This is a genomic window from Vibrio sp. 1078-1, assembly GCF_033340475.1.
Window position 1 is genome coordinate 57,672 of sequence record NZ_JAWOWM010000004.1, and the last position, 461,373, is coordinate 519,044.

A 461,373-nucleotide genomic window follows, 5' to 3' on the forward strand; every position below is an offset into this window, starting at 1 on the left:
AGGCGCACAGGAAGAATCGACACATTTTCAATACGCGACGGCTCAGAGCGTCACTATTTCTGCGAATAAACCGATTGAGTATGTGATTGATGGTGAACTGTATTCTGATGAGCAACTGGCAATCAAGCTGCGTCCAAAGTCATTGAACGTATTTGTTCCAAGCCAGAGACGTAAATCAGCTTCGCTTTAACACAGATAATCCGCGGATAACGCGCCATTTGCTTCGTATTCTACATGGCGCTTTTTCTGTGTTGTTTGATGATTTGGTGTGCGTCGTAAAAAGGCTATTAAGGTCGCTGCGTAGATGCAGCGGCTTTTTTCTATCTGCACCTTTTACTAGGTTGATTGGGGATGTGGTTTAAACAAAGTGAAAGAAAGAAGGGCGAGTACAATTACTCACCCTGAGGTAAGTGCTTTTCAATTTCATCGTTTTCAACTTGTAAAGCAGCTAACCAATAAGAAACAAGTGCGGTTAAGTTGGTGTCGTCAATGGCTCTAAGCAGGGCTTTTAAATCATCTAACAGTAGTTTATTCATAAAATGCATTTCTTTGTAATTGCCTAACTCGGCAACGCCGTATTCGGTGGCATTTTCTGCAATGAATTGTTCACCGTCTTGATCGAAGAACAGCTTCGCCATCTTTTTGATCATCACTTTTTCTATTTTCACGAATCGATATGCCGCTCTTGCGAGTGTCATATGTGATTGCGGGTTAACGAGAGGCAAACACGTTTGGCGATGGTGTGTCATTTTTACGAGTAGCTCCCTTACTCGATTGTTATCCAATGTCATAGTGACCTCTTTATTTATGACTATTGTCGTGGGACATTTCTCGTGATGGTTATGTTAATGCGCCTGTGGGCTTGTCAGAAATGGCCAAAGCAAGTTGGCCATTTCTTTGCTCAATACTGAGCTTTATTGCAAAGGCGACCACCAAGTTTTAGCTAATAAGGCTGATGCTGCTGAGTTTTTCTTTGCAGCTTTTTATATCGCTACGAACTTTCAGCAGAACCGAGTTATCCGCCTGCTCTGGGTGGGAAGTAATCAAATTCTCAATCTCTTTGAGTACCTTGCTTTCGACACCTTCAAGCTGTTCTAAATACATAGACTCTTTGTCAGAGGACACTTCCTTCATCACGTCGCTGTAGACCTCACGCGCCTTGATGGTGTAGGAAACCGGAGTGTCGTCGGCAGATTCTTCATTGTTACTTGCTAGAGAGTAGGGAGTGAGCTCAATGACTGCACGCTCACGTACTCTGAGCAGTTCTACCAACACATTATTCAAAGAAGTGTTGTCGATGTTCTCGATGGCCTTGTTGTAAATTTCATTTCCGCTTTCGATAAGCTCAATGATTGAGGCGATGTTTTCATTTTTCATATGCCACTCCTTATTTACTGGTGATAGGGGTGTTTGAGCGTATGGAATACAAACACGATGTTTCGTCTTCAGTTGCAGGTTGTATGCCAATGAACTTTAAGTCTTATTAATCAGTGACTTAATATCTTGTTTTGCAATAACTTGCTAACAGTCGGTAAGGCGCTAAGAAAAAATTACAAGAATGGCGGGGAAAGCCTGGAAAGAATTACACGTACAGATACGGCTTTTTATCAAAATAAAAATAAAATCAATAAAAAACAATAACTTAAAATTCTGGCATGGATATGGCTTTGTAGGGAGTAAGTGAGGTCAAACATTGTTTCACTTGATTCACTATTCAACTCATTAATGGAGGCTAGTTATGGCTACTACAAAAGAAAGCACAGTAAAACCTCAAGAGCAGTTAGAAGAAGCATATCACTTAGCGGAACAAGCCACGACGGAAGCCGTTGGCGCGATGAAAGACCAAGCCAAAGAGAAGCTGGATGTAGGTGCACAGCAAGTTCAGCAGGCGACTAAGTCGGCAGAAAATGTAATCAAGGAGCGCCCATTGCTGAGCATAGGCTGTGCCTTCCTTGCTGGTTGGGCGGTTTCGAAGCTGATCAAATAATAGTGGTCATCAAGGATTAAGCCACACAACAGAAAGGCGAGGCTTCACATGAATAACTCAGGGCAAGTTACCAATCAGCAATCAGGCTCGGCGGCTTCAGACAGCGGCCGAGCCCCTGATGGGGCAGAAGAACAGGATATCCAACAAACCATTAATGGTTTGAGCAGCATTCTTGCGCAATTGGACCAACTGACGAAATCGCTAAAAGCATGGTCAGGTTCAACGTTGGATTTGTTCCTCTTGGAGATGAAAGTTAACGTGTCCGCAGTGCGTCAGATTTTGCTGTGTACCGTTGTTTTTACCCTATTGTCGGTATTGTTCGTATTCAGTTTGTGCCTTGCCTCTGGGGTGGTGGCTTATCAGTTAACTGCCAACGTATATGTTGCCGTGGGTGTATTTATCACATCATTAGGCTTGGCATTATTTGCTTTAGCCTGGTGGCAGAAGCGTTTAGTTGGATTTCTTGGATTCAAAAATACGACAGAACAATTACAGGAGGGGTGGGATGCGCTCGCTACAAAAGCTCAATCGAGCCATGCGGATCAAGCGGATGGAAGGTAAAGCGTCTCTAGAGCAATGCTGTTTGTCGATGGAAATGTTCACGTTTACCACCAAGAAGTTTGTGAGAGAAAACCCTTGGACGACATTAGGCATTAGTGCTGTCGTTGCCGTTACCGCTGCAAAAGCAGGTCGATTGTCTCGACTGACTTCTTCTATTTCGTCAATGGGGCTATTGGTTAGCAGCGTGTCTGATATTACCGATTCGCTCACAAAGCCGGTCGCGGCAGCTTCTCTGGATGAGTCAGATGCGGAGCAAAATGGAAATGCAGCAACACAAAACAAATAAGCAACGCTGCGACGACAGAGGGCGAACCACTCTAATAGCGGATTTCACCGCAAAATTTTCTTACCGATTCTGAGCTTATTATGACAGCGAAATTGAACATTCCTGCCAACACTGCGATTGGTGCAACGCTTCTCGTCCTGTTACTCGTCCCAGGGCTGTATTTTGCCAAGCCAATATTGTTACCTATTGTACTTAGCACCTTTATTTCTCTGCTGTGCAGTCCTTTCATTAATTATCTTGAAGACAAAGGCTTACCACGTGCTATTACCGTCGTGTTGACACTGTCATTCCTCGTTGGCGCCTCAATTATTGGTCTTGCCGCCATGTCGGAGCCCGCCAAGCAATGGTGGTCTGAGCTGCCCAGTATCGTGAAAAATGTGTCGCAAGAAGTAAGTGAAGTGACTAAAGCTTCGGCTGATCACCTTAATACTCCATTGAATATCGCCAATGATATGAGTATGGATGAGGTCGGGAACAACACCGTCTTTTCTTTGGTAAAAACGCTCGCGACCACTACGCCGACGATTTTGACACAAGCGATGATCGTGCTGTTTATGGTTTACTTTATGCTCAATCATGGACGAAGCTTATTTCGAAAGTCAGTGTCTTACTTACATGGGTTTGCCAAGCAGCGCCAAGCGATTGAACTGGTCAAAGCACTACAGAAAGACCTATCTCGATACATTGGCACTATCACGTTGGTGAATGCGGGACTTGGGTTGAGTGTTGGGGCGGTGTTTTTTGTTTTAGGCCTTGAGGACCCGTTCTTGTGGGGCGCGTTTGCTGGCGTGATGAATTTTGCGCCGTATCTCGGCCCAGTCATCTCCATGGTGAGTTTCGGTTTTGTGGCTTATCTGCAGTTGGAGTCGGTCAGTTTTATGCTGACGGTGGTGTCTATCTATTTACTGCTCAATTTGATTGAAAGTCAGTTTGTTACACCAACACTATTGGGGAAAAGGTTTAACTTAAACCCGTTAGTGATTTTTGTTTGGCTTGTTTTTTGGGGCTGGCTTTGGGGCGGAATGGGACTATTGATCGGTGTGCCGTTGCTGGTTTGTATCAATATTTTGGTTGATCGTCTAGAGCTATGCCAATCAACCCAAAATCAAGCAAAACAAATCACCTCCGCGGACGTGGCACCGCGAGAGTGACTTGAGGAGCAAGCTGGTTCAACGAAACAGTTTTTCAGCGCTCACTGGCTGACTAAATAAATATCCCTGACCATAAATACAGCCTTTTTCGAATAAATAATCGGCTTGTTCCCGAGTTTCTATCCCTTCCGCGACGACTTTCAACGACAGCGTTTTTCCCATGGCAATAATGGCATTCACAATCGCGTTGCTGTCGCTATTACTTGGGACATCACTGACAAATGAGCGGTCAATTTTCAGTTTGTTGATTGGCAAACCTTTCAAGTAAGACAAAGACGAATAGCCAGTTCCAAAGTCATCCAGAGAAATCTCAATACCCAGCTCTCGTAATTGATTTAACGATGCAATGGCTTGTTGAGGGTCGATCAGTAAAAAGCTCTCTGTGATCTCCAAATCTAACCGTTGGGCAGGGTATCCGGTGTTATCGAGGATAGTACTTAATCGCTGAATGAAATTTGACTGCTGAAGCTGCAATGCAGAAACATTGACGGCGATTTTGCCAAACTCGATGCCCTGGTCCAGCCAAGCATTACCTTGCAAACAGGCTTGTTGTAACACCCACTCACCAATGCTTTGAATCAGCCCTGTTTTTTCTGCAATTGGAATAAAGTCTGCTGGTGGTACAAGGCCAAACTCTGGATGCTGCCAGCGTAATAAAGCTTCCACGCCGACAATCGTATTTTGTTCCAAATTGTATTGCGGTTGGAATTCTAACCGGAGTTGTTGTTTTTCTATTGCTTGATGCAAAGCGGATTGAATGCGTACATGGGATACGGATTTATCGGTCAAATCCGGTGAGTAAAACGCGTAGCCGTTGCGTCCATTTTTCTTCGCTAAGTACATCGCGGTGTCTGCGTTTTTCAGTAAGGTTTCACTGTCTTGACCGTCTCTTGGGTACAAGGCAATACCAATACTTGTCGAGACACGAAGTGAGTCGTGGTTTGCCAAGTCGAATGGTTGCTGGAATACGCTTAGAATATCGCCGACGGTTTCCAATAAGGAAACATCACTATGGATGTCTGGCAAAATAATCACAAATTCATCGCCGCCAATGCGAGCCACATGCGCATTGAGGTGAAGCACATCTTGCAGACGAATCGCTAACTTAGACAGCAATTGGTCACCACAGAAGTGGCCCATGCTATCGTTGATGTGTTTGAAATGGTCGATATCTAAGAATAGGGTGGCAAACGTCTGCTGGCTTTTGTGTCCGGTTTCGATGTGTTGCTCGAGTAAGCTAAGTAAATGAGTGCGATTAGGTAGATTGGTTAATGGATCGTAAAAAGCCATGCGCTGCAGCTTTTCTTCGTGTGCCTTACGCACAGAGATATCTTCAAACACACAAATGTAGTTAATAAGGTGGTTTTTATCGTCCATTACGGCGCTAATGGTCGCTAATTGCGGATAAATGCTGCCATCTTTCTTTCTGTTGATGAATTCGCCTTTCCATTGGCCTTTGTTTTCGAGTTGATGCCACAACTGTTGATAGAAACCTTGATCATGATGACCTGAGCGCAGAATTCGTGGGTTTTTTCCTATCACCTCTTCAGAGCGGTAACCTGTAATTTGGGTAAAAGCCGTGTTTACATCAATGATGTTGGCATTGCGGTCTGTAATGACCATGCCTTCTTGCGAATTGTTGAAAATTTGGGACGCTAAGGAGAGCTGCGTTTCTACCATTTTTCGGCGGGTGATGTTACGTGTCATCCCCAGAATGCCGATTAAGTTTCCCGCATGATCACGGACAGGAGACTTAATGGTTTCTAGCCAAGTGGGGTTATTGTTTTCATCAATTTGACGGCATTCTTCAACAATATTTTGCGTGCCAGTGGCTACCACCAATTTATCGGCATCAATGAATTTTTCCGCACGTTCATGGCTAAACAGGGCAAAATCGTCTTTGCCAATGATTTCACTGTTGGTTTTTTGCCACGCATTTTCTACGCTTCGGTTGGTCATCGAATAAAGACCATCCATGCCTTTTATCCATACGTGGTCTTCAAGGCAGTCGATAAACTCTTGTAGTGTTGGTGTTGGCTTTATTTCCGCGCTTTGATGTCGCGTTTGTTCTTGCTGACAGTGCAAGTTGATATCAAAGCTGATCCGCCCCGCGATTGCGCTTAGCCATGCCGAAACAACCGTTGATTGATCATTAGGGTGAGTCAGTGTCAGTACGGCAAGCAATTCGCCATTAGGTAGCCAAATCGGTCCAATGCTCAAGGTTTGCTCTTCAAAGGGGGTATGGCTAACTGTAAAATCTGTCGGCGTAAAGTGATCGACAACTTGCGTTATCACATCGACGATAGCACGATGATTTTGGGTTGAGGTGGACACCTCAGTCGATAGCCACTGCTGAGTATCGCTCAGAGTATAAAGCTGTCCCTGAGCTTGAGTTACATTACAGCATTGTCGCAGAACGTGTTGCCAGTCTGCCATCAAAGGCGAAGGAATAGCGAAGCGAAACATAATTAATAACGAGTCCTAAATCGCCCAAAGGTAATTATATTAGAATCTAGCGTAAGCTATTGGGCTTTGTGAGTATCGTATCCAACGCGTAGCTAAATCCTAGCAGCGTAAAGTGCTTTCTATCATTAAAATGTTATCTATATCTCTTTTTTATCCAACTTATTGCATCGTTTTTTAGGGCTTTTGATAGGTGATTAAGAAGCGTTTACCGCTTTGGTTTTCTTGCCCCATGAGACTTGCTGAATGACTAAGCCACTGATGATCAATACTAGGCCAATCAAGGTTGAAGGGTGAATTTCTTCGCCGATGATGGTAGCTAACAACATGAGTGAGATAAATGGAGAAGCAAAGATCAGATTACTGATACGCGCGGTGTTTTGCGTTGATTTGAGTGCGCTCAGCCACAAAACGAAAGTGATCCCCATTTCAAACAGTCCGACATACGTCACCGCTGCCCAGCCTTTAGCTGAGATCATCTGCCAGCCAGCACCTTCATAAAGACTTAAACCAATGGCGAATGGAATAGCGACCAAAAAGCCGAGCAGAACGCCAACCACAGGGTCGGCCTTATTTTTGGTATTTAAAATCCAGTAACCGGCCCACAGCAGCGTTGATAGCAGCGCAAGACCAACACCCAACGGGCTCTCAAATTCCATGCCTAAAAGATTGCCTTGTGTGGCAATCACTATCACGCCGACATAACTAAAACCGCAAGCCAGCCAGTCCTTACCACGGATCTTTTGTCCTAAGAAAACAGCGGCCATTAGCGTTAAGGTGATGGCCCAGCTGTAGTTGATCGCTTGAGCCTGAGATGCGGGCAGCAAGTCATATGCTTTGAACAGAATAACGTAATACGCCAAAGGGTTAATCAACCCAAGCAGTAGGTAATACCAAGGGTTTGAGAAAAATGTAGCACTTAACTGGCCCAATTTACCTTGCACACCACAGATTACTGTTAGCGCAATCGCAGAGACGATGCTGGCAATGCATAGCATTTGAATAGGCGTAAATTCTGCCAACGTGAGTTTAAATGCGGTTGCAACGGTAGACCAAAGTAATACTGCTGAGAGCCCAAATCCTAGGGCGCGACGCTCGTTCATGATGCCTCTGCGTGATGATGTGCCGCTCGGTTTGGATAATTTGAGCGGAAGAAAGAATATTATAGGAAGGCCTAGTGTATGCGAGGATTTTTCATCCAACAAACTGGACATTTATCCAGTGTCTAAATACCATTGTTATAGATACAAAACACAGGCTAACTCGCTATTATGCAATGGATTCTTGAGTACCAATCTCTCATTCTCTCTTCTCTTTGTGCTGCCACGCTTAGTGGTGTCGCTGCCGGTTGGTGGGTGAAACAGCGTTTTATCACCCAAACTCAGCTTCTCGAGCAACAACTTGTTTCAGAAAAACAGCTTCATCAACAGCAACTTGAACAGGTCAAGCAAAGCCTTGCCGATGCTCAGCAAGAGTTGGATGAATTAGATGATGAGCGCGATAAAGCCGCGTTTGAAGTACGCCAAACACATGGAAAGCTGATGGCAGCAATGGAAAAACTGCGTTACTTCGAGGCTGTAAAGCAAGAGCGCCAGCAATACTTTGATGAGCTTGGCCAAATGCGTGAACACAAATCACGTCTAGAAACGCAGCTGCGTGAACAGCAAGCTCGCCATGAGCAAATTAACCAAGCTAATGCCGAAAAACTGCAAATTTTAGAACAAGCAGAAGCACGCTTGAAACAACAATTTGAGCACTTGGCCAATCAACTGTTTGAAGAAAAAACCGCGAAGGTCGATTTGCAAAACCGTCAGAGTTTAGAAGGCTTGTTGTCACCGCTTAGAGAACAGTTAGAAGGGTTCAAAAAGCACGTTAATGACAGCTTTAGTCAAGAAGCTAAAGAGCGCCATACCTTAGTGCATGAGCTGAAAAACCTGCAACGTTTGAACGAGCAAATGACGCGCGAAGCGGTTAATTTGACCCAAGCGTTGAAAGGGGACAACAAACAGCAAGGTAACTGGGGCGAAGTGGTGCTCGCTAGGGTACTTGCCGAATCTGGCTTGCGTGAAGGGCACGAATATCAGACTCAGGTGAACTTACAAAATGAAGCTGGCAAGCGTTACCAACCTGATGTCATTGTTCATCTCCCACAAAACAAACAAGTGGTTGTGGATTCTAAAATGGCGCTGGTTGCCTATGAGCGCTACTTCAACGCCGAAACTGATGCTGAGCGCGATCAGGCTTTGAATGCGCATTTAGCCGCTCTACGTGCACATATCAAAGGGTTAAGCATGAAGGACTACCACAAACTCAAAGGTATTCAGAGTTTGGACTATGTTCTGATGTTTATCCCGGTTGAGCCGGCGTTCCAAGTCGCGATTCAAGCCGATCCAAGTTTGATCAAAGACGCGATGGAGCAAAACATCATTTTGGTGAGCCCAACAACGTTGCTGGTGGCATTGCGCACCATTGATAATCTATGGCGCAATGAACGCCAAAATGAAAACGCCAAAATGATTGCGCAGCGTGCGACAAAACTCTACGACAAATTACGATTGTTTGTAGACGACATGGAGGGGCTCGGTGGTGCGCTGGATAAGGCGAATCAAAGCTATCAAGGTGCGATGAACAAGCTTGCCACAGGGCGCGGAAATGTGATTCGCCAAGCCGAAAGCTTTAAACACTTGGGAGTTGAAATTAAACGACCGATTTCTTCCGACCTCGCGCAGTTAGCGCAGAGTGATGCATTTTCAGAAAATGACCCGTTAGTAGAAAGACATCCGGCTGAGGATAAAGTAAACTAATCGCCCGCAGTGCAGTGGGCGATTTTATTTGTCAACAAACGCCCCGTAGAGGAAAGCGCTGCCTAAGAGGAATTAGAATGACGGACACAAGTTTGCAATCCAATACAGCGTTAGAGAATGAAACCACTCACTTTGGTTTCTCTACAGTGGCAAAAGACGAAAAAGTGACTAAGGTTGCCGAAGTATTCCACTCCGTGGCAACAAAATACGACATCATGAATGACCTGATGTCAGGTGGTATTCACCGCCTTTGGAAGCGCTTCACTATCGATTGTAGTGGCGCTCGCCCTGGCCAGCGTATTCTTGACCTAGGTGGTGGTACGGGGGATTTGACGGCGAAATTCTCGCGCATTGTTGGCGATGAAGGCCATGTCATCCTTGCCGATATCAATAACTCAATGCTTAACGTTGGTCGCGATAAACTGCGTGACAACGGTATTGTGGGTAACGTGCATTACGTTCAAGCCAACGCAGAAGAACTGCCGTTCCCTGATGATTATTTTGATGTTATCACCATCAGTTTTTGTTTGCGTAATGTGACAGACAAAGACAAAGCGCTTCGTTCAATGTTCCGCGTACTGAAGCCAGGCGGCCGTCTATTGGTGTTGGAATTTTCAAAACCAGTGCTAGAGCCGTTATCGAAAGTATACGACGCATATTCATTCCACTTGTTGCCGAGAATCGGTGAGCTAGTTGCGAATGACTCAGAGAGTTACCGCTACCTAGCGGAGTCAATCCGTATGCATCCAGACCAAGAAACGCTGGAAGGCATGATGCAAGACGCAGGTTTTGAAAACACCAAATACTACAACTTAACTGGTGGTATTGTGGCTTTGCATCGCGGTTATAAATTCTAAGGGTTAACGGCATGCCATTTGAACCACTTATCACCGCTGTGATTGAAACGTCACTGAATACACTGATCAAAGACGACCCAGCATTGGGCCGTCGTTTAGCGCGTCTAAAAGGTCAAGTTATTCAAGTTCACCTGAAAGAGATCAATAAAACACTGACATTCGTTTTTAGTCAGCAAATTGATGTGCTTGGTCATTACGAAGGGCAGCCTAACTGCTATCTATCGCTCAACTTGAGTGTGTTACCAGAGCTGCGCGATCAGGCCAACATCACTCGTCTTATTAAACAAGATAAACTTGAACTCGAAGGCGATATTCAATTGGCGCAGAAATTCTCTCAGTTGATGGTGGATTGCAAACCAGATGTTGAAGAGTGGTTGTCTCGCGTGACTGGCGATGTCGCCGCACATACCTTTGTGCAAGGTTCAAAAAACATCGGCAACTTTCTTGCGTCTCAAGCAGAAAAACACCAGCGTCATCTTGCGCAAGTAGTGACTGAAGAATGGAAACTGGCTCCCGCTCCGTTAGAAGTGGCCTATTTCTGCGACCAAGTTGATGAGGTTCGCAGCCAGGCTTCTCGCATTGAAGCTCGTTTAACGGCTTTGCTGAATAAGCTGGATGCAGATAAGCCTGCATTGGAGAAACCATGACGCCAGCAGAACTAAAGCGCTTATACCACATCGCCAAAGTACAACTGGAATACGGCTTAGATGAGCTGCTTCCCGATCACCAACTGACCAAAGCTCCGCTTTTACTGCGCAAAAGCTTGTTTTGGATTAAGAACAAGCACCCAGAAAAACCACTCGGTGAACGTCTGCGTTTAGCACTGCAAGAGCTGGGGCCGGTTTGGATTAAGTTCGGTCAGATGATGTCGACGCGCCGTGACTTATTTCCTCCGCATATCGCTGATCCCCTAGCTTTACTTCAAGACCAAGTCGCTCCTTTTGATGGCGAGTTGGCAAAAAAGCAGATGGAGCAAGCATTAGGTGGTCCGTTAGAAAAATGGTTTACCGAGTTTGATATCAAACCACTGGCGTCTGCGTCGATTGCTCAGGTACATACTGCGCGCATAAAAGACACTAACCAAGAAGTGGTATTAAAGGTTATCCGCCCAGATATTCGCCCAGTCATTGATTCAGATCTAAAACTGATGCACCGAATGGCGCGTATAGTCGCCGGAGCGATGCCTGAAGCACGTCGTTTAAAACCAGTTGAAGTCGTGCGTGAGTACGAGAAAACCCTGCTTGATGAACTCGACTTGCGACGTGAGGCGGCGAATGCCATTCAGTTGCGCCGCAACTTTGAGGGCAGCGAAGAATTGTATGTTCCTGAAGTTTTTCCCGACTTCAGTAATGAAACTGTCATGGTTTCTGAGCGAATATATGGCATTCAAGTCTCTGATATTGAAGGCTTGAAAGCAAATGGCACCAATATGAAATTGCTCGCGGAACGCGGTGTGAGTGTGTTCTTCACTCAGGTGTTCCGAGACAGCTTTTTCCATGCCGATATGCATCCGGGTAATGTGTTCGTCAAACCCGAACATCCAGAGAACCCAATGTGGATAGGGCTAGATTGCGGAATCGTTGGTACACTTAATAGCGAAGACAAGCGTTATCTGGCGGAAAACTTCCTGGCGTTTTTCAATCGTGACTACCGCCGAGTGGCGGAGTTACATGTGGATTCAGGGTGGGTGCCTGCGGATACCAATGTCGATGAGTTTGAGTTCGCGATTCGCATTGTGTGTGAGCCTATTTTTGCTAAGCCATTGTGCGAAATCTCCTTTGGTCATGTGTTGTTGAATTTGTTCAACACGGCACGTCGATTCAATATGGAGGTTCAGCCACAGCTTGTACTGTTGCAAAAAACGCTATTGTACGTGGAAGGGCTTGGTAGGCAGCTATATCCTCAACTCGATTTGTGGGAGACCGCAAAACCATTCCTGGAGGAATGGATGATGAATCAAGTTGGGCCGCAAGCTCTAGTGAATGCGATTAAAGACCGCGCACCATTTTGGGCAGAGAAATTACCTGAACTGCCAGAGCTACTTTACGATAGCCTGAAACAAGGTAAAGCGATGAATCAACGTATGGATCAGCTTTATCAAGGGTATCGCCAGAGCAAGCGCCAGCAGGCGACAGGAAAGTTTTTGTTTGGCGTTGGCGCGACTTTAGTCGTATGCTCGGCAATATTGGTGAACGATGCTTTTGAGCAGCTTTCGTTGGCCTGCGGTATCGCAGGTGTCACATTTTGGCTGCTTAGTTGGCGAGCTTATCGTCAATAGACGTTAAACTCTTGAAATATTTTTGTTTGTTTAAAGACCCGAGGTAAAGAGAATGGGTGGTATCAGTGTTTGGCAACTTCTAATCATTGCTGTAATTGTTGTATTGCTATTCGGAACAAAGAAACTACGCGGTATCGGTGGCGATCTGGGTGGTGCCGTTAAGGGCTTCAAAAAAGCGATGAGCGAAGATGAACCTGCGAAAAATGACAAAGACGCAGACTTCGAACCAAAAAGTCTAGAAGAGCAGCAGAAAAAAGAAGCTGCTCCTGAAACGAAAAAAGACAAAGAGCAGGCGTAAAACGTGTTTGATATCGGTTTTTGGGAACTGGTATTAATATCTGTTGTTGGTCTGGTCGTTCTTGGGCCGGAGCGTTTGCCTCATGCTATTCGCAGCGTGTCTCGCTTTATCGGTGCCGCTAAGAGTATGGCAAATAGCGTCAAAGACGAATTGTCACACGAGCTGAAAGTCCAAGAGCTGCAAGAAAACTTGCGCAAAGCAGAACAAATGGGGATGGATGATTTGTCCCCTGAGTTGAAATCTTCAGTTGAAGAGTTGAAGAAGGCAGCGCAATCTGTAAATCGTCCTTACGCAAAGAACACCGATTCAGAGGCTGAGCCTGTAAAAACAGAGCCAGCAGCAGAAAAGGTAGAGAAAGCGCAAGAGAGCAAGGTTACAGCGGCAGATAAGAAAGCCGAATAGTCTCATTAGGAGGAGCTACTAGTGATTGGTAGCTCCTTTTTGATCTGGTTTTTAATAAGAGGTTTGCCATGTCTACCGTCGAGCAGACACAACCTTTAATTAGTCATTTGTTGGAGCTTCGCAACCGACTACTGCGTTCAATCCTCGCAGTGTTGGTCGTGTTTGTCGGACTAATTTATTTCTCTAACCACATTTACGAGTTTGTTTCCGCACCTTTAGTAGAACGTCTACCTGAAGGCGCGACCATGATTGCTACGGATGTAGCGTCACCTTTTTTTACGCCACTTAAGCTGACGTTAATTGCTTCGGTATTTATTGCGGTGCCGTTTATTTTGTATCAAGTTTGGGCCTTTGTAGCGCCAGGTTTGTACAAGCATGAACGTCGATTGATCATGCCACTGCTGTTCTCTAGTTCGCTATTGTTCTACTGTGGAGTGGCATTTGCCTACTTCGTGGTATTTCCATTGGTGTTTGGCTTCTTTACCGCCATCTCTCTTGGTGGAGTAGAGTTTGCAACTGATATCTCGAGTTATCTCGACTTTGTGCTGGCGCTATTTATGGCGTTTGGTATCGCATTTGAGGTGCCTGTTGCGATTATTTTGTTGTGTTGGACTGGGGCCACTACACCAGAAGATTTAAGACAGAAACGTCCTTATATTATAGTGGCTGCGTTTGTCGTAGGTATGGTGTTAACGCCACCAGACATGATCTCGCAAACCTTACTCGCTATTCCGATGTGTTTACTGTTTGAAGTCGGTTTGTTCTTCGCGCGTTTTTATACTCGTCGAAGCGAAGAAGTAGAAGCGGAAACCGAAGAATAAGGCTAATCTAGATGTGAAAAGCGGCTCAATTGAGCCGCTTTTTTTGCGGTTGGTTTTTTCTTGGGCTAATTACTTAACTTTCATGACGTAACCACATTTTGTGCATACGTATACTTCCTTGATGCCCAGCAGCTTTTGAAAAAAACTGCGCGGTACGCGTTGTAAGTAAGCACCATGTGTACACACTTCAACTTCCATATTCATGCTGTTTTACATTTGTGCTAATTAATGGGCGTAAATCAGTATAGAAAAATAATGTGTCGAGTTGTCGACAGTTTTGCAAAGCGGACGAAGTAAAGTGACGATATGAGAAGTAAGTAGAGTTGCTAGTTAATTATTATGTTTATCAATAATTTTGTATGGATTGTTCTACTATTTCAACGGGTTGAATCGTTCATTCAATAGTTTAGGTGATAAAAAAGCGACGTTGATTTCGTCGCTTTTTTCAATTCTCGTGAATTAAATATTAAACAGCTTTTTGGCATTCTCAGTCGTTATGGCATCGATGGTTGCGATGTCGACATCACGCAAGTCGGCAACACGTTGTGCAACGAGAGAAGTGTAGGCTGGTTCATTACGTTTACCACGGTGTGGCACAGGCGCTAAATATGGACAGTCGGTTTCTAAAATGACCCACTGCATATCCAAATGTGGAATGACTTTATCCATCCCGCCATTCTTAAAGGTCGATACGCCACCCAAGCCTAAGTGGAAGCCTAGCTCATTGATTGCTTGCGCTTCTTCTAAGCTGCCTCCAAAACAGTGGAATACACCACGCAGACGACCATCTTGCTCTTGTCTTAGCAAAGTGAGTGTTTCTTCAATCGAATCACGAGTGTGGATAACGACTGGTAAGTCCATCTCTTTTGCCCAGTTAAGTTGAGCTACGAACGCCATTTCTTGCTCAGCACGATAGGTTTTATCCCAATACAGGTCGATACCGATTTCGCCCACCGCAATAAACTTGTGTTTCTCAAACCAACCGCGGATGATCTCCAACGTTTGTTCAACATTGCTGTCCACATAACAAGGGTGGAGTCCCATCATTGAGTGGCACACGTCAGGATATGCCGCTTCGGTTTGTAGCATGGGCTCAATAGAGTCCAGATCGATGTTTGGCAACAGGATTTTATTAATGCCTTGCGTTAAGGCGCGTTGTACTACTTCATCGCGGTCGTTATCAAATTCGCTGGCATAGATGTGCGCGTGGGTATCGATCATCGTTACTCTCTGTGCTTCATAGTTGGTTTCGTATTCGAAGTATACTTGAGTGTGAGTGCTGGGTCATTTTCAGTTTTTTTCATTACCTTTTTCCAGATTGTCACTCGCAACATGCATCAAGAGTGATATGATTTTGTTCACCAGATGATTTGATCATCATAACCGTCCAGACAAGGAGAAAATGGTGTCTGTATCAATTCAAGGTCCATTCCCTGCACGCCGTATGCGTCGTTTACGTAAGCACGATTTTAGTCGTCGTTTGATGGCTGAGAACCAACTTTCTGTTAATGATCTGATTTATCCAATGTTCATTCTTATGGGTAAAGATCGTCGTGAGAGCGTGGAGTCCATGCCGGGTGTAGAGCGTTTGTCGATTGATTTAATGCTAGAAGAAGCACAATACCTTGCAAATCTAGGCGTTCCAGCAATCGCGCTTTTCCCTGTCGTAAACCAAGACGCTAAAAGCTTATGTGCTACTGAAGCCTACAACCCAGAAGGTTTGGTTCAGCGAGCAGTACGAGCGCTTAAAGAACACATTCCTCAAATTGGTGTAATCACAGACGTGGCACTCGACCCATTCACGACACATGGCCAAGACGGCATCATCGATGAAGATGGCTACGTAATGAATGATGAAACCACAGAAGTATTGGTTAAGCAGGCTTTGTCTCATGCAGAAGCGGGTGCTGACGTAGTCGCGCCTTCAGACATGATGGATGGCCGAATTGGTAAGATCCGCGAAGCATTAGAAAACGCGGGCTACATTCATACTCAAATCATGGCTTACTCGGCTAAGTACGCATCGAACTACTACGGACCATTCCGTGATGCGGTTGGCTCTTCTTCAAATCTAAAAGGCGGCAACAAGAAAAACTACCAAATGGACCCTGCAAACATTGACGAAGCGATCCATGAAGTGGCGCTAGACATCAATGAAGGTGCGGACATGGTGATGGTTAAACCTGGTATGCCATACTTAGATGTAGTTCGCCGAGTTAAAACCGAACTTCAGGTACCGACGTTTGCTTATCAGGTGTCTGGTGAGTACGCGATGCATAAAGCGGCGATCATGAATGGCTGGCTCAAAGAGCGTGAAATTGTGATGGAATCACTATTGTGCTTCAAACGTGCAGGTGCAGATGGCATCTTAACGTACTTTGCGAAAGACGTTGCTGAGTGGTTGGCAGAAGAGAATGCACAAACTGCTCAACACCTAAATCGTACTCCGGAAGCGACAGAAGAGTAATTATCGCTCAGTGAGAAATACCAGACCAACAAGAGTTGTTCGTCTGTATATACCCAAGTAACCTCAGGCGGATTACAACAGTAACAATCCAAGGTGCTTGGGTATTTTTATTTTGGAGAAGAGAACAATGACAATGCTGATTCGTGAAGGCACATTGGAAGAAGCACTTCAAGTTGTGGCGCGTGTTACCGAGTTTTCGAAAGGAGAAACGGTAGACTCCATGACTCAACGTTTAGAAGAGAAAAACAGTTTAATCCTCGTTGCAGAAAAAAATGGCACGATTGTCGGCTTCAAAATAGGTTACGAATTAGAGGATGGTGTTTTCTATAGCTGGTTAGGTGGTGTTGTCCCTGAAGCTCGAAATGAAGGCGTGGCACAACTGCTTTTGGAAGCTCAAGAGGATTGGGTGGCAGAACAAGGCTACAACACATTAAAAGTGAAATCTCGAAACCAGTTTCCGGCTATGCTTCGCTTGTTATTGAGAAATGGCTATATAATTGAAAAGTTTGAAGAAAAAGTAAATCTTCGAGAATCTCGAGTGCATTTCATTAAAGCAATGTGAAAATAAATGAGATTTTTTCTCATTTAACTGTTGACTACGAAATGAGAATCATTATTATTAAACCTGTCTTAGGGAATGAGGAAAGTTCACAAGGACGTTGAGTGACTTATTAACAGAAGTTAATTAACTGAAAGTTGAGAAGTGATGAAACATTTTTCCGAGAACTTGCACGAATTCTTTTTGACACGACATTGCTCACATTGCTTCCAGTGTAATTTATAGCTTCTTGGTTAAGCTGCTCTATTTACAGAATTTGCTTTACCACTTCTGCTAGGCGACCCCATTCGGGTCGCTTTTTTCTTTTCTACGATTTCTATTTGACGTCACTATTAATATCTTTTCCACATGCGATGATCATTTTAGGATCGTTGATCTTCTCGCCGTTATGCGAATTTATTGTTATTAATCAATGGTTTGGGTTGGTGTTTTCTTGTGTTTTTTGTTATTGGATAACCAGTGGATAATTTCTATAAACAGAGTTATCCACAGGGGGTGGTGTTTTCGTGAATAAAGTCGGAAAAATTTACGCGACCTAGATCGAGCGAACAAGATAGATTCAGATCAGCAGTCATGGCATCCTAGGCAGATCTCTCAAGTACTGAATTGGATACAGACAATTATGGCAAGTATTCCTGAAAATCCGTTGATCCTTATCGACGGCTCTTCTTACCTATATCGCGCTTTTCACGCCTACCCGGGCACCATGAGCAATGGTGAAATTCCAACTAATGCCGTTTACGGCGTCGTGAACATGTTACGCAGCATGATGCGTCAGTTTGCGTCTGAGCGCATCGCGGTGGTTTTCGATGCAAAGGGAAAAACCTTTCGTGATGATATGTATGCAGAATACAAAGCGAATCGTCCGCCAATGCCGGATGACCTGCGTTGTCAAATTGAACCATTACACAATGTTATTCGTGCAATGGGTTTGCCGCTGATCTGTGTTCCTGGCGTCGAGGCGGATGACGTCATCGGTACGTTAGCATACCAAGCATCACAAAAGGGCATGCCTGTATTGATCAGTACTGGTGATAAAGACATGGCGCAGCTAGTGGATGATAACATTACCTTGATCAACACCATGACGAACGTCGTAATGGATCGTGAAGGTGTGGTTGAAAAGTTTGGCATTCCACCTGAGTTGATCATCGACTACTTAGCACTGATGGGCGATAAAGTAGATAACATTCCTGGTGTACCGGGTGTCGGTGATAAAACAGCGACCGCACTACTGCAAGGTATTGGTGGTCTGACGAAGTTGTATGAAAACCTCGATGATATTGCAGGGCTTGGTTTCCGTGGTTCTAAAACCATGGCGAAAAAGCTCATCGACAACAAAGAAAATGCCATGCTTTCGTATGAGCTCGCGACCATCAAATTGGATGTTGAGCTTGAGGAAACGCCAGAATCATTGCTGAAAGCGGAACCAAATAAAGACGAATTAGTGAAGCTGTATGGCCAACTGACGTTTAAATCTTGGTTGAATGAACTACTTGAAGGCGGTTCTGGATCTGTGGAGGCCGTAGAGCTTGCAGGATCTTCACAAGCTTCTTCTTCTCAAGCCGAGATGGAAACTTCTGCGGTAACAATCGATCGCAGCCAATATGAAACAATTCTGGATAAAGAAACCTTCAATGCTTGGCTAGATAAACTTCAAACGGCTGAGCTGTTTGCATTTGATACGGAGACCGATAACCTAGATTACATGCTAGCGAATCTAGTTGGTTTGTCATTCGCTGTCGATGAAGGTATTGCGGCTTATGTGCCAGTTGCACATGACTATTTAGATGCGCCTGAACAGCTTGATCGTGATTGGGTACTAGAACAGCTGAAGCCAATTCTTGAAGATGCAGCGAAAGCAAAAGTCGGTCAAAACTTAAAGTATGATGCGTCTGTACTCGCTCGTTACGACATTGAGCTAAAAGGTATCAAGCACGACACGATGTTGGAATCGTATATCTACAACAGTGTCGGCGGTAAACACGATATGGACAGCTTGGCGCTTCGCTTCCTACAGCACAGCTGCATTTCTTTTGAGCAAATTGCAGGTAAAGGCAAAAATCAGCTTACGTTTAACCAAATCGAACTGGAACAAGCATCGCCATACGCGGCAGAAGATGCGGATGTGACCCTTCGTCTGCACAATCGCTTGTTTGCTAATATCGAGCAGGATGAAAGCCTGAAGACAGTTTACGAAGAGATTGAAATGCCGTTGGTGCCAATTCTTTCGCGCATTGAACGCACTGGGGTCTTTATCGATGAAATGAAGCTGAGTGCGCAGTCGGTCGAGATTACCGCTCGCCTTGATGAGCTTGAAAAGAAAGCGTACGAAATTGCAGAGCAAGAGTTTAACATGAACTCGCCAAAGCAATTACAAGCCATCCTATTTGAAAAAATGGGTTTACCGGTTGTGAAGAAAACGCCATCAGGCACACCATCGACGAATGAAGAAGTTCTGCAAGAACTCGCGCTAGACTACCCACTACCAAAACTGATTTTGGAATACCGTGGTTTGGCGAAGCTAAAATCAACTTACACCGACAAACTGCCGAAGATGATCAACCCATCAACGGGGCGCGTGCATACTTCTTACCACCAAGCAGTGACTGCAACGGGTCGTCTATCTTCTACTGATCCGAACTTACAGAACATTCCAATTCGTAACGAAGCTGGCCGTCGTATTCGTCAAGCGTTTGTCGCGCCATCAGGGCATAAAATCTTAGCGGTCGACTACTCGCAAATCGAACTTCGCATCATGGCGCACCTTTCTGGTGACCAAGCGTTATTGGATGCATTCCGTGATGGCAAAGATATCCACGCGGCAACCGCAGCAGAAATCATGGGTGTTTCTATTGAAGACGTTTCAAGTGAGCAACGTCGTCGTGCGAAAGCGGTTAATTTCGGTCTTATTTACGGCATGAGTGCGTTTGGTTTGGCGAAGCAATTAGGCATTCCTCGTGGTGAGGCTCAAGCGTACATGGATACATACTTTGAACGTTACCCAGGCGTGATGCAGTACATGGAAGACACACGCAGCACGGCAGCAGATAAAGGGTATGTTGAAACGATTTTTGGTCGACGTTTGCATTTACCAGAAATCAAATCGCGCAACGGGATGCGTCGTAAAGCTGCTGAACGTGCGGCAATCAACGCACCAATGCAAGGTACGGCTGCGGACATCATTAAGAAAGCGATGCTGTGGGTTGATCAGTGGATTCAGGAAGAAGGCAATGGTCGTGTGAAGTTATTAATGCAAGTACACGATGAATTGGTCTTTGAAGTTGAAGAGTCATCATTGTCCGAAATTGAAAGTAAAGTACAGAAATTGATGGAATCTGCAGCAGAGCTAAAAGTACCGTTGGTTGCAGAAGCAGGTCACGGTGAGAACTGGGATCAAGCTCATTAGTCACTTTTAGACCAAAATAACCAATTAATTATGAGCCAGCGCACAAACGCTGGCTTTTTTTTGAGATTAAAAAAGCTAGCGCAAAGTTAACTTTGATGTTGCTTAATAAAAATTTCATGAAAAAAAACTACAAAAATTCTTTGCAATTCTGACCAATTGTTGTACATTAATACTCGTAGGGTACAGAGGTAAGATGTTCTATCTTTCAGACCTTTTGTTTCACGTTATTGGATTAGGCTGATTCAGCCGCCCCAGTCAGTTTTTGACTGGGGCGTTTTTTATTGGACGAAAGAAAATTATTCTTTTGGATCAGTAGCTTAAAGTAAGCCTTCAGAAACCTTCTTTTTTGACCTTTCTAAATCACTGCAAAATCTCGATTTTTCCTTCAAATTTATCGCGTTATTCATCCTGTAAATTTACGCCAGTCACACTATTATTTTTTCTTGAAAGAAACTAAGTTACATCTTTTTGAAGATTTGCTTGGCTTAACTGTCTGAATTGTAACACTATTGGGTGTTTTTGGAGTGAATGTTTGGTGATACACAGGAAACAAGAGCGCTTTTTAACCTATTGAAATCGAATCTCAGTTCAGCAATGCTTCGTCACATAACAATAATTACCAATTTTTCTCTCCCGTTATCCCTGCCAGGAAGGCGGGGATTTTTATTGCCTGTTATTTAGTTCAGATAAACAAAAGCCCCACCAAATGGCAGGGCCGTGTCGAAGAAATTTAACAAATATTGTTAATTATTCTTCATCGCTCGCTGGTATCTCTTGTTCGTCTTCTTCTATCAGGTGTGCTAGTGCTGGTGCAAACCAGGTATCCAGTTTTGCACGTAGCTGATCGACACCTAATCCTTTCAGTGAAGAGAACACATCAACAGAAACGTCACCACCGAAAGTTTCTACTTGCTTACGAACTTTCAGTAGAGTTTGTTTGCGTGCACCACTTTTTAGTTTATCTGCTTTGGTTAGCAAAACTTGCACAGGAATGTGGCTATCGATGGCCCAGAAAATCATTTGTTGGTCGAGATCTTTCATTGGATGACGAATGTCCATTAGAACCACTAAGCCTTTTAGGCACTCGCGTTTCTGTAGGTATTCACCCAAAGATTTCTGCCATTTGTTTTTCATCTCTACCGGTACTTGAGCAAAACCGTATCCAGGTAGATCGACAATGTGACAACCTTCTTCTACTTTGAAAAGGTTGATTAATTGCGTACGACCAGGTGTCTTTGATGTCTTGGCTAAGCTTTTTTGATTAGTTAGACGGTTAAGTGCACTCGATTTACCAGCGTTTGAGCGTCCTGCAAACGCAATTTCGACACCTTCGTCTTCCGGCAGGTGACGAATATCGGGTGCGCTGGTGATGAAATGCGTATTTTGGTAATGAATTTTTACGCTCACTGTTAACTCCATCTCGACTTTGTGTAGTCGATTGATTACTTTTTTGTGAAAATGTGTAAAATAACCGTGCTCGGCATAAGGTCGCCTATTGTACCATGAGTGTACGCGGTATGTTCACATTCCGTGGTACTGGAAGCTTGATAATTATAATGGAATGTCATGAAGAAATTAGCGCTAATTTTGAGTCTTTTAGCCAGTTGCTCAGTATGGGCCCAAGGTAATATTGAGGCTGGTAAAGCAAAATCACAAACCTGTGTCGCCTGTCACGGAGCAGATGGCAACAGTGCAATAACAACGTACCCGAAACTCGCAGGCCAACACGCTAAGTATCTTGAGAAGCAGTTAAAAGAACTTAAGCTAGGCATGACAAGTGGTGGTAAACAAGGTCGTTACGATCCTGTAATGAGTGGTATGGCAATGCCACTGAGCGATGAAGATATCGCAGACCTATCTGCTTACTACGCTTCGCTACCAGTTTCAGAAAACTCAACACCTGAAGATGTAGTAGCAAAAGGCAAAACGCTTTATACCGCTGGTGATGCCGAGCGTGGCCTAACCGCATGTATTGCATGTCATGGTCCTCGTGGCAATGGTACTGAGCTTTCAGGTTTCCCGAAAATTTCTGGTCAGCATGCTGACTACATCAAAGCTCAGCTAGAAAAATTCCGTGATGGCGACCGTGGCAATGATATGAATGCCATGATGCGCGACATCGCGAAGAAAATGACAGACGAAGATATCGAAGTGCTGTCTAAATACGTTGGCGGTCTGCACTAATATACCTAAATCGCTCAAGATCCTGCATCTTGAGCTGGTTGGGTAGATGTCCCTACATCGTTCGAGCAACTTGTACAAAAATGCCCTAGTGAATCCACTAGGGCATTTTTGTTCGTGACAGATATCACAGTCGAGTTTGGATGCGAAAGCGATAGTTGGCTCGGCAGTTTGTGAGACATTTGCCATACTTGATGTTGGCTTTTTCTTGTTAGTGTTTTTAAGCTTTTGATTAAATGATAATTTTGATTTTTTAGAAAAATAGGCGGATTATTTTTTCAACCCATTACTTGTGAGCATAACGGGATGGCGTAAAGTAGAAGTCGTTCACAGGGAGTGAATGTAAGGATTTAAGACCACGGTTTAGGTCTCCAAGGATGTAGCTCGGATGCTTGGTGATTTAGAAAGGGATTTAGATACGTAGGGAGCCTATCAGATAAGGATGGTCATCTCGTCTGACGGTTAAGACAGTGAAACGGATCAGGCACAGGAAGTTGCTCAGTAGACAGGAAGTAAACGGATAGCCAAAACTCATCAGGAAGATGAAAAACAACTCTTTTTGGCAGGGAAAGCTCTAAAAACAAAGGGATCATTGGTGCACCAAATGTGTGCAACACAGTTTCGCCAATTGATGGCACTTAGAAAGCGACAGTCTGACTGTCGCTTTTTTTATATCCGTTGACTTGCTCAGTCGTAACTTGAATTGAGATTACTGCACTTATTTAGCTTTATAGGTTGTAAACAAAGTTTTTTAATAAAAATTGCTGAAAAAATACTCAACAACACTCCAATCCGAGTTCACTTTCTGGTATGTTTCGCATCCCTGTTTGAGGAAGTCAGCATGCATACCTGTCCTTTATGCCAAAATCAGCGCACTCACCATTATTTTGAAGATAAGCGTCGTGAATATCTTCAATGTGAGCAGTGCAGCTTGGTATTCGTAAATCCAGACCAACGTTTGGATGCGGAAAGCGAAAAAGCTCACTATGATTTGCATGAGAACAACCCCGATGATTTGGGTTACCGACGCTTTTTGTCGCGTATTGCTGACCCGATCACAGAGCGAATTTCTCCACAATCAAATGGTATCGACTTTGGTTGTGGTCCTGGCCCAACGCTCTCCTTGATGCTGGAAGAGGCGGGGCACAACATGGCGTTGTACGATCTCTACTACCACCCTGATACGTCGGTTTTAGAAAAAACGTACGACTTCATGACAGCAACAGAGGTGATAGAGCACCTCTACCACCCAGATTTGGTGTGGAAGCAATGGTTGAATTTAGTTAAGCCAGGGGGCTGGATAGGCCTGATGACGAAAATGGTCATCGACGTGGAGGCTTTCAAATCATGGCATTATAAGAACGATCTCACTCACGTAGTGTTCTTTAGTCGTGACACGTTCCAGTTCCTAGCTGAGCGGGATAAGCTCGAACTCGAATTTATTGGTAATGATGTAATTTTACTGAGGAAACCCCAGTAATGAGCCGTAGTAAAAAATCTAGAAAACCGGGTGCCGCTGGTGCACCTGAGTTTGTTGTAACTCGTAACCGTACAGAATCTGATGTGGAAGGCCGCTTACGCAAGCGTGCTAAAAAGCGTAAAGGTCTGAAAACGGGTAACCGTAACTCAGAAGTTAACGAGCAGAAAAAGCAAGCTGCTGCACAAAATCGCGACCCGCGCTTAGGCAGCAAAAAGAAAATACCTCTGATTGTTGAACCTGCGAAGAAAATGACGAAGCAAGAGCGTCGTTTGTCGGCAGAGCAAGAACTAGAGATGCTAGAAAATGACGCGCAATTGAACGTGTTGCTAGACCGTATTGAAGCGGGTGAAAACCTGGGCACAGGTCTACAGAAATTCGTCGATGAGAAACTCGATCGCATTGAGAAACTAATGGACCAACTAGGTTTGTTGGAACCTGAAGAAGAGGAAGACTTCACTGCACCTGCTGAGAAAAGCACGCGCAACGATGATGACTTGCTGGCAGATTTCGACGACATTAATTTCGACGACTATAAAGGATAATTAAGCTATGAATGTAACCTTATTAGCTATTGCTGGTGTTGTGATTATCATCGCACTCGCTTCTTATGCAGGTTACCTTCTGCTTCAATTGAAAAAGCAAAAGGAATTGCAGCTGAAGCATCAAAAATTGGCGATAGACAAACGTAACGCCAACATTTTTGAGAATGTGCATACCTTGTGTCAGGCGGGCATTCAAGGCCAGTGCGATTTATCTGAAATCAGTATCCGTGTGTATAACATCATGGATTATGTACAAGGTGAAGACCGCGTTGATTTCGATAAAACGTACCCTGCGATTTCTGAGCTTTACCACATCGTGAAAGATATGGCGCGTGGCGAAGAACGCCAACAACTTGCCAAGAAAGAGCGTATGCAACAGAACTTGACGCGTCATAAAGCGGAAAGCCGCCTCACTGATGCGATTATTGAGGAGCTCAAAGTGTTGCAGAAAAACGTCCAGCCACTGAATAATCAAATCAATATTCAGATGATTTAAGCGCGACCCCCAATAGTCTCCTTATGACTAATGGGGGTATCGTGATCACGCTAGCACTTCTTTAGTTTTATACTTAAAAAGCCAGTCGGCGTTGCCACGCTTGTCATCGTCGTATGGCAAAATAGCGGCTCTGAATATCGGGTGACGGCTTTCGTTGCCCTAGCATTTAACGGAAAGTACCACCATGTCGAATCAACACACTGAATCGAAACAGCAAATCGTCTGGGATCAAGCGGTATTGGATAAGTACAACTATTCCGGGCCTCGTTATACGTCGTACCCAACGGCGCTGGAGTTTCATGAAGCGTTCACCATTTCTGATTATGATATGGCATGCACTCAATACCCAGAACGCCCATTATCGCTGTACGTACACATTCCGTTCTGTCACAAGCTTTGTTACTACTGTGGATGTAATAAAGTCATTACGCGCCACTCGCACAAAGCGGATGAATACCTCGACGTGCTTGAACACGAAATTCGTCAACGTGCTGCATTACTTGTTGGTCGCACCGTGACGCAATTGCATTTTGGTGGTGGTACACCGACGTTTCTCTCTGAAAAGCAAATCACGCGTGTAATGAGCCTGCTACGCCAAGAGTTTACTTTTAGTAGCGATGCTGAAATCAGTATCGAGGTTGACCCGCGTGAAATCGAGCTGACCATGCTGGATCATCTGCGTAGTGAAGGCTTCAATCGCTTGAGCATCGGTGTTCAGGACTTCAACAAAGAAGTGCAAAAACTGGTGAATCGTGAGCAAGATGAAGAGTTCATCGTTGCGATGGTTGCGCGCGCAAAAGAGTTAGGCTTTCGTTCGACGAACCTAGATTTGATTTACGGTTTACCGAAGCAGACCAAAGAATCTTTTGCCAAGACTCTAGAACAAGTGCTAGAGATGCAGCCGGGCCGTCTATCCGTGTTTAACTACGCGCACATGCCACAGCTATTTGCAGCGCAGCGTAAGATTAAAGACGAAGATCTGCCAAAGGCAGAAGAGAAGATGGCGATTCTGCAAGACACCATCGCGACACTGACTGATGCTGGCTACCAATTTATCGGTATGGACCACTTTGCTTTGCCGGACGATGAACTTGCTGTTGCCCAGCGCGAAGGTATTTTGCATCGCAATTTCCAAGGCTACACCACACAAGGTGAATGTGACTTGGTTGGCTTTGGTGTTTCTGCAATCTCGATGATCGGCGATGCGTACGCGCAAAACCAGAAAGAGCTGAAGAAATACTACGCTCAAGTCAACGAACTTCGTCACGCTCTATGGAAAGGGGTCTCTCTGGACTCCGATGATTTGCTCCGTCGTGAAGTGATTAAGCAGCTGATTTGTAACTTCAAGTTAGACAAGAAAGCCATTGAGTCTGAGTTTAAAGTGAGGTTTGAACAGTACTTTAAAGAAGATTTGCAGCTACTTCAGACCTTTATTAACGATGAGCTGGTGGAAGTGGATGATAATGAAATTCGTGTGACGCTGCGAGGTCGTTTGTTGATCCGTAATATTTGTATGAGCTTCGATAAATACCTACGAGCAAAGGCACGTCAGCAACAGTTCTCTCGTGTTATTTAATCAGAGATACAGATTCAAGATATAAAAAATGCCAGCAGATGCTGGCATTTTTTTATGTTTTCGCTGGATTTAAGCGCGATCTTTTACTTTTTCTCTCAGTTCCGATTTTTCTGCTTCTGAAAGGAACGCAATCTCAAGGCCATTGATTTGCGCTTGGCGAATCTGGTCTTGGCTCAGGCCAGCGGCTGGTGCCGCTACTTCGTATTCGTATGGCAGTTCGATACCTTCAACCGCTGGATCGTCAGTGTTCAAACACGCAAGAACGCCATGCTCTAGGAACTGCTTGAGAGGGTGGTTTTCTAGCGTTTCTACCGTACTTGTTTGGTAGTTTGACGTCAGGCAAGATTCAATACCAATGCGGTTTTCTGCTAGGTAATCCATCAGTTTTGGATCGTGAATCGCTTTTACGCCGTGACCGATACGAGTTGCGCCCAGCTCATTGATTGCTTGCCACATGCTCTCTGCACCTGCTGCTTCACCAGCATGGACCGTTACCCCAAGGCCAGCATCGCGTACTTGCTTGAAGTGAGACACAAAGCGATCACCCGGTTGGCCTAGTTCGTCACCCGCAAGGTCGACGGCAACGATGTGATCTTTCTGGCTCAGAATGCCGTCCAGTTCTTGTTGACATGCGTCAGTGCCAAATGTGCGACTCATGATACCGATCAGGTTGGCTTTCACGCCAAAATCGCGCATACCCGCTTGCACACCGTCCACGACGGCTTCAACAACCCCCGCTACTGGTAGCTTGTGTTTCATCGCCATGTAGTAAGGAGAGAAACGCAGCTCTGCGTAATCGATTTGTGCGTTTAGCGCGTCTTCTACGTTTTCGTACGCGACACGACGACACGCATCTAGATCGCCCAGTACAGCAACACCCCAGTCGAGCTTAGAAAGGAAAGCAACAAGAGAGGGTTCCGCTTCGACAATTTGAACGTGAGGAGTGAGAGACTCAATATCGTACGCTGGTAGGGCAATGCCAAACTTTTGGCCTAGCTCAAGAATCGTTTTAGTACGAATGTTACCGTCGAGGTGACGGTGCAAATCAGTAAGAGGAAGGTTCTTCGTTATCATTTTGTCGATCCGGATAGTTATGAACTGGAACAGGGCCCAAACATCATCTGTGACAATACATGGGTAAGATTTGCAGTTAAGTATAAATAACAGTTGGGTAGATTGTCAGTAGAGGATGACTAGGAAATCAACGATTCTCGCTCTTTTCTACTTCATGTTCACCAAATGTGTTGGCCATTCTTCTAGTGGCATAGGGCGGCTGTAGTAGAAGCCTTGCACCTGATTACAGCCTAAAGAGCGCAGTAATTGTGCTTGATTGCTATCCTCGACACCTTCCGCGACGACATTAGTTTTGAGACCTGCTGTGATATTGATGACGGCAGCGACGACTGAACTGTTTAAGTTTTCTTGCGTGAGTTGATTGATGAAGGTGCGATCAATCTTCAAGCAAGTAAACGGTAGAGAGTGGAGGTAACCCAGTGATGAGTAACCGGTGCCAAAGTCATCTATCGCGATACCAATACCCATTTCACGCAGCTTAGTCATATTTTCTAGTGTGGTCGGTGCGCTATCAATGATGCGTGATTCTGTGATCTCTAGTGTGAGGTTACTTGCTGGTAATTTCGTGATATCCAATACGCTTGTCACCGTATCAACAAAACTTGGGCAAGATAGTTGATTAACGGAGATATTCACATGCAGTTGGAAGTCCGACGGCCACTGTTTGCTTTCGATCGCTTGGTAAGTGTCGCGACAAGCTTGTAACAGAATCTGTTGGCCGATGGCTTTGATCATGCCGCTTTCTTCCGCGATTGGGATAAAATCTAATGGTGACACCATACCTGAGTCGCTATGCCAACGCGCAAGTGCTTCGGCGCCACACACTGTGCCACTGACGAGATCCACAATCGGTTGGTAATGAGGAATAAACTCTCGGTTTTCAATGCCAGTTTGGATCTTGGTCAGCATTTGCGTACGAAACTTTGAAGCGCTCGCTAGTTCTGGGCTGTAGTGACAAACACCAGTCAGTGAGTCTTGTTTGGCGTAACTTAATGCGATGCTGGCGTTGCGTAACCATAAAGGCATGGTTTCGTTTGGCTGGGTTTGTACAATACCAAGTGAAATCTTCATCACTACATTCTCGCCTTCCACCATAAATGGGGTGGAAAAGAGTTGCTGTAATCGACGCTCGGTTTGTTTAATTTTGGTTTCAGTGTCGACATTTGAGAGAAACACCGCGAACTCATCACCACCAATCCGAGCCAATAATGCGTTGTCACGAAACTGCTGTTTTAACCTTTCAGCGATGCTGACCAACAGCTGGTCGCCGTTGTGATGACCCACACTGTCGTTGATATCTCTAAATTTGTTGATACCAAGTAAAAATAAACTGCCGTGACAAAGATCAGACTGATTTTCACAGATTTCGACCAAACCCTGACGACTATATAAGCGTGTCAGAGAGTCATAAACCAACTGTTCACGCAATGCTTTGAATGAAGCTCTTAGATTGTTCGCCATTTCATTAAAAGCATGAACCAGTACGGTTGTCTCATACACATAACCAGGCTTTGGCATGCCGCTATCCCAATCCCCATTTGCCAGGTGCTGAGCGGCGGCGGCCGTCGCGTTAATTGGTCTGGTAACTCGGTTGAAAATGATCCAACTGATGGCGATACCAAATAGGCTTACAATAATGCCAACGAGCCAGCTCTCTTGCTGGCTTTTTGGTAACAGGCCGAGAAGCTCAGACTCCGAAATGGAGGTGCCGATAAACCATGTTAAGCCGTCTTGGTCTCGATACGGGGTTAGCCGACTGAAAATACGTTGGCCATCATGTTCAAATGAAAAAGTATAAGGTTGCTTGGTGTTGTTGAGATCGAAAGACCGGACTCGGCTCGCACTGATTTTGATGATCGGGTCTGCGTTTTCAGCGGCAAGCAAACGCTGCCCTTTATCCGAAAATTTTGTGCCCCATGAGATGACGCTTCCCGGGCCTGAGTGAGCGATTAAACGATGATCTGGGTCCATGATGTAGACCGACGCTTTAGTGTTGTATTTTAACTCGCGCAGGAATTCGTTGAATGTATTGATACGAATGTCTGTCACCAAAACACCAGCAAATTGGTCGTGTTTGTACACCGGCGTCATGGCTGATAGCGTAATATCCTGGCGTTCATCAGCGTTGGTATAAATTTCAGACCAAGTGGCGTTTTGGCTCTCTGCAACGGGCTTATACCATGGGCGAGTGCGAGGATCGTATTGGGAGATAACCGTTCGAATGTTGTTACTCACATGGTTGGTTCCATAAATAACCAGATCACCATCGGTGTAGCGATCTTGCACCATTAAGGTGTAATCGTCGGAAAGCTCGCGGCGAAAGCCTGCAAAGTCGCCGTTTTCTGAACCAAATGCGATTACATCCAACTGCGGTATCGATTGGTAAAGATTTTTGAATGCACTCAGCAGGTAGTTTTGAATGTCTGAGGTATCGTGAGGGCGATAAAGGTTGTGATAGCTGACGTTGTGCGCGAGAGCCATAACCGCAGTAAAAGGCTTACGTAGATAGCTATTGAGGTGGTCGTGGACACTTTCGGTTAACACGGAAAGTTGCTTGTCACTGATATCCGTGACCACTTCTTCGTAACTTTGTTTTTGGACGTAGACAACGACACCGATCGCCAGTAAGAAGATCATGACAAATGGAATCAGAACAGCAGTACGCAGTGTAATTTGAGTCGTAGCAGTAGACATCGCCTAATCACATAGATGGTGGTGCGCCACAATTGTACTGATGTTTTTATTAATATCGAGTGACAAACGACGCTCGTTGTTAACGCACCACGTAAGTGATTGTCAGTACAATTCTTTTAATTTTCTGGTGAGTGTATTTCGCCCCCAGCCTAATACTTTAGCGGCATCTTGCTTATGACCTTTAGTGTGCTCTAAGGCTGCTTCTAATAAAATGCGTTCAAATTCTGGTAAAGCGTAAGAAAGTAGTTCTTTATCTCCTGCTGCGAGTGAATGCCGTGCCCAATCCGCCAATTGTTCTTGCCAACTACCATGTGCAGAGTCTGAAATGGATTTTTTCTCTTCGAGTAGTTCGCTTGGCAAGTCATTTGGTAACACCTCGCTACCACTGGCCATAACGGTTAACCAACGGCAAATATTCTCTAATTGACGCACGTTGCCAGGCCAATCAAGGCGGTTAAGAATCTCTACAGTCGACGGGTGGAGAGTTTTTGTTTCCACACCAAGCTCATCAGCCGCACGGATAAGAAAATGCTGTGTAAGCTTTTCAATGTCTTGCTTACGCTCACGCAGTGCCGGGATCTGAACGCGAATCACGTTTAAGCGATGAAAGAGGTCCTCACGGAAGTCACCTTCGTGCACCAGCTTTTCTAAGTTCTGGTGTGTTGCCGCGACAATTCGTACATCGACACTAATCGGAGAGTGACCGCCCACTCGATAAAACTGCCCGTCAGCTAGAACGCGTAGTAAACGAGTTTGAATGTCCAATGGCATGTCGCCGATTTCGTCTAAAAATAGAGTGCCGCCATTGGCTTGTTCGAATCGTCCTTGACGAACATTGTTTGCCCCCGTAAACGCGCCTTTTTCGTGGCCAAATAGTTCTGATTCAATCAAGTCTTTGGGAATCGCCGCCATATTGAGCGCAATGAAAGGTTTGTTAGCACGTGGACTGTGACGGTGCAGTGCATGAGCAACGAGTTCTTTACCCGTGCCCGATTCACCGTTAATCAAGACTGAAATAGAGGAGCGAGAAAGACGACCAATGGCGCGAAACACCTCTTGCATCGCTGGTGCTTCACCGATAATTTCAGGCGTTTCTGCTGGAATGTCTTCTGGAGAGAGCTGCTCGCGTTTGTTTTCGTGGCTGTGTGCAATGGCTCGCTCAACCAGAGTTAAGGTTTCATCAATATCAAAAGGTTTTGGTAAATATTCAAAAGCACCTTTTTGGTACGCATTCACTGCCGCATCTAAATCTGAGTGTGCGGTCATGATAATCACGGGAAGGTCTGGGTAATCGCGCTGTACTTGTTTTAGTAGCTCCAACCCATCAATACCTGGCATGCGAATGTCTGATACTAGAACATCCGGCACTTCGCGTTCGAGCGCCATTAACACGCTTTCTCCATCGGCATAGGTTTCACATTTGATGTTGGCAGAGGAGAGCGTTTTCTCCATTACCCAGCGAATTGAACTGTCGTCATCAACGACCCAAACATATCCTTTACTCATGTAGTAATCCTTGCAGCAAACCGAAAAACTGACGCGACTTGAAGTCCATTAGCGCAATCAGATCGGCAGATAAATAGTAAATGTTGTGTGACCAGGCCAGCTTTCTACGTCTATTTTTCCATTGTGCTGGTCGATCAAATTTTGCGAAATAGATAGCCCTAATCCAGTTCCTCCCTCGCGGCCACTGACCATGGGATAGAACAGCGTGTCTTGTAGTTCCGGTGGAATACCTGGGCCGTTGTCTGTGATTTCGACACGAGCAGCGAGTTTACAGCGTTTGCCGTGAATATTGGCTTGGTGCACCGTTCTGGTGCGAATGGTTATTTTCCCGTGTTCTTGATGGCTAAGAATTTGTGCGGCGTTGCTGACGATATTAAGCATTGCCTGTTCGATTTGGTCTGTATCCATCAAAATCTCTGGCAAGCTTGGGTCATAATCTCGTTCAATGATGATTGAGCGTTGTGACTCTAATTCAACCAGTTGGCGAACCTTTTCAAGAATTTGGTGCAGATTCTCTTGTGTCTTCTTACCTGGCTTTTGCGGTCCTAGTAATCGATCCACGAGCGCCCTTAAACGGTCTGCTTGCTCAATGATGATGTGTGTATATTCGGTGAGAGAGGGCTCTGGCAGCATTTTTTCTAACAATTGCGCCGCACCGCGTAAGCCGCCAAGCGGATTTTTGATCTCATGTGCAAGCCCTCGGACTAACAGCTTCGCCGCTTGTTGTTGGGCGTGTTGGTTCAGTTCTTGAGAGAGTCGGCGCTGCTGATCAATTTTGCGCATCTCGACCAGAAGCATCAACTGTTTTTGCCAAGTGATAGGGCTAACCGTCACCTCTAGCATTAAAGGGCGGCCATCAACAACGAAAGTGACGTCACTGTCGGTGATGCTTTGGCCACTTTGCAACGGTTGAGTGAGCAGCGCGAGATCCAGCGACGCATGCTGAATCAATTGAGAAAGTGATTGTTCAATAATTCGTTTGGCGCTTTGAGAAAACAGCAATTCGGCAGCCGGATTGGCATAACGGATGGCCAATCCATCATCAAGAATCAGCGTTGCTGTCACCATATTGTTGAGAATGGCACTAGGAAGACTGGTATCCACATTACGTCCTTGTTTTGCTTTAAGATTGTGCGATGCACAATAATGGTGCAATTGAACGTTAAGTATGGCGAATAAATCTTAGAAGAAAAAGTGAAAAGCACCGCTGTGATGTGATTTTTTTCACCAGATATTCTATTTTGCCCCTTTTACGGTCGGCTTAACACTTGCTCTATGTAAATGCACCGTTATAGGGCTAGTAGATGCAATAAGCTTGCCGCTTCTTTTCGCGTGCACAGCAAGTGTGTGAGTGCCTCGGTCAATATTGTTTAACTGCCACACTATATGGTTTTGTGGTGCACCATAAGGTTTTCCATCGAGTAACAATTGCAATTGCTCACCGATACCAAGCTTGCGATTGGTTTCTAATTGAATATTGATGATGCCTCGATTACTGCGGATGGTCTCGTTGTGCTTGGGAGTCAGCATCGAGAGTTGTAATGGAAGAGGCTTCTCGGTTGTTTTCTCTGGCTTGTTTTGTGATGCAGTAGATGGCGTAGTCTGAGGTGCGAGCGATTCAGTACTTTCTACCTCAGGAGCTGGTGCGCTGGCTTCAAGGTTTGGCAGTGCGATCGCTTTTGCTCCTTTGTTTGGTGTATCACTAAAGTGAACCACGCCATTTTCATCTACCCACGTATACGCGACCTGCGCGAAGGCGATAGAGGCGATTAACAATCCGCTGAGTGCACACAGTGATGGAATAAGCTGAACTTTCATTGCTCACCTTCTCTTGTTCGATGATTTCACGTTTCAATGGCTTAGCTCTTTGACCTGTAAGGAAAAATTCTAAGTGTATTTTTATTATCCTCTCATGTTAAACGTCGAAGCTTGACTGGCGAATACAAAAAAGGCCCGCCTGCGAGGCGAGCCTAATATTTTATTGCTGTGTTTACATTTTACACAGTGTCGACCTTACACAGAGTAGTAAAGTTCGAACTCAACAGGGTGAGTTGTCATGTTCACACGCTCTACGTCCTGAGACTTAAGGTCGATGTATGAATCGATGAAGTCGTCAGAGAATACGCCGCCCGCTGTTAAGAACTCACGATCAGCATCTAGCTCTGCTAGCGCGTCTTTTAGTGAGTATGCAACAGTTGGGATTTCTGCTGCTTCTTCAGCTGGAAGATCGTAAAGGTCTTTATCCATCGCTTCGCCTGGGTGGATCTTATTCTTGATACCGTCAAGACCAGCCATAAGCATTGCTGCGAAACATAGGTATGGGTTCGCCGCTGGGTCACCGAAACGAACTTCGATACGACGTGCTTTCGGGCTTGGTACCACTGGGATACGGATTGAAGCAGAGCGGTTACGCGCTGAGTAAGCTAGCATTACTGGTGCTTCGAAGCCTGGTACAAGACGTTTGTACGAGTTTGTTGATGGGTTAGCGAATGCGTTGATTGCACGAGCGTGTTTGATGATACCACCGATGTAGTAAAGCGCCATTTCAGATAGACCGCCGTACTTGTCACCAGCAAATAGGTTTACGCCATCTTTTGCTAGAGACTGGTGAACGTGCATACCGCTGCCGTTGTCGCCAACAAGTGGTTTAGGCATAAACGTCGCTGTTTTACCAAACGCGTGAGCAACGTTGTGTACAACATACTTGTAGATTTGGATTTCGTCAGCTTTGGTTGTTAGCGTGTTGAAACGAGTTGCGATTTCGTTTTGACCCGCCGTTGCCACTTCGTGGTGGTGCGCTTCAACAACAAGACCCATTTCTTCCATTACTAGACACATAGCAGAACGGATGTCTTGAGATGAATCTACTGGAGCTACTGGGAAGTAACCACCTTTAACGCCTGGACGGTGACCTTTGTTACCTTCTTCGTAGTCAGAACCTGTGTTCCATGCCGCTTCTACGTCGTCGATTTTGAAGAAAGAGCCTGACATGTCTGTCGAGAACTTCACGTCATCAAATAGGAAGAATTCTGGCTCAGGACCGATAAGTACAGTATCTGCAACACCTGTAGAACGCATGAAGTCTTCAGCGCGTTTTGCGATAGAGCGTGGGTCACGGTCATAGCCTTGCATTGTTGCAGGCTCTAAGATGTCACAACGGATATTTAGTGTTGCGTCTTCCGTGAATGGGTCAAGCACAGCAGAAGATGCGTCAGGCATCATTACCATGTCTGATTCGTTGATACCTTTCCAGCCAGCAACTGATGAACCATCGAACATTTTACCTTCTTCGAAGAAGTCTGCGTCGATTTGGTGAGCAGGGATCGAAATGTGCTGCTCTTTACCTTTTGTATCAGTGAAGCGTAGGTCAACAAACTTAACTTCGTTTTCTTGGATCAGCGATAGAACGTTTTCTACTGACATCTTGGATAACCTCCAGTGTTAATAAGCGGTAAAAGCTCGATTTATGAATTATTCATGAAACCTGGCATTGATTAATCAATTTGACTTTTCATTAATCGATGCTGTTTTAACTAAAGCCAAAACCGTGCCAAAAAAAATATTCCATTAATTTCAAGCAATTGTGTTTTTGAATGCTAGTTTGGTGCAGTTGCTTGCACCAAAATGATCTTTGATTGCACTATTATGGTGCTAAAAATCATTGTTGCACCATAATGTGACAGATACATTGCGTATTCAGCCCAGTTTTTGAGCAAGAGTCAATTTGAATTATGCATCGATTAGAATAAAGTTGCGTTTAATCAATTCGTTCTGAGGAAGAAAATGGGCATTAAGCGTAAAAATCGCAGAAATGCTCGGGAGTAGATCACATATTTCTAGGCTTTTTGCTAAAATCTGGTACATTATGGCCGTTTTTTTAATCAGCAAATGTCGCCAGAGAGCACCCGTTCTCAGCGTGGGGGCATTTCATCTATCTAAGTGAATCAATATCCATGGCTACTCCACAGATTGATAAATTAAGAAATATCGCGATCATCGCGCACGTTGACCACGGTAAAACCACGTTGGTTGACAAGCTGCTACAACAATCAGGCACGCTTGAGTCTCGCGGTGAAGCTGAAGAGCGAGTCATGGACTCGAACGACATCGAGAAAGAGCGCGGTATTACCATTCTTGCTAAAAACACAGCAATCGACTGGAACGATTACCGTATCAACATCGTAGATACTCCGGGACACGCGGACTTCGGTGGTGAAGTTGAGCGTATCATGTCGATGGTAGACTCTGTACTACTTATCGTTGACGCAGTTGATGGTCCAATGCCTCAAACGCGTTTCGTAACACAAAAAGCGTTTGCTCACGGTCTAAAACCAATCGTTGTAATCAACAAGATTGACCGCCCTGGCGCACGTCCTGATTGGGTTATGGACCAAGTGTTCGACCTGTTCGACAACCTAGGTGCAACTGATGACCAGCTAGACTTTAAAGTAGTTTACGCATCAGCACTTAACGGTTGGGCTTCTCTAGAAGAAGGCGAAACTGGCGAGAACATGGAACCACTATTCCAAACTATCGTTGATGTTGTTGACGCGCCAAATGTTGACCTTGATGGTCCACTACAGATGCAAGTTTCTCAGCTAGACTACAGCTCTTACGTTGGTGTTATCGGCGTGGCTCGCGTAACTCGTGGTAGCGTTAAGCCAAACCAGCAGGTAACCATTATTGGTGCTGACGGTAAAACTCGCAACGGTAAAGTGGGTACAGTAATGGGCTACCTTGGCCTAGAGCGTCACGAAGTGGAACAAGCTAACGCGGGTGATATCATCGCAATCACTGGTCTTGGCGAGCTGAAAATTTCTGACACTATCTGTGCACAAAACGCAGTAGAAGCATTACCACCATTGTCTGTTGATGAACCAACAGTAACAATGACGTTCCAAGTAAACACGTCTCCATTCGCGGGTAAAGAAGGTAAGTTCGTAACGTCACGTAACATCCTTGAGCGTCTTGAGAAGGAATTGGTACACAACGTTGCACTACGCGTTGAGCAAACAGACGATCCAGATAAATTCCGCGTATCAGGTCGTGGTGAACTTCACCTTTCTATCCTGATCGAAAACATGCGTCGTGAAGGCTTTGAGCTTGCGGTATCTCGTCCAGAAGTAATCATCAAAGAAGAAGATGGTCAGTTGATGGAACCGTTCGAAACGGTAACTATCGACGTAATGGAAGAGCACCAAGGCGGCATCATGGAGAACATCGGCCTACGTAAAGGTGAGCTGAAAGACATGTCTCCAGACGGTAAAGGTCGTGTGCGTATGGACTTCGTTATGCCATCACGTGGTCTGATCGGTTTCCAAACGGAATTCATGACACTGACTTCAGGTTCAGGTCTTCTTTACCATACGTTTGATCACTACGGCCCTCACAAAGGCGGTAACATCGGTCAACGTGTAAACGGTGTACTAATCGCGAACGCGATGGGTAAAGCGCTAACTAACGCACTGTTCAACCTTCAAGAGCGTGGTCGTCTATTTATCGGTCACGGTGTTGAAGTTTACGAAGGTATGGTTATCGGTATTCACAGCCGTGACAACGACCTAACGGTAAACGCACTGAAAGGTAAGCAGCTAACCAACGTTCGTGCATCAGGTACAGATGACGCACAGGTTCTTACTCCGCCAATCAAGATGACTCTTGAGCAAGCACTAGAATTCATCGATGACGACGAGCTAGTAGAAGTAACGCCTGAAAGCATCCGTATCCGTAAGAAGTTCCTAACGGAAAGCGACCGTAAGCGTGCTTCTCGTGGCGCGAAATAATTTTCGTTAAGCGATTCAATTAAGAAGAAGCCTCGAGTTATGCTCGGGGCTTTTTGTTTTCTGGAGTTGAATATGAACCCGATTATTATCACCGGTGGGCCTGGTGCGGGAAAAACAACACTGCTGAATGCGCTAGACGCGTGTGGTTACGCCACGTTTCCTGAAGGGTCTCGCGACTTGATTGAGCAGCAAAGCCAGTTAGAAAATGGTATTTTGCCGTGGACGAATTTACCTGAGTTTGCCAAGTTATGCCTTGGGTTGATGGACAAACAAAAGAGTGATGCGCGTTGTCATGATGTTGCGTTTGTTGATCGCGCCATCCCCGACATCATTGCATACCTACAAGTGGGCTGCTGTAAGGTTGACCAAGCTTTCTTAACCGAAAGCGCTGGGTACCATAGTCAGGTGTTTACTTGTCGACCTGAAGCATCCATTTACGTACAAGATGAAGTGCGTCCGCACAGCTTTGAAGAAGCATTGGAGATTCATCAGTCGTTAGTGAGTGTCTATACTGAGTTGGGTTATGAAGTGATAGAAGTACCATGGGGAACTGTGCCAGAGAGAGTAGGCTTTGTTCGAAGAGTCATCGGTTTACTCGGTAAGGTCGCCGACTAAAACCTCCTCACTAGGAGGAGGTCTAAATCATTTACTTTTGATTGAGCTTTTGTAGGAATTTATCGGACTCTGCAATCGCTTCGTTCATTTGTTTGATCGCAAACTGAATGTCTTTCTCTAAGCTAGAGAACTCACCTTGCAAAGAACCAATCGCACTGGCGTTAAGGTTGTGTTTTAAGTACAACGTGTTGTCACGTAGCGTATCCAGTACCGGTGTCATCTTTTTCTCTGCACGCTTCATAGCGCTAAGCATGGTTTTGTACGAGGCTTTGGTTTCACGTAGTTTTTGCTCGCTTGAACGACGCAGTTTCGCACTCGAGTACAGCTCTAGCTCATCTTGCCACTCATCAAACAGTGCGCCGGATACGTCTTCAATCGCAGCAATACGGTCACGTACGTCTTGAGCCGCTTTTTCGCTATCTTCGTATTTGTCATTGATGTTGTTGTAGACATTTTCTAGCTCACCACCATCAAAGTTGGTGATCGCAGACAAGGCTTCAAGTGCACTGGTGAATTCTTCTTGTGCATCTTGTTGAGATTCTTTGGCATCTTCGACGCGGTCGACCATAATATCTCGTTTATGATACCCAACCTGCTCCATTGCTGAGTAATAAGCAGATTGACACCCTGTTAAAGTGAAAATTGATAGTACAATTGCTAATAAATAAGGCATTCTTATGTCCTCGGCGCTAATTATGGGATGAACTATGAACCAGTTATCAGAGAGTTACAAGGCGAGATTAATCAATCTACTGCCAAGTTGCGTCGCGTTTTTTAAGTATCTTCTTAAGCGATTAACGCATGATCGTGTGAATGTGAACGCGGGCTATCTTGCCTACATTACCTTGTTATCCATCGTGCCAATGCTGACGGTATTGTTATCAATATTGTCGAAATTTCCCGTTTTTGCGAACGTTGGTGAGGTGCTGCAAGGCTACATTATTGAGAATTTTGTGCCAGCTTCTGGAGAAGCTGTACATACGGCATTACAGGAATTTGTGGCGAATACGGGCAAAATGAGCGCGGTTGGCGGTGGGTTTTTATTCATCGCAGCGGTCATGCTGATTTCCAACATTGATAAGAACTTAAACTACATTTGGCGAGTTAAAGACAAGCGCCGTTTAGTCTTTTCATTCTCTATGTATTGGATGGTACTCACGTTAGGGCCGATCATGGTCGGTGCGAGTATTGCGGCGACGTCGTACGTGACTTCGCTGCAAATTTTAGAGAACGAGACATTATCTGGTGCGTTTAATTTATTTCTGCGTTGGCTACCGTTGTTGCTGTCCTTTTTTGCTTTTCTTGGCTTGTATATTCTAGTGCCGAATAAAAAAGTACACCTCGCTCATGGTGCCATGGGGGCAGCAGTCGCCGCGATACTGTTCGAGTTGAGTAAAAAAGGCTTTGCGCTTTACATCACTCAGTTTCCGTCTTATCAGCTCATCTACGGCGCGTTAGCGGCGATTCCTATCTTATTTGTTTGGGTGTATTTATGCTGGATGATCGTGTTATTGGGGGCGGAAGTTACGGCTGCGCTTGGTGAGCGAGAGCACTGGAGTGAAGATTTAGACATGATACACTCGACCGCTGAATCTCAGTTAACAGATGAAGGAAGCGAGAGTAGTGATAGCGCTAATTCAACGAGTCAGTGAAGCAGCCGTCCGCGTGGATGGTGAAGTCGTAGGAGAAATTGATCGTGGTCTGCTGGTCTTATTGGGCGTAGAGAAGGACGACGATGAAGCTAAAGCAAAGCGTTTAATGGAGCGTGTTACAACCTACCGTGTGTTCGAAGATGACGAAGGCAAGATGAACCTGAACGTTAAACAGGTGGAAGGTAAAGTGCTGGTGGTTTCTCAATTTACGCTGCCTGCGGATACAAAAAAAGGCACGCGAGCTGGCTTTTCTCGCGGTGCGCATCCTGTTGATGCAGAGCGTTTGTATGATTACTTTTCTGACTTGTGTGAAGAAGTCTTACCCACACAGCGTGGCCGCTTCGCTGCCGATATGAAAGTGTCCTTGGTGAATGACGGTCCTGTGACGTTTTGGTTGCAGGTCTAATCTGGTAACACAGGCGCCATAGTCTAAGCTTTAACTCCAAGCTCATGGAATTGGCTTGGAGTAATTTTTCCGACACTGATTAGTGTTGTGCTTTCAAAGGATTGATATGTTCAAACTCATTACTCCCAAAACCGATAATCAGATAAACAAGTATTATCAGTTTCGCTGGCAACTGCTTCGTGAGCCATGGCGTATGCCGATCGGCTCAGAGCGCGATGAATACGACGAAATGAGTCATCACCGCATGATTGTTGATGGTCGAGGTCGTCCTATGGCGATTGGCCGTTTATACATTACGCCAGACAATGATGGCCAGATCCGCTATATGGCGGTTAAAAATAATCGCCGTAGCAAAGGGATGGGTTCGCTGGTTTTGGTTGCACTAGAGTCGTTAGCACGCCAGGAAGGAGCGAAACGCTTGGTGTGTAATGCCCGTGAAGATGCCATCGCCTTTTATGAAAAAAATGGCTTTGAGCGTCGAGGTGAGCTGACCGATGAGCGTGGCCCTGTGCGCCATCAGCAAATGGTGAAGCAACTGGATCCGATGGCCAATGTGTTACGTCGCCCTGAATGGTGTACTGAGCTTCAACAGCGCTGGGAGCAACAAATCCCAATTAGCGACAAAATGGGGATCAAGATTAACCAGTACACGGGTTACCAGTTTGAATGCTGTGCGCAGCTTAATCCTAACCTTAATCCGCATAACACCATGTTCGCTGGGTCAGCTTTTACCTTAGCAACCCTGACAGGGTGGGGGATGACGTGGCTGCTGCTTAAAGAGCGTGGGCTGCACGGTGATATTGTGTTGGCCGACAGCTCGATTCGCTATCGTCAACCAGTCGAACAAAACCCCGTGGCGAGTACTTCGTTGGATGGGATCAGTGGTGACCTAGACCGATTGGAGTCGGGACGCAAAGCACGCATCGTTATTCACGTAGTGATTTATAGTGGTGACACGCCAGCTGTTGATTTTGTCGGTACCTATATGCTGATACCGAACTACTCGCAGTTACTCAGTTGCTGATGGGGTAAGCGCCGACTGATCTGCTGGGCGCTTATCTGTTTCACCTTCTTGCTCTGTCGGTGAGAGGGTTTGTTCTGCTGCGGAATTCGTGTCGGGTACTTCATCTTCTTCGATAACTTCTTCGTAAAGCTCTTCCTCTTGAGTCTCCAAATTGATGTTATCAATTACGATTGGCTGCTCGATGGAAGGTTCATTTTTCTGTGGAGTCTCAATATCAGTAGGCTCGGCCAGTTTTGATGCGTTCACGCACTCATTACGGTGGGTTTCGCCACTTAGTAGATCGCCTTCAATGTTTCCGCACGACTCTTCCAATTGATAAGTAATGCCACTTAGCGGGTTGTTGGCCATATCAAATGTTCCCCAAACCTTACCACTTATGGCTTTTCCTGAGATGGTGACCGGCTTTATGGCAACTTCCCCTCGTTGCGCGCTTAAACGCAGTGGACTTAAGGTAATGGCTTTGAGCGAATGATCCGCTTGGGACTTCAAGCGGGTATCTCGGAGATTGGCTTCCACTTCACCCGATAAGCTGTAGGCCAGCATGTTGCGATCACCTGATAACCCTTGTAGATCGAGGCTGAGATCGGAAAAACCATCAATAGCCAGTGTGTCGGGTAAAAAATAATCGTGGAAGAGCGATAAGGGAATACCATCAGCATTGACGTTGAGCGCCCAAGGTTGGCTCGGGGTACTCAAATCTATTTGTCCGGTGCCTTCTAAGTAGCCTTGCTCGAGTGGCGCAAAAAGGCGAGTCAATTGCCAAAAGCCATCTTTGCTTTGCATGGCAAATGCTGCGTGAGACGTGAGTATTTGGTCATAGCTGGCGTTGACAACGCTGACTTCCAATTCGCCTTGCCAAAGGCCCCAACGTTGAGCAGACTGTTTAATATCAAGCTGTTGCCCTTCGATATTTAAACCGGAAAGTTGCCAATAAGGTTCGTGAGATAGCTGGATAATTTGGCTGCGCTCAATGTCGAGTCGTTCGATTGCAACATGCTCTAACTCGCTGGTGGCGGCGTGCCACCAATTTAGGTTGTCTTCTGGCTGTGTTGCCCACTTGAGGCCTTGAATAGAGGCTTCTTTGAGCTTCCATTGTGTTGGCGTGAACAATCCAGAAACTTGCACTCGACCTTGCTGCCAATCTAAGCTGAGCTCGTTGAGCTGGATTACTCCTGGCTCGATAGCGGCACTCAAACGTGGCTCTATTGCGGTTTGCTGCTGGAATCGAACGCTATCCGCCTGCAATGACACTTGAGCTTTTGTCTTCCAGAGAGACAGTGGCAGTGTGGCGTTTTCCACAGAAAGATCCAAGTTCTGCCAGTGCCAGTCGCCCCATTCAATATCGGCGTTAAGCAAATCTAAGCTATTAATATGATTAATGTTAAATGGTAGATCGTGCCAAGGTTTTGCAAGCAGTGATTGGCGCTGCGTATTACTCAGTTTCAGCTTGTTGATGGTCACATTTACTAAAGACCAACCTTGAGGATACTGCTCCCCTTGCCCAGATATTTGACTGTTACGCCAGTTAAAAGAGGTGCCATAAAGCGTACTGTCTTGCGGTTTGTAGTCTATATCGACTAAAACTTGATTAAAGGCTTCGCCATTCCAATAGAGTTGGTCGGCCGCAAGTTGAACTTCGCCATATGGTATTAATTGATCACTCCATTGTGGTGATTGAATTTGAAGATCAATGCCATTGGCAGAGAAATGCTCGTCGGCGTAATCAATATTTTTGAGCGCGATTTGATGGAATAATACGTTCTCTAAAGCTGGGAGCTTTGGTGCGCCATACTGCAAGCTCATACCATCAATCAATAAACTATCAACGATCCATTTACCATCGCGATAAACATCGGGATTCATCCATAAATCGACTTGCTCGATGTAAGACGCATCGTCTCCGCTGGTGTTCACGCGTTGTAAAGTTAGGTGATAGGGAAAGTCATAACGCACGCTTCCGGCCCGGAAGGGAAGAGAAAAGGTGTTTGACAGCAAGCGCCAGGTTGCGTCCGCGTAAGATGTTGTTAGCAGCGCAATCGTAGCGGCTGGAATGGCAACTAAGATAACCAGTAACAGAAGTAGAACTCGACGCGCTGTTTTCATCTTTGCTAGAACCTACGTGTGTTATGAAATAAAACTAGATAGGCTTTAGCTTGTATCAATATTCTGTGGTATTCAATAAAAAGCCCCTCAAAAGAGGGGCTTGAAGCAATTTTTGTAACTTGGCCTACGTAAAGGTGATAAGTTAATGCCAACTTTTCACTGCGTTTACGCGACGTCGCTGTTACTCGATTTAATCAATCTGAGGACCAGCCGCAACCAGAGATTTACCTTCAGCGTTGTCTGTGTACTTATCAAAGTTATTGATAAAGCGCGCTGCTAAATCTTTCGCTTTGCTTTCCCACTGAAGTGGGTCAACGTACGTGTCGCGAGGGTCTAGAATGCTAGGATCCACACCTGGTAGTGACGTTGGTACTTCAAGGTTGAAGATTGGAATGTGCTTAGTTGGTGCTTCTTCAATCGAACCATCAAGAATGGCATCAATAATTCCGCGTGTATCTTGAATAGAGATACGTTTGCCAGTGCCGTTCCAACCAGTATTCACTAGGTAAGCCTCAGCGCCCGCTGCTTCCATGCGTTTTACCAGTACTTCCGCGTATTTTGTTGGGTGGAGCGTTAGGAACGCCGCGCCGAAACAAGCAGAGAAAGTTGGTGTTGGCTCAGTAATACCGCGCTCTGTTCCCGCTAGTTTGGCGGTAAAGCCTGATAGGAAGTGGTACTTAGTTTGCTCAGGTGTCAATTTAGATACTGGAGGCAGTACGCCAAATGCATCGGCTGATAGGAAGATTACTTTATTCGCGTGACCGCCTTTTGATACTGGCTTAACGATATTATCGATATGGTAGATAGGGTAAGAAACACGTGTGTTTTCTGTTTTCGAACCATCATCAAAATCGATAGATCCATCGCCACGTACTGTTACGTTTTCTAGCAGTGCATCACGACGAATTGCGTTGTAGATGTCCGGCTCCGCTTCTTTAGAAAGTTTGATGGTTTTTGCGTAACAACCACCTTCGAAGTTGAAGACACCGTCATCATCCCAGCCGTGCTCATCATCACCAATTAGCGCACGTTTAGGATCAGTCGACAGGGTCGTTTTACCCGTACCAGATAGACCGAAGAATACCGCTACATCGCCATCTTTGCCCATGTTAGCGCTACAGTGCATTGATGCGATGTCTTTTAGTGGAAGGAAGTAGTTCATCATCGCGAACATACCTTTCTTCATTTCACCACCGTACCAAGTACCACCGATAAGTTGCATGCGCTCAGTTAGGTTAAATACGGTGAAGTTTTCTGAGTTCAGGCCTTGCTCTTCCCATTTTGGATTAGTGCATTTTGCGCCATTCATTACTACGAAGTCTGGTTCAAATGTCGCTAACTCTTCTTCCGTCGGGCGAATAAACATGTTTTTAACGAAGTGCGCTTGCCATGCGACTTCTGTGATAACACGAATGCTCAAACGTGTATCTGGGTTTGCACCACAGTAACCGTCAACAACAAACAAGCGTTTGTTAGAAAGCTGGTTTGTGACCAGTTCTTTTAGCTCGTCCCACACTTCAGGAGTGATTGGCTTGTTATCATTTTTCACTTGATCAGACGTCCACCACATATGTTCTTCTGTCGTAGCGTCTTTGACGATGTATTTATCTTTTGGTGAGCGACCAGTAAAGATGCCAGTGTCAACGGCAACCGCACCTAGTTCAGTAACCACGCCGCGCTCATAACCGGTTAGGTCTTCACGCGTTTCTTCCTCAAACAACATTTCGTAGCTTGGGTTGCGAATAACCTCTTTTACGTTATGCAGTCCGTGCTTGGTTAGATCAAGTGTTGCAGCCTTAGTATGTTCCATAACGGTCATAGGTGCTCCTTATAAGGATTTTGTAGGGATTTTGTAAGAATGTTTTAATTTTAATCTGCTCACCATGCTAGCAACGGGGCGGGGAGAAAACAGGGAGATAGCTCAAAATTTACCCATGATTTCAATAAGGTTTTAGGTAACCCGTCACATATTGGTGGGAATAGTCTATCGTGCACGCAATCCTTTGCGCTAGGGCAAAATCATTATTAATTGTTTAAAATTAAGCAGTTGTTTTATTACGCTTGAGGCTAGTTATTACGAGGGGTTGATCACAAAAAGGCCAGCATTAAGCTGGCCTTTTGTAGGGTAAATTACGTGCTTGATAAGCTATGTAAATTAATGCAGGGTTTTCTTGTCTGTAGAAGCTTGTGCATACAGTTCAGTGACTTCAGATTCGTCGAACGTATAAGTTGTGCCACAGTAATCACAATGTAAAGAAACTGATCCAACTTCTGCCAAAATGTCATAAATTTCAGCTTTCTCAACGGTGATGATTGCGGCACCGCTACGCTCACGAGAACAGCCACAATGGAACTCGACAGGTTGCGGCTCGTACAGACGTACTTTGTCTTGGTTATATAGTCGATACAATAACTCGTTCGCTTCTAAACCAAACAATTCTTCATCTTTTACTGTGTCAGTGAGCTGCTCTAGATGTTCGAAATCATCTGGAGAGCCAGTGCCGTCAGGGATCACTTGAATCAACATACCTGCTGCGTGTGCTTTGCCTTCATGCTCACCAGTGCGGATCCATAGGCGCGTTTTTAACTGCTCTGAGTTTGCAAAGTAGCCTTCTAGCACTTCTGCTAAAGTGTCACCTTCTAGTCCAACGACGCCTTGGTAACGCTCGCCGTTTTTCGGTTCAATGGTGATCACAAGGTAGCCCTTACCCATTAGATCGTGAATATTTGCGTCATCGGCAACATCGCCTTCCCAGCGAGCTACGCCACGAACACGTTGGTTATGGTCACCGTTGATAACGGCAAGAGACACAGGACCGTCGCCTTGTAGCTGGATGGTGATCGAACCTTCGAACTTAAGAGTGGCAGTTAAAAGAGTAGTTGAAACGAGTAGCTCACCCAGCAGTTTCTCTATTGCTGCCGGATATTCCTTGCTGGAGATAACACGTTGGTACGCTTCATCCAATTGTACCAACTCGCCACGTACTGAAAGATCTTCGAATAGGTAGCGGTTTAAAACATTATTTGCCATGGAGTGCTTTCCTCGTTGGTAATTCCGGCTTTTATTGGTGTTTGAACTTAATGATGTCTCTGCGCTGCTTTTTATCTGGGCGGCGTTCCGGACTTGGGTTGTGGGCATTAAGCTTACGTTGAGTCGCGTGTTCCTCACGTTTTGCGATACTCTCATTGGTTTCGCGATATAAGGTTTGTGCGATGGGAGCGCCTCGGCGTTGATCTGAGATTTGTTCGATGATCACGATTTTTTCTTCGTTGCCTTGACGAAGTCTGACTTCAGCGCCCACTTCAACGATTTTACTCGGCTTGCTTCGTTGGCCATTATAGTGGACTTTACCGCCATCTACCATGTTACGCGCGATGGAGCGGGTTTTGTAAAATCTTGCGGCCCATAGCCATTTATCTAGCCTAACGGCTTCATTTAGGGAACTCATAGAACACTACGCTATCTAATCACTGCCCGAATACGGCAATGAGTGATGGATTATTCACCTACAGATGGAGTCAAGGCGTATTTTTTTCAAGGGAGTTGGCAAAAACTGCATAAGAAAAAGGTATGAAAGACAACTTGTGATATAGTTCACTGCTCTTTGTTGAGTAATAATTTTATTGCAAATTTAGCAATTTAAAGTCGATAGCTATCGTTATAGCTTAAATGACGGACGTTAGAATAAAGGAATCCATTCAGTGAAACGTTTAGAGCTAAGTGCAGGATTATCAAGCAGACCGCTACTGGCTCAGATCAAGTCCAATCATTATACCATTCAAGCCAAACTTAGCTTGTTGCTTACCTGTCTGTTTATTGCGATAACCGGATGGATACTTGGCAAAATTGTGTGGTTAGCCATACCTCAATCGTCGGAAGTGCCGCAATGGCGTCCATCGGCGAGTAGCGTTGCTGCGAGCAATAAAGGCGACGCGATAGATTTTAATGCCCTTCAGAATGCCAACCTATTCGGTAAATACACTGAGCAAAAAGCGGCGGTTGTAGAACAGCCTATTGTTAAAGACGCCCCTAAGACGCGCCTTAACCTTACGCTGGTCGGTGCGGTTGCAAGTAGTGATGCCAACACCAGCCTTGCTGTTATTGCTAACCGAGGTAAGCAAGCTACGTACGGTTTGGGTGAAGAAATCGAAGGGACACGTGCGACACTAAAAGCGGTATTGGTGGATCGCGTCATCATTGATAACCAAGGTCGAGACGAGACCTTAATGATGGAAGGTATAGAATATAAGAAGCTATCTGAATCGCCGCAGGTAGCCAGGGCGCAAGCTCAGCGAGCAGAAGCAGCGACGTCTGACGTTGGAGAGAAATTAGAGCAAATCCGCGAGGAAATTGCGAAAGATCCACAAAGCGTTTTTAAATACATCACCATTTCACCCGTCAAAAAAGACGGAGACATTGTTGGTTATCGAGTATCACCTGGTCGTGATGCCGCATTATTTAATGATGTAGGGCTACAACCTGGCGATATTGCGGTTCAACTGAACGGGATCGATTTAAGTGACCCGTCTTCTTCAGTACAACTGATGCAAGTGATGAGCGATCCGCAAGAATTAAATTTAACTGTTGAGCGAGACGGCCAACAGTACGATATCTATATCCAATTGTAAGACTTAGGCAACCGGCGTAAGTTCAGGGAGACATACGTGAAACATTGGTTCAGCAAAAGTGCTTGGCTACTAGCAGGAAGTTTACTCTGCGTACCAGGTGCAATGGCAAACGAATTTAGTGCGAGCTTTAAAGGCACTGATATTCAAGAATTCATCAACATAGTGGGTCGTAACCTCGAAAAGACCATCATTGTTGATCCTTCAGTACGCGGTAAAATCGATGTCCGCAGCTATGACGTTCTTAACGAAGAGCAATACTACAGCTTTTTCCTTAATGTCCTTGAAGTATACGGTTACGCAGTCGTAGAAATGGACAATGGGGTACTTAAGGTTATCAAAGCAAAAGACTCAAAAACCTCAGCAATCCCTGTGTTAGGTGATGGCAGCGCGCAAGGCGATAGTGTTATCACTCGAGTTGTCGCGGTGCGTAATGTGTCGGTTCGAGAGTTGTCTCCTCTACTTCGTCAGCTGATTGATAACGCCGGTGCCGGTAACGTGGTTCATTATGATCCAGCGAATATTATCTTGATCACTGGTCGTGCGGCAGTAGTGAATCGCTTAGCAGAGATCATCAAGCGTGTTGACCAAGCCGGTGATAAAGAAATTGAATTGGTGGAGCTGCGTAATGCATCTGCTGCTGAAATGGTACGCATTGTCGAAGCACTGAATAAAAGTGCGAATCAGAAAAGCACGCCAGAGTTCCTTGAACCTAAAATTGTGGCCGATGAACGTACTAACGCGATTTTAATTTCTGGTGATCCAAAAGTAAGAGCCCGCTTGAAACGTTTAATTCGTCAACTTGATGTTGAAATGGCGACAAAAGGTAACAACCGAGTCGTGTACCTGAAAAATGCGAAAGCTGAAGACTTGGTGGATGTATTGAAAGGTGTTTCCGATAACCTGCAAGCTGAAAAGCAAGCCGGTCAGAAAACATCAGGTGCATCGCGTGGTGAGGTCGTCATTGCTGCTCACGCTGCAACTAACTCGTTAGTTTTAACAGCGCCACCAGATATTATGATGGCATTACAAGACGTCATTTCTCAACTCGATATTCGTCGTGCTCAGGTTCTTATTGAAGCGTTAATTGTCGAAATGTCTGAAGGTGATGGTATTAACCTAGGTGTTCAGTGGGGTTCATTAGAAACGGGTGCTGTAATTCAGTACGGTAACTCAGGAGCCCCGATTGGTCAGGTGATGGTTGGTCTAGAAGAAGCAAAAGATCAAACCCGAACTGAATACTATACCAACTCTAATGGCGAACGAACGCCATATGATGTTACTGAATCAGGTGACTACTCTACGCTAGCGTCAGCACTTAGCGGAGTAAATGGTGCGGCAATGAGTATTGTCATGGGTGACTGGACAGCGCTAATTAGTGCTGTTGCTTCTGACTCCAACTCAAACATTCTATCTTCGCCGAGTATTACCGTAATGGATAATGGCGAAGCATCATTTATTGTGGGTGAAGAGGTTCCGGTTATTACGGGCTCTACGGCTGGCTCAAACAACGACAATCCATTCCAAACGGTTGACCGTAAAGAAGTCGGTATCAAACTCAAAGTAGTGCCACAAATTAACGAAGGTGACTCTGTACAGTTAAACATTGAACAAGAAGTTTCCAACGTATTAGGCGCAAACGGTGCGGTTGACGTTCGCTTTGCTAAACGACAGTTAAACACCTCTGTCATGATCCAAGATGGTCAGATGTTGGTTCTTGGTGGTTTGGTCGATGAACGCGCACTTGAAAGTGAGTCCAAAGTGCCGCTATTGGGTGACATTCCGGTACTTGGCCATCTGTTCAAGTCAACTAGCACGCAAACAGAAAAACGTAACTTGATGGTGTTCATCAAGCCGACGATTATTCGCGATGGTGTGACGGCCGACGGTATTACGCAGCGTAAATACAACTTTATTCGCGCAGAACAGCTTTACAAAGCGGATCAAGGGTTGAAGTTGATGGCTGACGAGAAGATCCCGGTTATGCCTGCCTTTGGCCAGGAGCGTCAGCACCCAACAGAGATTCAAGCGTTTATTGATCAAATGGAAAACAACTAATGGTTGATATGTTAGACACAGCGCCAAGTATGCGTCGTCTGCCATTCAGTTTTGCCAACCGCTTTAAACTGGTGCTGGAGACAGAGCATCCTGAGCGTCCACCTATTCTTTACTATGTCGAGCCGCTTAACCCTGCGGCTCTGGTTGAAGTCCGTCGTGTATTAAAGAAAAGCTTCGTACCACAACCTATCGATAAAGAAGCCTTTGATAAAAAGCTGACCGAAGCATATCAACGTGACTCGTCTGAAGCGCGTCAGTTGATGGAAGATATTGGTGCTGATAGCGATGATTTCTTCTCTTTGGCTGAAGAACTGCCGCACGATGAAGACTTATTAGAATCGGAAGACGATGCGCCAATCATCAAATTGATCAACGCCATGTTGGGCGAAGCGATCAAAGAAGGTGCGTCGGATATTCATATTGAGACGTTCGAGAAAACCCTTTCGATTCGTTTCCGTGTCGATGGCGTATTGCGTGAAGTCCTGACTCCAAGCCGTAAGCTAGCGCCTTTGCTAGTTTCTCGTGTGAAGGTTATGGCTAAACTAGATATCGCAGAAAAGCGTGTGCCTCAAGATGGCCGTATTTCGTTGCGTATCGGTGGTCGTGCGGTGGACGTGCGTGTATCTACGATGCCGTCCTCACATGGTGAGCGCGTGGTAATGCGTTTGTTGGATAAAAACGCGACTCGTCTTGATTTACATAGTTTGGGCATGACACCTTCAGTGCATGACAACTTCCGTCACTTGATTGGCCGCCCTCACGGTATCATCTTGGTGACGGGCCCGACAGGTTCTGGTAAATCAACCACCTTGTATGCTGGCTTGCAAGAGATCAATAGCAACGAGCGCAACATTCTAACGGTTGAAGACCCGATCGAATTTGATATTGATGGCATCGGTCAAACTCAGGTGAACCCAAAGGTCGATATGACGTTTGCGCGCGGCTTGCGTGCCATTCTGCGTCAGGACCCGGATGTGGTGATGGTCGGTGAGATCCGTGACTTAGAAACCGCACAAATTGCAGTGCAAGCGTCCTTAACGGGTCACTTGGTAATGTCTACTCTCCACACCAACACCGCAGTGGGTGCGATTACGCGTCTACGTGATATGGGTATTGAGCCATTCCTTATTTCTTCTTCGTTATTAGGGGTGCTAGCGCAGCGCTTAGTTCGAACGCTTTGTCCAAGCTGTAAAGAGCCGTATGAAGCCGATGCGGAACAGAAAAAACTGTTTGGTATGGAAGCGCATGAACCGTTAGAACTGCACCGAGCAAAAGGCTGTGAAGCGTGTAACCAAAAAGGCTACCGAGGTCGAACAGGTATCCACGAGCTCATTATGGTTGATGAGCAAGTGCAAGAGTTGATTCATCGAGAGTCTGGTGAACAAGAAATTGAGAGAGCCGTTCGCGCCCATACGCCAAGTATTCGCAGTGATGGTTTAAGCAAAGTACGTCGTGGTATTACGTCACTTGAAGAAGTGATGCGAGTGACGAAGGAAACCTAATGGCGGCATTTGAGTACAAAGCGCTAGATGCAAAAGGCAAGCATAAAAAAGGCACGATAGAAGGGGACAACGCCCGACAAGTGCGCCAGCGACTCAAAGAGCAAGGGATGATCCCGATTGAAGTGGTCGAGACGAAAGCTAAATCGGCTAAGTCTTCAGGTTCAGTCAGCTTTAAGCGCGGCATCTCGACATCTGAGCTGGCACTCATCACACGGCAATTGTCTACGCTAGTCCAATCAGGAATGCCTTTGGAAGAGTGTTTGCGTGCGGTCTCTGAGCAGGCTGAAAAGCCGAGGATTCGTTCTATGTTGGCTGCGGTTCGCTCGAAAGTAACAGAGGGTTATCCGCTTGCCGACAGTTTTGCCGATTACCCACACGTGTTTGATGAACTGTACCGCTCCATGGTTGCGGCGGGTGAAAAATCAGGTCACCTCGATACCGTATTAGAGCGTTTGGCAGACTATGTCGAAAACCGCCAAAAGATGCGAGCTAAATTGCTTCAAGCCATGATTTATCCTGTAGTTTTGGTGGTATTCGCGGTTGTCATCGTTTCGTTCTTATTGGCGACAGTGGTTCCTAAAATCATTGAACCCATCATTCAGATGGGCCAAGAGTTACCTCAATCGACGCAATTTTTACTGGCAGCCAGTGAGTTTGTGCAAGATTGGGGGCTGATTATTTTCGTTGTGCTGGTGGTGCTTTTCTATGGCCTCAAACTGGCGTTGCAAAAGCCAGACTTTCGCTTAGCTTGGGACAGAAAAATCTTGAGCTTACCGCTAATAGGTAAGATCTCTCGAGGTTTGAATACCGCACGATTCGCACGAACGCTTTCGATCTGTACTTCCAGTGCGATTCCAATTCTAGAGGGTATGCGCGTTGCGGTAGATGTTATGTCTAACCGTTATGTGAAGCAGCAAGTGTTGCTTGCAGCGGATAACGTTCGAGAGGGCGCTAGTCTGCGTAAGGCGTTGGACCAAACCCGCTTGTTTCCACCAATGATGCTACACATGATCGCCAGTGGTGAGCAAAGTGGTGAATTAGAGAGCATGTTGACGCGGGCAGCCGATAACCAAGATCAAAACTTTGAATCAACAGTCAATATTGCTCTGGGTGTGTTTACTCCTGCGCTGATTGCATTAATGGCTGGATTAGTGTTGTTCATTGTGATGGCGACCTTGATGCCAATGTTAGAAATGAATAACTTGATGAGCGGATAATTTCGAATTAAGACGTGTCTACTAACGGCATGGCTTTAATCTAACTTTCGGAGAAAAAAATGAAGTTTAAGCGTAGTAAACAACAGGGTTTTACACTTTTAGAAGTGATGGTTGTTGTGGTTATCCTAGGTATTTTGGCAAGTTTTGTTGTTCCAAACCTATTGGGTAACAAAGAGAAGGCTGACCAACAAAAAGCGATTACGGACATTGTCGCGTTGGAAAATGCCTTAGATATGTACAAGTTGGATAACAGCGTTTACCCAACAACGGACCAAGGTCTAGAAGCATTGGTTAGTAAGCCATCTAACCCAGAGCCACGCAACTACCGTGATGGTGGTTACATCAAACGTCTTCCTAATGACCCTTGGGGCAACCAGTACCAATACTTAAGCCCAGGTGATAACGGTACAATCGATATCTTCACTCTAGGCGCAGATGGCCAAGAGGGTGGAGAAGGTCCAGCTGCAGATATTGGCAACTGGAACATGCAAGACTTCCAATAATTGAGCCTAAGCCAGCACTAATGAAACAAATGCGAAAACATAACGGTTTTACATTGATAGAAATTCTATTGGTGCTGGTTTTGCTATCTCTTACGGCTGTGGCCGTGATCTCGACGTTACCGACTAGCCAAAAAGATCTTTCCAAACAGTATGCTCAAAGCTTTTTTCAGCGTTTACAGCTGCTCAATGAAGAAGCGGTGCTGAGCGGTAAAGATTTTGGCGTTCGAGTGGATGATGCCAAATCGACCTACGCTCTACTGAGTTTAACCTCAGAAGGTTGGCAGCCTCTGAAATTAAAGCAGATTCCGAGCAAAACCAAGCTAGAAGAAGATATTACGCTACAACTCGAGCTCGGAGGTGGTGCTTGGGATAATGATGAGCGCTTATTCAAACCAGGTTCTCTTTTTGATGAAGACATGTTCGCAGAAGAAGAGGACGAAAAGAAAATTGAGCCACCGCAAGTGTTTATCTTTTCCAGCGCCGAAGTCACGCCATTTACCCTGTCTTTTTTTCCGCAAAATGGTGATGCCTTTAATGACGGTTGGCGAGTCATTGGCAAAGAAAGTGGACAAATTTTGTTATTAGCTCCGGGCGAAGAAGTGAAAGAGGATGAGAATGCGCAATTTTAAGCAAGCTCGCCCAAATTTGAGTCATCGCCGGACGAGAGGCATGACCTTACTGGAAGTATTGGTCGCACTGGCAATTTTCGCTACCGCTGCCATCAGTGTCATTCGCTCTGTGAGCCAGCATATTAATACAATCAGTTATCTAGAAGAAAAAATGTTTGCAGCCATGGTTGTGGATAATCAGATGGCAAATGTGATGTTGAATACCGGAGAACTCAAAGCGAAAAACGGCACAGAAGAGCTGGCAGGACGCACTTGGTTCTGGAAAGTCACGCCAGTCGCCACGACGCAGCCATTGCTGAAAGCATTTGATGTGAGCGTCTCGGTAGAGAAAAGCGCGAGCCCTGTAGTAACGGTACGAAGCTATGTGGCGCAATAATCATCTCCGCGCAAACACGCGCCAAAGGGTAAAAGGTTTTACACTTATTGAAGTGTTGGTATCGATTGCCATCTTTGCCAGTTTAAGTGTCGCAGCGTACCAAGTGGTATCGCAAGTACAGCGTAGCAATGCGCTATCACAAGAACGAACCCAACGCTTAAACGAAATTCAGCGTGCCATGGTTATGATGGATAACGATTTTCGTCAAATGGCGATGCGTCAAACGCGTACTAATGGTGAAGAGCCTTCTAGCCGGCTAATTTTTTGGTCCGATTACCTGTTGGACTCCGATACCAAAGGACTGATGTTTGCCCGTTTAGGTTGGCACAACCCTCAGCAGCAGTTCCCTCGTGGAGAAGTAACCAAGGTTGGCTATCGCTTAAAAGAAGAAACACTGCAGCGAGTATGGTGGCGCTACCCTGATACGCCGGTTGGGCAACAAGGCACTGTTACTCCATTGCTAACGCAGGTCGAGTCATTTGATATGCGTTTTTATGATGGTAAGCAATGGAAAAAAGAGTGGGCTGAAGAAAAAGCGCTGCCGAAAGCGGTTTCTGTTGTTCTCACTCTCAAAGACTATGGAGAAATTGCCCGCACTTATCTCACTCCTGATGGCACATTGAGTCAGAAAGAGGAAAGTTCAGGAGACAGCAATAATGGTTAACCGTCAGCGCGGTGTTGCTTTGATTATAGTGTTGATGTTGCTGGCGATTATGGCGACGGTTGCCGCCAGCATGTCGGAACGTTTGTTCTTACAGTTTCAGCGAGGCGCTAATCAAATCAATTACCAGCAAGCGTACTGGTACAGCCTTGGCGTCGAGGCGCTAGCAAAAGTGGGTATCGAACAAAGTTATAAAGACACCGACACGATTAATATGAGTCAACCGTGGGCGATAAAAGAGCAAGTCTATCCGTTAGATTATGGTCAAGCGGCGGGACGAATTAGAGACAAGCAAGCGTGCTTTAATCTAAATGTATTGAGTCGTGTGCAACCAACGGGTCAGCAAATTACAAGACCATATTTAGTGAATGTATTGCAGCGCCTATTAGAAGAGTTGGATGTCGAGCCATATCAAGCAGAAATCATTGCAGACTCTACTTGGGAATACATTGATGCTGATGACTCTGTCCGTTCGACTACTGGGGTTGAAGACAGCACATATGAAGCGATGAAGCCTTCCTATTTGGCATCAAATGGTTGGATGGCAGATGCTTCCGAGTTACGGGCTGTCTATCAGGTGAGTGGTGAAGTTTTCCAAAAATTGGAGCCGTTGGTCTGTGCATTACCAAGTGATGACTGGCGTTTAAACGTGAATACGATTGATGTTGAGCAAGCTCCGATTTTGGTGGCAATGTTCTCACCAAACTTAAGCAGTAGTGATGCGATTCAGCTAATTGAAAAACGCCCATTTGATGGGTGGGATAGCATTGATGAATTTTTAGCAGAGTCAGAAATGGCTGGCTTAAGTGAAGATGTAAAGAAAAACGCCAAAGGCTATTTGGGTGTGGATAGCGCCTTTTTTGAATTGGATGCACAAGTGTTGGTGGATGAATCACGTGTACGTATCCGAAGCCTTTTGCAAAGTACAAATAGAGAAACGGTGACCGTAGTTCGCCGTCGTTTTGGAGGGATCAGTGAGCGAGTTTCTGACCGTTCGGCTGAGTAGCGAACAACAAAGTACCATTCCTTGGGTGGTGTGGTCGACAGATCAACAGGAAGTGATTGCTAGCGGTGAAATCGCCGGGTGGGAACACTTAGATGAGTTGGTCTCATATGCTGGTCAGCGCCAAGTTGTGGCGCTGTTGGCGAGTAATGATGTGGTCCTGACGCAAGTGGATATACCACCTGGTGCAACACGCCAATTCGAGGCGATGTTACCGTACTTAGTGGAAGACGAAGTTGCTCAGGACGTTGATGGCCTGCACTTTAGCGTGTTGGGTAAACAAGCGGATAAAGCGCAGATTTGCGCAGTTGAACGTGCTTGGATTCAGACTGTACTGCAACGTTTCTCAAGCCAAGGTATCGCTATTAAACGCATTTTACCCGATGTGCTTGCGTTACCGGTTCGTGGAGAGCACAGCTGTGCTGCAATGATTGGCGAGCAATGGCTAATTCGTCACTCTGCGACAGAGGGCGCGGTTGTCGACGCTTCTTGGTTAGACCTTTACCTCTCTTCTTATCTACAAAATCATGAAGGTTGGAAGCTCGATTGCTATAGCTCGGTCCCGGAATCTGCGTTACCTGAAATATGGGAGCCGCAACCAGAAGAAATGACGATGGCTTTACTGGCGAAGGGGGTGACAGAAAGCAAAGTCAATTTGCTGACTGGGATCTTCAAGCCGAAATCTTCTTGGGGTAAATACTGGAAGCTCTGGCAAAAAGCCACCATTGCTGCGGGGGTGCTTATCGTCGTCATGGTTGCGCAGCAGTTGCTCGTGGTCCACAAGTACGAAGCACAAGCTCAAGCGTATCGTGAGGAGAGTGAGCGTATTTTCCGCCAGGTGTTCCCAAATAAACGACGCATTCCTACCGTTAGTTACCTCAAACGACAAATGGATGATGAAGAGCGCCGCTTATCTGGTGGAAGTGGTCAGCAGGCAATGTTGTCATGGTTGGCGGCATTACCCGCGACGCTTGGTCAGGTCAGCGACTTGGAGATCACTAGCTTTAAATACGACGGACAACGTGGCGAAGTACGTATTCAGGCTCGTAGTTCAGACTTCCAACCTTTTGAGCAGGCTCGTGTGAAATTGGCAGAGAAGTTTAATGTTGAGCAAGGTCAGTTGAACCGTAGCGATAACGTTGTGGTTGGCAGCTTTGTTTTGAAGCGTTTGTGAGGTGATGATGAAAAACTTAATTTCTCAAGCTCAGGTTTGGTGGAGTAGCATCTCGCAGCGTGAGCAGCGTTTGGTCATGGGATGTGGCGCTATTGCCGTTATCGGTATTATTTATTGGGGTTTATTACAGCCAATGAGCCAACGTGCGGAGCTAGCTCAGTCACGTATTCAAAGCGAAAAACAGTTGCTAGCTTGGGTACAAGATAAAGCGGATGGCATCACTGCACTGCGAAAAAGCAGCGGTGTGAGCTACTCTAGTCAACCGTTGAATCAGTTGGTTTCTTCTTCAGCTCGTCGTTATAAAGTTGAGTTGATTCGCGTACAACCTCGTAATGAGAGCGTTCAAGTGTGGATCAAACCACTCGCGTTTAATCAACTAGTGGATTGGTTACGTTACTTGAAAGAGCAACAGGGTATTGAAGTCGAATTTTTAGATATCGACCGAACAGAGCAAGCGGGCATGATCGATGTAAACCGCCTTCAGTTTAAGCGAGGTTAAGGTGAAGCGAGCAGTACTTTACGTTGTTATCTTTATCGTCTTTTTTTCAGTCAGTCTTTTAATGGGATTACCAGTCTCTTGGGTGTTACAACAAGCACCAACAGTGAGAGGCCTGGACATTCAAGTAGCCAACGGTTCGGTATGGCAAGGTCAAGCTGCTAGTATTCGTTGGCAGCGCCAGAACCTTGGAGAAGTTAATTGGGATTTCCAATGGTCGAGTCTACTGACAGGTAAAGCTGAGTTTGCTGTGCGCTTTGGTCGTGGTAGTGAAATGGACGTTCGTGGGCGCGGTTTTGTCGGCTATAGCTTAAGTGATGGCCCTTATGCCAAAAACTTAGTTGCCTCAATTCCGGCGGTAAAAGTTGTTGAGCAAGCGCGCCTCCCTGTGCCTGTTGGTGTTGATGGGCAGCTTGAGCTGAATATTCGTCATGCGACTTATGCTGCGCCTTGGTGTAAGAACGGTGAAGGCACTTTAGTATGGAATGCCAGTGGTATTCAAAGCCCCGTTGGCAGCTTAGATCTCGGTCCTGTGATTGCCGATATAAACTGTCAGGATAGTGTATTGACGGCAACTGGTGAGCAGAGCAGCAAACAAGTCTCTGCGGCGTTTTCCGCTGAACTGATGCCTAATCAACGGTACTCAACCAAAGCGTGGTTCAAACCTGGTGCAGAGTTCCCATCCAGCATGGGGGAGCAACTGAAATGGTTGGGTAAGCCGAATGCTCAAGGTCAATATGAGTTTAATTACCAAGGGCGCTTCTAACCTATCGTGACAAAATCCAATATCTTAAAAGAGCTGCTATTGTGCAGCTCTTTTTGCTTTTGGATCATCGTAAGCTAAAACCTCTATTCGCTGTACATTGGGAATAAATGGAAATTTAAAGCCATGATTTTTAATTGATTTGTTTTCTTTCGTTCAGCTTTACAGGCAATTGGAACATAGTAGGCCAAATACTCCAAGTGCTGTACAGAAGGTCAAAAAGAAAAGGCCACGAAGATATTCGTGGCCTTTCTATTGCTAGAATTTTGTGCTCTAAATTTTACCGATAGGGCGCTTAATCTTTGCGTTGTAAAATCTCATTCCAAGGTAAATCCGCATCACCAAGAACAATAAAGTTCGGGTTTTCTAGTGTTTCCCGCTCGTTATATGACAGCGGTTCTAATTGCGTGCTGAGAATACGTCCGCCAGCTTCTTCAACAATGCATTGTGTCGCAGCGGTGTCCCACTCACCTGTTGGACCTAGTCGGAGATAGCAATCTACCGCCCCTTCCGCGACGAGGCATGCTTTCAATGCTGCAGAACCGAGCGGTATTAAGTCGTAATTCCAGGCGCTGCTCATACGGTTAGTAATACGATTGATGTCTTGGCGACGACTAATAGCAATTGCGATGCTTTGCTCTGGCTGTTCGTGTTTGTGTGTATGGATTTTGACGCTGTCCGACATGTCGGGAATTTTCCAGGCGCCTTTGCCATTATAAGCGTAGTAAGTCACGCCAGATACAGGGCCGTAAACGACGCCCATGGTTGGTCGATTGTTGTCGACCAACGCAATAATAGTGGCAAAGTCACCACTGCGAGCGATGAATTCTTGAGTACCATCAAGAGGGTCGACTAACCAATAACGTTCCCACTGAGCGCGTTGCTCTAAGCTTATGTCTGCGTCTTCTTCTGACAACACGGGAATGTCAGGCGTCAGATCACTCAAGCGTTCAGTGATGAACTTGTGAGCTGCAATATCCGCACTTGTTACGGGAGTTTCGTCACTTTTGGTGTAGGCCTCGTATTGCTTCTTTTCATATATTTCGAGGATCATTTGCCCAGCACTGCGGGCAATCTCGATGACTTGAGGAAGTAGGTGAGATAGATCTTTTGTCATTGGCATAAGTGATAGTCCTTACTCACAGTGTTATTCGGTTCTAATGACCGTTATTGGTTATGCTTGTGAGTGGTGTTTGGTAAGTGTTTCAGTGCCAACATTAGCGCTGTGATGCTTCGTGCTTCACAGAAATCCATGTGAGTTAATAACTCTTCGGCTTGCGCAAGTGGCCAACGCACAATTTCCAGTGGTTCAGGCTCATCGCCTTCTTGCTTCTCTGGATAAAGCGCCTGTCCTAAAAATAGAGTCATTTTGCTCGAAAAGTAAGATGGCGCGAGGATAACTTGTTTCAACGGGGTTAACTGATTACAGCCAAAGCCGATTTCTTCTTTTAACTCACGATCCGCAGCTTGGTGTGGTGTTTCTCCTGGGTCAATCAGCCCTTTTGGGAAACCTAGCTCGTAACGTTCAGTTCCAGCGGCGTATTCACGCACCAGTAATAAATCGCCTTGTTCTGTTACAGGGACTACCATTACAGCATCTCGTCCACTTGGCTTCATACGCTCATAAGTACGATGCTCACCATTGGAAAAACGAAGGTCGAGCGCTTCCACAGCAAACAGTTTGGATTTTGCAACCGTCTGGCATGAGAGTATCTCTGGTGGGGTTCGTTTCGGCATGACGCTGGCTCCTTGGTGTCGTTGGCGTTTACGAGATGCGTAAGATTCTTAATATATGAGAACTCCGCCTGAGTTTCTAGCGGATTTTACGAGTCGAGCTAAGCATCTCAGCATCACCTCAGTATCGATACAAAAATGGGAGACCGAAGCCTCCCATTTTCTGACAGTGTTTACTCTTAGTAGTAAGAGTGATCACCACGGTCATGTTCTGTAGCATCACGAACTGCGGTTAGTTCACCAATGAACTGGTTTAGCAGCTCTTTCTCGATGCCTTCTTTTAGTGTTACGTCAACCATAGAACAGCCATTACAACCGCCACCAAATGCAACAATCGCAACACCGTCTTCAGTGATCTCAACCAAGTTTACGTGACCACCGTGGCCAGCAAGTTGTGGGTTCACTTGAGTTTGGATAACGTACTCAACGCGCTCAACCAGTGGTGCGTCGTCCGCAACTTTACGCATTTTAGCGTTAGGTGCTTTTAGCGTTAACTGAGAGCCCATTTTATCGGTAACAAAATCGATTTCAGCGTCTTCAAGGAATGGCAGGCTTAGCTCATCAACGTAAGCTGAAAAACCGCTGTAAGAGAGTTCAGTGTCGGTCGATTCTACTGCTTCTGGTGGACAGTAAGACACGCCACACTCAGCGTTTTGTGTACCTGGGTTCACAACGAAAATACGAATGTTAGTGCCTTCAGGTTGTTGACCTAAAAGGTTAGCGAAATGCGTTTGCGCAGTTTCTGTAATAGTAATATTTGACACGACGAATACCCGAGTAAATTTGTAGGTTACTGCTGCTATTCTACTCTTGTTGACGTATGGGTCTAGTCTTTTTGATGCTAAGGCATGGCGAAGCGATCTAGAGAGAACGAGGAGCAGGTGTTCTGCAGATGCAGTAAATATCGATGCTTTCTACGCCAACTTCAAGTAGTAAATGACATAATTGTCGGACGGTACTGCCTGTGGTGACTACATCATCGACGATGGCAACATGGGAAGAGTGAGGGCGCTTATTGAGAATAAACGCGCCTTTTAAGTTTTGTTCACGGCTTGTTTTGGTATTACCACGCTGTGATTGGGCGAGCCTTACTCGACGAAAGACCTTCGCATCAAAATTAGTCTGCAATTGCTTGGCGAGGTGTCGGGCTAAAACATCACTTTGATTAAAACCCCGGCGCAGGTAACGCTGCCAGTGCAATGGCACACTGGTAATGATTGGAGCTGGCGTGGTGATGCGCTGTGCCAGTTGCTCGGTTAATGCTTTTACATGCCAAGACTCTCCGTGATCTTTAAAGCGTTGTACTTCCCGTGAAAGGGGAAAGTCGTAATCGCCTAACGTGTATAGCCTTTGCCATGGCGGTGGCTTTGAAAGACATTCACCACAAATACTATCCGTACTCATTTCTTCTTTCTGTAATGATAAACCGCAGCGTTGACATCGTTTTACCGGAGTTAGGTATTTTAAACAGTGCTCGCACCAGCGCAGAGTATTTGTGTGGCTTGGTGTTTGAATAGGGAACCGACACAGGCCGCATTGACTGCTCAATACGCGATGCATGATGTTTTGCCAGTGATGAGATAACATAGCGTTTATTCATGGTGATATTTTACTCAGCCTAACGCTTGGCTGAAGCCGTAGGGAATAAAATAAGTGGGAGAGATTGAGAGCATGAGCACGAAATTACACTGGCAGTCATTTGGTCAGGGACCAGATTTGGTGTTACTGCATGGTTGGGGCATGAATGGTGCGGTATGGCAGCAGACAGTCGAGTCTCTTCAACCTTATTTCCGAGTTCATGTGGTTGACCTTCCGGGGTACGGACATAGCGCCGAATCTCATGCTGAAGATTTAGACCATATTGCTAACCTGGTGGTGCAAGGTGCGCCAGAGAAAGCGATTTGGCTTGGTTGGTCCCTCGGAGGTTTAGTGGCGACGCATGTGGCGTTAAATATGCCCGAGCGCGTGGCTAAGTTGATTACGGTTGCCAGCTCACCAAAATTTGCCGCAGAAAAACCGTGGCGCGGCATTCAACCGAATGTACTGAGTGCGTTCACCTCTCAGTTGCTAGAAGATTTCTCACTGACCATTGAGCGCTTTATGGCGTTGCAAGCGATGGGCAGCCCATCAGCGCGTAAAGACGTTAAACAGCTCAAGCAAGCGGTACTATCGCGCCCTCAGCCAAACCCTGAATCGCTGTTGGTTGGGCTAAACATCCTTGCTGATGTGGATCTGCGCGATGCGTTGACGTCTCTTTCTGTTCCAATGTTGCGTCTTTATGGCCGTTTAGATGGGTTGGTGCCAATTAAAGTAGCTAACGATTTAAGTGAACAGTTGCCTCATACCCAGCAGTTTGTTTTTAATCAGTCCTCTCATGCGCCTTTTATCACCGAACATGACGAATTTTGTGTTCAAATCCGAGAGTTTGCTCACGATTGAGCAAGTACGAGCGGAAATACCTCAAGTTGTTTAAAAAGTGGTCGATATAAAGGCTGGTGAGGTTTTATTAGCCAATAAAGCTAAGCCATATTGACGAGTTGGGCGACTCTGAGGAGGGTTCGCAATGATTGTGTCACCGACCAACGTAAGTGTGCCACTGATCGCCCCATCCGTGAATGTGCAGACGGAACAAGCAGCTCGCGACAATAAAGTCCGAGAGCCTGTAACGCCAACGGTCGCATTGGCCAAAACCAATGCAGAGCGAAAAGTAAAAGGTGACGACAAGCGCCGACGTCAGTCTTCTTGGGATCCTTCAGAGCATCCTGATTATGATATGGAAACGGAAGTCGACACGCGTTATCAAGAAGAGCCGGAAGATACACTAGAACGGCTTTTTAGTTTGCTTGCGCTCAAATCGTATAGTGAAGACCAGGGGAAAGGCTACGCGATCCGCTTTCGCTTACCAAAGCGCATTTTGGATGCTGCGATCAATGAAGGATTAATGGAAAAGCGCAGGAAGGTGATCAAGTTTCATTATGGTCATGCAGTCGCTCCCCATACCCCGTCAGAAGTGATAGCAGTATTATGACGACTCAATATCCTACTCAAACAAAAACGCTCCAAGCAGGTTGACTGATTGGAGCGTTTTCTTTTTAGTTATGAAAGCTCGTTAGCGGTGAAGCCTAGGTAAGGTTACTTTTTCGCTTTAGCAAACGCTGCAGCAAACGCACCGCCCATCGCGCTGTTCGATGACGAAGCATCACGGCGAGGCTGACGACGCTGCGGTTGGTCATTACGACGTGGCGCTGCTGATGAGCGTTGGCTGCGGTTGTCTTGACCCGGTTCGTCGTTCATACGCATCGATAGACCAATGCGCTTACGCTGCACGTCCACTTCCATCACTTTCACTTTGACGATGTCGCCTGCTTTCACCACTTCACGTGGGTCAGACACATAACGATCTGTCAGTGCAGAAATATGCACAAGACCATCTTGGTGAACGCCGATATCAACGAAGGCACCGAAGTTGGCTACGTTAGACACCACGCCTTCTAGAATCATGCCCGGTTCCAAGTCAGATACCGAGTTTACACCTTCTGCAAAGGTCGCCGTTTTGAATTCTGGACGTGGGTCACGACCCGGCTTATCCAGCTCTTTGATGATGTCTGTAATGGTTGGAACGCCGAAGTTATCGTCGGTGTAATCGACCGCATGCAGACCTTTAAGGAAGCTTGAATCACCAATCAGTGCTTTGATATCTTTGTTGTTCTTCTCAGAAATCGCTTTGACCACTGGGTACGCTTCTGGGTGAACCGCAGACGCATCAAGTGGGTTCTTACCATCCATGATTCGTAGGAAGCCTGCACACTGCTCGAACGCCTTAGGACCTAAACGAGGTACTTTCTTCAAGGTTGTACGTGCTTCGAAGCGGCCGTTCTCATCGCGGAAGTCGACAATGTTCTGCGCGATGGTGCTTGATAAGCCTGCTACGCGCGTCAGTAGCGCCGCAGAAGCAGTGTTCACATCAACACCAACCGCGTTTACACAGTCTTCCACAATCGCATCTAGGCGTTTTGCCAACATAGATTGGCTTACATCGTGCTGGTATTGACCCACACCAATAGATTTAGGATCAATTTTCACGAGTTCAGCCAATGGATCTTGCAAACGACGTGCAATCGACACTGCACCACGCAGTGATACGTCCATATTCGGGAACTCTTTTGCTGCAAGCTCAGACGCTGAGTAAACCGATGCACCCGCTTCACTCACGATGATTTTCTGAACTTTCAGGTTGCCACGTTTGATGACGTCTGCGACAAAGCTGTCGGTTTCACGTGAAGCCGTGCCGTTACCAATCGCAATCAAATCCACGTTGTACTTACGCACCAACTGATCAACGATTTGTGCTGACTTGTCGTATTGTTTTTGTGGTGGGTGAGGGTAGATGGTTTCGGTGGCAAGCACTTTACCTGTTGAGTCGACAACCGCGATTTTTGAACCTGTACGCAGACCCGGATCGAGACCAAGTGTTGCACGAGGGCCAGCCGGTGCTGCCATCAACAAGTCTTTTAGGTTAGTGGCGAATACTTCAATCGCTTCGATTTCAGCGCGCTCTTTCATTGCGCCCATTAGCTCGGTTTCCATGTGCATCGATACTTTGATGCGCCATGCCCAGCTGATCACTTGCTTACGCCAGGTATCCGCCGGTGCGCTGCTTAGCGTCACGCCATAATGGTCGGCGATAATCGTTTCGCAGTAAGACTGACGAGCGCCTTCTTCCTGTTCTGGATCAGCATTCATTGCCAATGTCAGGAAGCCTTCGTTACGGCCGCGTAGCATCGCCAGTGCGCGGTGCGATGGCACTTTGCTTAGGGGCTCGTTGTGGTTGAAGTAATCTTTAAACTTCTCGCCTTCTTGCTCTTTGCCTTCAACGACTCGTGAAACCAGTTCCGCATTGCGATTTAAGTGGTTGCGAATTTTTTCCAGTAAGTTTGCGTCTTCTGCGATGCGCTCCATGATGATCGCGCGAGCGCCATCCAATGCAGCTTTGGTGTCTGCGATGCCTTTGTCTGCATCAAGGTATTTGCTTGCTTCGCTTTCTGGCTCGGTTTGTGGATGATTCCAAAGCTGATCTGCGAGTGGTTCAAGACCAGCTTCAATCGCGATCTGACCTTTCGTACGACGCTTGGGTTTGTAAGGTAGGTATAAGTCTTCAAGACGAGTTTTGCTGTCTGCCTGCGCGATCTCTTGTTCTAGCTCTGGCGTCAGTTTGCCTTGCTCTTGGATTGATTTGAGGATGATTTGACGGCGATCATCCATTTCACGAAGGTAAGACAGACGGCTGTCCAAAGTACGAAGCTGGGTATCATCAAGGCCCCCCGTCACCTCTTTGCGGTAACGTGCAATAAAAGGGACAGTGTTGCCATCATCAATTAGGGTGACAGCGGCGTTGACTTGCTCTGGGCGAACATTCAGTTCTTGAGCAATCATGCGACAGATAGCTTGGCTCATCCGTGTTTTCTCTTTTAATTCAGTTTTGGTTGTATAGAACATTGGGGTCGTTCGAAGAATTTGCAATGTTTTAAATTAACGAGGCAAAAATTTACCGGGCGCTGGTGGACATCAGTCATATTTATGTCAAAACTGTAATTAAATTGAGAACTTATATCCGCAGTTATCGACTAACCTAATTCCACGGTTGTTGATATCACTAAATGTACCTCGGCTTATACGGATAATCATGATGAAAAAAATGTCTTTGGCGTTAGCGCTTACGAGTGCCTTACTTGCCGCCCCGCTTAGTTGGGCGCAGTCTATCTCAGGAACCACACAAGCTCCCGTTTATCAGCTCGATAACAAATTGGTACTAGGGCGTGTGGAGAGCGTCTACTACAGTGACATTCCGGAACTAAAAGCGGTGCCATTTATTGGCAAGATTGATACTGGTGCAGATACGACATCGATGCATGCGGAGAATATCCATGTCAGTAGCTCACACCCAGATTACCAAGATTTGAAAGATAACGAGTTACTTTGGGCGATTGTCGATGACTTAGGTGGTACGAAGGCAAAGTGGGACGCCGACAGCTTTAAGCCATATCAAGTAAAGGTTAGCTTTACGGTTCCTCACCCTTATACAGGGAAGGAAATACAGATTACCGATGATCTGGAAAGAGTGAGCGCGATTCGCAGTCGAACAAGCAAAAAGCCCATCCTACGCCCGACAATAAAAATGCCGATGACAATCGCTGGTCACACCGTTGATACGGAAGTGAACCTGACCAAGCGTACGCAATTCTCTTCTCCTATCTTGATTGGTAAAACTTATCTCGATGATAACGCATGGGTCTTCGCTGGTTACGATTATCTTCAAGAACAGCCAAGCGCAAAAATGATTGGCAAAAAAGAGACGGTTGAAGTCGAAGGTGTGCCATATAAGATCAGCATTTCAACTTCTAGCCGTTATACCAACGTCCATGCACTGGACATCAAGGTAGACAAAAAGCATAACGAAGTCTCTTTTATGTTAGAGGGCGAGAATGGCAAGCGTCATCCAATGACATTACCCTTGGTACGAATGCTGAAAACGACCAAAAGCGAGCGTCCTTTAGTCTATTTACCCGTCAAAGTCGGCGAAAACGAAACTCAACGTTGGTTGGTGTATCTGCGTGATCGCAGTAAGTTCAGTTCGCAAATTCGCTTAGGTCGGGACGTCGCGAGTCAGCACTTTGTTATTGATACGGACAGAGAAAATCTATTGGGTGGCGTAGAAAAAACGTTCAAAAGCGCACTCAAATCAAAACCTCTTGTCGTTTCACCAGAAGAACAGGTCACCATTGATGGTTATACCGTCCCTGCTTACCCCACTTTTACTGTGAAAACGCCATTACTGCGTGTAAATGGGTTTGAAGTAACAGAAAAAGGTAAGGATGAATCCGTCACGTTTTATTTAATGAACGATGAGGGGAAAGAAGAAAAAATCACCAAACCAGTGTTGAAAAAGCTCAAGGTTGGCAGCGCGGTTCGCCCTGTTGTCGAAGGAGACTTTCTTCTCGGTAGAAAAGACACATCAATGAAGTTTGCGCTCGATGTGCTTGATGAGGGTGACACTCAACCCTTTTTCGTCTTTGGTCATGACATAGCCAAGGGTGGTGTGTTGCTGAACACTCGCGCAGACCATCTACTAGATGCAAGGCCACTTTTCAAAGCTGGCCATATCGAAGTGGCTGAAGTTGAGGGGATGTCTTTCCCTGTGAAGTTAGACACGGGTGCAGATGTAAGCTCAATCAATGCTAAGAACATCAAGCAGTTTAAGAAAGACGGCAAAGACATGGTGAGCTTTACCTATGAGAACGATCTTGGCATGAAACAGGCGTTTACCAAGCCTGTTGTTGATGTCATGCGTATTAAAGCTAAGAAAGGCGAGAAAGCGAACGTACGCCCTGTGGTTGAAATGCATGTTAAGCTTGGCGAATTAGAGAAGAAGATCCGAGTCAACTTACAGGACCGAGGTCGCTTCCATTACAGCATGATTTTAGGTAAAAACTTCCTAAAACATGGCGCGGTTGTTTCGAGTGATACGAATTACATCGTGACGCAAAAACCGGATTACGAAAAGTAACACTCTGGCCGCCTTATCACCTTGATACCCAAAGCCTGAACAACATTGGATCTTTGGGTATATCATCTCCTTAATGCTGCCAAAGAGCAGCATTTTTTAGTTGAGATAGGAGTTAATTTGAAAACTAAGCTGATTACACGAGAAGGTTACAACAAACTCAAACAAGAGCATGATTACCTTTGGAATGAAAAGCGCCCGGAAATCACCAAGATCGTCACTTGGGCGGCGAGCCTGGGCGATCGCTCAGAAAATGCGGATTACACCTTCAATAAACGTTTACTCCGTCAGATCGACCGTCGTGTCCGCTTCCTTCGTAAATTCCTGCCAGAAGTCACGATCGTTGACTATTCTCCACAACAAGAAGGCAAAGTCTTTTTTGGTGCATGGGTGGAAATAGAAAATGAGGCAGGAGAAGTGAAAAAGTTTCGTATTGTCGGGCCTGAAGAGATTTATGGCGATGCGAAAGACTACATCTCTATCGATTCACCTATGGCGCGAGCGATGTTGAAAAAACAAGTGGATGAAGAGTTCACGGTACGCACCCCAGAAGGTGAAAAAGAGTGGTTCATCAACTCAATTGAATATATTCAACCGGCCTCGGAAGACTGAGGCTTTATCACCGATTCAAGTCTCATGAAGTTCACTAGGAGTGACTTGGGTCTCAACGTCAGAATATTTGGTATAAAGGCATGGTGCCTTTCTCGGAGAAGTAAAATGAACAAAGCAGTCATGTGTAGTGCTGCACTAACAATAGGTTTCTCACTTTCAGTTTTTGCTCAAGATGAAGTGAAAGGCTGTGACGCTAAAGAGTTAGCGGTAGAGCAGCAGCTCGAGTATGCAAAAGCGCAAGGTAATGAACATCGAATTAAAGGCTTGGAGCAAGCACTTTCCGCTATCCAGAATGAATGCTCGGAAGGTGAGCTGCGCCAAGAGCTGCAAACAGAAGTGGAAGAAAAGACTAAAGAAGTTGAGGAGCGAGAGGAAGAATTAGTCGAAGCTCAGCATTCAGGGAAAGCAGACAAAATTGAGAAAAAACGTCACAAGCTGGCTGAGGCACAGCAAGAGCTGCTTGAGGCCAAACGTGAACTGGAATGGAATTATGGTCAATAGTAGGTGCTGAAAATACCTGCTAGAGAGAGAATAAAGCGCTTAAGATAAAAAGAGTAACAATTTGCTTGAGCACGTTAGGAAAAACAGTGATACATTTTCGACAATAGACGCTTCTGAAAGGATGTTTCAATGCAAGAAAATCATAAAATTTTAGTGGTTGATGACGATGCTCGTTTACGTGCTCTATTGGAGCGTTACCTTTCTGAGCAAGGTTTTCAGGTACGAAGTGTCGCCAATGGCGAACAGATGGATCGCCTACTAACGCGCGAAAACTTTCACTTAATGGTGCTGGACCTAATGTTGCCAGGTGAAGACGGTTTGTCAATTTGTCGTCGTCTACGCCACGCGAACAATATGTTGCCAATCTTAATGCTCACCGCGAAAGGTGATGAAGTGGACCGCATCGTAGGTCTTGAGGTAGGGGCGGATGATTATTTGCCAAAACCGTTTAACCCACGCGAATTGTTGGCTCGCATCAAGGCAGTATTACGCCGCCAAACTGTAGAGTTGCCGGGTGCACCAAGCACGGAAGAAAAAGTGGTGGAGTTCGGGGAGTTCCGACTCAATCTAGGCACTCGCGAGATGTTCCGCGGTGACGAGGCAATGCCACTCACCTCTGGAGAGTTTGCTGTCCTAAAGGCGCTCGTGATGAATGCGCGTGAGCCAATGTCACGAGATAAATTGATGAACATGGCGCGTGGCCGTGAATATTCTGCAATGGAACGCTCTATTGACGTACAAATCTCACGCTTACGTCGCATGTTAGAAGACGATCCGAGCAAGCCGCGCTACATTCAAACCGTGTGGGGCCTAGGTTATGTTTTCGTCCCAGACGGCAAAGAGGTGTAATCTCTTCACTCCATAGCCAGCACTTGGCTATAGCAACTTCAGCCTTCATTACCTTCCCTTTGAAGGCTGAAATTTCGCGATTAGGACCACTAGGAACGTTCCATGCGCATCCGAAGTTCACTGACACAATCTATTCTGCTGTTCATCTCTTTGCTTCTCGCGAGCCAAGTTTTCTCTTACTACGCCGTTTTTAACTACGCGTTGATGCCGAGTTTGCAGCAGTTCAATAAAATTCTCGCCCATGAGCTCAATTTGGTGCTTGATGATGAAGGACCTTTAAAGTCTGATGCACCGTTAAGGCGTCAATTGTTAGAAAGATTAGGGGTGACGGTTCATAGTCTCGATAGCGATAAGGCGATTGAATTTCATCACGCAATGTCGATTGATTTGATGTCTGAAGAAATGAGCCAAGAGCTGGGTTCGCCCACAGAAGTGCGCTTATTGCTTGGCGATGAAAGTTACATTTTGTGGATGCACATCGAAAAGTTGCCGAACTCCATCATTCGTATTCCGTTATCTGAGCTGCAAGAAGAAGATTTTGCCCCGCTGTTTCGTAACAGCTTGATTATGGCGCTGCTGATCATTGCAGGTGGTTGGTTGTTTATTCGTTTGCAAAACCGTCCACTTTTGGCTTTAGAGAGAGCCGCGAAAGACGTCGGTCGAGGTGAGATCCCGCCCCCCTTAGCAGAGAAAGGCGCATCGGAGATTCGCTCTGTAACTCGAGCCTTTAATCAAATGTCGAAAGGTATTCAAGAGCTAGAAGAAGACCGAGCCTTATTAATGGCAGGGATTAGCCATGACTTACGAACACCTCTGACGCGTATTCGCCTAGCGACAGAAATGATGTCTCCTGAGGACAGCTATCTTGCGGAGGGGATCATTAGCGATACGGAAGAATGTAATGAGATCATCAGTCAGTTTATGGATTATCTCAAACCGGTGAACCAAGAATCGTTTGAAGCGGTTGATATCAGTACGATTGCCAGTGACGTTGCCAGTTCTGAAGGTGGCTATGAGGTTGAAATTGAAACAGATCTTAATCTTAACTTGCCACCAGCCAAAGGAAGCGCAATTGCGATTAAGCGGGCGATCAGTAATTTAGTTGTGAATGCGCTACGTTATGGTAATGGCTGGGTCAAAGTCAGCACTGGTGTGACAGCAGATAAGCAGCTAGTGTGGATTTCAGTAGAGGACAACGGACCGGGTATCGAGCATTCTCAAATCGCGAGGTTATTTGAACCCTTTACGCGTGGTGACACCGCTCGCGGTAGTGAAGGCACTGGGCTAGGGTTGGCGATTGTGAAGCGTATAATCAGCCAGCATTCAGGCTCTGTGGTGATACGTAATCGCAGTGAAGGCGGTTTAATCGCTCAAATCAGTTTTCCTACCAAGTAAGTCGATGGCCTGCACCCTTTAAAACAAAAAGCCCAACCTAAATAGGTTGGGCTTTTCTTATTCTCAATAATCTTAAGACTCTTTCGCTTCCTGAGGAAGTTCATCTTCGTCTTCCAGTTTCTCTGGCAGAAGTAGATTTAAAATGATCGCTGTGATGCCACCTGCTGCAACACCAGTTGAGAAAATACTCTTAATAAATTCTGGCATAAATTGCAGGATCTCTGGTTTTTGTGCGATACCAAGTCCCATTGAGAAGGATAAGGCCATGATCAGAATTGCGCGGCGATCGAGCTCAACACGAGAGATAATACGCACACCAGCGGCAGCAATCGTACCAAACATGACAATCGTTGCGCCGCCAAGTACTGGCTCAGGAATCAGCTGAACAAAGCTAGCGACGCCAGGAAACAAGCCAAGAATCACTAACATGCCAGAAATAAAGTAACCCACGTAGCGGCTCGCGACTCCTGTTAGCATGATGATGCCGTTATTCTGGCTAAACGTTGAGTTCGGGAAGCTGTTGAAAACGGCTGCGATTGCAGAGTTTAAGCCGTCTGCTAACACACCGCCCTTAATGCGTTTCATGTACACTGGGCCTTTTACTGGCTCACCAGACACTTCAGATGTTGCGGTAATATCACCGATGGCTTCTAGTGCGGTAATAAAGAAAATCAGTACCAGCGGAATGAACAGAGACCAGTCAAACGATAAGCCATATTGCATTGGTACGGGCAGTGCTACGATCTCGGTTGCGCCTAGCTGAGAAGTATCTACCATCCCCATAAAATACGCCATGATGTAGCCCACTAGCATCGCAATCACGATTGAAGCCACACGGATGTATGGGTTTTTCGAGCGGTTTAAAATCACAATTAATCCAAGTACCGTCCCAGCCAGAGCAAGTTTGTCTAAGCTGCCGAAGGTTCCTTCATTTAATGCTGCGTAGCCACCGCCCATTGATACTAAGCCGACTTGAATCAGTGTGAGACCGATAAGAGTGACGACGATGCCTGAAACAAGCGGAGTGATGATTCGGCGGGCATGCTCCAACACGCGAGATAGAAAAATTTCTGCAAATGATGCGACTAAAATCGTACCAAAAATGGCAGCCATCATGGTACTGATGTCTGCTCCACCGGCTTTCAGCGATAGGCCTGCACCAATAATAGGACCTAAAAAGTTAAAGCTGGTGCCTTGAACAGAGAGCAAACCAGAGCCAATTGGGCCAACGGTGCGAATTTGAATAAACGAAGACACGCCTGACGCAAACAAAGACATGCTGATGATGGTATTCGTTTGGTCTGCTGGTACACCCAAAGACTGACAGATGATCAGTGACGGAGTGATAACCGCGACGAACATCGCCAATAAGTGCTGAAGTGCGGCAAAAATGGTTTGAGGCAAAGGTGGTCGATCGTTGAGTTGATAGACCAGTTCCGAAGATCGGTTTGAAGTTGTCATTGTTTGTCTCGCTAGTCGCAATATTTCCCTAGTTCTCGCTGAATGGGAGAGCAGGGTGGAGTTGACGTCGTTACCTGTGATTGCTGTTAATCAGAGTCAACTCAGGTTGGTGGAGTGTGATCTAACACACTTAAAAATTTGTGCGCGATTATAGAGAGATTTTCTCAAAAAGCAAACGTTTGCTTTTGGCTTATTAAAAAACGAGCCATTTGGCTCGCTTTCAATCATTACGCTTTGGAGTAAATATCCCGCTCACCCAACCAGCGATCGATAATCGCTGTTGCGTTAGACGGGTAATTGTCATGAATATGACGCGCAATGCGCTGAACTTCGGGAATCAGGCGTTGATCTCGAACTAAGTCTGCGATTTTGAAATCAGCAAGACCTGTCTGCTTTGTACCCAATAGTTCTCCAGGGCCACGAATTTCTAGGTCTTTCTGCGCAATGACGAAGCCATCGTTACTTTCACGTAGTACTCCGAGACGTTTTTGCGCGGTTTTTGACAGCGGAGAGTGGTACAGCAGCACACAATGGCTAGCAACGGAACCTCGGCCCACGCGACCTCTTAACTGGTGTAATTGTGCCAAACCAAGACGTTCAGGGTTTTCTATGATCATCAAGCTAGAGTTTGGCACATCCACACCAACTTCAATCACTGTCGTTGCGACCAGCAAATGCAGTTTATTGTCTTTGAAATCTTGCATCACCGCTTGTTTCTCTGCCGGCTTCATTCGTCCGTGTACTAGACCAATTTTTACGTCCGGTAGCTTACGTTGAAGCTCTTCAGCGGTATCTGCCGCGGCTTGCGCTTCTAATACTTCCGACTCATCAATCAGAGTACACACCCAATATGCCTGCTTGCCTTCGTTTAAGCAGGCATTTCGGACACGCTCGACGATGTCGTCACGTTTGGTATCTGGAATGGCAACGGTTTGAATCGGCGTTCGACCCGGTGGTAGCTCGTCAATCACGGAAGTTTCCAGATCGGCGTAAGCGGTCATAGCTAAGGTGCGAGGAATAGGCGTCGCCGTCATGATCAACTGATGTGGGTAGGCGCCTTGTTTTGCGCCTTTTTCACGCAATTCTAATCGCTGATGGACACCGAAGCGGTGCTGTTCATCAATGATGACCAAAGCAAGGTGATGAAATTCAACGTGCTCTTGGAATAGCGCGTGAGTACCCACTACCATTTGTGCTTCACCACTGGCAATACGAGCCAGCTCGGCTTCCTTTGCCTTACCTTTGAGTTTACCCGCTAACCAACCGACTTGAATGCCCATGGTTTCAAACCAGTTTGCGAAGTTGATAGCGTGTTGCTCGGCCAATAGTTCGGTTGGCGCCATGAGTGCCACCTGATGGCCATGCTCAATGGCTCTAACAGCGGCCAAAGCGGCAACCAACGTTTTCCCCGAACCAACATCGCCTTGCACTAATCGCATCATTGGGTGCGGTTTTTCTAGATCGGCTTCAATCTCTTGTACTACTCGGGTTTGAGCGTTTGTAGGAGAGAAAGGCAGTTGGGCTAAAAGCTGCGTTTTTAGTTTATTACAAGGACCGAGAGGTAGCGCTGAATCCTTCTGACCTTTGCTACGCACCGCCAGCATCGATAAGTTTTGTGCGAGCAATTCTTCCATGATCAAGCGGATTTGGGCAGGATGTTTGCCTTCGTCAAACTCATCTAAATTAATGGTTGGTGGTGGGCGATGAATGGTGTACAGCGCTTGCGACATCGTGATTTGATGGTCATACAACCCCGCTGGAAGTAATTCCTGCACTGCGGTTTTATCAAGCAGGGCTAAAGCTTGTTCGGTAAGGTTGCGTAATGTGATTTGACGCAATCCATCGGTGGTGGGATAAACAGGGGTTAAGCTCTGTTCTACATCGGGCTTTTGCTCGCTGACGTAAAACTTGTAGTCAGGATGAACAATTTCCCAACCCATGCCACCGCGCTTAATTTCACCGTAAGCATGCACTAACTTACCTTGCGTGAAATTGTTCTTCATGGCTGCGGTAAAGTTGAAAAAGCGCAGCGTGATAGTGCCATTACCGTCGCTGATTTTTACCGTTAGCATTTTGCGCTTACCGAAGATAGTGTCGACTGCCATGACCTTACCTTGCACGGCCGCCCAAAGGCCAGCATGCAGTTTGGCAATAGGGTAAATACGAGTACGATCTTCGTAGCGTAACGGAAGGTGAAACAGCAAATCTTGAACGCTATGTAAGCCAACTTTGGCGAGTTTTTCTGCGACTTTCGCGCCAACTCTAGAAAGGGAGGTTAATGGGACGGCAGATAACATTTGGGCGGACATAGAGGGCTCAAGAAAATGGTTAACATAGCAGTATGTTAACCATGGAGCTGTGTTTTTGTACAGGAAAAAATAGTCATGCTTTAGTTAGTGTCATGATTTGACTGATAACCTATCATTCCGGGGAGCTTTAGCGACATCAGGATTCTATTTCCAACAAGTATGTCGCTGAAGTTAACACTATCAGCATCTGTATATTTGAGAATTAGATCCTGAACCACGCTCCTTCGCCGCCGTTCAGGATGACGAAAGTCTGTTACTTGCTTTGCATCTCTTGCCACCACGCGTCATCGGCGATGATTTGACCTTCTTCATCGAGTGGTGGGTAAACGAGCCCTTTTCGTTTCGCGACCTTTGCCAGCACTGGGTGACCACGTTCAAAGAGAATACGGTTGATTGTCTCTTTAGGCAGAGCGCTTTCTTCTCGGTCGTACATGCCTGCGGCTTCACGTTGACGTTGCGCTTCATACAAAATTACGGCACTGGCAACCGATACGTTTAGTGACTGCACCATGCCCACCATTGGGATAATAATGTCTTGATCGGCAAGCTGTTTGGCTTGCTCCGAAGCGCCAACTTTTTCACTGCCTAAAATGATTGCCGTTGGTCTGGTGTAGTCGATCTCGCGAAAATCGACGGCGGTGTCCGAAAGATTGGTCACCAAAACCTGCATACCTTGCGCTTTGAGTTCGGTAATCGCAGTTTCAATCGAATCGTGAGTATCCACTTCAACCCAGTTACGCGCGCCAGCTGAGGTATGGCTCAGCGTACGCATTTTGTCTGGCCAAATTGCGTGAACTTTGTGTAAGCCTGTCGCGTCAGCGGTGCGGATCACGGCAGAGACGTTGTTTGGCTTATGTACTTCTTCGAGACAAAGTGTCAGATCAGTTTGGCGAGTTTTTAGGACTTGGTGAATACGGTTGTAACGTTCTAGGTTCATATTTATTGAGGTATAAAAAATCGCCACCTAACAGAGTAGGTGGCGATAGAGGTTAGTTCTTTCTGCGTCTGACTCGGGTTGCTTGAGGCATTGCCTTAATCTTACGCATGATACCAGCAAGGTGGACACGATCTTTCGTCGTCAACAGCACAGTCACAGTGTATAGACGACCATCACGTTCTTCCGTTGAAAGGCCATGAATGTTTGATCCTGTTTTCGAGATCACGTTGGTCAGTTCTGCAAGAGCACCTTGGTTGTTAAGCATGTCGACTTTAAGTTCAGCAATGAACTCTTTATCGTAGTCTTCAGACCAAGCGACAGCCATATAACGGTCTGGCTCTTTCTGATAACCACGAACGTTCGGACATGTTTCTCGGTGAACAACCAAACCACGACCAGGCGATACGTGAGCAATAATGTGATCATCTGGGATAGGATGACAACAATTTGCAAACGTCAGCAATAAGCCTTCTGCGCCACGAATCGGAAGCTTCTTCTTCGAGTCCGTTGGGATTGAACTTGTTGTCGTGAGCTCTTCGGTGTCACCAAGGAGACGACGTGCGATCACAATGCTCATCAACTCACCCAATCCAATAGCAGCCAATAAATCATCGATGCTTTCTAGGCGAAGATCATTCAAGACTTCTTGGATATTTTCTGGATAAATTGAATCAATCGAGTGACGGCCAAGTGCGTGATTAAGTAGGCGACGACCTAAAGTAATCGACTCTTCACGACGCATCGTTTTCAGTACTTGTCGAATCTTAGTGCGGGCACGAGAAGTCACGACATAGTTTAGCCATGCCGCATTCGGACGCGCACCAGGGGCACTGATAATTTCCACCGTCTGACCGTTTTTCAATGCCTTACTCAATGGGTAAGGGTTACGATCAACACGAGCACCAACACAAGAGTTGCCTACATCGGTATGTACGGCATAGGCAAAGTCGACAGCCGTTGCGCCTAAAGGCAATTCAACGATACGACCTTTTGGTGTGAAGACGTAAATCTCATCTGGGAAAAGATCGGATTTTACGTTTTCAATGAATTCGAATGAGTTACCCGCGCTTTGTTGTAGCTCTAACAGGCTTTGCATCCAACGCTGAGCTTTCACTTGCGCAGTGGTGCCAGACTTGTCGCCTTTGTCTTTGTAAGACCAGTGTGCCGCGACACCTTTGTCCGCCATTTGATCCATATCTTCAGTACGGATCTGAACTTCAACAGGTACGCCGTGTGGGCCAACCATGGAAGTGTGTAGCGATTGATAGCCGTTCGCCTTTGGTACCGCGATGTAATCTTTCATGCGACCAGGACGTGGCTTATACAAGCTGTGTACTTGGCCTAAAACGCGATAACAAGTATCAGCGGTATCAACAACGACTCGGAACGCATAGATATCCATGATGGTATGAAAGCGCTGTTCTTTGGTTTTCATCTTGTTATAGATAGAGAACAGGTTTTTCTCACGACCAACGACGCGAGCATTCAAGCCAAAATCTTGCAGACGGCCTTCTATTTCGCTGTGAATGCGTTGGATCATCTCTTTACGATTACCACGTGCGGCTTTAACCACTTCTTTCAGTACGCGGTAGCGGTTGGGATATAGCGCCTCAAAGCCCAACTCTTCGAGTTCGGTTTTGATATTGTGAATACCAAGACGATGAGCGAGGGGCGCGTAAATTTCTAACGTTTCACGAGCAATACGACGCTTTTTATCTGGTCGAAGCGCGCCAAGCGTACGCATGTTATGCGTGCGGTCAGCCAGTTTGATCAGAATGACGCGGATATCTTGCACCATGGCCAGAACCATCTTACGAAAGTTCTCAGCCTGAGCCTCTTTCCTATCGCGGAATTTGAGTTTGTCCAGTTTAGATACACCATCAACCAATTCTGCGACAGTGTTGCCGAATTTCTCTTCGAGATCTTCTTTAGTTACATCACAGTCTTCAATGACGTCATGCAGCAAAGCAGCTTGGAGGGTTTCGATATCAAGGCGCATTTCGGCCAAGATACGAGCCACAGCGACAGGGTGGATGATGTATGGTTCACCGCTAGAGCGGGTTTGCCCTTCATGGGCATCTCTCGCTACCACATAAGATTGACGCAGAGCCTCAATCTGAGGCTCTGTTAGGTATTCTTGGGCAACGTCTTTGAGGCTATCGAATAGATACAAATTATAGGCCCGGGAGGTTGTTGAATTCTAAAGTCAGAATTAACGGTTGTGAGCGATGCTGCTTACTGCCGCTAGCTCTGCCGCTTCTTGCTCTTGCTGTTCTTGACGTTCACGAGCGTCTAGAACTTCTTTAGTAATTAAACCTTCTTCGATTTCGCGTAGAGCGATAACCGTTGGCTTATCGTTCTCTTCTGGCACTAGTGCATCTTTACCGCCAGTTTGCATTTGACGAGCGCGGCGAGCCGCAATCAGTACTAGGTCGAAACGGTTGCCAACTTTTTCAACAGCGTCTTGAACAGTTACGCGTGCCATGAGGACTCCAAATAGTTAACTAAAATTTTAGAATGACGAGAAAGTATACAACCTAACTACTTTATTTACTAGCAATTAGACAAGCCACCGTTTGTGGACTTTCTCAGGTAGTTTATTGTGTTTTTCGCACTGGGCAAAAAACGGGAAATTCTTTATGTTTTACAGCGTGACTTTTTGAAGTTACTCTGCTAACAACGCGTCAAGCATACCTTTATATTTAGCAGCTTGCTTTTCTTCCTTCAATCTTTCAGCACGCAAGATAGCTTTAAAATCCATCAAAGCGGTATCAAAATCGTCGTTTACGATCACGTAGTCGTACTCGTTGTAATGAGAGATTTCCGACTTGGCTTCAGCCATACGCTTTGCGATCACTTCATCGCTATCTTGACCACGAGTGTTCAAGCGACGCTCTAACTCACCGTTTGATGGTGGCAGGATGAAGATGCTTTTGGCTTCTGGCATTTGTTCACGGATTTGGCGTGCGCCTTGCCAGTCGATATCTAGAAAAACGTCGATACCTTTATTTAGTGTTTCTTCAATCCATACACGAGATGTGCCGTAATAATTACCAAACACTTCTGCGTATTCTAGGAAGTCACCTTTAGCGATCAGGGCTTCAAACTCATCTTTCGCTACAAAATGGTAGTGGACACCATTTTCTTCACCAGGTCGCATGTTGCGCGTGGTGTGAGACACAGACACTTTCATTGCGTAGGTTGGGTTGCGTTCCAACATCGCTGAGATCAAGCTAGATTTACCTGCGCCGCTAGGTGCAGATACGATATAGAGAGTACCTTTGCCCATTGTACTGTTCCACTTTTGATTGGATTGATTGAGTGCCGAAGGAAAGTTCGACATTCTTATAACGATAGCACTGGCATTGAGAAATCAACCACCAAAGGGGTGGATATTGGTGATAATCCCGCCAGAAAAATGGAGGCGAAGAGTATCATGATCTCTATTTTGTTACCAGTTGATCTTTCTGTCTGTGATCGTCTCAGATGAAATAGTTACTTACGCCAGAGTGTTCCTAAACAGCGAAGAAGGAGCGTGATACAGGACTTACCATCCGCGCACTCTGTTATTAAAACCATTTCTACAACCGTTTAGTGTGCTGATTTTAGGTTTAGAGTCCCGATTTGGCTTGCGTGAGTGACTCTGGTTAAAAATAGGGGTTAATAAAGATAAAACGGAAAAAAGGGGAAGCTTTCACTTCCCCAGGCGTGCGACTGACTCACACTTAATCTTCGAATTATCCTTGAGACTCTAGGAAATTTATCCAAGGGCTAACGGTTGACCTGAATTTTGGCGATTGAGCAGCGCCTTTCATCGCCTGCAAGGCCTTTTGTGGTTGCTTAAGCTCGAAATAGGCCATCCCGCGAATGTATTCAAGTTCTGCCTTTTGCTCTTTAGAGGCACTGGATGCCGCGCTTTCTACAAAACGAGTTGCTTCAGAATACTGCTTGTCTTGTATCATTAAGCGAGCAATCTGAATTTGCGTTTTAGCAGAAGGAGCGAGGTTATATGACTTTTTATAAGCGAGAATTGATTTATCTAGCTCTTTAGCTTGCTGCCAGAAACTGGCTAGGCGGTCATAGTTTTCCTTCGTCTTTTCAATGTTTCCAGCTGCCATTTCCTTGTCAAGAGTTTTGGCTGCTTTATATGGAATACCTTGATAAGCCAAGAAGTTTACAAAGCGTAAATATTCCTTCTCTCCTTCTAGTTTCCCCATTTTGTAAACCATTTCTAGGGTGGCTAGAGAGTTGCGTTCTTGACCTAGCTCCATGTAGACACCAGAAAGTTGCATCCAGTAACGCTTTTTCTGAGGGTACTTTGAAGTCAGAGTTTTGAGTACACTGGCAACGCTTTTCAGCTGGCCTAACTCGTAGTGAGATGCAACGAGAATTAAGTACCAAGACTCACTTGGGCTCTTGCTCATCGCGATGGCTTTTTTGGTTGGCGGGATTGCATTTTTGTAATCTTCCAACTGAACATAAGCGCTCGCTAACGTGATATAAGCATGAGCTTGAGGCTTCTCTTTGGTTGTTTCTGCAACCTTGAACCATTCCTTCATCGTTTTTACAGACAACGTATACTTTTCTTCAGCTAGGTAAAGCTGAGCCAAGCTGTAGCGAACTTGTTGAGCAACAGGAACGGGAAGTGCGTCGAGCTGTAATGCTTCGGCAAAGTATTTTGCTGCTTGCACATAATTGTCTTGTAGCGAATACAAAAAGCCAGTCTGCTGAAGTAAAACTGCTCGGTCGTATTTTTTCGAACTTGTGCTTTCTAAAGCGCTTGCTAGTTTTTCTTTCGCTGCTGAATATTTTTCAGTTGCGATCAACTCTTGCACTTTGTTAACGGTTCGAAATGTCCGATCTGATAACTGAGGAGCTTCTTTTGCCATCGTAGGAGCGGCCATTGCCACTCCTACGAAGAGAATTAAAGAAGCCACTTTGCTTTTCCATAAACTTTTCATCGTGACTCCTTAATTGGTTGAGAACTCTATTTCTTGCGATAGGCGCGAGCTAACAGGTTTCCCGTCAACCAATTTTGGTTTAAATGTCCATTTAGAGACTGTTTTTCTTGCCGCTCGACCGAGGCCTAAGCGTCGTGGTTGCTCTTTAAGAACTTTGATGTCCTCTACGGCACCACGTGCGTTGACAGTAAACTCTAATAAGACGACCCCTTTTTCTATTCCTGCTTTCGCAGCTTTCCTAGGCATTTGAGGTTGGAATGTCGCTAGAGGTGTTGGACCTCCGCTACCCGCGAGTTGCGCACCTCCACCCTGGCTATAATGTCCAAGCACCGAACCACCTGTAACATTTACGGGTAGGTCAAGCTTTGGCATATCCATTGGGGTCTGCTCCATCACCGGTTTTACTGTCGCTGTCACTTTCATTTCTGGCGGCGGCGGCGGACGCTTAGGCGGTGGTGGCTTTGGAAGTTCGCGTTTTTTCTCCTGTATTTTTTCGTCTGGTTTAATGCGAATAAACTCGACCATACGCAGGTCATCATTCGACACTAACTCGTGGCGCTCTTTGTTTACTAGCTTGTCCATCCCCCAGAACAACCCGAGGGAGACAATGAGCGCCAGTGCAATTGAGGCCAGATACCGCATAAGCTTAATCCTTATTGGTTGCGGCAATGGAGATGCTTTCTACACCTGCCATTTTGATCTGGTCCATAACCTTCACGACTACGCCAGCATTTGCTTCTGTGTCGGCTTGGATAACAACTGCGCCATCAGGGCTTTCTGCACGAAGACGTTCAATATTCGCGCGAACCGCGTCCACTTCGATGCGGCGTTTATCAACCCAAACATCACCCGCCGCACCAACTGCGACCATGATGTTACCTTTTTTCACGGTTTGCGCAGAGCTTGCCGTCGGGCGGTTTACTTCTAGACCAGCTTCTTTTACGAACGATGTTGTTACGATAAAGAAGATCAACATGATGAATACGATGTCGAGCATCGGTGTCATATCGATAGCGGTTTCATCACTGCTATCACTGCTATAGCGTCTTTTCATGACCTATACCTCTAATTCCATTTACTCAGGCAATATGCTTTAGCTTATCTTCCAGCTTTTGCGTTGTGACTTTGGCTAAATGATCAAGACGTGAACTAAAGAACAGTCCTGATAGAGAAGCCACCATCCCGGCTAAAGTTGGGATTGTTGCCTTTGAGATCCCCGAGGCCATTGCTCGAGGGCTTCCTGTTCCTGTTACCGCTAAGATGTCGAATACTTGGATCATGCCAACAACGGTGCCGAGCAAACCCAGTAAGGGACAAAGCGCAATCAATACTTTCACGATTGGCAGGCCCTTTTTATTCTCAATGTCCTGACGAGAAACAATTTCTTGTCGGATCATCTTAGCGTTCCAGCTCTGGTGCTCTGAGCGCCCCTGCCATGAGCCAACGGCTTTTTTCATGGCTTTTGGAGCGACGGCAGCAAAATAGAACCAACGTTCTAACAATACTGCCCACAGCATAAAGCTGAGGATGAAGATGGCGACGAGTACATCGCCACCCATTCCCAAGAAGCGCCTAATTGATTCAAGTTCTCCAACTAACCACCACATAACGCCTCCTTAGCTTTCGGCTTTATGTAGTTTTTCCTGATAGCGAGCGATGAAGCCTGCACTCTGTTCTTCAAGAGTTTGAACCAAACGACGACCTTTACTGTGTACGATGGTGTAAAGGAACAGCAATGGAATTGCGACAACCAGACCTAGCATGGTTGTAACAAGAGCTTCAGAAATACCGCCAGCCATCAGTTTAGGATCGCCAGTACCGAACAGAGTAATGGCTTGGAATGTGCCGATCATACCCATTACCGTACCCAGTAGACCAAGTAGAGGTGCTACAGAAGCAAATAGCTTGATTGAACTGATAAAGCGTTCAATGCTTGGAGCGTTACGTAGAATGATTTCGTCCAGCTTCGCTTCCAGATCTTCAAGGTTGTCACCTTTGTGCTCTTGGTAAGCCTGGATAACTTCACCCAATGGGTTACCAGGAATCACAGTTTCTGATTTCGCTTGCTTACGCATTTTACCGCCAATCACTTGAAGGCGTAGGAAGCAAACTAGAGCAATGATAGCGCCAACTGCACCCATACCAAGGATGACGTAACCTACAATGCCACCTTGATCAATACGTTCTTGAACGGTAGGGCTTTGTACAAGTAGAGACAGAATTACACCACGGGATGGGTCAATAAACAGTGGCTCATAGCTGTTTGACGCTGACTCAAAGCCCGCAACATGACGTGTAATATTGGTGCGAGGCTGTCGAGAGAGTTCTTCGAACTTACCTGTTTGAGGTACATAAGTAACGTACTTACCATCGGCAATCGCGTTAAATTCACCGACAAGAGTAACATCGCGAACCGCTTCTTTACCTTCGCCATAAACAACCGTTGCTTGGGTTGTTGCTGTCTCGCCTGAGGCAACCACTTGTTGAAGAATGGTATGCCAGAATGCTTCTAGCTCTTGTGTTGATGGCAGTTCTTTACTTTCAGCCAGTTTCGTTAGTAGAGCGTCACGCTCTGGGAACTGAACTGCGTTTTGAGAGGCTGCAAATAAGCCTTTAAACTCGCCCGCATATTGGCGGACCACACCAAACATTTCGCCCAAAGTACCAGAGCGAACACGTAAGGTTTCTGTTAGTTCAGTCAGCTGCTTATCGTTTTCATCAAATGTCGCTTTAAGTTGATCGCCCAGTGCTTGCTGTGAAGCTAGCTCTTCACGAGCCTGTTGCAATAATGCTGCTTGCTTATCTCGGTTGTTCTTGAACTCAGCTTCACGGGCTTTGTTCTCTTTTGACTCAACGATGCTTTCTGATTTTACGTTTTTGAGTAGTTCAGATAGGTTTTTAGGCGTTTCTGCTTGTACGCCTGAAGCCATAAATAAGCTCGCTAGTAGACCAGCGGCTAGAGTTTTGAATCCTTTCATCTCTTATTCCTCCCCAGCATATACAGGCAATTTGATTAGCGCTGGTGGCGCTTGCTTCTTCGCGATACGAAGGCCTTGCTGTACCGCTATGCGGTAGCTTTCCGGTAATGTTTCCCATTGACGTGTTTGTTGGTTCCACATACCTGTCTCACCACCGTCTGGAGATTGGAATAAAAGCGCCGTGCGACCAATACGTAGGAAGTCGTAAGTCACGGTTTCCCCATTTCTATCTAGGCTAGCTTTGTAAGATTCAATTGAGCGAGAGAAACCTTCTTCAATTTGGTAGGCTTCCATCACTTTACGGAATTTCTCAGAAGTCGTTACGTCGGCGCGATCCATGAGACGACGCAGTTCTTGGACACGTTTATTACGTTCTTTTTTCTGGAAAGGTAGATCGAGAGTCACAAACTCATCGAGTGCATCGATCATTTTAAGTGTTAGTGGCACTACTTCTGTTGCCGTTTGATCGATCTGAGCAATTTGGTTATTTAATGAGTCCAATTCACCTTGCTGTGATTGAACCATACGGTTAATTTGCTCGTTGTAGACTTTCATGCTGTCGATTTGACGTAGTAAGCCTTTGTATTCTGCCAACATGCCTTCAGTACTTTCGGCATAATTGTCGATTTTTTGTTGCGAAGCTTCTGAAGATTGATTTGCTTTTGCTTGTGTGGAAACGACAGCACCAGAGTTGGCCGCTATAGAGCTACTACTGATAGTAAGCAATGCTGCAGCTATGGCACTGAGACCAAATTCCTTGAATTTCATGGTTGCATCCTTGTCAGTGTTTTAGTCAGTCGAAAAGGGCGCGGAAAACCCGCGCCAAATATTTTTAGAAGTCGTATGATGCCTCGACGTATAGCTGACGTCCGATTGGATCGTCATACCCAGTTGCATAGAATGGAGAGGTATCGCTTAGAGGATCTGCAGGCGGTACTTTGTCAAACATGTTGATAGCACCAAGAGTTACACGACCACTCTCGTTGAATTGGTAAGAAGCCGTTAGGTTCCACGTTGTCATACTAGCGATTTCTGCTTTGTAACCCGCTTTTTTAGCAGAATCACAGTCATCAAAGTAGTAACGGTTTGCGTAGCTTGAACACATACGGTCGCGGTATTTACCAAATAGGTTGATAGCGACATCTTCATATGCCCAGCCAAGATTTAACGTTGCGGTGTATTCAGGCATGAAATCTCTTTCATCCGTTACAGGCTCGCTGTCGTTTTCTTGATATTCAGCAATCAAGATCTTCGTTACAGCAACACGCGTGTTAAATGAACCGAACTCATTAGTGTCGTATGCGTATTTGATCGCTAGGTCAATACCAGAACGCTCTTCATACGACTGGTTCACTGGACCATAGGATACCGACTTGATGGTGCCATCTGGGTTACGAACGACTTCAGTACCCGGGTATTTACCTGGATCGTTAATTACGTCTTGGTAAGTTGGTGCTGTTACGACGTCTTCCATCTTGATGTGGTACCAGTCAACAGTTACACCAAGATCATCCACAGGCTCCCACGCTAGGCCCAAGTTAATGTTTGTACTTGTTTCTTCTTTCAGCTCAGAGTTAGGGCCATTAAGCGTATCGAAGTACTGAGTATCACACTCTGGGTACTTGTCTTTATCTTGTGGGCCGCTACCACCAGCGTTGGCACAAAGCACAGGGTCAAAACCAGAACCAAAGCCTCGAGTTTGATCACCAAATAGTCGCTTCAAGTCTGGAGCTCGGAAGCCTAGACCGTAGCTACCACGTAGCAATAGGGTGTCAGTAGGACGGTATGCTAGGGCTACTTTAGGAGTGAATGCGCCGCCAGTTGCCGAGTCGTCGAAGTAGTGGTCGTAACGACCAGCGACAGTCATTTCTAAATCTTCAATGATAGGAATAAGAGCTTCAACACCAAGACCAATCTGATCACGGTCACCGCCGCCTGATGTTCCACCTAGACCAGAGAAACCACCAGCTGCTGTTGTCGCATCAATCGTCTCATTGTAGTCAGTACGGTTCCATTCACCATAAACAGCAAAGCCAGACATACCTGCAGGAAGTTCAACCAAATCACCAGCCAGTGAGCCGTTAACAGAGTAAAGCTTTGAGTAAGCTTCTTTGCTTGAAGTGCCGCTGTATTTGTCTACAACGTCTTGAGAGATAGGCCCTAGAAGATCGACATCACCATTTTGTACAGCTTGGTCGAGAGTTAGGAAGATTGCTGGGTTGCTTGTTTCAACGCTTTGCTCAGAGTAACCAGCGGATAGGTCCCAATCATACGTATCAGCAAGCAGGCCGTTCAAGCCTAAGGTTAAGCCAAAAGAATCGGCTTCAGTGTTACTTTCGCGTGGTCCAAATTCGACCATACGGCGAGTGTATTCGCCTTCGCCGCGGAAGTGAGTGGCATCAACTTCAACGCTGTAAGGGTTAGGTTCGAATTCAGATTCTGTAGACTTGTAGCCAAAACGGGCTTCTGCCATGGCAGTGACATTGTCGTTAATGTCCATTTCACCACGTAAAAGTAGGTCTACTTGTTTGTTTTCTGGTTTTAATGTTCGGTATGCAGAGCGGTTAACACCACACTTTCCATCCGCTCGTTCAATCGCGGCATCACCAACGACTTCTTTACAGGAAGAACCAGCATCAGCTGGTGTTAGAAGTGTTCCGTTGGCGCCTTCAAAGTTTGCACCGTAGCTAGAGTAGCCACTTAGCTGAGAACGGCTAGAACCGTCATCGCCAGCCCAATCATCTCGGTCAGATTGCTTTAGCATTTCGTTGCCCGCAAATTGGCCAACGAAGAGAATACGTTTGTCGTCAAAGTTTTTGCCAGCTACAACGTCTAAACGACCATTTTGGTAACCACCATCCGTCGCGTCACCCGCGCGTACTTTTACAGAAACGCCATCAAAGTCTTTCTTTAAAATGAAGTTTACGACACCACCGATTGCGTCGGAGCCGTAGATAGCAGAACCTGAGTCGGTCATTACTTCAACACGCTCAATAGCGGCGACAGGGATTTGGCCGATATCTTGGAAGTTAGATGTACCATCTTGTGCTAGCGGGTATTGAGGAAGACGACGGCCATCAATAAGAATCAATGTGCGTGACGCGCCAAGGCCACGTAAGTTGACTGACTGCGCTGCTGGTGTAAACGAGAAAGAGTCTGTTTGAGCCATTACACCACCTGTGTTTTGGGTCAAACTGTTCAATACGTCTTGCGCGCTGTTAAAGCCTTTAGACTCAATGTCTTTACTATTAATAACAGTAACTGGTGAAGGACCTTCCATATCCGTCGTGGAGATACGCGAACCAGTAACTTTCATCTTTTGAAGTTTTTCAACTTGCTGCTCTTCTGCCAGTGCTGTTGCTGGGGCTGCAACTGCTGCTGTCCCCAAAGCAAGGCTTATCGCAACAGATAAAGCGGTTGTGTTTTTATACATCCTTGTTGCTCCGATTATTATTATTTCCTATGTCTGGCCGCATAGCGGCCAAATGTGACGTTAATATTTCGTTAACGTTCGGCCAATGTATAACCGAGATGAAAAAAGGAAGTCAAACCAGTGGTAAACGGGGATGCTTAAATGTAAAAAAGATGTAAATAACCAGGCTTTGTTTAAAAGGCGGAATAAAAAACCGAATAAGGTTTATGCATCGAGATTAAATTTCAATAAAACACCGTATTTTGTGTTTCTTATAAACTTTAATGACTTATCTTGCCTATGGTTTTTTAGTGGGTAATTGAATCTGGAAAAAGATATTTTTCCAGTGAATTGTTCTGAGATGAGTTTTATATCGAATCCATACTTTGTTAGCTCGAACTTATTAGGTGGTATCAAAATATGATACCCATTGCTGTTAAAGGGCTCACTCGTATTTTTAGGTCAAATATAACCTTGGATTATGTGTCTATTTATGTGTGTAGGGTGCATTTTTATGTAGGGTTTTGGCTCTAAACAGCCTAGATTGATATTCTGTATGAATTATTTTTGTGGTTTTTTATAATTTTTTACAAAAACATTTCTGTTTTTCGACATCGAAGGAAGTTTGTCATGTTTTGGTTTCAAACACTTGAAGCTGATGTGGATTCAAGATAAATATGACGCTGAAATTATTGCAGTAGTAGAAAAGTCTAGCTCTTGAGGCGCAGGGAGTGTGCTTCAACAGTTTTAGTTACTACGAGATAAATATGCACCATTTTGGGCGGAAAATATCCTCTTTCACTCCGTTTGAACTGGACAGTAGACAAGGAGCAAGTTGTATATGCTGTCGTACTTTTTACGCCGTTTGGCGTTGGTTATCCCAACGTTTCTCGGGATAACTATTCTCATCTTTGCTATCACTCGTTTCGTGCCTGGCGGACCTGTTGAACGCATGTTGTCACAAATGCAGTCCCAGGGGGACGGCGCCGCATCAATGACGTCTGCGGGTGGTAATACGGCCCTTTCTGACGATCAAATCGCGGAGCTGAATGCGTTTTATGGCCTGGATAAACCAGTAACGGAAGCGTACGTCGAATGGTTAAGTCGTTTGGTAATGCTAGATCTTGGCGAGTCGACGCGTTACTACGAGCCTGTCTCGGACATGATCGCAGAGCGTTTGCCAGTGTCGTTGTTTTATGGCGGCATGACCTTCTTTATTAGTTATTTTATCTCGATTCCTCTTGGTTACTATAAGGCGCTCAAGCACGGTTCTGTGTTTGATTCCGCCTCTTCAGTACTCATTTTCGTAGGCTACGCGCTACCAGGTTATGTGGTGGGTGTATTGCTGATCACGTTATTTAGTTATCACTTGGAATGGTTTCCGATGGGAGGCTTTGTCGGCGATGACTTCGACGATTACGAAACCTTCTTTGAACGCGCTAAAGACATTATGTGGCATGCGGTGTTGCCTTTGATCTGTTACCTCATTGGTGATTTTGCCACGCTGACGATGACAATGAAAAATAACCTGATGGAAAACCTTTCCTCAGATTACATCCGCACCGCAATTGCGAAAGGATTACCTTTCAAAAAAGCAGTTCGTAAGCACGCGTTGCGTAACAGCTTAATTCCGATCGCGAGTCACTTTGGTAACTCTTTGTTGTTCTTCATGACCGGTGCCTTCCTGATTGAAGTTATCTTCAATATTGATGGCATTGGCTTATTGGGTTACGAATCAATCATGGAGCGTGATTACCCTGTTGTTATGGGTATTGTCGCCATTAATGCGTTGTTACTGCTCATTGGTAACATCATTTCAGATATTTGTGTTGCTTTAGTCGACCCACGTGTGAAGTTTGGAGCGTAACATGATTAAAGTTAGTCCATTAACTCAAAAGAAAATTCGTCACTTTAAAGAGATCAAACGAGGCTATTGGTCGTTTGTTGCTCTTTCTATCATGTTGATCCTTTCTCTATTCGCCGAACTTTTGATCAACAGTAAAGCGCTAGTCGTCAAGTACGATGGTAGCTACTATTTTCCTGTTGTCAGTGACGTACGTTTAGGTAGCGAATTCGGCCAAGAGTCATCCAGTGAAGCCGATTATCGTGTACTGCAAAAAGCGTTTGAGGCTGAAGGGGGCGACAACTTTGTTATTTTGCCGCTTGTGCCGTGGAACCCATACGAACAAGATTTTAGTGGTGATTTCCCGCCAACAGCGCCTAGTGCCGAAAATAAGCATTATTTAGGTACAGATGTGATAGGTCGCGATATTTTGGCGCGACTCGTCTACGGATTCAGAACGGCGATGGGATTTGCGTTGCTTACGATGGCCATTTCCTACGCGATCGGTACTGCAGTCGGTTGTGCTATGGGTTTTTGGGGCGGTAAATTTGACTTGTTTGTACAGCGACTTATCGAAATCTGGTCAATGGTCCCGTTTTTGTACGTCATTATGATTCTTGTCTCAATCGTTCAGCCGACGTTCGCTCTCTTTGTCGCTATTAACGTGCTTTTCACTTGGATGGGGATGACATGGTACATGCGGACCATGACCTATAAAGAAGCGGCACGAGAATATGTAATGGCGGCTCGTGCTTTAGGGGCATCGACCGGACGTATCTTGTTTAATCACATCTTGCCAAATACGATGGTGATGATTGTAACCCTAGCGCCTTTCACTATTGCAGCTAACATCACAGCACTGACTGCTCTCGATTACCTAGGATTAGGCTTGATGCCACCAACGCCAAGTTGGGGTGAACTACTGCAACAAGGTAAGTCAAACTTAGATTCGCCATGGATTGTTGCGTCAGTAGTGACTTCTATTGTTCTGGTTCTGGTAATGGTGACCTTTATTGGTGAAGCCATTCGAGCGGCTTTCGACCCGAAAAAATTCACACGCTATGTTTAAGCGAGCATTGTGAGCAAAACATAAAAAGGGAAGTTTTATGAAGAAATTATTTTTAGCGTCCACGCTGAGCGCCCTGAGTTTTGGTGCAATGTCAGCAACGCTTCCGACTGACTTAAACTGGCAAACAAACTGGGATGAGCCTCAATATGGTTCGCCAGAAGCGAAACGTGGAGGGACTTATCGCACCTTTATGTCAAGTTTCCCACAGACGTTACGTAGTGTTGGTCCAGACGCTAATGCAGGGCTACGTTCTTTTATCTTAGATGAAACACCAGGCTTGGTGGTCCGCCACCCAGATACTTTAGAGTTCATCCCTGAGCTTGCTAACGAGTGGGCGTTAGCAGGTGACAACAAAACGGTCTATTTCAAACTCAACCCTGAAGCCAAATGGTCGGACGGCAAACCTGTGACTGCCGACGATTTCGTGTTCATGCTGAAGTTTTATCGTTCCAAAGATATCTTGGAACCTTGGTACAACGATTACTACAACAAAACGATTGCGGATGTTATCAAGTACGACACTCACACGTTTGCTGTTAAGGCGGCGAAAGAGTTCAATCCGGAAGAATTGCTGTTACGAATGGGGGCTCTGCGCCCACGTCCCGCACATTTTTATGCTAACCCTTCAAAAGATGAAAATGGTGACGGTATACATGACAACTTTGTCCGCTACTACAATTTTAAAAGTGAACCAACGACCAGTGCATACTACCTAGATGACATTAAAAAAGGTAAAAGTGTGACCTTCAAACATGTCGGTGAAGACTGGTGGGGTTACAGCAATAAGTATTATCAACATCGCTATAATGTCGACAAAATCCGCATCACAGTGATTCGCGACAGTGATATCGCGATGAAGCACTTTGAGAAAGGGAAGCTGGATGCATTTGGTCTTGTTTTACCAAGCTTATGGCATGATAAATCGAATACGGAACCTTACCAAAAGGGATACATTCACAAGTTCTGGGGTTACAACCAATTTCCAGTTGGGGCTGGTGGTGTATGGATGAACACCGCGATGCCTTTGCTGGATGATTTAAACATTCGCAAGGGCATTACTTACGCGATTGACTTTGATGGCATGATAGAGAATGTCATGCGTGGCGACTACTCCCGTAAACCGAACCCGACCGGTTATGGTCATGGTAAATACACCCTACCAGATGCTAAGGCACCGAAGTTTGATCCCGCAAAAGCGGCCGAGGCATTCGAAGCCGCAGGCTTTAACAAAATTGGTTCTGATGGTATTCGTGTCAATGATAAAGGTGAGCGCTTAAGCTTCGAGCTGACCTACGGAACACCTGTTCATACTCCTCGTATTGCATTTTTGCGTGAGCAAGCCAAGCTAGCAGGGCTGGATATTGAGCTCAAGTTAGTTGATGGCTCATCTATGTTCAAATACGTACGTGAGAAAAAGCACGATTTGGCTTTCTTAGATATGGGTACGTCTGAGATCCCAACGTATTGGGAGTACTTCCATTCAGTCAATGCGAACAAGCCGCAAACTAACTCTTTCACAAACTACAGCACGCCTGAACTGGATGAAAAGATCATCGAGTATCGTTTTGGCATGGATATGGATAAAAAGATCCAGCTAGGTCATGAGATTCAGCGTGACATCATTGATGCTCACGTTATCGTCCCAGGCTACATGGTTCCTTATGTCCGCTATGGTCACTGGCGCTGGTTAAAGTTTCCAGATAAGCCAATGAATCGCATGACAGAGGCGCTGTTCAGTGGTGCAATCATAGGCGATGGCACTTACTGGATTGATAGTGATATCAAAAAAGAAACGAAACAAGCGATGAAGTCAGACAAAGCTTTTGAACCTGTCGTTGTCGTAGATGACTCTTATAAGCTGTAAGGATTGGTTATGGAAAACGATGTAATCCTAAGTGTTAAAGATCTCGAAGTTGAATTTACCACCGATGATGGGCCAGTGAAGGTTCTGCATGGTGTGAACTTTGATGTGCGAGCTGGACGTACACTCGGCCTGGTGGGAGAGTCAGGTAGTGGTAAGAGCGTAACCTCAATGTCGATCATGGGGCTATTACCTAAGCCATATGGCAACATCATTAAAGGTGAAGTGAATTATCGCGGCACCAACCTAGTTGATTTGCCTGCGGAAGAGATGTACGCCATGCGTGGCGATCGCATTTCGATCATCTTCCAAGACCCGATGACTGCGCTCAACCCAGTGCACACCATTGGTCGTCAAATATGTGAAGTGCTTGAGCTCCATCGACCTGAGCTCGACAAAAAGGAGCGGGAGGCGTACGCGATTGAGATGCTGGCAAAAGTAAAAATTCCAATGCCAGAGAAGCGATTGAATGAGTATCCCCATAACCTATCTGGTGGTATGCGCCAGCGTGTCATGATCGCGATGGCATTGGCCTGTAAGCCGGATATTCTGATTTGTGATGAACCGACTACAGCGTTGGATGTTACGGTTCAGGCGTCTATCCTTGAACTGATGAACGAGCTTCAGGAAGAAACGGGCATGGCGATGATCTTCATCACTCACGATCTCGGGGTTGTGGCAGAAGTGTGTGATGATGTTGCCGTGATGTATGGCGGACGTATTGTCGAAAAAGCAGAAATTTTTGAGTTGTTTGATAACCCGCAGCACCCATACACAGAGCGTTTGATGGGGTTGATGCCGAGCTTAGATAATGAGCCGAAGCAGATGATCGATATCAAGCCTATTGATGCCAGTATGTTTGCCAGTTAACTGGGCAAAGTGAACCAGTCATAAAAGAGGATGTTATGGCAAAAGAAGTATTAAGAATTGAAAATCTTAAGCAGCACTTTGTTTCTGGTAAAGGGCTGTTCAAGAAAGGCTACACCATCAAAGCGGTAGACGGGGTTTCACTGTCTGTTTCTGAAGGTGAAACACTGGGGCTAGTTGGTGAGTCAGGTTGTGGTAAAAGCACCCTTGGTCGCACGATCTTAAAGTTATACGAGCCAACAGAAGGTAAGATTTTCTTTGAAGGTAAAGACATCACTAAATTGTCTGTTAAAGAGATGCGCTCGCTGCGTAAAGACATGCAAATCGTCTTTCAAGACCCAATGGAGTCACTCAATCAGCGTCATACCATCGGTATGATTCTGGAAGAACCGTTTGTTATTCATAAAATTGGCACGCCAACAGAGCGTAAACAATGGGTAAAAGAGCTTTTAATCAAAGTGGGATTACCAGAAACGGCAGTAAACCGTTATCCACATGAATTTTCAGGCGGACAACGGCAGCGTATCGGTATTGCTCGCGCGATTGCATTGAAGCCTAAACTACTGATTTGTGATGAATCGGTATCTGCGTTAGATGTGTCGGTACAGGCGCAAATCTTGAACCTATTGCTACAACTGCAACAAGAAATGAATTTGGCGATCATATTTATCTCTCACGATCTCTCGGTGGTGAAACATGTTTCTGACAAAGTTGCCGTGATGTATTTTGGTAAAGTGGTAGAAGCAGGCAGTGCTAAAGAAATTTATGCAAACCCGCAAAACGAATACACCAAAAAACTCCTATCTGCGATTCCGATCACTCACCCTAAATATCGGAAGAAAAAGCGCGTAGCTGAAAAAAAGCAGCAAGTGGCGTAAGTGATGCCACAGGTCCTATAACACAAAAGCGCTCCGCCAAATAAGCGGAGCGTTTTTATAAGCAAATGCCAGGACTTGGAGTCGATTTGCACTGATGTTTATTCTGATTGATTGAAGATCGTTGCATGCTAAACTCAAGGCCTATTTTCTTTGTTTGGATAATGGACCATGCCGTCGAATTTACCGAAATCCTTTAGTCGACCTTTCCTGAAAATCTTCCATATTTTGGAGGCGGTGTTATTAGTCTCTATTACCTTGGCGACGTTGTACGCCATGATGCAAGAGTTTGTGCACGTATTTGTAGAGAAGCGTGTCTTACTCACGGATATTCTGTTGATGTTTATCTATCTGGAAGTGCTCGCCATGGTGCAGCAGTTCGTGATGAACGGTAAAATTCCGGTACGCTATCCTATCTACATCGCGATGATGGCCATCGCCCGCTACATCACACTCGGAATGAAAGAGCTGGATGCAGTTTTGGTTGTGTGGTTATCTCTGGCTGCGTTTATTTTGGCTGCGGCTACTTTGCTGATCAGAATTGGACACCATTATTGGCCCTACGTTGATAACAGTACCTTGGAAAAAGACGAATAAAAGAAAGCCCCGTATTAGCGGGGCTTTTTTGTTTCAATACTCGATGACTTTTAGATCATTCAATGTTTTGGATCTGCTCACGCATCTGTTCAATTAGAACTTTCAGTTCAACGCCCGATGCGGTGATGTCGGTGCTGATGGATTTCGACGCTAGCGTGTTCGATTCACGGTTGAACTCTTGCATCATGAAATCTAGACGACGACCCACTGCGCCACCTTTTTTCAGAATGTTTGTGGTTTCTTTTACGTGAGAATCAAGACGGTCTAGCTCTTCTGCTACGTCTGATTTCTGTGCCAGAAGGATAAGCTCTTGCTCGATACGAGATGGATCCAGTTCCACTTTAGCGTCTTCGAACTTCGAGAATAGTCGTTCACGTTGCCACTCTAGTATTTCTGGCATGCGTGCGCGCACTTTCACAACTTCTGATGTGATCGCTTCTAGGCGTTGCTCAATCAGCGCCTTCATGTTCTCGCCTTCACGAGCGCGCGCTTCAATAAATTCATCCATTGCGCCATCAAATGCTTCTAGTAGCACTTTATTTACCGCATCCATGTCTTGCTCTGGCGTTTCCATTACCCCCGGCCATTGCATGACTTGAAATGGATTGATTCGGCTCAGTTCACCAGTCATGTGCATGACTTGTTCAGCGGCTTTAATTACCTGGCTAGCAAGCGCTTCATTGATGCTAAGCTCACCTTTTGCGGCAGGGTTTGCTTCAAAACGCAGATTACATTCTACTTTGCCTCGCGCTAAGCGCTTACGAAAGCGCTCACGTAAAACGGGCTCTAACCCGCGAAATTGTTCTGGCATGCGGAAGTATGTTTCTAAATAACGCTGGTTCACGCTGCGGATTTCCCATACCGCAGAGCCCCAATCGCCTTTTACTTCTTTGCGTGCATACGCTGTCATACTGTAAATCATCGAATTTTCCTGTCTTCATTTTTTGAAAATTACTTCAAGAGTGTATCATGCTGCGTCGATAGGTGCGCGGGATGTATGGATTGTTTATGTTGTGCCAGCGGCGTAACCTATGAATCCGGAATCGATTCCGTTATAATCTTCGCCCAACCAAATCGTCTTCTCCTCATATTTAAGGTAGATGCCCATGCGTCCAAACGATCGCAAGGCGGATCAAGTTCGCCCTATCAAAATTACTCGTAACTACACAGCTTACGCTGAAGGGTCAGTGCTAGTTGAGTTCGGTAACACCAAAGTGTTGTGTAATGCGACCGTCGAAGAATCTGTGCCACGTTGGCTAAAAGGTCAAGGTAAAGGCTGGGTTACAGCTGAATACGGCATGCTACCTCGAGCAACACATTCTCGTACTCGTCGTGAGGCGGCAAGTGGCAAACAAGGCGGCCGTACGATGGAAATTCAGCGTCTTATCGCGCGAAGCCTACGTGCTGTTGTCGATCTAAAAGCCATGGGTGAGTTCATGATCACCGTTGACTGTGACGTTATCCAAGCAGACGGCGGCACTCGCACTGCATCTATCAGCGGCGCAAGTGTTGCAATGGCCGATGCGTTCCAACACCTAGTAGATAGCGGCAAGCTAAAAGCAAACCCAATGAAAGGCCACGTAGCGGCAGTTTCTGTCGGCTTACTAGGCGACGAAGTATTGTGTGATCTTGAATACGTTGAAGATTCAGCGGCAGACACAGACATGAACGTAGTAATGACCGAAGAAGGCAAGATGATTGAAATTCAGGGCACCGCAGAAGGTGAACCGTTCAGTCACGAACAGCTGATGGCATTGCTCGAGTCGGCGAAAGTCGGCATTACGGAAATTGTCGCAGCGCAGAAGGCGGCGTTAGCCAATTGATTTAGATAGCTCCCATTATGGGGGCTATTTTTTTATCTCGACAATAGAGAAATGAATGATTGTCGAGAAGAGACACAAGAAACCAAGGACATAGAGAGAAAATAATGAAAGCATACCAGCGTGAATTTATTGAGTTTGCACTTGAGAAAGAAGTTCTTAAGTTTGGTGAGTTTACTTTGAAATCTGGCCGTAAAAGCCCGTACTTCTTTAACGCTGGTCTTTTCAATACTGGTCGTGACCTAGCGCGTCTTGGTCGTTTTTACGCAGCAGCGCTTGCTGATTCTGGCATTGAGTTTGATGTGCTGTTTGGCCCGGCGTACAAAGGTATCCCAATCGCGACGACAACAGCAGTCGCGCTGGCGGATCACCACGATATCGACACGCCTTACTGCTTCAACCGTAAAGAAGCGAAAGATCACGGCGAAGGCGGTAACCTTGTAGGCTCTGCGCTTGAAGGTCGTATCATGCTAGTAGATGACGTAATCACAGCAGGTACTGCGATTCGTGAATCGATGGAAATCATTCAAGCAAATGGCGCAGACCTTGCTGGTGTGTTGGTTGCGATTGACCGCCAAGAAAAAGGCAAAGGTGAGTTGTCTGCGATTCAAGAAGTGGAGCGTGACTTTGGTTGTGCAATCATCTCAATCATTAGCCTGACTGACCTTGTGACTTTCCTTGAAGAGAAAGGCACAGACAAAGAGCATCTAGAAGCAGTCAAAGCGTACCGCGCAGAATACGGCATTTAATTGGTTACTTTTTCTGAAAAAGTAAAAAGGGCAGATGGATATTCATCTGCCCTTTTTTGTTTTTGGATTCATCGCCTTGACCACTTACTTATAGCGAATGCCTTTCTCGACATGCTCATCTTGCATGGTTTTATAGCGTTTATGGAGCCACATCCATTGCTCTGGAGCGCGTAGAATGACTTTTTCCACATACTTGTTCATATAAGCGGCAGCGGCGACTTCGTCTTTTTGTGGATAATCGGCTTCAATGCAGTTATCGGCGATGATGTCGTATTTTCCTTCGTCATTGCGAAATCCTGAGCCTGGGATGATCGCACATTTTGAGGTATACGCCAGAATGCTCGTGCCTGTTGTCGTACACGCATCGTCTACGGCAAAGAAGGGCACAAATACTGATTTTTTGCGACCGTAATCGTGATCCGGTAAATAGAACAGACGCTCACCGCTGCGTAAAACACGAATCATCTTTTTTACATCTTTACGATCAATCAGTTTATTGCCGTTATGTGTCCGTCCCCAATACTGGATAAAGTTATAAGCAGGATTATTATGCGGACGAAACGCACCGTACCCGGCCACGCCTAACACGGCGAAAGCACGCGCAGTGATCTCTAGATTAAGAGCATGGACACAACAAAGTAGGACGCCTTTACCTTCTTTGGCTTTTTCACGCAGTGCGCCGAGATCTTTCTCGACGATCAGGTTTTTAAAGCGCCAAGTCGGCCAGAACCAAGTGATTCCGGTTTCTATCAGTGCCATACCGGTATTTTTGAAGTTCTCTTCAACAATATGTTGAATCTCTTCAGGTGTTTTGTCTGGAAAGGCCAATTCTAAGTTACGCTGAGCAACGTGGACACGCTTTTTACCGTAGCGCATGCCAAGTTTGCCGAGTGAACGACCTAATGAAAGCAGCAGCCGATAAGGAAGAATATTGACGAGGATGGCCAACAGACCAAAACCAAGCCATACGCCCCAGTTACGAGGGTGAAGAAGTGAAAGAGAAAACTCGGGCTGCGTGTATTTGTCTTTACTCATAGTCTTTTACTTTATTTGTGCACTCAAAAGCGCCCAGTACTCGTCAAAGTTTGCAGTCGGCTGGTATTTAAAGTCGCTACGCACAAAGCGGTTTAGGCTCCCCTCAACTTGTCCCAGAATTTGCGCGGCTAGGATGCGCTCTTCGACAGGGAAAGACTTCCCTTCACGAATCTTACGTTCACGCAGGATTTGGCGCAATTGTGTTTCTATACGCTCAAAGAGTTGATTGATGCGTTCACGTAGACGTTCATTTTCAAACATTAGAGCATGACCCGACAAAATGCGTGTCAGACCTGGGTTACGTTCAGAGAACGCCAAAATAAGGTGCATCACCATACGAATACGCTCTAGTGTATCTTTTTCGTCGTCTAGAATACGGTTGATACGTGTCATCAAGGCTTCTTCAATGAACTCAATCAACCCTTCGAACATGCGCGCTTTACTTGGGAAATGACGATACAGCGCGGCTTCTGAAACGCCGACTTGCTTGGCCAGTTTTGCCGTAGTAATGCGTGAAGCGCCATCTGTTGATTCAAGCATTTCTGCCAATGCTTGTAAGATTTCTTCACGACGGTTGGATTTTTTACTGCCGGCCATTAGTTACTTCCTTTCAAAATACAAAGTTGAGCGGAGGGGATTATAAGACGCTATTTCGCCTCAAACTAGACCACTAAGGGTGGAATGGGAGATTTAACACCCTTAGTTGTCATTTTTGTACCAAATTTATGCCAGCTTTTGTAAAAAATTGGCAGGGTTTTCAAACGTTAGTTACATCAATTGATGCATTTTTTCGAGAATTTTAAAGCTCAATGCTTCTTTTGATTCCAAAGCGAGCGCAAGTTCACCTTCAGGCCAGTAAAGGGTAATTGCGTTGTCGTTGCTGTTAAATCCTTGCCCTGCAACCGAAACGTCGTTTGCACAGATCATATCGAGGTTTTTCTTTGTTAACTTGCCTCGAGCATAGGTCTCTACATCATTGGTTTCAGCCGCAAAACCGACGGTAAACGGACGCTTCTCCGTCATTGCTGCCACAGATGCAACAATATCAGGATTTTTAACCATATTAATGACCATTTCGTCGTTGTCTTCTGTCTTTTTCAACTTTTGAGACGCGATCGTTTGTGGGCGGTAGTCGGCAACGGCAGCGCAGCTAATAAAGGCATCATGCTGGTTTGCATGTGTCATAACGGCTTCGTGCATCTCTTGTGCACTGGAAACATTTATGCGCTCAACACCTACGGGCGTATTTAAACTGACAGGACCGCTCACGAGGGTGACTTTTGCTCCCATCTGCGCTGCGGCGCTCGCCAATGCATAGCCCATTTTCCCGGAGCTATGGTTCGTAATGTAACGCACTGGATCAATCGCTTCGCGAGTTGGTCCGGCGGTAATGAGTATCGACCTACCTTCTAGCAATTTTGGTTGAAAGAACTGTTCACATAGCTCTACTAGCTGCATTGGTTCCAGCATTCGACCTGGTCCTACATCACCACAGGCTTGCTCTCCTGCCGCAGGGCCCCAGATGTGCATACCACGACGCGCTAACGTAGCGATGTTCTCTTGGGTTGCGATATTGCGATACATCTGTTGATTCATCGCCGGAGAAACAGCAACAGGGGAATCCGTCGCGAGCACGAGCGTAGTAAGTAAATCGTTCCCCATGCCTGCGGACATGCGCGCGATTAAGTCCGCGGTCGCGGGCGCTAATAGCACTAAATCTGCCCATTTGGCCAATTCAATATGGCCCATAGAGGCTTCCGCTGCTGGGTCTAGTAAACTGTCCGAGACAGGACGGCCCGAAACGGCTTGCATGGTTAAAGGGGTAATGAACTCTTTTGCGGCTTTCGTCATTACAACTTGAACTTGCGCTCCTCTCTCTATGAGGCGACGGGTTAGCTCCGCACATTTATACGCGGCAATACCGCCACTGATGCCGAGTAGAATTTTCTTTCCTGCTAGTGTTTGCATGTGAGATCTCCAATTTGATGACCGGATTTTAACACAATTCAAAGTCTGACCGCCCGAGCATATATAACGAGAAGATAATTCACATCAAACTCCAGAGTATTAATCTGACCGAGGAAGGGAAAATTCTCGCCTACCTCACAGACAAGTTGCGCGGAGTTTGCAAGTCTGAAAAGAAAAAGAGGTAGTGGAAACCATGGTGTTGAAAAGTCGAAACAAATTGCTGCTGATAACCCTAATTCCGCTGCTGTTGATCACTACGTTGATCTCAGTGGTGTATTACATCAACAGCAGTAAAAGTTTGGAAGCGGAGTTAGCAAGAGACAGGCAAGAGCTCATCGAAACGAAAAAGAAAGAGTTACAAGCCTATATGATGATGGGCGTGACGGCGATAAGACCGTTATACGACGCGGATGTAAATGGAAGTAATAAAGAGGCAGCAAAAGAAATTCTGAAAGCCATGCGCTTTGAAAGCGATGGTTACTTTTTTGCCTACGACTCTCAAGGTGTGAATACGTTGCACGCCATCAAACCTGCATTAGAGGGTAAAAACCTTTACGACTTAAAAGATGAAAATGGGGTCGCAGTTATTGCGGGCTTGATTGACGCTTCTCAAAAAGGGGATGGGTTCCTCTATTTCTCGTGGCACAAACCGACCATTGACGCACAAGCGCCTAAGTTGGGCTATGCAGAATATCTATCGAAATGGGACTGGGTTTTAGGTACTGGCGTTTATATTGATGACATCGACCAGCAAGTTGCGATGCACAGAGAGTTAAAGACTCAAGAGCTAAAAGAGCATACGTTATCTGCCGTGTTGATTTCCGCTATTGGATTGATCATTACCAGTGTTCTCACCAGTATCGTGGTGTCTAAAGGTATTCAGCCATTACAACATGTCGCGGCTTCATTAAAAGATGTTGCCGCAGGCGGCGGTGACTTAACGGCTCGTTTAAAAGTCGAAAGTCAGGATGAAGTCGGTGAAGTGGCGGCCGCGTTTAATGATTTTATGGATAAGCTGCACCCACTGATGCAGGACATTCATCGCTCTGCGACGACAGTACAGACCGTTTCCCAAAGCCTGAACACTCAGACCAGCCAAGCGAGCGGTCAAATGCAGGATCACTGTTTAGAGACGGACAAAGTCGTGACGGCAGTGACGCAAATGAGCATGACTGCCAAAGAAGTAGCCAGCAATACTAATGCGACCGCGCAGGCAATTGACGATGCCAACAGTCAAGTCACCGCTGCTCAGCATGAGGTCGAGCAAGCAATAGAAGGCATTACCGAACTCGTGACGGAGATAGACAGCACGTCAGATGCAATTTCTGAGTTGAGTTTACAGACTGAAAAAATAACCAAAGTGCTGGATGTGATTGGCGAGATAGCCGAGCAAACGAATTTGTTGGCCCTAAATGCGGCGATTGAAGCGGCTAGAGCCGGTGAGCAAGGTCGAGGGTTTGCCGTCGTTGCGGATGAAGTGCGCTCGTTAGCCAGTCGTACACAAAATAGTACTCATGAAATTGGTGACATGCTTAAGCAGCTACAAAATGGTGTATCAAGAGCGGTCAGTACGATGTCGGTGAGCCAAAAAAGAGGTGTCAAAACGGCGGAAGAATCGGCGCTCATTCAGCAATCTCTTTCTGGTGTTCATAATTCTATCGGTACGATTCGAGATATGGGGATTCAAACCGCGTCTGCCGCCGAAGAACAAAGTGCGGTTGCAGAAGACATCAACCAAAACTTAGTGGCTATTCAACAGATCGTGAACAAAATTAATGAGACGTTGCAGCATGCCGAGTCAATCAGCACGCAGCTATCACAGTCTGGAACGGAAATTCACGGCTTGGTTGGCAACTTTAAACTCTGATGAACTGTTAAGTTGCATGGAAAGCACTGATGGTACGAAGAAAGCGAAAGTCATACTCGACTTTCGCTTTTTGTTTTGTGGAATAGGGACACTTTCCATATAAAGAGACATCAGATGATACTGAAAGCTTTGCCAAATGAGTCCATGCCCAGAGAGAAGCTACTGCAACGAGGGCCGCAAGCTTTGACCGATGCTGAGCTACTGGCCATCTTCTTGCGCACAGGCACCCGCGGAATGAACGTGATTGAGCTTGCAGATTTCCTTATTCAAGACTTTGGTTCGCTAAGACAACTATTTTCAGCATCAGAAGAAGAGTTTTGTCGTCACAAAGGATTGGGGCAAGCCAAGTATGTTCAATTGCAAGCGGTACTAGAAATGACACAACGTTACTTGGCGGAGACGCTAAAGCGTGGTGATGCCTTAACCAGTCCCGACCAAACTAAGTTATATCTGTCTTCTATTTTAAGGGATCGGCAAAGAGAGGCTTTTTATATTCTTTTTCTCGATAACCAGCACCGAGTGATAAAAGATGAAATTTTATTTGAAGGAACGTTGGATGCAGCGTCGGTGTATCCGAGAGAAGTCGTCAAGCGTGCTCTGCATCATAACGCGGCGGCTTTGATTTTGGCGCACAATCATCCTTCAGGCGTCGCTGAGCCGAGCCAAGCTGACAGAAGGATTACAAGGCGTCTCATCGACGCATTAGCATTGGTGGATATTCGTATTTTGGACCATTTCGTCATCGGAGATGGGGAAAGTGTCTCTTTTGCTGAAAGAGGCTGGATATAACTGTGCGTTTTTTAGGTTGTTAGTTGCTAAAAATCTGCTATCATCCACGCCACTAAATTTTTAACTGAATTCAGCTTGGACTGCTAAAAAAATCTGCTGTCTAAAAAAAGATCACGAAAACCTGTAAAAAGGATCTGTTCGGGTCTTGAGCAATGCATATCAAGTTAGTATAATGCGCGACCTTTGATAGCCTTGTATGGATTTTCCATAGCGGTTCTTAACCTCTAACTTCTTTTCGAGAGATAGAGAGGTTCGGCCACCAAGGTTGATATCGAGCTGAAACGATTTTGGAGAAGACATTCATGTCACGAGTATGCCAAGTAACTGGTAAGCGTCCAGTAACGGGTAACAACCGTTCACACGCACGAAATGCTACTAAGCGTCGTTTTCTGCCGAACCTACAAACTCATCGTTTCTGGGTAGAGAGCGAAAAACGTTTTGTTAAACTACGTCTATCTGCTAAAGGTATGCGCATCATCGACAAGAAAGGTATTGATACTGTTCTTGCAGACATGCGTGCACGTGGCGAAAACGTTTAAGAGGAAATAAGCAATGGCAAAGAAAGGCGTTCGTGAGAAAATCCGTCTAGTATCTTCTGCAGGTACAGGCCACTTCTACACAACTGATAAGAACAAGCGTAACATGCCAGGCAAATTTGAGATCAAAAAGTTTGATCCAGTAGTTCGCCAGCACGTTATGTACAAAGAAGCAAAAATCAAATAATTGGTTTCAGTCTCTTTGATGAATTGAAAAACCCAACTTTCGAGTTGGGTTTTTTATTACCTGAATAAAAGTGCTGAAGATAAAGTGTTCAGTACGTCATCGGATTATAAAGTACTGCTGAAGTTATTTTACTGGTCCGACTCTATACTCGAATTTTTGATTGATCGCTCTCTGCCGCTTCGTTACCACTTCCCTACACACTTGCACACCGTTGTTCTAGTCAAGCTCAATACTCTTTGGTAGTTTACTCATAACGATAAGAGAGTAGAGATGGTTATGCGTGTGAGTCCGGCTCGTCGCCGCCGATGGAACAATATTCTTATTCTGGGCATTATCGCGTTTATAGTGATCTTAAATGCGCCGATGTGGATCAAAACTTACCTATTAACAGACCAAGCAGACCCTTACCCAAATGTACTTCGCTCCGACTATACGGTGGAGTCTTTGTACTATAGTGGCTGGGAGTTTGAACTGCATGATGGACGATGGCAATCCAACATCAAAGTTGATGCACCGATCAGTGAACTTGTATCACGCTGGCAATCATTGGAAGGGACCGAGCTCACCTCAGAACAGTACGATCATTTAAAACCTAACCTGACGGTACCTGAAACGGTAGAAGTTTGGTATCAGGATCTCGAAGAGCCGCAGCGGGTGACTTTCTTTCGTTTACCTGATTTTTGGCTATTTAAAACCTGGCAAGACAAATGGGTCGCTATCTCCGTCGATGAAAACTACCTTATGCCAGAGTAGAGCCTTTTTGCGCCTATACCCCTAATAAGCTTCCCTATTTATCGTTTTTCTTTTCGATTATGCTAGCAGCGAGAACTATTAGCCGGTGAATTGGAGAATCTAATGCCTGAGTTGCCAGAAGTTGAAGTCAGCCGTATGGGGATTAGCCCCCACATGGTTGGACAAACGATCCAGTCGTTTACTTTTCGAACGCCTAAATTGCGCTGGGATATTCCTACAGAGCTTAAAAAATTGGAAGGGCAGGTGATCCGTGCGATTAGCCGTCGTGCGAAATACTTACTGATCGAGACAAACACAGGTACAGCCATTGTTCACTTGGGCATGTCTGGGTCTTTACGTGTCCTAGATGCTGACTTTCCGCCAGCAAAGCACGATCATGTGGATCTCAAACTAAGCAGTGGAAAAATACTGCGTTATAACGATCCGCGTCGTTTTGGGGCATGGCTGTGGTGTGCTCCTGGCGAGTCACATGCTGTGCTAGCAAACATGGGGCCTGAGCCTCTAACTGAAGAGTTCAATGCGGAATATGTAGCGGAGAAAGCTAAAAATAAGCGTGTCGCCGTCAAGCAGTTCATCATGGACAACAAAGTCGTGGTTGGTGTTGGGAACATCTACGCGAATGAGTCGTTGTTTAAATCTCGAATTCACCCTTCAAGGCCCGCAGGTAAGTTGACTTCTCAAGAGTGGAGGTTACTTGTTGAAAATATCAAAATGACACTTGAGATTGCCATTACGCAAGGTGGGACTACTCTGAAAGATTTTGCGCAAGCCGATGGAAAACCGGGTTACTTTGCACAAGAGTTATTGGTTTACGGAAAAGCAGGAGAGCCATGCCCAGAGTGCGGCGAACGACTTCAAGAGCTAAAGATTGGCCAACGTAATACCTTCTTTTGTAGTGAGTGTCAGAAGTAAGTCGAGCTATTATCGAGCTTAAGTTGTTGTAATCTTGCGTTCGAGCCTCAATAATTCAATCAGTTTCGAATAACTTAGTAAATTATATGAAAGTCATTTATCCGGGCACTTTTGATCCAGTGACTAATGGTCACCTCAATCTAATTGAACGTACTCACGAAATGTTTGATGAGGTTGTGATTGGCGTAGCCGCAAGCCCATCGAAGAACACTATGTTTTCATTGGAAGAGCGCGTTGCACTGATGCAGGACGTTGTAGCGCATTTACCTGGTGTGACGGTAAAGGGGTTCTCCGGGTTATTAGTGGATTTCGCGAGAAATGAGAAAGCTAAGGTTCTTATTCGTGGTTTACGAACAACGGTAGACTTTGAATACGAGTTTGGACTGACCAACATGTACCGAAAGCTATTACCAGGAATCGAGAGCGTATTTTTAACTCCTGAAGAAGAGTTTGCGTTTTTATCGTCGACTATCGTGAGAGAAGTAGCGATTCATGGCGGAAGTATCGAACAATTCGTTCCCAAGCCAGTAGCCATCGCGATTGGGGAAAAACTCAATGAAAGACAGTAAGTTCCCTTATTATTTCTCAAACGCTCTCTCGATACTTATCCCTCGTTTTGTATATCGAGCACAAGCAAAGCGTTTACTTTCGAATCTAACTGAAGCCGAGAAGCAACTCTGCCTTGAGCGGGTGAACTATTACAACAAGTGTGAAACGCCGTTTTCAGTCGATAGCCGAGAACAAAGTTACGCGACTGTCGATACATTCAAAAAAACGAAAGGTTGGACGTATTTTTTCGATCTTCGCCAAGTTGTACGCTGTTTCCCTTCCAGTTTTGCGTTTAACTACATCAACGGTGATGTTACACACATTCCCAATGTACCGAGCTTTATAAAAAGCCGCCCTATTTTTGGTAACAACCAAAATTCAGTGGTATTGAAACTCAACCAAGTTCGTCATTTTAAATTTGTTGATGATCCTGTTCGCTATCAAGATAAAAAGGACATGGTCGCTTGGCGTGGTGTGGGTTTTCAGCCGCATCGTAAAAAGGTGATTCATGCGTTTTACAACCATCCGCAATGCAACATTGGCCAGACCCGCCCGGTAGAAGGGCTGCCTTGGGAAAAAGGCTTTATGAGCATTGAGGAGCAACTTCAATACAAGTTCTTGTTGTGTATAGAAGGCAATGATGTGGCCACCAACCTTAAGTGGGCTATGTCGTCTAACTCCTTGGTTATTATGTCAAAGCCAAAATATGAGACTTGGTTTATGGAAGGTAAGTTAGAGGCTGGTGTCCACTATGTTGAAGTGAAGGATGACTATTCGGATTTGCCCGAAAAGATGGACTATTATCTAGCGAATGAGCAAGAAGCATTAGCGATCATTGAAAATGCGCACCAGTGGGTTGAGCAGTTCATAGATAAACGTAAAGAGCGTTTGATCTCATTGATGGTTGCCGATAAGTACTTCGCTTTATCTCAGCAACAATAAAAAAGGGGCGAAACGCCCCTTTTTATAATCTTAAGCTTCTAGAAATTGATCAACACCATTCTCACAGCGTTTAAGCTTGTTTTTAATGGTGTTCTCTAAAATCTCGTCATTTTGTCCGAGTGACGCACGAGAGTTTTCTACGTGGTACAAGTGGTAGCCTACACCTGCGAATTTTAGGTAAAGACGTGACTTACCCGCATTCAACATGCGATGAACAAACTCGCTGTCTTCGCGTCCCCATCCAACAAAATCTTGGTTGAAGCCATTCACCTCGATGACATCTTGTCGCCAAAACGCCATGTTGCAACCGCGAGTGGCTTTATCGTTATTGCGCTCGTAAGAGAACCATTTCGATAGCAAAGCGTTGGTGATGCAGTTTTTACGATTGCGAATGCCTTTGCTGAAGATAGAAGGTACTAAGCCGTTTTCCATGATGGCCTTGCTGCAGTTTTCATCCGTTAACACACGTCCACCCTGCACAAACCAATTTGGCTTTGCGACTTGCTTATGTGATTCAATAAACGTTTGAGACAATACCATGTCGCCATCAATCATGATGAGGTAGTCACCTGATGCTTTTGCGATAGCACGGTTGCGGCTCATTGAAAGTTGAAAGCCATTATCTTCGTGCCAGCTATGAATAAGTGGTACGGGAAAGCCGTCACGCAGTTGGTCGATCATTGCTTTGGTATCGTCTCGAGAACCGTCATCTGCAACGATGACTTCATCAGGCAAAACGGTTTGACGTTTCACGCTTTCTAACACCGCTTTTAATGCTTCTTTCCAGTTGTAAGTGGTGATAATTAAAGTCGTTTTCATGATTTTTTTGCCTGTTCACGTAAGTAGAGGTCGATATATTTTACAAAAGTAGAGTGCATGCTTAGCCAAGCTAGAATGAAGCCATGCTTACCATCAAGGAAGCCTCGTTTGAGCACATACATCTTCAAAAAGCTAGCAAGAGCGTGAACGATAGCGGTCGTTAAACCCGCTTTCTTTTTACCTTCACGTTCATCCGTCCAGGCCTTGAGGTAGCCAGTGGTTTTATTGATGTAATGATGAAGGTGCTCGTAAGTGTAGTGATGCAGTCGACCATCCAGTTTTTCAGTTTGATAGTTTTTCTCATCAACTTTTTCATGAACGAGCGAATCATTATATTGCGTATATTCGGTGCGATATAAGCGCACAATCCAGTCTGGAGACCAACCAGAGTGGTAGATGAACTTACCAAACGCTGAGCTTAGTCGGTTAAGCTTGTATAAAACGTTCGGCTTATTGGCTGATACTGCGTGTAAGATACTTTCTTTTAGCTCTGGAGTGACTTGTTCGTCTGCATCAAGCCATAAAACGTAGTCTGCCGTAACGTATTGCTGCGCAAGTTGGCGCTGTTTACCGAATCCTGGCCAATCTAGGTTGGTGTAAAACTTATCTGTGTATTGTCGGGCGATTTCTTCGGTACGATCAGTGCTGCCCGAATCTAGAAGGACAATCTCATCGACCCAATCTTTTACTGTGTCTAGACAAGCTTGTAAGTGCTTCTCTTCATTTTTTACAATTAAGGCAACGGCTAAGGTTGGTTTGGACAAGGTCATTTCCTTCTTAACAAATCAAGACAGTAAGTTTACTGGTATTGAGGATACAAATCTTCTAAGACTTGATCGAACATGCTCATTACTTGAGTGTTAGTAATGCGGTTCATTGCCGTTTCATCTTTAGCGCGAGTTCGCCAGCTTAACTCGTGACTGTTTTTGCCTGTTTCCGCAAAGATCGTTTCTTCATAAACCGAGACAACGTATTTTAGGTAGCGGTAAGGTCCCACTCGCAGCGGATTATGGTGTGCATAGAGCCCGATGATTGGCGTTTTCATGGCATTTGCCATGTGTGCTGGTCCGGTATCGGGGGCGATGACCATTTCAACCTTATCTATTAACGCAAGCATTTGCAGAATTGAACTTTGTCCAACTAAATTTAGACACGGTTCTTCCAAGCGAGATTGAATGGCTTCAGCCAAATCCAGTTCAACTTGAGCTGGGCTACCTGCCAGAATCACGTTCCAGCCTTTAGCTCTGGCGTGATGAATCACATCCACATAACCTTCCGCGTTCCAGTTTTTATAAGCTTTGCTCGCACCAGGCACAATCAGCAGGTTAGGTTTATTACGAGAAATATGAGACTCTGCCCAAGCTTGGTCGTGATCTGAATAAGAAAGTACCCAGTCCAGTTCTGCCTTTGGTACTCCAATTTGATGGGCAAAGGCCATTAAGCCATCTGCGACATGCAGAGATTGCGGGGAAGGCACTTTGACATTGGTAAATAGCATCTGAAAATCTTGGCTTCTATCAGAAGAGAAACCAAGTTTGTATTTTGCTTTAATGCCCAACGTCGCGACACTCGCTCGAATCGCGTACTGCATATGCAATAGCGCATCAAACTCTCTGCCTTTCAGCTGTCGCCAAAGCGATTTGTAGCCATCGAGTCCTGCTTTTTTATCAAAAACAATCACTTCTACGCCATCAATGGCGGCTAATAACTGGGCTTCAAGTTTACCCGTTATCCAAGTAATCTGGGTCGAAGGCCAGTGTTTCTGAATAGCTTGAACGGTGGCGATGGTATTGCAAACGTCTCCAATAGCGGACAAACGCAAGATGCATAATGACGATGGGGCAGAAGTGAACATAATTATTGTCTGATTCGATGAATAGAGGCAGGTAAATTATGCAGACATCCCCAATAAATGTAAAATACACGGCTCGAATATAGCTAAGTACTGATAAGTGTTCTGCAATGTCAAAGACAACACCACATCAATCGCAAGAATCTGGCAAGCCGGGTAACACCGGGCTAAAGCGCATCGTTAAAGCGACGGGTTATTCGATCCAAGGATTAAAAGCGGCTTTTAAGCATGAAGCTGCCATTCGACAAGAGTTGGCTCTTTTGAGTATTGCTGTGATTTTGGCTTGGCTAGTGGATGTCGGCATGGTTGAGCGTATCTTAATGATCGGGGTCGTGGTATTAGTCTTGATTGTAGAGCTTGTAAACTCAGCGATTGAGGCGGTAGTGGATCGTATCGGTATTGAACGGCATGAACTCAGTGGTCGAGCTAAAGATATAGGCTCTGCTGCCGTTATGGTTGCTTTGGCGTTTGCTGCATTTACTTGGTTGTATATATTAGCCAGCCGGTATTTAGGCTAGAGGGTGAGCGTATGACTCAACAGTATAAAAACAACAACCAAGTGATCTGGTTTGATGACGAGATCATTACAGACCCTAGCCAACCGATATTTGATGCGGAATACTGGCAGTCCTCCGACAAGGTGGTTGGCAGTGCGACGGGGCGAGGCACGACATGGTTTATCCAACTAGAGAACATGCAAGCGGCACTACGTCATTACCGTCGTGGCGGTTTGTTTGGGAAGTTAGTTAACGATCATTATTGGTTCTCTGGCTGGGATAACACCCGTTGTGCGCAAGAGTTTCAGCTTTTGTTGGCGCTAATTGAGGCTGGGGTACACGTTCCTCGTCCTATTGCAGCAAGAGCCGTAAAGTCAGGACTCTTCTATCAAGCTGATTTATTAAGTGAGCGAATCCCAAACGCCAGAGATCTGGTTAGTATCTTGCAAGAACAGTCTTTATCGGTAGAAATGTATCAGAAAATAGGGCAAGAAATTGCCAAGATGCATCAGGTTGGCGTTAACCATACCGATTTGAATATCCACAATATCTTGATCGACGACAAAGATAAGGTATGGATTATCGATTTTGATAAGTGTCGTTTTGAAACTTCTGGTGACTGGAAGCATCAAAATCTAAATAGACTTCTGCGTTCATTTAATAAAGAGCGTTTAAAGCGACAGATTATTTGGCAAGAGTCCGATTTTGAACATTTTCAGGACGGTTATGCTTCTCAATCTTAATTGAGTTTTTTATCATTTTATATTGATTGCTCTAAGTAAGCCTTCTTGAGTCTCACGATGCTCGAGTGAGTCTATAAACTACAATAATCATAAAGTATTCATGTGTATCTGATGGCACAAAAATTAACGTAGGTAACATTTGTAATGAAAATATTAGTAACCGGTGGAGCAGGCTTCATTGGGTCAGCTGTTGTCCGACATATCATTCGTGACACCCAAGATACCGTCATCAATTTAGATAAACTGACCTACGCAGGGAATCTAGAATCACTGGTTGATGTCTCAGAGAGTGAACGTTACTACTTTGAGCAAGTAGATATCTGTGACCGAGCTGAACTAGATCGCGTGTTTTCAGAGCATCAACCCGATAGGGTGATGCATTTGGCCGCCGAGTCTCATGTCGATCGCTCTATTGATGGTCCTGCTGCTTTTATTGAGACCAACGTGATGGGCACTTACCATTTGCTTGAAGCGGCCCGTCAATATTGGTCGGGCTTAGATGAAGCGCGCCAATCGGCATTCCGTTTTCATCATATTTCTACGGATGAAGTGTATGGCGATCTAGAGGGAACGGATGATTTGTTCACCGAAACCACCTCATACGCGCCGAGCAGCCCATATTCTGCATCTAAAGCTTCGAGCGATCACCTGGTTCGCGCTTGGCAACGGACTTATGGCTTACCAACACTTATCACTAATTGCTCCAACAACTATGGCCCGTACCACTTCCCAGAGAAGTTGATCCCTCTGATGATTTTAAATGCCCTCGATGGCAAGCCGTTGCCTGTATATGGCGATGGTATGCAGATCCGAGATTGGCTGTTTGTGGAAGACCATGCTCGCGCGCTTTACAAAGTGGTCAACGAAGGTGAAGTCGGTGAAACCTACAACATCGGTGGTCATAACGAAAAAGCTAACATCGAAGTAGTGAAAACCATTTGTGCATTACTTGAAGAGTTACGACCAGACAAACCTGCAGGTGTTGAGTCTTATGAATCTTTGATCACGTATGTGAAAGATCGCCCAGGTCATGATGTGCGTTACGCAATTGATGCCACCAAGATCGCTCAAGAGCTTGGCTGGACGCCAGAAGAAACCTTTGAAAGCGGCATTCGTAAAACCGTGGAATGGTACCTCAATAATCCGCAATGGTGGCAACGCGTGCTTGATGGTTCATACAGTTTAGAGCGATTAGGAGCGGGCGAATAATGAAAGGCATTATTTTAGCAGGTGGCTCGGGCACTCGCCTTTACCCTATTACACGCGGTGTTTCTAAGCAGTTACTGCCGGTTTATGACAAACCAATGATTTACTACCCGTTGTCAGTACTCATGCTTGCGGGCATTCGTGAAATCTTGATCATCACCACGCCAGAAGACCAGGAGGGTTTTCAGCGTCTATTAGGTGATGGCTCAGAGTTTGGCATTGAGTTGCAATACGCGATTCAACCAAGTCCAGATGGCTTAGCTCAAGCCTTCATCATCGGTGAAGAATTCATTGGCGATGACTCAGTATGTTTGGTGTTGGGTGACAACATCTTTTATGGACAAGGGTTCACTCCGAAGTTGCAGCAAGCCGCTGCTTTAACGGAAGGTGCGACGGTCTTTGGCTATAAAGTGAAAGATCCTGAGCGCTTTGGTGTGGTGGAATTTGATGAAGAGATGCGAGCGCTATCGATTGAAGAGAAGCCATTCAAGCCAAAATCCAATTACGCTGTGACCGGACTGTATTTCTACGATAACCGCGTCGTGGACATTGCCAAAACTATTCAACCGTCTCATCGTGGCGAGTTAGAAATTACGAGTATTAACCAAGCTTACTTAGAGCAAGGGAAGTTGACGGTTGACGTGCTAGGGCGCGGCTTTGCGTGGTTAGACACGGGGACACATGGCAGCTTGCTTGAAGCTGCTCACTTTGTCGAAACGATCGAGAAACGACAAGGTTATAAAGTGGCTTGCTTAGAAGAGATTGCTTATCGCCGAGGGTGGTTAACACGAGATCATATTCAAGCTGCAGGAAAAGCCTTATCTAAAAACGATTATGGCCGCTATCTTCTAGAGTTATTGGAAGAATAAATGTCAAATATACCGCTAATATCTTTTCAGAAAATGGGTGATGAGCGAGGTTCACTAATCTCGTTAGAGCAACACAAAAACATTCCGTTTGATATCAAACGTATTTACTACATTTTTGATACACAAAGCGGTTTAGCTAGGGGCTTTCATGCACACTACGACTTAGAGCAAGTCGCTATCTGCATGAAAGGTAGCGTGACTTTCGTTATTGATGATGGCACCACAAAAGAGAAAGTGACGCTTTCCTCTCCCGATGTAGGACTGCATATCAAAGGCTTAAAATGGCGTGAGATGCACGACTTTTCTGAAGATTGTGTGCTAATGGTTGTCGCTAGTGAATTATATGATGAAGCCGATTACATACGCGATTATGCTGAATTTTTGAATGTGGTAAACAAACATGCTGAAAAGTAAGACAATACAACTTCGCCTTGTTCAAGAAGATGATGCAGAGTTTATAACTCAGCTTCGAGGTGATGAAAAATACAATACACACTTGTCCAAATGCGATACGAGTGTTGAAGCACAAAGATTATGGATAAGAGCGTATAAAGAGGACGAGCAACAAAAGAAGCAGTTTTACTTCATTATAGAGAGGCTAGATGGAACCAAATGCGGAACAGTTAGACTTTACGACTTTAAAGGTGTTTCTTTTTGTTGGGGAAGTTGGATCCTGAATCATGAAAAAACACGTTACGCAGCCCTCGAAAGTGCTCTTTTAGTTTATCAATTTGGCTTTGATGTGTTGGGTTTTAAAAAATGCCACTTCGATGTTCGCAAAGATAACCATGCGGTAAATAAATTCCATGAAAAGTTCGGTGCTCGACTCGTTGGCGATACAGACTTGGATTATCTTTATGAAATATACCCGTCAGATATTGAGCCAATGAAATTGAAGTGTGAAAAAATCCTAGGTAGATAATGAACGTTAATTTTTTAGAGCTAAAGCGCTTAAATGCCGAGTACGAAGACGAATTGAAACAAGCCTGTGCACGCGTGATTGAATCTGGCTGGTATATCCTTGGCAAGGAAACGGAACAGTTTGAACAAGCATTTGCTGACTACTGTGGTGTTAAACACTGTATAGGCGTTGCGAATGGCTTAGATGCTTTAACACTGACGTTAAAGGCTTGGCGAGAGCTAGGAAAAATCAACAAAGGTGATGAAGTTATCGTACCGGGTAATACCTATATCGCATCGGTATTGGCGGTCACCGAAGCGGACTTGGTTCCGGTGTTTGTGGAGCCGGATGAGCAGACGCACAATATCAGTCCTGAAGCGATTGAAGCGGCGATTACAGAAAAGACGAAAGTCATTTTGCCGGTGCACCTGTACGGCCAGTTGGCCGATATGCCAGCGATTATGGCGTTGGCAACAAAACACAATCTTCTCGTGTTGGAAGACAGCGCCCAGTCTCATGGTGCGACACTTGATGGTAAGAAGTCTGGAGCATGGGGTGACGCCTCAGGCTTTAGCTTCTATCCGGGTAAAAACCTAGGTGCATTGGGTGATGGTGGCGCTATTACGACCAACGATGAAGAGCTTGCCGAAACCTTGCGTGCCCTTCGAAACTACGGTTCACATGTTAAATACCAGAATCTTTATCAAGGATTGAACAGTCGTTTGGATGAAATTCAGTCGGCGATGTTGTCAGTGAAACTGAACTACCTTCCAGCGCAGACGAAAGCGCGTCAGGAGCTGGCGGCATTTTACTTACGCGAAATCAACAACCCGAATATTATCTTGCCGGAAGTGACAGAGCCTGAGGCACATGTATGGCATTTGTTTGTGGTGCGAACTTCACACCGAGATGCATTGGTTAAGCATTTATCAGAGCATGGTATTCAAACACAAGTACATTACCCGATAGCGCCGCATAAACAGCAGGCTTATAAAGAGTTTGGTCATCTGTCATTAGCGTTGACTGAGCAGTTACAAAATGAGGTGCTGTCATTGCCAATGTCGTCCTACTTGAGTGAAGACGAGAGTCAAGAAGTAGTCGATGCAATCAACTCTTTTAAGGTTGAGTAATGACACAAGAGCATGTGCAAGTATTAGAAGACGTGGTTTATGTCTTCTTTTGTTATAAACAATCTCGTTATCTTGAGAAAACATTGCCAGCGGCATTGAACCAGACCGTGTGGCCAAGCCAATTATTGATCTTGGATGACTGTTCACCTGATGATAGTCATAAAATAATTCTATCGCTTTTAGAGTTTGCGCCTAAAGGATTAAATATTGAATATCGCCACAATAAGCAAAATGTTGGTTTAGTTAGCCAAATCAACTCCTTGCGGGGGCAATACCAAAATAAGCTTATTATTGTACAAGCTGGCGATGATATAGCGATGCCGAGCCGAGTTGAGGAAACTTATGAAGCCTGGTTGAAAAATGGCAAACCAAGCTTAATTATTGGTGGTTACGACAAAATTTCTGAGCAAGGCGATGTTATTGAGTCATTCGAATCGATTAAGCAAAATAAAAAGCCGTACACACTCGAAAATATTATTAATAGAAAGTGTGCAGTAGATGGTTGTTGCGCCGCTTTTACCTCTGATGTACTGAACGAGTTTGCTCCTTACAACAAAGACATCATCAATGAAGATCGCATCAATGTCCTTCGAGCCTTTTTGTTAAATGGTATTCATCATGAAAACAAAAAATGGATCCAATATCGATTGGGTGGCATATCAACGTTCGCAAAAGAAACACGTGAAGAAAGGTATGACAACACAGTAATTAATGCTCAGCGTGAACTGCAAGATCTTAAAATGAACTTGCGAGATGCAGAGAGTAAAAACGCCACTAAAGTTGTGAGTGCGATTAAAAAGCGTATGTGTACCGCTGAGTTTATGGCATCACTTTCACAATCAAAGTCTGCTTTGTACAGCGAAGCGATTTGTTATTTTGTTAAAACGCTGGATTATCGAACGGTTTTAAAAGTTTTGCGTAGGTTAAGATGAATAAAATTAAAAATATAAAGCAATCGATAAGTATGAAGAGGCATTTTTCTTCAACTTTCCGTTCATTCAAAAAGCGAAGCGATAAAAGCACTGATTCACCTAAAGACTTTTATCGTACACATGAGAAATGTACGGTTTTAGGTAATGGACCATCCTTAAAGTCAGATATTAATAGTATTGGTACAGATAGTGATGTGATTGCTGTTAATCATTTCTCAGAGTCTGAGCATTTTACGGCGTTGAAACCTAATAAATATATTTTAATTGATAGCTATTTCTGGGATGAAACCACCCATAGCTCTCTGGTGGAAAAAAGAGATAAATTGTTTAAAGATCTAAATGAACTTGTGTCTTGGGAAATGCAATTGATTATTCCTGACTTTGCTGACAGAGAGTTCATTCAAGGCAATATCAAAAACAGCAACATAGCGATAAAAGTGCTGCGAGCAATTCCTAGTAATGTAACTAATATTAAATATGGCCCAATGGCACTATCTTCTGGTATCGTCGCACCTCCAGCTGTCAATGTGCTTATCTTTGCTGTGTATGTAGCAATTCTATGTGAATATGATTCAGTGGAAATATTTGGAGCGGATATGAGCTTCCATAATGATGTCCATGTTGATCAAGAGAGCAACCAGCTTTATATGGTCTACAAGCATTTCTATGGAAAAGAAGAGAAGTTGCCGCTCCTAGAAAATCCTCAAAAGGTCAAACCTTTTAATATGACGGACTTGATGCGATTAACTTTCTTGACGTTTTATGCACATCAACTGTTAAATAAATGGGCCGATCTCAAAGGGGTAAAAATCGTGAATAGGTCTAGTTTCTCTATGATCGATGCTTATCCTAGACGATGAAATGACAGGTAAATAGACGCTACAATTGTAATGTCTATTTACCGATGATCATTTATTTTTCTGTAACCACATAGATTCAGCGAAAGTAAAGTCCTCTGGCCAATCTATATCAATTGAGCTCTCTGCATCCTGTATGTACATCGAAGGCTTTAGTCCAATTCGATCATTTAGCTTTTTGTAGTTTTCTACACTATTTAAAAAGACTGAGCTATCGATTTCATAAAGAGGTTCAATTGTCTGAGTTCTAGGCCATTTTTCTATATTACGATCGTAGCTAATTGGCTTATCTTTATTCCAAATAAACCCACGTAGTTCTTTGACCGTCATTAATGAATCATAACCTTCCGTGAGTGCTTGATTATACTGTTTGATAATAGCGCTATAACCTGACTCGTCTAAGAATGGTGAGGTTACATGAGTCCAAAGTACGTGACCCGTAGTAATAATCGAAGGAACATATCTAATAAGATCATCAGTGCTTGTTGAACTTGCCCCTAGGTGCTCTGGGCGTTCATCTATTCGTATGCGAGAATCTTTATATGTTGAAGCAAAATCCAGTACAAAGTCATCGTTTGAAGATACGACTATCGAATCTAGGTCAGTTATATTGATTAACTGATCCAGTTTGATTTTTAATAACCCACCTTTTACACCTGCAAAGTCTTTGGTATTTTTGTTTGGGATACGTTCACTGCCTTTCCGGCATGGTAGAAAAACATGGACACTCATGCTTACCAACTCCTTAGAATATTGAAACCTTCACTTTTTGATAAGCTTTCAAGCTCTTCTTTTACATTTGAAAAAGGAAGATAGCCAAGAAAATCAATATTATTCTCTTTGGCTGCGTGAAAGTCTGATAATGCGTCACCGATCATTAGAGCCGCGCCTGAAGACTCCTTTAGGATGGTTGCAACGTTATCTGCTTTCGCGGTAGGTGATCCTAGAATTAACGTAAAATATTGCGCCAGCTCTCTTTTAACAAATACTTCTCGTAATTCGTCTTGAGCAGATCCACTCGCTACATAGAGTTTGGCTGGGCAATCTGTAATTGCTGCAATAAAATTAGGCGTCAGTTGAGCTTCCATGTATAGCTCTTCACACTGCTTTGAGTAGCAGTTTAGTATACGTTCGTACAATGCTTCATCTGCATTTGTGATGAAATGTTCAACAAAGTAACTCACATGATGAAAACGCGATTTGCCAAAATTAGCTTTAAAATAAGTGCAACACTTATCTATTTCGAGCTCTGATACTTGGGCCATGCGTAAAGCATTACGCATGGCATCAATTTTGAGGTTATTTGAGTCTAGGATCACGCCATCGCAGTCAAAAATAACAGTATCATAGCCATTAAATAGCGGGTGCATAAATAGACCCTGCTTTTACTGGATAAGTGGTTGGGGTTAACGCTTGAATTGATGTACTTCCAAACTGCTGACTAACCATGCTAAAGATCTCATTCATTTCCATTTGGCGTCGGTCAGTCACATCATAACCATCAAAACCAACGAGAGATATCTTCTGCGCTTGACCTATAAAAGCGATACATAACGCATATGCAGCGGTATTATCATACGGTAGTGTACAGTAGTTTTTATGGGCGGTGAGAGTATCCTTCTCTATGGTGCTACTGTAATCAATCATAGAAATATTACTAAATTTACTTAGCTCGTCTTCGTCAAAGCGGTTCTTTGGCAAAAATACGGGTTTGGCTACCTCTGAGTAATGGCTGCTTTCTGACAAGTATTTAGAGTTATGAGATACAGCAAAGTAATCGAAAAGCTCAGTGTTAATCTCATGCTTTGTATTGATGCCAATTACGATAGGCTTTCGAGTCTTAATGTATGTCTCGATCGCGACTCTATGTGTTGCAGCATTAGGCGTATTAGTGACCAGTAAAATTTCTTTTCCTGAAAAGATCCCTGATAGGTCTGATTGGCTTTCAGTTGGTTGGCTTATTTTCCCTACAGTAAGCGCTTCTTCTAAGACATCACCATTATAGCTTGTCGTACCTTCTAGCTTTTTTAAATGCTCGATAGCACCAACAATTTCTTCTGTTCCGTAATTAGGATTAGAAAGCATATTCTGAATATAAGTTGGGTGAATATCGTTTTTGGCTCCCAAGTAATATAGAAGGCTTGAGCCCCAACCGTATCTTCTTTGCATTGGCTCAAAATGGCGAATAACTAGTTCATATATTGCTGTTGGCAAGTATTTATCTAGTCCATCAAGTTCAGCGAGCAGGTTTTCGGTCTGGGCGTTCCCAGCGCCTCGTCCCATTCCGGTAACGGTTACATCCAACCATGTAACACCATTCGAACGAGCTGTCATCGTATTAGACATTGCTTGACCCATGTTGTTATGGGTGTGGATGCCAATGTCGCCATCCCAGTTTTGCTTTACAATTTCGGCAATGCGAGTGACTTCTGCACTATCCATATTACCGAGAGAGTCAGCAAAATAGATGACGTCAGGGTTTGCTTTTGCTACCGCCTGTACTTTTTCCGCTATAACCTCGGATGGTTTTCCGCCCGCTTGCATCAGATTTAAACCAACGATATATCCCATTTCTTTGAAAGCTTTAATCATGCTTTCACACTGCTCTGCTTCATTGAAATGTGCCGCGATACGAACGAGATCAACTTTACTTTCTTGTGCTGGTACAAAAAGATCATTGATGGCAGCGACAACAGGTTTACCCGCATCTAGCAAAGTTTTTGCGTCAACCATTACGCCGTATGTCGGACCTTTCGGTAGGTGTAGCGTGTTTAGAAACTCTTCAGTCGTATAAGCAAATGGACCACTGTAAACAGACTTAGGATAGTTACGAAGCCCTAACTCAACATAATCAATTTTAGCTTTTGCAACTGCTGTGAGGTAAGCGTCAACGACTTCTGGTGAAAAGTCCCAGTGGTTATAGTAGCCACCATCGCGAAGAGTACAGTCTAAAATTTTTTGCATAATGGATATTCTTTTTAAGTTAAACAGGTAAAGTGCTTAGTACAGTAAAACATACAAGCTTAATAGTAAAAGTGAGGTATTTATCAAACTAATTATTAAGTTATTACTTATCACTTTGGGGGAGTAAGCTCATTGTTCGGTTTAGAGCGCCTTGATTGGATGAGGCCCATTTATTAGCATGCAAAGCTCGGAGTAAATATTTATCTTGTTGAGAAATGATCTCTGTAGTCCTTAGGGCAAGGGTCGTTGAGTCTGGCACAATTAAGATACCATCCACAGCTAGTAAGTTTTCAACAATCTCCTTAAAGTTGAAATAGCTAGGGCCAGTGATTATGACTTTTTCTAACATGGCAGGCTCTAGCACATTGTGCCCACCAACCTTATCTCCAATTAGGCTTCCACCCATAAAGCAGATGTCCGCTGCGCCTATCAACGTTAGCATCTCACCCATTGTATCGCCGAGATAGACTTGAGTATTTGTCTCTACTGCATGCGTTGAAGTACGACGCACAGTGCTAAAGCCTTGCTGTTGGCAAAGCGTGAATACATCATCAAATCGTTCTGGATGTCGAGGAACCAAAATAAGTAAAGCATTTGGATGAGATTTTAAAACTTGTCTATGCGCATCTAATACCTGCTCGTCTTCGCCTTTGTGGGTGCTAGCTGCAATCCAAATCGGACGATCGTTTCCAAGTTGGGCTCGAAGCTGCTGTCCTTGCTGTTTCACTTGCTCTGATATTTGAATATCGAACTTAATCGAGCCAGTAACGGATAGTTTCTTTTTCTCAACGCCTAAGCGTTCGAAGCGCTCTGCATCTGAATCCGTTTGGCAGAGTACTTGAGTTAGGCATGGATGAAGCTGGTTAAAAAGCCGCTGTATTTTGGCGTAGTTCTGACACGACTTTTCAGATAGGCGCGCATTCACGACAGTTATAGGGATACCCGCTTTGTGAACATTGTGAAGCGTGTTTGGCCACAGCTCAGTCTCAATGATCAACATCTGTTTTGGTTGCACTGCTTTAAGAAAACCTTTGATAGCAAAACCAAAGTCAATTGGCATATAGCGGTGTTCAATTAAATCACCCAACTTAGCAATCTGTTCAGCTCCGGTACTTGTTGTTGTAGTAACTAGAATAGATTGTTCGGGGTTTTGTTCCTTAAGGGCTTTAATTAAAGGTGTTGCTGCTATGCTTTCACCAACAGATACGGCATGTATCCAAATAGGTTTGTCGTTGCTTTTTAGCTTGGGAGTTATGCCAAAGTGCTCTTTCCAGCGAGAGCCAAACTGAGGCTTATTTGGTTTGCTCTTGTACAAACCAAATAAAAGCAGCGGTGACGCTAGGGCGAGTAGTAAGGTATAAACAATACGAACTAACATGAGCTTATCGTAATGGCGTCAAGTTTTTGGATACTATCTAGCACTTGCTTAGGCGAAAGTTCTGTCAAACACTTAAGGTGTTTGTATTGACATTCACGCTGGAAACAAGGGCGACAATCAATATCGGTATGAACAATCTCCACTTTTTCTGCGAGTGGGGGGGTGTACTTCGGTGAAGTTGAGCCATACACGGCAACAACATTACAACCAACCGCAGCTGCCACATGCATTAAGCCTGAGTCATTCGCGACAACAGTCTTACATGCAGCAAGTAAGTCGACCGCTTCAATTAAGCTGGTTTGGCCTGCTAGAACGTGAATATCCTCATGGAATTGCGTCGGAACAAGTGCGCGAATATTGTTACAAGTCTCTAAGTCCTTTTGAGAACCAAACAACCAGATTTGATGCCCAGAACGAGCCATTTGCGTCGCAACTTCAGCGTAGTGTGTTTCGGGCCATTTTTTGGCAGGACCAAACTCTGCTCCTGGGCACAGTCCAATAATTGGTTGGTCTTGCGTTAAGTTGAACTTTTTGAGCGTGGCTTGTTGCTCTGCTTCGTTGATTGCAAGGCGTGGGCGAGGTAAAGTTTCAAGCCCGCCAAGAGAGTTAGAATCCACCATTTCTGCTTTTGGATAAGCTAACGCTACATAGCGCTCTACCATGTACTGAAAAGACTTCATGTTAGGGCGTAAGTCATTCAATAAACCATAGCGCATTTCTCCTTTCCAGCCAGTACGAAGAGGAATGTTGGCAAACCATGGGATCAGTGCTGATTTCGCTGATTTAGGCAAGATATAGGCGTGGTCATATTGCTTTTCACGTAATGATTTACCAATTTCCCTGCGGCCTAATAAGTTAAACTCACCATGACCGATAGGCATTTCAATCGCTTGGTGGATTTCTGGCATACGATCAAGAATCGGTTTACACCATCCTGGAGCGATAACGTCAATTTGGCTATCTGGATGGCGTTGCTTTAATACGATATATAACGATTGCGACATTACCATATCGCCGACCCATGCAGGGCCAATGACTAAAATCTTCATGCTTTGTTTTTCCAGTATAGGAATTTCAAAATTGACTCATAAGTTCTAAAAAGTTCAGCGTATATTTTATTCGCAAGAGTCATTTTGGATTTATCTTTTCTTTTACCACCAATCGTCGAAGCAATCTCTGCTCTAGTAAAGAGATCTGGAGACACGCTGTAAACTTGAACACCATGTCTCCATGGTTTTTCCATGTAGTCATCGACTGGTTCAATAAACTCTTGAGCGTGCATAACAAACTTTGAGGCTGCTTTAGGTGTGACGATATAAGCGGTGGTACCACAAGTGCCTGCTGAGTATCCCCCTAGCATATGATTATCATCAATAGGTACGATTGGGGTGAATACACGCTTCTGAGTGGCAGACAACTTGATGTAGTCATAATTAGAAGTCAATGGAAGGGTATGTTCGAGTACTTGCTTCAGCCCTTCTACGGGGTCGACGTTGTCTTCTAAGATGACGATCGGTTCATCAAGCTCAACACAGCGAACCCACAACTCGTAATGGCTTGCAAAACAGGCGACTTCACTGGTTTTTAATTGATACCCTTTGCGGCGTAGAGTAATGGTAGGACGACTTTTTTCTGAATGAAGAAAACGGTCAACAGAGCCATCTACTGCATCAAAAAATTCAAACGTAATGCCTTGTTGTTTTAACTTTTCTTCAATACGTTCTCGGCGATCTAGCGATCGAGCCAAGCTTACGACAAATACTTTCACTGCACTTTCCAGTCGCTGTTATATCTTGGTTTAAACAAATTGTAATAGTTATTGCCGTCTTCTTGAGAGTGCAGCAACTGTAGTACCCACATATATTGTTCGGGTTTATCACCGACAAAATATTCAATGGCTTCATTACAGGTACGAGCGTCTTGCTCTTCGCCTTTATCCAGCTCAAACTCTGGTAAAATCTCAATATCAAACGTACCATCTTCAGTGTTCATCGACGCAAATAGAGGCAGTACTTTTGAGCGTGATAGTTTCGCAATTTTGCCTAAACCAGGTAGCGTTGCTTTACGTGTTGCAAAAAAATCCACAAACACACTATGCTCTGGGCCGTGATCTTGATCGGGTAGGTAATACCCTACATAGCCATCTCGAATGGATTTCAGGAAAGGCTTAATGCCACCTGAGCGTTCATAAACACGGCCACCGTATTGGACTCTTTGCTTGTGCATTAGCCAGTCAGCAACATCATTCTTTTGTTTCTTCGCCATTGCAGAAACTGGCATTCCCATTGAAGCGAGCAAGATAGCAGGCACATCAATTGCCCAAGAGTGGGGAACCATTAAAATCACATTTTCGTTGTTATCAATGTGCTGTCGTAAAATGTCTAGGCCGCGAATTTGGCAACGGTTCTGAAGCCACTTTGGTGAGCGTAAACTTAGTAACCCGAAGCGAAAAAAGAACATGGCCGCTGTGTAGAGTGTTTTTTCTATCAAAGCTTCACGTTCTTGGAACGACTTTTCTGGAAAACACAGCTCAAAGTTAACCCTCGCTCGGTGAGCTGGCCCCTTGTGGGATTTCGACAGTTTTTTGGCTATGGTTTTCGCCAACCACTTTTGTAAACCCAGTGGCATTAATGATAAAGGTAAAAATAAGATAACACCTAACCACGTGCCCCAGTACTTAGGCGACAGAAAGTGGCGCTTAAACTCAGGGTTATATGCTTTAGGGTCGAAGTCGTTACGCTCAGAAGTCATTAGGGTAGTTACAGCCTATGTTATTTTCAACAGTGCACAGTTTAATTTTAAATCACTAAATGTTCACAATCATTAGTCATTACTATTGTCGTGAGTGCCCGTCCTATGTGCTCTTAGGAGCGTATGTTAAATCACGTCTCTGAGAGCTTTCACTTTATCCTCAGTTTCTAAAGGTGTACGAAGCCTTGAATTGCTGTTACTTTGGCATATTGTTTAGCGATTTGCCAATAGGTATGCCTTAAGTCTAATTTGTTCATACAGGCGAAATGTCTCAATATTAATCTTATCAAGAAGCGTTAATGAGGTTTTGCTCTTTCTAACGTGACCTATTGTCGATGGGATCACGGCTCGGGAAACCACGTTAGGATAAACACTAACGATGTTAGTACGATGAATCCATACCTTTTCCATGTAATCATCCACTGGTACGATGATTTCATTTGCGTGCTCTACAAGGCTTTGAGCGGTTTCTGAGCTCATCAGATACCCCATTGCACCTGTTGTTGGCTTAACATAGTTGCCCAAAGTAAAGCTGTCATTGAGCTCATGTGTTTTCTTAAAGCGAACCCCTTGTTTAGAGGCTGAGAGTTTGATGATGGTTCTTGGCTTCGTGCATTGTGAGTAGACTTGCTTTAAGTCGGCAACTAGGAATGTAAACTTGGGGTGTATATCCACATTATCTTCCAGAACTAATACATCTTGCCCGTGCTGAGCACTCCATTGCCATATGGCCATATGACTAAAAAAGCAGGCAATTTCACCTTCTGTTAGTTCATAACCTTTTAAGTTGCGTGTTTTTTCTGGATTTAACCTTTGTCTTTGTTCGTGCGATAACTCTTGGGGGGTTAAAGCGTCAAAGAACTCAAATTCAATATCAGTTAAACCTAATGTCTCCTCAACGCGCTTTCTACGATCGGTGGATTGTTTAAGGCTTAAGACGAATACTTTCATTACAACGCTCTTTTGAAAAATATAAAATGAAGAAATACAAATAGAAACTTAACGTACTGGCATTGCTCAACGGTGTATCCGTTAAACCAGATACGGCGTAGATGCAGCACACCAACAGCATCGCATCGGTATTGGGCCAGGAGTGCCGGAGGTAATACGTTACGGGTTTGAGTAGCAAAAGTATGATAATCATTGTGCCAATGAACCCGTCGCGTACCCACGTAGAGATGAGTTGATTATGGTAGTGGTACAGGATAGTAAGATCTAACCCACCGTAGTTTTCAAAACGTTCCTCAAGTAAAGGTTTGTCGTTGTAACCATGCCCTAGCAATGGCGCTGATGGTATAAACGATAGCCCTGCCTTCCAGAGTTCCAGGCGAGAGTGAATATTGTAGTCTTTATTTGATTGACTCTCTTTGTATTCCTTGACTTGAACCAACTTGTGACTGAGAAATGAGTTATTAAGTATTTGAGGAGCTAGCACACCAACACTGAGAATCATAATGATTACAGCGTTTATGCGATTTTTCTCAAGCAGAGTTTGTAAGGTCAAGACTCCCATTGTAAGCGTAAAAGCGAGCAATGGTCCGCGAGAAGAGGCGCCAATAAACGGAAAGCTGACCAGAATAAAAGAGACGGTACCGATAAGCATTAAGTGCCGCTGTTTTTGCGCGATTAAAAACAGACTGAGCACGGCAACAGCAGCGGCATAGGTCGCAAAGTTAATCCGATTTAAGTGCCAGATGCCTTCACTGCCGAGCAATACATAGTAGGTGCAAGCCGATGTGGCAGATAGTGCGATAAAGCACGCCAACATGTTTTTCGACAGTCTGAGCCTTGGAAGGAAAATGGAACACAGAGTAATGGATAGCACCACTCTCAACGTGCTTGAGCTAAAACCATGATAAGTTTTACTAAACACATAGTAAGTAGATATTACGACTAAGGCCTTACTTATCCAGTCCCAGTGAAGCTCTAAGCGGCTGTGTGACCTGTAATAAATCAGCTGATAGCAAGCAATCGAAGCTAACGTAATGAAGACGATATCTTTTGTCGCATCCGAGTACCAGAATGTGGCTGTGAATGTAAACAATAATGGAAGCGTAGCGATGGCGCGAAGTGCGTTGTTCATTAATAAACCACTGATAAGGGAGCGTATTACGCTCCCTTTGATTATAAGAGTTTTATTGTATAACTAGTCAAAGCCGTAGCTTTGAGAGGATCAAACGAATTGTTTAATGGTTTTGAATGGTTAAGTATTCGGCAACGCCTTCTGCAACTGTCTTGAATTCAACATCACAGCCTGCGGTGCGCAGTTTGGTCAGATCCGCTTGTGTGAATTCTTGGTAAGCGCCTTTTAGGTGCTCAGGGAATGGGATGGTTTCAATTTGGCCTTTGCCATGATGCTTGATAACTGCTTTTGCTACCTCTTCAAAAGATTCAGCACGGCCAGTACCACAGTTAAAAATGCCTGATACGCCGTTTTCTAAGAACCACAGGTTTACTTTACAGACATCACCAACGTAAACGAAGTCGCGTTTGAATGATTCGCTGCCCGCGAACAATTTAGGATTTTCACCTGCGTTAAGTTGGTTGTTTAGGTGGAACGCAACTGATGCCATGCTACCTTTGTGGTCTTCACGTGGGCCATATACGTTGAAGTAGCGGAAGCCGGTGATTTGAGAAAGGGTCTCACCATGTTCTTCAGCGTCTTGCCATAGGCGACGAACGTAGTTATCAAACTGCTGTTTCGAGTAACCGTATACATTCAGTGCTCCTTCGTATTCGCGTTCTTCAACGAAAGTATCGGTATCGCCGTAAGTGGCTGCTGAAGAAGCGTATAGGAATGGAATCTCGCGATCTAAACAGTAATGAAGCAGCTCTTTAGAGTACTCGTAGTTGTTTAGCATCATGTACTTACCATCCCACTCAGTCGTTGCAGAGCAAGCACCTTCGTGGAAAATTGCCTCAATCGGACCAAAATCATCGCCCGCCATAATTTGGGTCAGAAAGTCGTCACGATCCATGTAATCTGTGATGTCCAGATCAACTAAGTTCTTAAACTTTTTGCCATTTTTTAGGTTGTCGACAACCAGGATATCGTTAATACCAGCTTCGTTTAGTGCTTTAACAATGTTGCTGCCGATCATGCCAGCGCCACCAGTTACGATGATCATAGAACTTCCACCATAGATTAAAATTTTCTCAGGAATTCTAGCAAGAAACGAAAAGTAGCGCTATTGGAAGCAGGAAGATAGGTTTGAGTCTTCTATGACTCAGTATCTAGATATGAAAAAGGGAGCCGCAGCTCCCTTGATTACTTTATTGTTCCACATCCGAACGATTAGGCCTTTGGTACCAAGGGTTTCGTTCGTCGGTTAACTCAATTAAGCTGTATTTACGGCCGAGCTTCTGCCCTCCGTCACGAGTAAGAGGCTGCCAACTAAAGTTTGCGCGATTATTACTAGGTTTCACCGTCATGATGTCAAACGGAATCGACAAGTAGAATCCCTTTGTGAAACTACCTTCGCCAAACTCTTCTGCTGATAAGTCTGTGAATGAAGCAAAGGCACCGGCAATCACACCGCTCTTGAACTGCTTAGATACGTTGACTTGAGTACCCACATCGCCAGCTAGGAACTGACCAACATCGACTTGGATCATCAAATCTTGTAGGAATTCCCATTGAGGGTAGTAGTAACCAGATACAAAACCAGTGAAGCCTTTATCAATAACTTGGAACGGACGTCCATATACTGGCACGTTTTGCCATTTCTCATCGTAAACACCGAAGTAACTTTGTGGATCACGTTGAGAAATTACGTTGACGTCAGCGCCAATCGCCCAGTTAGCTCCTTGTGGTCGGTAAAGAAACTCGGTACCGACTCCAGCAAACATGCTCTCCAGATAACCCGCGTAGAATTGCTGATCCATGGTATTGGAATACTCTTGGAACCAAGTCAATTGTAGGTTTGACATGGTTACAGCATGTTCATTTTGGTAAGCTCGGAACATGGTGCGAACACGAGGAACGGTAGTGCCATCAGGTGGAGTTACATAGATAAACTTATCGTAGTTGTTATACCAATCCCAGTACAGTGAGCCACCGATCTCTAGGTTGTCAGCTAACCAATAAGAAGCACTGCCACTCAAGCCAATACTAAACAAATAAAAGTCTTCTGCGCTTCCCAGTGTTTGAACTAACTTTGGTGCAAAGCCCCAATCAAAGCGCTCAAATCCATCATAGACAGACTCTCCTGTTGGCTTAGTAGTAGCTATGGAGGTGGTATCTTCTATTTTCGGGTTGATATAATTGACTTGAGCAAAGTCGCGATATTTCTCTTTAGAAATAATAGTTTGCTCACTGATTAAGCCTCGGTTACGTTCATTGATCGCATAGATATCAATATCGTCAGGCATTTCATTGTGAAGTACAGCCGCCGCTTTTTCGTGTGCCTCTGTACGATCACGATATTTCTTCTGCTCACCAACGACAGTTACTGTACTGTCATCAACATAAATACGCGTGTTTTGGTAACCAGCAATTTTGTCTAAATCTTCTGTTACACGTTCCCAGTCAACATCAGATAGTTCTTCAGGCTGGTTATCTTTCACTTCAGGGGTTGGTGTGTCTCGCCAGAATGATGGCATATCATTGAAATTAGTGTTTAGCGTTAAGCCCGCGACCAACGTGTCTCCACGTTCATAGCTTAAACGAAAATCGGCCATTCCTAGGCGGTAGAGCACTCCAAAGTTCCACGGTGTGTGCGGGGACATGTCTACACCAGCCATTACAGCTGGAAAGTCTTCGCTATAGTCGTTGCTATCATATTCTAATTTCAAACGAAGAGGGGAATGTAGAGTTTGATATTCTATCCCACCGAACAAAGCTGCTGAGCCTTTAAAAGCACGATCTAGGTTCGTGGTGCCTCCACTGGCAAGTGTGTCTGAAGGGCGTTCGCAGAAACTCTCAGAAAGCTTACATGTTGGATTAGATATGTTATTTCTAGTTCCTAAATACCCCCAACCTATCCCCAGTGTAAAATCGAATGTTCCAATATTGCTATTGGACCAACGTTTTGTTGCTGCGATGAATTCACCATCAAATAGTCCTGTTCCAGCAAAGTCTCGGACACCGAGAGAGACCTCAGGAATATACTGAGACTCTTTTAGCAATCGAACTTTGAAGTCTATACCTTTATCGGTGTACTCATTATCAACATTAGGAAAAGTTGGATCGTAGGGTATTGATGCTACTCTCGTGTAACGAATAGTCGTCTCCAACCAAGGCATAACTTGTAATGTTGCATTATAAAAAAGGTATTCATCACTACCAGTGACAGAAAAGTTGAACTCACCTTCTGGTGCCATACGTCCTGTTGGCATCTGCATTAAACCAACACCACCAAAATCAGATTGGGAAGGTTGTAAAGAGGGAGCTTCAAACGGCATGTCTTGAGCCCAAACCAATGCTGGGCCCATTAAAGAAAGGGTTAAGCTTTTTCTAATTGGCATCATTGCGGTCTCTTTGTGGAGTTTGGTATCAGTTGAGTGAGTAGGCGGACAATATCTTGATCCATTTCGGAGTGTTCAAAATCACCAAACGGGACATATACCAATGTCAGAGGTGGTAAGTAATATTGTGTTGTCAACCAAGCTCCATGATGCGGCTTAACTACGTGTCCATCTGGGTAAATCAACACTGGCGCCTTTGATAATGTATCAATGTTACTTTCCAAGTTCTCTATTTGTCTTTGTAAAGGGATGCCTGCCTGATCCTTAACGGAATACACATTATTTAGGTTTCCTAAGTAATACACTTTCTCTTCGCGTAGAGGAGTCGCTAGAGCGTAGGTACCGTGCAAAAGAGGATTATCGAATTTATTTAGTCGAATTTTATCAACATCAATTGCAGAGAGTGCTCGTGGCGCAAAGCTTTGCTTCTTAATGAATTTGTAGAATGGATGTGCAACCAAATTGTGCTGGATCATTTGATTGAGTACCGAGTTCTTTAAAGCGGTAGACGTTTTCTCAGCACGATCCGATTTATCAAACAAAGTCGTACCAAGAGGGTATTGTAGTGAGACGTTGTGTTCTGAAGCGAGTGCTAGCACACTTTCTAAACGAGCAGGTCCTTGGAATTGTAGCTGTTTACCCACCTGAAGCAACTCAACATTTAATGACTGTGTTGTAGAGGTTTCTGTTTGAGCTAAACTATATGAGCTCAAAAGTGGCATGACCAAACATAATAATGTGATTAGTTGCTTGCTCATGATTTGCTATACCCCTTTAAAATGGTCAACTCAACCGGGATCATGTTAGGTCCTAAATATTGTAAGGTTTTAACAACCTGACCTAGTTCATCAACCCAATAAATATTTTCGATACCGTGGGAAAGACTACTAAACTCAACAGTTTCTTTATATACATTGGTCGTAGCGCTAGACATTGGTGTCGTCAACGTTTCTTGACCTGAGTAAGAACGAGTCACTCTTGCTGGAAAGCCATAACGATATTGTGTTGCCCAGTCGTATGAGAGTGCGTAGTTAACAGAGGCTGAATCAGAGGAAAAATCTGGCACATCACCATAAACACCCGCTAAGTCCCCATTCTGTAGACCTATCGTTTTGACGATATGCCCATTCTCCGTAACGATCATAGCTTTGTCAGCACTTACCCATTTCAGTTGTATTTTTCCATTGAGAGGATTTTGCTCTGCAAAAGCTAAAACAACAAAGACCTGTTTTTGATTCCCCAGTCTCAAATAGGCACTGGCATAAGGAACTGCGTTTATTTCGTCTGAGGACATCTCTACATCGATGTAGTTACCGTATGCTTCTTGGACGGTTGCTGAAACATCATTGAACTTTTGTGTACAACCCTGAATTATGAAGAATAACGGAAGAGTGAGAAGTGGGCGTATCCATTTAGACGCTTTGAAGATATTCATTGTTCCCTCTTGCAAATAAAATCGCCCTGATTATTTCAGGGCGATCAGCTGGACTATACTAGAGCTAAATTATTTAGCTACTGAGCCAGAGCCAGAATTAGAGTTTGTTGCTGTAGACGAGTCACTATCTGACGCTGCAACTGCCACTACAGTTACAGCTGCTGCTGCACCTACTGCTACGGCTGTTGTACCTGTTGCAGATGCAGAAGCTGCGCCTGCTGAACCTGCTTCTTCTGCTGCAAATGCAGTTGATGCGCTTAGAGCCATAAGAATAGCTAGAGCTGTATTCTTCATTATTAATCCTTGTATATCCGGTATAAAAACATCGATGTTTGGTAGCATAAAAAATGCTCCAAACTATATTCTAGATAAAAAAACGTTAGCATGTAAATAGTTTCTTATTTTGCCAGGCTTCCGATCTCATTCCTAACACCAACGTGACATAGCGCGGTTATCTTATTCCCTTACTTGCTGATAAACCATCAAGCGTGCATAATTTGGCGGCCTGTTCCTTCAGTATGGCTTAAGTGTTTGGAGGGAGCTAGGCGCTTGAATATAAAGAAAGCGATACAGTGGCTAACGCTCAACGCCGCCGGGCGGTAGCGTGCCAAAAATCAATAATTAATGAGTCTTCGAGGCGTACGTTGAAGTCCGTAGCACTCATTATTACCAGTACTAGGAACTTTTACGTGATAAGAAAACAGCATTGTTTAGGAATACTTAGTGTACTGGGCTTAAGCCTGAGTTCTTTTTCAGCATCTGCCGACTTTTACGCTGGTGCACTAGTGAGTTACTCAAATGCCGAATTGAAAAGCTCGCCTTCTGAGTCCGTGAAAGAGGGAAGCCCCTTTCTTCTTAGTGCGCAAGCAGGGTACTTCTTTAACGATTATATTGGTTTAGAAGGACGCTATGGAACCTCAGTTCAGCGTGATAGTGGGCTTGCGGTTGATAGTGCAATGAGTGGCTTTTTTAAGCTAAATATGCCTGTTTCAGAGCGAGTTGCACTTTACGGTTTAGCAGGGTACTCGAGCGTTCAACTTGACTTACAAAATGTAGGCTCCGACAAAGAGCAAGGATTCAGTTTTGGGTTAGGTATGCATTACGCTTTGAACAAACAAAGCGCAGTTGTGTTTGAGTTCGTTGATAACGTTTCAGAAAACCAAGTTCGCCTTAACTCGATTACACTGGGTTTCCAGCACAGATTCTAATTTAAATACCTAGAACTCAAACTTGAGCGCTAGGGCCTTTTATCCAATTATTATAGTGGCATATCATGTTTAAAGGATATCTCTCCATTGCCGTTTGTGTCTTGGCAAGCATGTTTGCGTCTTACTCGACTGCGCAAACACCTACTCCAGAACAAATCAAAATGTTTCAGAACTTACCAGCAGATCAGCAGCAAGCACTGGCGAGTAAGTATGGCTTTAGTATCCCTTCAGGCTCTTCTTCCCAGTCTACGTCATACTCAAATCCGCAAGTTATTCAACCTAGAACTCAATTGAGTGGGGCGAGTTCTAATGAAGTAGAAAAAATATGGGATACTAAAAAAGAAGATGATGAGTTACAACGCTTTGGCCTTGAACTCTTTGCTGGCTCTCCAAGTACCTTTGCTCCGATAAGTGATGTTCCAGTTCCGGCTAATTACACTGTGGGTGCAGGCGATGAAATCATCGTGCAGTTATTTGGTAAGGAGAACGAAACACATCGCTTACGTGTAAATCGCGCAGGAACAATCAACTTTCCTTCTCTTGGGCCAGTAAATGTTGCAGGTATGCACTTTTCTGATGTTAGAGACTCTCTAACGCAACGTGTAAAAGAGCAAATGATAGGTGTTCGTAGCGATATTTCATTAGGTGAACTACGTACCATGCAAGTATTTGTCATGGGCGATGCATATAAGCCAGGAGCGTACACGGTTAGCGCATTAACGACAATATCACAGGCTATCTACTACAGCGGTGGTTTTGGTGAAAGTGGGGCACTAAGAGATATTCAGCTAAAGCGTGACGGAAAAATTATTCGTAAGTTGGACATGTATGATCTGTTACTAAAAGGTGATGCGAGTGATGATGTGCGCTTACTACCGGATGATGTTGTTTTAATCGGCTCTGTTAAAGATACAGTCTCTATAGAAGGCGAGATTAATCGTCCTGCAATTTATGAGGTTAAGCCGGGTGAAACCTACCAACAACTTATTCAAATAGCTGGTGGTTTTACTGCCAACGCGTATAAAGAACAGCTAGAAATCAAACGCTATGCAACACATGGGACTCGTGAAGCGGTCACTCTCGATTTTAGTAAGAATCAAGATAAGCAAAGCAAAGTAAAAAATGGCGATGCTATTAAAATCTTGAAAAAAAGCGAAGAGCTTACTCGATATGTTCAAATCGAAGGGGATGTAAGACACCCTGGTTATGTAGAGTGGCATCAAAGTTTGCGTATTGCTGATTTGTTTAAATCTGTAGACTCTGCATTTAATGCCACTGCTGATGTTAACTACGCCGTTGTTGTTCGAGAAGTTAATACTCAACGTGATATCGAAGTATTTCAGATAAACCTCGCGAACGCGATTTTATCTCCTAACAGCAAAGACAATATGTCTCTACGTTCTCGTGACCGAGTTCTAGTATTCAACCGGTTCAATAACGAAGATTTAGATACACTCGCTAATGATGAAGAAATTACAAAAGCGAAAACACTCGAGCAAGCTCAAAAACAGGCGGAGATGGAGCAACAGAAAGAACAGCAACAGATGAGCTCGTCTGTTGCTATGGTTAATAACCCTGCAGGGTCGATAATCGCAGGTAGCAATGCGATGACTAGCAATAATCCGCAACAAACTAATTTCAATAACCAACAGAATTATGTTGGCTGGAACCAGCAAGCAAAAGAAGAAAGAAAAATTATTTTCCGCGGTAAAGAGATTACAGAGGAAGACTTTGAAAAGCTGAAGCAAAATACTCGTCGCACTTTGCTTGCACCAGTATTGTTACAACTCCAACAACAGTCTCGTTTGGGGCTAGCCCCTCAAATTGCAGAAGTATTTGGTGAAGTGAAGCACCCTGGGCGCTACCCGATTACTCCAAGAATGACGGTATCAACGCTGATTGAAGCCGCTGGTGGTTTGACTTATAACGCATTCACAATTAGTGCAGAGTTAGCACGAACCGCGATTAATAGTGCAGATGAGCGTGCTTATATTGATGTTGAACGGATTGATTTACGTAAAGCAATACAAGGCGGTACCTCAGACGATGCAGTTATCGTGGGCCGAGACCGTTTGAACATCTTAGAAAAGCCAAATGTGAAGCTACAAAGCACAGTAACTTTACAGGGTGAAGTTCGCTTCCCTGGAACCTATACAGTGCGCCAAGGTGAAACCTTAAGTGAGTTATTGGGTCGAGCTGGCGGTCTGACAGAATTTGCTCACCCTCAAGGAGCAATATTCACGCGTGAGGCATTGCGCTTACAAGAGCAGAAGCTCTTAAATCAATACGCCGCTGATATGCGCGCAGAAACTGCGAAGAAAACATTCAGGGCCGACAGCAATATTGGTTCCGTAATTACCGATCCACAGAAAACGCTAGCATTTGTTGAAGAAGCAAGTCGCAGTAAGGCGCTTGGGCGTATGGTAGTGCAGCTAAACCGTATCTTCAAAGGTGATCGCTCAGCAGACTTTATGTTAGAAGACGGCGACTTCCTCTTTGTACCTACCTTCCGCAACACAGTTTCAATTATGGGTGAAGTTCAGGTTCCAATTACTTACTTGTTGGATAACAGACTTGATGTTAATGATTACTTGAACAAAGCAGGCGGTGCGAAGAAACAAGCGGACGAAGATCGCATTTTTGTAGTGCGAGCGGATGGTTCTGTTTACAAACCATCCTCTGGTTACTGGTTCGGTAACAACCAGGAGGAGCTGGAGGCTGGTGACACAATTGTCGTACCAATTGATACCGATTACCGAGATGCGCTAAGCACTTGGACAGCTGCAACACAGATCCTGTATCAGACAGGGGTAGCAATAAATGCTCTGAAGTAAAGCAAGAAAGTTCTTAATCGATGATTAAGAGCCTTTACTTAATTTATGACGAATAAGCTGGAATAGTAAAAGTATTCTAAGATGCTAACTATCCACGAATGGAACAATCAATAATGTCAAATGAAGATCGTGACCAATACAATTTGCCTACCAATGAAGTATATCGTCCAGAAGACGAGATTGGTTTAACTGACTTATTTATGGCTCTATGGAAAGGCAAGTGGATTATTATAATTACCACAGTTATATTTGCTGTTGGCTCTGTAATCTATGCGTTAAATCAACCAAACATATATAAAGCTTATGCATTGCTCGCACCGACAGAGAGAAGTGATAGTGGAGGACTAGAGAAAATAGCCGGTCAGTTTGGCGGCATAGCAGCTCTAACAGGTGTTAGCCTTGGTAGTGGAGATACATCGAAAACTGATCTGGCAGTTCAGGTGATGTCTTCGAGAAAGTTTATAAGTTCATTTATTGGGAGTCATGATTTACTGGTACCTTTGATGGCTACTAAAGGCTGGGTGTTGGAAGATAATACATTGGTCATTGATGATGACATATATAGTGAAAGTAACAATAAGTGGTTACGAACTCCTGATGGTTTAAGAGGGGAGGCCCCCACAGAACAAGAAGCATATGAGCTTTTTATCAAAGATATATTTAGTATAAAGCAAGATAAGTCAAGTGGTTTATATACTGTCTCAATGACATATTACTCCCCATACATTGCGAAACAGTGGGTTGATTGGATAGTAAATGAGATCAATAGAGTTATGCGTGAGAGGACAATATCAGAAGTTTCCAACAACTTGGTTTATTTAAAGCAGCAGCTCAATAAGACATCTGTAGCTGAAATGCAAAGTACGTTTTACAAGTTAATAGAAGAACAAACAAAGAAACTAATGCTTGCAGAAGCGCAAGAGGAGTTCATTTTCAAAGTAGTTGACCCAGCGGTTGTTCCCGAAGTTAAAGTTAAACCATCAAGAGCACTCATCTGTATTGTTGGTACATTATTAGGTTTTATATTGGGAGCAATGGTTAGCATTGTTCTATCTATATATAGAAAACGATAAAAATAAATTGATATTATAAAGTTTTGGTGAGTGATATGAAAATTGGCATTTTATGCTATCAGGGTCATGAGTTAGAAAAAATGAAAGATTCTGTAAGAAACTCTGGTTCGGATTATAAGGTTATTGATTTAATGTCTAATGACTGGCTTGATAGCTGTGACGAAAGTATTGATGGATATATCGTTCGCCCTCCGTGTAATTATCAAGAGCATAAAACAATCTTTGATGAAAGAATATATTTTATCAATGAAATTTTGAAAAAACCTATATATCCAACTTTGAATGAAATATATACATATGAAAATAAGAGAAATATGTGTCTATTTCTGAAATATTTTGACATACCTCACCCCAAAACTAGAATTTATTCCAGTAAGCATGAAGCTCTCTCAAGTATTAATGACATCGCGTTTCCTGTTGTTTCAAAGAGTAATATTGGAGCTGGAGGAAGTGCTGTATCCATTATAAAAGATAAAAAGCAGTACAAAAAATACATTGATCGTGTTTTTGGTCGATTTAGTCCTGAGTTGGCACTAGGTTTAGTACCATGGATCTCAACTAAAGGTATTAAAGTCCCTCGATTCGGTAGAGCTCAAAAGCATTATGCGATCATTCAGGACTTCCTGAATATAAAGTGGGAATGGCGAATGATACGTATTGGAGATAGCTATTTTGGTCATCAAAAGTTGTTGGGAGAAAATGGCTATGCTAGTGGCTCTGAACTAGTTGGGTGGAATAGACCTACGGATGAGTTACTGCACCTTCTTAAAGATGCTACAAACAAAATGCAAATGAGATGCATGGTTCTCGATGTCTTTGAGACCACTGATGGTGAGTATTTTGTCAACGAAATGCAATCGATTATTGGCGCATACAGACCGTATCAAATGAAAGTGGATGGAAAACCTGGCAGGTTTAAGTTTGAAGATAATCAGTTTGTCTTTGAGGAAGGTATACATTGTGACAACTCTTGCTGGGATCCAAGAGTAAATGATTTTATAAAAATGCTGCATGAAGGAGTATAAAATGAAAAAGCTAGCTGTATTTGGTCGGTCAGCCAAAAAACATGAAAAACGAATTGCTATACATCCAGACTTTCTAGAGCGATTCCCAAGTGATGTAAGAGAGCATATGTATTTTGAAAAAGGCTATGGAGAAGCCTTTGGTATAAGTGATGCTTTTTTTGAACAAGAGTTCGGTGGCGTTCTAGAACGCGAGAGTTTGTACACATACTGTGACGTATGGCTATTACCAAAACCTACAAAGGAAGACTTCAAATATTTTGATGAAGGTAAAGTCCTTTGGGGATGGCCTCATTGTGTGCAAGGTAAGGAAATTACTCAAGCAGCAATCGATAAGAAAATGACAATAATTGCTTGGGAAGCCATGTACGGTGGGAATGACAATACCCACATTTTCTATCGTAACAATGAGCTGGCTGGTTATGCAGCAGTTCAGCACATGATGATGTTAAGTGGCAAAAATGGCTTTTTTGGTAAAAGAATTAAAGCTTGTGTGTTAGGGTTTGGGGCTACTGCTCGAGGCGCTATTAGCAGTTTAAAATCTCTCGGCATTAATGATATTTCGGTTTACAGCAAAAGGCCTAGCTATTTAATGAATGCGCCAGTAGAAAGTGTTGATTACAAACAAATGAAGCTGGATGGCAATAACGTTGTTCTAGAAACCGATGACGGGCAATACATAGATAGTCACAAATCACTTGAACAATATGATGTGCTCATCAACTGTGTATTACAAAATCCTACAGATCCGTTGATGTTTATCCGTGATGAAAGCTTTGTCGATTCTTTGGAGAAGCAAATTGATATAATTGATATCAGTTGTGACGAAGGTATGGGTTTTTATTTTGCTAAACCTACAGATTTTGATGAGCCAACATTTACCGTAAAAAACAAAGTTCATTACTATTGTGTAGATCATACTCCAACTATCTATTGGAAATCAGCCTCATATGAGATTACCAAGTCAATATTTGACTACATACCTATGCTGGTATCGGATAGCTGGAAAGAAGATAAAACACTGCTCAAAGCATTAGAGATAGAAAATGGCAGAGTGGTCAATAGAAAAATTTTAGAATTTCAGCAGCGTGGTGAAGAGTATCCTCACGATAGACTTGCTTAATTTGTAGTTCAAACCACTGGCATTTATACAATGCCAGTGCTGTTTTATATAATATATGTCAAAGTTAAAAGAAATTGCTAAAAATTTCATTGGTTTTGGAGTGATAGACCTAATTGGTTTAGTAATTCCGATCGTGACCATGCCCCTACTGACAAGGACACTTGGAGCTACATCATATGGGATTTACCTCCTTATTCTGACGGTTCTCTATTTTGGACATACCATTATTGATTACGGTACTCATTATACGTCAGTGCGAGAATTGTCAAAAAATAGGAATAACTTCTCAGTAAAAAATAGTCTATTTGTTCAAACGCAAAGTCTAAGGTTATTCCTGGCTATAGTCTATATCCTATGCTGTTTAGGTTATGCTGTACTTTATGGTGGTGAAGAATTTTTTTTCTACATGTCAGTTGCTGCCATACCTTACTTAATTGGTTATGCTCTTACTCCTGTTTGGTATTATCAGGGTATGAGCGAGATGATGCTAGTTACAAAGGTTATGCTAGCCAGCAAATTTGCGAATTTATTGGTAATATTGTTTTTTATAAATAATGAAAGTGATATATGTAACGCTTTGATGGCTACAAGTCTACCCTCACTATTGAGTGGAATATATTTGACTTATAGCTGCAAGATAAATGAAAAGGTAAGTATAAAATTTTCATTGGGCTTTTTGAGTACATTAAAAAGTAGTTTTCATGTTTTTATTGGACTTTTAGCTCCTAACTTGTATAACTCAATTCCAACTATTATTCTAGGCACATCATACCCTCCAGAGCAGTTTGCAAAGTTTGCAATAGCATCCAGATTGTGCTCAGTGGTTGTTACATTACAAAACGTATTGGCTAAAGCTGTCTATCCGGTTATTTCAAGAATAAAGGAGAGCCAAGTGTCAAAACTAATTATAGCCAATGTTTTTGTTAGCGTCCCTCCGATAATATTTATATTCCTATTTGGTGAGTATGTTTTAGGTGTGTTCTTAGGTAAAGAGTTTTCATCTGCAAATGAATATCTCATAATCCTTATTGTTGGAGTGCTATTTGTTGGTGTCGCAAACTCATATAGTCAAGGGTATTTTCTACCCAAAGGTCTGGATAAGCTCTACAGGAATATCTCTCTTCGAGTATCATTGATTTCTGGAGGGTTATCCTTAGTACTAATAACTCACTATGGCCTGATTGGAGGAGCGTTGTCTATTACAACAGCCCGATTCCTATTCTTCATGGATTATTACGTTAGCTATAAACTACAGTCTCGAAAGCTAGAATGAAAGCGAAGTCAAATGATATGAGTAAAAATAAAGTATGCCTATTGATCAGTTCATTGGCCGGCGGGGGGGCTGAAGGGGTCTGCGTAAATATCGCAAATGGTTTGGCCGAACGCGGAGCTGACGTGACACTCGTTGTTCTTAATCTAGATAATGCAGACTATTTAAGTATTGTTAGCGATAAAGTGAAACTGGTATCTTTGGATGTACGCCAAGCTCGTCACGCTTTGGCTCCTTTAAGAGATTTTATTAAAAATAGTGATATAGACAAATGGCTGGCATTTAATTACGAGTTAACAATGTTATTGGTAATTATTCGATGGACGCTTTTTAAAAACTACACCATTATATCAAGGAATATTAATACAATTTCACGTAACACTAAAGATATTAAGGGCTTTTTGGGGAAGTTTGTCGTTGTGCCTTTAATCAAGCTTCTTTACGGCAAGGCTGATCACATCGTTAACCAGTGCATTGGCATGAGAGACGATCTTGTTAAGTCCATTCCGTCGACGGAGAGTAAAACTTCCGTGATTTATAATCCTGTGTCGAGCAAGGTTGAAAGCTTTAGCCAGAGTTTTCCTGGAGATTCGGCAAAGGAAAATTATATATTATGCGTGGGTCGCTTGGAAAAACAGAAGGCGTTTCATTATGCAATTGATGCATTCTCGGTAGTCGCTAAAAGTATTCCTGAGGTATCTCTTGTATTTATTGGTCAGGGTAGTTTGTTAGGTGATCTAAAACAACAAGTTGAAGAGCTAGGACTCTCCGAGAGAGTGAAGTTTGAAGGATTTCAATCAGACACAATAGGATATTATAACAAGGCTCGCTTAACCTTGATGACGAGTTTATACGAAGGATTTCCCAATGTATTGGTCGAATCTATAACGTTAGGAACGCCAGTTGTTTCCTTCGATTGCCCAAGTGGCCCAAGTGAAATAATCGTAAATAACGGTAATGGTAAATTAGTAAAGCAAGGGAATGTTCAAGCACTTGCTATAGCCATCATTGATGCTTATGAACACCCACCGGCTAATGAGTCAGTTAAAGAAACTGCACTTCGTTATCAAAGGGATTATATATTACAATCTTGGGAGAGATTATTGTTTAATGCATAGAGTCAGAAATACACCAAAGTTGGCAATATTTTCGTTATCGATGATTTATGCCTTGAGCTTGGTGTTACTTTTCCCTATAGATGGTTCTATCATAGATAGAGCAAATTACTTAGACTATGCTAGTAATGCATGGTTAATTATGTTGCGTTATTTATCTAAGGGAGATGTGAGAGTCTTATTTAATGAGCCTATTTGGTTATTAATGAATATGTCTCTCAGAGTGTTCTTTTCACCTGAAAACATCATAAGAGTTTTAGTTTTCTTTTCGTCTTTTTTGAGTTGCTATGTTTGCTTGAAAAATAACAGAAAGGAAGTTTTTCTAGTTCTAATTATACTTCTGTTCCCACAGGTTGTTAAAAATTATATTATTCACTTAAGGCAAGGTGTGGCAATATCAGTCTTTTTATTGGCTTACTATTATAAAGACTGCTTTTTTAGGAAAGTCCTTTTTTTAATCACACCTCTTATACATGTATCATTCTTTTTTGTTCTTCTTGTATATGGCGTCGTTCTTTTATCAAAGAAGATAAAACTTACACGCAATTTTAGAGGCGTTACAATATCTGCTATTGGTATTGGGATCGCACTATCTCTAGCCATCATAAGTGCGTTTTTAGGAGCAAGGCAAGCTAACGAATATGCGTTCGTAAATGCAAATGTTAGTGGAGGAGCATTTTTGTTTTGGTCGTCGATTCTCGTACTTTATTGGATGCAAGGTAGACGGTATTGCCATAAGTATGCTTTTGAAATATCAGGCGCTCTGTTTTACCTCTCGACATACTTTTTAACTGAAGTGACTGGACGTGTGTTTGAAAGCTTTGTTGTATTGGTTTTGATTGCTGGTTGTTATTTAACAGCGTCAAGAAAAGTACTCTTCAGATGTGCTTTCATATTGTTTTTTATTTTTAGTTATATGGGCCGAATTAGTATGCCTTATTTTGGTTGGGGAGTATCCTCTTGAAAATAACGTTAATCTCAACTGGACTAGAAGTCGGAGGGGGGGAAAAGCAAGTGTGTGACTTAGCTGACCAGTTTTCCTCTAAAGGGCATTTGGTCCAGCTTATTTCATTGACAGGAAAGACAGTTTTATCCCCAAAAAGTAGCATGGTAGAGCTCATTGAGCTTCAGGCAACTAAGGCACCATTGAGTCTTCTGCAAGCCTTGTTAAAAGCTAAAAAGCATATAGACCGTTTTGAGCCAGACGTTGTCCACAGTCACATGATCCATGCAAATATCTTTTCGCGATTTCTGAAGTTGATTGGTTCATCTGCGCCCTTAGTGTGCACCGCTCATAGTACAAATGAAGGTGGAAGTTTGCGTACATTAGCCTACAGGTATACGGACTGGTTATGTAATCTGAACACCAATGTAAGTGAAGAAGCGGTAAAGGTTTATTTAGACAAAAAAACCTGTAAGCCAGGAAAAATTGTTGCGGTAGTCAACGGGATAGATGTAGACAAATTTCACTTTGATGTCAGCGTTCGTGAAGATAAAAGAAAGCTTCTCGAGCTTGGTTCTGATGAGATGCTATTTTTAGCCGTCGGCCGTTTATCAGAGGCTAAAGACTATCCAAATTTGCTTGATGCGTTTTCTGAGTTGATAGCAAGCCACAACGTAAAGGCCAAGCTTGCGATTGTTGGCGTTGGTGAGCTAGAAGACGAAATAAAGGCAAAGGTTCATGATATGAACCTCAGTAACAGCGTTCGGTTTCTTGGACTTCAGCCTGATGTTGAAAACTGGATGTGCGCAGCAGACATTTTTGTTATGTCGTCGGCTTGGGAAGGATTGCCGCTTGTTCTTCTGGAAGCCATGGCGTGTGAACGAGTAGTCGTAGCTACAGATTGTGGTGGGATCCGTGGCGCTGTTCAGGAAAATGGTAAGGTTGTACCTACTCGAAACAGCAATGCTTTAGCGCGAGCGCTAGCCACATACATCGAACTACCTGCTTCTAATCGAGAAAAACTAGGAAAACTAGCTCGAGAATATATTGTAGATAACTACTCATTAAGCGCAGTTGCCGAAAAGTGGATTTCAATTTACCGTTCATTGTAGTCATATGATCTTACCTTTATGTTAAAAATTGCACATATAATCACGAAGTCTGAGATTGGCGGAGCTCAGACTTGGGTGAAGGATCAAATATCTTTATTAGACAAAAATTTCGATCATTTTCTGGTTACGAATCAGCCTGGGTGGCTTTCTGAACGGGTAAGTGTTCAACAGACTCTATTCGTTCCGGGAATAGAAAAAATTTTTTGTTTAAAGACACTATTTAAATTAGTTAGCTTTGTTCGAAGTAATAAAATAGATATTCTTATCGCAAGCTCAGCCAATGCTGGCGTGTATGCCCGCTTGCTAAAGTTATTCACTAAATGTAGGGTCATATACGTCTCCCATGGTTGGTCATGTATTTATAATGGCGGTCGTCTGAAGATGTTATTTATAACAGTCGAAAGGTTACTTTCTTACTTATCTGACTCAATACTCTGTGTTTCAGAAAAGGATCGCCAAGATGCGATTGAAATAATAGGCATTCTAGATCATAAGCTAACGTATGTAAGAAATAGTGTCTTTCCTCGTAATATAGTGAGAAAAAAGGAATCCGAAATATTTCGTATTCTTTTTTTAGGACGTTTGGCCAAACCCAAAAGACCAGATATTTTGATTGAAGCTATTGAAAATCTAGCTGATGTTCAGTTGGATATTGTTGGAGATGGGCCATTAAAGCGAGATTGTAAACAAGTTCAAAATGTGAACTTCGTTGGTGCTGTAAGTGATTTCGATGATTTTGGTCGCTATGATCTTTTCGCTTTAGTTTCTGATAGTGAAGGTCTACCGATGTCAGCATTAGAGGCTGCATCTGCGGGGGTTCCCTTGCTGTTGAGTAATGTTGGTGGGTGCTCTGAGTTAATTAATGGAAATGGTTTTTTAATCGATAATCACCCTGATGATATTGCCACTAAACTACAGTTGCTTAAATCCAACTATAAAACAGTAAAAGGTCAGGCTTTACATTGTTCAACTGAGTTTGATATCCGTAACTATCGAGATTCATATATAAGAATCTACACTGGCCGTCACTAAGGGGCTAATTGTGTTGCTTGTTGCATTACTTGAATATTTTAAGTTGATATGCGCTTGGTTTAGTTAGGTGTATGGATTAAGCATTTAGTAGTGCTTGAGTTTATAGTGCAAAGGACAAAATAAAAAGAGCAGCTACCATAAGGCGCTGCTCTTTTTTATACCTATGATCCGTTCGGTTGAATTCGCCGTTTTCTAGCGCCCCATCCCAAACAACACTGTTTTAACCGTAAGGAAAAGAATCTTCACTTCCATCATCCAGTTTTGGTGTTTGATGTAGTAGATATCGTATTTATGCTTCCAAATAGCATCTTCTACCGATGCGCCGTAAGGGTATTTTACTTGGGCTAGACCAGTTACCCCAGGTTTAACGGCGTGACGAAAGCGGTAGTAAGGAATGGCTTTTTCCAATTCAGAGATGAACACCTCGCGTTCAGGGCGTGGACCAACCATCGACATCTCTCCCTTTAGTACATTGATTAACTGGGGGAGCTCATCAATGCGAGTTTTACGAATAAAACAGCCGACTTTCGTTACGCGAGCGTCGTTCTTGGTCGCCCATTGGGCACCGTTCTTTTCCGCATCGTTTCGCATCGAGCGAAACTTGATCACGTCAAATTCTTCATTATATTGGCCAGTGCGACGCTGCTTAAAGAATACCGGGCCTGGTGACTCAAGCTTAATGAGCAGTGCCGTAATAAGCCCTACTGGGATAGCAACCCACGACAGCATAAAAACAAACAAGAGATCGATGAAGCGCTTTTGCCAGCTGTTCTTACGATTAGAGAGGATAGAAAAAGCTTTTTGGTGTAAGAAGTAACCACTATGCAAGAGCTCAGTTTCAGTGTAGCCAAGTGAACGATCAAAGTAGCTCACTAAAGGCTCAACCCAAGCACCTAGTTCTGTCGCAGCTACAAGAAACGCTTGCTGCTCAGGGTTTAGGTGTGAGCTTTTAAAGTGGCAAAGGGTTTTACTCTTGAAATCCCTAAGGGCATAGTTATTAACTTGTGCGTTAATCTCAGGATGTCTCTTAAGCACTTGAGCTATCTTTGCTTCGTCTTCTTTCGGACAGTAGATATAAAGGCAAGCGTCTGTTTCACTTGCGGATAACTCGTCCAATGCTGATGTTATGCTGATAGAATTATTTTTAGTTAATTCAGAAGCTTCTCGTTCTTGAAGCGTGTCGCTCATACTGTCTGTCATAGGAATGGAATAAGTTGTTTTCGACTAGCCAATTGCTTACAAGTCGGCGATTATAATTTAATTCGTATAGAAATTATATCCCTTAATCCAGAACATGCTTGTAACTTTGTTAATTTTCTTGAACCTGAGTCCTTACTTATGGCTTGTTTTTGAATCTTGACGTAACTATATCAATGAATTCGACAAACTATGTTTGCGATATATTATGTTGCCTTGAAATTAAATTATTATCTAATTCACTATATTACGCAGTTATATCCGAGGTTGATTAGTTTTTGATAAAGCGCTTTTTTCGAATCTTCCTCACCATGTATAAGGTGAACCTCTTTAGGAGGAGTAGGAATGGCAGTTACAAATTGTATTAAGTCGTTCATATCGGCATGCGCCGAGTAGCCTGACATGGTATGTACTTGAGCTTTCACTTTCACGCGCTTACCTTCAATCAATACACTTTCTTCTCCATCCTGGATACGCCGACCTAACGTCCCTTTCGCTTGATAGCCAGCAAATAGCACATCATTTCTTTCATCAGGCAGTAAAGCTTCCAAATAATTGACGACACGGCCACCTTCACACATTCCGGAGGCCGCAACCACGATAGCGGCTTCTGATGTACTTGCGAGACGGTTAACGAGCTGTAAATGGTCTGCGTGGCTTTCGATCGTAATGCATTGGTCAAACGCGAGCGGGTGTCGATGATGATCGAGTCGCTCTTTCGCTTCTGATCCCCAAAGTTTTTTAAATTGGCGATAGGTATTGGTCACCTTTTTAGCCAAAGGAGAGTCGAGAATAATAGGCAGTGAATCTTGCAAAGCGTGCTCATGTATAAGCTGCTCTATATCAAAGAGTAACTCTTGGGTTCTCCCTACACTAAAAGCTGGTATCACAATTACGCCACCATCCCGAAGTGCATGCTCAATAATAGAAAGTAATCGCCTGCTGCGAGACTCTACATCCTCGTGAATTTTATTGCCGTAAGTCGACTCGATAAACAGGTAGTCAGCTTTTTCCGGTGATAAGGGATCCGGTAGGAGAGGTGTGTTGCGAGGTCCCAAATCCCCAGAGAAAACAACAGCCTCCTGGTTTGATAAATGAAACTCAACATATGCTGAGCCTAAAATGTGCCCAGCAGGTTGAAAGCGAAGAGAAGTGCTATCTTCTATTTCTATCCACACTGAGTAAGGACAAGGACGAATAAGCGCTCGAATAAAATCGAGCACTTTCTCTCTTTGATGACGTCGCATACCCAATTGGAGCTTTAAACCATCTTCTAACATAAGCGGCACGAGCTCAGCGGTGGCTTCCGTACAGTAGATAGGGCCCTTATAGCCCGCTGCTAATAGCCAAGGCAGCCTACCAATATGGTCGATATGAGAATGGGTCAGCACTACCGCTTTGAGATCAGAGATAGAAAAGTCGATACCCAAACTCTGCTGCTGAGTATTGTCCTGACCTTGTAGCAAACCACAGTCGATCAGCACACTTCCATTTTGTAATACGAGCTCGTGACAAGAGCCAGTAACCGTATTTTTCCCACCGTGGTGCAGTACTTTCATAACAAAACGACGCTTTTACCTTTGCTAGCTTACGCTTGAGAGTATCTATTTTACACATAGCCAAACCTCACTATTTGGCAGTGATTCGGTAAATCGCTCAGTAGGTAGGGTAAGCAGGCAGATAGTGAATAAGTGAGCGTATTGTAGGCAAGCAAAATAGGAGAAAGAAAATGGCAAAACTGAAAGTTTAGAGAGACTTAGATATTCATCATAATTTGACTACGTTTCATTGCAACCTGTTGTGATGCAATTCATATTATTGCAACTATTTTCATTTAAGCTTTTGGAATCAGCGTCACTGGCTGTTTAGTGCTCGTTGGGTAAATGGGTGTCTGATAATTATAATTTCATAAAACACGCCACATTTATTACGGAATAAGTGTCAGAAAAAAGACATTTTTTTGTAAGCTTTTTACACGTTCTACTTTTAGTTGCAACGTGTTTACTATACAATTCGTCCCTCATTTAGAAATGCAACACATTTACATTACGTGCAAAACTTGCTTCTAGGAGCCAGACCTAGGGGCGGTAGCGTGCCCAAATCATCCGTTGGCCTCTTTCCCAATAGAAAAGAAACCAAGCAAGATGATTTTTAATAATAAGCACCTAAGTGCACTTCTGGCAAGATTGATTTATAAAAAACGAGAACTATTACAAATTTATGTAATTCCCTTTTGTCAGAGGGACGCTCAAAGCTAACAAAGTGGCGAGCAAATGTTGGTTAGGCATAGGTTACAATTTAAATCTCCATTTCTCATACCTATCAAAACCAAATACTAGGTTTATAGAAGTACATAACTACCGGCCCAAACCGTTAGTTAGTGTATTCAGCTTTGTATTTGGCCTGCCTATAAAGGCTGAGAACCGATGACCGTCACGAGCTAGTGTCGGTGGAGCTCAGTTACTTACATATTCAATATTAGAAATTAGCGTTTGCAATGCGTTACAACCCACGTTGGCTAATGTGGTTTTGTCACGCCAAAAAATCACCTGCTTGTTCTTAGGTTCGGCTTATTCAGATATGAGCGAAAAAGAATCAGCAGTATCGGACCTGTGATGCAATGGAATCCGTATAGGGAATCAGTCGGATGCGTTATAGATTTACCTCAAACTTATTTAATAACACAGTTGGCTATCATGAATAATGCATATTTATTTGTATTTATTTTGTCGTTCGTTCTACTTTTTGTTATGCGCAAGGTCGCTAAGCGCGTAGGTCTAGTAGATAAACCCAATGCAAGAAAGCTTCACCAAGGTGTGGTGCCACTTGTAGGAGGGATCTCCATTTTCTCTACCATACTGGTGGGGTTCCTTCTGTTCCTACCAATGAATGACAACCTATCACTCTACTTATCTTGTTCGGCTGTGCTTATAGTGCTCGGCGCATTAGATGACTACTACGATGTAAGTTTCAAAATTCGTCTTATTATCCAAGCCGGAATATCCCTTGCGATGATTTACATCGGAGGCCACAGCTTACACGATTTAGGCTACTTAATGGGGAGCGAAACCATTGCCCTGAATGAAGTTGCTGGCGCAGTGATCACCGTTATTGCGGTAATAGGCGCAATTAACGCATTTAATATGGTTGATGGTATAGACGGCTTGCTGGGCGGGTTAGCCTCGGTCACCTTTACGGCATTAGGTATTGTATTTGCCTACAACGGAAACGAATATTTAGCCACGATCTGTTTATTGATCGTGACTGCGATGCTCCCTTATATCTTCCTGAACTTAGGTTTCCCACTTGGTCGTCGCTTTAAAATCTTTATGGGTGATGCTGGCAGTATGTTTATCGGCTTTACAGTGGTCTGGATGCTGATTCGCGGCACGCAAGAACCAGGAGCGGTAGCCTTCAAGCCAGTCACAGCACTGTGGTTAATAGCTTTACCGTTGATGGACATGGCAACCATTATGATCCGTCGTATTCGTAAAGGTCAGTCACCATTCCAACCAGATAGAGAACATCTACACCATATTTGTCAGCGTATTGGGCTTTCTCCAGGTGCAACGTTAATTTTCATCTGTTCGATGGCATCAATTTGTGCCGCTATCGGTTTATGGGCTGACTTTTTTGGTGTTAGTGAATCGATTATGTTTATTGCTTTCTTGATTTTGTTTGCATGCTATTTTTCGGTCATTAGCCATATCTGGCGTATTTCATCTTTGTTAAATAGTTGGAGAAAGCGCCAAAGAGTTACTAGCGAACAATTATGAAATATATCTATCAACATTAATTATGACTTTATATTTGGTTAGGAAAAATAGAATGAAGATGAAAAAAATTCTAACGGTTTTTGGTACGCGTCCAGAAGCTATAAAGATGGCACCTTTAGTTCATGCTTTATCAAACGAGCAACGTTTTGAGTCTAAATGCTGTGTGACGGCACAGCACAGAGAGATGTTAGATCAAGTGTTAGATTTATTTGATATCAGGCCAGATTACGATCTTAACCTAATGAAACCGGGACAAACTTTAAGTGATATAACTGCTCGTATCATTCAAGAAATAAGACCAGTACTTCAAGATTTTAAGCCGGATGTTGTATTAGTTCATGGAGATACTACGACCACTTTTGCCGTTAGTCTAGCTGCATATTATGAACAGATTGAAGTTGGACATGTTGAAGCAGGTCTTCGTACGGGTAATATCTACTCGCCATGGCCTGAAGAGGCAAACCGCCGATTGACAGGCGTATTAGCAAAGTATCATTTTACCCCAACGCAAACGTCTAAAGACAATTTGCTACGTGAAAACTTCTCAACAGACAATATTTACGTGACGGGGAACACGGTTATTGACGCACTTTTGATGGTGAAAGATAAGATCGATACTGACAAAGACTTAAATGCAACAGTAGCAGCACAGTTTCCATTTTTAGATCCAGGTAAGAAGCTCATCCTAGTCACTGGCCATCGTAGGGAGAGTTTTGGTGGAGGGTTTGAGAGGATATGTAAGTCATTAGCGATGATTGCAACTGCGCATAAAGATACGCAAATTCTATATCCTATGCACTTGAACCCTAATGTAAGGGAGCCAGTCAAACGCATACTTGCAGATATTGACAATGTCTACCTTATTGAGCCTCAGCAATATTTACCATTTATCTATTTGATGACACGTGCTCACATCATATTAACAGACTCTGGAGGTATACAAGAAGAAGCCCCGGCTCTTGGGAAGCCAGTGTTGGTAATGCGAGACACTACAGAAAGACCAGAGGCTGTTACCGCTGGTACAGTTAAGCTTGTTGGTACAAGTATTGATTCAATTGTGAACAATATAGAGTTATTAATAAGTAATAAAGAAGAGTACAAAAGAATGAGCTTTGCGCATAATCCTTATGGCGATGGGAATGCATGTAATAGAATAGTATCTTTATTAAATGGCTTTACATGCTAAAAAATATATCTATAAGTCTTATTTTTTTAATACTGAAGAGTATCTTGTCATTATATCTATTTAAAGTAATAACAGATACAACATTACCAAGCACTTATGCACCCTATGGTGTCTCCTTGGTTTTTATCGGGTTATTAACAACTATTGGTAGTGTCGGCTTGGGGCCCGCTCTAGTTCGGTCTAAATATATTTCCGTTAAGAAAATAAACACATATATTATTTTTTCTTTAATACTAGGTTTAGGTTTAGGTTTAGGGCTAGTGTTGAGTGCTGATAGCATTCAACAACTACTTAAAATTCCAGACTCAAAGTTATATATTCAACTAGTGGCTCCTATAGTTATAGTAAAACTAGTCTCGATGATATATGAAGCAGTATTGCAAAGAAAATTAAAGATTAGAGAAATTGTAAATATAGATTTCTATAGCTTTATCGTCATGCATTTTTTATTACAAATTGTAGTACTAAAATCTGGTATTGAAATATACTGGCTGATAATTTGTGTTTTTATAGAAGAAATAATAAAGTTATCTCTTTATAAAGCCAAGTCAGAAACTCCATTTTCTACAAGCTATGACTTTAAAAAAATAAAAGAAGACATAGGTTTTTCTGGAGTCTTAACAATTAATAGGATTATTAACTATATCAACTCCCAGCTTGATAAACTATATGTTTCTAATCAACTAAATCCAACAGACTTTTCCGGATACAGTAGAGTTTTCCAGTTAATTAATTTTCCAATAACAATAATAGGACAGTTATTTGATAAAGTGATATATCCAATACTATGTGATAGATTAAGAGCTAATCAGTCAGCTTATAATATTATCACAATAGGAGTGTTGCTTTTACTCGGTTTTGTAGGAACAATAATATGCTACTATTTAGGCAGTTATATCGAGAAGTTATTCTTAAATGGAGAGTGGAGTGATTATATCGATGTATATTATTTACTGATATTTATCATACCAGTAAGGTTAGTTGATAGATATTCATCAGTTGTACTTAATGCAATAGGAAGGCCATTAGTAAGAACATGGTCTCAATTGATATTCATTAGCTCTTTAATAATTGGATTAATATTTGTTGGTGATGAACTAAAACATATTGCTTTAATATCAATATTTTCTTACAGCCTATCAGCATTAGTTTCAATAACATACTTAGTGATAAAATATGAAAAATAAAGTAATAATACATGGGTCTCAATATAAAGATAATTTTGGTGACACATTATTAGTGAAAGTAATAATGGATAATATAGATGATAATTATGAACTATATTCATCGACGGCTTCAGATAAAGTTTCATCCGACCTAAATATTAAACGTGCCACTCTAATTGATATGATCTCTGCAAAATATTTTATATATGGTGGTGGAGGTTATTTCGGACAACCTAATAATAGAGTAAATAAATGGTCTATTAGATTTATCATACGTCACGGTATTGTTGGTATCGCTCGGCGTGTTCTAAAAAAGAAATATGCATTTTTTGGTACAGGGTTTGGGCCACTCACACACCCTTTAGCATCAAAAATCGCAGGGTTCATCCTTAAAGGTGCTGATATAGTCAACCTAAGAGATAAAGAATCAGTACAATTTGCTTCGCGGTTAATAGAGAAAGATACTATAAATGAAACGGCAGATTTGGTTCCATATTATATTTCAAATAATTATGTCCGGAAAGAAGAAAAAAAAATAATACTTCATATGCATTTACCAGTTGGAGATGAGTTTAGATTTAGAAAAATAGTAGATGAATATCTAATCTTTAGAGATAAACAATTACCAGAGCACGAGGTTGTAATAATATCTGATTCAGAAGATGATATACAACAAACATGGTTTTTTGAAATTTTAAAATCGGATTACCAAGAAATAAAACTATCTGAATATAGTTCTTATAATAAAACTATTGAAGAACTTCGTGGCGCAAGCTTTGTTGTTACTAATAAATTACATGTGGCTATTGTAGCCTCTAGTATGAAAATCCCAGTTGCATCGATATATATGCATAATAAAACGTTACGATATTTTGAGCAACTAAACAGAGTAGGGTCAGCTATGTCTCTTGAGATGTTAGATGAACATAGTAAGTTAACTGATTTTTTCGCTCATGCATACAATTCTGGTTTGGATATTGATGCGATTGAAACGCTATCGGATAAGTCAGAGTTGAATATCATTTCTCTGAAAGAATGGTGTAAAAGCTAATGAATGTATATCTATTTGATCAGTATGGAGCTGGAACATCCTACTCTGGGCCAGGAAACTATTTTGTTAACCTTATAAATGCTAATTCTATGAAGGATATTAGTTTTAATTTGGTGCACGGTAACGCTGCACAAGAGAATATTAAATCGTTCGATAGTTTAAATTTCATCCATAAATGTGATAATCGACTTAACAATGCAGTTTATTCCTATAGAGTAGCTGAATTTGTAAAATCTAATGATATAGATATAATACAAACAACTCACTCCTACTTAGGGTCTATTTCTGCAGCAAGAGCTGGAATTAAAAAAGGGGTACCGACATTCCTACGAATTGCTAAATCGAACTCCGAGTTATTGAATCGAAACTGGGTTGCTAAAACCCTTCGTCTTAGCCAGAGAAAGGTAGAAGTAATAAAGAATAGTCAAGGAGTTGTTGCGATATCAAAAGAGATTGAAAATGAGTTGCTTTCTTTGGGAGTACCAGAAGAAAAAATAAAATACATACCTAATGGCGTTGATGTATCTAGGTTTAATGTTGAAAATTTTAATAGAAACTTTAAATCTCCTTTCCCACATGATGCAGTAATTATCGCTTTTTGTGGTGCATTAATACCTAGAAAGAGACCACACCTCATTCTTGAAACACTAAAAAACTTACCCGATTATTTTGTCGCATGTTTCATAGGTCCTTATGATGACAATTCCTATTTTAGGACTATGAAAGAGTTCATATTAAATAATAATCTAACAGATAGAGTTCATTTTACGGGCTATGTCAGAAACCCTGAAGATTACTTAAAATGTAGTAAATATTTTTGTTTACCTTCTGAAAATGAAGGTATGCCTAATGCTCTTTTAGAAGCTATGGCGTCACAGTGTGTTGCTATTTCTACTAATATATCAGGTGTTACAGATATTATAAAAAGCAGCGATGTCGGTTTTATAGTCGCCCCTAATGTTGATGAGATATGTAGTGTTATTAGAAACTCTGAAGTTAAGAAAGTGGATATTGCTCGGAATGCCAGTCTACATATATCTGAAAACTTTTCTGCAAAATCGGCATTTAATAAATATATCGAAATGTACCGGGAGGTCTTGTAGTGAAAGCTACTTTAATATGTGATCATGCTTTAGATCCTAGGCTTAGAAAGCGTGTAGCTTGGCTAAGTGATTATGGGTATGAAGTGTCAATATTTACAGATCGCAGTAGAGGTAATCACTTCTCTAGTGATATATATCAAGAAAAAGACATTGAAGATTTAGATTATAAAGACTTTAAGAAGTCTGACCTAGTATATGTTAGTGGAGCAAAAGTAATTGTATATAAATTTTTTCAATTGTTTTTTTTGTCGATAAGAGATAAAAAAATAATCTATGAGATACCAGATCTTCCTCTTAGAAGTCACTCTAGTTTAAAAAATAGAATCACACTATATATTTTTTCTTTGATTGTGCGTCTTGTTTTCAAAAACATAGTGATTACTTCTCCAGCATTTTTGAACTACCTACCAAAAGGATGTAATTATTTTTTGAGTGAAAACTTACCTTCTATAGATATAGTTAAAAATGTAAAGGATAATAAAAAAAATAAGAGTGACTATATAAGAATTGGTTTTGTCGGAGCACTAAGGTATCCAAAGCAAATGGCTATGCTAATTAGGTATTGTGTGGAGAATAACTGCAAGGCGGTATTTTTTGGTGGCCCCAAAGAAAATGAAAAACAACTTATTGAATTATGTTTTTCACAAAATATAGAGATAAATGATCTTGTTGAGTTCAAAGGATCATTTGATCAGAGTGAACTGCGAAAAATATATAACAGCATAGATTATGTATACTCTGTGTACGACTCTAATCAACCAAATGTCAAATTAGCATTGCCAAATAAATTGTATGAAGCTCAACTATTTGAAACACCAATTATCGTCTCTTCTGACACATATCTTTCTAAATGTGTGTACGAAGGTGGGTTTGGTTTTTCTGTGAATTCTTGTGATTTTGATGTTTTTACAAGAGATATGAGACAAGGCTTAGGCAAAAGCTACGTCATTAGAAAAAATAAAGTAGTTGAAAAAGTATTAAAAATGAAGTCTGAATTCATGGATTGGCTTGATAATATACAATGATTGAAACTCTTATAATATTAATTACTCTTATAATATCATTTTTTTTATTATATTTAATTAATGGCTCCGTATCGTTGAGATATATTAACGGTATTAATTATATTTTTTATCGTCAAATACTAATCAGTGCTCTCATTGGATCTTATATTATATCTTTATCTTTGGAGTATGATAGATGGTATGCCTTGGACTGGTCATCATCAGTACGGCTATATGGATTAATAGCAGTATGCTACTCTAGTCTAGCAATATTGAGTAGTTATTTATTATATAAGAAAATTTTTCTAAGTAGAGAGTGTCATAGAAAAACACTTCTTAATGTGCACTTCTCAGAATCTAAATTTAATATTTCTATAACCCAAAATTTTTTATTTTTTCTATCTTCATTCGGATTTTTTTACATATTATTCCATTCGCCATCTTGGCCGATGCTCGAAGCAATCAAAGGAAATAGCTACGATGCGTTATCTGGCAGAATTTCGTTCAGAAATGACTTTACAGGAAGTGATTTTATTAAGAACCTGGTTGCTTTTTCTGCGTCGTCTCTCTATTTTTATATTTCTTTATCAAGAGTTTTGATTAAAAATTCTGGAAGGTTACATTTAATCATTTCGTTCTTATTAGTAATTTTAATTTACACATATAACAGTCAGAAAGGCGCTATTTTTAATGTGCTTATTGGAGCTTTAATTATAGTCTGTATCGTGAGAGGTAAAGTATCACGTAAGTTTTTTATTTCTATGATTATATTAGCAATTACTTCTATTGTTCTAATGTTTTCTCTTGTTAAAGGCATTCCTATTTCAACATTGATTAGTTCTGGCTATAAGTTAATTATTGGTCGTTTGTTCTTAGGGAATATTGAAGGTTTATTTAATTCTTTCGTTCTTTTTCCACAAGAAATAACACAGAGCACTAGTTTTGTAGGCATCCCTTCAGTAATACAAAAAGCTATTTTTGGTGAAGTACAAGAGCCTTCTAAATTATTGTTAATGAAATATTTTGATTTGTCTGGTGTTCAAAATGGTACTTCGGGATTTATTACATCATACTTCATGGCTGAAGCTTGGGCTAACTATAGTTTTCTAGGTTTAGTATTAGCACCACTATTTGTAAGTGCTAACTTATTTATTGTCGATTTTGTCTTGTATCGCTATGGAAAAAATATTGCTACTGTTACTTTTTATGCTGTAATGTATTTGCAGTTTCAACTTCATGGCGAATTTGTTGGATTTTTATATTTTAAATACTTTATGTACTTTCTTGTTTCTATTTTTCCTATCTTGTCAGTCTATATAATACTTAAATGTTCTAATGTAATCAAAAAAGGATAATATGCTAGTTTCAATAATAACGCCAACCTATAATTCAGAAAAATTTTTACAAGATACTTTTGAGTGTATTAAAAATCAAACTCATCATCAATGGGAGTGGCTCGTTACTGATGATTGTTCATCTGATGACAGTTACAGGTTATTAGAGCAGTTTGCTAAGGAAGATTCTAGAGTTAGAATTTCTAGGAACAACGTTAATTCCGGAGCTTCTGTAACGAGAAACAAATCAATCTCTAGAGCTAATGGTTCTTATATCGCCTTTTTGGATAGCGATGATCTTTGGGATAAAAATAAACTAAAAACTCAGCTAGAATTTATGAAACTGAATGATATTAGCTTTTGTTTCACCTCTTATGAGGTCATTAATGAAGAGGGTGAAAAGTTAGGTAAAATTATAGACTCTCGACCACTTAACTTCGTTACTTATCATGATATGCTTAGAAAAAAAGCTACTCTTGGTTGCTCTACTGTTATGCTCAAAAATAATGGTTGTGATAAAATTATAATGCCAGATCTTAGAACTGGTCAAGATTATGCTCTCTGGTTAAAGTTGTTACGTAATGGCAATAAGGCTTTTCATTTAAACGAAATATTAACTTTGTATCGTATTACTTCAAACTCTATATCTAGGAATAAGTTTAAAAAAGCAATAAGACAATGGGAGATATATAGAGAAATTGAAAAGCTGCCTCTTTTTTCAGCATTGGTTAATTTTTATTTCTATGCTTATAGAGCTGTATTTAGAAGGTGATAAAGTTAATTTTCCCTGGTTTTCTTGATGAATGCTTATTCTCTAAGTGATTTTCTTGAAAACCGTGTAACTAATTAAAGGCGTTAGTGATTGTTTTTATAGATTATATAATATCCCACTTTACTAGACACTACTAAAAATTTAATAATGGTAAAGGGATCTCATTAAGAAGCAACTTTTTAGTGTTTTTAAATTTTCTTTATGATTTTCTACGTGCTCTTTTGCAGTGAAAAGTGGGTTTTAATTTGGTCGGAACGCCAGAACTTCCATCGGAAAACAGACATTAATTCACTAAGTTCTCTCTATATCTCAAATCAAGATATAAGAAGTTAAGGTATTGTTTATCTCTTTAATTACAGGTGTTCTAAATATCTAAGGTTAATTATGTTATTAATAGTAGGAAATACTACGGTAGGGAAACCGAGTCTAAGGATGGATAATACATTTACTTAAATAATCCTAAAATTTGCAGCATCATTTATTTATGTTTATTGAGTGAAAGGTGTCGCTTGCTTATTCTTAACCGATCCGTATGGCAGCTTCTTATTGAAAGCTGGCGCGTTAATCTCGAACTGAGGACGTATTAATTAAAATGAAACTTGATGCAATTGTGAAGTTGAAGAAAAATACAAAATTGATAGCGGTGCTTCGGTTCCTTTTTATATGTATCAAACTTCACTAGTGGCAATGGCTAATGATAAAAAAAATGATAACTATGGTGTGTGTGTCTTCATTCCCCTTTTATGTGAATGCAACCAACATAACTGTTCCTTTAGAGCCTTTACCTTCTAACCAGAGTTTTACTGGCTTAATGTTTACCCCAAATGCTCAGTCGTTAGAGTATAGTGACTTTTCATTCACTTTTTCGCAAGGATTACCTTGGCGAGAGCAGATCCACAATCTAGATTCTCTTAAGTTCTCGTTTGGGGTGCTGGAGGGCTTAGAGGCACATGCGCGTGTAGTGACTGAAACTTATCACTGCAGAATTTTTTTGGAAGAGGGTTGCGGGATCCGCGATCTATCAATGTCATTTAAATATCAGTTACCCAATTGGTGGAATATCGATAGCTTAGATCTTGCAGTTGGTGTTCAAGATTTAGGTGGGGCGGCCAATCATTTCCAGACGAGTTATTTGGTTGGTGATTACACAACCGATTTTGCCCCATTACGTTTCTCTGCTGGTTATGGCATTTCAGATATCAAGTTAGGGGCCATGGATGGTGTATTTGGCGGTGTGGAATATCAGCCATTTCGTTTTATGCAACTTACAGCAGAATACGATGCTGTAGACTTTAACTCATCAGTGAAAGTGTTTACGCCAAAAGGAGTGTTGCCACATGACATATCCGCTTCACTCAGCTATCAGCTTTATTCTGGACATGATGCTGACGAAGTAACGGTGTGGAATGCCGCTTTTTCAATACCTTTGATATCTGCCTATACGCGTTCAGTAAACTTTTCTCAAAATGATCTGTCGTTGAGAGATAGGCTTTTTGTAGAACAGAAAAATGCTCAAGATGCTTCGATCTCCACTTTGGTTAGTGCGTTAAAAAAGGAAGGCTTCGTTAATGTTCAAGTGGGCGTATCAAATGACAAAGTTGTGGTGGCTGTAGAAAACCGCCGCTACAACCATAACCAAGTTGACGGACTAGGTGTCGCTCTGGGTATTGTGTCTAGTCATTTAGGTCAAAATGCGGCGCAAGATATAGGCGCTGCATCGGATCAATTTGAACTTGTGATGCTTGCCAACCAAAAACCAGTGGTCAGTGTTTTGTCTGACGCTAACTGTTACCAAAGTTTTGTCAATGGCAGCGCAGTTTGTGATGACATTCAGTTTATCACGCGCGATTTGCCGGAAAGACTAGACATGGTTGATTGGAAAACGGAGCGAGTTAATTCAGGCACTTTAGATTCGCAGATCGTGCTTTCTCCTATGGTAAGGCATGGTTTTGCAACCGAGTACGGTGTGTATGATTACTCTTTTGCTATGTCTAGCAACTTATACACCTACCTATGGTCTGGCGCGGCAATTGATGTTCGTCATATTTTACCTTTAGCAGAAAGTGACGATTTTGAAGAGGGCGGGTATTTCGAAGATAGCGCGTACGAGAACGAGATTGATCGTGCAATGGTGCATCAGTTCTTCCGTTTGCCATATGTCGATATAGCTAACCAGATCTCTTTAGGCTTGGTTAAGTCGGATTATATCGGTGCGCGCAGCGAATCAGCTTGGTTCTCTCAGTCAGGCAACCATGAGTTGGGGCTAGAGATGAGCTACTTTCAACATCAAGACGAAAAAGACAAAAATGGTTATGCGAACCCAGACCGCCAAACCTTTTTAACTCGTTATACATTCTCTATGCCGGAGTGGGATTGGCAGTTTAATGCGACTGCTGGAGAGTTTTGGAAGGGGGATGTCGGCGCAAAATTCACGACCTCACATTGGTTTGAAGACATAGAAGTATCGGCAAGTTATCAGGTGACAAAGTTTAACGATACAGACGAAGAGCAGTTTGTCACAGTGTCAGTAAAACTACCATTAACGCCGTGGCGTGATATGTCGCCTGGTGTTGTACAAGTTAGTGGCAACGAGGCTTATGATTTCAACGTTATGACACGAGTTGGAAACGATAAAAATTACTTAGCAGCTGGCCAGGGTGATGAACTTACAATGGATAATAGTATGCTTCGCCGTTACTTTAACCGAGGCCGTTATGGTCAAGAGTACTTTGAGCAGAACAAGCTGCGCATCCGCAACGCTTATTTGCGTTACTTGGGTACTCAATTGAATTAAGTTGTGTTGCTAGTTAGGCTTTTAGTTAATCGCCGCACTCTACCGAGAGTGTCGGTGTTTTGATATGCTAGCGTCAGTTAAATAATAGGAAATAAAAATGAAAATTGCTGTAGCAGGCACGGGCTACGTCGGTTTGTCCAATGCCATGTTATTGTCACAAAACCATGAGGTTGTGGCGGTTGATATTATCCAAGAAAAAGTGGACTTGTTGAACGACAAGAAGTCTCCAATTGTTGATGCGGAAATCGAACATTTTCTTGCAAACAAAGAGCTCAACTTTGTCGCGACGCTAGATAAAGAGCTGGCTTACAAAGACGCAGAGTTTGTTGTTATTGCCACACCAACGGATTATGACCCTCAAACGAACTACTTTAATACTTCTTCAGTTGAAGCAGTGATTAAAGATGTGATGGCAATTAATCCAGATGCAGTTATGGTCATTAAGTCTACAGTGCCAGTAGGTTACACTGCGCGTATTAAAGAAGAACTCGGTTGTCAGAATGTCATGTTCTCTCCAGAGTTTCTTCGCGAAGGCAAAGCTCTTTACGATAACCTACATCCGTCTCGCATTATCGTTGGTGAGCGTAGCGAACGTGCAGAGAAGTTTGCTAACCTTTTAGTTGAAGGTGCGGTAAAAGAAGACATCTCGGTTTTGTTTACTGACTCTACAGAAGCCGAAGCGGTTAAGTTGTTCTCAAACACATACCTAGCGATGCGCGTGGCTTACTTCAATGAATTAGATTCTTATGCTGAAGCACATAACCTTGATGCGCGCCAAATTATTGAAGGTGTAGGCTTAGATCCTCGTATTGGCAACCACTATAACAACCCGTCATTCGGTTATGGTGGTTACTGCTTACCTAAAGATACAAAGCAATTGTTAGCAAACTACCAAGAAGTTCCTAATAACATCATTGGTGCAATTGTTGATGCAAACCGCACTCGTAAAGATTTTATTGCAGACTCCATTATCAAACGTCAGCCAAAAGTAGTGGGCATTTACCGCTTAATTATGAAAGCTGGTTCAGATAACTTCCGCGCTTCGTCTATTCAAGGCATTATGAAGCGCATTAAAGCGAAAGGTATTGAAGTAGTGGTATATGAGCCAGTACTTAAGGAAGGTGAGTTTTTTAACTCACGTGTAATCAAAGATATGAATGAGTTTAAACAAAGTGCAGATGTGATTGTCTCTAACCGCATGGTTGAAGAGCTTGCTGATGTAGCTGATAAAGTCTACACACGAGACCTGTTTGGTAGCGACTAATCAAAATGACATTATAACAAGCCAGTCGTAGTGACTGGCTTTTCGGTTTATTAAGGTAATTAATCTGATGAAATACTTAGTAACAGGTGCGGCCGGTTTTATTGGTAGTGCAACAGTAGAGAAGCTAAACGCGGCAGGGAATGAAGTTGTTGGTATCGACAATCTAAATGATTATTACGACGTAAACCTGAAACTTGCTCGACTGGCTCGTATTGAGCATCCTATGTTCAAGTTTTTGAACGTTGATATTGCTGATCGCTCTGCGATGGAAACACTCTTCTCGACAGAGAAATTTGATCGTGTGATTCATTTGGCCGCACAAGCTGGCGTACGTTACTCTTTGGAAAACCCTCATGCTTACGCAGACTCTAACCTAGTAGGACATTTGAATATCCTTGAAGGTTGTCGTCAAAATGATGTTAAGCACTTAGTGTATGCATCATCTAGTTCTGTATATGGCTTAAATGCCAAAGTGCCATTTGCTACATCTGATAGTGTTGATCACCCGGTGTCACTGTATGCGGCAACCAAAAAGTCTAATGAGCTAATGGCTCATAGTTATTCGCATCTATACGATATTCCGACCACCGGCCTGCGTTTCTTTACCGTTTACGGTTCATGGGGACGCCCTGATATGGCTCCTTTTATTTTCACTAAAAAGATTCTTGACGGTGAAACCATTGATATTAATAACAATGGTGATATGTGGCGCGACTTTACTCATGTGGATGATATTGTTGAAGGTGTGGTTCGTATTTCGGATGTGTTGCCTGCACGTAATGATAGCTGGACCGTTGAAGCTGGTACTCCAGCAAGTAGCTCTGCGCCTTACGCCGTTTATAACATAGGCCATGGTTCACCGATTAACCTAATGGATTTTGTTAAAGCGATTGAAGATGAACTGGGTATTGAAGCTAAGAAAAACTTCCGAGAAATGCAACCCGGTGATGTCTATCAAACCTATGCGGATACAGAAGACTTATTTTCTGCGACTGGCTACAAACCAAAAGTAACTGTAAAAGAAGGAGTTGCTGAGTTTGTCTCTTGGTATAAAGAGTTTTACAACAAATAATAAATAGCGAGCTGAGTGCTCGCTATTGGTTGAGTTAGGTTTAATAAAATGATTAAAAAGTGTTTATTCCCTGCGGCGGGTTACGGTACACGTTTCCTTCCTGCGACTAAGTCGATGCCGAAAGAAATGATGCCAGTGGTAAACAAGCCATTGATTGAATACGGTGTTGAAGAGGCGATTGAAGCCGGTATGGATGGTATGTGCATCGTCACTGGTCGTGGTAAGCACTCGTTAATGGATCACTTTGATAAAAACTACGAGCTAGAGCATCAAATTAGCGGTACAAGTAAAGAAGCGCTGCTTGATGATATTCGTTCTTTGATTGATTCTGCGAGTTACACTTACATCCGTCAGCGTGAAATGAAAGGCTTAGGTCACGCTATTCTTACGGGACGTGAATTGGTCGGTGATGAACCGTTTGCTGTAGTGCTTGCGGATGACCTTTGTGTGAATGAGGACAAAGGCGTTCTAGCGCAAATGGTTGAGCTGTACAAACAGTTCCGCTGTTCAATCGTTGCGGTACAAGAAGTGCCGGAATCAGAAACGCATAAATACGGTGTGATTGCTGGCGAGATGATCAAAGATGACATCTTCCGCATTGATAACATGGTGGAAAAGCCAGAACCAGGCACTGCACCTAGCAATCTAGCGATTATTGGTCGCTACATTCTGACCCCCGATATCTTTGAGCTGATTGAAAATACAGAGCCGGGTAAAGGTGGCGAGATTCAAATCACCGATGCGCTGATGCAACAAGCTCAATCTGGTTGTGTTTTGGCATACAAATTTAAAGGTCAGCGCTTTGATTGCGGTAGTGTAGAAGGCTATATTGAAGCAACAAATTACTGCTACGAGAACCTTTATAAGAAGGATTCCAGTGCGGAGCTCGCGAAAAAACCAACCGTGAAAATTGCTGAGCCAGCGTAGGTCGGAACTTTCTATTAGGTACTCCGACGGTACAACACAAACAAAAAGGGATGCATGATGCATCCCTTTGTTATTTCTACTCTCAGTAAAAACGAGATTACGCTTTTGCTTTAGCCGCTGCTTTAGCGATTGCTGCGAAGCTTTTCGCGTCTAGAGAAGCACCGCCAACTAGAGCACCGTCGATGTCTGGTTGTGAGAAGTAAGCTTCAGCGTTTTCTGGCTTAACAGAGCCGCCGTATTGGATGATTACTTGTGCTGCAACTGCTTCGTCTTTCGCCGCGATTAGTGCGCGGATAGAAGCGTGGATGCGTTGTGCATCTTCAGCTGTTGCTGCTTTACCAGTACCGATAGCCCAGATTGGTTCGTAAGCGATGATTGCGCCGTTTAGAGCTTCAACACCGTAAGTGTCGATAACTGCGTTGATTTGACGTGCACATACAGCTTCAGTTTCGCCAGCTTCGTTTTGCGCTTCAGATTCACCGATACAGAAAACAGGTGTTAGGCCGTTTTCTTTTAGGAAGTTGAATTTCTTAGCGATAAACTCGTCAGATTCGTTGTGGTATTCACGACGCTCTGAGTGACCGATGATGATGTGAGTAGCACCGAAATCTTTCAGCATTTCTGGAGACATATCGCCAGTGAACGCACCGCTGTTGTTTAGGTCAGTGTTTTGAGCACCTAGGATGATCTTGTTACCGCCTTCAGCGATTACGCGCTCTGCTAGGTCGATGTAAAGTGCTGGTGGAGCGACTGCTACGTCAACACCTTCAACGCCTTCAAGCTCAGCGTTAAGACCAGTTAGCAGCTCAGTTACCATTGCTTTGCTGCCGTTTAGTTTCCAGTTACCCATCACTACAGGACGACGCATAGGAATATCTCCCTTATCTTTAATGTAAATAGTCAATTAATGTAAAAAATCTACGTAGGAATATAACAGAATAATGTGAACAGATCATGATTGGCGTCATGTCTTGTCCGGCTTTCTTTACTGATTTGACCAAGCATCGATCCTGTTATTTTTGTCAAAAGCAATCGATTGGTGATCACGTAGACAGAATGATAGTTCATTCCTCGGAAATTGCTGCTGAGATTGGTATTACTACGCGCTGGAATTAATTGTTGTAGAAAGGAATCAAAATGCCAAATCTCGTTTTAGAGTATTCAAACTCGGTTGAAGAACGTGTCAATGTTCAGGGGTTGCTGGAGGACTTACATAAAATGGCGTTAGAGAGTGGCCTTTTTGAGCTCGCGTCAGTGAAATCTAGAACGCTCCGGTGCCACAATTGGTTAATTGGGGAAGAGGGCGATAGCCTCGACTTTATCCATATCAACTTTGATTTGTTATCTGGTCGCTCCCAAGAGCAGAAGCGAGAACTGTCACGAGCCTTGATGGCGACACTTCAAGAGCAAGCCAGTCACGTGCACAGCTTAACGGTCAATATCCGAGACATGGACGTAGACAGCTTCCAGAAGGTAGTGAATTAGGTTGAACCGAGTTTCTTGAGAATAACGAGTAGGGTTAAGCATCGCGAGATGCAAGGGAACTGAAAGCTAATAGGCCTTATCGAGTCGTTGCTTGAGCTTAGTCTCTCTGCTTGTTATAACGGCGTTGTTGGCGATTACACTGCAGGTGTACTTTCCAAACCATATCGACTCGGCTAATCTATAACCTTTCTATTTTGGGGTGAAATTTGATGTCGACTAAAGAGTTACTGTTTTCTTTTCAAGGACGTATAAACCGTAAAACCTACTGGATTTGGAACGTCATTTACTATGTCTCTATTCTAGGTTTTGGTGCTGGAATCAGTAAGCTATTTCCTACTTTCTCCTATTTACTTCTCCCTATTTTCTTGGTGATTTTGTTAATCCCTGATTTGGCGATCACCACCAAGCGTTGGCATGACCGCAACAAATCAATCTATTGGCTAGCACTGAATATTCCGCTGATTATCGGACGAATCGCTACGCCAATGACTAGCCCTGTTGCACAAGAGCCGTCGACACCGCAAATGTTCGTTGCTTCCATTTCTCTGATTTGTGGTTTATGGATTCTAATTGAATGTGGCTTATTAAAGGGGACATCAGGACCAAACCAATATGGCCCTGAGCCGGAGTAATCGCTTCAAGTATCACGCTTGCTGTAAGTAGATTCTGAGTCTCGCTAGAATGACAAGCTCTTTTGATCTAGAGCTTGCTATTTTAACCGTCATTCTGAACAGTGAGGGACGAGCATGATTCAGAATCTATCGTCCGCTTGAGCTGTGGCTAAGGTGGGCGGGAGAGAATAGGAGCTTGCTGTTACCAGATTCTTAGTCTCGCTAAGGCTCGCTAGAATGACGAACTCTTTTGATTTAGAGACTGTTAAAGCCACTGTCATTCTGAACAACGAGGTACGAGCGTGATCCAGAATCTATCGTCTGCTTGAGCAGTGGCTAAGGTGAGCGGGAGAGAATAGGAGCTTGCTGTTACCAGATTCTTAGTCTCGCTAAGGCTCGATAGAGTGACGAGCTCTTTTGATTTAGAGGCTGTTAAACTCACCGTCATTCTGAACAGCGAGGAACGAGGTGATTCAGAATCTACGCACAGAGCGCTCCGAGTTTGAACTGAGCGAGTGAATTACAATGGAAAAGTAACAGCGAATCATGAAGGAGAATGAATCATCGATAGGACACCTTGCGTTTATATCCTAACGTCAAATAACAACGCCGTTCTCTACATAGGTGTTACCAGTCAGCTGCCCCAAAGAATATGGCAACATAAAAACGGAGTAGTGGAAGGATTTACTAAGAAATACAACGTTCATAAGCTCGTTTACTTTGAGTTATTCGAAGATATGGCAACTGCCATAAACCGAGAAAAGCAGCTCAAGCAGTGGAAGCGTGAGTGGAAGTTAGCCTTGGTAAGAGAAACGAACCCTAACTTTCTCGATCTATCTACTGAGTATCAGTAAAAATCATCCCTACCTTTAAATGCCTCTAAACTAACCACATCCGCTTTTTGAGTCGGTGCCGTTTCCCCTTGTAGCGCCGCTCTGAACTTCACGACCTGTTTTTGTAATTCGTTCATCAATACCACATTGGTGTGGTGAGGGTTTTTACACGTGCTGATGACCCTATCGATGTGGCTTTGCTGAGCCCACAGTCTTTCTTGCATGTTTTTTGATGCGCTTTCGATCATCTCTTTCGCCATTTCATGACGAAATTGCTCAAAAGCTTCTGGATCTCGCTCTGCCATTCGAACCATTTCATCGAATGGCGGAAGTGTTTGAGAAGAGTAGTGACGTAGAGTAGACATCAATGTTCTCCAAATCCTTATGGAAATTGCCTTTAGTTACTAAAAGCCTATACCACTAGAAAGAGGAGAGAGGATGAATTCTTCAGCCGTCTCACTTATAAGAGAAGCTTTTAAGCTTGCGATTAAATAAGTGCGGCATGTCGATGTTTGGTTGTGGTAGTTACTGCAGTTGTTGGATGCGGTACACGCAGCGTCTTTGACCGCTGATGATATGCTCGGTGCGCTCTATTTTGGTGTCACGTCCAAGCAAAGACTGAAAAACGCTCAATTCCGATTGGCACAAGCTTGGGCAGCGAGTTGCGGCTTTACAAATCGGACAGTGATTTTCGATCAAGATAAATCCGTTCTCATCTTGCTCAAGCTCGGCCATATAGCCTTCTTGCTCTCTTAGTGTCACAAGAGTTTCTAGTTTGCTTTGCAGAGAGTTGCATTGCTCAAGGTGCTGACGATAACTTTGTAACGTGAGTTTTTCTCTTTCCGATGTGACTTTTTCCAGTCCATCTTTGCCAAAGATATGTTCGACAGCTTCTATAAACTGAATGGTCAACTCACCGTGACGGTCAGCAAATTGCTCATGACCTTTTTGAGTAAGAGACCAATGACGAGCAGGGCGACCAACTTTTACTTTTACGTCATGGATAGAAAGAATGCCATCATCTTCTAAACTTTGCAGGTGCTGACGAGCCCCCATGGTTGTCATACCTAGCTCAGAGGAGAGTTGTTTTGCAGTGACGGAACCATCACGCTTAACGATTTGCAATATCCTATCTACGGTCTTCATATACCCACCATTTATACGTCAGTACATATTATGCGCGATAGGGTTAGTAAAGAAAAGTGTTGACTTAATTTGAGTGGGGATCTGTTGGGTCTATGTTCATGCGAACCAATATATATCGCCACTCTGAACAGCGAGAAACGAGTGTGCTTCAGAATCTATCGTTCGGTTGTGCAATGGTTATGGTGAGAGGGAGAGAATAGGAGTTTGTTACTACTAGATTCTTAGTCTCGCTGGAGCTCGCTAGAATGACGAAATCTTTTGATTTAGAGCTTATTAAAGTCACCGTCATTCTGAACAACGAGGAACGAGTGTGATTCAGAATCTATTGCCCGTTGTGCGGAAAGAAAGGCTCAAACTCAGATTGAGCTAGAGCCTCGAGAAATGCTTAAAGAATAATATCACGCACTTCTGGATCTTTACGATCTAGGTAGTGAGTCGACTTAATACGACGAATAGTACGGCATCGACCACGCACGAGCAGCGTTTCTGTGGTTGCGATATTGCCTTGGCGAGAGATGCCTTCTAGCAAGTCACCTTTAGTAATGCCTGTTGCTGAAAATACCACATTGTCGCTACGAGCCATGTCTTCCATTTTGAGGACAACATTCGCTTTTACGCCCATTTCATCGCAGCGTTTTAGTTCATCTGCGCCGTAAATGCGGTTTTCTTCAGTATCGCCTTTTACCTCATGACGAGGAAGCAGGCGACCGTGCATGTCACCATCTAGCGCTCGAATTACTGCTGCTGATACAACCCCTTCTGGCGCACCGCCAATACAGTACATCATGTCCACTTCACTGTCTGGCATACAAGTCAGAATAGAAGCAGCCACATCACCATCAGGCACCGCAAAAACACGTACGCCCATTGCTTGCATTTCTGCAATAACGTCATCGTGGCGAGGTTTCGCAAGGGTAATAACGACTAGGGTATCAAGTGGCTTGTTCAGGGCTTTTGCTACGTTCTCTAGGTTCTCTTTTAACGGCTTTTCTAAGTCAATCACGCCTTTTGCACCAGGGCCAACAACCAGTTTTTCCATGTACATATCTGGCGCTTTAAGAAAGCTGCCTTTCTCACCTGCGGCAAGTACGGCTAGTGCGTTTGATTGCCCCATTGCCGTCATACGCGTCCCTTCAATCGGGTCGACTGCAATATCTACTTCATCACCACCAATACCCACTTGCTCACCAATGTATAGCATTGGCGCATCATCGATTTCACCCTCACCAATGACAATTTCACCACTGATATCTGTTTTGTTCAGTAGGGTGCGCATAACTTCAACAGCTGCGCCATCGGCTGCATTTTTATCGCCACGGCCAAGCCATTTGTAACCAGCCAAAGCTGCACCTTCAGTCACACGGGAAAATGCCATTGCTAAATCGCGTTTCATGATGTCTCCAAGTAAGCAAGAGGGAAGAAGAATTTGCGCGGCGATTCTATCACAACGTAGGGTAAACGTTTGCCTTTTTGCGGCGCTTTTACTTTATCTAACTTGAATTTGATCAATACTTAGGGCGATTTTCAGCGTGGCGGGAGGCAAAATCCTTGCTCAAAAATGCTTCGGCGATAAGAAAAGTCAGCGTTTAGTGAGATTGCGCCGATTTTTTGACCGAATGATGCGAAATATCGAATATAGTGAGTGTTTCTCATCGCGACGCTGAGTAGAATGAACCTTATATAGGTTAGGTGTGCATCAATCTCGCACATCGTCCCAACGGAATAACATAGGTAGGCCAAGATGTCTTTTGAAGTACTAGAACAACTAGAATCTAAAATTCAAACTGCAGTTGACACAATCACTCTTCTTCAGATGGAAGTCGAAGAGCTGAAAGAAGATAAAGCTAAACTTGCGGAAGAAGCGAATGAGCTTCGCTCTCAACGTGAAGAGCTAGAGCAAAAAGCACAACAAGCACAGCAAGAGCACGCACAATGGCAAGAGCGCATTCGTGCACTACTTGGCAAAATGGACGAAGTGGAATAATCCGGCTTCTTCATTCCAAATTAAACACAAACACCCGCGTTAAGCGGGTGTTTGTGTTTTGGGAAAGTAGAAAATCTTTAGGACAAGCTCGATACTGATAGCCAAGAGAGGGCTCTATAATCTAGACACCTAAGATTCGTTATTCTTCTTCATCCAACTCTAAATCAATATTCAATGGCTCAGGCGATAGGATGATCCCAGTGCTATCGGCATAAATGTAATCTTCTGGAAGGAAGCTAACGCCGCCGAAGTTTACGGGTATATCTAGCTCACCGATGCCTTGGTTCGTCGCTCCAACAGGAATAGAAGCGAGGGCTTGAATGCCTAAGTTCATATCTTCAAGTTCATCGACTTCACGAACACAGCCGTAAACGACAATGCCTTCCCACTCGTTTTCTTCCGCAATGGTTGCGATTTCTGCATCGATAAGAGCTTTACGTAGGGAACCGCCACCGTCAATTAACAAAACGCGACCAAGTCCATCTTGCTCTAATGTCTCGCGGATCAACGAATTATCTTCAAAACACTTGATGGTGGTGATTTGCCCGGCAAATGAAGCGCGACCGCCAAAGTTACTGAACATTGGTTCAACCACATCTACCTGGTCGAGGTAGATATCACAGAGTGCTGAGGTATTGTATTCCATAGCGTACCTTTCTAAACAGAAATTGGTTGTCTTTGAGTATATCTAGGCATTAAGTCAATGCAATGACAATCCTGTTTTAACTTACTAGAGTTTGAGCTACCACAATTGTTGCAAACAAAACGTTGGTGACTAGAGAGCATTTCACGATGACTGGCATCATTGGTGCTATTTGAGCAGGCTTTTGTGTATGCCAAACCGCTTTACCATGATCGGCCACGAAATAAATACTAAGTAAGAATGGCAAGCTAATCCAAACGGGTTTGTCTTGAATTAACAAGTAAGCCGCAAAGGCAAGGATAGCTCCGCCAAGTAAAATAAAGTGGTACTGTTTGGCTTTACGTTGACCTAAGCGTACCGCCACCGTGCGTTTACCACACTCTCGGTCGTTCTCTATATCACGCATATTGTTGATATTGAGTACTGCAACGGCGAGTAAACCGCAGCCTAAAGCAGGTAAGAATAGCGTGGTGTCTACGTGACCGGTATGCAAGAAGTAGGTACCGGATACGCCGAGTAAACCAAAAAACAAGAACACTGATATATCGCCAAGCCCCACGTAACCGTATGGCTTGTTACCCATGGTATAAGCAATGGCCGCGAGAATGGCCAAGATGCCCAGCCCGATAAACGTCACAATGCTTTCCAGTGAGCTGAGTGCATAGAAAACTAACACCAAGCCTGAAATGGCGGTCAGAGCAATGTTAAAGATAATCGCCTGTTTCATTTGTTTAGCACTTACCGCGCCTGACTGCATCGCTCGTAATGGGCCGAGGCGTTTGTCGTTATCTGTACCTTGAACGGCATCGCCATAGTCGTTTGCCAGGTTGGACAGAATTTGCAGCAATGTCGCAGTTACGAAAGCCATGATGGCAATCGTCAGTGAGAAATGACCTGCCGAGTAGGCGAGTACGCTACCCGTTAAGATAGAGACTAATGCCAGAGGTAATGTTTTTGGACGAGCGGCTTCAAGCCAGATCTGTAGAGATTGTTTCATGGAAATTTCGTGCTAGTAACCAATGTGCCCAGTATAGACATAAATTTTTATGTACACTATTAACTTAAATCAAATAGAAGACGATTAAGTAAACTAATATGAGTATTAAAAGCAATACAGCGAGGTTCCTATAGCCTTAAGAATTCATTATTTATGAGTGATTCTATAACTTTATTTCTTTTCATGTTTTTTGAAATTGATATAGCTTTAAGTTTTTCATTGCTGCTTTCAGATAAGTTTATACAATATTGCTTTTTAGATTGAACTTTATCTCTAAACTTCTTTTGATCCCATGCCTTTTTTATCCTTTTAATTGTAATGTCTCTTTTGTTCTCTTCAATTGTATCAAAAAAAGCGATAATGAAATCTTTCAGGTCTTTCGTTGAATTTTTATTATTCCAAATGTATTTAATAACCAAAGGCTCATGTTTAAGTATGTAGCTCCATGCCCACTTTATTTTTTCTTCATCATCATCTTTTAACCATGAAATGATCTCAGTTTTATCAAGTGATAAATTCCATTTTCTTACAATCTTTATCTCTAGCTCAATATAATTGCACTTGCTTTTTTTTACCTCTTTTATATATAATATTACCCGTTTTGCTCTTTCTTTAAAACTGTTTTCATTTGGATTTAATGATAGTTTTACTAATGGTTTTTTTTGAATGTAAAACCATGAAAAATTACAAAATCTTTCATTTTTATGCATTTCATTATTTATGTATAAAATTGAATTATACTTTTCTTCTATTTTCCCGACAATCCTTTTGCAATCTTCAAATGAATATGATTTAAGAGCAGAATTTATTATTCTTTCATTTTCTTTAATACTTAATGATTCTTCCCATACTGCACTAATATCATGTTTTGATAGCTGATTAGCATAGAATCTTCCCATAGTTTCATCTTCAATTTTGACATTGTAATTTCCCATAATTAAACCCTCTGAAATGTTAATGTATAGCAACTAGTATCTTATATTTACTACAATGTAGTTTCAATCTATTTGGAACTGTACCTATAAAACTACAATGTAGTTTTACCCAGGAATGTAAGTTAAACGCTGACATTAACTAATTCCTCATGGTTGTCGCTAACTTCAGAGTCGCTCTTTTACATCTGTTATACAGGAGGCTTAGACTGAACTCTTACCCGATATGTTGGTATGGTTAATATACTTAATACATACTTAACGAAGTACTCATATCCTAGATACCACTACCTAGTAGAATTAGTATGCTCTCCTTAAATACCATGTATTAAATAACACAGTAATTCATATCTTTGGATTAATACCAAAGAGAATGAATGATGATTTATACTTACAAAGGTTTAGAGGTTCTTTATCCGGTCAGTGAACTCAATACACACTATTTAGATCGGATCATATTAACCATGTCTAAAGCATTAAAAGACTATAAGAGAGTTCATGCGTTAAGGCTGGATTTGAGACTTCCTGTTTCTGATAGTGAAAAAGATATACTTCGCAGAGATGAGGTTTTGAACAATACATTTAATCAAAAAAACATAATTAAACGATTCTTTGAATCATTGAAGGCAAAAATAAAAGCGCAAGAAAAAAGAATGAAAGCGAGTGAGAAAAGGGTATATCCATGTCACCTACGATATGTTTGGTGTAGAGAAAGAAATAAATCTGACAATGACCACTATCACCTTGTCCTGTTTTTTAATAAAGATAGATATTTTAGTAGCGGTTATAGAGATAATGAAGAGAGTTTAGTAAGACTCATTATGGATGCATGGAGTAGTGCACTAGGAGAGTATGTTGATAATGCAGATAGGTTGGTTCAACTTGTTTATAAAGGTACACATTACTTAGATCAAAATAAATATGACTTCGAGAATAAATACCAGGCCCTCTTTACAAGACTCAGTTACTTTGCCAAAAATAGAACGAAGCATTATGGTGAAGGAAAACGTTGCTTTGGAACGAGTCAAGGGTGATAGCCAATATACACACCTGTTTAGTATTTCGAAACGTGATTGCTCTTTAGATTGATTATAAGTGTAGAGATAACTGGAATAGCATATGGCCTCTTAGTTTTAATCTGCCATTCGGAGTATACTAGATAAGCACACAGCATTCGGTAGTAAGGTCATGCGCCGCTGGTATATTGGCCTCGATAACAACAGTAGTGTTAATGATATCCGTCCTCAGAACCCTACGTCTGTGTCAGTGTAAATGCCGTCTCACGTACTTAGTTATTCACGTCTTCTTTCTAAATACGCTTCGTTGCGCTCCACAATGACATTAGGAGTCAGACAAAAAAATAGGAAGCTAGGCTTCCTATTTTTACGAACTGCTGAAGATTACGGTTTGGTTAGAGTAACACATGCTTTCCATGGAAAGTTAGCAGGTGCAGGTTTTACTGTATTAACCGTAACGCAGTCTTCGAATGACTGACCTTCAAAGTCTACATCCGTTAGACGATACCAAATACCAACGCCAGTATCAGTGTATTCAATCGATGCGATTTCACCGTGTTTGAATTCACCAATAACTTCGAACGTCATAGGACGACCTTGGTAGTCGATAGCACTAGCGCCAGCTGGACGTAGTCCTCCGATTTCATCAGAACCGATACCAACGCCTGAAGTGTAGCGGAACACAGGCAAGTCTTTGTTAGGTAGCACGCCGTCACCATCGATGTCGATGAAGTAATCCACGTGTGGAATATCAAAGTCTAGACCGTTGTCTGCGTAGTACTTCTGAGTATTTTCATAAGCGGCAGTTTTGTATAGTGCGAGGCTGTACTGGGTTAATGCTTGTTTCATCTCTTCAAACTGAACGGACTTAGGCTCTAACAAGACCTGACCAATTTTCTCGATTTGTTGCTCTAACGTGAGTCCGTTTTCGGTCGCCATGGTTAAAGTACTTGCAGAGATAACGAGCAGCACAGTGCTGGTATCGCCAGCGTTAGAAAGGTTGACGTTATAGAAGTTAATATCGTCTGCCCATTGCGCAGGGTCATAACTGTAAAGGCTTAGCAGCTCAGAGGTGGTTTCATGTACCGCCTCATCAAAGGACTGCCCGGCTTGTACCTTTGCCATGATACTGGCTTTCATGGCCGCTGTAGCAACATTGAAGTTCACTTGTGTCGTCGCGTTCATATCGACAAAAGCGCTCATGCGCATCTGCTCATCACTTTTTCCTGTCAGCTCATTAAAGTAATCCCCCTGTGCAACGAGCTCGACATAAGGCGTATTGAATCGCTCATTCATGTTGTAATTACCTTCATAGTCCTCTATTTGAGTAGTGTAGGAGATGTCGGTTTTTTCTAAGTCTTGGTTAAGTTCATAGGCGGTGACGACTGAACCAGGTTGTAGAGGACCTTTCTGTACTGCACCACCAAATTGATATGATTGCCCTGAGTCGTTATTGTCACGCTCGCCAGAAGAGCCGCCACATCCGATTAAGGCTAAAGGAACCGTAAAGAGAGCGATGGTAAGTAGGGGTTTAGATAGGTTCATTCTATTTCTCCATAATAAGTTTTAGAGGGTACTATTTTGTTTAATTCAAGATGAGAGCTAGCGATATCAAACAGCTCTTGAACTTCAGAGGCGAGCAGAGTTGCATCCGTTTGAAGTTCAAAGCGAAAGCTCGACATGGTGGCCTCCTGGATGTTGCTAAGAGGTAAGGTGTTCAACTTGGTATGCGAGTGTGTCCGCCAAACGAGATAAGGACTTCCTTGATGGAGTACGAGACTTATTGGTTGAACGTTAGTTAGGCGCAGAGCGTCATCGCCTTCGTTTATCTGTAATGAGATAAGACGCTGTTGAAGTGTCGCTAGGCATACAATCTGGAAAACCTGAATATCGACTTGAATGTGGTTACTTAATGGGTTTTGGATGGTGATAGGAACTTTAGATGACCAATGATTTTGAATGTTATTGATGTCTTCAGGGGTTATGTTCGAGAGAAAGTCATCTAAGAGTAGAGCTAGGCTGTTAGGCAGGTGATGCTTGGTTGACTCGATGAGCCAATAGAGCAATACCGCTTCGTGAGCCGTTGTGCTCATCTTCAGAGCTTCGGTTTTTTGGTAGCCAAAGGGTTTGTCTCTATCATCCACCATGACATTGGGAAACATGGCACAGATAGCGGACAGATTACGTTGGATAGTGCGTAAGGAACGCTCTAAACCAAGCGGGGACAATTGAGCTTGAATTTGCCTAGCGGTGACTTTCTTATTGTAAGGAATAAGGTTGTAAATCGCCAAGATAAGCTCAAGGTGATACTGAGTTTGGTTAGGTTGCGTCATGGTCAGTTCAACAAGGTTCGTTCTGTTGGGCATGACAATATCAAAAAGGTGCGACAAAGCTCGTCGTATCAATGCTTTAAGCAAAAATGATACGACGCAATTTGTCACACCTACGTCATGAAGTGTCGTGATTAAAGGGGCAGAGGCTTATTTTCCAACGATGGATAAATCGATCTCGTCAAAATCCATGCTTGAAAGATGTCGAGCGAACGTTTTCATCCATACCTGAAGAAGGTCGATTACTTCTGGGTGTTCAAGGTTTACCGCCCCTGTATCGGGCTGATAACACCATCCCTTGGCAAGGTGGAAGTACAGTTCAGGCTGAACGTTGAGCGCGCTCTCAAATGGGTAAGAAAAGCTGGCAAAGAAGACAATCTGCCAGGGCTCTGAATTTGCAGTGCGTTTGAACTGCACTTCAACAGGATGAATACCTCGACCATGGCGGTAGTAGCTTAATTGGCGGCAAGTCAAGAGCAACTGTTTGGCATTGTCAGGTAAAGAGTACCCCTTAAATAGATTCTCCAATAGTTGATGCAATTGTGGCGCTAAAGAAACGCCACCATAAATCGTGTTGATCATAGCCACCCCTTTTCTGCAAACGACACACTGCTTTCTCCGACAACGATATGGTCAAGCACCCTGACATCTACTAACGCTAAAGCGTCGATAAGCTTACGTGTGATACGCCTATCCGCTTGAGATGGGGAAGGGTCACCAGAAGGGTGGTTATGCGCAAGAATGACCGCCGCCGCATTCACTTCCAAGACGCTTTTGACGACCTCGCGCGGATAAACGCTGGCGGAGTCAATGGTGCCTTTGAAGAGTGATTTAAACTCGATGACACGGTGTTGGTTATCAAGTAGTAGCAGAGCGAAAACCTCGTGCTCTGCACTGGCTAGTTTGAATCGAACATACTCTTTGGTTGCTTCCGGGTTACAAAGGGCATTACCTCGAACGTAGCGGTTAGCGAGGATTTCAGCAGCATGCTCTAGGATTTCATTTTCTTGATGTTTCTTTTGTTTTTGGTAGTGAAGGTGATTGCTCGACATAGGTCCTCCAAGTGTTAAACGATAGGTACTTCACTAAGAGGACATATATCTGAAAGTAATTAGATTAAGAGTGAAGAAGAGTCCTGAACGTTTTTCTAACACAGCGTTACCCCATGGGTAAATGAATTAGGAGTAGGTCCCATGAGATTTTTAAAGATGAAAGAAGTGATGGAAAAGACTGAATTAAGCCGCTCGGCTATCTACCGAAAAATGAACGAGGATGCTTTCCCGAAGTCGGTCAACTTTGGTGACCGTGCGGTAGCATGGGTAGAAAGTGAAGTAGGTGATTGGGTTGAGAGCATTCTATTGACACGTTGATGTGAGGGAAGTCAGCTACTTTGATTTGAGCTATTTATGAATATATATCATTCAGGTGAATGACCTTATCATTACGATAAACGAGAAGTTTCAAAGTGTGTTATTCAATCGAAAGGGTTGCCATCGGCAACCTTTTTTTTACTTGTTAATAATGGAGTTTTTATGTCTTTGTATCAAACGCTTGGTAAGGCAATTACAGGAACTGCGAGTGTTGCTGGTGTGATCACTGCTGCGCCAGTATTTGGCCCGAAAGGAACAATTACATCTAGTGGCATTGTCGTGTCCGTGTTGGTTGGAACGTCAGCGGCATTGATTGACCAAGCTATGCAATCCACACGTTTGCAATGCCCTACTGTCACAGCTAACGAATATTGTGACGAACTATAAGATACAAAACCTATAATTATATTCGTTTCAGGTTCTATACTTGAGAGTCCATGCCTGAGCCCGCTTTCTTTATTCAGGGAGAGGAATCATCTAATTAATATTAAACATAGATTTCGATTAGTTGCCTGAAAGCTCTCATCCTACAATAAGGTGAAAACGCGTGTTAAATGGCGCTACGAGATTAGAGTAAATTTAATTCGTTATCCATAGAGGTATAGGCATTGCGCTCTCATCGTCTATGGATATTTTTTTTTTGAAATTTAGTATCATTTTCGCGTAGCTCAAGAAAGCCATTACCCAGTGTCGCTCTTATTAAAAGTGGCGTGATGGTAATGGCTTAAATGCACCAAATGACAATTTCCAAATATGTACATTTACACTAGGTAATTCTCTAGGCTAATTGACTCTTACTACTTACAGAATAAAGCGGCTTAGATCTTCATCTTCAATCGTGTCGCCTAGGCGCTCTTTCACATAAGCGGAATCAATAACGAATTTAGCGCCAGATTGCTCCGCTGCGTCGTAAGAGATTTCATCCATCAAGCGTTCCATTACGGTGTGTAAGCGACGAGCACCGATGTTTTCTGTGCTTTCGTTGACCGTCCATGCCGCTTCCGCGATTTGCGTGATGCCGTCTTCTGTGAATTCGATGTCCACATCTTCCGTTTTCATCAACGCAACGTACTGCTCTGTTAGAGAGGCTTTTGGTTCTGTCAGAATGCGTTTGAAGTCGTTGCTGCTTAGTGCTTCTAGCTCAACACGAATTGGTAGACGACCTTGCAATTCTGGGATCAAGTCAGATGGTTTTGCCACTTGGAATGCACCAGATGCAACAAACAGAATGTGGTCTGTTTTTACCATGCCGTGCTTGGTTGATACCGTGCTGCCTTCAATCAATGGAAGTAGGTCACGCTGAACACCTTCGCGTGAAACGTCTGGGCCTGAGCTCTCGCCGCGTTTACAGATCTTGTCGATCTCATCGATAAATACGATGCCGTTGTTTTCAACGTTGAAAATCGCCGCTTCTTTTAGCTCTTCTTGGTTAACCAGTTTTGCCGCTTCTTCTTCCGCTAACGCTTTCATTGCGTCTTTGATTTTCAGCTTACGTTTTTTCTTAGTGTCGCCTGCCAGGTTTTGGAACATGCCTTGCAGCTGGTTAGTCATCTCTTCCATACCTGGGGGCGCCATGATCTCTACGCCCATTTGTGGTGCGGCTACGTCGATTTCAATTTCTTTATCGTCTAGTTGGCCTTCACGCAGTTTCTTACGGAAGATCTGGCGAGTGTGAGAAGACTCTTCCGTTTGCTCTGCTTGACCCCAGCTATCACGTGCTGGTGGCAGTAGCGCATCAATAATGCGTTCTTCCGCTTGCTCTTCTGCGCGGAATTTAACTTTCTCCATCGCTTGTTGATGCGTCATTTTCACAGCGACATCGGTTAGGTCACGGATGATGGTTTCAACTTCTTTACCAACGTAACCCACTTCGGTGAATTTTGTCGCTTCAACTTTGATGAAAGGGGCATTTGCCAGTTTTGCGAGGCGTCGTGCGATTTCAGTCTTACCAACACCAGTAGGGCCAATCATCAAGATGTTTTTTGGCGTCACTTCGGCACGCAAGCTTTCTTCAAGCTGCATGCGTCGCCAGCGGTTACGAAGTGCAATCGCAACCGAACGTTTGGCTTTTTCTTGACCGATAATGTGGCGGTTCAATTCATGAACGATTTCGCGAGGCGTCATTTCAGACATATTCTTTCCTTACTTCGTTACGATTACGCGGTTGGTTTTTCAGGCTCTACTGTTGAGTCTAGCTCTTCTACCGTGTGGTGATGGTTAGTGAAGACACAAATATCACCCGCGATATTGAGAGCTTTTTCCGCGATCTCACGAGCATCTAGATCTGTGTTTTCTAGTAGGGCTGTTGCGGCAGCTTGTGCGTAAGCACCACCAGAGCCAATCGCAATCAGGTCGTGTTCTGGCTGTACGACATCACCATTACCGGTAATGATTAACGATGCGGTTTCGTCGGCAACGGCAAGTAAGGCTTCGAGCTTGCGCAAAGCACGATCGCTACGCCAGTCTTTGGCTAGCTCAACTGCCGCTTTGGTTAGGTGACCTTGGTGCATTTGCAGTTTGCTTTCGAAGCGCTCAAAAAGGGTGAAGGCATCCGCAGTACCGCCGGCAAAGCCCGCTAGTACTTGGTTGTTGTATAGGCGGCGAACTTTGCGCGCATTACCTTTCATTACGGTATTGCCTAGAGATACTTGGCCATCACCCGCGATGACGACTTTATTATTTCGACGTACAGATACAATGGTAGTCACAGTCGACCTCTTGATTATTTCTCTTTGGATTTAATTCAGTATATGGGGGAGGAGAAATGGGGATTCAAGGGGGCAAAAAGAAAGGCCCTAGGATCTTAGCTCCTAGGGCCTGAGTTTAAAGATTTTCTTTCCAAATCGCACACGGCTCGATTTTCGCGCGTTGCAGTTTATGACGGTCACGTTCTGCATCACGTTTGAACTTATACGGACCTAGCACCACGCGATACCATGAACTGCCTTCTTTCTTACGAATCTTGCTCGACATCCCTTGGAACGCGATTGCAAGCTTGCGCTCTTCCGCTTGTGCCTGGGTTTTGTACGCGCCACACTGCATGATGTAAGGAATTTTAGAAACTTCAATTTCTTTGGCCACAACTTCAATTTCACGTTTCGGTAGTGACTCAACATATTCCCATTTTTCTTCTGGTGGTGGCGGCAAGTCTTTTTTCGGCTTTGGTTTGCTTACAGTGGTTGTTGGCTGCTTCACGACTGGTTGTTTAGGTTCTGGGTCGCTACTCAAAAGGTAAAGACCATAGCCAAAACCGCCCACGAGCAAGATAGCGAGCAGGCCACTGCGCCAAGGTTTTTTTCTTCTCGGCGGCTGTTTTTTTGTCGACTTTTTTGGGGCGCCTCGCCCCCGTCTTACATAATCTCTATTTGCCACGGTTATTTCTGGTCATCAAGGATTCTTGCAAATATGTTAATCCAGAACGAGTTGAGAAAACACCCTATTGATAGAATCTTGATAGCTAAAGCGCGACAACGCCCGAGTGTAGGAGTGTGTTTCCGTTTTCGCTTATATTTATTCGTGGATATACAAAAAGCAGGAGGGGTAAATAAAAAGCGGCGCCTTAGCACCGCTTTGGGTATGAATACCTAATCTTTAGGTTAAGGGCGCTGTGGTGGCGCTGCACTTCCGCGAATGACGAGATTAGTTTCAAGCAGACGCGAGCCTGAATGCACGTCGTGGCCTTTTAACATCTCGAGCATCATTAGCATCGCTTGTCGACCAATCTCATAGCGAGGTTGAGAGATGGTGGTCAACGGTGGATCGCAGTACTGAGCGAAGTTAATGTCATCAAAGCCCACAACAGAGAGATCTTGCGGTACTCGTAAGCCAAGCTTTTTCGCTTCTTGAATTGCGCCGATGGCCATTGTGTCACAGTGACAGAAAATAGCCGTTGGTGGCTCTGGCAATTCGAGCAGTTTATGAACGGCTTTTGCTCCGCCATCAAAAGAGAACTCAGTAATGACACTATATTGTGGATCTTTATTGATGCCGGCACGGCGCAGGGCTTGTTGGTAGCCTTGCTGGCGGAACTGACACAATATTGCTGTATCTGGTCCAGAGATTTGCGCAATGCGTTTATGACCTAATTGGGTTAGGTAATTCACCGCTTCAAATGCTGAGGTCAGGTTATCAATATGTACTGTCGGAAGCTCGAGTTCAGGCGCAAATTCACACGCCATTACCATCGGAGGTAAGTTCTTTTGCTCTGGCTTACTGACATCGAACGGTAGATCTGTGCCAAGCAGTAGCATTCCATCTGCCTGCTTAGTAAATACGAGGTTAACGAAAGAACTTTCACGTTTCTTCTGTTGTCCGCTATCGCCCAGCAGGACTAGATAGCCATGTTCCATGGCAGCATCTTCAATACCGCGAATAATTTCAGAAAAATAAGGATCACAGATGTCGGGAACGATAGTGACAATGGTTTTTGATTCGTTTCTACGTAAGTTACGCGCTAATGAGTTTGGAGAATAACCCGCTTCAAGTACGGCATCTTCTACTCTCTTTCTTGTAGAAGAAGAGACTTTCTCTGGATTCATTAAGGCTCGAGATACCGTAGCCGTAGACACTCCCGCAAGCTGGGCAACATCCTTCATTGTCGCCATAGTTTTTAACCTCTCATTTATTTTTTGCCAAGATGACGTTATTCCGGTTTGAAATCAGAGTAATCAAACCGAGTGAGAGCTGTATTTGCTCTTCGCTCAGTTCGTGTTAACGAGTGGGAAAATGGATTCTTCACCGCGATATCAATTTGTGGGAATAGTCATTGTTTTAATCTAAGCCTGTGCAAACAAGTCACTTTAGACTTTTCTAATTTGGATAGTCTATTCATTTCTAAAGTGAAAGTTACGGTCTGTTTAACAAAAATTGTAATCTTGGTGTGATTCTGGTCACATTAAATGGTAATTCATTACATAGTTAAACGTTTGCTAGCTGAGATCTTGTGGTTCTATGTCTAAATTCCAGCGTACTTTCTTAGCATTTGGCAACAACTCAATAGCAGGTTTGGCACTGGTTAATAACTTTTGCATCAATGAACGATGCTGGGTTTGAAGTAACAGCTGCCAGCGGTATTTGCCTGCACGTTTGGCGAGAGGTGATGGTGTTGGACCCAGCACCATGCAAGTGTCGTCAAATAAAGGATGCGATTCTAAGGTAAAGCGAACCTGACGTAAGAAGTCTTCAACCACTTCACTTTGGTTTGCTTCTGCTTTAAACAGAGTCAAGAAACTATAAGGCGGAAGCTGGGCGAGCTTACGCTCTTCCAGAGCTGTCATGGCAAAGTGACGATAGTCTTTTTGGAGTAGGGCTTGCAGCAAGCTGTGCTCAGGATGGTGAGTTTGCAGGATCACTTCGCCAGGTTTACTTGCTCGGCCAGCACGACCTGCGACCTGAATAAACAGCTGAGCTAATCGCTCCGAAGCGCGAAAATCACTACTATACAAAGAGCCATCAACATCCAAAAGAGCTACGAGCGTTACATTTGGAAAGTGGTGCCCCTTAGCCAGCATTTGAGTGCCTATCAGTATTTGGTATTCACCTTTACGAATCGACTCAAGGGCATCTTCCAAGCTACCTTTGCGACGTGTGCTATCTCTGTCGATGCGAATGGCTTTGTATTCTGGAAACAACTGAGCCAATTGTTGTTCGAGCTGTTCCGTTCCTACGCCGACGGTAACCAGTTGAGTTGAACCACATCCCTGACACTGATGAATGACAGGTTGTTGTGAGCCGCAGTGATGGCAGCGTATTTCGTTGCTGTAATGGTGGAACGTATAGTATGCATCACAGCGTTTACATTCTGCAATCCAACCGCATTCATGGCACATCAAAGCGGGCGAAAAGCCTCGGCGGTTAAGAAACAACATTACTTGATTGCCAGCTTTTAAATGCTTGCGCATCTCGGCAATCAGTTGGGCAGATAAGCCACTTTCTAAATACTGACCCTTTACATCTAACACTTTATTGGTGGTTGGTACGGCAGAGCCAGCTCGTTGGGTGAGTGTTAAATGGTGATATTTACCAGACAGCGCATTATGTAGGGTTTCTAACGCTGGCGTCGCTGAGCCAAGGACAATCGGCACTTGCTCTTTATGGGCGCGCATGACAGCAACATCACGAGCGTGGTAACGCAAGCTGTCTTGTTGCTTATAAGAGGAGTCATGCTCTTCATCAACGATAATAATCCCCAAATCAGCAAAAGGTGTCAGTAGGGCTGAGCGCGTACCAATGATGATCCCCGCGGCTTTATCGCGAGCCGATAACCAGGCGTTCAAACGCTCTGTTTCATTCAAACCGGAATGAATCACATCTACCGGGACATTAAATCGATGTTTAAAGCGGTTGATGGTTTGGGGCGTTAGACCGATCTCAGGTACTAAAACTAATGCCTGTTTCCCTTGCTCTAGGACGGGCTTGATAAGGTTTAAGTAAACTTCTGTTTTACCAGAGCCAGTTACCCCCTCTAATAAATAGCAAGCAAAGCCTGTTTGGCTATTTACGCTTGCAATAGCGAGTGCTTGTTCATGGTTAAGCTTTGGTTTCTCTACCGTGCACTCTACATTTTGACTCCATTTCGTAATAACCGGCTTTTTCTCGATACGCTCGACCCAACCTTTTTCTTCGAGATTTTTTAAGATGGTCGAGTTTACTTCTTGATCCAAGAGTTCTTGATGCGAGATTGGGCCGTTGACCATCATTTGGAGTGCACGCTGTTGTTTTACTGCACGCCCAAGCCCTTGCATGAGCTTATTTCTTCCTGCTTCTGTCAGTTGCCATTCTTGTAGCGTTGCAAAGTCGGCCGGTTTGCCTTTCCTCAGCGCGGCAGGCATTGCATTGTGTAGAGTGTCACCTAGAGGGTACTGATAGAACTGGCTGCACCAATTTAGCAGAGAATAAAGCGTCTCTGGCCATATCGGTTGGGAGTCTAATACCGCTTTGATTGGCTTAAGCTGCTCTTTAGGAAAGTCGGAGTGGTTCACCATTGCGGTGACGATGCCGACTAAGGTTTGGCGTCCAAAAGGTACGGAAACGCGTCCACCAATGATCGGAAACAGGTGCCCCGGAATGGCGTAATCAAATTGTTTGTCGAGCGGAACGGGTAATGCCACTCTAGCAATGGTTGGACGCATAAATTCTTAGCTATTAAAAAAGAGGGAAAGGAAATGAGAGTCTATTAAAATCGGTATGGAAATTCGAGTAAAGCAATGCGATTCAGCGTGAATCGTGCCTCTATGATTAGTCTGGCTAAAAAAGTGGCGAAAAAGTTGCCAAATGTGTTGATCCGAGCAATGTGATTCTTTACTATATCGCGCCTTGAGATATGGCTTCGGCAATTAGTTGATGCGGTATCCCATTTTATTATTAATTGCGTGTGGTGTGCGGCTTAGATTCGTATAGCGACACGGCCTACTATTGAGGTTATCCCATGAAAGCTGGTATCCACCCAGAATACAAAGCAGTAAAAGCGACTTGTTCTTGCGGCAACTCTTTTGAGTTCAACTCTACTCTAGGTAAAGAGTCTATCCACCTAGACGTATGTGACAAGTGTCACCCATTCTACACTGGTAAGCAACGTATCGTTGATACAGGCGGCCGTGTTGATCGCTTCAACAAGCGTTTCGGTGCACTATCAAGCGGTAAGAAATAATAGCAGCCGCTATTACGATTACAGTTTAGAAAAGGACGCTTCGGCGTCCTTTTTGTTTTAATGGCTACCAAGCGAAGAGGAATGTATGGGGTTTGGAATATTCCCGATTATTTTTCACTCAGCGCTTGCAACCTAAAGTGTGATCTGTATAATGCAGCGCACTGGTTAAGCCAGTTGTGAACCAATGAGCAGTGAGGAGCGAGCAAATCTAAGGATTTGTGAGGTAATGTATACTCAGCTTATGTTCGCGGTTAATACAATTAGCTATCTTTTCTTCGGAAAAACTATCCTCAAAGGTGACTTTGGCATATAGGGATAGTTAATCGAAAATTAACTGACAATGCGTCCTAATCTTGGATGCTACGGTTTCACATAAATCAATCGGCATTCTCTCGTCTCGACGAGTTTGAGTGGCGATATTGTTTGTGTAATTTATTAAATTTGGAGCTCTGTCTCATGCAGAACCAACGTATCCGTATCCGCCTAAAAGCTTTCGATTACAAACTAATCGATGCTTCTACAGCGGAAATCGTTGAAACAGCTAAGCGCACTGGCGCACAGGTTCGTGGTCCAATCCCACTGCCAACTCGTAAAGAGCGTTTCACAGTTCTTATCTCTCCACACGTTAACAAGAAAGCACGTGACCAGTACGAAATCCGTACTCACAAGCGTCTAATCGACATCGTTGAGCCAACAGACAAGACTGTTGATGCTCTAATGCGTCTAGACCTTGCTGCGGGCGTTGACGTTCAAATTAGCCTAGGTTAAGGGAGATTAGAAGTATGATTGGTCTAATCGGTCGTAAAGTGGGCATGACCCGCGTATTTACTGAAGAAGGCGTTTCTATCCCAGTAACAGTTGTTGAGGTTGAAGCTAACCGTGTTTCTCAAGTGAAAACTCTTGAAACTGACGGCTACGCAGCAATCCAGGTTACAGCTGGTTCTAAGAAAGCTAACCGCGTAAACAAAGCTGAAGCAGGTCACTTTGCTAAAGCTGGCGTTGAAGCTGGTCGCGGTCTTTGGGAATTCCGTTTAGAAAACGGCGAAGAGTTCGAAGTTGGTTCAGAACTAACTGTTGAACTATTCAACGAAACTAAGAAAGTAGACGTTACTGGTACATCTAAGGGTAAAGGTTTCCAAGGCGCTGTTAAGCGTTGGAACTTCCGTACTCAAGATATGACTCACGGTAACTCATTGTCTCACCGTGCTCCTGGTTCTATCGGTCAATGTCAGACTCCAGGTCGCGTATTTAAAGGCAAGAAAATGGCAGGTCACATGGGTGCTGAGCGTGTAACGACTCAAAACCTAGAGATCGTACGTGTTGACGCTGAGCGCAACCTGCTTCTTATTAAAGGTGCAGTCCCAGGCGCAACTGGCGGCAACGTGATCGTTAAACCAGCTGTTAAAGCATAACGTCTCAGGAGTAAGTAATGGAACTAATGGTTAAAGGTGCCGATGCACTAACTGTTTCCGAAACTACTTTCGGACGTGAGTTTAACGAAGCTCTTGTACACCAAGTAGTTGTTGCGTACGCAGCAGGTGCTCGTCAAGGTACTCGTGCTCAAAAAACACGTTCAGAAGTTTCTGGCGGTGGCGCTAAGCCATGGCGTCAAAAAGGTACTGGCCGTGCGCGTGCTGGTACAATCCGTAGCCCAATCTGGCGTACAGGTGGTGTTACTTTTGCTGCGAAACCACAAGATCACAGCCAAAAAGTAAACAAAAAAATGTACCGTGGTGCTATGAAGAGCATTCTTTCTGAGCTTGTTCGTCAAGAGCGTCTAATCGTTGTTGATAACTTCTCAGTTGAAGCACCAAAGACTAAAGAGCTAGTTGCTAAGCTTAAAGAGCTTGAGCTAACTGACGCTCTAATCGTGACTAGCGAAGTAGATGAGAATCTATTCCTAGCTGCTCGTAACCTATACAAAGTTGACGCACGTGATGTTGCTGGTATCGATCCAGTATCTCTAATCGCGTTTGACAAAGTTGTAATGACTGCAGAAGCAGTTAAGCAAGTAGAGGAAATGCTAGCATGATCACTGAAGAGCGTATCCTAAAAGTTCTACGTGCACCGCACATCTCTGAAAAAGCAACTATGGCAGCTGAGAAAGCGAACACTATCGTTTTCAAAGTAGCTAAAGATGCGACTAAAAAAGAGATCAAAGCAGCTGTAGAAAAGCTATTTGAAGTTGAAGTTAAGTCTGTAAATACTCTTATCACTAAGGGTAAGACCAAACGTCAAGGTCTACGCCAAGGTCGCCGCAGCGACGTTAAGAAAGCGTACGTTACTTTGAAAGAAGGTCAAGATCTTGACTTCGTTGGCGGCGCGGAATAACAGGAGTAGTTAAAAATGGCTATTGTTAAATGTAAGCCGACTTCCCCTGGTCGTCGTCACGTTGTTAAAGTTGTTAACGCTGACCTACACAAGGGCAAGCCATACGCACCTCTTCTAGAGAAAAACTCTAAGAACGGTGGTCGTAACAACAAGGGTCGTATCACAGTACGTCACATCGGCGGTGGTCACAAGCACCACTACCGTGTAGTTGACTTCAAACGTACTAAAGATGGTATTCCAGCGACAGTTGAGCGTCTTGAATACGATCCAAACCGTAGCGCAAACATTGCTCTAGTTCTTTACAAAGACGGTGAGCGTCGCTACATCCTAGCACCTAAAGGTGTTGTAGCTGGTGATGTTATTCAGTCTGGTGTTGATGCACCAATCAAAGCTGGTAACACTCTACCAATGCGTAATATCCCAGTAGGTTCAACAGTACATAACGTTGAACTTAAGCCTGGTAAAGGTGGTCAGCTAGCTCGTTCGGCTGGTGCTTACGCTCAAATCGTTGCTCGCGACGGTGCGTACGTAACTATCCGTCTACGTTCTGGCGAGATGCGCAAAGTTCTTTCTGAAGGCCGTGCAACAATCGGTGAAGTTGGTAACTCTGAGCACATGCTACGTGAACTTGGTAAAGCAGGTGCATCACGTCATCGCGGTATCCGTCCAACGGTTCGTGGTGTTGTAATGAACCCGATTGACCACCCACATGGTGGTGGTGAAGGTCGTACTTCTGGTGGTCGTCACCCAGTATCTCCTTGGGGTATGCCTACTAAAGGCTTCAAGACTCGTAAGAACAAACGCACTGACAAGTACATCGTACGTCGTCGTAACAAGTAATCTATATAAAGAGGAATCGCCATGCCACGTTCTCTCAAGAAAGGTCCTTTTATTGACCTACACTTGCTGAAGAAGGTAGAGAAAGCGGTGGAAAGCGGAGACAAAAAGCCTATTAAGACTTGGTCCCGTCGTTCAATGATCATCCCTACGATGATCGGTTTGACCATCGCTGTCCATAATGGTCGTCAGCACGTACCAGTATTTGTAACTGATGAAATGATCGGTCACAAACTGGGTGAATTCGCACCAACACGTACTTACCGCGGTCACGCTGCGGATAAGAAAGCTAAGAAGCGCTAAGGAGTAGATAATGGAAGCAATTGCTAAACATAACTTTGCTCGCATTTCGCCTCAGAAAGCTCGCTTAGTTGCGGATCTAATCCGTGGTAAATCTGTTGACCAAGCTCTAGAAATCCTAACGTTCAGCAACAAAAAAGCTGCTGCACTAGTTAAGAAAGTTCTAGAGTCTGCTATCGCTAACGCGGAGCACAACGAAGGTGCAGATATTGACGATCTGAATGTCGCAAAAATCTTTGTAGATGAAGGCCCAACCATGAAGCGTATTATGCCTCGTGCTAAAGGTCGTGCGGATCGTATCTTGAAGCGTTCAAGCCACATCACTGTTGTTGTAGCAGATCGCTAGAGACTAGGAGAGTAAGCAATGGGTCAAAAAGTACATCCAAATGGTATTCGTCTAGGCATCGTTAAGCCTTGGAATGCTACATGGTTTGCTAACACCAAAGATTTCGCTGACAACCTAGACGGCGACTTCAAGGTACGTCAGTTCCTTACAAGTGAACTGAAAAAAGCGTCTCTATCACGTATCGTTATCGAGCGTCCTGCTAAGAGCATCCGTGTGACTATTCACACTGCTCGTCCAGGCGTTGTTATCGGTAAGAAAGGTGAAGACGTTGAGAAGCTACGCGCAGCTGTAGCTAAAATTGCAGGTGTACCAGCGCAAATTAACATCGCTGAAGTACGTAAGCCTGAACTAGATGCGCAACTTGTTGGTGACAGCATCGCGTCTCAGCTAGAGCGTCGTGTTATGTTCCGTCGTGCTATGAAGCGCGCAGTACAAAACGCAATGCGCCTAGGCGCTAAAGGTATCAAAGTGGAAGTAAGCGGTCGTCTAGGCGGCGCTGAAATCGCACGTTCAGAGTGGTACCGTGAAGGCCGTGTGCCTCTACACACTCTACGTGCTGACATTGATTACGCAACTTCTTCGGCTCACACTCAATACGGTGTGATCGGCATTAAAACTTGGATCTTCAAAGGTGAAATCCTAGGTGGTATGCCAGCAGCTAACGCTGTAGAGCCTAAAGGCGACAAGCCTAAGAAGCAGCGTAAAGGCCGTAAGTAAGGAGTCGACAGATGCTACAACCTAAACGTACTAAGTTCCGTAAGGTTCAGACTGGTCGTAACCGTGGTCTAGCTAAAGGTACTGATGTAAGCTTCGGCGAATTCGGTCTTAAAGCTGTTGGCCGTGGTCGTCTAACTGCTCGTCAAATCGAAGCGGCACGTCGTGCAATGACACGTCACGTTAAGCGTCAAGGTAAAATCTGGATCCGTGTGTTCCCAGACAAACCAATCACAGAAAAACCACTTGAAGTTCGTCAAGGTAAGGGTAAAGGTAACGTTGAGTACTGGGTAGCCCAAATCCAACCTGGTAAGGTTATGTACGAAATGGGTGGTGTACCTGAAGAATTGGCACGTGAAGCGTTCCGTCTTGCGGCACGTAAACTGCCTTTCAAAACTACATTTGTAACTAAGCAGGTGATGTGATGAAAGCACAAGATCTACGCGAGAAAAGCGTTGAAGAGCTTAACGCTGAGCTAATGAATTTGCTACGCGAACAGTTCAACTTGCGCATGCAAGCTGCGACTGGTCAACTACAGCAAACTCATACTCTGAAAGCTGTACGCCGTGATATCGCACGTGTGAAAACTGTTTTGACTGAGAAGGCAGGCGCATAATGAGCGAAGTAAAACGTACTCAACAAGGTCGTGTTGTTAGCGACAAGATGGACAAGTCTATCACTGTTGCTATCGAACGTTTCGTAAAACACCCAATCTACGGTAAATACGTAAAACGTACGACTAAAGTACACGCACATGACGAGAACAACGAGTGTGGCCTAGGCGACACAGTTGAAATCGCAGAGTGTCGTCCACTGTCTAAGACTAAGTCTTGGACTTTGGTAAAAGTTCTAGAAAAGGCGAAGATTTAATCTCGTTAATTCTATGAAACTAAAGCGGCTCCAAAATATTTTTGGAGCCGTTTATTTTTTGACTACCCAATCACAAAAAAGGGTGGTACAATTCGCGTCCCTTTTAAAGAGGCAGCCCGACCCGTGATGGGTCTAGTTATTAATATTTAGCGGAGCACTAACATGATCCAAATGCAAAGTATGCTGGACGCAGCTGATAACTCAGGCGCACGCAGCGTAATGTGTATTAAGGTTCTGGGTGGCTCTCACCGCCGTTATGCACATATCGGTGACGTCATCAAAGTTACTGTGAAGGAAGCAATCCCTCGCGGTAAAGTTAAAAAAGGTGATGTTCTGAAGGCGGTGGTAGTGCGCACCCGTAAAGGCGTACGTCGTCCTGACGGTTCTGTCATTCGCTTCGACCGAAATGCTTGCGTATTGCTAAACGACAATACTGAGCAACCAATCGGTACACGTATCTTTGGTCCTGTGACACGCGAACTTCGTGGCGATAAGTTCATGAAGATCGTTTCACTGGCTCCAGAAGTTCTGTAAGGAGCACGTAGAAATGGCAGCTAAAATCCGTCGTAATGACGAAGTAATCGTTCTTGCTGGTAAAGACAAAGGCAAGAAAGGTAAAGTAACTAAGGTTCTAGCAACTGGTAAAGTTATCGTTGAAGGTATCAACCTAGTTAAGAAACATCAGAAACCTGTTCCAGCTATGGGTATCCAAGGCGGTATCGTAGAGCAAGAAGCAGCTATCGACGTTTCTAACGTGGCTATCTTTAACGCAGCTACTGGTAAAGCTGACCGTATCGGTTTCCGTTTTGAAGACGGCAAAAAAGTTCGTTTCTTCAAGTCTAACGGCGAAACCGTTTCTAACTAATAGAAGTAATTTGGAGTTCTACTATGGCGAAACTGCATGATTACTACAAGTCGTCTGTAGTCGCTGAACTGACCAAACAGTTCGGTTACACAAGCGTCATGCAAGTCCCTAGAATCGAGAAAATCACCCTAAACATGGGTGTTGGTGAAGCAATCAACGATAAGAAACTGCTAGAAAATGCAGCGTCTGATATGGCAACGATCTCTGGTCAAAAGCCACTTATCACAAAAGCGCGCAAATCTGTTGCAGGTTTCAAAATCCGTGAAGGCTACCCTATCGGTTGTAAAGTAACCTTGCGTGGCGAACGTATGTGGGATTTTCTTGAGCGTTTAATTAACATCGCTCTTCCACGTGTACGTGACTTCCGTGGTGTTAGCGCTAAGTCTTTTGACGGTCGCGGTAACTACAGCATGGGCGTTCGCGAGCAAATCATCTTCCCGGAAATCGACTTTGATAAAGTTGATCGAGTACGCGGTCTAGACATCACTATTACGACGTCTGCTGGTACTGATGAGGAAGGCCGTGCTCTGCTGGCTGCCTTTAACTTCCCATTCCGTAAGTAAGGTGAAGGGTTACTGTTATGGCTAAAAATTCAATGAAAGCACGTGAAGCAAAACGTGCGAAGCTAGTAGCTAAGTTCGCTGAAAAGCGTGCAGCGCTAAAAGCTATCATCAGCGATGTAAACGCATCTGAAGAAGATCGTTGGAACGCGGTTCTTACACTGCAATCTCTTCCACGTGATTCAAGTGCATCACGTCAGCGCAACCGTTGCAACCAAACTGGTCGTCCACACGGTTACCTACGTAAGTTCGGTCTAAGCCGTATTAAGGTTCGTGAAGCTTGCATGAAAGGCGAGATTCCGGGTCTTCGTAAGGCTAGCTGGTAATTGCCACTTAATCATTTGGAGTAAATCATATGAGCATGCAAGATCCGATTTCGGATATGCTGACCCGCGTTCGTAACGGTCAGGCAGCAAACAAAGTTGCTGTAAAAATGCCTTCTTCAAAGCTTAAAGTTGCAATTGCTGCACTACTAAAAGCTGAAGGTTACATCGTTGACTTCGCTGTTGAAGGCGAAGCAAAACCTGAGCTAGAAGTTACACTTAAGTACTTCCAAGCTAAACCAGTAATCGAGCAACTTAAACGTGTTTCTCGTCCAGGTCTACGTGTTTACAAGAAGAAAGATGAACTTCCTTCTGTAATGGGTGGTCTTGGTATTGCTATCGTTTCTACTTCCAAGGGTCTTATGTCAGACCGCGCTGCACGTAAAGCAGGTCTTGGTGGTGAAATCATCGCTTACGTAGCTTAATAAGGAGTAGACTATGTCTCGTGTTGCAAAAGCACCTGTCGCTATTCCAGCTGGCGTAGAGGTGAAACTAAACGGCCAAGAAATCACTGTAAAAGGTGCGAAAGGCGAACTAACTCGCGTTCTTAACAACGCAGTTGTAATCGCTCAGGAAGAAAATAACCTGACTTTCGGTCCTAAAGAAGGTGTTGCTAACGCATGGGCTCAAGCAGGTACTGCTCGCGCTCTAGTTAACAACATGGTTGTTGGTGTTACTGAAGGCTTTACTAAGAAGCTAACTCTTAAAGGTGTAGGTTACCGTGCTGCTATCAAAGGCAACGCTGTAGGTCTAACACTAGGCTTCTCACACCCAGTTGAGCACGAGTTGCCAGCGGGTATTAAAGCTGAATGTCCAAGCCAAACTGAAATCGTGATCACTGGTGCTGACAAGCAACTAGTTGGTCAAGTTGCGGCTGACATTCGTTCTTACCGTGAGCCTGAGCCATACAAAGGCAAAGGTGTTCGTTACGCAGATGAAAATGTGCGTACTAAAGAAGCTAAGAAGAAGTAAGGTAACACTATGGATAAGAAAGCATCTCGCATCCGTCGTGCTACACGTGCACGTCGTAAGATTGCAGAACTGGGTGCGACTCGCCTAGTTGTACACCGTACTCCTCGTCACGTGTACGCACAGGTTATCGCGGCTAACGGCTCTGAGGTTATCGCAGCAGCTTCTACTGTAGAAAAAGCGATCCGTGAGCAAGTGAAATACACTGGTAACGTTGATGCAGCTAAAGCAGTGGGTAAAGCTATTGCTGAGCGCGCTCTAGAGAAGGGCGTAACTGCAGTTGCATTTGATCGTTCTGGTTTCCAATACCACGGTCGAGTAGCGGCGCTAGCAGAATCTGCTCGCGAAGCTGGTCTGAAATTCTAAGGTAGGGTTGGAAGATGGCTAAAGAACAACAAGTTCAAGCGAATGATTTGCAAGAAAAGCTAATCGCAGTTAACCGTGTTTCTAAAACGGTTAAAGGTGGTCGAATCATGAGCTTCACTGCACTAACAGTAGTTGGTGACGGTAACGGTCGTGTAGGTTTCGGTTACGGCAAAGCTCGTGAAGTACCTGCAGCGATTCAAAAAGCAATGGAAAAAGCGCGTCGTAACATGACTACGATCGCTCTAAACGAAGGCACTCTTCACCACCCAGTGAAAGGTCGCCATTCGGGCTCTAAAGTTTACATGCAGCCTGCTGCAGAAGGTACTGGTGTTATCGCAGGTGGTGCGATGCGTGCAGTACTAGAAGTTGCTGGTGTACACAACGTACTATCTAAAGCGTACGGTTCTACGAACCCTATCAACATCGTTCGTGCAACGATCGATGCACTAGGTAGCATGAAGTCACCAGAAATGGTTGCTGCTAAACGTGGTCTAACTGTTGAATCTATTTCGGAGTAAGAACACCATGGCAACTATTAAAGTAACTCAAACTAAAAGCTCAATTGGTCGTCTGCCAAAGCACAAAGCTACTTTGCGCGGTCTAGGTCTTCGTAAAATCAACCACACAGTAGAACTTGAAGATACTCCGTGTATTCGCGGTATGATCAACAAGGTTTACTACATGGTTAAAGTTGAGGAGTAATCAGAATGCGTTTGAATACTCTAGCACCGGCTGCTGGCGCGAAAACTTCTGCGAAGCGAGTAGGTCGTGGTATCGGTTCAGGCCTAGGTAAAACTGGTGGCCGTGGTCACAAAGGTCAAAAATCACGTTCTGGCGGCAGTGTTCGTCCAGGTTTCGAAGGCGGTCAGATGCCTCTGAAACAACGTCTACCAAAATTCGGTTTCACTTCTCGTAAGAGCCTAGTGTCTGCTGAAGTTCGTCTAGCTGAGCTAGCGAAAGTTTCTGGTGACGTAGTTGATCTAAACAGTCTTAAAGCTGCTAACATCATCACTAAGAACATCGAATTTGTAAAAGTTGTTCTTTCTGGTGAAATCAACAAAGCAGTGACTGTTAAAGGTCTACGTGTGACTAAAGGCGCTAAAGCTGCAATCGAAGCTGCAGGCGGTAAAATCGAGGAATAATCTCGAGGAACGAGGTACAGATGGCTAAGAAACCAGGACAAGATTTTCGTAGTGCTCAGAGCGGCTTAAGTGAACTAAAGTCGCGCTTGTTATTCGTAATTGGTGCACTTTTAGTATTCCGAGCCGGCTCTTTTGTGCCGATTCCTGGTATTGACGCTGCTGTACTTGCCGATTTGTTCGAACAGCAAAAAGGTACCATCGTTGAAATGTTTAACATGTTCTCCGGTGGTGCTCTTGAGCGTGCATCTATATTAGCATTGGGCATCATGCCGTATATTTCGGCATCTATTGTTGTCCAATTGCTAACTGTAGTTCATCCAGCGTTAGCTGAACTCAAAAAAGAGGGTGAAGCAGGCCGTCGTAAGATAAGCCAATACACACGCTACGGCACGCTTGTACTTGCAACCTTCCAAGCTATAGGTATTGCAACTGGCCTACCAAACATGGTCGACAATCTGGTTGTTATCAACCAAACCATGTTTACGCTAATTGCTACCGTAAGTTTAGTAACCGGTACCATGTTCTTGATGTGGTTAGGTGAACAAATTACAGAGCGCGGAATTGGTAACGGTATTTCGATACTGATTTTTGCAGGTATTGTTGCTGGATTGCCTTCTGCAATCGGTCAAACAATCGAGCAAGCGCGTCAAGGTGAATTGCATGTACTTCTTCTGTTGCTAATCGCGGTATTAGCTTTTGCAGTAATTTACTTCGTTGTTTTCATGGAACGTGGTCAACGCCGAATCGTCGTTAACTATGCGAAACGTCAACAGGGTCGTAAAGTGTTTGCTGCGCAAAGCTCGCACTTGCCTCTTAAAATTAACATGGCAGGTGTAATTCCAGCGATTTTTGCATCAAGTATTATCTTGTTCCCAGGAACATTGGCTCAGTGGTTTGGTCAAAACGGTGAGAGCAGCGCGTTCGGTTGGTTAACTGACGTGTCTTTGGCTCTTAGCCCTGGTCAACCGTTGTATGTAATGCTTTATGCAGCAGCAATTATCTTCTTCTGTTTCTTCTACACGGCGTTGGTTTTCAACCCGCGTGAAACAGCAGATAACTTGAAGAAGTCTGGTGCATTCGTACCCGGTATCCGCCCAGGTGAGCAGACAGCGAAATACATTGATAAAGTAATGACACGTTTAACCCTTGCTGGTGCACTGTACATTACCTTTATCTGTCTGATTCCCGAGTTCATGATGGTCGCGTGGAACGTACGTTTCTACTTCGGCGGTACATCGCTACTAATCGTAGTTGTTGTAATTATGGACTTTATGGCACAGGTACAGACTCATCTGATGTCTCAACAGTATGATTCTGTGTTGAAGAAAGCGAATCTGAAAGGCTACGGCCGTTAATCCGGCGGTAGACTCAGTTTCATTTACGGAGTTTAGCAATGAAAGTTCGTGCTTCCGTTAAAAAAATCTGCCGTAACTGTAAAGTAATCAAGCGTAACGGTGTCGTTCGCGTGATTTGCAGTGAGCCAAAGCACAAACAGCGCCAAGGCTAATTAGCAGAAATTTTTACTTGAAAATGAAGGTTGGGTCGAGTATATTCCTCGGCCTACCTTTTGCGTGCAAAAGAAGTAGTATTCCGCAGCGTATCCATAACGGGCTTTGCTGCGGCTAATTCTTTTATAGAAACACTTAGGAGTGAATAATGGCCCGTATAGCAGGCATTAACATTCCTGATCAGAAACATGCAGTAATCGCTCTAACAGCGATCTACGGCATCGGTAAAACTCGCTCTCAAGCTATCCTAGCTGAAGTGGGTATTGCTGAAAATGTTAAGATCAGTGAACTAACTGAAGAGCAGATCGATCAACTGCGTGATGGTGTAGCTAAGTACACTGTAGAAGGTGATCTACGTCGTGAAGTATCTATGAACATCAAGCGTCTTATGGACCTTGGCTGTTACCGTGGTCTTCGTCATCGTCGCAGTCTACCACTACGTGGACAGCGTACTAAAACCAACGCTCGCACCCGTAAGGGTCCGCGTAAGCCGATCAAGAAATAATCGGGAAGGTAGAGTACAATGGCTAAACAACCAACTCGCGCTCGTAAGCGCGTACGCAAGCAAGTTGCAGATGGCGTTGCGCACATCCATGCTTCTTTCAATAACACAATCGTAACCATTACTGACCGTCAAGGTAACGCTCTTGCATGGGCTACTGCAGGTGGTTCTGGTTTCCGTGGTTCTCGTAAGTCTACTCCGTTCGCTGCACAGGTTGCTGCTGAGCGTTGTGCTGAAATGGCTAAAGAATACGGCCTAAAGAACTTGGAAGTTATGGTTAAGGGTCCTGGTCCAGGTCGCGAATCTACTGTTCGTGCACTAAACGCCGCTGGTTTCCGCATCACAAACATCGTTGATGCTACACCAATCCCTCATAACGGTTGTCGTCCACCTAAGAAACGTCGCGTATAACGTTTCTAGGACAATTGGAGAAGAATCATGGCAAGATATTTGGGTCCTAAGCTGAAGCTTAGCCGTCGTGAAGGCACTGACTTATTCCTTAAGTCTGGTGTTCGCGCGATCGATACCAAGTGTAAAATTGATAACGCACCAGGTGTACACGGCGCTCGTCGCGGTCGTCTATCTGAGTATGGCGTTCAGCTTCGTGAGAAGCAAAAAGTACGTCGTATGTACGGCGTTCTAGAAAAACAATTCCGTAACTACTACAAAGAAGCTGCTCGCCTAAAAGGCAACACTGGTGAAAACCTACTTCAGCTTCTTGAAGGTCGTCTTGATAACGTAGTTTACCGCATGGGCTTTGGCGCAACTCGCGCAGAAGCACGTCAGCTAGTTAGCCACAAAGCTATCCTAGTAAACGGTAAAGTTGTAAACGTTCCTTCTTTCAAAGTAGCGGCTAATGACGTTGTTTCTATTCGCGAGAAAGCTAAACAGCAAGCTCGTATCAAAGCAGCTCTAGAAGTTGCTGAACAACGTGAAAAACCAACTTGGATTGAAGTAGATGGTGGCAAGATGGAAGGTACATTCAAGCGTATGCCTGAGCGTTCTGATCTATCAGCTGACATCAACGAACAATTGATCGTCGAGCTTTACTCTAAGTAAGGTTTAAACTAAAGAGAGGACACAATGCAGGGTTCTGTAACAGAATTTCTTAAGCCACGTCTAGTTGACATCGAACAAATCAGCTCGACTCACGCAAAAGTAACTCTTGAGCCATTAGAGCGTGGCTTTGGTCATACTCTGGGTAATGCACTTCGCCGCATCCTTCTATCTTCTATGCCAGGTTGTGCTGTAACAGAAGTAGAAATTGAAGGCGTACTTCATGAGTACAGCACGAAAGAAGGCGTTCAAGAAGATATTCTTGAAATTCTTCTAAACCTTAAAGGTTTGGCTGTGCGCGTTGCCGAAGGCAAAGATGAAGTGTTCATTACTTTGAACAAATCAGGCTCGGGCCCTGTGGTTGCAGGTGACATCACCCATGATGGTGATGTAGAGATCGCTAACCCTGAACACGTAATTTGTCACCTGACGGATGACAACGCTGAGATCGCAATGCGTATCAAAGTTGAACGTGGTCGTGGTTATGTTCCAGCTTCTGCGCGTATCCATAACGAAGAAGACGAGCGTCCTATCGGTCGCCTACTAGTAGATGCTACTTACAGCCCAGTAGACAAAATTGCCTACGCTGTAGAAGCAGCTCGTGTAGAACAGCGTACTGATCTAGACAAGCTTGTTATCGATATGGAAACAAACGGTACTCTAGAACCTGAGGAAGCAATCCGTCGTGCAGCTACAATCCTAGCTGAACAATTGGATGCATTCGTAGATCTTCGTGATGTACGAGTTCCTGAGGAGAAGGAAGAGAAGCCAGAATTCGATCCGATCCTACTGCGTCCTGTAGACGATCTTGAACTAACAGTTCGCTCTGCTAACTGTCTGAAAGCAGAAGCGATTCACTACATCGGTGATCTAGTACAACGTACTGAGGTTGAGCTACTTAAAACGCCTAACCTTGGTAAAAAATCTCTTACTGAGATTAAAGACGTACTTGCGTCACGTGGTCTGTCTCTGGGCATGCGCCTAGAAAACTGGCCACCTGCATCAATCGCTGAAGATTAATCGATACTAGTTAGAAGGATTAGGTCATGCGCCATCGTAAGAGTGGTCGTCAACTCAACCGCAACAGCTCACATCGCAAAGCGATGTTCAGCAACATGGCTAGCTCTCTAGTACGTCATGAAGTTATCAAGACTACTTTGCCAAAAGCAAAAGAGCTACGTCGCGTAGTTGAGCCTTTGATTACACTAGCTAAGACTGACAGTGTTGCTAACCGTCGTCTAGCATTTGCACGTACTCGTGACAACGAAGTAGTTGCAAAACTATTTAACGAACTAGGTCCACGTTTTGCTGCTCGTCAGGGCGGTTACACTCGTATCCTAAAAGCTGGCTTCCGTGCTGGTGATAAAGCTCCAATGGCTTACATTGAGCTTGTAGATCGCCCAGCTGCTGAAGAAGCTGCTGAGTAATCAGTTCGTAAGAACGAGAAAGCCGAGCATTAGCTCGGCTTTTTTGTATCTGTAATTCTGTAAACCTTTATATCCAGCCTGCATTTATTTCAACCCATGCAGACTGGCAATTTAAAAAGTGATTATCACTTACGCTTATTTACTAGTATTCCACAACCCGCCCAACGAACTTAGAAGCCCTTCGCTAGCGCCTTGCTTGTTCAAGTAATCCAAGATTACTGGAGCAAACTGACTGATCATAGATGGGTCTAAACCTAACGTATCGAATGCACTTTTTACTGCACTGATATTCTCAATATTTCCTAGTAAGCTTTGTGCTCCTTGCAAGTTTGAAAGTCCAGGAATCAAAGACTGTAATTCACTACTATTTTCTTGCGAAAGCTGGCTTTGAGCCAAAGCGAGTAGCGCACCACTGCCTCCGGCTGCTTGCTCAGTGGATACTGGTAATTGGCTAGTTAGCATGTCTGTTAATGGAGATGACTCGGTGTTCAAGCTGCTGCCGACCATGTCCATCAGACCACTTTCTTTACTTTTTTGAGTGACTGAATCTAAGAATGCGTGCGCACTACCAATGTTGATTGATAGGAGTGCTAGAGTTAGGAGTGTTTTACGCATAGTACCTCCAAAGGTTGAGCGTTTTTTAAAAGTGATTTTATTTTTAAAGGCTATCAGAGTGAAAGGTTCAGAGGTGAGAAAGTCTATTCAGTTTAGACAAAAAAACGGCGCTAGTGCGCCGTTTTATTTAATCATAATTGAAAATGGTTTCAATTAGATAATATCTAATAGTTCTACTTCGAAAACTAAAGCTGCAAATGGAGGGATAGCCGCACCAGCGCCACGCTCACCGTACGCAAGATCTTGTGGTACGTATAGCTTCCACTTAGAGCCAACAGGCATTAGTTGTAGTGCCTCTACCCAACCTTTGATCACACCTGTAACAGGGAATTCAGCAGGTTGACCGCGAGATACAGAGCTATCGAATACAGTACCGTCAGTTAGCTCACCGTGGTAGTGAACGCGAACTGAGCTTTCTGCTGTAGGAACTGCACCAGTACCTTCAGAAATGATTTCGTACTGAAGACCAGAGTCTAGAACGTTAACTTCAGGTCGTAGAGCGTTGTCTTTTAGGAACGCTTCGCCTTCTGCTGCCGCAATTTTTGCTGCTTCTTGGCGAGCTGTTTCTGCACGAGTGTGAAGTTCTTGTAGTGCTTTGTTGATTTCATCAATTTCGATTGATGGCATGTCACCAGTTAGTGCTGTTGCAATACCCGCTGCGATAGCATCAACGCTAAGACCTTCAAGACCAGAGCCTGCAAGTTGCTGACCCATTTGCAGACCAATGCCGTAGCTTGCTTTTTGTTCTGCAGTTTCAAATTTAATTTCAGACATGAATGTCGCTCTTATTAGGAGTGATAAAGGTAACAGGATATCAGTTTCGAGCTTAGGTTTAAATGATTGCGACTGAATGCTTAATTGAGGCGGCCAGGTTGTGACTTATCTCTTACTCCAAGTGAAATTTCTGCTAATTTAATCCCAATTCCATTTTAGTTTGGTGAAAAACATATACTCTCCGCGTCGGTATTTTTATACTGGCCGTAGAAGTATTAAGGGACTCATTACAATGAATCGTCGCAGAAAGAAAAAGCAGCAAGTCGACTATGTCGAGTTGGTTAAACAAAAATTCGCTGCTATCGACTGGAAGCAGCCGTTCAACAAAGAGCAATGGTTGGAGCGTATACAGCCTGTTAAGCAGTTTTGGTTGCGCCTGCCTAAATTTCATCAGCGTGCTTTGATGGTCTTAGTGCCATTGATTCTGGTACTCCTTGTTATTCCTTTGCCGAATAAAACAGACCAGCCAGTTGAGCAGACTGAGGTCGATCATCAACGCGTAGCGATTGAGCTGAACGCGCAGAGTTTAAGCCAGCAGAGAACCTCTCAGAACTCTGGACCGAAATCTGAAGACTGGAAAGAGTACACGGTTAAAAATGGTGATACATTAGCGCAGGTTTTCAGAAGTAATCAGCTCTCTATGGCGGATCTTAGCGCTCTAGTCAAAATAGAAGGCAGTGATAAGCCGCTAAGCCAAATAAAGCAGGGACAGTTGATTCGCTTTAAGCTTAGTGACGAAGGCGAGTTAGATATGCTACAGCTGGAAAAAAGCGGGCGGTCCGTTATGTTTTTCCGTTTATCGGATGGGTCCTTTGGGCGTAACAAGTAAACGCTTCAAATGAAAAGACGCGAATATCGCGTCTTTTTAGTCGGTTTTTCATAGCGATTAGTTTTCATAGTAACCAATCGAATTGAAGCTTATAGCGCTACGGATTCTTTCCGCATATCCACATGAGGGATACCATCTTCAAGATAGCACTCTGAGATAACCTTGAATCCATGACTTGCATAAAACTGGATGAGGTGTTCTTGAGCACCTATATCTATTGTCTGTCCTGGCCATAATGTTTCGCATTGTGCCAAGGCCTTGTCCAATAACTTATGGCCTAAGCCACCGCCTCGCGCGGTCTGCTTTGTCACCACTCGACCAATACTCACATTGTCATACGAGGTGCCTGCGGGCAGTAATCGTGCGCAAGCAACCAGTTCATCACCGTGATAGCCTATTAGATGATAAACGCCTTCCAGTGTGTCCTTACCATCAAGTTCAGGGTAAGGGCAGGTTTGTTCAACAACGAATACATCCACACGCAATTTCATCATTTCATACAGCTGTGTGGTTGTTAGCTGAGCAAAGGGCAAAGTAATCCAAGTGAGCATGTTGTTATCCGTAATGAGAATAGAGTGACTGACTTTACTTTGTTTTGAGCTCATACTCATTAACAAAGGTTAATTAGCACTGGTTTTCCCACCAAATCTGGTGATAATGTGCCCTCTTTCCATCTCACCTGAGGATATCCCCGTGAGCAAACAAACATTCGATCAAGTTGGGCTGAACCCAGCGTTACTCGCCACACTTGATTCCCTGAACTATACCCACATGACGCCAATTCAAGCTTTGAGCTTGCCTGCAATCCTAAAACATCGTGATGTCATCGGGCAGGGTAAAACGGGCTCAGGTAAAACCGCTGTATTTGGTTTAGGGGTTTTATCGAACCTCAACGTCAAACGCTTTCGTGTCCAGTCATTAGTATTGTGTCCAACACGTGAGCTTGCAGATCAAGTAGCGAAGGAAATTCGTACTTTAGGTCGCGGCATTCATAATATTAAAGTGCTTACTCTCTGCGGTGGGATGCCAATGGGGCCACAAATTGGTTCGTTAGAGCATGGTGCGCATATCCTAGTTGGTACTCCTGGTCGTATTTTGGATCACCTTGAGAAAGGCCGAATTGATCTTAGCGAACTGAATACCTTGGTGCTAGATGAAGCTGATCGCATGTTGGACATGGGTTTCCAAGACGCATTAGATGCAATCATCGATGCAGCGCCAAAGCAGCGCCAAACTCTACTTTTCAGTGCTACTTTTCCAGAGAAAATTGAGCAAATTGCGCAGCGTATAATGCAGACACCGGAAGTGATTAAGGTGGAATCGACGCATGATACCTCAAGCATTGCGCAGTACTTCTATAAAGTTGAAGGCTCGGAAGCACGTGATGAAGCGTTGGCGAATTTGCTGCTGACTCACCAGCCAGAGTCCGCGGTGGTTTTTTGTAATACCAAAAAAGAAGTGCAAAGTGTCGCAGATGAGTTGCATCACAAAGGATTCAGCGTTATCGATATCCATGGGGACTTAGAGCAGCGTGAACGCGACCAAGCATTGGTGCAGTTTGCTAACAAGAGTGTGTCTATCCTTGTTGCAACAGACGTTGCGGCGCGTGGCTTAGACGTTGATAATCTTGATGCTGTCTTTAACTTTGAGCTATCACGCGATCCTGAGGTTCATGTGCACCGTATTGGTCGTACAGGTCGTGCGGGTAGTAAAGGTTTAGCGTTTAGCTTTTTTGGTGAGAAAGACGGTTTACGTGTAGCTCGTATTGAAGAATACCTAGAGATGGACGTGGTACCAGCAACATTGCCTGTCAAATCAAATCAGCAGCCATACCAAGCGAAAATGGTGACGATTAACATTGATGGCGGTAAGAAACAGAAAGTACGACCGGGTGATATTTTAGGTTGTTTGACAGGAAAAAATGGTATTCCAGGCTCTCAAGTCGGAAAGATTCACCTATTCCCTGTGCGCGCTTATGTTGCCGTCGAAAAGTCTGTGGCTAAAAAGGCTCTACAAACCATTAGTAACGGCAAGATGAAAGGGCGCCAGTTCCGGGCGCGAATTCTTAAATAGCTCAAATAGCAGAGAAAAAGCTCTTCGTTTGAAGAGCTTTTTTCTTTTTTGAGTTTATTTGAGAGTGTGATCTTTGGTTAAGCGTGCTTTGATTCGACTCAAACTGATTGGCGTAATGCCCAGGTAGGCCGCAATTTGACTATCGGTAATACGTTGCTTTAAATCTGGGTAATGAGCGCAAAATAATTGATATCGTTCCTCTGGAGAGTAGAGCAACATAAAGCGTTCTTTATTCTCTTTATTAACCAGTTGGTTTTCGAGTAGCTTTAAGTAAATGGCGTGCTTTTCTGCTCGCCAGTGATGCAACGTTTCAATTGGCAAGCAAAATAGCTGACAAGCGCTCAGCGTTTCCAATAAGTAAGGCGAAGGTTGGTCCTTTATTATGCTCTCAAACCCGATAACCCAGTCCTTCTCCCAATAAAATTCTTTACTGAATTCTTTGCCGTGCTCCGTGAGATAGCTTGCGTGGCATAACCCCTCAATGATGAAGTAAAGGTGTGAGCTCAACTCCCCTTGGTGATTAAGAATGTGGCGTGTAGGCAGTTCGAGCAACTCACCATTTTCAATAAGTTGGTTTGCTTCTGTCTCTAAAAAGCCATGATTGACTAAGTCTGAAAAAAGATCGATGTGCATGTGATAACTCGGAAACGGTTTTCTTTATTTTAACGGGTTTTATTGATAACAAAAAAGCGGCTCATGAGAGCCGCTTAGTGTTGCTGTCAAATCAACCTTATTTATTCAGATCGATTTGATAAATTGCGAAACCAATGTCGTCTGTTGACACGCGTTTCATTGGGTATTGTCCTTTCTCTTTGATGAACTGCGCCGCTTTATCGCTAGGGGAGGTTTCGAAACGAATATCTAGCTTGTTATCGGACTTAATCGGTGCGAAAGACCAGTTGTTGTCAGCGCTTGGTGTCACTTCTCCTTTTTCTTCACTCACGCGAGAAATATAAGTGGCGACGACAGAGCGGTTTTCATCTGGTGCGTCAAATGCAATGAAATCTGGGCCTGTACCAGGGAAAGTATTGCTATAAGCACGGTAGTTATTGGTTGCGATGATGAAATCTTGCTTCGGATTGACAGGCTTACCATTGAACGTCAGATTCACAATGCGCTGAGAATCTGGATTAATCACTTTACAATCCGCATCGTACTTCGGCGGTTGGGTAACGTCGATTTGGTAGTTAACCCCATCAATAACATCGAAGTTGTACGTACGGAAATTATCCCAATCAATCAAAGATTGCGGTTTAGGATTGTTGATGTCGATGTGGTTGAATTGACCCGCACTGCACTCTAGCCATTCGCGAACTTCTTTACCTTTCACTTTCATCGCAACCAAGGTGTTTGGATATAAGTAAAGATCGGCCGCATTACGGAAGGTGAGCTGACCGGATTCGACTTCTGTAAAGTTATTCGGATCGTTCTTACGACCGCCGACTTTAAATGGTGCTGCCGCACTCAGTACTGGAATGTCAGAAAGGTCTGGGTCGCCTTGAATAAAGCGTTCTACGTAGTCTTTCTGAGCAAGGTTAACGATTTGAATGGTGGGGTCGTCCTGCACTAATGCCAAGAAGCTGTACATGACATCATTTGCTTTGCCGATTGGTTGGTTTACAAATTCACGAGTGCCTTTGTGATCTTCTTCTAACGCTTTCACAATATCTGCATCGGCTTTAGCTAATGACTTCTTATTTACTTTATCGAAGATAGGGCGTGCTTCTGCTTGGCCTTCGACGACTTGCCATCTGCCGTCTTTCTCTTTTAGCATCAAATCCATCACACCTACGTGACTTCCCCAGCGGCCCGGCATCACGGACGTTACACCATTGATGGTCCCTTTATCTATATCGACACCAGGTAGGTTTGCGAAGTCTTTCCCTGGGAAGACTGCGTGAGAGTGGCCAAAAGCAATCGCATCAATACCTTCAACTTCTGTGAGGTAGTAAACAGAGTTTTCAGCGCCTAGTTTGTATGGATCAGTAGAAATGCCTGAGTGTGGAATCGCCACAATAACGTCTGCGCCTTCTTTCTTCATCTGAGGAACCAGCTTTTTCGCTGTCTCAGTGATGTCTTCAGCGAAGACTTTTCCTTCTAGATTCTTCTTATCCCATACCATGATTTGTGGCGGGACGAAGCCGATGTAACCCACTTTGATTTCGTGGCTTTGACCATCAGTGTCTTTGAACGTGTGCGTTTTAATTAGATAAGGTTTGAAGTAGTGCTCACCGGTTTGTTTATCAAATACGTTTGCGTTGATGTAAGGGAAGTTTGCCCCCTTCAACGTCTTTTGTAGAAAATCTAAGCCATAGTTGAACTCATGATTGCCAATGTTGCCCACATCGTAGTCTAGCTGGTTCATCGCTTTGTAGACTGGGTGCACGTCGCCGGGATTAATCCCCTTTGCTGCCATGTAATCGCCCATTGGGCTGCCCTGAATTAAATCACCGTTATCTACTAGTACCGTGTTTTCTGCCTCGGACTTAGCTTGTTTCACTATTGTCGCTGCGCGACTTAAACCGATTTGCTGTGATGGTTGGTCTTTGTAGTAATCGTAATCCATCACGTTGGTGTGAATGTCGGTGGTTTCGATAATACGAAGCTTGATGGTATCGGCCATTGCTGGGCCAGCAAGCGTTAGCATGCCACTTAAAACTGCGAGGGAAATAGGATGAACTGCCACTTTCATTTGGTGCTCCAATTCAATGATAAGGGGAAATCGTACTGCGTAATGTATCAAACACAGGTGCAACTCGATGATAAAGATACAGAAAACTGTGAACATTAATCAGTTTACTGAACCTTATTCATATTAACCGCCGACTTTTTCACGCTTTTGAATGAGACCAAACAAAAACTTCTTAGCAGATTTTTGAATAAAAAATGAAATTTTAGAATTTCAGGTAATATAAACGCCCCGCCATAATGCTTGCATAACGATATCAATGGACGATGAGCAAGCACATGGCAACGAACGATTCAGTCACTTCTTTTCCTAAACCAAAGCCCCGGTTAGTTTCTGACAACCCAGTCGCTGGTGTTACTCGTTTTGCAAAGCAATCGCTACAGCCTGGTGAAGTCGCCTTAGTCGGTGCAGGACCAGGCGATCCTGAACTTCTGACGGTGAAAGCACTGAACTGCTTGCAGCAAGCTGATGTGGTTTTGTACGACTACTTGGTGTCTGAAGAAATCATGGCATTGATTCCAAGCGATACGATTTTGGTGTGCGTTGGGAAGCGAGCTGGGCATCACAGTGTGCCGCAGGAGAAGACGAATCAGCTTTTGGTGGATTTTGCCAAGCAGGGCTACAAAGTAGTGCGCATTAAAGGTGGGGATCCGTTTGTATTCGGTCGTGGTGGTGAAGAGTTAGAAGTGCTTGCTGATGCCGGCGTTCGTTTTCAAGTTGTCCCTGGCATTACCGCAGCAGCTGGCGCAACCGCTTATGCTGGTATTCCACTGACTCATCGTGATTATGCGCAATCGGCCATCTTTGTGACTGGCCACTTGAAAGAAGAAAGTGATGAGATGGATTGGTCCACGTTGGCGCGTGGGAATCAGACTTTAGTGATCTACATGGGGCTGATGAAATCACACTATATTCAGAATCAACTCATTAAGCATGGTCGTTCAGCGTCGACTCCGATTGCCATTATTGAGCGTGGCACGCAGATTCAACAAAAAGTATTTACGGGAGAACTCTCCCAACTCTCTGATTTATCGAAGGAAGCACAGTCGCCATCTTTGATTGTTGTCGGAGAGGTAGTGCGACTGTCTCAAAAGTTAGACTGGTTTTTGTCTAGTACTGAATTCAACAAAAGTGCTATTGCCAACTCCATATAATTTCAGACCAAAGATTAGAGACGTAATGCGCCTTCAAGCTTAAAAAGGAAATACAAAACATGGACCAACAACGTTTAACTCACCTTAAACAACTCGAAGCGGAGAGTATCCACATCATCCGTGAAGTTGCGGCTGAGTTTGATAACCCAGTCATGATGTATTCGATTGGTAAAGACTCATCAGTGATGCTGCACCTTGCGCGTAAAGCTTTTTACCCAGGTAAGATTCCATTTCCATTGCTGCATGTCGACACCGATTGGAAGTTCCGCGAGATGATTGAATTTCGTGATCGCACCGCGGCCAAATACGGTTTTGAGCTTTTGGTACATAAGAATCCAGAAGGTCTAGCCATGGGCTGTAGTCCGTTTGTTCATGGTTCTTCTAAGCACACTGACATCATGAAGACTCAAGGCTTAAAACAAGCGCTGAACAAGTACGGTTTTGATGCGGCCTTTGGTGGCGCGCGCCGCGACGAAGAGAAATCACGGGCGAAAGAGCGCGTGTATTCATTCCGCGATAAGAACCATACATGGGACCCTAAAAACCAACGTCCTGAGCTATGGAAGACGTACAACGGTCAGGTTAATAAGGGTGAGAGCATTCGTGTATTCCCGCTGTCTAACTGGACTGAGCTTGATATCTGGCAATACATCTATTTAGAAAACATCGAGATCGTGCCGCTTTACCTCGCGGACAAACGTCCAGTTGTTGAACGCGATGGCATGCTGATCATGGTTGATGATGATCGTATGGAGCTTCAACCGGGTGAAGTGATTGAAGAGAAGAGTGTGCGCTTCCGTACCCTTGGTTGTTATCCATTGACCGGGGCCATCGAGTCTGAAGCAAACACTTTAACTGGCATTATTGAAGAGATGCTGGTGGCAACGTCGAGTGAGCGCCAAGGCCGAGCGATCGACCACGATCAGTCAGGATCGATGGAGCTTAAGAAACGTCAAGGTTACTTCTAAAGGATCTAAGGAAAGATAATGAACAGTGCAGTTGAAGCTCAATTAGCCGAGCTTGGTATCGAAGGCTATTTAACACAACACCAGTACAAGTCGTTACTTAGATTCTTGACTTGTGGCTCGGTGGATGACGGTAAAAGTACATTAATCGGTCGCTTACTCCATGACTCAAAACAAATTTATGAAGATCAGCTAGCGGCAGTGCACTCAGACAGCCAACGTGTGGGCACCACGGGTGAAAAACCTGACCTTGCGTTGTTGGTCGATGGCTTACAAGCTGAGCGTGAGCAGGGGATCACGATTGATGTGGCTTACCGCTATTTCTCGACGCAGAAACGTAAATTCATCATTGCAGATACTCCTGGACACGAGCAGTACACACGTAACATGGCTACAGGCGCATCGACATGTGACTTAGCTGTGATTCTGGTTGATGCACGTAAGGGCATTCTCGATCAAACTCGTCGTCACTCTTTCATTTCCAACCTGTTGGGTTTGAAGCACTTTGTTGTGGCGATCAACAAGATGGACTTAGTGGATTACTCCCAAGAGCGCTTTGAAGAGATCCGCGATGAGTATCTGAAGTTCTCTGAGAATCTGACAGGGGATATTGATATTCAAATCATCCCGATCTCAGCGCTTGAAGGGGACAATGTGGTGGATAAAGGCCAAAACCTGACTTGGTTTAAAGGCCCATCATTGCTTGAGCTTCTTGAAACGGTCGATGTGGATCAAGAAAAAGGCGCGGGTGAATTCCGCTTCCCTGTGCAATACGTTAATCGTCCTAACCTCGATTTCCGTGGTTTTGCGGGGACCATTTCTTCTGGTTCGATCAAAGTCGGTGATGCCATTAAAGCATTGCCATCGGGTAAAACGTCAACTGTGGCACGTATTGTGACCTTTGATGGTGATATCGAAGAAGCTCGTGCCGGATTAGCTGTCACTCTGACGCTAAGCGATGAGATCGATATTAGCCGTGGCGATTTGATTGTTCTAGATAATGCTCAAGTGGAAACCACAAACCATTTGCTTGCCGATGTGGTGTGGATGACAGAGCAACCCCTGCAACCGGGTCGTGACTATGACATCAAAATCGCAGGTAAGAAAACCGTAGGTCATGTTGAAGCGATTCGTCATCAATATGACATTAATAATCTCTCGACTCATAGCTCGGCAGAGCTGCCATTGAATGGTATTGGTTTGTGTGAATGGTCTCTTAATGAGTCAGTCGCGCTGGACAATTATCAAGACTGTGCAGATACCGGTGGCTTTATCATTATCGATCGTCTGACAAACGTGACGGTTGGTGCTGGCATGGTTAAAGAGAGCCTCGCCGTGGTTGAGCGCGATTTGACGGACATCTCTGCGTTTGAAGTTGAGCTTAATGCGCTTGTCCGTAAACACTTCCCACACTGGGAAGCAAAAGACGTCAGCCAGTTTCTGAAAAAGTAACTGGCTCACCCAAGTACGATAATTTCAGGCACTGTTTGCTGTTGTACTTGGGGTGTCGCTACCTAACTGAATTGCGAAATGTCGTTAGGTATTCTCCTAATACCAGAATGCTTCGGTGGAGCCCAAGAAACCGAGCATTCTGATGTTCTTTTCGCTTGCGCTGATTTTTGTCTGTTTGCTCGTTTGTCGGTGATTCATGGATAAATGAGTCGTTGTTGTGCCCTTTAGGGCTATTTGGTAAGGAAAGGCTATGTGGGAACAAGGGTTTGTGTTAGCGATTTTGCTTGGCATTATCACTTGCTTGCTTGTCACGAAAATTAAGCCTAGTTATGTCTTTGCGGGTGCCGCTTTTATTGCATTCATGTCTGGGATGATGGATTCAGCCACTATCGCATCCAATTTTACCAACTCTTCATTGTTAACCCTGGTTCTATTGATTCTTGCATCCTGTGCTCTAGAAAAAACACTGCTGATCAGTTGGGTGAGCCGAAGTATCTCTGAGGGCCAGTTAGGCAGCGTGATTGCTAAGCTCGGTGTATCGACAGCCTTGCTCTCTTCATTTACGAATAATACCGCTGTGGTTGTCTCATTGATTGGGGCGATTAAGCGTAATCAGCAGCATGCACCTTCGAAATTACTTATTCCCTTGTCTTACGCCGCCATTTTTGGTGGCACATTAACTTTGATAGGTACGTCGACCAACTTAATCATCAACAGCTTTGTAGAAGATGCCGGTTTGCCGAGCCTGAACTTTTTTACACCCACGATGATTGGCTTGGCGGTGTTGGTGGGAGGAATGCTGATTCTTATCCCGCTCAGTTACTTACTGCCGAACTACGATGATCAAAGCCAAGAAGATTTACCGTACTTTCTTGAGTCTCGCGTAGAGCCTGGTTCACCGTTAGTTGGGCGCACGGTCAGCGAGAATAATTTACGTGCGCTGCGCAAACTGTTTCTTGCGGAGGTTGTACGAGATGGCGTGACGGTTTCCTCTGTAGGACCGGATTTCGTACTCAATGCGAAAGACCGTTTGTTGTTTTGTGGTGATGTTGAGAGCGTCGCGACCCTGCAAGAAATTCCGGGCCTCAAGCTTTTTGGTCAGCAGCACTTGAATGGGCAAAATTTTATTGAAGTTGTGGTGAGCTCATCCGCGACGTTTTGCTATAAAACACTTAAAGAGAGCCGATTCCGTGACCGCTTTGATGCCGTTGTTGTGGCTATTCGTCGTGGCCATGAGCGCCTAGAGGGCGGTTTGGGTAGCATTACCTTAGCGCCAGGTGACACGTTAGTTCTGGTTCCGGGGAAGCGTTTTGAATCGGAGCGTCGAGCTCATCGTAAAGAGTTTGTTTTAGTGCATGATTTGGACTCTAGCGCTCGGCTTGATACAAATAAATCCTCCATCGTGCTACTGGGCTTTGCTGCCGTAATTGGGTGTGCGCTATTAGAACTAGTACCGATTATTAAAGGCCTTGCCGCGTATCTTATCGCACTTATCGCGTTTGGCATTGTACAGATTTCAGAACTGCGCCGCCGTTTCCCAATTGATATCGTTGTGATTGTCGGCTCTGCTTTGTCCATCGCTCAATTGATGATCTCTTCCGGCTTGTCAGAGAGAATGGGAGCGATGTTTATTGAAGCGTTCAATGGCTGGGGCGTGTTTGGAGCCTTGGTCGCAACTTACATCATGACATTAGTTCTTACTGAACTGGTGACGAATAATGCCGCGGCTGCGCTTTCTTTTCCTATTGGCTATAGCATGGCGGTGGGTTATGGCGTTGATCCGATGCCATTCATTATGGCGGTCTTGTTTGGCGCCAGTGCGAGCTTTATTTCTCCCTACGGTTATCAAACCAACTTGCTGGTGTACAGCGTAGGAAATTATAAATTGACCGACTATGTGAGAATTGGTGTGCCGATTTCGATTGTGTACTCTGTATTAGTACTTACTTTGATTCCGGTCTTCTTCCCGTTTTAATTCCGATATTTACAAGGATACGTTATGACTGCCGAAACGACGGTAAAAGATGAAAACATTGTTTGGCACCAGCATTCGGTTGATAAACAGTTTCGTGCTGAATTAAAGAAGCAAAAACCTGCCGTATTGTGGTTTACCGGCTTATCTGGAGCGGGTAAATCAACCGTAGCGGGGGCGTTGGAAAATCGCCTTGCAGCATTGGGTTACCACACTTATTTATTGGATGGTGACAATGTGCGACATGGCCTGTGTAGTGATTTGGGCTTTTCTGAGCAGGATCGTCGCGAGAACATTCGTCGTATTGGTGAACTGGCTAAACTGATGGCGGATGCAGGCTTAATTGTGTTGTCGGCGTTCATTTCACCGCATCGTGCAGAGCGACAGCTAGTGCGCGACTTATTGCCAGAAGGTGAGTTTATCGAAGTGTTCGTCAATGCATCTCTAGAAGTCTGCGAAGGTCGCGATCCTAAAGGTTTGTACCGCAAAGCACGTGCGGGAGAAATTCCTAACTTCACTGGTATTGATTCTGAATATCAAGCACCGAAGAATCCGGAAGTCGATTTACCAGCGGGCGAAAAAAGCGTCGATGAGCTGGTGGACTTGTGCTTGGAAGCGCTTAAGTCGCGTGCAGTGATCCGATAAATAAGCATTTGGATCATTGGTGACCTCAAGCTCTTTGATCGGCTTAAGAAGCATTTGGATCATGGGTGGTCAAATGCTTCTCAAACTGCCTACACGGTATGATGAACCGTACTTTTAGCGTCACTATGGACACTAAATCTATGATTTAAAAGCGCAAGCATTTGGTCGTAGTAGTCGGCATGTGGTTTGTTACCGAGCAAGGTACAGAGTTCATTGCCTGTTGGCGTGAAGCGGTAATATAAAAGACGGACGCCTTTGCTGTTCACGTTCAGCGACAAGTTTTTACCTTGGTAGGTGAGGATCAATGGCGTCTCGATACCAATTTCGCCAGATTCAAGCTCGGTACTATGCAGTAACCCTAGTTCAATCAACAGCAACAAACTTGAATAGGGCAACTGAAAACTTCCCATGTTTAAGCTGTTGGCGATGTCTCGTTTGCCGAAGCTAAATATTCCTCCTTGCGCTTTATAACCAATTAACAGCTTGCGACTGTGATCCCCTCCAAAACTGCACGCCAGAGAGGCGGCTCTTTGCAGAGTTTGCGCTTCTTTTGGTGACATATCTTTGAGGATTTTGAGCGCTTTCATAGACGTCGAGCCTGGGTTTGTCACTTCACGCTTCATCACTTGAGCCCATAACTTTTGCATCGCGTTGTTATGGATGTCTTGAGCCATTTCAAAAAAACGATACAACCAGTCTTGGTCGGGCTCTCCGGCAGTTTCATCTCGGCATGAACTGTGTGCTAGCTTTAGAATCTGCTCTAGGTTTTTTTGTCGCTGTTCTTGGCGTCTCTGTTCACGCAGTTGGGCTCTTTCAAGCGCGGATTTGGCTGGTGGATCGGTTTGTAGTAAGGCATCAAGACCGTGTATTTGGGCAATGGTTTTTACCTTGCTGGCACTGTCTTTGATGTAGCCCTGCTTCTTTTCTTGTTGCGTATTTTTTTGTGCGTTTGACTGATGTTCGATGACAACAGGTTGCTTTGTCGGTTCTGCCATTAATTTTCCTACCAAGAACTGCGCTGTTCGCTTGTTTAAATTTACACCTTATCTAACCAGGCGACCAGATAGGAGTTCTCAGTTTTTGAACGAATAGGGCTATCCAAAATGATAATGAGTTGTTAAAATTGTTATCGTTATTTTGGAGGGACAATGAAGTTCTCAGAAGCAGGTAAACTCAAAAAGCACCTGTCGATAGCGTTTCTTTTGGTTATTTATGTTGGCGTATTAGCGTATTTGTCTCGTTATATCGTGTAACACAGAACTAAAAAAGGCGCCGATGTGACGCCTTAGGTGTACCGATGCATGTCAACGACTTAAACTACATATCGTCGTAGGCTTCTATTTTCGATCCCTCAATAACGTAAGCCGTTTCAGCCAGCTCGTGGCTTATCGTCTCGGTTTTCAACTCTCCAATCACATATATGACATCCCACAGTTCTTGAACGGGTGCGCCTTTGGGAAACTTCACGTAAATGATTTGGTTTGGTGGCGGTGGTGGTACGTGGATACAAGCTCCAAAGTATGGCACCAACAAAAACTCGGTGACGGTATTCGCGTCACCTTCAAGCGGGATGACAAAGCCCGGGATTTTAACTTGGCTTCCATTTAGCTCTGGTCGAACGTTACCAATTTTAGACTGTTGCGCTGCGCCGCCACTGTGATCAGAAGCTGGCATGCCCACGCTGTCGAACAGTTTGCGTTCTTTCTCAGGTACTAGATCAATCCAGTCGAGCGTTAATGGCTCCTCGCTTGCGAGTACTGGTGCTATAAATGAGACGATCAGCAAGCAACTTGCGAGTATTTTTCTCCACATTTTATTAAATCCTTATTGTCATTCCGTCACTTAGTGACTGTCGGTAGGCGCGAAAAGCCGGGATGAAACCAATTACAATTCCAGCGCATTGTACGAAACCTAATAGCATCCATTCATAGGGCGATAAGAGGCTTAAAGTCAGATGTATTCCATAATGCTGTTGAATGATGGGTTGCACGATGGCGAGAATGGCATACAGCCCTGCCACTCCAGTCACAATTCCGGCGGCAGTAAGTAGACTGGCTTCGCTGATCAATAATGAGAAAACATGACGAGGTCTTGCCCCCATAGCGCGCAAAATCGCCATTTCACGGCGGCGCTCCTGTAAGCTGGTTAATAAGCTGCTTAGCATGCCGAGTAATCCTGCAATCACCACAAAGCCAGACACTGCCATTAAGGCTTGCTCGGCAACAGACATCATTCCCCACAATTCATGCAACGCAACCCCGGGCATAATCGCGCTAAGCGGTTCTTTGGGATAAGTGTTGATTTGCCTTTGTAGGGCGAAAGTCTGAATACGAGATTTCAAACCGACCAGCATCGCGGTAATTTGCTTGGGCTGAAAGTCTCTGTTTTTGAGATCTTGTGCTTTGGGTGTTGGGCCTAAACGTGCACCGCTTTCCCATCCGACGTGAATCGCTTCGATAGCTTCTAGCGAGACATGAACGGTTTTGTCGACTGGCGTGCCTGTGGGCGCAAGAATCCCGACAACTTTGAATGGCAGGTTGTCATGTCGGCTAAAGCCTACATCACTAATGCCGTGGGCAATGATGATTTCACTACCGACGTGATACCCCAGCTGTTTTGCGACATCAGAACCGAGCACGGTTTCAAATAAGCCATTGAATTCTCGGCCTTCTGAAAATGTTAGTGATTGCTTACTTCCGAATTTATAGTGTTCAAAATAGCTGTGGTTGGTTCCCATGACTCGGAACCCTTTGTGCGAGTCGCCAAGTGAGATTGGAATCGCCCAATCTACTGCTCGATGATTGGCAAACTCTTGGTAGCTCTTCCAGTCAATGTTGTTGGTGGCATTGCCAATGCGAAATACAGAGTAGAGCAGCAAGTTCACTTGTCCAGAACGGCCACCAATGATGAGGTCGGTGCCTGAAATTGTATTGGCGAAGCTATCTTTTGCCTGAGTACGAATGCGCTCTACTCCTAAAAGGAGTACGACAGAAATCGCGACTGTCATGATGGTTAATATTGCCGTCGCCTTACGATTGATTAAGCTCTTCCACGCGAGCTTTGCAACAGCGCTCATGATGCGGCTCCTAGGTCAGATGCTTGGTTAATATCTGGTAGGTTAAGTGTGCGGTCAAATAAGGGCTCAAGCGTTGGATCGTGACTGACGAAGATCAGCGTAGCGTTGGCTTGATTCGTTTGCTCCATCAGGAGTTCAATAAACGCTTTACGGTTATCATGGTCTAAAGCGGAGGTTGGCTCGTCAGCAATCACTAACCCCGGATACCCAATGAGTGCTCGTGCAGCCGCAACACGTTGTTGTTGGCCAATGCTCAGCTCCGATACAGGACGCGCATGAAGCTCGCTGGGTAGGTGGAGTCTTTCAAGCAGAGCTTGAGCTTGCTCTTCTAACGTTTGAGATGGCACTCTTGAATGAGCGCGGCCACGTCGTGTTTGACTGAATTGGCAAGGCAGTAGTACGTTTTCAAGTACGTTAAGGTACGGCAATAAATTGAACTGTTGAAAGATGTAGCCAATATGATTGGCGCGAAAGCGGTCTCTCTGACTGGCACTTAAACTAGCAAGGTCAGTATCGAGTACAGATAGAGAGCCTGAAGTTAATGTGTTAATCCCCGTCAACAAAGCGAGCAAGGTCGATTTACCGCAGCCACTTGGACCTTTGATAAACACATGCTCGCCTTGTGTAATGTGTAATTTGGGGATGTGGATGGTTGGGTTGGTTGAACCGGGCCAGAAAAATTGGGCATCCTCTAGCTCGACAACATTTGGTGTGGTTTCAGTCATATTAAATCACCAAAGCTGTGGCGTGTAAGTGGGTACTCACACGCCACTCGTGTTATTTGATTACGATTTGGGTGTTATCTTTGCTTAATTTAATTGCTGATTGCATGGTATCAGTGAATATATTGACGCTGATGGACTCTGTAGTTGGGAATTGGTTAAACCAATCGGTTTGGATTTGGCTAAGCTGATTAACTTGTTCGCAACTGAAGCGATATTGCACCGAAAATTCACCGTGACCGCCATGATCGTGCGCCTCATCATGATCGTCATGGTGGTCATGTTTATCATGATGTTCATTATGATCATGGTGTTCGTGCCCTTCATGATCGTGATGTGCATGGTCATCATGGTCGTGCTCACTATGATCATGTTCCTCATGAGTTTCGCTTAGGTTGTGGCTCACGTAAGCTTCTTCAATATTACAATCAGCTTGTGAGTTAATAGCGAACAATGCGTTGCTGTCTTCGAGTGTAGCGACGGCTTGTTTAAGCGCTTGCTCTTGTTGCGCGTTTTCTGGAGCATGTTCGAAACCCACAACATCAGCTCCAGGAGCTGTAATCTCTACTAACAGATCTTTGCCATCTTGGGCGATATTAAACTCGACGTGACCATGCACATGAGCACCATGCTGGCGGTATTCGTTTGCATTCGCTGCTGTCGATAAAGTGAGGCCAATAGCAAGGGCTAAAACGTGTTTTGATGACATTGTATTTTTCCTAATTTTACTGGCATTAACCAAAGGCGGTATTGCTCAGATTCGAGTTTCACTAAGTTATTGTTCCCTGACACACTAGGTGCGGAAATGAACTCAATAATTTTGAGTGTGGAATAGTTTGGAAATTAAGCAAAATAAGGAGGGGCACGAGCAGCGCCAAGAACTTCTTCGCCGTACACGAGATGCAAAAAAACATGATGATGCTGGGCGCGCGTAAAAGTCGGTGTAGAGAGGGTAGGTTGTACCTTTGCTATACCGTGCTGAACACCAGAAAATAATTGGCAATGATGATGGGTATGATGGTCGGGCGTCAGATCGACTTGATGAAGTACAACCGCAAAGTTCCAAGCGATCAGCAACGCAACACTGAAAAATAAAGCAGTGCGATACCAATATCTTAGTGTTTTTTGCTGGTGGTGGTACATCTGAGCTCCTCTTACCGACTGTTATAATATAACACCCATAATGAATAAAAGTTCACTCTTTTGTTGGCTAGCAGAAAAATTTAACTCCACACATACGTGCCGAAAAATATTGGTAATACTCTCTGATGGAAGTGTCGCACTTATAAAGAGCAGAGTTATCACTGCCCATGCTTCTAATCAAATTCATATAGCTCCTTACAACAAGAGCAAGGAGCCATTCAATGAAGCTAGATGTTCTGTTTAATAAGCTCAATGACTTTTGTTATCTCATCTTGCTCAAGTGCGCCCTCTTTGACGAACAGAATTTTGCCCGTTTTGTCTTGAACAATAATGGCCGAACTTTCTTCTTTCAGGTCCCAAGTATTAGCAACTACGCCATTTTCATCAAGAACCATGGATGACCAAGGAAACTCTTTTTTACTGTCTTGAGCTGAAGACTTCACGAAAGAGCCTGTCCCCCAAATTGCATCATCTTGGTTGATGATAGTCGTCGTCTGGTAGCTTTCTTGTGGAAAATTTGCCGCTGTTATTGCTGACATTAAAGGGGCATTCATCTCTTTTGAACTGCTACGGCCTGCAATGGCTTGAATGACACGAACTTTGCCTTGCATATGTTGAGTTGCCCAGGGTTGGTATGCAACGCCTTCGCCTTGTAAAACAATCTCGCCGTAAGCGGCAACATTGACAGGAGGAACGCTTTTTCCCACTGACAAGTTGTGTGCAAAGGTCAAGCTTGGCGTTAAGGCCAGTAATAGAGGTAGGAGAGTCTTAGTTTTCATATTGTTATATTCCGTACGAGGTTTGGAAGCTTCCAGTATATATCCAGATCCTAGAAATTTGTAGGACCGTTGATAACATTTATTTAACGTATGGAGTGGTGTAATCTTGCGTTATATTTAGAATTTGCTAAAATGAGTTCCGTCGCAAATTGCGCATTAAGATTGCAGAGGAAAAATAAGCAATCCGTGTTTTCTCAAAGGAATTGAGGTGAGTTATGCTACGTGAGTTTGCTGTATATCGACCATTACAAGTGGCCCGTTTTGTTAAAACGTTGTTCAAAGGTCAATTTTTTATTGTTGGGGTTGGCTGTTTTCAGTTCGACAATGGCAAAGTGTTACTACCTGACGTCAACGATCATAAAAGGCTCACCATCTTTAAAGAAGTCAACCAAGTGATAGCATCATTATCGGCTTAGTTAGCTTGGTACCCACTTAGATTTAGAAAAGAGCGACCATATCGGTCGCTCTTTTTGTTGCTGGTTAGGTTTATCCTTGGAGGCTTGGTGGGAAGCAAACTCCCGTTCCTCCGATGCCACAGTAACCATCAGGGTTTTTCGCCAAATATTGCTGGTGGTAGGTTTCCGCAAAGTAATACGGACCTGCTGGTTGTATTTCGGTGGTGATGTTCGCGCGTTGCTCTTCTTGCAGTGCTTGTTGATACAAGAGTTTCGATTTCTCTGCGCTCTCGAGCTGCTCCGTCGAATAAGTGTAAATTGCTGAACGATATTGAGTACCTAAGTCGTTACCTTGACGCATTCCCTGAGTTGGGTCGTGTTTTTCCCAAAAAACAGCCAGTAGCTTTTCTAATGAGATGACGCGTTCATCGAAAACGACTCGTACGACTTCTGTATGACCCGTTTTACCTGTACAGACCTCTTCATAGGTGGGATTGGGTGTGTACCCCCCAGCGTAACCGACCGAAGTAGATACAACGCCGTCGAGTTGCCAAAATACGCGCTCAGCGCCCCAAAAACAGCCCATTCCGAGCAAAATCTGCTGTTGGTGTGACGCCAGAGGCGCCTTTAGGTTAGATTTATTTACAAAATGATGATCGTCAATCTGCATTGGTTGATCTCTACCTGGCAAGGCATCTTCTATACTGATCAATGTTTGTTTGTTGAGCATGGTATTTGTCCTTCAATACGTGTCTTAAATTTGCGAACTTTTTCATTTCGTCTGTATCTGATGCTGTGATGACATAGACCGCGTTAAACCTATTAATATTACAGACTTAGAATCTAATTGGCGTTATCATTATTTACGTTTACTTAACCTCATTCAGCCATAAAAGCATGATAAAAAAAGCTCTCCCCACCATTGTTGGCCTGTTTGCCTTTTCTCATGGTGCCTATGCCGATGTTTCTTTGACTTTGAAAGGCATTGATGGCGCTTTAGAAGAGAATGTCAGTGCGTATCTATCATCTATTCCAGAGAAGGATTACTCCACTTCTCTGCGTTTTCAAGCGAGATTAGATCAAAGTATCACTGAAGCGCTTAACGCGCTTGGGTATTATCATGCAAAAATTTCATACTCTATTCCTGAAGCGAATGATGAGTTAATTGTGCTCATCAAGCCGGGCTTGCCAGTGAAAGTGAAAGTCATGGATGTGGTCATCACTGGAGAGGCCAAGGACGATGAAGAGTTTGCAAAACTTATTGAGCGCTCTCCGCTCAAAGTTGGCCAAGTTTTGAATCAAGGCCAATACGACACCCTTAAGTCAGGCATTCGTAACTTGGCGCTTCAGCGTGGTTACTTCAATGGTGAGTTTACGCTAAGTCGATTAGAGGTTATCCCTGATCTGAACGAAGCTAATGTCCGTTTGCACTACAGCAGTGGAATACGTTTCAATTTTGGCGACGTTTCTTTTATTGGCAACCACATCTGGGAAGATCGTGTCGCATCATTACAACCTTTTAAAGAAGGGGACCCATACAACGTTTCGAAGCTGGGCGAGTTTAACCAGAAGCTATCAAATACGGAGTGGTTTTCCTCAGTTTTTGTTGAGCCTGAATTGGATAGGCTTGATGATGGCCGAGACTTGCCAATTAAAGTGTCTTTATCTCCTGCTTCGAAGAATCAGATCGAGACGGGTATTGGTTACTCAACGGATGTCGGCGTTCGAGGAACGTTGAAGTGGAAGAAACCTTGGGTGAGCTCCCGAGGACACAGTTTCAACACTGCTTTATCCCTATCTAAGCCAGAGCAAACCGTGACTGCTTCTTACAAAATTCCTTTAGAAGATGTCGCTAACGATTATTATCAAGTTCAATATGGGCTTAAAAACCTAGACAACCGTGACACACAGAGTATCGAGTCTAACCTTGCAGTGGAACGTCATTGGTTAGCAGACGGTGGTTGGCATAATACCGTTTATGTTCGTCATTTGTACGAGAGCTTTACGCAAGGTTTACAAGATGATGAATTCAACTTCGTACTTCCAGGTGCGACATTTTCTCGGACTAGGGTTCGAGGGGGCAATATGCCAATGTGGGGAGACAAGCAAAGCATCACTATTGAGTATGGTGATACCGCTATGCTTTCTGAAACTAGAGTGCTCCGCTTAATTGGCTCGACTTCTTGGATTCGTGGTATTGGAGAGAATCATCGTGGTTTGTTCCGCCTAGAAGGTGGTGCGAATATTACCGATGAACTTGAAAAGCTATCACCGTCGCTGCGTTTCTTCGCTGGTGGTGACAATAATATTCGTGGTTACGGCTATGAATCTATTTCACCTGTGGATGAGAGTGGTGCTTTGACGGGTGGTAAATACATTGTTAGCAGTACATTAGAATACCAATATCGTGTTTATGGAAACTGGTGGGCTGCAACGTTTTACGATATTGGTGATGCGTTTAATGAAACACCAGATTGGAAATCAGGTGCTGGTGTTGGTATCCGCTGGGCGTCTCCGGTGGGCCCTGTTAGTTTTGATTTTGCATGGGGGTTGGATGCAAAACCAGAACGAGAGTTTCGTATCCACTTCTCATTGGGGCCTGAGCTATGATCAAAATGATGTTTAAGTGGACCAAATGGCTGTCGCTCAGTTTGATTGGTCTATTGCTGTTGCTCATCATTATTGTCGCGACAGTTTTGTTTACCCACCCAGGCCTCAAATTTGCCTTGTGGGGAGCTGAAAAAGCATTACCACAATTGCAGATTGAAAAAGTGCAGGGTTCATTGTTTCCTCGCTTCGAACTGCATAACGTCAGTTTTGTCGATGAGTCTTTGAATATCGACGCCAAAGTTGAGCGTTTAGCTTTGGCAGTGAACTTCCGCTGTTTCTTTGACCCTAAGGTCTGTGTCGATGAGTTAAGACTGCAGGGGCTTGACTTTAAGATGCCAGAGCTACCGCCAGCAAGCGAGGAGCAAGAGGAAACACAACCACTGCGTTCTATCAGTACGCCAGTGCCAATTTTTGTTAATAAAGTCAGCTTTAATGACATCAATGTCAATGTGCTGGGCAATCAAATTGATTGGCAAACGTTCTCGACCGCTTTGTCGATGCAAGGCGATCGTTTGGTGATCGCACCTACCGCGTTGAAAGATATTAATGTGGCTTTAGCACCAAGTGAAGCTGAACCTGAAGCGGTTGTTGAAGAGCCGAAAGAAGCCGATGCTACGCCGCAAGATATTGTGTTACCCGAAGTATGGATTCCACTGACGGTGGAAGCGCGTCGTCTTGATATTCACAATTTCAAACTGGCGGGTGAAACGCCAGTGATCGTCAATCATCTTGGTTTGGTTGCAAGAGCAGGCGGTGAACGTGTTGATGTCAAAACGTTAGAGCTCGACATGCCAGAAGTGGAGGGCAAGTTGAGCACACAAGTGACGCTTTCTTCTGATTACCCTATCAAAGCGCAATTGGACGCGTTAGTGAAGCAAGCGGATGCGAAGGGACAAAAACTGTCGCTTTCGGTCTCGGGTTCGGTTGGTGATTTGTCACTAAATGCTACGCTTTCTGAGCTTGTACAAGCGGAGATCAAAGGTGATATTCAACCGCTTAAAACACAGTTGCCGTTTGATGTCGCGATTAAAAATGTACAGGCGCAATGGCCGCTATTTGGACAAAGCGATTACCAGGTTTCTGTACCAAGCTTGGCGGCAAAAGGCTCACTTGATGGCTACGAAGTCGCATTAGAAACCAAAGCTTCGGGCAAAGATATTCCCGCCGTTGATGTCGCACTAAACGGCAAAGGTACGTTAGAGCAAATTGACCTCGAAAGCCTTGTAGTGAAAACCTTAGGGGGCGAGCTCTCTGGGAAAGTCATGGCCAATTGGGCCGCGCCAATCAACTGGCAAGCTGACTTAAACCTGAAGAACATTCAACCAGGATTGCAGTGGAAAGAAGCCGAAGGGGATATCAGCGGTAATCTTTCGACTTCGGGGTCGTTAACAGAACAAGGCGGTTGGCAAGTCAGTTTGCCTAAGTTAGACATTGACGGCATTTTGCGAGGTTATCCGCTGAATGTTGAAGGGCAACTTGAAGCGTCTGACAAGAACGGCAAAGGCGAAGACATCCAACTTACCACTCAGGGTTTAGCGCTTTCTCATGGCCCGAACCAACTGAGTGCAAAGGGTAAGATCGATAAGCAAATTCTGATGGATGTTGAGGTTAACTTCCCTGATTTTGCAAAAAGTGTTCCGGATCTTGCAGGTAAAATGCAAGGTAAAGTCGCACTACGTGGTAGCTTGAAAGAACCAGACATCAATCTTGATCTCGCTTTAAATCAGATAAACTGGCAGCAACAGGCGAACGTAGAAACGATCACCTTAAAGGGTGATGTGAAGCCTCTGCCAGCACCAAAAGCGAACATAAGCCTAATTGCGAACAACATTACCTATGACGACATAAAAGTTGATAGTGCTGACCTTGAAGTCTCTGGGGATGAAAAACTGCATCAACTGACGCTCGATGTAGTGTCTGACCTGGTGTCGACCAGTTTAGAAATTGAAGGGGCATTCCAGCAGAAACCAGAAATGATTTGGGATGGGGCGCTGCGCCGCTTGACGCTGAGCTCGCAACAAGGCCCGTGGGCGTTGCAAAAATCGACCGCGGTGAAGGTCAATATCGACAAACAGATCGCGAACGTTCAAGCGCATTGTTGGTTGCAAGCTGAGTCGAGCGTATGTCTAACCGAAGACATTAGTGTCGGTAAGAGTGGCCAGGCGAAGTTAGCCATCAATGATTTTGATTTTGACCAAATCAAACAATTCCTGCCGCCAGAAACCAAGCTGCAAGGCTCGGTTAATGCACAGGCTTTTGCTAAATGGGCACCAGAGAAAAAGCCTGAAGTAACCTTAAGTGTCAATATGCCAAAAGGCCAAGTTGAACAAGCGCTTGAGCAGCCAATTAAAGTCGGTTGGGAAAGCTTCAACTTTAAAGCGGCATTAGCGAAAGACAAGCTTGATGCCGAGTGGCTATTTGATGTGAAAGATAACGGTGACTTGTCTGGTAAGGTTTCTTTACTGAATGTCTCGTCTGAAAAGCCCACTATTGATGGTAAGGTTTCACTCTCTACGTTCCACTTGGACTTCTTGGCACCGTTGATTGGTGAGTACAGCTTGTTTAAAGCAAACATGAATACTGACCTAGCGATATCAGGTGACGTTATGCATCCGAAGGTGAACGGTCAGTTCTTGATTGACCAAATGAAGCTACAGGGTGAAGTCACACCGATAGATATAAACTCAGGGCAGGTCGTCATCAACTTTAAAGGCCATCAAGCGGACTTGGATGCCGGAATTTTAACCCCGGATGGTGAGTTGAACGTTACCGGTGATGCCGACTGGCAGGACTTACAGAACTGGCGCACTAAAGCGCGTGTATTTGCTAAAGAGCTCAATGTTGATGTGCCTCCAATGGTAAAAATCAAAGTTGAGCCTGACATGACAATAGATGTGACCCCTCAGCTTGCGAAAATTGAGGGTGATATTAATTTGCCATGGGGAAGAATTGTCGTCGAAGAGCTTCCACCAAGTGCGGTAGGCGTATCGAGTGATACCGTTATTCTCGATAAAAACTTGCAGCCAGTGGACGATGTGGCTGCGATGCCGTTTGATGTGGAAACGAACATCAACATTAAAATTGGTGATGACTTCCAACTTGCCGCTTTTGGTTTAAAAGGTGGGTTGAAAGGGAACCTAAACGTGACACAAAAAGACAAAGGTCCTTTCATCGTTGGTGAAGTGAATGTTGTCGACGGTTCTTATCGTTCGTTTGGTCAGGACTTATTGATTAAAGAAGGTAAAATTCTGATGAATGGTCCACCAGATCAACCTTACTTGTCTATCAAAGCGATTCGTAATCCAGACAATACCCAAGATGATGTCATTGCGGGGGTACAAGTGTCAGGCCCAGCATCTGATCCGAGTATAGAAATTTTCTCAGAGCCCGCGATGAACCAAGCCAATGCACTTTCTTATCTACTTCGTGGTCAAGATATTGATGGTGAAGCCGGTGGTAATGCAATGACGACTACCTTAATTGGTTTAAGCTTGGCGAAGAGTGGTCGTGTGGTTGGTGAAATCGGTGAAGCCTTTGGCGTACAGGATTTACAGCTGGACACTGCTGGTTCAGGCGATGATTCGCAAGTGACGGTGAGTGGTTATATTCTGCCAGGTTTGCAGGTGAAATATGGTGTCGGTATCTTTAACTCTCTAGGTGAGTTCACTGTGCGTTACCGATTGATGCAAGACTTGTATTTAGAAGCGGTATCTGGTGTAGATAGCGCCGTTGACCTACTCTATCAGTTTGAGTTCGATTAAAGTGCTTTAACCTAAGCATACACAGTCATGACTAAGGAGTGGTTATGCAGCATTTGATTTTTGTCTACGGCACGTTACGCAAGGGAGAGTACAACCATCAGTATTTGCGCTCGGCACAGTTTCTTGGTTTACATGAAACGGATGCTCAATTTGCAATGTATGACTTAGGCCCTTATCCAGCGTTGTCTGTTGGGCAACGCTCGATTCAAGGTGAAGTGTATCTGATTGATGATGAAACCTTATCCGAGCTAGATAAGTTGGAAGATGTGCCAGTGGAATATCGCCGAGAGAGCATCGTCACGCCGTTTGGCCAAGCTTGGATCTACTTATATCAAGATACTGAGCAGCTAACCGAAGAAATCGCTTCCGGAGATTGGTGTCAAAAGGTGTGAGCTATACTGACATTATCAATAGCAACGAGCTAAACACTAAGGAGTCACGATGAAAACATTCGTAATTGGAGCAATGGCGTTGCTTCTTGCTGCATGCGCACAAACAACACTACCGACTTCGAATAATGTGACCGATTGGCAAGTGTTTGGTAAGCAGTCAGCTTTAGATGGATTACGGGAGTTATCTGAGGAGCGAGTTGCGAAGCTGGATGATGTTAACCATGCGACGCCAGAACTGATAATGGCTTATCAAGCGGGTTACCAGCAAGGCAAACAAGAGTATTGTGAGCAAAGTGCTTATATGCTCGGTGTTATCGGGCGTCCGTATTTTGGCATTTGTGATGATGTTGACCCCTTCTTTCAACATGACTACGACGCTGGACGAATGTCTTCAGCAGGCGCACCTATCTAGTTGACACAGGTAAGATGAAAGCAAAAGAGCTGCCCTAGAGCAGCTCTTTTTAATTTTGTATCAGCAGTGATGCTTATTTTTTCTGAGCTCGCTCGTAAGATTCTAGGATTTCAGCTTTGGCGGCAGCAACATCTGCCCAACCATCCACTTTCACCCATTTGCCTGCTTCAAGCTCTTTGTAACGCTCAAAGAATTGCGTGATCTGCGCTTTCAGTAGTTCTGGGATATCGTCCACATCTTGGATGTGCTCGTACTCTTTCGAGATTTTTGAGTGGGGAACCGCAAACACTTTTGCATCTTCACCCGATTCATCTGTCATCTTCAAAACGCCAACAGGACGGCAGCGAATGACTGAACCTGGCATGAGTGGGTATGGTGTTGGTACCAATACGTCGACTGGGTCGCCATCAAGAGACAGGGTATTGTTCACGTAGCCATAGTTGCATGGGTAGAACATTGGTGCAGACATGAAACGGTCGACAAATACAGCACCAGAGTCTTTATCTACTTCGTACTTGATTGGATCTGCATTTGCAGGAATTTCGATAACGACATAGATATCTTCAGGCAGCGACTTGCCTGCTGGTACATGGTTTAAGCTCATTAGAATATTCCTTTTCATTAACGATGAGTCACACAAAAGCGGCTTCATCTGATGATAAATTCGCGTTTCACTTTAGCGACAAAAACGCGGCAGGTAAACACCTGCCGCGTTGGACAAAGGTCTGAAATTATTCTTCGTCGCGGTGCAGTTCAAGGAACTCTTCAACTTTGCGAACCATGTTCTTCGAACCCACAAAGAAAGGTACACGCTGGTGCAACTCAGTAGGCTTGATGTCCATAATGCGATTCACGCCGTCCGATGCAATGCCCCCAGCTTGCTCAATGAGGAATGCCATAGGGTTACATTCGTAAAGCAGGCGTAGCTTGCCTTGTGGGTGGCTTTGTGTGCTTGGGTAAAGGTAGATACCACCTTTCAGTAGGTTGCGGTGGAAATCAGCAACCAGCGAGCCAATGTAGCGAGAAGTGTATGGGCGACCGTCTTCTGGCACGTTTTCTTGGCAGTACTTGATGTACTTCTTCACCCCTTGAGGGAAACGAATGTAATTACCTTCGTTGATGGAGTAGATCTTACCATCATCAGGAATCATCATGTTTTCATGAGAAAGACAGAAGCTGCCGATAGATGGGTCGTAAGTAAAGCCGTTTACACCGTTACCAGTTGTGTATACCAACATGGTGGAGGAGCCGTAAATTACGTAGCCCGCAGCCACTTGTTTGTGACCAGGTTGTAGGAAGTCTTCTTCAGTTGGTGGAGTACCGATTGGAGAAACACGACGATAAATCGAGAAGATAGTACCAACAGAGACGTTCACATCGATGTTAGAAGAACCATCAAGTGGGTCCATCAGTACTACATATTTGGCGTTTTGGTTGAGTTCTTTATTGAACGCAACTGCTTCGTCTTCTTCTTCACTGGCAACGCCACACACTTGATCACGAGCTTCAAGCGCGGCTTTGAACTTATCGTTCGCGTAAACATCGAGCTTTTGCTGATCTTCACCTTGGACATTTTCCGTGCCTACAGCACCAGTGATATCACCGAGACCCGCTGCGTTGATTTCGCGGTTAACGATTTTTGCAGCTAAACGAATGGAGGCTAAAAGGGATGATAGATCACCGCTAGCGTGGGGGAAATCCGCTTGTTTTTCGACAATGAACTCGCCTAGGGTGCGCAGTCCTGACATGGTTAATCCTTACATTTTCATTTCATTGGGGGTAGTGCGCAAGTGAGCATCTCTTTATGGATGTTAAACGATTGCGCTGGATGTAAGTTTAAGTCGCAGATCTTTTTAATGGTAATGAAGTAACTGTTTGAGATCTCAATTTATTTGTAGACTTGTTTGAGGGATTCATCAGTAAGCAAGAGGTTGTACAGTCTGTGTTCAACCTTGTCATATTTGTGAAAGGGACTGCAAGAAGAAGGCTAAAGTCACTCGCTTTTCAGGCGGTAATCGCGATAATGAAAGCATTAAAAAACGCATTACAAGGTTTAGTTTATGCACATTCATATCTTGGGTATCTGTGGCACATTTATGGGCGGCGCAGCGATTCTAGCGCGCCAATTAGGACATAAAGTCACTGGTTCTGATGCCAACGTTTATCCGCCAATGAGCACACTGCTTGAGTCTCAAGGTATTGAAATTATTGAAGGCTTTGACCCGTCTCAACTCGACCCCCAACCAGATCTTGTGGTGATTGGTAATGCGATGAGCCGTGGCAACCCTTGTGTCGAGCATGTGCTCAACACTAACATGCGTTACACCTCTGGCCCGCAGTGGCTCAACGAGTTTTTGCTGCATGATCGTTGGGTATTGGCGGTATCGGGTACACATGGGAAAACGACCACGTCGAGCATGCTTGCCTGGATACTTGAAGATTGTGGTTATCAACCGGGTTTCTTAGTCGGTGGGGTACTCGGTAACTTCGGAGTGTCTGCTCGTTTGGGTGAAAGCATGTTTTTTGTCGTTGAAGCGGACGAATATGACAGTGCTTTTTTCGATAAGCGTTCTAAGTTTGTGCATTACCATCCTCGCACTTTAATCATGAACAATCTTGAGTTTGATCATGCCGACATCTTCGATGATCTAGAAGCGATCAAGCGCCAATTCCATCATTTAGTGCGAACTGTACCGGGCAATGGATTGATCTTAGCGCCGAGGCAGGATCAAGCGTTAGCGGATGTATTAGAGCGTGGTTGCTGGACTGAAAAACAGTTCTCTGGTGAGAATGGTGACTGGCAAGCGCACAAATTAGTGCTTGATGGCTCAAAATTTGACGTTGCGTTGCAAGGTGAGAAGGTTGGTACCGTCGAATGGAATTTGGTGGGTGACCACAATGTGGATAATGCGCTGATGGCAATCGCTGCTGCACGACATGTTGGAGTCACTCCGGATCTTGCTTGCCAGGCATTAGGGCGTTTCATCAATACCAAGCGCCGTTTAGAGCTGAAAGGTGAAGAACAAGGTGTGACGGTTTACGATGATTTTGCGCATCACCCAACGGCAATTGAACTTACTGTCGGTGGTTTGCGTAACAAGGTAGGTGAAAAACGCATCCTTGCTGTGTTGGAGCCGCGTTCTGCCACCATGAAGCGAGGTGTACACAAAAACACACTTGCAGAGTCACTACACAGTGCAGATGAAGTCTTCTTGTTCCAGCCAGATAATATCGAGTGGTCTGTGCAAGACATTGCCGACCAATGCACACAGCCAGCGTTTGTCGATGCGGATATAGATAACTTTGTAGCCAAGATCGTCGAACGTGCGCGACCAGGTGACCAAATTCTAGTCATGAGCAACGGTGGCTTTGGTGGTATTCACGGAAAACTTCTTGAGCAGTTAAAACAAAAAGCCTGATTGATATGCAAAACAAAACACAACCCTCTCATAAAAAAGCCATCACGTTGGCATTAACGGGTGCTTCTGGTGCTCCCTACGGCCTTCGTCTTTTAGAATGCTTGGTTGCGGCGGATTATCATGTCTACGTTCTGATTTCTTCGGCAGCTCGTGTTGTGATGGCAACCGAGCATAATCTTAAGCTACCAAGTGGCCCAGAAGCGGCGCAGCAAGCATTGGTAGAGCACCTGAACTGCAATCCCGATAACATCACCGTTTGCGGTAAAGATGACTGGTTCTCACCGGTTGCGTCTGGTTCTGCTGCACCAAAGCAAATGGTGGTTTGCCCATGTTCTGCGGGAAGCGTTGCAGCGATTGCGCATGGTATGTCAGATAACTTGATCGAGCGGGCCGCTGATGTGGTAATGAAAGAGCGCGGGCAGCTGTTGCTCGTGGTTCGCGAAACACCATTTTCAACGCTACATCTGGAGAACATGCACAAACTGTCGCAAATGGGCGTCACCATCATGCCAGCAGCTCCAGGCTTCTATCATCAGCCAAAGAGTATTGAAGACTTAGTGGATTTTATGGTGGCGAGAATTCTTGACCACTTAGGTATTGAGCAAGGTTTGGTGCCTCGTTGGGGTTATGACCAGCGCTCGTGAGCTGATTGTGTAACCACTCAAATACCTTTACAATCCATCCAACTCATCGGGGAGCAAACCCATTTAGCATTGAGTCAATCAATGCATTGGGGCGCTGAGACCTAAGTGTTTAACTAGGGACCCGTATTACCTGAACCAGATAATGCTGGCGTAGGAATTGAGTCTGGATATTGGAAGTCCTTAATAGCCGCCTCAAACCCTGTGCCGCTCAACTTATTTCTCTGAAATACTCATGGAGAGCGAGCAGTGAAACCCACTCTAAATCTGATTGCCCTAGCTGCAATCACCTCTACTTCAGCGTTTGCCGCTGAAAACACATTAACCATCTATACCTACGACTCTTTTGCCGCAGATTGGGGGCCGGGTCCTAAAATCGAGCAAGCTTTTGAAGCAAAATGTGGCTGTGACGTTAACTTCGTAGCGTTGGACGATGGTGTGTCGATTCTGAATCGTCTTCGTCTTGAAGGCGGTAATAGCAAAGCGGACATCGTATTAGGTTTGGATAACAATCTGATGGCAGAAGCGAAGAAAACCGATCTGCTTGCCGAGCACAATGTGGATACGGCTAACACAGTGTTACCAAACGGTTGGAGTGACACGACGTTTGTACCGTACGATTACGGCTACTTCGCGTTTGTGTACAACAAAGAGAAACTGGCTAATCCGCCGAAAAGCATGAAAGAGCTGGTGGAAACGCGCGACGATCTGAAAGTGATTTACCAAGATCCGCGGACTTCAACGCCGGGCCAAGGCTTAATGCTATGGATGAAATCTATTTATGGCGACGATGTGACGCAAGCGTGGCAGAAGCTAGCGAGCAAAACCGTAACGGTCACGAAAGGTTGGTCTGAGGCGTATTCTATGTTCCTCAATGGTGAGTCCGATTTAGTGCTTTCTTACACCACTTCACCTGCGTACCACTTAATTGCGGAAAACGATTCGAAGTTTGCTACGGCGAATTTTGCTGAAGGCCACTACATGCAAGTTGAAGTAGCCGCCAAAGTGAAAGGGGCAAAAAATTCAGAACTTGCTGATCAATTTATGAGTTTCATTTTAAGTGATGAGTTCCAATCGGCGATGCCAACGGGTAACTGGATGTACCCAGTCACTGACGTTGAGTTACCTAAAGGTTTTGAAACTTTGAGTGTTCCAAGCAAGTCGTTGAGCTTTAGTGCTGATGAAGTGGCAAAAATGCGTAAGTCTTGGATTCGCGAATGGCAAAGCGCATTGACGTTTTAGCTGACGTTTCCATCCTCATCTGAATGAGATAGGTTTTACCTTTGAATTCTGTTCCAAAAATAGGTTTAGGGGTCGCGATGATCATCGCGACCTTTGTTATTTCTGCCCTAGGTGCTTTGATTGTTCAAGCCCCTTCACTTGATGTGTCTGTGGTATGGGGCGACCCGTACTATCAACATGTCACCAAGTTCAGTTTCTACCAAGCGTTTCTTTCCACATTGCTCAGTGTTGGCTTTGCCATTCCAGTAGCGCACGCACTTTCGCGTCGCCAATTTATTGGTAAATCATTACTGCTTAAGCTGTTTGCATCGACACTGGTTTTGCCGGTTTTGGTTGGTGTTTTTGGGCTGTTAGCGATTTATGGCAACAGTGGGTTGTTGGCGCAGTGGTTGCAAAGTTTCGACACTAAACTGCCATTCTCTATTTACGGTTTGAACGGCATTTTACTCGCCCATGTGTTCTTTAATTTACCTTACGCGGCACGATTGCTTCTGCAAGCCTTGGACTCTATTCCTGCCGAGCAGCATAAGCTTTGCGCGCATCTTGGGATGAGCCATTGGGATAAGTTTCGCTGGGTAGAATGGCCGCGTTTAAGGCAGCAGCTTCCCCACGTTTGTGGGTTGGTGTTTATGTTGTGCTTTACCAGTTTTGCCACTGTAATGGCGTTGGGGGGCGGGCCAAAATCCACCACCATTGAATTGGCCATTTACCAAGCGATTAAGTTTGATTTTGATTTACAAGCTGGGGCGTTATTGGCGCTGTGGCAGATGCTGTTATGTGGACTGCTTGCTATTGGAGTTCAGAAGTTAACAAGTCCTGTTTCTATCAGTGCTGGAAGCACATCAGTACAGCAATATTTAACGAAGGATCATGGGTGGTCAAAAGCTTGGGATAGCTTTTGGATCATAGGTGTCTTATTACTGGTAATACCGCCGTTATTGATGGTGTTACTGAGTGGTATCAACCAACAAGTTTGGACAGTATTAACCGATGAGCGTTTTTGGTCTGCGCTATTGAACTCCCTCAAAGTCGCCTGTGTCGCTAGCGCGCTTGCGGTCGCTGCAGGGGTGTCCATACTATTGACCAGTCGCCGTTGGCGGTTGCAGTACAAAAACACGCGAGCCGATCAGATAGAGTTAATCGGCACCATTATTTTGGTGACTCCAGGTCTGGTGATTAGCACCGGTTTATTCTTACTACTGCGCACATTTACCGATGTTTTTAGCTTGGCATTTTTTGTCGTGATTTTGGTGAACGGTTTGATGGCTTTGCCTTACGTGATCAAAACGCTAGCGCAGCCAATGCTGCACATTGAACAACAGTATCAGTATGTATGTGCCAGCTTAGGCATGCGTGGCTGGCAACGGTTTAAAGTGGTGGAGTGGCAGGCGCTACGCAAGCCGTTTGCACATGCGTTTGCGATCAGCTTTATGTTTGCAATAGGGGATTTAAGTGCCATCGCACTGTTTGGTGGACAAGAGTTTCGTACCTTACCTCTGTATTTGTTCCAGTTGCTTGGCAGTTATCAGATGGACGCAGCTGCGGTGGTATCGGTGACCCTATTGTTGTTGAGTGTGGGCTGTTTTGCCTTGATTGAGAAAGTATTGAAAACGAAGGAGAGAGCGTAATGTTAGTGTTGGATGATGTGCAGTACACCTACCAACGTGAACTGTTTCGTTTTGACTTAACGATTGAGCAAGGACAGATTGTATCGCTGATGGGACCAAGTGGGGCAGGGAAGTCAACCTTGCTGGCGTTGGTGGCAGGATTCATCCATCCTGACCGTGGTGATATTTGTGTTGATGGTGAGTCCATTGTGCGTAAAGAGCCTTATCTGCGTCCGTTCTCTATGTTGTTCCAAGAGCACAATTTGTTTGCTCACTTATCGGTGCGTGACAACATCGGTTTGGGCTTACACCCAGGGCTAAAGCTTACGGTGGACCAAAATCGTCAGATTGAACAAGCCGCGCAGCAAGTTGGTGTTGCAGAGTACCTCGACCGTTTGCCAGAGCATCTTTCTGGTGGCCAGCGTCAACGTGTTGCCTTAGCGCGTTGTTTTGTTCAGCCTCATCCCATGTGGCTGTTGGATGAGCCGTTCTCGGCGCTTGATCCGGTGTTGCGTGAAGAGATGCTAGGCTTGGTAAAAAAACTGGCAGCAGAGCGGGGAATAACCGTATTGATGGTCACGCACCATTTAAGCGATGCCAAAGCGATTGCCAGCCACTTTGTGTTTGTGGCAGATGGTAAAGTGGAAGCCGCGGGTGATATGTCTGCATTGAGTGAACAGCATGCTAGTGAGAAGCTTGCGGCATTTATCCGAGCCGCATGCTAGTGCCTGATAGTTGCTAGGTTATGCTTCTCCGCAACACAAACCATGCCTAGGGCCAAATTCAAATTGAGATCTTAAGCTCATGATATGGTCAATCATTGCTTGTACGCGCCGTGGGCGGTTTGCTCCAGGACGATAGACTAGATAAATAGGCATTGGTACCGTGTGCCATTGCGGCAACACTCTGACTAAGGTGCCACTTTCTAGCTCTTGCGTCATGTTTTGCACAGGTAAGTTAGCGATGCCTAGTCCTTTAAGTGCACCTTTCAATATTGCTTCTACAGTTGTACTTGAGAAGTTACTGGTTATTGAAACATTGACGGTATTATCGTGTGAGATCAGCGTCCAAGGCCCTATTTCTGAAACATATTGATACCTCAAACAGTTGTGTTTTGTCAGATCTTCTGGCGTTTCAGGTACGCCGAACTCAGCTAAATACTCAGGGCTAGCAGCCAGAACTCGAGTGGTATAGCCTAATTTTTTTGCGATCAATCGATCATCAACTATCTGACCGACTCGAATTGCCATATCAAAGCCGTGTGAAAAGAGATCAACAAAATCGTTCGATGCTTCTAACGCAATTTGTACTTTTGGCCATTGTTTTAAAAATGGCAAAAAGATGTGCTCCGCCATATACGCATCCAACGCTGGTGGCGCGGAAATACGCAGCCGGCCTTGGATCTGTTGTTCCATCTCCTGAACGTCATGGCCAATTGAGTGGAATTCCTCAACTAAGCTTGCAGCACGCTCTAAAACCATTTGGCCAGCTTCGGTGATCACTAACTTTCGGGTTGTGCGCTCTAGGAGTTTGGCTTCAAAGTGTTGTTCGAGTTTGGTTATGGCTTTGCTAACAGTAGATTTTGGTAGGTTTAACTCCAGCGCGCACTTGGTTAAGCTCAGTAGTCGACAGCTTGTGACAAAGATAGAAAGCGTTCTAAAGTCAATTGTTTCTAAATTGCGAACAATCACTTTCAATTATCTATATTGTTTCAATATTAATCTGATTATAGTCTGGCATCTCATCCTTAGCCATCAAGTTATTGTCATTTGAGGTAAACAACATGTCCAACTCTGTAGACTTATTTTCTCCTATCGAACTCGGTCAATTAGCATTAGATAACCGTGCCATTATGGCGCCTTTAACGCGAGCTCGTGCTGGTGCGGACCATATTCCTAATGACCTTATGGTTGAATACTACGCTCAACGTGCGAGTGCCGGACTTATCATTGCTGAATGCACCATGGTGATGGAAGGTACGTCTGCTTTCATGGCAGAGCCGGGCATTTACAGCGAAGAGCAAATCGCAGCTTGGAAAAAGGTAACGGATGCGGTTCATGAGAGAGGCGGTAAGATTGTACTGCAAATTTGGCATGCGGGACGAGCTTGTCATCCTGATCTGAATGAAGGAAAAACACCTGTAGCGGCGAGCGCATTGGCCATTCGTGATGAATTAGTCCATACCCCTTCGGGTAAGCAAGCATATACGGTACCACGAGCACTCGAAGTGGATGAGATAGCTTCCATTGTTGCGGCGTTTAAACAAGGTGCAGAAAACGCCAAGAAAGCCGGCTTTGATGGGGTCGAGATACATGGCGCCAATGGTTATCTTATTGATAACTTCCTTCGTGACGGTTCAAATTTACGTACCGATGAATACGGTGGCTCGGTTGAAAATCGTGCTCGATTTTTACTTGAGATAGTGAAAGAAGTCGTTGAGGTATGGGGACCTGGAAGAGTCGGTCTGCGCACATCTCCGCTAAATGGATTTAATGACATGAAAGACAGTGATCCAGTTGGCTTGGTGCGTTACTTAGCAGAGCAACTTAATTCTTTCGATCTTGCTTATTGGCACGTGATGCGTGCGGATCTGAAAGGCGTACAAAAAGCAGATGTTCTCAAGCCAGCACGCGAAAACTATCAAGGTCACTTAATGGCGAACGTGGGCTACAGTGCACAAGAAGCGGCAACAGCAATTGCAGAAAACAAAGTTGATGTGGTCGCATTTGGCGTTCCCTTTATCGCAAACCCAGATTTAGTTGAGCGATTTAAGAAAAATGCACCTCTTAATGAGGCGAAACCAGAACACTTTTATTTGGGTGGAGCAGAAGGTTATACCGATTACCCAATGATGGCATAACCCTTACTTGTTTAATATAAAAAGGACGCTAATGTTAGCGTCCTTTTTCGTTTCTGTATTTACTTAGCCTTGCGGTTTTACGACCATCACATTGATTGGAGAATATTCCACAACCTTACTCGCGACAGAGCCAAGCATTACTTTATTGATTTTAGAGCGCTTGTGACTTGGCATAATGATGAGATCAGCGCCTAAACGTTCTGCATAATCAAGAATGGTCGCGTAGGCCTTGCCTTCAGCAACATGCACTTGGTAAACCACATCTTCAGCAATATGCTCATTAGCGAAAGTTTTTAGTTGCTGCTTCACGTCTTGCTTCATTTTGGCCGCAGCATCTTTCGGAAAGTATGTGGCAACCATCGACATGTGAATACCAGGTAGTACCGTCAGAAGATGGATTTGAGCATTTGCTTGCTTTGCCTGCCAAACCGCTAGTTCAACCGCTCGGTCTGAAAAGCCTTGGTCATTTAGATCAACCGGAACAAGAATTTGTTTGTACATTCAATGTCTCTCATTAAGGCCCCTTTATCCTCGGGGCCAAATCGGTTATGCGCTCAATTGTTCCTTACGAGCACGACGTTTTTGGTTCATTGCAAGCACCAGCAAAATCATTAAGCATGGTACAAACACCCACTCTTTCATCGGACGGTCTGCATCCTGGATAACCCACTTGATTTCCCAATCAAAGTCGATACCTGCGGACTCTGCTGGACTACCAAATTCAACCATATCGACAATCATTTTGTTGTCACTTTCGGTCAGCATCAGACCCATAGATGAAATACGTTCGTCTGCTGTTGTCGCACTGTCTTCGAATGGAAGACGAACCGTTTTCTCAATGTAGTCGCCCTCAAGGTTTTCACCGGCAACACGTAACTCCAATGATTCTCCTACATTTAGTGTTTCCGTGATTTGAGCTACCTCAACGCCAGGAGAAAGAACTTTCGCTGGGTACAGCATGTCCCACCAAAAACCTGGACGGAAAAACGAAAACGTCAGTACTAATAATAGGACTGTTTCCCACCACTTGTTACGCGTGAACCACCACCCTTGAGTTGCCGCAGAGAAAATCAGCATTGCAATGATCGATGAGATGACCGTGAGTGCCAAATGCCACCAAGAGTCGATCCCCATTAACAATAGCTGGGTATTGAACACAAACATGAACGGCAAAATAGCGGTTCGAATATCGTAAGTAAAACCTTGGATACCGGTACGAATTGGATCTGATTTCGCAATTGCTGCTGCTGCAAAAGCCGCAAGGCCTACAGGTGGGGTATCGTCGGCCAAAATACCAAAGTAGAAAACGAACAAGTGCACCGCTATCAACGGAATAATTAAGCCATGCGCTGCGCCGAGCGTAACAATAACCGGCGCCATTAGCGTAGAGACCACGATGTAGTTCGCCGTTGTTGGCAGACCCATCCCCAGAACCAAGCTAATGATGGCGGTAAAGAGCAGCATAAGAATGATGCTGCCACCAGAGATAAACTCGACGAAGTCGGTCATCACTAGGCCGATACCCGTTAGTGTAACAACACCAACAACGGTGCCCGCTGCCGCGGTTGCAACGCCGATACCAATCATATTGCGCGCACCAGAAACTAAGCTCTCGGCAAGATCGACAAAGCCATCTTTGGTTTGCTGAAGCATGTCACCTTGCTTTGACAGCAGTGCAATCAACGGACGTTGAGTAAGCAAAATGAAAATCATGAACACCGTTGCCCAGAATGCCGAAAGGCCAGGTGAGAAACGTTCGACAGTCAAACACCAAACCAATACGACGATAGGGAGTAGGTAGTGCAAGCCTGACTTAACGGTTGGACCAGGATCAGGTACTTCTGTTAATTCTGCATCAATCTCAATTGCGCCATCTTGCACGTGATTTGCTGAGACTTTCACCAACCCAACGTACGCGATTAATAGTGCGACGGTAACAATTGGTGTCGCGGCATCACCAAAGACGTCCTTTGTCCAACCCACTCCGTAGTAAACCAATGCGCTGATCACACACAATCCTAAGATTGTGCCAGTAAAGGACAGCAGACTTTGTACTAGTGTTGGGTTGTGGCGACGAGGAAGGCCCGTCATGCCTGCTTTACATGCTTCAAGGTGAACAATGTAAATTAAAGCAATATAAGAGATTAGCGCTGGAAGTAGGGCAGCTTTAATCACCTCAACGTAGGAGATACCGACGTATTCCACCATCAAAAATGCTGCTGCACCCATGATTGGCGGTGTTAACTGACCATTGGTTGAAGCCGCTACCTCTACCGCACCCGCTTTTGTGCCGGGAAAGCCAACACGCTTCATCAGTGGAATCGTAAAGGTGCCAGTTGTTACTACGTTTGCGATTGAAGAACCAGAAACCAGACCAGATAAACCTGATGCAACAACGGCCGCTTTAGCTGGACCACCTTTCATATGGCCAAGTAACGAGAAGGCAACTTTAATGAAGTAAGCACCAGCACCAGCGCGTTCCAGCATTGCTCCAAACAATACAAACAAGAAGACAAAAGAGGTAGAAACACCTAGCGCAACCCCAAATACGCCTTCTGTTGTTAGCCACAAGTGGGACATGGCCTTGTTCAAGCTTGCCCCTTTGTGTGCGATAACGTCAGGCATGTAAGGGCCTGCAAAGGTGTAAGTAAGGAAAACAGCAGCCACGACCATCAATGGTGGACCAAGAGCTCGGCGTGTTGCTTCTAAAAGGAGGATCATACCGATAACAGCAACAACGATATCAACCGTTGTCGGTGCGCCTGAGCGTCCTGCTAGCTCGGTATAAAAAAGGTATATATAGGCTGCTGAAAAGCTGCCAGCCAACGCGAGTATCCAATCAACAAGAGGGATATGATCGCGAGGAGAATTCTTCATCGCTGGATAAGCAGTGAAAGCCAAAAAGATCGCGAAAGTAAGGTGGATAGATCGCGCTTCCGTGTCGTTCAGTACGCCAAAATTGAAAATAAATGGTAACGGGGATGCGTACCATAATTGAAATAGTGACCAACACAGAGGAACAAACCAAAGGATTCGTCCTTGCATTCCCGAAGGGCTACGTGCACCTGTGTCTGCCTGAGCCACCATTTCTTGCACATCTTGTGACGGAGCTTGATTCGTCGCCATGTACTTTTTCCTTATTATTGATGGTCCTGTCTGATTTTTATCGAGAACCACACTTCGCCTCTATCAGTGTAGTGAATGGAGCGAAGTTTGCTTTCGAGTATTTTGCTGCCTGAACTCAAAGTGTTGATTGTTGGATACTCTGTTAGGCGGCGTTTAAGTTTTCTTGGGTATGAGCTCGCAGTTTTCAGAAGAAAACTGGCGAATGAAGCATACAGTTAGAACGTGCTACAACCTGTATGCTCAAACAGGCAGAAAATATTCTTTCCTGCCTGTATGTAGAGTCTGAGGAAATTACTTAATTAGACCCATTTCTTTGTAGTATTTTTCTGCACCTGGGTGAAGAGGAATAGAAAGACCAGCTTTCACCATGTCTTCTTTCTTCAAGTTTGCGAATGCAGGGTGTAGACGTTTGAAGGTATCAAAGTTTTCAAACACAGCTTTTGCCACGTTGTAAGCGACATCGTCTGAAACATCAGAGGTCGTTACCATTGTTGCTGCAACACCAAAGCTGTTTACGTCTTTGTCTGTGCCGCGGTACATACCAGCCGGTACTGAGCTAAAGGCGTAGTATGGGTTGTCGGCAACAATTTTATCGATTTTAGGGCCTGTTGCTGAAACTAGCTTCGCATCACATGATGTGGTTGCTTCTTTGATTGAACCGTTCGGGTGGCCGACCATGTAAATGAAGGCGTCAATTTTGTTATCACAAAGTGCCTGAGAGCGTTCAGAGCCTTTTAGCTCAGACGCCAATTTGAAGCTGTCGTTTGTCCAACCCATCGCTTCCATGACAACGCCCATCGTTGCACGGTCACCAGAGCCTGGATTACCGATGTTTACGCGCTTACCTTTCAGGTCTTCAACGTTTTCAATACCTGAATCTGCACGCGCAATGATGTTGAAAGGTTCTGTATGAAGAGAGAACATTGCGCGTAGCTTCTTGTACGGGCCTTGTTCTTCAAACTTGCTCGTACCGTTGTAGCCGTGGTACTGCCAATCCGATTGCACGATACCAAAATCTAATTCGCCTGCACGGATAGTGTTAACGTTGTAAATTGAGCCACCAGTCGATTCTACTGAACAACGGATGTTGTGGTCTTTACGACCTTTATTTACCAACTTACAGATAGCACCACCAGTTGGGTAGTAAACACCTGTCACAGAGCCAGTACCGATGGTAATAAACTCTTGAGCGTTAACTGCGCCTGCGCCCATTACGGCTGCAGCGATAGCGCCTACTTTGAGAAGTTTGTTAAATGCCATGAATTTCCCTTCCTTATATTCATTATTTACCCGGAAATAACCATAAATCACTTCTGGAGTTTCCTATTTGGAAACGGCACCTTTTTCAATCCAATCGTTTGAAAAAGCGAGCGAATCATAACAAAAAATTGGCAGAAAATTATCCAATTGTTAAATGTTATAGTTGATAAGTCTGAATTTTGTATCAGGGGATAGGATTCAATTTGTGATTTAATTCTTTTTAAAACAATTGCTTAATTAACGTTTAGTGACTGAAATGAAAAAGATCAATTGCGTGATGTTAATCACAAAATGGATGGTTAAAGAATGAGCGGAGTAAGCAAAAAATTTACATAAATTATGGGCTACAAAATGAGACTTCTTTTATAACCCACAATGAGTTAGCTGATTGAAGCTTTATAGAACTTAACCAGTATATTCGAACAGCTCGCACACTGATTTGAAGAGTTGCTCAGTCGTAATTGCCATGGTTGGCGTAATGAAAATGGTATCGTCACCTGCGACAACACCAAGAATACCTTCGGATTTACCGAGTGAATCAAGCAAGCGAGCAATCAACTGTGCTGCACCTGGGCCAGTGTGAATTACTACTAACGCTGCGTTACGATCGATGTCTAGTACTAGTTCACGCAGAGAACTGCTGACTGTTGGGACACCTAGCTCAGCAGGAAGACAGTAAACCATTTCCATTTTTGCATTGCGCGTACGGACGGCGCCAAATTTAGTCAGCATACGTGAGACTTTAGATTGGTTGATACTCTCAAACCCTTGCTGTTTGAGTGCGTCAACAATCTCGCCCTGTGAGCCAAAGCTTTCTTCTTTTAACAGGGCTTTAAAGGCGCGAACTAAGTTGTCTTGTTTTTCTGAATTGCGCATAGTCATTACAAATCTCTTATTACGGGTCAGCAATTTTGCATATTCTCGCATATATATTCAGGCGGTGCCAAAGAGTCCCAGGATTATGTTAGATGCGTCACTGTAAACTATATACCACATAGAATTCTTTAGCGCGCTGAAGTAGGGCTGTATCTGTTTTCTTGAATTCCTTGTCATTTCAACAGAATAAAAGAATAATCCAAGCCCCATTTGTAGCACGGTAACAGCGAGTTGCGCGAGGTCGCAAAGCTAGCGTTAATTGATTGTAATCAAGTTGTGATTCCGATAGCTTTATTTAAGTTGGTTACAAACTACCCTACGAATACGTTTATAAGAGAAATACTCTCAAGGAGAACTACATGAAAGTAGCCGTTATTGGTGCCGCTGGTGGCATCGGTCAAGCCCTGGCCCTTCTACTTAAGAACCGTCTTCCTGCTGGTTCTGATCTAGCCCTATATGATATTGCTCCAGTAACTCCTGGTGTGGCCGCTGATCTTAGCCACATCCCTACGCCAGTTTCTATCAAAGGTTACGCTGGTGAAGATCCTACTCCAGCACTAGAAGGCGCGGATGTTGTGCTAATTTCTGCTGGTGTTGCGCGTAAGCCAGGTATGGATCGTGCGGATCTATTTAATGTAAACGCTGGTATCGTTAAATCGCTAGCGGAGAAGATTGCGGTTGTTTGTCCGAAAGCTTGTGTTGGTATCATCACAAACCCTGTAAATACAACAGTGCCAATTGCTGCTGAAGTTCTTAAAAAAGCGGGTGTTTATGATAAGCGTCGTCTATTTGGTGTAACAACGTTGGATGTTATCCGTTCAGAAACGTTTGTTGCTGAGCTAAAAGACAAAGATCCAGGTGACGTTCGCGTGCCAGTAATTGGTGGTCACTCTGGCGTAACGATCTTACCTCTACTGTCTCAAGTAGAAGGTGTTGAGTTTACAGCTGAAGAAGTAGAAGCATTAACGAAACGTATTCAAAATGCAGGTACTGAAGTTGTAGAAGCGAAAGCGGGTGGTGGTAGTGCAACACTATCAATGGGCCAAGCTGCATGTCGCTTTGGTCTGTCTCTGGTTCGTGCTCTTCAAGGTGAAGAAGGCGTAGTTGAGTGCGCTTACGTTGAAGGCGACGGCGAACACGCGACTTACTTCGCGCAACCTGTAAAACTGGGTAAAGAAGGCGTTGAAGAAGTACTAAGCTACGGCAAACTCAGCGATTACGAAAAGTCTGCATTAGACGGTATGCTAGAAACACTAAATGGCGACATCAACATTGGTGTTGAATTCGCAAAGTAACCTAGAAAGCCTATATAAGAAGAAAGCCGATCATTTTGATCGGCTTTTTTGATCCTTGATTTCTCAACTTCGTAAAAATGGTCGAACAAAACCACGTAGTGAAGGAGAAGATGATGGAAGCGAGTCGAATCCGTAAAGGCATGGTTGTTGAGTGCCAACAAGGCGTCGGTACGATATTAGTGGTCGACCATGAAGCAGAGACGGTATTGTTGTCCAAACAAGGGACTGAACAGCAACTCGCCGTTAGCTTTGATGAAATAGAAGATGATCCACAACTGCATGGCGGTAGTGACAGATATTACTAGCGCCCCGGGCGTCGTCATTAGGTATCAAACGTAAAAAAGGAAGAGCGTGCTCTTCCTTTTCGCTATAAGCCTTGCGTTACGGGTAGCTATTGATTACTTCGTGCGTTGTACTGCGACATGAGCCAGAGTAACAAGCGCTTGTTTGTATTCAGACTCTGGCAACACTGATAGTTCTGCGATTGCTTTGTCTGCTTCTTCTAGAGCTTTTTGCGTTGTGTATTCCAGAGAGCCTGCTTCTTTCATGACCGCAAGAATTTCTTCTAAGCGCTCCATTCCATTCGCTTTCTCAATCGCTTCACGAATCATGATGGCGTTTTCTGGTGTGGTATTACGCATAGCATGGAGTAGAGGTAAAGTTGGCTTGCCTTCGGCCAAGTCATCACCCACATTTTTACCCATGTCTTCGCCATCAGAAGTGTAATCCATGACGTCATCAATGAGCTGAAACGCAGTGCCTAGATACTTACCGTAATTTTGCATTGCGATTTCAACATGCTCAGGAGCATCATTTAAGATTGCACCGATTTGAGTTGCGGATTCAAATAAGCGCGCAGTCTTAGAGTAGATGACTTGCATGTAGCTTTCTTCTGTCGTGTCAGGGTCGTTACAGTTCATCAACTGCTGTACTTCACCTTCGGCGATCACGTTTACGGCATTGCTCATTAGTTTAAGGATCTTCATGGATCCTAGTTCTGTCATCATCTGAAATGAGCGTGTATAGATAAAGTCCCCAACTAATACGCTAGCCGCATTGCCAAATGCTGCATTCGCAGTGGCTTTACCACGGCGCATGTCTGATTCATCTACCACGTCATCATGCAGCAAAGTCGCTGTATGGATGAACTCAATAAACGCAGCTGCCATTGTATGACCATTGCCTTGGTAACCAAGTGCGCGGGCTGACAGTATCGCTAAAAGCGGTCTTAGACGTTTGCCTCCACCACTCACGATATAAAAACCGAGCTGGTTGATTAAAGAGACATCAGAATTAAGTTGGGCTTGAATTGTTTCATTCACTTTTGCCATGTCATCGGCAGTAAGCGCTTGGATAGTTTTAAAATCCATCGTATATCCGGCTGAAGTTAGACCCTGCAAGGCTTATTCGATTTATATAATTGTCGAATAATACACTAAAAAACGTTGATTAATACATTACTAAAGGGCATGATTGCCGCACTTTTCTTTGGCGATTAGCTTTTCGCCAATTTTTTCAAAATATGGCTTGTCATAGGAGCATCTATTCTGTAGAATCTGCGCCCTATTGATGATTAGTTTAGCGCACACCCTCAAGAAAGGCTGTGCGGAAAAAGCGGAGTAAAATATGTACGCTGTTTTCCAATCTGGTGGTAAACAACACCGTGTAAGCGAAGGTCAAACTCTTCGTTTAGAGAAATTAGACGTTGAAACTGGTGCAACTGTAGAATTTGATAAAGTTCTTCTTGTTGCTAACGGCGAAGACATCAAAGTTGGTGCTCCTCTTGTAGAGGGCGGCAAAATTGTTGCTGAAGTTGTACAACACGGTCGTGGCGATAAAGTTAAAATCGTTAAGTTCCGTCGTCGTAAGCACTCTCGTAAGCAACAGGGTCACCGTCAGTGGTTCACTGAAGTGAAGATCACTGGTATCAACGCTTAATCTATTAGGAGAGTTTAACAATGGCACACAAAAAAGCTGGTGGTTCTACTCGTAACGGCCGCGATTCAGAAAGCAAACGTCTAGGTGTTAAGCGTTTCGGTGGTGAATCTGTACTTGCAGGTAACATCATCGTTCGTCAACGTGGTACTAAGTTCCACGCTGGTAACAACGTAGGTATCGGTAAAGACCACACTCTATTCGCTCTTACTGAAGGTAAAGTGAAGTTCGAAGTGAAAGGTCCTAAGAACCGTAAGTTTGTAAGCATCGAAGCTGAGTAATTAGGTTTTTAACCAAATTACTTAATAGCTTTAAGCTGAATTCAAAAGCCCTGCCGAATCGGCGGGGTTTTTTATTTGTGGCAGTCGACATATCGAAGTTTCTCGCTAAGATCCTAAGCGATTTGAATCTGGGAGCTTAGATCTGTCATCTGCTAAAATTGTCGGATGACATAGTAAGATTTAATCCACGCACGAAGTAGTCGGAGTAAAAGATGAAGTTCGTAGATGAAGCGGTAGTAAAAGTTCAGGCTGGTGATGGCGGTAGTGGCGTTGTCAGTTTCTGGCGTGAAAAATTCATCACTAAAGGTGGCCCTGATGGCGGTGATGGCGGTGACGGTGGTGATGTTTATATCCAAGCTGATGAAAACCTAAATACCCTGATTGATTACCGTTTCCAGCGCTTCTACGAAGCTGAGCGTGGTGAAAACGGTCGCGGTGGTAACTGTACAGGTAAGCGTGGTAAAGACATTGTTCTTCGTGTACCTGTGGGTACGCGCGCTGTGGATATCCACACAAATGAAATCGTGGCGGAAGTTGCTGAACACGGTAAGAAAGTGATGATCGCAAAAGGCGGTTGGCACGGTCTAGGTAACACGCGTTTCAAATCTTCAGTAAACCGCGCGCCTCGTCAGAGAACATTGGGTACAAAGGGTGAAGTACGCGAAATTCGCCTTGAGCTATTGCTTCTTGCTGATGTGGGTATGCTTGGTCTACCTAATGCTGGTAAATCAACCTTTATCCGCGCAGTATCAGCAGCAAAACCGAAAGTCGCTGATTACCCATTCACGACTTTGATCCCAAGCTTGGGTGTCGTAAGTGTCGTACCAGAGAAAAGTTTTGTTGTTGCAGATATCCCTGGTTTGATCGAGGGTGCAGCAGATGGCGCTGGCCTTGGTATTCGATTCTTGAAGCACTTAGAGCGTTGTCGAGTGTTGCTGCACATGATCGATATTATGCCAATTGATCAGTCCGATCCGGTGCAAAATGCATTGACGATCATTGATGAACTAGAACAATACAGCGAAAAACTGGCAAGTAAGCCGCGCTGGTTAGTGTTCAACAAAGTTGATCTAATGCCTGAAGAAGAAGCGAATGAGAAGATCCAAGAAATCTTAGACGCACTAGGTTGGGAAGACGAGTACTTTAAGATCTCGGCGATCAATCGTAACGGTACTAAAGAGCTTTGTTACAAACTGGCTGACTTTATGGATAACCTACCTCGCGAAGAGGAAGAAGTGGCTGAAGAAGATAAAGTTAACTTCATGTGGGATGATTACCATAAAGATGCGATGGCGGGTAAAGACGTTATCACTGAAGATGACGACGATTGGGATGACTGGGACGATGAAGAAGATGACGGTCACGTTGTCTACGTTCGTGACTAATCAGAACGGTCAAACAATGCCTGTTTGCCTATAATTCATTAAGCCGCAATTATTTATTGCGGCTTTTTTTGTATCTAAATCATATTTAGGTGATGTGATTTACGGCACAATAACTGATACGTCGTGTTTTTTTGAGGGTTAGTTTGGCCCTCGCGCGTATGAATGAGTAACACCCTAAAAGGAATTAGACTTATTTATGACTCTAGAAACCATACCGCCTAGAGAGTTGGCGGTATCTACTCAACGATCGATTTCTCGTCTTGTCGCCCAAGCCGGACAAATGCTACTTGCTCATGGTGCTGAAAGTACTCTTGTGAGCGATATTATGCGTCGTATTGGCCTTGCTTGTGGGGTGAATGAAGTTGCGGTAGCACTATCAGCTAATGCATTGGTTGTGACGACGGTAATGGATGGGCATTGCATCACCACCACCCGAAGCTGCGCTGATCGTGGCATCAATATGCGCGTTATTACGCAAATTCAACGAATCTGTATCATGATGGAACGTGGTTTGCTCGATTCAACCATGGCGCAGAAAAAGCTGAACGCTATCAGTCCAGAGCGTTATAACCGCTGGTTGGTGGTGTTTATGATTGGCTTGTCTTGTGCGGCATTCAGTCATCTAGCTGGTGGTGATTGGGGAGTATTCATTATGACCTTTTTAGCTTCAGCTGGTGGCATGATCGTTCGCCAAGAAATTGGTCATCGTCATTTCAACCCTCTATTGAACTTTGCTGCGACCGCTTTTGTGACCACCTTAATTTCAGCACAGGCGGAAATTTACCAAATCGGTAATCTACCTACCGTAGCAATGGCATCGTCAGTATTAATGCTTGTACCTGGTTTCCCACTCATTAACTCTGTCGCAGATATGTTGAAAGGCCACATTAATATGGGGATTGCTCGATTTGTGATGGCTAGTTTACTAACGTTGGCGACATGTTTGGGGATCGTTGCTGCGATGAGTGTAACTGGAATTTGGGGGTGGGCTATCTAATGAGTTTATTTGATTTGATGTTTGGCCTTTTGAATGACATGTTTTTTGCGGCGATTCCCGCTGTAGGATTTGCATTGGTTTTTAACGTACCACAAAGAGCTTTAGTGTATTGCGCTGTTGGTGGCGCGATTGGTCATGGTAGCCGCTACTTGATGATGCAGTTTGGCATTCCTATTGAGTGGGCAACCTTTTTTGCTGCGACGTTAGTTGGGATGATTGGTGTGTACTGGTCTCACCGTTTTCTCGCGCATCCAAAAGTGTTTACTGTGGCTGCTTTGATCCCGATGGTGCCGGGTGTGTTTGCGTACAAAGCAATGATCGCTATGGTAGAAATCAATCATGTTGGCTACTCACCCGAGCTTGTCGCAACCTGTATGGAAAACTTTCTTAAGGCCATGTTTATTATTGCAGGTTTAGCTGTTGGTCTTGCGGTTCCAGGGCTGTTATTCTATCGCCGCAGACCAATTGTATAAGGACCTAACATGATCATTAGTATGATTGCCGCTATGGCCGACAATCGCATCATTGGCAAAGACAATCAAATGCCTTGGCATCTTCCCGCCGATTTCGCTTGGTTTAAGCGTTGTACCATGGGAAAACCGGTTGTGATGGGACGCAAAACCTATGAGTCTATTGGTCGCCCTTTACCAGGTCGCTTGAATATTGTTATTAGCCGTGATGAGACACTAAAGATCGAAGGCGTCACTACCGTAACATCGATTGAGCAGGCTCTGGAAGTCGCAGGTGATGTGGAAGAAGTGATGATCATTGGTGGTGGTGCGATTTACACCACTTGTCTGCCTATGGCCAATAAACTGTATGTAACATACATTGAAGCGGCCATTGATGGTGATACTCAGTTCCCAGATTGGGGAGACGAGTTTAAGGAAACTTACTCAGAAATGTATCAAGCCGATGAGAAGAACGCCTACAACATGCGCTTTACTGTGTTAGAAAAGTAATTCGAGATTAACACCGCGTAGTTAATACGGTAATGCCGTTCGTGTAACAGCGAGCGGCCATCCCAACCTACCGTCATCCTGAAAAGCGACGAAAGAGCGAGATTCAGGAGCCTCTATACGAGTACCTTGTTGTCAAAGGTATTTCTATCTATTCGCAGCGCGAGGATATTAGATTCCTCGTCTCGTTAAGGCTCGTTGGAATGACCCTACAGGAGGTGTTAAGTGACAAGTATTCTTCCTACTATGGATTATCGACTGTTATTCAGTGTTTAACTTAACGCATCCTGAGTAAAAATTTTCTTATCTTCCCAACGGATCATGGTTAGGCTTCCGCCCCAAACGCAGCCAGTATCTAGCCCGATGACTTCGTTGTTCATATAGCCTTGTAGTGCAGCCCAGTGCCCAAAGAGCACCGCTTTATTTAAGTGAATACGTTTGGGCACATCAAACCATGGAATAAGTTTGTTACCGGAAACTTGTTGCGGTGGCAATTTACAATCCATATCCAAACGACCATCAGGGAAACAAAAGCGCATCCGCGTAAAAGCATTGATAATATAACGGTATCGGTCCAAACCCTGTAGAGAGTCATCCCAGGAATCAGGTTGATTGCTGTACATGTTTTTTAATAGCCAAGGCAGCTCTTCACTTTGGATGATGCGCTCAACTTCACGGGCACACTTTCTCGCTGTTTTTAGATTCCACTGCGGTGATATGCCAGCGTGACACATCACGAACTCGTCATGCTCGGCCAATAGAGGTTGCTGAGCTAGCCATGTCAGTAGTTCCTCTTTGTCAGGGGCCGTGAAAATAGGTGCGGTTTTATCTTTGTCTTTGACCTTTTTTATCCCGTGAGCCACTGCGAGAAGGTGAAGGTCGTGATTACCAAGCACCACGATTGCGTTTGCGCCAAGTGACTTCACAAAGCGTAACGTTTCTAGTGATTTAGGCCCTCTGGCGACCAAATCACCAGCAAGCCAAAGTTGGTCTTTTTTCGCAGAGAAAGATACTTTTTCTAGTAGTCGCTGCAATTCATCAAAACAGCCTTGGATGTCACCAACAATATAGGTAGCCACTGAATCTCCAATTTACTAATTTAAAACATTTGGAACAGCCAAGCGAAATGGTTCGATTTCGGTGATGAACTCTTGCCCTTTCTCATCCAGCATTTTGTAGTGTCCTTGCATAACGCCGACAGGGGTTTCTAACGCGGTTCCGCTACTGTACGTGTATTCATCATTGCTTGGAATAAAGGGCTGCTGGCCTACAACTCCGTCACCTTCAACCGTCATTTGCTTGCCGTTCGAGTCTGTGATTAGCCAGCGGCGGCTCACTAACTGTACGGTTTGCTGGCTAAGGTTTTTGATGGTGATGATATAAGCGAAAACGTAGCGTTGTAGCTCTGGGTTGGACTGTTCTTCGATGTATTTGGTGTGAACTTGAATTTTGATGCAAGGTTGAATGACGTCCATGTGCACTCCTCAGAAACGTAATATCCCAATAATAATAAGCCAAACCTACAAGGGTTTGGCTCATTGTTTGAGTTCTTAGTGCTGCGGGTTATCCGCAAGCCAGTTCGCCATTGCGACGAATTGTTCTAGCGTCAGGTTCTCTGGACGCATGCTTGGATTAACACCTAGCTCTTCTAGTACTTCTGTGCTTAACAACGATTTGTAGCAGTTACGAACGGTTTTACGACGTTGGTTAAAGCCTTCACGACAAACGCGATCGAGCAAACGCAGATCTTTTGCCGGGCATGGCAGCTCTTCGTAAGGCACTAAACGAACAACGGCAGAATCCACTTTCGGTGGTGGAACGAATGCCGTTGGCGGTACTTCCAGTACCGGTACCACTTTACAGTAGTACTGAGCCATTACCGTTAAACGGCCGTAAGCTTTGCTGCCAGGGCCGGCGGCTAAGCGGTTTACCACTTCTTTTTGCAGCATAAAGTGCATGTCTTGAATGTCTTTATGGAACTCAAAAAGGTGGAACATCAATGGTGTAGAGATGTTGTATGGCAAGTTACCAAAAATGCGCAGCTTGTTGTTTGGCTTCACTAGTTGAGTGAAGTCAAAACGCATAGCGTCACCCTCATGGATGGTCAACTTATCTGCCAGTTCAGGGTGAGTACGTAGGCGTTCCGCCAGATCGCGGTCTAATTCGATAACTGTGAACTTATCTACTTCACGACCTACCGGCTCAGTGATTGCACCAAGACCAGGACCGATTTCAACCAGGTTTTGACCTGGTTTTGGGTTAATCGCTGATACGATCCCATCAATAATGTATGGATCGTTCAGGAAGTTTTGACCAAAACGTTTACGCGCTTTGTGTCCTAAATGGACATCATTTCTCATTGTTTCTTCTCTACCAAATCTATCGCATGCGTGAGCGCTGTTCGGAAACTCCCTGTATCCGCTTGACCTGTCCCTGCCAGATCTAATGCAGTACCGTGGTCCACCGATGTTCTAATAAAAGGTAGACCAAGAGTAATGTTTACTGAACGACCAAAGCCTTTGTATTTTAATACTGGCAATACTTGATCATGGTACATGCCTAAAACAGCATCAGCATCATTTAAATATTTTTCATTGAAAATGGTATCAGCCGGCAGAGGGCCGATCAGGTTGATACCTTTTTCTTGTCGAATTTTTTCCAGTGTCGGAGTGATGGTTTCGATCTCTTCACGACCTAAGCAGCCATCTTCGCCAGCATGAGGGTTAAGCCCGCAAACGTAGATGTTTGGTTGTGCGATAGCAAACTTTTCTACAAGGTCTTTATGAAGAATATCGATGATTTTTTCTAATCGCTCTTCGGTGACAGCTTTGGACACATAAGCTAAAGGAATATGTGTTGTAACCAGCGCCACGCGTAGTCCTTCCGTTGCTAGCATCATTACAACTAGCGGCGTTTGTGACTTCTCGGCGAAAAATTCAGTATGACCACTGAATGCAACACCTGCGCGATTAATCACCCCCTTATGAACAGGGCCGGTGACAATAGCATCAAATTCATCATTCATACAGCCTAAAGCCGCTCTTTCTAGCGTTTTTAGTACATAGTGGCCATTCGCTTCATTGAGCTCACCTGCGACCGCAGGTTCCGATATTTGGATATGGTCAACGATAAGCGTGCCCGCTTTTTGTGCTTTAGGTGCTTCTTCTGGATTGTAATCAGACAGTTGGACTTCGATGCCAAGCTGCTTGGCTCGCTCCATCAGCATATTCTTATCGGCACAGACGACAATTTGGTGCGCCCAATCTTCTTTCGATAGGGCAAGCACTAAGTCTGGGCCGATACCCGCAGGTTCCCCTGCGGTTACGACAATTCTACGAATTGTATTAGTTGTCATTGTTGTCATCCACGATTTCAACAAACGCACTTGCGCGTAGCTCTTGCATCCATGCGCCCGCTTCTTCATTAAATTTACGGTTAAATAGAATGCGGTAAGCTTTATTCTTCATCGCTGAGTCAGTACGGTCAACTTGGCGACGATCCAACACTTCAACGATATGCCAGCCGTGAACGGTTTTGAACGGTTCGCTGATTGAGCCAACTGGCAGAGTTTCTACTTGGTGCTTGAATTCTGGCACGTAAAGATCTGGTGTTTGATAACCTAGTTCACCGTCTTGTGCTGCCGAGCCAGGATCTTGACTGTATTGTGTTGCCAATTGAGCGAACGTTGCTTCACCGGCTTTGATGCGGCGTACAAATTCATTCAGTTGCTTCTTCGCCCCTTCGTCGCTCAGAATCACGGTTGGTTTAATCAAAATATGACGCGCATTTACTTCCGTTACCGCAACCGTTTCTAGGCCTTTGACATCCTCTATTTTTAGGATGTGGAAACCAACGCCACTACGGAATGGACCAATAATGCTGCCTTTGTTTTGCATCTTGATCTGATCAGCAAAGATGGTCGGCATCTCTTCTTTACGCATCCAGCCCCAGTCACCACCTTGTAAAGCTTTAGGGCCTTTAGAGTAGGTGTAGGCCATCTCCGTAAAGTCTGCACCTTCGTTTAGCTTTTTCGCGAGCGCTTTAGCTTCTGCTTCTACAGCAGATTTTTCTTTATCGTCAGAGAAGCGCAGTTGAATGTGTCCAATTTTGTATTGAACAGTCGCATTGGTTTCTTGTGATAGTTGCTCAGCAAGGCTATCGACCTCTGCTGGAAGGATATTAATACGGCGACGAACCAGTGCATTGCGAGCTTCTGATGCGGCGATTTCCTTACGAATTTGTTCGCGGAATTCTGGGTAACTTAAACCTTCACTTTCTACAGAAGCAGCGAGTTGTTCTACCGATTGCTCATTATTACGTGCGATCTCTGCAATCGCTTGGTTTAAACGGTTGTCGTCAATACGTACACCAATACGGTCAGCTTCTTGGCCTTGCAACGTGTCAATGATAAGTTTTTCAACAACTTGTTCTTTTAATACGCTGGTAGAAGGTAAGCTCTTTCCACTTTGACGAGCGTTGGCTTGCAGCGTTTTCATCGCTGTTTCGATGTCGCTTTGTAGAACTACACCGTCGTTCACGATGACCGCAACCTTATCGATCTCTACTGGTGCTGCAACCGCTCCGCAAGAGAGTAGGGTCGTGAATAAGATTGATTTCCAAATTTTCATTTAAAATTCCGTCAGTATTTTTGAATAGGCGTCTTATTCATTTAAGACGCCTATTTTGATTAATTGTTCAGATAGAATGGGCGGCCGTACTTAATCGCGTTGTCAGAACCATCCAGCTCTTTGACAGCAGTGTCTTCACGCTGGTTGGTCGCAAAGCCTTGAATACCGAAGTTAACGCTGAAGTTATTTTCGTATTCAGGTGATGCCCCGGTGCTGCCGATAGCTTGGTCTTCCCAACCAAGCAATTGGTTTGAGTAAGTGACGCCAATGTACCAACAGTCAGATTGGTAACGTAGGCTCGCTAACCATTCTAGGTCCGCATTTTCATTGAGGTCGTAGTAGTATTGACCACTCGCAGACCAGTTCGGGTTGAACTCGTAGGCCGCTACAATACCTGCTTGAGAAATACCTTTACGAGTAATTGTGTCTAGGTTTTCGAGAATGATCGTATCTTCGATGTATTCACGCGTAACGTAGCGATAGTTACCCTGAATAAAGCCGCCGTTGAATTGGTATTCCAAGGTACTGTTTGCCAACTGCATGGAGCTCAAATCAATATCGTATTGAATTCCACCGTGATAGAACAAGTAATCGTTGTAGTTGAAATCAGCTTCAATCGCCCATGATGAGTAATTGGTTGTCTCATCCGGAAGATTTGGGCTGTTGCTCAGTTTGGTCTTTTTATCGAAGTAGTAAATCTGACCAAATGAAACGTTAAGACGCTCTTTATAGTCATCATCAAAGAAGCGAGTACTCGCACCGTAGCTTAACTGGTTCGCCGAGGCGATTTTATCAATGCCACTGTACTTACGACTGCGGAATAGCCCGTAGTAGTCGGTTTGTAGCAAGGTGGTATCGTAGTTGTAGATGTTGGTCTGATCTTCTTCAGGTACGTACAAGTACTGCAGCTGAGGCTCCAGTGTTTGGGTGTAGCCCTTGATCCAGCTTGTATCTCGCTCTAAGTAAAGTTGCGCATGCGTACGGAACTCAGGAATAACACGAGAAACTTCATCATCCAACTGGTTTTGCAAGTTTACATCTGTCAAACCCGTTAAGTCTTGAGAGTAATACGTAGAGAGCACACGCGCTTCTGTTGTCCACGTTGCCCATGAGTTTGAGAGTGGTAATGTAAGCCCTGGTTCAATGTGAACACGGGTCGCATTTGGTCGCGCAGCATCGCTGGTATCGAAGCGGCTGACTTGGCTCTTCACGTCAAAGTTAAGGTAGTCTCCCCACAACGGCGTGTAGTAGTTCAAGTCTAACTGAGGAAGCAGGCGATAAGGGCGGTTCTCTTCTTTCAATAAGATTTGGAAGTCACGAACGGTTAACGAGGCATCCCAGAAGTCAGAACGATATTGTACTTGTCCTTCTTGAACCAGTTGACCATCTTCACGGTTACCAATATCGGAGTCGAGATCGAGGAAGTAATCAATATCACTCACTTTTGAGTAATCAACTTTGACTATCCACTGTTTATTGATGATACCGTCGTGTTTAACTTGGTAGCCCCAACGAGACTCGTCCTGATATTTGCGATCACTATTGAGGTATTCGCCTTTGATTTCCCCATTTCCCCAACCATCTGTTAGGTAGCGGAAATCAGTATCGAGTTTTGTACCACGTTGCTGCATATAGAGCGTGGTGAGTGTCATGTCATATTGAGGCGCGATGTTCCAATAGAATGGCACCTCGACTTCCATACCATCACTAGAACCGTACGATAAAGAAGGGAAGAGGAAACCCGTTTTACGCGTATCTCCAATTGGCATGGTTAGATACGGCACATAGAAAACAGGCACATCTAACACTTCAAATCGAGGGTGGTGCAGCGTCGCTGTCTCTTCATCTTGGTCAACATCGATGCCTGACGCAACCAATCGCCATGAATTATCGCCTTGAGGGCACGATGTGATAGAGCCGTCTTCGAGTTCATAAACCGACTGACCTGTGCGGGCGATATAGGCTGCAGTGCCTCGGCCTTGTTGGCAAAGGAACTGATAATCGGTGTTCTCAAGTGAAAACGTATCTTGATTAATGTCGTTAGTAACACGATCAGATCGAGCTTTGACTTGGCCGTCATTGAAAGTCACGTTGCCTTCGGCAACCACGACGTTGTCTTGTTGGTGCAGCGTTACGCTATCTGCGGTAATTTTCTTCTGGCCTTGGGTGACTTGTACATTACCTGAGTACTGAGCTTTGTCACCATTGATGGCTTGCAGGGTGTCAGCTTCTACCACTACTGGGGTATTAAGAGCGTCCTCCTCGCCACTTGTATCGACCAAACATTGATCTGTGGCGGGCATTTCCTGCACACTATCATGGATATTCGCTTCAGCTTGAGTGGTGGGTACAAACAAGGCGGTGCTGATAGAGGCCGCTAAAAATGTGCGGGAGAAATGTTGCATTGAATTGAACTTTCCTGTGTCACTACTACTCGATGGCTATAGGGCTTGTTGTACCCTAGCGTAATAGCCAAATGAATCAACTATAGTCGCATTTATCCCAGCGTATTGATTCACTGTGGCATAATGACGACAAAATAGCTGCAAAGATAAGCAGGCGAAATGGCCTAGCCGAAATAAAACTAATTCCATTATCATAAAGGAAATCGTTGCATCCGGCACTATAAGACCGCCGTCGTCGATAAAAATTCATTGATAGAGAACACATAATGCATATTTTTGGCAAAATTCTGGGTGCCTTTTTTGGCTTGTTACTTGGCGGGCCGCTAGGTTTACTCTTTGGCTTATTTATTGGCCATCAATTCGATAAAGCACGTCGCTTGAGTCAAGCCGGGTTCTCTACTGGCGGCTTTGGAAAAGGGCCAAGTCAAGCTCAACGCCAAGAAGAGTTTTTTAAAGCGGCGTTTGCGGTAATGGGACATGTGGCAAAAGCGAAAGGCCAAGTCACCAAAGAGGAAATCCAACTGGCTTCAGCCATGATGGACCGCATGAATTTGCATGGCGAACAGCGTCGCGCAGCGCAAGACGCGTTTCGTGAAGGTAAAGACAGCGACTTTCCGTTAGAAGATGTTCTTGTTCGTGTGAAAATTTCGACAGCTGGTCGCTTTGACTTGTTGCAATTTTTCTTAGAGCTGCAAATCTCGGCGGCCTTTGCAGATGGCTCAATCCACCCGAGTGAACGAAATGTACTACACAAAATTGCACGTGGTTTGGGTTTCTCTTCTGAGCAATTAGAGCGTCGTTTGCAAATGCAAGAAGCCGCATTTCGTTTCCAAAGCCAGGGCGGTTTTCATGGTCAGCATCAAGGCCAATCTTCAGGTGGTAGCTGGCAACAAGCTTCACAAGCGGATCAGTTGGCCGACGCGTACAAAATTCTGGATGTGTCTTCAGATGCAGACAGTAAAACCGTTAAGCGTGCTTATCGTAAACTGATGAACGAGCATCACCCGGACAAATTGATGGCTAAAGGTTTACCACCAGAGATGATGAACGTCGCGAAAGAGAAATCTCAAGAGATTCAAAACGCTTACGATCTTATTAAGAAGGTTAAAGGCTTTAAGTAGCCGGACGTTTTCTATCAAACATTTGGATTTAAAAAGGGCACTCAGTGCCCTTTTTTCATGTCTTAGTCTTTGAGTTGCCAGTGTCTTTAGCTTTTGGCCTATTATGTCCCTAATGCTAATTGACCTCACATCCCCCCAGTTTAGTTGGCTTGATTCAAGTCCCAATCGTATTCGTATTTCACTTTACCAGAGAAGTTTTTGTATTGCGGTGCGTACTTTGTGATGTGGTTGAAGACTTGTTTTTCTCCACCAAAGTCCGTTGCAAACCAATCATAAATAGAAGACAGCTGTGCCGTATTACCTTGGATAGATACGCCTTTGCTGCTGTTAATAAATGTTTTAGCTGCACTATCCAGTAGAACTTGCGTGTTGTCAGCAGTGAATGCTTGAGACTGCAGATTAGGGCATCCCAAGCTGGCACAGTTAACCGCGTAATGTGTTCTCGGGTCATTCCAAATTGGACGTAAAATGCGATGTTCAATATCGTTTAAAGTCAGATCCTTCCCGTTGACCACGACCACATCATCCCCCCAAGGGCCAAAGCTAAATAGCCCACCAAGTTTGGTAATCGATTCGACAGGATAGTTATCCAAAATAAGATCTACCGTGATGGCGTTGTAAAGGTTTACCCAGTAGGCGTATTGCTCCGCTTGGTTGTATTGTCGAGGGTCGAGTTTTGCCAAACGTTGGATGTATTGTTTCAGCTTAGTTTTATCGGCTGAGGTGACTTGGCTGTAACGAAACAAGGTATTCTCACCTTGTTCAACCAAATAAGCATCGAGCAATTGCTGCCAATCTTGATGAGAGATTTGACTTTGATTAGCCTGATTCGATTGTTTCCAATACGGCCATAAGTCGGATTTAGGTGCGGCAAATGTTGAGAATGAAACCAGAGCACACAATAGCAATAACAGACGCTTCATAGAGATACCTTTGGGTTAAAACCTTATTGATATTGTAGACCTGCATAAGGTGAAGTTTCTTTCTTGAGGCAATGAAAATAAAAGAAAAAAGGCTGGCATAAGCCAACCTTTTGTTTGTTTAAATTGCGATTTTAATTAGCTTAAGAAGCTTGGGATATTCGCTTCGTACTCAGCAATCTTATCTTCGTGTTGAAGGGTTAGGCCAATGTTGTCCAAACCGTTTAGTAAGCAGTGACGACGGAACGAATCGATTTCAAAACCATATTCTTTGCCGTTGGCACGAACCACATTCGCTTCTAGGTCTACTTCCACTTCAGCGCCTTCGTTAGCCTCAACAAACTGGAAGATTTCATCCACTTCTTGCTCAGTCAAACGAACTGGCACCATTTGGTTGTTGATCGAGTTACCGTAAAAAATATCGGCAAAGCTTGGGGCGATCATCGCCTTGATGCCGTAATCCGCTAATGCCCATGGTGCGTGTTCACGAGATGAACCACAACCGAAGTTTTCACGTGCTAGCAAGATTGAAGCGCCTTGGTAGCGAGGAGCGTTCATCACGAACTCTGGGTTCGGTTGTTCACCAGCATCGTCTAGGAAGCGCCAGTCATGGAATAGGTGCTTACCAAACCCTAAGCGAGAGACCTTTTGTAGGAACTGCTTTGGAATGATGGCATCAGTATCTACGTTCGCTGCATCTAGAGGAACAACTAAGCCTGTATGTTGTTTAAAACCTGACATTTGTTCTCTCCTTAACCTAATCCAACTCACGAATATCAACAAAGTGACCAGCAATTGCTGCTGCCGCTGCCATAGCAGGGCTAACCAAGTGGGTACGACCATCACGACCTTGGCGGCCTTCAAAGTTACGGTTGGATGTGGATGCACAGCGCTCATGAGGACCCAAACGGTCGTTGTTCATTGCTAGACACATTGAGCAACCTGGTAGGCGCCACTCAAAGCCCGCTTCTTTAAAGATAACGTCCAAGCCTTCTGCTTCCGCTTGCGCTTTTACTTGCTCAGAACCAGGAACGATTAGCGCTTGAACGTGAGATGCGACTTTACGACCTTTCGCTACTTCAGCGGCTGCGCGCATGTCTTCGATACGTGAGTTAGTACAAGAACCAACGAAGACTTTATCGACGTTGTAATCAGACAATGACTTGCCTGCTTCTAGACCCATGTAAGCCAACGCTTTTTCTGCAGAGGCTTTTTCTACTGGATCGGCAAAGCTTTCTGGTGCTGGGATCGGTTGATCTACCGCGATAACTTGGCCTGGGTTAGTTCCCCAAGTGACTTGTGGTTTAATGTCTGCAGCGTTTAGCGTCACAACCGCATCAAATTGAGCATCATCGTCAGTTTTTAATGTCTTCCAGTATTCTACTGCTGCGTCAAAGTCGGCACCTTGAGGTGAGAATTTACGGCCTTTGATGTATTCGAACGTGGTTTCATCTGGCGCAATCAAACCGGCTTTCGCACCTAGCTCAATTGCCATGTTACATACGGTCATGCGGCCTTCCATTGAAAGGTCTGTGATCGCTTCACCACAGAATTCAACCACGTAGCCTGTACCGCCAGCTGCTGTAGTTTCACCGATGATCGCTAGCACGATATCTTTCGCTGTGATGCCCGGCGCTACTTTACCTTTCACTTCGATCTTCATCGTTTTAGCGCGCGCTTGTTTTAGCGTTTGAGTCGCTAATACGTGCTCAACTTCTGATGTACCAATACCAAAAGCGAGAGAGCCGAACGCACCGTGTGTAGCAGTGTGCGAGTCACCACAAACAATGGTCATGCCTGGTAGGGTAATACCAAGCTCTGGGCCCATAACGTGCACAATACCTTGGTATTTGTGGTTAATGTCGTAAAGCGTAACACCAAACTCTTCACAGTTTTTCGATAGCGTTTCCATTTGGATACGAGCCATCTCACCGGATGCGTTGATGTCTTTGGTGGTTGTCGAAACGTTGTGGTCCATGGTGGCAAAAGTTTTGCTGACCTGGCGCACTTTACGACCTTTTTCACGCAAGCCGTCAAATGCTTGCGGAGACGTCACTTCGTGTACCAAGTGACGGTCGATGTACAAGATTGGGTTTTCCCCTTCTGCTGCGACGGCAACGTGTGCGTCGTAGACTTTTTCGTATAGTGTTTTGCCCATTGTTTGCTATCTCGTGTATAGCTCCCGACAACGGCTCATCAGGAGCAAATAATTATTATCAAATCGTGCTGTATTAAGAGTTTAAGATGTACTCAGCGATCTTATCGCCCATCTCAGACGTCGAAAGAGCTGGGTTGTCACCAGCAAGGTCGCCTGTTAGCTCACCCGCGGATAGTGCTTTTGAAACGGCCGTTTCGATGTCTTGTGCCGCCGTTTCTTCACCTAGGCTGTAACGCAACATCAGTGCAGCAGATAGGATTTGTGCCACTGGGTTAGCGATGTTCTTACCTGCGATATCTGGTGCACTGCCGCCTGCTGGCTCGTACAGACCGAATTTGCTTTCGTTTAGGCTCGCTGAAGGCAACATACCCATAGAGCCAGTGATCATCGCGCACTCATCAGAAATGATGTCGCCGAAGATGTTTGAACATAGCATTACGTCGAACTGAGCAGGGTCTTTGATAAGCTGCATAGTCGCGTTATCAATGTACATATGTGACAACTCGACATCTGGGTAGTCTTTTGCGATTTCTTCGACTACTTCACGCCATAAGATAGAGCTTTGTAGAACGTTCGCTTTGTCGATAGAGCACACTTTCTTGCGACGTAGACGAGCAGACTCAAAAGCGATTTTTGCAATACGTTCGATCTCAAAGCGGTGGTACACCTCAGTATCAAATGCTTTTTCTGTTGCGCCTTCACCTTCACGACCTTTCGGTTGGCCGAAGTAGATACCACCCGTCAGTTCACGGACTACCACGATGTCAAAGCCGCGACCCGAGATGTCTGCACGTAGCGGTGAGAAAGCTTCAAGACCTGAGTGAATTTGCGCTGGACGTAAGTTACAGAACAGTTGGAAGTGTTTGCGTAGTGGCAGTAGGGCACCGCGTTCAGGTTGGTCATTTGGTGGTAAGTGCTCCCACTTAGGGCCGCCAACCGAGCCGAATAAGACTGCATCAGACTCTTCACATGCTTTTATTGTGCTCTCCGGAAGTGGACAACCGTGATTGTCGATCGCGATACCACCGACATCATGCTCGTCACGCTCAAACGCAATACCATGTTTCTTTTCGATTGCATCCAATACTTTATGTGCCTGCGCCATTACTTCCGGGCCAATGCCGTCACCGGGTAGGACGGCAATTTTGTACGATTTGTCTGTCATGTTAATCCTTTAAGTTTTCTAATTTTGAGCTTAATTATTTCAACGAGCGTGTTCTTTCCTGAGCCGTGTAGCCCGGTTGTTATTACACAGTCGCAATCTTTTTCTGCTTCATTTCTTCGATTTTATCTGCACGATGAATGCTGTTAATAACGTGCAATAATGCTTGGCCGGAAGCCTCAACGATGTCGGTGGAAACACCCGTACCGTGGTATTTGCGACCTTTGTAGTTGGCAATGATGTCTGCTTGACCCAAACCATCTTCACCTTCACCTTTCGCGGTTAGGTCGAATTTATCCAGAACGATGTCGTAGCCTGTCACGCGGTAGATACATTGGTATAGCGCATCAACTGGGCCATTACCGACCGCTGCTTCACACATTTCTTCATCACCGCATTGCATTTTGATGCTGGTGGTAGCCATTACGCTGCCAGACTGCACGCTTAGGTAGCTCAATTTGTAGAAGTCATCTTCTTCACGCAAGTTCGAGAAGTGCATTAGGGCTTCTAGGTCGTAATCGAACACTTGGCCTTTGCGATCAGCAAGTTTCAAGAAATCCGCATACAGCGCGTCTAGGTTGTACTCGTCTTCGTTGTAACCCATGGTATCCATATGGCTCTTCACGGCAGCGCGACCGCTGCGGCTGGTTAGGTTCAGAGCTTGGTTTTTTAGGCCAATAGACTCAGGGGTCATGATTTCGTAGGTATTCTTATTCTTCAACATGCCATCTTGGTGGATGCCTGAAGAGTGGCTAAACGCATTTGCACCCACAATTGCTTTGTTGCTTTGAATAGGCATATTGCATAGCTGGCTAACCAACTTACTGGTGCGGTGAATTTCATCATGCTTAATGCCAGTGTGAACGCCCAAAAACTCTTGACGAGTCTTGATGATCATTGCGATCTCTTCAAGTGAACAGTTACCCGCTCGCTCTCCAATGCCATTGATCGTGCCTTCTATCTGACGTGCGCCAGCTTGAACGGCGGCAATAGAGTTGGCAACTGACATCCCCAAATCGTCGTGACAGTGAACGGAGATGATCGCTTTATCAATGTTCGGAACGCGGTTAAATAGAGTTTCAATAATCCCACCAAACTCACTTGGTACGGTGTAGCCAACGGTATCTGGAATGTTGATTGTACTCGCACCTGCATTGATGGCGGCTTCTACCATGCGACATAGGTTGTCGATTGGAGTACGACCAGCATCTTCACAAGAAAACTCGACATCATCAGTGTAGTTACGTGCATGTTTAACGGCGTTGACTGCCATTTCTAGTACATCGTCGTAGCTGCGGCGTAGTTTGTCTTCTACGTGAATGGTGGAAGTGGCTAAAAACGTGTGGATACGGAATTGGTCGGCCACTTTTAAGGCTTCAGCGGCAGCATCAATGTCTTTCGCAACGGCACGCGAAAGGGCACAAACTCGACTGTTTTTTATGTTTTTTGCGATGGTTTGTACAGACTCGAAATCACCTGGTGAAGAGATTGGGAAGCCAGCTTCGATAACATCAACGCCGAGTCTTTCCAGCGCATAGGCAATCTGCAGTTTTTCTTTAACCGTCAAGCTTGCTGACAACGCTTGCTCGCCATCACGCAATGTGGTGTCGAATATAATGACCTGATCGTTCATGTTTGCTTCCTTCCTGATTTCTGCACTTTCGCGCAAGTGAATCGTTTACTTCCAGTATTTAGATATAAAAAAACCCGCATTCTCATGCGGGTTCTTAGAAATTGGTGTGGTTATTTTTCTTCCACAGCCTACCCGCGCGAACTGGTCACGATCAGGAGGAGGCTAAGCAGGATAGAAAAATGAGCTGACATAGTTGTTAAGCTTTCCACATAATTAAGTTAACAAATTAGTACCGCACTCCATGAAGCGCGTCAACCCTAAAGTCGATTTTTTATTCATATCGGATGAGTCTTTTCGTTTGCTTGAAAAAAATGATGCACTAAGTGAAACGACATGATGCGATAGAAACGTGCTAGAAGAAGTAAGTTCTCATCAAGTTTGCGACGTTTCATTACCAAAACAAGCATCGGGATTGCGACTTGTCACACAAAGGTCCGAATTGTTTGGCAAAAGTTTTGAATGACCATTTATAGTAGTGCAGTTGCACTAGGTAAAAGAAATATAAGGGTTAGGGAAAGAATGAGGTTAACAAAACAATTTGGACGTTCAGCCATAGTATTTACTCTGGTCAGCTTGTCGGGTTGTCAGCTGTTTCAATCGCAGACCTATGTGGAAGTGGCTTCCCCCGTTGTTATGAATGATCACTCACAGAGCGTCGTGGTCATCAATGATCAAATGGATCGATTTTTGAGTAATGAAGGACGCGAATCGTTCTTGAATCAGATGCTTGTTGCCCTTGAGTCTGACAGCCGAAATAAGTTTAAAGGTAAAGATCCGGAAACGTATTCTTGGTGGAAGATCCGTGTCCAGCCTAGTGAGAAACAGCAAGCGGAAGTTTTCCGACCAACCACTGAAGGTGTCGATACCTCAAACCCAGTAGAGTTTATGGATGTCTCTTACCGCTCTAAGACCACATTAAACCTACGCTCCAAACCGAGTCTTGAAGGGGAAAAGCTTGGCGTATTATCGAAAGGGGAAGTCTTTAATGTGCTAGCAAAAGTGGTTGATCAACCTTGGTTTCTCGTTGAACAGAAAGGAGTGATAAAAGGTTATGTCCATAAGGATTATGCGCGCAGCAATGTGATAAATCGTGACATTTTATCTACACAGCCTAACCCTTTACTAGAGCCTAACTCGAGTAAAACGGAGCAAACGAGTATAGAGCATGAACTGTCGGGAAACTATACTTGCCGCTCACTGAGCTATGAGCTTACAAAAGATGGCGACATGACGACGGGCTCTTTGCGCGCCTGCCGCAAGAAGAGAAAAGTCTGGTATATAGACACCCCTCAACCGCAACTATCAAACCCTTCTTAATGTTCTATTTTTATGGTTATGCCCAATAGATAAATTGTTGGGCACACTTTAATTTGGCCTTTGTCATTAATTGTCCAAACTCCCGTCATGCTGTTGTCACCTAAACCTCCTACTTTTCACACAAAGGCGTTGTCAAAGTAAGGAAAGGTCACATGCGAACCATAGAGACAATTACACAGCCAATTGCAACCATTGCTAAGTTTGATTTAGCGCTCTCTAGTGTTTGTCTTAAGCACCGTTTTAATCAACAAGTCGCCAATATCAGCAAAGGAGTCTCCCACAGTGGTGACGGGCATCTTTACTTGGTGTTGGGTTTATTAGCTTGGTATTTAGATAAGGAGCAAGGAGTCTGGTTTTTACTGGCGGGTTTACTTGCTTTTGCTATCGAGCTACCAATTTATTGGACGCTGAAAAATAGTTTTAAGCGTCGTCGCCCTGAAGAGTTTAGTGCACTCCTTCCTGCTTTTATTACTCCCTCTGATCGCTATAGTCTTCCTTCAGGACACACTGCCGCTGCGTTTGTCATGGCGACGCTGATTGATCATTTCTATCCGAGCCTAGGCGTTGCTGCATTCTTTTGGGCAAGTTTAATCGGAACCGCGCGAATCTTATTGGGTGTGCACTTTTTTACTGATGTCATCATTGGTGCACTGCTTGGCAGTCTTTGTGGTGGATTAGCGATTGCGATGTTGGGAGGCTAATTGATGAAAATCTTGTACGGTGTTCAAGGGACAGGAAACGGACATATTGCACGCGCAAGGGCGATGAGTCATGCGTTTAAAGAGCACGATGTTGAGGTCGACTTTTTGTTTTCTGGGCGAGCGCCGGAAAAATACTTTTCAATGGAAGCATTTGGCGATTACCAGACTCGCCGAGGCTTCACCTTTATTACCGAAAAAGGCTCTGTAAACTACGCGAAAACAGCATTGAATAACAATTTGGTGCAGTTTTTCAAAGAAGTTAAGCAACTCGATCTGTCGTCCTACGATCTTATCATTAATGATTTCGAACCTGTGACTGCGTGGGCAGCGAGACAACAAAATAAGCCTTCTATTGGTATCAGCCACCAAAATGCTTTCCGTTATCCGGTGCCACTAAAGGGAGCAAGTTGGTTAGATAAATCCGTCATTGAATACTTTGCGCCTTCTCAACATCACCTTGGTTTGCATTGGCATCATTTTGATCAACCTTTGTTACCACCGATAGTGCATACCGTCGATAGCCAAGCAGAAAACGACGACTTCGTGTTGGTGTATCTACCGTTCGAATCGATTGAAGATATCTCAGACTTATTGTTCCACTTTAATCAACAAGCGTTTATCTGTTATCACCCGGATGTGATCGAATGTGAGCTGGTAGAAAACATAGAACTGCGCCCTTTATGCCACAGCAACTTCCAGCATCATTTGCATCGCTGTAGTGGTGTCATTGCTAATGGTGGGTTTGAGCTTCCTTCAGAAGCCTTGTCTTTGGGGAAAAAATTGTTACTAAAGCCACTCGCGGGTCAATTCGAGCAGCAGAGCAATGTTGCGACCTTAGAAGATTTAGGGCTTGCGATGTCGATGGAGAGCTTAGACATTTCCGCAGTACGCCAGTGGCTAAAGGAGCAACAAGCCGAAAGTGTGAAATACCCAGATGTTGCTCAGGCTATTGTTCATTGGGTACTGCAAGGTGCATGGGATTCAAAAGCAGAGTTATCCAGACAACTGTGGGAGCAGGTTGATTTTCCAAGTTACGTGTCGAACATTTAAGTACGTTGTTCTAAGTACATTGTTCCTTCCATTTTTGACACGATTTTGTTGCAGCCTTTCTGTTTGGAAGGCTGCATTTTTATTCTTCCTCTCTAATTTCTATTCAGTGTGTATTTGCTGATAATTTGACTGATAAGTGCAAAATTCAATCAGAGATATAGCTGTCATCTGTTGTTCTTATTTCAACTAATAACTGAGCTAAATGCATGCTTGTGTTGACCGCCTGTCCTATCAATTTGCTAAATACGTCCTCAAAGAATGCATTTTTACGTGTTTTATAGTTTTTTATGTTTTTATCAAGCTTTTGTTATTTAACGAATAAATACCTAATTGGCTAAAATTTACTGATTAAATATCAATCTAGTTGCGAAACCGCAATCGATTAGTTGATAGTACAGTTCGAGCCGGAAGTATCCGGACGATAAATATAATAAAAAGTTAGGTTATCTATTCGTAAAATGATTCGAATCCAGCCGCCGTCTTTTGTGCGAGATGGGATTCTATTCGTTATGAATTTAATGAACAAAGTTGACGATTACAAAAGAGGCGCACTCAATGTTAGAGAAGAAAGACGCGATGAGCGCAATTGCTAGCTACCGTATGGAAAGCACTTTGCGTGGTGTAGATTTAAACCTACTGACTGTATTTGATGCTGTAATGCAAGAGCAAAATATTACTCGTGCAGCACATAACCTAGGCATGTCTCAACCGGCAGTAAGTAACGCCGTGGCACGCTTAAAAGTGATGTTTAACGACGAGCTATTCATGCGCCAAGGCCGTGGTATTCAGCCTACGCAACGAGCTCGTCAACTGTTTGGCCCTATTCGCCAAGCACTACAGCTGATTCGCAATGAACTTCCTAGCTCTGTATTCCAACCAGAATCCTCGACTCGCTTATTCAAGCTTGCGATTTGCAGCCCTTGTGACATGCGTTTTGCTCCGAAGATCATGGCAAAAGTGAATCAACAAGCACCAAACGTTCAGCTTCACCTAGATGCAGAATTTGACCGTTTGTTGTCTGAGCGTATGCGCTACCAAGAAATTGATTTCGTGATCGACTACGCTCGTTTTGATGAGCAAGGTTTCTCAAGTACTGAAATCTTCAAAGATGAATTAGTGGTTATCGCATCAAAAACCCACCCACGCATTCAAGGTGGTGTGACGGCTGAGCAACTGCTTAACGAAAAGCATGCGAAGTTATCGAAAGTGCATGGCCAACGTAGTTTCTCAGAGCAAGCGTACCGTGAACTGGATTGCCAAGCGGCGTATGAAGGTTCTAGTTTAAGCAACCTACTATACGTGGTGGGTCAATCTGAGCTTGTGACTATTGCACCACGTTGGATGGCGGAAAATGCGGTAAACAGCGATCAACTGCAAATTCTTGATTTCCCATTTGCAAACAAAGAAATCAGCGGCTTCTTAAGCTGGCATGAATCAAGTGAAAAAGATAAAGGCCACATTTGGCTACGCGATCAACTGATGATCACTTGTGGTGAAGTCGTTGCCGCAAAATAAGATGACGTTTGGTCTTCTCGATTAGACCATATTGGTAATCATCAATTTTTACAATTCATTGGTCCCCGAGCGATTTTTGTCTCTCGGGGCTTTTTGTTTTCGTAATCAACAATCGAAACAGTAAGTTAAATAGAGTAATCATTCAGCAATTTGAGGTACGTTCGCGACGTATAAGTGATAGTTGTCTCTTATTAGTGATAAGTTTGATACTGGTCAGTTGCGTTTTAGCAAGCCGTGAGTACACTTGTTCGCTCAATTAGCTTACGCCTGTAAGCCAAAAGGTAAGTAAAAGAATGGCCAAGTTAGATTTTCATATCGTTAAACGTATTCGTGAACAAATTGCGAACGGTGGTACACGCGTTGCACTCAAGCATAAAGTGGGTGAGGAGTGGCAAGGTATTACGTGGACGCAATTTGGTCAGCAAGTTGATGCTTTATCACTTGCACTTTTGGCTCAGGGATTAGGAGTCCAAGATAAGATCGGCATTTTCTCGAACAACATGCCGCAATGGACGATCGCTGATATCGCAGCTCTGCAATTACGCAGCGTGACAGTACCTATTTACCCAACCAATACTGCCGCCCAGTCGGCGTACATCATTAACAATGCAGACGTAAAAGTTCTGTTTGTTGGTGAACAGCCTCAATTTGATGCAGCAGTGAGCATTTTCGACCAGTGCGAACAGTTAGAGCTCATTGTTGCGATGTCTGATGATATAGAACTTGGCGATCATGATTTCGTTATCTCTTGGCAAGCATTTGTTGCCAAAGGCGACGCTATATATCAAGTTGAATTGGACGCGCGTTTAGATCAGGCAAAAGAAGATGATCTACTCACGCTGATCTACACCTCGGGTACAACAGGCCAGCCAAAAGGCGTTATGTTGGACTACGCAAACATTGCGGCGCAATTGGAAGGGCACGATCAGCGCTTGAGCCTTTCTCAAAGTGACGTGTCATTATGTTTCCTTCCGTTGTCACACGTATTTGAGCGCGCTTGGACCTTTTATGTATTGTACAAAGGGGCGACCAACTGCTATTTGCAAGACACCATGCAAGTACGTGATGCACTGAGCCAGGTGCGACCTACCGTGATGTGTGCCGTACCGCGTTTCTATGAGAAGATCTTCTCTGCGATTCACGAGAAAGTGTCTCGCGCGCCGATTCACCGTAAGATCATGTTTACTTGGGCAGTCAACATGGGCGCAAAAATGGCCGCTTGTCATCAAGAAAAACGTCAGCCATCGCTCTTGCTGCGTAAGTCATACGCTTTGGCGGATAAGTTGGTTCTGAGCAAACTGCGTGCGCTACTTGGCGGGCAAATCAACTTTATGCCTTGTGGCGGTGCAAAGTTGGATGAAACCATCGGTCGATTCTTCCATGCGATTGGTATCAACGTTAAGTTGGGCTACGGCATGACTGAAACCACTGCGACAGTATCGTGTTGGGATGATAAATGTTTTAACCCCGACTCTATTGGTATGTCGATGCCTGGCGCACAGGTTAAGATCGGCGAAAACAACGAGATTCTGGTTCGTGGTCCAATGGTGATGCGTGGCTATTACAAAATGCCAGAAGAGACGGAAAAGACCTTTGATGAGCACGGTTTCCTAAAAACGGGCGACGCTGGTTACATTGATGAAAATGGCAATTTGTTCATCACCGATCGTATCAAAGAGTTGATGAAAACTTCAGGTGGTAAATACATCGCTCCACAAATGATTGAAGGTGCGATTGGTAAAGACCACTTTATCGAGCAAATCGCAGTCATTGCGGATACTCGTAAGTTTGTTTCTGCGCTTATCGTGCCTTGTTATGACTCGCTAGAAGAGTACGCGAAAGAGCTGAATATCAAATATCACGATCGCGTTGAGTTGATTAAGCACCACCAGGTGGTCGAAATGCTTGAGAAGCGTGTGAACGATCTTCAAAAAGAGTTGGCAAAGTTTGAACAAGTGAAGAAGTTTAAACTGTTACCAAGAGCTTTCTCTATGGATGATGGTGAGTTAACGCCAACTCAAAAACTTCGTCGTAAAGTCATCAATGACAAATACCAAGATGAAATTGAAGAAATGTATAAGGAAAAGTCGGATAAAAAGTAACTTAAGCTGACTTAGATTTTATATTGATGAAAAAATCCCCAGTGATGTGATCGCGCATTGCTGGGGATTTTTGTTTGTATTGATTTTTTCTGTTCTGCTCGTCAAATAACGCTATTTAGCACCCTGTAGCTAAAAGCTTATGAAATAATGTTCTTTTTTTAAGCGTTAATTTTTTAGGTTGTACTGTGAAATAGGAGATGTGTGGCTGCTATTCCTACTAACATTCTAATTACTAGTATCTTGTTTAAAAAGTAGACCAATCTCTCATTAGACCCTTTGATAATAAAACGTTACATTTGTTGGGTAACCTTGCGGGATGTTATGACGAACGCAAGACATAGCCGAAAACGTGGAAGTATTTCGATTAGGCTACGAATAAGACCTAGACTATGTAAAACCAGACCAATCCGTTGACCTTACGGTGAGGAAACTGGCTAAGGAGAGCAATTATGACAGCAATGTTGTCAGGCGCAGAGATGGTGGTTCAATCTCTGATAGAAGAGCACGTAGAGCAGATCTTTGGCTACCCAGGTGGCTCTGTTTTGGATATCTACGATGCACTGCATGCCAAAACCGATCAAATCAAACACGTACTTGTAAGGCATGAGCAAGCCGCCACTCATATGGCAGATGGTTACGCTCGAGCTACCGGTAAACCGGGTGTCGTACTTGTGTGCTCGGGGCCGGGCGCGACCAATACCATTACGGGTATTGCAACAGCATATATGGACTCTATCCCAATGATCGTTATCTCGGGTAACGTACCGAATAGCCTAATTGGTAATGATGCTTTCCAAGAGTGTGACATCGTCGGTGTCTCCCGCCCAGTGGTCAAACACAGCTTTTTAGTAAAAAAAGCGGAAGATATTCCTGAAACAATCAAAAAAGCGTTTTATATTGCGACTACGGGTCGACCTGGTCCAGTTGTGATTGATTTGCCAAAAGATGTGATGAACCCGCAAATCAAACTGCCTTATCAATATCCAGAAACGCTTTCAATGCGTTCTTACAAGCCGACAACTTCGGGCCATAAAGGCCAGATTAAAAAAGCGCTTAAATCGCTATTAGAAGCGAAAAAACCAGTGCTTTATATCGGTGGTGGTGCAGTGATTTCTGGCGCTCATGAACATATTTTAGAGCTTTCCGACAAACTGAACCTACCCGTTGTGAGTACTTTGATGGGCTTGGGGGCATTCCCGGGTACACATAAAAACTCACTGGGAATGTTGGGTATGCACGGCACTTACGAAGCTAATATGGCAATGCATGAAGCGGATCTTATTTTTGGTATCGGTGTGCGTTTTGATGACCGTACAACCAACAACCTTGAAAAGTACTGCCCAAACGCAAAAGTGATGCATATTGATATCGATCCGTCATCGATCTCGAAAAACGTGAAAGTGGATTTGCCGATCGTAGGTTCTGCGGAAAAAGTGTTGACAACCATGCTCGGGCTGCTTGCAGAGCAAGGTAGTGGAAATGATCAAGATGCTATCACTGCATGGTGGGATGACATTCAAGTATGGCGTGACCGCAACTGCTTGTCTTATGAAACGTCTCCAGAACGAATCAAGCCACAGCAAGTAATTGAAACGCTGCACAAGCTAACTAATGGCGACGCATATGTAGCGTCTGATGTGGGCCAGCATCAGATGTTTGCGGCGCTGTACTACCCATTCAATAAGCCGCGCCGTTGGATAAACTCTGGTGGTCTTGGCACCATGGGATTTGGTCTTCCGGCTGGCATGGGCGTGAAGTTTGCCATGCCACAAGAAGAGGTCGTGGTTGTGACTGGTGACGGCAGTATTCAGATGAATATTCAAGAATTGTCGACAGCCATGCAATACGACATTCCAGTGAAGATCATCAACCTGAACAACCGATTCTTAGGCATGGTAAAACAGTGGCAAGACATTATTTATCAAGGCCGTCACTCTAATTCTTACATGAGTTCTGTTCCTGACTTTGCAGCGATTGCAGAAGCTTATGGTCACGTCGGTATTCGTATCGAAACGCCTGATCAGCTCGAAGAAGGGCTACAAAAAGCGTTGGATATGAAAGATCGTCTGGTGTTTGTGGACATCAACGTAGACGAAACCGAACACGTATACCCGATGCAAATCAAAGGTGAGGGTATGGATAAAATGTGGCTAAGCAAAACGGAGAGAACTTAATATGAGACACATTATTTCATTGCTATTGGAAAACCAACCGGGTGCGTTGTCTCGTGTTGTTGGTTTGTTCTCTCAACGTGGTTACAACATTGAATCTTTGACGGTATCACCGACTGATGATGAAACCCTGTCGCGAATGAACATTACCACGACATCTGATGAGATGCAGTTGGAACAAATTCAGAAGCAGTTACACAAACTGATCGATGTGCTGAAAGTACAAGAAGTCACCGAGTATGAGCACATTGAGCGTGAACTGATGATGGTGAAAGTGAAAGCCAGTGGTTTTGCGCGAGCAGAAGTGAAGCGGACGGCAGACATCTTCCGTGGCCAGATCGTGGATGTCACGGCTTCCCAATACACCGTACAACTTGCGGGTACGAGTGAAAAGCTAGATGCCTTCATTCAAGCGATATCCGAAGTGACCGAAGTTGTCGAAGTTGCTCGTAGTGGTGTCGTTGGCATTGCGCGAGGAGAGCGAGCCCTCAAACCTTAACTCTCTGATTGCATATAGAAAAGCCACTTAATCTAAGTGGCTTTTTTGTTTAGAAAATAACAATTAATGATATAATTGTCGTTTTAGTAAGCATGATAGGCATTAGACGTGTGAAAGTACCTAAGCGAGTCGGCACCTTATTGGCGACAGCACTATTTTTTAGTGCACTCACTGCCGCTTACTACTATCAGAAATATCTGACGTTGTTAGAAAACAATGTTGAGAACACCGCTCAAGAAGCGTTACATCAATTGGCCTATACTGGCCGTGAATACAGCAATATTCAGGATCAAATCGAAACGATCAGTGACCTACTTGGTCACAGCCAAAGTCTGTATGAATATCTGCGCCAACCTAACCGGGTGAACCGTTCCATCTTAGAAGACATGTGGATCTCGGTCGCAATCAATCAAAAGTTGTATAAGCAAATTCGCTTTCTTGATGTTTCTGGTCGAGAAAAAGTGAGGATTAATTATGAGATTGAAACAGGCGCTGCGTTGCCCGCGATCAAATTGCAAAATAAGTCAGAGCGAGATTACTTTCAATTCGCTAAGAACTTAGACGATGGCGAAATCGCTTCGTGGGGGATAGGTTTAGAACGAGAGTATGGCGAGTTAGTCTATCCCTATAGCCCGTCACTGCGTATTTTGATGCCTATTTCGCTTAACGGAAAGCGCGAAGGGTATCTTGTGCTTAATGTTGATATTGACTATTTATCCTCTCGACTCAACTATTCGTCAGTGCTTGATTTCCATATTGAGCTGATTAAGAGTGACGGATTTTACATTGATAGCCCTAAATCAGCTCGTTTGTATGGCCATATAATTCCCGCTCGCTCTCAATTTAATTTTGGCCGGATGTATCCAAACATTTGGCGTAGTTTAAATTCAAAAGATTTGGGCTATGCTTACAATGGTTCGAATTTGGTCGCGTATCGCACCATCCAGTTTGTTTCTAGCGAACCTCTTCATCTGGTTATTGATCTTACCAATGAGCAGTTATTATCCCGAGCTCAGAGGGATATTGATGACTTAATCCAAGAAGCGTTTTTTGTTTTAAGTTTGGTGCTCGGCTTCACTTTGCCGACGGCAGCCCTTGCTCTGCATTATCGGCGTCATAGTATGGAATCGAAGTTGGCTCGAGCTGCTCTTGATGGTATGACTGCGGTGATGATCTCGGATGCTTCACATAGAATCATCATGGTTAATCAAGAGTTTGAAAACATGATGGGTTACTCAACCAAGCATGCCCAAGGTTGGAGTGCACATCATTTAATTCTCTTACCTGAAGATCTCGAAGCAAACCTGAGTATCTGGAAAACACTGAAGAGTGAACACGTATGGGAAGGGGAGATTCGTTGTCGAACTAAGTTTAATCAAGTCTTTACTGCAATAATGCGTATTCAGGCGAATTTAACCAAATCAGGTAAAGTGAGTTATTACATTACGTCGCTGGTGGATATCTCTGGGCAAAAAGAGTTAGAAGAAAAATTACGAAACCTAAGCGAAAAAGATGGCTTGACGGGGTTGTGGAACCGCCGAAAATTTGAAGAGCAATTGGCGCAATATGCGGGGATTATTGAACGCTATCCTGATAGCCCTCCTGCTTGTTTGGCGTTGTTTGATATTGACCACTTTAAACGTATTAATGACGAGCTTGGCCACGACGAAGGAGACAAGGTGATTTGTAGTGTCGCAGAAACCCTCCTAGAAGAAGTCCGCAGCACAGACTTTGTATCTCGTGTCGGTGGTGAGGAATTTGCAGTGATTATGCCGCATACAACACTAGAAGAGGCTGAAATTGTATTGAACAGGCTACGTGTCGCGGTTCAAATGCGTAGTGATAGAGGCATTACTGTCAGTGCTGGGTATAGTGATTTAACCTCTGATCGTACAAGAACGTATAAATGTGCTGATATTGCTTTGTATGAGTCAAAAAGTGCAGGGCGTAACTGCGTATCGCTATGTCATAGTTATGATGATATTGCTTAGTGCTTTTACAAAAACGAAAAAACGGGGATAGACCCCCCGCTTTTTAGTCTCAGCGTTATTCGCTAGCCAGTATGCGACATTGGTTGTCGATGGCGGCTTCGATACACTGTATTGACTGTCTCAAATAACGCTCTAGATAACCTAAAGCATCCTGACTCTTTTTGTCTAGCGATGCCTTCATCAGTATTTCTTGCTCATCGAGATTACAGTGCCCAGGGTTCCCTGTGCCTAAAATCTGCATCGCGAAGTATTGGTAGCGTTTAATTTGCGTGAGTAGATCGTGGAAAAACCCAAACATATTGACAGAGCCAGCACCTTCAAACAGCGCAGTAAGAAACTGATTTTGGCGCTCTTCCCATTCCCTCCAACAAAAGCTTTCGCCAGGTTTTACTCGGGATAACTTGTGATAAGCAGTTAGTACATCCAGTTCCCATTTTTCATCGCCAATCATAATTGCCTTACTGAGTAAGCATGCGGAGACCATTTGCAGGCTTTCGTACAAGTCATGTAACTCATCTTTACATACAGGTGCAACCCAGCAGCCTTTTTGCGGCTCGAGTTTGACGTACTTGCTCCAAGATAATTGCACCAATGCTTCTCGAATGGGTGACGCTCCTACGTTGTACTTCTCTTTGAGTTCGGCAACCACGAGTTTTTGACCTGGTTTAAGCTCGCCATCGAGAATATCCTGACGGATCATTCTTAATACTTTGTCGGTAAGAGTGGGACTAGACACATACACCTCATAGAAACTTTAATCGTGACGATAAAATTAAACAGTACGAAATTCTGATAGAGGTAAATAATACAATTAGCCTATTATGAGAGCAAGAAAGCCATATAAAAAAGGAGGGCATAAGCCCTCCTTCTCAAGAAACTGAAGTGTTAAAAGTTCAGTCTTATAGCACGTGTACAGAAGCTGTGTTCGTAGTACCTGAAGCAACTAGAGCGCCAGAAACCATAACAACGATATCGCCTTTGTTACCTAGACCTGATTCTAGAGCAAGTTCTTTACCCGCTACGTAGAATGCGTCAGTGCTTTCGATTGAATCAACAACTACAGGAGTAACACCTTTAGTTAGAACTAGCTGTGCAGCAGTTTTCTTGTTAGTTGTTAGCGCTAGAATGTTTGCAGTTGGGAAGTACTTACGTACTGAACGTGCAGACTTACCGCCTTCAGTTGCAACAACGATAAGTGGAGCAGCTAGTTTCTCAGCTGTGTCTACTGCACCTTTACATACTGCTTCAGTGATGCGTAGGCGTGGGCTGTCTAGACGAGAACCTAGTTCAGCTTTTAGCGCTGAGTCAGTACGGTTCGCGATTTGAGCCATGATAGTTACCGCTTCAACAGGGTATTTACCTTTCGCCGTTTCACCAGAAAGCATTACTGCGTCAGTACCGTCCATTACCGCGTTAGCAACGTCGCCTGCTTCCGCACGAGTAGGACGTGGGTTGTTGATCATAGAATCAAGCATTTGAGTTGCAGTGATAACCATCTTACGTGCACGGTTACACTTCTCGATCATCATTTTCTGAGCGAAGATTACTTCTTCAGCTGGGATTTCAACACCTAGGTCACCACGTGCAACCATGATGCCGTCAGAAAGCTCTAGGATCTCGTCGAAGTTATCAACACCTTCTTGGTTTTCGATCTTAGAGATGATGTGGATGTTCTCGCCGCCGTTTGCAGCAAGTACTTCACGGATTTCTTGAACGTCAGACGCTTTACGGATGAAAGAAGCTGCTACGAAGTCAACGCCTTGCTCACAACCAAATTTAAGGTCGTTCTTATCTTTTTCAGATAGTGCAGGTAGGTTTACAGAAACGCCAGGAAGGTTAACACCTTTGTTTTCGCCCAGTGCACCGTTGTTAAGAACTTTACATTTAACTTCAGTTTCAGTCTTAGAGATAACTTCCATCTCGATTAGACCGTCGTCTACTAGGATAGTGTTACCTACGTTTAGGTCTGCTGCGAAACCAGCGTAAGTTACTGCAACTTTATCTTTGTTACCTACAACTGAAGTGTCAGTTGTGAAAGTGAATTCTTGACCTGCTACTAGATCAACATCGTTACCGCCTTCTAGCTTGATAGTGCGGATTTCTGGACCTTTAGTATCTAGAAGAATTGCTAGTGGTTTGCCAGTAGCTTCCATTACTTTACGGAAGTTCGCGATACGAGTGCCGTGTTCTTCGTAGTCACCGTGAGAGAAGTTAAGGCGCATTACGTTCATGCCTGCGTTAACTAGTTCAGTTAGCTTCTCTACAGATTCTGTTTTAGGGCCAATCGTACATACGATTTTGGTCTTTTTCATGGAAGATACTCTCCGGTAAGTATAGTTACAATTTGAAAGTCGGTTATTTACTCTGAAGTCAGGACGTTTTTGATGACATTTAGTACCTGTCACCCACCGATTTTTCGTCTCATTATTAGAACTTCAGATTCTGAAAGTCTTTCACCAAGTTTAGTCATTTTATGACTAAAAGATCGGCGATTTTGGTTACCTTTTTGTGACTAATCCCACTTTATATGCAGAAAGTTGCAAAAAAATAGCCTTCAATTCTGTAATTTTTTTTCTTTTCGGTGGCGAATTCTACCACTGAATGAATCCAATATCACTGTTTAAGAATTGTCTTAGGACAAGGTTTTATCGAGAAATATTAATTTTTTGGATCGAAATAAATGGACTTGAAAGTTTCGGTTTGACTATAATAAGTTTCACATCGAAACTTAAAATAAAAACTTAAATGTCGAAACGAAACACTCAATTAAGAAGACACGCCATTTCTAACTTGGTTTCTGAACTAGGAGAAGTCAGCGTTGATGAACTTGCTCAGAAATTCGAAACCTCAGAGGTCACGATTAGAAAGGATTTAGCTTCTTTAGAGAAAAACGGCCAACTTCTACGCCGCTATGGCGGTGCGATTGCTATCCCAAAGGAAGTCATTCACGAAGAATTGGGCGCTAATGTTTCGACTCGAAAGTTAAGCTTAGCAAAAGCAGCAGCATCATTGATTCGCGATCATAATCGCATCGTGATCGACAGTGGCAGCACGACTGCCGCGCTGATTCAACTGTTGAATGACAAACGTGGCTTAGTGGTCATGACCAACTCGTTGCATGTTGCTAACGCCCTAAATGAATTAGAGAGCGAACCGACACTGCTGATGACTGGCGGTACTTGGGATACGCACTCAGAGTCCTTTCAAGGCAAAGTGGCCGAATCTGTATTACGAGCTTACGACTTTGACCAACTATTCATCGGTGCGGATGGCATCGATCTCGAGCGTGGAACCACGACATTTAATGAGTTGGTTGGCTTAAGTAAGGTAATGGCAGAAGCGTCACGTGAAGTGATCGTAATGATCGAGTCCGAAAAAATCGGCCGTAAGATCCCAAACTTAGAGCTCGCTTGGCATCAAGTTGATGTGTTGGTGACCGATGCAGATATCCAAGCAGAGCATAAAGTACAGATTGAACAACATGGCGTGAAAGTCATTTGCGCCTAACAATGTAATCAGTTTCATATTTTACTTCCCTCTGGATAAAGGCCTTTGCTTGCTGCCTCTATTTGAAATCATGGCTAGGGAAGAACAAAACTACAAACGGAGATAAACACATGTGTGGAATCGTAGGTGCAGTAGCACAACGAGATGTTGCAGAAATTTTGGTTGAAGGTCTACGCCGCTTAGAGTACCGCGGTTACGACTCTGCTGGCGTTGCGGTTGTTGATGGCGAATCAAACCTAACGCGCGTTCGTCGCTTGGGTAAAGTACAAGAATTGGCTGATGCAGTAGAAGAAGCAAAAGTGATCGGCGGAACTGGTATTGCGCACACTCGTTGGGCGACGCACGGTGAACCTTCTGAAATCAATGCTCACCCACACATGTCTGGTGATATCGCAGTGGTCCATAACGGCATCATCGAAAACCATGAAGAGCTGCGTGAGCTGCTTCAATCTCGTGGCTACGTGTTTGAATCGCAAACGGATACAGAAGTTATCGCACACATGGTTGAGTGGGAACTTCGTACTTCAGAAACGCTATTAGAAGCGGTACAAAAAACAGCAAAACAACTTGAAGGCGCATACGGCACCGTAGCGTTGGATCGCAAAGATCCTTCACGCATCGTAGTAGCGCGTTCAGGCAGCCCGATCGTGATCGGTTTTGGTGTGGGTGAAAACTTCCTAGCGTCTGACCAACTTGCATTACTTAACGTTACGCGCCGTTTCATGTACCTAGAAGAAGGGGACGTAGCAGAAATTACTCGCCGTGAAGTCACTGTGTTTGATGCAACGGGTGAGCCAGTTGAGCGTGAAATTGTTGAATCTAATGCAGAGCATGATGCAGGTGATAAAGGTCAATACCGTCACTTCATGCAAAAAGAAATCTATGAGCAACCTAAAGCGTTGATCAACACAATGGAAGGTCGTATCACGTCAGATTCTGTTGTGACAGATGCGATCGGTGTGCACGCGGCAGACATTCTAAGCAAAGTAGAACACGTACAAATCGTGGCGTGTGGTACGTCTTACAACGCAGGTATGACGGCACGTTACTGGTTTGAAGACATTGCAGGCGTTAGCTGTGATGTAGAAATTGCGTCTGAATTCCGTTACCGCAAGTTTGTGACTCGTCCAAACAGCCTATTGATCACGTTGTCTCAGTCTGGTGAAACCGCTGATACCCTAGCAGCACTTCGCCTAGCAAAAGAGAAAGGTTACATGGCGGCGATGACCATTTGTAACGTAGCAGGCTCTTCTCTGGTTCGTGAATCAGATTTTGCGTTCATGACTCGCGCTGGTGTTGAAATCGGTGTGGCTTCAACCAAAGCGTTCACGACTCAGCTTTCTGCACTACTTATGCTGGTAACAGCGCTGGGTAAAGAGCAAGGTCGCATCAGCAAAGAGAAAGAAAAAGAGATTGTTGAAGCGCTACACGCACTTCCTAAGCAAATCAACGCGGCACTTTCTTTCGAGAAAGAAATTGAAGCACTTGCAACGGATTTTGCAGACAAGCACCACACATTGTTCCTAGGCCGTGGCGAGTTCTACCCAATCGCGATGGAAGCGTCTCTAAAACTGAAAGAGATCTCGTACATCCACGCAGAAGCGTACGCGGCGGGTGAACTGAAACACGGTCCTCTGGCTCTAATTGATGCTGACATGCCTGTTGTTGTGGTTGCACCAAGCAACGACCTACTTGAAAAGCTAAAATCAAACGTTGAAGAAGTGCGTGCGCGTGGCGGCCTTCTATACGTATTCGCAGATGCAGACGCAGGCTTCGAAGGCGATGAGACAATGAAGATCATCACTATGCCTCACGTTAGTGAAATCACGGCGGCGATCTACTACACCATCCCAATGCAGTTGCTGTCTTACTACGTAGCACTGATCAAAGGTACGGACGTAGACCAACCACGTAACCTAGCGAAAGCGGTAACGGTTGAGTAATTACGCTTAACAGCAAAAATCCTGAGCGGCACATGCGAGAGTATGTGCCGCTTTTTTATTTAAACCCATTTTAAGGTTTGTGAGTTATTGACCCAACTGGTGAGCGGTTAGAATTGCAGAGTAGACATTTTCTGCCGTCACTGGGAATGGCATATTGTGGATGGTTTCTCCCTCGGCCGTTGAGGCTTCGGCGACCTCGCGCAACTTAGCGTGGTTAAGCTCTTTAACGCCCATATCAAATAAGTTGGTTGGTAGACCTACAGAGCGGCAGAATGCAAGAACCGTATTAATCTCTTCCATCGCTGCGTTTTCTAGTACCAGCTGAACAAGTGTGCCGAACGCGACTTTCTCACCATGATAGAGATGATGACACTCTTCAAGCTTAGTTAGGCCGTTATGAATAGCGTGAGCACCCGCTAGACCACTGCTTTCAAAACCGATACCGCTTAGGTATGTATTGGCTTCAATAATGTTTTCTACCGCTTTGGTGCTCACACCATTTTCTACCGCAGCTTTTGCTTTTACACCATCTTCAAGCAAGGTTTCATAGCAAAGTTTCGCAAGCGCTTGTGCTGAACGCGTCGCTAACCCACCAGCCATTGTTGCCTTACCAGAAGTCATGTTGGCACGAGCTTCAAAGTAGGTGGAAAGCGCGTCGCCCATCCCCGATACAAGTAAGCGAACAGGGGCTTTGGCGATGACTGACGTATCCATGATGACCATGTCTGGGTTTTTAGGGATCATCAAATATTCTGCAAATTCACCTTCAGGTGTGTATATCACCGCAAGCGCTGAGGTTGGCGCATCAGTCGAGGCAATCGTAGGAACCACCACGACAGGAATTTTGGTGTAAAACGCAACAGCCTTTGCTGTATCTAACGTTTTACCACCACCAATACCGACAATGACATCGTGTTTTTGAGTGGCACAAATGTCCGTGATGCGTTCAATCTCAACGCGCGAACATTCGCCACCAAAAATGTTCATAGTGAGTGGAAGCTTTTCGTCAGCAAAACTTTGTTTGACGTCATCACCAACCAGGTTAGTCACGAACTCATCGGCAATTACTAACGGACGTTCACCCAATGTTTTCACATAGTGAGCGATAGATGTAAGTACTTGTTCACCTTGGACGTATTTGCTTGGGCTGATAATAATTTTGTCCATAATTCAAACCTTTAACCTTTTTTGTGTGTGTTTTGGAGTGCAATGAATATCCATTGTAGGGATAAGGTTTATATTAGGTTTGGTGTGGTAAGTGGTGAAGGATATCTCTGGTTTTGTTCCATGCTTTTATGACCTCTGTGTCAAACCGACTTTCAGAAGTAATAAGCATCAGCATGCTTTATGGCGCCGATCACTATTCAAGCTAATCTGTCGTTTTTCGTTTCATATTGAAACGAAAATACCGAAGTCGTTGTTTCAATATGAAACAGATTGATTTTTGTTGAGCACGTTTTTTCTCTGTTTAAGATGAATTCATACCCTACATAAAAATATAAATGGAATGAGATAGAACGATGAAAAAGTTAATTAACCAAGTCGATGATGTTGTATTGCAGCAAATGGAAGGCCTGGCATTGTCCCGCCCTGAGCTAAAAGCGAACTACGAGCCTCGTTACATGTGGCACGAGGAAACGCCGGGGCAAGTGGCACTGGTTTCTGGTGGTGGCTGTGGTCATGAACCTTTGCACGCTGGTTTTATTGGTAAAGGCATGCTGACAGGCGCCTGTCCTGGTGAGGTGTTTACTTCACCAACGCCAGATCAAATGTACGAATGTGGCAACCAAGTGAATACTGGTGAAGGCGTGCTATTTATCATTAAAAACTACACCGGAGACGTGTTGAACTTTGAAACGGCTGTGGAGCTGCTTCATACCGATGGTATCAAAGTTGGGTCGGTGTTGGTGGATGACGATGTTGCAGTCAAAGACAGCCTATACACCGCTGGTCGCCGTGGCGTTGCTGGAACGGTATTGGTTGAAAAGTTAGTTGGGGCTGCCGCGAACAAAGGTTATTCGTTGGAGCAATGTGAAGCGCTGGCTCGTCGCGTGAATAATCACTGTCGTTCATTTGGCGTGGCGCTTAATGCTTGTGTTGTACCCGCAGCAGGTAAACCATCTTTTGTTCTGGAAGATGATGAAGTGGAGTTTGGTGTTGGTATCCATGGTGAACCAGGTATCAAGCGAGTGAAATACACCGATGTCGATACGTTAGTGGATGAAATGTTTGCTGAAGTTGCTGAAAACACACCTTATCAGCGCACATTGCGTATTTGGAATCGTGACGAAGGTGAATGGGATGAAGTGGAATCCAGCATTGAGCCTTTCGCCGCTGAACACGACTACATCGTGATGGTGAATGGTATGGGTGGTACGCCAACTTCAGAGCTTTACGGAGTGTACCGCCGTCTGGCTCATAACTGTGAGCAAGCAGGGTTCCGTATCGTGCGTAATATGGTTGGTAACTTCTGTACGTCACTCGATATGGAAGGCGTTTCGATTACGTTGCTGAAGGCAGACAAAGAGATGTTGGAGCTGTTTGATGCTCCTGTCGATACGGCCGCGATCAAGTGGTAACAGGGGAGAGCAAACATGCAAATTGAAAAACAACATATCGTTCACTGGCTAGAGTTATGTGCAAAAACGTATCAAGAGAATCAAGATTTTCTGACCGACCTTGATCGTGATATTGGTGACGCCGACCACGGTCTCAATATGAACCGTGGCTTTAAAAAAGTTGCTGAAAAACTGCCGCAATTTGCGGACCAAAATATCGGCAGCATTCTCAAGAATACGGGCATGACCTTGCTTTCTAGTGTCGGTGGGGCAAGTGGCCCGCTGTATGGCACGCTGTTTATTCGCACGGCTGCCGCTGTCGGAACCCGAGAGCAACTAACGTTTGAAGAGTTGATCGATGCACTAAAAAGCGGTGTGGATGGCGTGGTGTCTCGTGGTAAAGCAGAGCTGGGTGATAAAACCATGTGTGATGTTTGGTTACCCGTTTTAGTTAGCGTGAAGGCGTCGTTAGAAAATGGCATGAGCGCCGATCACTTACTTAATGAAATGGTTGAGCTAGCAGAAACGAACGCGGTTGCCACGATTGAAATGTTGGCGAAAAAAGGGCGAGCAAGCTATTTAGGTGAACGCAGTATTGGTCACCAAGATCCCGGTGCAACCTCTTCTTTGTTAATGATTAAAGCACTACAGCAGGCAATAGCAGGTAATTAAGATGGTGGGAATTGTAGTTGTATCTCATAGTCGTCGACTTGCCGAAGGGGTGGCAGAACTTGCCACCCAAATGACGCAAGGCAAAGCCAAGCTTGCGATTGCTGCTGGGATTGATGATCCAGAGAACCCGATCGGAACCGATGCCATTGCCGTGATGGAAGCGATTGAGCAGGTACAAGATCAACAAGGGGTTGTTGTGTTGATGGATCTTGGCAGCGCGTTGCTTAGCACGGAAATGGCTCTGGATCTGGTTGATGATCATGTGAGGGAAAATGTCACCCTTATCTCGGCCCCTATTGTTGAAGGGACCATGGCGGCGTCGGTGGCTGCTGCTGCCGGACTACCTTTATCGACGGTAGTCGAAGAGGCACAGAATGCGTTAAGCGTAAAACAAGAGCACCTTGGTGATCAGCCACTAACATCCGCTGAGATAGCGCCAGTATCAGAGAACTTTGAGCAAGAACGGACATTTGATTGGGTGGTGCAAAATCCGCATGGATTACATGCTCGTCCCGCTGCGGCCATTGTTGGTGCACTCGCGCCTTTTGACTGCCAATTATGGTTGAAAAAAGGCGAGCGCCGTGTGAACGCAAAAAGCTTAAACAGCATTGCGAAACTTGGCGTTTGTAGCCAAGAGACGATCACGCTGTGCGCACTTGGACCTCAATCCAGTGAAGCAATCAAGGCATTTGAAGCCTTAGCTAGTGAGCACTTCGGAGAAAAAGAGGCGGTTGAGCAAGGCATTATCGAATCTGAAGAGAGCACGGATACTTTGCTCGATGACATGGTCCCAAATCAGATTGAAGGTGCTGTTGTTGGTATTCGAGTCAATGACGGTATCGCTACTGCTCCAGTTGTCCTTTTTACTCATGAAATGCCAGCTGTGCCTGAACGTGATTTCCAAAGTGAACAAGATGAAATTGAACGGGTTAAGCGTGCGATAGGCGTGGTTTTTCAACACTTGCAGGAGCAAGCGAAGCAGCCGAAAGGGGAAATATTTTCCGCTCATAGCATGATGCTCAGTGACCCAGAATTATGGGCATCGGTCGAGTCGCGAATTCAAACGGGCATGATAGCCGAGCAAGCTTGGGTAGAATCACTGCAAACGTTGGCCAAAGAGTTTCGCCAGGCAGAAAGTCAGTACATGCGGGAACGCGAAGCAGATGTGCATGATATAGCACGCCAAGTTATGGTCGAAATGACAGGCGTAACGCCTAATGCCATCGACATTAAGGAACCGAGTATTTTGTTGGCCCGTGACCTGATGCCTTCTGATGTGGCCGGGCTTGATAAACCTAAAGTGCTTGGTATCTGTTTGAGTGAAGGAGGGAAAACCTCTCACAGTGCGATTCTTGCTCGTGCGATGGGGATTCCTGCCATCGTTAAAGCTCAGGGTTGTCTTGATGCTGTGCGTGCTGGGCAAGTGGTGACTATTGATGGCTTTCGAGGGCATTTATGGTTCTCTCCTTCAGATGCCATACAACAGGAATTAGAAGCGCAACAAATTGAGTGGCAAAGCACCCGACAAAGTGCACTAGCGAGTGCTCAGCAAGCCGCAGTCACCTGTGATGGTGTCCATATTCCAGTATTCGCCAATATTGGTGGACCGAAAGATATTGATGATGCACTAACATCAGGAGCTGAGGGCGTTGGTCTATTTCGGACTGAGTTTCTATTTCAAAACAGTGATGAGTTGCCAACTGAGGAAGCGCAATACCAAGTGTATCGTGATATTGCCGCCGCACTTGGTGATAAGCCACTTACGATTCGTAGTCTAGATGTTGGCGGTGATAAGCCTTTAGCCGCTTATCCTATGCCAGCGGAAGATAATCCATTTTTAGGTTTGAGAGGGGTGCGGTTGTGCCTTCAACATGAGTCATTGTTTACCGCTCAACTTCGAGCCATTCTGAGAGCCTTTCACGAGCAATCGAATATTCAATTGATGATACCGATGGTGGCTCAGGTTGAAGAAGTGAGAAAAGTAAAAGTGCTGTTGGCGCATCAAGCAAGCCAACTCGGCTTGGATGCGACTCATTTGCCCGTTGGTATTATGATTGAGGTGCCAGCCGCGGTATTAAATGCTGATGCGTTAGCCCAAGAAGTCGACTTTTTCTCTATCGGCACCAATGATTTGACTCAATATGTTATGGCCGCCGATCGAGGTAACGCCGCCGTTGCTGAATTGGTGAACTACTTTGAACCATCGGTACTAAAAGCCATTGAGCTCACGTGTGCAGCAGGCGATCGCGCGGGCATACCGGTTAGTATGTGTGGTGAGATGGCTGGCGATCCAAATGCCACAGAAACATTGCTTCGCGTGGGGTTGCGAAAATTCAGCGCCAGTTCAAGTATGCTCCCGGGACTAAAAGCGCAGATTCGTCAGTTGTCTGTCGATGTTTAATCGATACCTTATCGTTAGTACATCTGTACCGGCGTGCTTACGCCGGTTTTACTTTTGTTATAGGAACGCCAATTCACGGCTTAATACAGCTTCATTTGCTCCTGCAGCCCAAACTTATTAATTTTTCTCCATAAGGTCGTGCGGCCAATTTGCAATGCTTTCGCCATATCATGCATTTTGCCATCACACTGATTCCAAGCTTGAACGATAGCTCTTCTCTCGGCTTCTTCTAACGTGATTACTGGCGTATTTTCTGCGGTATGGCGAGAATTCAGTTTAATGTCTTCAGGAATATCGTTCAGCTTGATTAAGTTGGAACTGCGGTTAAGCAAAATTCGCTCAGTTCGATTTCTTAATTCAGAGTTGTTGCCTGACCAACGAAAATTCATCAACGCTTCCAGTGCGACTGGCTCTATCGAGATAGTCACATTGTGGCGGCGTTCATAATGGCTGATAAGCTGCTGGACGAGAAATTCAATGTCTTCTTTACGCTTTCGTAGTGGCGGAATATGCAGCTCGTTCGAGGAGATTTCATAATAAAGTTGCCGACCAAATGAGCGTTGAGTGACATACTCGCTGATCTCTGAAGCGGTGCTCGTGATAAGTTGAAAGTCTACGGGGATCAATCGCAAACTGTCGCTGCGGCTGACGAGCCCAGTTTTTAACAACTTAAGTAGCACTGCTTGTAAATCGGGCGACAGATATTCCACCTTTTCTAAAAAGAGCGTACCGCCATGGGCGAGCTCAAACTTTGAAGGCATGCCTTGCCCTTCGTCGTAGCCTAGGGTTTCTTTGACCAGTTGCTCTGTATTGATGGAGCGACAGTTGAGCGTAATGAATGGCCCTTCTTTGTAGGTGCTTTCGTTATGAATCGCCATGGCGAGAGTGGCTTTTCCTACACCTTCTTCACCCGTAATTAGAATCGGTGATTTGGACTTTATGGCCCGTTTTGCCACGGTAATGACATGCTTCATTTTTCGTGAAATGACGGGCAAAGTGCTGAACGTATAGCGCGCACTGCCACCTATTTGTTGTTGAGCAAGTTCGCGAATTTTATCGATAGGGTGCAAGAACAATAAGTGTGTGCCGTCATTGAGTGGACGCAAGGTGATGATCGCCTCAACAAACTCGCCACGAACCTCTACCGTTGTGAGTTTTCGGTTGATGCTTGCACCCGACTCAATACTATTGAGGACATTTGGCGGGAAGCGTAAAACAGCAAAGACTTCTTTATCCAAGACCTGACTGGCTTCAATGTTTAACAAACGCTCGGACTGGTGATTTACCATGGTTATACGGCTTTCTTCATCCCAGGCCAGAAGGCCGTCATCCATGCATTCTAACGTTGCGTTGTGCGCACAAGTAAGGCGGTTCATGTTTTCTTGTTCCGACTGAATGTGGATTTGCAAGCTGACTTCTTTCGCGCTCGACGCGATGATGACTAAGTCTTCTTTCTTATAGCTTTCCGCTTTTCTGAAAAGGCATGTTGTACCGCGTAATTTGCCAAATTGGTCGAAAACAGGCGCCGCTACAGAGGCATAAGAGTGCAAGTGGCGATTGAAATGTTCGGCAGCAAAAACTTCACACGGGATATGAGTGTTGATACAGAGATTGACTGCATTTGTGCCTATCTTTCCTTCGGAGAGAAAACAGCCTTGTTTTATGCCGAGCGTTTGCATCTCTTGTCGCATAGAGTCGTGCCCGACGGTGGAGAGAATACAGCCGTTGCCATCGGTTACCATCAATACCAGGTCTTCGTCACCAAGCATATCGTACGTATCTTCAAGTACGGTCGTGGCGCATTCGATGAGATGTTCGTTGCGCTTCATTAGAGATGAGAAGGTAAAACCAGAGGCAATATGTGGTTTTGACCAGGTATAAGGGCTGCATTGCTTTATGCAACGCTCCCACGACTCGAGGACGGGAGTGCGGGAAAATTCTGGAGATACCCAGTGGTGTTTCTGGAAAAACTCCCACTTAGTTTTAGTGTCTTCGATTGAAAGCATGCGATCCCGTTTCAATACTAGCGATAGATTGGTCTGATGTTACAGAGACATCGGAATATGGACTGTGATGGCTTTCACGCACGTTGTATAGAAGAATGTGCAAAAAGAGGGGCGAGTTGAGGAGGCTTCCGTGCCAGTTTTTCGATTAAAAAGGGCTGTCTTTGCCGAGCTCATTGCAAATCTCGACAATGGCAAGTGAGAGCCCTGACTTAATGATTTGTTGTTGACGTTGCAGTTGTAGCTGATAAAACTCAAGGTCGATGTCGTCATCTGGTTCGCTGACTTCCAGTTGTACCATGCCCATTTTCTTCACCAAGTGCAGTTTCTTAATTGGTTCTAGAATATTCGGGTCAGTGAATTCGTAATCTGAAGCGTCACTATTGAGTTGGTTTTTGAGTTTGATGATGTCTTCGATGTCGTGGTAGATGTCATCGGGGAGCACTCCCAAGCCAAACAATAACTTCAAACGAACAGACAGATCGCCCAGCGGTCCAGAGTCTTGTAGCAGCGGACCGACAACCGATTGAACAGCGAAGTTATCTTTACGAAAGATTCTTTGCACCAACCCGTCGATCGAATCGTTAAAAACGTCGACTGCTGCAATGAAAAAGCCTCGTACCGATGGTGCGCTGTTTAATCGCTCAATGATCTCGGTTTCGTTGATGTTATCTGCCATATACTGAATACATTTCTAATTATTAGCTATCCCAACTCTTCAAGCAGAGAAGGACATAGAAGGGGAGCCGAGCTCCCCTAGGTAAATCAAAGTTGGTTGTAAAGTGTCTCGATTTGAGCCACTTCATCGCTGTCTTCTGCAAGACCTGTGTATGTCGCTAGCGTCTTCTTCACACCCACTTCTTTTAATGAGTTTTGTAGCTCTACGGCTTGTGGGTCAGTGTCGTTAGTGTACTTCAACGCAGCGGCAATGCCTTTCAAAAGTGTTTGATTTTCAGTGCCATACTCAATTGTACCGAGTAAAGGCTTCACTAATCTATCGTTTGCACCCAATTTTCGAATTGGTTGACGACCTACGCGATCCACCTCATCCACTAAGTATGGGTTGGCAAAGCGTCCTAAAATCTTCTCGATGTAGGCGTTGTGCATGTCACGGTCGAAGCCGTAACGTTTGATCAGCACTTCACCACTTTCTTGCATCGCCTGTTTTACTTCAGCGTGAATGCTTGGGTCTTCAATTGCTTCACGAATGGTACGATGGCCTTTCAAGCAACCTAGGTAAGCGGTAATGCAGTGGCCTGTATTGAGAGTGAATAGCTTGCGTTCTACGAATGCCATTAGGTTGTTGGTTCTTTCCATGCCAGCTATGTCAGGGATTTCGCCCTTGAATTGCTGCTCATCCACAATCCATTCGCTAAAACTCTCTACAGTGACTTCTAGTGGGTCATCGTTCGCCGCTTCTGCTGGTGGTACGATGCGGTCCACTGCGGAGTCGACGAAGCCAACTAGCTCGTCTGCTTTCGCGTGTAATGATTCATCCAAATGTTTGTACACTTCACCTTTTAGGTGAGTCGTGCCACGAACCATGTTTTCGCACGCGATGATGTTCAATGGTTTATCGTTACCTGCTGCAAAGCGTTTAGCAATGCCGGTAGCGATGGTTTTTGCAATGATGTCCAGTACGTTAGGGCCAACCGCTGTTGTTACCAAGTCGGTTTTTACAATGCGGTCGATGACATCTTCACTGGCTGAGTTTACCGCGGTGACGTGAGTTACTGTGTCGATTTGGCACTCAGTACCGACCACTTTTACTTTGTATTCTTGCTTGTGACTCAGTTGGTCGACGAGTGGTGCGTCTACATCTGCAAATGTGACCTCGACTTCTGCGTCTGCTAATAGTTTACCGATGAAGCCACGACCAATGTTACCTGCGCCAAAATGAACTGCGTTTTTCATAATTCTTACCTACCAATGTCTAAAATGTTGACTTACGAAACTAGGGGGAGGCCAACCGCATAGGGGGTGACAGCTGACCTCATTTGCCTCAGGAGCAAATTAAAGGGGTAATTAAGCCGCTTGTTGACCGCCAAGGATGTTTAGAATCTCTTCCACATCGTTGGTGCTGGTTAGCTTCTCAATTGCCTCCGGCTCATCGAGCGCGTTCGTAATGGTGGTGATCACCTGGATGTGCTCATCGTTCTTAGCGGCAATGCCGATAACCAGTTTCGCTACATCATCGTCGTCTTCAGTAAATTGGATACCCGATGGGTATTGGCAGATTACAATGCCGGTTTTCTTCACGCGGTCTTTCGCTTCTACCGTGCCGTGAGGCACTGCGATAGATTCGCCTAGGTAAGTTGGAACCAATGCTTCACGCTCAAACATCGCGTCTACGTATTCTGGTTCTGCGTAGCCAAGTTCGACCAACTTGTTGCCCGCGAAGCGAATCGCTTCTTCTTTGTTGGCAGCTTTCAAACCTAGGTGAATGTTTTCACGCTGGATTTGGAACACCGACGTTTGCTGTGGCTCGAAGTTGTCGTCGTTTGCTGCCACGAGCGACACTTTTACCATTTGGTCGTCATTGGCTGCGGATTGGTTTTGTGCTGCTAGTAGTTTGGTGACTAGCTGGTTGTACATCTCGCTATCTAGGAAGTTAGTCAATGAAATGTGGTGTGCGTTTGGAGCATGCTTACGTGCACGATCCGTTAAGTCTTTATGAGTAATCACGATATCTGCACTCTCTGGTAAGCTGTTAATGGCAAGGTTGGTTACGTGGATGTTCAGACCTGCGTCTTGAACCTTTTTGCGTAGCATGCTCGCGCCCATTGCACTCGAGCCCATGCCCGCATCACAAGCGACAATGATGCTTTGTACTGTCGCTAGGTCTACGTCACCTTTGCTTTGGCTGTTTACCACCGCATCGTTTTTAGATGCAGATTTCATGTCTTTCATTTGTGATGTTGCTTTTTCTAGTGCTGCTTCATCACCGTCTTCTTCTGTTGACGTTTGTGTCTTCATTAGTAGTGCTGCTACGGCGAATGACACACCTGTTGCTGCAGCGATAGACGCTAGTACACCAACGATTGAGCCTTTCTGAGTCATCAACAAGATTGCAAAGATTGAACCTGGTGATGCTGGAGAAACGATACCTGCGTTAAAGATAGTTAGAACGAATACACCAGTCATACCGCCTGCGATAGCCGCAAGGATTAGGCGAGGGTTCATTAGGATGTATGGGAAGTAAATCTCGTGGATACCGCCGAAGAAGTGGATGATTGATGCACCACCTGCAGTTTGACGAGCCGTACCTTTACCAAACACCATGTAAGCTAGCAGGATACCTAGACCAGGACCTGGGTTTGCTTCGATTAGGAAGAAGATCGATTGACCTGTCTCAGACGCTTGTTGGATACCCAGTGGAGAGAAGATACCGTGGTTGATCGCGTTGTTTAGGAACAGGATCTTCGCAGGTTCAACGAAGATTGAAGTTAGTGGTAGTAGGTGAGCAGAAACTAGGAAGTTAACGCCTGCCGCTAAGCCACCAGAAAGAATTTTTACGAATGGACCGATAAAGATGAAAGCAAGGATCGCACATAGCATGCCGATGATGCCCGCAGAGAAGTTGTTAACCAACATCTCGAAGCCACTTTTTACTTTACCATCGATGTAGTTATCGAATTTCTTGATAGCCCAGCCGCCCATTGGGCCGACCATCATTGCACCCATAAACATTGGGATGTCTGTACCGACAATCACACCCATTGTTGTGATTGCACCGACTACCGCACCACGATCGCCACCAACTAATTTACCACCGGTGTAACCGATAAGTAGTGGCAGCAAGTAGGTAATCATTGGGCCAACCATAGAGGCTAACGTTTCGTTTGGTAGCCATCCAGTTGGGATAAATAGAGCAGTGATAAAGCCCCACGCGATAAACGCGCCGATGTTTGGCATTACCATGTTTGACAGAAAACGACCAAAATTTTGTATCTTGATCTTGGCATCTGGTGATATCATAACAATTCCCCGTTCGATGTTCTGATGAATCTTGTTGTAGTAAACGGTTCGCCAAAACCGTTTGTTTGATTGCTTAGTACCCAATCAATTTACCACACATTTTCCAATTGGAACTGACAACGGGTTTTTCGTGATCTACGCCCGCATTTCTTAGGCTGAGAAACGGTTTTTAAGTGACCAAGTTCAACTTATTAACTTGTAACTTAATAACAAAAAGCCACTTTCAAATCTGTCAATAAAAATCTTAGTGATCAATTCGATCTTCTGACAAAATTAAAATCAAAACACTTTGTGACTTTGATCACTTTTGATTTCTTTTGAAATTCAAATTAAATACCAGTGACGATCAATATCACATTTTGTGTTGATTTGGTCTGGGCATAAAATGTGATCTGAGTCGTTTTTGGTGTTTTGTGAAAGTTTGCGACGGGATTGGTGTGATCAATGTCATTGCGACTCTTCGATAGAATGTATTTATAAGAGTCTTTTCGGCGTGCTTCACGAAGTGCTCTTATCTAATTGATAGAAAAGTAAAAGAGAGTCGCTATACTGTTTTTATTGACTCACAACTCCCTTCTTACTCACTGCTCTTACTTATGGTTGCTATTAGCATGGTAGGTGAGGTATTCATGAGTTTGCTCGCGTCCCATATACCTTGCCAACGTCTTTTCTTGAACATCGCGCAAATCCACCGTAATCAATCCATCTAGAGCGTTATTGAATGCAGGGTCAACATTGAAGCACACCAGTTTGCCATTAAGGCTTAGGTACTGACGCAGTAAAACGGGGACACCTTTTCCTTCATCGATTCTGGCAATTACGCGTGATAGTAACTGTAAATCTCCCAGAGCAGTAAGCATGCTGGTGTTCCAGTCACGGTGGTGCTTAGGAAGTGGGTTAGAAGGCGTGACGTACTCTGCGCAATTGTTGTCGTAGTGGTGCAGCGTCATTGATTGAGCCAGCAATTGGCGTGCAGTATCGCTATAGTCGTTGCTAATGCTTACCGGACCAAATAGGTGAGTGTAATCTGGGTTTTGATGAACGAAGGTTGCGATGCCTTTCCACAGCAGTAGTAGCGCGCTCATGCTCTTTTGATATTGCTGCGCAATCACCGAGCGTCCCATCTCGATGGATTTACCCATTTGATCGATAAAGCGTTGGTCATAGTTAAACAAGGTTCGTGAATACAGACCTGCTACGCCGCGCTTTTCAATCAGTTGATCAACTAGACCTAAGCGATACGCGCCCACCAAGCATTGGTTTTCTCTGTCCCACACAAACAGATGCAGGTAATCATGATCGAAATGGTCAATGTCTATTGCTAGTCCAGTCCCTTCGCCAACTTGTCGGAAATTGAGCTCACGTAGGCGACCAATTTCATGCAGTAGGGAAGGGATACTCTGCGACTCCGTGCAGTAAACATCGAACTCACCACTTGTTAGCAGCTTGGACTCTTTTGGTAAGTTGTTCAGCTCTTCAAGCAATTCGCCTACGGGTAACCCTGCCGCTATTGGAGAGAGCAGTTCTGATGAAGAAGAAGGCTTAACTGATTGGGGTTCACGATTGAGCAAGTAAGTGTTGAGCCGCAAATAGTTCACCACTTGATCATCGTTAAGTGTGTTGATCTCTTTGAATTTAATCGCTTGGCCAAAAGACAAGTTGATGGTTTGTGCATGTTTGTTCAGTAGCTCCCGCCCGAGCATTAGGGTACGCAAAAGTGGATGGATTTTCCCTGCCATATAGAAGCGTTTCGAGTTCTGACCACTGATGAATACTGGAACTGTCGTGGCTTTGTTTTTGCGGATCAGGCTACTTACGCTTCGACTCCACGCTTTGTCTTCCAAGCGTTGCTGTTTGGCATCGACTAACTGGGAAACCTCACCGGCAGGAAAGACAAGCAATAAGCCGCCACTTGCGAGGTGTTTATTAGCCGCTCTGAGGGCCTTCATATTCGATTTGACGGCGTCTTTGCCTTCAAACACATCGACACCAATGAAGAGCTGATCTAACTCTGGTACGGTTTTCAGGTATTGATTGGCTAGAATTTGGATATCGTCTCGTACCATCAACAAGAGTTCGGCCAAGATGACGCCTTCCACACAACCAAGCGGGTGGTTCGCCACAATGACGGTAGCTCCTTGTTTAGGTACTGAGTCGAGTGAACCATGAGCAATGCGATAATCGATACCTAAGATATCCAGCGTGAAGCGGAGAAAAGTTTTGGTATCGGCATTAACGGGGCGTTGGGCGTAGAACTTATCAAGTTGGTTTAAACCGGTTGCCCATTCAGCAACGTTTTCACCAATGCCAAACGGCGTTTTACGTGGGAGACGAAAAGGGGTCGAACTATCCATATTTACCTCAGCGTACAAGTTGCTGATTGGATAGTAGAAATTACAGATGACAATTCAGAGGCAAAAGCATGAGCCTTTGGTGACAAACCAATGAAGCTTTATTGACTAAAGAAAACGGTATATCACTGTGCTATGAATCAAAACTCGCGTTATGTCTCCCTCTTAAAACAAGAGATAGGCTATCTTATCTAGAACAAAGATTAAGCTAAGTTGATATTTATCAGGGGGAAATAATGGAACGAGTTTCCAATAAAGCAGCACTTTGGATTGGGCTAAGTTTGATACTTGGTCTTGGCATACTTGGCTATTTTATGCAGCAGACGGCGGTGAAATACCGAGCCTATGAAAGAGTCGTGACAGTAAAAGGTTTGTCGGAGCGTGAGTATCCTGCTGATACGGTGATTTGGCCGATTCAATTTACTCTAGCGAGTAATGATATGGGAGCCATGTTTGATGAAATTGACCAGCAAACCCGTTTGATTTTGGACTTTCTAAGTGCCAAAGGGCTTCCTGAAACCAGCGTTTCCCTTTCTTCCCCAGCGGTCATTGACAGAAAAGCACAGCAATATGGGAGCGAGCAAGACATTGAGTATCGTTATTTGGCCTCGCGAACCGTTACGGTTTATAGCCAGAGTGTTGATGTTGTTCGAGCGGCAATCAATGAAATAGGTGAGCTAGGAAAGCAAGGCGTTTTGCTTAACCAAGATCCTTATGCAAATCGTGTTGAGTACAGCTTTACTAAGCTGAATGATGTGAAGCCAGACATGATCGAAGAAGCGACTAAGAATGCGCGTGAAGTGGCTGAGAAATTTGCGAAAGACTCACAGAGTTCACTGGGTAAGATCAAACGTGCAACTCAAGGGCAGTTCTCGATTTATGACCGAGACAGCAACACGCCTTACATTAAGAAAGTACGAGTGGTATCGACGGTTCAATATTACTTATCTGATTAAAGTTGCGCTCATATAGTCAATAGTTGGTCGTTCCATCACCTTCTATTTGTAGAGGTATCTATGCTCTGTGATAGGGAAATCAGTCTTCGCCGACGCTATATACAAGTACTTTTTTATAAAACTAAGTTCTTAACAGTGGTGAGGTGAGTTTGATAATAATCAAGCTCACTTGTTTCTTATGAGCGTAAGTTAGTATGACTTATTGCTAGAAGGAATTAGTATCATGGCATACAAGCACTTTGTTAGAGAACTACTGGGTTTAGCGATTGTTGTCTCTGTCGTCTTTGGCGTATTAGGCGTGATGTTAGAGCTCTTCGCACTGACGGCACTTTGGGAGCATCAGCAAACGATAGCCGATGTTTTTTTCCATGAATCTCTCTACTTCATCGTATTTTTAATCCCACCATACTTCCTCTGGAAGTTGATTAACCGCCCTGAATTGGTTTCTGCTGATCAAGCTTATTTGGCAATGAAGTTAGAGGCTGAAAGTCGACAATGAGTCGATTTAGTGAGTAATGAAAAGAAGAGGCTATGAGAAAACATTAGCCTCTTTTCTATCTGATTCGTGGGGCAAAGTATTCGCTGCTTTATTGATTAAAAAGCTGCTTCGATTGTGCCTTTGAAAGTGCGATCGAGATAATCACGAATCGCTTGAGATTGATAAATAGAAACGAACTTTTTATACGCTTCATTATTTTTGTCTGCGTCACGAGTGGCGATGACCATGACTGCTAATGGGGCGTCTTTTGCTTCAAGATAGATACTTTGTTTCTTCGGATCTAAACCAGAAGACATTACGTAGTTCATTGTAATCGCAGCCGCGTCCACATCATCTAATGTTCTTGGTAGCTGAGCGGCATCTACCTCGACAAATTCAAATGATTTTGGGTTTTTTGTGATATCAGTTAGGGCGGCTTTATGGCCAACACCCTGTTTCAGCTCAATTAAACCTGCATCGGCGAGTAGCAACAGACCACGACCACCGTTGGTAGGGTCATTTGGAAGCGCTATACGTGCATTGTTTGGAAGCTCTTGCAGTGAGCGATACTTATTGGAATAAAGCCCCATACGCATAAGAATGGACTGACCAATTGATACTAATTGGGCGTTATGGCTACTGTTGAAGTTGTCTAAAAATGGCTGGTGCTGATAGCTGTTAATATCGATGCTACCGTCGCTAAGGGCGGCATTAGGTGTCACGTAGTCAGAAAACTCAATGACTTCGACATTCAAACCTTGCTTTGCTGCCTCCTTCGCTACCGCCTCGACTACTTGTGCATGTGGTCCAACTGTCGCGCCCACTTTAATGACAGAGTCATCTTTTTCTCCACAAGCGCTTAAGCCGACTACTGCCGTGAGAATCAAAGCTAGTTTCTTTAAGTGACCAATACTTTTCATTGTAGCTCCATTTTTTGTTTTAGACGTCTATACGTCCATACTATCAGAAGTTGTCTGAGGGTCAATGGTTTAAATCACGAGCAGACATTTTGTTTCTATTGCTCGTATAGAGAGCCAGATAATAGTTAAAGAAGAGGGGAAGAGGAAAAGCTATTACGAGGTTAGTGACGAGTTACCGCAACCGAAACTGTACCCAAAGATATAAGATACAAAAAAGGCGTAGTAGGTATTAACCTGCTACGCCTTTCGAAATATGGTGGCCCCTCGCAGACTTGAACTGCGGACCAATCGATTATGAGTCGACTGCTCTAACCACTGAGCTAAGGGGCCTTAATAGGACAACGATTATAGGGGAAGCGTTGCAAGGTGTCTAGATACCAACTAGGGCAATTGCGCTTAGTTTTTATCCACTTAGAACAGTAGATAATAAAAAAGGTGACCTAAAGTCACCTTTTTTGATTTCTAAAAGCTTGTATGCGCTGCGATTATTCGTCTAGGAAGCTGCGCAGAGTCTCTGAGCGGCTTGGGTGACGAAGTTTACGTAGTGCTTTTGCTTCGATCTGACGGATACGCTCACGAGTAACGTCGAACTGCTTACCAACTTCTTCTAGAGTATGGTCAGTGTTCATGTCAATACCAAAACGCATACGAAGTACTTTCGCTTCACGTGGCGTTAGACCTGCAAGCACGTCTTTTGTTGCCACCTTAAGGCTAGTTGCAGTTGCAGAATCTAGCGGAAGTTCTAGCGTTGTATCTTCGATAAAATCACCTAGATGCGAATCTTCGTCGTCACCGATTGGTGTCTCCATTGAGATAGGCTCTTTAGCGATTTTTAGAACTTTACGAATCTTGTCTTCTGGCATTTGCATGCGCTCTGCCAGTTCTTCCGGTAGTGGCTCGCGACCCATCTCTTGCAACATTTGACGAGAGATACGGTTTAGCTTGTTGATCGTTTCGATCATGTGTACCGGAATACGAATCGTACGTGCTTGGTCCGCGATTGAACGAGTGATTGCCTGACGGATCCACCACGTTGCGTAAGTCGAGAACTTGTAACCACGACGATATTCGAACTTATCTACCGCTTTCATCAGACCGATGTTACCTTCCTGGATCAGATCCAAGAACTGTAGGCCACGGTTGGTGTATTTCTTCGCGATAGAAATTACAAGACGCAAGTTCGCTTCAACCATCTCTTTCTTCGCACGGCGAGCTTTTGCTTCACCGATAGACATACGACGGCTGATGTCTTTAATGTTCTGTACGTTTAGAGAAGTCTCTTCTTCAATCATTTTTAGCTTAGCGATTGAACGACGGATTTCTTCTTCGTTACGTTTGATCTTTTCAGCGTATGGCTTGTCTGAAGCAAGAACTTCATCCAGCCAAGCTTCACTTGATTCATTACCAGTGAACAGCGCGATGAATGATTTCTTCGGCATTTTGCCGTATTCAACCACTGACTTCATGATCAGACGCTCTTGTGTACGAACGCGATCCATAGCAGTACGCAGTTCATTCACTAGGTGATCAAACTGTTTAGGCGTTAGACGAAACTCGCGGAATACGTCTAGCATCATTTCATTAGCAACGGTTGCTTTCGGGCTGTTATAGCCGTACTCGTTGATTGCTAATTGAAGATTTTGATAGGTGCTGCGTAGTTGGTTGAATTTCTCTAGCGCTAATTCTGGATCGATACCTACATCTTCTTCAGAATCATCTGAATCGTCATCGCTATCTTCGTCGTCATCAACGTCTTCATCGTCTTCTTCTTCTAACTGAGATTCAGTCAGTTCAGAACCGATGTGTGTTGCCGTTGGTGCAGCGGTGTCGTCAGCATCTGGATCTACAAAACCTGAAATTAGGTCTGTAAGACGTAGTTCTTCAGCTTGAACTTTGTCAAATTGCTCAAGAATGTACGGAATTGTGCCTGGGTATTCAGCAACAGACGATTGAACTTGGTTAATACCTTCTTCAATACGTTTTGCGATGTCGATTTCGCCTTCGCGAGTTAGAAGTTCGACAGTACCCATCTCACGCATGTACATACGTACTGGGTCTGTTGTACGACCAATCTCACTCTCTACGCTAGAAAGTGCAGCGGCTGCAGCTTCGGCTGCATCTTCATCGGTAATATTTGTGTCATCGTTCAGTGCTAAATCATCAGCATCAGGAGCAGTTTCTACTACCTTAATGCCCATGTCGTTGATCATCTGAATGATGTCTTCTACCTGTTCTGAATCTACGATTTCAGCAGGTAGGTGGTCATTTACTTCGGCGTAGGTCAGATAGCCTTGTTCCTTGCCTTTAATAACAAGTGACTTTAGCTGTGACTGCGGATTGTGATCCATAGACGGTATCCAACTTCGTAATCTGGTGAAGGAATCAGTATGCGAAATGCAAACCACTTACTATAACAAATTAAATCGTTGCTGACTAATTAAACAGGGTTACGCTTTTAAATCTAGCATAAGTGCTAGCAGCTCCCTTTTCTCTTCGGCTGATAAACCGACACTTCTTGCTTTGGCCTGCAGGTTTTCAATTTGTTTTTCTACGCACTGGGCAATAATTTTATCCAGTGAGTCTAAAAAGATTTCTTCTTGGTTGTCCTCATCGAGTGGAATGTCCCAACTCGCGAGACGAGACAGAAGGGTCTCATTTTGGCTGTTTCGCCAATGCTCTAATAATTGGCCTGTGTTGATATGGGGATGTGCTTGGCATTTATCAAGTACATCAACAAATAAACTTAGACCAGGAATGGGCAAATCTCTAACGCTAGTTAGATCTGGCACCATACTTACGTATTGTGGGTTTTGAATCAGTAACGCGATCACTTCTCGCATCGGCGTTCGCTTGATTTCTTTATGAGGTTGAGGCCTTTTATCCTCTTTACCTTGTTTTGAAATTAGCTGCTGTAGTTGGCGTTCATCAACCAAACCCAAACGGCGGCCAAGCAATTCTCTCAAGTATAGTCTTAAAGTGCCGCCAGGGACTTTATCAATGAGAGGAACCGCAAGAGTACTCAGTTTTGCCATGCCTTCTTTCGTGCTCATATCGACCTGCTGAGTCAATGAGCTGAACATGAATTCAGACAAGGGCATCGCATTAGACACTTGCTGCTCAAATGCTTGTTTTCCGTTTTGTCGGATATAAGAGTCGGGATCTTCTCCATCCGGCAAAAACATGAATTTTAACTGGCGACCATCCGTTAGGTAAGGCAATGCATTTTCCATGGCACGCCACGCGGCTTCACGGCCTGCGCGGTCACCGTCATAACAACACACGACGGTGCTTGTTTGCCTGAATAACACTTGCAAGTGATCGCCCGTTGTCGAGGTTCCCAATGAGGCAACGGAATAATCTACGCCATATTGAGCAAGCGCGACAACATCCATATAGCCTTCAACCACTAAAATTTGTGGTGGCTCACGGTACGCTTGTAGTACTTCATAAAGGCCATACAACTCTTTACCTTTATGAAATATCGGGGTTTCGGGTGAGTTGAGATATTTTGGTGTCCCATCACCTAATACTCGACCACCAAAGCCTATTACTCGACCGCGTCTGTCTCGAATAGGAAACATCACTCGACCACGGAATCGGTCGTAGCGGTTGCCTTTATCGTTTTCAATCAACATGCCGCCAGTGACGAGCATGTCTTGGTTTTCTTTATTCTGGCCAAAGTTCTTACGAACTAAATCCCATTCATCAGCCACATAGCCGATGCCAAACTTCTGGACGATTTCACCAGACAGGCCGCGATCTTTTAGATACTCAATCGCCACCTTACTTGCTGGCTGTTTGAGTTGGTTACGATAAAATTGAGCAATGCTGCCCATTAAGTCGTATAGGTTACGTTTTTCACTGCTGCTTGCTTGTGGGCCTGACTGAAACGAACCATTACCGCCGCTACGTTGTTCGCGAGGAACATCTAAACCCAAGTATGAAGCGAGTTCTTCAATGGCTTCGACGAATTCTAGTCGGTCGAATTCCATCAAAAAATCGATGGCATTTCCATGCGCGCCACAACCAAAACAATGGTAGAACTGCTTTTCTTGACTGACACTGAATGAGGGTGTCTTTTCGTTGTGGAACGGGCAGCATGCGCCGTAGTTTTTGCCTTTTTTCTTAAGTTTCACACGTGCGTCGATGATATCGACAATATCAAGTCGAGCTAGAAGGTCATCGATAAAACTGCGAGGGATGTGTCCAGCCATAAAACCTAACAAAAAAAGAAGATGATGAGTGGAGTGAATGCCTTAAAAGAATGAGCGTATTGCCCATTGATTTCATTCCATCCATCCAGATACAAACAAGCCGTGCGCTCCAAAGGATAGCACGGCTTGCTGCAATTGGGTGGGGTACCTTAAGCCAATTTAGCGCGAACTAAACCGCTTACTTTACCCATATCTGCACGCCCTTGAATTTGCGGTTTCAGAACGCCCATTACTTTGCCCATGTCTTGCATGCCAGCTGCGCCAGATTCAGCAATCGCGTTCTCGATGAGAGCCGCTACTTCTTCGTCTGTCAGTGGTTGAGGCATAAAGTCCTCAAGAACGGTAATTTCTGCTTGTTCCGCATCAGCAAGATCTTGACGACCCGCTGCTTCAAACTGCGCTACAGAGTCGCGACGTTGTTTAACCATCTTGGTCAATACTGCAAGAATGTCGTCATCGTTCAGAGTAATCTGTTCGTCAACTTCACGTTGCTTGATTGCTGATAGGGCTAAACGAATAGTACCAAGGCGCAATTTGTCCTTGGCTTTCATCGCTAATTTTTGCTCTTCTTTGAGTTGATCAATCAGAGCCATAACTAAATTCCTTTTGGAGCTCAGTTATTAGTACAGGCGAACGCGACGAGCGTTTTCGCGAGCTAGCTTCTTAGCGTGACGCTTTTGAGCTGCTGCTTTAGCGCGTTTGCGAACTGTAGTTGGTTTTTCGTAGTGCTCACGACGACGCACTTCAGAAAGGATACCTGCTTTTTCGCAAGAGCGCTTAAAACGACGTAGAGCAACGTCGAACGGTTCGTTTTCACGTACTTTAACTACTGGCATATGCCTTTCACCTCAGGGGTTATTCGTTAACGCTGGTATTCAACAGACCAAATCACAATTGTTAGGTCTCTTACCAGCTTGATCAAAAATGGTGCGGAATTTTAATCCGATCACAACTACTTTGTAAAGCCTTTTGTCGATTATTGTCTGTACAAAATTTGTTTGCAGCACCAAGGCGAGGTAATATGACGCCCAAATTTCCTCTATACAGAAAGCATACTGAGAAAACCATGCGCATTATTGGTATTGAAACCTCTTGTGACGAGACTGGCATCGCAATTTATGACGATGAAAACGGTCTCTTGTCACACAAGCTATATAGCCAAGTAAAACTGCACGCAGATTACGGCGGTGTGGTGCCTGAGTTGGCTTCACGTGACCACGTAAAGAAAACCATTCCTCTTATTAAAGAGGCACTAAAAGAAGCGAACTTAACTTCAAAAGACATCGATGGTGTCGCGTATACCGCGGGGCCTGGTCTTGTTGGGGCGCTATTAGTGGGTGCGACTATCGGTCGCAGTATTGCTTATGCTTGGGGAGTGCCAGCGGTACCTGTTCATCATATGGAAGGTCACCTATTGGCCCCAATGTTGGAAGATAACCCTCCACCGTTCCCGTTTGTGGCGGTATTAGTATCGGGCGGTCACTCTATGATGGTGGAGGTGAGAGGCATCGGTGAGTACAAAATTCTAGGTGAGTCGATTGATGATGCGGCGGGCGAAGCGTTTGATAAAACAGCGAAGCTAATGGGTTTGGATTACCCAGGCGGTCCACTATTATCTAAACTGGCGGAAAAAGGTACACCGGGCCGCTTTAAGTTCCCGCGCCCAATGACGAATGTGCCAGGTTTGGACATGAGTTTCTCTGGTCTAAAAACCTTTACGGCTAACACGATTGCTGCAAACGGTGATGACGAGCAAACTCGCGCGGACATCGCATTGGCATTTGAAGAGGCTGTGTGTGCTACGTTGGCTATTAAATGTAAGCGCGCGCTTGAGCAAACAGGCATGAAACGCATTGTTATTGCTGGTGGTGTGAGTGCTAACCGTCGTTTGCGAGCTGAGTTAGAGAAGTTAGCGAAGAAAGTTGGCGGCGAAGTTTACTACCCACGTACTGAGTTCTGTACAGATAACGGTGCGATGATCGCTTACGCAGGCATGCAGCGCTTGAAGAATGGCGAAGTGGCTGATATGTCAGTAGAGGCTCGTCCACGTTGGCCAATTGATCAACTAACACCTGTCGCTTAATCAAATTTATGCGGTAAGTTTGAAACCGGTTCTGTGTAATAAAGGTCTCTGCTCCTCAGAGGCCTTTATTTTTAATTATTCAATGAACCGCCTCGTTTTACATTCTGACTGATGCGATCAGTTCGCTATTGTTTCAGTGCTAGGATGACGTGGAAGAATAAGAAATGGATATAACAATGAATAAGTTTGAAATTGAAGGTCAGCAACTTGCTTATCTAGATAAAGGTGAGGGCCCTGTGCTTCTATTTGGTCATAGTTACCTTTGGGATCGCCAAATGTGGGCGCCACAAGTTGAGGTTTTAAGCCAGTCATTCCGTTGTATTGTGCCAGATCTTTGGGCACATGGTGAATCGGACGCTGCACCTGCATCGACACAGTCATTGGCCGACTATGCACAACATATGCTGGCATTGATGGATCATTTAGATATCGAAGAGTTCTCGATAGTGGGCTTATCTGTTGGCGGCATGTGGGGAGCAGAGCTAACGGCTCAAGCGCCGCAACGTGTTAAGTCACTGGTATTGATGGATACCTTCATTGGCTGGGAGCCAGAAGTTACGTATAAGAAGTATTTTGCAATGCTTGATACCATCAGCCAAGTCCAAGCAGTGCCTGCGCCAATTATTGAAGCCGTTGTGCCGCTGTTCTTTGCCAACAACGTCAATCAGGATAACCCTGAACTTGTCGCTTCATTCAAACGCAGTTTAGAAGAGCTGAACGGTGAGCGTGCGGTGGAAGTAGCTCGCATAGGGCGTATGGTGTTTGGTCGCCGGGATGTGATTGAGGATTCGGAAAAATTTGCTCTGCCGACGTTAATTGCAGTGGGCTGTGAAGATAAACCACGTCCAGTTTTTGAATCTTATTTAATGAAAGACTGTATCACAGGCAGTGAGTTGGTGGAGATTCCCCAAGCGGGACACATCAGTTGTTTAGAGCAACCTGAGTTCGTCAACCAGATGTTGTTGAACTTCCTGAATCGAGTTCATGCGTAACCAATACATCCTTCTTTAAACGAAAAACTCGGCATTAAGCCGAGTTTTTTTGTGTCAGTTTTTTCTCGCCGATTTTTGGCTCGTCGCCAGACAAAAGCCGACGAATATTTTGATGATGCTTAAATACGATTAAGCAGCACAGCATAGCAACAGGTAACGTGTATTGCGGTTTAAACATCCAAGTATAAAACGGAGTGACCAAAACCGTGACGAGAGCCGCTAAGGATGAATAGCGGAATAGCGCGGCTACTGACAGCCAAGTTAACATTACCAATCCAGTTAAGTCCAAACCAATCGGAGCGATAGCGCCAAGCGCGGTTGCGACACCTTTTCCGCCTTTAAAGTGGAAAAAGATGGGGTACATGTGGCCAAGACAGGCAGCAATGGCGATGACGCCAAGAATGATAGGGTCGATACCAAGAAAGTATCCGCCCCACACGGGGATAGTGCCTTTGAGCATATCGCACAACAAGACTGAAACAGCGGCTCCTCGTCCGCCAATACGCAATACGTTCGTTGCTCCAGGATTGTTAGATCCCACACTGCGTGGGTCTGGCAGTTTTAAGAGTCGACAGATCAAAACCGCACTGGAAACCGAACCTAATAAATAGGCGGCCATTGTCATTATCAGTGCCAGTGCGTCCATAGAAGTCCTTGATGGATTGGAATTTAATGCTCGGTTCCCGCGTAGTTGCTATCATACCCCGAATTTACATAATGCAGAAATCCTCACTGTGATAGAGCTTGCATTATGTGATTTCTTGTATATAAAGATGCTTTCGCAGTTTATACCTAAGTAACATTGTGATGACCAAAGTAAATGTTACTTAGGTATAGAATACTACGATCAAATTACCCCTCACGGGTATCCGACCTCTGTAATAGAAGGACATAAGATGGCTCTGGATAAAGTTTTTATTGAACAGTTAGAAGTAATCACCACCATTGGCGTGTACGACTGGGAACAACAAATCAAACAAAAGTTGGTTCTAGATATTGAAATGGCACACGATAATAAACCTGCGGGCAAAAGTGATGATGTGCAAGATGCACTGGATTATTCGCAGGTGAGTGAGGCGGTACTTAACCACATTGAAAATGGTCGTTTCTTACTGGTCGAGCGCGTGGCTGAAGAAGTAGCAGAGCTTATCATGCAGCGTTTCTCTGTGCCTTGGGTGAAAATCCGCCTAGCGAAGCCTGGCGCCGTGCCGCAAGCACGTGCTGTTGGTGTGGTGATTGAGCGAGGCCGAGCATGATCACCACCTATATCGGTGTTGGGACGAACGTAGAAAGAGAGCAACATGTGCTTGCTGCGTATCAGGAGCTGCAACGGCTTGGAGAAAATCTCCTCGTATCACCGATATATGAATGCGAACCTATTGGTTTTAGCAGTAAGAATTTCTACAACTTTGTCGTTGCAATGCGTACCGAGTTGTCATTAGAAGAGTTGAGCCATCAACTACGCGAGATTGAATTTAAATGGGGACGCGAAGAAAACGCGCAAAAGTATCAGGATCGAACACTGGATCTCGATATAGTGTTGTTCGGTGAGCGCGTCTCCAAGAAAAAACCTGAGCTACCTCGCAGTGATATCTACAAATATCCTTTTGTCACAAAGCCGTTGTATGATCTCGAACCGCAATTAGTGATCCCAGGCGATGGACGCACAGTCGCAGACATTTGGCATGCTATGCAGCCAGTCGATTCGCTCAAACCCGTTTCCTTTCATTTTTAATTTGAGTTGTTTACATGAGTTATTTTGAAGCCTTTATTTTGGCTCTGATTCAGGGGCTGACAGAGTTTTTGCCTATCTCAAGCTCTGCCCATTTGATCCTGCCTTCCGCTATTTTAGGATGGGAAGACCAAGGTCTGGCCTTTGATGTTGCTGTTCACGTCGGTACATTAATGGCTGTCGTGATCTATTTTCGTCATGAAGTAATCACTTTGTTTCAAGCGTTATTTGCTTCGATCTTTAAAGGAGATCGCAGTAAAGAAGCTAAATTGGCTTGGATGATCGTGATTGCGACGATTCCAGCTTGTGTGTTCGGTCTATTGATGAAAGACATCATTGAAGTGTATCTACGTAGCGCTTACGTCATCGCGACTACCACGATCGTATTTGGCTTGTTGCTATGGTGGGTAGACAAAAACGCTAAACTCGTTGCCGATGAATACCAAACGGGTTGGAAGAAAGCTGTATTTATCGGTATTGCTCAAGCCTTAGCGATGATTCCTGGAACTTCACGTTCAGGGGCGACCATCACAGCAGCGCTTTACCTTGGCTTTACTCGAGAAGCGGCTGCCCGATTTTCGTTTTTAATGTCGATCCCAATCATTACATTAGCTGGTAGCTACTTAGGCATGAAGTTAGTGACCAGTGGTGAACCTGTCCATGTTGGTTTCTTACTTACTGGCATTATCACATCGTTTATCAGTGCGTACATCTGTATCCACTTCTTCTTGAAGATGATTTCACGCATGGGCATGACACCGTTTGTGATTTACCGTCTCATTTTGGGCGTCGGTTTGTTCGCTTTTCTATTAAGTGCATAATTGATGCTAACGAAAAACGCCCGCGAAATCCGCGGGCGTTTTTGTTTGTTCGTTACTTCTTAAGTACTGCTTTCACTGCTTCAATACGTCGTTTTTCTTGCTCGTCACGAATCGCAGGGCCTTTAAAGCCCTCTTTGATTATGGTTTGAACGTCAACTGCCGCTGCTGCTTGGTAGGCTTGCCTAAAAATATCCGCCTGTGGATATGGTTGCGTTTCCAGTCCTTTACGACCAGCGTGATCCGCTTGGCAGCAAAGCAAGATATCTTGCAGACGTTTGGACTTACGCCACCCATCAAGCTTATTGAGTATTTTAATTATGGTTTGTGGTTTAAGTTCAGCCGCGCGATGAATATTGGAGTGCTGTTCGCACACCATCAAGGCTAAATCACGAAACTCATTTGGTACCCGGACACGTTCGCACAGCTTTTTGATCAGTTTTAATCCTGTATGGCAATGCATTTTGTGGCTTGGCCATTCGCTCTCTGGCGTCACGCCCTTACCCAAGTCATGCACTTGGGCGGCAAACCTGACGGGGAGTGAGTTACTCAATTTTGCGGCTTGCTCTGCCACCATCAAAGTATGGATGCCAGTATCGATTTCTGGATGCCACTTCTCAGGTTGAGGTACGCCAAATAGTGCATCAATTTCAGGTAACACCACGGTTAATGCACCACAGTCTCGTAGAACCGATAAGAAAATATCAGGGCGAGGAGTAGAGAGAGATTTATGCCATTCTTGCCAAACACGCTCGGGAGTCAGTGTGCTCAGCTCTCCGGACTCTGCCATGTGACGCATTAACCGCATGGTTTCGTCGGCAACCGTAAAGTTTAGATCAGCAAGCTTCGCTGCGAAGCGAGCGACACGTAAAACGCGTAGAGGGTCTTCAATAAAGGCGTCTGATACATGGCGTAGCAGTTTATCGTTGAGATCTTGCTGGCCACCATATGGGTCATGGATCGTGCCATCACTCTCCATTGCCATCGCGTTAATGGTTAAATCACGACGTATCAAATCTTCTTCTAAGGTGACGTTTTGATCGAAGAAACATTCAAAACCAGTGTAACCAGAACCTGACTTTCTCTCTGTTCGTGCAAGGGCATATTCTTCTTTACTTTTGGGATGCAGAAATACAGGAAAGTCTTTACCAACGGCGGTGTATCCTTGGGACAGCATCATCTCGGGCGTCGCGCCTACGACCACCCAGTCGTTGTCATAACTATCAATTCCGAGCAATTTATCTCGAACTGCGCCACCTACTAAATAAACTTGCACGAATTACCTCTTAATTTATGGATATGCCGTTGGACATTGTAGCAAGCAATGGTACTTTTCTTTACTCCTAAGAATAGAAGAAGAGCGTTTATACCATGTCTGACTATTCCCAGGTGGTTTTTTAGCTGGAGAGCCTAATGTATAAGGACTTTTTTGGGTTTGTCGAACAACCATTTTCGATTGTTCCAAACTCACGTTATTTGTATTTAAGCCAACGTCACAAAGAGGCAATCACACATCTCCAAGCTGGGCTAGGCGATGGCGGTGGCTTTGCTATGCTTACTGGCGAAGTAGGTACAGGCAAAACGACCGTCGCAAAAGCGATGCTGGCGAATTTGGGTGATAACACCAAAGCGGGTCTTATTCTCAATCCCACGTTTTCGAGTAGAGACTTGCTCGAAGCCATTTGTGATGAGTTCAAAATCACCTATCCGCCAGATGCAAACCTCAAACAGCTAAACCAGGTTATCCATCAATATTTGCTGCGTAATTATCGTTCAGGCTGGCAGACATTGCTGGTCATTGATGAGGCTCAACACCTTGCTGCCGACGTTCTAGAGCAGTTGCGATTGTTGACCAACTTGGAAACCGATACCAGAAAATTGCTCAAAGTGTTGTTGGTCGGGCAGCCTGAATTGCAGCGGTTATTACAAACAACACAACTACGCCAACTTGCCCAGCGTATTACCGGGCGTTATCACCTGTTGCCGTTGGATGAAAAAGAGACAGAAGATTACATCGCATTTCGACTACATACAGCAGGTGGCGACCAGCAACTGTTTAATCGTGCTTCTTGTAAACTTATAGCCAAATACAGTCACGGTATACCGCGGCTCATCAACCTTATCTGTGACAAATCCCTCAACATTAGTTATCACCAGGGTAATGTGGTTGTGGATAAGCAAACCGTTCAGCAGGCCTGTGAAGAGGTGATGCAGTTTCAGGCAGATATTTATCAGCAAGATAAAAAAGAGCGCCGGACTTTCCGTTGGCCTGCTTGGGGCTCTGTCACGGTAGGCCTTATTGCTGCATTAAGTACGGGGTGGGCGGTCGTGAATTATATGCCAGCTCAAGCGACGTCAGTGTTGACACAAGTGAAGGAGCCAAGAGTAGAGCCAACACCAACCGTCGTAAGCCAACAGTTAACGGATGAGCAGCGTGATTTATTGTTAACACAAAAACAGTCGAACCTTGCTGTAAATGATTTGTATCGTTTGTGGGGGTATCAAGCATCGGTTCGCGATAATCTTTGTTTGTCAGAACCGCAGTCGACTATGCGTTGTGAGCGTAAAATGGCGACTTGGCCGCTGTTGATGCAACAAAATCGCCCTGTGATCTTGGAGTTGAATTATCAAGGTGATGTTGGGTATGTCATTCTATATGCCGTCGGTAATGACCAAGCTGAAGTGCTCAATGGCAAGCAGCGTCTGCGTCTGCCAGTTTCGTGGCTAAAGCCGTTGTGGCAGGGCAATATTATCGAACTGCGGCATGCTCCGCTGAATGAAACATTACGGTTAGACATGGAAGGCCCTGCGATTGAAGTATTAGACCGATTATTAGCAGAAGCGGTGAGTGAGCCACTGCTTGAAACGTCTATTTTTGATGGTGCGATGAAAGAGCGAGTCGAGTTATTTCAACGTTGGCAAGGAATTGGTGTCGATGGTATTGCAGGTAAGCGAACGCTAGACCGACTTCAGCAAAATGTTCAGCCAGATGCGCCTCAACTGGCGAGAATCGAGAAGGAGGACGCATAATGTCAGCTGTGAAACATATAGGTCTGTTCTTGCTGCCAATCACTGCTTCTGCTATTGGAGTCGCTTGGTACTTAGATCTCTTTGCACCGAGTGTTGAAGTAGATACAACGTCCCTGATAGAAAAGGTCGAAGTGGTATCACCTTTCAAAGTATTAGACTATCCAGAGAACACCCAGTTGGCCCAATTGCCAAGAGAGTGGCCAAGTGCAGAGCTATCGCGTGATTTTGGTACATTTACCACCCCCGATGAATACACGAGCCATACACCAAGCAGAGATGAAACACGCAACTCAGCATCAACCCAAACGACTTCTGCTGCTGAAGAGGACCTCGGGTTGTCTTTGGATGATCTGGATTTATCCTCATTATCTCCTGATTTAGCTAGGAAGGTCGAAAATGCCTTATCCCGAGATGATGACAATTCGTCATCACAAACGGCACGCGTGAACGATTTAGAGCGCAACGCTCACCAGTGGCAAGGGCGTCTACCTGCGCTTAATTTGCAAACCCATATGTACGCTAGTGATGAAAATCGCCGTTGGGTGAAAATTAACAATGTTGAGTATCATCAAGGGGATGTCGTTGATGATCAGGTCACTCTAAGAGAAATACAACCGCAAGCGGTGATTGTTGAGTTCCAAGGTGAGCAAATTCGTATACCAGCGTTGTATGAGTGGAAAGGGTAACTCTTGTAGAAACACATCAAGCCAGCGAAATCATATCGCTGGCTTTTTATTTTGCAGAGCATCTTTTGCATCTATTCTGGTGATGATTTTTAGATACTCAAACAAGCAAAATATAGCTTTTCTCAGTCGTTTAAATAGCACCAATATCATTCATCTATTGATAGCGCGATTCCAGTCAGCGTTGTGTAAAAAGACACCATCTTCACGAACTTCGGAGTAATGACTTGGTCCACGTTAGACCCCATCACATAATAGGAGTCTAAACAGAGACACATGCGTATTCTGATTTTTTCTTTAAGTATTGTTGCATCGACAAGCTATGCAGCAAAGCCAGACCCATTCCCAGTTACACCAGATAGTCGCGGGCAAGATTTCATGGTCAGTGCGACGAATCCTTACGTGAGCAGTACCGGTTACTCAATATTGAAAGAAGGCGGTAACGCTGTTGATGCTATGGTCGCGATGCAGATGGTGATGTCTGTCGTTGAGCCAGATATGACCGGAATTGGCGGCGGGACTTTCGCGCTGTTTTATCAACATGACGAGAAAAAATTTCTGGCCCTTGATGGTCGAGATGAAGCGCCCTCTAGCGCGAACCCTGAAATGTTTGTTGAGAATGGGGAAGTACTCAGTCGCAACGAAATATTAGGCCCTCGTTCTGTTGCGGTTCCGGGCACGTTGCGGTTGCTTTACACCACTCATGAACAATACGGCAAGTTGCCATGGGCAGAGCTGATTAAGCCGGCGATTACATTGGCGAGCAATGGGTACGCGATGAACAGCTACACCTACGACATCGTAGTAAGAGAGCAAAGCCGACTTGAGCAAGATCCGGAAGTGAAAGCCTTGTATTGGCAAGGGGATGATATTAAGCCGACGGGAACCTTGATGAAGAACCCTAAGATGGCTGAGACGCTGAGGAAGATCGCGCAACAAGGCGATAGTTACCTTTATGGTGGTGAGCTTGGTCAGCACATCGTAGAGACGGTTAATAGTCGTATTGATGACCAACACGAGAAGTTGTCTTTAGAAGATTTTAAACATTACCAAGTGAAGCAGCGTGACATCATTGAGAGCGACTACCGTGGGAATAAAATCGTCTCTTTTGGTTACCCAGCTTCGGGTGGTGTGATGGTCGCTCAGAGTCTTGAACTGCTTGCACCCTATGACATTGCCCATATGGCGAAAACGGATGTGGAACCTTGGCGTCTCATGACTGAAGCGATGCGAATTGCAAAAGCCGATCGTATTGCGTATGCCGGAGATCCGGATTATGTGGAAGCGCCAGTTGAACAGTTGTTGTCTAAAGCCTATCTAGATCAGAGACGTGATTTAATCCCCGATAATGGCACTTCAGAAGAGGATCCAAAAGCAGGACAGATAACGCAAACTCAGTATGCGCAATATCAAGGCTTCGAGAGCAAAGATACAGGGCATATTTCTATCGTAGATAGAGATGGAAATGCAATAGCGATGACTAGTACGGTAGGAACGGGTATGGGCTCGGGTGTGATGGTCGATGGCGTTATCTTGAACGCGCAGATGGCTAACTTCTCACCTCAGCCAACGGTTAACGGCAAGCCTACGCAAAACTCAATTGAAGCGGGCAAGCGTCCACGTTCGGCTATTACGCCATTAATGGTGATGGACAGTGATGATAACTTGCGTTTGGTGGTTGGGTCACCAGGTAGTTCACAAATCCCGGGGTATGTACTCAAAACCGTGGTTGGGGTGCTGGATTGGAATTTATCAGCGCAAGAGGCTATTGACTTACCAAACATCCAGTATGGCACTAAGATAGACCGCACCAAGTCTTATGACCCGACTGGTTTGCTGGTGGAAAAGAAAACGTTCGCAGAAATGTTGGTGCCTGAGTTTATGGAGCTTGGCTACCCAGTGCACGTTATTCCAGTGGTAAGCGGTTTGAATGCAATTGAGCTAAAAGATGGCAAGCTTTATGGCGCAACGGATCGTCGTCGAGCCTCTAGTTCAATGGGGGAGTAGTACTCACTTCTATCAAACGAAGCAAATTAAAAAGCCAGTCAATATCGACTGGCTTTTGCGTTCTTTTTAAAGATAAAAGCGTAAGGGTTTATGCCCAACCCGCAGGAGAGCGCTTTCTACGAGGCATGACATGCGGAAGAATCAAACCAAATAGTAAACCTAAACCTGCAACACCGCCGCCATAAGTGAAGTACTTAAGCAGCATGTCATCTTTTTGTGTATCCAGTTTTGCGCGTAGCTCGCGGTTTTCTGTTTCAACAGAAGTAAGCTGATCGCTGATCTCAGAGTATTTATTTTCTAGATCTGAAATTTGTTGGTTACGTGTTTCGAGAGAGGTAACAAGACCGGCTTTCTCTGCATCAGAAGTTTGACGAGCATTAGCAAGCTGCTCTTTTACTTCGGCTAGCTCTTTCTCAATGCGAGGAAGGCGAATTGCCATGCTCTCTTGGTTTGTCACAAACTTGCTTTGTACCCAACCAGTGCGACCACGGTCATCACGAACTTGCGTATAGCCAGTATCTCGGTTGGTTTTAATCAGTTGTACTTTAGAACCGGCGTTAACACTACCAATAATACGGTAGGTGTTATTTGGACCTGAGTGCATAAAAGTGAAGAGGTCATCAGAAATATAACGGTCTGCTGCTAGGGCCGCTGGCGCTGCTAGCAAAGTAAACAAAACCGTGATGATTAGTTTTTTCACAGTAAATCCCTTAACGATTTTTCTTGGAGACAGCGTTGGCACCGAATGATTGGAGCCGGAAATAGACGAATAGTATGCAGTTTCAAACCTCGGTGCAACAAAGAAGGGAGGCAAAGCCTCCCTTTCTGTGCGTTTGAGTCAATAATGACAAAGCGCTTACATTCTATTGACGAGTGTCTTAAGCGAACATCGCTTGAAGTCCGTAGAAGAATACTACGGCCAATAACGCACCCGCTGGTAGTGTAACGATCCATGATGCCACGATGTTACGAACTACGCCTAGGTTCAGTGCTGCGATACCACGAGCAAAGCCAACACCGAGAACCGCACCAACCAATGTTTGAGTGGTTGAAATTGGCAGGCCTGTACCAGACGCTAGAACTACCGTACATGCTGTTGCTAGCTGTGCTGCAAAACCGCGGCTAGGCGTTAGCTCAGTGATGCCAGTACCAACGGTTGCCATTACTTTGTGACCCAGTGTTGCAAGACCGACCACGATACCAATACCGCCAAGAGGTAGAATCCACCAAGCGATGGTGCTTTTCGTGCTGATTTCGCCCATGTGTTCAACAGTCGATACGACAGCAGACAGTGGACCAATGGCGTTTGCAACGTCGTTTGAACCGTGTGCAAATGCCATCGCACAAGCGGTGATAACCATCAGAACGCTGAAGATACCTTCCACGCCAGAAAAGCTGCGGTCTTCTTCGCGATTAGCGAATTTTTTCTGGATGTATACGTAGCCGCCAATCATCACAAGTGCTGAAACTGCTGCTGCCCACATCCAGGCTTCACCATTGGTCAGGTGAAGACCAACGTGTTTTAGACCTTTTTTGATGGTTACAAGTGCAATCACCATTGTTGTGATGAACATGTAAACAGGTACAAAACGTTTCGCGTTAAACAGAGGGTTCTCAGTATCAAAAATCAGGCGCTGTGCGCTGACAAAGATAACGTAAGCAAAGAAACCTGAAATCACTGGCGTAATAATCCAGCTACCAACAATGCCTTGAACGCTGCCCCAGTCAACCGCTTCAGTACCTACTGATACGCATGCAAAACCAATGATTGCACCGATGATTGAGTGAGTCGTTGATACTGGCCAGCCCATGTAAGAAGCAAGAAGCAGCCATGTACCTGCTGCTAAAAGCGCAGACATCATGCCGTAGACAAGAACATCTGGTTGACTAGCAAATAAAGAAGTTTCGATTACACCTTTACGGATAGTGTCGGTTACTTCACCGCCTGCAAGGTAAGCACCTGCAAATTCGAAGATCATCGCAATGATGATAGCTTGTTTTACAGTTAGCGCTTTTGAACCTACAGATGTACCCATCGCATTAGCAACGTCGTTCGCGCCAATACCAATCGCCATCATGAAACCAAAAATCGCTGCAACAATAATCAGGACAGTGCCGTAGTTCGCAAGGATATCCATCGTAATACCTAGTTGTTTTATAACAAGCGGAACAAAATTTTACGCGCGCCAAACCATAAGACGATGAAAATAGTCATCGTCCCTATGACACGTGTTAATTATGCTCTTCGTTATGTCGTTAACTTTATGTTTTAAGATCGAGATAGCATGACTTCCAAACGAGCACCTACGCGCTGCGCTTGGTCGGCAATACCACCTACCCATTCAAGAATCTTGTATAGGAACATGACATCGATAGGGTTCATGTCAGCTTCAATCACCATCAACTGTTGGCGAAGTTCAATCTGCATGGCATCGGTATCATCTTCGATAACGTCTAATTGATGAATCATTTCAGCGACGAGCGTCACTTCACGGCCTTTGAAGCCGGTTTCTAGCAATTCATCAAGTTCATTGATTACCTTTTGCGCCTGATCGGCAGCATCAAGACAACGTTGAACGTAAGCGAGGAAGTTTGGTTGGAGAGCCTCAGGGATGACAAGTTGACGACCATATACACGGCCAGCAATGTCTTTTGCCAGGTTTGCAAGTTTGTCCTGTTGAGTCAAAAGCTCAAGCATGTCAGTACGGTCGACTGGCATGAACAAACCGCGAGGCAGTTTTAGACGGATTTCACGTTTCAGCACATCCGCTTCTTTCTCTAGGTGAGAAATTTGTGCACGGATTTCTGCTGCTTTTTCCCAATCACCCTTTGAAGATACTTCAAAGAATTTCACCAAGTGTGAACAACATTCGTTGACACACACAACGTGGCGTTGCAAAGGCTTAATTGGGGACTTTGCAAATAACCCCATAATTGTATTTACTGGCATGGTCATTCAACCTAATAACTATAACCTTAAAAAAACATACACCATTTCTGAGTGCTTGGCGAAATGTTGAACGATGGCTATAAAGGCGCGCATGGTAACGCATTAAATCGCTCATTAAAACTGTTTTAGATCATCATTCCGGCGATATTTCTCTCTTGCCGTGTGAGAAATTACGCAATATCCTGTTTCTATCTGCTTTGAAAGGTATAGCTATGGAAACCGAAATAGAACTGAAGTTTTTTGTTTCTCCTGAATTTTCAGAAACTTTAAAAGAAAAAATTTCTGAGACAAAAGTACTTCAGCATAGTTGTCGTGACTTGAGTAACACCTATTTTGATACTGCCGATAAATGGCTTCGAAAGCACGACATTGGTTTAAGAATTCGCCGTTTTGATGATGTATTCGTCCAAACCGTAAAGACAGCAGGACGCGTCGTCGCAGGCTTACATCAAAGACCAGAATACAATGCTGAGCACACTAGCGACGAGCCTAATCTGTCGCTTCATCCTCTAGATATTTGGCCTCCAGGTAAAGATGCAGAAACGCTGCAATCCGAGCTTATGCCATTATTCTCGACCAACTTCACACGTGAACAATGGCTGATTGGCATGCCCGATGGCAGTCAGATTGAAGTTGCTTTTGACCAAGGCTTAGTTGTAGCCAAAGGTGAAGACGAAGAAGAGAAGCAAGAGCCAATTTGCGAAGTTGAACTGGAACTTAAGTCTGGCCAAACCGAAGCTTTATTCACACTGGCACGCAGCTTTTGCGAGCAAGGTGGTATGCGCTTGGGTAACTTGAGCAAAGCGGCGAAAGGTTATCGACTTGCAAGCGGTTATGCGGGTGATGAAGTAAAATCATTGGCACTTGTGGACAGTAGTCCGACGGATACCGTTGAATTTTGCTTGATCAACTCTTTAGAGCACGCTTTGTCTCATTGGCATTATCACGAGCAAATTTATGCTGAGCGTGACAGCGTGGAAGCACTGCGTGAAATCAGTAATGCCATTCGTTTCATTCGTCAAACATTGACCATTTTTGGCGGGATTGTCCCTCGTCGCGCGAGCGCGATTCTGCGCCAAGAGCTTAAATGGTTGGAAGAAGAATTGAGTTGGTTGGATGAGCATGCACACCTTGAAGAGCTTTTAGATGACAAAGGCAATGTGCTGCGCAAGTTGGATGCACGTAAGTTCTTAGTATCTGAGTTGACTCAGCAGTTACAAGAGTTGCCAAGCCGTGAAGAAGTGCTAGGGTTGCTCAATTCCGCGCGTTACACAGGGTTACTGCTGGATCTAAGCCGCTGGATCTTAGCGCGCGGTTGGCAGCCATTTCTTGATGAAAAAGCACGTGAAAAAATGGCAAGTAATATCATGCCGTTTTCAGTTACTCAGCTCGATCGCACTTGGGCTGAGCTAATGGAAGCTTTCCCAGCAGAGCGCGATTTGACGGCGCAAGAGTACGTTGATCAGCGTTATCGCTTATTGCGTAACCTCTATACTGGTATTGGTTTCGCGAGTTTGTATAACTCGGATGAGCGTAACAGCTTCCGTTTACCATGGGCGGATCTGGTGCATGGTATCGATGATCTGCTAATGCTGAACCACTTGCTCCCGTTGGTTGATATGCTGGAAGACGCAGAAAAAGAGCAGTTAGAACGCTGGTTGCACCGTCAAGAGCGCTCAATTTTGCATGCAATGGATCAAACCCGAGCGATCAGTGTGGAAGTACAGCCTTATTGGCGTGAATGATCGTTCTGGTGGTAACGACAAAAAAATAGGACCGCATGGTCCTATTTTTTTGTCTCTGTTTTACGTTGTTGTAGCTCTTTTTCCATGAAATCGAGTCGTTCTAGTATTTGCGCTTGTTGGGTTAGGAGCTGCTCGAGCATACGTTCTTTATTGATTGAACTGTGCGTCTGTTGTTTCGTTGGAGCAGTAAGGATAGAGGTGATAAGACCCGAGATCATACCAAAGATACCCACCCCGCAAACAATGATGATGACAGCCAAAAACTTTCCTATGGAGGTCACAGGATAATGATCGCCGTAACCAACCGTTGAGATCGTTACAAATACCCACCACAAAGCATCGGCGCCAGTGCGAATATTCGCTTCTGGGTTTTTCGCTTCGATAAACAGCATTGCACTAGAACCGAGCGTTATGAGGATAACCATCAATAGCAGTATAGAGGCGACCGTAGTTTCGCGGCGGTTTTCTTTGAGCTGATGCAAAATGAACTTTGACGAACGCAGTACTAATACCACTCGCATAATATGAAAAATACGAGCAAAGCGCAGGGGCTCTATCAATGGGATGCTCGCCACGAAATCTATCCAATGACGTTTAAGGAATAACCAGCGATCTGTGGACCGGATCAAATCAATGGTGAGCTGTAGTAGAAAAATACTACAGATTATGAAATCCAGACCGATAAGAACTTGACGGGTTTCGTGATCGATCGGGAAAAACAACAAGCCAGAGATCACAAATAGTGCCATAAAAGACAATATTAGTGACAACAGGCCCATCGGTCGTGTGCTGTCTTTGATATCATTGTTTTTCATACGAAGCTCAAAATAAATCGCGTAACCACGCAAAGCGCGAACATAACTATAAGTAATATAAAGATTATAGATAAAGACTATATAAGACTCGGTGGAGAACTGACAATGGAAAAGCTGGCATTTAAGCCATGGGAAAGGGTCATATCCGACATTCGACTGGTGCCTAAAATGGTCATGTTGATGGTCTTCAGTACTGTCCTGATCGTGGCAAAACAACTGTGGGACGCAAACACTTTTTACGACTCACTTTTAGCGGCGACACAAAACGCGCAAGTTGCCCAACAGCATTATGAAGCATATTTAACGCAAGTTGCTTGGCAAACCGCCTTATTGATTGTGGTTTTTGTCGTGCTCTTATTAGCGGCGGCTAGAGTGATGTTGCGTCAAACACAGTATCTGAGCGACGCGATCAAACTGATGGCGAGCAAGAACCTCTCTGTTCCATTTGGTATGGATTGTAAAGATGAATACGGAGACGTGGCACGTGAATTAGAAAAGACACGTCGACAATTGCACGATGTTATTCAAATGCAAATTAATGCGTCTGATGAATTATCAACGCTCACCGAAGTCATGACGCTGAGCATGTCGGAAACGAAGGAATCGGCGCAAGAAGAGTTTAACGAAATTGATCAACTTGCTACGGCGATGAGTGAAATGTCGTCGACGGTCCAAACGGTTGCGGAACATGCCCAGACGGCATCTTCTCTAACAGAGCAAGCTTCCGCACAAGCAATTTCTGGTCAGCAGTTCTTGCAAAGTACAATGGCGAAAATGAGTGAACTTTCGTCGGATATCGCTTCATCGGCACAAGCGGTTAACCAAGTTGAAGAACGTGTTGAAGCCATTGGTAGCGTTGTAGGGACGATTCAAGGCATTTCTGAACAAACCAACCTGCTTGCACTGAATGCGGCGATTGAAGCGGCGCGAGCTGGCGAGGCTGGGCGGGGTTTTGCTGTGGTTGCAGATGAAGTTCGTAACCTTGCCCAACGTACACAACAAGCGACGGTAGAAATTCAAGAGATGATCGCACAGCTGCAAACCAGTGCTGAATCTGCGGTAGAACTCATGGAAAAAAGCGTTGTAGAAGCGGCAGATGGAAACGAGCTGGTTTCTAATGCTGGATCTGAGCTCGATGGTATTGTTGGGCAAGTGACGCAAATCAATGACATGAACTTCCAGATCGCGACGGCGTCTGGTCAGCAAAGCAGTGTTGCAGAAGAGATGAGCCAAAACCTCACCAATGTACGTGAGTTGGTTGAAGCCTCAGTTGTTGTTGTTACCGAGCTGCTAGAAACCTCTGAAATGATGCAAAATAATGCAGGTGAGCTAGACAAGAAGATCAAATCTTTCCAAGTTTAATATTCGATCCCGAACTTTTGATAAAACGCCCACAAACCTTTTGTGGGCGTTTTTATTTGCTTTCAGTCTGGTATAAAGAATGAGTTACCGTGCTTTTCAAACAAGGAAGAAAAATGCAGCTGCCTTCGCCACTGATTTCTATCGCTGAATCTGCCGTACAAAACGCCCAAGACGCAGGTTATTTTCCCCTTTGGCCCGATGAGGTTGCGCAGCAATTTCGTTATGTGGCGGGCTTAAGCCAGTTTATAACTGAAGCCATTCATCGCGATGAAGTCCTAGCCCGTGAGTTGCCAAGTATGTTAGCGCAGCCAAGTCGTCAGGAGTCTTACCGCTCACGCCTTGCTGAACTGTTGGAACAATGTCCTGATGAGATGTCTGGCCATCGCGTGTTGCGTCAGTTTCGCAACCGAGAAATGGTGTACATTGCGTGGAAGGATTTCACGCATGCATGGTCGCTAGAGACGTCTTTAAGCCACTTATCTGAGTTGGCAGAAGCGATGATTTTTGAAACCTATCAATGGCAATATCAAGTGTGTTGTCAGGAGTGGGGCACGCCAACAAGTGAGGACGGTGAAGTGCAGCCGATGTTAATTATCGGTATGGGGAAACTGGGTGGTGGCGAGCTAAACTTTTCTTCCGATATTGATTTAATTTTCACGTACCCAGAGAATGGCGAAACCCAAGGCGCACGCCGAAGCATTGCTAATGCCCAGTTCTTTACTCGTCTTGGTCAACGCATCATCAAAGCGCTCGACCAACAAACCTTCGATGGTTTTTGCTACCGCGTCGACATGCGACTTCGCCCATTTGGAGAAAGTGGCCCCTTGGTAATGAGCTATGCCGCACTTGAAGATTATTACCAAGAGCAGGGGCGAGATTGGGAACGTTACGCGATGATCAAAGCTCGGGTGATGGGATGTGAGATGTACCCGCAGTATCAAGAGCTACGCCAAATGCTGCGCCCTTTTGTTTTTCGTCGTTATATTGATTTCAGTGCGATTCAATCTTTGCGACGAATGAAGTCGATGATCAGTAGCGAGGTTCGCCGCCGAGGGTTGAATAACAACATTAAGCTAGGTGCGGGTGGCATCCGAGAAATTGAATTTATCGCTCAAGTTTTTCAATTGATTCGAGGTGGTCGAGAGCCTTCTTTGCGTAATCGAGGGCTGTTGGAAACGCTGCAAGGCATTGAAGAACTGGCATTGCTTACTCCAAAAGAAGTCAGCGATCTAGAAGCTGCATACAAGTACTTGCGTCAATTAGAAAACTTGTTGCAAGCAATGGCGGATAAGCAAACCCAGACGCTGCCTGATTGCGAAACCGAACGCTTAAAGCTCGCCACTGCGATGAAAATGAGCTGTTGGGAGCAATTAATTGAGCAAACCCAGCAGCATATGGCAAATGTTCACCAAGTTTTTGAATCACTAATTGGTGATGATGAAGAAGACGAGGGGACTACTGTTGCTCGTCATTTTCATGAGCTATGGGATATGGCCGACAAACAAGATGTTCTTGAGCATATCTTGCAGCAGGATATTCAGATTGAAGACTTTGCTTCATGCGCGAAAACCATCATCAACTTTAAAACCGATCTGGCCAAAAAAACGTTAGGCCCACGTGGACGCGAAGTGCTCAACCGTTTGATGCCGAAAGTGTTTCATGCGGTCTTTGCCCATCCTGATGCACAGTTTGGTTTATCTCGTGTACTTCATTTGCTACACAACATCTGCACTCGCACAACTTACTTGGAATTATTGGATGAGCATCCAGCGGCTCTGGTGCAGCTCGTACGTTTGTGTACCGCAAGCCCAATGATTTCAGAGCAGCTGTCTCGTTATCCTATCTTGCTTGATGAGTTGATCGACCCTGCGCAGCTATACAATCCCATTCCATTAGACAGTTACCGTACAGAGCTGCGTGATTATTTGGCGCGTATTCCTGAAGATGATATGGAACAGCAAATGGAAGCGTTGCGTCAGTTTAAGCAAATTTGTATTTTGCGTATTGCAGCGGCAGATATTGCTGGCGCATTGCCAGTGATGAAAGTGAGTGACCATTTAACTTATTTAGCGGAAGCTATCGTGGATGCGGTGATCAGTCAGGCTTGGTTGCAAGTGTCTGAAAAGTACGGCGAGCCAACGCATGTGAAAGATCGTGAAGGTAAAGGCTTTGCTGTAATTGGTTATGGTAAAGTCGGAGGGTGGGAGCTCGGCTATAACTCCGATTTGGATATTGTCTTCATGCATGACTGCCCAGTCAATGTCTACACTGACGGCAAAAAAGAGATTGATGGTCGTCAGTTCTACCTTCGTTTAGCACAGCGTATCATTCATATTTTCTCCACTCGCACCGCTTCCGGTATTTTATACGAGGTCGATACCCGATTGCGTCCGTCCGGTGCATCGGGTTTGTTGGTTAGCCCAACGGACGCGTTCGACGACTATCAACATCAAGACGCGTGGACATGGGAGCATCAAGCACTTGTCCGCGCGCGCATGATTTATGGTGATGAACCACTGGCGAACGCATTTCACAATACGCGGGATGATGTGTTGTGCAAAGCACGCGATCAAGCTGAACTGAAAAAAGACGTTGTCGAAATGAGAGAAAAAATGCGCGGTCATCTTGGGGGGAAAAAGCCAGGCCGCTTTATGCTCAAGCAAGATGTGGGTGGGATTACCGATATCGAATTTCTCGCTCAGTACCTAGTGCTCAACTATAGTCACGATAAGCCGAAATTGACGCGTTGGTGTGATAATGTGCGCATCTTTGAAACGCTCATTGCGCAAAATGTCATGGACGAAGACCAAGCAATGCAGTTGATACGTGCCTACACGACAATGCGCAACGAAATACACCGCCGAAATCTACTCAATTTAGACGCTGATGTGGTGGAAGATAAGTTTGTTGCCGAAAGGGAGTGGGTAAAACAGGCTTGGAATCAGTGGTTCAGTTAAGACCATATATTTAGCCTCGATAAGGGCTGTGATAAACTCACTTCGATTTAATTTTTGGAGACCAACAATGAAACCAATTCTACCTGATTACAACAGCGCTGGTGTGCTCATCATCGGTGATGTCATGCTAGATCGTTACTGGTATGGCCCAACCGGGCGCATTTCTCCTGAAGCGCCGGTTCCTGTTGTAAAAGTAGAAAACAATGAAGAGCGTCCTGGTGGTGCTGCGAACGTTGCGATGAACATCGCATCACTAGGTGGCCATGCTCACATTGTTGGTCTTACTGGGGAAGATGAGCCTGCAAAAGTGCTGACGGAGACGTTGAGCTCGCTCAATGTGAAGTGCGATTTCGTTGCACTGCCTGATTACCCAACGATTACGAAGCTTCGCGTAATGAGCCGTGGACAACAGCTTATTCGTCTCGACTTCGAAGACAAGTTTGAAAACACAGATTCTGCGCCAGTGTTATCACGTATGGATGTCGCACTGCCAAACGTTAAAGCCGTGATTATGTCTGACTACGCAAAAGGCTCGTTAGAGCATGTTCAGGCATACATTCAAAAAGCGCGCGCAGCAAATATTCCGGTTTTCATTGACCCGAAAGGTGCGGATTTTGAACGCTACCGTGGCGCAACACTTCTTACGCCAAACATGAAAGAGTTCGAAGACGTTGTAGGTAAAGTGAAATCTGACCAAGAGCTAGTAGAGAAAGCACTGGCTTTGGTTGAAGAGTTTGAATTTGAAGCGCTTTTAGTGACACGCAGCGAAAACGGAATGACCTTGATTCGTCGTGGTCAGGAACCGTTCCACCTTCCAACTCAAGCGAAAGAAGTGTACGACGTGACAGGTGCGGGCGACACGGTTATCTCTGTATTGGCAGCGTCTGTTGCCGCAGGCAAATCATTTGAAGAAGCGTGTGCACTAGCAAACGCAGCGGCAGGTGTTGTAGTTGGTAAACTAGGCACGTCAACGCTTTCTGAGATTGAATTAGCAGAAGCGGTACATGGCAGCCAAGACACGGATTACGGTGTGATTTCAGAAAAAGCACTGATCGAAGCGGTGAAAAAAGCACGAGCTCGTGGCGAGAAAGTCGTTATGACAAATGGCTGCTTTGATATTCTGCACGCTGGGCATGTGTCTTACTTAAACCATGCTGCTGAACTGGGCGATCGCCTAATCGTTGCGGTAAATACCGATGAGTCAGTAAAACGCCTTAAAGGCCCTGGTCGTCCGGTAAACCCAACCGATCGCCGCATGGCGGTGTTGGCAGGTTTGGGCGCTGTGGATTGGGTTGTACCATTTAGTGAAGATACGCCGCAGCGTTTGATCTCAGAAGTTCTACCAAGCTTGCTAGTAAAAGGTGGTGACTACAAACCAGAAGAGATTGCTGGTGGTAAAGAAGTCATTGCGGCGGGTGGTGAAGTTCGTGTATTGAACTTTGAAGATGGCTGCTCGACCAGTGAAATCATTAATGCAATCAAAGGCGGTAAGGGCTAAGGCTGCTGTTTGTTAGCATTGAAATGCTATTTGCTCATAAAGGTCGCTAAGTGCGGCCTTTTTGATACTTGTAGTTCAGAGGCACTTTTAAGCTCTGAACTACAAGTAATAAAAAACGCCAGCTGATAACTCAACTGGCGTTTTTTATTTATTAAGACCTGAAGTATTCAGTTCGCGGTTATTTTGCCGCTTTCAAACCTGCATCAACGTCCAAGATGTCTTGTTCGCTTAGCGTACCAACTGCTTGGCGTAGCTGAAGAACACTTAAAATGTAGTCGTAACGAGCGTTCGATAGGTTTTTGTTCGCATCGTATAGACGACGAGTCGCGTCCAGTACATCAACGATAGTACGAGTACCTACATCAAAGCCAGCTTCTGTTGCTTCTAGTGCAGAGCGTGCAGAAATAACCGCTTGCTCATACGCACGTAATGCGCCGATAGAGGCGTTAATGTTGTTGTTTTGTGCGCGAACATCTTTGACTACGCTACGGTACTGTGCTTCAAGATCTTCGCTTGCTGCCACGTACGCGTATTCAGCTTGTTTGGTTTGAGAGGTTACGTTACCACCTGTGTATAGCGGTACAGCAAGGTTCACACCAATATTGAAGTTGTCTATCGTGTTGTCACGAGAGCTATGAGAAGTATCACCGTAGTTGTAACCACCGTCTAGAGAGAGCGTTGGTAGGTGGCCAGAGCTTGCTAGTGAAATATTGTCACGCGCAATGTCTTGAAGAATACGTGAAGATAGCAAGGTCAGGTTTTTGGTTTTTGCTTCATCAATGAGGGATTCAGCTGGTACGGTCGATGGGCTAGCAGTGAAGCGGCCAGTGTCCAAAATGTTGAGATCTTTGTGCTCTTGGCCTGTAATTTCACGCAGTGACTCGTAGCTATTAGTTAGCGCGTTTTCTGCCAACACTTCGTCCGCTAGCACTTGGTCGTACTGAGCTTGTGCGTCATGCACGTCAGTGATTGCAGACAAACCTACTTCAAAACGCTGTTTAGTTTGCTCAAGTTGACGGCCAACCGCGGCTTTTTCTGCACGTACGAAAACAAGATTATCTTGTGCGCGTAGAACTTCAAAATACGCTTGTGACACGCGAAGAATCAGTGCCTGTTGCGTCGCTGCGTAAGTTGCGTCTGCTTGGCGAGCACTTTTCTCAGCAGTATCTAGAGAGATCCAAGATGCGCGGTTGTAAAGTGCTTGTGAAAAGCTAACGCCAGCGGTTAGCGCGTTGCCATCGTTTGATACGTCGCTAATTAGATTTGAATCGTATTCAGTATCACCACGAGTTAAATTGTAACCCGCAGTAAGGTTGATCTGTGGTAATAGAGCACTACGGCTTGAGGTGATTGCTTCGAAAGCTTGGTCACGTTGTGCTGCTACACTGAGCAATTGTGGATCATTTTGTTTTGCCAAGTCGTAGATTTCAGCCAAAGAGTCTGCGAACGCAGACGTACTCATGCTACCTAGCGCTGCACTGATAAATAGTGGAAGCAATTTTTTCATTTTCTATTCCCGCGGTCCATAGATTGGTTAATTCTCAGTAGTTTAACTCAATTTGCACGATATTTACTCTAAAGTTTGCACTTTTTTACACGTAATTATCCACTTGTGCAATAAATTTTTAGCGAAGACTTAAATTAATTTGTAACTATTATACAAAAAGTTGAGCCAAGTCCTTTGAGCAAGCGAATAACAATGAGTAAACTACAGGATTCACTCAGAGAGGTGTTGAATGCAACAGCGTGACAAACAACAACAAGATTTTACTTCGCGAGATGTAAAAGTCATCTCGAAAGAAACCTTATTTGAAGGTTTTTTCAAAATGGTGAAATACCGCTTTCAGCATAGGCTATTTGCTGGTGGTTGGAGTGGAGTTGTCGAACGAGAAATGTTCGAGCGTGGTCACGCAGCAGCGATGCTTCCTTATGATCCAAAGACGGACCAGGTCGTAATCATTGAACAGATTCGTATTGGCGCGTTGGAACATGAACACCCTTGGCAGCTAGAAATTGTCGCCGGTATGATTGACCGCGATGAATCAGCTGAAGCCGTAATTCGTCGAGAGGCTGTCGAAGAAGCGGGGATTCAGGTGGGGCGCGTTATACCTGTCACTTCTTATTATCCTTCGGCTGGTGGTTGCTCGGAAAAGCTAGACGTCTTTGTTGGTGAAGTGGATGCGTCTAAAGCGCACGGCATTCATGGTTTAGACTATGAGAATGAAGATATCCGAGTTCATGTCATGAGTCGTGAAACGGCGTATCAATGGGTGAAGGACGGGAAATTTGAAAATGGTGCGTCGATTATTGCGTTGCAATGGCTGCAATTACACCATCAAGAGTTAAAGTCAGAATGGGGACAATCCCAAACGGTGGAGAGTGAGTAATGGCACAATTGGCTGAAAAACAACAATATCATGTTGATTTAGCTGGTCTTATGAGAACGTATGAGACCAACTACGCTAAGTTGAACGCCTTATTGCCTGCTTCTGCCGAAGTTGGGGATGTACGTTGCTACCAAGCGGCGAACATGGTTTACCAATTGACCGTGAATGAAATCACAAAATACACCACAGTTGTTGAGATATGTCAGAGTGATGAAACGCCAGTGTTTCCTTTACCGACGATGTCTGTCAGGCTTTATCATGATGCGAGAGTAGCCGAAGTATGCTCAAGCGGAGAGTTCTCTCGCATAAAAGCTAAGTATGATTATCCCAATGACCAACTGATGCAGAAAGATGAAAAGCATCAATTAAACACATTCCTCGGTGAATGGCTGACGTTTTGTTTACGAAGTGGTATCAGTAGAACACCACTTGCCTTCAATTGATCGTCACGTCACTAAAGGAAAATAACAAATAACGATATAGTGGACGAATCAGGTTTTCATTTTGCAATCATCTAGTGACAGCATCAAACTTTTACAAATTACGGATACTCATCTGTTTGCTGCCGATGAGGGAAGTTTGCTAAGCGTAAAAACAGTCGATAGCTTCAATGCTGTTGTTGCTGATGTTTTACGCCGCAACGTGGCGTTTGATTACATCTTGGCGACCGGGGATATTTCCCAAGACCATAGTGCAGAATCTTATCAGCGCTTTGCCAACGGCATTGAACCGCTAGAGAAAGACTGTTTTTGGCTACCTGGTAATCATGATTACAAGCCTAATATGGGCAGTGTTTTGCCTTCGCCACAAATCAAAGCCGCAGAGCATGTATTGCTTGGCGAGCATTGGCAGTTAATTCTTTTAGACTCGCAAGTGGTTGGCGTTCCTCATGGGCGCTTGAGTGATCAGCAATTAACGCTACTCGAAGAAAAGCTAGCCGAACACCCAGAAAGACACACACTTGTTTTGTTGCATCATCACCCGTTACTGGTGGGAAGCGCGTGGCTTGATCAACATACTTTAAAAGATGCCGAAGCGTTTTGGCAGGTTGTCGAGCGTTTTGATAACGTGAAAGGCATTCTCTGTGGCCATGTTCATCAAGATATGAATGTGCTTCACAAGGGTATTCGAGTGATGGCAACACCCTCAACTTGTGTTCAGTTTAAGCCTAACTCGGATGATTTTGCCCTTGATACCACTTCGCCTGGTTGGCGGGAGCTGCAACTACACGCTTGTGGCGATATTACGACCCAAGTAGGTCGGCTTCCTGATGGCCAGTTCCAACCAGACTTCTCTTCTAACGGCTACTAACGCGCCCGAGCTCTCTGTTCGGGCTCGCTTTTTTGTGCGAGATATCTATGAGTAAACCTTCACTTCTTCTCTATATCCATGGCTTTAATAGCTCTCCACTCTCCATGAAAGCGAATGTGATGAGAGCCTACTGCGAGCAACATAGGCCTGATATTAAGGTGATTGTTCCCCAGTTACCTTGTTATCCTCAGCAAGCGGCGAAAATGTTGTTGGATATTATCGAGCAATATAAAGACGACTATAAAATTGGTCTAGTGGGCAGCTCATTAGGCGGTTTTATGTCAACGTGGCTAAATGACAAGTTTGGGTTTAAAGCGGTAGTGGTCAACCCCGCAGTCAAGCCTTATGAGTTGCTAGTAGATTATTTGGGTAAGCAAACTAACCCATATACGCATGAAACCTATACACTTGAAGCTTGTCATATTGACGAGTTAAAAGCTCTTGATGTACAAAGCATCGCGTCGCCACATTCTTTTTGGTTATTGCAACAAACAGAAGATGAGGTTTTAGACTATCGACAAGCGGTAGATAAGTTTGCAGACGCTAAGCAAACAGTAGAACAAGGCGGTGATCACAGTTTTGTAGGCTTTGAGCGTTATCCTGCACAGATTATCGAATTTCTAGAACTGTAATTCGAAAGCGATTGGAAAAGGCTCATAGTTTTTATTGATATATCCAACCGTTTCTTGACATGGGCGGTATGCTTTCCGACTATGTTTTGCCAAAAGATCTTAAGGGTCGAGGACCCTGGCTACTTTGTTATGCATCATGTTTACAAACTCTTAGTGATGTGAACAGGGTGGCTTTTTCGTTTCCTGAGTATGGGTACGCCCATTGGTGATACTCAGGCAACAAGTAAACTTTGAGAATAATTCCGTATTATGACTGAACAATATAATGCTGGTGCCATTGAAGTACTGAATGGCTTAGAGCCAGTACGTCGCCGACCAGGGATGTATACGGATACAGCGCGCCCAAACCATTTGGGCCAAGAAGTTATCGACAACAGTGTCGATGAAGCGCTAGCCGGACATGCCTCAAAAGTACAAGTCATCCTACATGCTGACCAATCACTCGAAGTGATCGATGATGGTCGAGGCATGCCTGTTGATATCCACCCAGAAGAGAAAGTATCAGGCGTAGAGCTAATTCTATGTAAGCTACATGCGGGTGGTAAGTTCTCTAACAAAAACTACCAATTCTCTGGTGGTTTGCACGGGGTAGGTATATCTGTAGTAAACGCGTTGTCAAAACGCGTTGAAGTAACAGTTCGTCGTGATGGTCAAGTGTATGAAATTGCATTTGAACACGGCGAGAAAGTGTCTGATCTGACCGTAACTGGCACATGTGGTCGTCGCAATCGCGGTACCAGCGTACATTTCTGGCCTGATGCGAAGTACTTCGATTCGGCTAACTTCTCTGTGACGCGCCTAGTCAACAACCTGCGCGCAAAAGCGGTTTTGTGTCCGGGCTTAGAAATCACATTAACCGACAAAGTTAATGGCAAAGACTGTAAGTGGTACTACGAAGATGGTTTGAAAGACTATCTTGCGGAAGGTGTAAAAGGCTATCCAGTTATTCCTGAAGAACCATTTACTGGTGAGTTCTTGGCGGATACTGAAGCGGCAAACTGGGCGGTAATTTGGCAGCCAGAAGGCGGTGAGATGATCACCGAAAGCTACGTTAACCTAATCCCAACCGCTCAAGGTGGTACGCACGTTAATGGTTTACGCCAAGGCTTGTTGGAAGCGATGCGCGAATTCTGTGAGTTCCGTAATCTATTACCTCGTGGTGTGAAGCTAACGGGTGATGACGTTTTCGACCGCTGTTCTTACGTGCTGTCGGTTAAGATTCAAGACCCGCAATTTGCAGGCCAGACCAAAGAACGTCTGTCTTCTCGTCAAACCGCGGCATTTGTCTCTGGCGTTGTAAAAGATGCGTTCAGTCTTTGGTTGAACGAAAAGCCTCAGCTCGCAGAGCAATTGGCAGAAGTCTGTATCGCTAACGCACACCGTCGTATGCGTGCAGCGAAAAAAGTCGTACGTAAGAAAGTGGCGTCCGGCCCAGCACTGCCAGGTAAGTTGACCGACTGTTCAGCACAGGACTTAAGTCGCACTGAAATCTTCTTTGTGGAGGGTGACTCTGCGGGTGGCTCGGCAAAACAGGCACGTGACCGTGAATTCCAAGCCGTGATGCCACTGCGTGGTAAGATCTTGAACACGTGGGAAGTCTCTGCCGATCAAGTTCTTGCGTCTCAAGAAGTACACGATATTTCTGTTGCTTTGGGTATTGACCCAGATAGCGACAACCTCGAGAGTCTTCGTTACGGTAAGATCTGTATCCTTGCCGATGCGGACTCGGATGGTCTTCACATCGCAACGCTGCTTTGTGCTCTATTTACTCGTCACTTCCGCGCACTAGTGGAAGCGGGTCATATCTATGTGGCGATGCCGCCTCTGTATCGAATCGACTGCGGGAAAGAAGTGTTCTACGCCCTCGATGATGATGAAAAAGATGGCATTTTAGAGCGCTTGTCGAAGAAGAAAGCCAAAATCAACGTGCAACGATTCAAAGGTCTGGGTGAGATGAACCCACTTCAGTTGCGTGAAACCACCATGGATCCGAACACGCGTCGCTTAGTGCAGTTAACCATTGACGACTCTACGGCGACCATGGAAATGATGGACATGCTGCTAGGTAAAAAGCGTGCAGATGACCGTCGTTCTTGGCTACAAAACAACGGCGACTTGGCAGAGGTGTAACGGATGTCTACAGAAATTACCTACGATGGCGTCGAACAATTGCCAATGCGCAAGTTCACTGAAGACGCTTATCTGAACTACTCGATGTACGTAATCATGGACCGCGCCTTGCCATACATTGGTGATGGCTTAAAGCCGGTTCAACGACGCATCATTTATGCGATGTCAGAGCTTGGTCTCTCTGCATCAGCAAAATACAAAAAATCTGCACGTACCGTTGGTGACGTGCTAGGTAAATACCATCCGCACGGTGATTCAGCGTGTTACGAAGCGATGGTATTGATGGCTCAGCCATTCTCTTACCGCTATCCATTAGTGGATGGTCAAGGTAACTGGGGTGCGCCAGATGATCCGAAATCATTTGCGGCAATGCGTTATACCGAAGCAAAACTGTCTAAGTTTGCTGAAGTATTGCTTGGCGAACTTGGTCAGGGCACGGTTGAATGGCAACCTAACTTTGATGGCACAATGAAAGAGCCACAAATGTTGCCAGCACGTCTGCCTCATATCCTGCTTAACGGTGTAACCGGCATTGCCGTTGGTATGGCAACAGACATCCCACCGCACAACGTTTGTGAAATCGCAGATGCGACTATTCATTTGATCGACAACCCGAAAGCAGAACTGCCGGACGTGATGCAGTATGTCAAAGGTCCGGATTACCCAACAGAAGCAGAAATTATCTCGCCGCAAGCGGATATCGAGAAGATTTACCGCAACGGTCGTGGCAGCATCAAAATGCGCGCGGTTTGGCATAAAGAAGGTTCTGATATTGTTATCACTTCTTTGCCTCACCAAGTATCGGGTGCCAAACTGCTTGAGCAAATCGCTAACCAGATGCGTGCGAAGAAGCTGCCAATGGTTGACGATCTTCGTGACGAATCGGATCACGAGAACCCTACGCGTATTGTTGTCGTGCCTAAGTCAAACCGCGTCGATTGTGATTTGTTGATGAACCATTTGTTCGCATCAACGGATCTTGAGCGCAGTTACCGCGTTAACTTGAACATGATTGGTTTGGATAACCGTCCTCAAGTTAAAGGTCTGGTGCAAATTCTATCTGAGTGGATCGAGTTCCGTCGTACGACTGTGCGTCGTCGTTTACAACACCGCCTAGACAAAGTCATGGCTCGTCTACACATCTTGGAAGGTTTGTTGGTTGCTTACCTCAACCTAGATGAAGTGATTGAGATCATCCGTACTGAAGACGATCCAAAAGCGGTGCTGATGGAACGCTTTGGTATTACCGATATCCAAGCGGATGCAATTTTAGATACCAAACTTCGTCATCTAGCAAAACTAGAAGAGATGAAGATCCGTGGTGAGCAAGACGAGCTAGAGAAAGAGCGTGAGAAGCTAGAACAGCTACTCGGTTCTGAGCGTCGTCTGAACACACTACTGAAAAAAGAAATCAAAGCAGACGCAGAGAAATACGGTGATGACCGTCGCTCTCCAATGGTTGAGCGTGCAGAAGCAAAAGCGCTGACTGAACGTGACCTCGTACCAAGTGAGCCAATCACGGTTGTGCTTTCTGAGAAAGGTTGGATTCGTCACGCGAAAGGCCATGACGTGGATGCCGAAGGCTTAAACTATAAGTCGGGTGATAAGTATTTAGCGCATGCTCGAGGTAAGAGTAATCAGCCTGCGGTATTCCTAGGTAGTGACGGTCGAAGTTACTCTCTGGAATCGCACTCACTGCCTTCTGCTCGTAGTCAAGGTGAGCCGATTACCGGTCGCTTGAATATTGCGGCTGGTAGCAGTATTCGCCAAGTCATCATGAGTGAAGAAGATCAGCTGTGGCTGGTGGGCTCAGATGCAGGTTACGGCTTTGTATGTAAAGGCGCGGACTTGCTGTCTAAAAACCGCAGTGGTAAAGCGCTCGTCACTTTACCTGCCAACTCTGAGATCATGACGCCAAAAGAGATTGAAGATTTAGACTCTGATGAAATCTTAGCAATCACTAACCAAGGTCGCATGCTGCTGTTCCCAATCAAAGACTTGCCACAACTGGCGAAAGGTAAAGGGAATAAGATCATCAACATTCCTGCTGCTAAAGCAAAAGAGCGAGAAGAAGTACTATCTCACTTAATGTCTTTACCAAAAGGTGCATCGTTAACGCTGTACGCGGGTAAGCGAAAGTTGGGTCTTAAACCGTCTGATCTTGATAACTTCCGTGGCGAACGTGGTCGCCGAGGTGGGTTATTACCGAGAGGTTTGCAGCGAGTCACTCGCATTGAAGTTGAGCTAGATGATTCCGATACGACGGAAACACCGAGCGATAGCGAGTAACGCACAAATAAAAATCCCAGCCAATGGCTGGGATTTTTTATGCTTCTTGCTTGTCTTCGGCAATGGTGACTTTCAAGGTCATCTCTTTTCCTTTGCGAATGATACCGACGTCCACGGTGGTGCCAGGACGTAAATCGGTGACGATATCCATAACGCTCTGACGCCCTTGCACTTTATTGCCATCAATGCTGATAATGATGTCCTGCTTTTGGAAGCCTGCCGCATTGGCTGGACCATTTGGATCAATACCAAGTACGACAATACCACCTATGTGTTCATTTCCAAGTAGGCGAGCAGTGACCGCATTAATGTCTTGGCCGTCGATTCCAATATAACCACGAATCACGCGGCCATCAGCGATGATTTTCTGCATGATCTTACTCGCTAGCGGCGCAGGGATCGCAAAAGAAATACCGTAAGTTTCTAAGTCTGTCGCTTGCTGAAAAGAGGCGGTGTTAATGCCGACGAGCTCGCCTTGTGTGTTCACTAGGGCTCCACCAGAGTTACCTTCATTGATGGCGGCATCGGTTTGAATGAATGCTTGACGACCGTCGCTAATAGATGAACGACCTGTGGCAGAAATAATGCCGAACGTTGTGGTTTGTCCAAGGTTGTATGGGTTACCGATGGCTAGTACTACGTCGCCCACTTGTGGTTTGTAATTAGAGTTCAGAGGGATTACGGGCAAATTCGAACCTTCGACACGCAGCACGGCTATATCAGTACGTTTGTCTGTCCCTACGAGCTGAGCCGCTGCGGCTCTGCCGTCTTGTAATGCCACAACAATTTGATCAGCTTGAGCAACCACATGATAGTTAGTAATGATGTAGCCTTTCTCACTAACAATGACACCTGACCCCAGGCCTTGAGTCGAGAGTTTACTGCGATCATTCTCAACATACTTACGACTGTAGATGTTTACCACTGCAGGCGCTGCTCTTCGGACCGCTTGATTAAACGTCAACTCGACTGATGCGATATTAACAGGTTGAGGATCAAGCGCGGCAGGAATTACGTTGTTGCGCAAAGATGGAACCGCCAGTAATACCACTGCGGCAGTAGCCAAGCCTAAAAAGACAGAACGTAATAAAAAGCTGAGCATATCCTCTCCATGCGTGAGCGCCAAAATGGCATCGAAGATGAAGAATAGCATTACATTGAAAAATAACAAAAGGGCAGCACGTCATCGCGCTGCCCTTTTCATTAGTTATTGAGCGATAAGGAAAAGTGATCGAGCCTTATCACTCAGCATTATGCATCGAAAACCTTATTTTCTATCACTTTGAAAGTGGTTAACGAATGACAAGATAAATAGTACGTTCACCACGTTGAATATTAAGAGCCAGTACACCTTTGTGTTTCTCTACGATTGTACGAAGCTCGGCAAGGTTTTTCACTCGTTGACGGTTCACACCGATAATAATGTCACCTTGTTGTAATTGATATTGAGCCGCTGGAGAGTTATCTGCAACGCTCGATACTTTAACACCTTGGATTACATCACTTGGTGTTGTATTGCTTAATTCCGCCCCTTTGAGTCCCTCATGTAATGTCTCCGCTTTAGCTTTCATATTCGTAGATTCGCCAAGCGTTACATCAAAGGTTTTATTCTTACCATCTCGAACCACACCTAATGTGATTTCTTTACCTGCGCCCAGTGTTGCCACTTTTGCGCGGAGCTCTGAGAAAGTATTAATCGCTTTGCCGTTCACCGATACAATTACGTCACCGGCTTTTAATCCTGCTTTATCGGCTGCGCTGTCCGGTACGACTTGACCAATAAAGGCACCTTTACTTGACTCGTAACCCAATGCATCAGCTAGCTCAGAGGTTACTTCGCCACCTTGCACACCCAACATGCCGCGTTTGACTTCACCAAACTCTAGAATTTGATCAGTGAGGTTTTTCATCATGTTTGATGGAATCGCAAAACCAATACCTACGTTACCGCCGTTAGGGCCTAAAATTGCAGTATTAATACCGATCAGCTCACCATTAAGGTTGACCAATGCACCACCAGAGTTACCGCTGTTAATTGCGGCATCGGTTTGGATGAAGTTTTCGAAGTTTTCAACGTTTAAGCCGCTACGACCAAGGGCTGAAACAATACCCGAAGTCACAGTTTGACCGAGTCCAAATGGGTTACCAATCGCAACCGTAAAGTCACCGACACGCAGTTTGTCGGAATCCGCGACTTTAATCTGCGTTAAGTTTTTCGCTTTCTCTAATTTAAGTAACGCAACATCGGCCATTTCATCACCGCCAACGAGAGTAGCGTCATACTCGCGCCCGTCAAAGAGGCGAACTCGAATCTCATCTGCGCCCTTGATCACATGGTAGTTAGTGACAATATGGCCTTTCTTCGCATCAATAATGACACCAGACCCTAAACCTCTGAACGGGCGCTCTCGCCTTTGTTCCATAGGAAAGTCTGGGCCAAAGAAAAATTGAAATTGCTCGGGAATGCGACTGGTTTGTACTTGTTTACCTTCTACAGCAATACTCACAACAGCTGGGGTCACCTTCTCAAGCATTGGTGCCAAGCTAGGTAACTGTTGGCCATCCACATTCAAAGGTAATGCGGCAGTGGCTTGAACTGGGGCAATAATCGACCCCAAACTCAGAGATAGAACGGTGAGCGCAAGCAGTGGTTTTTTCATCCAATAACTCCTCTTGAAACATGTCTGCCAAAAAGAAATATCCGAACGGTTAGTTCACTTTGTTAATAACTAATATAGGGTCTAGTTCGGACAATCAAAAGGGGAGGCAGTGCACATCCAAGTTAGAGCGAAGGTGAGGTGAAAAAGTTCAAAAAAGGGCCGATACAAATGTATCGGCCCTAGATAGAAGTAAGAGAGAATTATGATGCTTTTGCGGTTACCGCTTCGGGAGCATTAATGATTTCTTTCTCTTGATCCTTCAAAAGACCGGTGGCGCCATTAGCGTAGTCTTTTGGTTGTTCGTTAAACTCTGGTTGATCTTCTGCAATGGTTTCAGACGACATTGCCGTTTTCTTATCAAACGGGTTGTCTTGTTCTGGTAAGTTTGGCAAAAGCTCAGAAGAGGTCTTGGCCATATGTTGGTATAGCTTGGTGTAATCTTTACCTAGGGTGTCCAACATTTCTGCGGTTTGTGCAAAATGATCGACGAGCTCTTGACGTTGTTGCTCTAATTCAAACTTGGCCGCTTCAAGTTCTTTCTGCACAGACTTTTGTTTCTTGTATTCAGGGGTGGTTAGTCTACTAATGACTACGCCTACGATTGTACCGACCAGCAAACCCACAATGGCATAAATCCAAGGCATAACTGCTCCTTATAGTTGTTTTAACAAGTCTTTTACTACTTAGTTACACGCGGTGCTCGTCCATGTTACTATGGCTTGAACAGCCGATAAAGAAAAATAGCAGTATGTCTTCGGGGACTGATAACTACTTCTCTCTATTCTCAAAGTTGACCCCGAGGTAACCCTTTTCTCTATACCTCTATACGACTTAATACGATGACACCACTACAACAATATCAAAAAGACATAGCAGAACACGGGTTTCAGCGTGATGAAGCTCAGTATCAAGCGGTCGTTGCATTAGACAAGCTTTACCATGCTATCGTTGAATTTCAGTCAGCGCCTGTGCCTCAGCTTTCCAAATGGCAAAAGCTAATGGGGAAAAAAATCGACAAGCCTGAACCACCAAAAGGCCTTTACTTTTGGGGTGGGGTAGGTCGCGGTAAAACCTACCTTATGGACGCATTTTTTGATGCTTTACCGACCCAAAGAAAAATGCGCGTCCACTTCCATCGATTTATGTATCGAGTACATGATGAGTTGAAGCTGTTAGGTGATGTCGAAAATCCTCTATCAAAAGTGGCGGATAAATTTAAAGAAGAAGCAGATGTGGTTTGCTTTGATGAATTTTTTGTTTCCGACATTACTGATGCGATGATCCTTGCAACGCTACTTCAAGAAATGTTCAAGCGGCAGATGATCCTAGTCGCGACTTCAAACATTGAGCCGCAGAACTTATATCGTAACGGTTTGCAAAGAGCGCGCTTTTTGCCCGCGATCGATATGATTTTGGCGCGTTGTGAAGTGTTGAATGTCGATAGTGGCGTTGATTATCGCTTAAGAACGTTAGAACAGGCTGAAATATACCATTACCCGCTTGATGAGCAGGCTAGCATAAACCTTAACAAATATTACCAGCAACTGACTGGAGAGCGTAAGTTTGTTGCTCATCAAATCGAAGTTAACCACCGTCAACTGGTGGTGATTGAAGCAAGCGACGGGGTGCTGCATGCGTCGTTTGCTCAGTTGTGTCAAACTGCTCGCAGTCAAAATGACTACATTGAATTGTCTCGTATTTACCACACGGTATTACTGGCAGATGTTCAACAAATGAACCGAAAAATAGATGATGCGGCGAGACGCTTTATCGCGCTGGTCGATGAGTTTTACGAGCGCAATGTTAAGTTGATTATTTCTGCTGAAGTGCCAATGGCCGACTTATATACTGACGGGCAGTTAGAGTTCGAATTTAAGCGCTGTTTGTCTCGGCTTACAGAGATGCAAAGTCATGAGTATCTCGCGCGTGAACATTTGGTCTAGATCCAATGGGTTCTTAAAAAAGTGAAGAAAAAATTAGTGATTTGGCGCAAAAAAAGGTGATTTTTTCTTCGCTCTTCTCTATAATCCTGCGACCCACCGTTACTGCAGACCTGATTATCGAAGTTATTTCGAAATTGAAGGTCGAGAGTACCAACGACTCGAAGGGGTGATGACTGGGCTCTTAGACAGTGTGGGAGCACTATTGGGTGTTCCTTTAAAGTTTAAAATTTAATTAACGGGTTATTGTTAGCATGAAAACTTTCGTTGCTAAACCAGAAACTGTAAAACGCGACTGGTACGTTGTAGACGCTGAAGGTAAAACTCTTGGCCGTCTAGCAAGTGAAATTGCATCTCGCCTACGTGGCAAACATAAAGCTGAATACACTCCTCACGTTGACACTGGTGATTACATCATCGTTATCAACGCTGAGAAAGTTGCTGTAACTGGTAACAAAGCTAAGAACAAAGTGTACTACCGTCACTCTGAATTCCCAGGTGGTCTAAAATCTATCACTTTTGAAAAGTTGATCGATCGTAAACCTGAGATGGCTCTTGAGCTTGCAGTTAAAGGCATGCTTCCACGTGGTCCTCTAGGCCGTGCTATGTACCGTAAGCTAAAAGTTTACGCGGGCGCTGAGCACAACCATGTTGCTCAACAACCACAAGTACTAGACATCTAATTGGGGATTTCGAAAATGGCAGAGAATCAATACTACGGCACTGGCCGTCGCAAAAGCTCAGCTGCACGTGTTTTCATTAAACCAGGCAGCGGTAACATTGTAGTAAACAAGCGTAACCTTGACGAATACTTCGGTCGTCCAACAGCACGTATGGTTGTACAACAACCTCTAGAGCTAGTTGAACTAACTGAAAAGCTAGACCTTTACGTAACAGTTAAAGGCGGCGGTATTTCTGGTCAAGCTGGTGCTATCCGTCACGGTATCACTCGCGCGCTTATGGAATACGATGAGTCTCTACGTCCTGCTCTACGCGCAGCTGGCTACGTTACTCGTGACGCTCGTTGCGTTGAACGTAAGAAAGTTGGTCTACGTAAAGCACGTCGTCGTCCACAGTTCTCTAAGCGTTAATTTCCTCTTATCGGGAATTATGCTTTTCAGAGTTACTCTGGAAACTGTGTACCAAAAGCTCGGCTCTATGCCGGGCTTTTTTGTATTTAAAGCAACGAACAGCCTTCACTTATCATCACACTCCGAGCAGGCCTTCTTATTCGTCCTCTTCGTCGAAAGGTTGCCAGTGCCGTTTTATATGTGTGCCTTATTTAATCGCGACTCACCACGCTTTCTCTTGCGATGCAGCATAGATGTATTCATCAGCAAGAATGTCTTTGTATCTTATTCTTCCTGTAACATGTTTTAAAATGACTTACGCTCCTTTTTGAGCATTCTGCGTGCTACAAAATTGAAAATATAAACACAGTAAGCTGAACGCGTAATACGAAATATTTCTCTGTGTAATTAACTGAAAACTACCAAGATAAAAGGTTTTATCTGCTTTCAGCGGGGCTTCTATGTGGTGCTTTCTTGTTACAAATCACATCAATTTTTTATAATTCTGCCGCTTTTGTGACGACGCGAGCGATTTGCCTCACAAATGTTACAAAAAGGTAGCTTTATCTTGTCAAAAAGTAGGGTTTTCTTTATCATTTCCCTCCAATAAATAGAACTAAATTCATTATTTGTTAGCCATGCTCTTATAAGCGGAATAATAACGATCCAAAGGGAGCAAATGGGAGAATGTTTGGATGAGCAACGCGCCTTTAAATAACGGTCGCAGGCGTTTTCTAACCGCTACAACGGCAGTTGTTGGTGGGTTAGGGGCAGTCGCCGTCGCCGTGCCTTTTATCAAATCATGGAATCCGAGTGCTAAAGCCAAAGCGGCGGGCGCACCGGTGGAAGTGGATATAAGTAAAATTGAACCAGGTCAGCTGGTTCGTGTTGAGTGGCAGGGAAAACCTGTATGGATTGTTCGCCGCACTCAAAGCGTTCTGGATAACTTAAAATCGATCGGTGATAAGCTTCGCGATCCACAATCTGAAATGGAGCAGCAGCCTGAGTACGCTCAGAATGAGTTTCGTTCGATTAAGGAAGAGTTTTTCGTCGCAGTTGGTTTCTGTACCCACTTAGGTTGTTCACCAACCTATCTACCTGACTCTTTCTCAGAGCAGGTGCAGGGCGTAAGATCTGGCTTCTTCTGTCCTTGTCATGGTTCTAAGTTCGACATGGCTGGTCGAGTGTTCCAAGGAGTACCTGCTCCGTTGAACCTTGTCGTTCCTAAGCACATGTATTTGAGCGATACCAAGCTCATTGTGGGTGTTGATGAGGGAGATGCATAATGCAAGCAATGTTAGATTGGGTTGAAAAGCGTATTCCTGCAATGAATGCTTATAAAAAGCATTTGTCTGAATACCCAATGCCTAAGAACTTCAACTTTTGGTACCTTTTCGGTTCTCTGGCGATGCTGGTTCTTGTTAACCAAATCCTAACGGGTATTTGGCTAACGATGAACTATGTTCCTTCAGGTGACGGTGCATTTGCGTCTATCGAATACATTATGCGTGATGTAGAGTACGGTTGGCTTCTGCGTTACATGCATTCCACTGGCGCGTCAGCGTTTTTCGTTGTTGTGTATCTTCACATGTTCCGTGGTTTGATCTACGGTTCATACCAAAAACCTCGTGAACTATTGTGGATCTTCGGTATGTTGATCTTCCTTGTTCTCATGGCTGAAGCGTTCATGGGTTACCTACTTCCATGGGGTCAGATGTCATACTGGGGTGCGCAGGTAATCATTTCCCTGTTTGGCGCTATTCCTGTTATCGGTGATGACCTAACGCTTTGGATTCGTGGTGACTACATCATCTCTGGTGCAACGCTAAACCGTTTCTTCGCACTACACGTTATTGCCTTGCCTATTGTTTTGCTTCTTCTTGTTGTTCTGCACGTATTGGCGCTGCACGAAGTAGGCTCAAACAACCCGGATGGTATCGAAACTAAGCTGCCAAAAGGCTCAATGGGCGACGATTACAAAACGCAATTCAAGTTCCACGATTACTACACGAAGAAATATGACATCATTGATTCGATTCCTTTCCATCCGTACGGCACGGTTAAGGACTTGGTCGGTGTTGCTGGTTTCTTGTTCTTCTTCTGTTACGTGCTGTTCTTTAACCCAGAAATGGGTGGGTACTTCCTTGAGCCGCCTAACTTTGAAGCTGCAAACCCATTGAAGACACCAGAGCATATTGCTCCGGTATGGTACTTCACGCCGTTCTACGCAATCCTACGTGCGGTTCCAGACAAACTATTAGGTGTTATCCTAATGGGCGCGTCAATTGCAGTGCTGTTCGTTCTACCTTGGTTGGATCGTTGTAAAGTTCGTTCATACCGTTACCGTAGCAAACTTCATCTATTGAATATTGTACAGTTCACTATCGCCTTTATCGCTCTGGGTATTTTAGGTGCGTTACCTGCGACACCAACGTACACACTACTATCTCAGATCTTTAGCTTGTGTTACTTCATGTTCTTTGTGTTGCTGTTCTTCTACAGCAAAAATGAAGCAACCAAACCATTACCAGAGAGGGTGACATTCAAATGAAGAAGTGGATTGTAATTCTATTTGCTATGTTGCCATCACTAGCGATGGCAGCTGGGGCCAATGTTCCGCTGGATAAAGCGAATGTTGACCTTACGGATAAAGCTTCGCTACAAAACGGCGCGAAGTTGTTCATGAACTACTGTTTTGCTTGTCACTCTACGCAATACCAGCGTTACGAGCGTGTAGCAACAGACTTGGAAATTCCAACAGACTTAATGAAAGAAAACCTGATTTTCAATCCTGAAGCGAAAATCGGTGATCTAATGGTCAATGCTATGCCACCGAAGCAAGCGGCAAACTGGTTTGGTGCTCCGCCACCAGATCTTACGTTGGTTGCACGAGTTCGTGGTGCTGATTGGTTATACACTTACTTACGCTCTTTCTATGTTGATCCATCTCGTCCATTCGGCGTGAACAACATCGTCTTCCCGAGTGTTGGTATGCCGCATGTGCTTGAAGAGCTACAGGGCATCCCGACGCCGATTTACGATACGAAAATCGTAGATGGCGAAGAAGTACAAGTTGTTGTTGGTACTGAAACCGATGGCACCGGTGAGCTGAGTGAAGGCGAATATGACAAAGCGGTTGGCGATCTCGTTAACTTCTTAGTTTATTCAGGTGACCCAGTGCAGCTTGAGCGTCATGCTCTAGGCTGGTGGGTAATGGGCTTCTTAGTGCTTCTAACCATCGTTGTTGTGATGCTCAAGAAAGAGTATTGGCGCGATGTGCATTAATTGTGCTAAAATACCGTGCTAATTCCCAATTTTAATTGATGTACAATGGAGGCTTAGCCTCCATTGTTTTTATTTGTAAGTGTACTGGAGGGCTCCATGGCTGTAGCTGCCAATAAACGTTCTGTGATGACTCTTTTCTCAAGTGCATCAGATTTGTATAGCCATCAGGTTCGCATTGTACTAGCTGAAAAAGGCGTAAGTGTTGAAGTTGAGCTTGTTGACGAAGCAAACCTTCCTGCTGAGCTTGTTGAGCTAAACCCATATAAATCAGTGCCAACTCTTGTTGACCGTGAGCTAGCTCTTTACGATTCAAAAATCATCATGGAGTACTTGGACGAGCGCTTCCCTCATCCACCTCTAATGCCGGTTTACCCTGTTGCTCGTGGCAACAGCCGCTTGATGATGTACCGTATCGAACGCAACTGGTATTCACTCGCTGAAAAAGTGATGAAAGGTAATGCGGAAGAATCAGAAAAAGCACGCACAAAGCTGCGTAATGATCTTCTGACGTTAGCGCCAATTTTTGCTGAATATGAGTACTTCATGAGCGAAGAATTCAGCTTGATCGATTGTTACCTAGCTCCACTATTGTGGCGTTTGCCTCAACTTGGTATCGATCTTGTTGGCCCAGGTTCAAAAGAAATCAAGGTATACATGAATCGCGTATTTGAACGTGATTCGTTCCTTGCTTCTTTGACTGAAGCTGAACGTGAAATGCGCCTAGTTCGCTAAGCGATTTAAAACACGTTATGGATATTGCAAAAATGACTGCTCGCCGCCCGTATATGCTTCGCGCATTTTACGAGTGGTTAGTAGACAATGACTTGACTCCTCACTTGGTTGTGGATGCAACAATGCCAGGGGTGCGTGTCCCGGTTGAATTTATTCAAGATGGTCAAATTATTTTGAATATTGCGCCACGTGCAGTGGGTAATCTTGAGTTAGGTAATGATGCGATTACCTTCCATGCTCGCTTTAGCGGTCGTCCGCACTCAGTGATCGTGCCTGTGTATGCTGTTCAAGCTATTTATGCACGTGAGAATGGTGCTGGTACTATGTTTGAACCAGAAGAAGCGTACACTCACATCGAAGAAGAAGCGATGACCGAGGAAGAATCATCCCCATCGTTCACAACGGTTAGTGATGAGCCTTCTGAGTTAGTTTCTGATTCAGATGCCGAAGAGGACGATGCTCCTCGACCAAAAGGCAAACCAAGCTTAAGAGTGATTAAATAATAAAAAAGCAGCGTAACGCTGCTTTTTTCTTTTTAACTTGTTGAAGATGATTTCAAGCCAGACTTTGGAAATTACTCACTAATCGTAAAGACTTCGACGTTCTCTTCACTTTCTGTGCTTGCCTCACTTTCTATTGTTTGTACACCGTCACTCGGTAAGTCTACTTCAACAGGCTCCATTTCGCCGTATTGGAACCCTTTAATGACTTGTTTTACGCCTGAGATATTACGCGCGATTTCTGTCGCTCGATCGCCTTGCTCTGGCGTGACATAACCAAACAGAAAAACATCGCCATCTTCGGTGATCACTTTAACCTTAACACCATTAAGCTCAGAATCAGTAAGCAAAGCTGACTTTACTTTGGTTGTGATCCAGCTGTCATTGCTAATCTGGGTAACAGTGAGTGGCTCTTTTTGTTTGATTTGATTGTGTATGACTTTTACACCACTAACTTCTCGAGCCCTTCGCTCTAAAGCAAGGATAAGGTCTTGTGTCGGAGCTTGTCCCATAAGGACTACAGTCCCATTATATGAACTGGCAACGACACGAACTTCACCTTTAAACGGTGCTTTATTGCCGATCGCCGCAACTTCGAATTCGATGTTATTGTCCTGCCAGATTTGTTTTGTCGTGCGTGTGTCCGTGACAATATTCGCTGTGGTTGCTGCACCTGCGATAAACAAACCTGCGCAACCACTTAAACTCAATGCTGTTAATAAGATAACGAGGCTACGTAGCATAATTCTGATTCTCAGTCTTGGTTACTCTTCGTGAGCAGGGAAAAGCACCTGGTCAATAAGATCACAAAGACAATGGAGTGTTACCATATGTACTTCGTGAATACGTGCAGTGCGGTGTGATGGAATACGAATTTCGACGTCGTTCTCACCGAGCAGTCCTGCCATCTCTCCGCCATCTTTTCCTGTTAGCGCGATAATCGTCATGTCTCGAGTTACGGCTGCTTCCATCGCTTTGATAATATTTTTACTGTTACCGCTAGTCGACATGGCAAGCAAAATGTCGCCTGGTTGACCAAACGCTCGTACCTGTTTTGAGAAGATTTCCTGGTAGTGGTAATCGTTGGCCACTGCGGTTAGGGTGGTATTATCGGCGGTTAAGGCCATTGCTGGTAGGCTAGGACGCTCAGTTTCAAAACGGTTTAAAAGACAAGAAACAAATTGTTGAGCGTTTGAAGCACTGCCGCCATTACCACAACATAAAATTTTATTGCCATTAAGCAGGCTCGACACCATCGCTTGAGCTGCATGAGTAATGGCATCAGGCAGCGCCTCTGCTGCTGCGATTTGAATTTGAATACTTTCTGTAAAGCTGTCTTTAATGCTATCTAGCATCGCTTATCCTTCAGAGATTGCGTTTTCTATCCAGTTGATATCTCGCCCATTATCATGAATGGCGATGACATCAAATCGATAATCGATATTGTGTTTTAAGCGCTTTTGTTGGCTAAGCCAAACTTGTGCGGTTTTGACTAGCTTGCGCATTTTAGCGTGCGTCACCATTTCTGCTGCCGAGCCAAAGTGATTGTTCTTACGGTATTTGACTTCAACAAACACAATAGTTTCACCTTGTTGGAAGATTAAATCAATCTCACCGACCTTAGTCAGAAAATTTTGTTCAATAAAGTTTAAGCCCTGGCGTTGTAAATACTGCTTCGCCAGAGCTTCATATTGATTTCCGATTTGGCGCTTACTAAAGAGCCCCACGCTCAGCCCAGCTTAGCTCACGCTGTACAACACAATTATTGTCGATACTTAAAATACCGGTTTGGCCGCCAACTGAGTAGCCCGGAACGACCTTCATTTGTGGCAGCTCCCCAATCAATTTATACGCATCCATACCCAGTGCTTTCAAACGTTTTTCCATGTTAGATTGCTCTGACCACAGCTCGTTCATTTCAGCGGTCACGCTAGGGTCTGGGTCAATCAGTAATGGGATATCGCTGTAGATGATACCTGTTAGATCTTCGTAAGTCGCGCCGCCACTGTTGCTACGCGAGCTAGAGAAAATTTGTGGCGCTTTGGCGTCTGGGTTAATCGCTACCTCAATAAACGGCTTGATCAAAGTTAGTTCCGTGCTTCTAGCAACAATATAAACCGCATCGACATCACGACGGCTACGTGGCTGTGTTTCAAGCTTGATACGCATTAATGATTGCATCTGAGCAATACGTTGTTTGCTTTCTTGCAGACCAAATACTTCATTGATGTCTTTTTGAAGTTGGCGCTTGTCGCCAAAATAACTTGCTGCGACTTTATTAGAGCTGTACTTGCGCCATTCTTTGTTGAACGCTTCAGTTACGCGCTCACCAAAGCTGCCCTTTGGTGCCAGAATCAGAGGGAAGTTATAGCCTTCGCTGAACAAGTGTTTCGCTGCCTGTGCGGCTTCTTGTTCTGGTGATAATGCCAAGTAGCAAATATTGCTATCTGGTTGCACATCTTCGGGAATATTTAGCGCAAGGGCTGGAATCGTAGGACCATTTTCTGAGCCATCCATGGTTGTGTGCAATAGCTCAACGTTTTCTTTTTCTAGGGGACCAACAACAAAGTCGATGTTTTCATTGATCAAACGTTGTTTAATTTGGTCGGCGTTATACGCATTAGTGTCTATTACCGTGAGGGTAGCGCTTGGATCACGGTTACGATCATTCATCATCGCAAACACAAAACCATCACGAATTAATTGCGCTTGTGGCGAGAACTTACCAGTAAGCGGCAGTAACAAAGCGGTGTTGTTTGGTTTAACAATGTCTAGAGAGAGAATGTTTTGAATCTCTTCTGGTGTGTAGATAGCGGCTGGGTGCGATGGGTTCTCGTTTAACCAGCGTTCTAGGGTATTTTTTAGTTGGGATAAGTTGCCCGACAGCGTTTTCGCATAAATAGCGAGTTGTAGCCAACCATCCAAAACATCTTCATTTGGCTCTGTTTCTAATGAGGTCAGTTCGTACTCGGAGTAGCTGCCAAAGTTCATCCAAATACGGCTAGAAATCTCTCTCTGCTCCGCGGACGATGCATATTGACCAAATGCAACCAGTTGGCGGTTTGCCTCAAACGCTTGGTTAAGACCTTGATAAGCGTCGGCACGCATCAAGTAATAGTCTTTCCATTGCTCATTTGGCAACTTCCACCAAGGTTTAAAATTCAACAATTGCAGCAACTGAGAGTAATTACCCTGTTTTTGCTGTATGGTCGCACGCGCTAGTTGCCACTCTGCTTGCTGAACTTCGGTTAACTGTTGACGAGCCAGGCGCTTGATCAACATTTCTGCTTGATCAAACTGGTTTGCTTGAATCGCGGCTTTGGTTGCCATGATCAACCAGTCATTTTGTAAACTGCCTTCCGTGCTATCAGCTTGGATCATATAGTTCTGAACAGACTGAGTAGGCTCAAGTGTTACATCAACGCCATCAGGCTGTCTTGGACCTGAAGAACAGGCGGCGAGCGTAATTGCTAGTGCAACAGGAGTAAGTATGCGTGGTACACTGAGTCTCTTATGGTTAATCATTGCCGTGAGTTCTCTATAATTTTGTACAAAATTGTCTCTATATTAATCGTTGAAGTGATGGTAAACAAATGACAGATAAAAATAAGTTGCCGAATGAGGGGCCAACTCTCTATATCGTACCGACTCCAATCGGAAATTTAGCGGATATCACCCAACGTGCTATCGAAATTCTGTCGACTGTGGACATCATTGCCGCTGAGGATACTCGACATACGGGCAAATTACTGTCTCACTTCAATATTCAAACCAAAACTTTTGCTCTACACGACCACAATGAGCAGCAAAAAGCACAAGTTTTGGTAGAAAAGCTGCTTTCCGGTCAGTCTATCGCATTAGTTTCTGACGCAGGTACGCCACTTATCAGCGACCCAGGATACCATTTGGTGACAAAATGTCGTCAAGCGGGCGTTAGAGTTGTGCCTCTTCCAGGTGCCTGTGCGGTCATTACGGCGTTAAGTGCCTCTGGCTTGCCATCTGATCGCTTTAGCTTCGAAGGTTTTTTACCACCGAAAAGCAAAGGTCGTAAGGATAAATTCCTAGAGATTGCTTCGGTAGAGCGTACGTGTATTTTTTACGAGTCACCGCACCGTATTTTAGACTCTCTACAAGACATGTTAGACGTTCTTGGCCCAGATAGAGAAGTTGTGTTGGCAAGAGAGCTAACAAAAACCTTTGAAACCATTCAAGGCATGCCGTTAGGTGAGCTGATTAAATGGGTGAAAAGTGACGATAACCAACAGCGTGGTGAAATGGTATTGTTGGTACATGGCCATCGTGAAACAACAGACGACTCACTACCTGAAGATGCTTTACGCACGTTAGGGATTTTGACCAAAGAGCTGCCTTTGAAAAAAGCAGCTGCTTTGGTGGCAGAAATACATAACTTGAAGAAGAATGCGCTATATAAATGGGGCTTAGAAAACTTAGACTAAGTGCCGCTAGCGAGATAAATGGTCAATGAGGGCTGATGTTTAGGAATCGGCCTTTTTATTATCTATTTTTGGCGCGCTGACTAAAAAGTCATCACTTAGTGCATTCATCTCATCATATCTGTGATCTAACTAGACTCTGAAGTGAGAACTCTATACAATCCGCCCTCGGAGCTGACTGGGTAGTCGCTGCTTTGTTGATGTCCTTCGGGAGACTGACGTCGAAGTCCCTTTGGGAGACTGACGTTGACGTCCTTCGGGAGACTGACAAAGGGGAGGAAAGTCCGGGCTTCATAGAGCAAGGTGCCAGGTAACGCCTGGGGGGCGCAAGCCTACGACAAGTGCAGCAGAGAGAAGACCGCCGATGGCCCGTAAGGGTACAGGTAAGGGTGAAAGGGTGCGGTAAGAGCGCACCGGACGACTAGCAATAGTTCGTAGCAGGGTAAACTCCACCTGAAGCAAGACCAAATAGGCCTCCACATTGCGTTGCTCGCGTAAGGAGGCGGGTAGGTTGCTCGAGCCAGTGAGTGATTGCTGGCCTAGACGAATGGCTACCGCCGCGCAAGCGGAACAGAACCCGGCTTATGTGTCGGCTCCACCTATTCGAGACCCATCTCTACTTCGGTAGTGATGGGTTTTTTGCATTTAATTGACGCAAACTATGTCATTACCAATAAACTTGGCGTAAATCACGTCTAACTTTAGACTTGTGGTGGCGATGATGTAGGAAATCAGTACACTAAAGAATCGCTTCAAGATCATTCAACGAGAAAGCTATGACCGAAACCTTCCAACATATTTCCGTGTTATTAAATGAATCCATTGATGGCTTAGCTATCAAACCAGACGGCGTCTATATTGATGGAACATTTGGCCGTGGCGGTCACAGCCGGACAATTCTATCTAAACTCGGTGAAAATGGCCGACTGTACAGTATCGACCGTGACCCTCAAGCGATCGCTGAGGCAGGCAAAATCAATGACCCTCGCTTCACCATTATTCATGGTCCATTTTCTGGTATTGCTGAGTATGCTGAAGAGTATGGGCTAGTTGGAAAAGTGGATGGTGTTCTTCTGGATTTAGGCGTTTCTTCTCCTCAGTTAGACGACGCAGAGCGTGGCTTTAGCTTTATGAAAGATGGTCCGCTAGATATGCGTATGGACCCGACATCAGGTATTCCAGTATCTCAATGGTTGATGGAAGCAGACCTCGATGATATCACTTGGGTCATTCGCGAGTTCGGGGAAGATAAACATGCGCGCCGTATTGCAAAAGCGATTGTTGCCTACCGTGAAGATGAAGAAAATGAGCCAATGGTTCGCACTGGTCAGCTGGCAAAATTGATTTCAGATGCCGCACCGAAAAGTTTTAAAGAGAAAAAACACCCTGCGACTCGTGCTTTCCAGGCTTTTCGTATTTACATCAACAGTGAGTTAGAAGAAATTGATACGGCACTTAAAGGCGCGGCGAGCATTCTTGCTCCTGAAGGCCGTTTATCTGTGATTAGCTTCCACTCTCTGGAAGACCGTATGGTCAAACGTTTTATCCGTAAAGAGAGCAAAGGGCCTGAAGTGCCACACGGTATTCCAATGACGGAAGAGCAAATTCGTGCTCTTGGTAGTGCGAATATGAAAGCGGTGAGCAAAGCGATTAAACCAAGCAAACAAGAAATTGAAATGAACCCTCGTTCGCGCAGCTCTGTGTTAAGAATTGCAGAAAAGCTTTAATTATTATGACGAAATCCACTCCTAATCTTGCTAAGTTGATTGCAACGGATCTCCTCACTGTTGGTCGCTGGCCATTACTGTTGTTGCTATTGATCGTGGCATCGGCAATAGGAGTGGTATTTGCTACCCACCATGCGCGTCAAGCGATCACCGAGAAAGACCATACGTTGGTTGAACGAGAACGATTAGATAGCGAATGGCGTAACTTAATGTTGGAAGAAACTGCCCTCGCGGAACACAGTCGTGTTCAAGACCTTGCCAAAAAAGAACTTGAAATGAAACGACCTGATGGCGATAAAGAAGTGGTTGTCACGCTCAAATGATTAGAAAAAAATCCAACACGAAACAAGCCAATAAGCGTAAACCTGTAGCAAAAGAGAAAGCGGCTACGGGGGATAAGAAAACCGATAACAAAGCAGTGAAAGTGGCGGTCGAAGAATCTTTCTTGATTCGTTGGCGCTTCCATCTATTACTGTTTTTTGTTTTTTGTGCATTTGCCCTTTTGGTGGCACGCGTAGCCTACATCCAAATCATTGAGCCAGATAACCTGATTAAACAAGGTGACCTACGTTCGGTTCGTGTTAAATCCATTCCTTCTGCTCGCGGTATTATTTCGGATCGAAATGGTGAGCCGCTTGCTGTCAGTGTACCGGTTGAGGCGGTTTGGGCAGATCCTGCCACGATATTTAAAGAAAACGCGTTAAGCCAGACCAAAAGTTGGCATGCATTAGCGGATGTTCTTGGTATTGACCGACAAGGGTTAATAGACAAAATCAAGCGCAATGAAAAACGCCGCTTTATCTACTTGCAGCGCCAGGTCAGTCCGGCCATGGCGAACTATATTCGTGAGCTAAAGCTGCCAGGTGTTGGCCTTAAGTCGGAATCTCGTCGTTATTATCCTGCAGGTGAGGTTAGTGCTCATTTAGTCGGTGTAACAGGCATTGACGGGCATGGCCTAGAAGGTGTGGAGCGTAGCTACGATGAGTGGCTCACTGGCGCGGCGGGTAAGAAAACTATTCGTAAAGACCGTTATGGTCGTGTTGTGGAAAACATTGCTTGGCAAGACAAGCAAGAAGGTAAATCACTTCAGTTAACCATCGATCAGCGCCTACAGGCGATCGCGTATCGTGCGATTAAGCAAGCCGTTGCGGACCACCGCGCCACTTCAGGTTCCGTTGTCATGTTGGATGTAAAAACGGGCGCCGTATTGGCCATGGTTAATGCTCCTTCTTACAACCCTAACAATCGTAGCGATTGGCAAAGCTATCAAATGCGTAACCGAGTGATCACGGACTCAATGGAGCCTGGTTCGACCATTAAGCCTTTCGTTATTTTAGCCGCCTTAGAAAATGGGATAGCCGATAAAGATACCATCGTAGATACCGGTAATGGTGTCCTACGTTTAGGTGGTAGTCGAGTCAGAGATGTCTCTCGCGTAGGCAAAGCGAGCTTGACCACGATCCTTAAAAAGTCGAGTAATATCGGTGTGACGAAGCTAGCAATGCAAATGCCGGTAGAGGCGCTTCTTGGGCTGTACAGTTCAGTGGGTTTTGGTGAGCTTTCTGGCCTAAACCTAGTTGGGGAAGTGACGGGTATTTTTCCTACACGAACTCGTTGGTCGCCAATTGAACGCGCCACGATTGCGTTTGGTTACGGTCTATCAATTACACCAATCCAGCTAGCCCATGCTTATGCGACGCTTGGAAACCTTGGCAAATACGAGCCTATTCATATTATTGAAAGCAATGATCATGACATGTCACGTCAAGTGGTGAGTGCGAAGTATGCGCGTCAAGTATTAGACATGTTGGAAACCGTAACTCAAAAAGGGGGCTCGGCTCGCAGAGCGGCAGTTCCTGGTTATCGAGTAGGAGCGAAAACGGGTACATCACGTAAAGCTTCTGCCGGTGGGTACAGCGACGAGTACATCACCTACACGGCTGGGCTTGCTCCGGTTAGCGATCCGCGAATTGCTTTAGTAGTGATCGTAAATGAGCCTCAAGGCGATGACTACTATGGTGGTTCGGTAGCGTCTCCTGTCTTCTCTGAAATCATGAAAGGCGCGCTACAAATACTCAATGTTGCACCTGACGAAAACAAATTCCAACAGTAAGCCCTGTGGTTTACTGAGCAAACAAAATTAAGAAAACCTGAGCCAAAGCTCGGAGAACAAATATGACTAAAGCCATCAGTATGGACGTGCTGCTTTCCCCTTGGGTGGATTGCCCTAGCTTATCGTCCGTTCTTGTTTCTGAATTGGAGCTCGACAGCCGAAGAGTTCAACCTGGAACCACGTTTGTAGCAGTGATTGGCCATGTTGTGGATGGGCGTAAATTCATTGCCTCTGCAATTGAGCAAGGTGCAAATGCAGCCCTGGCGCAAGCCTGCGATGTCAAAACACATGGTACGGTGGAAATCATTGATGATGTTCCCGTCATTTACATTGATAGGTTGGACCAACGTTTATCCGCAATTGCTGGAAAGCTTTATGCTTACCCTGATATGGATTTGATTGGTGTCACCGGCACCAACGGCAAAACCACCATTACCCAGTTAATAGCGCAATGGCTAGAACTGCTTGACCATAAAGCGGCGGTAATGGGAACAACAGGAAATGGCTTCCTCAATAACTTGCAACAAGCTGCGAATACAACGGGGAATGCCGTTGAAATTCAGAAAACGCTCTCCTCTCTCGCAAATCAACAAGCCACATACACCGCGCTAGAAGTATCTTCCCATGGCCTGACGCAAGGTCGTGTCAAAGCATTATCATTTGCGGCGGGCGTGTTTACTAACTTAAGTCGTGACCATCTTGATTACCATGGCACGATGGAAGAGTATGCCAATGCAAAGCTTGGGTTGTTCACGCAACACCAATGTGAACGTGCCATTATCAATGTTGATGATGAAGTAGGTCATCAATGGGCGTCGCAGTTAAGTAATGCGGTCGCTGTTTCGCTCAAACCGAACACTGAATTTGAAAGCGCAATTTGGGCGACGGAAGTCAGTTACGCGGAGTCAGGGATTACTATTAAGTTCGATGGTAAATTTGGCTCAGGTGAATTGCACGCGCCATTGATTGGTGAGTTTAATGCAACCAACTTAATGCTCGCTTTTGCGACCTTATTAAGCTTAGGTAAAGAGAAACAAGCGTTACTCGAAACCGCAGGTCAACTGCAACCTGTACTCGGCCGAATGGAGTTATTCCAAACTGAGGATCGTGCCAAAGTCGTGGTCGATTATGCCCATACTCCTGATGCTTTAGAAAAAGCGCTGCAAGCTTTACGAGTTCATTGTGAAGGCCAGCTGTGGGCTATTTTTGGCTGCGGTGGCGATCGCGATGCAGGTAAGCGCCCAATGATGGCGGAAATTGCAGAGCGTCTAGGCGACAGAGTGGTGTTGACTGACGATAACCCACGCAGCGAAGACCCGGTTCAGATTGTGAAAGACATGTTAGCTGGGCTGTCAAAACCTGCTGAAGCGATTGTTCAGCATGACCGCTTCAAAGCACTGTCTTATGCCATTGAAAATGCTTCGCCAAACGACATTATCTTGTTAGCTGGGAAGGGTCATGAAGATTATCAGATTCGTAATGGCGAAACGATTCATTACTCCGACCGCGAGTCCGCAATGCAACTTTTAGGATTGACCTCATGATCAAAGTAACGTTATCTCAAATTGCAGACATCACTCGTGGCGAGCGATTCGGCGACGATCTACTTATCGACGCGGTTTCTACTGATACACGAGCGATTGAGCGTGGGGCTCTATTTGTGGCGTTAGTAGGGGAGCGCTTTGATGCGCACAACTTTTGCCAACAAGCGGTAGATGCAGGTGCCGGTGCTTTACTCGTGGAAAAACGCTTAGATGTGAATGTGCCGCAAATTGTGGTGTCGGATACCAAACTTGCATTGGGTGAGTTTGCTTCTTGGGTGCATCAAGCATGCCAAACACCTACCGTTGCCATCACCGGAAGTTGCGGTAAAACGACCGTAAAAGAAATGGTTGCGAGTATCCTGCAATTGAAAGGCAAAGTGCTATTCACGGCGGGTAACTTCAATAATGATATTGGTGTTCCGTTGACATTATTACGCTCACAGCAGGATGATGATTATGCCGTGATTGAGCTTGGTGCTAACCATATAGGTGAAATTGCTTACACGACTCAGTTAGTAAAACCAGATATCGCGTTAGTGAACAATGTAGCAGCCGCTCACCTTGAAGGCTTTGGTTCTATCGATGGCGTGAAACAAGCCAAAGGTGAAATCTACCAAGGCCTTTCAGCTGGTGGTATTGCGATTGTTAACCTAGACAGCAATGGTGAAGCCAAGTGGGATGAAGTGTTAGCAGATAAGAAAGTCATTACTTTTTCACAAAGTAATACTGATGCAGACTTCTTCGCTTCTAACATCGTATTGAACGCCGCAGGTGAAGCAAGCTTTGACTTACATATCGCAGCAAGCTCACAAGAAATTGAACTGTCTCTGGGTATTATAGGTCAACACAACGTTGCGAATGCGATCGCTGCTTCTATTATTGCGTTACAAATGGGCGCCACATTAGAAGAGGTTCGCGCTGGCCTTAAACATTTGAACAAAGTGAAAGGTCGCGTCGAGGTTGAAGCGCTGAGCGAAAAGATAAAATTGATTGACGACAGCTACAACGCGAGCGTGCCAGCCATGAAAGCGGCAGTTGATTTATTGGCCGCTTTCCCAGGTCAACGCTGGCTGATTTTAGGTAATATGGCGGAATTGGGCGAGGAAAGTCTTGCACTTCATCGTCAAGTCGGGGAACATGCTGCCCCACAAAAATTTGAACATGTTCTCACATATGGTGCAGACGCCAAGGTGATCAGTGATCTTTGCCAAGGCATTCATTTTGAGACGCACCAAGAGATGATTGAATACATCAAGCAGCATCTAGACCAAGCCGTTCCTGAAAACCATACGATATTGGTGAAAGGAGCGAACGGTGCACGTATGTTTGAAGTCGCTGCTGCTTTGAAGGAGTATTATTAATGATTATTTGGCTTGCCGAGCTGCTACAGCCATACCTGTCTTTTTTCCGATTGTTTGAATACTTGTCTTTTCGAGCAATCCTAAGCGTATTAACCGCTCTAGGTCTGTCATTATGGATGGGACCAATCATGATCAAGCGTTTGCAAATGCTGCAAATTGGTCAGGTAGTGCGTAACGAAGGTCCTGAATCTCACTTTAGTAAGCGTGGTACCCCAACAATGGGCGGTATCATGATCTTAGCGGCCATCTCAATCACGATTTTGCTATGGACAGACTTATCCAACCCTTACGTATGGGCGGTGCTGACAGTCTTACTTGGCTACGGTGCGGTCGGATTTGTTGATGATTATCGTAAAGTGGTACGCAAAAATACCGATGGCTTGATCGCGCGTTGGAAGTACTTCTGGCAGTCGTTGATCGCGTTTGTCGTCGCTTTCGCATTGTATGCTTACGGTAAAGACACAGCAGCAACTCAGCTAGTGGTGCCATTCTTTAAAGACATCATGCCGCAGCTTGGTTTGATGTATATCATTCTGACTTACTTTGTCATTGTAGGTACAAGTAACGCGGTTAACCTGACTGATGGTCTAGACGGTTTGGCAATCATGCCAACGGTTCTTGTTGCAGCAGGCTTCGCGGTTATTGCATGGGCGACCGGTAACGTTAACTTCTCTGAATACCTTCATATACCATACTTACCACATGCTTCTGAGTTAGTTGTCGTATGTACAGCAATCGTAGGTGCAGGCCTTGGTTTCTTGTGGTTTAACACTTACCCAGCACAAGTGTTCATGGGCGATGTAGGTTCACTAGCGCTTGGCGGGGCATTGGGCACCATTGCTGTTCTAGTTCGTCAAGAGTTGGTGTTGGTGATCATGGGTGGCGTATTTGTGATGGAAACGCTATCAGTCATCCTACAGGTAGGTTCTTACAAATTACGTGGTCAGCGCATTTTCCGTATGGCACCAATTCACCACCACTACGAATTGAAAGGTTGGCCAGAACCTCGTGTAATCGTGCGCTTCTGGATTATTTCTATGGTTCTTGTTCTGATTGGTCTTGCGACATTGAAAGTGCGTTAATCGCACTTTCCAAGAATAAGATTTACAGTGTGATCAAATATGGAACGTTGGCAAAACATACATAGTGTTGTCGTCGTAGGGCTCGGTATTACCGGGCTCTCTGTCGTTAAACACCTAAGAAAAAATCAGCCACAACTTGTGGTCAAAGTCATTGATACTCGTGTAAACCCTCCAGGTGCAGAGCGCTTGCCGGAAAGTGTTCAACTGCATAGTGGTGGTTGGAATACGGACTGGCTTTCTGACGCGGATCTTATCGTGACCAACCCTGGTATTGCGCTAGCGACACCAGAGATCCAAGCCGTATTAGCAAAAGGTACGGCAGTAGTAGGTGATATCGAGTTATTCGCTTGGGCGGTGCAGAAACCGGTGATTGCGATTACGGGCTCAAACGGTAAGAGCACAGTAACCGACCTCACAGGTGTGATGGCTAAGGCTGCAGGTTTGGATGTTGGCGTTGGTGGTAACATCGGTGTGCCTGCTCTGGACTTGTTAGAACAAGACGCAGACCTATATGTACTCGAACTCTCGAGCTTCCAGTTAGAAACGACGTCAAGCTTAAAGCTCAAAGCCGCTGCGTTTCTGAATCTTTCTGAAGATCATATGGATCGTTATCAAGGCATGTCTGACTATCGACAAGCCAAGTTGCGTATTTTTAACCATGCTGCTCTTGCGGTCGTGAACCGTGATGATCAAGACACCTTCCCAGACGCAGAGATGCCATTGGTGACATTTGGCAGCGACAATCAGGACTTTGGTCTCGAGGTGGATGGCAACCGTACTTGGCTGCTCGATCACGGTCAACGAGTTGTCGCAAGTGATGAGATTAAGTTGGTTGGTAAGCACAACTTATCTAACGCTCTGGTTGCTTTAGCGCTATTAAAAGCTGCGGACGTAAACTATCACAAAGCATTGAATGCACTTAAAAATTACACGGGACTGACACACCGATGCCAGGTGGTTGCGGATAATCAAGGCGTCAAATGGGTGAATGACTCTAAAGCAACTAATATTGCCAGCACTATGGCTGCGCTATCTGGTTTGGAATCGACAGGCAAGCTCTACTTACTCGTTGGTGGTGTTGGCAAAGGTGCTGACTTCTCGCCATTAAAACCGATCTTCGCGACGCTTAACTTGCAACTGTGTTGCTTTGGCGCTGATGGCGATGAATTTATGCCACTGCATGAATCTGCAATACGTTTCGACACTATGGAAGATGTGATTCAACAAGTATCTTCGCAGTTAAAACCAGGTGATATGGTGATGCTGTCTCCTGCATGTGCTAGCTTTGATCAATTCGACAACTTTATGGCAAGAGGTGATGCTTTCGCTGCTCTTGCTCAGAAATATGCATAATTAAAGGTTACACACTTCGTGGGTTTAGGTAACGTTAAACGCAGTATTGGCAATTGGCTCAAGCATCCAGCCCCAGAGGCGATGTTTGATCGCCAGTTAGTGTGGATTGCACTGGGTTTGATGTTGACTGGTTTGGTCATGGTAACCTCTGCATCATTTCCAATCAGCTCTCGATTAACGGAACAGCCGTTCCACTTTATGTTTCGTCATGCGACGTTTCTCGTGCTGGCGTTAGGGACCTCCGCTGTTATTTTGCAAGTGCCTTTGCAAGAGTGGTTTAAGAAGAGCCATTACTTACTTTGGGCTTCTTTCGCACTGTTGATCATCGTGCTCTTGGCGGGTAAGTCGGTTAATGGTGCGTCTCGTTGGATTCCCCTTGGGCTGTTTAACCTTCAGCCAGCGGAAGTCGCGAAGCTATCGCTGTTTATCTTCATGTCTGGTTACTTAGTTCGAAAGCAAGACGAAGTACGACAAACGTTCTTTGGTGGCTTTATGAAGCCAATCATGGTGTTTGCCTTCTTCGCAGTATTACTACTTGGTCAGCCAGACTTGGGGACGGTCGTCGTGATGCTGGTCACGCTGTTTGGCATGCTTTTTATCGCAGGTGCAAAACTAACCCAGTTTCTCGCCTTGATGGTGGCAGGTATCGGCGCTGTGGTAGGTTTGATTCTCGTCGAGCCATACCGTATGCGACGAGTAACCTCCTTCCTTGACCCGTGGGAAGATCCATTTGGCAGTGGCTATCAGTTGACTCAGTCTTTGATGGCGTTTGGTCGTGGTGAATGGTTCGGACAAGGTCTCGGTAATTCAATTCAAAAACTGGAATATCTACCGGAAGCGCATACCGACTTTGTGTTTGCCGTACTTGCTGAAGAGCTTGGTTTCGTAGGCGTAGTGCTGGTCTTAATGCTGATTTTTAGCTTGGTGCTAAAAGCGGTTTACATCGGCAAGCGTGCATTTGAAGAAGGCGAAATGTTCGGAGGTTATCTGGCTTTCGGAATTGGTATTTGGTTTGCGTTTCAAACCTTGGTTAATGTTGGAGCTGCCGCCGGTATTGTTCCAACTAAAGGTTTAACACTTCCACTCATCAGTTATGGTGGTTCTAGTCTAATAATTATGTCCGTCGCAGTGTCCATACTACTGCGTATCGATTACGAATGCCGCTTGAAACGCGAGCAACAACAATCAGAACAACAAGCTAATGAAACAAAATAAACGTTTGATGGTGATGGCTGGTGGTACTGGCGGTCACGTATTCCCAGGTTTGGCGGTAGCAAAACAGCTTCAAGAACAAGGTTGGGAGATCCGTTGGTTAGGTACGGCGGATCGAATGGAAGCGGATTTGGTGCCAAAACATGGCATTGAAATCGACTTTATCAAAGTGAAAGGGTTACGAGGTCAAGGCGTTAAACGTCTTCTTGCAGCACCATTTCAAATTATCAATGCCATTATGCAGGCTCGTGCTCACATGAAACGCTGGCAGCCAGACGCAGTGCTTGGTATGGGCGGTTATGTTAGCGGCCCGGGTGGTATTGCTGCTTGGATGAGTGGTATTCCTGTTGTTCTGCATGAACAAAATGCAGTAGCAGGTTTAACGAACCAATGGTTATCGAAAATCGCTAAGAAGGTTTTTCAGGCTTTCCCAGGCGCTTTTCCAAATGCCGAAGTGGTTGGGAACCCAGTTCGTGAAGACGTGACTCAATTAGCAGCGCCAACTGAGCGCATGCAAGAGCGCCAAGGTCCAATTCGCATTTTGGTGATGGGTGGCAGCCAAGGCGCACGTATTCTTAACCAAACTCTGCCAGAAGTGATGTCGAAATTGGGCGAAGATTACTGTATTCGTCATCAAGCGGGTAAAGGTGCCGCCGAAGAAGTGAATGCAGCATACCAAGCTAATGGTGTGGTAAATGCAGAAGTAATGGAATTCATTGATGACGTTGCAGAAGCTTACGCATGGGCTGACCTTTTAGTTTGTCGCTCTGGAGCGTTAACCGTATCTGAAGTCTCGGCGGCAGGTGTAGGCGCTATTTTTGTTCCATTCATGCACAAAGACCGCCAGCAAGCACTTAATGCAGACCACTTGGTGGATTGCGGCGCGGCGAAAATGATTGAACAACCAGATTTAACCGTTGAGTCTCTGACTCTGCAGATCCAACAATTGGATCGCCAAGCTTTACTTACAATGGCTGAGCAAGCGCGTGGCGCTGCAAAATTGAATGCTGACCGAGTTGTCGCACAAGTCATTGTCGCTTTGACCGAAAAGCGTTAACCGAATTATTGAGAATAGAATTGATGACAATCCAACATACACAAGACTTAGCTCAGATTCGCGCAATGGTGCCAGAGATGCGCCGCGTGAAATCCATCCACTTCATCGGTATTGGTGGTGCGGGCATGAGCGGCATTGCAGAAGTGCTGTTGAACGAAGGCTACCAAATCACAGGTTCTGATCTATCAGAGAACGCTGTGACAGAGCGTTTGGTATCAAAAGGTGCGACGGTATTTATTGGTCATCAAGCCAGTAATGTAGAAAAAGCCAGTGTGGTTGTTGTGTCAACGGCGATCAACGAAGAAAACCCAGAAGTGATGGCGGCACGTGAATTACGCATCCCTATTGTACGCCGCGCAGAGATGTTGGCTGAATTGATGCGATTCCGTCACGGTATTGCCGTTGCGGGTACACACGGTAAAACCACGACGACCGCTCTTGTTACTCAAATCTATTCTGAAGCCGGTCTTGATCCAACGTTTGTGAATGGCGGTTTGGTGAAAAGCGCAGGTACAAATGCGCGTCTAGGCTCGAGTCGTATTCTAATTGCAGAGGCAGATGAAAGTGACGCGTCATTCCTGCACTTGCAACCAATGGTGAGCATTGTTACCAATATCGAAGCCGATCATATGGATACCTATGGTGGTGACTTTGAAACCTTAAAGCAAACCTTCATCGATTTCCTTCATAATCTACCGTTTTACGGCCAAGCAATTGTTTGCATTGACGATCCTGTGGTTCGAGAGTTAATCCCACGTATTAGTCGTCAAGTGATAACTTACGGTTTTTCTGAAGATGCCGACGTACGTATTGAAGATTATCGTCAAGAGGGGCAGCAAGGCAAATTTACGGTAGTACGTAAAGGGCGAGCTAACTTAGATATCACGCTGAATATTCCAGGTCGTCACAATGCATTGAATGCGTCTGCTGCGATTGCGGTTGCTACTGAAGATGACATTGAAGACGATGCGATCCTAAAGGCAATGGCTGGTACGCAAGGTACGGGAAGACGTTTTGATCACCTTGGCGAGTTTGATACTGGCAACGGCCATGCAATGCTTGTTGATGATTACGGCCATCATCCAACAGAAGTGGATGTAACCATTAATGCAGCACGCAGTGGTTGGCAAGACAAGCGTTTGGTGATGATTTTCCAACCGCACCGTTATAGCCGTACTCGTGATTTATACGATGATTTCGCGAATGTGCTTGAACAGGTGGATGTATTGATCATGCTGGATGTTTACGCAGCGGGTGAAAAGCCGATTGCAGGTGCTGATGGGCGCGCTTTATGTCGCACAATTCGCAGCCGAGGCAAGGTAGACCCGATTTTTGTTCCAGAAATCGAGCAATTACCTTCAGTTTTAGCTAACGTTATACAAGACGGCGACCTAATCTTAACGCAAGGTGCGGGTGATATTGGTAAAGTGGCGAAACAGCTGGCAGGTCTTAAATTGAATATAAACAAGATGCTTGGCTGACACATATTGTTGATGCGAAGGACAGATAAAGACTCAGATCTCGATTTTGCGTCAATATCATTGTGATTTATTGCTATCAGTGTTTGATAGTTTACAAGAGCTCAGTATAATCCCAAGGTTAAAGTCAAGACTTTTACCTCTGCGCAATTATATGGGTAAAAAGTACACGACAAAAGTCAGGAAACGAAGACGTTGTTGAATATTGCACTGAATGACGAGCGACCAAACACGGGCAACAACCGTGGTCGCCAAGAAAAAATCTTGGGTGCGTTATTTTTCGTTGTGGTTGTGACTTTAATTAGTTCTGTTTTGTACGCGGCGATCAGTTGGATGTGGGATGACCAAAGGTTACCTCTCTCCAAAATAGTACTTCAGGGGAAACTGGAGTATGTCCAAGCTGACGATGTGCAGGCTGCATTTAGTCGAATTGATCACATCGGTACATTTATGTCTCAGGATATTGATGTATTACAGCAAAGTGTCGAAGCTCTGCCATGGGTAGCGCATGCCGCAATCCGAAAGCAGTGGCCGGATACAGTAAAAGTTTTTTTGACGGAGCATCAACCAGAAGCCATTTGGAATGGCAACGAACTGTTAGATAAAAACGGGTTCGTTTTTGATGGAGATGTTGCTCTGTTGCAAGAAGAAAAAGTGAAGCTGTACGGACCCAAAGATAGCGGACCGGAAGTCTTACAGACTTACCGTGATTTGAGTCCTAAGTTTCAGCAATTGGGTTTAGCGATATCGTCTCTGGTATTAAACGAGCGACGAGCTTGGCAAATCATCCTTGATAACGGTATTCGATTAGAGCTCGGTAAAGAGTCTCTTCTTGAGCGTATAGAGCGCTTTTTTAAGCTCTATAACAAGCTTGGCAGTGACACGCAAAGAATCAGTTATATCGATCTTAGGTACGATACAGGAGCCGCAGTTGGTTGGTTTCCTGAACAAGAGTTAGAAGAGAGTACAGATGACTAAGGCCGCTGATGACAACATTATTGTTGGTCTTGATATAGGCACTGCAACCGTATCGGCTCTAGTGGGTGAGGTTTTACCAGACGGTCAAATTAATATTATTGGCGCAGGTAGTAGCCCCTCACGTGGCATGGATAAAGGTGGCGTGAATGATTTGGAGTCGGTTGTAAAATCAGTACAACGTGCAATTGATCAAGCTGAATTAATGGCAGAGTGCCAGATCAGCCGAGTCTTCATTTCGTTGTCTGGTAAGCATATCGCAAGCCGAATTGAAAAAGGTATGGGCACGATTTCTGATGAAGAGGTGTCTCAAGAAGACATGGATCGCGCTATCCATACCGCAAAATCGATTAAAATCGGTGATGAACAGCGAATTCTTCATGTGATCCCGCAAGAGTTCACCATTGATTACCAAGAAGGAATCAAAAATCCGCTTGGTTTATCTGGGGTAAGAATGGAAGTGAGTGTCCACCTTATCTCATGCCATAATGACATGGCACGCAACATTATTAAGGCGGTAGAACGCTGCGGCCTTAAAGTAGAACAACTCGTATTTTCTGGGCTTGCTGCTAGTAATGCAGTAATCACCGAGGATGAAAGAGAGCTTGGAGTTTGTGTGGTTGATATTGGCGCCGGCACGATGGATGTGGCCATCTGGACTGGCGGTGCGTTACGTCACACAGAAGTATTTTCGTACGCAGGAAATGCTGTAACCAGTGATATTGCTTTTGCTTTTGGCACGCCAGTGAGCGATGCTGAAGAAATAAAAGTCAAATATGGCTGTGCTTTGAGTGAACTGGTCAGTAAGGATGACACGGTTAATGTACCAAGCGTAGGTGGACGACCATCACGTAGCCTGCAACGTCAAACGTTGTCAGAAGTGATTGAGCCACGCTACTCTGAGCTTATGGGACTGGTTAACCAAACTATCGACTCTGTACAAGCAAAATTGCGCGAAGAGGGTATCAAGCACCATCTGGCTGCGGGAGTTGTACTCACCGGCGGTGCTGCGCAAATGGACGGAGTGGTAGAATGTGCGGAACGCGTATTCCGCAATCAAGTAAGGGTCGGCAAACCGCTCGAAGTCAGCGGATTAACTGACTATGTAAAAGAGCCGTACCATTCTACGGCAGTTGGATTACTTCATTACGCAAGAGACATGCAGTCTAGCGACGATAGCGATTATAATGAACCTAAACGCTCATCTGTAACTGGCTTTTTCGATAAATTGCGTAACTGGATACAAAAAGAGTTTTAACCTGAGTTGCAGGATAAACGGAGACAACACATGTTTGAACCGATGATGGAAATGTCTGACGATGCAGTAATCAAGGTCGTTGGGGTTGGTGGCGGCGGTGGTAACGCCGTTGAACACATGGTGCGTGAATCCATCGAAGGTGTGGAATTCATCAGCGTCAACACTGATGCGCAAGCACTTCGTAAGACAAGCGTTGGCAATGTTATTCAGATCGGTGGTGATATCACTAAAGGTCTGGGTGCAGGTGCTAATCCACAGGTTGGCCGTGACGCAGCTCTCGAAGACAGAGATCGAATTAAAGATTCCCTGACTGGCGCCGATATGGTGTTTATCGCAGCTGGTATGGGTGGCGGTACCGGTACTGGTGCAGCGCCTGTTATTGCTGAAGTGGCTAAAGAGCTTGGCATTCTAACAGTAGCGGTAGTAACTAAACCGTTTAGTTTTGAAGGTAAAAAGCGTTTGGCATTTGCTGAGCAAGGTATCGATGAGCTGTCTAAGCATGTTGACTCTTTGATCACGATTCCAAACGAAAAGCTACTTAAAGTACTTGGTCGTGGTGTAACACTACTAGAAGCTTTTGCAAGCGCTAACGATGTTCTTAAGAATGCCGTTCAAGGTATTGCTGAGCTAATTACTCGCCCTGGCATGATCAACGTCGACTTTGCGGACGTAAGAACTGTAATGTCTGAAATGGGTCACGCAATGATGGGTAGCGGCATCGCCAAAGGTGAAGACCGTGCTGAAGAAGCGGCTGAAATGGCAATTTCTAGCCCACTTCTGGAAGACATCGATCTAGCGGGCGCTCGTGGTGTTCTTGTCAATATTACTGCTGGTCTGGATATGCGTCTTGACGAGTTTGAGACGGTTGGTAATACAGTGAAGGCATTCGCTTCTGACAATGCGACTGTTGTTATCGGTACTTCTCTAGACCCTGATATGACTGACGAAATCCGCGTAACAGTTGTAGCGACAGGTATTGGTAATGAGAAAAAGCCAGATATCACGCTAGTTGCGGGTGGTAAAGCTAAAGTGGCACCGACGCCGCAAGCTCAACCACAGCAACAAGCAGCGGCAACGCAAGCTGAAGAAAAACCGGCACAGACCTTGCAAAATAATCAAGTGCAAGAGAAGCCACAGGTAACTCCTCAGCCGACAAACACTGCTCCTTCTTCTCCAGCTTCGTCGAGCCAAAGTTCTGCGGCTCCAAAGCAAGAAAAGGAAAGTGGTTATTTAGATATACCGGCATTTTTGCGTCGTCAGGCTGATTAATCTTTAACCCATAAATTTGACATGGCTCAAAATTATGGTAGCATTCACGGTCGACGTTACAGACGGCCGTGTTTTGTAGCAAATTTTTGAGAGGCAAGCAGATGATCAGACAACGTACTCTGAAAGAAATAGTGAAAACAACTGGTGTGGGTCTCCACTCTGGTCGTAAAGTCACACTTACTCTGCGCCCGGCTGCTGCAAATACAGGTATCATTTACCGTCGTACAGATGTAAATCCACCTGTAGATTTTCCAGCTGATCCAGCTTCGGTTCGTGACACCATGCTTTGTACTGCATTGGTAAACGATGAAGGTGTGCGTATTTCAACTGTTGAGCACTTGAATGCGGCACTTGCTGGTATGGGCATCGATAACATTGTTGTCGAAGTAGACGCACCTGAAATTCCGATCATGGATGGTAGTGCAAGCCCATTTGTATACTTGCTACAACAAGCAGGTATCGAAACGCAAAATGCGCCAAAACGCTTCATCCGCATCAAAAAGCCAGTTCGTTTTGAAGATGGTGATAAATGGGCAGAATTTGTACCATTTAACGGCTTCCGTATGGACTTCGAAATTGAGTTTAATCACCCAGCGATTGAATCAGACGAGCAACGTTTGCTGTTTGATTTCTCGTCAAAAGGCTTTGTTCGTGAGATTTCTCGAGCACGTACGTTTGGCTTTATGCGTGATATCGAATATCTACAATCTCAAAACCTAGTTTTGGGTGGTAGTTTTGACAATGCTATCGTTTTGGATGATTACCGTATTCTTAATGAAGAAGGTCTACGCTTTGAAAATGAGTTTGTGACTCACAAAGTGTTGGATGCGATTGGTGACCTTTACATGTGTGGCCACCCAATCATTGGTGAATTCCGTGCCTTTAAATCTGGCCACGGTTTAAATAACCAACTGTTACGTGCTGTTCTTGCAGATCAGGAAGCGTGGGAGTGGACTACATTCGAAGAAGAAGTCGGCTCACCAGTAGCATTCGCAGAACCAAATATGGTGCTTGCGTAAATACTTGGCATTAGAATTAATAAAAAACCAGGCTTATGCCTGGTTTTTTGCTATTTGGCTTTAATCCTGGATTTATCAATAACATTCAAGCTTTCAGCATATTGAAATAACGTTCACTTACGATCTTCCTTTTCTGCCATATCGGCTAATCGTTTTAAACGCTCTTGAATTTTCGGTGGCGCCATGTCGGCAATCGTCATTAATGACTTTGCTGCAGATTCGGTTAGTGGTGGACGCTTAGGTCTGTCGTCTTGTTGAAAGCGGTTTCGATATAGTGAAGGATTGATCCTCACTTCAACGCTCATCAGCTTGGCAAAGCCTTGAGTACGAAGTTTATTTAGGATCATGAGGCGATCGTAATCGATCTTCATTTTGATCGCGGCACTAGAGACATCGATCAATAGATGGCCGTTACGAACATTCGCTACTCGGCAATGATCGGCCGTCCCCGTGGGTAAGACCTCTTGCAAAGCTTGGTTAAGCTGTAAGATTTCTCCAGCATGTTCTTGAATCTGCTTGAACTGTGACTCAGCAATAACATCTTCAGTCGAGGTTGGACGGTGATCACGCATAGGTAAAATCTAATTTTGTTGAGATATAGCTATTCTAGAGCAGCTTTCTATCAAGGTATAGTTTACATTAACGTCTTTAGCTTCAGTTTTACAATGTAGCAAGGTAAAAAGCAAAGTTTGCTCTGGATGGATTACACATATTGCGGTATGCAATATCGGCTAATCAGTCACCACTTTAAGTAAAAACTTCAGAGTGCTTCAAACAAATACGTCTATTTATGGTTGTATCGATTAAAAATCCTTACACTAAGCCACATTGTTTCAAAACTTAGCCTTGAAATATGGATGTTTGAACTCAATATCTTTGATAAATGATTTATCTCAGTATTCTTAGTTCCAAACTGGCAGAGACTGAAGGCATTATGAGTAGATCGGGAACGGTCTGAATAAAGAGAGATTCACGAAAAATGATAACTAAGCTACTGACAAAAGTGATTGGCAGTCGCAACGACCGAACACTGCGCCGCCTTAGAAAAATTGTAAAAGAAATTAATAACTATGAGCCAACATTCGAGGCTCTAAGTGATGAAGAGTTAAAAGCAAAGACGGTTGAATTCCGTGAGCGCCTAGAGAAGGGTGAAACTCTTGATAAACTACTTCCAGAAGCTTTTGCTACGGTTCGTGAAGCATCTAAGCGTGTCTACGGTATGCGCCACTTCGACGTCCAGCTTATCGGCGGTATGGTTCTAAATGCGGGTCAAATCGCTGAAATGCGTACGGGTGAAGGTAAAACGCTGACGGCAACGCTTCCAGCTTACTTAAATGCTCTTGCTGGTAAAGGCGTTCACATCGTAACAGTGAACGATTATCTAGCTAAACGTGATGCTGAGACGAACCGCCCTCTATTTGAATTTTTAGGTATGACCGTTGGTGTAAACGTGCCAAACATGCCTCCTCAAGAGAAAAAAGAAGCGTACCAAGCTGACATTCTATACGGAACCAACAATGAATTTGGTTTTGACTACCTTCGTGACAATATGGCCTTCCGTAGCGAAGACCGTGTACAGCGTGATCGCTTCTTTGCAGTTGTCGATGAGGTGGACTCAATCCTAATTGATGAAGCTCGTACTCCTTTGATCATTTCTGGTCCTGCTGAAGATAGCTCTGAGCTATACACCCGAATCAACCTTTTGATCCCGCATCTTAAAAAGCAAGACAAAGAAGACTCTGAAGAATATCGTGGTGATGGTCACTACACTGTTGATGAGAAATCAAAGCAAGTATACCTCACAGAAACGGGCCAAGAGTACGTTGAAGAACTGTTGGTGAAAAATGGTCTTATGGAAGAGGGTGACACACTTTACTCTCCGACTAACATCAGCATGTTACATCACGTGAATGCCGCTTTGCGTGCTCATGTGTTGTTTGAGCGCAACGTTGATTACATCGTTACTGACGAAGGTGAAGTAGTAATTGTTGATGAACATACTGGTCGTACAATGCCAGGTCGTCGTTGGTCTGAAGGTCTTCACCAAGCAGTAGAAGCGAAAGAAGGCGTTAAGATTCAAAACGAAAACCAAACTTTGGCTTCGATTACCTTCCAGAACTACTTCCGCTTATACGAAAAACTGTCTGGTATGACAGGTACTGCGGATACTGAAGCGTTTGAGTTCCAATCTATTTATGGCTTGGAAACGGTGGTTATCCCAACCAACAAACCAATGATTCGTAACGATATGCCGGATGTGGTGTACCGTACCGAAGCTGAGAAGTTTGCTGCAATCATTGAAGATATCAAAGAGCGCGTTGCGAAAGGTCAGCCAACATTGGTTGGTACCGTATCGATTGAAAAATCAGAACTACTCTCCAACGCCTTGAAGAAAGCGAAGATCAAACACAACGTATTGAATGCGAAATTCCATGAGAAGGAAGCGGAAATTGTTGCTGAAGCGGGTATGCCGGGTGCGGTAACTATCGCGACCAACATGGCCGGTCGTGGTACGGATATTGTGCTTGGCGGTAGTTGGCAATCAAAAGTGGAAGCTTTGGAGAACCCAACTCAAGAACAAATCGATGCGATTAAAGCAGAGTGGAAAGTGGTACATGATCAAGTACTAGATGCTGGTGGTCTACACATCATTGGTACTGAGCGCCACGAATCTCGCCGTATTGATAACCAGCTACGTGGTCGTTCTGGTCGTCAAGGAGATGCAGGTTCATCGCGCTTCTACCTATCTATGGAAGACTCTTTGTTACGTATTTTCACTTCTGATCGTATGGCGAGCCTTATTCAAAGTGGTATGGAAGAAGGTGAAGCTATTGAATCGAAAATGCTTTCTCGCTCAATTGAAAAAGCACAGCGCAAAGTGGAAGGCCGTAACTTTGATATCCGTAAGCAGCTACTAGAATACGATGATGTGGCGAACGATCAGCGTAAGGTTGTCTACGAGCTGCGCGACGAATTGATGAACGTTGAAGACATCAGCGGTATGATCGAGCAAAACCGTGAAGATGTGCTAACCGCGGTTATTGATGAGTACATCCCGCCACAATCACTAGAAGATATGTGGGACGTTGAAGGTCTGCAAGAGCGCTTGAAAGCAGACTTCGATCTTGATGCGCCAGTGAAGCAATGGCTTGAAGAAGACGATAAGCTTTACGAAGAGGCGCTACGCGAGAAGATCATCAATCTAGCCGTTGAAGTGTACAAAGAGAAAGAGGAAGTGGTGGGTGCGCAAGTGCTTCGTAACTTCGAGAAATCGGTTATGCTTCAAACTCTGGATACGCTTTGGAAAGAGCACTTGGCAGCAATGGATCACTTGCGTCAGGGTATTCACTTACGCGGCTATGCGCAGAAGAACCCGAAACAGGAATACAAGCGTGAATCGTTTGAACTGTTTGAAGGTCTACTAGAAGCGCTGAAAACTGATGTGATTACTGTTCTATCTCGCGTTCGAGTTCAGCAACAAGAAGAAGTTGAACGTATGGAAGAGCAACGTCGTGCGCAAGCTGAAGAGGCCGCTCGTCGTGCTCAAGCGCAACACGCAGCAGCACAAAACCCTCTTTCTGAAGGTGAAGAATCTGAAGAAGGTTCAAGTCAGCCAATGGTACGTGATGAACGTAAAGTAGGTCGCAATGAGCCTTGCCCTTGTGGTAGTGGTAAGAAGTATAAACAGTGCCACGGCAAAATCGACTAACGTATTAGTCAGATAATTTTTTAAAGAGTCGCCTAGGCGGCTCTTTTTTTAAGCAAATTCTGTGGCTGTCGAATTTCATAAGTTTTGATAGCATCGGATAGTTTTAGAGATGCAAAGACCGTTGAAGTGTAACGGCTTGAGAGTTAGGAACCCCTATGAAAAGAATTCACATAGTCGCGGCTATTATTTTTAACCAAGACAAATCAAAAATTTTTATTACAAAGCGTCCAGACGACAAGCATAAAGGCGGGTTTTGGGAGTTTCCCGGCGGGAAAGTCGAGTCAGGAGAAAGTATTGAACATGCTCTAGCAAGAGAACTTGAAGAAGAGGTAGGAATTGAAGTTACTGAGCAAGCCCTTTTCGAGCATTTGGAATATGACTATCCAGACAAATCACTTAAGTTTGATTTTATTACGGTATCTAAGTTCAGTAATGAGCCTTACGGCCGAGAAGGTCAAGAAGGTCGCTGGGTTGAGATAAGAGAATTGGGTAACTATGCCTTTCCTGAAGCGAACGTGCCTATCTTGGAGCGTGTCGTAAAAGAGTTCGCTTAAGCCTGATGAACTTGCTTGTGGTAACCACGGTATGTTGTTAGTTTAAACAGATTAAGCGAAACGAGAGAACGAGAGCAAACCTCGTTATCCAGAGAAGGAGAGAAAGCGCAATGGTTCGTATTGCAATCGCAGGAGCAGCAGGCCGAATGGGCCGTAATTTGGTTAAAGCTTCACACCTTAACCCAGAGGCGACAGTGAGCGCGGGATCAGAACGACCTGAGTCCTCACTTGTCGGTGTCGATATCGGTGAACTTTGTGGTGAAGGCAAATTCGATGTGTTCTTAACGGATGATCTTGCTAAAGACGTCGATAATTTTGATGTAATCATCGATTTTACTGCCCCAGTAAGTACGTTGGCGAATCTTGAACTGTGTAAGAAGCATGGAAAGAGTATTGTGATTGGGACGACTGGTTTCAGTGATGCAGAGCGTGAACTGATTGACGAAGCCGCTAAGCAAGTGCCTGTTGTCATGGCTCCTAACTACTCTGTTGGTGTGAACCTAGTATTTAAGCTTCTTGAGAAAGCAGCCAAAGTGATGGGCGACTACTGTGATGTTGAGATTGTCGAAGCACATCATCGTCATAAAGTTGATGCTCCTTCTGGTACCGCTATCGGGATGGGCGAAGCCATTGCTGGTGCGATGGGCAACAAGCTGAATGATGTAGCTGTCTATGCGCGAGAAGGTATCACAGGTGAACGTACTAAAGATGAGATCGGCTTTGCTACAATTCGCGCTGGCGATATCGTCGGTGAGCACACAGCCATGTTTGCTGATATCGGGGAACGAGTGGAGATAACGCACAAAGCGACCGATCGTATGACGTTTGCTAATGGCGCCGTCAAGGCCGCTGTTTGGTTGAGTGCCAAACCAGCGGGCTTTTATACCATGACAGATGTTTTGGGATTGAATGAACTCTAAATACATAATTATTCGCCGGCGGTAGCCGGCTTTTTTATATCTATAGAATTATTTGTAAATGAAATGATTCTAACAGAAAGTATTTTGGTGCTTACTTTTGTCGTTGTTTTGGTTGTTTTGTGGGTGTTTTGGGTTTTGATGTCTAAAAACTAATGTCTTTTTTGTCGAGTGAACGTTTGCGTGAAAAATTCATACTTTTTTGTGATCTCTAAAAAGTTCAAATTTGTAAAATTCATTAAACCTCTATGCCTCTCTATGTAATAGCATGTAAAAGTTATCTTTTTGGGCCTTACTGATTCAAAATGACCTTACTCGCTAGAAATTAATCATTTATTTTTGATTGTAGGTTGACAGGTTTCGAGTCCAACTTTAGAATACCGCCAATTTGTCTGAAATACCTATTTATGTAGATTTTATAGGTAAAGGAAGGCATGTTTGCAGTTTGATTTATTTTTTTTGCATTTTTATTCTGGAGGTTGTCTTGGGTAAATTAGCACTGTTGGTCCTAGAAGATGGGACAGTGTTCCGCGGAGTGTCCATAGGGGCAGATGGTCTTTCCGTTGGTGAAGTCGTTTTTAATACCTCGATGACGGGGTATCAAGAAATCCTCACTGATCCTTCCTATTCTCAGCAAATCGTCACTCTCACTTATCCTCACATTGGCAATACCGGAACCACTTCCGAAGATGAAGAATCCTCTTCCATTCATGCACAAGGCCTTGTGATTCGCGATCTTCCTCTAATCGCTTCTAACTTCCGTAACGAACAATCCCTCTCTGATTATCTTAAGTCTCAAAATATCGTTGGCATCGCTGATATCGATACTCGTAAGCTCACTCGTATCCTGCGTGAAAAAGGTGCTCAAAACGGCTGTATTGTTGCGGGCAACAACCTAGACGAAGCTTTGGCACTAGCGAAAGCAAAAGAATTCCCAGGCTTAAAAGGAATGGACCTTGCGAAAGAAGTTACAACAAAAGAAGCGTATCAATGGAAGCAAGGTTCGTGGACGCTTGAAGGTGGACTTCCAGAGGCGAAAGATGACAGCGAGCTGCCATACCACGTTGTCGCTTACGACTTTGGCGCAAAACGCAACATCTTACGAATGTTGGTTGACCGCGGCTGCCGCTTAACGGTTGTACCTGCAGAAACGTCAGCGGAAGAAGTTCTGGCACTAAATCCAGATGGCGTATTCTTATCGAACGGCCCTGGTGACCCAGAACCATGTACTTACGCGATTGAAGCAACCAAAGTGTTCCTAGAAAAAGGCTTGCCAATTTTTGGTATTTGTCTAGGTCACCAAATTCTGGCGCTAGCATCAGGTGCGCAAACGGTGAAAATGAAGTTTGGTCACCACGGTGCAAACCACCCAGTAAAAGATTTAGAGCGTAACGTTGTGATGATCACTTCGCAAAACCACGGCTTTGCGGCAGATGAAGCAACATTACCGGAAAACTTACGTGCTACTCACGTATCGCTATTTGATGGCTCTTTGCAAGGTATCCACCGCACAGACAAGCCAGCATTTAGCTTCCAAGGTCACCCAGAAGCGAGCCCAGGTCCACATGACGCGGCACCGCTATTTGACCACTTTATCGAACTAATCAAAAAACACAGCGCTTAATTCGGAGTAGTAGATAATGCCAAAACGTACTGACATTCAAAGTATTCTAATTCTTGGTGCTGGTCCGATTGTTATCGGTCAGGCATGTGAGTTTGACTACTCTGGCGCACAAGCGTGTAAAGCTCTTCGCGAAGAAGGCTACCGAGTTATCCTGGTTAACTCTAACCCAGCAACCATCATGACTGACCCAGAGATGGCAGATGCGACTTACATTGAGCCGATTCAGTGGGAAGTTGTACGCAAGATCATCGAGAAAGAACGTCCTGATGCAGTTCTGCCAACTATGGGTGGTCAGACAGCACTTAACTGTGCGTTAGATTTAGAGAAGCACGGCGTTCTCGCAGAGTTTGGCGTAGAGATGATTGGTGCAACGGCTGATGCAATCGACAAAGCGGAAGACCGTTCTCGTTTTGATAAAGCGATGAAGTCTATCGGCCTTGAGTGTCCTCGCGCAGATACAGCGAAGAGCATGGAAGAAGCTTACAAAGTTTTAGATATGGTTGGCTTCCCTTGTATCATTCGTCCATCGTTCACCATGGGTGGCACTGGTGGTGGTATCGCGTACAACAAAGAAGAGTTCGAAGAAATCTGTCGTCGCGGTCTGGACTTATCTCCGACCAACGAACTTCTTATCGATGAGTCACTAATCGGTTGGAAAGAGTACGAAATGGAAGTCGTTCGTGACAAAGCGGACAACTGTATCATCGTATGTTCAATCGAGAACTTTGACCCAATGGGTATCCATACGGGTGACTCAATCACGGTTGCTCCAGCACAAACACTGACTGACAAAGAATACCAGCTTATGCGTAATGCATCGCTAGCTGTTCTGCGTGAAATCGGTGTTGAAACAGGTGGTTCAAACGTACAGTTTGGTATCAACCCGAAAGATGGTCGTATGGTCATCATCGAGATGAACCCGCGTGTATCTCGCTCTTCTGCGCTAGCATCAAAAGCAACAGGCTTCCCAATTGCGAAAATTGCCGCGAAACTGGCTGTTGGCTTTACGCTAGACGAACTACAAAACGACATCACAGGTGGTGCAACACCTGCGTCATTTGAACCAACTATCGACTACGTCGTAACTAAGATCCCTCGCTTTAACTTCGAGAAATTTGCTGGTGCAAACGATCGTCTGACAACTCAGATGAAATCGGTTGGTGAGGTAATGGCGATTGGTCGTAACCAACAAGAATCTCTTCACAAAGCACTGCGTGGCCTAGAAGTTGGCGCAACTGGTTTTGATGAGATGGTCGATCTGGAAGCGCCAGATGCACTGACTAAGATTCGTCACGAACTTAAAGAAGCAGGTGCAGAGCGTATCTGGTACATCGCCGATGCATTCCGAGCGGGTATGTCAGTCGACGGTGTGTTCAACTTGACTCAAATCGACCGCTGGTTCCTGGTTCAAATCGAAGAAATTGTAAAACTCGAAGAACAAGTCAAGGCGGGCGGCTACGCAGGTTTGACCAAAGAAGTGCTTCGTCAGATGAAACGCAAAGGCTTCTCTGATGCTCGCTTGTCTAAATTGCTTGGTGTCGCTGAAAGTGAAATTCGCCGTGCTCGTGAGCAGTTTGATATTCATCCGGTTTACAAACGTGTGGATACATGTGCAGCAGAGTTTTCTTCTGACACGGCTTACATGTACTCATCTTACGATGAAGAATGTGAAGCAAACCCAACAGACAAAGATAAGATCATGGTTCTTGGTGGCGGTCCAAACCGTATCGGCCAAGGTATCGAATTCGATTACTGTTGTGTTCATGCATCACTTGCGCTGCGTGAAGACGGTTACGAAACCATTATGGTTAACTGTAACCCAGAAACGGTATCTACTGACTACGATACGTCTGATCGTCTGTACTTCGAGCCAGTAACTCTGGAAGATGTACTGTCTATCGCTCGCGTTGAAAAACCAAAAGGTGTGATTGTTCAGTACGGTGGTCAAACGCCACTTAAACTGGCTCGTGCTCTAGAAGCGGCTGGTGTGCCAATCATTGGTACTAGCCCAGATGCTATCGACCGTGCGGAAGACCGTGAACGCTTCCAAGCCGCTGTTGACCGTTTAGGTCTACTTCAGCCAGAAAACGCGACAGTAACAACGATGGAGCAAGCGGTTGAGAAATCGAAAGAAATTGGCTTCCCATTAGTTGTTCGTCCATCTTATGTACTCGGTGGTCGTGCGATGGAAATCGTATACGACGAGCAAGACCTGCGTCGCTACTTCAACGAAGCAGTAAGCGTATCGAACGAGTCTCCAGTTCTGCTAGACCGTTTCTTGGATGATGCAACCGAAGTTGATATTGATGCTATCTGTGACGGTGAACGCGTCGTTATCGGCGGTATCATGGAGCACATCGAACAAGCGGGTGTTCACTCTGGTGACTCTGCATGTTCACTGCCTGCATACACGCTAAGTCAGGAAATTCAAGACAAGATGCGTGAGCAAGTTGAGAAGTTAGCATTCGAACTCGGTGTGCGCGGTTTGATGAACACGCAGTTTGCTGTGAAAGATAACGACGTTTATCTAATTGAAGTGAACCCTCGTGCTGCTCGTACGGTACCATTCGTATCGAAAGCGACAGGCGCTCCTCTAGCGAAAATCGCTGCACGTGTAATGGCGGGTCAATCTCTAGAGTCACAAGGCTTTACTAAAGAGATTATCCCTCCTTACTACTCAGTGAAAGAAGTGGTTCTGCCGTTCAACAAATTCCCTGGTGTTGACCCTCTATTGGGCCCTGAAATGCGCTCAACAGGTGAAGTAATGGGTGTGGGTGCAACGTTCGCAGAAGCTTACGCGAAAGCAGAGCTAGGTTGTGGTGCGGTTTATCCTGAAGGTGGTCGTGCGCTACTGTCTGTACGTGAAGGTGATAAAGAGCGTGTTGTTGACCTAGCTTCTAAGTTAGTGAAACTGGGTTACCAGTTGGATGCGACACACGGTACAGCTGTAATTCTGGGCGAAGCGGGTATTAACCCACGTTTGGTAAACAAAGTACACGAAGGTCGTCCACACATTCTTGACCGCATCAAGAACAACGAATACACCTACATCGTAAACACGGCTGCTGGTCGTCAAGCGATTGAAGATTCGAAAGTTCTACGCCGTGGTGCACTGGCTGAAAAAGTGAACTACACAACGACACTGAATGCAGCGTTCGCTACATGTATGTCTCATACTGCAGACGCAAAAGCGTCAGTAACTTCGGTTCAAGAGTTACACGCTAAAGTGAAAGCGAGTCTAGACGCGTAACAGATAAAAATCAGTAAGCTCATTAATCAGGGCTTACATGACAACCTCATTGCCCGCTCATTTGAGCGGGCTTTTTTATATCGAGGTTTTTCTAAAATGAAGAGCATTAAAGTGTGCTAGGAACGATTGGTATGCTTCGCTTTTGAAGATCATTAAGCTAATGATGGCAAGCAATGTACCCAAAGATGAAGAAATAGTACTACCATTTGCTACAACAAAATTAATGCTGCAAGTGAGAATGATAAAAGAGATAGTAAGTAAGTTTATTTTTGCAGCAACACTTAATCCTTTGCTTATTGTCAGAATGTTTGGAATGCATACAACAACAACCGTAATAGCTCCCAATGTAAGGAGGTAAGTATCTAGAGCAATGTGTTGAGTGAAAGAAAACCAGTCATTCCAAATGCTTAAGCTAATAGCCAGACCAATAGTCAATGCCAAGTATAAACATATACTTAGTGAGATGTTTGCTATGCTAATTGATTTAGTATTCAACTTTCAATTCCTCATAGATTCCAATAGCAAGATTTCTTAACTCTCCCGAATAACCGCTTCCTACTATGCTAATTGAGCCTCCAATTGCATCTAGAAGCTGATGAGAAATGGATGCGGATATTGTTGCTTGTGAATACCTCTTAGGAATTTCTCCTGACAACATTAGCTGTTTACGAGCTTTATTCGAAATGCTCGGAAGGTTTTTACGGATGATTTCTTTAGTTAATCTTGTTCTTTCTTGTCTGTTTAAGCCTTTTAGAATCTCGGGAACGCCTTTCTTAGTGGTTTGCTTAAGAGATTGAACCATTTTTATCGTTTGATATCCACTAGCGCCCGCTCCAGCTAAGGAGATGTAATCTAAAGCTTTAGTTGTATTTTGATACCACTCATTACTGTCTATATCCGATAATTTGTCTGGTGATTTAGATACCATACGGGTTCTTGCTACTCCAATAGCACATTGAGCTGTGGCAGCAACAGTAGCGGCGTGTGAGATATAGGACATAGTTACGCCCACAGGACCACTTACTGGTATTGTTAGCCCCGAACCAACTACCCCAATCCAGCCAATCGCTGCACCAATACAGCTAATGCTCGCTGATAGAAGCTCTTGATTGAATCTTGATTTTGACTCTTCCTGTTTTATTTTTTTTGCAAATTCTTGAGATGATTGTAATTTTATCGGTTCCCGTAGAATGATAAAGGTAGGATTGATATGGCATGTGGATTTAAAGTCTCTTAAGCGTACAACGGTGAATTTGTTATCAATATAAATTACACCCGCACCGCTAGTCTCTGGTTTAGCGTCAATAACGCTGAATAGCTGATTAATATTCACTATCTGTTCGATTTTTAAGCGTAATTGCTGTTCTTTTATTGATGGTCGAGTCAGTAAGGCTTCCATTATTTTCGTTTTTTATCAGATTAAATATTTCCTATTAAGACAGCATTTTCTTTTTCTATCAAAATATTAAGAGGCTCTTGAGGTGAGGCTCTATATTTGGATGTAATTGATATTTTTAATGTATCATTCTCTAGATTTATTAACTGATGAAAATTAGGAATAGATTGGTGTCTTGACTTTCCATTGGTAGTTTTGTGAATAAGTGCTACCGTTTCTTCCTCTTTGATACCTCTTCAAAAAGGAAGTGTAGTGGAAATCACGGTTGAAATTTTGTTGGCCTTATTTTTGGTTGCGACTGCCGCAGGCTTTATTGATGCGATGGCTGGTGGGGGAGGGCTCATTACGCTCCCTGCGCTTTTGGCTGCGGGGTTGAGTCCGACTCAAGCTCTAGCGACCAATAAGTTACAAAGTTCGTTTGGCAGTTTCTCTGCTAGCTGGTATTTCGTGCGTAACGGTATTGTTAGCTTAAAGGAAATGCGTTTTGCGATACTCTGCACTTTTATAGGCGCTGCAATCGGTGCCGAGGCTGTGCAGTTTATTGATGCTAGCGTACTCACCAGTTTGATCCCTGTTCTTTTGATAGCCATTTCCCTCTATTTTTTACTCGCGCCAAGTACGCGAAAAATCGATGGAGAACCAAAGTTATCTGAAGCGATGTTTGCGCTATGCATTGGTGGCGGGATCGGTTTCTATGATGGCTTTTTTGGCCCTGGGACTGGATCTATTTTTACTGTTTGTTTTGTTGCACTAGGTCACTTTTCTTTGGTCGAAGCCACAGCTAGAACCAAAATCCTCAATTTCACGTCAAACATTGCGGCACTACTCTTTTTTATCTTAGCTGGGTTGCCAGTGTGGAAGCTTGGCTTAACTATGGCTGTTGGCGGTTTTCTTGGTGCTCAGTTAGGGGCGAAGGTCGTGGTAAGTAAAGGGCAAAAATGGATTCGTCCTCTAGTTATAGTGATGTCGATGCTTATGGCAACGAAACTTCTTTGGCAACAACATCAGCAATGGATTCTGTCAGTGCTTTAACTCGCTCGCTACGATATGTGCTGTGACGTAAGCAGATATGTATTGGTCGAACTAACTGATCTAGCTCTTCAAAGTCATAGCAGAACTTAGGTGTGATATTAAGTATCGTTAGGATAGATTTAGGGATTAAAGCGGGAGCCATACCTCCCAAAGCCAGTTGTGCTGCCGCAGTATACGAATCCATTTCCATCAAAGGTTCGATTCCGTGTTTGGATAAAATAGCTTGTTGATATGTGTTGGCAGGGTTAGTTAGGTCATTGGTCAAAATAGCTTTAGGTAGTTGTGAAAGTGAATGTCGACTGACAATTGAGAAAGGTTCATCGGCGAGGTGAAGGCTCATTAATCCATGGTGAGGCGGTAAATAACCAGCACAGAATCCCAGTGTCGCTTTACCTGATTTCACATTCTCAATAATGCGTGGCGTATGATTGGTCGATATTCGTATGTACTGATCATGGGCAAAGTGTTCTGCCATGATCATGCTGAGGTATCCCGCCACTAAGGTTTCAGAGCAGTCCATTTTGATTAAAGAAGTGTCTTCTATTTGTTGTTGATCGTAGATTTTTCCTCTTAACTCATTGAACGTGGGTTCTATTGTGTTTATGAGGGCAAGGCCATCGGAGGTCAGCTTTATGTGCCGACCATTTGGCTCTATTAATTTTTTTCCTAACTTCTTCTCTAGATTTGAAATACGTTTACTCACGGCAGATTGACTAATATAGAGTTGACTGCCCGTGCGGCTCATGGTTTTTTCTTTACTGAGGACAAGTAACGTTTCAATACCTTCAAGCAACATAATGATTAATGAAAGTTAGGAATGGTTGAGATAATTTAGCGAATTGCCCAAGAATTGGCGAATCAAATGAGCATAAATGAGAGGAGCCGACACTTGGTCGACTCCATGATGAGTGATGTTGTTGGTGTTTAACGGTTAATGGCGAAAGTTGGCAGGGATAGATGCCAACGAATCGCACCGAGACGTATAATGAGCGTTGAGATTACACCAGCGAGTAAAGCCGTTGAGTGGTCATAACCCATGTTTACCGCCATCGTATGGAAGATGCCGCCAATAATACATGCCGTAGCATAGACTTCACTTCTTAATACCATAGGAACTTCGCGAGCCAGCACGTCTCGTATAATGCCACCGCCACAGCCAGTAATAACCCCCATTATCACCGCGACCATCCCAGAAGCATTGTAGGCGAGTGCCTTTTCTACTCCTATTCCTACAAATACAGCGAGACCGATGGCATCACAAACGGGTAATACCCACCATGAGAGTCGCTTGGGTCTTCGAATAACAAGCATGGTTAGTAGACACGTAACAAATATCACCCATAAGTAAGTCGTATCTGTTATCCAAAATACGGGAGTGGCACCAAGCGCCATGTCTCGGATTGTTCCGCCACCTATAGCAGTCACACTGCCGAGCACGATAACGCCGAATGGATCCATTTTTAAACGGCCCGCCAGTAATACGCCAGAGATAGCGAAAACAGCGGTACCGAACAAATCGATCATATAAAGCAGCATGGAGTCCATGTTACTTAGTACCTTTAAATAGTGTGAGAAAAAATGGGCGGAAATTGTACGGTATTTGCCACGAAATCGTTAGCGTTTTTGACGAACGCTTTTAAAGTGCTCACACACTTCCTTGATCGCGTTCAATGTGCGTGGTGTGGGACGGTTAATCCAATCAGAGTTTAGGGACCAGATGTGTTTGTTTTTAAGAGCAAGAAGCTCATTACTCCACTCAGCCCACATACCATCGTTACTCATTGCGTGACGAGAAGTAAAAATAACCTCTGGCTGGCGAGTAATGACTTGCTCGATGCTAACTTGAGGATAAGGCGCGCTAGATGCGGCGAAAATGTTCTCACCACCGCAAAAAGTAAAGACTTCACTTGGCCAGTTCTTTCCGGCGACAGTGATGATAGGCTTTTCACTCAACTGATAAAAGTAACTAACTTTCTCGTTCGTGTTGTACTGTTCTTTTAGTGTACTCAGCTGCGTTCTAAAATCTTCAGCGGCCTTTTTTCCTACTTGTGGAGTTTCGCTGTATTGGCTGAGTTGCTCGATATTATTGGCGATATCTTCTAATGAACCTGTAGTGGAGTAATAGATAGGAATACCGAACTGTTTAATTTTCTCCAACTCTTTAGCGGGGTTTCCGGCTGGCCAAGCAATCACTAAGTCCGGCTGAAGAGCAATAATGCGCTCTAATTTAATTCCTTGATAATTTGAGACTCTTTCTAGCTGCTTTGCCTGTTCTGGATAATCGCTCATTTCGCTGACAGCAACAAGCTGCTCTCCTAGCCCTGCTGCAAAGGCAATTTCGGTGGCATGTGGAGCTAAACTTATAATGCGTTGAGCGGGTTGAGCGAAGGTCGCTGTCGAAACAAATAGCGTTAATGCGAAGCATAATTTATTCATCATAATCCTTGATAAATTATTCCTAAAAGCAAACTTTGGATTGCGACCCAAGCCAGGACGCGCCAAACGAGCAGCGTATGTATTTGTGAAAGGTGAATAGCCGATGGCGCAATGCGCCCACCGATTTTTGCGCGCTCTGCACGCACACCTTGATAGATAGCAGGGCCGCATAAAGACAGTTGTAGTTTGTGTCCGATAGTACATAACACCCAACTAGGTCCTGGTAAGGGCCAAGACTTCGCTTGCTGTTGTATTCCAGAGAGCACATTACTTGTATTCTTTCCGGCAGCTAAAAGTATGGCAAAGAGACGAAGTGGAATAATATCCAGAGTAGCAACCAATTGAATCACAGGTTTACCAAAGGGCAAATATTGGCGTCGGCTAGGGGACCACACTCGCGCTAATTCTGTTGTGAGTCGATACATTAACGCACCAATACCACCTGTTAGTGCGTACCAAAATAGCACACCGATCACGTTGCGGCTGTATGCCATAATCAGGGTTTCTGAGCCAGCTTTACCTATGCCAACGATCGAGAGGCTACCAGTATCGCGATTAAGATATGGTCTCAGTAATGCTCGACACTGAGCTTTGTCTTCCGAAGAGATACTTGTGACGAGCTGTTTCGTTAACGTTTCGCTGTTGCGCCAGTCTAGCGCAAGGATCAATAGAACCAGTTCATATAAACGGATTTGCCAAACAAATGGCTTTACTGCAATCAGTAATATCAAGCAAGGAAACAGCATCAAGCCTAGTGCAAGACTGCCTGAGATTACACTCTGTGAGTAATTGTGATTATTGTTCACTTTGTTAGCTAGCTGCTCTGCTAGCTTTCGCCATAAAGTGATGGGGTGCGCTGAATGGGGGATTGGCACTAAAAGGTGCAAGATCAGTGCACCCCACATAATGAGGAGCGCACCGTTGGCATAAAATGACTGAAAAACTTCTTCCATGAATGAGTCGTTTACTTAATGAGTTCCAGCATTTTGAATACCATTTCGGAAGAGCTTTTTGCTGCTAGAGGCAGGAACTCATCAAAGCTCATTGGTGATTCTTTATCAGCGACATCAGAGATTGCACGCACAACAACAAACGGAGTGTTGAATTGATGACAAGTTTGAGCGATAGCAGATGCTTCCATTTCTACAGCGATAACTGACGGGAAGTGTTTACGAATAAACTCTTGACGCTCAGCAGTACAAACAAACGCATCGCCAGTACAAATTAGGCCGCGAACCGCATGAGTGTTTTCCATTTGTGCTAGGGCTTTTTCGGCTAAGTCCATTAGCTTGTCATCCGCTTTGAATGCAGCTGGTTGACCGGCCATTTGGCCAATCTCATAACCAAAAGCGGTTACGTCTGCATCGTGATGACGAACTTCTGTAGAGATAACTACATCGCCAAGGTTTAAGCTTGAATCGAAACCGCCAGCAGAGCCTGTGTTAATCACAACGTCTGGTTGGTATTCATCAAGAAGGATTGTCGTGCCCACTGCCGCTGCAACTTTACCGATGCCCGATTGTAGTACGACGACTTCAACATCGTTAATTTGACCAGAGAAAAACGTACAACCTGCTTTATTTACAGTTTTGTAGTTTGTAATTGCTTGCTTCAGGATGGTCACTTCTTGTTCCATCGCACCGATGATACCAACTTTCATAACACTCTCTTTAGGTAAATATTTTAGTTGGCCGAGAGTATAGCACTCCCCGTTGGCAGTTTTCTATTTGATGAGCTTAGCTTGAGTGAGCTTTTCTCGTAATTGATCGGCGCGCTTTCTGTTTACGCCAAAGTCAGAGTAGCCCACACGAGACTCCGAGCGCACAATCAGTTGGTCTCCTGCTATTTTTAGTTCGAGGTCATCCACGAAGCGCATGATTTTAGATGTGCACTCGATACGAAGGTAGTTGCTTTCTTTCACCGCGGTTTTCGCGCCTGGCAGTTCAAGCGCAACTTGCTCAATAGCGTCGATGTTCGCTGAATCAACTAAGATAAATGTCGTTAGGTTGTATTTTTCTCGCGTGTCTTGGGTGGAGACGCAGTTTGGTTTGTCACCACAAGGTGATTGAGAACGATCCATCATGGTTGTGACTCCTTGGCTACAAGCGGTTAAGCCGAGCAAAGTAATGGAAAGGAGAGCGGCTTTTTTCATTGTATTTACTCTTATAATTTTGTTTCTAATTATATGGATATAAAAGAAAAAGGATCCAATAACAGGACCCTTTTTGTGAGGTTAGCTGAGATTAAACTTCGAGGTAATCGAGGATGCCTTCTGCCGCTTTTCGTCCTTCATCAATTGCGGTTACGACAAGATCAGAACCTCGTACCGCATCGCCACCCGCGAAGATCTTTTCATTGCTGGTCTGGAATTGGAACTCTTGCTTCGCTGGGGCTTTGATACGACCCCATTGATCCAAATCGACATCAAACGGTGCTAACCAGTCCATTTTGTGCGGCTGGAAACCAAACGCCATGATAACAACGTCTGCTGGTAGAACGTGCTCGCTGCCTTCAACGGGCTCTGGACGTCGGCGACCCGCTTCATCAGGTTCACCAAGTGCGGTTTTCACCACTTTGACCCCCGAGACTTTGCCTGACGCATCCACTTCAACTCCCAAAGGCTGAAGGTTGAACATGAACTTCACGCCTTCTTCCTTTGCGTTTTTTACCTCGCGACGAGAGCCCGGCATGTTGGCCTCATCACGACGATAAGCACAAACCACGTTGGAGGCACCTTGGCGAATTGAGGTACGAACGCAGTCCATTGCGGTATCACCACCACCCAGTACGACGACTTTCTTTCCTGCCATATCGATAAAGGGCTGGTTACTCTCAAGATCCATGACTTTGTAGGTGTTCGAAACTAAAAATGGCAGCGCGTCATACACACCCGGCGCATCTTCATTATCTAGACCTGCACGCATGTATTTATAGGTGCCAACGCCCAAGAAAACAGCATCGTATTCATCAAGCAGCTCTTGCATTTGGACATCTTTGCCTACTTCCATGTTCATGCGGAACTCGACGCCCATTTCAGTGAACACACGGCGGCGGTTTTCCATCACGCCTTTTTCAAGCTTGAAGGAAGGAATACCGAAGGTCAGAAGGCCTCCAATTTCAGGGTAGCGGTCAAACACGACTGGCTTAACGCCATTGCGCACTAGGATATCCGCGGCAGCCAAGCCAGCTGGGCCAGCTCCAATGATTGCAACCTTTTTATCGGTCCACTCCACCTTGGACATATCTGGCTTCCAGCCCATTTCAAACGCTTTGTCGGTAATGTACTTTTCTATATTACCGATGGTGACGGCACCAAAGTCATCATTAAGCGTGCATGAACCTTCACATAGGCGGTCTTGAGGACAAACGCGCCCACATACTTCCGGTAGGCTATTGGTTTGATGCGATAGTTCAACCGCTTCAAGAATACGGCCTTCATTGGCAAGTTTTAACCATTGAGGGATGTAGTTGTGGACTGGGCATTTCCATTCACAATATGGGTTGCCACAATCTAAGCAGCGATCCGCTTGTGCAGTCGCCTGTTGTTTAGTGAACGGTTCATAGATTTCAACGAACTCGATCTTACGAACTTTGATAGGCTTTTTCGCAGGATCTACACGCTGCACATCGATAAATTGATAAACGTTCTGGCTCATGATTCAAACATCCTCCATGATTACTGTGCTTGAACACGCAGCTCTGCGGCACTGCGGCTCTGGTGACCAAGTAGCGTGCGAAGATCTGCCGCTTGTGGTTTCACCAAATAGAACTTTGGAATCCATTCATCAAAGTTCGCCAAAATATTTTCTGCATGACTCGACCCTGTTTCTTCAAGGTGTTCCGCAATTAGGCCACGCAAATGTTCTTGGTGGATGTAAAGATCGGACAATGAGATGGCTTCGACAGACTCAGTATTAACTCGACCTTCAAAGCTTTGGTTCTCATCCAGAACATAGGCAAAGCCTCCAGTCATACCCGCGCCAAAGTTCACACCTGTCGCACCAAGAATGGCAACAATACCGCCAGTCATGTACTCACAAGCGTTATCGCCAGCACCTTCAATGACGGCTAACGTACCTGAGTTTCGTACGCCGAAACGCTCACCTGCTTTACCGGCTGCAAATAGTTTACCGCCGGTCGCGCCGTACAGGCAGGTGTTACCAATGATAGTTGCTTCATTGCATTTAAATGCGGTGCCAAGGTGAGGTTTGATAACCACTTTACCACCCGCCATGCCTTTGCCCACGTAGTCGTTCGCATCGCCCGTGAGGTAAAGCTCTACACCACCTGCGTTCCAAACACCAAAGGACTGACCTGCGGTGCCGTCAAGATAGATTTTGATAGGGGAAGCCGCCAATCCTTGGTTGCCATAGCGTTTTGCTATTTCGCCAGATAAGCGTGCACCAACAGAACGATCAGTGTTGATGACATTGTAGAAGAAACTTGCCGATTGACCGTTTTCGACCGCATGCATGGCATCATCAATGATCTTTTGGTTGAGCTCAGCTTTATCAAACGGTTTGTTTGGCTCTGTCCAAAATAGCGGATGACCCTCAGGTGATACTGGAGCTTCTAGAATATTGGATAGATCCAGCTTGGTCTGTTTCGCTGTAAATCCCTCTACCGCCTCAAGTAAATCGGTACGACCAATCAAGTCCGTCAGCTTTTCAACGCCAAGTTCGGCGAGTAATCCGCGCACTTCGTCTGCCAAGCCGATGAAGTAATTCATCACCATTTCTGGTAGACCTTTGAAGTATTCTTTACGCAGTGTCTCGTCTTGAGTCGCAACCCCAGTTGCACAGTTGTTGAGGTGACAAATTCGTAGGAACTTACAACCCATAGCGACCATTGGCGCAGTACCAAAACCGAAGCTTTCTGCACCTAAAATTGCGGCTTTAACTACGTCTAAACCAGTCTTTAGACCACCGTCTACCTGTAAGCGGATCTTATGACGCAGACCATTAGCAACCAGAGCTTGTTGTGTCTCTGCCAACCCCAACTCCCAAGGGCTACCAGCGTATTTTACCGAAGTTAATGGGCTTGCTGCGGTACCACCGTCGTAACCCGAAATGGTAATAAGATCAGCGTAAGCCTTGGCTACGCCCGTTGCGATGGTGCCGACACCTGGCTCGGAGACGAGTTTTACCGAAACCAGCGCATTTGGGTTGACTTGTTTAAGGTCGAAGATCAGCTGGGCCAAATCTTCAATCGAATAGATATCGTGGTGCGGAGGAGGGGAGATCAGAGTCACGCCTTGTACCGAATAACGCAGTTTTGCGATTTCTGCGGTGACTTTGTGTCCTGGTAGCTGTCCACCTTCACCCGGTTTCGCACCTTGTGCCACCTTGATTTGCAGTACATCCGCATTAGTCAGGTAATGAGGCGTTACACCAAATCGGCCAGAAGCAATCTGTTTGATACGTGAGTTACGCTCAGTACCGAAGCGGCGAGGATCTTCACCGCCTTCACCCGAGTTAGAGTAACCACCAAGACGGTTCATCGCCGTTGCAAGTGCTTCATGCGCTTCTGGGCTAAGTGCGCCAATGGACATTGCCGCAGAGTCAAAGCGTTTGAACAGTTCAGTGCGTGGTTCTATTTGCTCAAGTGGCAGCGGTGAGTCTGATTTTTTCAGCGACATTAAGTCACGCAGCATGGCAACAGGGCGTTGATTTACCTGCTTAGCAAAGCTCTGATAGTCGTTACTTTCGCCAGATTTAACGGCCTGTTGCAGCGTGCCGACAACATCCGGGTTGTACGCATGATACTCACCTCCATGGACGTACTTTAACAAGCCGCCATGATCAATCGATTTGCGTTTCGCCCATGCTTTACGAGATAAGTTTGTAAGATCTTGCTGGAAGTCGTCAAAATTCGCGCCTTCAATTCGAGTTGTGACGCCTTTAAAACACAGATCGACCACATCTTGGCTCAAGCCAACTGCTTCAAACAGTTGTGAGCAGCGGTAAGAGGCGATGGTTGAGATCCCCATTTTCGACATGATCTTGTACAGGCCTTTGTTGATGCCGTATTGGTAGTTTTGCATCACATCGCGGTAGTCTTTCTCTAGTGCTTTATCATCAATCAGTTTACCTAACGCTTCATAAGCAAGGTATGGGTAAACCGCAGTAGCACCAAAGCCAAGCAAGACAGCAAATTGGTGTGGGTCACGAGCTGTTGCGGTCTCAACAACAATGTTGGCATCACAACGTAAGTTGGCATCGATCAAGCGAGTTTGAACCGCACCGACCGCCATTGCTGCAGGAATTGGCAGCTTGCCTTTGACTAAAGCGCGATCTGAAAGCACGACTAGAACCGTGCCTTCACGCACCACTTGTTCTGCTTGCTCACACAGATCATCAATGGCTTGTTTGAGATCTTTCTGTTGTGGATCGTAGTTGATATCGAGAATGGTATTACGGTAATGATCGTCACTCAGCTCTAGTAGTTGCTGCATGTCTGAATAGAGCAGTACTGGAGAATCAAAGGTTACACGATGCGCGTGGCCATCGGTTTCACAGAAGACGTTCATCTCCTGGCCGATGCTGGTCGCCAGCGACATGACGTGTTTCTCACGCAGCGGATCGATTGGTGGGTTGGTGACCTGAGCAAACTTCTGACGGAAGTAGTCAGTCACCAAGCGCTCTTTCGAAGAAAGAACCGCCATCGGGGTGTCATCACCCATCGAACCGACGGCTTCTTGCCCCATATCACCGAGGACACGCAATACTTGATCGACTTCTTCATTGCTCATGGCAAACTGCTTTTGATAAGTCTTAAGCAAGTCTTCATCAAAGCTACGCTCACCTACTTGATCTTCAGGCAGCTGAGAGAACGGCGTTAGTTTGCGAACGTTGCTCTCCATCCATTCGCGATAAGGGTGACGAGATTTCAGATCATTATCGATCTCGCTAGATTGCCAAAGCTTACCTTTACGAGTGTCGATGACGAGCAATTCCCCCGGACCTACACGACCTTTTTTGGCAACTTCATCTGGGGCGTAATTCCAAATCCCTACCTCAGATGCCAGAGTGATCAGCTTGTCTTTGGTAATTACATAACGCGCAGGACGTAGACCGTTTCGGTCTAGGTTACAAGCAGCATAACGACCATCGGACAGTACGATACCTGCTGGGCCATCCCATGGTTCCATGTGTTTGGAGTTGAAATCGTAAAACGCACGCAAATCCGGATCCATATCCGGGTGGTTTTGCCATGCTGGCGGTACGAGCATACGCATGGCACGGAAGATATCCATGCCGCCAGCTAAGAAGAGATCTAGCATATTATCTAAGCTAGACGAGTCTGAGCCTGTCTCGTTCACAAACGGTGCTGCAGTTTGTAGGTCAGGCAGCAGTGGTGACGAGAACTTATAAGCACGAGCGCGTGCCCATTGTCGGTTACCTTCAATGGTATTGATCTCACCATTATGAGCAAGGTAGCGGAACGGTTGAGCTAATGGCCAACGCGGTTGAGTGTTGGTAGAAAAACGCTGGTGGAACAGACAGATAGCAGATTCCATACGTAGATCGGCAAGATCAAGATAAAAGCGCGGTAAGTCTGCAGGCATGCATAGGCCTTTGTACACCAAAACTTGAGTCGACAAGCTACAGATGTAGAAATCCGGATCTTCGGTGATTTGTTTCTCGATGCGACGGCGTGCGATGTAGAGACGACGTTCAATGTCACGCTCGCGCCAACCTGCCGGTGCAGAGATAAAGACTTGCTGAATATTTGGAAGCGAGTTGGCCGCAATTGGACCGAGTACTTCTGAATTAGTTGGTACTTCACGCCAACCAGCCACAGTTAGCGTCTCTTGCGCCAGTTCTTTGTTGACGATGTCTTTAGCGAGTTGAGCTTTGACTGGATCTTGGTTGAAGAAAATCATCCCTACGGCGTATTGCTTGCCAAGGTTGAAATCATTTTCTTCGGCAATAAGACGTAAATAGGAATCGGGCTTTTGTAATAGAAGACCACAACCATCACCAGTTTTACCATCGGCGGCGATACCACCACGGTGAGTCATGCGGTCAAGTGCAGAAATTGCTGTACGTACCAGCTTGTGGCTTTGTTCGCCTTCCATATGCGCGATCAAGCCAAATCCACAGTTGTCTTTCTCAAGACTTGGATCATAAAGAGCCATTGCAATTCTCCCTTTGCTTATCCGTCATCCCGACAGATATATCAACACTGCTTACGTTGATATTGATGACTAACTATGCGTCATCTTTATAGCTTTATGTATAATTATTCAGTAAAAGTTGTGAAATATTTAACATTTTTTGAGTGTTTTATTTTCATCAACTTCACAAGCTATAGCTTATTGTAAAAAAGGTCAAGTTATTAGTGGATCATAACGTGAATATGCGATTTACCATTTAATAAGCTAAAATAGTTTAATAATTTCAAATAGATAGAAAATTGATTGTTACAAAAAAGTAACATTTGATTCTGTGGGAGATAAAAAAGACCAGCATAAAATGCTGGTCAAAATAGAAAGATTGGAAGGAATTGTTTTCTTTCTTCACCGATAGCCATCGATATTGCTGATGGCTATTAGCAATTGAAAGAGAGAAGCATGACTGCTTCGTTAAGCAGAAAGCATCAGTGAATCTGCTTTTGCTTCTAGGTTTGTGCCACCCATTAAGTAATCATCGATAGCACGGGCACATTCGCGGCCTTCATTGATACAACGAACCACCAAAGATTGGCCTGTTCGCATATCACCAGCAGCAAATACACCTTCTTGGTTAGTAGCAAAACCTTGAGTTGCTACGTTACCACGATCATCTAGCGCGATATCCAGTTGAGCAAGTACGCCCGTTGGTTCAGGGTGCAGGAAGCCCATCGCTAGGAATGCCATATCACACGGAATCACTCGCTCGCTGCCTTCAACTTCTTTGAAGCCTGGACGCTCGCCTGGTTTCGCATCTTGCCAAACGATATCAGCCAAACGAAGACCAGTAACTTCACCTTTGTCATTGCCGATGAACTCTTTGGTGAGGATGTTCCAGTGACGATCGACACCTTCCTCATGAGATGTCGAAGTACGCAGGATCATTGGATATTGAGGCCAAGGCATATTAGCAGGACGCTTTTCTGGTGGAATCGGCATGATTTCCACTTGAGTTACACTTGCTGCGCCGTGACGGTTTGATGTTCCCACACAGTCTGAACCCGTATCACCACCACCGATAACCACAACATGTTTACCCGCAGCGTGAATTTCTTCCGTTTTCAGGTCCATGTTATTGGCGCGACGGTTGTTTTGACCTAGGAACTCCATCGCGAAGTGAACGCCTTTTAGTTCACGACCCGGAACGGGCAAATCACGTGGAACCGTTGAGCCACCGGTTAGTAGAACCACATCGAACTCTTGACGCAATTGCTGAGCATTTACATCAACACCGACGTGTTGGTTTACTTTAAACTCAATGCCAGCTTCTGCCATTAGATTGATCTTGCGATCAATGACTTCCATGCTCAGTTTAAAGTCTGGGATACCAAAACGTAGCAGACCGCCCACTTTCTCGTCTCGCTCGAATACCGTCACAGTATGACCTGCGCTGTTTAGCTGCTCAGCAGCTGCAAGGCCAGCAGGACCTGAACCAATGATCGCAACGGTTTTGCCAGTGCGAGAGCGTGGTGTTTTTGGTTTGGCGTACCCTTCACGATACGCCGTTTCTACGATAGTTTTTTCGATATTACAGATAGTGATTGGGTCTTGGTTGATACCAAGAACACAAGCACTTTCACATGGAGCAGGGCAAACACGACCAGTAAACTCTGGGAAGTTGTTCGTCGAGCTTAGGATGTTCCAAGCTTCTTCCCAGCTATCACGATAAACCGCGTCGTTAAATTCTGGGATGATGTTACCGATAGGGCAGCCGTTATGACAAAACGGCACGCCACAATCCATACAACGAGAAGCTTGAGTATTGATCTTGTCACCAAACTCCTCGTTCAGAACGAACTCTTTGTTGTTCTTGATGCGTTCAGCTGGGTCAATCTTCTGTGGTAGTTCACGACCATGCTCTAAAAATCCAGTAGGCTTACCCATTATACGGCCTCCACTTGAGTTTCGTTTCCTTGAGACAGTGCTTCAGCTTTGCGTTTTTGAAGAACCGCTTTGTAATCACGCGGCATTACCTTAGCCATAGAGGCTAGGCTAGCTTCAAAATTGTCTAGGAAAGACTGCGCGACTTCACTTCCTGTGAATTGAACATGCTTAGTTAGCATGTCGAGTAATAGATCTCTGTCTTCTTTCTCGATTGGATCTAAGTCTACTAACTCTGGGTTCAGTTTTGACTCAAAGTCACCTGATTTATCCCATACGTAAGCCACGCCACCACTCATACCTGCGGCAAAGTTACGACCTGTTGACCCAAGGATGATGGCTGCACCGCCAGTCATGTATTCACAACCGTGGTCACCGACGCCTTCTACTACTACTTTCGCGCCTGAGTTACGAACACAGAAACGTTCACCAGCCATACCACGAATGAAAGACTCACCCGAAGTTGCACCGTAGAAGCACACGTTACCAACCACGATGTTGTCTTCCGCGACAATGCTTGATTTCGCATCTGGATAAAGTACTAAAGTACCGCCGGATAAGCCTTTACCCCAGTAGTCGTTCGCGTCGCCTTCCACTTCGAACTTCACGCCCTTAGCTAGGAATGCGCCGAATGACTGACCTGCAGAACCTTTGAACTTCACGTTCATTGGCTGAGGTAGACCTGCATCTTTGTACACTTTCGAGATTTCGTTCGACAACATGGTACCTGCAGAGCGGTCCGTGTTGACGATAGGGAACTCGGCATTCACCGCTTCGCCTTTCTCTAGTGCAGGAATCGCTGCTTGAATCAGCTTACGGTCTAGCACTTCTTTTAGGTTGTGGTTCTGTTGAGCTTGGTTGAATACACCATCAGCTTCACGTGGTTGCTCAACGTGGAGAACAGGAGACAGATCTAGGTTCTTGTATTTCCAGTGAGAAATCTCTTGGCGGATCTTCAGTTTCTGACCTTGACCGACCATTTCATCGATAGTGCGGAAGCCAAGCTCAGCCATGATTTCACGTAGACCTTGTGCCATGTATTGGAAGAAGGTAACGACGTCTTCTACGCGGCCATCAAAGCGCTCGCGAAGCGTCTTGTTCTGAGTTGCGATACCAACAGGACAAGTGTTCTTATGACACTTACGCATCATGATACAACCTTCAACCACTAATGCTGCGGTTGCTACGCCCCATTCTTCTGCACCAAGTAGTGTTGCCACTGCAAGGTCGCGAGGTGTCTTCATCTGACCATCTGCTTGAACCACGATACGGTTACGTAGACCGTTCTTCAGTAGCGTTTGGTGCGTTTCTGCCAAGCCAAGTTCCCAAGGAAGACCGGTATGGCGGATTGAAGACATTGGTGATGCACCTGTACCGCCGTCGAAACCTGCGATTAGTACAACGTCCGCTTTCGCTTTCGCTACACCAGAAGCGATCGTACCTACGCCTGCTTCTGATACTAGCTTCACGTTTACACGGCCTGCGCGGTTCGCGTTCTTCAAGTCGTAGATAAGTTGAGCCAAATCTTCGATTGAGTAGATATCGTGGTGTGGTGGTGGCGAGATAAGGCCAACGCCCGGAGTCGAGTGACGCGTTGCACCGATCCAGTCATCTACTTTATCGCCTGGTAGCTGACCACCTTCACCTGGCTTCGCACCTTGAGCCATTTTGATTTGCAGCTCTTCAGCGTTAGTTAGGTAGTAAGAGGTTACGCCGAAACGACCTGAAGCCACCTGCTTGATTGCAGAGCGTTCCCAATCGCCGTTCTCTTTGCGCTCGAAACGCATTGGGTCTTCACCACCTTCACCAGAGTTCGATTTCGCGCCAAGACGGTTCATCGCAACTGCCAGTGTGGAGTGTGCTTCGTAAGAAATAGAACCGAATGACATTGCACCGGTCGCGAAGCGTTTCACGATGCTTTCAATTGGCTCGACTTCGTCGATAGAGATAGAACCGGCTGGGTTCTTAATGAACTCAAGTTGGCTACGCAGGGTTACCGCGTTGTCGCCTTGCTTATCTACAGCAGTCGCGTATTGCTTGAACTGATCGTAGTTCTTGTTGCGCGTAGACTCTTGCAGTAGAGAAATAGTCTCTGGGTTGAATAGGTGCTTTTCACCACGCTGTTTCCATTGGTAAACACCACCAACATCCAGCATTTGAATTGGGATTTCGCGTTGTGGGTAACCGATGCGGTGACGGATCAGCACTTCTTTGGCGATATCATCAAGGGTGAGACCTTGGATACGAGAAACCGTACCAGTGAAGTATTTGTCTACCACGGATTTGTGGATGCCCAAGGCTTCGAAGATTTGTGCGCCATGGTACGACTGTAGCGTCGAGATACCCATCTTCGAGAAGATCTTCAGAAGACCGCCATTAATCGCTTTACGGTAGTTGTTGAACAGATCGCGCGGGTTCGCTTCTGGATCCAACTTCTTCGTACGTTGAAGTTCAATGATGGTTTCAATCACTAGGTAAGGGTTAACCGCATTCGCACCGTAACCAAGTAGCGTTGCAAAGTGGTGCGTTTCACGCGCGTCACCAGTTTCAACCACGATGTCACACTTCGCACGTAGACCTTTACGGATCAAGTGGTGGTGCACTGCGCCAACAGCCAGCATTGCTGGGATCGCCGCGTGGTTTGAATTCACTGCGCGGTCAGTGAGTAGGATGATTGAATAACCATCGATAACCGCGTCTTCTGCGTATTGGCAGATACGTTTTAATGCACGCTCAAGTTTGCCTTGATCTTCACTAGCTTGGAATACGATATCCAACGTTTTCGCTTGTAGGTGCTCGTTATCGATCGCACGCAGTTTTTCAAGCTCAGAGTTGGCTAGAACAGGCGATTCCAATTCTACTTTCTGACAGTGAAGTGGTGTTTCAGTCAGAAGGTTTTGGTCTTTACCCAAGTAAGTGTTCAGCGACATAACCATACGCTCACGGATCGGGTCGATCGGTGGGTTAGTTACCTGTGCGAACAGCTGCTTGAAGTAGTTTGAAAGATGTTGAGACTGATGAGATAGAACCGCAAGAGGCCAGTCGGCACCCATTGCTGATAATGGCTCTTTCGCATCATTCGCCATTGGAACGATGATTTCGTTCACTTCTTCAGTGCTTACGCCAAACGCTTGTTGGCGGTGTAGAAGGTGTTCTGGCTTAGGTTGGCTGAACTGGTTGCTCGCATCTGGCAGCTTCTTCAAGCTCAGTAGGTTTTCTTCTACCCACTTCTCGTAAGGCTGTGCCGTTGCGATGGTGTCTTTCACTTCTTCATCAGAGATGATTCGACCTTGTTCTAGGTCTGCAACGAAGATACGACCCGGTTGTAGACGACCACGGAACTCTACGTTCTCTGGTTCAATATCCACAACACCAGATTCAGATGCCATCACTAGGAAGTTATCTTTGGTCACTGTGTAGCGAGAAGGGCGCAAACCGTTACGGTCTAGTGTCGCACCAACTTGAACACCATCAGTAAAACATACTGAAGCAGGACCATCCCATGGTTCCATGATGTTCGCGTGGTACTGATAGAACGCGCGACGTTTAGGATCCATGTTTTTGTTTTCTTGCCATGCTTCCGGGATCATCATCATCAATGCGTGTGGCAGGCTGCGACCAGAAAGAACTAGGAGCTCAAGTGCCATATCGAAGTTAGATGAATCCGAGCTGCCTTCCTGACAGATTGGAAGAAGCATGTCGATTTCAGCCTGAGTAAACAGGTCTGATTCTAGGATTGCTTCACGGGCTTTCATCCAGTTCAAGTTACCGCGAACTGTATTGATTTCACCGTTGTGGGCAATGTAACGGAAAGGCTGTGCAAGACGCCATTTCGGGAAGGTATTGGTAGAGAAACGAGAGTGTACCAGTGCCAGTGCAGTCACCATGGTCGGGTTTTGTAGATCAAGGAAGTACTGAGGTACTTGCTCGGTAGTTAACTGACCTTTGTACACCAATGTCTTGTAAGACATGGAGTTAATGTAGAAGTCGTCACCAATGTTCGAAACGCTTTCTAGGCAAACACGTACAGTATAGTTACGAAGTACGTACAGTTTGCGCTCTAGCTCTTCAGGTGTGATGCCCGGGCCACCAGAGATAAACACATGCTCAAACTGAGGCTCTGTGCTTAGTGGGTCTGCACCGATCATTGAGTTATCGGTTGGCAATACGCGGTAGCCGATAACTTCAAGATCTAGACGTTGTGCGTTACGTTCTAGAATGTCACGGCATTGCTCGCGTTTGTATTCGTCTTTCGGGAAAAGAACTACACCAACACCATACTTTTCAAACGAAGGCAGTTTAATGCCTAGCTTAACGGCTTCTTCTAATAGGAATTCATGAGGTTTTTGTAGCAAGATACCCGCACCGTCACCGCTGCATGGGTCACAACCTTGACCACCACGGTGTTCCATGCGAGCCAGCATATCCAATGCTTGAGTCACTACTTCATGAGATTTACGGTTTTTAAGGTGAGCAACAAAACCGATACCGCAAGCGTCATGCTCCAGTTCCGGAGTGTACAGACCCTGTGGATTTTGCTCTCTATCTACCATAGATACATCCTTCCAGTTCAATGTCGACGCAAAAGTACCGGGCAGCAAATACTACCTAGACTATTGATTACGTCTTGTCCTTTATATTTATTATCGCCACCGATCTAGGTTGACCGGTCTTGATTCCTTTCCGTATCTCGCAGGAAAAGTTTTGCGAGAAAAACAATCCTTGGTGGTATCCCTTTATTTATTATCACTATCTAGTGATTTATATAGGTAGGAGTGGGATAACACCGACAAATCCCGCAGTGTGCTTTGTAATAAAAGTCACAAAAATAACGGGGTTGTGTAAGTATCCTACAATTTTGTCACTTCAGAATGCAATGAAAAAGTCGGCGTTGTGACCCAATTTTTTCGTTTAATTATGCATTTTTAGTTTAACATTTACGCAACATGAACGATTTTTGTCTTTAATTATGCAAGTTTATTGATTTTGACCCGCATGGTGGGTGTTTGAATTGATTAATATTGTGTGTTTTTTCTTGCAGGGATGTAATTTATTTACACAGATCGTAGTGAGATTGATTACGATTTATTGTTGGTGAGAATTTATGCAGTTACATGAGTTGGTCAATACAATCGGCCAAGATCTTCAGCGTCGATACGGTGAAAAGGTTCATAAGTTAACATTGCACGGTGGATTTAGTTGCCCTAACCGCGATGGCACGATTGGGCGGGGAGGATGTACATTTTGCAATGTGGCTTCGTTTGCAGATGAAGAAGTCCAGATAAAAAGCATTCACGAACAGTTAAAAGATCGCGCAGGTGAAATTCACAGAGCGAAAAAATATCTCGCTTATTTTCAGGCCTACACCAGTACCTATGCCGAAGTACAAGTTCTCAAAAACATGTATGAGGAAGCACTAAAGGCTGCAGACATGGTTGGTCTTTGTGTGGGGACGCGTCCTGATTGCGTCCCTGATGCGGTATTGGATTTACTGTCGGGCTATGTACAGCAAGGTTATGAAATTTGGCTAGAACTAGGTCTTCAAACCGCCAACAATGACACCCTAAAACGTATCAATCGTGGTCATGACTTTGAGTGTTATGCCGAAATCACTAAGCGTGCGCGAACACTCGGAATCAAGGTTTGTACTCACTTAATTGTGGGTTTACCCAAAGAAACCCGCGCCGAAAATATTGAAACGCTGCAAAAAGTGTTGGCCGTGGGAACGGATGGCATCAAGTTACATGGCTTGCATATTGTCGAAGGTAGCACCATGGCGAAAGCTTGGCGTGCTGGAAAGCTAGAAGCCCCTGAATTAGAAGAATATGTTGCGATCGCCAGTGAAATGATTCGTATGACACCACCAGATGTGATTTATCATCGCGTTTCATCAGCAGCTAGGAGGCCCACGTTATTATCGCCTCTGTGGTGTGAAAACCGTTGGCTAGCGATGACGGAAATTGGTCGAGATCTCAGTGCTCATGGTGCGCAAGGGAGCCTTACGGGGAATGCCTTTATCTATACTAAACCGGAATTAATAGCAGATCGCTCAATAAATAACTGATATATTTTAACCAGTGTTCTTTGAAGGTTTAAACGATGGATCAGTTACTCAATTGGCTTTGGGGTGGTCAAGGCGGTTATGGCTATGTCGTCTTGTTATTAATCGCAGGCGTGTGCGCGTTAGCACTGATCTATTTGCACTTTCAGACGTCACTTAAGCAACTAGTAACGGATTCTCCCTATCCAGTCATAGTGGTGGACACTAGCCATGCTCAGCTCTTGCTATCTAACCGGGCTGCGATGCAGTTATTAGGCATTCGCTCTTTGGGAACGGGGTATTTGTATCCTGCTTTATTCGATATTCATGAGCTTGAGCAGTTTCTCGATCGCTTCTCTAGTCGTCATTTTCGTCAGCAGGCTTTTGACTGGCGACTATCTGATAGTGAATCTATTAAAGTGGAGCTGTCAGGCAGAAAGAGTTTATTGCGCAATCATCGAGTTTGGATTCTTTATGCTCAGCCATATCAAGCCACTCACCAAGAGCAGCAACAAGAACTTGCACAATTAATCATCGCACGTTCGGCATTAGACTCACTTTCAGAGCTGATTTGTACCCAAGACCGCCAAGGCAATCTGTTAACGACCAATCGAGCATTTGATCAATTCTGGCAAGGGCGAAGGGAAGAAGCTTGCGCATCCAAGACCTTGGGTGAGATGACCAGAAAAAGCGAACGTAAATGGACAACGGATCCACAAGGTCGAAGTTGCTTACTGGAAGTCAATCAAAACTCTCTTGTTTCGCCGAGTGGTGAGCTTATCGGTACGCTGTCTATTAGTCATGACGTGACTGAATGGCACAAGATGCAACAGAATCTGCGAGATGAAATGGAGCGTCGCAAAGATACAGAGGTGGCGCTAGCGCAAAGAGATACTATCTTACAAACGATTCTGGATGCCAGTCCGGACTCTATTGGTATTTTCAATGAGAACATGGTCTATCAAGCGTGTAATCAGCCTTTTGTTAAGGCGTTAGGAATTTCAAAAATTTCTGATTTGATAGGTAAGCGCCTCCAAGACGTGATTCCTAAAGAGATGTACGCGCGCTTAGCAGACAGTGACTTAGAAGCATTACGCCAGTTAGAGCCAGTTCGATACATAGATAAAGTCGTGAGTAGTGATGGTAAAAGTACGTGGTTTGATGTGGTGAAATCGCCTTTTAAAGATAAAGCATCAGGAACGAATGGTGTGCTGATCATGGCGCGTGATATTTCTGAGCGTTATCTTGCAGAACAAAAGTTGGAAAAAGCCAACCTAGAGTTAGAAAAATTGAGCTTTATGGATAGCTTAACTCAAGTATCGAACCGACGCCGTTTCGATGAACAACTGCAGGTATTGTGGTACCACCATGCTAGAGAAAAGCTGCCGCTCACCATCATGTTATGTGACATCGACTTTTTCAAAGATTACAACGACTGTTACGGTCACCAACAAGGTGATGAAGCGTTAGTCAGTGTTGCTACCGTGTTTACACAAGTCATCAATCGTTCTTCGGATTGTGTTGCGCGTTATGGTGGCGAGGAGTTTGGTTTTATCTTGCCGAATACCACCACGGAAGGTGCGCGCAACGTAGCACAGCGTATTCATGAGAAAATTCTACAGCTTGATATGGAACACGACAGTTCAGAAGCATCTGAACGCCTTACCGTCAGTATCGGTCTGGTCTCTTACATTCCTCAGCATGGTGATGAACCCGAAATGGGCATCGCTATGGCTGACAGTGCGTTATATCAAGCTAAAGCTGATGGACGTAATCGCACTTGTATTCACCCCAGTTCTTGCTAACGCTTTGTGACCGCTTGCTCTAAGTTGATAGCTGATTGTTTAAATCACCGTATTAAACACGTTAAACTTACACAAGCCTGTGCGCTCGTTGGTTTATCTTTTTATCTCGTATCACAAGAGCAGATCGCACCGTGTGTTTTTCACTAATCAAACAGACCTAAATTGCGTTAGGTCGAGTGCATTTACCTGTTTTTCATCATCGAATGGCGCTATCTAGCCACCACCATGGAGTAGTTAATGAAACCCATGAAAAATCTCGCCCAGTATTATGTCGACTTGCTAGTCAAACTGGGGATTGTTCGCTTCTCTATTTTGCTAGCCCTTGCGCTGGTGGCATTAGCTGTTGTGGTGCAGGTAGGGATTACTTTAGCTCTCAAAGGGCGAGTAGATGATATCGACATTGTCCGTTCGGTGTTTTTTGGTCTATTGATCACCCCTTGGGCGGTTTACTTCCTCTCTGTGGTTGTCGATCAACTAGAAGAGTCTCGCCAGCGTTTAACTAAGCTGGTGTCCAAACTGAAGGACATGCGTTCGCGAGATCAAGAGCTGAATTACCAACTTCAACAAAACATTGAAAAGCTTAACCAAGAAATTGAAGAGCGTATTAAAGCGGAAGAAGCACGTGAAGAGGCGATGCAAGACCTCGAAAATGAGGTGTTCCAACGCGAACGTACTCAATTAGAGTTGGCAGAACGTACCGCATTACTGCGTTCATTTATTGATGCCTCACCAGACTTAATTTACTACCGCAATGCGGATGGTGTTTTCTCTGGCTGTAACCGCGCGATGGAAGAGCTAACGGGCAAGAAAGAGCACCAGTTAGTCGGATTAAGCCCTTGGGATGTGTATAGCAAAGAAATCGCCGAGCATATCGTTGATACTGACCAAAAGGTTTTTGCCGATAATCAAGCAATTACTTACGAGCAATGGCTCGAATACCCAGATGGTCGCAAGCATTACTTTGAGCTGCGTAAAGTGCCATTTTACAGCAAAGATGGCCGCCACCTTGGTCTCGTTGGGTTCGGTCGTGATATCACTGAACGTAAGCGCCATGAAGAGTCGTTAGAGAAAGCAAGCCGCGACAAAACTACCTTCATCTCAACCATCAGTCATGAGCTGCGAACGCCGCTGAATGGCATTGTAGGCTTAAGTCGTATGCTTCTAGATAGTCCGTTGACAGAAGAGCAGCGTAAACACATGCAGACCATCAATGTGAGTGCGATTACTCTAGGTAACATCTTCAACGATATTATCGATATGGATAAATTTGATCGCCGTAAGTTAGAACTATTACCTGCGCCACTTAACTTCGAAGACTTCGTCGCAGAGATTGAGAGTATCTCTGCTCTGATGGCGGAACAAAAAGGGTTACGCTTTGACTTAGAACGTTTAAGCGACTTGCCAAAAGCAATTGAAGTGGATGCAACCCGTCTACGTCAGGTGATTTGGAACTTGGTCAGCAACGCAATGAAGTTCACCAAAGAAGGTGGCGTTGTGATGACAGTGAGCGCGGATGTCGAAGACGATTTTGCGACCATTATTATGGAAGTGGAAGACACTGGTATTGGTATCCCAGACGAAGAGCTAGATAAGATCTTTGCGATGTACTACCAAGTGAAATCAGGCAAGGACAACCTGCATGCGGTCGGTACAGGTATTGGTTTGGCGGTATCTAAGCAACTGATCAATATGATGGATGGTGACATTACGGTTACCAGTGAGGAAGGCTTTGGTAGCACTTTTACTGTATCGATCCACGTTCCGATTGTTGAACTAGCTGAGCCAGTCATTGATGCGAAACGCGACAATGTGCGCCTCAACATATTTATGGTCGAAGACATCGAGCTTAACGTAACTGTGGCTAAATCGTTACTTGAGAGCCTAGGGCACTCTGTCACCGTGGCAATGACGGGCCAAGAAGCGTTAGTGAACTTTGTGCCAGAAAAATACGACTTAGCGTTGTTGGATATCCAACTGCCTGATATGACGGGCTTTGATGTCGCCAATTATTACCGCAAGCATTATAACAATCTTCCTCCATTGGTCGCCTTAACTGCTAATGTAATGAAAGATCGTCGTGAATACTTAGATAACGGCATGGATGATGCGATCAGTAAGCCGCTGGCAGTGAATGCTATTCAGTCAGTGATTGATAAATTCTTCGCTCACCAGTTAGAACAACCTAAGGAAGTGGTGAGCGGTCCCGAAACAGTGGAAGAGCCAGTGCCTTCTCCTGTGATTGAGACACATTTGCTCGATATGGATATGTTAGAGTCTTACGTCGACATTGTTGGTGCAAAACCTGTCTACGACAGCATAAAAATGTTTGAAGATATGATGCCAGACTATATCGATGTCTTAGATTCGAACATGACAGCGAAAGATCAAGATGGGATTGTTTCTGAAGCGCATAAAATCAAAGGTGCTGCAGGTTCAATTGGCCTGAAACGTATCCAAAGTGTGGCGCAAAAAGCGCAATCGCCCGATATGCCTGCATGGTGGGAAAACATTTCAGACTGGGTTGAAGAGATCAAAAATGAATACCAAAACGATATTCAAGTCCTCAAAAGTTGGTTGGAACAAAGGAAATAACATGAAAAGAATCGCACCATTGGCGTTAGTCATGGCATTGATGGCAGGCTGTAGTTCCGTTCCAAATGTGAATTGGCAACAAAACAGTCAGATTACGATTAATGAGGTTAATGTTGAGCTCAAAAGTAATTTATGGGTGAACCTCATGCCGAATATTGGGGACGTGGAAGAGCAAAGTATTCAAGGTGCACTTTACCTCGAAGGAGATCAGTTACTTCCTGCAAATCTAACGGCAGAAGCTCTTATTATTAAACAGGGGCAAAAAGAGTGGTTGGTGGACAGTGCGTCTTTAGATACTCGAACGCACAGTGAAAGCCGATGGGAGGTGGCGTTCTCGTCTCACATTGATGTGAACACAGAAAAATCGGTTGATATCGCAGTGCTTCTAGACGATGCGGGTAAACAGCGTTGGTTAGTCGAAAAGTACGTGAAGATTAACAAGGTTTATTAACCGCAATGATGTTGCATTAGTCGTTAGACCTAAAACAAAAAGGGCTTGCTCAATGAGCAAGCCCTTTGCATATTAGCGGTTAAATCTAGTCTTCTAGATCGCCACAGAAGCGGTAACCTTCGCCGTGGATAGTGGCGATGATTTCTGGCGTACCTGAAACAGACTCAAAGTGCTTACGGATACGACGAATCGTTACGTCTACAGTACGGTCGTGTGGCTTAAGTTCACGACCAGTCATCTTCTTAAGAAGATCTGCACGAGTTTGAATCTTACCCGGGTTCTCACAGAAGTGCAGTAATGCGCGGAACTCAGAGCGAGGTAGCTTGTAGCTATCACCAGCAGGGCTTACTAGAGAGCGGCTGTTGATGTCTAGTACCCAACCGTTGAATTCATACTTTTCTACCGAGCGCTTCTCTTCTTGCACCGCGTTAGAGCTCATTGAGCGACTAAGTAGGTTACGTGCACGAATAGTTAGTTCACGTGGATTGAATGGTTTAGTGATGTAGTCATCTGCACCAATCTCAAGACCTAGGATCTTGTCTACTTCATTGTCACGGCCTGTCAGGAACATTAAAGCAATGTTCGCTTGCTCGCGTAATTCACGCGCTAGTAGAAGGCCATTCTTGCCTGGAAGATTAATGTCCATAATAACCAAGTTGACTGAGTTATCAGACAACACTTGGTGCATCTCTTCACCGTCACTGGCTTCAAAAACAGCGTATCCCTCTGCTTCAAAAATACTCTTAAGAGTGTTACGAGTTACTTGCTCATCTTCAACGATAAGAATCTGCGGGGTTTGCATTGGCGGTACCTAAATTTGTGACAAAATTGTGCTAATAGAATAAATTCTAGGCAAAAATATAACATACAGGTAATGTGATTTTGATAATAAATCAAGTTGATCAAAAAAACACTTCTTTCAGTTATCCGCCCTCCATGGAATTTTGCCAACTCACCAGTATCCAATGGCGACGTTTATTCTAAAGGGCTTGTTTACCTTTCATTTCCTGCTTTCAGTGGGGCCTGAAACGTAAACACCCTAAGATATTGAGCGGATTTTATATTGTTAACAGCATGCTAACAATGCTCAAATGTTAATTCCATTCAGTTTGTTGATTTATATCAATTGATGAAATGTAACTGTTATTAATCGTTTAAGACTTATGATAGAAAAAAGTAATAAGAACATAGACGCATCGTTATGGAATGCTTATTCAGAATCTTTTTTCAGATTCGAAGCCGAGTGGCGTGTTTCAAACTATGCTGTGATAACCGCTTGGAACCCATACAGTAACTTGAGGTCCAAAGAAGAGAACAGCATAAACAATCACGCGTTAGAAAAACAGCTACAGCACGTTAATTACGCGCCTGTCACGGTAGGTGATAGCGCTTTTACATGGTATGAGGAAAGCTTTGCCGTCGAGTTGTCGCCAGAGGTAGCCGTTGAATTGGCGAGTGACTTTCAACAAAACGCGATTTATTACGTCATTAATGACCAACTTTATCTTATTGCGTGCTCGCAGCCGAAAGTTTTTCATACGTTAGGCTCCATTAAACCTCGGCTCGTATAGAAGGTATAGAAAAGGATACTGCTCACTGAAGCACCGCTTGGGTGAGAAAATTCACGGAGGAAATATGAGAGACATTACACCCGATATTTGTGACCAATTTGAAGACCAAGTGAGCTTGCTTACTTTACCATTGCAGAACTTTGGTCAACGTAGCGCTTTTTACGGTGAAATCGTTACGGTGCGCTGCTATCACGATAACTCGAAAGTGCGTGAAGTACTGGGCGAAGATGGAACGGGTAAAGTATTGATTGTTGACGGACATGGATCGTGTCAGAGAGCATTACTCGGCGATCAATTAGCGATACTCGGAATAGAAAATGGGTGGGAAGGCATCATTGTCTATGGTGCAATACGCGATGTAGCACAAATATCTCAAATGGACATTGGCGTTCAAGCTCTTGGCACCAACCCGTTTAAAACAGAGAAACGCGGGATAGGAGAGGTAAACGTAACCTTAACGATGCAAAACCAAATCGTTCAACCTAAGCACTACGTTTACGCGGACTGGAACGGTGTATTGATTTCTAAGCAAAAGCTGGACTTCTAAAAACGAAAGCCTAAACCAACCTCAAAGCCTTGTTGCCAATCTTGGTAATCAAGAGTCGCGTGAAGATCCAGTTTATCGGTAATTTTTACGCGACTTGAGACTTCAGCCGCGAGGCTACTGTCGTCTTGGCGAATACCTTCCACTGTTTCGTTCTTGTAAGAGCGAACTGTACTTTTCAGCGTGACACGATCATTAAAGTGATAGCTGATCCCGCTCAAAAAACCACTTTGATTTTGGGTAGGAGAGTTATTGACTCGCGCACCGACATAAACGTCTACCGAATCAAAAAGCTCGTAAGCGTAACCCGTATCGATATTCCAAACATCAAAACTGTCAGACTGATAACTGTCGCTGGAAATGAATAGCTTATGAGGAGAAGGGGATGTTTTACCTGGAAGCGGCGGAAGTTCGTTTGCTAGACAAACACCAGGCACAAAAAACAGCAACAGAAAAAGCCCTCTTTTCATGTTCACCACTCCTTGTGTCAACTTTTTTATTAGTATGCGCCCAAAGCTTCTCACTATTAAAGCATAGAATATGAAAGCTAGCTCACCTATTTTCTAAATAATTCGATCCTATGAACATAAGTCACAGTTAAGTTGTTGTTATGTGTCACAACCCTCTCGAATTATTTGATCGTACGTTTTATGGCAAAGATTAGACTAGTTATTAGATAAAAAACCGAACTGGTGATGATAGTTAAGTCCTTTACAAAAACTAACTGTAGATTTCCAAATGATCAATAATGTGTAATTAACTATAAATATCAATGACATTGCTTAGCAGAAATCTCTGAAAGATGGAAAAACAAACAATTTTTTGTTGACTATGTATCAGAAACTCGGTAAACGTAGAGTTAAGCAAACACAATTAACGTTGAATATTTATTTATGCCATCTAACAGCCTAGTAGTAATGACCACGACCATTATTATTACCGACACGACACATGTTGGGGCAGGCTGCTGAGCGAAAGAAATTCACAAAAAAGGCCTGTATCCAACAAGATACAGGCCTTTTTTTATGCTTTTTTATCCAGAATTTAGACAAATTTAAGAAGATATACCGGAGGAAGGGATGCGAGTATTGAAGTTTGGCGGATCATCACTAGCTGATGCAGATCGCTTTTTGAGAGCGGCAGACATTATTGCCAATAACGCTCAACAAGAAGAAGTAGCGGTTGTTCTTTCCGCTCCTGGTAAAACAACAAACAAATTGGTTGCGGTCATTGAAGGCGCATTGCGCAATGGTGAAGCAGAACTACAAATCAAAGAGTTGGAGGAGTCGTTTAAAACGCTCTTCACTCAAATCCAAGCAGTACTACCCAATATCGATGGTTCAGCTTTCGATAACCAAGTGAAAACTTCTCTCTCTCAATTACGCCAGTTCGTTCATGGCATCAACCTTCTTGGCATGTGCCCAAATAACGTCAATGCACGCATCATCAGCAAAGGCGAACGCGTTTCAATTCAATTGATGAAGGCAGTGCTTGAAGCGAAAGGCCAACCTGCGCATCTTATCGACCCAGTTGAATACCTATACGCAAAAGGTGATCACCTTGAAGCCATGGTTGATGTAGATGTTTCAACGCAAAACTTCCGCCAAAACCCTCTTCCTCTGGGCCATGTGAATATCATGCCTGGCTTTACCGCAGGTAACGAGAAAGGTGAATTGGTAACACTTGGTCGCAATGGCTCTGATTATTCGGCGGCGGTTCTTGCGGCGTGTCTGCGCGCAGATTGTTGTGAGATCTGGACTGACGTAGATGGTGTATACAACTGCGACCCTCGTTTAGTGGAAGATGCTCGCTTACTTAAATCTCTTAGCTACCAAGAAGCAATGGAGCTTTCTTACTTCGGTGCTTCCGTTTTGCATCCGAAGACCATTGCTCCTATCGCGCAGTTCCACATCCCATGTCTGATCAAAAACAGCTTTAACCCACAAGGTGCAGGAACTCTGATTGGGCAAGACACTGGTGAAGACAATCTGGCGATCAAAGGTATCACGACGCTAAACGACCTAACCATGGTTAACGTCTCCGGCCCAGGTATGAAGGGTATGGTTGGCATGGCAAGCCGCGTATTTGGCGCAATGTCTTCCGCTGGTGTGTCTATTGTTCTTATTACTCAGTCTTCTTCTGAGTACAGCATTAGCTTCTGTATTGAGGCAGAAGATAAAGCAAAAGCGCAACAAGTACTGGCCGATGCGTTTGAGTTGGAACTGAAAGATAGCTTATTAGAGCCGGTCGAGTTTATTGATAATGTTTCAATCATAACGTTGGTTGGTGACGGCATGCGTACATCGCGCGGTGTTGCATCTCGCTTCTTCTCATCTCTTGCTGAAGTGAACGTAAACATTGTAGCCATCGCACAGGGCTCATCTGAGCGTGCTATCTCAGCCGTGATTCCTGAAGATAAAATCTCTGAAGCGATCAAAGCGTGTCACGAAAACCTATTCAACTCTAAGCACTTCTTAGACGTATTCGTGGTTGGTATTGGTGGCGTTGGTGGTGAGCTGGTGGATCAGATCGAGCGTCAACAGGCGAAGCTTGCAGAGAAAGGCATCGTGATCCGCGTGTGCGGCTTGGCAAACAGCAAAGGTCTTTTACTTGATAGTGAAGGTCTGCCACTCGAGCATTGGCGTGATCGTATGTCGGCAGCGACAGAAGAGTTCAGCCTAGCGCGTTTGATTTCTTTGGTTCAACGTAACCACATCATCAACCCAGTATTGGTTGACTGTACATCAAGTGAAGATATCGCGAACCAATACGCTGATTTCCTAGCAGCTGGTTTCCATGTCGTTACACCAAATAAAAAAGCAAACACAGCAAGCATGGCTTACTACCATCAGCTTCGCGATGTTGCGCGCAGCTCTCGTCGCAAGCTGATGTACGAAACAACTGTGGGGGCGGGTCTACCGGTAATCGAAAACCTGCAAAACCTAATCTCAGCGGGTGATGAGCTAGAGCGCTTTAGCGGTATTCTTTCTGGCTCTCTGTCATACATCTTCGGTAAGTTAGATGAAGGTATGAGCCTAAGTGAAGCTACTAATATCGCAAAAGAAAATGGTTTTACTGAACCGGATCCTCGTGATGATCTTTCTGGTATGGATGTCGCGCGTAAGCTTCTGATCCTAGCTCGTGAAGCAGGCATGTCTCTAGAACTAGAAGACGTTGTGGTTGATCAAGCACTGCCACCAGGTTTTGATGATTCTGGTAGCGTTGATGAATTTATGGCGCGTTTACCTGAAGCAGACGCTTACTTTAAAGAATTATCTGCAAAGGCAGCGGAAGAAGGCAAAGTACTGCGCTACGTTGGTGAGATTAATGAGGGCAAGTGCACAGTAAGCATCGCAGCGGTGGATGAAAACGATCCAATGTATAAAATCAAGGACGGTGAAAACGCACTGGCATTTTACAGCCGTTACTATCAGCCAATCCCACTAGTGTTACGTGGCTATGGTGCAGGCACCGAAGTAACGGCTGCGGGTGTATTTTCTGACGTGATGCGTACTTTAGGTTGGAAACTAGGGGTATAACAATAATGAGTTCAAGTGATATGGATGTAGTGGTTTATGCCCCAGCATCAATTGGTAATGTAAGCGTTGGCTTTGATGTGCTGGGGGCGGCCGTGTCTCCAGTGGATGGCACACTATTGGGTGACCGTGTATTGGTGAAATCTGGGGCTGATCCGTTCAGCCTTAAAACGGCGGGTGATTTTGTTGAGAAATTGCCAACTGAACCAAAAGACAACATCGTCTACGACTGTTGGCTCGTGTTTGCTCGTGAGTTAGACAAAAAAGGCGTTGAGCTAAAACCACTTGAGATGACGCTAGAAAAGAACATGCCAATTGGCTCTGGTTTAGGCTCAAGTGCATGTTCTATCGTCGCTGCATTAGATGCATTGAACCGATTCCATGGACAGCCACTTAACGAGACAGAATTATTGGCGCTGATGGGAGAGATGGAAGGCAAGATCTCTGGTGGTATTCACTACGACAACGTTGCGCCATGTTACCTTGGTGGTGTGCAACTGATGCTTGAAGAGTTGGGTATCATCAGTCAAGAAGTGCCTTGCTTTGATGATTGGTACTGGGTGATGGCGTATCCGGGTATCAAGGTATCAACGGCGGAAGCGCGTGAGATCCTACCATCTCAATACCGCCGACAAGATATCATTGCTCATGGTCGCCACCTTGCGGGCTTTATTCATGCGTGTCATTCTGGTCAGCCAGAACTTGCTGCAAAAATGATCAAAGACGTGATCGCAGAACCGTATCGTGAGAAACTGCTTCCAGGTTTTGCGAATGCACGTCAATACGCTGCATCAGCAGGTGCGTTAGCAACCGGTATTTCTGGCAGTGGTCCAACACTGTTCAGTATTTGCAAAGAGAAAGATGTCGCTGAGCGAGTTGCTCGCTGGTTAGAACAGAACTACGTACAAAACGAAGAAGGATTCGTCCACGTTTGTCGTCTAGATAAGCAGGGTTCGAAAGTAACAGGAAGTGAGCTATGAAGCTTTACAATATAAAAGAAAATGATGAACAAGTTTCCTTTGGCCAAGCCGTTCGCCAAGGGTTAGGTCGCAATCAAGGCCTATTTTTCCCATCGGAATTACCAAAATTTGAAGATATCGATGCGCTGCTTGCAGAAGACTTTGTCTCTCGTAGCACTAAGATTCTATCGGCGTTAATTGGAGATGAACTTGCAGAAGAGCAAGTGAATGCTCTTGTTGATGCTGCATTTCAATTCCCTGCGCCTATCAACCAAGTAAAAGACGGTGTTTACGCACTGGAGCTGTTCCATGGTCCAACGCTTGCGTTTAAAGACTTTGGTGGTCGCTTTATGGCGCAATCTCTTGCTGCGGTTTCGGATGGCGGCAAGATCACTATCCTAACGGCAACTTCTGGCGATACTGGCGCAGCGGTTGCACATGCTTTCTACGGTATGGAAGACATCAACGTTGTGATTCTTTACCCGAAAGGTAAGATCAGCCCACTGCAAGAGAAGCTATTCTGTACGCTTGGTAAAAACATTCACACTGTCGCGATCGATGGAGACTTCGATGCGTGTCAGGCACTGGTTAAGCAAGCTTTTGGTGATTCAGCACTGCGTGAAGAGATCGGTCTGAACTCTGCAAACTCAATCAACATCAGCCGTTTGATGGCGCAAATCTGTTACTACTTTGAAGCAGCTGCGCAAATGAGCAAGCAAGAGCGTGAAAACCTAGTGGTATCAGTACCAAGCGGTAACTTCGGTAACCTAACTGCTGGTCTACTGGCAAAAGCACTGGGTCTACCTATTAAGCGCTTTATCGCGGCAACGAATGCCAATGACACTGTGCCACGCTACCTAGAAACAGGTAAGTGGGAGCCAAAACCAACAGTCGCAACAACATCGAACGCGATGGACGTGAGCCAACCAAACAACTGGCCTCGTATTGAAGAGCTGTGCCGCGTGAAAGAGTGGGGCTTGGAGACGTTAGGTAAAGGCGCAGTATCTGATGAGCAAAGCGCACAGTCAGTGAAAGATTTACATGCTCTAGGCTACCTATGCGAACCGCATGGTGCGATTGCTTACCGAGTGCTTGAAGAACAATTGCAAGACGGTGAAACCGGTCTGTTCCTATGTACTGCTCACCCTGCGAAGTTCAAAGAAGTGGTGGATGATATTCTAGAATCCGATATCGACCTTCCTGCGCCACTAGCGAAGCACGCTGCGATGGAGCTGCTATCGGAAGAGCTCGACGCAGACTTTGACGCATTGAAACAAGTACTGCGCCGCGTGCAGTAAGCTTCAAAGTATAGTAAGTATCAAAAACAGAAATAACGAGAGGTGAATGAGTAATCATTCACCTTTTTTATTGTCGGTAAGTTTTGACTCTCTTTATGATTGAGAAACGAACTTAACTAAATGAGATGGAAAGAGAAGCATGCATTTTTTGATTTTTCTTGGCTCAGTGAGAAACAGCACGCCACCACGACCAGCCCGTTTAGGAATGCGAGTCAGTAAAGCGTGTGAAAAACTCATCGCGAGTCAACATTCGCAACATACGGTCGAAATCATCGACCCTTTGAATTACGACTTTGGCGATGTGTTTAAGCCCGAGTTTGCTTATCACCGCTCTAAAGTTCCGCAGCACCTAAGTGAGCTGGCAGACAAAATCAAACAGGCCGATGGGTATGTGATGGTTAGCCCGGAATATAACCATTCGATGAGTCCTGCTTTGGCGAACATACTTAACCATTTCGGCAGTTCGCTGTTTTCTTACAAGCCGAGTGCTATCGTGACCTATTCTGCCGGACAATGGGGTGGTGTTAGAGCTGCCGTTTCTATGCGTACCTTCTTATCTGAACTTGGATGTCTACCTGTCTCTGCGATGATCCACATTCCGAAAGCGCAAGAAGTGTTTGATGAACAGGGCGTTGCTGAGGATGAGTCGGAGCAGACGCAGTGGGACAACTATATGAATCGCACTATGCATCAATTGATTTGGTGGGCAGAAGGGGCGTCACTGCAAAGAGATAGGCTTGATCCAACCTCTTTAGCGCAAGCGTTTCAGAAAGATCCTTCGCAAAGAAATGCACCTTAGAGGCGAGTTGCTTTCCATTATAGAAAGGGTTTAGAAGGATTCTGAAACAAAAAAGCTTGGTCATTGCTGACCAAGCTTTTTAAATTCTAGCGAGCTAGTTTACTGAGAGATTATAGAGTCTCAGTAAAAGTACGAGCGATTACATCCCGTTGTTGCTCTGGAGTTAGCGAGTTAAAACGTACTGCGTAACCAGAAACACGAATAGTTAGTTGTGGGTATTTCTCTGGGTGTGCAACTGCATCTTCTAGTGTTTCGCGTTTAAGCACGTTCACGTTTAGGTGTTGGCCGCCTTCGATACGAGGAGCAGTTTCGATTGCAACTTCACGGCTTTCGTATTCACCTAGGTCGCTGATTGCGATAACTTGGTCTGCTTCGTAGCCAGCAGTTGCAGCAACACAACGAGCTTCATTTTTTTCGCTATCTAATAGCCAGATAGAGTTTAGTAGGTCGTCGTTTGCCGCTTTTGTAATTTGGATACCTTGGATCATCACTATCTCCTAGACCACTTACGTGGTGATTATTGGTGTTAATTTTCGAATTTTCGTTGAGCTGAGTATTATATAGCTAATATCCACTATTTTAATATTGATTTAAGTCAAAAAACAACCAAAAACATTATTTTTATTAAGGTGATTTTATTGAGTTAAATCAATAAAACCTTTGAAAACAAACTAATTACAATTTATTTGAGAATATAAAAAATATTTAATAACTGGTTTTGTTGTAAATTTACTACAAATTGAGATTAAAGTTTAAACTGGTTAACGCAACTATCTGTATTTAGGTAGCAATACTGAAAGTCTAAAGTGATTAAATGACAAACATGAAAAACAAGCTTGGGAATAAACTCATTGGTGCACATGTCTCTGCTGCTGGTGGGGTCGATCAAGCTCCGTTGAGAGCTCGTGAAATTGGCGCGAATGCCTTCGCACTATTTACAAAAAACCAACGCCAGTGGGTGGCGAAGCCTTTAGAAGCAAAAACCATCAGTGCGTTTAAAGCGAACTGTAAAATGCTGGGTTTCGGAGCAGAGCATATTCTTCCCCATGATTCTTATCTGATTAACTTGGGTGCGCCGGAAGAAGAAAAGCTGAATAAATCCCGCGCGGCATTTATTGATGAAATGGAGCGTTGTAATCAGTTGGGGCTGACTTTGCTTAACTTCCATCCGGGCAGTCACCTAAAGAAAGTCTCTGAACAGGAGTGTCTCGCGACGATCGCCGAGTCGATCAATCTTGCGCATAAAGCGGTGCCGAATGTGATCGCTGTTATCGAGAATACGGCAGGTCAAGGCACTAACTTAGGCTGGAAGTTTGAGCACCTAGCTGAAATCATCGAGCAAGTGGAAGATAAAGATCGTGTCGGCGTTTGTATTGATACCTGCCATACCTTTACGGCTGGTTATGACTTACGTACAAAAGAAGATTGCGAGCGCACCTTTGCAGAGTTCGACCGTATCGTAGGTATGCACTATTTAAGAGCAATGCATCTAAATGATTCAAAAGTAGAGTTTGCCAGCAAAGTAGATCGCCACCATTCTCTAGGTAAAGGAGAGATCGGGTGGGATTGCTTTGAGTACATCGCGAAAGACCCTCGTTTTGATGGTATCCCTCTGATTTTGGAAACAATTGATCCAGATATTTGGCAGCAAGAGATCAACACGTTGCGTCAATTCCATTTAGCGGCCATTGACAGTTAATGGCGTAACCACAAAGTTGGCACCTTTCTTTCTTAGTCATTGAACATCAATCTCTGAATTAGCAAAGAAGGATGCCAACATGTCTCGACCATTCTCTTTTACTCCTTATACTTACACTCGTCGTGTGCTTCGCTTACCGATGCCTAATCGTCACATTACCGGACAGGGGCATTTTCGAACGCCACAGAAGCATTAGTCTTTTATTACTTGTCTCAAGTTCGTGGTAAGTTTTTGTTTGTTTGAGTTTCGCTCGTTAGAATAGAAGCAAAATTTAGGACAGGAACTTTCCATGAATCAGTCACCCACTTGGCACGATGTGATCGGCGAAGAGAAAAAGCAGAGCTACTTTGTAGACACCTTGAATTTTGTTGAAGCCGAACGCGCCGCAGGCAAAGCTATTTTTCCTCCCGCAAAAGATGTCTTTAACGCGTTTCGTTTTACCGAGTTCAAAGACGTTAAGGTCGTGATTCTAGGACAAGACCCATACCACGGCCCAAATCAGGCGCATGGCCTGTGTTTCTCTGTACTTCCTGGCATTAAAACGCCACCGTCACTGGTTAATATGTATAAAGAGCTGGCGCAAGATATTGAAGGTTTCCAAATCCCTCAGCATGGTTTTTTGCAAAGCTGGGCTGAACAAGGCGTATTGTTACTCAATACGGTATTAACGGTGGAGCAAGGTAAAGCGCATTCACATTCAAAGACAGGTTGGGAAACGTTTACTGACCGAGTGATTGAAGCCATTAATCAGCATCAAGAAGGTGTAGTGTTCTTGCTGTGGGGGTCACACGCGCAGAAGAAAGGGCGCTTTATCGATCGCAACAAGCACCATGTGTTAGCTGCCCCACACCCATCGCCACTCTCAGCACATCGAGGCTTTTTCGGTTGTAAGCATTTCTCTCAAGCAAACCAGTTGCTTACATCACAAGAAAAAGCACCAATTAACTGGCATTTGCCATTAACGGTATAAATGAAGAGACAGCGATCATGGATGCTATGATCGCTGTTTTTTTGAGCATGCTCGAGGCTGATAGTAAATTTCTCATGTACACTTACTAAAAGTAGGTGTTAAGGAGAGACGCTATGATGATCGAAAGAATTCGACGCGAACATGGTTATATGGTTCGTCTGTTGGCGATACTGCGCCATAAGCTTAATGAGATAAAAAAAGAACGTGTAATCAACTATGCGTTAGTAAGCGAGATTGTTGATTACCTCTCTAATCATTCGGAGAAAGTACACCACCCGAAAGAAGATATCCTCTATCACCACTTTCTTGAACACTATGGCAAGCAGCAAACCATGGAAAATTTAGAGAAAGAACATCTAGAGTTAGCGAGTAAAACCAGAGAGTTTTCATCCGTGATAGAGATGATCCTTCAGGATGCTGTTGTGCCACAAGACATGTTTGTCGCTCACCTAGAAGATTTCATAGAATCGCAAAGGCACCACTTGGAGCTAGAAGAGCGAAAAATTTTGCCTCTCATTGAAGAGTTATTTACCACAGAAGATTGGCAGCATGTCGAGAGCTTATGGAGCGTCAGTGAGGATGATCCTGTGTTTGGTGACACGATTGCTGATCGTTATAAGCAGTTGGCCGAACGTGTTCGTCAAAGTGATACTGAGTATGTTTAAGACTGAATGATGAAATCTGAGCGAGCGAAAGCCGTCTCTCGGGTTTGTGAGATACATTTCTTATTTATTGGGAATCAACCGAAAATTTAGTGTGCATATTTCTCGGCAAAAAGTACGGAAGATTCTCATTGAGTAATAATGGTATTCATACTTAAACCTTGGTACATAAACTCACGGTGTTTACGGTGACCGTAAACAAAAAACAAAAGGCACCTGTAAGGTGCCTTTTGTTTGAATTAGAGTTTAATGTCTTCCAAGTTATAATCGGTACAGACATCAAGTTCGCGCAGCTCTTTAAGCAAATTGCGTCTGTCGTTCATCTCTTCTATTTCACGCCACTTTCGCTTTACTGGTTTGGCACGAGATTTGGTTGTTGAGGTAGTATCCAGATTAAAAATGTCATCTAGTTGAAAGCCTTCCATAAGCCACCTTTACCTTTCTTAAGCTAAACTGTTGTAACCAGTCCTTGTGGAGTTTTTTAAGTACCACAATAGCCGTGAGAATAACCATGATATATTTCGCATTTGTGTCGGTAGCATGACATTTTCGTGCAAAAATATTCTCAAAATCACACTTTTTATTGCAACGATGTGGATAAAAAATGCACAAACGATCTCAAGAAAACGATTAAATAGAGAGATTTTCTATGTTAATTCGATTTGATGAATGGGTGCACTGCGCAAAGGTTAAAGTTGCATAAAATCAGTTTGATGAAATAGTGTTCAATTAGATGGTAAGTCACTAGCGTAAATTTATGTAACACCTTGTGAATACTAGCTTGTTCTTGTTTATACGGTTTACCATTCCATTTAATGAAGAATAATTATTTATGTTGGTGTTTGGTAATTGAAATGTTGCGCAGTTTGAGTGTTAAGTCTTCTATTTATGTTATTTTTTGGTGACTTTATAGTGAAAAATAACAATGTTATTCTTATTGTTGCATATTGATTTTTGCGCTCCTAGGTTGCATTATCCGCCCGTCAAAAAATACGCTGGTACGTAAAATGGATGCATGAAGCGACGTTTACGATTCTAGATTGCCCATAAACATTACTTAAAAAGCTAAGCACACTTTGACACTTAGCAGGCAATTTGGTGGATGGCTAGGACGCATAGACTGGCGCAACTCACTTTGAGGTACACATGACAGACTTAATCAATTTGATGAACGATCTCCTCTGGGGCTCGATTCTGGTTTATCTTCTTGTTGGTGTTGGTATTTACTTCACCGTTCGATTAGGGTTCATTCAGTTCCGCCATTTCGGCCACATGTTCTCTGTTCTTAAGAACAGCCGTAAAGCAGACAAAGCTGGTATTTCCTCTTTCCAAGCGCTTTGTACTAGTCTTGCTGCACGTGTTGGTACAGGTAACATGGCGGGCGTTGCAGTTGCATTGACTGCGGGTGGTCCTGGTGCGATCTTCTGGATGTGGCTGATTGCAATGCTTGGTATGGCAACATCGTTTGCTGAGAGCACACTGGCGCAGCTATACAAAACCAAAGATGATGATGGCAACTACCGTGGTGGCCCTGCCTACTACATGGAAAAAGGCCTGGGCATGCGTTGGATGGGCGTGTTGTTCTCAGTTTTCCTAATCATCGCTTTTGGTTTGGTATTCAACGCCGTACAAGCTAACTCAATTGCCAATGCAATGAGCAACGCATTTGGTTGGAATAACCTGTATGTCGGTATTGCCGTTGTTTTACTGTCTGCAATTGTTATTTTTGGTGGCATCAAGCGTATCGCAAGAGTTGCTGAGATGATCGTTCCGATCATGGCACTACTTTATCTAGCTCTAGCGCTGTTCATCATGTTCTCTAACCTAGAGAAATTACCTGATGTATTGATGCTTATCTTTAAGAGTGCATTTGGTCTGCAAGAAGCAGCAGCAGGTGGTCTTGGCTACGCAATTGCACAGGCAATGATTAACGGTATCAAGCGCGGTCTATTCTCGAATGAAGCAGGTATGGGTTCTGCACCTAACGCGGCAGCTTCAGCAACACCTTACCCACCACACCCAGCGTCTCAAGGTTACGTACAGATGCTAGGCGTGTTCATGGATACGATCGTTATCTGTTCTGCAACAGTGGCTATCATCCTGATGTCTGGTGAGTATGTCGGTCAAGCAACAGAAGTGACGGGTATCGAGCTAACTCAGCGTGCATTGAGCTCACAAGTTGGCGATTGGGGCGGCATCTTTGTTGCTGTGGCAATCTTCTTCTTTGCGTTTACTTCAATCATTGCAAACTACTCGTACGCTGAAACGAACTTAATCTTCCTAGAGCACAATCATAAAGCGGGCTTAAGCATTTTCCGCGTTATTGTTCTTGGTATGGTGATGTTTGGTGCACTAGCTTCGTTACCAGTCGTATGGTCGCTTGCTGACGTCTCTATGGGTCTGATGGCGATAGTCAACTTGGTGGCGATCATCTTGCTATCTGGCATCGTGATTAAACTGGCCAAAGATTACAATCGCCAGCTTGGTGAAGGCAAAGTGCCAACATTTGATGCGAATGATTTCCCAGAGCTGAAATCTCAGCTTGAAGAAGGCATTTGGTACAACGATAAAAAAGACTAAGTGAGCTATCACTCATAGTTGAAAGCTATTAGTACGATGTAAAAAGCCATGCAGACAATGCATGGCTTTTTTTGTACCCTATTAAAAACAAAATTAGAGAAGGGAAAGTCATGCTTATCGTAGTTTCTCCAGCGAAGACTCTTGATTACGAGTCTCCGTTAGCGACAGAAAAATTTACTCAACCTGAGTTGGTCGAATACTCAAAAGAGCTTATCGATGTTTGCCGCAAACTGACTCCTGCTGATGTTGCCTCTTTAATGAAAGTGAGCGACAAGATTGCCGATTTAAATGTAGGTCGATTCCAAGAGTGGAGTGAAACGTTTACCACTGAAAACTCACGACAAGCCATTCTTGCATTTAAAGGTGACGTTTACACAGGGCTAGACGCCGAAAGTTTATCTGAAGCGGACTTCGAATATGCTCAAGATCATCTGCGTATGCTATCGGGTCTTTATGGTTTACTAAAACCACTTGATTTGATGCAGCCATACCGTCTTGAAATGGGTACCAAGCTTGCAAACGACAAGGGTACGAACTTGTACCAGTTTTGGGGCAATGTTATTACGGACAAGCTTAACGAAGCGATTTCTGCTCAAGGTGATAATGTCCTTATCAACCTTGCATCAAATGAATACTTTAAAGCGGTTAAGCCAAAGAATTTAGATGCGCAAGTGATCACGCCAGTATTCAAAGATTGTAAGAATGGTCAATACAAGGTCATCAGTTTTTACGCGAAGAAAGCGCGCGGTATGATGGCGCGTTACATCATTGAAAACCGTGTTGAGAGCGTTGCAGACCTGACTAAGTTTGATACGGTGGGTTACTACTTTGTGGAAGATGAATCGACGCCAACAGAGTTAGTATTTAAACGCGAAGAGCAAAAATAAAGCTGATTGAGACGTAGTCTACGTTAATCTCTATCAGCACAAACGAAAAAGGGTTGGCATTGCCAACCCTTTGTTATTTTCTAGCTTGAGCTACTTGGCCCCAACAAGATTACTTCTTCTTAGCGGTTTTCTTTTTCGCTACTTTTTTCTTGTCGTCTTTTTTCTTTTTCTTCTTAAACACAGGCTTTTTGTGTTTAGGACGCATCTCTTTCACGAAACGCTCTTTGATGTCTTCTTTCACATAACGTGCAACGCGATCCATCATTGGTTGGTCGTGTGCTTCTACGATTGAGATAGCGTTACCTTTCTTACCTGCGCGAGCCGTACGGCCGATACGGTGAAGGTAAACATCAGCCGTGCGCGGCATGTCGTAGTTGATAACGTGTGATACATCCGGAAGATCGATACCACGCGCAGCAACGTCCGTCGCGAGCAGCACGTTCACAGTTCCATCGCGGAAGCGAGAAATCGCATTGTTACGACGATCTTGCGGCATTTCACCTTGAATCCAAGAACATGGAATCTGTGCACTTTCAAGCTGCGCTCGTAGCTCAGCCAAACGCTCACGAGTCTTTAAAAAGACGATAGTGCGCTCAGCTTGCTGAGTAATAATGTGTTTTAGTAATTCCAGTTTGTGTTCAGCATCATCAGCTCGGTGGTACCACTGAGCAATTTTCTTACGCTCACGCAGCGGCGATTTTGCATCAATCTCTGCTGGGTCATTCAACAGATCAGCGGTAAAGCCTTCTACGCCTTTCCCTTCTAACGTTGCTGAGAACAGAAGGGTTTGCTTACGCCAGCGACATTCGTTAGATAGGCGATCGACAGTAGGAGCAAAACCCATATCTAGCATACGGTCTGCTTCATCAAGGATTAACCATTCGATTGCACGACAATCAAAACGTTCTGCATCAATGTATTCTTTTAAACGGCCAGGTGTCGCAACCACAATGTCTTGTGTTGTTGCAAGGATGTCGGCGTGCTCTTGGTACTGAACACCACCAGTGATGGTGAAAATGTTGAGTTTGGTATTTTTTGCCAAAGCACGTGCTTGATCGGCAATTTGCATCGCCAGTTCGCGAGTAGGCGTTAGGATCAAAATACGCGCAGGCCCAGGCTTACGACGAGGGAAGTCTTGCAAGTATTGCAATGCTGGCAGGACGAAGGCGGCCGTTTTACCAGTTCCTGTTGGCGCTGACGCTAGAATGTCACGACCGTCCAACGCTTGTGGAATCGCTTCTGCCTGAATTTTTGTTGGGCGTTCGTAACCCATCTCTTCAATGGCTTCAAGTAGGTTTTGGTCTAGATCAAGTTCAGCAAAGGTTCTGATCACAATGAGTTCTCCACAAGCAAAGCTTGGTTAATGGTTCGCCACAACAGCATAGAATACAAAAAGGTCGCACATTATAAAGTGATTGGTGATAAGGATCACATGTTATTTCACATCTTAAGATAAAACTCGCGAGTTAACTGTATGAAATCATCACTATAGCCGTCATTTGAACGGATAATTAAATGTGACGTCTGCAAATCGCAAGGTCGTTTTGACAGTTCAAATAACAGTCGGTGTACTGGTTTCTTTTCTGATGGTTGCACACGACAGATCCGCGATAGATACCAACCTTGGTTTAATGCTAGCTCAATGAACTGCTCGCCTTCGGTGATTGGCAACACAAAACTAGCTCTCCCTTCGTCATCAAGCAAATGATAGCAACGCTGTAGCAATGCGTTATGGCCTAGCGTATCAGTGTGCCTCGCGGTTGCACGTTGACTGTGTTTCGATTGCTCGCCGCTGTTGAAGTAGGGCGGGTTACAAATGATGCGTTGGAATGGATGTGTCGGCGTAAAGTGCAGTATGTCGGTGTGATGCACACTTACACGATCTGACCAAGGAGACTGGGCCATATTTTTTTGCGCGGCAGCAACGGCTGTTAATTCGATATCGACCGCGGTTATTTGAGCTTCTGTAAAGCGTTGAGCACACATCAGGGCAAGCAGGCCAGTGCCAGTGCCAATATCGAGAATTTTAGCGTCGTTAGGGCTTTGAATCCAAGCACCAAGCATTACCCCATCTGTGCTGACTGGCATACCACTCTCGCCGCCCTCAATACAAAATTGCTTAAAATTGAAGCCTTTAGTTTTCAGTTTTTTGTTCTTCATGATTGTTTTATATTTGCTCAATAATTAAGTGGATTGCTCTATTGTTTATTAATTGTATAGATTGTTGTTTTGTTGGTTATTAAATTGTATTGTTAATTGATCGAGATAAAGAACTGGTCTGTCATTTGGATCTGGTTATATCCACTGCTTTTAAGTTTGAAAACTAAATTAATATGGTGTTTTTTTCTTAAAGGTTGCCAAATGATGAGTCTTTCGTCATTATGCGGCGAAAATTTTATAGATTGAACCACGTGTACTTATTGACTTTAGGTATACAAAAAGTGGTCTAAGCATACACAACATTCATTAATTAAAAGACAAGGGTTATCTGTGAAGCAGACGTTAAAACTAACAGATATTATCGCAGTAGGCTTTATGCTATTTGCGTTCTTTTTAGGTGCGGGCAATATTATCTTTCCACCTCTAGCGGGTCAGTTAGCGGGTGAAAACTTAATGCCAGCTATGTTTGGTTTCTTGCTAACAGCGGTAGGTCTACCTCTTATTACTATCGTTGCTATTGCTGTTGCTGGTGGTTCTTGGGATCACTTGACGCAAGATCTTCCGAAAAAAGCGGCAGTTCTTATGGCTGCACTGATTTTCATCATCATTGGTCCTGCGTTTGCAGCGCCTCGTACTGGCCTAGTGGCTTACGAGATGGCGGTGAAACCTTTCTTCCTTGAGGCATCACAAACGCATCTGACAGCGTTCTCAGTGATCTTTTTTATCACAGCGATGATGTTCTCATGGTTCCAAGGCCGTTTGATCGATCTTATCGGTAAAGTACTGACACCAGCATTGTTTGTTGGTTTGATCATTCTTGCTGTCGCTGTCTTCCTTGATCCTCAGGGCGATATGATAGGCGCGCACGGTGAATACCTAACGCAGCCTCTGACCAAAGGCTTCTTAGAAGGCTACAACACAATGGATACGTTCGCGTCATTGATGTTTGGTATGCTGATGGTTGATGCACTGCGCGGTAAAGGCATTACTGAGCGCTCTGCAACTACTAAATATCTGATCTATGCAGGTTGTATTGCTGCTGCTGGTCTTGCGTTTGTTTACATCTCACTATTTTACTTAGGTGCGACGAGTGCAACGGTTGCTGCTGGTGCTGATAATGGTGGCCTAGTGCTTAGCCAATACGTTCAAGCGTTGTTTGGTCCATACGGTCAAATCGTTCTGTCTGTCATCGTATTGCTAGCGTGTCTGACAACCGCGATTGGCTTGATTTCTGCGTGTTCAGATTTCTTCAGCTCGAAAACACCACTGTCATACAAGCAATGGGTACTGATTAATGGTTCTGTTTGTGCATTGGTTGCAAACGTTGGTCTTGCGCAGCTGATTTCTCTGTCAGTGCCAGTATTGTTTGCGCTGTACCCTGTGGCGATTGCGTTGGTTGCACTAACATTTGTGCGCAGCAAACTGCCGAATCCACGCTTTGCTTACCGTGCAGTACTGCTTGTATCTCTGCTGTTTGCGTTGGTTGATGCGGCAAAAGTATCGGGTATTGATGTTTCTGCGTTTAACATGTTGCCACTATTCGAAGTCGGCATGGGTTGGGTGCTTCCAACATTTGCGGCTATCGTGTGCATGTTCTTCATCGCGAAACCTCGCCCAGAGCTAGCACAAGAAACCGCGTAATCACTTCGCGTTATCAAGATAATAAAAAGCCCGATGAATTACTTCATCGGGCTTTTTACTTTTTAATGATTACGTGTTTGCGCTATTAAAGCGTGTCGTGGAATTCCACAAGAACTTGTTCACACCATTTTTCGATGCGTTCATCACTCAGTTCGTACTGTGAGTCTTCATCTAACGCAAGTCCAACAAACTTGCTGCCATCTTCGATCAATGCTTTCGATGCTTCAAATTCGTAGCCTTCATTTGGCCAGTAACCGATAAAGGTTGCGCCTGTGGCTTGCAATTCATCGTGAAGTAAGCCCATCGCATCTAAATACCACTCTCCGTAACCTTCTTGGTCACCCAGACCAAACAGCGCTACAACTTTGCCTTTCAGTGGTGTGGTCGCGATGTCTTGCCAAATCGCGTTCCAATCTTCTTGAATTTCACCAAAATCCCAAGTTGAGATGCCAAGGAGTAATAAGTCGTAGTCCGCCATTAGTGATAACGGTGTCTCTTTCACATTGTGAATGTCGACAAGGTCTTCACCAATAAGGGTACGAATTTTCTCTGCTGCCATTTCGGTGTAGCAGGTCGTTGAGCCGTAAAAGAGTCCGATTTTCATTATATTCGTCGTTATTTGTGTTGCTGTTGTGGAAGATTCTAACCATAAATTGAGGAAGATTGCAGCGAATATCCTATGTGGGATGATTTTTTATGGTATTGGATTGGCAGGTGCTTTAATCTAAATACTGTAAATATAAACAGATAAGGAAGCATTCATGACGGCACAACAGCCTGTCAATCAACAAGATTTTTCGCTTGTTGAGCAATTCTTAGATGCGATGTGGATGGAGCGTGGCCTATCAGAGAACACGTTGGCTTCCTACCGAAACGATTTAATGAAGCTGCTCGTGTGGATGGAAAAACATCGATACCGTCTTGATTTTATCAGTTTGTCTGGCTTGCAAGAATATCAAAGCCACCTTGTAGATTTAGATTACAAACAGACGTCTCGTGCGCGTATGTTGTCGGCGATTCGCCGTTTATTTCAATACCTGCATCGTGAGAAGGTGCGTGCTGATGACCCGAGTGCGCTTTTGGTTAGTCCTAAACTGCCACAACGTTTACCCAAAGATATTAGTGAAGAGCAAGTGGACGCGTTGCTCGAAGCGCCAGACCCGAATGACCCTATAGAATTGCGCGATAAAGCGATGCTAGAGCTACTCTACGCGACAGGGTTGCGTGTGACAGAGCTCGTCAGTTTGACCATGGAAAATGTTAGCTTGCGCCAAGGGGTGGTGCGCGTGACTGGTAAAGGTGGTAAAGAACGCCTGGTTCCTATGGGGGAAAACGCGGTCGATTGGATCGAGACGTTCATTCAACAAGGGCGCCCTGCGTTACTTGGTGATACATCATCTGATATTGTTTTTCCTAGTAAACGCGCAAGACAGATGACTCGTCAGACGTTTTGGCACCGTATTAAATACTATGCTTTGATAGCAGGGATTGATACTGATCAGCTGTCGCCGCACGTACTGCGTCATGCCTTTGCCACGCATTTATTGAACTATGGCGCAGATCTCAGGGTCGTACAGATGCTTTTAGGACATAGTGACTTATCGACCACGCAAATTTATACTCACGTGGCGACTGAACGATTGAAGCAGATCCACAGTCAACACCACCCAAGAGCGTAACAATGGTTAGATTCATCCATGTCTTCTTGGAAAAACGATTTTACATTAAGGTGAATTTCATGAGCGTATTACGCCGACTAACTCTGCTGACTTTACCATTTTTTGTTACCGCTTGTGGTGCAGAAGAAAGTCAGGCTCAAACGGAGACTCCTGCGCAACAAGTAGCGCCAGCTGCACAAAGCGGCTTTGATGAAGCAGCATTAAAAACTAAGTTCTCAAAGCTTGGTTTATCTATCGTTGATATTCAACCATCAGACGTCGCTGGCTTATTGGAAATTCAAACCAATGGCGGGATCCTGTTTGCTTCAAATGATGGTAGCCACTTTATCGCCGGTACGCTTTATGCCATTAATGATGATGGCAGTTACAAAGATGTCATAGCAGAGCGTCAAGCGCCGCTTAACGCCGAGAAAATTGCGCAGTTCTCCGATAGCATGATCGAATACAAAGCCGACGATGAAAAGTACGTTGTGACCGTATTCACTGATATCACCTGTGGTTACTGTGTGCGTCTGCATAGCCAAATGCAAGGCTATAATGATCTAGGTATCACAGTGCGTTACATGGCTTACCCTCGCCAAGGTGCAACTGGCCCTGTGGCAGAGCAAATGGCAACGATTTGGTGTGCTGAAGATCCGGCGTCGGCAATGCACAACGCGAAAGTGAATCGTACATTTGATAACCCTGCGAAAGACTTAAAACAGTGTAAAGAAACCATCCAGGCGCATTACAATCTAGGTCGCCAATTGGGTATTTCTGGTACGCCAGCAATCTTCTTACCGAATGGCGAAATGGTTGGTGGCTACCTACCACCTGCAGAGCTATTGAAACGTTTAAAGCAACTATAATCCATTAGGAGCAGAGCCGGCAAAGTTGTCGGCTCTTTTAAGCATGATAGAAATTCAACGACGTCCTGAACCTGATCTTTCCCTTCTTCCTGATTCCATTCCTCCGATTCTTAAACGTATCTACATCAACCGTGGGATAACGGATCTTTCACAATTAGAAACGTCGGCCCGTGGGTTGCATTCATATCAAAAACTCGGGGGGATTGAGCAAGCTGTCGATCTTTTGTTTCAGGCGATAAAAGAACAAAAACGCATCATCGTTGTCGGTGATTTTGACGCTGATGGTGCGACAAGCTCAGCATTATCAGTACTCGCGCTGCGTATGCTTGGTAGTCACAATGTGGATTACCTAGTGCCAAATCGTTTTGAAGACGGTTATGGGTTAAGCCCAGAAGTCGTTGACCAAGCGTTAGAGCTTGGCGCTGAGATGATCATGACGGTGGATAACGGCGTCTCATCAATCGAAGGTGTGCGTTACGCAAAAGAAAATGGCATTACCGTGCTCGTTACCGATCACCACTTACCAGGACAAGTGTTGCCTGATGTGGATGCAATGGTGAACCCAAACCTTGAGAGCTGTAGCTTTCCATCTAAAGCGCTTGCGGGTGTGGGGGTCGCGTTTTATCTCATGATGGCACTATGCGTTCATATGCGAAAACACAATTGGTTTGCAGAACAGGGGATGCAAGAGCCCAAGTTGATGGAACTGATTGACCTTGTTGCACTGGGTACCGTCGCCGACGTCGTTCCATTGGATGAAAACAACCGCATTCTTGTACACCAAGGTTTGCAACGTATTCGTGCGGGCAAAGCGCGTCCCGGCATCCAAGCGTTAATTGAGGTCGCGAAGCGCGATGCGCGTCGTTTAGTTGCGTCCGATTTTGGCTTTGCTTTAGGTCCACGTATTAATGCTGCAGGTCGTCTTGATGACATGTCTTTCGGTGTTGAACTGCTGATGTGTAACAACATCCACGCAGCTCGTCGCATGGCAAGTGAATTGGATGGCTTGAACCAGACTCGTAAAGAGATTGAAGAAGGCATGAAGCAAGAAGCGATGGCTTTCTGTGAGCGCCTTCAGTTTGGTGAAGGCAATGAGCTTCCTTATGGCCTAGCCTTATTCCAACGTGATTGGCATCAAGGTGTGATTGGTATTTTGGCTTCGCGCATTAAAGAGAAGTTTCACCGTCCAGTCATTGCATTTGCTGATGGCGGAGAAGGGACGATTAAAGGCTCGTGTCGTTCTATTCCGGGGCTACACATGCGCGATGCGTTGGATTTCATCGACACGCAAAACCCGGGTTTGATCATCAAGTTTGGTGGACACGCCATGGCAGCAGGCTTAACGATTAAAGAGCAGGATTTTGAGCGTTTCAGTCGTTTGTTTGATGAAGTGGTAAAAAAGGAACTCGATGAAGCGGCGCTAAAAGGCGTGATCATGTCAGATGGTGAACTTAAGCCGGAAGAGTTCTCTATGCATGTTGCTGAACTGCTGCGATCGGGTGGCCCTTTTGGACAAGCCTTCCCTGAACCAATCTTTGATGGTGAGTTTAAAGTACTGCATCAAAAGCTGGTGGGTGAGAAGCATCTTAAATTGATGTTAGAGCCGCTTTATAAAGGTCACCCTACCAATGTGATGATCGACGGCATTGCATTCAATGTTGATCTACGTCGATGGCCAGATGCATCGGTTAAAACAGTACGTCTCGCGTATAAGCTGGATGTGAATGAATTTCGTGGTAATCAATCATTGCAATTGATGATCGACCATATCGAAGCTAAGTAATACCTAGATTAACCTTTCTTATAGAGTACGGTTGCCCCTAAGTGGGCGTAAAATTTTATGACCGTGCTCTCTCTCACCGCAATCTGATTTCTCATCCGAAATTTTCCTGTATCTCGGTCACATTTTTCAGTAGAATTTCTCGGTTAAATTCTATTCTAAAATGTTGAGTAAACATGTTTGAAATCAATCCAATTAAAAACCGTCTGCAGGACGTGTCTCAGCGCACAAATGTCCTGAGGGGGTATCTTTGACTATGACGCGAAGAAAGAGCGTCTAGAAGAAGTCAACGCAGAACTTGAACAACCAGATGTATGGAACGAACCTGAGCGTGCGCAAGCACTGGGTAAAGAGCGTGCATCACTAGAAGCGGTTGTTGAAACCATTGATCAACTAGAGCAAGGTGTGGAAGATGTAGAAGGTCTTCTTGAGCTGGCTGTAGAAGAAGAAGATCAAGAAACATTTGACGAAATTGAACCAGAACTTGCTGAGTTGGAAGAGAAGCTAGAAAAGCTTGAATTCCGTCGTATGTTCTCTGGCGACCACGATAGCTCTGATTGTTACATCGATTTGCAAGCTGGTTCTGGTGGTACAGAAGCACAAGACTGGACTAACATGCTGCTGCGTATGTACCTACGTTGGGCAGAAGCGAAGGGCTTCAAAGCTGAAGTGATTGAAGTCTCTGAAGGTGAAGTCGCGGGTCTTAAGTCGGCAACAGTTCGCATCTCTGGTGAGTATGCGTACGGTTGGTTACGTACAGAAACGGGCGTTCATCGTCTTGTTCGTAAATCTCCGTTCGATTCAGGCGGTCGTCGCCATACGTCATTTGCTTCTGCGTTCATCTATCCAGAGATTGATGAAAACATCGACATCGACATTAATCCTTCCGACCTACGCATTGACGTTTACCGTGCGTCAGGCGCAGGTGGTCAGCACGTAAACACCACAGAATCTGCGGTACGTATTACGCACGTACCTACGAACACAGTGGTTCAGTGTCAGAATGACCGTTCTCAACATAAGAACAAAGATCAGGCAATGAAACAGCTTCGAGCGAAGCTATTTGAGCTTGAATTGCAAAAGCAAAATGCGGAAAAACAAGCTAATGAAGACGCTAAGTCTGACATTGGCTGGGGTAGCCAGATCCGTTCTTACGTATTGGATGACTCACGTATTAAGGACCTCCGTACGGGCATTGAAAACCGTAATACTCAAGCGGTTCTTGATGGCGATCTGGACAAATTTATTGAAGCTAGCCTGAAATCAGGTCTATAAAGCTTTTCACCGACAAAAACAGGATACATCGAAAATGACTGATGCTGTTCAAAACGAAACTGTACTAGAAGAAAATAAGCTGATTGCTGAACGCCGCGCTAAACTGGATGCAATCCGAAAGAGCTGCAAAGCGAACGGCCATCCAAACGACTTCCGTCGTGACGCACTAGCGGGCGACCTTCAGAAAGAGTTCGGTGAAAAGACGAAGGAAGAGCTAGAAGAGCTTAACCACGTAGTAGCAATCGCTGGCCGTATCATGGCTAAACGTGGTCCATTCTTGGTAATTCAAGAAACTTCTGGCCGTATCCAAGCTTACGCTGACAAAGCGGTTCAAAAAGTACTTAAAGAAAAATACCAAGGTCTAGATATCGGTGACATCATCGGTGTTAAAGGTGCACTTCATAAGTCTGGTAAAGGTGACCTATACGTGAACATGGAAGAGTACGAGTTGCTAACCAAAGCACTACGTCCACTTCCAGAGAAGTTCCACGGTCTAACTGACCAAGAGATGCGTTACCGCCAACGTTACGTTGACCTGATCGTTAACGAAGACTCTCGTCAAGCGTTTGTAGTACGTTCTAAAGTAATGTCTGCAATCCGCAACTTCATGATCTCTAAGCAGTTCATGGAAGTTGAAACGCCAATGATGCACGTTATCCCTGGCGGTGCGAGTGCGCGTCCATTCATCACGCATCACAACGCACTAGACATGCCAATGTACCTACGTATCGCGCCAGAGCTATACCTGAAGCGTCTAGTTGTTGGTGGTTTTGATCGCGTATTCGAAATCAACCGTAACTTCCGTAACGAAGGCCTTTCTCCACGTCACAACCCAGAATTCACAATGATGGAATTCTACATGGCGTACGCAGACTACAAAGATCTGATGGACCTAACTGAAGAACTACTAAGCTCAGTGGCGCAAGAAGTTCTAGGTTCAACGTCAATGCCTTACGGTGATGAAACGGTTGAGTTTGGTGGTACTTACACTCGTATGAGCATGTTCGAAGCAATCAAGCACTACAACCCAGACCACGCGCAAATCCAAGCGCTAACAGAAGAAGACCTACAAAACCGTGATCTAATGGTTTCTATCGCGAAATCTGTTCACGTTGAAGTAGAACCTTTCTGGACATGTGGTCAGCTTCTTGAAGAGATCTTTGGTGAAACAGCAGAACCTAAGCTAATGCAGCCTACGTTCATCACTGGCTACCCAGCAGATATCTCTCCACTAGCTCGTCGTAGCGATGACAACCCGTTCTTTACAGACCGCTTTGAATTCTTTATCGGTGGCCGTGAAGTAGCGAACGGTTTCTCAGAGCTTAACGATGCTGAAGACCAAGATGCACGCTTTAAAGCACAGGTTGAAGCGAAAGAGTCTGGTGACGACGAAGCAATGTTCTACGATGCAGACTACATCACTGCTCTAGAGCACGGCCTACCGCCAACAGCAGGCCAAGGTATCGGTATCGACCGTTTGGTTATGCTACTGACTAACACGCACACTATCCGTGACGTGATCTTATTCCCTGCAATGCGCCCGCAAGCGTAATTCGATAGGATGAGTAAAAAACCACCTTCGGGTGGTTTTTTTTTGCCTTTTAGTTAAGCTGATTCAAGTTGTTGCATTTGCCTTTTAATGGGATATGCAAATAAACATTCGCCAAATCTCAATCTATTGCATAGTCTTAATACTGAGACAGACGTGAGGGGGCGGAGTCTCGATAATGTTACCCGCTCGCAAAGATAAGTTTGTGGCACAAAATTTCTATTAACAATGAAAAAGGGTTAGAGAATGGCTGGGCAGTTTAAGATGGATTCCATCCCGGGATCGCTTGTGGTAGTTGGCGGTACTTATGAGCCTTGGTTATCGGTACTGGAGCAAGTGGGCTGGAAGTGTCACCAAGTAGGTGACTTACGCAAAGCTAATACGCTGTTAGAAGATATTGGTCCATGTATCGGTATTGTTGATCTCAGCCATGACGAGTTCAGCTTGAATGGTTTGGCGAACTTAGTCAGCTCTCACAAACACGTACGTTGGTTAGCGTTTATTCGTGAATCTCAGCTTGGCACTGACACCATATGCCAGTTCATTGTTAACTTTTGTATCGATTTTTTTACAGCGCCGATCCCAGATGCACAGTTATTAAGCACAATAGGTCACCAGCTTGGCATGCTTAAGTTGGAGAAAAAAGTTTGGCCTAGTTTTGGTAGCAGTTTAGATATGGGTCTGATCGGTGAATCTATCCCGATGAAACGTTTACGCGATCAAGTGAAGCGCATCGGTCCAACAGACGTCAGCATTCTGATTTCTGGGGAAAGTGGGACTGGTAAAGAGGCGGTTGCTAGGGCCATCCATAAAGTCTCTTCACGCTCTCATAAACCGTTTATGGCAATTAACTGTCGCGCACTCAATGAACAACGTTTCCAAGCTGAAGTATTTGGTATTAACGCCGATGAAGATATGGAAGCATGCCTGCTTGAACAAGCAGATGGCGGCACCGTGTTGTTTAACGACATTCTTACCATTTCAAAAGAGCAGCAAATGAATCTGCTGAGATTCTTGCAAGAAGGCACCATTGATACCAAAGATGGCGTAAAAGCGGTTAACGTGCGTATTCTTGCTGCTAACTCGTCAGATGTTGAAAAAGCTTTGATTGACGGTGACTTCAATGAAGAGCTTTACCATTACATCAACGTTTTGCGCATCAATGTCCCTAGCTTGAAAGAACGTGCGAGTGACATCGCATTGCTGGCTCGTTTCTACTTACAAGAGTTCTCAAAAGAGTACAACTCGCAAGCAAAAAGCTTTTCTGAGGATGCATTCAAGGCACTGACACGTTATTTCTGGCCTGGAAATGTGCGTGAGCTGATGAACCAAGTGAAGCGAGCGGTATTAATGTCCGACAGCGTAATGATTGAAGAGCATCACTTAGATTTACCTCAACGTAATGACTCAAAGCGCAGCTTGAAATCAATCCGAGAGAAGAGTGAACGTGATGCGTTGCTGGTTGTTTTGGAATCTCATTCTGGTCAAGTTTCAAATGCGGCGAAAGAGCTCGGAGTTTCGCGTGCAACCATGTATCGACTACTTAATAAACATAACTTGATTTCCGAACAAGCCATGTAGTTGGCCTTTCCCTGTGTTAAATAGGCGAATAAATACAATAAAAGAGAGTGGCCACAGAGCCGCTCTTTTTATTTTTGTTTGGTTTGATTTATAAAATCCGCAAATTTATATATTCCTCAGGTGAATATGTTATACGTAAAAGTATATGAAACTAAATTGCGGTGTATTGATTTGTTTTTAATCAAAAAGGCAAAAAATGTTTGATATATATCCATCAAAGCTTACAATTTAACCGTAACTCAATGAGTTATACCTTTCATAAACGGATTAATTTTTAGCTAGGAGGCGCAAGATGAAACATTACGTTGTTAACACCACTGCTTGCGCTGATCGTATGCCTATCGCTCCGATAACCCTTAAATCGGATGATACCAATACCACTGGCTCACAAGATAAAAATTAATCCGTAACCTATCATATTTATTACTAGGCTGCGGAAAAGTAGCGGCTTAGTATCAACAGAATATTTCTGTTCATTTTACGCACTATTTTTCCCAGTCGAATACATCGATAATCGGAGAAAATATTATGCGTCACTCTATTTACCTACAATTGGCCACTTTGCTATTGAAAGCAGACCTTAAACGCGAAGAAAAGCAATGGCAGCGCACCATACGCCGAACTGCTCATGATATTCCATGGACGAATGTTCATCTATTGAGAGATATTGGTTTAGATCGCGATGGTCGTTCTACACGTGCCAATGTTCCGGATGCAGTAAAAGTTGAACGTCGAGTTCGTCACCTTCGTCGAGTCTTAACGTCGCGAATAATGACGTAATCGTTAGCGTGTTGGGCTGACTGAGTTGCTAACGAGTCATTCAACACGCTTAACTTTTTATATGAAGTATGACTTCATTGGATAAACAGCTGATCTTGAAGATCAGCTGTTTTCGTTTGAAGGTGGTACTGTTAAGGGCAAGGATTCGAGTAAGTTGTACCTATTGCTTGAATTTCAGTAAGTAGTTCGTCGCTAAGTTGCAAATCAATACTGTCGATATTGGCTTTTAATTGGTCTAGGTTTGTTGCTCCGATAATGTTAGAAGCAACAAATGGACGCTGATTGACAAACGCGAGCGCCATTTGTGCAGGGTTTAGACCATGCTCTTGAGCTAAATTGACGTAAGCTTCGGTCGCTTTAACACCTTGCGGAGTGAAGTAGCGCGCAAAACGCTCCCACTTAGTGCATCGAGCGCCTTCAGGTTTTGCCCCGTTTAGGTATTTACCACTCAGGCAGCCAAATGCCAAAGGAGAGTAGGCAAGTAACTGAACGCCTTCGTAATGGCTGATTTCAGACAAGCCAACTTCGAAGCTGCGGTTCAATAAGTTATATGGGTTTTGAATGGAGACAATTCTTGGCAAATCGTGTTTTTCTGCCAAACGCAATAGCGACATCACACCCCACGGCGTCTCGTTGGATACGCCGATATAGCGCACTTTACCTGCATTCACTAATTCAGTAAGCGCTTCCAACGTTTCAATTAACGTGACTTCTTCTTGTTTGTCAGGGTATGGGTAGTTGAGTTGACCAAAGCAGTTGGTTTGACGCTGCGGCCAATGTAGTTGGTACAAATCGACATAATCGGTTTGTAGACGATTAAGGCTGTCATCAATTGCTGTATGGATGTGGCGACGATTAAGGCTCATGTTGTCTCTAATGTGAGGAACATTGCGAGGGCCTGCCACTTTTGTTGCCAGTACTACTTTCTCTCTTTTGCCGCTTTTTGCTAACCAATTACCGATGTATTGCTCGGTGAGCCCTTGTGTTTCCGAGTTTGGCGGTACAGGGTACATCTCTGCGGTATCGATGAAGTTCACCCCATGATCGAGGGCAAAGTCGAGCTGTTCAAAGGCGTCCTTTTCTGTGTTTTGCTCGCCAAACGTCATAGTGCCGAGGCAGATTTTACTGATCTCAAGTGATGAGTGCGGTAGTTTTGTGTATTGCATATCACGTCCTTGAAGAGTTACCGACTAAATAAGTGACTCCAATATAGGGGATTTTTAGCCGCAATCGCAAATGATTTACGTATAAAGGGAGAGCAAACTCGAAAGCTACAGTTAGCCTAACTACACTTAAATAATCGTGTGAAGGAGGTATGTTATGCAGAAGCATCAATTGGACATGTGGCTACATGGTCCACATAAAGATACTTATAAAACTCCCAAAGTATTTGTGATTGGGTGTTCTGATGTCTCTGACTATCTTTTAGCTGTGGAGTACAAGCATCAACTTGAGCCGATTAAAGACGGTGAAGACCCGATACATTTTGGCTCTCTAGACTTAGTAAAAGAAGAATTATTGAGGCTAGGGGTCGATAAAGCGTATTTAAGGCTGCGTAATGCGTATGACGAATGTGGCACTGAAGAGGCAGCCTCGTACTGCGATATTGAGTTATCGCTCGTGACGCACTAAATAGCTGATATAGTTTTATTCTGGTTGAGTGTTAATGTAGTGCTTGAGTAAGATCTGTTCAGTAAACTGTGTTCTAAGGTAAAAGCCTCGGGGCAGAGTTTTCATCGGCTTACCATTTGAGTTATATGCTTCGGTGAGCGCTTTTGCATTTGCGGCTTTAGGGCGAAGATGCAGCGCTTCTCCGTGTCTGGCGGAAATTTGATCAAATCTTCCCAAGACGATCATCTCCATTAACTCTTCCCAGTCATTTCGCAAAATCCGTTCTTCTTCTTCATCTGGTGACCAAATGAGTGGACTGCCCACACGTCTTTCAGCGAGTGGGATTTCTCGTTCTCCTTCTACGGGTACCCAAAGCACACGAGATAGCTTGTTTCGAACATGACTTGTTTCCCATGTAAGACCATGAACACCAGTGAGGGGGGCCACAGAAACAAAGGTTGTTTCTAAAGGTTTGCCAGAGTAACTGATCGGAATACTTTTCAACTCGATCCCTAGTTTTGCGAAATCTTGTTGAGGTTTACTGCCAGCTGGAGCGCCCAAGTGCCATTCGAGTAATTGACCCACCCAACCTTTATCACGTTTTAAGTTTTCAGGAACAATCATATTCGCCTCGGCGGCCAACTCAGCAAAACTGAGTCCTGCCATATCATGCGCTCGTTCCAATAGCTCTGCTTCTGTTTGTGGTTCTGGTTTCATAGTTACAAGGTGGTATTACAAAAAATATAGTTTATCAAACTCCGACCAAATCTACTGTTTAAGATTTCACCGAGGCGGTGTAAGAACGATCAATTCATAACTTATCCACAGGTGGAGGAGGTATTGATAAGATCCTGACGAGGTCTGTATGAATAAACAGGGGTTAAAATGCATTTTTGGGGTTGATTTTGTTGTAATCATCTAAACGAATAGCAGGTAAGTGTGGATAAATAGCCTGTTGGTGGATCTTTGACCGATCTGAGTTTGGTGAAAAGATCATCAAGAAATTGAAGATCGAATTATCGTTATTTTTAAAAATAAATACTTTTTTATCAATGCTTTATGTTTGTTTTTTTGTTTATTCATTTGTTTTTCATTTGATGGGATTGAACTGAATTACTCATTTGAATTGAATTCTTCACAAAGTTATTCACAGAAAAGGTGAATAAATGTGGGCAATGTCTCACTCTTGTGTTGATAAGGTATGGTTTGATTAAAAGATATCCAAAAATGCTGAAAAGGTAATAAATCTTGCTCATATCACATCAGTAAGTTTGCTAGTAATGGGGATATGTGGAAAAATCACGGTAATAAAAAATTTATTCATAGAGGTTAGCCAGTGATAGATGGCGATGGTTACCGACTTAATGTTGGTATTGTGATATGTAATAACCATGGTCAGGTCTTCTGGGCTAAACGATACGGGCAACACTCATGGCAATTTCCACAAGGTGGGATTGACGAAGGTGAAACCCCTGAACAAGCCATGTTCAGGGAGTTATACGAAGAAGTCGGTTTAACGAAAAAAGACGTTAAGATCATTGCAACAAGTCGTCATTGGTTAAGATATAAGCTACCAAAGCGATTGGTGCGTTGGGACTCCAAGCCTGTTTGTATCGGCCAAAAACAGAAATGGTTTCTGCTGAGATTAGAATGCGATGAGTCTCGCATTAATATGCAACGCGGAAAATCCCCTGAATTTGATGGTTGGCGCTGGGTAAGTTACTGGTATCCAGTTAGGCAAGTTGTTTCTTTCAAGCGAGATGTTTATCGACGAGCGATGAAAGAATTTGCATCCTTAGCCATGCCTTTTCGAGAGAGAAAAGCGAAAGGGAAAAGAAAAAAGCAACGTAGAGGATAATCATGCTCAGTCAGCTAAGGGAAATAGTTGAGAAAGTCTCCAGGGTCGATGATGTGCATCTGGCACTCGATATATTGGTGAAAGAGACTTGTGCTGCCCTTAGTACTGAGTGCTGTACTATCTATCTTGCTAATGAAGAAATGCAGCGCCTTGAGTTAATGGCAACTCAAGGCCTTATTTTTGAAGGTGATAGTATTCATATCAACTTCAATGAAGGCTTGGTTGGGTTGGTAAAACGAAGCGCTGAACCCCTTAACCTTGCCGAAGCCTCAAAACACCCCGAGTTCAAATTCTTTCCTCAACTCGGCGAACAGATTTACCACTCTTTTTTAGCTACTCCAATCATTCATCGTAAACAAGTTTTAGGTGTGTTGGTGATCCAACAAAAAACGCCGCGCTTGTTTAGTGAAATGGAAGAATCGTTTCTTGTTACCTTATCCGCTCAGTTAGCGGTGCTCATTGCACATGCGCAGAATCTTGGGCATTGGCAGTTAGCATCTAAACCCACGGTATTAAAAGGTTTGCCTGCGTCTACTGGTGTCGCGATTGGAGAGTTTTGGTTCGACAATACCCAGCCGAGTTTATCGGATATTTTCCCTTCGTCCACGTTAGATAAGGAACGCGAGCACGAGACACTACTGGTGGCCATAGAGCGAGCGTTAAATGACTTTCGCCGCATGCGGAAAAAACTGGACAGTGAAATCAACAAAGATGCGCTGGCGATCTTCGATCTGTTTACTCACTTACTGAATGATCCGATGCTTCGCGGTGATTTGAAGAAGCAGATTGAAAAAGGAGACAGGGCAGACTGGGCGTTACGCCAAGTTGTAGAGTCATACTCGAATCGATTTGCAAGAATGTCGGATGTATACATGCGTGAAAGAGCGCAAGATATCCGAGAGTTAGGGCAAAGGCTGCTCTATTTTCTGCACAACAGTGAGCAAGAAAATTCTGCAATTGATCGTCCCATTATTTTGGTGGCGAACGAACTCACTGCCACCTTGCTCGCTTCTGTACCTAAAGAGTTTTTGTTAGCCGTCGTATCATTAGAGGGAGGCGCAAACTCTCACGCTGCCATTTTATCTCGAGCTCTTGGGGTCCCTGCAGTCATGGGCGCCAACATTAATCCGGATGTGGTGAATGGCAAACTCGGGATAGTCGACGGCTATACGGGTGAGATCTTCTTAGAGCCAAACCGCCAGTTGTTGCGAGAGTATCGCAGCTTAGTAAGCGAAGAGTCTGAACTGTTTGCCATGGTAAACAAGGACCTCGCACTCCCTGCGGTTACGCAAGATAATCACCATATCGAAATTATGCTGAATGCGGGACTCAGTGCAGACAGTAATATTGCCATCAACACAGGTGTTGATGGTGTTGGGTTGTACCGAACTGAGATTGCATTTTTACTTCAGCATCACTTTCCTTCGGAAGATGAACAGTATCATCAATACCAAGCAATACTTAACAGCTATCCGAATCAACGAGTAGTGATGCGTACTTTGGATATTGGTGGTGACAAACCTTTGCCGTATTTGCCCATCGAAGAAGATAATCCGTTTCTAGGCTGGCGTGGCATTCGTTTTACATTGGATCATCCAGACATTTTCTTGATCCAGCTGCGTGCAATGTTAAGAGCGAGTGCAGAAAGCGGAAACTTAAGTATCTTATTGCCAATGGTGTCAGGGGTAAAAGAGCTAGACGATGCCATTAGCTTGATTAATCAAGCTCACAGCGAAGCCGTTTTGCTTGATGATAGAATTCAATTCCCACAAATTGGGGTCATGATTGAAGTACCATCGATGGTGTATCTGTTGCCAACGATCGCTCACCGTGTTGATTTTGTTTCTGTCGGGACAAACGATTTAACTCAGTATTTATTAGCGGTAGATAGGAACAATTCGCGCGTCGCGGATGTCTATGAATCTATGCATCCTGCGGTACTGTTAGCGCTTAAGCAAATCCATGACGTGTGCGATAAGTATCGGGTGCCAGTGTGTATTTGTGGTGAGTTAGCTGGCGACCCATTTGGCGCTCTTCTCTTACTTGGGTTAGGGTATACCAGTTTGAGTATGAACACCTCCAACGTGGCTAAGGTGAAATATTTGATTCGTCATAGCCAACAAGAAGAATTAGAAAAATTAGCGGAGCAAGCAATGACAAAGTCCTACGGGGAGGACATTCATCAAATGATGCATGACTTCTTCATCCAACAGGGTTTTGCGGGCTTTATCCGTGCAGGTAAAAAGTAGGAAATCGTGACCGTCTCTTTATTTTTGTTATTGTTGGCGCTAGGCGCTTTTGTGGGTGTGATGGCGGGGTTACTCGGTATCGGTGGTGGTTTGATTGTTGTTCCTGCCTTGTTGTATTTGCTTCCTCTTGCTGGGATCTCTCCAGAAATGAGTATGCACATGGCCTTAGCCACTTCGTTAGCGAGTATTATTGTCACGTCTGGCTCATCGGCGATGAATCACCTTAAGCTCGGCAATGTCGATATGTTTGTCGTAAAATGGTTGATGCCTGGTGTGGTCATTGGTGGCTTTGTTGGTGCCAATATTGCTGAGTGGATCCCTACACACTATTTGCCGAAAGTGTTTGGTGTCATTGTTCTTTGCCTGTCAGTACAAATGTTTCGTTCCATTAAAGTTACGAGCAGTAAACCTATGCCGAGCAGCCCTGTGACTGTAGTTTACGGCACGGGAATTGGTGTCGTATCAAGCCTTGCTGGTATTGGTGGTGGCTCACTGTCGGTACCATTTCTAAATAAACACGGGATAGAGATGCGTAAAGCGGTGGGTTCATCCTCCGTTTGTGGTTGCGTGATTGCTATTTCTGGTATGATCGGCTTCATCTTACATGGCTATAAAGTGGAAGGCTTACCTTCATACAGTATTGGCTATGTTTATCTTCCTGCTTTATTAGCTATTGCTATGGCCTCGATGCTCACAACAAAAGTGGGTGCGAAGCTGGCAACTAACCTTCCAACTGCGGTATTAAAAAAGATATTCGCGGTGTTCTTAATGTTTGTTGCAGCGACCATGCTGCTCTAAGTTTGTACCCAAGTCATTCTCGCTGAACCAAGCATCTAGAGGTTACTTGGGTATATTTATTTTGTTGTGATAAGAAGAGAATGATTTATGTCTCAGGGATATATTGAATTTCCCAATATTGATCCGGTTTTAATCTCTATTGGTCCTGTTTCGGTTCGTTGGTACGGTTTGATGTACCTTGTAGGCTTTATGTTTGCTCTATGGTTAGCGAACCGACGTGCAGATAAGCCTGGAAGTGGTTGGACACGAGAGCAGGTTTCTGATTTGTTGTTCGCAGGCTTCCTTGGCGTGGTGATTGGTGGCCGTGTAGGCTACGTGCTTTTCTACAATTTTGAGCTCTTCCTGGCTGACCCTTTGTATCTATTTAAAGTGTGGACCGGTGGTATGTCTTTCCACGGCGGCTTACTGGGTGTGATTACTGCGATGTTCTGGTATGCACACAAAAACGGGCGAACTTTCTTCGGTGTTGCAGACTTTATCGCGCCGCTTGTGCCATTTGGTTTGGGTATGGGGCGTTTAGGTAACTTCATGAACAGCGAGTTGTGGGGCCGAGTAACGGATGTGCCTTGGGCGATCGTTTTCCCAAATGGCGGTCCACTGCCACGTCATCCATCGCAGCTTTATGAAATGGCGCTTGAAGGTATCGTCCTTTTCTTCATCTTGAATTGGTTCATCAAGAAACCTCGTCCTCTAGGTTCTGTTTCAGGGCTATTTTTAGCTGGATATGGTACATTCCGCTTCTTAGTTGAGTACGTGCGCGAACCAGACGCTCATTTGGGTTTATTCGGTGGCTTTATTTCCATGGGACAGATTTTATCCCTGCCAATGGTGGTTATCGGTGTCCTCATGATGGTTTGGGCATACAAACGTGGTCATTACAAAGACGAATTACCACAAAAGACGAAGTAAGGTATTGGTGTGAAACAGTATTTAGATTTGTGTCAACGCATCGTTGACCAAGGTGTTTGGGTTGAAAATGAGCGTACAGGCAAGCGCTGCCTGACCGTAATCAACGCGGATTTAACCTACGATGTTGCGAACAATCAATTTCCGTTGGTCACCACACGTAAAAGTTTTTGGAAAGCGGCCGTTGCAGAGCTATTAGGGTATATTCGTGGTTACGATAATGCGGAAGATTTTCGTAAGCTGGGCACGAAAACCTGGGATGCCAATGCCAACCTAAATGATGCCTGGTTGAATAACCCATACCGTAAAGGTGAAGACGACATGGGCCGTGTCTATGGGGTTCAAGGGCGCGCCTGGGCGAAACCTGATGGTGGTCATGTTGACCAGCTACGTAAGATAGTGGATGACTTAACGCGTGGTGTTGATGATCGCGGTGAAATCTTGAACTTCTACAACCCGGGTGAGTTCCACATGGGGTGCTTGCGTCCTTGTATGTACAGTCACCATTTTTCATTGCTGGATGATACGCTTTACCTGAATAGTACTCAGCGTTCGTGTGATGTACCGCTTGGCTTAAACTTCAATATGGTTCAAGTTTACGTGTTCTTGGCGATTATGGCGCAAATTACGGGCAAGAAACCTGGTCAGGCATTTCATAAGATTGTGAATGCTCACATTTATGAAGACCAGCTTGAACTTATGCGCGATGTTCAGTTGAAGCGTGAGCCATTAAAAGCGCCGACGTTCCATATCAACCCAGAGATTAAATCTCTAGAAGATTTGGAAACATGGGTCACACTGGATGACTTTTGGGTTGAAGGGTACGAGCATCACGATCCTATTCGTTACCCATTCTCAGTGTAACGAGTATCGTTCTTCAAGATATAGAAAAAGCTCCGAATGGAGCTTTTTTCTTTTTTGTACTTAGAAGGTATTATTTTAGTGCACTGACAATATAACGGTGAATTGGGTTGGTCTGCATCGGTGTGGACAGTGCCGGGCTAATAAACTTAGGTTGAGTGAATATTTCTTTACTCACTAATGAACGGATAAGCTCAAAGTACTTCAGCTCTGTTTTCCCGCACAACAATAGTGAAAAGTCATCGCCCAATCTATCATAGGCATTGAGCACCTCTCGGAATCCTCTAAGATACAAGTAATCCTTCGTTAAACCTCCACCTCGATAGACTCGGGCAGTCGTTGTAAATGCTTGAAGATCAGAAGCTTTATACTGTTCTTTTAATAGCATGAACGTATGGCGGAAATCGCGATCCTTGATCATCGACTCTACTGCCAGAACTCGTAAGGCTAAGGTTCTTAGGCGCTTGATACTGAAATGTCCTGACAGATACTCACATAATATAGCCAGCCCTTCTTGAGTGTTGGTATTGGCAGGACAACCTAAGCTCAGGACTTTTAGCGGTTGTTGACGACCGTTAAGCGTAGTTAGGAGATGTACTCCCATTTCATGATGTGCAAGAGCCTCCAGCTCATCAGTGGTGATGTACGCCGCGTGGTTAATTTTGACTCGAGATCCTGAAACTAGTGCGTTTGCTAACATCCCGTCCAACACCTGTATTTCACATTCATACCCATTGCGTTGAGCAAAATTTTGCATGAAACGTGCTATTGCACGGCTATCGTGCTGAGGTTCTTTTTCTTCTTCTGTAGGAAGGTGCAATATGAAATGGGCGTTGGCAATATCTTTGGCGCTCGGTTCCCCATAATAGCGTAAGGAGTTATAAAGAAACTCTTGCGTACCTATGGTATTCACTTGATCTAGTTTATCAGCATAAGACTGAATTACATCCGCGTACAGCCTCTGCAATTGGGTGTCTTGAATGTTTTCTAGAGGTAGCTCATATAGACGTCGCTTTGCGCTGTGGGTATCTACGTTAGTAATTGAATATTGAAAACTAGGCTCTTGAGAATATTTGTTTTTAATGAAACGTTCTCTTTCTTGAGCATAATTAAGAGGATTCACGCTACTGAGGATATCAATATCAGCAACCAGTTGGGTTAGGTTTTCGTCTATTGCGAGTAGCTGATCAGAAATAGCGTCATTAAGCTGCGTCATGTTGTCGACTCCAAATGAGATAGCTCAGCATAATCATGCTGATGTGGCTCAAATTATCACCGGACAATCGATTTGAACAGTTTAATTATCATAAAAAAGGCTCCACGATGTGGAGCCTAAACAATAAGCGATGGTATGTCGTTGTTGTTACGTTGTTAGGGCTAGAATTGCACCTGGTAGAATAACGAATACTGACATTAGGTAACCACCAACAACTGCTTTATTCTTAATAGCCATTTCAGAAATCATCTCAGCGCCTTTAACCGGAATCTCACGTAGGAATGGAATTCCAAAGATAAACAGCGTCGCCATGATGTTAAATACTAAGTGGACTAGAGCGATTTGAAGTGCGAATACTGCGAACTCTCCAGATACCGCTGTCGCTGCTAGTAGTGCCGTAATACAAGTACCAATGTTAGCACCCAGAGTGAAAGGGTAGATATCTCGTACTTTCAACACGCCAGTACCAACCAACGGAACCATTAAACTTGTCGTGGTTGAGGAAGATTGTACTAGAACGGTCACGATTGAGCCTGATACGATGCCGTGAATAGGACCACGACCGATGGCGTTTTTCAAAATTTCACGTGCGCGACCAACCATTAGGCTCTTCATCAATTTACCCATCACTGTGATTGCAACGAAGATAGTCGCAATACCCAAAGCAATAAGCATGACGCCGCCAACAGTATCACCGAAGGTAGAAAGTGGCTCTTTAATTGCGCCTACGACTGGCTTTGTAATTGGTTTAATAAAGTTGAAGCCTTTAATGCTCATATCACCAGTAGCAAGCAGTGGAGAAACAAGCCAGTGAGAAACTTTCTCTAAAATGCCGAACATCATTTCCAACGGAAGGAAAATAGCGACAGCAAGCAAGTTGAAGAAGTCATGAATGGTTGCACTTGCAAATGCACGTTTGAACTCTTCTTTACAGCGCACGTGGCCAAGAGACACAAGCGTATTGGTCACTGTGGTACCAATGTTAGCACCCATCACCATAGGGATAGCGGTTTCTACAGGTAAGCCACCTGCAACCAAGCCTACAATAATAGACGTTACAGTACTTGAAGACTGAATTAAGGCTGTTGCCACCAAGCCGATCATTAGACCTGCAACTGGGTGTGCGGCAAATTCAAATAGCACCTTAGCTTGATCGCCAGTTGCCCATTTAAAGCCACTACCAACCATAGATACTGCTAGAAGAAGCAGATATAACATGAATGCCAAGTTAGCCCAGCGTAACCAACGAGCTGTGCTCGAAATTGGTGCCACTGTTGAAGTAGCTTGGTTCATCATAATTTTCTCCGTTGACCTTTCAGTTCATTTTTCGGTCTGTAGTTGAATCTGCGGGCGATGTTAGAGAACAAATATTTCAGTAATATTACAGATTTCTTGCTGTGAGAGATTTTTATTGTTCTTTTTGATAATGGCGTAAAAGAGGAAGAAAATTAATTTTTAACTTGTTGATTTTAATGGTTAAATTTTGATTTAGTTTTGTTTGGTTTTTGCGTTTTTTTGTAGAGAAAATGCGCCTCAGTTCAACTTTTATGACAGTGTTGACTTTATACTTTCGGTAAAACTTATGCTTTTGTAAGGTATTGTATGGTTTTGTCGAGTTTATTGTTTGTCTCTGTCACATTTGGTATAAAAAGTATCACTTTCTTTTCGGGACTCGATCATGTCACATCTAAACTACAACCATCTCTATTATTTCTGGATGGTGTGCAAACAGGGCTCTGTAACTAAGGCGGCTGACGCGCTCTTCCTGACACCGCAAACCGTGACAGGACAGATTAAAGCGCTTGAAGAGCGCATGAAAGGAAAGTTAACCAAGCGCAATGGTCGTACAGTTGAGCCCACTGAGTTAGGTCAGCTTGTGTTTAAGTACGCCGACCGGATGTTCGGTTTGAGCTATGAGATGTTAGATATCGTCAATTACAGCCAGCACTCGAACATTCTATTTGAAGTTGGTGTAGCCGATGCATTATCTAAACGCTTGGTCAGTAAAGTACTGATGACGACCGTCCCGGAAGATAACAGTATTCATTTACGCTGTTATGAATCGACCCACGAACTGCTACTTGAACGCCTTTCTCAGCACAAGCTAGATATGATCCTTTCGGATTGTCCCGTTGATTCTACTCAAAGTCCTGGCCTTTATAGCAAAAAGTTAGGTGAAAGTAGCATGAGCTTTTTTGCTTCTTCTGAAATTGAAAATGTGCGATTCCCTGAGATCTTGGAACAAAAAAAACTTCTGATTCCCGCGAGCCGAACGGCTATGGGGCGTAAAGTTATTCAATGGTTTGATCGTCAAGGTCTTCAACCCAATGTGCTGGGGGAGTTTGATGATGTTGCGTTGATGAAAGCTTTTGCTCGGTACCACGATGATGTGATTTTCTTGGCACCGACCGTATACATGTCGGAGATTGAAGACGACCGAAATTTACAGCTAATTGGCCATGTCGATGGGCTAAAAGAAGAGTACTACGTGATTTTTGCGGAACGAATGATCCAACACCCCGCGGTAAAAAATGTTTGTGATGCTGATTTCAGTCAAATGTTTGAGTAAACCCGTATCGTTGCGTAAATAAATAGATTACTATCAATAAAAATATAATTCTAAATAATATCTAAGTAAGCAAGATACTTGTTTTAGTGAGCAAAACTATTAATTATTGATGGCGCACCAATTAAAATCCTTGGTGGATAATATTGGTGTATCACTAACAACTAAATTAGAGGTTCTAATAATGAAGACTCTGGAAGTGTATCTTGATTTTCTTAGATATATAAATCAGTGCAACACAACAAGCTGGCCAGGGTTGGAATAAGTAAGTTGTAGCTAGAGGTCCAACACATGAATCTACAAGAAATGGAGCAGAACTCCGCAAAAGCCGTCGTGTTGCTCAAAGCGATGGCAAACGAGAGACGCCTACAAATCCTTTGTATGCTGCATAACCAAGAGCTGTCCGTGGGAGAGCTGTGTGCAAAGTTAGAGCTAAGCCAGTCGGCATTATCTCAGCATCTTGCTTGGCTTCGCCGTGATGAGTTAGTCACGACAAGGAAAGAAGCACAGACGGTGTACTACACATTAAAGAGTGATGAAGTGAAAGCGTTAATAAAAACACTGCATAGTCTTTATTGTGCTGAGAGTGCTCAACATTAATTAAATAGTCCTAATATACTGCTCATCTTAGAGTGTGAATCTAACTTGTTGGAATATTTGAGAGTGGCGCTAAAATTTTGATGATAGGGTACTACTCATCGACCAATTTGCTTTGTTCTCAAGTGTTTTATTAGTGCTTTCTAGTTTGAGCGTTATATGGGTAATGAATAAGCTGATGTCTTTAAATGGGACATTCAGAAAAAGAAAAGCTGGCATTGCCAGCTTTTTTTATTAAGAAAACTTTGTAGATATAAAAAAACCGACACAAGGTCGGTTTTTTCTTCACTGTAAAATTAGGACTCTATTAAAGAGCTTTGATTTGTGCAGCGAAACGAGACTTATGGCGAGCTGCTTTATTCTTGTGAATAAGGCCTTTAGTTGCCATGCGGTCTAGGATAGGTGTAACTACAGCGAATGCAGCAGTTGCAGCTTCTTTGTCGCCTGCTTCGATAGCAGCAACAGTTTTCTTCATGTAAGTACGCATCATTGAGCGACGGCTAGCATTGTGCTGACGACGTTTCTCAGCTTGGATAGCGCGCTTCTTAGCAGATTTACTATTTGCCAAGGGTCTAACTCCCAAAAACTTAGTTCTGTGACAATTTAAGGGCGAGGAATATCCCTCATTTGCGCTTAAATGTCAAATGATTTGTGCAAAAACCGATCTAAGCCAAAACAAATTTTGGTAAGAGAGGTTATCGCGGTTAAGATGGCGGGGATTCTAACAGCATTTTTATACCAATGCTAATAATTATCCGCGAAAGGCACACTTATTCCTTACAACCCGCGGATAGATTTTTGACGTCTATTTGCAGCACCTGTCAGAGAAACAGTATAGGGTTAGCTGTCTTATGGTGATATTCCGAGGTTACAGTGAGTAAACGACTACTCAAGTCTGGCATGATCGTCAGTGCTATGACATTTATTTCCCGCGTTCTTGGCCTAGTTCGTGATGTTGTAGTGGCAAATTTAATGGGGGCAGGAGCAAGCGCAGACGTCTTTTTCTTCGCCAATAAAATTCCTAATTTTTTACGACGTTTGTTTGCTGAAGGTGCTTTTTCCCAAGCGTTTGTACCTGTTTTAACGGAAAGCCATGCTCAAGGCGACATGGATAAAACTCGGGAGCTCATTGCTCGTGCGGCGGGTACATTAGGGGTGATAGTCTCAATTGTTACCATCTTAGGTGTTCTAGGTTCCGGAGTGGTGACTGCACTGTTTGGTTTTGGTTGGTTCCTAGACTGGATGCATGGTGGTCCCGCGGCTGAGAAGTTCGAACTTGCTAGCGTGATGCTCAAGATTACCTTTCCTTATTTATGGTTCATCACTTTTGTTGCCCTATCGGGAGCCATTCTCAATACACTAGGTAAGTTTGCGGTTTCTTCGTTTACTCCCGTCTTCCTCAACGTAATGATCATTTTGGCAGCATGGTTTATCTCGCCGCAGATGTCACAGCCAGAGATTGGCCTTGCCATCGGTGTTTTCCTTGGTGGTTTGGTTCAGTTCTTATTTCAAATCCCTTTCCTTATTAAAGCGGGGGTTATGGTTAAGCCGAAATGGGGCTGGCGCGATCCGGGCGTGGTGAAGATCCGAACCTTAATGATTCCTGCTTTGTTCGGTGTGTCGGTAAGCCAAATCAACTTGTTGTTTGATACTTTTATTGCCAGCTTTCTGCAAACCGGTTCGATCAGTTGGTTGTACTATTCAGATCGCTTGTTGGAATTCCCGTTAGGTCTGTTTGGTATTGCTATTGCAACGGTGATTTTACCAGCATTATCACGCAAACATGTTGACGCACAAAATGAAGGATTCGCACAAACCATGGACTGGGGGGTGCGCATGGTGATCTTACTTGGCCTTCCTGCAATGCTTGGTTTGATGGTACTGGCAAAACCTATGTTGATGGTGTTATTCATGCGAGGTGAGTTTTCGCCACAAGACGTACATCAAGCATCATTGTCACTCTTTGCTTACGCTTCAGGCTTGTTGAACTTTATGCTGATTAAAGTGCTCGCTCCGGGTTATTACTCGCGTCAAGACACTAAAACGCCAGTGAAATACGGCATCATTGCGATGGTGACCAACATGGTATTTAATGCAATTTTTGCGTACTTCTATGGCTACGTTGGCTTGGCTATCGCGACGGCACTATCGGCATTTGTGAATATGGCACTGCTGTATCGTGGCCTGCACATCGCAGAGGTATACCAAATCACTAAGCGAACCGTCTTCTTTATTATACGTTTAGCTATTGCTGGCGCGGCGATGGTGGCGGCAATCTTATGGCAACTGGAAGATATGTCAGTATGGCTGGGCTGGAGCTTTGCTCACCGAAGCGCGGTGCTAGGGATGTTGATCGGTTTAGGAGCCGTAGTTTACCTAGTGGTTCTATTTTTAACTGGTGCGCGTTTAAAAGACCTAAAAGCTGGGACAGACTGAGGGTGATTAGTATATAATCCGTCAGTTTCACACAGTGTAAAGTAAAACAGAGGCAGAAAGCAGTATCCAATGGAACTGATTAGAGGCATTCACAATATCAACCCGCGACATCATGGTTGTGTGCTGACTATTGGCAATTTCGATGGTGTCCATAAAGGCCATCAACAAGTATTGCAGCAAGTGTCTGAGCAAGCGGACAGGCTATCCTTGCCTTCTGTTGTGATGACCTTTGAACCTCAGCCGATGGAGCTGTTTGCCAAAGACAAGGCACCTGCAAGGTTGACGCGATTACGCGATAAGTTCGTGCAATTGAGTAAGCTCGATATTGACCGCTTACTGTGTGTCAATTTCAATCGCCATTTTGCAAGTTTAACCGCGGAAGAGTTTATCCGTGACTTGTTGGTCGAGCGTTTGGGTGTTAAGTTTCTTGTCGTTGGTGATGATTTCTGCTTTGGCAAAGGCCGTACAGGTAACTTTGCAATGCTGCAGGAAGCAGGGGAAAAATACGGCTTTGATGTCGTAAGTACCCAGAGCTTTTGTTTACAACAATTACGTGTCAGCAGTACGGCTATCCGTCAAGCGCTGGCGCGTGACGATTTGCATTCCGCGCAACAGATGCTGGGAAGAAACTACAGCATCAGCGGTCGTGTTTCTCACGGAAGAAAGCTAGGTCGAACCATTGGGTTCCCTACTGCAAATATTCCTTTGAAACGCTGTGTTTCTCCGGTTTCCGGAGTCTATGTTGTTCAAGCGCTTGGCTTAGGAAATAAGCCAGTTGGTGGTGTTGCTAATATTGGTCAAAGACCAACCGTCAATGGTGTTCGCCAACAGTTAGAAGTGCACTTATTCGACTTTCATGCCAATTTATATGGCAAGCAACTAGAAGTGGAACTTTTGCATAAACTTCGAGATGAGCAAAAGTTTGAGTCGTTTGAAGCACTTAAACAACAAATCGAATTGGATGCTGAAGCAGCAAGGGTGTGGCTGCGTCAGCTTAAGCGTTGAGCGGTTTATTCCACCGTTCAACATAATGTCTAATTTTCGCCCAATATAACGGAATTAAGAATCGATGAGTGAGTATAAAGATACCCTGAACTTACCTGAAACAGGGTTTCCAATGCGCGGCAACCTGGCCAATCGTGAGCCAGAAATGCTTAAGCGTTGGTACAAAGAAGATCTTTACGGTGAAATCCGTAAAGCTAAGAAAGGCAAAAAGTCATTCGTATTGCACGATGGCCCTCCTTACGCAAATGGTGACATTCATATTGGTCACGCACTAAACAAGATTCTTAAAGACATTATTATTAAATCCAAAACACTTTCAGGTTTTGACGCACCTTACATCCCAGGCTGGGACTGCCACGGTCTACCAATCGAATTAATGGTAGAGAAGAAAGTAGGTAAGCCAGGCCAAAAAGTGACAGCAGCGGAATTCCGCGAGAAATGTCGTGAATACGCAGCAGGTCAGGTTGAAGGTCAGAAAGAGAGCTTCAAACGCCTTGGTATCATGGGTGAGTGGGACAAGCCATACCGCACTATGGATTTCGCAACTGAAGCGAACATTATTCGTGCTCTTGGTAAGATCGCAAGCAATGGTCACCTGCTAAAAGGTTTCAAACCTGTTCACTGGTGTACAGACTGTGGTTCTGCTCTTGCTGAAGCGGAAGTAGAATACAAAGATAAAGTATCGCCATCTATCGACGTTCGTTTTAAAGCGGCTGACGAAGCGGCACTGCTATCTAAATTTGAACTGACAGAAGGTCATGAAGGTCACGGTGACGTATCTATCGTTATCTGGACAACAACACCTTGGACACTGCCTGCAAACCGCGCAGTATGTCTACGTGATGATCTAGAGTACGTGCTTATCCAAACAGAAGGCGACAACGCTGAGCGTATCATCGTTGCTGCTGAGCTAGCGAAAGACGTAATGGACCGTGCGGGTATCGAGCACTTCCACAACCTTGGCTTTGCTAAAGGTGCGGACCTAGAGCTTTCTCAATTCCAACACCCATTCTACGATTTCACTGTACCGGCGATCCTTGGTGATCACGTTACGACTGATTCAGGTACTGGTGTTGTTCACACTGCTCCTGGTCACGGTCAAGAAGACTTCGCGGTTGGTAACAAGTACAACCTAGAAGTAGCAAACCCAGTTGGCTCAAACGGTGTTTACCTACCAGATACAGAGCTATTTGCTGGTCAGCACGTATTTAAAGCGAACGATGCAGTAGTAGAAGTACTAAAAGAAAAAGGTGCACTACTACACCACCACGCTTACGAGCACAGCTACCCACACTGTTGGCGTCATAAGACCCCAATCATCTTCCGTGCTACACCTCAATGGTTCGTTTCTATGGACCAAGCTGGCCTACGTGCTAAAGCATTAGAGTCAATCAAGAATGTAGAGTGGATGCCTGAGTGGGGTCAAAGCCGCATCGAAGGTATGATCGAAGGTCGCCCTGAGTGGTGTATCTCTCGTCAACGTACTTGGGGTGTGCCAATTGCTCTGTTTGTTCATAAAGAAACAGCAGAACTTCATCCAAACACGCTAGAGCTGATCGAGAAAGTCGCTAAGCTGGTTGAAGAGAAAGGCATCCAAGCATGGTGGGATGTAGATGCCGCTGAACTACTAGGTGCTGACGCTGACCAATACGAAAAAGTGCTAGATACGCTAGACGTATGGTTCGATTCAGGTGTCACTCACTTCTCTGTTGTTGATGCTCGTGAAGAGTACAACGGCAACAGTGCAGACCTATACCTAGAAGGTTCTGACCAACACCGCGGTTGGTTCCAATCTTCTTTAATTTCATCTATTGCGATGAAAGACGAAGCACCTTACAAACAAGTACTGACACACGGTTTCGTGGTTGACGGTCAGGGTCGTAAGATGTCTAAATCTATCGGTAACGTGGTTGCGCCAAAAGACGTAACCAACAAGCTAGGTGCTGACATTCTTCGTCTATGGGTTGCTTCTACAGACTACACTGGTGAAGTTGCGGTTTCTGATGAAATCCTAAAACGCAGCGCAGATGCGTACCGTCGTATCCGTAACACAGCGCGTTTCTTCCTAGCTAACTTGAGCGGCTTCAACCCTGAAACAGACATCGTTCCTGTTGAAGAGATGGTTGCGCTAGATCGCTGGGCGGTTGGTCGTGCACTAGCAGCACAAGAAGAGATTGTTAAAGCATACGAAGAGTACAACACACACGGTGTAACTCAGCGTCTAATGCAATTCTGTTCAATCGAAATGGGCTCTTTCTACTTAGACGTAATTAAAGACCGTCAGTACACAGCAAAACGTGGCGGCAACGCTCAACGTAGCTGTCAGACTGCACTTTACTACATCGTAGAAGCGCTAGTTCGTTGGATGGCGCCAATCATGTCGTTCACTGCAGATGAAATCTGGAACGAAATGCCAGGTCAACGCGACAAGTTCGTATTCACTGGTGAGTGGTTCGACGGTCTATTCGGTCTTGCTGAAGGTGAAGAGCTGAACAACGAATTCTGGTCTGAGATCCAAGCGGTTCGTGGTGCGGTAAACAAACTTCTAGAAGATGCGCGTAAAGAGAAAACCATTGGTGGTGCACTACAAGCTGAAGTGACTCTATTTGCTGATGACGCACTAGCGGCGAAGATCAACAAACTTGAAGATGAACTGCGCTTTGTTCTACTAACCTCTGCGGCGAAAGTTAAGCCTCTAGGTGAGAAGACGGATGCAGCACAAGCGACGGATATCGAAGGCTTGTTTGTAGAAGTAGCAGCAGCTGAAGGCGAGAAGTGTGACCGTTGTTGGCACCACACGCCAGACGTAGGCACAATTGAAGGTCACGAGAAGATCTGTGGTCGTTGTGTGTCTAACGTAGACGGCGAAGGTGAAGTACGTAAATTCGCGTAATTGCCTAGAACGACTGAACTTTTTTTAAAATTAACAGCCCCAGTATTTACTGGGGCTGTTTGTAGGTAAAGTAATGAGTGAAAAAGCACTGACGTTAAAGCAATCTGGAGTTCGCTGGCTGTGGTTAGCAATTCTGGTATTTATTGCAGATATTGGCATCAAATTGGTGGTGATGGACAACATGGGCTACGGATGGGCAAACCGAATTGAGGTGTTGCCATTCTTCAACCTACTTTACGTTCATAACTACGGTGCCGCTTTCAGCTTCTTGAGCGATCAAGCTGGTTGGCAGCGTTGGTTATTTACAGGTATCGCGTTTGTTGTGACGGGTCTTTTGACCTACTGGATGAGCAAGCTTCCAGCAAAAGAAAAATGGAACAACATTGCTTATGCACTGATTATTGGTGGTGCAGTGGGCAACGTGTTTGACCGCGTCGTTCATGGCTTTGTTGTTGATTACCTAGACTTCTTCTGGGGTAACTACCACTGGCCAGCATTCAACCTTGCTGACATGGCGATCTGTATTGGTGCGGCAATGATTATTCTGGATGGCTTCCGTAAAAAAGACGCTAACAAGTAACCTTTTGCGATATATCGAATAACCCTAAGCGTCGTCCGTTGATTCGAGCGACGCTTTTTATTATGTTGGAGCGCCAATCAGCATATCAATGTATAAAAAGACCAAGCTGACAGCGTAATAACCCAAGAACAAGGAAGCATTAACGTGACAACAATAACCAATGAATCGGTAGTAACCCTTCACTTTACGATTAAAATGAAAGACGGATCGGTTGCAGATAGTACTCATAACATGGGTAAACCAGCGAAGTTTGTTATGGGTGATGGCAGCTTGAGTGAAAACTTTGAGCAATGCTTGATCGGCCTCGAAACAGGCGCACAAAAAGCGATTGAGCTAAAGGCAGAAGACGCGTTTGGTATGCCAAACCCTGATCATATTCATTATATGGATCGCACTAAATTTGTAGGTGATGCAGAAGTGGAAGTTGGTACAATCATGGCCTTCAGTGGCCCTGATGGCATGGAAATCCCGGGCATTATTACAGAGATTGCAGGCGATTCAGTCACTGTGGACTTCAACCATCCTCTAGCGGGACAAGACGTGACTTTCGAAGTTGAAATTTTGTCAGTAGAATAGCGAACCCAATAAAGATAATTTCCATGAGCAATGAAATGAAAATCCTGTTAGCTAACCCACGTGGTTTCTGTGCTGGTGTTGACCGCGCGATTAGCATCGTAGAGCGTGCGCTAGAGATGTATCAGCCACCTATCTATGTTCGACATGAAGTGGTGCATAACCGTTTTGTGGTTGAAGGTCTAAAACAGCGTGGTGCTATCTTCGTTGAAGAGCTGCATGAAGTGCCAGACAACAACATTGTGATTTTTTCTGCTCATGGTGTATCGCAGGCGGTTCGTCAGGAAGCCAAGCAGCGTGATTTGACCGTATTTGACGCAACGTGTCCTTTAGTAACCAAAGTGCATATGGAAGTGGCGCGTGCGAGCCGTCGTAATATGGAAGTGGTTCTGATTGGTCACGCAGGTCACCCTGAAGTCGAAGGTACGATGGGGCAATACGCCAGTGAAACCGGTGGTATGTACTTGGTTGAAACTCCAGCCGATGTTGAGAAACTGAAGGCGATTGTGAAAGATCCATCCGATCTTCATTACGTAAGCCAAACGACGCTTTCTGTCGATGAAACTGCCGATGTTATCGAAGAGCTACGCCGCGTGTTCCCAGATATCCAAGGTCCACGTAAAGACGATATCTGTTATGCGACACAAAACCGCCAAGATGCCGTACGTGAATTAGCTGGTGACGTAGATGTGATGGTTGTGGTGGGTTCTAAAAACTCATCAAACTCTACACGTCTTAAAGAGCTAGCTGAAAAGCTAGGGACACCTGGCTACTTAACCGACTGTCCGGAAGATATCAAACCTGAGTGGTTCGAAGGCAAAACAAAGGTCGGCGTGACTGCGGGAGCATCTGCTCCGGAAGAGCTCGTTAATCAGATTCTAGAGCGAATCAAAGAACTCGTCGGTGCCGAAGCGGTTGATGAAGTACTTGGCCGTGAAGAGAATATGTTCTTTGAAGTACCTAAAGAACTGCAAATCAAGCAAGTGGATTAGTCTCCATTTATCGAATATTCAAAAGGCGACCTGTGGGTCGCCTTTTTTACATCTCTCTTAACTCATTTAGGTAATCACGAATTTGGTCTTTTCCTAAACCATCGATAATCATATCAGACATCTTCGTGATTCTTCGCTCAAGCGATTGAGCAACCTTTTCGCAATGTGCGTACATGTCTTCATCAGAACCATCGGTCGGAAAAGCATCAACTTGCCAGTTTACTCGAACACCACCTGCAAGCCACTGAGGAGCGGTTTCTTGATGTAAAGAATCACAGAGAATAATAACGATGTCGGGAAGAAACTGAGTTCGCTCCTCCCATGAATGCGTGTGGATATGCGGAATGGGGAGTTGGTGGTCATCTAAATATTTTTGCACCACTGGGTGCACCTTGCCTGTGGGATGTGAGCCTCCACTGGTGACACTAAAATCTGCTGGCAGGATATTGGTTGCGATTGACTCCGCGAGGACGCTTCGTCCAGCGTTGTGCTTACATATGAATAAAACTTTATACATCATCGCCTCGTCTTTTCAGAGCGTCCTATTTATACGCTAGCGGAAACTTAGCGATGATGTGTGAAGTTTTTGTGTTAGTGGCTAATGCCGAGCATCTCTTTGAGCACCTTTAAGTAGCGGCGGCTTACTGGTATCTCAAAGCCTGTTTTGGTGATGATTTCCGCTAACCCATTTTCCAGTAACTTGATTTCGCTAATCGCTTTAATACTGACTAAGTATTGACGATGGCAGCGGACTAGAGGGGTTTTCTCTTCCAACGTTTTTAATGTCAGTTGGGTGCTCGCGGTTTGGCTGGTGGAGCGTACATGCACGCCGCTGATATCACTGTAAGCACATTCCACCGTGTCGGTGGCCATGATAACGATGCGGTTGTGTCCGATGCACGGTATCTGATCCAACGTGTCAGGTGTAATAGCAGACAGTTGTTGCGTTAGGGCGGATTGGCTAATGACTTTGTTTAGTCGTTTGACCGTTTTAGTTAACCTGCATGGGTCGACAGGTTTGAGCAAGTAATCAAAGGCATTGTCTTCAAATGCTTGAATCGCATACTGATCATAAGCCGTGACAAAAACCACATAAGGCATGGTTTCTGGATCAAGCATCCCAAGTAGTTCAATCCCCGTGACTTGAGGCATTTGGATATCGAGAAACACCACATCAGGCTTAAGTTCATTGATTTTTTTTAGGCCAAGGATTGCGTTTGAGGCATCGCCCACGACCTCAACTTGGCCTGTTTCATCCAGTAACTCTGCTAGCTCTTCACGAGCAAACTGTTCATCATCAATGACGAGTGCGGTTAACATCCAACATTACCTTTATTGCTTCAGCGTGCTTTTATGATTTTGGGGGAATGATAAAGCTCATTTTAGTAAATTGATGTGGCTCGCACGTAATTTTTAGCGCTGCATCACGTCCAAATTGATTAGTGAGACGTTTGTCGACAATTTCTAAACCTAGCCCTGAGTGGTTTTCTTTTGGCGGTTCAAAACTGCCTGCGTTGTCTTCGACGGTAATCAAGTGACCTTGTGGGTGTGCTTCGCTGTATATATGAACTTTACCACCTTCAAGCATGTTTGAAATGCCATGCTTAATGGCATTCTCAACCAAAGGCTGGAGTGTAAAGCTTGGTAATTTGATGTCCAGCAATTCAGGTTGAATATCGATTTCAACCTCTAAGCGGTCCGTAAAACGCGCTTTTTCGATGCTCAAGTACGAGTTCACATGTGCAAGCTCTTCCTTTAGCGTCACGGTATTAATGTTCTGCTTTAAATTGCTGCGGAAGAAGTGCGATAAATTTTGGATTAGCTCGCGCGCTTTGTCAGGGTCACGACGAGTAATCGCACTAATAGTATTGAGTGCATTAAACAAAAAGTGTGGATTCACCTGAGCGTGAAGCAATTTTATTTCTGCTTGGGCGAGTAAGGCTTGTTGTTGTTGGTAATCGCCATAAAGGATTTGGCTAGATAGAAGCTGGGCTATTCCTTCCGCCATCGACATGTTGGCCGTCGAGAACAATTTACGCTTCGGTTCATACAGCTTTATGGTACCAATGACCTCTTTCCCTGCACGCAGTGGGATGATCAGCGCAGATCCGAGCTTGCAATCTTTTGCAATGGAGCATTGGTATGGACGCTCCGCACCATCAAGATAAATGATGTCGTTTTTCTCCATGGAGTCTAATGTGCTTTGCGATGAAATCGGCGTGTTCGGTTTATGGTGATCATCGCCAATGCCCACAAACGCCAAGATCTTTTCTTGGTCAGTAATCGCGACAGCGCCCACTTTGGTTTCTTCGTAAATAATACGTGCGATTTTCTCTGCGTTTTCGGTGTTGAAGCCGTTGCTTAGAATTCCCACTGAGCGATCAGCAATGGTGAGCGCTCGACGCGAAAACGTCGCAGAAAACTTTTCAAAGATTGCTTTTCTGTCTTGCAGGATACTCATGAACAACGCTGCACCAAATGAGTTCGCGATGATCATAGGCGCTGCAATAGCGGACACCAGTTCATAGGCTTGATCAAAAGGTTTCGCGACGGCGAGCAGCAAAATCATTTGCACCACTTCTGCAACAAACGTGACGCTGAATACGACGCTTGGATTAAACAGCAATGCGCCTTTATTTCGCTTGATAAGGTAAACGTGGAGCAAGCCACCAATTACGCCCTCGGCGGTGGTTGAAATTGCGCAGGCTAGGTCAGTAAAGCCACCAAGAGAGTATCGATGGATGCCACCAGTAAATCCGACGGCGAAACCTACAACAGGTCCACCAAACAGCCCGCCCATAACTGCGCCGATCGCACGAGTATTGGCAATAGCATCGTTGATGTGCAGACCGAAATAGGTGCCGAGAATACAAAAGCCAGAGAAGAGTACGTAACAAATTAGGCGGTGGCTTAAGCGCGAAGAAATACTCAGCAAAGGTAAGATGATTGGCGTTTTACTTAGCATGTAAGCCAAAACTAAGTACACACACATCTGTTGTAAAAGGGAGATGACCAGTTCCATAGTGAACCTAACCTAGAATCAATGTTGTTATTGTATACCTAAGTAACCTCAAGATGCTTGGCTCAGATAGATAAGAACAGCTAAGTAAATGATGCTGCGCTGTGCTTTCTGAACCTTAAAGTGACTTGGGTATAAAACAAAAAGAGCCTGCAATTGGCAGGCTCCTATCTTAGTCACTCAGATGTGACGAGTATTACGCTGTTTCTGATACGGCTTGTGGTTTCTCTTCGTCAGCCAGTTCAGTTTCACCTTTACCCTTAGAGGTTTTGATAACGTAACCTGTCACAGCTAGGGCAAACACAATACCTACGATAGTTGATAGTTGCATTGGCAGACCAAAACCTAGCGAGCTGTTGTTTAAGATGAACGTGACACATACCGTGGTCATGAAGATAGCTGGGATAGTGGTAATCCAGTGCAGCTTGTTGTGACGCAGTAGGTAAGCGGACGCAGTCCAAAGCATCATTACCGCTGTTGTTTGGTTTGCAAAACCGAAGTAGCGCCAGATAATGCCGAAGTCTACTTGAGTTAAGATACCGCCGATAACGAACAGTGGAAGTGCCATCAGTAGACGGTTACGTAGCGTTTTTTGTTCCATGTTGAAGTATTCAGCAAGGATCAAGCGGCTTGAACGGAACGCTGTATCGCCAGACGTAATTGGTAGGATAACCACACCCAGGAACGCAAGGATACCACCGAACACACCTAGCAGACCAAATGATGCGCTGTATACCACGTTACCAGGGCCACCGTTTTTCACAGCTTCTGATAGAGCGTCTAGAGAGCCGAAGAAAGACAGAGCGATAGCACACCAAATTAGCGCGATAACACCTTCACCAATCATTGCACCGTAGAATACGAAGCGACCGTTTTTCTCATTTTCCATACAACGCGCCATCAGTGGAGACTGAGTTGCGTGGAAGCCAGAGATAGCACCACATGCAATAGTGATGAACAATGCAGGCCATAACGGCATGTCATTTGGGTTGAGGTTAGAGAACATGTCCGAAACTTGGAAGTCACCCATTACTGTGTGTTCGCTAGAGAAAGCAACGGCTGTCATTAGGCCAACAGACATAAAGATAAGTAGGGCGCCAAACAGTGGGTAGAAACGACCAATGATTTTATCGACAGGAACAATCGTCGCAATGATGTAGTAAGCAAAGATAGCAATAACCATCGTTGTCATGCTTACACTCAAGCTTGTTTGATCATTGATGAGGTTAGTAATCATGCCAGCAGGGGCTGAAACGAACACTACGCCAACTAGAAGCAATAGGACAATGGCAAAAATATTCATAAAGTGTTTTGCGCCATTACCTAGGTAGCGACCTGTAATGGTAGGTACAGATGCACCGCCGTTACGCACTGAAAGCATGCCTGAGAAGTAATCGTGTACTGCACCAGCAAAAATACAACCGACTACAATCCAAAGCATCGCCGCAGGACCGTATAGTGCCCCCATGATCGGGCCAAAAATTGGACCCACACCTGCGATGTTTAGTAGTTGAACTAGGTAAACTTTCTTTGTTGACATTGGAACGAAGTCAACACCGTCCGATTTGGTGTGAGCTGGCGTTTGGCGTTTTTCATTGATGCCGAAAATCTTCTCGACGAAAGCGCCGTAGATGAAATATCCGCCGATTAGGGCTGCGACACAGGTTAGAAACCACATCATAGCAATTGTCCTTGGTCTTAGTTGGGTAGGGTAATTTTTTAATCTCAGGATGCATGTTATGCGTCACTTGTGTTAAATGCATTCGGTTAGTAGATGAGTGGTCGAATAGAGCACTGAGTGGTCGATATGCTGCTTGAGCGGTTTTTAAAAATGGCGAAAGGTTGATGACAGTCTTGAGTGGCTGATTTGAGTCATCAGTGGTTAAATCTGCAAGCTCAGCGGCAAGCGCCAATAATTAGTGGTAAGCTTATTTTTGAAAACAACTACTTAAGGAAGAACCATGAAAAAGGTAACGGTAGGTCTGGCACTGGCTTTACTTGCAGGATGCACAGCAACGACAGCAGATCTTGCCAAGTCGGGAGATTGGCATCAGATCGGATATCAAGATGGCATAACCGGACACACATCGCGCACGATGAGCGAGCTTCGTGAGTTGGGTAGTGTTAAGCAAAGTGACTACGACCAAGGTTATTTAGAAGGTTTACGTGAGTACTGTAATCCTGCTTTTGCGTATCAAATGGGGTTATCTGGTCAGTATTACGAAGGGGTTTGTGAAGGTACTGAGCAAGCGCAAAAATTCCGCATGGAATGGCAACGTGGTTGGAATGAATACTCAAATTAATAGTCAATAAAGCCGTTGTTACACTGTCTGCATCACATAAATGTGGCAAAATCTTCCTTATTAAACTATGTTCATACTGCTTGATAGTGAGCACAGAAAAAAGGAATCACATTATGTCAACGCAAATGGCTGGTGGCTGGAGTCCATTTCATGAACTCACAGCAGATAATAAAGAAGTATTTGCTAAAGGTATCGAGGGGTTTGTCGGTGTCAAATACTCCCCTTTGGTTGTGGCTACTCAAGTCGTAGCCGGACAAAACTATGCGTTTTTCTGTAATGCAGAAGTTGTCTACCCTGGAGCACAACCATACCCAGCAATGGTTCATATGTTCAGTGACCTTGAAGGTAAAGTCGGTATTACTCACATTGAACGATTGAACTACTAAATTAAGCCATAAAAGGCGCCTGACTTTTAAATAAGTGAGGCGCTTTATTGATTAAGATTGATTAGCTTGCTCGATCACGACTTTTCTTAAATATCCTTGCTTGGCGTTCAGTTGCTCAGTTGCGCTTTCTTTATCCAGCCCGGTTAAAATCATCAAAATCGCTAACTTGGCGTCGTAGTCCGTTTCTTTGAGCGCCGTTTTAGCCTCTTGGTTAGTACAATCTGTTGCTTGCATAACAATACGAGCCGCTCTCGCAACTAGCTTTGCATTCGTCGCTTTCACATCTACCATTAAGTTCTGATAACTTTTGCCCAGGCGAATCATGCTTGCGGTAGTGAGCATGTTCAGTACGAGTTTTTGTGCTGTCCCTGATTTTAAGCGAGTGGATCCCGTTAACGCTTCAGGTCCAACAACGGGGCTAATCGCAATATCAGCAATATCTGCAATCGGAGAGTCAGGGTTACAAGATAGTGCTACAGTGGTGGCACCAAGCTCGTTCGCATACTCTAAGCCACCAATCACGTAAGGTGTTCGTCCACTTGCCGCAATACCAACGACGACATCGCGTTGTGTTAGCGTATTCTCTTTAAGATCTTGCTCGCCCAATGCTGGGTCGTCCTCCGCCCCTTCTTTTGCACGGAACATTGCCTCTTTTCCACCGGCAATAATACCAACGACCATCTCTGGGTCTGTGCCAAAAGTTGGTGGGCATTCTGAAGCGTCCAAAACGCCAAGTCGACCACTGGTACCCGCACCGATGTAAAACAACCGACCTCCGACCTTAAATGCTTCCGTGATCTTATCAACGGCTTCAGCGATCTCAGGCAATACTTTTTCAACGGCAAGAGGAACGAGTTTGTCCTGTTGGTTGATGCGTTGAACAATATCGAGAGAAGGCAGCAAGTCGATGTCCATGGTGTCTGGATTTCGCCCTTCAGATACCAGATGGGATAAAGCTGCGATAAGTGCATCGTTCGTCATAATGAATTAAGCCTTTTTGTTTAGGATCTATTGCCCTTAATTTTTTGAATAGAGTACACCCAGTGAAGCGAGACGACTTGCCCCCGTAACTTCCGGTAAGTTGCTAGGGAGGCCGTGAATATGACGCTGCGCAAGCCAAGCAAACGCCATTGCCTCCATGTAATCGCCATCAACACCTTTTTCTGCCGTTGTCGCAACGCTCCATTGTGGCAATAACTTGGCCAGTCGTTGCATCAAAAGCGGGTTTCTTGCTCCACCGCCACAGACCAATAGTTGAGGTGTGATGCCATGAGAAAACTTGTCGACTTCGTTGGCAATGGTAATTGCAGAATACTCGCAAAGTGTACGTTGTACGTCTTCGATTGGTAAATTGTGATGGGCCAGTTGTAGATGCAGCCAGTCAATATTGAACAGTTCTCGCCCGGTACTTTTAGGGGCAGGCATGGCGAGGTAAGCTTCTTTGAGTAATTGAGTCAACAAAGTAGCGTTTACCGTTCCTTTAAGTGCAAATTGTGCATCTTCGTCGAAGCTTTGCCCAGTATGCAGCGCACACCATGCGTCCATCAACATATTGCCCGGGCCTGTGTCATAGCCAATGACTGGTTGTTCTGGATGCAGTACCGAGATATTGGCAATGCCTCCAATGTTAAGCACCACAGTTGTGGAATCCTGCATCGCAAAAATGCTTTTATGGAAAGCAGGGACGAGTGGGGCACCTTGTCCACCTAGCGCCATGTCTTTACGACGAAAATCCGCTACCGTATCAATGCCTGTCTTGACCGCGATAATGTTTGCATCGCCCAATTGAGTGGTAAACGGCAAGTTTCCGGTAGGCTGATGGAACACTGTTTGACCGTGATTACCAATCGCACGAATTTGATCTGCGACGTAATCAGACTTATTGAGCAGCTGTAACACAGCATCTGCAAATAGGTGGCCGAGCTGATGGTCAAGTTCACCTATGGCTTTTAAATTTGTTGCTTGACCGGTACAAACAGATAACAGCATGTCTTTTAGTGCTGCGGGCATTGGGTAGTCGTCGTGCGCAATCAGACGAACGTGCTCATCGCTTATTTCAACTAGAGCGGTATCAACACCATCCATACTCGTTCCAGACATCACACCAATGTACAGTTCGTTAAATTTCATAGCCGATCTCGTCAATTCTTCATTCACTTATTGTAAAGCAAACCTGAAGCGAATAACCTCATCGAATACGAGATATTCAGCCGATTTTGAGGAGAAAACATGGGACCGTTATGGGTTGACGTTGCGGGGTATGAACTGACCGCTGAAGACAAAGAAATCTTGGAGCATCCTACGGTTGGTGGCTTAATTCTATTTGCTCGCAACTATCATGATAGCGAACAGCTTCAAGCACTTACTCAATCCATCCGAAAGGCGGCTAAGCGCCCGTTTTTGATCGGTGTGGATCAAGAAGGCGGCCGAGTGCAGCGCTTTCGTGAAGGTTTCTCATTAATTCCTGCTGCTGATGAGTACGCTAAACATCAAAATGGTGAAGAGCTTGCTCGTATGGGCGGTTGGTTAATGGCAGCAGAGCTGATTGCCCATGATATTGATTTAAGCTTTGCCCCGGTACTTGACCAAGGCCATCAATGTAAAGCGATCGGTAACCGTGCATTCGGTGAAGATGCCGATACCATTCTTCGCTATAGCACTGCTTATATGCAAGGAATGAAGAGTGTTGGCATGGCAACGACAGGCAAACACTTCCCTGGACATGGTGGCGTGATTGCAGACTCACATCTAGAAACACCATACGACGAGCGCAGTGATATTTTTGAACAAGATATGGCGATCTTCAAAGCGCAAATTGATGCCGGTATTTTAGATGCCATGATGCCTGCTCACGTGATTTTCCCACATTATGATGCTCAACCAGCCAGCGGTTCTGAATACTGGTTAAAACAGGTTCTGCGTCAGCAATTGGGTTTTAAAGGTTTGGTTTTTTCGGATGACTTGACCATGGAAGGCGCTGCGATTATGGGCAGCCCAGCCGAGCGAGGTGCTCAAGCATTGAGAGCTGGCTGCGATATGTTGTTAATGTGTAATAAACGAGAAGCGCACGTTGAAGTATTAGACAACTTACCGGTTTCAACCGTGCCACTCGCGGATGCATTACTGAAAAAACAGTCATTTTCTCCAAGCGAACTTAAGCTATCTCAAGAGTGGAAAGCGGCGAGTGAAGCGATGAAACGCTTGACTAGCTAAACCTCTTGTAAAAGATTCAAAACGGCGATGAGAAGCCAAAGTTAATTATGCTTTGGCTTTTTATTTAGTGTAAACTTTAGTTTACACTAAATGTTTTTTATTATGTACGCTTGTTTTTCTTTTTTAGCCTGTTATCTTGTCGTTAAAGCTTAGTTGTCTCACCAAGGGTTTGGTTGGGTGTAAAAATAAATATACAGGTTAGAGTTATGCAGAAAAGTGAGTTGAGTAATATTAATATTATCGAAGAACAGGTTCTTATTACTCCGGAGGAACTAAAAACCAAGCTTCCTTTGAGTGAAAAAGCACGTCGCTTTATTCAAGAGTCTCGTCAAACTATCGCTAATATTATTCACAAGAAGGATCACCGCCTGCTTGTTGTATGCGGTCCATGTTCTATCCACGACGTAGAAGCGGCGAAGGATTACGCAAAGCGCCTTAAAGCACTCTCTGAACAACTAAGTGACCAACTGTATATTGTTATGCGTGTTTACTTTGAGAAGCCGCGCACCACGGTCGGCTGGAAAGGCCTGATCAATGACCCACACCTAGACGGCAGTTTCGATATTGAACACGGTCTGCATGTTGGACGCGAACTTCTGGTGGAGCTGGCAGAGATGGAAATCCCGCTCGCGACTGAGGCTCTAGACCCAATTAGCCCACAATACTTGGCGGATACTTTTAGCTGGGCAGCCATCGGTGCTCGTACGACGGAGTCACAAACTCACCGTGAAATGGCAAGCGGCCTGTCTATGCCAATCGGTTTTAAGAATGGCACGGATGGCAGTTTGGCAACCGCAATTAACGCGATGCAAGCTGCGTCCTCTAGCCACCGTTTTATGGGAATTAATCGTGAGGGACAAGTCGCACTATTAACCACCCAGGGCAATGCTAATGGACATGTGATCTTACGTGGCGGCAAGCAAACTAACTACGATTCGGTATCCGTCACTGAGTGTGAGCAGGAGATGGCGAAATCTGGTCTTGATGCTTCATTAATGGTGGATTGCAGTCACGCCAACTCACGTAAAGATTACCGTCGCCAGCCATTAGTCGCGGAGGATGTGATTCATCAAATCCGTGAAGGCAATAAATCTATTATCGGTCTTATGATTGAAAGCCATATCAATGAAGGAAATCAATCTTCTGACTTAGCTCTTGAAGAGATGAAATACGGTGTATCTATCACTGACGCATGTATCAATTGGGATTCAACTGAGGCACTATTACGTCATGCACATGAAGAGCTAGTGCCTTTCTTAGAAAATCGTCTAAAGGCTAATTAATACAGGATTTAAGGAACATCAATGGCAGTTGAACTTAACGCATTACGCGATCAGATTGATGCAGTCGACAAGCAAATGTTGGAGCTATTGGCTCAGCGTTTAGCGCTCGTAGAGAAAGTTGGGGAAGTAAAAAGCGAACATGGTTTGCCAATTTATGCTCCAGACCGCGAAGCGGCGATGTTAGCTTCTCGTCGCGCTGAAGCTGAAAAAATGGGAATTCCTCCACAGCTTATTGAAGATATTCTGCGTCGAACAATGCGTGAGTCTTATGCCAGCGAGAAAGATTCCGGTTTTAAGTGTTTGAACCCTGATTTACGCTCAGTTGTTATTATTGGTGGTAATGGTCAATTGGGTGGCCTGTTTGGGCGTATGTTTAAATTGTCGGGCTACCAGGTCAAAGTTCTCGGTAGTAAAGACTGGGATCATGCGGATGAGATTCTAGACAACGCGGGTTTAGTCGTGGTCACGGTGCCGATTCATCTAACGGAAGGGGTGATCGAAAAACTGGGGAACTTGCCGCAAGACTGCATTCTGTGTGACCTGACTTCTATCAAGTCGAAGCCTCTGCAAGCAATGTTGAATGTGCACCAAGGTCCTGTAGTTGGTTTACACCCAATGTTTGGCCCAGATGTTCCGAGCCTTGCCAAGCAGGTTATTGTGTACTGTGATGGTCGTGGTCACGAGCATTACCAATGGCTATTGCAACAGTTTGGAATTTGGGGCGCAAGCTTGTGCCAAATCGATGCACAAGAGCACGATCATGGCATGACGTTGATTCAGGCGTTGCGCCACTTCACGTCGTTTGCTTACGGTATGCACCTAAGCAAAGAGAACCCGAACATCGATCAGTTGTTGAAGTTAAGCTCGCCAATCTACCGCCTTGAATTGGCGATGGTGGGACGACTGTTTGGTCAGGATCCGAACTTGTACGGTGATATCATTTTCTCTTCTCAAGAGAATATCGATATGATCAAGCGATTCCATCAGCGTTTAGGTGATGCGGTAGCGATTCTGGATAGCAGAGACAAAGCGCGATTCATCGAAAGCTTTAAGCAGGTGAGTGATTGGTTTGGTACTTATTCTCAACAATTTATGAATGAGAGCCAAAACTTACTCAAACAGGCGAATGATAATATTCATCGCGGCTAATCACGGGTCATTTAGCCGTGCAGAGTCCGAAACAAAAAGAGCAGCGTAAGCTGCTCTTTTTCGTGTTGATGGACAAATCAGTTCGTCGCAGTATTACTCGTATCTTCACTTGATACTGTGTTGATACTGGTATCGCGATAGGGTGAATTGGTTAAATTGACTTGCAGGCGTACAACGTTATCAATCAATTGAACCAAAGGTCCCCATTTCACTTTTTTCTCTTTTTCAAAGACGTCATTGAAGTTTTCTGGCGTCCACTCCATTAAGTATTGAGGGTTGAGTGCTCGTCCGAGGAAGCGTACTTCATAGTGCAAGTGTGGCCCTGTGGAGTTGCCAGAGTTACCGCATTGAGCAATGATGTCGCCTTTACTAACAAACTGACCGCTTTTCACTTTGAAGCGTTGTAGATGAGCAAAGGAGCTCATAAAGCCAAATGAGTGACGAATGGTGACATAGTTACCATAACCACGATTGCTCGGGCGAACGGTTTCCACCACACCGTCAGCCGGTGCCAGGATCTCTTCTCCTCTTTTACAAGTCAGATCGATACCAGTATGAACATGCCTCTTACCTGAAATCGGATTAATACGACTGCCGTAAGAAGAAGAAATACGTTGGTATGTGACTGGGCTGTCATTTGGTATCAAACGGAACATCGTCGCTCGAACAGCAGAATCGATAGCGGCTGCGTCAATTCGCTCCTCTAACCCCATGCTGTTCTCATCGATCATCAACTCTTCGTCTGCGAGACCTAAAACCGATTCAACGTCGAATACCCGTTTGCCCAATAGCTGAATTTGATTGTTTTTGTCCGTCAAAGACTGGGAAAGCGAATGATTGGTATCAAGCTGTTCTTCGTAAAGAGCCGTCACTTCGGCCTTTTCACTTTCCAGTTTGGCGATGATTTGTGTTAGTTCGTCTTTATTGTGCATCTGCTGCTGATTAAGGTACCACGCGCCACCAACGACGGCGGGTAATGCCAATACTGAAGCAAATACTGCTAGGACCGAACTGCAGCCCAAATAGAACTGCTGATCGCCGTCTTTCGTCGGGATCTGCATGATGATTTTTTTAGACATAGTTATTGTTACTTAAATAGGCGTTCATTTATTTTTCTCCTAAAAACCAGAGAGGTGCTCTAACTCTCGATTCAGAAGGTCGTTATTGCCTACATTCAATTCTATAAATCGTTTTAGTTGGCTAATGCTTTCGATGTCTACCTTAGCGATCTTCAACCTAATCTCACACTTAGAGACATTCACAATTTGCGCTTTTAACGTAATCACTTGTTCGGATTGATCAAATGAAAAAGTCACATGGACTGGAAGGGTTGGATCCAAAGCCTCAGTCTCTTCCACTTTCATGAGTAAACCATGTAAGGAAAGATCTTGAATCCTAGCTTCAATTGCCAAGTCACGTTGTTCTATCTTAGCTGGAGCTTGATGGAGAATACGTGAAAAGCGTCGTCTCTCTGTCATATGAATATTCTCGTCAGGTCGTCAAACAGAATTGAATAGTATATCAATACGAACAAAAAATGTTCGATTGTTGTTTGAAAAGTGTCGAGGTCGCTACAGAGTGACGTAAGTGCTATGTCATGTTCTTAACGAACGAGACGGGCTAATGAGCTCTTTTTATAACAAAGAAAACAAAGGCCGCTATGATAGCGGCCTTTGTACAAATTACAATCAAACTTTGTGGGTTGCGATTACTTCGCAATACGCTTGTATTTGATACGGTGTGGTTCTGCGGCTTCAGGACCCAATGTTTTCTTCAACCAATCCATGTACTCTGTGTAGTTACCTTCGTAGAAGTTAACTTGGCCTTCGTCACGGTAGTCAATGATGTGGGTTGCGATACGGTCAAGGAACCAACGGTCGTGCGAGATAACCATTGCACAACCAGGGAACTCTAGTAATGCTTCTTCTAGAGCACGCAGTGTTTCAACGTCAAGGTCGTTGGTTGGTTCGTCGAGTAGCAACACGTTACCGCCCGCTTTAAGCAGCTTCGCAAGGTGGACACGGTTACGCTCACCACCCGATAGTTCACCAATAATCTTTTGTTGGTCACTGCCTTTAAAGTTAAAGCGTGAACAGTATGCGCGAGCTGGGATTTCGAAGTTGTTGATCTTAATGATATCAGCACCTTCAGAGATCTCTTGGAATACGGTTTTAGAATCGTCCATGCTGTCACGGAACTGATCGACCGATGCCAGTTTTACTGTATCGCCCATCTCAATTGTGCCCGAGTCTGGTTGTTCAGTACCACTTAACATCTTGAATAGCGTCGATTTACCTGCGCCGTTCGCACCGATGATACCAACAATCGCACCTTTAGGGATGCTGAATGACAGGTCATCAATCAGAACACGACCGTCAAATGACTTGGTCAGGTTCTTCACTTCAATAACCTTATCACCTAGACGCTCACCTGGTGGGATAAACAGTTCATTGGTTTCATTACGTTTTTGGTGATCAGAGCTTTGCAGTTCTTCAAAGCGAGCCATACGTGCTTTTGACTTCGCTTGACGACCTTTAGGGTTTTTACGTACCCACTCAAGCTCTTTCTCGATAGTCTTTTGGCGAGCACTCTCTTGGGAGGCTTCTTGTTGTAGACGAGCGTCTTTTTGCTCCAGCCATGAGGTGTAGTTGCCTTCCCAAGGGATACCTTCACCACGGTCCAGTTCTAAGATCCAGCCCGCAGCGTTATCTAGGAAGTAACGGTCGTGGGTGATGGCCACTACGGTACCTGTGTAATCCACTAAGAAGCGCTCTAGCCAAGCAACTGATTCTGCATCTAGGTGGTTGGTAGGTTCATCAAGCAATAGCATGTCTGGCTTAGAAAGTAGCAAGCGACAAATAGCCACACGGCGGCGTTCACCACCTGATAGGTGCGCAATTTTTTGGTCCCATTCAGGTAAACGTAGTGCGTTTGCTGCACGCTCAAGCGCATTTTCTAGGTTGTGACCATCTTTCGCTTGGATAAGGGCTTCTAGCTCGCCTTGCTCTTTTGCAAGTGCGTCGAAGTCTGCATCTGGTTCAGCGTATGCTGCGTAGACTGCGTCCAAACGTTTCAGAGCGTCAGCAACGTCAGCAACCGCTTCTTCAACAACTTCACGAACGGTTTTTGATTCGTCTAATACTGGTTCCTGAGGTAGGTAACCTACGTTTAGACCAGGTTGTGGACGCGCTTCACCGTCGATATCCGTGTCGATACCTGCCATGATACGTAGCAGTGTGGATTTACCTGCACCGTTCAGACCTAAAACACCGATTTTCGCACCAGGGAAGAAGCTCAGAGAGATGTCTTTAAGAATTTGACGCTTAGGTGGCACAATTTTGCTCACCCGCGACATGGTATATACGTATTCAGCCATTGCCGATCGTTCCTAAATTAACTGTCATTCAAACCCATCATTTTATACCAAGTGCTTTGTTTTTGTTACCGCATTGCAAGAATTTCCCTAACGAATGGATTTCTTATTTTGAGCTGACCGGAAACTTACACGGTTAGGGTATACACTTTTGTTATTCGTTAAGAATGACGAAGTGTTTTCTATGCGAGTTAGAAACGCTTTGTCTCCATCGTCTTAAAAGTTTGACGAGTACAATTTTTAATACACTAAGTTGCTTTACATGGACATCTGCATTCTGTGTAAATAGATGCATGTGTGAAAATTGCCTTAACATCACATGAACTCTAACAAAACTAGGCTTTAGGGCAGTATATGTCTGGGGAAAATGACACAAATGAGATTCAACGTATCTGAATTGGCTAAAAACGTATGCTGCGCCGCCGCGTTGTGTGCTATGAGTTTGAGTGCTAATGCCGCGCTGAGTTTGGAAAAGCAGCGCGAAGTATATGAGCAAGCTCAAGATTTATTAGATAAAAATGACATCGATGGATACCTTTCGATTCGTCCTAAAATTTCTGACTATCCACTAACGCCTTATGTGGATTACCGCACTTTTATTAGACAGTTACCGGAAAAGTCACCACAACAGGTAAACGAGTTTATTTCTGAGCACGAGTCTTTTCCATTTTCTCGTCGAGTTCGCGCTCCATACCTCAATCATCTTTATAAGCAAAAAGATTGGAAAACCATTACTGAGTTTCAAAAAGTCATTCCTAGTGGTGAGCGTTACCAATGTATTTTCTACGTCGCTCAGTTAAAGCAAGGCAAGAAAGTCGCGGCGTTTAAAGGGGCTGAACATATGTGGTTACGTGGCATCAGCATTGCTGATGAGTGTGACCCATTATTTGCAGCATGGGACAAGGCGGGTGAGCGTACCGATGAACTGATTCTACAGCGTAT

At 44.7% G+C, this 461,373-nt stretch carries 426 protein-coding genes, 1 tRNA gene, 1 other RNA gene, 2 pseudogenes, 1 riboswitch and 1 other annotated feature (2 of these 432 running past the window's edge); of the genes and pseudogenes, 262 read left to right on the forward strand and 168 right to left on the reverse strand.

What is annotated here, in order from left to right:
• On the forward strand, positions 1–190 hold the final stretch of the coding sequence (locus tag R7190_RS10115; protein ID WP_186584552.1) for a diacylglycerol kinase family protein. It extends 1,475 nt beyond the left edge of the window; the window shows 190 of its 1,665 coding nt (coding positions 1,476–1,665); its start codon lies beyond the left edge, outside the window; the stop codon is at positions 188–190.
• A 202-nt stretch (positions 191–392) separates the two neighbouring features.
• On the opposite strand, the gene R7190_RS10120 is transcribed toward R7190_RS10115, so the two are convergent.
• Positions 393–791, reverse strand: coding sequence for a hypothetical protein (locus R7190_RS10120; RefSeq protein WP_005379193.1), 399 nt, complete (start codon positions 789–791; stop codon positions 393–395).
• Between the two features lie 148 nt (positions 792–939).
• Positions 940–1,377 carry a DUF2383 domain-containing protein gene (locus R7190_RS10125; protein ID WP_005379194.1) on the reverse strand — a complete coding sequence of 146 codons (438 nt, stop codon included), beginning with the start codon at positions 1,375–1,377 and terminating at the stop codon, positions 940–942.
• A 361-nt stretch (positions 1,378–1,738) separates the two neighbouring features.
• Between R7190_RS10125 and R7190_RS10130 the strand changes: the two genes are divergently transcribed.
• The 4 genes from R7190_RS10130 (at position 1,739) to R7190_RS10145 (ending at position 3,985) form a co-directional block, all read left to right on the forward strand.
• Entirely contained in the window at positions 1,739–1,987 is a 249-nt protein-coding gene (locus R7190_RS10130) for a hypothetical protein (RefSeq protein WP_005379196.1), read from the forward strand.
• A 48-nt stretch (positions 1,988–2,035) separates the two neighbouring features.
• Positions 2,036–2,548: a phage holin family protein gene (locus R7190_RS10135; RefSeq protein ID WP_005379198.1), complete on the forward strand. Its 513-nt coding sequence runs from the start codon at positions 2,036–2,038 to the stop codon at positions 2,546–2,548.
• Positions 2,538–2,834 (forward strand): glycine zipper domain-containing protein, encoded by a 297-nt coding sequence (locus R7190_RS10140; protein WP_053349761.1) that lies wholly within the window; start codon positions 2,538–2,540, stop codon positions 2,832–2,834. The genes R7190_RS10135 and R7190_RS10140 overlap by 11 nt, the downstream gene beginning before the upstream one ends.
• 80 nt (positions 2,835–2,914) lie before the next feature.
• Entirely contained in the window at positions 2,915–3,985 is a 1,071-nt protein-coding gene (locus R7190_RS10145; protein ID WP_005379202.1) for an AI-2E family transporter, read from the forward strand.
• 18 nt (positions 3,986–4,003) lie between these two features.
• Here the strand turns inward: R7190_RS10145 and R7190_RS10150 are convergent, their stop codons facing one another.
• Positions 4,004–6,451: an EAL domain-containing protein gene (locus tag R7190_RS10150; protein WP_053349760.1), complete on the reverse strand. Its 2,448-nt coding sequence runs from the start codon at positions 6,449–6,451 to the stop codon at positions 4,004–4,006.
• 194 nt (positions 6,452–6,645) lie between these two features.
• Positions 6,646–7,551, reverse strand: coding sequence for a DMT family transporter (locus R7190_RS10155; RefSeq protein WP_053349759.1), 906 nt, complete (start codon positions 7,549–7,551; stop codon positions 6,646–6,648).
• Positions 7,552–7,719: 168 nt separating this feature from the next.
• Here R7190_RS10155 and rmuC point away from each other — a divergent pair, with 168 nt between their 5' ends.
• The 7 genes from rmuC to tatC all read left to right on the forward strand — a co-directional run bounded on the left by rmuC (position 7,720) and on the right by tatC (position 13,908).
• Positions 7,720–9,252, forward strand: coding sequence for a DNA recombination protein RmuC (rmuC, locus tag R7190_RS10160; protein ID WP_005379209.1), 1,533 nt, complete (start codon positions 7,720–7,722; stop codon positions 9,250–9,252).
• A 77-nt stretch (positions 9,253–9,329) separates the two neighbouring features.
• On the forward strand, positions 9,330–10,109 hold the full coding sequence (ubiE, locus tag R7190_RS10165) for a bifunctional demethylmenaquinone methyltransferase/2-methoxy-6-polyprenyl-1,4-benzoquinol methylase UbiE (RefSeq protein WP_005379210.1): 780 nt from the start codon (positions 9,330–9,332) through the stop codon (positions 10,107–10,109).
• A gap of 11 nt (positions 10,110–10,120) precedes the next feature.
• Positions 10,121–10,756, forward strand: a complete 636-nt coding sequence (locus tag R7190_RS10170; protein ID WP_005379213.1) for an SCP2 domain-containing protein — start codon at positions 10,121–10,123, stop codon at positions 10,754–10,756.
• Positions 10,753–12,387, forward strand: a complete 1,635-nt coding sequence (gene ubiB / locus R7190_RS10175; RefSeq protein ID WP_005379226.1) for a ubiquinone biosynthesis regulatory protein kinase UbiB — start codon at positions 10,753–10,755, stop codon at positions 12,385–12,387. Before R7190_RS10170 ends, ubiB begins: the two co-directional genes overlap by 4 nt.
• Positions 12,388–12,439: 52 nt before the next feature.
• The gene (tatA, locus tag R7190_RS10180; protein WP_005382958.1) at positions 12,440–12,685 is read left to right on the forward strand and encodes a Sec-independent protein translocase subunit TatA; all 246 of its coding nucleotides are present in this window, start codon (positions 12,440–12,442) and stop codon (positions 12,683–12,685) included.
• A 3-nt stretch (positions 12,686–12,688) separates the two neighbouring features.
• Positions 12,689–13,087 carry a Sec-independent protein translocase protein TatB gene (tatB, locus tag R7190_RS10185; protein WP_033905892.1) on the forward strand — a complete coding sequence of 133 codons (399 nt, stop codon included), beginning with the start codon at positions 12,689–12,691 and terminating at the stop codon, positions 13,085–13,087.
• 68 nt (positions 13,088–13,155) lie between these two features.
• Positions 13,156–13,908, forward strand: coding sequence for a twin-arginine translocase subunit TatC (gene tatC, locus R7190_RS10190; protein ID WP_005379234.1), 753 nt, complete (start codon positions 13,156–13,158; stop codon positions 13,906–13,908).
• 459 nt (positions 13,909–14,367) lie between these two features.
• On the opposite strand, the gene R7190_RS10195 is transcribed toward tatC, so the two are convergent.
• On the reverse strand, positions 14,368–15,129 hold the full coding sequence (locus R7190_RS10195) for a TatD family hydrolase (protein ID WP_017821949.1): 762 nt from the start codon (positions 15,127–15,129) through the stop codon (positions 14,368–14,370).
• Between the two features lie 184 nt (positions 15,130–15,313).
• Between R7190_RS10195 and hemB the strand changes: the two genes are divergently transcribed.
• The 3 genes from hemB (at position 15,314) to polA (ending at position 20,343) form a co-directional block, all read left to right on the forward strand.
• Entirely contained in the window at positions 15,314–16,375 is a 1,062-nt protein-coding gene (gene hemB / locus R7190_RS10200; RefSeq protein ID WP_031777176.1) for a porphobilinogen synthase, read from the forward strand.
• A gap of 127 nt (positions 16,376–16,502) precedes the next feature.
• Complete coding sequence (locus R7190_RS10205) at positions 16,503–16,937, forward strand: GNAT family N-acetyltransferase (protein WP_005379245.1); 435 nt, start codon at positions 16,503–16,505, stop codon at positions 16,935–16,937.
• Between the two features lie 619 nt (positions 16,938–17,556).
• Complete coding sequence (gene polA, locus R7190_RS10210; protein ID WP_186584551.1) at positions 17,557–20,343, forward strand: DNA polymerase I; 2,787 nt, start codon at positions 17,557–17,559, stop codon at positions 20,341–20,343.
• Between the two features lie 747 nt (positions 20,344–21,090).
• On the opposite strand, the gene yihA is transcribed toward polA, so the two are convergent.
• Positions 21,091–21,750, reverse strand: coding sequence for a ribosome biogenesis GTP-binding protein YihA/YsxC (gene yihA / locus R7190_RS10215; protein WP_017635019.1), 660 nt, complete (start codon positions 21,748–21,750; stop codon positions 21,091–21,093).
• Positions 21,751–21,909: 159 nt separating this feature from the next.
• Here yihA and R7190_RS10220 point away from each other — a divergent pair, with 159 nt between their 5' ends.
• From R7190_RS10220 to hemN, 5 genes are all read left to right on the forward strand, one after another.
• Positions 21,910–22,527: a c-type cytochrome gene (locus R7190_RS10220; protein ID WP_005379248.1), complete on the forward strand. Its 618-nt coding sequence runs from the start codon at positions 21,910–21,912 to the stop codon at positions 22,525–22,527.
• A gap of 838 nt (positions 22,528–23,365) precedes the next feature.
• Positions 23,366–24,004, forward strand: a complete 639-nt coding sequence (locus R7190_RS10225) for a class I SAM-dependent methyltransferase (protein ID WP_005379250.1) — start codon at positions 23,366–23,368, stop codon at positions 24,002–24,004.
• Positions 24,004–24,546, forward strand: coding sequence for a Der GTPase-activating protein YihI (gene yihI, locus R7190_RS10230; protein ID WP_005379252.1), 543 nt, complete (start codon positions 24,004–24,006; stop codon positions 24,544–24,546). The genes R7190_RS10225 and yihI overlap by 1 nt, the downstream gene beginning before the upstream one ends.
• A 7-nt stretch (positions 24,547–24,553) precedes the next feature.
• Positions 24,554–25,042: a DUF2489 domain-containing protein gene (locus R7190_RS10235; protein WP_005379254.1), complete on the forward strand. Its 489-nt coding sequence runs from the start codon at positions 24,554–24,556 to the stop codon at positions 25,040–25,042.
• 184 nt (positions 25,043–25,226) lie between these two features.
• On the forward strand, positions 25,227–26,618 hold the full coding sequence (hemN, locus tag R7190_RS10240; protein WP_017821952.1) for an oxygen-independent coproporphyrinogen III oxidase: 1,392 nt from the start codon (positions 25,227–25,229) through the stop codon (positions 26,616–26,618).
• Between the two features lie 69 nt (positions 26,619–26,687).
• Here hemN and add read toward each other — a convergent pair whose 3' ends face one another.
• From add to glnA, 6 genes are all read right to left on the reverse strand, one after another.
• Positions 26,688–27,692 carry an adenosine deaminase gene (add, locus tag R7190_RS10245; protein ID WP_005382965.1) on the reverse strand — a complete coding sequence of 335 codons (1,005 nt, stop codon included), beginning with the start codon at positions 27,690–27,692 and terminating at the stop codon, positions 26,688–26,690.
• A gap of 147 nt (positions 27,693–27,839) precedes the next feature.
• Positions 27,840–30,386: an EAL domain-containing protein gene (locus tag R7190_RS10250; protein ID WP_186584550.1), complete on the reverse strand. Its 2,547-nt coding sequence runs from the start codon at positions 30,384–30,386 to the stop codon at positions 27,840–27,842.
• A 102-nt stretch (positions 30,387–30,488) separates the two neighbouring features.
• Entirely contained in the window at positions 30,489–31,892 is a 1,404-nt protein-coding gene (gene glnG / locus R7190_RS10255) for a nitrogen regulation protein NR(I) (RefSeq protein ID WP_005379267.1), read from the reverse strand.
• A gap of 57 nt (positions 31,893–31,949) precedes the next feature.
• Positions 31,950–32,996, reverse strand: coding sequence for a nitrogen regulation protein NR(II) (gene glnL / locus R7190_RS10260; protein ID WP_017821940.1), 1,047 nt, complete (start codon positions 32,994–32,996; stop codon positions 31,950–31,952).
• A 132-nt stretch (positions 32,997–33,128) separates the two neighbouring features.
• Complete coding sequence (locus tag R7190_RS10265) at positions 33,129–33,710, reverse strand: DUF4124 domain-containing protein (protein WP_064353518.1); 582 nt, start codon at positions 33,708–33,710, stop codon at positions 33,129–33,131.
• A gap of 195 nt (positions 33,711–33,905) precedes the next feature.
• Positions 33,906–35,315: a glutamate--ammonia ligase gene (gene glnA, locus R7190_RS10270; RefSeq protein ID WP_005379275.1), complete on the reverse strand. Its 1,410-nt coding sequence runs from the start codon at positions 35,313–35,315 to the stop codon at positions 33,906–33,908.
• A 530-nt stretch (positions 35,316–35,845) separates the two neighbouring features.
• Here glnA and typA point away from each other — a divergent pair.
• Positions 35,846–37,675 (forward strand): translational GTPase TypA, encoded by a 1,830-nt coding sequence (gene typA, locus R7190_RS10275; protein ID WP_005379276.1) that lies wholly within the window; start codon positions 35,846–35,848, stop codon positions 37,673–37,675.
• Positions 37,676–37,747: 72 nt separating this feature from the next.
• Positions 37,748–38,290: an AAA family ATPase gene (locus R7190_RS10280; protein ID WP_186584549.1), complete on the forward strand. Its 543-nt coding sequence runs from the start codon at positions 37,748–37,750 to the stop codon at positions 38,288–38,290.
• Positions 38,291–38,321: 31 nt separating this feature from the next.
• On the opposite strand, the gene R7190_RS10285 is transcribed toward R7190_RS10280, so the two are convergent.
• Complete coding sequence (locus R7190_RS10285) at positions 38,322–38,963, reverse strand: DUF2959 domain-containing protein (protein WP_005382972.1); 642 nt, start codon at positions 38,961–38,963, stop codon at positions 38,322–38,324.
• Between the two features lie 34 nt (positions 38,964–38,997).
• Between R7190_RS10285 and R7190_RS10290 the strand changes: the two genes are divergently transcribed.
• The 3 genes from R7190_RS10290 to R7190_RS10300 all read left to right on the forward strand — a co-directional run bounded on the left by R7190_RS10290 (position 38,998) and on the right by R7190_RS10300 (position 41,372).
• Positions 38,998–39,942, forward strand: a complete 945-nt coding sequence (locus R7190_RS10290) for a virulence factor BrkB family protein (protein ID WP_005379281.1) — start codon at positions 38,998–39,000, stop codon at positions 39,940–39,942.
• On the forward strand, positions 39,914–40,348 hold the full coding sequence (gene dtd, locus R7190_RS10295; RefSeq protein ID WP_005379282.1) for a D-aminoacyl-tRNA deacylase: 435 nt from the start codon (positions 39,914–39,916) through the stop codon (positions 40,346–40,348). Before R7190_RS10290 ends, dtd begins: the two co-directional genes overlap by 29 nt.
• Positions 40,349–40,454: 106 nt before the next feature.
• Positions 40,455–41,372, forward strand: a complete 918-nt coding sequence (locus tag R7190_RS10300) for a bifunctional GNAT family N-acetyltransferase/hotdog fold thioesterase (RefSeq protein WP_005379283.1) — start codon at positions 40,455–40,457, stop codon at positions 41,370–41,372.
• Here the strand turns inward: R7190_RS10300 and R7190_RS10305 are convergent.
• From R7190_RS10305 to hslR, 4 genes are all read right to left on the reverse strand, one after another.
• The gene (locus R7190_RS10305; protein ID WP_318137545.1) at positions 41,358–43,475 is read right to left on the reverse strand and encodes an AsmA family protein; all 2,118 of its coding nucleotides are present in this window, start codon (positions 43,473–43,475) and stop codon (positions 41,358–41,360) included. The two genes, R7190_RS10300 and R7190_RS10305, sit on opposite strands and share 15 nt — an antisense overlap.
• A gap of 190 nt (positions 43,476–43,665) precedes the next feature.
• The gene (gene pckA / locus R7190_RS10310) at positions 43,666–45,294 is read right to left on the reverse strand and encodes a phosphoenolpyruvate carboxykinase (ATP) (RefSeq protein WP_005379288.1); all 1,629 of its coding nucleotides are present in this window, start codon (positions 45,292–45,294) and stop codon (positions 43,666–43,668) included.
• 336 nt (positions 45,295–45,630) lie between these two features.
• The gene (gene hslO, locus R7190_RS10315) at positions 45,631–46,506 is read right to left on the reverse strand and encodes an Hsp33 family molecular chaperone HslO (RefSeq protein WP_005379290.1); all 876 of its coding nucleotides are present in this window, start codon (positions 46,504–46,506) and stop codon (positions 45,631–45,633) included.
• Between the two features lie 31 nt (positions 46,507–46,537).
• Entirely contained in the window at positions 46,538–46,924 is a 387-nt protein-coding gene (gene hslR / locus R7190_RS10320) for a ribosome-associated heat shock protein Hsp15 (protein ID WP_005379292.1), read from the reverse strand.
• Between the two features lie 253 nt (positions 46,925–47,177).
• Here hslR and gspC point away from each other — a divergent pair, with 253 nt between their 5' ends.
• Genes gspC through R7190_RS10380 form a run of 12 tightly spaced genes read left to right on the forward strand, consistent with a single transcriptional unit; the run spans position 47,178 to position 58,486 of the window.
• Positions 47,178–48,104, forward strand: coding sequence for a type II secretion system protein GspC (gene gspC, locus R7190_RS10325; RefSeq protein ID WP_005379294.1), 927 nt, complete (start codon positions 47,178–47,180; stop codon positions 48,102–48,104).
• A gap of 36 nt (positions 48,105–48,140) precedes the next feature.
• Entirely contained in the window at positions 48,141–50,159 is a 2,019-nt protein-coding gene (gene gspD / locus R7190_RS10330; protein WP_005379295.1) for a type II secretion system secretin GspD, read from the forward strand.
• A complete protein-coding gene (gene gspE / locus R7190_RS10335; protein WP_005379296.1) occupies positions 50,159–51,661 on the forward strand; it encodes a type II secretion system ATPase GspE in 1,503 nt (500 codons plus the stop codon). Before gspD ends, gspE begins: the two co-directional genes overlap by 1 nt.
• Positions 51,661–52,878 (forward strand): type II secretion system inner membrane protein GspF, encoded by a 1,218-nt coding sequence (gspF, locus tag R7190_RS10340; RefSeq protein ID WP_170890693.1) that lies wholly within the window; start codon positions 51,661–51,663, stop codon positions 52,876–52,878. The genes gspE and gspF overlap by 1 nt, the downstream gene beginning before the upstream one ends.
• A 59-nt stretch (positions 52,879–52,937) precedes the next feature.
• Complete coding sequence (gspG, locus tag R7190_RS10345; RefSeq protein ID WP_005379298.1) at positions 52,938–53,381, forward strand: type II secretion system major pseudopilin GspG; 444 nt, start codon at positions 52,938–52,940, stop codon at positions 53,379–53,381.
• Positions 53,382–53,410: 29 nt separating this feature from the next.
• Entirely contained in the window at positions 53,411–54,010 is a 600-nt protein-coding gene (locus tag R7190_RS10350; RefSeq protein ID WP_017635010.1) for a prepilin-type N-terminal cleavage/methylation domain-containing protein, read from the forward strand.
• Entirely contained in the window at positions 53,997–54,386 is a 390-nt protein-coding gene (gspI, locus tag R7190_RS10355; protein WP_017635009.1) for a type II secretion system minor pseudopilin GspI, read from the forward strand. The genes R7190_RS10350 and gspI overlap by 14 nt, the downstream gene beginning before the upstream one ends.
• Positions 54,373–55,050, forward strand: a complete 678-nt coding sequence (gspJ, locus tag R7190_RS10360) for a type II secretion system minor pseudopilin GspJ (protein WP_154204915.1) — start codon at positions 54,373–54,375, stop codon at positions 55,048–55,050. The genes gspI and gspJ overlap by 14 nt, the downstream gene beginning before the upstream one ends.
• Entirely contained in the window at positions 55,043–56,053 is a 1,011-nt protein-coding gene (gene gspK / locus R7190_RS10365) for a type II secretion system minor pseudopilin GspK (protein WP_170890692.1), read from the forward strand. Before gspJ ends, gspK begins: the two co-directional genes overlap by 8 nt.
• Positions 56,022–57,224 carry a type II secretion system protein GspL gene (gspL, locus tag R7190_RS10370; protein ID WP_005379304.1) on the forward strand — a complete coding sequence of 401 codons (1,203 nt, stop codon included), beginning with the start codon at positions 56,022–56,024 and terminating at the stop codon, positions 57,222–57,224. Before gspK ends, gspL begins: the two co-directional genes overlap by 32 nt.
• 7 nt (positions 57,225–57,231) lie before the next feature.
• Complete coding sequence (locus R7190_RS10375) at positions 57,232–57,723, forward strand: type II secretion system protein M (RefSeq protein ID WP_005383002.1); 492 nt, start codon at positions 57,232–57,234, stop codon at positions 57,721–57,723.
• A 1-nt stretch (position 57,724) separates the two neighbouring features.
• Positions 57,725–58,486 (forward strand): type II secretion system protein N, encoded by a 762-nt coding sequence (locus R7190_RS10380; protein ID WP_170890691.1) that lies wholly within the window; start codon positions 57,725–57,727, stop codon positions 58,484–58,486.
• 292 nt (positions 58,487–58,778) lie between these two features.
• Here the strand turns inward: R7190_RS10380 and cysQ are convergent, their stop codons facing one another.
• The 4 genes from cysQ to R7190_RS10400 form a co-directional block, all read right to left on the reverse strand.
• The gene (gene cysQ / locus R7190_RS10385; RefSeq protein ID WP_005379308.1) at positions 58,779–59,606 is read right to left on the reverse strand and encodes a 3'(2'),5'-bisphosphate nucleotidase CysQ; all 828 of its coding nucleotides are present in this window, start codon (positions 59,604–59,606) and stop codon (positions 58,779–58,781) included.
• A 44-nt stretch (positions 59,607–59,650) separates the two neighbouring features.
• Positions 59,651–60,220, reverse strand: a complete 570-nt coding sequence (nudE, locus tag R7190_RS10390; protein ID WP_005379309.1) for an ADP compounds hydrolase NudE — start codon at positions 60,218–60,220, stop codon at positions 59,651–59,653.
• A gap of 176 nt (positions 60,221–60,396) precedes the next feature.
• Positions 60,397–60,981 carry a Fe-S biogenesis protein NfuA gene (gene nfuA / locus R7190_RS10395; protein ID WP_005379313.1) on the reverse strand — a complete coding sequence of 195 codons (585 nt, stop codon included), beginning with the start codon at positions 60,979–60,981 and terminating at the stop codon, positions 60,397–60,399.
• A gap of 97 nt (positions 60,982–61,078) precedes the next feature.
• A complete protein-coding gene (locus R7190_RS10400) occupies positions 61,079–61,804 on the reverse strand; it encodes an amidophosphoribosyltransferase (protein ID WP_033905914.1) in 726 nt (241 codons plus the stop codon).
• An 84-nt stretch (positions 61,805–61,888) separates the two neighbouring features.
• Between R7190_RS10400 and bioH the strand changes: the two genes are divergently transcribed.
• Positions 61,889–62,656: a pimeloyl-ACP methyl ester esterase BioH gene (gene bioH / locus R7190_RS10405; protein ID WP_005384724.1), complete on the forward strand. Its 768-nt coding sequence runs from the start codon at positions 61,889–61,891 to the stop codon at positions 62,654–62,656.
• A 124-nt stretch (positions 62,657–62,780) separates the two neighbouring features.
• Entirely contained in the window at positions 62,781–63,245 is a 465-nt protein-coding gene (locus R7190_RS10410) for a hypothetical protein (protein WP_005379316.1), read from the forward strand.
• A 104-nt stretch (positions 63,246–63,349) separates the two neighbouring features.
• Here the strand turns inward: R7190_RS10410 and R7190_RS10415 are convergent, their stop codons facing one another.
• Entirely contained in the window at positions 63,350–65,671 is a 2,322-nt protein-coding gene (locus R7190_RS10415) for a Tex family protein (protein WP_053349750.1), read from the reverse strand.
• A gap of 229 nt (positions 65,672–65,900) precedes the next feature.
• On the opposite strand from R7190_RS10415, the gene R7190_RS10420 reads away from it, so the two are divergent.
• The 5 genes from R7190_RS10420 to envZ all read left to right on the forward strand — a co-directional run bounded on the left by R7190_RS10420 (position 65,901) and on the right by envZ (position 71,135).
• Positions 65,901–67,781: an ATP-dependent zinc protease gene (locus R7190_RS10420; protein WP_005384728.1), complete on the forward strand. Its 1,881-nt coding sequence runs from the start codon at positions 65,901–65,903 to the stop codon at positions 67,779–67,781.
• A gap of 117 nt (positions 67,782–67,898) precedes the next feature.
• Positions 67,899–68,390, forward strand: coding sequence for a transcription elongation factor GreB (gene greB / locus R7190_RS10425; protein WP_053307281.1), 492 nt, complete (start codon positions 67,899–67,901; stop codon positions 68,388–68,390).
• Positions 68,391–68,495: 105 nt separating this feature from the next.
• A complete protein-coding gene (locus R7190_RS10430) occupies positions 68,496–68,891 on the forward strand; it encodes a DUF1090 domain-containing protein (RefSeq protein WP_005379332.1) in 396 nt (131 codons plus the stop codon).
• A 129-nt stretch (positions 68,892–69,020) separates the two neighbouring features.
• Positions 69,021–69,740, forward strand: coding sequence for a two-component system response regulator OmpR (gene ompR, locus R7190_RS10435; RefSeq protein ID WP_005379333.1), 720 nt, complete (start codon positions 69,021–69,023; stop codon positions 69,738–69,740).
• A 102-nt stretch (positions 69,741–69,842) separates the two neighbouring features.
• Positions 69,843–71,135 (forward strand): two-component system sensor histidine kinase EnvZ, encoded by a 1,293-nt coding sequence (gene envZ / locus R7190_RS10440; protein WP_025768312.1) that lies wholly within the window; start codon positions 69,843–69,845, stop codon positions 71,133–71,135.
• A 72-nt stretch (positions 71,136–71,207) separates the two neighbouring features.
• Here envZ and R7190_RS10445 read toward each other — a convergent pair whose 3' ends face one another.
• From R7190_RS10445 to R7190_RS10505, 13 genes are all read right to left on the reverse strand, one after another.
• Positions 71,208–72,596 carry a uracil-xanthine permease family protein gene (locus tag R7190_RS10445; protein WP_025768313.1) on the reverse strand — a complete coding sequence of 463 codons (1,389 nt, stop codon included), beginning with the start codon at positions 72,594–72,596 and terminating at the stop codon, positions 71,208–71,210.
• Positions 72,597–72,823: 227 nt separating this feature from the next.
• Entirely contained in the window at positions 72,824–74,905 is a 2,082-nt protein-coding gene (gene recG, locus R7190_RS10450) for an ATP-dependent DNA helicase RecG (RefSeq protein WP_318137546.1), read from the reverse strand.
• A gap of 253 nt (positions 74,906–75,158) precedes the next feature.
• Positions 75,159–75,842, reverse strand: coding sequence for a tRNA (guanosine(18)-2'-O)-methyltransferase TrmH (trmH, locus tag R7190_RS10455; protein ID WP_017635001.1), 684 nt, complete (start codon positions 75,840–75,842; stop codon positions 75,159–75,161).
• 52 nt (positions 75,843–75,894) lie between these two features.
• On the reverse strand, positions 75,895–78,015 hold the full coding sequence (gene spoT / locus R7190_RS10460) for a bifunctional GTP diphosphokinase/guanosine-3',5'-bis pyrophosphate 3'-pyrophosphohydrolase (protein WP_005379340.1): 2,121 nt from the start codon (positions 78,013–78,015) through the stop codon (positions 75,895–75,897).
• A 39-nt stretch (positions 78,016–78,054) separates the two neighbouring features.
• Positions 78,055–78,327, reverse strand: a complete 273-nt coding sequence (gene rpoZ / locus R7190_RS10465) for a DNA-directed RNA polymerase subunit omega (protein ID WP_005379346.1) — start codon at positions 78,325–78,327, stop codon at positions 78,055–78,057.
• A 180-nt stretch (positions 78,328–78,507) separates the two neighbouring features.
• Positions 78,508–79,131, reverse strand: a complete 624-nt coding sequence (gmk, locus tag R7190_RS10470) for a guanylate kinase (protein ID WP_005379347.1) — start codon at positions 79,129–79,131, stop codon at positions 78,508–78,510.
• Positions 79,132–79,579: 448 nt separating this feature from the next.
• Positions 79,580–80,803 (reverse strand): tetratricopeptide repeat protein, encoded by a 1,224-nt coding sequence (locus R7190_RS10475; protein WP_064376868.1) that lies wholly within the window; start codon positions 80,801–80,803, stop codon positions 79,580–79,582.
• A 9-nt stretch (positions 80,804–80,812) separates the two neighbouring features.
• Positions 80,813–81,445: an energy transducer TonB gene (locus tag R7190_RS10480; RefSeq protein ID WP_005379353.1), complete on the reverse strand. Its 633-nt coding sequence runs from the start codon at positions 81,443–81,445 to the stop codon at positions 80,813–80,815.
• 4 nt (positions 81,446–81,449) lie between these two features.
• Positions 81,450–81,857, reverse strand: coding sequence for an ExbD/TolR family protein (locus R7190_RS10485; protein ID WP_005379359.1), 408 nt, complete (start codon positions 81,855–81,857; stop codon positions 81,450–81,452).
• Positions 81,858–81,882: 25 nt separating this feature from the next.
• Positions 81,883–82,410 (reverse strand): MotA/TolQ/ExbB proton channel family protein, encoded by a 528-nt coding sequence (locus R7190_RS10490; RefSeq protein ID WP_005379363.1) that lies wholly within the window; start codon positions 82,408–82,410, stop codon positions 81,883–81,885.
• Between the two features lie 9 nt (positions 82,411–82,419).
• Positions 82,420–83,781, reverse strand: coding sequence for a MotA/TolQ/ExbB proton channel family protein (locus R7190_RS10495; RefSeq protein WP_017634999.1), 1,362 nt, complete (start codon positions 83,779–83,781; stop codon positions 82,420–82,422).
• 3 nt (positions 83,782–83,784) lie between these two features.
• Complete coding sequence (locus R7190_RS10500; protein ID WP_005379365.1) at positions 83,785–84,549, reverse strand: DUF3450 domain-containing protein; 765 nt, start codon at positions 84,547–84,549, stop codon at positions 83,785–83,787.
• A 64-nt stretch (positions 84,550–84,613) separates the two neighbouring features.
• Complete coding sequence (locus R7190_RS10505) at positions 84,614–87,214, reverse strand: TonB-dependent receptor plug domain-containing protein (protein WP_017634998.1); 2,601 nt, start codon at positions 87,212–87,214, stop codon at positions 84,614–84,616.
• Between the two features lie 820 nt (positions 87,215–88,034).
• Here R7190_RS10505 and R7190_RS10510 point away from each other — a divergent pair.
• From R7190_RS10510 to R7190_RS10535, 6 genes are all read left to right on the forward strand, one after another.
• Positions 88,035–89,060 carry an ABC transporter permease subunit gene (locus R7190_RS10510; RefSeq protein ID WP_005384771.1) on the forward strand — a complete coding sequence of 342 codons (1,026 nt, stop codon included), beginning with the start codon at positions 88,035–88,037 and terminating at the stop codon, positions 89,058–89,060.
• A 1-nt stretch (position 89,061) separates the two neighbouring features.
• A complete protein-coding gene (locus tag R7190_RS10515; RefSeq protein ID WP_005379369.1) occupies positions 89,062–90,105 on the forward strand; it encodes an ABC transporter permease in 1,044 nt (347 codons plus the stop codon).
• Between the two features lie 37 nt (positions 90,106–90,142).
• A complete protein-coding gene (locus tag R7190_RS10520; protein WP_258487257.1) occupies positions 90,143–91,969 on the forward strand; it encodes an extracellular solute-binding protein in 1,827 nt (608 codons plus the stop codon).
• 9 nt (positions 91,970–91,978) lie between these two features.
• Complete coding sequence (locus tag R7190_RS10525) at positions 91,979–92,836, forward strand: ABC transporter ATP-binding protein (protein WP_080960121.1); 858 nt, start codon at positions 91,979–91,981, stop codon at positions 92,834–92,836.
• A gap of 35 nt (positions 92,837–92,871) precedes the next feature.
• On the forward strand, positions 92,872–93,711 hold the full coding sequence (locus R7190_RS10530; RefSeq protein WP_005379372.1) for an ABC transporter ATP-binding protein: 840 nt from the start codon (positions 92,872–92,874) through the stop codon (positions 93,709–93,711).
• 168 nt (positions 93,712–93,879) lie between these two features.
• Positions 93,880–94,305, forward strand: coding sequence for a phosphate-starvation-inducible protein PsiE (locus tag R7190_RS10535; RefSeq protein ID WP_025768316.1), 426 nt, complete (start codon positions 93,880–93,882; stop codon positions 94,303–94,305).
• Between the two features lie 55 nt (positions 94,306–94,360).
• On the opposite strand, the gene R7190_RS10540 is transcribed toward R7190_RS10535, so the two are convergent.
• Positions 94,361–95,227 carry a YicC/YloC family endoribonuclease gene (locus R7190_RS10540; protein WP_005379378.1) on the reverse strand — a complete coding sequence of 289 codons (867 nt, stop codon included), beginning with the start codon at positions 95,225–95,227 and terminating at the stop codon, positions 94,361–94,363.
• Positions 95,228–95,411: 184 nt separating this feature from the next.
• Between R7190_RS10540 and rph the strand changes: the two genes are divergently transcribed.
• Together rph and pyrE are read left to right on the forward strand one after the other, a co-directional pair.
• The gene (rph, locus tag R7190_RS10545) at positions 95,412–96,128 is read left to right on the forward strand and encodes a ribonuclease PH (protein ID WP_031780917.1); all 717 of its coding nucleotides are present in this window, start codon (positions 95,412–95,414) and stop codon (positions 96,126–96,128) included.
• A gap of 104 nt (positions 96,129–96,232) precedes the next feature.
• Complete coding sequence (pyrE, locus tag R7190_RS10550) at positions 96,233–96,874, forward strand: orotate phosphoribosyltransferase (RefSeq protein ID WP_104979943.1); 642 nt, start codon at positions 96,233–96,235, stop codon at positions 96,872–96,874.
• Between the two features lie 84 nt (positions 96,875–96,958).
• Here the strand turns inward: pyrE and R7190_RS10555 are convergent, their stop codons facing one another.
• The 3 genes from R7190_RS10555 to coaBC all read right to left on the reverse strand — a co-directional run bounded on the left by R7190_RS10555 (position 96,959) and on the right by coaBC (position 99,877).
• Complete coding sequence (locus tag R7190_RS10555) at positions 96,959–97,909, reverse strand: Kdo(2)-lipid IV(A) acyltransferase (RefSeq protein WP_025768317.1); 951 nt, start codon at positions 97,907–97,909, stop codon at positions 96,959–96,961.
• Between the two features lie 6 nt (positions 97,910–97,915).
• Positions 97,916–98,506, reverse strand: coding sequence for a nucleoid occlusion factor SlmA (gene slmA, locus R7190_RS10560; RefSeq protein ID WP_005379386.1), 591 nt, complete (start codon positions 98,504–98,506; stop codon positions 97,916–97,918).
• A gap of 171 nt (positions 98,507–98,677) precedes the next feature.
• Positions 98,678–99,877, reverse strand: coding sequence for a bifunctional phosphopantothenoylcysteine decarboxylase/phosphopantothenate--cysteine ligase CoaBC (gene coaBC / locus R7190_RS10565; RefSeq protein WP_054574188.1), 1,200 nt, complete (start codon positions 99,875–99,877; stop codon positions 98,678–98,680).
• Between the two features lie 193 nt (positions 99,878–100,070).
• Here coaBC and R7190_RS10570 point away from each other — a divergent pair, with 193 nt between their 5' ends.
• The 8 genes from R7190_RS10570 (at position 100,071) to R7190_RS10605 (ending at position 106,412) form a co-directional block, all read left to right on the forward strand.
• On the forward strand, positions 100,071–101,744 hold the full coding sequence (locus R7190_RS10570; protein WP_182015996.1) for a methyl-accepting chemotaxis protein: 1,674 nt from the start codon (positions 100,071–100,073) through the stop codon (positions 101,742–101,744).
• Positions 101,745–101,858: 114 nt separating this feature from the next.
• Entirely contained in the window at positions 101,859–102,533 is a 675-nt protein-coding gene (radC, locus tag R7190_RS10575) for a RadC family protein (RefSeq protein ID WP_017820707.1), read from the forward strand.
• A gap of 302 nt (positions 102,534–102,835) precedes the next feature.
• The gene (gene rpmB, locus R7190_RS10580; protein WP_005384783.1) at positions 102,836–103,072 is read left to right on the forward strand and encodes a 50S ribosomal protein L28; all 237 of its coding nucleotides are present in this window, start codon (positions 102,836–102,838) and stop codon (positions 103,070–103,072) included.
• Between the two features lie 13 nt (positions 103,073–103,085).
• Positions 103,086–103,256, forward strand: a complete 171-nt coding sequence (rpmG, locus tag R7190_RS10585; RefSeq protein ID WP_004410866.1) for a 50S ribosomal protein L33 — start codon at positions 103,086–103,088, stop codon at positions 103,254–103,256.
• A 276-nt stretch (positions 103,257–103,532) separates the two neighbouring features.
• Entirely contained in the window at positions 103,533–104,009 is a 477-nt protein-coding gene (locus tag R7190_RS10590; protein WP_031777180.1) for a hypothetical protein, read from the forward strand.
• A gap of 102 nt (positions 104,010–104,111) precedes the next feature.
• Positions 104,112–104,921, forward strand: a complete 810-nt coding sequence (gene mutM / locus R7190_RS10595) for a bifunctional DNA-formamidopyrimidine glycosylase/DNA-(apurinic or apyrimidinic site) lyase (RefSeq protein ID WP_182015995.1) — start codon at positions 104,112–104,114, stop codon at positions 104,919–104,921.
• An 86-nt stretch (positions 104,922–105,007) separates the two neighbouring features.
• Complete coding sequence (gene coaD / locus R7190_RS10600) at positions 105,008–105,490, forward strand: pantetheine-phosphate adenylyltransferase (protein WP_017820709.1); 483 nt, start codon at positions 105,008–105,010, stop codon at positions 105,488–105,490.
• Positions 105,477–106,412 carry a glycosyl transferase family 90 gene (locus R7190_RS10605; RefSeq protein ID WP_206946857.1) on the forward strand — a complete coding sequence of 312 codons (936 nt, stop codon included), beginning with the start codon at positions 105,477–105,479 and terminating at the stop codon, positions 106,410–106,412. The genes coaD and R7190_RS10605 overlap by 14 nt, the downstream gene beginning before the upstream one ends.
• A 30-nt stretch (positions 106,413–106,442) precedes the next feature.
• On the opposite strand, the gene R7190_RS10610 is transcribed toward R7190_RS10605, so the two are convergent.
• The 3 genes from R7190_RS10610 to R7190_RS10620 are packed head-to-tail and all read right to left on the reverse strand — an operon-like array spanning position 106,443 to position 109,086.
• Complete coding sequence (locus tag R7190_RS10610) at positions 106,443–107,231, reverse strand: glycosyltransferase family 2 protein (protein ID WP_053808663.1); 789 nt, start codon at positions 107,229–107,231, stop codon at positions 106,443–106,445.
• Complete coding sequence (locus tag R7190_RS10615; protein ID WP_005395793.1) at positions 107,228–107,995, reverse strand: glycosyltransferase family 2 protein; 768 nt, start codon at positions 107,993–107,995, stop codon at positions 107,228–107,230. The genes R7190_RS10610 and R7190_RS10615 overlap by 4 nt, the downstream gene beginning before the upstream one ends.
• A 35-nt stretch (positions 107,996–108,030) precedes the next feature.
• On the reverse strand, positions 108,031–109,086 hold the full coding sequence (locus tag R7190_RS10620) for a glycosyltransferase family 9 protein (RefSeq protein ID WP_206946855.1): 1,056 nt from the start codon (positions 109,084–109,086) through the stop codon (positions 108,031–108,033).
• 107 nt (positions 109,087–109,193) lie between these two features.
• Between R7190_RS10620 and R7190_RS10625 the strand changes: the two genes are divergently transcribed.
• The 9 genes from R7190_RS10625 to R7190_RS10665 all read left to right on the forward strand — a co-directional run bounded on the left by R7190_RS10625 (position 109,194) and on the right by R7190_RS10665 (position 116,221).
• On the forward strand, positions 109,194–109,601 hold the full coding sequence (locus tag R7190_RS10625) for a diacylglycerol kinase (RefSeq protein ID WP_005395798.1): 408 nt from the start codon (positions 109,194–109,196) through the stop codon (positions 109,599–109,601).
• Between the two features lie 11 nt (positions 109,602–109,612).
• The gene (locus R7190_RS10630; protein ID WP_005379425.1) at positions 109,613–110,323 is read left to right on the forward strand and encodes a 3-deoxy-D-manno-octulosonic acid kinase; all 711 of its coding nucleotides are present in this window, start codon (positions 109,613–109,615) and stop codon (positions 110,321–110,323) included.
• Positions 110,324–110,467: 144 nt separating this feature from the next.
• The gene (gene rfbB, locus R7190_RS10635) at positions 110,468–111,532 is read left to right on the forward strand and encodes a dTDP-glucose 4,6-dehydratase (RefSeq protein ID WP_054701133.1); all 1,065 of its coding nucleotides are present in this window, start codon (positions 110,468–110,470) and stop codon (positions 111,530–111,532) included.
• The gene (gene rfbA / locus R7190_RS10640) at positions 111,532–112,398 is read left to right on the forward strand and encodes a glucose-1-phosphate thymidylyltransferase RfbA (RefSeq protein WP_025520720.1); all 867 of its coding nucleotides are present in this window, start codon (positions 111,532–111,534) and stop codon (positions 112,396–112,398) included. Before rfbB ends, rfbA begins: the two co-directional genes overlap by 1 nt.
• Entirely contained in the window at positions 112,399–112,812 is a 414-nt protein-coding gene (locus tag R7190_RS10645) for a sugar 3,4-ketoisomerase (protein ID WP_005489486.1), read from the forward strand.
• A complete protein-coding gene (locus tag R7190_RS10650) occupies positions 112,799–113,320 on the forward strand; it encodes a GNAT family N-acetyltransferase (protein WP_017634982.1) in 522 nt (173 codons plus the stop codon). Before R7190_RS10645 ends, R7190_RS10650 begins: the two co-directional genes overlap by 14 nt.
• Positions 113,320–114,429, forward strand: a complete 1,110-nt coding sequence (locus tag R7190_RS10655) for a DegT/DnrJ/EryC1/StrS family aminotransferase (RefSeq protein WP_017634981.1) — start codon at positions 113,320–113,322, stop codon at positions 114,427–114,429. Before R7190_RS10650 ends, R7190_RS10655 begins: the two co-directional genes overlap by 1 nt.
• Positions 114,429–115,361, forward strand: coding sequence for a glycosyltransferase family 2 protein (locus R7190_RS10660; RefSeq protein ID WP_017820715.1), 933 nt, complete (start codon positions 114,429–114,431; stop codon positions 115,359–115,361). The genes R7190_RS10655 and R7190_RS10660 overlap by 1 nt, the downstream gene beginning before the upstream one ends.
• Positions 115,358–116,221, forward strand: coding sequence for a hypothetical protein (locus tag R7190_RS10665; protein ID WP_017820716.1), 864 nt, complete (start codon positions 115,358–115,360; stop codon positions 116,219–116,221). Before R7190_RS10660 ends, R7190_RS10665 begins: the two co-directional genes overlap by 4 nt.
• A gap of 48 nt (positions 116,222–116,269) precedes the next feature.
• Here the strand turns inward: R7190_RS10665 and R7190_RS10670 are convergent, their stop codons facing one another.
• The 14 genes from R7190_RS10670 to R7190_RS10735 all read right to left on the reverse strand — a co-directional run bounded on the left by R7190_RS10670 (position 116,270) and on the right by R7190_RS10735 (position 130,506).
• A complete protein-coding gene (locus R7190_RS10670) occupies positions 116,270–116,950 on the reverse strand; it encodes a cytidylyltransferase domain-containing protein (protein WP_017634976.1) in 681 nt (226 codons plus the stop codon).
• A 2-nt stretch (positions 116,951–116,952) separates the two neighbouring features.
• Positions 116,953–117,588, reverse strand: a complete 636-nt coding sequence (locus R7190_RS10675) for an HAD family hydrolase (RefSeq protein ID WP_054701124.1) — start codon at positions 117,586–117,588, stop codon at positions 116,953–116,955.
• Positions 117,572–119,182, reverse strand: coding sequence for an aldolase catalytic domain-containing protein (locus R7190_RS10680; RefSeq protein ID WP_047009436.1), 1,611 nt, complete (start codon positions 119,180–119,182; stop codon positions 117,572–117,574). The genes R7190_RS10675 and R7190_RS10680 overlap by 17 nt, the downstream gene beginning before the upstream one ends.
• Before the next feature lie 103 nt (positions 119,183–119,285).
• Entirely contained in the window at positions 119,286–120,560 is a 1,275-nt protein-coding gene (gene waaA, locus R7190_RS10685) for a lipid IV(A) 3-deoxy-D-manno-octulosonic acid transferase (protein WP_206946853.1), read from the reverse strand.
• The gene (gene waaF / locus R7190_RS10690) at positions 120,554–121,609 is read right to left on the reverse strand and encodes a lipopolysaccharide heptosyltransferase II (protein ID WP_064368919.1); all 1,056 of its coding nucleotides are present in this window, start codon (positions 121,607–121,609) and stop codon (positions 120,554–120,556) included. The genes waaA and waaF overlap by 7 nt, the downstream gene beginning before the upstream one ends.
• Positions 121,606–122,328, reverse strand: coding sequence for a glycosyltransferase family 25 protein (locus tag R7190_RS10695; RefSeq protein WP_053807624.1), 723 nt, complete (start codon positions 122,326–122,328; stop codon positions 121,606–121,608). Before R7190_RS10695 ends, waaF begins: the two co-directional genes overlap by 4 nt.
• A complete protein-coding gene (gene lpxM, locus R7190_RS10700) occupies positions 122,325–123,311 on the reverse strand; it encodes a lauroyl-Kdo(2)-lipid IV(A) myristoyltransferase (protein WP_206946851.1) in 987 nt (328 codons plus the stop codon). Before lpxM ends, R7190_RS10695 begins: the two co-directional genes overlap by 4 nt.
• A gap of 213 nt (positions 123,312–123,524) precedes the next feature.
• Complete coding sequence (locus R7190_RS10705; protein WP_086046456.1) at positions 123,525–124,262, reverse strand: glycosyltransferase family 25 protein; 738 nt, start codon at positions 124,260–124,262, stop codon at positions 123,525–123,527.
• Positions 124,237–125,394 carry an O-antigen ligase family protein gene (locus R7190_RS10710; protein WP_086046457.1) on the reverse strand — a complete coding sequence of 386 codons (1,158 nt, stop codon included), beginning with the start codon at positions 125,392–125,394 and terminating at the stop codon, positions 124,237–124,239. The genes R7190_RS10705 and R7190_RS10710 overlap by 26 nt, the downstream gene beginning before the upstream one ends.
• A 103-nt stretch (positions 125,395–125,497) precedes the next feature.
• Complete coding sequence (gene rfaD, locus R7190_RS10715; RefSeq protein WP_086046458.1) at positions 125,498–126,439, reverse strand: ADP-glyceromanno-heptose 6-epimerase; 942 nt, start codon at positions 126,437–126,439, stop codon at positions 125,498–125,500.
• A gap of 145 nt (positions 126,440–126,584) precedes the next feature.
• Positions 126,585–128,780 (reverse strand): YjbH domain-containing protein, encoded by a 2,196-nt coding sequence (locus R7190_RS10720; protein WP_206946848.1) that lies wholly within the window; start codon positions 128,778–128,780, stop codon positions 126,585–126,587.
• Positions 128,777–129,535 carry a capsule biosynthesis GfcC family protein gene (locus R7190_RS10725; protein ID WP_206946846.1) on the reverse strand — a complete coding sequence of 253 codons (759 nt, stop codon included), beginning with the start codon at positions 129,533–129,535 and terminating at the stop codon, positions 128,777–128,779. Before R7190_RS10725 ends, R7190_RS10720 begins: the two co-directional genes overlap by 4 nt.
• Positions 129,532–130,212: a YjbF family lipoprotein gene (locus tag R7190_RS10730; protein ID WP_025503634.1), complete on the reverse strand. Its 681-nt coding sequence runs from the start codon at positions 130,210–130,212 to the stop codon at positions 129,532–129,534. Before R7190_RS10730 ends, R7190_RS10725 begins: the two co-directional genes overlap by 4 nt.
• A 69-nt stretch (positions 130,213–130,281) precedes the next feature.
• A complete protein-coding gene (locus R7190_RS10735; RefSeq protein WP_025503633.1) occupies positions 130,282–130,506 on the reverse strand; it encodes a hypothetical protein in 225 nt (74 codons plus the stop codon).
• A 395-nt stretch (positions 130,507–130,901) separates the two neighbouring features.
• On the opposite strand from R7190_RS10735, the gene R7190_RS10740 reads away from it, so the two are divergent.
• The 11 genes and pseudogenes from R7190_RS10740 to R7190_RS10785 all read left to right on the forward strand — a co-directional run bounded on the left by R7190_RS10740 (position 130,902) and on the right by R7190_RS10785 (position 142,944).
• Positions 130,902–131,420 (forward strand): porin family protein, encoded by a 519-nt coding sequence (locus R7190_RS10740; RefSeq protein ID WP_025503632.1) that lies wholly within the window; start codon positions 130,902–130,904, stop codon positions 131,418–131,420.
• Positions 131,421–131,485: 65 nt separating this feature from the next.
• Positions 131,486–132,985: pseudogene (locus tag R7190_RS31360) on the forward strand (SLBB domain-containing protein); the annotation flags it as partial.
• A gap of 120 nt (positions 132,986–133,105) precedes the next feature.
• Positions 133,106–134,254 (forward strand): annotated as a pseudogene (locus R7190_RS31365) (SLBB domain-containing protein); the annotation flags it as partial.
• A 113-nt stretch (positions 134,255–134,367) separates the two neighbouring features.
• Positions 134,368–135,327, forward strand: coding sequence for a Wzz/FepE/Etk N-terminal domain-containing protein (locus tag R7190_RS10750; protein WP_086046462.1), 960 nt, complete (start codon positions 134,368–134,370; stop codon positions 135,325–135,327).
• 35 nt (positions 135,328–135,362) lie between these two features.
• Positions 135,363–136,352, forward strand: a complete 990-nt coding sequence (locus R7190_RS10755; protein WP_086046463.1) for a hypothetical protein — start codon at positions 135,363–135,365, stop codon at positions 136,350–136,352.
• Position 136,353: 1 nt separating this feature from the next.
• Positions 136,354–137,472 (forward strand): N(5)-(carboxyethyl)ornithine synthase, encoded by a 1,119-nt coding sequence (locus R7190_RS10760; RefSeq protein ID WP_206946842.1) that lies wholly within the window; start codon positions 136,354–136,356, stop codon positions 137,470–137,472.
• A 55-nt stretch (positions 137,473–137,527) separates the two neighbouring features.
• Positions 137,528–138,745 carry an oligosaccharide flippase family protein gene (locus R7190_RS10765; RefSeq protein ID WP_086046465.1) on the forward strand — a complete coding sequence of 406 codons (1,218 nt, stop codon included), beginning with the start codon at positions 137,528–137,530 and terminating at the stop codon, positions 138,743–138,745.
• Positions 138,742–139,860: a glycosyltransferase gene (locus R7190_RS10770; RefSeq protein ID WP_231970838.1), complete on the forward strand. Its 1,119-nt coding sequence runs from the start codon at positions 138,742–138,744 to the stop codon at positions 139,858–139,860. The genes R7190_RS10765 and R7190_RS10770 overlap by 4 nt, the downstream gene beginning before the upstream one ends.
• Complete coding sequence (locus tag R7190_RS10775; protein WP_157664333.1) at positions 139,853–140,821, forward strand: EpsG family protein; 969 nt, start codon at positions 139,853–139,855, stop codon at positions 140,819–140,821. Before R7190_RS10770 ends, R7190_RS10775 begins: the two co-directional genes overlap by 8 nt.
• Positions 140,818–141,912, forward strand: a complete 1,095-nt coding sequence (locus R7190_RS10780; RefSeq protein ID WP_086046467.1) for a glycosyltransferase — start codon at positions 140,818–140,820, stop codon at positions 141,910–141,912. The genes R7190_RS10775 and R7190_RS10780 overlap by 4 nt, the downstream gene beginning before the upstream one ends.
• 18 nt (positions 141,913–141,930) lie before the next feature.
• Positions 141,931–142,944 carry a glycosyltransferase gene (locus tag R7190_RS10785; RefSeq protein ID WP_086046468.1) on the forward strand — a complete coding sequence of 338 codons (1,014 nt, stop codon included), beginning with the start codon at positions 141,931–141,933 and terminating at the stop codon, positions 142,942–142,944.
• Positions 142,945–143,136: 192 nt separating this feature from the next.
• Here the strand turns inward: R7190_RS10785 and R7190_RS10790 are convergent, their stop codons facing one another.
• Both R7190_RS10790 and R7190_RS10795 read right to left on the reverse strand, forming a co-directional pair.
• On the reverse strand, positions 143,137–144,144 hold the full coding sequence (locus tag R7190_RS10790) for a sugar transferase (protein ID WP_086046469.1): 1,008 nt from the start codon (positions 144,142–144,144) through the stop codon (positions 143,137–143,139).
• A gap of 239 nt (positions 144,145–144,383) precedes the next feature.
• Positions 144,384–145,700, reverse strand: a complete 1,317-nt coding sequence (locus R7190_RS10795; RefSeq protein WP_206946840.1) for an MBL fold metallo-hydrolase RNA specificity domain-containing protein — start codon at positions 145,698–145,700, stop codon at positions 144,384–144,386.
• 1,137 nt (positions 145,701–146,837) lie between these two features.
• On the opposite strand from R7190_RS10795, the gene wecA reads away from it, so the two are divergent.
• From wecA to galU, 12 genes are all read left to right on the forward strand, one after another.
• Positions 146,838–147,917 carry a UDP-N-acetylglucosamine--undecaprenyl-phosphate N-acetylglucosaminephosphotransferase gene (gene wecA / locus R7190_RS10800; RefSeq protein ID WP_206946838.1) on the forward strand — a complete coding sequence of 360 codons (1,080 nt, stop codon included), beginning with the start codon at positions 146,838–146,840 and terminating at the stop codon, positions 147,915–147,917.
• A gap of 52 nt (positions 147,918–147,969) precedes the next feature.
• The gene (gene wecB, locus R7190_RS10805) at positions 147,970–149,103 is read left to right on the forward strand and encodes a non-hydrolyzing UDP-N-acetylglucosamine 2-epimerase (RefSeq protein WP_277987824.1); all 1,134 of its coding nucleotides are present in this window, start codon (positions 147,970–147,972) and stop codon (positions 149,101–149,103) included.
• 44 nt (positions 149,104–149,147) lie between these two features.
• Complete coding sequence (locus R7190_RS10810) at positions 149,148–150,290, forward strand: oligosaccharide flippase family protein (RefSeq protein ID WP_242533955.1); 1,143 nt, start codon at positions 149,148–149,150, stop codon at positions 150,288–150,290.
• Positions 150,280–151,320: a polysaccharide pyruvyl transferase family protein gene (locus tag R7190_RS10815; RefSeq protein ID WP_206946834.1), complete on the forward strand. Its 1,041-nt coding sequence runs from the start codon at positions 150,280–150,282 to the stop codon at positions 151,318–151,320. Before R7190_RS10810 ends, R7190_RS10815 begins: the two co-directional genes overlap by 11 nt.
• On the forward strand, positions 151,320–152,423 hold the full coding sequence (locus R7190_RS10820; protein ID WP_206946831.1) for a glycosyltransferase family 4 protein: 1,104 nt from the start codon (positions 151,320–151,322) through the stop codon (positions 152,421–152,423). Before R7190_RS10815 ends, R7190_RS10820 begins: the two co-directional genes overlap by 1 nt.
• Complete coding sequence (locus R7190_RS10825; RefSeq protein WP_206946829.1) at positions 152,423–153,448, forward strand: glycosyltransferase; 1,026 nt, start codon at positions 152,423–152,425, stop codon at positions 153,446–153,448. Before R7190_RS10820 ends, R7190_RS10825 begins: the two co-directional genes overlap by 1 nt.
• 428 nt (positions 153,449–153,876) lie before the next feature.
• Complete coding sequence (locus R7190_RS10830) at positions 153,877–154,782, forward strand: hypothetical protein (protein WP_206946827.1); 906 nt, start codon at positions 153,877–153,879, stop codon at positions 154,780–154,782.
• A 1-nt stretch (position 154,783) separates the two neighbouring features.
• The gene (locus tag R7190_RS10835; RefSeq protein ID WP_206946825.1) at positions 154,784–155,533 is read left to right on the forward strand and encodes a glycosyltransferase family 2 protein; all 750 of its coding nucleotides are present in this window, start codon (positions 154,784–154,786) and stop codon (positions 155,531–155,533) included.
• A gap of 694 nt (positions 155,534–156,227) precedes the next feature.
• Positions 156,228–158,327: a YjbH domain-containing protein gene (locus R7190_RS10840; protein ID WP_206946823.1), complete on the forward strand. Its 2,100-nt coding sequence runs from the start codon at positions 156,228–156,230 to the stop codon at positions 158,325–158,327.
• 97 nt (positions 158,328–158,424) lie between these two features.
• Entirely contained in the window at positions 158,425–159,591 is a 1,167-nt protein-coding gene (locus R7190_RS10845; RefSeq protein ID WP_206946821.1) for a nucleotide sugar dehydrogenase, read from the forward strand.
• A gap of 67 nt (positions 159,592–159,658) precedes the next feature.
• Positions 159,659–160,663 carry an NAD-dependent epimerase gene (locus R7190_RS10850; RefSeq protein WP_206946819.1) on the forward strand — a complete coding sequence of 335 codons (1,005 nt, stop codon included), beginning with the start codon at positions 159,659–159,661 and terminating at the stop codon, positions 160,661–160,663.
• 48 nt (positions 160,664–160,711) lie between these two features.
• Entirely contained in the window at positions 160,712–161,590 is an 879-nt protein-coding gene (galU, locus tag R7190_RS10855; RefSeq protein ID WP_005397961.1) for a UTP--glucose-1-phosphate uridylyltransferase GalU, read from the forward strand.
• 97 nt (positions 161,591–161,687) lie between these two features.
• Here galU and tpiA read toward each other — a convergent pair whose 3' ends face one another.
• Positions 161,688–162,458 carry a triose-phosphate isomerase gene (gene tpiA, locus R7190_RS10860; RefSeq protein WP_005384863.1) on the reverse strand — a complete coding sequence of 257 codons (771 nt, stop codon included), beginning with the start codon at positions 162,456–162,458 and terminating at the stop codon, positions 161,688–161,690.
• Positions 162,459–162,727: 269 nt separating this feature from the next.
• Between tpiA and R7190_RS10865 the strand changes: the two genes are divergently transcribed.
• From R7190_RS10865 to R7190_RS10875, 3 genes are all read left to right on the forward strand, one after another.
• The gene (locus R7190_RS10865; RefSeq protein ID WP_086046480.1) at positions 162,728–163,075 is read left to right on the forward strand and encodes a 5-carboxymethyl-2-hydroxymuconate Delta-isomerase; all 348 of its coding nucleotides are present in this window, start codon (positions 162,728–162,730) and stop codon (positions 163,073–163,075) included.
• Between the two features lie 209 nt (positions 163,076–163,284).
• A complete protein-coding gene (locus R7190_RS10870; RefSeq protein ID WP_047009013.1) occupies positions 163,285–163,707 on the forward strand; it encodes a DUF805 domain-containing protein in 423 nt (140 codons plus the stop codon).
• Positions 163,708–164,273: 566 nt separating this feature from the next.
• Positions 164,274–164,540 (forward strand): GIY-YIG nuclease family protein, encoded by a 267-nt coding sequence (locus R7190_RS10875; RefSeq protein WP_371131107.1) that lies wholly within the window; start codon positions 164,274–164,276, stop codon positions 164,538–164,540.
• Here R7190_RS10875 and R7190_RS10880 read toward each other — a convergent pair.
• The 3 genes from R7190_RS10880 to glpX form a co-directional block, all read right to left on the reverse strand.
• The gene (locus R7190_RS10880; RefSeq protein ID WP_086046482.1) at positions 164,534–164,884 is read right to left on the reverse strand and encodes a DUF3135 domain-containing protein; all 351 of its coding nucleotides are present in this window, start codon (positions 164,882–164,884) and stop codon (positions 164,534–164,536) included. The two genes, R7190_RS10875 and R7190_RS10880, sit on opposite strands and share 7 nt — an antisense overlap.
• Before the next feature lie 160 nt (positions 164,885–165,044).
• Positions 165,045–165,665, reverse strand: a complete 621-nt coding sequence (locus tag R7190_RS10885) for a helix-turn-helix transcriptional regulator (protein WP_109168731.1) — start codon at positions 165,663–165,665, stop codon at positions 165,045–165,047.
• A gap of 385 nt (positions 165,666–166,050) precedes the next feature.
• The gene (gene glpX, locus R7190_RS10890; protein WP_005383180.1) at positions 166,051–167,058 is read right to left on the reverse strand and encodes a class II fructose-bisphosphatase; all 1,008 of its coding nucleotides are present in this window, start codon (positions 167,056–167,058) and stop codon (positions 166,051–166,053) included.
• Positions 167,059–167,406: 348 nt separating this feature from the next.
• Here glpX and zapB point away from each other — a divergent pair, with 348 nt between their 5' ends.
• Positions 167,407–167,649 carry a cell division protein ZapB gene (zapB, locus tag R7190_RS10895; protein WP_005379536.1) on the forward strand — a complete coding sequence of 81 codons (243 nt, stop codon included), beginning with the start codon at positions 167,407–167,409 and terminating at the stop codon, positions 167,647–167,649.
• A 139-nt stretch (positions 167,650–167,788) separates the two neighbouring features.
• Here the strand turns inward: zapB and rraA are convergent, their stop codons facing one another.
• From rraA to R7190_RS10910, 3 genes are all read right to left on the reverse strand, one after another.
• Positions 167,789–168,295, reverse strand: coding sequence for a ribonuclease E activity regulator RraA (rraA, locus tag R7190_RS10900; protein WP_206946817.1), 507 nt, complete (start codon positions 168,293–168,295; stop codon positions 167,789–167,791).
• A gap of 76 nt (positions 168,296–168,371) precedes the next feature.
• Positions 168,372–169,289 carry a 1,4-dihydroxy-2-naphthoate polyprenyltransferase gene (locus R7190_RS10905; RefSeq protein WP_206946815.1) on the reverse strand — a complete coding sequence of 306 codons (918 nt, stop codon included), beginning with the start codon at positions 169,287–169,289 and terminating at the stop codon, positions 168,372–168,374.
• Between the two features lie 128 nt (positions 169,290–169,417).
• Complete coding sequence (locus R7190_RS10910) at positions 169,418–170,224, reverse strand: hypothetical protein (RefSeq protein WP_206946813.1); 807 nt, start codon at positions 170,222–170,224, stop codon at positions 169,418–169,420.
• Positions 170,225–170,598: 374 nt separating this feature from the next.
• Here R7190_RS10910 and R7190_RS10915 point away from each other — a divergent pair, with 374 nt between their 5' ends.
• Entirely contained in the window at positions 170,599–171,255 is a 657-nt protein-coding gene (locus R7190_RS10915) for an inovirus Gp2 family protein (RefSeq protein WP_170927755.1), read from the forward strand.
• 366 nt (positions 171,256–171,621) lie between these two features.
• On the opposite strand, the gene R7190_RS10920 is transcribed toward R7190_RS10915, so the two are convergent.
• The 4 genes from R7190_RS10920 to radC (R7190_RS10935) all read right to left on the reverse strand — a co-directional run bounded on the left by R7190_RS10920 (position 171,622) and on the right by radC (R7190_RS10935) (position 174,619).
• Positions 171,622–172,782 (reverse strand): hypothetical protein, encoded by a 1,161-nt coding sequence (locus tag R7190_RS10920; RefSeq protein ID WP_206946811.1) that lies wholly within the window; start codon positions 172,780–172,782, stop codon positions 171,622–171,624.
• Complete coding sequence (locus R7190_RS10925; protein WP_206946809.1) at positions 172,779–173,603, reverse strand: helix-turn-helix transcriptional regulator; 825 nt, start codon at positions 173,601–173,603, stop codon at positions 172,779–172,781. The genes R7190_RS10920 and R7190_RS10925 overlap by 4 nt, the downstream gene beginning before the upstream one ends.
• 114 nt (positions 173,604–173,717) lie before the next feature.
• Positions 173,718–174,149 carry a DUF2787 family protein gene (locus R7190_RS10930; RefSeq protein WP_025631523.1) on the reverse strand — a complete coding sequence of 144 codons (432 nt, stop codon included), beginning with the start codon at positions 174,147–174,149 and terminating at the stop codon, positions 173,718–173,720.
• Positions 174,146–174,619 carry a RadC family protein gene (gene radC, locus R7190_RS10935; protein ID WP_025631524.1) on the reverse strand — a complete coding sequence of 158 codons (474 nt, stop codon included), beginning with the start codon at positions 174,617–174,619 and terminating at the stop codon, positions 174,146–174,148. The genes R7190_RS10930 and radC (R7190_RS10935) overlap by 4 nt, the downstream gene beginning before the upstream one ends.
• A gap of 141 nt (positions 174,620–174,760) precedes the next feature.
• On the opposite strand from radC (R7190_RS10935), the gene R7190_RS10940 reads away from it, so the two are divergent.
• Complete coding sequence (locus R7190_RS10940; protein ID WP_161444157.1) at positions 174,761–174,937, forward strand: AlpA family transcriptional regulator; 177 nt, start codon at positions 174,761–174,763, stop codon at positions 174,935–174,937.
• Between the two features lie 162 nt (positions 174,938–175,099).
• The gene (locus R7190_RS10945) at positions 175,100–175,324 is read left to right on the forward strand and encodes a hypothetical protein (RefSeq protein ID WP_029857381.1); all 225 of its coding nucleotides are present in this window, start codon (positions 175,100–175,102) and stop codon (positions 175,322–175,324) included.
• A gap of 414 nt (positions 175,325–175,738) precedes the next feature.
• On the opposite strand, the gene hslU is transcribed toward R7190_RS10945, so the two are convergent.
• The 5 genes from hslU to priA form a co-directional block, all read right to left on the reverse strand.
• Complete coding sequence (gene hslU / locus R7190_RS10950) at positions 175,739–177,070, reverse strand: HslU--HslV peptidase ATPase subunit (protein WP_206946807.1); 1,332 nt, start codon at positions 177,068–177,070, stop codon at positions 175,739–175,741.
• A 23-nt stretch (positions 177,071–177,093) separates the two neighbouring features.
• The gene (hslV, locus tag R7190_RS10955; RefSeq protein WP_005383176.1) at positions 177,094–177,645 is read right to left on the reverse strand and encodes an ATP-dependent protease subunit HslV; all 552 of its coding nucleotides are present in this window, start codon (positions 177,643–177,645) and stop codon (positions 177,094–177,096) included.
• A 115-nt stretch (positions 177,646–177,760) separates the two neighbouring features.
• The gene (gene ftsN, locus R7190_RS10960; protein WP_206946804.1) at positions 177,761–178,309 is read right to left on the reverse strand and encodes a cell division protein FtsN; all 549 of its coding nucleotides are present in this window, start codon (positions 178,307–178,309) and stop codon (positions 177,761–177,763) included.
• A gap of 224 nt (positions 178,310–178,533) precedes the next feature.
• Entirely contained in the window at positions 178,534–179,562 is a 1,029-nt protein-coding gene (gene cytR / locus R7190_RS10965) for a DNA-binding transcriptional regulator CytR (protein ID WP_258487282.1), read from the reverse strand.
• A gap of 303 nt (positions 179,563–179,865) precedes the next feature.
• Complete coding sequence (gene priA / locus R7190_RS10970) at positions 179,866–182,067, reverse strand: primosomal protein N' (RefSeq protein WP_206946801.1); 2,202 nt, start codon at positions 182,065–182,067, stop codon at positions 179,866–179,868.
• A gap of 296 nt (positions 182,068–182,363) precedes the next feature.
• Here priA and rpmE point away from each other — a divergent pair, with 296 nt between their 5' ends.
• The 29 genes from rpmE (at position 182,364) to rplQ (ending at position 196,701) form a co-directional block, all read left to right on the forward strand.
• Positions 182,364–182,585: a 50S ribosomal protein L31 gene (rpmE, locus tag R7190_RS10975; RefSeq protein WP_005379546.1), complete on the forward strand. Its 222-nt coding sequence runs from the start codon at positions 182,364–182,366 to the stop codon at positions 182,583–182,585.
• 456 nt (positions 182,586–183,041) lie between these two features.
• Complete coding sequence (gene rpsJ, locus R7190_RS10980; RefSeq protein ID WP_004410492.1) at positions 183,042–183,353, forward strand: 30S ribosomal protein S10; 312 nt, start codon at positions 183,042–183,044, stop codon at positions 183,351–183,353.
• A gap of 14 nt (positions 183,354–183,367) precedes the next feature.
• Positions 183,368–183,997 (forward strand): 50S ribosomal protein L3, encoded by a 630-nt coding sequence (gene rplC / locus R7190_RS10985; protein WP_005379555.1) that lies wholly within the window; start codon positions 183,368–183,370, stop codon positions 183,995–183,997.
• A 17-nt stretch (positions 183,998–184,014) separates the two neighbouring features.
• Entirely contained in the window at positions 184,015–184,617 is a 603-nt protein-coding gene (gene rplD / locus R7190_RS10990) for a 50S ribosomal protein L4 (RefSeq protein WP_005379556.1), read from the forward strand.
• Complete coding sequence (gene rplW, locus R7190_RS10995) at positions 184,614–184,916, forward strand: 50S ribosomal protein L23 (RefSeq protein ID WP_004398471.1); 303 nt, start codon at positions 184,614–184,616, stop codon at positions 184,914–184,916. Before rplD ends, rplW begins: the two co-directional genes overlap by 4 nt.
• Before the next feature lie 15 nt (positions 184,917–184,931).
• Positions 184,932–185,756 (forward strand): 50S ribosomal protein L2, encoded by an 825-nt coding sequence (gene rplB / locus R7190_RS11000; protein ID WP_005383168.1) that lies wholly within the window; start codon positions 184,932–184,934, stop codon positions 185,754–185,756.
• A gap of 21 nt (positions 185,757–185,777) precedes the next feature.
• Positions 185,778–186,056, forward strand: a complete 279-nt coding sequence (gene rpsS, locus R7190_RS11005) for a 30S ribosomal protein S19 (RefSeq protein WP_004394525.1) — start codon at positions 185,778–185,780, stop codon at positions 186,054–186,056.
• A 10-nt stretch (positions 186,057–186,066) separates the two neighbouring features.
• Entirely contained in the window at positions 186,067–186,399 is a 333-nt protein-coding gene (gene rplV, locus R7190_RS11010; protein ID WP_005383164.1) for a 50S ribosomal protein L22, read from the forward strand.
• An 18-nt stretch (positions 186,400–186,417) separates the two neighbouring features.
• The gene (gene rpsC / locus R7190_RS11015) at positions 186,418–187,116 is read left to right on the forward strand and encodes a 30S ribosomal protein S3 (protein ID WP_005383161.1); all 699 of its coding nucleotides are present in this window, start codon (positions 186,418–186,420) and stop codon (positions 187,114–187,116) included.
• Positions 187,117–187,127: 11 nt separating this feature from the next.
• Positions 187,128–187,538: a 50S ribosomal protein L16 gene (gene rplP, locus R7190_RS11020; protein ID WP_005379577.1), complete on the forward strand. Its 411-nt coding sequence runs from the start codon at positions 187,128–187,130 to the stop codon at positions 187,536–187,538.
• Entirely contained in the window at positions 187,538–187,729 is a 192-nt protein-coding gene (gene rpmC / locus R7190_RS11025) for a 50S ribosomal protein L29 (protein WP_005379576.1), read from the forward strand. The genes rplP and rpmC overlap by 1 nt, the downstream gene beginning before the upstream one ends.
• Entirely contained in the window at positions 187,729–187,983 is a 255-nt protein-coding gene (gene rpsQ, locus R7190_RS11030) for a 30S ribosomal protein S17 (RefSeq protein ID WP_005379575.1), read from the forward strand. The genes rpmC and rpsQ overlap by 1 nt, the downstream gene beginning before the upstream one ends.
• 162 nt (positions 187,984–188,145) lie before the next feature.
• On the forward strand, positions 188,146–188,517 hold the full coding sequence (rplN, locus tag R7190_RS11035) for a 50S ribosomal protein L14 (RefSeq protein WP_004410450.1): 372 nt from the start codon (positions 188,146–188,148) through the stop codon (positions 188,515–188,517).
• Between the two features lie 13 nt (positions 188,518–188,530).
• Complete coding sequence (rplX, locus tag R7190_RS11040) at positions 188,531–188,848, forward strand: 50S ribosomal protein L24 (RefSeq protein WP_005379574.1); 318 nt, start codon at positions 188,531–188,533, stop codon at positions 188,846–188,848.
• A 23-nt stretch (positions 188,849–188,871) separates the two neighbouring features.
• Positions 188,872–189,411: a 50S ribosomal protein L5 gene (gene rplE / locus R7190_RS11045; protein WP_005379573.1), complete on the forward strand. Its 540-nt coding sequence runs from the start codon at positions 188,872–188,874 to the stop codon at positions 189,409–189,411.
• A 17-nt stretch (positions 189,412–189,428) separates the two neighbouring features.
• On the forward strand, positions 189,429–189,734 hold the full coding sequence (gene rpsN, locus R7190_RS11050) for a 30S ribosomal protein S14 (protein ID WP_004410442.1): 306 nt from the start codon (positions 189,429–189,431) through the stop codon (positions 189,732–189,734).
• A 29-nt stretch (positions 189,735–189,763) separates the two neighbouring features.
• Positions 189,764–190,156 (forward strand): 30S ribosomal protein S8, encoded by a 393-nt coding sequence (rpsH, locus tag R7190_RS11055; protein ID WP_005379572.1) that lies wholly within the window; start codon positions 189,764–189,766, stop codon positions 190,154–190,156.
• 13 nt (positions 190,157–190,169) lie between these two features.
• Positions 190,170–190,703 (forward strand): 50S ribosomal protein L6, encoded by a 534-nt coding sequence (gene rplF / locus R7190_RS11060; protein ID WP_005379570.1) that lies wholly within the window; start codon positions 190,170–190,172, stop codon positions 190,701–190,703.
• A gap of 9 nt (positions 190,704–190,712) precedes the next feature.
• Complete coding sequence (rplR, locus tag R7190_RS11065) at positions 190,713–191,066, forward strand: 50S ribosomal protein L18 (protein WP_005379568.1); 354 nt, start codon at positions 190,713–190,715, stop codon at positions 191,064–191,066.
• 14 nt (positions 191,067–191,080) lie between these two features.
• Positions 191,081–191,584 (forward strand): 30S ribosomal protein S5, encoded by a 504-nt coding sequence (gene rpsE, locus R7190_RS11070; protein ID WP_004745894.1) that lies wholly within the window; start codon positions 191,081–191,083, stop codon positions 191,582–191,584.
• A gap of 7 nt (positions 191,585–191,591) precedes the next feature.
• Entirely contained in the window at positions 191,592–191,768 is a 177-nt protein-coding gene (rpmD, locus tag R7190_RS11075; protein WP_005379565.1) for a 50S ribosomal protein L30, read from the forward strand.
• Positions 191,769–191,773: 5 nt separating this feature from the next.
• Positions 191,774–192,208 (forward strand): 50S ribosomal protein L15, encoded by a 435-nt coding sequence (gene rplO, locus R7190_RS11080; RefSeq protein WP_005383155.1) that lies wholly within the window; start codon positions 191,774–191,776, stop codon positions 192,206–192,208.
• Between the two features lie 20 nt (positions 192,209–192,228).
• Positions 192,229–193,563 carry a preprotein translocase subunit SecY gene (gene secY / locus R7190_RS11085; protein WP_005379562.1) on the forward strand — a complete coding sequence of 445 codons (1,335 nt, stop codon included), beginning with the start codon at positions 192,229–192,231 and terminating at the stop codon, positions 193,561–193,563.
• 38 nt (positions 193,564–193,601) lie between these two features.
• Positions 193,602–193,715, forward strand: a complete 114-nt coding sequence (gene rpmJ, locus R7190_RS11090; protein ID WP_000868186.1) for a 50S ribosomal protein L36 — start codon at positions 193,602–193,604, stop codon at positions 193,713–193,715.
• Between the two features lie 149 nt (positions 193,716–193,864).
• Positions 193,865–194,221: a 30S ribosomal protein S13 gene (gene rpsM / locus R7190_RS11095; RefSeq protein WP_005383154.1), complete on the forward strand. Its 357-nt coding sequence runs from the start codon at positions 193,865–193,867 to the stop codon at positions 194,219–194,221.
• 18 nt (positions 194,222–194,239) lie between these two features.
• The gene (rpsK, locus tag R7190_RS11100) at positions 194,240–194,629 is read left to right on the forward strand and encodes a 30S ribosomal protein S11 (protein ID WP_001118870.1); all 390 of its coding nucleotides are present in this window, start codon (positions 194,240–194,242) and stop codon (positions 194,627–194,629) included.
• Between the two features lie 27 nt (positions 194,630–194,656).
• Positions 194,657–195,277, forward strand: a complete 621-nt coding sequence (rpsD, locus tag R7190_RS11105; RefSeq protein WP_005383146.1) for a 30S ribosomal protein S4 — start codon at positions 194,657–194,659, stop codon at positions 195,275–195,277.
• Positions 195,278–195,301: 24 nt separating this feature from the next.
• Complete coding sequence (locus tag R7190_RS11110) at positions 195,302–196,294, forward strand: DNA-directed RNA polymerase subunit alpha (protein WP_005383143.1); 993 nt, start codon at positions 195,302–195,304, stop codon at positions 196,292–196,294.
• Positions 196,295–196,320: 26 nt separating this feature from the next.
• The gene (gene rplQ / locus R7190_RS11115; RefSeq protein ID WP_005383141.1) at positions 196,321–196,701 is read left to right on the forward strand and encodes a 50S ribosomal protein L17; all 381 of its coding nucleotides are present in this window, start codon (positions 196,321–196,323) and stop codon (positions 196,699–196,701) included.
• A gap of 135 nt (positions 196,702–196,836) precedes the next feature.
• On the opposite strand, the gene R7190_RS11120 is transcribed toward rplQ, so the two are convergent.
• On the reverse strand, positions 196,837–197,316 hold the full coding sequence (locus tag R7190_RS11120; protein ID WP_017820297.1) for a DUF2780 domain-containing protein: 480 nt from the start codon (positions 197,314–197,316) through the stop codon (positions 196,837–196,839).
• A gap of 153 nt (positions 197,317–197,469) precedes the next feature.
• Positions 197,470–198,090 carry an FKBP-type peptidyl-prolyl cis-trans isomerase gene (locus tag R7190_RS11125; RefSeq protein WP_005383137.1) on the reverse strand — a complete coding sequence of 207 codons (621 nt, stop codon included), beginning with the start codon at positions 198,088–198,090 and terminating at the stop codon, positions 197,470–197,472.
• Positions 198,091–198,322: 232 nt separating this feature from the next.
• Here R7190_RS11125 and R7190_RS11130 point away from each other — a divergent pair, with 232 nt between their 5' ends.
• Positions 198,323–198,919 carry a LysM-like peptidoglycan-binding domain-containing protein gene (locus R7190_RS11130; RefSeq protein ID WP_033906006.1) on the forward strand — a complete coding sequence of 199 codons (597 nt, stop codon included), beginning with the start codon at positions 198,323–198,325 and terminating at the stop codon, positions 198,917–198,919.
• Between the two features lie 89 nt (positions 198,920–199,008).
• Here R7190_RS11130 and R7190_RS11135 read toward each other — a convergent pair whose 3' ends face one another.
• Complete coding sequence (locus R7190_RS11135) at positions 199,009–199,470, reverse strand: GNAT family N-acetyltransferase (RefSeq protein ID WP_033906124.1); 462 nt, start codon at positions 199,468–199,470, stop codon at positions 199,009–199,011.
• A gap of 142 nt (positions 199,471–199,612) precedes the next feature.
• Between R7190_RS11135 and dbpA the strand changes: the two genes are divergently transcribed.
• Positions 199,613–200,992: an ATP-dependent RNA helicase DbpA gene (gene dbpA / locus R7190_RS11140; RefSeq protein ID WP_186584492.1), complete on the forward strand. Its 1,380-nt coding sequence runs from the start codon at positions 199,613–199,615 to the stop codon at positions 200,990–200,992.
• A gap of 54 nt (positions 200,993–201,046) precedes the next feature.
• On the opposite strand, the gene R7190_RS11145 is transcribed toward dbpA, so the two are convergent.
• A complete protein-coding gene (locus R7190_RS11145; protein ID WP_005379584.1) occupies positions 201,047–201,625 on the reverse strand; it encodes a Crp/Fnr family transcriptional regulator in 579 nt (192 codons plus the stop codon).
• Between the two features lie 97 nt (positions 201,626–201,722).
• The gene (gene cpdB, locus R7190_RS11150) at positions 201,723–203,684 is read right to left on the reverse strand and encodes a 2',3'-cyclic-nucleotide 2'-phosphodiesterase (protein ID WP_186584490.1); all 1,962 of its coding nucleotides are present in this window, start codon (positions 203,682–203,684) and stop codon (positions 201,723–201,725) included.
• 275 nt (positions 203,685–203,959) lie between these two features.
• Between cpdB and cobA the strand changes: the two genes are divergently transcribed.
• The 5 genes from cobA (at position 203,960) to cysC (ending at position 209,869) form a co-directional block, all read left to right on the forward strand.
• Entirely contained in the window at positions 203,960–204,835 is an 876-nt protein-coding gene (gene cobA, locus R7190_RS11155; protein ID WP_031780800.1) for a uroporphyrinogen-III C-methyltransferase, read from the forward strand.
• A 59-nt stretch (positions 204,836–204,894) separates the two neighbouring features.
• Entirely contained in the window at positions 204,895–205,803 is a 909-nt protein-coding gene (cysD, locus tag R7190_RS11160; protein ID WP_005379592.1) for a sulfate adenylyltransferase subunit CysD, read from the forward strand.
• A gap of 18 nt (positions 205,804–205,821) precedes the next feature.
• A complete protein-coding gene (gene cysN, locus R7190_RS11165) occupies positions 205,822–207,252 on the forward strand; it encodes a sulfate adenylyltransferase subunit CysN (RefSeq protein ID WP_017633444.1) in 1,431 nt (476 codons plus the stop codon).
• Positions 207,253–207,502: 250 nt separating this feature from the next.
• On the forward strand, positions 207,503–209,227 hold the full coding sequence (locus R7190_RS11170; protein ID WP_206946799.1) for an SLC13 family permease: 1,725 nt from the start codon (positions 207,503–207,505) through the stop codon (positions 209,225–209,227).
• 24 nt (positions 209,228–209,251) lie between these two features.
• Positions 209,252–209,869 carry an adenylyl-sulfate kinase gene (gene cysC / locus R7190_RS11175; RefSeq protein ID WP_005392350.1) on the forward strand — a complete coding sequence of 206 codons (618 nt, stop codon included), beginning with the start codon at positions 209,252–209,254 and terminating at the stop codon, positions 209,867–209,869.
• A gap of 89 nt (positions 209,870–209,958) precedes the next feature.
• Here cysC and R7190_RS11180 read toward each other — a convergent pair whose 3' ends face one another.
• The 7 genes from R7190_RS11180 to R7190_RS11210 form a co-directional block, all read right to left on the reverse strand.
• Entirely contained in the window at positions 209,959–210,864 is a 906-nt protein-coding gene (locus R7190_RS11180; RefSeq protein WP_206946797.1) for a TIGR03899 family protein, read from the reverse strand.
• Positions 210,865–211,186: 322 nt separating this feature from the next.
• Positions 211,187–211,681: a DUF3299 domain-containing protein gene (locus tag R7190_RS11185; RefSeq protein ID WP_206946795.1), complete on the reverse strand. Its 495-nt coding sequence runs from the start codon at positions 211,679–211,681 to the stop codon at positions 211,187–211,189.
• A 4-nt stretch (positions 211,682–211,685) separates the two neighbouring features.
• A complete protein-coding gene (locus R7190_RS11190) occupies positions 211,686–212,945 on the reverse strand; it encodes an ABC transporter permease (protein WP_047009029.1) in 1,260 nt (419 codons plus the stop codon).
• Positions 212,942–213,670 carry an ABC transporter ATP-binding protein gene (locus tag R7190_RS11195; protein ID WP_318137547.1) on the reverse strand — a complete coding sequence of 243 codons (729 nt, stop codon included), beginning with the start codon at positions 213,668–213,670 and terminating at the stop codon, positions 212,942–212,944. The genes R7190_RS11190 and R7190_RS11195 overlap by 4 nt, the downstream gene beginning before the upstream one ends.
• A gap of 52 nt (positions 213,671–213,722) precedes the next feature.
• Positions 213,723–214,376: a zinc uptake protein ZrgA gene (gene zrgA / locus R7190_RS11200; protein WP_064368955.1), complete on the reverse strand. Its 654-nt coding sequence runs from the start codon at positions 214,374–214,376 to the stop codon at positions 213,723–213,725.
• A gap of 134 nt (positions 214,377–214,510) precedes the next feature.
• Complete coding sequence (locus R7190_RS11205; protein WP_005379608.1) at positions 214,511–214,810, reverse strand: DUF2607 family protein; 300 nt, start codon at positions 214,808–214,810, stop codon at positions 214,511–214,513.
• A gap of 227 nt (positions 214,811–215,037) precedes the next feature.
• Positions 215,038–215,589 (reverse strand): YtfJ family protein, encoded by a 552-nt coding sequence (locus R7190_RS11210; protein ID WP_005379610.1) that lies wholly within the window; start codon positions 215,587–215,589, stop codon positions 215,038–215,040.
• 215 nt (positions 215,590–215,804) lie between these two features.
• Here R7190_RS11210 and R7190_RS11215 point away from each other — a divergent pair, with 215 nt between their 5' ends.
• On the forward strand, positions 215,805–216,005 hold the full coding sequence (locus R7190_RS11215) for a DUF1107 domain-containing protein (protein ID WP_005379612.1): 201 nt from the start codon (positions 215,805–215,807) through the stop codon (positions 216,003–216,005).
• A 70-nt stretch (positions 216,006–216,075) separates the two neighbouring features.
• Here R7190_RS11215 and msrA read toward each other — a convergent pair whose 3' ends face one another.
• Complete coding sequence (gene msrA / locus R7190_RS11220) at positions 216,076–216,714, reverse strand: peptide-methionine (S)-S-oxide reductase MsrA (RefSeq protein WP_005379620.1); 639 nt, start codon at positions 216,712–216,714, stop codon at positions 216,076–216,078.
• A 167-nt stretch (positions 216,715–216,881) separates the two neighbouring features.
• Between msrA and R7190_RS11225 the strand changes: the two genes are divergently transcribed.
• From R7190_RS11225 to R7190_RS11240, 4 genes are read left to right on the forward strand one after another with little or no spacing between them, the layout of a single operon-like run.
• Positions 216,882–218,594: an autotransporter assembly complex protein TamA gene (locus tag R7190_RS11225; RefSeq protein WP_005379622.1), complete on the forward strand. Its 1,713-nt coding sequence runs from the start codon at positions 216,882–216,884 to the stop codon at positions 218,592–218,594.
• Complete coding sequence (locus R7190_RS11230; protein WP_186584486.1) at positions 218,591–222,355, forward strand: translocation/assembly module TamB domain-containing protein; 3,765 nt, start codon at positions 218,591–218,593, stop codon at positions 222,353–222,355. Before R7190_RS11225 ends, R7190_RS11230 begins: the two co-directional genes overlap by 4 nt.
• 44 nt (positions 222,356–222,399) lie before the next feature.
• Complete coding sequence (locus tag R7190_RS11235; RefSeq protein ID WP_064368958.1) at positions 222,400–222,747, forward strand: gamma-glutamylcyclotransferase; 348 nt, start codon at positions 222,400–222,402, stop codon at positions 222,745–222,747.
• Positions 222,748–222,796: 49 nt separating this feature from the next.
• Positions 222,797–223,159 (forward strand): DUF2799 domain-containing protein, encoded by a 363-nt coding sequence (locus R7190_RS11240; protein WP_167415654.1) that lies wholly within the window; start codon positions 222,797–222,799, stop codon positions 223,157–223,159.
• Positions 223,160–223,232: 73 nt separating this feature from the next.
• Here R7190_RS11240 and ppa read toward each other — a convergent pair whose 3' ends face one another.
• A complete protein-coding gene (gene ppa / locus R7190_RS11245) occupies positions 223,233–223,763 on the reverse strand; it encodes an inorganic diphosphatase (protein WP_005379635.1) in 531 nt (176 codons plus the stop codon).
• Positions 223,764–223,890: 127 nt separating this feature from the next.
• Positions 223,891–224,907 carry a class 1 fructose-bisphosphatase gene (gene fbp / locus R7190_RS11250; RefSeq protein ID WP_005383114.1) on the reverse strand — a complete coding sequence of 339 codons (1,017 nt, stop codon included), beginning with the start codon at positions 224,905–224,907 and terminating at the stop codon, positions 223,891–223,893.
• Positions 224,908–225,219: 312 nt separating this feature from the next.
• Here fbp and mpl point away from each other — a divergent pair, with 312 nt between their 5' ends.
• From mpl to thiQ, 5 genes are all read left to right on the forward strand, one after another.
• A complete protein-coding gene (mpl, locus tag R7190_RS11255; protein ID WP_167415655.1) occupies positions 225,220–226,578 on the forward strand; it encodes a UDP-N-acetylmuramate:L-alanyl-gamma-D-glutamyl-meso-diaminopimelate ligase in 1,359 nt (452 codons plus the stop codon).
• A 5-nt stretch (positions 226,579–226,583) separates the two neighbouring features.
• On the forward strand, positions 226,584–227,222 hold the full coding sequence (locus R7190_RS11260; protein WP_033906022.1) for a flavin prenyltransferase UbiX: 639 nt from the start codon (positions 226,584–226,586) through the stop codon (positions 227,220–227,222).
• A gap of 37 nt (positions 227,223–227,259) precedes the next feature.
• Positions 227,260–227,396: riboswitch (TPP riboswitch) on the forward strand.
• Positions 227,397–227,468: 72 nt separating this feature from the next.
• A complete protein-coding gene (gene thiB / locus R7190_RS11265; RefSeq protein ID WP_005379642.1) occupies positions 227,469–228,461 on the forward strand; it encodes a thiamine ABC transporter substrate binding subunit in 993 nt (330 codons plus the stop codon).
• Between the two features lie 41 nt (positions 228,462–228,502).
• Positions 228,503–230,089, forward strand: a complete 1,587-nt coding sequence (gene thiP / locus R7190_RS11270) for a thiamine/thiamine pyrophosphate ABC transporter permease ThiP (protein WP_186584485.1) — start codon at positions 228,503–228,505, stop codon at positions 230,087–230,089.
• Positions 230,089–230,793: a thiamine ABC transporter ATP-binding protein gene (gene thiQ, locus R7190_RS11275; protein ID WP_047101922.1), complete on the forward strand. Its 705-nt coding sequence runs from the start codon at positions 230,089–230,091 to the stop codon at positions 230,791–230,793. The genes thiP and thiQ overlap by 1 nt, the downstream gene beginning before the upstream one ends.
• Before the next feature lie 18 nt (positions 230,794–230,811).
• Here thiQ and R7190_RS11280 read toward each other — a convergent pair whose 3' ends face one another.
• Entirely contained in the window at positions 230,812–231,759 is a 948-nt protein-coding gene (locus R7190_RS11280; protein WP_005379650.1) for a LysR family transcriptional regulator, read from the reverse strand.
• A gap of 92 nt (positions 231,760–231,851) precedes the next feature.
• Here R7190_RS11280 and R7190_RS11285 point away from each other — a divergent pair, with 92 nt between their 5' ends.
• Positions 231,852–232,928 carry an alkene reductase gene (locus tag R7190_RS11285; protein ID WP_186584484.1) on the forward strand — a complete coding sequence of 359 codons (1,077 nt, stop codon included), beginning with the start codon at positions 231,852–231,854 and terminating at the stop codon, positions 232,926–232,928.
• Positions 232,929–232,991: 63 nt separating this feature from the next.
• On the opposite strand, the gene R7190_RS11290 is transcribed toward R7190_RS11285, so the two are convergent.
• The 4 genes from R7190_RS11290 to argR form a co-directional block, all read right to left on the reverse strand.
• The gene (locus R7190_RS11290) at positions 232,992–233,429 is read right to left on the reverse strand and encodes a universal stress protein (RefSeq protein WP_005379654.1); all 438 of its coding nucleotides are present in this window, start codon (positions 233,427–233,429) and stop codon (positions 232,992–232,994) included.
• A 45-nt stretch (positions 233,430–233,474) separates the two neighbouring features.
• On the reverse strand, positions 233,475–236,054 hold the full coding sequence (locus tag R7190_RS11295; protein WP_186584483.1) for a TRAP transporter permease: 2,580 nt from the start codon (positions 236,052–236,054) through the stop codon (positions 233,475–233,477).
• 291 nt (positions 236,055–236,345) lie between these two features.
• Positions 236,346–237,314 (reverse strand): TAXI family TRAP transporter solute-binding subunit, encoded by a 969-nt coding sequence (locus R7190_RS11300; RefSeq protein WP_005379657.1) that lies wholly within the window; start codon positions 237,312–237,314, stop codon positions 236,346–236,348.
• 405 nt (positions 237,315–237,719) lie between these two features.
• Entirely contained in the window at positions 237,720–238,190 is a 471-nt protein-coding gene (argR, locus tag R7190_RS11305; protein ID WP_005379659.1) for a transcriptional regulator ArgR, read from the reverse strand.
• Between the two features lie 359 nt (positions 238,191–238,549).
• On the opposite strand from argR, the gene mdh reads away from it, so the two are divergent.
• Together mdh and R7190_RS11315 are read left to right on the forward strand one after the other, a co-directional pair.
• Positions 238,550–239,485 (forward strand): malate dehydrogenase, encoded by a 936-nt coding sequence (gene mdh / locus R7190_RS11310; protein WP_005379660.1) that lies wholly within the window; start codon positions 238,550–238,552, stop codon positions 239,483–239,485.
• Between the two features lie 113 nt (positions 239,486–239,598).
• A complete protein-coding gene (locus R7190_RS11315) occupies positions 239,599–239,790 on the forward strand; it encodes a hypothetical protein (RefSeq protein ID WP_005379661.1) in 192 nt (63 codons plus the stop codon).
• Positions 239,791–239,883: 93 nt separating this feature from the next.
• Here the strand turns inward: R7190_RS11315 and ispB are convergent, their stop codons facing one another.
• The gene (gene ispB / locus R7190_RS11320; RefSeq protein ID WP_064353590.1) at positions 239,884–240,855 is read right to left on the reverse strand and encodes an octaprenyl diphosphate synthase; all 972 of its coding nucleotides are present in this window, start codon (positions 240,853–240,855) and stop codon (positions 239,884–239,886) included.
• Between the two features lie 256 nt (positions 240,856–241,111).
• Between ispB and rplU the strand changes: the two genes are divergently transcribed.
• From rplU to folA, 6 genes are all read left to right on the forward strand, one after another.
• Positions 241,112–241,423, forward strand: coding sequence for a 50S ribosomal protein L21 (rplU, locus tag R7190_RS11325; RefSeq protein WP_005383096.1), 312 nt, complete (start codon positions 241,112–241,114; stop codon positions 241,421–241,423).
• A 20-nt stretch (positions 241,424–241,443) separates the two neighbouring features.
• Positions 241,444–241,701: a 50S ribosomal protein L27 gene (gene rpmA / locus R7190_RS11330; RefSeq protein ID WP_005383095.1), complete on the forward strand. Its 258-nt coding sequence runs from the start codon at positions 241,444–241,446 to the stop codon at positions 241,699–241,701.
• Between the two features lie 212 nt (positions 241,702–241,913).
• Complete coding sequence (gene cgtA / locus R7190_RS11335) at positions 241,914–243,086, forward strand: Obg family GTPase CgtA (RefSeq protein ID WP_042522432.1); 1,173 nt, start codon at positions 241,914–241,916, stop codon at positions 243,084–243,086.
• A gap of 196 nt (positions 243,087–243,282) precedes the next feature.
• Entirely contained in the window at positions 243,283–244,083 is an 801-nt protein-coding gene (locus R7190_RS11340) for a threonine/serine exporter family protein (RefSeq protein ID WP_005379664.1), read from the forward strand.
• Entirely contained in the window at positions 244,083–244,556 is a 474-nt protein-coding gene (locus tag R7190_RS11345) for a threonine/serine exporter family protein (protein ID WP_005379665.1), read from the forward strand. Before R7190_RS11340 ends, R7190_RS11345 begins: the two co-directional genes overlap by 1 nt.
• Positions 244,557–244,565: 9 nt before the next feature.
• Positions 244,566–245,045 carry a type 3 dihydrofolate reductase gene (gene folA / locus R7190_RS11350; protein ID WP_186584482.1) on the forward strand — a complete coding sequence of 160 codons (480 nt, stop codon included), beginning with the start codon at positions 244,566–244,568 and terminating at the stop codon, positions 245,043–245,045.
• A gap of 269 nt (positions 245,046–245,314) precedes the next feature.
• Here the strand turns inward: folA and apaH are convergent, their stop codons facing one another.
• From apaH to lptD, 6 genes are all read right to left on the reverse strand, one after another.
• Complete coding sequence (gene apaH, locus R7190_RS11355; RefSeq protein ID WP_025768370.1) at positions 245,315–246,121, reverse strand: bis(5'-nucleosyl)-tetraphosphatase (symmetrical) ApaH; 807 nt, start codon at positions 246,119–246,121, stop codon at positions 245,315–245,317.
• 15 nt (positions 246,122–246,136) lie between these two features.
• Positions 246,137–246,517 carry a Co2+/Mg2+ efflux protein ApaG gene (apaG, locus tag R7190_RS11360; protein ID WP_005379668.1) on the reverse strand — a complete coding sequence of 127 codons (381 nt, stop codon included), beginning with the start codon at positions 246,515–246,517 and terminating at the stop codon, positions 246,137–246,139.
• Between the two features lie 75 nt (positions 246,518–246,592).
• Positions 246,593–247,402, reverse strand: coding sequence for a 16S rRNA (adenine(1518)-N(6)/adenine(1519)-N(6))-dimethyltransferase RsmA (rsmA, locus tag R7190_RS11365; protein WP_005379669.1), 810 nt, complete (start codon positions 247,400–247,402; stop codon positions 246,593–246,595).
• Complete coding sequence (gene pdxA / locus R7190_RS11370; protein WP_005379670.1) at positions 247,399–248,397, reverse strand: 4-hydroxythreonine-4-phosphate dehydrogenase PdxA; 999 nt, start codon at positions 248,395–248,397, stop codon at positions 247,399–247,401. Before pdxA ends, rsmA begins: the two co-directional genes overlap by 4 nt.
• Positions 248,387–249,670, reverse strand: coding sequence for a peptidylprolyl isomerase SurA (gene surA / locus R7190_RS11375; protein ID WP_005379672.1), 1,284 nt, complete (start codon positions 249,668–249,670; stop codon positions 248,387–248,389). The genes pdxA and surA overlap by 11 nt, the downstream gene beginning before the upstream one ends.
• A 59-nt stretch (positions 249,671–249,729) precedes the next feature.
• Complete coding sequence (gene lptD, locus R7190_RS11380) at positions 249,730–252,075, reverse strand: LPS assembly protein LptD (protein WP_005379673.1); 2,346 nt, start codon at positions 252,073–252,075, stop codon at positions 249,730–249,732.
• Between the two features lie 266 nt (positions 252,076–252,341).
• Here lptD and djlA point away from each other — a divergent pair, with 266 nt between their 5' ends.
• Positions 252,342–253,196, forward strand: coding sequence for a co-chaperone DjlA (gene djlA, locus R7190_RS11385; protein ID WP_005383076.1), 855 nt, complete (start codon positions 252,342–252,344; stop codon positions 253,194–253,196).
• A 140-nt stretch (positions 253,197–253,336) separates the two neighbouring features.
• Here djlA and R7190_RS11390 read toward each other — a convergent pair whose 3' ends face one another.
• The 5 genes from R7190_RS11390 to leuA form a co-directional block, all read right to left on the reverse strand.
• On the reverse strand, positions 253,337–254,119 hold the full coding sequence (locus R7190_RS11390; protein ID WP_186584481.1) for a DUF547 domain-containing protein: 783 nt from the start codon (positions 254,117–254,119) through the stop codon (positions 253,337–253,339).
• Between the two features lie 135 nt (positions 254,120–254,254).
• Positions 254,255–254,857 carry a 3-isopropylmalate dehydratase small subunit gene (gene leuD / locus R7190_RS11395; protein ID WP_005430484.1) on the reverse strand — a complete coding sequence of 201 codons (603 nt, stop codon included), beginning with the start codon at positions 254,855–254,857 and terminating at the stop codon, positions 254,255–254,257.
• 16 nt (positions 254,858–254,873) lie between these two features.
• On the reverse strand, positions 254,874–256,274 hold the full coding sequence (leuC, locus tag R7190_RS11400) for a 3-isopropylmalate dehydratase large subunit (protein ID WP_039841408.1): 1,401 nt from the start codon (positions 256,272–256,274) through the stop codon (positions 254,874–254,876).
• Positions 256,275–256,347: 73 nt separating this feature from the next.
• Positions 256,348–257,439 carry a 3-isopropylmalate dehydrogenase gene (gene leuB / locus R7190_RS11405; protein WP_005383068.1) on the reverse strand — a complete coding sequence of 364 codons (1,092 nt, stop codon included), beginning with the start codon at positions 257,437–257,439 and terminating at the stop codon, positions 256,348–256,350.
• An 82-nt stretch (positions 257,440–257,521) separates the two neighbouring features.
• On the reverse strand, positions 257,522–259,069 hold the full coding sequence (gene leuA / locus R7190_RS11410) for a 2-isopropylmalate synthase (protein ID WP_005379685.1): 1,548 nt from the start codon (positions 259,067–259,069) through the stop codon (positions 257,522–257,524).
• Positions 259,070–259,588: 519 nt separating this feature from the next.
• Between leuA and R7190_RS11415 the strand changes: the two genes are divergently transcribed.
• The 8 genes from R7190_RS11415 (at position 259,589) to R7190_RS11450 (ending at position 270,415) form a co-directional block, all read left to right on the forward strand.
• Positions 259,589–260,386: an SH3 domain-containing protein gene (locus tag R7190_RS11415; RefSeq protein ID WP_033906036.1), complete on the forward strand. Its 798-nt coding sequence runs from the start codon at positions 259,589–259,591 to the stop codon at positions 260,384–260,386.
• A gap of 152 nt (positions 260,387–260,538) precedes the next feature.
• A complete protein-coding gene (locus R7190_RS11420) occupies positions 260,539–261,087 on the forward strand; it encodes a phosphatase PAP2 family protein (protein WP_042522417.1) in 549 nt (182 codons plus the stop codon).
• A gap of 3 nt (positions 261,088–261,090) precedes the next feature.
• Positions 261,091–262,137 carry an MJ1255/VC2487 family glycosyltransferase gene (locus R7190_RS11425; protein ID WP_042522415.1) on the forward strand — a complete coding sequence of 349 codons (1,047 nt, stop codon included), beginning with the start codon at positions 261,091–261,093 and terminating at the stop codon, positions 262,135–262,137.
• Positions 262,138–262,692: 555 nt separating this feature from the next.
• Positions 262,693–263,652 (forward strand): LysR family transcriptional regulator CalR, encoded by a 960-nt coding sequence (gene calR / locus R7190_RS11430; RefSeq protein WP_005379693.1) that lies wholly within the window; start codon positions 262,693–262,695, stop codon positions 263,650–263,652.
• Positions 263,653–263,945: 293 nt separating this feature from the next.
• Positions 263,946–265,754, forward strand: coding sequence for an AMP-dependent synthetase/ligase (locus R7190_RS11435; RefSeq protein ID WP_005383062.1), 1,809 nt, complete (start codon positions 263,946–263,948; stop codon positions 265,752–265,754).
• Positions 265,755–266,203: 449 nt separating this feature from the next.
• Positions 266,204–267,928 (forward strand): acetolactate synthase 3 large subunit, encoded by a 1,725-nt coding sequence (locus R7190_RS11440; RefSeq protein ID WP_005379695.1) that lies wholly within the window; start codon positions 266,204–266,206, stop codon positions 267,926–267,928.
• 1 nt (position 267,929) lies between these two features.
• A complete protein-coding gene (gene ilvN, locus R7190_RS11445) occupies positions 267,930–268,424 on the forward strand; it encodes an acetolactate synthase small subunit (protein ID WP_005379697.1) in 495 nt (164 codons plus the stop codon).
• A gap of 110 nt (positions 268,425–268,534) precedes the next feature.
• Positions 268,535–270,415 (forward strand): GGDEF domain-containing protein, encoded by a 1,881-nt coding sequence (locus R7190_RS11450; RefSeq protein ID WP_186584480.1) that lies wholly within the window; start codon positions 268,535–268,537, stop codon positions 270,413–270,415.
• A 55-nt stretch (positions 270,416–270,470) separates the two neighbouring features.
• Here R7190_RS11450 and R7190_RS11455 read toward each other — a convergent pair whose 3' ends face one another.
• Both R7190_RS11455 and pykF read right to left on the reverse strand, forming a co-directional pair.
• Positions 270,471–271,157 carry a GntR family transcriptional regulator gene (locus R7190_RS11455; protein WP_081248147.1) on the reverse strand — a complete coding sequence of 229 codons (687 nt, stop codon included), beginning with the start codon at positions 271,155–271,157 and terminating at the stop codon, positions 270,471–270,473.
• A gap of 157 nt (positions 271,158–271,314) precedes the next feature.
• Positions 271,315–272,727 carry a pyruvate kinase PykF gene (gene pykF / locus R7190_RS11460; RefSeq protein ID WP_005392243.1) on the reverse strand — a complete coding sequence of 471 codons (1,413 nt, stop codon included), beginning with the start codon at positions 272,725–272,727 and terminating at the stop codon, positions 271,315–271,317.
• 433 nt (positions 272,728–273,160) lie between these two features.
• Here pykF and R7190_RS11465 point away from each other — a divergent pair, with 433 nt between their 5' ends.
• Both R7190_RS11465 and glmS read left to right on the forward strand, forming a co-directional pair.
• On the forward strand, positions 273,161–273,922 hold the full coding sequence (locus R7190_RS11465; protein ID WP_186584479.1) for a DeoR/GlpR family DNA-binding transcription regulator: 762 nt from the start codon (positions 273,161–273,163) through the stop codon (positions 273,920–273,922).
• 110 nt (positions 273,923–274,032) lie between these two features.
• Positions 274,033–275,865, forward strand: coding sequence for a glutamine--fructose-6-phosphate transaminase (isomerizing) (gene glmS / locus R7190_RS11470; RefSeq protein WP_005379702.1), 1,833 nt, complete (start codon positions 274,033–274,035; stop codon positions 275,863–275,865).
• An 84-nt stretch (positions 275,866–275,949) separates the two neighbouring features.
• On the opposite strand, the gene R7190_RS11475 is transcribed toward glmS, so the two are convergent.
• On the reverse strand, positions 275,950–277,032 hold the full coding sequence (locus R7190_RS11475) for a glycerol dehydrogenase (RefSeq protein WP_005379703.1): 1,083 nt from the start codon (positions 277,030–277,032) through the stop codon (positions 275,950–275,952).
• Between the two features lie 353 nt (positions 277,033–277,385).
• Here R7190_RS11475 and dhaK point away from each other — a divergent pair, with 353 nt between their 5' ends.
• From dhaK to ptsP (R7190_RS11490), 3 genes are read left to right on the forward strand one after another with little or no spacing between them, the layout of a single operon-like run.
• On the forward strand, positions 277,386–278,444 hold the full coding sequence (gene dhaK, locus R7190_RS11480; protein WP_005383055.1) for a dihydroxyacetone kinase subunit DhaK: 1,059 nt from the start codon (positions 277,386–277,388) through the stop codon (positions 278,442–278,444).
• 15 nt (positions 278,445–278,459) lie between these two features.
• The gene (gene dhaL / locus R7190_RS11485; RefSeq protein WP_186584477.1) at positions 278,460–279,095 is read left to right on the forward strand and encodes a dihydroxyacetone kinase subunit DhaL; all 636 of its coding nucleotides are present in this window, start codon (positions 278,460–278,462) and stop codon (positions 279,093–279,095) included.
• Position 279,096: 1 nt separating this feature from the next.
• Positions 279,097–281,496, forward strand: coding sequence for a phosphoenolpyruvate--protein phosphotransferase (gene ptsP / locus R7190_RS11490; RefSeq protein ID WP_186584475.1), 2,400 nt, complete (start codon positions 279,097–279,099; stop codon positions 281,494–281,496).
• Positions 281,497–281,576: 80 nt separating this feature from the next.
• On the opposite strand, the gene dhaR is transcribed toward ptsP (R7190_RS11490), so the two are convergent.
• The 5 genes from dhaR to R7190_RS11515 all read right to left on the reverse strand — a co-directional run bounded on the left by dhaR (position 281,577) and on the right by R7190_RS11515 (position 289,831).
• A complete protein-coding gene (gene dhaR, locus R7190_RS11495; RefSeq protein WP_031779030.1) occupies positions 281,577–283,502 on the reverse strand; it encodes a dihydroxyacetone kinase operon transcriptional regulator DhaR in 1,926 nt (641 codons plus the stop codon).
• Positions 283,503–283,647: 145 nt separating this feature from the next.
• Positions 283,648–284,178, reverse strand: a complete 531-nt coding sequence (locus R7190_RS11500; protein WP_005379708.1) for an MltR family transcriptional regulator — start codon at positions 284,176–284,178, stop codon at positions 283,648–283,650.
• Between the two features lie 86 nt (positions 284,179–284,264).
• Positions 284,265–285,413 (reverse strand): mannitol-1-phosphate 5-dehydrogenase, encoded by a 1,149-nt coding sequence (locus tag R7190_RS11505; RefSeq protein ID WP_005379709.1) that lies wholly within the window; start codon positions 285,411–285,413, stop codon positions 284,265–284,267.
• 111 nt (positions 285,414–285,524) lie between these two features.
• On the reverse strand, positions 285,525–287,477 hold the full coding sequence (locus R7190_RS11510) for a PTS mannitol transporter subunit IICBA (RefSeq protein ID WP_005379710.1): 1,953 nt from the start codon (positions 287,475–287,477) through the stop codon (positions 285,525–285,527).
• Between the two features lie 590 nt (positions 287,478–288,067).
• Complete coding sequence (locus R7190_RS11515; RefSeq protein ID WP_186584473.1) at positions 288,068–289,831, reverse strand: lysophospholipid acyltransferase family protein; 1,764 nt, start codon at positions 289,829–289,831, stop codon at positions 288,068–288,070.
• A gap of 233 nt (positions 289,832–290,064) precedes the next feature.
• Here R7190_RS11515 and R7190_RS11520 point away from each other — a divergent pair, with 233 nt between their 5' ends.
• The gene (locus R7190_RS11520; protein ID WP_005379714.1) at positions 290,065–290,784 is read left to right on the forward strand and encodes an SIMPL domain-containing protein; all 720 of its coding nucleotides are present in this window, start codon (positions 290,065–290,067) and stop codon (positions 290,782–290,784) included.
• 223 nt (positions 290,785–291,007) lie between these two features.
• Positions 291,008–291,283, forward strand: coding sequence for a hypothetical protein (locus R7190_RS11525; RefSeq protein WP_005379716.1), 276 nt, complete (start codon positions 291,008–291,010; stop codon positions 291,281–291,283).
• A gap of 95 nt (positions 291,284–291,378) precedes the next feature.
• Here the strand turns inward: R7190_RS11525 and R7190_RS11530 are convergent, their stop codons facing one another.
• From R7190_RS11530 to rpsU, 6 genes are all read right to left on the reverse strand, one after another.
• Positions 291,379–292,182, reverse strand: coding sequence for a MetQ/NlpA family ABC transporter substrate-binding protein (locus R7190_RS11530; protein ID WP_005379717.1), 804 nt, complete (start codon positions 292,180–292,182; stop codon positions 291,379–291,381).
• A gap of 254 nt (positions 292,183–292,436) precedes the next feature.
• Positions 292,437–292,512, reverse strand: a tRNA-Ile gene (locus tag R7190_RS11535).
• Positions 292,513–292,667: 155 nt separating this feature from the next.
• Positions 292,668–294,530, reverse strand: a complete 1,863-nt coding sequence (gene rpoD, locus R7190_RS11540) for an RNA polymerase sigma factor RpoD (protein ID WP_005395986.1) — start codon at positions 294,528–294,530, stop codon at positions 292,668–292,670.
• 99 nt (positions 294,531–294,629) lie between these two features.
• A complete protein-coding gene (dnaG, locus tag R7190_RS11545) occupies positions 294,630–296,396 on the reverse strand; it encodes a DNA primase (RefSeq protein WP_005379719.1) in 1,767 nt (588 codons plus the stop codon).
• 149 nt (positions 296,397–296,545) lie between these two features.
• Positions 296,546–296,989 carry a GatB/YqeY domain-containing protein gene (locus R7190_RS11550; RefSeq protein WP_005379720.1) on the reverse strand — a complete coding sequence of 148 codons (444 nt, stop codon included), beginning with the start codon at positions 296,987–296,989 and terminating at the stop codon, positions 296,546–296,548.
• Between the two features lie 27 nt (positions 296,990–297,016).
• The gene (rpsU, locus tag R7190_RS11555) at positions 297,017–297,232 is read right to left on the reverse strand and encodes a 30S ribosomal protein S21 (RefSeq protein ID WP_001145625.1); all 216 of its coding nucleotides are present in this window, start codon (positions 297,230–297,232) and stop codon (positions 297,017–297,019) included.
• Positions 297,233–297,462: 230 nt separating this feature from the next.
• Here rpsU and tsaD point away from each other — a divergent pair, with 230 nt between their 5' ends.
• Positions 297,463–298,479: a tRNA (adenosine(37)-N6)-threonylcarbamoyltransferase complex transferase subunit TsaD gene (tsaD, locus tag R7190_RS11560; RefSeq protein WP_005379854.1), complete on the forward strand. Its 1,017-nt coding sequence runs from the start codon at positions 297,463–297,465 to the stop codon at positions 298,477–298,479.
• Between the two features lie 176 nt (positions 298,480–298,655).
• Entirely contained in the window at positions 298,656–299,471 is an 816-nt protein-coding gene (locus R7190_RS11565) for an alpha/beta fold hydrolase (RefSeq protein WP_138938973.1), read from the forward strand.
• Positions 299,472–299,505: 34 nt separating this feature from the next.
• Here the strand turns inward: R7190_RS11565 and plsY are convergent, their stop codons facing one another.
• Positions 299,506–300,117, reverse strand: a complete 612-nt coding sequence (gene plsY / locus R7190_RS11570) for a glycerol-3-phosphate 1-O-acyltransferase PlsY (protein WP_005379857.1) — start codon at positions 300,115–300,117, stop codon at positions 299,506–299,508.
• A gap of 250 nt (positions 300,118–300,367) precedes the next feature.
• On the opposite strand from plsY, the gene folB reads away from it, so the two are divergent.
• The 3 genes from folB to R7190_RS11585 are packed head-to-tail and all read left to right on the forward strand — an operon-like array spanning position 300,368 to position 302,024.
• The gene (gene folB / locus R7190_RS11575; RefSeq protein ID WP_005387458.1) at positions 300,368–300,727 is read left to right on the forward strand and encodes a bifunctional dihydroneopterin aldolase/7,8-dihydroneopterin epimerase; all 360 of its coding nucleotides are present in this window, start codon (positions 300,368–300,370) and stop codon (positions 300,725–300,727) included.
• Positions 300,724–301,206 carry a 2-amino-4-hydroxy-6-hydroxymethyldihydropteridine diphosphokinase gene (gene folK / locus R7190_RS11580; protein ID WP_005387457.1) on the forward strand — a complete coding sequence of 161 codons (483 nt, stop codon included), beginning with the start codon at positions 300,724–300,726 and terminating at the stop codon, positions 301,204–301,206. The genes folB and folK overlap by 4 nt, the downstream gene beginning before the upstream one ends.
• Before the next feature lie 14 nt (positions 301,207–301,220).
• On the forward strand, positions 301,221–302,024 hold the full coding sequence (locus R7190_RS11585) for an undecaprenyl-diphosphate phosphatase (protein WP_017636143.1): 804 nt from the start codon (positions 301,221–301,223) through the stop codon (positions 302,022–302,024).
• Between the two features lie 52 nt (positions 302,025–302,076).
• Here the strand turns inward: R7190_RS11585 and R7190_RS11590 are convergent, their stop codons facing one another.
• Complete coding sequence (locus R7190_RS11590) at positions 302,077–303,297, reverse strand: multifunctional CCA addition/repair protein (protein ID WP_186584471.1); 1,221 nt, start codon at positions 303,295–303,297, stop codon at positions 302,077–302,079.
• Between the two features lie 137 nt (positions 303,298–303,434).
• Between R7190_RS11590 and R7190_RS11595 the strand changes: the two genes are divergently transcribed.
• The 3 genes from R7190_RS11595 to ggt all read left to right on the forward strand — a co-directional run bounded on the left by R7190_RS11595 (position 303,435) and on the right by ggt (position 307,741).
• Positions 303,435–305,051, forward strand: a complete 1,617-nt coding sequence (locus R7190_RS11595; protein ID WP_053306867.1) for an ExeA family protein — start codon at positions 303,435–303,437, stop codon at positions 305,049–305,051.
• A complete protein-coding gene (locus tag R7190_RS11600; RefSeq protein WP_053306868.1) occupies positions 305,051–305,737 on the forward strand; it encodes a general secretion pathway protein GspB in 687 nt (228 codons plus the stop codon). The genes R7190_RS11595 and R7190_RS11600 overlap by 1 nt, the downstream gene beginning before the upstream one ends.
• 273 nt (positions 305,738–306,010) lie before the next feature.
• Positions 306,011–307,741: a gamma-glutamyltransferase gene (gene ggt / locus R7190_RS11605; RefSeq protein WP_033906083.1), complete on the forward strand. Its 1,731-nt coding sequence runs from the start codon at positions 306,011–306,013 to the stop codon at positions 307,739–307,741.
• An 88-nt stretch (positions 307,742–307,829) separates the two neighbouring features.
• Here ggt and R7190_RS11610 read toward each other — a convergent pair whose 3' ends face one another.
• The 3 genes from R7190_RS11610 to R7190_RS11620 all read right to left on the reverse strand — a co-directional run bounded on the left by R7190_RS11610 (position 307,830) and on the right by R7190_RS11620 (position 310,691).
• Complete coding sequence (locus tag R7190_RS11610; RefSeq protein ID WP_005379900.1) at positions 307,830–308,441, reverse strand: TIGR04211 family SH3 domain-containing protein; 612 nt, start codon at positions 308,439–308,441, stop codon at positions 307,830–307,832.
• 178 nt (positions 308,442–308,619) lie between these two features.
• Positions 308,620–309,879 carry an inorganic phosphate transporter gene (locus tag R7190_RS11615; RefSeq protein WP_005379898.1) on the reverse strand — a complete coding sequence of 420 codons (1,260 nt, stop codon included), beginning with the start codon at positions 309,877–309,879 and terminating at the stop codon, positions 308,620–308,622.
• Positions 309,880–310,010: 131 nt separating this feature from the next.
• Complete coding sequence (locus R7190_RS11620) at positions 310,011–310,691, reverse strand: TIGR00153 family protein (protein ID WP_005379896.1); 681 nt, start codon at positions 310,689–310,691, stop codon at positions 310,011–310,013.
• A gap of 212 nt (positions 310,692–310,903) precedes the next feature.
• On the opposite strand from R7190_RS11620, the gene R7190_RS11625 reads away from it, so the two are divergent.
• Entirely contained in the window at positions 310,904–312,436 is a 1,533-nt protein-coding gene (locus tag R7190_RS11625; RefSeq protein WP_053306869.1) for an inorganic triphosphatase, read from the forward strand.
• A 41-nt stretch (positions 312,437–312,477) separates the two neighbouring features.
• Here R7190_RS11625 and R7190_RS11630 read toward each other — a convergent pair whose 3' ends face one another.
• On the reverse strand, positions 312,478–313,251 hold the full coding sequence (locus tag R7190_RS11630) for a potassium channel family protein (protein ID WP_025768395.1): 774 nt from the start codon (positions 313,249–313,251) through the stop codon (positions 312,478–312,480).
• A gap of 105 nt (positions 313,252–313,356) precedes the next feature.
• Between R7190_RS11630 and R7190_RS11635 the strand changes: the two genes are divergently transcribed.
• The 3 genes from R7190_RS11635 (at position 313,357) to hldE (ending at position 319,068) form a co-directional block, all read left to right on the forward strand.
• The gene (locus R7190_RS11635) at positions 313,357–314,613 is read left to right on the forward strand and encodes a methyl-accepting chemotaxis protein (RefSeq protein WP_005379890.1); all 1,257 of its coding nucleotides are present in this window, start codon (positions 313,357–313,359) and stop codon (positions 314,611–314,613) included.
• A 113-nt stretch (positions 314,614–314,726) separates the two neighbouring features.
• Positions 314,727–317,570, forward strand: coding sequence for a bifunctional [glutamate--ammonia ligase]-adenylyl-L-tyrosine phosphorylase/[glutamate--ammonia-ligase] adenylyltransferase (gene glnE / locus R7190_RS11640; RefSeq protein ID WP_132936751.1), 2,844 nt, complete (start codon positions 314,727–314,729; stop codon positions 317,568–317,570).
• Between the two features lie 67 nt (positions 317,571–317,637).
• Positions 317,638–319,068, forward strand: coding sequence for a bifunctional D-glycero-beta-D-manno-heptose-7-phosphate kinase/D-glycero-beta-D-manno-heptose 1-phosphate adenylyltransferase HldE (gene hldE / locus R7190_RS11645; RefSeq protein ID WP_005379886.1), 1,431 nt, complete (start codon positions 317,638–317,640; stop codon positions 319,066–319,068).
• Positions 319,069–319,246: 178 nt separating this feature from the next.
• Here hldE and tolC read toward each other — a convergent pair whose 3' ends face one another.
• A complete protein-coding gene (gene tolC / locus R7190_RS11650; protein ID WP_186584470.1) occupies positions 319,247–320,575 on the reverse strand; it encodes an outer membrane channel protein TolC in 1,329 nt (442 codons plus the stop codon).
• A 229-nt stretch (positions 320,576–320,804) separates the two neighbouring features.
• Here tolC and nudF point away from each other — a divergent pair, with 229 nt between their 5' ends.
• The 6 genes from nudF (at position 320,805) to parC (ending at position 327,817) form a co-directional block, all read left to right on the forward strand.
• A complete protein-coding gene (nudF, locus tag R7190_RS11655) occupies positions 320,805–321,455 on the forward strand; it encodes an ADP-ribose diphosphatase (RefSeq protein ID WP_025768397.1) in 651 nt (216 codons plus the stop codon).
• Positions 321,455–321,898, forward strand: a complete 444-nt coding sequence (locus R7190_RS11660; protein WP_017633603.1) for a DUF1249 family protein — start codon at positions 321,455–321,457, stop codon at positions 321,896–321,898. The genes nudF and R7190_RS11660 overlap by 1 nt, the downstream gene beginning before the upstream one ends.
• Positions 321,899–321,959: 61 nt before the next feature.
• Positions 321,960–322,766: a 3',5'-cyclic-AMP phosphodiesterase gene (cpdA, locus tag R7190_RS11665; RefSeq protein ID WP_005387419.1), complete on the forward strand. Its 807-nt coding sequence runs from the start codon at positions 321,960–321,962 to the stop codon at positions 322,764–322,766.
• Between the two features lie 47 nt (positions 322,767–322,813).
• Positions 322,814–323,398, forward strand: coding sequence for an esterase YqiA (gene yqiA / locus R7190_RS11670; protein ID WP_017820245.1), 585 nt, complete (start codon positions 322,814–322,816; stop codon positions 323,396–323,398).
• Between the two features lie 249 nt (positions 323,399–323,647).
• The gene (gene parE, locus R7190_RS11675) at positions 323,648–325,528 is read left to right on the forward strand and encodes a DNA topoisomerase IV subunit B (RefSeq protein ID WP_132936752.1); all 1,881 of its coding nucleotides are present in this window, start codon (positions 323,648–323,650) and stop codon (positions 325,526–325,528) included.
• 3 nt (positions 325,529–325,531) lie between these two features.
• Positions 325,532–327,817: a DNA topoisomerase IV subunit A gene (gene parC, locus R7190_RS11680; protein ID WP_186584469.1), complete on the forward strand. Its 2,286-nt coding sequence runs from the start codon at positions 325,532–325,534 to the stop codon at positions 327,815–327,817.
• 37 nt (positions 327,818–327,854) lie between these two features.
• Here the strand turns inward: parC and degS are convergent, their stop codons facing one another.
• From degS to zapG, 3 genes are all read right to left on the reverse strand, one after another.
• Positions 327,855–328,919 (reverse strand): outer membrane-stress sensor serine endopeptidase DegS, encoded by a 1,065-nt coding sequence (gene degS / locus R7190_RS11685; RefSeq protein ID WP_017633606.1) that lies wholly within the window; start codon positions 328,917–328,919, stop codon positions 327,855–327,857.
• 190 nt (positions 328,920–329,109) lie between these two features.
• Positions 329,110–330,477 (reverse strand): Do family serine endopeptidase, encoded by a 1,368-nt coding sequence (locus R7190_RS11690; RefSeq protein WP_025768400.1) that lies wholly within the window; start codon positions 330,475–330,477, stop codon positions 329,110–329,112.
• Between the two features lie 200 nt (positions 330,478–330,677).
• Positions 330,678–331,121 (reverse strand): Z-ring associated protein ZapG, encoded by a 444-nt coding sequence (gene zapG, locus R7190_RS11695; RefSeq protein WP_005379861.1) that lies wholly within the window; start codon positions 331,119–331,121, stop codon positions 330,678–330,680.
• Positions 331,122–331,316: 195 nt separating this feature from the next.
• On the opposite strand from zapG, the gene zapE reads away from it, so the two are divergent.
• From zapE to sspB, 8 genes are all read left to right on the forward strand, one after another.
• Positions 331,317–332,420, forward strand: a complete 1,104-nt coding sequence (gene zapE, locus R7190_RS11700) for a cell division protein ZapE (RefSeq protein ID WP_186584468.1) — start codon at positions 331,317–331,319, stop codon at positions 332,418–332,420.
• A 251-nt stretch (positions 332,421–332,671) separates the two neighbouring features.
• Positions 332,672–333,100 carry a 50S ribosomal protein L13 gene (rplM, locus tag R7190_RS11705; protein ID WP_005372872.1) on the forward strand — a complete coding sequence of 143 codons (429 nt, stop codon included), beginning with the start codon at positions 332,672–332,674 and terminating at the stop codon, positions 333,098–333,100.
• Positions 333,101–333,115: 15 nt separating this feature from the next.
• Positions 333,116–333,508 (forward strand): 30S ribosomal protein S9, encoded by a 393-nt coding sequence (gene rpsI, locus R7190_RS11710; RefSeq protein WP_005372876.1) that lies wholly within the window; start codon positions 333,116–333,118, stop codon positions 333,506–333,508.
• 674 nt (positions 333,509–334,182) lie between these two features.
• Positions 334,183–334,773 carry a ubiquinol-cytochrome c reductase iron-sulfur subunit gene (gene petA / locus R7190_RS11715; RefSeq protein WP_005372877.1) on the forward strand — a complete coding sequence of 197 codons (591 nt, stop codon included), beginning with the start codon at positions 334,183–334,185 and terminating at the stop codon, positions 334,771–334,773.
• A complete protein-coding gene (locus R7190_RS11720; RefSeq protein WP_005372880.1) occupies positions 334,773–336,038 on the forward strand; it encodes a cytochrome b in 1,266 nt (421 codons plus the stop codon). The genes petA and R7190_RS11720 overlap by 1 nt, the downstream gene beginning before the upstream one ends.
• Positions 336,035–336,772 carry a cytochrome c1 gene (locus R7190_RS11725; RefSeq protein ID WP_005372881.1) on the forward strand — a complete coding sequence of 246 codons (738 nt, stop codon included), beginning with the start codon at positions 336,035–336,037 and terminating at the stop codon, positions 336,770–336,772. The genes R7190_RS11720 and R7190_RS11725 overlap by 4 nt, the downstream gene beginning before the upstream one ends.
• Positions 336,773–336,868: 96 nt before the next feature.
• Complete coding sequence (gene sspA / locus R7190_RS11730) at positions 336,869–337,504, forward strand: stringent starvation protein SspA (RefSeq protein ID WP_005372897.1); 636 nt, start codon at positions 336,869–336,871, stop codon at positions 337,502–337,504.
• A gap of 17 nt (positions 337,505–337,521) precedes the next feature.
• Positions 337,522–338,007 carry a ClpXP protease specificity-enhancing factor gene (gene sspB, locus R7190_RS11735; protein WP_005372898.1) on the forward strand — a complete coding sequence of 162 codons (486 nt, stop codon included), beginning with the start codon at positions 337,522–337,524 and terminating at the stop codon, positions 338,005–338,007.
• A 71-nt stretch (positions 338,008–338,078) separates the two neighbouring features.
• Here the strand turns inward: sspB and R7190_RS11740 are convergent, their stop codons facing one another.
• From R7190_RS11740 to R7190_RS11755, 4 genes are read right to left on the reverse strand one after another with little or no spacing between them, the layout of a single operon-like run.
• Positions 338,079–338,747, reverse strand: a complete 669-nt coding sequence (locus R7190_RS11740) for a BON domain-containing protein (RefSeq protein WP_005372899.1) — start codon at positions 338,745–338,747, stop codon at positions 338,079–338,081.
• Positions 338,748–338,768: 21 nt separating this feature from the next.
• Complete coding sequence (locus R7190_RS11745) at positions 338,769–339,359, reverse strand: phosphoheptose isomerase (protein ID WP_005372901.1); 591 nt, start codon at positions 339,357–339,359, stop codon at positions 338,769–338,771.
• Between the two features lie 3 nt (positions 339,360–339,362).
• Positions 339,363–339,731 (reverse strand): YraN family protein, encoded by a 369-nt coding sequence (locus R7190_RS11750; RefSeq protein WP_005372903.1) that lies wholly within the window; start codon positions 339,729–339,731, stop codon positions 339,363–339,365.
• Positions 339,718–341,529, reverse strand: a complete 1,812-nt coding sequence (locus R7190_RS11755) for a penicillin-binding protein activator (protein ID WP_005372905.1) — start codon at positions 341,527–341,529, stop codon at positions 339,718–339,720. The genes R7190_RS11750 and R7190_RS11755 overlap by 14 nt, the downstream gene beginning before the upstream one ends.
• A gap of 68 nt (positions 341,530–341,597) precedes the next feature.
• Here R7190_RS11755 and rsmI point away from each other — a divergent pair, with 68 nt between their 5' ends.
• The 16 genes from rsmI to lpxC all read left to right on the forward strand — a co-directional run bounded on the left by rsmI (position 341,598) and on the right by lpxC (position 359,906).
• On the forward strand, positions 341,598–342,461 hold the full coding sequence (rsmI, locus tag R7190_RS11760; protein ID WP_047101994.1) for a 16S rRNA (cytidine(1402)-2'-O)-methyltransferase: 864 nt from the start codon (positions 341,598–341,600) through the stop codon (positions 342,459–342,461).
• 167 nt (positions 342,462–342,628) lie between these two features.
• An RNA gene (gene rnpB / locus R7190_RS11765) (RNase P RNA component class A) lies at positions 342,629–343,059 on the forward strand.
• A 175-nt stretch (positions 343,060–343,234) separates the two neighbouring features.
• Positions 343,235–344,185: a 16S rRNA (cytosine(1402)-N(4))-methyltransferase RsmH gene (gene rsmH, locus R7190_RS11770; RefSeq protein ID WP_017633610.1), complete on the forward strand. Its 951-nt coding sequence runs from the start codon at positions 343,235–343,237 to the stop codon at positions 344,183–344,185.
• A gap of 5 nt (positions 344,186–344,190) precedes the next feature.
• A complete protein-coding gene (ftsL, locus tag R7190_RS11775) occupies positions 344,191–344,508 on the forward strand; it encodes a cell division protein FtsL (protein ID WP_186584467.1) in 318 nt (105 codons plus the stop codon).
• A complete protein-coding gene (locus tag R7190_RS11780; protein WP_086046525.1) occupies positions 344,505–346,298 on the forward strand; it encodes a penicillin-binding transpeptidase domain-containing protein in 1,794 nt (597 codons plus the stop codon). The genes ftsL and R7190_RS11780 overlap by 4 nt, the downstream gene beginning before the upstream one ends.
• A gap of 62 nt (positions 346,299–346,360) precedes the next feature.
• Entirely contained in the window at positions 346,361–347,842 is a 1,482-nt protein-coding gene (gene murE / locus R7190_RS11785) for a UDP-N-acetylmuramoyl-L-alanyl-D-glutamate--2,6-diaminopimelate ligase (protein ID WP_054578500.1), read from the forward strand.
• The gene (locus tag R7190_RS11790; RefSeq protein WP_054574276.1) at positions 347,839–349,203 is read left to right on the forward strand and encodes a UDP-N-acetylmuramoyl-tripeptide--D-alanyl-D-alanine ligase; all 1,365 of its coding nucleotides are present in this window, start codon (positions 347,839–347,841) and stop codon (positions 349,201–349,203) included. Before murE ends, R7190_RS11790 begins: the two co-directional genes overlap by 4 nt.
• The gene (mraY, locus tag R7190_RS11795) at positions 349,203–350,285 is read left to right on the forward strand and encodes a phospho-N-acetylmuramoyl-pentapeptide-transferase (RefSeq protein ID WP_005372931.1); all 1,083 of its coding nucleotides are present in this window, start codon (positions 349,203–349,205) and stop codon (positions 350,283–350,285) included. The genes R7190_RS11790 and mraY overlap by 1 nt, the downstream gene beginning before the upstream one ends.
• A gap of 39 nt (positions 350,286–350,324) precedes the next feature.
• Positions 350,325–351,638, forward strand: coding sequence for a UDP-N-acetylmuramoyl-L-alanine--D-glutamate ligase (murD, locus tag R7190_RS11800; protein ID WP_186584466.1), 1,314 nt, complete (start codon positions 350,325–350,327; stop codon positions 351,636–351,638).
• An 18-nt stretch (positions 351,639–351,656) separates the two neighbouring features.
• Positions 351,657–352,853, forward strand: coding sequence for a cell division protein FtsW (gene ftsW / locus R7190_RS11805; protein WP_005372933.1), 1,197 nt, complete (start codon positions 351,657–351,659; stop codon positions 352,851–352,853).
• Positions 352,840–353,907, forward strand: coding sequence for an undecaprenyldiphospho-muramoylpentapeptide beta-N-acetylglucosaminyltransferase (gene murG, locus R7190_RS11810; RefSeq protein WP_186584465.1), 1,068 nt, complete (start codon positions 352,840–352,842; stop codon positions 353,905–353,907). The genes ftsW and murG overlap by 14 nt, the downstream gene beginning before the upstream one ends.
• A gap of 23 nt (positions 353,908–353,930) precedes the next feature.
• Entirely contained in the window at positions 353,931–355,388 is a 1,458-nt protein-coding gene (murC, locus tag R7190_RS11815; protein WP_005387395.1) for a UDP-N-acetylmuramate--L-alanine ligase, read from the forward strand.
• A 192-nt stretch (positions 355,389–355,580) separates the two neighbouring features.
• Complete coding sequence (locus R7190_RS11820) at positions 355,581–356,363, forward strand: cell division protein FtsQ/DivIB (protein WP_005387393.1); 783 nt, start codon at positions 355,581–355,583, stop codon at positions 356,361–356,363.
• Positions 356,356–357,618, forward strand: a complete 1,263-nt coding sequence (gene ftsA, locus R7190_RS11825; RefSeq protein WP_005372946.1) for a cell division protein FtsA — start codon at positions 356,356–356,358, stop codon at positions 357,616–357,618. The genes R7190_RS11820 and ftsA overlap by 8 nt, the downstream gene beginning before the upstream one ends.
• A 30-nt stretch (positions 357,619–357,648) precedes the next feature.
• A complete protein-coding gene (gene ftsZ, locus R7190_RS11830) occupies positions 357,649–358,887 on the forward strand; it encodes a cell division protein FtsZ (protein ID WP_017633617.1) in 1,239 nt (412 codons plus the stop codon).
• Between the two features lie 101 nt (positions 358,888–358,988).
• Positions 358,989–359,906: a UDP-3-O-acyl-N-acetylglucosamine deacetylase gene (lpxC, locus tag R7190_RS11835; RefSeq protein WP_005381871.1), complete on the forward strand. Its 918-nt coding sequence runs from the start codon at positions 358,989–358,991 to the stop codon at positions 359,904–359,906.
• Between the two features lie 113 nt (positions 359,907–360,019).
• Here the strand turns inward: lpxC and R7190_RS11840 are convergent, their stop codons facing one another.
• Entirely contained in the window at positions 360,020–360,478 is a 459-nt protein-coding gene (locus tag R7190_RS11840; protein WP_033906094.1) for a DUF721 domain-containing protein, read from the reverse strand.
• Positions 360,479–360,885: 407 nt separating this feature from the next.
• Here R7190_RS11840 and secA point away from each other — a divergent pair, with 407 nt between their 5' ends.
• The 5 genes from secA to carB all read left to right on the forward strand — a co-directional run bounded on the left by secA (position 360,886) and on the right by carB (position 369,960).
• Positions 360,886–363,615: a preprotein translocase subunit SecA gene (secA, locus tag R7190_RS11845; RefSeq protein ID WP_047102008.1), complete on the forward strand. Its 2,730-nt coding sequence runs from the start codon at positions 360,886–360,888 to the stop codon at positions 363,613–363,615.
• 155 nt (positions 363,616–363,770) lie between these two features.
• A complete protein-coding gene (gene mutT / locus R7190_RS11850; protein ID WP_005387387.1) occupies positions 363,771–364,169 on the forward strand; it encodes an 8-oxo-dGTP diphosphatase MutT in 399 nt (132 codons plus the stop codon).
• Positions 364,170–364,279: 110 nt separating this feature from the next.
• Positions 364,280–365,089: a 4-hydroxy-tetrahydrodipicolinate reductase gene (gene dapB, locus R7190_RS11855; RefSeq protein ID WP_005381860.1), complete on the forward strand. Its 810-nt coding sequence runs from the start codon at positions 364,280–364,282 to the stop codon at positions 365,087–365,089.
• A 481-nt stretch (positions 365,090–365,570) separates the two neighbouring features.
• On the forward strand, positions 365,571–366,710 hold the full coding sequence (gene carA, locus R7190_RS11860; RefSeq protein ID WP_017821483.1) for a glutamine-hydrolyzing carbamoyl-phosphate synthase small subunit: 1,140 nt from the start codon (positions 365,571–365,573) through the stop codon (positions 366,708–366,710).
• Positions 366,711–366,726: 16 nt separating this feature from the next.
• A complete protein-coding gene (gene carB / locus R7190_RS11865) occupies positions 366,727–369,960 on the forward strand; it encodes a carbamoyl-phosphate synthase large subunit (RefSeq protein WP_005381854.1) in 3,234 nt (1,077 codons plus the stop codon).
• A 75-nt stretch (positions 369,961–370,035) separates the two neighbouring features.
• Here carB and R7190_RS11870 read toward each other — a convergent pair whose 3' ends face one another.
• Both R7190_RS11870 and R7190_RS11875 read right to left on the reverse strand, forming a co-directional pair.
• Positions 370,036–370,455: a hypothetical protein gene (locus tag R7190_RS11870; protein WP_155396149.1), complete on the reverse strand. Its 420-nt coding sequence runs from the start codon at positions 370,453–370,455 to the stop codon at positions 370,036–370,038.
• A complete protein-coding gene (locus R7190_RS11875; RefSeq protein ID WP_025768414.1) occupies positions 370,445–371,359 on the reverse strand; it encodes a hypothetical protein in 915 nt (304 codons plus the stop codon). The genes R7190_RS11870 and R7190_RS11875 overlap by 11 nt, the downstream gene beginning before the upstream one ends.
• A 249-nt stretch (positions 371,360–371,608) precedes the next feature.
• Between R7190_RS11875 and R7190_RS11880 the strand changes: the two genes are divergently transcribed.
• Positions 371,609–372,388 (forward strand): TSUP family transporter, encoded by a 780-nt coding sequence (locus R7190_RS11880; protein WP_017821480.1) that lies wholly within the window; start codon positions 371,609–371,611, stop codon positions 372,386–372,388.
• Here the strand turns inward: R7190_RS11880 and R7190_RS11885 are convergent.
• The 10 genes from R7190_RS11885 to gltB (R7190_RS11930) all read right to left on the reverse strand — a co-directional run bounded on the left by R7190_RS11885 (position 372,330) and on the right by gltB (R7190_RS11930) (position 389,431).
• On the reverse strand, positions 372,330–373,184 hold the full coding sequence (locus tag R7190_RS11885; RefSeq protein WP_132936758.1) for a LysR family transcriptional regulator: 855 nt from the start codon (positions 373,182–373,184) through the stop codon (positions 372,330–372,332). The genes R7190_RS11880 and R7190_RS11885 overlap by 59 nt on opposite strands.
• Positions 373,185–373,312: 128 nt before the next feature.
• Entirely contained in the window at positions 373,313–373,933 is a 621-nt protein-coding gene (locus R7190_RS11890; RefSeq protein WP_005387377.1) for a TRIC cation channel family protein, read from the reverse strand.
• A gap of 69 nt (positions 373,934–374,002) precedes the next feature.
• Entirely contained in the window at positions 374,003–374,824 is an 822-nt protein-coding gene (gene btuF, locus R7190_RS11895) for a vitamin B12 ABC transporter substrate-binding protein BtuF (protein WP_017633625.1), read from the reverse strand.
• On the reverse strand, positions 374,824–375,777 hold the full coding sequence (locus R7190_RS11900; protein WP_054578510.1) for a cobalamin biosynthesis family protein: 954 nt from the start codon (positions 375,775–375,777) through the stop codon (positions 374,824–374,826). Before R7190_RS11900 ends, btuF begins: the two co-directional genes overlap by 1 nt.
• An 11-nt stretch (positions 375,778–375,788) precedes the next feature.
• Complete coding sequence (mtnN, locus tag R7190_RS11905; RefSeq protein WP_186584464.1) at positions 375,789–376,484, reverse strand: 5'-methylthioadenosine/S-adenosylhomocysteine nucleosidase; 696 nt, start codon at positions 376,482–376,484, stop codon at positions 375,789–375,791.
• A gap of 63 nt (positions 376,485–376,547) precedes the next feature.
• Entirely contained in the window at positions 376,548–376,976 is a 429-nt protein-coding gene (locus R7190_RS11910) for a DUF1499 domain-containing protein (RefSeq protein WP_132936759.1), read from the reverse strand.
• 91 nt (positions 376,977–377,067) lie between these two features.
• Entirely contained in the window at positions 377,068–378,480 is a 1,413-nt protein-coding gene (locus tag R7190_RS11915; protein WP_005381833.1) for an FAD-dependent oxidoreductase, read from the reverse strand.
• Positions 378,481–378,500: 20 nt separating this feature from the next.
• Positions 378,501–382,964, reverse strand: a complete 4,464-nt coding sequence (gene gltB, locus R7190_RS11920; RefSeq protein ID WP_186584463.1) for a glutamate synthase large subunit — start codon at positions 382,962–382,964, stop codon at positions 378,501–378,503.
• Positions 382,965–383,411: 447 nt separating this feature from the next.
• Complete coding sequence (locus R7190_RS11925; protein WP_132936761.1) at positions 383,412–384,881, reverse strand: glutamate synthase subunit beta; 1,470 nt, start codon at positions 384,879–384,881, stop codon at positions 383,412–383,414.
• On the reverse strand, positions 384,881–389,431 hold the full coding sequence (gltB, locus tag R7190_RS11930) for a glutamate synthase large subunit (protein WP_132936762.1): 4,551 nt from the start codon (positions 389,429–389,431) through the stop codon (positions 384,881–384,883). The genes R7190_RS11925 and gltB (R7190_RS11930) overlap by 1 nt, the downstream gene beginning before the upstream one ends.
• A 551-nt stretch (positions 389,432–389,982) precedes the next feature.
• Between gltB (R7190_RS11930) and R7190_RS11935 the strand changes: the two genes are divergently transcribed.
• From R7190_RS11935 to R7190_RS11950, 4 genes are all read left to right on the forward strand, one after another.
• Positions 389,983–390,942, forward strand: a complete 960-nt coding sequence (locus R7190_RS11935) for a TIGR01212 family radical SAM protein (RefSeq protein WP_005381829.1) — start codon at positions 389,983–389,985, stop codon at positions 390,940–390,942.
• Between the two features lie 35 nt (positions 390,943–390,977).
• The gene (locus tag R7190_RS11940) at positions 390,978–392,723 is read left to right on the forward strand and encodes a GGDEF domain-containing protein (protein WP_054728787.1); all 1,746 of its coding nucleotides are present in this window, start codon (positions 390,978–390,980) and stop codon (positions 392,721–392,723) included.
• A gap of 237 nt (positions 392,724–392,960) precedes the next feature.
• Positions 392,961–395,315 carry an aerobic respiration two-component sensor histidine kinase ArcB gene (arcB, locus tag R7190_RS11945; RefSeq protein WP_005381826.1) on the forward strand — a complete coding sequence of 785 codons (2,355 nt, stop codon included), beginning with the start codon at positions 392,961–392,963 and terminating at the stop codon, positions 395,313–395,315.
• Between the two features lies 1 nt (position 395,316).
• Positions 395,317–395,766 (forward strand): hypothetical protein, encoded by a 450-nt coding sequence (locus tag R7190_RS11950; RefSeq protein WP_054574283.1) that lies wholly within the window; start codon positions 395,317–395,319, stop codon positions 395,764–395,766.
• A gap of 85 nt (positions 395,767–395,851) precedes the next feature.
• Here R7190_RS11950 and arcA read toward each other — a convergent pair whose 3' ends face one another.
• A complete protein-coding gene (arcA, locus tag R7190_RS11955) occupies positions 395,852–396,568 on the reverse strand; it encodes a two-component system response regulator ArcA (protein WP_005381824.1) in 717 nt (238 codons plus the stop codon).
• A 361-nt stretch (positions 396,569–396,929) separates the two neighbouring features.
• On the opposite strand from arcA, the gene R7190_RS11960 reads away from it, so the two are divergent.
• A complete protein-coding gene (locus tag R7190_RS11960) occupies positions 396,930–397,337 on the forward strand; it encodes a DUF3293 domain-containing protein (RefSeq protein WP_005381823.1) in 408 nt (135 codons plus the stop codon).
• A gap of 64 nt (positions 397,338–397,401) precedes the next feature.
• Positions 397,402–397,884, forward strand: coding sequence for a putative 4-hydroxy-4-methyl-2-oxoglutarate aldolase (locus R7190_RS11965; protein ID WP_005381822.1), 483 nt, complete (start codon positions 397,402–397,404; stop codon positions 397,882–397,884).
• Here R7190_RS11965 and R7190_RS11970 read toward each other — a convergent pair.
• Positions 397,881–398,351, reverse strand: coding sequence for a hypothetical protein (locus R7190_RS11970; RefSeq protein WP_017633634.1), 471 nt, complete (start codon positions 398,349–398,351; stop codon positions 397,881–397,883). The two genes, R7190_RS11965 and R7190_RS11970, sit on opposite strands and share 4 nt — an antisense overlap.
• Before the next feature lie 423 nt (positions 398,352–398,774).
• On the opposite strand from R7190_RS11970, the gene thrL reads away from it, so the two are divergent.
• From thrL to R7190_RS11995, 5 genes are all read left to right on the forward strand, one after another.
• Complete coding sequence (gene thrL / locus R7190_RS11975) at positions 398,775–398,852, forward strand: thr operon leader peptide (protein ID WP_074192076.1); 78 nt, start codon at positions 398,775–398,777, stop codon at positions 398,850–398,852.
• Positions 398,788–398,907 (forward strand) — a sequence feature (Thr leader region). Its footprint overlaps the gene before it by 65 nt.
• A 53-nt stretch (positions 398,908–398,960) precedes the next feature.
• Positions 398,961–401,420 carry a bifunctional aspartate kinase/homoserine dehydrogenase I gene (thrA, locus tag R7190_RS11980; RefSeq protein WP_047102037.1) on the forward strand — a complete coding sequence of 820 codons (2,460 nt, stop codon included), beginning with the start codon at positions 398,961–398,963 and terminating at the stop codon, positions 401,418–401,420.
• Between the two features lie 20 nt (positions 401,421–401,440).
• Positions 401,441–402,397, forward strand: a complete 957-nt coding sequence (thrB, locus tag R7190_RS11985; protein WP_033906103.1) for a homoserine kinase — start codon at positions 401,441–401,443, stop codon at positions 402,395–402,397.
• Positions 402,394–403,674, forward strand: a complete 1,281-nt coding sequence (gene thrC, locus R7190_RS11990; protein ID WP_132936765.1) for a threonine synthase — start codon at positions 402,394–402,396, stop codon at positions 403,672–403,674. The genes thrB and thrC overlap by 4 nt, the downstream gene beginning before the upstream one ends.
• Positions 403,675–403,813: 139 nt before the next feature.
• Complete coding sequence (locus R7190_RS11995) at positions 403,814–404,473, forward strand: NADPH-dependent FMN reductase (protein ID WP_132936766.1); 660 nt, start codon at positions 403,814–403,816, stop codon at positions 404,471–404,473.
• A 110-nt stretch (positions 404,474–404,583) separates the two neighbouring features.
• Here the strand turns inward: R7190_RS11995 and grcA are convergent, their stop codons facing one another.
• Positions 404,584–404,961 (reverse strand): autonomous glycyl radical cofactor GrcA, encoded by a 378-nt coding sequence (gene grcA / locus R7190_RS12000; protein ID WP_005381814.1) that lies wholly within the window; start codon positions 404,959–404,961, stop codon positions 404,584–404,586.
• Between the two features lie 326 nt (positions 404,962–405,287).
• Between grcA and nfo the strand changes: the two genes are divergently transcribed.
• The 3 genes from nfo to R7190_RS12015 all read left to right on the forward strand — a co-directional run bounded on the left by nfo (position 405,288) and on the right by R7190_RS12015 (position 407,807).
• A complete protein-coding gene (gene nfo / locus R7190_RS12005) occupies positions 405,288–406,172 on the forward strand; it encodes a deoxyribonuclease IV (protein ID WP_017821508.1) in 885 nt (294 codons plus the stop codon).
• Between the two features lie 289 nt (positions 406,173–406,461).
• Entirely contained in the window at positions 406,462–407,142 is a 681-nt protein-coding gene (gene ung / locus R7190_RS12010; protein WP_005382846.1) for a uracil-DNA glycosylase, read from the forward strand.
• Between the two features lie 113 nt (positions 407,143–407,255).
• Positions 407,256–407,807, forward strand: a complete 552-nt coding sequence (locus tag R7190_RS12015; protein ID WP_005381807.1) for a hemerythrin domain-containing protein — start codon at positions 407,256–407,258, stop codon at positions 407,805–407,807.
• Positions 407,808–408,043: 236 nt separating this feature from the next.
• On the opposite strand, the gene R7190_RS12020 is transcribed toward R7190_RS12015, so the two are convergent.
• The gene (locus R7190_RS12020) at positions 408,044–408,229 is read right to left on the reverse strand and encodes a DUF3545 family protein (RefSeq protein ID WP_005381805.1); all 186 of its coding nucleotides are present in this window, start codon (positions 408,227–408,229) and stop codon (positions 408,044–408,046) included.
• A gap of 721 nt (positions 408,230–408,950) precedes the next feature.
• On the opposite strand from R7190_RS12020, the gene R7190_RS12025 reads away from it, so the two are divergent.
• Positions 408,951–410,384: an alanine/glycine:cation symporter family protein gene (locus R7190_RS12025; RefSeq protein ID WP_005381800.1), complete on the forward strand. Its 1,434-nt coding sequence runs from the start codon at positions 408,951–408,953 to the stop codon at positions 410,382–410,384.
• A gap of 110 nt (positions 410,385–410,494) precedes the next feature.
• Positions 410,495–411,271 (forward strand): peroxide stress protein YaaA, encoded by a 777-nt coding sequence (gene yaaA / locus R7190_RS12030; RefSeq protein WP_017821506.1) that lies wholly within the window; start codon positions 410,495–410,497, stop codon positions 411,269–411,271.
• Between the two features lie 109 nt (positions 411,272–411,380).
• On the opposite strand, the gene srmB is transcribed toward yaaA, so the two are convergent.
• Positions 411,381–412,604 carry an ATP-dependent RNA helicase SrmB gene (srmB, locus tag R7190_RS12035; RefSeq protein WP_005381797.1) on the reverse strand — a complete coding sequence of 408 codons (1,224 nt, stop codon included), beginning with the start codon at positions 412,602–412,604 and terminating at the stop codon, positions 411,381–411,383.
• 107 nt (positions 412,605–412,711) lie between these two features.
• Positions 412,712–413,431, reverse strand: coding sequence for a tRNA1(Val) (adenine(37)-N6)-methyltransferase (locus tag R7190_RS12040; protein ID WP_053306891.1), 720 nt, complete (start codon positions 413,429–413,431; stop codon positions 412,712–412,714).
• A 330-nt stretch (positions 413,432–413,761) separates the two neighbouring features.
• Between R7190_RS12040 and brnQ the strand changes: the two genes are divergently transcribed.
• Positions 413,762–415,072: a branched-chain amino acid transport system II carrier protein gene (brnQ, locus tag R7190_RS12045; RefSeq protein ID WP_104975863.1), complete on the forward strand. Its 1,311-nt coding sequence runs from the start codon at positions 413,762–413,764 to the stop codon at positions 415,070–415,072.
• 85 nt (positions 415,073–415,157) lie between these two features.
• On the opposite strand, the gene fldB is transcribed toward brnQ, so the two are convergent.
• Positions 415,158–415,676, reverse strand: coding sequence for a flavodoxin FldB (gene fldB / locus R7190_RS12050; protein WP_005381790.1), 519 nt, complete (start codon positions 415,674–415,676; stop codon positions 415,158–415,160).
• Between the two features lie 157 nt (positions 415,677–415,833).
• Here fldB and xerD point away from each other — a divergent pair, with 157 nt between their 5' ends.
• The 7 genes from xerD to R7190_RS12085 all read left to right on the forward strand — a co-directional run bounded on the left by xerD (position 415,834) and on the right by R7190_RS12085 (position 424,564).
• On the forward strand, positions 415,834–416,751 hold the full coding sequence (gene xerD / locus R7190_RS12055; RefSeq protein ID WP_005381788.1) for a site-specific tyrosine recombinase XerD: 918 nt from the start codon (positions 415,834–415,836) through the stop codon (positions 416,749–416,751).
• Between the two features lie 59 nt (positions 416,752–416,810).
• A complete protein-coding gene (gene dsbC, locus R7190_RS12060) occupies positions 416,811–417,599 on the forward strand; it encodes a bifunctional protein-disulfide isomerase/oxidoreductase DsbC (protein WP_005381786.1) in 789 nt (262 codons plus the stop codon).
• Positions 417,600–417,642: 43 nt separating this feature from the next.
• Positions 417,643–419,382, forward strand: a complete 1,740-nt coding sequence (gene recJ, locus R7190_RS12065) for a single-stranded-DNA-specific exonuclease RecJ (protein ID WP_186584461.1) — start codon at positions 417,643–417,645, stop codon at positions 419,380–419,382.
• 173 nt (positions 419,383–419,555) lie between these two features.
• A protein-coding gene (prfB, locus tag R7190_RS12070; protein WP_100068604.1) for a peptide chain release factor 2 occupies positions 419,556–420,654 on the forward strand; the annotation gives its coding sequence in 2 pieces (ribosomal slippage) (positions 419,556–419,630 and positions 419,632–420,654; 1,098 coding nt in all).
• 34 nt (positions 420,655–420,688) lie between these two features.
• Positions 420,689–422,206, forward strand: coding sequence for a lysine--tRNA ligase (lysS, locus tag R7190_RS12075; protein WP_005382861.1), 1,518 nt, complete (start codon positions 420,689–420,691; stop codon positions 422,204–422,206).
• Positions 422,207–422,449: 243 nt separating this feature from the next.
• Positions 422,450–423,784: a cyclic-di-GMP-binding transcriptional regulator VpsR gene (gene vpsR, locus R7190_RS12080; protein ID WP_017635067.1), complete on the forward strand. Its 1,335-nt coding sequence runs from the start codon at positions 422,450–422,452 to the stop codon at positions 423,782–423,784.
• 528 nt (positions 423,785–424,312) lie between these two features.
• On the forward strand, positions 424,313–424,564 hold the full coding sequence (locus R7190_RS12085; protein ID WP_005381776.1) for a hypothetical protein: 252 nt from the start codon (positions 424,313–424,315) through the stop codon (positions 424,562–424,564).
• A 131-nt stretch (positions 424,565–424,695) separates the two neighbouring features.
• On the opposite strand, the gene R7190_RS12090 is transcribed toward R7190_RS12085, so the two are convergent.
• Positions 424,696–425,730, reverse strand: coding sequence for an NADP(H)-dependent aldo-keto reductase (locus R7190_RS12090; RefSeq protein WP_005381774.1), 1,035 nt, complete (start codon positions 425,728–425,730; stop codon positions 424,696–424,698).
• 154 nt (positions 425,731–425,884) lie between these two features.
• On the opposite strand from R7190_RS12090, the gene R7190_RS12095 reads away from it, so the two are divergent.
• On the forward strand, positions 425,885–426,196 hold the full coding sequence (locus tag R7190_RS12095) for a DUF6482 family protein (RefSeq protein WP_005381772.1): 312 nt from the start codon (positions 425,885–425,887) through the stop codon (positions 426,194–426,196).
• A 15-nt stretch (positions 426,197–426,211) separates the two neighbouring features.
• Here the strand turns inward: R7190_RS12095 and mutH are convergent, their stop codons facing one another.
• Positions 426,212–426,892 carry a DNA mismatch repair endonuclease MutH gene (gene mutH / locus R7190_RS12100; protein WP_017821501.1) on the reverse strand — a complete coding sequence of 227 codons (681 nt, stop codon included), beginning with the start codon at positions 426,890–426,892 and terminating at the stop codon, positions 426,212–426,214.
• Between the two features lie 619 nt (positions 426,893–427,511).
• Here mutH and rppH point away from each other — a divergent pair.
• From rppH to R7190_RS12125, 5 genes are all read left to right on the forward strand, one after another.
• Complete coding sequence (gene rppH / locus R7190_RS12105) at positions 427,512–428,033, forward strand: RNA pyrophosphohydrolase (RefSeq protein WP_005381953.1); 522 nt, start codon at positions 427,512–427,514, stop codon at positions 428,031–428,033.
• Between the two features lie 2 nt (positions 428,034–428,035).
• On the forward strand, positions 428,036–430,282 hold the full coding sequence (gene ptsP, locus R7190_RS12110) for a phosphoenolpyruvate--protein phosphotransferase (RefSeq protein WP_186584460.1): 2,247 nt from the start codon (positions 428,036–428,038) through the stop codon (positions 430,280–430,282).
• Between the two features lie 6 nt (positions 430,283–430,288).
• Positions 430,289–431,080, forward strand: a complete 792-nt coding sequence (locus R7190_RS12115; protein ID WP_005385965.1) for a sulfite exporter TauE/SafE family protein — start codon at positions 430,289–430,291, stop codon at positions 431,078–431,080.
• A gap of 87 nt (positions 431,081–431,167) precedes the next feature.
• Positions 431,168–431,989 carry a prolipoprotein diacylglyceryl transferase gene (lgt, locus tag R7190_RS12120; RefSeq protein WP_005381948.1) on the forward strand — a complete coding sequence of 274 codons (822 nt, stop codon included), beginning with the start codon at positions 431,168–431,170 and terminating at the stop codon, positions 431,987–431,989.
• 9 nt (positions 431,990–431,998) lie between these two features.
• A complete protein-coding gene (locus R7190_RS12125; protein ID WP_005381947.1) occupies positions 431,999–432,850 on the forward strand; it encodes a thymidylate synthase in 852 nt (283 codons plus the stop codon).
• A gap of 70 nt (positions 432,851–432,920) precedes the next feature.
• On the opposite strand, the gene R7190_RS12130 is transcribed toward R7190_RS12125, so the two are convergent.
• Complete coding sequence (locus tag R7190_RS12130; RefSeq protein WP_130544982.1) at positions 432,921–434,063, reverse strand: flavohemoglobin expression-modulating QEGLA motif protein; 1,143 nt, start codon at positions 434,061–434,063, stop codon at positions 432,921–432,923.
• Positions 434,064–434,210: 147 nt separating this feature from the next.
• The gene (locus R7190_RS12135; RefSeq protein WP_025768431.1) at positions 434,211–435,356 is read right to left on the reverse strand and encodes a Na/Pi symporter; all 1,146 of its coding nucleotides are present in this window, start codon (positions 435,354–435,356) and stop codon (positions 434,211–434,213) included.
• 385 nt (positions 435,357–435,741) lie between these two features.
• On the opposite strand from R7190_RS12135, the gene nhaR reads away from it, so the two are divergent.
• Both nhaR and R7190_RS12145 read left to right on the forward strand, forming a co-directional pair.
• The gene (gene nhaR / locus R7190_RS12140; protein ID WP_005381942.1) at positions 435,742–436,632 is read left to right on the forward strand and encodes a transcriptional activator NhaR; all 891 of its coding nucleotides are present in this window, start codon (positions 435,742–435,744) and stop codon (positions 436,630–436,632) included.
• A gap of 288 nt (positions 436,633–436,920) precedes the next feature.
• Positions 436,921–437,229, forward strand: a complete 309-nt coding sequence (locus R7190_RS12145) for an ArsR/SmtB family transcription factor (RefSeq protein ID WP_005381940.1) — start codon at positions 436,921–436,923, stop codon at positions 437,227–437,229.
• 304 nt (positions 437,230–437,533) lie between these two features.
• Here the strand turns inward: R7190_RS12145 and rpsT are convergent, their stop codons facing one another.
• Positions 437,534–437,794, reverse strand: a complete 261-nt coding sequence (rpsT, locus tag R7190_RS12150) for a 30S ribosomal protein S20 (protein ID WP_005381938.1) — start codon at positions 437,792–437,794, stop codon at positions 437,534–437,536.
• Between the two features lie 305 nt (positions 437,795–438,099).
• On the opposite strand from rpsT, the gene murJ reads away from it, so the two are divergent.
• From murJ to ispH, 6 genes are all read left to right on the forward strand, one after another.
• A complete protein-coding gene (murJ, locus tag R7190_RS12155; protein WP_005381936.1) occupies positions 438,100–439,662 on the forward strand; it encodes a murein biosynthesis integral membrane protein MurJ in 1,563 nt (520 codons plus the stop codon).
• Between the two features lie 69 nt (positions 439,663–439,731).
• Positions 439,732–440,667: a bifunctional riboflavin kinase/FAD synthetase gene (gene ribF / locus R7190_RS12160; RefSeq protein WP_005381933.1), complete on the forward strand. Its 936-nt coding sequence runs from the start codon at positions 439,732–439,734 to the stop codon at positions 440,665–440,667.
• Positions 440,668–440,731: 64 nt separating this feature from the next.
• Positions 440,732–443,560, forward strand: a complete 2,829-nt coding sequence (ileS, locus tag R7190_RS12165) for an isoleucine--tRNA ligase (protein WP_017821497.1) — start codon at positions 440,732–440,734, stop codon at positions 443,558–443,560.
• A gap of 73 nt (positions 443,561–443,633) precedes the next feature.
• Positions 443,634–444,140 carry a signal peptidase II gene (lspA, locus tag R7190_RS12170; RefSeq protein ID WP_005381924.1) on the forward strand — a complete coding sequence of 169 codons (507 nt, stop codon included), beginning with the start codon at positions 443,634–443,636 and terminating at the stop codon, positions 444,138–444,140.
• Positions 444,141–444,284: 144 nt separating this feature from the next.
• Complete coding sequence (fkpB, locus tag R7190_RS12175; protein WP_005381922.1) at positions 444,285–444,716, forward strand: FKBP-type peptidyl-prolyl cis-trans isomerase; 432 nt, start codon at positions 444,285–444,287, stop codon at positions 444,714–444,716.
• Positions 444,717–444,739: 23 nt separating this feature from the next.
• Positions 444,740–445,705: a 4-hydroxy-3-methylbut-2-enyl diphosphate reductase gene (gene ispH, locus R7190_RS12180; protein WP_005381920.1), complete on the forward strand. Its 966-nt coding sequence runs from the start codon at positions 444,740–444,742 to the stop codon at positions 445,703–445,705.
• Between the two features lie 46 nt (positions 445,706–445,751).
• Here the strand turns inward: ispH and R7190_RS12185 are convergent, their stop codons facing one another.
• The 4 genes from R7190_RS12185 to R7190_RS12200 form a co-directional block, all read right to left on the reverse strand.
• Positions 445,752–446,225, reverse strand: coding sequence for a low molecular weight phosphatase family protein (locus R7190_RS12185; RefSeq protein ID WP_017636163.1), 474 nt, complete (start codon positions 446,223–446,225; stop codon positions 445,752–445,754).
• A gap of 71 nt (positions 446,226–446,296) precedes the next feature.
• Positions 446,297–447,025, reverse strand: coding sequence for a two-component system response regulator BtsR (gene btsR, locus R7190_RS12190; protein ID WP_005381917.1), 729 nt, complete (start codon positions 447,023–447,025; stop codon positions 446,297–446,299).
• 31 nt (positions 447,026–447,056) lie between these two features.
• A complete protein-coding gene (locus R7190_RS12195) occupies positions 447,057–448,727 on the reverse strand; it encodes a sensor histidine kinase (RefSeq protein WP_005381915.1) in 1,671 nt (556 codons plus the stop codon).
• Between the two features lie 193 nt (positions 448,728–448,920).
• Positions 448,921–450,405: a carbon starvation protein A gene (locus R7190_RS12200; protein ID WP_005381914.1), complete on the reverse strand. Its 1,485-nt coding sequence runs from the start codon at positions 450,403–450,405 to the stop codon at positions 448,921–448,923.
• Positions 450,406–450,685: 280 nt separating this feature from the next.
• Between R7190_RS12200 and R7190_RS12205 the strand changes: the two genes are divergently transcribed.
• Both R7190_RS12205 and R7190_RS12210 read left to right on the forward strand, forming a co-directional pair.
• Positions 450,686–451,027 carry a DUF2799 domain-containing protein gene (locus R7190_RS12205; protein ID WP_005381912.1) on the forward strand — a complete coding sequence of 114 codons (342 nt, stop codon included), beginning with the start codon at positions 450,686–450,688 and terminating at the stop codon, positions 451,025–451,027.
• Positions 451,028–451,140: 113 nt separating this feature from the next.
• The gene (locus tag R7190_RS12210; protein WP_053350226.1) at positions 451,141–451,413 is read left to right on the forward strand and encodes a hypothetical protein; all 273 of its coding nucleotides are present in this window, start codon (positions 451,141–451,143) and stop codon (positions 451,411–451,413) included.
• 51 nt (positions 451,414–451,464) lie between these two features.
• Here the strand turns inward: R7190_RS12210 and murQ are convergent, their stop codons facing one another.
• Positions 451,465–452,394 carry an N-acetylmuramic acid 6-phosphate etherase gene (gene murQ / locus R7190_RS12215; RefSeq protein ID WP_025768437.1) on the reverse strand — a complete coding sequence of 310 codons (930 nt, stop codon included), beginning with the start codon at positions 452,392–452,394 and terminating at the stop codon, positions 451,465–451,467.
• Between the two features lie 36 nt (positions 452,395–452,430).
• The gene (locus R7190_RS12220) at positions 452,431–453,543 is read right to left on the reverse strand and encodes an anhydro-N-acetylmuramic acid kinase (protein ID WP_186584459.1); all 1,113 of its coding nucleotides are present in this window, start codon (positions 453,541–453,543) and stop codon (positions 452,431–452,433) included.
• A gap of 99 nt (positions 453,544–453,642) precedes the next feature.
• Here R7190_RS12220 and nagZ point away from each other — a divergent pair, with 99 nt between their 5' ends.
• The 3 genes from nagZ (at position 453,643) to tyrA (ending at position 457,058) form a co-directional block, all read left to right on the forward strand.
• Positions 453,643–454,626: a beta-N-acetylhexosaminidase gene (gene nagZ, locus R7190_RS12225; RefSeq protein ID WP_064369000.1), complete on the forward strand. Its 984-nt coding sequence runs from the start codon at positions 453,643–453,645 to the stop codon at positions 454,624–454,626.
• A gap of 206 nt (positions 454,627–454,832) precedes the next feature.
• Entirely contained in the window at positions 454,833–455,909 is a 1,077-nt protein-coding gene (locus R7190_RS12230) for a 3-deoxy-7-phosphoheptulonate synthase (protein WP_005381904.1), read from the forward strand.
• Between the two features lie 21 nt (positions 455,910–455,930).
• Positions 455,931–457,058 carry a bifunctional chorismate mutase/prephenate dehydrogenase gene (gene tyrA / locus R7190_RS12235; RefSeq protein WP_005381901.1) on the forward strand — a complete coding sequence of 376 codons (1,128 nt, stop codon included), beginning with the start codon at positions 455,931–455,933 and terminating at the stop codon, positions 457,056–457,058.
• A gap of 77 nt (positions 457,059–457,135) precedes the next feature.
• Here the strand turns inward: tyrA and R7190_RS12240 are convergent, their stop codons facing one another.
• The 3 genes from R7190_RS12240 to ettA form a co-directional block, all read right to left on the reverse strand.
• Positions 457,136–458,137 (reverse strand): M23 family metallopeptidase, encoded by a 1,002-nt coding sequence (locus R7190_RS12240; protein ID WP_186584458.1) that lies wholly within the window; start codon positions 458,135–458,137, stop codon positions 457,136–457,138.
• A 39-nt stretch (positions 458,138–458,176) separates the two neighbouring features.
• On the reverse strand, positions 458,177–458,536 hold the full coding sequence (locus R7190_RS12245; RefSeq protein WP_031781006.1) for a PilZ domain-containing protein: 360 nt from the start codon (positions 458,534–458,536) through the stop codon (positions 458,177–458,179).
• A gap of 230 nt (positions 458,537–458,766) precedes the next feature.
• Positions 458,767–460,434, reverse strand: a complete 1,668-nt coding sequence (gene ettA, locus R7190_RS12250) for an energy-dependent translational throttle protein EttA (RefSeq protein ID WP_005381894.1) — start codon at positions 460,432–460,434, stop codon at positions 458,767–458,769.
• A 364-nt stretch (positions 460,435–460,798) separates the two neighbouring features.
• On the opposite strand from ettA, the gene sltY reads away from it, so the two are divergent.
• Positions 460,799–461,373 carry the 5' portion of a murein transglycosylase gene (gene sltY / locus R7190_RS12255; protein WP_031779075.1) on the forward strand. The gene runs 1,372 nt beyond the window's last position, so the window shows 575 of its 1,947 coding nt (coding positions 1–575); it begins with the start codon at positions 460,799–460,801; the stop codon falls past the right edge of the window.

Bases quoted from the DNA above. Each gene is read 5' to 3' on its own strand.
- zrgA (WP_064368955.1), bottom strand. From the start codon at position 214,376: ATGTCATCAAAACACGTTTTAGCCCTTGCTATTGGCCTCACTTTATCG.
- R7190_RS10610 (WP_053808663.1), bottom strand. From the start codon at position 107,231: ATGAAAACGACTTTAATTATCACCACTTACAACTGGAAAGAAGCATTA.
- msrA (WP_005379620.1), bottom strand. From the start codon at position 216,714: ATGCTCAACAAACAAACATTGATCAGTATAGAAGATGCCTTGCCAGGT.
- R7190_RS11875 (WP_025768414.1), bottom strand. From the start codon at position 371,359: ATGGAAGCCTTACTGACTCGACCATCAATAAAAGAACAGCAATTACGC.
- secA (WP_047102008.1), top strand. From the start codon at position 360,886: ATGATAACTAAGCTACTGACAAAAGTGATTGGCAGTCGCAACGACCGA.
- add (WP_005382965.1), bottom strand. From the start codon at position 27,692: ATGATAACGAAGAACCTTCCTCTTACTGATTTGCACCGTCACCTCGAC.
- R7190_RS11345 (WP_005379665.1), top strand. From the start codon at position 244,083: ATGAGTTTATTTGATTTGATGTTTGGCCTTTTGAATGACATGTTTTTT.
- hldE (WP_005379886.1), top strand. From the start codon at position 317,638: ATGAAACCAATTCTACCTGATTACAACAGCGCTGGTGTGCTCATCATC.
- ubiE (WP_005379210.1), top strand. From the start codon at position 9,330: ATGACGGACACAAGTTTGCAATCCAATACAGCGTTAGAGAATGAAACC.
- radC (WP_025631524.1), bottom strand. From the start codon at position 174,619: ATGTCGAGCAATCACCTTCACTACCAAAAACAAAAGAAACATCAAGAA.
- rplV (WP_005383164.1), top strand. From the start codon at position 186,067: ATGGAAGCAATTGCTAAACATAACTTTGCTCGCATTTCGCCTCAGAAA.
- ileS (WP_017821497.1), top strand. From the start codon at position 440,732: ATGAGTGAGTATAAAGATACCCTGAACTTACCTGAAACAGGGTTTCCA.
- R7190_RS12025 (WP_005381800.1), top strand. From the start codon at position 408,951: ATGACAGACTTAATCAATTTGATGAACGATCTCCTCTGGGGCTCGATT.
- R7190_RS12220 (WP_186584459.1), bottom strand. From the start codon at position 453,543: ATGAAATTTAACGAACTGTACATTGGTGTGATGTCTGGAACGAGTATG.
- R7190_RS10815 (WP_206946834.1), top strand. From the start codon at position 150,280: ATGAAAAATAAAGTAATAATACATGGGTCTCAATATAAAGATAATTTT.
- R7190_RS10290 (WP_005379281.1), top strand. From the start codon at position 38,998: ATGAACCAGTTATCAGAGAGTTACAAGGCGAGATTAATCAATCTACTG.
- R7190_RS10140 (WP_053349761.1), top strand. From the start codon at position 2,538: ATGGAAGGTAAAGCGTCTCTAGAGCAATGCTGTTTGTCGATGGAAATG.
- R7190_RS10145 (WP_005379202.1), top strand. From the start codon at position 2,915: ATGACAGCGAAATTGAACATTCCTGCCAACACTGCGATTGGTGCAACG.
- R7190_RS11170 (WP_206946799.1), top strand. From the start codon at position 207,503: ATGTGGGAACAAGGGTTTGTGTTAGCGATTTTGCTTGGCATTATCACT.
- R7190_RS11550 (WP_005379720.1), bottom strand. From the start codon at position 296,989: ATGGCTCTGATTGATCAACTCAAAGAAGAGCAAAAATTAGCGATGAAA.
- R7190_RS11435 (WP_005383062.1), top strand. From the start codon at position 263,946: ATGGCCAAGTTAGATTTTCATATCGTTAAACGTATTCGTGAACAAATT.
- nudE (WP_005379309.1), bottom strand. From the start codon at position 60,220: ATGCCGAAACGAACCCCACCAGAGATACTCTCATGCCAGACGGTTGCA.
- R7190_RS11960 (WP_005381823.1), top strand. From the start codon at position 396,930: ATGATAGAAAAAAGTAATAAGAACATAGACGCATCGTTATGGAATGCT.
- ribF (WP_005381933.1), top strand. From the start codon at position 439,732: ATGGAACTGATTAGAGGCATTCACAATATCAACCCGCGACATCATGGT.
- R7190_RS10150 (WP_053349760.1), bottom strand. From the start codon at position 6,451: ATGTTTCGCTTCGCTATTCCTTCGCCTTTGATGGCAGACTGGCAACAC.
- mdh (WP_005379660.1), top strand. From the start codon at position 238,550: ATGAAAGTAGCCGTTATTGGTGCCGCTGGTGGCATCGGTCAAGCCCTG.
- R7190_RS11525 (WP_005379716.1), top strand. From the start codon at position 291,008: ATGGCATACAAGCACTTTGTTAGAGAACTACTGGGTTTAGCGATTGTT.
- R7190_RS11390 (WP_186584481.1), bottom strand. From the start codon at position 254,119: ATGAAGCGTCTGTTATTGCTATTGTGTGCTCTGGTTTCATTCTCAACA.
- glnA (WP_005379275.1), bottom strand. From the start codon at position 35,315: ATGTCAGTAGAAAACGTTCTATCGCTGATCCAAGAAAACGAAGTTAAG.
- R7190_RS11505 (WP_005379709.1), bottom strand. From the start codon at position 285,413: ATGAAAAACGCAGTTCATTTTGGCGCAGGTAACATTGGTCGTGGCTTC.
- thrB (WP_033906103.1), top strand. From the start codon at position 401,441: ATGGATGTAGTGGTTTATGCCCCAGCATCAATTGGTAATGTAAGCGTT.
- mutM (WP_182015995.1), top strand. From the start codon at position 104,112: ATGCCTGAGTTGCCAGAAGTTGAAGTCAGCCGTATGGGGATTAGCCCC.
- R7190_RS11205 (WP_005379608.1), bottom strand. From the start codon at position 214,810: ATGTACCACCACCAGCAAAAAACACTAAGATATTGGTATCGCACTGCT.
- mraY (WP_005372931.1), top strand. From the start codon at position 349,203: ATGATTATTTGGCTTGCCGAGCTGCTACAGCCATACCTGTCTTTTTTC.
- rpsM (WP_005383154.1), top strand. From the start codon at position 193,865: ATGGCCCGTATAGCAGGCATTAACATTCCTGATCAGAAACATGCAGTA.
- R7190_RS10705 (WP_086046456.1), bottom strand. From the start codon at position 124,262: ATGAAAGTATTCGTCTTAAGCCTTAAACAATCCACCGATCGTAGAAAG.
- ftsL (WP_186584467.1), top strand. From the start codon at position 344,191: ATGACGAAATCCACTCCTAATCTTGCTAAGTTGATTGCAACGGATCTC.
- calR (WP_005379693.1), top strand. From the start codon at position 262,693: ATGTTAGAGAAGAAAGACGCGATGAGCGCAATTGCTAGCTACCGTATG.
- arcB (WP_005381826.1), top strand. From the start codon at position 392,961: ATGAAACCCATGAAAAATCTCGCCCAGTATTATGTCGACTTGCTAGTC.
- pyrE (WP_104979943.1), top strand. From the start codon at position 96,233: ATGAAAGCATACCAGCGTGAATTTATTGAGTTTGCACTTGAGAAAGAA.
- R7190_RS11740 (WP_005372899.1), bottom strand. From the start codon at position 338,747: ATGCTACGTAGCCTCGTTATCTTATTAACAGCATTGAGTTTAAGTGGT.
- ung (WP_005382846.1), top strand. From the start codon at position 406,462: ATGAATCAGTCACCCACTTGGCACGATGTGATCGGCGAAGAGAAAAAG.
- mutH (WP_017821501.1), bottom strand. From the start codon at position 426,892: ATGAAACCAGAACCACAAACAGAAGCAGAGCTATTGGAACGAGCGCAT.
- tolC (WP_186584470.1), bottom strand. From the start codon at position 320,575: ATGAAAAAATTGCTTCCACTATTTATCAGTGCAGCGCTAGGTAGCATG.
- lspA (WP_005381924.1), top strand. From the start codon at position 443,634: ATGAGTGAAAAAGCACTGACGTTAAAGCAATCTGGAGTTCGCTGGCTG.
- yihI (WP_005379252.1), top strand. From the start codon at position 24,004: ATGAGCCGTAGTAAAAAATCTAGAAAACCGGGTGCCGCTGGTGCACCT.
- parE (WP_132936752.1), top strand. From the start codon at position 323,648: ATGACTGAACAATATAATGCTGGTGCCATTGAAGTACTGAATGGCTTA.
- R7190_RS10170 (WP_005379213.1), top strand. From the start codon at position 10,121: ATGCCATTTGAACCACTTATCACCGCTGTGATTGAAACGTCACTGAAT.
- R7190_RS10480 (WP_005379353.1), bottom strand. From the start codon at position 81,445: ATGCGGTATCTGGCCTCAATTGCACTGGCGCTCATTGTCTCCCTCGGG.
- rpsN (WP_004410442.1), top strand. From the start codon at position 189,429: ATGGCTAAAAATTCAATGAAAGCACGTGAAGCAAAACGTGCGAAGCTA.
- grcA (WP_005381814.1), bottom strand. From the start codon at position 404,961: ATGATCCAAGGTATCCAAATTACAAAAGCGGCAAACGACGACCTACTA.
- typA (WP_005379276.1), top strand. From the start codon at position 35,846: ATGGCTACTCCACAGATTGATAAATTAAGAAATATCGCGATCATCGCG.
- btsR (WP_005381917.1), bottom strand. From the start codon at position 447,025: ATGTTAACCGCACTCGTCATTGATGATGAACAGTTTGCTCGTGAAGAG.
- murC (WP_005387395.1), top strand. From the start codon at position 353,931: ATGACAATCCAACATACACAAGACTTAGCTCAGATTCGCGCAATGGTG.
- R7190_RS10350 (WP_017635010.1), top strand. From the start codon at position 53,411: ATGCGAAAACATAACGGTTTTACATTGATAGAAATTCTATTGGTGCTG.
- R7190_RS10645 (WP_005489486.1), top strand. From the start codon at position 112,399: ATGTCAAATATACCGCTAATATCTTTTCAGAAAATGGGTGATGAGCGA.
- dnaG (WP_005379719.1), bottom strand. From the start codon at position 296,396: ATGGCTGGACACATCCCTCGCAGTTTTATCGATGACCTTCTAGCTCGA.
- polA (WP_186584551.1), top strand. From the start codon at position 17,557: ATGGCAAGTATTCCTGAAAATCCGTTGATCCTTATCGACGGCTCTTCT.
- R7190_RS10865 (WP_086046480.1), top strand. From the start codon at position 162,728: ATGCCAAATCTCGTTTTAGAGTATTCAAACTCGGTTGAAGAACGTGTC.
- R7190_RS10820 (WP_206946831.1), top strand. From the start codon at position 151,320: ATGAATGTATATCTATTTGATCAGTATGGAGCTGGAACATCCTACTCT.
- R7190_RS11440 (WP_005379695.1), top strand. From the start codon at position 266,204: ATGACAGCAATGTTGTCAGGCGCAGAGATGGTGGTTCAATCTCTGATA.
- R7190_RS12040 (WP_053306891.1), bottom strand. From the start codon at position 413,431: ATGAAGAACAAAAAACTGAAAACTAAAGGCTTCAATTTTAAGCAATTT.
- R7190_RS10675 (WP_054701124.1), bottom strand. From the start codon at position 117,588: ATGCACCCGCTATTTAATGGCTATGATACTGTTATTTTTGACTGCGAT.
- R7190_RS11510 (WP_005379710.1), bottom strand. From the start codon at position 287,477: ATGATATCACCAGATGCCAAGATCAAGATACAAAATTTTGGTCGTTTT.
- R7190_RS10735 (WP_025503633.1), bottom strand. From the start codon at position 130,506: ATGAAGAATACAGCTCTAGCTATTCTTATGGCTCTAAGCGCATCAACT.
- rraA (WP_206946817.1), bottom strand. From the start codon at position 168,295: ATGGAATACAATACCTCAGCACTCTGTGATATCTACCTCGACCAGGTA.
- cobA (WP_031780800.1), top strand. From the start codon at position 203,960: ATGGCAACGAACGATTCAGTCACTTCTTTTCCTAAACCAAAGCCCCGG.
- lgt (WP_005381948.1), top strand. From the start codon at position 431,168: ATGTCTCAGGGATATATTGAATTTCCCAATATTGATCCGGTTTTAATC.
- R7190_RS11725 (WP_005372881.1), top strand. From the start codon at position 336,035: ATGAAGAAGTGGATTGTAATTCTATTTGCTATGTTGCCATCACTAGCG.
- R7190_RS10135 (WP_005379198.1), top strand. From the start codon at position 2,036: ATGAATAACTCAGGGCAAGTTACCAATCAGCAATCAGGCTCGGCGGCT.
- R7190_RS11185 (WP_206946795.1), bottom strand. From the start codon at position 211,681: ATGTGGAGAAAAATACTCGCAAGTTGCTTGCTGATCGTCTCATTTATA.
- dsbC (WP_005381786.1), top strand. From the start codon at position 416,811: ATGAGCGTATTACGCCGACTAACTCTGCTGACTTTACCATTTTTTGTT.
- ptsP (WP_186584460.1), top strand. From the start codon at position 428,036: ATGCTCAGTCAGCTAAGGGAAATAGTTGAGAAAGTCTCCAGGGTCGAT.
- R7190_RS11910 (WP_132936759.1), bottom strand. From the start codon at position 376,976: ATGAAAAAAGCCGCTCTCCTTTCCATTACTTTGCTCGGCTTAACCGCT.
- R7190_RS10250 (WP_186584550.1), bottom strand. From the start codon at position 30,386: ATGTCTACTGCTACGACTCAAATTACACTGCGTACTGCTGTTCTGATT.
- R7190_RS10155 (WP_053349759.1), bottom strand. From the start codon at position 7,551: ATGAACGAGCGTCGCGCCCTAGGATTTGGGCTCTCAGCAGTATTACTT.
- R7190_RS11625 (WP_053306869.1), top strand. From the start codon at position 310,904: ATGGAAACCGAAATAGAACTGAAGTTTTTTGTTTCTCCTGAATTTTCA.
- fbp (WP_005383114.1), bottom strand. From the start codon at position 224,907: ATGTCAGGACTGCGCACCCTAGGCGAGTTCATTGTCGAAAAACAAGCG.
- recG (WP_318137546.1), bottom strand. From the start codon at position 74,905: ATGTCCGCCCAAATGTTATCTGCCGTCCCATTAACCTCCCTTTCTAGA.
- R7190_RS10930 (WP_025631523.1), bottom strand. From the start codon at position 174,149: ATGATCAACACGATTTATGGTGGCGTTTCTTTAGCGCCACAATTGCAT.
- lpxM (WP_206946851.1), bottom strand. From the start codon at position 123,311: ATGACTTCTGAGCGTAACGACTTCGACCCTAAAGCATATAACCCTGAG.
- R7190_RS10475 (WP_064376868.1), bottom strand. From the start codon at position 80,803: ATGAAAAGTTTATGGAAAAGCAAAGTGGCTTCTTTAATTCTCTTCGTA.
- hemN (WP_017821952.1), top strand. From the start codon at position 25,227: ATGTCGAATCAACACACTGAATCGAAACAGCAAATCGTCTGGGATCAA.
- recJ (WP_186584461.1), top strand. From the start codon at position 417,643: ATGATAGAAATTCAACGACGTCCTGAACCTGATCTTTCCCTTCTTCCT.
- R7190_RS10305 (WP_318137545.1), bottom strand. From the start codon at position 43,475: ATGAAAACAGCGCGTCGAGTTCTACTTCTGTTACTGGTTATCTTAGTT.
- rpsJ (WP_004410492.1), top strand. From the start codon at position 183,042: ATGCAGAACCAACGTATCCGTATCCGCCTAAAAGCTTTCGATTACAAA.
- R7190_RS10205 (WP_005379245.1), top strand. From the start codon at position 16,503: ATGACAATGCTGATTCGTGAAGGCACATTGGAAGAAGCACTTCAAGTT.
- djlA (WP_005383076.1), top strand. From the start codon at position 252,342: ATGCATATTTTTGGCAAAATTCTGGGTGCCTTTTTTGGCTTGTTACTT.
- R7190_RS11925 (WP_132936761.1), bottom strand. From the start codon at position 384,881: ATGGGTAAGCCTACTGGATTTTTAGAGCATGGTCGTGAACTACCACAG.
- R7190_RS10710 (WP_086046457.1), bottom strand. From the start codon at position 125,394: ATGAACAACGCACTTCGCGCCATCGCTACGCTTCCATTATTGTTTACA.
- R7190_RS10500 (WP_005379365.1), bottom strand. From the start codon at position 84,549: ATGAAATTCAAGGAATTTGGTCTCAGTGCCATAGCTGCAGCATTGCTT.
- R7190_RS11615 (WP_005379898.1), bottom strand. From the start codon at position 309,879: ATGGATATCCTTGCGAACTACGGCACTGTCCTGATTATTGTTGCAGCG.
- gspI (WP_017635009.1), top strand. From the start codon at position 53,997: ATGCGCAATTTTAAGCAAGCTCGCCCAAATTTGAGTCATCGCCGGACG.
- galU (WP_005397961.1), top strand. From the start codon at position 160,712: ATGATTAAAAAGTGTTTATTCCCTGCGGCGGGTTACGGTACACGTTTC.
- R7190_RS10530 (WP_005379372.1), top strand. From the start codon at position 92,872: ATGGCAAAAGAAGTATTAAGAATTGAAAATCTTAAGCAGCACTTTGTT.
- leuB (WP_005383068.1), bottom strand. From the start codon at position 257,439: ATGACAGACAAATCGTACAAAATTGCCGTCCTACCCGGTGACGGCATT.
- nagZ (WP_064369000.1), top strand. From the start codon at position 453,643: ATGGGACCGTTATGGGTTGACGTTGCGGGGTATGAACTGACCGCTGAA.
- cpdB (WP_186584490.1), bottom strand. From the start codon at position 203,684: ATGAAAGTGGCAGTTCATCCTATTTCCCTCGCAGTTTTAAGTGGCATG.
- R7190_RS12200 (WP_005381914.1), bottom strand. From the start codon at position 450,405: ATGATGTGGTTTCTAACCTGTGTCGCAGCCCTAATCGGCGGATATTTC.
- R7190_RS10485 (WP_005379359.1), bottom strand. From the start codon at position 81,857: ATGAAAAGACGCTATAGCAGTGATAGCAGTGATGAAACCGCTATCGAT.
- R7190_RS10680 (WP_047009436.1), bottom strand. From the start codon at position 119,182: ATGCAAAAAATTTTAGACTGTACTCTTCGCGATGGTGGCTACTATAAC.
- wecA (WP_206946838.1), top strand. From the start codon at position 146,838: ATGAATAATGCATATTTATTTGTATTTATTTTGTCGTTCGTTCTACTT.
- carB (WP_005381854.1), top strand. From the start codon at position 366,727: ATGCCAAAACGTACTGACATTCAAAGTATTCTAATTCTTGGTGCTGGT.
- R7190_RS11530 (WP_005379717.1), bottom strand. From the start codon at position 292,182: ATGAAAAGTATTGGTCACTTAAAGAAACTAGCTTTGATTCTCACGGCA.
- R7190_RS10415 (WP_053349750.1), bottom strand. From the start codon at position 65,671: ATGAGCCAAGCTATCTGTCGCATGATTGCTCAAGAACTGAATGTTCGC.
- R7190_RS11790 (WP_054574276.1), top strand. From the start codon at position 347,839: ATGATCAAAGTAACGTTATCTCAAATTGCAGACATCACTCGTGGCGAG.
- cysN (WP_017633444.1), top strand. From the start codon at position 205,822: ATGAACAGTGCAGTTGAAGCTCAATTAGCCGAGCTTGGTATCGAAGGC.
- R7190_RS10285 (WP_005382972.1), bottom strand. From the start codon at position 38,963: ATGCCTTATTTATTAGCAATTGTACTATCAATTTTCACTTTAACAGGG.
- R7190_RS12230 (WP_005381904.1), top strand. From the start codon at position 454,833: ATGCAGAAAAGTGAGTTGAGTAATATTAATATTATCGAAGAACAGGTT.
- gspF (WP_170890693.1), top strand. From the start codon at position 51,661: ATGGCGGCATTTGAGTACAAAGCGCTAGATGCAAAAGGCAAGCATAAA.
- rplE (WP_005379573.1), top strand. From the start codon at position 188,872: ATGGCGAAACTGCATGATTACTACAAGTCGTCTGTAGTCGCTGAACTG.
- R7190_RS10725 (WP_206946846.1), bottom strand. From the start codon at position 129,535: ATGAGCAAGCAACTAATCACATTATTATGTTTGGTCATGCCACTTTTG.
- priA (WP_206946801.1), bottom strand. From the start codon at position 182,067: ATGCGTCCAACCATTGCTAGAGTGGCATTACCCGTTCCGCTCGACAAA.
- wecB (WP_277987824.1), top strand. From the start codon at position 147,970: ATGAAGATGAAAAAAATTCTAACGGTTTTTGGTACGCGTCCAGAAGCT.
- tatC (WP_005379234.1), top strand. From the start codon at position 13,156: ATGTCTACCGTCGAGCAGACACAACCTTTAATTAGTCATTTGTTGGAG.
- R7190_RS12195 (WP_005381915.1), bottom strand. From the start codon at position 448,727: ATGGAACTGGTCATCTCCCTTTTACAACAGATGTGTGTGTACTTAGTT.
- R7190_RS11585 (WP_017636143.1), top strand. From the start codon at position 301,221: ATGAGTTATTTTGAAGCCTTTATTTTGGCTCTGATTCAGGGGCTGACA.
- R7190_RS12090 (WP_005381774.1), bottom strand. From the start codon at position 425,730: ATGCAATACACAAAACTACCGCACTCATCACTTGAGATCAGTAAAATC.
- R7190_RS11900 (WP_054578510.1), bottom strand. From the start codon at position 375,777: ATGGAAGAAGTTTTTCAGTCATTTTATGCCAACGGTGCGCTCCTCATT.
- R7190_RS11950 (WP_054574283.1), top strand. From the start codon at position 395,317: ATGAAAAGAATCGCACCATTGGCGTTAGTCATGGCATTGATGGCAGGC.
- ftsA (WP_005372946.1), top strand. From the start codon at position 356,356: ATGACTAAGGCCGCTGATGACAACATTATTGTTGGTCTTGATATAGGC.
- R7190_RS10660 (WP_017820715.1), top strand. From the start codon at position 114,429: ATGACACAAGAGCATGTGCAAGTATTAGAAGACGTGGTTTATGTCTTC.
- rfbB (WP_054701133.1), top strand. From the start codon at position 110,468: ATGAAAATATTAGTAACCGGTGGAGCAGGCTTCATTGGGTCAGCTGTT.
- R7190_RS11840 (WP_033906094.1), bottom strand. From the start codon at position 360,478: ATGCGTGATCACCGTCCAACCTCGACTGAAGATGTTATTGCTGAGTCA.
- R7190_RS11145 (WP_005379584.1), bottom strand. From the start codon at position 201,625: ATGCACATCGATCTTTTTTCAGACTTAGTCAATCATGGCTTTTTAGAG.
- R7190_RS11970 (WP_017633634.1), bottom strand. From the start codon at position 398,351: ATGAAAAGAGGGCTTTTTCTGTTGCTGTTTTTTGTGCCTGGTGTTTGT.
- ispB (WP_064353590.1), bottom strand. From the start codon at position 240,855: ATGGATTTTAAAACTATCCAAGCGCTTACTGCCGATGACATGGCAAAA.
- R7190_RS10760 (WP_206946842.1), top strand. From the start codon at position 136,354: ATGAAAAAGCTAGCTGTATTTGGTCGGTCAGCCAAAAAACATGAAAAA.
- argR (WP_005379659.1), bottom strand. From the start codon at position 238,190: ATGCGCAATTCAGAAAAACAAGACAACTTAGTTCGCGCCTTTAAAGCC.
- rplB (WP_005383168.1), top strand. From the start codon at position 184,932: ATGGCTATTGTTAAATGTAAGCCGACTTCCCCTGGTCGTCGTCACGTT.
- R7190_RS11500 (WP_005379708.1), bottom strand. From the start codon at position 284,178: ATGGCAGATAACATCAACGAAACCGAGATCATTGAGCGATTAAACAGC.
- R7190_RS11210 (WP_005379610.1), bottom strand. From the start codon at position 215,589: ATGAAAACTAAGACTCTCCTACCTCTATTACTGGCCTTAACGCCAAGC.
- cgtA (WP_042522432.1), top strand. From the start codon at position 241,914: ATGAAGTTCGTAGATGAAGCGGTAGTAAAAGTTCAGGCTGGTGATGGC.
- leuC (WP_039841408.1), bottom strand. From the start codon at position 256,274: ATGGGCAAAACACTATACGAAAAAGTCTACGACGCACACGTTGCCGTC.
- R7190_RS12085 (WP_005381776.1), top strand. From the start codon at position 424,313: ATGCGTCACTCTATTTACCTACAATTGGCCACTTTGCTATTGAAAGCA.
- R7190_RS11475 (WP_005379703.1), bottom strand. From the start codon at position 277,032: ATGGACAAAATTATTATCAGCCCAAGCAAATACGTCCAAGGTGAACAA.
- R7190_RS10785 (WP_086046468.1), top strand. From the start codon at position 141,931: ATGTTAAAAATTGCACATATAATCACGAAGTCTGAGATTGGCGGAGCT.
- R7190_RS12185 (WP_017636163.1), bottom strand. From the start codon at position 446,225: ATGATGTATAAAGTTTTATTCATATGTAAGCACAACGCTGGACGAAGC.
- folK (WP_005387457.1), top strand. From the start codon at position 300,724: ATGATCACCACCTATATCGGTGTTGGGACGAACGTAGAAAGAGAGCAA.
- lpxC (WP_005381871.1), top strand. From the start codon at position 358,989: ATGATCAGACAACGTACTCTGAAAGAAATAGTGAAAACAACTGGTGTG.
- R7190_RS10905 (WP_206946815.1), bottom strand. From the start codon at position 169,289: ATGAAACAATCTCTACAGATCTGGCTTGAAGCCGCTCGTCCAAAAACA.
- R7190_RS10520 (WP_258487257.1), top strand. From the start codon at position 90,143: ATGAAGAAATTATTTTTAGCGTCCACGCTGAGCGCCCTGAGTTTTGGT.
- R7190_RS11130 (WP_033906006.1), top strand. From the start codon at position 198,323: ATGAATCGTCGCAGAAAGAAAAAGCAGCAAGTCGACTATGTCGAGTTG.
- R7190_RS10750 (WP_086046462.1), top strand. From the start codon at position 134,368: ATGTCAAATGAAGATCGTGACCAATACAATTTGCCTACCAATGAAGTA.
- rpsE (WP_004745894.1), top strand. From the start codon at position 191,081: ATGGCTAAAGAACAACAAGTTCAAGCGAATGATTTGCAAGAAAAGCTA.
- R7190_RS11600 (WP_053306868.1), top strand. From the start codon at position 305,051: ATGTCAGCTGTGAAACATATAGGTCTGTTCTTGCTGCCAATCACTGCT.
- trmH (WP_017635001.1), bottom strand. From the start codon at position 75,842: ATGAACCTAGAACGTTACAACCGTATTCACCAAGTCCTAAAAACTCGC.
- zapB (WP_005379536.1), top strand. From the start codon at position 167,407: ATGTCTTTTGAAGTACTAGAACAACTAGAATCTAAAATTCAAACTGCA.
- R7190_RS11940 (WP_054728787.1), top strand. From the start codon at position 390,978: ATGGATCAGTTACTCAATTGGCTTTGGGGTGGTCAAGGCGGTTATGGC.
- tyrA (WP_005381901.1), top strand. From the start codon at position 455,931: ATGGCAGTTGAACTTAACGCATTACGCGATCAGATTGATGCAGTCGAC.
- coaD (WP_017820709.1), top strand. From the start codon at position 105,008: ATGAAAGTCATTTATCCGGGCACTTTTGATCCAGTGACTAATGGTCAC.
- R7190_RS11315 (WP_005379661.1), top strand. From the start codon at position 239,599: ATGGAAGCGAGTCGAATCCGTAAAGGCATGGTTGTTGAGTGCCAACAA.
- R7190_RS10910 (WP_206946813.1), bottom strand. From the start codon at position 170,224: ATGGGAAATTACAATGTCAAAATTGAAGATGAAACTATGGGAAGATTC.
- gspE (WP_005379296.1), top strand. From the start codon at position 50,159: ATGGTTGATATGTTAGACACAGCGCCAAGTATGCGTCGTCTGCCATTC.
- gmk (WP_005379347.1), bottom strand. From the start codon at position 79,131: ATGGGCAAAGGTACTCTCTATATCGTATCTGCACCTAGCGGCGCAGGT.
- R7190_RS12210 (WP_053350226.1), top strand. From the start codon at position 451,141: ATGTCAACGCAAATGGCTGGTGGCTGGAGTCCATTTCATGAACTCACA.
- rplO (WP_005383155.1), top strand. From the start codon at position 191,774: ATGCGTTTGAATACTCTAGCACCGGCTGCTGGCGCGAAAACTTCTGCG.
- R7190_RS10880 (WP_086046482.1), bottom strand. From the start codon at position 164,884: ATGTCTACTCTACGTCACTACTCTTCTCAAACACTTCCGCCATTCGAT.
- R7190_RS12240 (WP_186584458.1), bottom strand. From the start codon at position 458,137: ATGTCTAAAAAAATCATCATGCAGATCCCGACGAAAGACGGCGATCAG.
- rpsD (WP_005383146.1), top strand. From the start codon at position 194,657: ATGGCAAGATATTTGGGTCCTAAGCTGAAGCTTAGCCGTCGTGAAGGC.
- R7190_RS11340 (WP_005379664.1), top strand. From the start codon at position 243,283: ATGACTCTAGAAACCATACCGCCTAGAGAGTTGGCGGTATCTACTCAA.
- rplX (WP_005379574.1), top strand. From the start codon at position 188,531: ATGGCAGCTAAAATCCGTCGTAATGACGAAGTAATCGTTCTTGCTGGT.
- R7190_RS10280 (WP_186584549.1), top strand. From the start codon at position 37,748: ATGAACCCGATTATTATCACCGGTGGGCCTGGTGCGGGAAAAACAACA.
- gltB (WP_132936762.1), bottom strand. From the start codon at position 389,431: ATGGTAGATAGAGAGCAAAATCCACAGGGTCTGTACACTCCGGAACTG.
- rsmI (WP_047101994.1), top strand. From the start codon at position 341,598: ATGACAGATAAAAATAAGTTGCCGAATGAGGGGCCAACTCTCTATATC.
- rpsU (WP_001145625.1), bottom strand. From the start codon at position 297,232: ATGCCAGTAGTTAAAGTACGTGAAAACGAACCGTTCGACGTTGCTCTA.
- rpsS (WP_004394525.1), top strand. From the start codon at position 185,778: ATGCCACGTTCTCTCAAGAAAGGTCCTTTTATTGACCTACACTTGCTG.
- R7190_RS12205 (WP_005381912.1), top strand. From the start codon at position 450,686: ATGAAAAAGGTAACGGTAGGTCTGGCACTGGCTTTACTTGCAGGATGC.
- R7190_RS10430 (WP_005379332.1), top strand. From the start codon at position 68,496: ATGAACAAAGCAGTCATGTGTAGTGCTGCACTAACAATAGGTTTCTCA.
- R7190_RS11690 (WP_025768400.1), bottom strand. From the start codon at position 330,477: ATGAAAAAACCACTGCTTGCGCTCACCGTTCTATCTCTGAGTTTGGGG.
- rpmC (WP_005379576.1), top strand. From the start codon at position 187,538: ATGAAAGCACAAGATCTACGCGAGAAAAGCGTTGAAGAGCTTAACGCT.
- R7190_RS11120 (WP_017820297.1), bottom strand. From the start codon at position 197,316: ATGCGTAAAACACTCCTAACTCTAGCACTCCTATCAATCAACATTGGT.
- zapG (WP_005379861.1), bottom strand. From the start codon at position 331,121: ATGCCTTGGATTTATGCCATTGTGGGTTTGCTGGTCGGTACAATCGTA.
- tsaD (WP_005379854.1), top strand. From the start codon at position 297,463: ATGCGCATTATTGGTATTGAAACCTCTTGTGACGAGACTGGCATCGCA.
- R7190_RS10755 (WP_086046463.1), top strand. From the start codon at position 135,363: ATGAAAATTGGCATTTTATGCTATCAGGGTCATGAGTTAGAAAAAATG.
- R7190_RS10510 (WP_005384771.1), top strand. From the start codon at position 88,035: ATGCTGTCGTACTTTTTACGCCGTTTGGCGTTGGTTATCCCAACGTTT.
- R7190_RS10925 (WP_206946809.1), bottom strand. From the start codon at position 173,603: ATGCCCAACAGAACGAACCTTGTTGAACTGACCATGACGCAACCTAAC.
- R7190_RS11720 (WP_005372880.1), top strand. From the start codon at position 334,773: ATGCAAGCAATGTTAGATTGGGTTGAAAAGCGTATTCCTGCAATGAAT.
- R7190_RS10420 (WP_005384728.1), top strand. From the start codon at position 65,901: ATGATGAAAAAAATGTCTTTGGCGTTAGCGCTTACGAGTGCCTTACTT.
- nudF (WP_025768397.1), top strand. From the start codon at position 320,805: ATGCAACAGCGTGACAAACAACAACAAGATTTTACTTCGCGAGATGTA.
- R7190_RS11520 (WP_005379714.1), top strand. From the start codon at position 290,065: ATGGAACGAGTTTCCAATAAAGCAGCACTTTGGATTGGGCTAAGTTTG.
- R7190_RS10845 (WP_206946821.1), top strand. From the start codon at position 158,425: ATGAAAATTGCTGTAGCAGGCACGGGCTACGTCGGTTTGTCCAATGCC.
- rpmJ (WP_000868186.1), top strand. From the start codon at position 193,602: ATGAAAGTTCGTGCTTCCGTTAAAAAAATCTGCCGTAACTGTAAAGTA.
- R7190_RS10655 (WP_017634981.1), top strand. From the start codon at position 113,320: ATGAACGTTAATTTTTTAGAGCTAAAGCGCTTAAATGCCGAGTACGAA.
- rplW (WP_004398471.1), top strand. From the start codon at position 184,614: ATGATCACTGAAGAGCGTATCCTAAAAGTTCTACGTGCACCGCACATC.
- R7190_RS10945 (WP_029857381.1), top strand. From the start codon at position 175,100: ATGTCTTTGTATCAAACGCTTGGTAAGGCAATTACAGGAACTGCGAGT.
- rplU (WP_005383096.1), top strand. From the start codon at position 241,112: ATGTACGCTGTTTTCCAATCTGGTGGTAAACAACACCGTGTAAGCGAA.
- rplP (WP_005379577.1), top strand. From the start codon at position 187,128: ATGCTACAACCTAAACGTACTAAGTTCCGTAAGGTTCAGACTGGTCGT.
- R7190_RS11295 (WP_186584483.1), bottom strand. From the start codon at position 236,054: ATGGCGACGAATCAAGCTCCGTCACAAGATGTGCAAGAAATGGTGGCT.
- petA (WP_005372877.1), top strand. From the start codon at position 334,183: ATGAGCAACGCGCCTTTAAATAACGGTCGCAGGCGTTTTCTAACCGCT.
- pykF (WP_005392243.1), bottom strand. From the start codon at position 272,727: ATGAAAAAGACCAAAATCGTATGTACGATTGGCCCTAAAACAGAATCT.
- murQ (WP_025768437.1), bottom strand. From the start codon at position 452,394: ATGACGAACGATGCACTTATCGCAGCTTTATCCCATCTGGTATCTGAA.
- rpsH (WP_005379572.1), top strand. From the start codon at position 189,764: ATGAGCATGCAAGATCCGATTTCGGATATGCTGACCCGCGTTCGTAAC.
- R7190_RS11745 (WP_005372901.1), bottom strand. From the start codon at position 339,359: ATGCTAGATAGCATTAAAGACAGCTTTACAGAAAGTATTCAAATTCAA.
- R7190_RS10790 (WP_086046469.1), bottom strand. From the start codon at position 144,144: ATGACAGACAGTATGAGCGACACGCTTCAAGAACGAGAAGCTTCTGAA.
- rpsQ (WP_005379575.1), top strand. From the start codon at position 187,729: ATGAGCGAAGTAAAACGTACTCAACAAGGTCGTGTTGTTAGCGACAAG.
- gspJ (WP_154204915.1), top strand. From the start codon at position 54,373: ATGTGGCGCAATAATCATCTCCGCGCAAACACGCGCCAAAGGGTAAAA.
- rpmD (WP_005379565.1), top strand. From the start codon at position 191,592: ATGGCAACTATTAAAGTAACTCAAACTAAAAGCTCAATTGGTCGTCTG.
- sspA (WP_005372897.1), top strand. From the start codon at position 336,869: ATGGCTGTAGCTGCCAATAAACGTTCTGTGATGACTCTTTTCTCAAGT.
- R7190_RS11965 (WP_005381822.1), top strand. From the start codon at position 397,402: ATGAGAGACATTACACCCGATATTTGTGACCAATTTGAAGACCAAGTG.
- R7190_RS10630 (WP_005379425.1), top strand. From the start codon at position 109,613: ATGACTCAACAGTATAAAAACAACAACCAAGTGATCTGGTTTGATGAC.
- folA (WP_186584482.1), top strand. From the start codon at position 244,566: ATGATCATTAGTATGATTGCCGCTATGGCCGACAATCGCATCATTGGC.
- R7190_RS10220 (WP_005379248.1), top strand. From the start codon at position 21,910: ATGAAGAAATTAGCGCTAATTTTGAGTCTTTTAGCCAGTTGCTCAGTA.
- R7190_RS10625 (WP_005395798.1), top strand. From the start codon at position 109,194: ATGTCAAAGACAACACCACATCAATCGCAAGAATCTGGCAAGCCGGGT.
- R7190_RS11420 (WP_042522417.1), top strand. From the start codon at position 260,539: ATGCGAACCATAGAGACAATTACACAGCCAATTGCAACCATTGCTAAG.
- pdxA (WP_005379670.1), bottom strand. From the start codon at position 248,397: ATGACAACTAATACAATTCGTAGAATTGTCGTAACCGCAGGGGAACCT.
- R7190_RS10840 (WP_206946823.1), top strand. From the start codon at position 156,228: ATGATAAAAAAAATGATAACTATGGTGTGTGTGTCTTCATTCCCCTTT.
- coaBC (WP_054574188.1), bottom strand. From the start codon at position 99,877: ATGCAAACACTAGCAGGAAAGAAAATTCTACTCGGCATCAGTGGCGGT.
- R7190_RS12095 (WP_005381772.1), top strand. From the start codon at position 425,885: ATGCAGAAGCATCAATTGGACATGTGGCTACATGGTCCACATAAAGAT.
- R7190_RS10235 (WP_005379254.1), top strand. From the start codon at position 24,554: ATGAATGTAACCTTATTAGCTATTGCTGGTGTTGTGATTATCATCGCA.
- lysS (WP_005382861.1), top strand. From the start codon at position 420,689: ATGACTGATGCTGTTCAAAACGAAACTGTACTAGAAGAAAATAAGCTG.
- R7190_RS11660 (WP_017633603.1), top strand. From the start codon at position 321,455: ATGGCACAATTGGCTGAAAAACAACAATATCATGTTGATTTAGCTGGT.
- R7190_RS10410 (WP_005379316.1), top strand. From the start codon at position 62,781: ATGATTGTGTCACCGACCAACGTAAGTGTGCCACTGATCGCCCCATCC.
- waaF (WP_064368919.1), bottom strand. From the start codon at position 121,609: ATGAAGATTTTAGTCATTGGCCCTGCATGGGTCGGCGATATGGTAATG.
- rpoZ (WP_005379346.1), bottom strand. From the start codon at position 78,327: ATGGCACGCGTAACTGTTCAAGACGCTGTTGAAAAAGTTGGCAACCGT.
- bioH (WP_005384724.1), top strand. From the start codon at position 61,889: ATGAGCACGAAATTACACTGGCAGTCATTTGGTCAGGGACCAGATTTG.
- R7190_RS11190 (WP_047009029.1), bottom strand. From the start codon at position 212,945: ATGAGCGCTGTTGCAAAGCTCGCGTGGAAGAGCTTAATCAATCGTAAG.
- R7190_RS11915 (WP_005381833.1), bottom strand. From the start codon at position 378,480: ATGAGCCAGAACGTTTATCAATTTATCGATGTGCAGCGTGTAGATCCT.
- R7190_RS10650 (WP_017634982.1), top strand. From the start codon at position 112,799: ATGCTGAAAAGTAAGACAATACAACTTCGCCTTGTTCAAGAAGATGAT.
- xerD (WP_005381788.1), top strand. From the start codon at position 415,834: ATGACGGCACAACAGCCTGTCAATCAACAAGATTTTTCGCTTGTTGAG.
- ppa (WP_005379635.1), bottom strand. From the start codon at position 223,763: ATGAGCTTAAACCATGTACCAGCAGGCAAGTCGCTGCCTGAAGATATC.
- rfbA (WP_025520720.1), top strand. From the start codon at position 111,532: ATGAAAGGCATTATTTTAGCAGGTGGCTCGGGCACTCGCCTTTACCCT.
- R7190_RS11240 (WP_167415654.1), top strand. From the start codon at position 222,797: ATGAAAACATTCGTAATTGGAGCAATGGCGTTGCTTCTTGCTGCATGC.
- nfo (WP_017821508.1), top strand. From the start codon at position 405,288: ATGACAAACATGAAAAACAAGCTTGGGAATAAACTCATTGGTGCACAT.
- hslR (WP_005379292.1), bottom strand. From the start codon at position 46,924: ATGAGTTCCCTAAATGAAGCCGTTAGGCTAGATAAATGGCTATGGGCC.
- R7190_RS10920 (WP_206946811.1), bottom strand. From the start codon at position 172,782: ATGAACCTATCTAAACCCCTACTTACCATCGCTCTCTTTACGGTTCCT.
- R7190_RS12145 (WP_005381940.1), top strand. From the start codon at position 436,921: ATGAATCTACAAGAAATGGAGCAGAACTCCGCAAAAGCCGTCGTGTTG.
- gspK (WP_170890692.1), top strand. From the start codon at position 55,043: ATGGTTAACCGTCAGCGCGGTGTTGCTTTGATTATAGTGTTGATGTTG.
- rpsI (WP_005372876.1), top strand. From the start codon at position 333,116: ATGGCAGAGAATCAATACTACGGCACTGGCCGTCGCAAAAGCTCAGCT.
- R7190_RS10445 (WP_025768313.1), bottom strand. From the start codon at position 72,596: ATGACAACTTCAAACCGATCTTCGGAACTGGTCTATCAACTCAACGAT.
- rplF (WP_005379570.1), top strand. From the start codon at position 190,170: ATGTCTCGTGTTGCAAAAGCACCTGTCGCTATTCCAGCTGGCGTAGAG.
- thrL (WP_074192076.1), top strand. From the start codon at position 398,775: ATGCCATCTAACAGCCTAGTAGTAATGACCACGACCATTATTATTACC.
- slmA (WP_005379386.1), bottom strand. From the start codon at position 98,506: ATGGCCGGCAGTAAAAAATCCAACCGTCGTGAAGAAATCTTACAAGCA.
- R7190_RS10940 (WP_161444157.1), top strand. From the start codon at position 174,761: ATGAGATTTTTAAAGATGAAAGAAGTGATGGAAAAGACTGAATTAAGC.
- R7190_RS12245 (WP_031781006.1), bottom strand. From the start codon at position 458,536: ATGACAGAGAGACGACGCTTTTCACGTATTCTCCATCAAGCTCCAGCT.
- R7190_RS10850 (WP_206946819.1), top strand. From the start codon at position 159,659: ATGAAATACTTAGTAACAGGTGCGGCCGGTTTTATTGGTAGTGCAACA.
- R7190_RS11195 (WP_318137547.1), bottom strand. From the start codon at position 213,670: ATGACTGAAACCACACCAAATGTTGTCGAGCTAGAGGATGCCCAATTT.
- glmS (WP_005379702.1), top strand. From the start codon at position 274,033: ATGTGTGGAATCGTAGGTGCAGTAGCACAACGAGATGTTGCAGAAATT.
- R7190_RS11780 (WP_086046525.1), top strand. From the start codon at position 344,505: ATGATTAGAAAAAAATCCAACACGAAACAAGCCAATAAGCGTAAACCT.
- R7190_RS11125 (WP_005383137.1), bottom strand. From the start codon at position 198,090: ATGTCTGAAATTAAATTTGAAACTGCAGAACAAAAAGCAAGCTACGGC.
- parC (WP_186584469.1), top strand. From the start codon at position 325,532: ATGTCTACAGAAATTACCTACGATGGCGTCGAACAATTGCCAATGCGC.
- rmuC (WP_005379209.1), top strand. From the start codon at position 7,720: ATGCAATGGATTCTTGAGTACCAATCTCTCATTCTCTCTTCTCTTTGT.
- R7190_RS10300 (WP_005379283.1), top strand. From the start codon at position 40,455: ATGTTCAAACTCATTACTCCCAAAACCGATAATCAGATAAACAAGTAT.
- R7190_RS11260 (WP_033906022.1), top strand. From the start codon at position 226,584: ATGCAAAACAAAACACAACCCTCTCATAAAAAAGCCATCACGTTGGCA.
- R7190_RS10130 (WP_005379196.1), top strand. From the start codon at position 1,739: ATGGCTACTACAAAAGAAAGCACAGTAAAACCTCAAGAGCAGTTAGAA.
- R7190_RS12135 (WP_025768431.1), bottom strand. From the start codon at position 435,356: ATGAACCAAGCTACTTCAACAGTGGCACCAATTTCGAGCACAGCTCGT.
- rsmH (WP_017633610.1), top strand. From the start codon at position 343,235: ATGACCGAAACCTTCCAACATATTTCCGTGTTATTAAATGAATCCATT.
- R7190_RS11225 (WP_005379622.1), top strand. From the start codon at position 216,882: ATGATAAAAAAAGCTCTCCCCACCATTGTTGGCCTGTTTGCCTTTTCT.
- R7190_RS10605 (WP_206946857.1), top strand. From the start codon at position 105,477: ATGAAAGACAGTAAGTTCCCTTATTATTTCTCAAACGCTCTCTCGATA.
- cysQ (WP_005379308.1), bottom strand. From the start codon at position 59,606: ATGCCAATGACAAAAGATCTATCTCACCTACTTCCTCAAGTCATCGAG.
- R7190_RS10665 (WP_017820716.1), top strand. From the start codon at position 115,358: ATGAATAAAATTAAAAATATAAAGCAATCGATAAGTATGAAGAGGCAT.
- R7190_RS11180 (WP_206946797.1), bottom strand. From the start codon at position 210,864: ATGGCAGAACCGACAAAGCAACCTGTTGTCATCGAACATCAGTCAAAC.
- R7190_RS10795 (WP_206946840.1), bottom strand. From the start codon at position 145,700: ATGAAAGTACTGCACCACGGTGGGAAAAATACGGTTACTGGCTCTTGT.
- R7190_RS11415 (WP_033906036.1), top strand. From the start codon at position 259,589: ATGAGGTTAACAAAACAATTTGGACGTTCAGCCATAGTATTTACTCTG.
- leuD (WP_005430484.1), bottom strand. From the start codon at position 254,857: ATGTCAGGTTTTAAACAACATACAGGCTTAGTTGTTCCTCTAGATGCA.
- ptsP (WP_186584475.1), top strand. From the start codon at position 279,097: ATGGTGGGAATTGTAGTTGTATCTCATAGTCGTCGACTTGCCGAAGGG.
- ftsZ (WP_017633617.1), top strand. From the start codon at position 357,649: ATGTTTGAACCGATGATGGAAATGTCTGACGATGCAGTAATCAAGGTC.
- R7190_RS10120 (WP_005379193.1), bottom strand. From the start codon at position 791: ATGACATTGGATAACAATCGAGTAAGGGAGCTACTCGTAAAAATGACA.
- rfaD (WP_086046458.1), bottom strand. From the start codon at position 126,439: ATGATCATCGTAACTGGTGGCGCTGGCATGATCGGCAGCAACATTGTT.
- R7190_RS11620 (WP_005379896.1), bottom strand. From the start codon at position 310,691: ATGCCAGTAAATACAATTATGGGGTTATTTGCAAAGTCCCCAATTAAG.
- rplQ (WP_005383141.1), top strand. From the start codon at position 196,321: ATGCGCCATCGTAAGAGTGGTCGTCAACTCAACCGCAACAGCTCACAT.
- R7190_RS10495 (WP_017634999.1), bottom strand. From the start codon at position 83,781: ATGAAAGGATTCAAAACTCTAGCCGCTGGTCTACTAGCGAGCTTATTT.
- rplN (WP_004410450.1), top strand. From the start codon at position 188,146: ATGATCCAAATGCAAAGTATGCTGGACGCAGCTGATAACTCAGGCGCA.
- dhaL (WP_186584477.1), top strand. From the start codon at position 278,460: ATGCAAATTGAAAAACAACATATCGTTCACTGGCTAGAGTTATGTGCA.
- R7190_RS10770 (WP_231970838.1), top strand. From the start codon at position 138,742: ATGAAAGCGAAGTCAAATGATATGAGTAAAAATAAAGTATGCCTATTG.
- R7190_RS10375 (WP_005383002.1), top strand. From the start codon at position 57,232: ATGAAAAACTTAATTTCTCAAGCTCAGGTTTGGTGGAGTAGCATCTCG.
- rplM (WP_005372872.1), top strand. From the start codon at position 332,672: ATGAAAACTTTCGTTGCTAAACCAGAAACTGTAAAACGCGACTGGTAC.
- ubiB (WP_005379226.1), top strand. From the start codon at position 10,753: ATGACGCCAGCAGAACTAAAGCGCTTATACCACATCGCCAAAGTACAA.
- R7190_RS10670 (WP_017634976.1), bottom strand. From the start codon at position 116,950: ATGAGTGTCCATGTTTTTCTACCATGCCGGAAAGGCAGTGAACGTATC.
- R7190_RS12130 (WP_130544982.1), bottom strand. From the start codon at position 434,063: ATGACGCAGCTTAATGACGCTATTTCTGATCAGCTACTCGCAATAGAC.
- R7190_RS11890 (WP_005387377.1), bottom strand. From the start codon at position 373,933: ATGGACTCCATGCTGCTTTATATGATCGATTTGTTCGGTACCGCTGTT.
- ispH (WP_005381920.1), top strand. From the start codon at position 444,740: ATGAGCAATGAAATGAAAATCCTGTTAGCTAACCCACGTGGTTTCTGT.
- R7190_RS11230 (WP_186584486.1), top strand. From the start codon at position 218,591: ATGATCAAAATGATGTTTAAGTGGACCAAATGGCTGTCGCTCAGTTTG.
- R7190_RS10400 (WP_033905914.1), bottom strand. From the start codon at position 61,804: ATGTTATCTCATCACTGGCAAAACATCATGCATCGCGTATTGAGCAGT.
- btuF (WP_017633625.1), bottom strand. From the start codon at position 374,824: ATGAATAAATTATGCTTCGCATTAACGCTATTTGTTTCGACAGCGACC.
- zapE (WP_186584468.1), top strand. From the start codon at position 331,317: ATGACACCACTACAACAATATCAAAAAGACATAGCAGAACACGGGTTT.
- rpmG (WP_004410866.1), top strand. From the start codon at position 103,086: ATGGCAAAGAAAGGCGTTCGTGAGAAAATCCGTCTAGTATCTTCTGCA.
- envZ (WP_025768312.1), top strand. From the start codon at position 69,843: ATGCGCATCCGAAGTTCACTGACACAATCTATTCTGCTGTTCATCTCT.
- R7190_RS11425 (WP_042522415.1), top strand. From the start codon at position 261,091: ATGAAAATCTTGTACGGTGTTCAAGGGACAGGAAACGGACATATTGCA.
- waaA (WP_206946853.1), bottom strand. From the start codon at position 120,560: ATGTTAGTTCGTATTGTTTATACCTTACTACTCGCCCTAGCGTCACCG.
- murG (WP_186584465.1), top strand. From the start codon at position 352,840: ATGAAACAAAATAAACGTTTGATGGTGATGGCTGGTGGTACTGGCGGT.
- R7190_RS10870 (WP_047009013.1), top strand. From the start codon at position 163,285: ATGTCGACTAAAGAGTTACTGTTTTCTTTTCAAGGACGTATAAACCGT.
- rplC (WP_005379555.1), top strand. From the start codon at position 183,368: ATGATTGGTCTAATCGGTCGTAAAGTGGGCATGACCCGCGTATTTACT.
- R7190_RS11235 (WP_064368958.1), top strand. From the start codon at position 222,400: ATGCAGCATTTGATTTTTGTCTACGGCACGTTACGCAAGGGAGAGTAC.
- R7190_RS10775 (WP_157664333.1), top strand. From the start codon at position 139,853: ATGCATAGAGTCAGAAATACACCAAAGTTGGCAATATTTTCGTTATCG.
- ettA (WP_005381894.1), bottom strand. From the start codon at position 460,434: ATGGCTGAATACGTATATACCATGTCGCGGGTGAGCAAAATTGTGCCA.
- thrA (WP_047102037.1), top strand. From the start codon at position 398,961: ATGCGAGTATTGAAGTTTGGCGGATCATCACTAGCTGATGCAGATCGC.
- R7190_RS12020 (WP_005381805.1), bottom strand. From the start codon at position 408,229: ATGGAAGGCTTTCAACTAGATGACATTTTTAATCTGGATACTACCTCA.
- R7190_RS11630 (WP_025768395.1), bottom strand. From the start codon at position 313,251: ATGAAAAACAATGATATCAAAGACAGCACACGACCGATGGGCCTGTTG.
- R7190_RS10525 (WP_080960121.1), top strand. From the start codon at position 91,979: ATGGAAAACGATGTAATCCTAAGTGTTAAAGATCTCGAAGTTGAATTT.
- pckA (WP_005379288.1), bottom strand. From the start codon at position 45,294: ATGACCGTTATGGAACATACTAAGGCTGCAACACTTGATCTAACCAAG.
- glnG (WP_005379267.1), bottom strand. From the start codon at position 31,892: ATGAGTAAAGGATATGTTTGGGTCGTTGATGACGACAGTTCAATTCGC.
- plsY (WP_005379857.1), bottom strand. From the start codon at position 300,117: ATGGACGCACTGGCACTGATAATGACAATGGCCGCCTATTTATTAGGT.
- mpl (WP_167415655.1), top strand. From the start codon at position 225,220: ATGCACATTCATATCTTGGGTATCTGTGGCACATTTATGGGCGGCGCA.
- dhaR (WP_031779030.1), bottom strand. From the start codon at position 283,502: ATGCTTTCAATCGAAGACACTAAAACTAAGTGGGAGTTTTTCCAGAAA.
- rpsK (WP_001118870.1), top strand. From the start codon at position 194,240: ATGGCTAAACAACCAACTCGCGCTCGTAAGCGCGTACGCAAGCAAGTT.
- yaaA (WP_017821506.1), top strand. From the start codon at position 410,495: ATGCTTATCGTAGTTTCTCCAGCGAAGACTCTTGATTACGAGTCTCCG.
- dhaK (WP_005383055.1), top strand. From the start codon at position 277,386: ATGAAAAAGTTAATTAACCAAGTCGATGATGTTGTATTGCAGCAAATG.
- gltB (WP_186584463.1), bottom strand. From the start codon at position 382,964: ATGGCTCTTTATGATCCAAGTCTTGAGAAAGACAACTGTGGATTTGGC.
- R7190_RS11565 (WP_138938973.1), top strand. From the start codon at position 298,656: ATGAATAAGTTTGAAATTGAAGGTCAGCAACTTGCTTATCTAGATAAA.
- apaG (WP_005379668.1), bottom strand. From the start codon at position 246,517: ATGGACGTCATTCAACCTTGCATCAAAATTCAAGTTCACACCAAATAC.
- R7190_RS11995 (WP_132936766.1), top strand. From the start codon at position 403,814: ATGCATTTTTTGATTTTTCTTGGCTCAGTGAGAAACAGCACGCCACCA.
- tpiA (WP_005384863.1), bottom strand. From the start codon at position 162,458: ATGCGTCGTCCTGTAGTGATGGGTAACTGGAAACTAAACGGCAGCAAA.
- R7190_RS10570 (WP_182015996.1), top strand. From the start codon at position 100,071: ATGGTGTTGAAAAGTCGAAACAAATTGCTGCTGATAACCCTAATTCCG.
- R7190_RS10620 (WP_206946855.1), bottom strand. From the start codon at position 109,086: ATGTTCACTTCTGCCCCATCGTCATTATGCATCTTGCGTTTGTCCGCT.
- R7190_RS11285 (WP_186584484.1), top strand. From the start codon at position 231,852: ATGTCCAACTCTGTAGACTTATTTTCTCCTATCGAACTCGGTCAATTA.
- R7190_RS11290 (WP_005379654.1), bottom strand. From the start codon at position 233,429: ATGTACAAACAAATTCTTGTTCCGGTTGATCTAAATGACCAAGGCTTT.
- dapB (WP_005381860.1), top strand. From the start codon at position 364,280: ATGGTTCGTATTGCAATCGCAGGAGCAGCAGGCCGAATGGGCCGTAAT.
- tatA (WP_005382958.1), top strand. From the start codon at position 12,440: ATGGGTGGTATCAGTGTTTGGCAACTTCTAATCATTGCTGTAATTGTT.
- hslO (WP_005379290.1), bottom strand. From the start codon at position 46,506: ATGGCAAATAATGTTTTAAACCGCTACCTATTCGAAGATCTTTCAGTA.
- thiQ (WP_047101922.1), top strand. From the start codon at position 230,089: ATGTTAGTGTTGGATGATGTGCAGTACACCTACCAACGTGAACTGTTT.
- rpoD (WP_005395986.1), bottom strand. From the start codon at position 294,530: ATGGATCACAATCCGCAGTCACAGCTAAAGTCACTTGTTATTAAAGGC.
- ggt (WP_033906083.1), top strand. From the start codon at position 306,011: ATGCGTATTCTGATTTTTTCTTTAAGTATTGTTGCATCGACAAGCTAT.
- thrC (WP_132936765.1), top strand. From the start codon at position 402,394: ATGAAGCTTTACAATATAAAAGAAAATGATGAACAAGTTTCCTTTGGC.
- R7190_RS10590 (WP_031777180.1), top strand. From the start codon at position 103,533: ATGCGTGTGAGTCCGGCTCGTCGCCGCCGATGGAACAATATTCTTATT.
- R7190_RS10225 (WP_005379250.1), top strand. From the start codon at position 23,366: ATGCATACCTGTCCTTTATGCCAAAATCAGCGCACTCACCATTATTTT.
- murD (WP_186584466.1), top strand. From the start codon at position 350,325: ATGGAACGTTGGCAAAACATACATAGTGTTGTCGTCGTAGGGCTCGGT.
- murE (WP_054578500.1), top strand. From the start codon at position 346,361: ATGACTAAAGCCATCAGTATGGACGTGCTGCTTTCCCCTTGGGTGGAT.
- sspB (WP_005372898.1), top strand. From the start codon at position 337,522: ATGGATATTGCAAAAATGACTGCTCGCCGCCCGTATATGCTTCGCGCA.
- rsmA (WP_005379669.1), bottom strand. From the start codon at position 247,402: ATGAGAAATGATGTCCATTTAGGACACAAAGCGCGTAAACGTTTTGGT.
- R7190_RS10835 (WP_206946825.1), top strand. From the start codon at position 154,784: ATGCTAGTTTCAATAATAACGCCAACCTATAATTCAGAAAAATTTTTA.
- R7190_RS11595 (WP_053306867.1), top strand. From the start codon at position 303,435: ATGTATAAGGACTTTTTTGGGTTTGTCGAACAACCATTTTCGATTGTT.
- folB (WP_005387458.1), top strand. From the start codon at position 300,368: ATGGCTCTGGATAAAGTTTTTATTGAACAGTTAGAAGTAATCACCACC.
- yqiA (WP_017820245.1), top strand. From the start codon at position 322,814: ATGAGTAAACCTTCACTTCTTCTCTATATCCATGGCTTTAATAGCTCT.
- arcA (WP_005381824.1), bottom strand. From the start codon at position 396,568: ATGCAAACCCCGCAGATTCTTATCGTTGAAGATGAGCAAGTAACTCGT.
- R7190_RS10195 (WP_017821949.1), bottom strand. From the start codon at position 15,129: ATGATCGATACCCACGCGCACATCTATGCCAGCGAATTTGATAACGAC.
- secY (WP_005379562.1), top strand. From the start codon at position 192,229: ATGGCTAAGAAACCAGGACAAGATTTTCGTAGTGCTCAGAGCGGCTTA.
- leuA (WP_005379685.1), bottom strand. From the start codon at position 259,069: ATGAACGATCAGGTCATTATATTCGACACCACATTGCGTGATGGCGAG.
- R7190_RS11135 (WP_033906124.1), bottom strand. From the start codon at position 199,470: ATGCTCACTTGGATTACTTTGCCCTTTGCTCAGCTAACAACCACACAG.
- R7190_RS10515 (WP_005379369.1), top strand. From the start codon at position 89,062: ATGATTAAAGTTAGTCCATTAACTCAAAAGAAAATTCGTCACTTTAAA.
- fldB (WP_005381790.1), bottom strand. From the start codon at position 415,676: ATGAAAATCGGACTCTTTTACGGCTCAACGACCTGCTACACCGAAATG.
- R7190_RS10540 (WP_005379378.1), bottom strand. From the start codon at position 95,227: ATGATTTACAGTATGACAGCGTATGCACGCAAAGAAGTAAAAGGCGAT.
- rplD (WP_005379556.1), top strand. From the start codon at position 184,015: ATGGAACTAATGGTTAAAGGTGCCGATGCACTAACTGTTTCCGAAACT.
- rpsC (WP_005383161.1), top strand. From the start codon at position 186,418: ATGGGTCAAAAAGTACATCCAAATGGTATTCGTCTAGGCATCGTTAAG.
- R7190_RS10720 (WP_206946848.1), bottom strand. From the start codon at position 128,780: ATGATGCCAATTAGAAAAAGCTTAACCCTTTCTTTAATGGGCCCAGCA.
- lptD (WP_005379673.1), bottom strand. From the start codon at position 252,075: ATGCAACATTTCTCCCGCACATTTTTAGCGGCCTCTATCAGCACCGCC.
- R7190_RS10915 (WP_170927755.1), top strand. From the start codon at position 170,599: ATGATGATTTATACTTACAAAGGTTTAGAGGTTCTTTATCCGGTCAGT.
- surA (WP_005379672.1), bottom strand. From the start codon at position 249,670: ATGAAAATTTGGAAATCAATCTTATTCACGACCCTACTCTCTTGCGGA.
- R7190_RS10730 (WP_025503634.1), bottom strand. From the start codon at position 130,212: ATGAATATCTTCAAAGCGTCTAAATGGATACGCCCACTTCTCACTCTT.
- glpX (WP_005383180.1), bottom strand. From the start codon at position 167,058: ATGAAACGCGATTTAGCAATGGCATTTTCCCGTGTGACTGAAGGTGCA.
- R7190_RS11755 (WP_005372905.1), bottom strand. From the start codon at position 341,529: ATGATTAACCATAAGAGACTCAGTGTACCACGCATACTTACTCCTGTT.
- hslU (WP_206946807.1), bottom strand. From the start codon at position 177,070: ATGTCTGAAATGACGCCTCGCGAAATCGTTCATGAATTGAACCGCCAC.
- cysD (WP_005379592.1), top strand. From the start codon at position 204,895: ATGGACCAACAACGTTTAACTCACCTTAAACAACTCGAAGCGGAGAGT.
- ilvN (WP_005379697.1), top strand. From the start codon at position 267,930: ATGAGACACATTATTTCATTGCTATTGGAAAACCAACCGGGTGCGTTG.
- degS (WP_017633606.1), bottom strand. From the start codon at position 328,919: ATGCTCAGCTTTTTATTACGTTCTGTCTTTTTAGGCTTGGCTACTGCC.
- R7190_RS10535 (WP_025768316.1), top strand. From the start codon at position 93,880: ATGCCGTCGAATTTACCGAAATCCTTTAGTCGACCTTTCCTGAAAATC.
- R7190_RS11215 (WP_005379612.1), top strand. From the start codon at position 215,805: ATGCTACGTGAGTTTGCTGTATATCGACCATTACAAGTGGCCCGTTTT.
- R7190_RS10765 (WP_086046465.1), top strand. From the start codon at position 137,528: ATGTCAAAGTTAAAAGAAATTGCTAAAAATTTCATTGGTTTTGGAGTG.
- R7190_RS11300 (WP_005379657.1), bottom strand. From the start codon at position 237,314: ATGGCATTTAACAAACTTCTCAAAGTAGGCGCTATCGCTGCAGCCGTA.
- rplR (WP_005379568.1), top strand. From the start codon at position 190,713: ATGGATAAGAAAGCATCTCGCATCCGTCGTGCTACACGTGCACGTCGT.
- R7190_RS11635 (WP_005379890.1), top strand. From the start codon at position 313,357: ATGGAAAAGCTGGCATTTAAGCCATGGGAAAGGGTCATATCCGACATT.
- R7190_RS11465 (WP_186584479.1), top strand. From the start codon at position 273,161: ATGTCGAAACGAAACACTCAATTAAGAAGACACGCCATTTCTAACTTG.
- R7190_RS11885 (WP_132936758.1), bottom strand. From the start codon at position 373,184: ATGTTGCTTGAAGGTATTGAAACGTTACTTGTCCTCAGTAAAGAAAAA.
- radC (WP_017820707.1), top strand. From the start codon at position 101,859: ATGATACTGAAAGCTTTGCCAAATGAGTCCATGCCCAGAGAGAAGCTA.
- R7190_RS10505 (WP_017634998.1), bottom strand. From the start codon at position 87,214: ATGTATAAAAACACAACCGCTTTATCTGTTGCGATAAGCCTTGCTTTG.
- R7190_RS11515 (WP_186584473.1), bottom strand. From the start codon at position 289,831: ATGGATAGTTCGACCCCTTTTCGTCTCCCACGTAAAACGCCGTTTGGC.
- R7190_RS11110 (WP_005383143.1), top strand. From the start codon at position 195,302: ATGCAGGGTTCTGTAACAGAATTTCTTAAGCCACGTCTAGTTGACATC.
- ompR (WP_005379333.1), top strand. From the start codon at position 69,021: ATGCAAGAAAATCATAAAATTTTAGTGGTTGATGACGATGCTCGTTTA.
- rph (WP_031780917.1), top strand. From the start codon at position 95,412: ATGCGTCCAAACGATCGCAAGGCGGATCAAGTTCGCCCTATCAAAATT.
- rpmA (WP_005383095.1), top strand. From the start codon at position 241,444: ATGGCACACAAAAAAGCTGGTGGTTCTACTCGTAACGGCCGCGATTCA.
- gspG (WP_005379298.1), top strand. From the start codon at position 52,938: ATGAAGTTTAAGCGTAGTAAACAACAGGGTTTTACACTTTTAGAAGTG.
- R7190_RS11935 (WP_005381829.1), top strand. From the start codon at position 389,983: ATGCAGTTACATGAGTTGGTCAATACAATCGGCCAAGATCTTCAGCGT.
- rpmB (WP_005384783.1), top strand. From the start codon at position 102,836: ATGTCACGAGTATGCCAAGTAACTGGTAAGCGTCCAGTAACGGGTAAC.
- cysC (WP_005392350.1), top strand. From the start codon at position 209,252: ATGACTGCCGAAACGACGGTAAAAGATGAAAACATTGTTTGGCACCAG.
- R7190_RS12015 (WP_005381807.1), top strand. From the start codon at position 407,256: ATGATGATCGAAAGAATTCGACGCGAACATGGTTATATGGTTCGTCTG.
- R7190_RS10265 (WP_064353518.1), bottom strand. From the start codon at position 33,710: ATGAAAGTTCAGCTTATTCCATCACTGTGTGCACTCAGCGGATTGTTA.
- nhaR (WP_005381942.1), top strand. From the start codon at position 435,742: ATGTCACATCTAAACTACAACCATCTCTATTATTTCTGGATGGTGTGC.
- R7190_RS10830 (WP_206946827.1), top strand. From the start codon at position 153,877: ATGCTCGAAGCAATCAAAGGAAATAGCTACGATGCGTTATCTGGCAGA.
- mtnN (WP_186584464.1), bottom strand. From the start codon at position 376,484: ATGAAAGTTGGTATCATCGGTGCGATGGAACAAGAAGTGACCATCCTG.
- mutT (WP_005387387.1), top strand. From the start codon at position 363,771: ATGAAAAGAATTCACATAGTCGCGGCTATTATTTTTAACCAAGACAAA.
- rpmE (WP_005379546.1), top strand. From the start codon at position 182,364: ATGAAAGCTGGTATCCACCCAGAATACAAAGCAGTAAAAGCGACTTGT.
- R7190_RS10125 (WP_005379194.1), bottom strand. From the start codon at position 1,377: ATGAAAAATGAAAACATCGCCTCAATCATTGAGCTTATCGAAAGCGGA.
- R7190_RS10555 (WP_025768317.1), bottom strand. From the start codon at position 97,909: ATGAGTAAAGACAAATACACGCAGCCCGAGTTTTCTCTTTCACTTCTT.
- glnE (WP_132936751.1), top strand. From the start codon at position 314,727: ATGCAGCTGCCTTCGCCACTGATTTCTATCGCTGAATCTGCCGTACAA.
- R7190_RS10885 (WP_109168731.1), bottom strand. From the start codon at position 165,665: ATGAAGACCGTAGATAGGATATTGCAAATCGTTAAGCGTGATGGTTCC.
- R7190_RS10490 (WP_005379363.1), bottom strand. From the start codon at position 82,410: ATGTGGTGGTTAGTTGGAGAACTTGAATCAATTAGGCGCTTCTTGGGA.
- vpsR (WP_017635067.1), top strand. From the start codon at position 422,450: ATGGCTGGGCAGTTTAAGATGGATTCCATCCCGGGATCGCTTGTGGTA.